The sequence below is a fragment of the Acidobacteriaceae bacterium genome (genome assembly GCA_028283655.1).
GTDB lineage: Bacteria > Acidobacteriota > Terriglobia > Terriglobales > Acidobacteriaceae > Granulicella.
The window spans coordinates 689,997-1,151,369 of record JAPWKE010000003.1; the positions used below are offsets into that span (position 1 = coordinate 689,997).

Consider the following 461,373-nt stretch of genomic DNA (forward strand, 5'->3'; position numbering starts at 1 on the left):
CCACGACTTGATTCGTGGGGCCATCGTGTTTGCAGGAAGGGGCGATTTACTGTGCGCTGGTGTCGGGATCCTGGTAGACGCTGCGTACAACGCCGGAAGCATCGGTGCTGTGCCAGTCGGGATGCTCCTGCTTGAGTGTCGCGCTGACTTGCTTGCCTGCCTCGTCTGCGCTGACGCCGTGGGCTTTGAGCGCGAGAGCTCGGGTGCGTATCTCTGCGATGAGTTTGTGTTCTGAGGCGACGAGAGTTCCGTCACCGGGTTCGCTGTGATCAGGGACGACGTGGGTCGGGTGCCGTTCTGCAATTTTGTCGACGACGTGCAGCCATGTGGTTGGTGTGCCGCCTTTGCCGAGGGCGGTGTAGATCGTCGGCATGGTGTCGTTCTGCACCACGTCGCCGGAGATCAGGGTTGCATCTGGCTCGACGAATGTGAGTTCATCGCCTTCTGTGTGTGCGGGGCCGAGCCACAGCAGGCTGACGATTACGCCACCGCCCAGATCGAGCTTTGCTTCGTTGTGAAAGGTGACATCGGGCGTGCGAAACGTTGTGCCCTGGAGGAGTTCACGGTTGTCGGCAGACCGGCTGGCGAAGAGTTTTACCATGTCCATACCGTAGCGCTCGACCTCCATTTGCTGGATGTCATTGCGAATCAGCGTCGTACTGGCAGGGAAGTCTTTGTCCCCGGCGGCATGTTCGGGGTGGAAGTGGGTCGTTGTGAGGAAGAGCTTCTTGCCGGGTGCAAGCTTCTCGGCAAACCCGGCGGCCATTGCGCCCATCTTCGGACCGAGGCCTGTGTCGACGACGAGCACGGAGCGCGCGCCGACCACGATGGCGATGTTCGGATTGCCTTTGATCATCCAGACATGCTCGGAGATATGAATGGGCGTGTCCGTGACTCTCATCTTCCACTGATGCGGGTCAGAGGATGTAGTCTGCGCGGCGGCAGGCAGGAACATCCAAGGCATGGCGAGGAGCAGAGCAAACGACATCTTCATGCCCCTACTGTACAAGTGCGTTCAAGAGGAAGTTGGCTGATGAAATGGTTGCAACAACTTAACGAAGAGCTGCGTGAAATGATCGTTGGGAGGTGACGTGGAAGGCATGAGGGCAGCGACGATCGACCGGGAAGGGCGCGAGTGGGTGGAAAGCAGTGCGCGCACTGCTGGCTTCGCCACTGCGGGTGTCGCGGGGCTGGAGTTGGATGCGGCCAGCGATCTTCGATTTGCCGAATGGGTGAGCGCGGGCCACGCGGGCGAGATGGAGTGGCTGAAGCGTGTGGATGACGCAGGCAGGCTGGTGCGCGGTGATCTGCGGCGGTCGATGCCGTGGGCGCGCAGCGTGGTGATGTGTGCGGCGAACTACAACGCGGAAGCACCGCGTTCGATGGATACGGCAAGCGAAACGCAGGGCTGGATCGCACGCTATGCGTGGAGCGGCGAGGCGTCGTCGGTGATGGGGGAGCCGGGGCGTGGGACGGATTATCACGATACGTTGCTGGCAAAGTTGCGGAGTGTGGAGGCGTCGATTCGCGAGCGTTGGCCGGCGGCCGAGACTCGTTGCTATGTCGACACGGGCCCGATGCTGGAGCGTGATCTGGCAGCGCGGGCGGGTGTGGGGTGGATTGGCAAGAACGCGTGTGTGCTGAATCAGCAGCTTGGCTCGTGGCTGCTGTTGGGAGTCGTGGTGACGTCGCTGGAGGTCGCGAAGGAAGCCGCGGTTCTGCCGGCGATGGATCGCTGTGGGAGCTGCACGCGCTGCATTGATGCGTGCCCGACAGATGCGTTGCTGCTGCCAACGCCCGAAAATCCGACGCGACAGATGGATGCGACGCGCTGCATTGCGTACCTGACGATTGAGAAGAAGGGCGTGATTGACGAGGAGCTTCGGTCGAAGATGGGCAGGCAGGTCTTTGGGTGCGACATCTGCCAGGATGTTTGTCCGTGGAACCGGCGTGCGCCGGTTGTGGAGAGTCTGCCGGTGCGGCGTGGGCTGGTGAACCCGGAGCTGGAGTGGCTGGCGTCGATGGATGGGCCGACGTTCAACCGGTGGTTTCGTGGGTCGCCGCTGGAGCGGACGAGGAGGAAGCGAGTGCTGCGGAACGTGGCCATTGCGATGGGGAATAGTGGACTTCAGGAGTATGTTCCGCGGCTGGAGGAGTGGGCTGCGGGCGAGGATGAGGTGCTGGCAGAGGCTTCGCGGTGGGCGTTGGGGCAGTTGGCGCTTGGAGAGAGAAATCCTTGACGCAGAGTTTGCGAAGGTCGCAATGCAATGGGAAGAGATTCATGAGCGTGCGAGGTGGCAGTCGAATTTTTAGGGACGCCTGCTGTTTCACGCGGGGATGCGTCTTAGGCTAGGAGAGGTGGGGAGAGCGGGGCGATGGCAGACGAGACGGTGGGAACGACGGTTCGCGAGTTGGTGAGTAAGCAGGAGGCTCCTGCGGCGGGCAGCGAGAAGCTGACGCCAAAGATGGAGGCTGCGACGGCCGCTCCGGTGGAGGAGAGCGGAACGTGGGGGCAGGTGAAGGCGCTGGGCAAGTACATGACTCGCACCGAGGTGCATACCTATGCGTTCAGCGTGGCGGCGCAGGTGATCCTGAGCCTCTTTCCGTTCATCGTATTGTTGCTGACGCTGGCGAGGAAGGTGTTCCACTCCGAGCGCATGGTGCAGGTGGTGGGCGATATGATGAACCACTTTCTGCCCAACAACCAGGACTTCGTGATGCGCAATATGCGGGTGCTGGCGTACTCGCACGCGAACGTGAAGGTCTTCTCGGTGGTGATGTTGTTCATTACCGCGACGGGTGTATTTCTACCGCTGGAAGTGGCGCTGAACAGTGTTTGGGGAGTGAAGGAGAACCGCTCGTATCTGAAGAATCAGCTCGTCTCGATCGGGTTGGCGGTGGGTGTGGCGCTGCTGGCGATGGGGTCAGTGGCGATGAGCGCAGCGCAGCGTTCGGTACTGGATCTGATCTTCTTCGGGCATACGCAGAACATTGTCTTTCAACTGGTGACGAAGGGCTTCCTGACGATCTGCGCGCTGGTGGCGAGCGTTGGATTGTTCTTCCTGATCTATTGGGGGTTGCCGAACCGCAAGGTGCCTGCCCGAGCGGTGCTGCCTACGGCGATTGTGATGGGCATTCTGTGGGAAGTGGCGAAGTATCTCTATATCCTGGCGCTGCCGCACCTGGATTTCCGGTCGGTGTATGGGCCGTTTGAGGTCTCGGTGGGGCTGATGATGTGGGCGTTTATTTCGGGGCTGCTGCTGCTGGCAGGTGCGTACGTCTCCGCGACGCGGCAGGCCCTGCGCGAGGCTCGGGAAGCGGAGTTGTCGTAGAGCTTGCGCTGGTGAGGAAAGCCTCGACGCAAAAGGCGCGATGGCCGCAATGCTACGCGACGAGAGCTGTGCGGCTGGGAGTAGCCAGCAGATCCTGCAGGCTACTTCTTGTTTTTGGTGGTTGAGGCTTTGATGACGATGTCGTTTGGCTGAAGACCGGCGGGAAGCAGGGTGACCAGGGTGGGCTGGCCCACGGGCTGGGTGCGGATGACCGCGACGTCTGCGGAGCCGGAGTCGGCGACGAGGAGCAGGTGCTCGTCGGCCGAGAAGGCGAGCGCATCAGGACGGGAGCCGACGCGGGCTGCGGCCATCATGCGGCCATCGCCGATCGAGTAAACGCTGACAGAGTCGGCTCCGAAGTTCGAGACCCAGAGCGTGTCGTCGTTGGGAATAACGGAGCTCTTGGACCAGCCGGTGGTGACGGAACGTGAGGGCTTTGCGCCGATCAGGTACGTGCCTTCGACTTCGTTCGTCCAGGTGGAGATCTCGGAGATGGAGTCGGAGTCGAAGTTCGAGGAGAAGATCTCTCCGTTGCCGGGCTTTAGTGCAAGGTGGACGGGCGATTTGCCAACGTCGAGCATCGCGAGCTTGAAGTCGCGGGTCAGCGAAGGGTCCTGTTTGCCGCGGTAGGAGTCAGCCTGTGCGGCGAGCCAGACGTCCATAACCTGGTGGCCGGAGGAACAGGCGACGAAGACCTTGGAGCCGAAGGTCGGGTAGTCGGGTGAGTCGGCCTCGATGACGGCGTCGGTCGCGCCGGGGCAGCCGTCGAAGCTGGCGCGGAAGACCAGCGGGTGGTGCGAGTCATCAGGGTTGATGGTGTAGACGGAGATCGAACCGGCTGCGCGGTTCGTGACGACGAGCGTGCGGTTGTCCGGTGAGACGCGGGCGAGGCCGGGAGCTTCGCCGGTGGCAACCGTCGCGATTTCACGGCGCGTGTCGAGGTCGATGACTGAGACGGAGTTCGAGCCGGAGTTCGGCACGTAGGCGCGCTTGCCGTCGGGAGAAACCTCAATGGAGTACGGTTTGTGATGGACGCCGATGGTGGCTTCGACGCGGTTCAGGTCTGTGTTGATGACGGTTACCGTGTCAGAGCCAGCGTTCACCGCGTAGACCTCGGGGCGCGTGGGGTTGAGCACCAGGCCGCTGGGGTTCTTGCCGACTTCGAGCGTGCGGTCGCGCCGCAGGTAGACGAGGTCGAGCACGGTGACCGTATTGCTGCCGCCGTCGGCCACGTAGGCGAACTCGCGGTAGTTGTCCGGATAGCTGGGAAAACGGTTGCGACGGCACGCGGCTGTGGAGAGCAGCGTGGCAGAGAGCGCAACGAAGGTGCAGGCAGACCGGAGCTGAGAAGGGAACGGCACTTTGGGTAAGTCTATGGAGAGGCTGGCTGGGGCGCAATTCCTGAGTGGGAACCTGGCGTGGAAAAGTTTTTCAGATAGCGCCGCAACTTTGTTCGCTGGACGAGGTTTATGCCAGTGACACGATGGACGCCTCAACCCTTTGAGGACGGCGTGTCGGTTTGACTCCTCGGACAACGAGGCCGGATTGCGACCCCGGCTTCGTTGCTTTTTTGTTTGTGGAGGGCGCTATTGCGGCGGGCGGGTACGGCGCCAGGCGGCATACAGCCAGAGCGCATAACCGAATTGCAGAACCCAGACGACGACGTAGGCGTAGACCGTATGTTTCTGCGAGAGGGTGCTGAAGGGGATGGACATTACCGGGCCTCCTCGGCGGTCAGCAGTTCGTAGTCGGCCGCTTTATTTTCGAGCTGACGGCGGCGCTCGAGAGCGTAGCGGCAGCCGAGGATGAAGGCTCCCCAGAGAGCAAAGGCGGCCAGGTTCCAGAGAACGGCGCCGTACATCGAGGGATCGATGCCGGAGTCTGCGCCTCCACCGAAGACCGGCGCGGGATGCTGGGTGCGCCACCAGCGGATGGACTCAAAGCAGATCGGGATGTCGACGGCGGCGAAGATGCCAAGCACGGCGGCGAGCATCGCGGTGGAGTTTGTGTTCGAGAGGCGGCGCAGCAAGAGGTAGCTGACGTAAAGCAGCCAGAGAAGCAGGTAGGTGGTCAGGCGTGCGTCCCACGTCCACCAGATGCCCCATGCGGCGCGTCCCCAGAGCATACCCGTGGCGAGCCCGATGCTGGTGTAGAGCACGGTGATCTCGCAGGAGGCGATGGCGAAGGCGTCGGCCTTGGCTGCGCGTTCGGGGTTGTTCTTGCGCCAGGCCAGATAGAGCAGCGAAGCCGCGCAGTTCAGGTAAGGGAAGACGAAGCTGAGGATGGTGTGGGGGAAGTGATAGAAGAAGACCCGGTAGAGATTGCCCATGGTTGCTTCCGTCGGGGCAGACATGGCTTTGTAGAAGCCGAAGGCCATGACAGCAAGGCACACCACGAGGCAAAAGGGTGCGAGTTTGGAGGCTTTTTTCACGCTGCCACTATTTTATCGGGTTCGTGGCGGGTGGGGCGGCTGCTAATCGGTCTGCGGGTGGTTCTTGTGGGCGGCTGCGGTCGCGCGAGGAAGCCTTAGTCGGCCTGCAGGATGAGGTCGAAGGTAAGGACGCAGACTGTGGTGAAGATGATCGCGTAGGCGATCAGCACCTTGAGCCAGAGGTTCGGGAGGAACTCGCCGGTGAGGACCGCCGTGGTGGCCTGCACGACTGCGAGCAGTGCGGGCATGGTGATGGGGAAGAGCAGCAGCGGCAGCAGGAGTTCGCGGTTGCGGGCGCGGAGGCTCAGCGCGGCGAAGAAGGTTCCGTTGCAGACGAGCGTCCAGGTGCCGAGCGGAAGGATGAAAAGCAGCAGCCATGTCTGGCCGAGCGGATGCAGGTTATAGAAGAGCGTGAAAACAGGGGCGAGCACGAGTTCGACGACGGAGACGAAGAGGAAGTTCGCGATGGCTTTACCGATGAAGAGGGCGGAAGCTGGTGCGGGGACGAGCCTTTGCGCCTCAAGCGCGCCGTTGCGGACTTCGCGGGCCCATGACTGGTTGAGCGCGGTCATGGCGGCGAAGAGCAGGCCGACCCAGAGCAGGCCTCCGGAGATTTGCCGAGCGACTGTGGGGTACGCCGTGGGGTCGAAGGCCAGGGAGAAGACGACCGTAACCAGCAGAGCGAAGAAGATCATGCCGTTCAGCGAGTCTTTGGTGCGCCACTCGATGCGAAGGTCTTTGCGCAGGTGGGTGAGGACGTGGCTGGCGTAGTTCATCGCGCGGCCTCCTCTGGGACGGGCAGCTTGGTCAGGTCGGCGAGTTCGGCTGAGGTGGCGCGCAGGTAGTCGGCTGGGGCGACAATGAGTTGCAGGCCGCGCTGTCCGGCCGAGAGGCTGATGGTGTCGAAGAGTTCGAGGGTTTCGTCGGCGAAGGCGCGGAAGGGCTTTTTCGCGGCTAGCACGGTAACGCCGCCACGGATGTATCCGGTGAGCGGTTCGACGTCCTTGAGCGCGGCAAGCTGGGCGTTTCGAGCTCCTGCAACGGCGGCAAGCTTCTTCAGGTCAAGTTCCGCGTCCCCAGGCACGACGGCAAAGACGTACTCCTTGTCGGAGGTCAGGGTGAGGAGCGTTTTGAAGACCTGCTCGGGGGGCATGCCGATCTTGCGCGCGACGTTGGGGGCCGAAAGGTCTTCGAGGTCGATCTCGTAAGCGCGCAGCTCGTAGGAGATGCCGAGGGCGTCGAGAGCGCGTGCGGCGTTGGTCTTGGTGGGCTTCTTCGCGCTCATGCGGTGGCTTCCCCCGCAGAGATCAGGCGCCCGGCGTTCATCGTCAGGGTGAGCGAGGCCAGCGGACGCGCGAGTTCGTACTGATGCGTGGTGAGGATCAGAGTTCGCGGGGTGTTGCTCACGCCGGGCTGGAGCAGCCATGTCTGCAGGCTTTCGACCATGGCGCGTGCGGAGCCGATATCGAGGTTCGAGAACGGCTCGTCGAGCAGGAGGAGATCGGGCGAGGTCATGAGCACGCGCGCAAGCGCCGCGCGCTGCCTCATGCCTTGCGAGTACTCGCCGACGCGGCGCGGGTTGGCGGGGTCGAGGCCAACGGAGCGGAGTGCGTCTTCAGGAGAAAGGAGAACGGTGTATCCGCTGTAGAGAGAGGCGAAGTACGCGAGGTTTTCTACTCCGGTGAGCTCGTCGTAGAGCATCGTCGAGTGGCTCATGTAGGCCAAACGTTCGCGGATGTCGCCCGGGGTTTCGCCGAAGATGTGAATCGTGCCGTGGGTTGGCGACGCAAGGCCTGCGATGACGCGCAGCAGCGTCGATTTCCCGGCACCGTTTTCGCCGAGCAGAACGACGGAGGAGCCCGCCTGAATGCTGAGCGTGACGTCTCGCAGGGCTGCAAAACGGCCGTAGAGCAGCGAGCATCGGTGCAGTTCGACGGCGGTGGTAGGCGTGGCTGGGCTTGCAGAAGTCAACGAGTGCGCTCCATGCGAGTATAGAGCGACAACGAATGTGGAGGCAGAGGATGCAGCGAAAGCAGATTGCAGCAGCGGCGCTGATGGTGTGTGCGACGACCAGTGTTTTGGCGCAAACGAAGGCTCCGGCAGGGCAGGATGCGTTTGCTCGCGACGTGTTGAAAACGTTGATTGAGACGAATACGACGCACTCTACCGGCTCCACAACTGCGGCGGCAGAGAAGATGCGCGACTTGCTGCTGAAGGCTGGTTTTTCGCCGGCTGATATGGAAATTGTTGGGCCGAAGCCAAATCGCATGAACCTGGTGGTCCGCTATCGCGCCCCGAAGGCGGAGCAGAAGCCGCTGATGGTCATCATTCACCTGGACGTGGTGGAGGCGAAGCGTGCCGACTGGACGATGGATCCGTTTGTGCTGACGGAGCGGGACGGCTACTTCTATGGCCGCGGTACGCAGGACGTGAAGAGCGGCGATGCAGCGTTTGTGGTGGCGTTTGCGCAGTTGAAGAAGGGTGGCTGGCAACCGAGGCGGGACATCATTCTGGCGCTGACTGCGGATGAAGAGGGCGGCGCGAACAACGGCGTGGACTGGCTGTTGAAGAATCGCCGCGACCTGGTAAACGCTGATGTCGTGGTGAATCCTGATGCCGGTGGTCTGGTGCTGCGTGGCGGCAAACCCTCTGAGCTGGAGCTTGAGGCGACCGAGAAGACGTATGCGGACTTCACGTTGCGGGCGACAAATCCAGGCGGACACAGTTCGCTGCCGGTTGCCGATAACGCGATCTATGCGATCACCGATGGCCTGAGCCGGATTGAGCATTCGCCGTTTCCGGTGGAGTTGAACGCCGTGACGCGGGCGTACTACGAGGAAGAGCAGAAGCTTGCTCCCCGAGCCCGCGCCGCATTGATTGCGCGTGTGTTGAAGACGCCGATGGACGAGGCTGCAGCGACCGAGATTTCAGCGAAGTTCCCCGGAGATAACGCCATGCTGCATACGACGTGCGTGGCGACGATGATCAAGGGGGGCCATGCGCCGAACGCCTTGCCGGGAAGCGCGGAGGCGAACGTGAACTGCCGTATTTTGCCGGGGCACTCGGTGGAAGAGGTGCGGAAGCATCTGGCCGAGGTCGTGAATGACGCGCGGGTGAAGGTGCTCTTCCGTGGCGATAATGACAGCGAGACGATCGCCGCGCCGTCTAAGCCGCTGATGTCGCCTCCGGCGCCGCGTGCGGATGTGATGCAGCCGTTGCGAGCCACGGTGGACAGCATGTGGCCGGGGCTGCCGATCGTGCCGAAGATGGAGGCTGGAGCGTCGGACTCGATCTACACGATGGCCGAGGGGATTCCGAGCTACGGCTTCTCACCGATCGGAATCGAAGCGGGAGATGATCGCGCGCATGGTCGCGATGAACGAATCCCGGTGAAGGGTTACTACGACGGCGTGGAGTTTACGCGGCGGTTCGTGAAGGCGCTTGGGGACCGGTAGCTAGTGCCTCAACGTCTGGGTCCTTTGGATTTCCTGCTATGCAAACAAAAGCAGGCCTTCATCCGCTCAGGATGACAAATATATCGTAAATAATTGTAAATAAGCATCTTAATGTTTTGATATCATCTGTACAAAGCCTGCACAGATATGCAGGATCAACATGTTACGAAAAAATCCTACACAGAATCTGCACAGAACGAGTCTAAACAAGCAGAGGCGAACATGCCATTCGTCACGGATAAATCGGAACTCAAGCCGGGATTGGTCCTCTTCCGGCGAGGCGACGTAGACCACCGGATGTGGTATTGCCGGATGAAGATCCCCAAGGCCGACCGCTATAAGACAGTCTCCCTCAAGACGACCGACATCGACGTGGCGCGGGAACGCGCCTTCGATCAGGACGCAGACATCCGCTTCCGCCTGAAGCATGACGTCCCGGTGTTCAATCATCCCTTTCGCGAGGTGGGCCGAGAATACCTGCTGACGCAGGAAGCCCGGGCGAACCGCGGAGAGATCAGCGCGGCGCGTCCTAAGAAGATTCGCGCCATCATCGAAGGTGCTTTGGACAAATATGCCGGCTCTACTCAAGTTCATTTGATTGGGGATGAGCTCTGGGGCGGCTACCCGGCATGGCGGCGTGAGAACGGTGCGGGACGCAACCGTCGCAACGGAGTCCGCGAGGTCAGCGAAGAGATGGCCCGGGCTTTTGCCGATCAGGAAGCCGAGCGCCGCGCCAAGACGCAGCACTCCCTTGGCATCCGGGTTTTGAAACCAATTGAAGTCAAACCGTCCGAGGAGCGAACGGTTCCTTTCATCAGTGATTCCACCATCCGCTTTGAGATGTCCATCTTCGGCGCGGTGATGAACTTCGCGATCAAGAAGCGCTACGTCCCTGCCAGCCAGCGTTTCGATGAACGCCCCAAGCTCAAGTCCATGCGCCGGGATGAATTCACGCTGGAGGAGTACCGCAAGCTCCATACTGTCGGAAGGAAGTGGATTGTCGAGGCCGATAAGCCTGCCAGCATCTGGTATCGCACCGTCACCTACAACCTCATTCTCATAGCCTGCAATACAGGCATGAGGCCATCGGAGATGAAGAATCTACGCTGGCGTGACATCATGCCTGCAAAGGACCGTGAAGGCCGCGAGATCGTAGTCTTATTCGTGCAGGGCAAGGGCAAATCCCGCAAGCTGGTTGCTCCGAAGAGCGTCGGAGAGTATCTGGAGCGCATCCGCGTGATCTCCAAATCTACCGAGCAAGAGGATCGAGTCTTCACCAACATCGCGGGCAAGCCCGCGAAGACTCTCTACACCTCTCTCATCGCCGATCTTCTCGACAGGGCAAACTTGCGCGAAGGCACGCAGGGCGTGCCTCGCTCCACCTATTGCTTCCGTCATACCTACGCCACGTTGCGTCTGCAGGAAGGTGTGGACGTGTACTTCCTTGCCGAGCAGATGGGAACGTCCGTTCACATGATCGAGACGCACTACGGCCACGTGAACACGATCAAACATGCAGACCGCGTGTTGCAGGGCATGACGGGTTGGGAAGTGTCCCATCTGGACGACGCCCAGGCCAGGGCGTCGAAGGCAGCAGAGACCCACGATAAATCCAAACGAGGTCAGCGCAACAAGCCACGTTGACACTGACTCCCGAAGCCGTTTTTAGCCGGAGCCGTGGCGGAGGCTGGCGAAGGAGAGTTCGATATCAAATGAAAATCTTCGGAAATGGGTTCTGATTTGCCGCTGCCCCGCCGGGGCGTTCTTGCGGCAAATCCCCCTTGCACGTGCCGCCGCCAGCGGCTGTACATCGTGCGTGTGGATTATCGGGAAAGATTGACGGTAAACTTCAATGGATTGGCAATTTCCGTTTGCACGAGCATTGGAGTCCGCTCAAGACGGTCCAATGGGCATTGCCATGGCGTGCAAAGCTTATGAACTCGACGATCCCTTCTCTCGGTAACGCAAGGCCATTTCGACTCGGTGTACTACTTGTAGAACCACCTCTTCGTCGCCTTGTTCGTGAGGACGGGCGCATTCAGGTCATTGAACCGAAGATGATGATGGTTCTTTTGACCTTGGTTGAAGCGCAGGAGCAGGTCGTCACGCGCGAGGATCTTCTTCGCGCCTGCTGGGAGAATCGTGCGGTAAGCGACGATGCCATCAATCGTGTCATCTCCCGGCTTCGCGCCTTGAGCCTCGACATCGGAGAAGGCTGTTTCCAAATCGAGACGCTTAGCAAGGTGGGTTACCGCCTGCTTGCAGCACCGCAAAATGTTTCAGTAGAGAAAACGCCGTTTGAGACTCCTTTAGCCGAAGCCATTCCTAGCGAACCGGCGCGCATCAGCCGCCGCGCCCTTCTGTTTGGAATCGGATCTGGCACCGTCGCTCTGGCGCTCGGAGCCGGATATGCGGCACTTCGTCATACACGCAGACAAGAGACAGTGCCGTCAGTGCTTGTCTTGCTTGTCCTGCCATTCAGCACTCTCAGTAACGACGCTGTCACGCCGCTGTTTGCGCGCAGCGTCACCGAGGCTTTACGTGGCGAACTTGGACGAGTCAGCGGAATTCAGGTGATTGCGGCCATGTCGAGCCAGGCCATTGCGCAACAACAACTTTCCGCAGGGCTCATTCGACAACGCACGGGGGCAGACCTGCTTGTGGATGGCAGTATCGCCACCGCGAATGAACGAGTAAATGTGTCGCTGAGTCTTACCGATACACATACAGACCAGCAAGTATGGTCGACGTTCCTCTCAGGCTCAGCCGATAATTTATTGCAGCTTCAGAACGATGTGACGGCGCAAGTTATCCAGCAGATAGCGAGTAAGATCCATTCCAACCAGCCCACGACAATAGGGCCAACTTACCATCGTGACCCCGAGGTTTACCGTCTCACCCTACAGGCTCAGGAGCTCCTGGAAAATGTCCGCGCGCTTCGAATGACTGATCAGGCCGAGCCGGCATTCGATGCTGCGGATGAGGCCGACAAACTTGTCCGGCAGTCGTTGAAAATAGACGGAAACGATCCCGAAAGTCTTCTCGTCCTGGCGCAGCTCACGCGGAACGGCTGGACGCGAACGCTCGCGGCACAACCCTTGACCACGATGCAGAGAGCCACCGCATCGCTGGAATATATTCGCAAAGCCTTGCGTTCCGATGCGGCTAACCCGGCTGCGCTTGTGTCCCTGGGTGATTACTATCGCAGGTTCGAGTGGCGGTGGGACGATGCCGAAGCGCTCTTCAAACGGGCCCTTGCAATCAATCAGAGCATGATCGAAGCTCATTGGTCGTACGGATATCAACTGGGAGTTCTCGGCAATGCTTTGGAAGGGCTTGATCACGCATTGACACTATTCCAACTGGATCCCAAGAATCCGTGGCATAGTGTGGCTCTGCCGCGGCTTCTTTACCTATGCGGGCAGTATGAAGGAGCCATGAAGCGATATGATATTGAAATTTCGGCTGCCCCCAATAACGTCTTCCTGCTCTACGAAGTCTATTTCACGCTTTTCACTAAGGGTGATAGCTCTGCATTGCAGAGGTATGCTTTCCGACTGGCAGGCTTGTGGTCTGGGAAGACGATGCCTGACGGGATCTGCGCACTCCTGAAACGTATTCCTGCGGCTGTCGCCGCCCTCAATGGGCAACCCCAGGGATTGATTACGCAGCTAGATGCCGATCTCGTAGCCTTCAATGCGGGCGGCGCAGCAGCCGCTACTCTGCATGGCCGTGCACGCGACGATCTTCCGTACATCTTCGCCATGGAATATGCCTGGGCTGGCCGGTTCGATCAGGCAATTACCATGCTCGATAAGGCATTAGCCGCACGGTCGCTCTACTGGCCGGCTTGCCTACCCTACGGATCGACACCATTTCCCGCACAGATGCGCAGCGATCCCAGATACGAATCACTGTGGACTCGCGAAACGCGTCTTGCGGACGCCATCGAGCGCCGGCGAGTGGCTGTCGAAGCCAGACAGATGGCAGGTACGTTGCCGGACGGGCGTGATGTCGTGCCTGTGCTGCCGTCATCTTTGCAATATCGAATTGAGAAGATACTCGGTTCATCTTCCCTATAGGGCAATTCATGATATTCCAACCTACTGAGGGTCGATCAATCGCGGCTAGTGCTTCAATTGGTCGGCTTATGGTTTGTAAGCGGCGTTTGTTGCGTCTGTATCCATGTATGTATCCGGGAATCTAGAAGGTCTAAGGGTAGCGAACCGGCAGCCAGGATTTCGTCATGGAAGGCCCGTAGATCGAAGTTTGGACCAAGCCGGGCCTTTGCGTCTTCTCGAAGTTTCAGAATTTCTAGTTCCCCCGTCTTGTACGCCAGTGCCTGCCCGGGCCATGAGATATAGCGGTCGACTTCAAGTGTCACAAAGGGGTCGTTTGGATCATCTCCGCCAAGTGTCTTGTTCATATACGCGATCGCCTGCTCGCGGGTCCAGCCACTGTGGTGGATGCCCGTATCGACGACGAGGCGGACGGCCCGAAACAATTCCGACTCCAGCCGCGACAGGTCCGAGGGAGCATCCCGGTAGAAGCCAACCTCCTTCCCGAGTTGTTCTGCGTAAAGACCCCAGCCTTCCACGAAAGCGAACTCATCCTCACTGGGCCGGAGGCGAAATTTGGGAATGCCGTGGATCTGCTCTTGGATCGAAAATTGTAGATGGTGGCCGGGAATGCCCTCATGGTAGGCAACAGCTTCATCGCCAAGAAGTGAGCCACGGGCGGGATCAAGCATTTGGACGATGACGCGTCCGGGCACCTTGCCGTCGGGAGTTCCAGGAAGATAGTGCGTCTGAGAACTTTTGTCGTACGACGGAGCAGCCTCCACCGTCACTGGAATGGTGGGGAAAACGGTGAACAGTTCCGGCAACTTCGATTGCATCTGGGCGATGTGTTTGCGGAAGTCGTTGAGGACCTGATCTGCTGAAGTGGCTTGCCACGGTGCGGGATCGATCGAAGCGCCGAATTTCTCAGAGGACGGATACCCGGCCTTATGAGCAAGATCTTCTATCTCTCCGTTGATTCGCTCGACTTCGCGCAGGCCAAGCTCATGGACCTGTTCAGGAGACAAATTCAAGCTGGTCAACTTTCTAACCGCGAACGCATAACGCTCCTTTCCGCGAGGAAGAGACTCGATGGAAATTGACTCTTGCGCGTGTGGGATGTATTCGACCTTAAGAAACGTGGCGAACCTGCGATAGGCAGGAAGCACCTCATCGTTTGCAGCTTTCGTGATTTCTTCGGTCAGCTTCTTGCGATCTGCGGCAGAGATCGCTGAAGGGTACCTCGTTGTGGGGGATAGGAATGGGCTCGCAGCCGCGATCCCCTCGCAGCGAACTTGAATTCTGCTGACAACTATTTTCGGCTGGGTCACACCTTCCCGTATGCCGGCCCGTAAAATGCCGATGGTCTGATCAAAGGCTCTGGGAATCTGGTGCAGCCGATGTATATAGTCCTCGTATTCCTTCAGAGAATCAAAGGGCACCGATTGAGGGAGATCCGCGAGAGTGGTGTCTATCCCGAATAGCGTACGGAGGGGAAGTTCGTAACTCTTCAGATCGTAATCTGTGTCTTCGTTCGTGAGATTGCGTTCCAGGATCGCATGGGAAAGACGATCAACTTCCGGCATTCCTTGCGTTGGGATGGCGTGCAAGCGGGCGAGAAAAGCGTCGCGCTGAATGTGTTGCCGTTCGATCGCGGCCAAGGACCGGTCGTCCAGCAGATCGTTGTAGCGCAGATCGCCGAACGTCGTCGCGAGTTCCGGAGAATCTTTGAGCATCTGTTCGTAGTACTGTTCAAAGAGTTGGTTCTGCGCGGCGATATTCTTGCCGATCGAAGCAGAGGGCTCTGAACCAGTCATCGCTAGTGCCCCGGTGAGAAGAGCGGTACCAAGCAGTTTTCTAATCATGATCGCAACCTCCTGTTTTCATAGCAGAGAGAGTCAAGCAAGAACTTAGCAGCTTTCGCGTTTCTCAAGGTCTGGCCCAACGGTCGTTCTTGATGTTGCTGCCACCCGCACCCGGGCCGAAATACTCCGCCGAGCGTCCGCGTGAGCAGGCAACGCTATTCAGAAGCAGATCTCCATGACCTTCCGCCTGCGCCCATCCTGACCCTAGAAGATTTCCCTTAGCCGACTTGGCGGAGATGTGGGGAACACCCCAGTTGTCCCACGGGATATCGACGCCAATGTCCGATATCGAGCCCGTGTCGGCGAGGAAAGGGATGGGAGGGAAAGCGTCAGCACAATCAGAAGGAAGAGCTTCCAACGCAAGGCAAACACCTCGAAAGTCAAGTTGTTGCTCTGCATTCTAGGGCGTGTCAGGTGCCCGGATTTGTGCAAACCGGAGTTCATCGGCAAGAAATCAGGTGTTCATCAGGAATCTTGAGCATAGGTTCCCATAATCTGGCGATACCGAAATGTCTCAAGCTCAGACGTCCTTGATCTTCCGATCCGGGACATCGTGCCGAATTGACCACGAGCGAGAGTCTGGACAAAACAAAAGATGCAGCCCACCTCTTCCAGGCCCCCGCGCCTTCCATACATCGACGTCCTCCGAGGGTTTGTGATCGTGCTCATGGCGCTGGATCATGCGCGCGACATGTTTCACGATTCCGGATACGCTTATGACCCGCTCGACGCGTCTCACACGTCGATTGCGGTGTATCTGACCCGCCTGGCGACGCACCTGTGTGCGCCTACGTTCGTCCTGCTCGCCGGCGTGTCGTCATGGTTACAGAGGGGCCGGGGGAAATCGACCCGCGACCTGTCTGCCTTTCTTCTCCAGCGCGGGGTGTGGATGATCGTCCTTGAAGCTACCATCGTCAGCTTCGGTTGGGACTTCTCCATGCCCTACCTGATCCTCTTCCAGGTCATCTGGGGCATTGGCGTGGCAATGATCGTTCTTTCAGGGCTGGTCTGGCTTCCTCAGCCTCTTGTCTGTGGAATCGGTGTGGCTATCGTGGCGGGGCACAATCTTCTGGATCACGTACCGGTTGCCGCCGGCTCGCGCCTCGGTGTCTTCTGGTCCATCGTCCACGTTGGAGGCCAATGGCCAGCCGGCAAGTCACCTGTCCTGATCATGACGTACCCGGTGCTGGCGTGGACCGGAGTCATTGCGCTGGGATATGGCCTCGGCCCGGTTTTCGTTTCGGCGTGGCGTCGCCGCTTTTTTCTTATTGCGGGCCCGGTACTGTTGATGTCTTTTGTTCTCCTGCGCTGGCATAACGACTATGGCGATCCGAACCCGTGGGTCGCCGGACCGAGCCTGAAAGTGACCCTCATGCACTTCTTTTTCGTGCAGAAGTATCCGCCTTCTCTGATGTACCTCTGTTTGACCCTGGGATTCACGTTCCTGCTGGCGGCGCTCTTCGATAGCTGGCAGGCGCGCATCACTCAATTTTTCCGCGAATTTGGGAGGGTGCCACTCTTCGCCTATGTACTGCATCTCTATCTCCTTCACGCTGCAGATGTCATGGCCCTATTTGTAACAGGGAGATCAGTCGCGGCGAGTCTCGGCCAGAATCGCAAATCGTTCTTCGCCCCGGAGCAGCTTGCGGGTTCAGGCTTTCCGCTGCCGGTTGTCTATGCCGTGTGGCTCGGCATCGTTCTGCTGCTGTATCCGCTCTGTCGGTACTGGAGCGACATGAAGGCGCGCAACAGATCTTGGTGGATGTCCTACCTATGACATCCGCTCTCCATCCTCGAAGAATTTCCACCCAAAAGGCTTCTCTGGGCAAGTGTGCTGTCACCCCGCTCGCAGATCAACAACAAGAGAGCAGCAATATCAGTAAATGATCCGCTAATTATCAGGATTTTTCGCCTTGTCCAACATAGTCTCGTCACCTACAGCAATTTCGCCTCAGACAAAAGCATTACCTAACATCACGATTTTGAAAGAAGAGGACACTCATGAAACTGATGAAACTGATTTGCCTTTGTGCGGCGATGCTTGTCTCTGCGCATCCGATCTTCGCTGCCGACAATCCATGGTTCGGAACGTGGAAGCTTAACTTTAACAAGAGCACGCTCACCGGCAACACGGTGACAGTCGGCAAGATTCCGAATGGCTACCACTTCGACTTAGGCGCTGTGAAATACGACGTCTTCGAGGATGGACAGGATCATTCGACTGTCGGCAATCGGACCGAGAGCCTGAAATCTACGGGCAAACATGAGTGGCTGAGGGTCTACAAGGTGGACGGCAAAGAAGTGGGCCGCGCAACTCTGCGCCTGAGTGAAGACGGCACGAAGCTAACGGAAGACATCACCGGAACGGACGCGGATGGATCGACCTACAGCCAGCATGTAACTCTGGAACGGGCAGATTCGAGACCCGACTTGGCTGGCACATGGAAACAGACAAAGGCGGCGTTCTCTGCCAGACTTTTGATGGTCTATTCCGAGACGGACGGTGGCAAATGGAAAGTGGAGACGCCTTCGTCGCACTCAGTTATAGTGTTTTCGCTTGACGGCACACCGGCATCGGAATCCGGCCCTCGCGCAATTGCCGACGAGACCTATGCCTACACGAAAGTCTCGGACACGGAGCTCAAATACACGATATTCGAGAAAGGAGTGCCCTATGCTGAGGGCACAGAGACGGTATCAACCGACGGAAAGATGCTGAAGGATGTGAGTTGGTTGACTGTCAAGCCAGCGGAAAAGGAAATAGATGTCTGGGAGAAGCAGTAGATCACCGTCTACCGCCAGCAAGGCCGCACGTGCGACATCTTCTGAATCCGGCGAAACTCTGCATTGGTGACAGCACATTGGGCTTATCGCAGACAGTAAGTCCAATGTGAGTTTTTCATTTTGTTCTCACGCGTTATTCGTTGGTGACAAGCCGCACATGAGTTCTGGTTCGGTGTGTGACGGGAAGATGCGTCCCGGCTGAGTCGCGAACCTGGAATATGGCTACGTTGCAAATCGTAGATAACCAGTCGTAGTTCATTTTTGGGACGAAGAGGAGATGCATGAGTTTTGTTTCCGGTAGTGCTCGCAGCGATCTGCAGGAGATTCCATTCGGAGCGAATGAAGAGGTGGCGGGGCCTGCGTATCAGGTGACGCGTCCTGTCCAGGCATCGGAACGCATCAGCAGCCTTGACGTGCTTCGGGGCTTCTCGCTGATGGGCATTCTACTCATGAACATCACCAGTTTTGCATTGCCGGAGTGGGATTACTATATTCCACTCACGACCGTGAAGCCGGTGTTCAGCGGACCTTACTGGAAGGTAAATACGGTCATGTGGTTCCTGCGCTGGGTTTTGGCGGAAGGCAAGATGCGCGCTCTATTTTCCATGCTATTCGGCGCCGGGGTCATCTTGATGACGTCGCGTGCGGAGGAGCGTGGCGCCGGTATCAAGACTGCTGACATCTTCACCCGCCGCAACATGTGGCTGACTCTCTTCGGCATTCTCCACTGCTATCTCATCTGGAATGGAGACATCCTCTTCTTCTACGGTCTGATTGCACTCCTGTTTCTCTTTCCCTGCAGAAATCTCCGGCCCAAAAAGCTGCTCTGGGCAGGCGTGCTGGTGCTTCTGTTGAACAGCGTCGTGTTTAACGGAGGACGTTATCTTCAAGCGTTGTCCCAGAAGGCCGAAGCGGAGAAAGTGAACGCCGCTCTCGCGTCACACAGACGGATAGACGAAAAACAGGTGACGGCACTCCGTGAGTGGAAAAAGACCCAGGAGGACTGGCGGCCGAGCAATAAGATCATGTATGAAGACATTGCTGCCATGCAGCAGGGTTACTGGTCTTCGGTTGTTCATTCAGCGCCGGTTAGCTACTTCATGGAGACCTTCAACGTCTACTTTGGCTTCGGCGACGTGCTGGGAATGATGCTGATCGGCATGGGCCTGCTGCGGAATGGCTTCCTGTCCGCCCGCTTGAGCCTACGGACCTATGCGCTTACGGCGATCGTCAGCCTTGGCATTACATGGCCGGTTGTCTTTGCGGGAGCATGGCATGCATGGAGCAGCCACTTCGACCAGATGGAGAGCATGAAGGCCCTCTACTTCACATACGATCTGGGAAGAATCGGAGGTGCTCTGGGGAACGCAGCGGCGGTGCTGGTATTCGTCAAACTTGGAGCATTTCGCTGGCTGCTCGATAAGGTCGCGAAGGTCGGACAGATGGCGCTGTCGAACTACCTCCTCACCAGCAGCAGCATGAAACTTCTGTTTGTCTGGAGTCCGCTGCACTGGTACGGATACATGGAATATTGGAAGCTCTACATCGTCGTCGCCTGCATGTGGGCGGTGAACCTGATCTGGAGCACCCTCTGGCTTCGCCACTTCCGGTTTGGTCCGGTCGAGTGGCTTTGGCGTTCCCTGACTTACTGGAAACGTCAGCCCATGCTGCAATCCATCGAGTCCTGATTGATGCGTCCGACGCGAATTGCGCTGAAAAACAGGATCTGTTGACAGCAAACTGCCAAGCCTCATCGATAAGGATCGACATACGCGTTGCGATGACTAGGATTGATAGAGACGCCCGAGGAGGTCTATATGGAAGTTCATCCACCAGAACACGCAATTCACACCTGGCGGGATTTCTTCATACACATCGGCACGATCGTCGTCGGTCTGCTCATTGCAATCGGTTTGGAACAAACGGTCGAGCGTCTGCACCACCTTCACCAGATGCATCAGGCTCGTGAACGTATCCACGACGAACTGCGGGTGAACCACCAGATCGTCCAGAGGAATCAGCAGCGCATGGTTGCCATGATCGCGAATCTTGACCGCAACATGCAGGAGCTGCGGCTGCTGGAGGGCAAGCCTCATCAGCAACTTCCTTCTCTTACTTACGCGTGGGACCTTCAGTTGCTTTACAAGGCTGGATATGAACGAGCGGCGGAAACGTCGGCTCTTGCGTTCTTGCCTTACGACGAATCCGCGATGTATGCCGACACCTACTCAGGAGTGGACATTACTTCAAAGGAGATTACGGATCTAGTTTACGGTTTGAACACCGCTCGCGCCGCCATGCGGGGCCGTTCCGTGTCCGAGCTTTCCCCTGCGGAAGTCGATGCGACGCTTTCCGCAACCGCGCTTGCGCGGGAACAGGCACTCTTGTTGCGAATCATGCTTGATGTCTATGCGAAGGAGATAGAGGCATCGCTTGCCGGAAATTACCGAACCGACTTCGACGCTCAGACTCACTGAGAATCTCACAGACAAGGACCGATATGGAAGTTCATCCACCAGAACACGGTATTCATAGCTGGCGAGATTTTCTCGTACACATGGGCACGATCACGCTTGGGCTGCTGATCGCCATTGGGCTGGAGCAGTCCGCCGAGTGGTTCCACCATCGTGAACAGAGAAACCGCCTCATAGAGCAAATGAGGGTAGAAGCCGATACGAATGTTCTGATTTGCCGACATGTCATCGATCTACGTTTAAGACCCGAATCGCAGATACTCGGAAAATGGGGAGAGGTGCTAAGAGCCACTCCTGACAAGAATAATCAGGTAGTGGTCCGCGTTCCCGAAGTCCTCCGCACTCTGGACAGCCAGATTGATGAAAACGCACTCCTTCCTACGATTCCCGTTTGGACGACTGCCAAACAAAGCGAACTGGTCCCGCTTCTGCCAGGGGAGACGACACAGTTCTACGACTCTCTCGACCACACGCTGGGTTGGATAGACACCATGGCACACTCTGAAGTCGAGTTGTCTTCAGAGTACGATGCCCTCGTCCGGAGCATTAGCGGTCGTCCTGTTGCAAAAGTTCTACCCCTCGCAGACACATTGCATATGACGGTTGAACAGCGTCAGCGCATAGTAGAGATGCTTGCAAATTTTCAGGTCCATAATGAAGGGCTCATAGCGGAAACCGTTGCCTTTCAGAGCATTTCCGAGAGCATTCAGGCCGGAACGATGACCATGGAAGGGTATAAGGATCGGCTCAATCACCATCCCGACACTGGCATCACCGCGGTTTCTCAAGTGCATTCCAACAAGTGATTTGCTTCCGGCGACTCTTCAAAACTGTGAAGATCACAGGTACTAAGAGGCAGTGGTCAGCAAAAGGGGTAAAAGCCAATGGAAGTTCACCCACCCGAGCACGGAATCCATAGCTGGCGAGATTTTCTTGTCCACATGGGTACCATTACGCTTGGATTGCTGATAGCAATCGGTTTGGAGCAGTCGGTCGAATGGGTTCATCACCGCGAGCAGCGGCGGCAACTCATCGAGGACATTCGTGAAGAAGCCGCCGTGAACGCCAAGCGCTGCGAGCACTACGTCAAGGAAAGCATGGGCCCTCAGGTAAGGCTGAGAGACGAATGGCAGCAGGTCATCTGGAGCGCACCGGCACAACACGGCATAGTTACAGTGACCGTTCCGCAGACGCTCCGGGACAAGGAGAAGGACCTTCAGGAAGATACTGGCCAGCTTCCAGTACTGTCGGTATGGACGATCGCAAAGCAGAGCGGGTTAGTGCCGCTTCTGCCTCCGAAGACAGCGAGGTTCTATGACAACCTCAATTACGAAATGGGTTTGGTCGAAAGCACAGAGAGTCCACTTGAGAATGCGGATGCAGACTATACGGCTTTGCTACGCTCAGTTACGGGTCGCGCACCACGCATCCTGTTGCCACAAGCCGATGTCATGACCCTGACCCAGGAACAGCGGCAAGAGATGCTGAAAGACCTTGCGAAGGTGCAGAGCCATGAAGAGTTCTTCGTCTATGTGCTACGCGACCTGGGTACCTTTTCGCAGGGCGTTGCCGATGGAGTCGAAACGGGGGAGGAATACTGGCAATGGCTGAAAGAACATCCTGGCGACCGCACCCATTGACCAGGGACGCTATGCCACGTTGGCGCGGACGTATCCGCTGCCACGGCTCTTACCAGTTTCAGTTCAATGAGGGCAGATAAAGTATGGAAGTTCACCCACCGGAACACGGCATTCACAGTCTTCATGACTTCCTCGTGCATATGGGTACGATCACGCTCGGTCTTCTGATCGCTATCGGGCTTGAGCAGTCGGTAGAGTGGTCCCATCATCGGCATCAGTTGCACGAACTCCATGAGGGTCTGCAAGAGGATACAGAAAAGGCCATCCGAGATTCGCAGCACATCGAGACGCGAGTACAGGTGTCTGTAGAGTGGCTGGATCAGCAGGAGGCTGAAGTACGAGCCACGATTACGCGGAAGAAATCCATTATCGATTTGCCGCCGCACCAGCACGTGGAAATCGATCTGCCAGGAGCCCCGTCCTGGAGAGCCGCCAAGGCTGGGGGATTATTGCAGATAGTCAGCCAGCAGGACATTCAGGCGTACTCGGAGGTGGACGATTTGATCGTCCAGGACGATGCCGCCTACGTAAGAAGTTCCGACACCGTGAGCAAGCGGCTGGCCTTTGAGAAGCAGTTTGCCACAGATGAGGAATCCAACCGTCATGACTTCGGACGCGCCACTGAAGCTCAACTCCAGGAATACATACGTCTGCTCGAAGAGGAGAAAAATGCATATCTCTGGTGGGGCTCGTGGGCCCATCAAATTCGAGGAGCAGAGACAGCGATCTCGCATGGAGAGCGCAATCTGGACAAGATACAGGCAGCGGAGAGATGACGGCGCAGCACTCGGTCTGTTCCTTATTTCACGCTCTTCGTAAACCCAAAGCTCAATCTTGAGAATCATCAGTTTGTGTTCTCTCTACAGAAGGATTGTCATGCGCATTCGACTATGCCCTTTGGTGCAGTCTGTTTCGTAATGGCAAGGGTCGGATGCCGTCACTCTGTAAACGATGATCGGCGAACGATCTTGGCAAACGAGGCAGCACTTTCATGTAATGGCACACTGATTTCAGGCGCGACGATGCCCAAGAAGTTCTCATGCCCCAGATGCAAGGCGAACGAGTCAGAGCGAACGCGTCGGCGCAGTTGGGAGCGTTTGCTTTTCGGCGTTCGCGCTTTCCGTTGCCTGCGATGTGATCACCGGTTTCTTCGGCTCCTGCGTTGAGTGGAAATTGCGTAGTCTCCTCTGAGCTGAGACGGCGTAGTGCGTGAACCCGCTCCATGTCACCTGACTCCGGCACGCACCCTGTAACCCGGTGGAGGCGTGTACGCTGCTACGCAGCGGGAGGATAGTGACACGTCACCCCCAAATGGAAACTGTGGAGCGGTGCCGTGTTCACGGATGTGAACATGTTTGAAATGAATCACTTGCTCCATTAGCGTTCACGTCTGTGAACGCGGTTCCCGTGCGTGATCCATATTGGCCGCTGTGCGTGAACATGTTGACTCGCTGGGATTTGTCGCAAAAGCCGCGTGCTGGCGTTTGACCCGTGGCCGCCGCCAGGTCTAGCCTTTGGGCAAGGCGGGTTCCCCTATGGACACTCCCCGCAGCCCTATTCCGGCCATGCCAGACGCTCCCGAGAGCGTACAGGAGAAGCCCGGCTTCCGCACTAAATCCATCGGCACCAGAGTTACACCGGAGGAGTTGCGGCTGATTGAGGCTGCTGCCGAACGCGACGGGAAGAAGTTCGCCGAGTGGATTCGGGAGGCGATTTTGAAGGCTGCGGCTGGGCCTCCTGCGGACACGGGTGAGCTACTTCTGGAAGAGCTGGCGGCACTCCGGTACATCGTCCTGAACCTCTCAGACGCGACCGCCCGCGCAGCCCAGAACAGTGAGAGCCTGCCGCCGGAAGTCGTACTCCGCATCCGTGAGGCAGCCGACAGCCGCAAGCGGGCCACCGCTCGGAAGCTGCTGGAGGAGTTCCGTGCTTCCGTCACGCCGTCTGGAGACGGGCGATGAAGAAACTCCTCTTTGCCACGGTCGCCTTCTTCTTTTTCCTGGCCGCTGGGTTCGGAGTCTTTCTGCGGCCATTGCTGTACACCCTGACACCTCTTCAGAGGCATTACTTGGGAGTGTATCTGGCCAGCTCCTGGCACGCGAGCGATCCCAAGGCTACCACCGGCATTCAGTGGATTTGGAAGTTCAAGCCTGCGGCAGAGTCAGACGAGAAGAGGCCGGGGAAGAAGTCCGGCCCGAAGTTCCAGTACGAGTTGGCTCACGATGGTGATGTGTTGCCTATTCCGGCCCGTGAGTTGCTGTGGAAGGGCGACGTGCTCCCGTTCTGGATGACCCGTAAAGCAGAACTGGACGGCTGGGCCGGAGTCGAACAGGGACTCTCCACGGAGATGAATTCGTCCAAACTTGCGGCGTTGCTTCGCGATGGCTTCTTTGAGGGAGAACCGGCGTGGCGGTTCTTCGTGCAACCAATTATTTTGCTTGGCCTTGGCTGCGTGCTTTTGTGGATGCTCCAGCGGTGGCGGGACGTAGGCCGAGAGCGTAACCGGTGGGAGCCGCCCGTCCCGCTGTGGCGGAAAGCTGGACAGAAGCTGATCGACTTCAGGGTTGGATTGAGGCTAACCCTGGCCTCTAAAACGAGGCCGCTGGCGCTCCCTCTGGCGGCTTCGGCGCGTGTCATTGAGGCCACCTCAGACCCGAAATCTGCTTTCAAAGCCAGCCCGGTTGAGCCATCCGCTGTGGTGGTTTCACCTGTTCCGAAAGTCTCCGAGCCAAAGGTGCAAGAAGTCATCTGGGATGAAGCTAAAGGTCTGGAATGATGCCACGCCAGAAATCCAGAGCGAAGGAAGATGCCCTATGTTGACGCTTTCCAAACCGTTGTCAGCGGGTCAGGTACGTTCGTACCACGAGCGGGAGTTTGCGTCGGAGCGGCAGAACTATTGGAGCCGCGACCAGCAGGGGCATAGCGAGTGGCAAGGCCAGCTTGCGAAAGAGTGGGGTATCTCCGGCGCTGTGGGTGACGAACAGTTTGCTCGGCTGACCGAAGGCAAGCATCCTTTTACTCAGCAGCAGATGGTGCAGCATCAGGTCTCACGCACCTATGAAGGTAAAGACGGTAAAGAAGTCACGAGCATGGAACACCGCGCGGGGTGGGATGCGACATTCTCCGCGCCGAAGTCCGTATCGCTGACAGCCTTGGTGGGAGGGGATGAACGCGTGCGCATGGCGCACCGCGAAAGTGTCCGGGTGGCCCTGAGTGAGTTGGAGCATTACACACAAGCCCGCATCGGTAATGTCCACGCGCCTGAGACCACTGGTAAGTTCGCCGTAGCGACGTTCGAGCATGACACGGCGCGTCCCGTTGAAGGCTATGCCGCTCCGCAGTTGCATACGCATTCGGTGATCTTCAACGTAACCGAACGAGAGAACGGGCAGACACGTTCTCTACAGCCGCGTGAGCTGTACGCTTCGCAGCATTATGCCACGGCCATCTATCGCGCTGAGTTGGCGACCCGGTTGCAGCAGTTGGGCTATGAGATTGAGCGGGGCAAGTACGGCCAGCCCGAGATCAAGGGCTACTCCCGCGAATATCTGGAAGCATCCAGCCCGCGTCGGGAGCAAATTAAAGACCATCTGCGCGAACAGGGGTTGGATGGAGCCGGAGCTGCGCAGGTCGCAGCGCACCATACGCGCGACCGGAAGGAATTGCTGTCTCCAGAGGAAGTGCAGCGGCAGCATCGGGAACTGGCAGCCTCTTTCGGCTATCAGGCCGATCATGTTGTGGCGACAGCGCGGGAGCGCAGCCAGCAACACCACCAGGAGCGCAGTCCGGAGATCGTTGCGCGTCAGGCTGTCACGTATGCGCGTGACCATCTCTTCGAGAAGTCGGCTGTGCAGGATCACCGCGCTCTTTATGAGACTGCTTTGCAACGGGGCATGGGTGAAGTGACGTACAGCCAGGTGCGGCAGGAGGTCGATAGACGCTTTGAGTCGGGCGAGTTCCGTCAGGCTGCTACGTCAGTTCGTGGGTCGCAGATGACAACTGCCGCGATGCTGCGCACAGAGCGGGAGACTATTGGCATTCTTCTAAAGAGCAACGAGCAACCGCGTCCGATGTTGCTCAACAGCCAGAACCGCGTTGATACGCTGAGTCGTCATCCCGAGCTAAATGCTTCCCAGCACCGTGCTGTGGAGGAAGTGTCCGCTTCGTTCGAGAAGATCGTGGGAATCGACGGCGTAGCCGGTGCTGGCAAGACGACCACATTGTCAGTCATCCGTGAGGTAGCGGAACGAGACGGCTACGCGGTGGAGGGTTTTGCGCCGACATCCCGCGCAGCGCAAAAGCTGGGTGAAGCCGGGATTGAAACATCCACGTTCCAGATGCACCTTGCGCGTGGAGAAAAACCGGACACCGGAGAAAAGCGACTGTACGTTCTGGATGAGTCTTCGCTTGCTTCCACGAAACAGATGCACGAGTTCCTGACGCGCCTGCACCCGAATGACCGTGTGTTGCTGGTAGGTGACAAGCGCCAGCATGAGGCTGTGGAAGCGGGCAGACCATTTGCTCAGTTGCAGCAGGCGGGTATGAAGACCGTTTCTCTGGACCAGATCGTCCGTCAGAAAGACCCGGAGTTGCGGAACGTAGTCGAGCAGCTTGCGCGTGGCGAGGTAGGCGCAGCAGTAAAGAGCTTGGACGAGCAAGGGCGCGTGCATCAGCTCCCAGGCCGCGAGGAACGCATCGACGCGATAGCAAAAGAGTATACGAAGGCTCCAGAGAAGACGCTTGTCGTCTCGCCTGACAACCGCTCACGTAGGGAGATCAACAGTCGTATCCACACTGAATTGCAGCAGCGTGGAGTCGTCGGCAAGGAAGAATATCCTGTGCAGACGTTAGTACAGCGTCAGGAGCTTACCGGCGCGGCACGCACATGGGCGGAAAAGTACGAAGTCGGCGATGTGTTGCGTTACAGCCGAGGTTCAAAAGAGACCGGCATTCAGAAGGGTGAGTACGCCCGCGTGGTTGGTGTCGATGCGGCGCACAATCAAATCACGGTTGCTTTACTTGACGGACGGCAGCAGAGCTACGATCCACGCCGCCAGCAGGGTGTGTCGGTTTACCGTGAGGAGCAACGTGCGTTTTCCGTGGGCGACCGCATTCAGTTCAGCGCGCCGGACAATGAACTCAAGATCGCTAACCGTGAGCTGGCAACTGTTGAACGAATCAGCGACGGCAAATTCAATCTGCGGATGGATGGTGGCCGTTCGGTTGAGATCGATCCTGTACAAAATCCGCATCTCGATCACGGTTATGCCGTGACCAGCCACTCCAGCCAGGGACAGACCGCAGAGCGGGTGCTGGTGCATGTCGATACCGAACTCGGCGCAAAAGACCTGCTCAACAATCGCATGGCCTATGTCTCCATCTCGCGCGGTGCGAACGATGCGCAGATATTTACCAATGACCGCGAGAAGTTGCCGATTGCCCTTGGACACGAAGTTTCGCAGCAGAGTGCTCACGCACCAAAGATGAATGTTGAGAAAGCTGTCTCTCCGCAACAGGACGTAGGCCAGAAGATAGAGCCGCAGTCTGTGCCGCAGCAAGAACTCTCGCAGGGTTTCTCCATCGGTCGATAGATCGTCGCCCTTCTGAATCAATTCAATCCCACATTAAAGAGCGGTTTTTTGCGGAGGAAGTTTCCTCCGCGCTTCAACCGCTTCGCGTTCTCCGCTCCCACCTTGTATGTTGCGAATTGAGGCGTAACTATGAAGTTGCGCTTCGGCGGAAAGGCCGTACCCACCTGAGGCCGGGATCGATCCTGAGCCTGTCGCAGAGAACGGCCACTGTCCCTCTCTTATTACGCCGTGGAGAATCGAAGGCAGAAAGCCTGCATGTTCAAGGTTGGCGACAAGAGCGAGTCCGTGACCGCGGACCGGGATGGAGCCGAAGCGAAATATTAGCGCCGGAGGCTGTCTATGAGCAAGCGATCCATCCATATCCAGAAAACGCTGAATTGTGGAATTGATGTCAGTGCCAAGAGTCTCGTGGTGGCGATTCAAGGCGTGGATCAACCGGTAGAGCAAGGGAGCTTCGCTAACACTCCGAATGGACACAGGGCTCTTATCGCTTGGCTACGGAAAGGCAGGACACCGGTTCGAGTGTCGTTGGAAGCGACTGGAAATTACTCGTTGGATCTCGCGTTTGCACTTGATGCGGCGAAAGGGATTGAAGTCGCAGTCTTGAATCCCAAAGTTGCTAATCGATTTGCTCAAACTCTTCGGCGGTCGAAAACCGATGCCGCAGACGCCGAGGTGTTAGCTGAATACACTCATCGGATGCCGTTCACACCTTGGATCGCCCCTAGTTCCAGTTCAATGCGAGTGCGCTCGATTGTTCGCCACGTTGAGAGCCTCTCTGTTGAGAGCGCTCAGAATCAAAACCGTCTTCACGCGGCACAAGGCTCCACCTCCACTCCTGGCTGCATTCTTCAAGATTTGAAGCGCTCCGTGGCGTCTCTGGAGCATCGCATCCACAAACTTCGGCGCGAAGCGATGACGCTCATCCGACAGGACGATTTGCTGCACATGCGATATGAGCTGTTGGTCAGTATTCCGGGCATCGCACAGGTGAGTGCGATGCAATTGCTCGCGGAACTTTCCACCCTGCCGTCAGACCTTACGGTGCGAGAATGGGTTGCACATAGCGGCCTTGATCCTGCTCATGAAATATCAGGAAGCTCAGTGAGGAAGGCGTCCCGCATCAGCCGCGCGGGAAATCGTCACTTGAGACGAGCGCTTTACATGCCAGCGCTCGTCGCATCCCGGTGTGATCCTCACGTAAAAACTTTTTTTGAAAGCCTCCTGGCTCGAAACAAAGCCCGTCTACAGGCACTCATTGCTGTTGCGAGGAAGTTGCTCCACGCCATATACGGGATATTTCGAAGCGGCCTGAAGTATGAGGGTGCAAAGCTGTTTCCACGGATCACTTTGTCCTGACACGATCTCCGCCCTCATCAAAAGCATGGCTCTCGGTACGAACATGACTGACATCTTGCAATTCGAGATGCGTGCCCGACATCAAGCCTCTCCTTGTTATTTATCGAAATACCTCGCCGAGACGTCTTCCGACTGATCTATAATTGCTCCGAGCGGCAACCTGCTATTCGAGAAATCCCTCAAACTCCGGCTGTTGAGCGGGGGTTGATAATGCCTTTTGTTCTATCTGGTTGTCAGGTAGTTAGTTCCAGGATCAACGCGAATAGCTGGAAACCCGTTTTATGCAGAGTTTCGGGGAGTACAAATGACCTCAAACCGGCTTCTGGTTATTGACGATGAGCCCGCGAACTCTGCGACCATTGGTCGTATTGCGCGCGGGTGTGGTTACGACGTCATTATTACGACCGACGTGGATGACTGCCGCTCCAGGATCATGTCCTGGAAGCCTACCGTCATTGTGCTCGATCTTGCCATGCCCGAGATGGATGGTATCCAACTCATGGAGTGGCTTGCGAAGCATGAATGTCAGGCTCAGATTCTAATCGTAAGTGGCAAAGGGCCAGAGATGCTGCAGCAAGCGGAGGCAAGCGGTCGCACACTTGGTCTGAACATGACAGGGAGCTTGCCGAAGCCACTTCGTTTGGAGACGCTTCGTGCTGTCTTCAGCGAAATTTATGATGCTGCCGGCCTGCTCTCGATCCTGGATATCTCCAAGGCGCTAACTAATCAGGAAATCCTACTGATGTATCAGCCGCAGGTTGAGTTGAGAAGTGGAGCCGTTGTCGGTTTTGAGGCATTGGCTCGGTGGAACCATCCTCAGCGAGGTTCTATCCCCCCCGATACGTTCATTCCCATGATGGAGGTTGACGAGATCGTCAATGACTTCACGACCCAGATCGTGAAGATGGCATTGGCCGATATGTGCCTCTGGGAGGGCGCAGATGCTTTTAATGTTGCAATCAATGTATCTGCGGTCAACTGTGGTTCCATGGTGATGCCAGATATTGTGCAGGCTCAATGTGCCAGTAAAGACATCGCTTGCCAACGTATCACCATTGAAGTTACGGAGACCGCGGCAATGGCCGAGGCCTGTCACGTCAGTGCTTGTCTGGAACGTTTGCATAGGCTTGGGATACAGTTATCGATCGATGATTTTGGTACGGGGTATTCTTCGCTTGTGAAACTGCACCAGCTTCCGTTTTCGGAGGTGAAGATCGATAAATCATTTGTTCTGGATTGCGTTTCCAATCCCCAAAGCAGCGTTCTGGTGCAGGCTATGATCGATCTTGCCCACAAGATGAAGAAGAGAGTGGTGGCCGAAGGCGTGGAGAACAGGGAGACAATGCAGCAACTGCGCGAATGGGGTTGTGACATTGCGCAGGGTTATTTCATCAGTCGACCGATGCTTCCACGGGATGTGTTGCCCTGGCTTCAGCAGTACGACTCTGGCCGCAGTGCATGAAATGAATTCGGAGATGGATTTCTTTCCTACATCTTCTCAGGAACCGGATATGCCAAGTTTGGAAACCATAGCGAAGTTCTTCTCCGTCGTACCCGATTCGATGATTCTGGTTGATTCAGAAGGCATTATTGCGCTTGCAAACGCGCACACCTACAGCCTCTTCGGATACACGCCAGATGAACTTACCGGCGTGTCAGTCGCATGTCTGCTGCCAGAGCGTTATCGCGCAACGCATGGACGGCACCTCGATAGCTACTTTCGCGCCCCGTCCGTTAGAGCCATGGGGACGGGCATGGAGCTTGCGGCCCGCCGGGCCGATGAATCGGAATTCCCCGTGGAGATAAGTCTCAGCCCTTACCGGGCAACGGATGCCGTCATGGCATTGGCGGCAATTCGTGATATCACCGATCGCAAGCATCTGGAAGAGGCTCGTAGAGAGAGTCAGAGACAAAAGGAAGTCGCAGAAGAGAGCGTGCGCGTAGCGCAAATACTCGCCAATAGGAACGAAGCTTTGCGTGCGATCTTCGAGGCCTCTCCGCTGGGAATGATTACAGCCACCCAGGACGGCATAATCGATCGTTGGAACCGTGCCGCTGAAAGAATCTATGGATATTCAGCTAATGAAGCTATAGGGGCAAGTATCTGGGACATCAATAAGGCCATGGAGGCGAAAAAGGATTCTCATACAGACGAGATCTTCGCGGAGGTAAGCCGTGGCAGGGAGCTTAAGAACTTCCAGGTCCGGCAACGCACAAAAGACGGCAAAAGCATCGACATCAGTCTTAGCTCCGCCCAGTTTCATGACACTAACGGAGGCAACTCCGGTTTTGTCTTTCTGGTAGATGACATTACAGAAAGACGAGCGATTGAGCAGCAGTTGCACCAGTCGCAGAAGATGGAAGCCATCGGCCAGCTAACTGGCGGCATTGCCCACGATTTCAATAATTTGCTCGGTATCATCATATGTAATCTGGAACTCTTGCGAGAAAATCTTCCCGCACAATCGGAAGATCTTGAGTTGAGCGATATCGCGCTTGATGCCAGTCTTCATGGTGCTGATCTCATCAAACAGATTCTCGCTTTTTCGCGGAAGCAAAATCTCGATCCACAGACGATTGAAGTGAATGAACTAGTTCGAACCATGATCAATCTGCTCTCAAGGTCACTAGGAGAGCAGGTCGAGATTGTTCTTGAGATAGCGCCCGAACTTTGGCGGGCAGTCGCGGATCCTGTGCAGTTGCAAACAGCATTGGTCAATCTGGCGACCAATGCCAGAGATGCAATGCCCGGTGGCGGCAAGTTGGTCATACAAACGGGAAACGCATCCTTGGATGAAGCCTACGTACAACAGTTCTCCGAACTCACAGCGGGAGACTATGTGATGATCTCCGTAACGGATAGTGGTGGAGGCATGGCGCCTGAGACGGTGGAGCGGGCATTCGATCCCTTCTTTACGACCAAGCCTGTCGGTGAGGGCACCGGGTTGGGTCTCAGTATGGTCTTTGGTTTCGTGAAACAGACCGGAGGCCATGTGCGGATATACAGTGAAATCGGCTATGGCACGACAGTACGCCTTTATCTTCCTCGCGCGAACGCGAAACTGGCGGCCGCGTCTTCCCGAAGAGAGGTTCTGAAGGCGGCCAAATCCAAGGGCGCAAGCATTCTTATCGTCGAAGACAATATGTCCCTGGCGAAGACAGCTTACCGGGTGCTTAAAGACGCGGGATATGAAACGACATTGGCAACTGGTGCAGATGAAGCCTTGGATCTGCTTCGCAGCACGACCTTCGATGTTCTTTTCACCGACATTATTCTCACTCGTGGTGAGAACGGAATTGAGCTTGCACAGGAAGCGCTCAAGCTGAAGCCAGATATCAAGATACTATTTGCGTCTGGATTTTCTGAAGCGGCCTTGCGCGCTACCGGCAAAGCCGTTGTAGCAGATCGCTTTATTGCGAAGCCCTATCGCAAGGAAGACCTCATCACTAGAATCAACAGCCTTGTAGCTGGTGGCGAGTCGTAACGACGAAGATTACGTATAGACGCTTATCAATTCATCTCAGTGTGCTCCAAAGACTTGCGCCGGCGAGTGCGTTAACACATTTTAATCTTGCATCGCTTGTGTGGCGGGCAATTTAGAAGCAGCAGCGCCAAGCAATCGATGGCTCCATGACCGTCGCTCTCTTCAGAGTACAGAATTGCTATTAGCAATAGATATCCCTCTGCTCGTCACCCTCAGTACAGCACCTTGAAGACAGTTCTCCCTCAGCCTGGGTAAAAAGAGAAGTTCCCCTCTGGACACCCCTGAAGAGAAAAAAGGCTTGCAAAGCCAGAGAGAATCTCTGCGGGAGGCTTCCTCCCGCAACGCCCTCCTTATAAATCCTGTGCGCTAATGCGCACGAATGCGGTTGACAAGCCTTTGCTAAGGGGTCTCCCCTCTCGCTCTCCAAGGCCATTCGCCGTTCCGGTTTTGGCTCCCCCACGCTACGCGCGGTCCCCCCAAAAAGCTCCGCTCGAAGACCTTTCCGTTTGCTACCCCCGCCTTCGCCAGGAGGCGTTCGGCATGTACATGCCGCGTGTCAACGCGGACGTGCAAAAGCCAAACCCAAACCCAAAGGAGCAAACACCATGAACACCATCGACAACACCAATAACGTCGCCATCAACAGCAAGAAGCCTTCCACCAAGCAGGAACTCATCGCCGCCAACATCAAACTACTGATTGCGCAGTTGAAGGCAGGACGCTCCGAAGCCCTCACCAACTACCTCACCGCCATGAGCCGTTTTCGGACGTATTCTTTTGGCAACGTCCTCGAAATCGCGAGGCAAATGCCTTCGGCCACCAGAGTAGCCGGGTTCTGGACATGGAAGAACTTAGGTCGCTCCGTGAAAGCCGGACAAAAAGGCATCCACATCCTTGCCCCTATCGTCGGCGTCCGCCGCAAGAAAGACGAGGAAGCACAGAGGGACATCACCAAGCAGAATGAACGGGTTCTATTGGGATTCCGTAACGCTTATGTCTTCGATATCTCGCAGACCGACGGCGTCGACCTTCCAGCCTTGCAGCACGTTACTGGCAACCCCGGTCGGAACTTGGAACGTCTGGCCGCGTTTCTGCATGGCCGTGGCATCCAGCTAGCGTACAGCGACGACCTGCACGGCGCGTTAGGCGCAAGTTATGGCGGACGCATCGCCATCCTCAACGGTCAATCGAAGGCGGAAACCTTCGCCACGCTTGTCCATGAAACGGCGCACGAGATGTTACATCGAGCAGAACGCCGTACCGCCACCACCAAAACGGTACGAGAAACAGAGGCCGAGGCTGTGGCCTTTGTTGTCGGCAAAGCCGTTGGGCTGGTCAACGAAGAGGCCAGCGCTTCCTACATCCAGCTTTACCACGGCAACGCTTCATTGTTGGCCGAGAGCTTGGAAGTCATCCAGCAGACGGCCAGCATCATCCTCGCCGCACTGGAGCAGCCTATAGCGGAGGACTGCATCCGCCATGAACTCGAAGCGGTAGCGGCATAGACGAAGCAGCTTCACGGAAACAACTCAACCAAGAGGCGGCGAACTTGCCGCCTCTTTTCTATGCGCTGAAAATCGCGCGGGGAGAACCCTTACCGGTTTCTCCCCGAACCCCTCATCCGCCCGACTTCGGCCTCCGCTCGCCGACTGCGCGCCCGGACTCAAGTTCCTCCTCCGGGACCTGCCCCTTGACTCCACAGAGACTCAGGAGGGGAATCGGGCTGATCCGAAGCCCGCCCGTGCGATAGTAAAAACTGTCATTCTGCACTATCAACTTGAAGAGGCGGCACAAATCGTCTGCACAATTCCTGCACAGTCGAATTTGGCTGTCTTAGGTCAAATAAAATCAAGAGTTTTTGAAAGTTTGCTCACCCCGCTCAGAATGACAAACCTGATGGTGGACGCAGGTAACAAAAGCAGACTGAAAAAGCGGCATGGCTTATAAGCCATGCCGCTTTTCTTACTCGTAGTGGGTTTTAGAGCTTGGCTGCTGCCGCGCTCGAAGCCATCGGGGCAGTGTTGCCCGTGGGGGCCTGTCCGGGCTTGGCTGGAGCGTATTTGCTGGCGCACTTGGCCTGAAGCTGGGTGGCGTGGAAGACGCCGTCGCGGCCGTAGGTGCCGATGGCGAGGGCCTGCGCGTCGTCCTTGAAGCTGTCCGGTGGCGGCTCTGCACCCATGTAGTTCACGCGTACGGTCTTGTTCAGTTCGACCAGCGTGAACGTCACGTTCGTACCCATGCGTTCAATCGTTCCCGGCTTGACGTTTCCGGCGACGCGCAGATTCCTGGTGTACGCCTTCGTACCCATCTTCTGCAGCTCCGCGATGGTCACGTAGTAGCTCTTGGAGTCTTTTGCGCCCGAGACCGCAAGCCACGAGATGGTGGCGACGACGATCAAGCCGGCGATGATGAACTTTACGGGAGAGCTTTGCTTGCGCTTCTGCATGATGAGCCTTTGGTCCGGTTAAGCGGCGGGGGCCGCTTCGGGCGTGGGCTCGGGTTGCGGCGGGATAAGGGAGACACGCTCCTGGATGTCGAGGCCTGAGCGACGGAGCAAACCGTGCACGATGGCTTCGGTAAGGCGCGTGGCATCGTATTCGACACGCACGGTCTTGTCGGCAGGCTTGAATTCGAGCTTGCGGATACCGTAGACCTCGCGGATGCGCGAGATGGCCATCATCGCCGCCTCAGAGGGGGCGGCTTCGTAGCGATAGAGGACGTCGAGCTGCGTCATAGGTCTATTTTAGCAGCGCGGCGTGGCTGCCCTGTGTGATAACCGTCACGAGCCCTGCTGCAGCTTCTCGATGTAGCGGACGATCTCGGGGCTGGTCCAGGTTTGTGGGCCGATGAACTTGCGGCGGATCAGGCCGTGCTTGTCGATGATGTAGCTTTCGGGGGGGCGGAAGGTGCTGTAAAGAGCGTTCGTACGCTGCTCGGGGTCGATGACGGTGAGGAAGTCGACGTGCTGCGCGGAGAGGAACTCTTCGTAGGCCGAGGAGTCGGAGTCGATGGAGATGCCGACGATCTGCAGCGAGGGAATGTTGTGGTGCAGGGCTTCGAGGGTGGGCAGCTCTTCCAGGCAGGGAGCGCACCAGGAGGCCCAGAAGTTCAGCAAAATCACCTGGCCGCGCAGCTTGTTGAGGTCCACGGAGTTGTGCGCGTCTTTGATCGCGAACATGGGCGCGGGCTGGCCAAGCTGCTCGGGATGGACGTCGCGATCGCATCCTGCGGAGGCGGCGAGGAGGGCAACAGCGGCGAGTGCAGAGGAAAAACGCTTCACACTTCCTATAATACGGAGCGTGAGCGAGAAGTTCAGTCCGTTGCTGGGTTTGCCAATTGATGAGGACGACGTGCCGGTGCGCGTGGAGTCCGCGAAACTGCCCGAAGGCCCTGAGCCGACGCTGGATGTTTCGGTGATTATTCCTGCGCGCAATGAAGAGCGCAGGCTGCCAGCGCTGCTGTTATCGCTGCTCGCGCAGGACGACGAACAGTTCAAGCTGGGACGCGACTGGGAGATTCTGCTCGTCGACGACGCTTCGACCGACCGCACGCGGGAGGCGATGCGCGAAGCGGCCACGGGTCGAGAGGCTGTGGTTGTGTTGGAAGCGCCACCGCTTGATCCGAAGGTGTTTACGGGCAAGTCTGGGGCGTGCTGGTTTGGGGCGACGAAGGCGCAGGGACGCTACCTGCTGTTTACGGATGCGGACACGATTCACGAGCCGCGCAGCGTGCTCCACGCACTGTATGAGGCGAAGAAGCACCATGCGGAGTTGCTGTCATACTCGCCGAAGCAGATCGTAACGGGTATGGCGCAGCGCGTGTTGATGCCGCTCATCTTCTCCGAGCTTGCGAGCACGTACAAGATGAAGGACGTGAACGACCCCGAGAAGCGTGCGGCTGCGGCCAACGGGCAGTTTCTGATGATGGAGCGTGCTGCGTACTTTGCCGTGGGCGGTCATCGCGCGGTGGGCAACAAGGTGTTGGAGGACGTGGAGCTGGCCTGGAATGTGAAGGCCTCGAAGCGCGCATTGCGCTTTCGTTACGCCTCGGATGCGGTGTCAACGCGCATGTACGAAGGCTTCGGCGACATGGTCGAAGGCTGGACGAAGAACCTCGCCGTGCTGTTTCCGCAGGCGCTTGCGCTGGTCTTCTGGCGAATGCTGGACATCGTTCTGCTGCTGTTGCCGTTGTCGCTGGTGCTGTTTCCGAACCTCGTCCGCTGGCAGCAACTGGCGATTCTGCTGGTGTGGGGGCGAACTCTGTTCCGTTACTACGGGCGCGTGGCGCGGTCGAACTTCAGCTGGGCCGATGTCGCGATTTCGCCGCTCGGATTGCCGCTTTATGTCGTGTTGCTGTTGAGAAGCTGGGCGGACCATAACCTGTTTCATCGCGTGAGCTGGAAGGGCCGGGAGTATCGCGCCTGATGGAAGTGGCATCTCGCGTTCCGGGCGTGCATCCGATACAGTGAGAGGCTGGTCTGAACGATGATTCTGCTCACACGAAAAGCCGATTTTTCCGCCGCGCACTTCTACTGGAACGATGCCTGGAGCGAGGCCGAGAACCTGCGCGTCTTTGGCAAGTGCTCCAATCGCCAGGGACACGGGCACAACTACACGCTCGAGGTGACGGTTGCGGGCGAGGTGAACCCGGTCAGCGGCTTTGTCGTCGATCTGAAGCTGCTGAAGGAGATTCTTGAGCAGGAGGTGGTGAGCGTATATGACCATCGCCACCTGAACTACGAGGTTCCCGAGTTTGCGACGGCTGTGCCGACGACAGAAAACATCGCTGTCGCGATCTGGCGGCGGCTTGAGGGGAAGATTCCGAACGCAAAGCTGCATCGTGTGCGCGTGTATGAGATGCCCGAGCTCTTCGCTGACTTCTACGGGGAGGGCTTGTAATGGCTGCCCCCCGAGCCCATCTTTCGCGGCGATGGACGTTTGTGGCTGCGCACCGTTTGCACGTGGATGCACTGTCTGCGGAGGCCAATCGCGAGGTTTTTGGCAAGTGCAACAACCCGTTTGGTCACGGGCATAACTACATCGTGCAGGCGACGTTTTCCGGGCCGATCGACCCGGCGACGGGTATGGTCACGAACCTCGGTGATCTGGATGCTTTCGCAAGAGTGGAGCTTCTGGACCATTTCGATCATCAGAATCTGAATATGCTGGAGATCTTTCGCGACCAGGTGTCGACGACGGAGAACCTGGCCATCGAAATCTGGCGAATTTTTAAGGAATACCCTCATGCGAAGCTCAAGCGGATTCGCGTGGAAGAGACAGGGAATAACGCTTTCGACTACTTTGGCGAAGGCGAGTAAGGACAAAGAACGATGAGCACGAAAGAACCAGTAGAGAAGCCTACGACAGAGCGTCCTGGTGAAGTTCCGGCGCAGATTGCTGCCGAGAGTGCGCAGGTCGCGCTGGGTGATGCTTCAATGCAACAGATTTACGCCGAGCTGTTGGCCCGCGTGGGGGAAGACCCCGCGCGCGACGGCTTGCTGCGTACGCCGGAACGTATGGAAAAGTCGATGGCGTTTCTGACGCGCGGCTACAACCAGACGGTGGAAGAAGTGCTGCACGGCGCACTGTTTGATGTGGACTACGACGAGATGGTGATCGTGAAGGACATCGAGTTTTACTCGCTGTGTGAGCATCATCTGCTGCCGTTCTTCGGCAAAGCGCACATTGCTTACGTGCCGAATGGCAAGGTATTGGGGCTGAGCAAGCTGCCGCGCATTGTGGACGTGTTTGCACGCAGGCTGCAGGTGCAGGAGCGCCTGACGCAGCAGGTTGCGGAGGCCGTGCAGGAAGCGATCAACCCGCAGGGTGTTGGCGTGGTGATGGAAGCTTCGCACCTGTGCATGATGATGCGCGGTGTTGAGAAGCAGCACTCTTCGACGGTGACGAGCTCGATGCTCGGCGTCTTCAAAACCCAGTTGCAAACGCGAAATGAGTTTCTTTCGCTGGTAAGGCCGCCTCGCTGATGAATGGTTTGATTGTGTTGGATAAGCCTGCGGGCATGACGTCGCATGATGTGGTTTCGATTGTGCGACGGGCTACAGGCGAGCGGTCTGTGGGACATCTGGGAACGCTGGATCCCATGGCGACAGGCGTTCTGCCATTGCTGCTGGGCAAGTACACGCGCCTGGCGCAGTTCTTTGGGCAGGCCGAGAAGAGCTACACGGGCCACATCCGTTTTGGATGGGCAACCGACAGCTTTGACGCCGATGGCGTCGCAGCGGGGGAACCGCAGACGTTGGAGCGTTCCTACGAAGAGTTGCGGGAGTTATCCAAGCACTTCGCGGGCGAGATGGACCAGATGCCGCCGGTGTTTTCTGCCAAGAAGATCAACGGTGTGCCTGCCCATAAGCTTGCCCGGCAAGGCAAAGAAGTTGCCGTGAAGCCGGCGCGGATCACCATCCATCGTTTTGCACTGACTGGTATGGAAGGCGAGACCGCGAGCTTCGAGATGATGGTTTCGGCCGGTGGCTATGTGCGTTCAGTCGCGCATGAGCTGGGGCAGATGGCTGGCTGCGGAGCGCATCTTTCGTCGCTGCGCAGAACGCGTGCAGGAGCCTTTGACCTATCTCACTCGATCACCATCGAGGAGTTGAAGGCGCTGACTCCGGAGGAGATTGCCGCCCGGTTACCGCATCCTCGCACGCTGTTGCCGGAGATGCCGAGCGTGACGGTGGATGACAGCACGGCGACTCGTCTGCGCAACGGAATGCAGACGAACCTGGCAGAGTTTTCAACGGCCCCGCTGGTGAAGGTATTCACCAGCCCGCGCGATCTGCTGTGCATTGCACGGCGCGTGGCGGGCACGTTGATGCAGCCGAACGTGGTGATGGGCTAACGCTTCAGCAGCGGTTTGATGAGGGCTTCAACGTTCGCGGCGACCTGCACGGCGCCTTGCGCCGTTGGGTGGATCCCGTCCTGCTGGATAGAGCCCGGTACGCCGTAGACGCCTTGCAGGACGAAGGGAAGCAGCGGTACGTTGTACCGCTTTGCCACGGCTGGAAAGATGGCGTCGAAGCGCGAGACGTATTGCTTGCCGTAGTCGGGCGGGATGGTGATGCCTGCGATGGCGACATCGATGTGGGCAGCCTGCAATTGGCCGACGATGGAGGCCAAGTTGGTCTGCGTCTGCTCGAGCGGAAGGCCGCGCAGGGCGTCGTTGCCGCCAAACTCTACGACCACTACTTGGGGGTGACGCGCGATGATGCGGGCGACGCGGTCAACGCCGTCCTTGGTCGTGTTGCCGCTGACGCCAGCGTTGGCGACGCGGTAGGAGAAGCCGTCATGGTCGAGCTTTTGCTGGAGCTGCTGCGGGTAGGTGAGCCCGCTTTCGATGCCGTAGCCCGCGGTGATGGAGTCTCCAAAGCAGATCAGCAGCGGACGCGTATCGGCGGCTGCGGAGTGTGCGGTATCGTGCGCGACGCTGGTCGCGGAGGCACCGACGCCGGAGTCGGCTTTGTCGTTGTCAGTCTTGCAGCCGACGAGTAGAACGAGTGCCGATAAGATAACGGGGAGCGCACGCTTCATCTTCACAGTATGTCGGATGCAATATCGAGGCGTCGGTTGCGTCTTACTGATTGAGGTGTGTGGCGCGAGGAGGCTGGACGGTGGGCGAAGCGATGATTGCAGTGCGTGGTCTGCGCAAGAGTTTGCGGAGCGGCGCGTCGGCGCTGGAGATTCTGAAGGGCATCGAGTTCACGGTGGAACGCGGCGAGTTTGTCGCGATCATGGGCGCGTCTGGCTCGGGTAAGTCCACGCTGCTGGGGCTGCTGGCTGGATTGGATAATCCGACCTCGGGTACGGTGGCGCTGAACGGCAAGGTGATTTCGTCGATGCCGGAAGATGAGCTGGCGCAGTTGCGCGGGCGCACGCTGGGCTTCGTTTTTCAGAGCTATCAACTTATTCCCACGCTGACGGCGCTTGAAAACGTGTTGCTGCCGTTTGAACTGAACGAAGACTCCGGCTCGCGCAAGGCCGGGTTGGAGCGCGCTCGCGTGTTGCTTGGCTCGGTGGGGCTTGGCTCACGCGTGGATCACTATCCAATTCAACTCTCTGGCGGAGAGCAGCAGCGCGTGGCGCTGGCTCGAGCGTTCATGCTGCGGCCGCCGATCGTGCTGGCGGATGAGCCGACGGGCAATCTTGATTCTGCGAACGGGGAGCACGTACTCCAGTTGCTGTTGGAGTTGAACCGAGCCGAAGGCACGACGCTGGTGCTGGTGACGCACGATCCGGCATTGGCGGCGCAAGCTTCTCGACGCATCGTGTTGCGCGACGGTGTGGTTGTGGCTGACGAACGCAACGAGGTGGCCTAGGCGATGGCGGCGCTGCGTTGGAGCACGGCATGTCGGATCGCTACGCGCGAGATGCGTTCGTCGCGTGGCAAGTTTGCGTTCGTGGTGCTGAGTGTGGCGATCGGTGTTGCCGCGCTCACGGGCGTGCGTGGTTTCTCTGCGAGCTTTCGTAAGGAGCTTCTGTTGCAGGCCCGCTCGATTATGGCGGCAGACTTGTCTGCCCGCGCGACGCAGCCTTTGACGGCGGAAGAGGCTGCCGGGCTGACGAAGCTGAAGAACCACAGTGCGGACGAGACTGAAGTTACCGAATTGTTGTCGATGGCGTCGAACCCCTCGTCGTTCGATCCGCTGCTGGTATCGCTCAAGGCCGTGGACCCGGCGAAGTATCCGTTCTATGGCAGCGTTACGTTTGCGCCCGCTATGCCTTTGCGGCAGGCGTTGACGGATGATTCTGTCGCTGTGGCTGACGATCTTCTTCTACGTCTTCATCTGCATGTGGGCGATTCTGTGCGGTTGGGCGATCGTACCTTGCGCATCGCGGCGGTCGTGCTGGAAGAGCCGGACCGGTTGAGCGGAATGTTTGCTGCGGGGCCGCGTGTGCTGCTCTCGCAACATGCGCTGGAGATGACGGAGCTGCTGGCTCCGGGCTCGCATGCGACCAGGCGATACCTCTTCAAGATGGCCCACGCGTCGGGTGGTCAGGCGGCCAGCGATGCGGCTGTGGCGACGTTGAAGGCGGAGGCGGAACAAGCTCTGCCGGAAGCTCAGGTGCAGGATTACCGCGAGGCCAGTCCCGCGGTGACGAAGGCGCTTGATGGAGCGACGGGCCTGCTTTCGCTGATGAGTTTGGTGTCGATGGTGCTCGGCGCGGTCGGCGTCGCGATGACGATGCGCGCGCACCTTCAGCAGCGGATGGAGTCCATCGCGATCATGAAGTCGATGGGCGCGCAGAGCGGCCAGGTGATGAAGATTTATGTGCTGCAGACGCTGCTGCTGGGGCTTGCGGGCGCGTTGATCGGCGCGTTGCTTGGTCTTGGGGTGCAGGCTGCGTTGCCACTGTTTCTTGCGAAGTTGCTGCACCTGACGCCACACTTTGCATTGGATGGACGGTCGATGGCGCTTGGCGTCGCGGCAGGTTTGTTGACGACGTTGCTCTTCACGTTGCCGCCACTGTTGGACATCCGTGGCGTGCGGCCGATTCTGATCCTGCGTCGCAATGTGGAGGCGGGAGATGATCCGTTTGTGCAGCGGATGCGCGCAAAGCTGATGGGCTCTGGGGCGCAGGTGCTGGCCTCTGTGCTGCTGCTTGCGGGGCTAGCACTGCTGGCAGCAACCGTCTCGGACTCCAGGAAGATTGGATGGATCTTCGCCGGGGGGCTTGCTGTCGTGCTGGTCGTTCTGCTGGCGATGAGTGCGGCGACGCTATGGCTGGTGCGCGTCTTCCTGCGCGGAACGAAGATGTCGCTGCCTTCGAGTATTCGACATGGACTGGCGAATCTGTATCGGCCGGGCAATCCCAGTGCGGCGCTGCTGGCTGCGCTGGGGCTGGGCATCATGGTGATGTCGACGGTATACATCGTGCAGCACGCGATCGTGCAGGAGATGCAGGTGTCCACGGCGGAAAACCTGCCGAACCTCTTCCTGATCGACATCAGCCCGAAGGAAGTGGACGGTCTGCGAGCGTTGTTGAAGACCCAGCCGACCGTGCAGGGTGAGCCGGAACTGCTGCCGGTGGTGGGGTCGCGGTTGCTCGCGGTAGATGGCGTTGCGGCGAAGGATTTGCACTTCGAGCACATGCCGAAGCGCGCGATGCAGTCGCTGAATCTGACGTGGGCTCCAGACGAGAACTCTCCGCCGCCGGGGGACAAGATTGTTGAAGGGAAGTGGTGGTCAGCCGGTGACGCGGCACAGGCGATGGACAAGCCGCTGGTAGCAATTGAGCTTTTGCAGGCGCACAGAATGCACCTGCATGTTGGCCAGTCGATCACCTTCGCGGCACAGGATGAAGATATGACGGCGACGGTGGCTGCTCTGTTTGAAAGCGATGGCCGTCATGCATACGGTCGCGCCGCGTTTGTGATGCCGAAGGCTTCGCTCGATGGCCTACCCGTGATCTGGTACGGCGGCGTGCACTCAAAGCCCGACCAGACGGCGCTGCTGCGACGGGTGCTGTACGAGCACTACCCGACCGTGACGGTGATCGATGTGGCGGCGACGGTGGAGATGGTGCGGCAGGTGATTCTGCAGATCACGTACGTGATTCAGTTCCTTGCCGGATTCTCGATTCTTGCGGGCCTGATCATCCTCGCCAGCGCGATTGCAGGCACGCGCTATCGTCGTACGCGAGAGGTTGTGGTGTTGAAAACTCTGGGCGGAACGCGGCGGCGGATCGCCGCAATCTTCTCGGTGGAGTTTGCGGTGCTGGGGCTGGTCGCGGGCTTTGTGGGGCTGGTGTTTGCGAATGCGTTGGCACGTTTACTGCTGCATCGTGCGCTGCATTTCGAGTATTCGTTCCAGCCCTGGATGAGTCTGGGTTTCTGGATGGCGACGGCTGCGCTTGCTGTGATCGCAGGCTGGGCGGCAAGCTTCCGCGTATTGGGACAAAAGCCGTTGGAGGTTTTGCGCGAAGAGTAGAGCCGTAGTACACTTAGCTCACGGCAGTTGATCGTGTGCCTGCAAGGGCCTGCAGCTGACGTCCAACCTGTGTTGCCCTCTCGTTCAATGGTAGGACCAGCGACTCTGACTCGCTTAATTGGGGTTCGAATCCCTAGGGGGCAACCAAAAGCTTTACTGAAACCCGCGCTCTGCGCGGGTTTTGTGTTTTACGTTGCTTCATTTCCCGGCATCTTGTTCTTCCTTCCACGTCTGCTCAAGTTTTGTGTGCAGATCTCTTTGCTGCAAAGCACCGAGCCTCTTCGTGTGCCACCACTGCGCTTAGGCGATGGTGTATTTTGAGAAGATTGATATGGCCAATGGAATAGAAGACACCAGGTCGGGGTCGCGAGAGGCCTATGCCTTTCACCCGTTCCTCTTCTACCCCCTTTCGGGGGAGCTCCACATTCGTGGGCGTGTCATCCGCTGCCCGGTTCAGTCAGCGCGGACCCTTAGTCTTCTGCTTCGCCATGCAGGAGAGGTTGTTACCCGGGAGCAGTTGCGTGCGGAGCTGTGGCCTGAGAATGTGGCGCTTGGATCCGATGATGCGATCAACAAAGCGGTCAGCTATCTGAGGGATGTTCTGCGGGACAACTCTCGTTCGCCAAAGTACATTGAGACGCTACCAAAGCGGGGATACCGTTTTGTGGCTCCTCTGACGCAGGGGCCGGAGATCGCTCCTGCGGAAGTGCTCTCTACGCAGCAGAGTTCTCCTCTGGAACTGCCGACGGCTGCTTCAGTTGCGGTATCCGCTTTGGTTACGCCAGTGCTCATGCCTGTAAGGCCGGAGGGTGTGCCTGTCTCCGGGCGGAGTTTGCCGCGTATTTCACTCCTGTGGCTGGCGTTGGTTTGCCTCCTTTTCCTCTGCGCGGCGGGTGTGGGATGGTGGCACTTCCACGGTGGAGCAGGGCCGCAAAGTGATAGCGCCAAGAATCTACGCATAGGCATTGCTCCGTTTGAGGCGGAAGGGGACAACGCGGAGGGCCTGGCAGAAAGCTTTCGGCTGGATTTGACAGATGCCTTGGCGCAGATGCCGCACCTTCGCGTCAATGCAGCACATGGCACGCATGTGGACGCTGACGATCGCAAGGCGATGCTGGCGCTACAGGCGGATGTCCTGCTGTTTGGCAAACTGAGCGTGCATCAGGGGCATGTCACGCTGGAGTTGGAGCTGGCTCGCGGCAAAGATGCCACCCACCTGGCGACCTTCAAGTATGAGGTGGACCAGAAGCAGATTCTGATGTTGCGCGAGCAGGCGCAGAAGGATTTGCTGGATGCGCTCAAGTACTCGAATGCAGGGGAGGGGCCTGCGCTTGGCAGCACGGACAACGCCGAGGCCTACACGACCTTTCTGCAGGCGCGAGAGCATCTGCGGCAGTGGAACAACGATTCCTGGACGTTGGCTGCCTCTGAGTTTCGCCACACCCTTGAGATTGATCCGCACTTTGCCAGGGCGTACTCCGGGCTGGCTGCTACGTTGATCGCGATGGCAGAGCATAACTCAGTAGGCGTGGACCAGAACTACCAGCAGGCTCGAAAGATGGCGCAGAAGGCCCTCGACCTCGACCCACAGATTGCCGAAGGCTACGCCGAACTTGGGAGCATCGCTTACCACCACGATTGGGATTTTGCCCACGCGGAGGAGCAGTACCGCCGAGCTATTGAACTGGACCCCGCCCATAGCCAATACCATGTCTGGCTTGCTGACCTGCTTTGCGTTGAAGGTCACTATGAGGAGAGCATTCAAGAGGTGAATCTGGCACATGCGCTGGATCCGGTCTGGAAGTCCCCTTATCTTGCGGCCATGTTCATCTACTCCACGGCAGGACAGCCTGAGAGGAGCCTTGCTGTGGGCACCCAGCTTCTTGAACGTGACCCCAGGGCAAGCCTTACCCATCTGCAGATCGGCTGGAGCTACTGGTACAACGGCCAATATACGCAGGCTGTGGAGGAGTGGCGCACGATGGCCGAACTCGACAAGGACTCCGACCGGTTGGAGCAGGAAGATATGGGAATGCGTGCTCTCCAAAGCGGCGGCATGAAAGCCTATGCGGAGCTGCGCCTCAAAGTCATCGAATCGGGCAAGCAGTGGCGGACCGGACACAACGATCTGGTTCCTTCGGAGTGGTTCGTGTACGCAGGTCAGAACGACAGTGCCATCGCAGCTCTTAACTCGCAGATCGAACGTCATGATCGGGCGGCCCTGCAGATTGCAGTGGACCCCGCCTACGCTGTTCTTCACCATGACCCCCGCTACCAGATGCTGGTGAAGAGGATGGGGCTGACTGTGCCATCTCCGCTCGGCCGACATGCCTGGCACAGCGTGTGGGAGTGAGTCAGGACTCTTTCTTTTGAGGCAGCCTGGCTCTAGATGAAGCCTGTATCTGTCTCATTGCAGGAGTGTTGCTCCAGTATGAAAAAAGAAGAATAAGGCAAGAGTTTGCGCCTTGGGAATCTTCTCGTGGCGGGATATGGTTGCGTCATCTTCATAGAGCAATTGATGGATTTGTAACGAGTTGCAAGTCCTGAGCAGCGCACCGCTTTCACGAAAAAGCAGACCCGTGGGTATGGAATGGGGCCTCTCCTTTTGGGAGGAGGTCTTCCCGTACCTCCCTGGAGGAGACGATGAAATTGCAACTTCAATTTGGACGGTGGGCGAAACCATGCCTACTGACAACCATGTGCTTGCTGGCCTATGGCCGTTATGGTGTCGCGGACGCGCAGGTAACCGCTTCGGGCGCGAAGCTGCGCGCTCTCAAAACAGTCCCGGCACTGGCTACGGCAGCGACCTCCTCCTCCTCGGCGGATCACTGCCTTTCGATGTCTCAGATTGCTCATCAACATGCAACGGGTGAGTTGGCGAACGGCGCTCCGGTTGTTCTATGTCATCCTGCTGCCCCCCAGTCAAAGCTGTCGACGGTTGTGAGCAAGAGCGTCGCTCCTCTGGCTCAAGGGCAGAAGATTGATCCTTCGCCGAATGCGCCTCCTCCTGGGAACACTGCGGGAGGCTTTTCGGGCTTTCTGGATGCAGCTTCGTTCCCGACACAGCCGACGGTGACAAGTGGAATCGACACGATGGTCACGCTGTCGGCAGATTTCATGAAGCACGGCAGCAAGGACCTGTTGACGATCGACAGCAAGGCCCAACTGCATCTGCTTTCGAACAATGGGGACGGTACGTTTGCGGCTCCGGTCAATAGCAGCGGATCCGTAACCGGTTCTTACTACACCGGATATATCGATGCGGTTGTTCACGATTACGACAACGACGGTTATCCGGATGTAATCGCGCGCGATAACTCGGACTATCGTCTGACGTTCTTCCACAACAATCACGACGGCACGTTCACGCTGGCAAAGTACATTACGCTGCCTAGCGACTACAGTACGGCTGCGCTCCTGCTTGGAGATGCGACGGGCGATGGTGTTGACGATCTCATCACGTTTATCGACACCTATAGCTACTCGACCGGCAATACGACGACCCAGGTCCAGGTGTATGCGGGCAATAGCAGCGGTGACTTCAACACCACACCTATCGTCACGACGTATACGTTCGAAGGCGCTGAGATTGTTATCCCGAACCGCGGTGCTCTGATCGGTACCAATGCAGGGCACAAGGCGCTTTACATTGAGGCTCTCTCGCTGAACGGTCAGGGTGTTAACGGAGCGACCGTATTTGCCCTGGGGTTGAATGGCGATGGCACGTTTCAGGGAACTCCCTATACCCAGCAGGATTTTATCTCTGCCAGTATTTATGCCAATACCAACAACGGTGGTCTTAGCGTTGCCGATCTGAATAATGATGGCGTTCCTGATCTCACGGTGTATTTCGGAGATGGCTACATCTATACCGCTCTGGGCGCATCGGATGGAAGCTTTCCTGCAGTCGTGACGGCAAGCCCGGCCTTCTCCATCCTGCCTGAAACGGTCGTTGAGTCGGATATAAACGGCGATGGCTACCCAGACCTTATTGTGAAGGATATCGATACGCTCGAAGTACTGCCAGGCTTGGGGAACGGCAGCTTTGGTAAAGCGTCCACGTACTACACCGTCTCGAATTCGAACTCCGGCGGCACCTCCAATTCGCCCGGCTTCAATATGGTCTACGACGACTTCACCGGTGACGGAGTTCCAGACCTTCTCTACATGGACACAGGTTCGAACGGTTATAACCGTGCTGTGCTAATGGCAGGTCAGGGTGGCGGCGAGTTTCAAGGGCCCGTCGGGCTGCCTGCTGACAATCAACTGGGGTACGACCCTGGCCATCTGTACGGCGAAGCCATGTTCGATACCAATGGCGATGGTCGTGCGGATCTGATCACGCTGGATACCTATGGCCTTGGACCGTATTACCTCCGTACGGCACTCAGCAATGGCAAGGGCGGATTCAATCTGATAACAGCACTTGCCGCGACGCATGGCAGTTACACGGTAGCGAGTGTCATGGCCTCTCACGATTTCAATGGCGACGGTCTTGAGGACCTTGTGCTCGAGGCCTACACCACGCCCGCCGCATACACCTATAACTTCACGCTGGCGGTGAGTCTTTCGAAGGGCGACGGGACCTTCAGCGAGCCAGTATTTCTCGATACAAATGGCGTAACTCTGACCTCTGCGCTTAGTTCCGTGGCTGTTGGAGATATCAATGGAGACGGTATTCCGGACATTGTTGCTGTAACGCCGGGCGGCTATTACGCAACTGCCGCGATGCTGACTTTCCTTGGGAAAAGCGACGGCACCTTCCAGCCGGCTATGTACCAAACCTACGGCCACTCCTACGCCTATGCAGGTATTACTCTCGCTGACTTTAATGGCGATGGTAAGCTCGACCTCTTCATCTCTGACGACGGCACCCTTGGCTCTGTGCTTCCGCAGGCCTCGATCATCTTCGGTGATAACAGTGGCACCTTCGACACAACCAAGGCCGTTCCTGTCGTCAGTGGCTTGATGATTCGCAAGGCCCTCGTCGGTGATCTCAACGGCGATGGAAAGCCCGATCTAGTGCTGCTTTCTGGCGGTCAGGTAAGTGGCTATACCATCACGACGACTGACCGCAACGTCATTGTTTATCTGAACAATGGAGACGGTACTTTCACACGTAGCACTACGACGTACGAAGCTGGAGCCATTGGAGGCACCGGACATCTGGCTGACTTCAACGGCGACGGCAAGCTTGATCTGGTCTTTGCTGTCGATTATCCCTGGGACCGTGATACTGCCAGCAATGCGGGCACACAGTTGCTCCTCGGCAACGGTGATGGCACCTTCGGTACGCCGAGCAACCTGACCCTGCCGCCGAGCGTAAGCTTCCTGGCTTCGGGTGATGTGGATGGTGACGGCTCACGAGACCTGATGAGCTTCTCCTACTACGTTGGCAGCATCGCGGTACTGCGAAACATCTCCGGCTCGGGCCTTCAGTTGACCGCGGATCAGAGCACCGTCAACACGACGCAAGGCGTCAACCTGACGGCTACGATTACGGCATCGGTGGACCATCGTCCTACACCATTGGGAACGGTAACGTTCTCTCTGGCAGGCAACACGCTGGGGACTGGAACGCTGCAGGGAGGCACCGCATCGCTCTATGTCAGCGGTCTTCCAGTTGGGTCGGATAAGATCACGGCCACTTACTCAGGAGATACAAACTACAGTGCGAACCAGATCGGCGCGTCTACGGTAGTGACCGTTACAAGCGCACCCGTGACGACGCCGGACTTTTCGGTAACTGTTCCTTCTGGTGCTGTCACGCTCTCCTCTGGAGGAACGTCGAGCACCACCTTCAGCCTTACCGCAAACTCTACGTACAGTGGCCTGGTCAATCTCTCTGCGGCCAATTTGCCTAAAGACATGACCATCAGCTTCTCGTCGACGAGCGTTATGCTCTCGCCGAACGCAACGTCGACGGTAACGGCCACCATCAACACAAACGCAAAGACAGCAGCGATCAAATCCGACAAGAACTTCTTCCTTGCGGGTTCGTGCTTCTGCCTCCTTTTCTGCTTCTCTCGGCGGCGTCGATCGTTTCGGATGCTGCACGCTGTGTTTCTTCTCGGAACGCTGACGACGGTCTTTGGGCTCGCCGGTTGCGCGTCTGACAGCACGACGACGGACCGTGGCGATTACACGGTGGTTGTAACGGCGACCCCAGCGGTCACCGGAGCGACGACCAAGGCCTTCAACGTGACAGTTCATGTGGACTGATGCGGGGTTTCGCTTCATTTCATCCGGCTCAGCGAGGCTTGTTCGCAAGCTCGCTGAGGCACCTTCAGCCAAGGATCGAAAAGAAAGAGATATGAGAATGAAATCTGCAATGTCGAAATTGTTGCGCCACTCGGCAACGCTTGCGGCCCTGTCCGCAGCCACCCTGGGTACGCCCTTTCTTCGGGCTCAAGCTTCTTCCACCGCGCATCCGCGACTGTCAGGCAACGTCGTAGATTCGAAGCTCCGTAGACCTTTGAACGGAGCAACTCCTCTACTGGCGCGACAGGCTGTCGACAAGGGAAGCCTGGCTGCATCAGAACCGTTGAATGATATGAAGCTCGTGCTGCGTCGATCGTCAGACGCCCAGGCTGCATTAAATAGCTATCTCGACGATGTGCAAAACGCTGCGTCGCCAAACTTTCACAAGTGGCTTACACCGGAGCAGTTTGGAGAGCGCTTTGGCGCCAGCGATGCAGATATCGCCGCCGTCTCGCAGTGGCTGGAGGGAAATGGAATTTCAATTTCCTCCATCTCGAAGAGCCGCACGGTAATTACCTTCTCGTCGACAGAAGCGCAGTTCGAGCACACGTTTGGCGCGCAGATGCACCACTATGACTTGCACGGCGAAGCACGAGTTGCTAACAGTGCCGTTCCGTCGGTGCCGTCGGCGTTGTCTCCCGCAATTGTAGGGATCGCAACGCTTGGCAATGCGACGTTCCGTCCTTTGCACACGAAGCCGACCCTGGCGAAGTTCACTGCAAACAGTGGATGGGCGAAGAGTGGCGCGGTGAAGAGTTCTGCACAGGATGTGCAGGGCACAACACCGCAGTTCACCAGCAATATTTCGGGCGCAAACTACCCGCTCGTTGGGCCCGCGGATTTTGGCTTGATCTATGGGGTCAACACACTCTGGAATAGTGGCGTTACCGGGACAGGGCAGTCAATTGCAATCGTCGCGGAGAGTGACGTTGCCCAGAGCGACGTCGATGCGTTCCGTAAGGCTTTTGGTCTGCCAGCAACAACGGTGAGCCAGATCGTCCTTGGGGCCGACCCTGGTCTGGACGCATCCAGCGGCGCAGAAGGTGAGGCGGTACTCGACGTAGAGTGGGCGGGTGCTATGGCACCGGCTGCAACGGTCAACCTTCTCATTGCTGAATCCAATGCGACGCAGACGGGAATCCTTGTCGCTGCAGAGTATGCCATCGATCACAATTTAAGTCCGGTGATGGACGTAAGCTGGGGCGCTTGTGAGTTGGGTCTGGGGGCCTCCGGCAATCAGTACTTCGACGACCTGTGGTCGCAGGCTGCAGCGCAGGGAATCAGCGTCATGGTTGCCAGCGGTGATGCCGGCTCGGTGGGTTGCGATCAGAATGAGTATTACTCGGACTATGGCCAGCAGGTAAATGGTATGGCTTCGACGCAATACAACACCGCTGTTGGCGGAACCGACTTCTATGGCAATGCCGATGGCGCAAACAGTTACTGGACGCTTGCGAATGATCCCACTACGTTGCAGTCGGCGAAGTCCTATGTTCCTGAATCCGCATGGAACGATAGCTGCGTGAGCCCCCTTCTCCTGGCGCACGCTGCTGACTTCGGTTTGACCGAAACTACCTCAGGAGCGATCTGCGACAACGAATACGCATTCCTGGATACAACGGGTGGTGGAGGAGGTGTTAGCCAGTGCACGAGTTCGGACCAGTCAACCCAGGGATCATGCACTGGTGGCCATCCCGCGCCGGTATGGCAGCAAAGCGTAAGTAGCATTGGGGCCACCGGCAAGCGTCACCTTCCAGACGTTTCTTTCTTTGCTGGTGCAGGTCTATGGGGTTCTGCCTACGCATTCTGTGAGGCAGATGAGGCAACCTCGGACATGTGTGTCAACAATAGTGGCACCATGACTACACTGAGCGCAGGTGGAACCAGTTTTGCCTCGCCAGCGTTCGCAGGTATTGTTGCTCTCTTGAATCAGCAGCAAGGGGCTCGACAGGGCAACATCAACAAGTACCTCTATGCTTTGGCTGCCAAGCAGTTTGCTAATCCGACTCTGGCTGCAAACTGTCAGTCAGGTGCAGGAGCGGATACAAGCGGCTGCATCTTCCATGACGTTGTGGATGGAACAATCAGCGAACCCTGTGCCGTGGGCATCATCGTTGATCCGAGCACAGGTGCGCTCTGCATCACGATCGATTCTTACAACTATGTCGGTGCGACACCGGGGTACGCTGCAACCGCTGGTTACGATATGGCTACCGGGCTTGGTTCGCTCAACGCTGGCCTGCTCGCTTCTAATTGGGCCTCCGTTACATCGAACGATGGAGCTACGCTGACATCGCATACGATCTCTGGACCAACCAGCATCGTCTACGGAACAGCCACGCCCTCTTCGATTACGGTGAAGGCTTCAACCGGAACGAGTACGCCGAGTGGAACAGTTGCCATGCTCTCTACGGAAAGCGATGGCTCCACGCTGGCGATTGCTTCTGGCGTGCTCAGCAATGGCACGGCACAGGTAAGCTTCGACACATTGACGCCTGGATCGCACCAACTCTATGCGTCTTATGGTGGCGATGCTTCCTTCGGAGCTAGCTCCTCACAACCAACGTCGTTCGTTGTCGCAAAGGCTGCTACAACGATGACCGCAATCGCAAGCGCAGTAACGGTGCAAGCTCAGCACAGCTCCACCATAGTGGTGAAGGTACAGGCAAGCAGCCTGGCGCTCAACCCGACTGGAGCGATTGTGTTCACAAACCAGACCACAGGCAAACTACTTGGTTCCACTGCCTTGTCGGCGCTGTTGGACACCAGCAGCGGCAACTCCTGGGCTCAGGCTTCGTTCCTTGTGCAGGATTCGATGCTGGCGGGTGGGAACAACGTGATCGTGGCTTCGTATGTGGGCGACTCCAACTATCTGTCTGCGAGCAGCCAGACGGTGAACGTGGCGTTCGTGCCTTTCTACGTAGTCACGACGAGCGCGCCGTCGATTGATATCGCACTCAGCGATACCTCTCACGGTTCGGTCACGATCACGGTTGCGTCAAGCACGGGCGCGGCGGTCAATCCTGCCGTTCTTTCGCTCTCCTGCCCGGCAATCACCATCGGTGGCATAAGCTGCCAGTTTACAAATCCGGTGCAGAACGCTGACGGATCGATGTCCTACACCTTGACGTTGACTGCTAACAACCTTCACAGCGCAGTCGTCAAAAACACTCTGCCGTTGCAAGATCAGCACGGACCAGGGAAGGAAATTTCCATGGCACTCCTGACAGGTATGGCTCTCTTTCTGGGGCGGCGTAAGCGGTGGGCCCGCACTCGTTCTCTCGCAAGCATGGCGGTGCTTCTGCTTGGCATCGCAACGTTGAGCGGATGCGCTGGCTCTCAGGCGGCGAGCACTTCGCCTGCTGTAACCAATCAGTTGTCGGTCTCTGCAACAAAAATTGGCTTTGGTAGCAGCCTGACGATGACTGCAACGCTTGTCCCGGTTTCCAACTCTGGAGCGCCGAGTGGAACGGTTCTGTTTTACGACGGAGCAACACCTCTTGGCTCTGCTCCAGTGGTTGGCGGAAAGGCATCGCTGACTGTGTCAACTCTTTCGATCGGAACGCACACACTGACCGGAAGCTACAGTGGCGACTCGACGTTTATGCCCTCAGCCTCATCCGCAAATACGGTGAGTGTCAGCCTTGCGACCTCGCTGGGAGTGCAGGTACTCGATTCGTCCGGCAATGTGGCGACTCTGGCATTGCCGATCACGATTCACTAGTAATAAGCCAATGAGGTTGGCTTATTGGCGGATGACAAACGAATAGCTACTTACAAACGCGAAGGATGCCTAAAGGCAGCCTTCGCGTTTGTCCGCATGTCCTTTCCATTTGTCGTGATGTGTCTAGCTGCGGGCGCTTCGAGAATCTTTTGCTCCAACGAAGTGTTCTAGATCATGAGGAGCCTGGTGCGACCGCGATGAAGGAGCAGAAGCTGCACACCTATCAATGGATAGAATCCACAACCGCGACCTCACCCTCGCGGTTCTGTCGCGCAAGTTGCGAACTATGGCGTTGACTCCGTGATTGCTCTTGTTACCTGAGCACAGCGAGAGGATCCCCACTGGTTTGGCGGACGTATCCCTGAAGCTTCTGTGACTGGAGAGTTTGTTGCGGTGGGCGAAGAGGGACGCTCGCAGTGCAGGCGTTTTGATGGGAACGGTCTTAGCGAGACGCATCTCACACCGGAAGCTGCGCAGAAGCGGTCGTCCGAAATCCTGTAACTGAAGCCTGCTGCGCTTCCGTAGCTACATGTAACGAGCAGGGGAGTGCATTCTTCTTGGTCGAGATGGGGTTAGGCGATGCGCTTACGAAAGCAATTCTTCAGCTTTGGCGAGCGAGTACATGCCCTTAACCACGCTGAGCACCCTTGCTCCTGCGGGGTCCGCGACTGGGTTGACGGGGACATAAATCGAGTCGCCTTCTCGGCGGCAAATCACGTTGTTGGCCACGACCAACCGCATCATCCATATCGCAGAGCCAGCGCTTTGGCAGTCGATGCCCAGCCAGCCGCGGTACTCCATTCCCTGGCAGACAAGGCCGGTCTGTGACTGAAGTTCAGCGGCAATTGTGGCGCGCAGCGTTTCAGCATCAGGAGCATCGATCTCTTGCAGGGAGAAAGGTGCCTGGATGAACGGCGACTCTTCGTCCATCATCGCCAGAAGATTCGCGACCGCCCGGTGCTGAGCCGACGATGTGTGCTGTGACCAGTAATGCGTGGTCTTCGCGATGGACGTAATGACGTTCTTGACTTCCTTTTCCAGCCGGAAGTGTGGGCCTGCTGGGAGGTGAAGAACCATCCCTTGGCAGTGGGCGGAAACATTTTCCATGTTGATCGCGCGAGCAAGCCACGCAGCCATCGTCACCCCCGGACAGTCCACGTGGATCCATCCCGGCACGGTCGACGGTTCGGCAATCAATCTCGTCACCATCGAGATACCGCGACAGAGTTCCTTCACTACCTCGCGGTAGAGCGCGGGCTCGAGATCGATCTCAGGTTTGGTTGCGGGCTCAAGTAGCTTGCCTCGGTGTGGAGGGCCGCCAGCCATAGCGAGATCACAGAAGGAACCCCAAATGTCATTCCATGCGACACGCCCATCGGTGCCATACTTCAGACCGGCAGAGCCCATGGAAGTTGGCTGCACCGCCTCATAACGCTCCCGGTACTCTTCCGGTAGAAGCGTTTTGAGGCGGTTTTCAAAGAGTTGGTACTCGTTCCTTTGTTCTTCCATGGGCTCTCCTGCGTTGCTCTCGCTTATTCGATCATGCCAGCACAAACGTAGAGCGAGTTCGTGCAAAAGAGTTAGCGAAGAAGAGCCTGTAGACCGTTACGTTGGAAGTACTCCTGCATCACCACGGCGTTGCCGGTCCTTGAGCTTTCGATACCTGCAAAGCAGAGTGCAAGGGTGCGAAGATGATCACGCCCATCACACGGTGCGGGCAGGTTGTTGTCGAGTGCGTTGAGGAAGTCGATGAGTAAGGCAGCGCTGTCATCATAGAAGGCTTCAGCGTCCGCGATCTCTACCGGTGTGAGTTCGGTGTCAGTGGTCTTGGCATAAGCGAGGTCAGAGAAGAGCTCGCGTTGCACGAAGACGCCGCCTTCACAGTCGGTGCGCCACTCGAAGCCTGGGACGTTCCAGCCACCGGACCAGGTGCCGAAGTAGTTGATGGCGATACCGCCCTCAAGCGTCAGCAGAGCGTGGACGTTAGCGTCGTCAGCGTACATGCTCCACGCGGGGTTCCACGTGCGGCACATGATGCTTTCGACTTCGCGGCCATAGCAGAAGCGAATGAGGTCGAGGTGGTGGATGCTCTGCTCGAGCATCATCGGCTGCTCCATCGTGAGCGGATATTTGTTGATGCCCGGACGACGGCCGTCGCGATGACGACGATAGATAAACTCACCAAAGCCAACGGTGCCGAGGAACTCGCTGGTCAGCAACTCGCGATACTTCTGATGCACCGGCAGGTAGCGGAAGTTCAAGCCGACGGAGAGCGCGAGCTTGTGCTCTTCAGCGAGTTCGAGGATGCGTGCGGACTCTGCGAGATCGAGCGTGAGCGGCTTCTCGGCGAGGATGGGAAGACCTGCGTCGAAGAGGTCGGTGCATTGCTGCAGGTGGCCGTCTGGCGGCGTGACGAGCACGGCCGCGGTGAAGGTGATGCCTGCGCCGAGTGCTTCCTGATGTGTGGCGAAGACGGGCACGTCGGGATGCGCTGCAGCGAACTCCTCACGTGTCGGTGCGTGAGGGTCCACGGCGGCGGCGATACGGGCGTTCGGTGATGCGTCGATGACGCGTGTCCACATGCGGCCGCGCGTGCCTAGCCCGATCAGCAGCAGCTGGTGTGAAGCGTTACTTTGCGTTGACAAAGAGACGCTCCTTCGCTGCGCTGATGCGCTCCATGGCTTCCTTCATGCGTTCGATGGGTTGCAGCAGACTCATGCGGACGTAGCGGTTGTCGTCGTCACCGAAGAGCGTGCCGGGGAAGAGCAGTACGCGGCACTCGCGCAGCAGCAGTTCGCAGAACTCCGGTGCGGCGAGGCCGGAGTTCTCGACATTCGCGTAGATGTAGAACGCGCCGCCGGGATGACCGTAGGTGAAGCCGATTTCGTCGAGCGCCTTCATCATGAAATCGCGGCGATCGCGGTAGGCTTCGAACATGGCGACGGAGTCATCCTGCGGGCCGGTGAGTGCGGCGAGCGCGGCCCACTGCGACGGCGTCGTTGCGTTGATGCTGAGCGTGTGGCGCGGCTCGATGAGCATCTGCACGAAATCCGCAGGAGCAGCGAGGTAGCCGACGCGGAAGCCGGTCATCGCATAGCTCTTCGAGAAGCCATTGAGCGTGATGGTGCGTTCCTTCATGCCGGGCAGTGAGCCGATGGAGAGATGTTCGCTGCCGTCGAAGATGATCTTCGCGTAGATCTCGTCGGAGATGACGATGAGGTTATGCTTCTTCGCGATCTCTGCGAGTTCGCGCACCTGCTCGGGCTCGGTGACAGCGCCGGTCGGGTTGTTGGGCGTGACGAGCACGAGCACCTTGGAGCGCGACGTGATGCGTGCTTCTACGTCAGCGGGCATCAGCGCGAAGTTGTGCTCTTCGCGCGTGGGCACCGGTACGATCTTGCCGCCGAGCATGTGCACAGCTGTGTCGTACGAGGTGAAGCGCGGCGAGGGGATGAGGACTTCATCGCCTTCGTTGATGAGCGCGAGCATGCAGAGCATCATGGCTTCCTGCACGCCTGCGGTGACGATGATCTCTTCGGTTGAGTAGTCGAGCTTGTACTCGGCCTTGAGCATCGACGACACGGCTTCGCGCAGCTCAGGGATGCCAGCGGGATGCGTGTAGTGCGTGCGGTCGTCGGTGATGGCCTGGCGTGCGGCTTCGGCGATGTGCTCGGGCGTGCGGAAGTCTGGATCTCCGCGACCCATCGCGATGACGTCCTGCAGCTTCGCGGCGATCTCCACCATCTTGGTGCGGTAGGAGGTGTCTTCTTCGTTGATGCGCGCTGCGAGCGCCTTCATGAGGGGATTCTGTGCGGGGTTCGTGCTCATACCAGGCGCTTTCCTTCCAGGAAGGTCATCGTGACCTTATCGAGTGCTTTCAGATCTTCGAGCGGGTTGCCGTCGACGACGACAACGTCAGCGAGCTTGCCTGCTTCGAGCGTGCCGAGCTTGCTGTCGAGCTTGTTCATCTTCGCGGCCACGATGGTGGCGCTGCGAATGGCGGCGTAGTTGTCCTTCATGACGCCGACCTTCACCATGAACTGCATCTCGGGCGAGACGACTTCGTGGCCAACGGCGGGGCTGCCTGCGTCAGTGCCGAAGACGATGGGCACGCCAGCTTCAGCAGCCTTCTTCAGACCTTCATAGCGAGATTTGTCGGCCACGGCCTTCTGGCGTTCTGCTAATTTCCAGTCGGGCACGTTGAACTTGCGTGCGATCTCGGGAACGCTCTGCTGCACAATGGGTGCGAAGGTCGTGACGATGGGGACTTTGCGCTCAAGCAGCAGAGCGATCGTCTCGTCCGAGAGCGACCCACCGTGCTCGACGACATCGATGCCGAACTTCACGACGCGGTTGATGATGGAGTCAAAGGTCGCGTGTGCGGTGATGGGAAGACCGTTGCGATGCGTCTCGTCGATCACTGCTTCGAGCTCTTCATCGGTGAACTCATGCAGATCGTGCGAGGCCATGATCTTGATGAGGTCGGCACCGCCGCGAACCTGTTCGCGCACAGCGCGACGCATCTCGTCAGCGCCGGAGGCTTCACGGCAGCACCAGTAGGTGTGGCCGCCTGTTTGCACGATCGCTTCGCCGCAGATGAGTAGGCGAGGGCCGGGGAAGATGCCTTGTGCGACGGCTTGCTTGGCTGCGAAGTTCGATTGGTTCATGCCGAGGTCGCGCACGGTGGTGATGCCTGCACGAAGGCTCTTCAGCATGTTCGTTGCAGACTTGTAGGCACTGATCTCGGGCGTATCATCGAGCGCTTGACGAGCGAGGTCGTGCACACCGTCCCACGCGAGGTGCGCGTGGCTGTTGAACATGCCGGGGATCATCGTGCCGTTCGTCTTCACGACGTAGGCAGCATCGAGATCGGCGCGGTCGGAGGCTTTGCCGACAGCAACGATTACGCCGTCCTTGATTTCGACGACGCCGTTTTCGATGACTTCGTCGCCGACGGCGGTGAGGACGCGGCCGACGAGGACCTTGTGCTCCACGGGGATATCCATGATCGGCGCGGTGATCTTTTGAAAGCGCCAGGCTGCTGCTTCGGGCATGTTGATTCTCCTTTAGTTCTTGGGCTTGTAGCCGAGTTCTTCCAGCGCGCGTGCGCCGCCATCGAGATTGCTGAGGTTCATGCCTGCGTAGTTCGGCGAGTAGACGAGACCCTTGCCGCCAGCGCGAAAGGTCGCGTGCACGCTGCGATAGACCGTGTCCGGTGTGCAGATCGCTTGCTCGGCGAGAATGCGCGGAGCGTCGACGCCGATGCCCATGTAGACCGGCACCTTGCCTTGCACGCCACGCACGGCATCGGCGCACTGGCCGAAGACGTAGGTGTCGGGATCCATCCCTGCCGCGATCACTTCGTTCGCAGGCGCTTCGTTCATGCCGAGCAGAGCGTACATCGTGGGCACGAACTCTTCGCGCGTGAAGTCGCGCAACAGCGTGCTGCCGAAGTAGTTCATTTCGCGGATGAAGACCTCGCCTGCCTGATGTTGGTAGGTGATCGGCTTGACCCAGTCGCAATAGGTCGTCTGCTCAAGCCACGGCCACTGCGCCTTGCGGATGGGGTTGAAGTGATTGCGGTTCCAGACGTTCAGACCAAAGATGAGGGCGGGGTTGCACCACTTCACGATGCCGTAGAGTTCGCGGTCGAGGTCCTTGCTGCGCTCAAGCCAGAACTTCTCCCAGACGAGCACTTCGGGATTCGCGAGCAGAACGCGGAGGAACTCGATGAACGCACCGTCGACGAAGGTCTCGCCTGCGCAGACCTTTTGGAAGAACTCGTAGACGGGCATGAAGGCGAGCTTCGTGCGCTCGACATCGATGTTGCGCTCTGCGGCTTCCTTGCGGCACTGCGAGCAGAAGCAGCCCGGAGCCTGCCCCTGCATCATGCGATCGAGCGGAGAGTTGCGCTCGTTGCACCACATGATGCCGTCGATATCGTAGTTGCGGCAGTGCTCTTCGATGATGCCGTGCCACCAGCGACGATAGTCGGGGTTCGAGGTGCAAGGCTCGCCCGCGATGCGGCCAAAGAGATCGATCTCCATGCACTGCGGCATGTTCGGGATGAGCACCGCAGCCGCCGAGCCGTGGCCCGCGTACTTGAAGAGCGGTTCCATGAACTCGGGGATGACCTTCATCCCGCGCTTCTTCGCCTCGGGGATCACGAGGTCGAGGATGTCCTGGCCTGCGAGTTCCGGGTCGCTCGAAGCGAACTGCTTGATCAGCGTGTTCGTGTAGTACTCGGGACGTGGTTTGATGTACGAACCGCCCTGCATCGTGTACGGCGCGGCAACTCCGTGGTCAGGCCAACCTTCGAGCTCGGCCGAGATGCGGCGTCCGACCTTCAGCCCCAGCCAGGAGATCGTTCCGATCATCAGCGCATTCGCGCCTACCCGGTTCTGCAACGTGTTCAGGCACGCGTCCACGCCTTCATCGATGAAGCTGATAGGGGAAATCTGCATACCGATCATCGGATCGGTGACGGGGGATTGAGTAGACATCAGTGACGGAACCCTCTTGTATGCGGTTGGCGTGAGAAAGGTATAACTGTATAACAAACTAATAATGATCGCGACTGATTGTCAATCGACGTTGTCGTTCAGCCGCTCACGCATACGGATTGAAGCCTGCGGGGAAGTGGCCCGTCGGCTCGATGTACTCGTACGGTTGGCGAGCGATGAAGCGCCCTGTGCCCGGCTGGCTGAGCACGAGATCGTCCTGAAAGGCGAGTTGACCTCGCAGGTAAACGCTCTTCGGAATGCCAACAGTTTCGAGGCCTTCGTAGGGTGTGTGGTCGGGACCGTGGTGCATGTGGGCGTTGGCCAGCGTGCGCTTTGCGGTGGCGTCCCACAGTACGAGATCGGCGTCACTGCCGACGGCAATAGCACCTTTCTGGGGGTACAGACCAAAGAGCTTGGCGGGGTTGCTGCTGACCAGGTCGACAAACTTTCGAAGCTGGATGCGGCCCTCGTGGACACCGCGCGTGTAGACGATCGGCAGCCTGGCTGCGAGGCCGGGGATGCCGTTGGGGATTTTGGAGAACGGCGCGTCGGGGCCAGCGAACATCTTGCCTTCGGTCCCGTGGAAGTTGAGTGGCGAGTGGTCGGAGGAGACGACGGTGATCGTTCCATCCTGAATGCGCTGCCAGAGGTCTTGCTGATCCTCCGCCGTGCGTGCCGGCGGCGCGAACATGAACTTGGCGCCTTCCATACCGGGACGGTTGAGGTCGTCGGCGGTCAGCACGAGATACTGCGAGCAGGTTTCGGCCCAGACTTTGACACCGCGGCCCTGAGCGCGCGCTACTTCTTCCGCAGAGCCCTGTCCAGAGACGTGGAAGATCTGCAGTGGCGTATCCAAAGCCTCGGCCAGCGCGATGACGCGGTGCGTGGCTTCGCGCTCCACGATCATCGGCTTGGCGAGCGTGAGAGCGTGTGGCGCGGTAATGCCCTGGGCGAGCAGTCGTTGGGTCAGCCAGTCGATCAACTCATGATGCTCGGCGTGTACGCAGACCAGCGCCCCGTATTTACGTGCGGCGTCCAGCACGGGCAGAATCTGTGCGTCGGTCATGCGCGTGCTGGCGTTCGCCATGAAGATCTTGATGGAGCGATGGCCTGCGGCGATCAGTTCGGGCAGTTCTCGTTCGAGCACTTCGGGCGTGGGATCGGTGATGGTGAGGTGGAAGCTGTGGTCGCAGCGCGAACGCTGCGAAAGCTCATGCGAGTGTGCGGCAGCGTTCTTCAGCGAGCCTCCGCGCGGCTGCATGATGAACGACAGAAACGTCGTCGTGCCGCCTGCCAGTGCCGAAGCGCTTCCGCTGGCGAAGTCATCGGCGATCTGTGCGCCAGAGGAGAACGCCTGGTCGACATGTACATGCGAGTCAACGCCGCCGGGAAGCACCAGCAGACCCGAAGCATCAACGTCCTGTTGACCGGCTGGGAGAGAGGCTTCGATGGCGGCAATCTGTCCATCGCGAATACCGAGGTCGCAGGTCACGATGGCATCGGGCGTTACCACGGTTCCGCGTCGAATCGTAAGGTCAAACATTGTGGCTCCTAGGGGGCTTGTTCGTAGAAAGGAAGAGGGTGTTATGGAAGAGTTGTGGGTTCGGCTGGGTGAGAAGCGTTACCGGGTGGAGCGTCCGTTTGGCGATGTGCCGGGAGTGGAGCAGGGCAGCGTTTCGGACGTTGCGGTGAACTCGCGTGGGCACATCTTTGTGCTGCTGCGGCGCGACCCTTTGCTGACTCCCCAGGCTGCGGCTGTGGTCGAACTGGCACTGGATGGCAGCCGTGTTCGCGCGTGGGGAGAAGAGATTGCCGATGCGCACATGCTGGTGTGCCATCCGGCAAACGATGACGTCTTTGTCGTGGACCGTGACGCGCATGAGGTGCGTCGTTATAGTGCTGAAGGCCAATACAAAAGCTCGCTCGGCACACGCCACAGGCCGGGCGAACCGTTCAGCCATCCCACGGACATCGCCTTCATGCCTGGCGGGGAGATGGTGGTTGCCGACGGCTATGGCAACGCCACTGTTCACATCTTTGCGCCGGATGGCGAACGTCTGCGCTCCTTCGGCAAACTCGGCACGCAGCCTGGGAAGTTTCTGACGCCGCACTCCGTCTGCCCGCTCGATCAGCAGCACGTGGTCGTTGTCGATCGCGAAAATCACCGCCTGCAGGTCTTCAGTCTCGAAGGAAAGCTGGTCGACGTGTGGGGCGGGTTCTTCCGTCCACAGTCGGTCTGGAGCGATGGCAGGCAGCTTTTCGTCACGGATGCGGTTCCTTCGCTGAGCCTTTTGAGCCTTACCGGGGAACGAATTTCGCGCTGCCGTCCTGTTTTGAATGGAGCCCACGGGCTCGCTGGAGACCCCGCCAGCGGCTGCCTTTATCTGGCGGAAACCAGCCCCAGCCGACTGACTTGCCTGGTTCCCGAAGATAAAGAGGCGTCGCATGTTGTATAACAATTATACAAAAGTAGCTGTATGTCTATCCTCAGCCAAGGCTTGGTGAACCGGATAGAAAGGACGCGGGAAATGGCATTTGTCGTGGAATTTTCGAAGTGCGTCGAAGAACTAGGCGCATTGCAGGCGGTTTTGCCCAACGACGACGTTGTGGCAAATCAGTGGAAGATTATGGCGCAGGCCGCCTCGGAGGCGTTGTCGCGCGGTGAGACGCACTACACGGATCGCCCGGGCATTCTGCCCTTGCGTCAGAAGGTCAGCGCGTTGCTGCAGAAGCGGTTCTCGCTGACGGTCGATGCGAAAGCTTCTGTTGTCGTCACCTGCGGTGCTGTGGAGGCGCGTTTTGTGGCGCTGCAGCAGCTTCTTGAAGCAGGCGCCGGGGTCTGGGCTTCGGAGTCGCTGCAGGAACTCATTGCCGGTGCGGCCTGTATGCGCCGCGCCACGCTGACATCCTCTCCTGAAGAGGCGAAGCTGGTGTACCTCGCCAGCAGTCTGAAGGAAAACGTTTTGCGTGCAACGCTGGCAAAGGTTGCGCCGGACGCCATCGTGCTCTTCGAAGTCGATGAAGAGGGTGCGTCCTTCCACCCGTCGCAGGTCGGAGGCTTCTCCGAGCGAACGATCACCATCGGCCAGTTGGGCGACCCCGCCTGGCAGATGGGGTATCTGGTTGCTGCGGGTGGTTTCTCTGCAGGCCTGCGTGACTTCAAGCAGGCGCTCACCATCTGCTCGACCAACCTTTCGCAGTGGGCGATGCTCGCTGCCATGGAGGCCCAATGAACGAACTAGCCGAAATCCAGTCTCTTGATGGAACCAAGCTGCGCTACGCGCTGATGGAGCTGTCGAAGTCGATTCCCGACGCCATCGCCCTGGGCCGTGGGGACCCGGACATGGACACGCCACAGTTCATCGTGGAAGCCGCGCGGAAAGCACTCGGCGAAGGTCCTCTGCCTGTGGCTCCGGTCCTCGGTCTTCCTGCGTTGCGTGAAGCGGTTGCGCGCAACGCGGTGCGCGACCATGCGAGCTCGATTGGGCCGGAGAACGTACTCATCACAACGGGTGGCCAGGAAGCTCTCTTCCTGGTGATGACGCTGCTGCTCAACCCCGGCGACGAGATCCTTGTCCCGGACCCACGCTACACCTCGTACGATCAGGCGATTGAGCATACGGGGGCAACGAGCGTCAGCGTTCCGACGTTTGCCAAGGACGGCTTCGATCTCGATCCGGCTGAAGTGGAGAAGCGCATCACGCCGCGCACCAAGGCGTTGCTTCTGGTCACGCCCAGCAACCCGACCGGCGGCATTCTGACACCGGAGAGCGCACAAGGACTGGCTGAGTTGGCGCGCAAGCACAACTTCGTCATCGTCTCGGATGAGATCTACGGCAAGTTTGTCTGGAGCCCGTTCCGGCACACCAGCATCGCCGGGGAACCGGGACTCGCGGATCGTGTCATCACGATCTCGGGCTTCTCCAAGGCCTATGCGATGACCGGCTGGCGCGTGGGCTACATCCTCGCGGCGAAGGAAGCGATCGAAGCGATGGGTCGCATCAAGTCGCACACGACGGGGCCCGTGGCCGCACTCAGCCAGCGAGCAGCACTGGCTGCAGCTCTTTCCGATGACCAATGCGTTCGCGACTTCCGCGAGGTCTACATCGAGCGGCGTGATCTGCTCGGTGCAGGCCTCAAGCAGATGGGGCTTTCCTTTGGCGAGCCGCGCGGAGGCTTCTTCTTCTGGGCGGACAGCTCCTCTACCGGTATGCGTGCTTTGGAGCTTTGCTACCTGATGCTCAAGCACGCTCGTGTCCTCATCTTCCCGGGCACGGCGTTTGGCCAGGCGTGGAGCGACTACCTGCGTATCACCACCTTGCAGCCTACCTCCGTGCTGGCAGAGGCGGTGGAGCGCATGAACCCGGTGATGGAGCGCGTACGTCAGCAGAGCGGCGTCACGCGCTAAATAACGATAAGCAAAGAACAATGGGCGCGCTCCAATAGAGCGCGCCCATTGCTTGTGTGCGAAAGATGTTTTCTAAAGACGTTTACTACTGAGCGCGTTGTGCAAGCTCCCAAGCGCTCAGTCGCTTGCCGGAGAGGCTGGCGTCGGGTTGTGTTGCGAGAAACACAAACGCTGGCGCAAGCTCTATCGGATCCACCCAACGCTGCTTCAGCTCGTCTGGATAGTTCTGCTCAGACATTGGTGTTCGCATCGGCATGCCCGGCGTCACGCTGTGCGTGAAGACGCCTTGGTCTGTGCCTTCCAATCCCAGGGCAGAGGAGAAGCCTTCCAGCGCATGTTTCGTGGCGGCGTACGGTGCCTCGCCCCAGTCAGCTCGTATGCCGGAGTTGGAGGAGACGTAGATCGCGCAGCCCGACCCAGCGGCGAGCCACTGATTCCAGTACGCCCGGGTGAAGAGATATCCCGCCTGGATGCCGACGTTGAAGGTCAGCTCCCAGCGCTCCTCGGTCATCTCAGAGAACGCCTGTGGCACGAGGAACCCGGCGTTATGAACGAGCGTGTGAACGCTCGGGTGGTCGACGGCGATCTGTGCGATGGCTGCACGTGTGGCCTCGGCGCTGGAAAGATCGACGGCGTATACCGTGCTGCCGGGCAGCTCCTTCTGCAGCTCGAGCAGCGCCTTCTGGTCGTAGTCGACAAGCGCCAAATGGGCTCCTGCCTGATGAAACGCCACGGCAATAGCCTTTCCGAGCCCCTTGGCTGCTCCGGTGATGACGACATGCTGTTCAAGGATGGCTCGCATAGCGGACAAGGTAAAACCTCCAGAAGAGAATCACGCTTGTATCTCAAGCGGTTAGTTGTTAGATTGTATTACAATCATCGCTAATCCGCCGTTTCTATATCCAATGCGCGGGAAAGGACGAAAGTGCTACGAACCAATGCTGATCAGCTGGTCATGATGGCGGTTGCTGGAACGGTGAGTCAGCCGACAGTGCGTCATCCAGGCTACATCCCCGACAACGAGGGCAAGAGCGTTTTGCTTCCGGGTATGTCGGGAATTACGTACAACGTACGCACGGGCGATCCTGCGTTTGGCTGGGCGGCAGACCATGTCGAGCCTGGCGTGTCGATCGCCGCAGCGAACGAAGGCCATGACTTTGCTCTGCACTATCTCACCTGCATGGGCAACGAGGCGTTGGTGACCTCGGGGCTGTCGGCAGGAGCACGCGGTATTGTGACCGGTGAGCACGCGCGTATGCTGGTGGACTTCGAGTCCGAGGTGTACGACGGGCTGGCAGTCGGTGACAGCGTGCAGATCTCTGCTTATGGTCGCGGTTTGAAGCTGCTCGACTATCCGCACATCGAGCTCAAGAAGACGAGCCCGGCGATGCTGGAAGCGATGGGCGTTGAGGCCGTGGACGAGCGCCGCATTCGAGTCCGCGTTGCGATGGAGTTGCCGATCCGCATCATGGGTTCGGGAGCAGAGTTGAACAGCGAGTTTGTTGACCAGGATCTGATGTCTGGCGACCGTTGCCTGATGAAGCAGCTTGGTATCGACAAGCTACGCCTGGGTGACGTGGTGGTGATCAACCACGCCGACCATCGCTTTGGTCGCAGCTTCCGTTCGGGTGCGGTCAGCATCGCGCTGTGCATCCATGGCGACTCGGTGATGACGGGCCATGGCCCGGGCATCATGACGATCATGACGTGCCCTGAGTCTTGCATCGAGTGGGTTATCGACAAGGGAGCAAACCTGGGAACGTACTTCGGCCTTGGAAAGGAAACGGCATGAGCGTCGCATTCAATGAAGACAGATTGGTAATGGTTTCGGTGATGGGACAGATCGTGCATCCGTCCTTCCCGGGGCTTCCTGCAGAGCCGTATCGCTTCGCGGCTGACGGCAGCGCTTTTCTGCTGCCGACCTACGGTGGCATTGTCTATAACGTCTCGGTAGGCGACGACGCGTTTGGCTGGGTGGCCGATTGCATCCACCCCGGCGTCAGTATCTCACTGCCTGCAGATACCTCGAACCGTGGACTTAACACCTTTGCCTGCGTTGGCAACGACGCGATGGTGATGACCGGCGACGGCAAGGGAACGCGCGGCGTGGTGACAGGCAAGAGCGGACGTTTCTCGGAGCAGGTGATCGTGCACTTCCCGAAGGAAGCGCGCAAGAAGTTCGCGGTGAACGACAAGATCGTCATTCGTTCTTGCGGCGTTGGCATGAGCCTCGAAGGTCATCCTGAGGTTTATCTCAAGAGCCTCTCTCCGCAGCTTTTGAAGGCGCTCGAACTCACCGAAGAAGACGGCCGTGTGCAGGTCCCGGTCGTTGCAAAGATTCCTGCTCACCTCATCGGCGCAGGCGCGGGACTCACCAGCGAAGGTGGCAGCATTCATCTGCAGACGACGGATCGTGCAGAGATCGCGGCTCTGGGGCTGGATAAACTTCGCCTCGGCGACGTTGTCGCGTTGGAGGATTACGACAGCCGCTACCAGCATGGCTATCTGCGTGAGGCGATCGGCATTGCCGTTGTTGGACAGACCGATGGTCCGCGCGCAGGTTACGGCCCTGGCATGACGTTGTTGATGACGGCGACGAAGGGCAAGATCGAACCGGTGATCGAGCCGGGGACGAACCTGGTCAGCCTGCTCGGGATTGAGGCGTAAGCGTGGCTTCTGAAACGGTAGCTTCGTCGGATGTGAAGATGGTCGCGGTAGATCTTGATGATCTTCGCCGTTTTGCTCTCAAAGCCCTGCAGGCGATGGGATGCACGACTGAAGAGGCTGAGGCCACAAGCAGTGCCCTGATCTATAGCGAGTTGCGCTTTCATCCGGGGCAAGGGCAGGGGGTGCGTCGCTTGTCGGCGTACCGTCAGCGAATTCAGAAGGGCTACCTGAACGTGGGTGGCTCGTTCGAAGTGCTGAAGGAAAGCCCTGCGCTTGCGTTAGTGGATGCGCATAACGGTCTTGGCAGTCTCGTCGGCCAGCGTGCGATGCGACTTGCGATTGCGAAGGCGAAGGTCTGCGGCATAGGCGCTGTGATTGTTCGCAATGGCACGCACTACGGCTCGTCTGCGGTACACGCGGCCGAGGCGGAGCGCGAGGGCTGCGTCGGCATAGCGTTTACCAACGCCGGGCCTGAAATGGCCGCGTGGGGGGGGGCGACTCCTGTCGTCGGCACCAACCCCTGGTCGATTGCTTCGCCGGGTGGTGATGGCTTTCCGGTAGTGCTCGACATTGCGTTGACCACTGCAGGCAAAGGCATGATGCGCTGGCTGGAGCGGGAAGGCAAGCCTATGCCGGTGGATTGGGCGTTGACGCCGGAAGGCGAAGAGACTACTGATCCAACGCTGGCCATGGCAGGAGCGTTGCTGGGTATCGGTCAGTACAAGGGCTACGGGCTTTCGTTGATGACAGACGTGATGACAGGCGTGCTCTCTGGCGGTGGATTCGGCGTGGATCCATACAGCGATCCGGCGAAGACCGATGTATCGCACACTTTCCTGGCGTTCGATATCGAGTGGTTCATGCCAATGGCAGAGTTCCGCACGCGCATGCATCGCTTCGGCGAGATGATCCGCGCAAGCCATCTGCGACCCGGCTTTAGCGAAGTTCTTCTGCCTGGCGAGTTGGAGCACCGACGTGAAGTGGAGAAGCGCGCAAACGGCGTTCCGCTTGCCGAGAATGTGTTTGCTGAGTTGCAGGCGCTCGCGGCTGATTTGAACATCGAGCCGCTTACCAAGAAGCATTAGGACAAAGGATAAGAAGGGGAATCATGAGCTACACGCAGTTTCTGGAACAGATGGCCACCGTCAACGATCTTCTTTGCTCGGCATCGATGCTGAGCTGGGACGCTCGCACGATGATGCCGTCCGGTGCGGTTGAAGTACGTGGCCAGCAGATCGCCACGCTCATGACGCTGGCTCGCACCACGCTGCTCTCTGACGAAACGATGCGCCGCCTGGAACTTGCCGAGCGCAGCACGCGGGATCTCGCCGAAGATTCGGCCGAGCGTCGTTCGATTGCGCAGACGCAGTATGCCATCGCCATGCACAAGCGCATTCCGGATGAGTTGCAGGCAGAGCGCGTTGCCTTGCGCGAGGTTTCGCGTGCTGCATGGGTCAAGGCTCGTGCTGAAGATCGCTTCGAAGACTTTGCCCCTTATCTGGAGAAGGTTGTCGCTCTAGCACGTCGTGCGGCGGATGCGATCGGCTACGAGCAACATCCCTACGACGCTCTTCTGTCTTTGTTTGAGCCGGGTGAGACCGTCGTCTCGCTTGACAAGCTTTTTTCGCGTTTGCGTGAATCGCTGATTCCGTTGCTTCGTGCGGTGCAGAGCAAGCAGCAGGTGCGTTGGGACTTCCTCGAGCGCGAGTTTCCTGAGAACGAGCAGCGTGAGTTTGGGATAAAGATGGCTGAGGCTTTTGGCTATGATCTTCGCCGTGGCCGTCTCGACAACACCGTGCATCCGTTTGAGATTTCGTTCACTCGCGAAGACGTACGCATCACGACGCGCTACACCCGCAACTATCTTCCGGCTTCGCTCTTCGGCACGCTGCATGAGACCGGTCACGCGCTATACGAGCAGGGCGTCGATCCTGCTTATACGCGTACACCGCTGGCTACCGATCTGCCCGGTATGTATGCCGTAGGCGGTGTAAGCTTTGGCGCACATGAGAGCCAGTCGCGCCTGTGGGAGAACCACGTTGGTCGCAGCAAGGAGTTTTGGAACCTGCACTATCCGTCACTCAGCGCGCTCTTCCCGAGCCAACTTGCGGACGTCGATACTGCCGCGTTCCATCGTGCGGTCAACCGCGTACAGCCGGGCTTGATCCGCGTCGAAGCCGATGAGTTGACCTATGACTTCCACATCATGCTGCGCACGGAGATCGAGCGCGACCTGATTGCCGGAACATTGGAGGTCAAAGACCTGCCGGAGCGTTGGAATGCAGCGATGAAGAGCGACCTCGGGTTGGATGTTCCCAACAATCGCCTCGGCGTTCTGCAGGACACGCACTGGTCTACCGGGCAGATTGGAACGTTCTGCAACTACACGATCGGTAACGTGATGGCTGCTCAGCTTTACAAGACCGCGCTTACGACCGATAAGACTATTCAGCCGGCGCTGGACGAAGGCAACTATGCTCCTCTGCGCCACTATCTGCGGGATACGATCCATCAACATGGGCGACGTTACTCGCGGGACGAACTGCTGACCATGGCTACCGGCCGCACGCTCGATCCGGAGCCGTACATCGAGTATCTGACCGCGAAGTATACCGAGCTATACGAACTGGGATAGCAATCTGAAGACAGCCTCTGGCTCGTCTAAGAGAAAGGAGTTCCGCATGGCATCCACAATGGCTGTACAACCGGAGCAGGCGCCTGGCGCTGCACCTTTGCTTGATGTTCGGAACCTCCGCGTCCGCTTTCGCACGGAAGCCGGCCTGGTGACGGCTGTCGACGATGTGAGCTTCAAGGTGAAGCGCGGACAAACGCTTGCCGTTGTTGGTGAGTCGGGGTCAGGGAAGTCTGTTACCTCGCTCGCCATCATGGGTCTGCTGCCAAAGTCGAAGCACCGCGAGGTAAGCGGTCAAGTTCTCTTCGAAGGTCGCGACCTCTTGAAGACGAGCGAGAGTGAGATGCTGCGCCTGCGCGGTACCGGCATCGGCATGATCTTTCAAGAGCCGATGACCAGTCTGAACCCGGTGTTGCGCGTCGGGGAGCAGATTGCCGAACGCCTCGAGGTACACCAGAAGTTATCGCCTCGTGCGGCCTGGGACCGCGCTGTGGAGATCCTCTCCATGGTGCGGATTCCTGATCCCGCCAAGCGCGCTGTCGCGTATCCACACCAGATGTCCGGTGGCATGCGGCAGCGTGTGATGATTGCGATGGCACTGGCATGCAAGCCCAAGCTTCTGATTGCAGACGAGCCCACCACGGCGCTCGACGTCACGATTCAGGCTCAAATTCTGGAGCTGATGAGAACGCTGCAACAGGAGATGGAGATGGCGATTCTCTTCATCACGCATGATCTCGGTGTGGTTGCCGAGATGGCGGACAGGGTTGTGGTGATGTATGCGGGAAGGGCGGTCGAGGCCGCACCCGTTCACGATATTTTCGCTCGTCCGCGGATGCCATACACGCGTGGCCTGCTGCGGTCTATGCCGAGAGTGGATCGTGCAAGCCAGCATCAGCAAAAGCTGGAAGCTATCCGCGGTAACGTGCCGAGCCCACTGCATCTTCCCAGCGGATGCACGTTTCATCCGCGCTGCGATTTTCTTACCGACAGCTGCAAGGCAACTGTGCCCATGCTTGAACCGATTGCCGAAGACCATCTGGTTCGCTGCGCACGCTGGGAAGAACTTGTTCAACTTGAGGCGACCTCATGACCCCGGATCCCGCTGCAGCACCCATCTTGCAGGTGAATTCGCTTCGCAAGCACTTTCCTACGGGCAAGGGCTGGTTTGCGCGGAACGCCCCGGTTGTTAAGGCTGTCGATGATGTGAGCTTCCACGTCAACGCTGGAGAGATCGTTGGTCTCGTCGGCGAATCCGGATCGGGCAAGACGACCATTGGGCGCAGCGTTTTGCGCCTGGTCGAGCCCACCTCAGGATCAGTCGTTTTCGATGGCAGAGAGATCACCACGTTACCTCCTGAAGAGATGCGTTCACTGCGCAAGGACATGCAGATCGTCTTTCAGGACCCGTTTGCGAGCCTGAATCCTCGCATGACTGCGGAGAAGATTCTGACGCAGGCATTGCGGATTCATGGGCAGGACAGTGGCAACATGCGCGAAACGATCGTGTCGCTGCTGGAGCGTGTCGGCTTATCGTCAGCTCATCTGGAGCGCTATCCGCATGAGTTCTCCGGCGGCCAGCGTCAACGCATCGGCATTGCCCGGGCAATATCGCTTCGTCCCCGCTTCCTGGTTGCAGACGAGCCCGTTTCGGCACTCGACGTTTCCGTGCAGGCGCAGGTGGTCAACCTGTTGCAGGACCTGCAACGTGAGATGAATCTGTCGATGCTTTTCGTCGCACATGATCTCAGCGTGGTGGAGTACATCAGCGACCGAGTGATCGTTCTGTATCTGGGGCGCATTATGGAAGTAGCCCGTGGACGTGATCTTTACGTGAACCCTCGCCATCCTTATACGGAGGCTCTTCTCTCGGCCGTTCCTGTACCGGATCCTACGGTGCAACGTAAACGCGTTTTTCTGGAAGGCGATATTCCGAGTCCGTTGAATCCTCCTTCAGGATGCGTCTTCCGCACACGCTGCCCGATCGCCACAGAGGTCTGTACCAAAGAGATTCCTCCTCTGGTTGAGATCGCTCCGGCACACTTCAAAGCCTGTCACCACCGCTAACGAGCTTCGCAGATCACTACAGGAAAGAGTTCTCAAGACTTGTCATACATCGAGCAAAGAAGGAGGAGACGTTTCACCACTGCAGGTGTGGTGCTCGCCGCGTTGGCGCTTCTTGTCTGGACGGCGTCTCACCATCGGCATAAGAACGATCACTCCATGAGTGATTCAGGCTCCGTGGGCGCAAACACGATCGTGATCGCGCAGGCGAATGACGCTGACACGCTTGATCCCTCTGACGTTGGTTCCGCGGATACGTTGAACGTCGCACGAATGCTCTTTGGAACGCTCTACGATGTCTCGCCGGATGGAAATCTGCAGCCGTTCCTGGCAGAGTCCTACGCCTACTCTGAAGACGGCCGCTCGATCACCTTCAAGCTTCGTCCGGGACTTGAGTGCGAAGACGGATCTCCGTTGACCGCAAGCGATGTGGCTTACTCGTTTCAACGTGCAGCGGATCCGCGCAATCACTTCACCGGCAACGCTTCAGGCTTTCTCATTCCCTCTATCGAATACACCGGCGTCCATGTAGACAGCCCGCTGAGTGTGACGATCCACACCTCGAAGTACAACCCGATTGCTATCGGGCTGATCAGCGAGATGATGGTGATGTGTCGCAAACCCTACGAGAAGATGTCGCTGAGCGAAGCGTCTACGCATCCCAGCTCGACAGGCCCATATCGTCTTGCAGAGTGGATTCACGACGATCGCATTGTGCTTGAGCGCAACCCGCACTTCACCTTGCGTCGCCCTCGCTACGACCGCGTTGTCTGGCGTGTGATCCCGGAAGGCTCCACACGTACAGCCGAACTGCTTGCAGGCAACATCGACCTCATCACGGGTGTTCCTCCCGACCAGATCGACGCTATTCGCAACAGCGAGACGGCCAAGGTGGAAACCGTCACAAGTACGCGAAGAGTCTATGTGGGCTTCAACCTGCGTAAGAAGTTTCAAGATACGGATGGCGGGCGCGCCATTCAGGACCCTCGTGTTCGACAGGCGTTGCAGTACGCCATCGATGTGCCAACAATCTGTGAAGCTCTGCTGCGTACGCCTTGTCAGCGGGCTTCGACGCTTGTCGTACCGCGCAACGACAAGTCTGGCATTGCCTCCACGCCGTTTGATCCTGATAAAGCAGAGAAGCTGCTGGATGCTGCGGGCTATCCGCGAGGCAAGGATGGAGTGCGCTTTCATCTGCGACTTCAGGCCCCGCGTACCTTGTACGGCGATGGCAACGTCGCGCAGGCCATCGGACAGTATTTGAGCGATATCGGAGTCGATACACAAGTGAGCCTGCTTGATTTGTCTGTGTATGTGCTGCTCACTCGCGCGCATGAAGCAGGTCCGCTCTTCCTCTTGGGCACGGGTGGTTCGACGTGGAGTGCGCTCTACGACATGAGCGATCTTTCGGCTCCCGATGCAGGGACGAACTACACCGGGTGGCACGATCCTGCGTTCTTCGCAGGCTGGTCCAAGCTGGAGCAGACGCGAGATGCGATGGAGCAGCAGAGCATCATGAACAACATGCTGCAGGAGTTTCATGCAGGAGCGCCCTGGCTGATGCTTTACTTCCAGCCCGATGTCTACGGCGTCAGCAATCGAATCCACTGGACGCCGAGGGCAGATGAAAACATCACGGTCTACTAAGGCAGCACGACGCGCAGAAAGGCGGCACGAACGATGATCGGCTTCGTGGTGCGACGACTTTGGCAGAGCCTCCTGGTGATCTTCGGAGTCACCCTGGTCACCTTCCTTTCCATGCACATGGGCGGCGACCCAACCTATCTGTACGTGAACGAGCATGCCAGCGATGCGCAGATCGCCGCCACGCGCGCGGCGCTTGGCTTCGATAAGCCGCTGCCCGTGCAGTATCTGCATTACGCCGTTCGTCTGCTGCATGGAGACATGGGCACATCGCTGACCTATCGCACGCCTGCGCTGGACGTGGTGCTGCGTCACTTTCCTGCCACGCTGGAACTGGCGATGTTCGCTCTCATCGTCGCGCTCGTCTTCGCTATTCCGCTCGGTGTGTTGGCGGCGATGAAGCGAGGAACGCCGCTTGATGGCGGCATCATGATCTTTGCCATGTTTGGCCAGTCCATCCCCAGCTTCTGGCTTGGCATCATGATGATCCTTGCCGTAGGGCTCGGCCTGCGCTGGCTCCCTATCTCTGGTCGTGTGCCCGTGCTGGATGAGATCTTTGCCGGAAATATTGCGGAAGGTTTAGCCAATATTCCACGAGCGATTCCGTATCTCATCATGCCGGGCATGACGATCGCCTTCTTCACGCTGGCGAGAACAACACGTCTGGTTCGCGCCTCCATGCTGGAAGTGCTTTCGCTCGACTACGTGCGTACGGCTCGCTCCAAGGGACTCAATGAACTCCGCGTCGTCGGCTACCACGCGATGCGGAACGCCATGCTTCCCGTCATCACCATGCTCGGGCTGGAGATGGGCTTTCTACTCAGCGGCGTGGTCGTGGTGGAGACGATCTTCTCCTGGCCCGGAGTCGGCAGACTCGTCTATAACGCCATCAACCATCGAGACATTCCGCTGGTGCAGGCCGCAGTCATTCTCTTCGCGGTCACCTTCCTCGCGCTGAACCTTGCTGTCGATCTTCTCTACGCGCAACTTGATCCTCGTATTCGGCTGAACGGATAAGAACGATGACGAATTCGAACACGCTCGCTGTCTCTACCCCGGTTCGCCGCAGTGTCACGCGCCGCGTCTGGCGAAGCCTCTGCCGCGCGAAGTGGCCGTTGCTGGCCATGATCATTCTTGGTCTCATTGTTCTCGCGGCAGTCTTTGGCCCCATGCTGGCAACGCATGATCCAAACCGCCAGGACATCATCGCTCGCCTGAAACCACCGCTGTCGTACGCTCACCGTGGTCGTCTCTTCTTCCTTCTCGGAACGGATGGCCTTGGTCGCGATGTTCTTTCACGACTGCTGTACGGCGCGCGCATTTCGTTGATCGTGGCGCTGATCTCTGTTCTGGTCGGCGGTGTTCTGGGCACCTTCCTCGGCACGATTGCCGGGTACTTCGGCGGCTGGATTGACGACGTGCTGATGCGCCTGGCCGACATTCAACTTGCCTTCCCGTTCATCCTGCTGGCCATCATCTTTATGCTGGTGCTCGGTCCGGGCATGGCGAACCTGATTCTGGTGCTCGGCATCGGTCAGTGGGTCACCTATGCGCGTATCGCCCGCGGGCAAACCATGTTGCAGCGCGAGCGCGAGTACATCGAAGCGGCAAGAGCCCTTGGGCAGAAGACTCCGGGCATCCTGTTCACGGGCATTCTCCCGAACATTCTGTCGCCGCTCATCATCATCGGCTCTTTCAATATTGCCAGCGTCATTCTGGCAGAGGCCGCACTTTCCTTCCTCGGACTCGGTGTCCCAACGACCACGCCGACGTGGGGCGGCATGCTGGCAGAGAGCCGCGATCAGCTGCTCGCAGGACGCTGGTGGCTTGCGCTGTTTCCCGGCGTCGCCATCATGCTGACCGTTCTCTCGTTCAACCTATTAGGCGATTGGCTGCGCGATTACCTCGATCCGCGAATGGCAAACGAAGGCTAGACCGCACGAAAGAAGCGACATAGGCACGACGGCAGCGAATCGTCTACCTCTTTTGTTTAATTTTAGGTTGCATGGTTGCTAGTTTGTTATACAATCTAGCAAAAGCAGCACAGCATTATTGGCTCAATGGTGAACCAGCCATCGGCCAGGTCATACGTTCGGCAAGTGTCATACCGTCGAGCGGTCTGAACGATATCTCTGCAATTAGACTTTCCAGGAGTTCCTTGCATGCGTTTTGCTTCAAGGCGGTTTGTCCGGCCAGTGCTTAGTTCCTCTCTCTTGTTTATGACGGCTCTGGGTGCGGGTGCTCAGACGTTTCGTGGTGGCATCAACGGTACAGTGATTGATCCGTCGGGCGCAGTGGTGCCTGGTGCGGTGGTTACGGTAACTGATGAGCACACCGGTTTGACCCACACGATGAAGGCTACGGGCTCAGGAGACTTTGTCTTCTCCGATCTGCCGCTCGACCCGTATACGGTGACTGTGACGGCCGATGGCTTTGCCATTCAGAAGCTGCAGCATGTTCAAGTCTCGCAGGGAAGCATTTACACCGCACAGGTGCATCTGTCTCTGGCAAGCTCCGGGCAGGAGATCTCTGTTTCAGCCAATCAGCTTGCTCTGGACACGACCTCGTCGACGCAGACGACGGTTGTTAGCAACAAGGCTGTCGATGCGATGCCGCTGAACGGTCGCGACTTTACGCAGATGGTTGCCGTGACTCCGGGCTTTGCCGGATACGCAATTGGTGGCGGCGGTACGGGCATGGGGTCGTTGAACGGAACGCGCTTTGACCAGATGAACTGGCAGATCGACGGCGTTGATAACAACGACTTCTACGCAAACGTTCCGGCTGTGAACCAGGGCGGCATTCTGGGTATCCCCGGTGTCGTGATGCCGATCGACGCTGTCGATCAGTTCTCGGTGCAGACGCAGGGCAACGCGGAGGCGGGCCGTAACCCCGGTGGTGTGGTCAATCTTGGCCTCAAGTCCGGTGGCAACCAGTTCCACGGTTCGGCCTACTACTTCAACCGTAACGAGGCCTACGCTGCAGGCTCGCCCTTCCTCGCGGACGGTGCGACCAAGAAGCGTAATCGCAACTACAACGCTGGCTTCTCGTTCGGCGGTCCGATCATCAAGGACAAGCTCTTCTTCTTCTCGTCGCTTGAAACGCAGACCTTCAGCATCGGTCAGAGTGGTCTGGCGACCGAACCTTCGTACGCTTACCAGACACAGGCGAAGGCGCTGTTGACGAAGTACGGCGTAGCGGTGAACCCGGTAGGTCAGAACATTCTCGACACCTTCTACCCGGCGTATGCATTGGGTGGAGCGGCAGCGGCGAACAACTACTCGAGCAGCATCCCGGAGTATGGCCATAGCTGGAACGGTGTCCTGAAGCTCGATTACGCGATCAACCAGAAGAACAATCTTTCGGTGCGCGCGTTTGGTGGCGAAGGCAATCAGGTTGCTCCGAACGGTTCGAAGCTGGCTCCTTATTACGAGGTTGGCCCGATTCACGTCTGGAACTACGCGACCGTGCTGGACACGACGCTTACGCCGAGACTGAGCAACCAGCTCCTGCTGGGTGTGAACTACTTCAATCAGCTCTTCAACAACTCGCAGCAGAACTTCAACGTTGCGGGCACAGGCCTTGTGACGGGCAGCTCCTATCCGATGGAAGCTCCGAAGATCCGCATCACGGGCTTCGATTACGCTGGCGTTATTGCTCCTTCGGGGCGCAATGACATCACGGGCCATCTGAACGATACCGTGTCGTACACGGTCGGCTCGCATGCCTTCCGCTTCGGTGGCGAGTTCCGTCGCGGCTATGTGAACGTCTTCAACTCCGGCAACTCGACGGGCCAGTTCAACTTCACTGGCACTCAGGGAGCCTGGAAAGACGACACCACATACGGTTCTAGCGTGAATGCTCTAGCTGATTTGTTGGCAGGTAACTATTCGACCGCTACCATCGCGATCGGCAGCCCGCAGCGTTGGGTCTACGCCAATGCATTTGACGGCTTCGCACAGGATTCATGGCGTCTTGGTCAGCGTTTGACCGTGAATTACGGCATTCGTTATGACTACGAAGGCCCGCTGTACGACAACTCGAAGGACCTCAGCGTCTTCATTCCCGGCAAGGGTGTGCAGGTGCAGGGCGCCGGTGTGGGTTCGCTCTATCCGTCGGACAAGAATAACTTCGCGCCTCGCCTCGGCTTCTCGTACCAGCCCTTTGAGGGTGGCACGACAGTGATCCGCGGTGGCATCGGCATGTACTACGATCAGCCGATCATGGCGGCGTTCCTGAACAACTCGACGAGCAACAGCTCGCCGCTGGGTGTGCAGGCTAACCCCGGAACGAGCTTCCCGTACTACTCGACTACCTCAACTGCTGGTACGCTCCAGAGCGGCGTTCCTGTCTTCGGTACAACTACTCAGGGATGCTCCTCCACCTCACCCTGCGGGGGTTTCTCGATCGACCAGAACATGCGCACACCGTATGTCTGGAACTACAACCTGAACATTGAGCAGCAGCTTGGACCGAAGATGCTGGCACAGATCGGTTATGTAGGTAACGAGTCCCGCAAGCTGCTCGCTATCCGCGACATCAACCAGGCAAAGCTGCAGTCAACAGGCTCACCTTCGACAACGGATGAAGCACTCCAGCAGCAGCAAAGCCGTCCGTTCTACAACCTGTACCCGACCTTCGGCAACATCAACCAGGTGGGAACATTTGAAACGGGTAACTATAACTCGCTGCAGGCTACGTTGAAGCTACAGGGATACCACGGCTTCACCGCGCAGGCTGCTTATACCTGGGCACACGCTTTCGATGAAGGTTCGGTCTCGCGTTCGCAGCTTCCGCAGGACAGCAACAACATCAAGGGCGAGTATGGAAACGCAGCAACCGACACGCGCAACACCTTCGTCGGCCTGATTTCTTACTCCACCCCCAAGCGCAGTGGCTCGTTTGCTCCGGTGCTCAACGGCTGGCAGTTCAACTCCATGATGAACTTCCACTCGGGCGCTCCGTTCACGATTTACAACAGCGCTGACACCAGCGGCACGGATGAAGGTGCTCAGCGTGTGAACATCATCGGTAATCCGTATGCAGGGGTGAATCACAAGTTTGACTCGACTGCAAAGAGTGAGACCTGGTTGAACACCGCAGCGTTCGCTGCTCCGGCAAACGGCACCTACGGCACGATGCCTCGTAACGCGCTCTACGGCCCGGGCTTCAGTGACGTCGACATCTCGGTCTTCAAGATGACCAAGATTACCGAGAAGATAGGCGTACAGCTTCGTGCTGAGATGTTCAACGTCTTCAACCGCAAGAACTTCGCTCCGCCGGCAACCACCTTCGGTGCAGATGGCTTCGGTGTTCTCTCCGACACGATCGGTGACTACGCTGGTGCTCCTGGCATCGGTCCTGGCGAACCGTTCAGCATGCAGCTTGGTGGAAAGATCATCTTCTAACCAACCACTCTCTCTTGCTCTCCTTGGCTGCAGTCCTCACGGACTGCAGCCTTTTTCTTTCAGTGGGGAAGGCCTTAGGGGCAAGTGATTCCGAAAGGCAAGCGGGCAAAAGAAAAGGGCGACGGCATCATGCCGTCGCCCTTCGTAACTCAAGGAGCGAAGAGTTACTTAGCGAAAACCTGGCTCATATCGGCAAACGCCTTGAACTCCAGCGCATTGCCTGAGGGGTCGAGCAGGAACATCGTGGCCTGCTCGCCAACCTGTCCCTTGAAGCGAATCTGGGGCTCGAGTTCGAACTTCACCTTGGCAGCCTTCAGGCGCTCGGCAAAGGTGTCGAATACGTCCATCGTCAGCACGACGCCAAAGTGCGGCACCGGCACATTGTGTCCATCCACATGGCTGTGGTTTGCGCCGGAAGCTTCGTTGCCAGCCGGACGAAGGTGAGCCACGACCTGGTGTCCGAAGAGGTTGAAGTCGATCCAGTTTGCAGAACTGCGGCCTTCTTCGCAGCCCAGAATAATTCCGTAGAAGTGGCGCGAGGCCTCAAGGTCGGTGACGGGAAAGGCGATATGAAACGGGGTCAAAGCCATTGCTGCTGATCTCCTCAAAAAGGTCGCGTCACGCCCTGCTTTCGAGTCGTTTCGAAGAGGGGAAGCGCACCGTTGTTCTTCTTCTGAGTGTATAACAATATTACAAGATTCTATTGTCGTGAGGATTGAATCATCCGCTTGCTGATCACAGGCTCGACTGGCTTTCTGGGAAGCTCCCTGATGAGGGCGTTTGCCGGGCGGTACGACGTTGAGGCACTGATGGGCTGCGATGCCCGCAAACCTGAACTTGCAGGGGTTGGCGCGTATACAGAGTTGGACGTTCGCGACGAAAACGCGTGTCAGCGTGTCCTCCAGCGCTTCCGGCCGACGCACGTGCTCCACGCCGCCGCTGTCACGGCGGGCGTCAGCGATGCAGAGATGCACGCCGTGAACGCCACCGGCACGAGCAACATGGTGCAAGCCGCGATGCAGGTTGGTTCGGTGCAGAGAATACTGCTGCTCAGTAGCAGCGGCGTCTACGGCTCGGCGCAGCTTCCGCAGAGCTGTGACGAGGAGTACCCACTCGACCTGAGCAGCAGTTACGCCGCGAGCAAGCGCGAAGCGGAGCAGTGCCTGCTGCAGGCAGAGGCGCGGAGCGGCATCACGATGGTGGTGGCCCGCGTGGGGCCATGCTACGGCCCGCAGGAACGGGTCTCCGCCTTTCGCCCGCAGCAAAGCCTGATTGGCTGCCTCCTTACCTTGCTGCGCAGCGGAGAAGTCGCACGGGTTCACGGTGAGAGCTGCAGCCGTGACTGGATGCACGTTGACGATCTGTCTGTTGCGATCAAAGGGCTGCTCACGTCGTTGGGTCTGCAGCATCGGATGTACAACGTCAGCTCCGGCGTAGCCGTTGAAGCGCGTGATGTCCTCGACGCTTTTCGCGGCGTTGGCTTGCGTGTGCAGCAGACTGAGTCGCCAGAACAGGCGAACATCATTCTGAAAGCCGCGCACGGGCGCAAAGCGATGGTGATCGAGCGTCTTTGCTCGGACACAGGCTTTACTCCCTCCGTAGGAATACGGGAGGGCATCGAGCGTTTGTTAAGGGAAACCGGCAGCCAGCCAGTTGTGCAGGCCTGTCATGCAGAAGCAAATTGAACGTGGAGAAGAAGATGGCAACGGCAATCAATACGAAGTTCGATCGGTACTACACCTACGACGAGATGACGGAGCAGCTCCAGAACCTGGTAGCAGCGTATCCGGAGCTGGCCAAGATGCGCTCGTTGGCGAAGACGTTTGCAGGTCGTGAGGTGTGGCTGGTTGAGATTACGAACCACCGCACCGGCCCGGCGCTGGAAAAGCCCGGCTACTACATCGACGCGCAGATCCATGCAGAAGAGCACGCGACCAGCGCAACCGCGCTCTACGCCATCTGGCATCTGTTGACGCAGTACGGCAAGGACGAAGAGGCCACTCGACTTGTCGACACACAGGTCTTCTATGTGCTGCCGCGCATCAACCCCGACGGCGCCGAGATGTCGCTTGTGCCGCCGTATCAGAACTGGTGTGGCAACGGTCGTTACACGCCTGAGACCGCGCGTCACGAAGGTCTGATCGCAGAAGACGTCGATGGCGATGGCTATCTCGCATGGATGCGTGTGCCGGATACGAAGGGCGAGTGGAAGAAGAGTTCCTACAGTGACGATGTGATGGTGCAACGTTCTCCCGGAGAAGAGGGTGGCGAGTACTACAGACTCTATCCCGAAGGTTCAATCCGCAACTTCGATGGCGTGGATGTAAAGGTAGAGAAGCCTTTCGACGGCAACATGAACCGCAACTTCCCGGCCAACTGGTCGCGCGAGGAGTACGGTGCGGGTGAGTATCCGTTGTCTGAGCCCGAGGCCGCAGGCATGGCCCGCTTCATCCTTGAGCATCCGAACATTTGCGGCATGTGCGCGTATCACACGCACGGAGGCGTGATCCTGCGGCCCAGTATGACGCGTCCCGACAGCTCCATGAGCCCGCGCGATCTTGCCTTGTATGACGCGATCGGCAAGGTGGGCACGGAGATTACCGGCTACCCGACGATCAGCATCTATGAGGGCTTCACCCCGGACAAGTCGAAGCCGCGTCGCGGCGGTCTGATGGACTGGACCTATGAAGAGATGGGCATCATCAGCATCGGCACGGAGCTGTGGGATCTGGAAGCGGCTGCAGGTGTTGAGAAGGCCAGCTTCTACAACCTGCATCCAGCAGGAGATGAGGCGCAGCGCAAGATCTACGAGTTTGTTCGCAAGAACCTGGGCGACCGCGGCTGGCGGCCGTGGAAGAGTTTCGAACACCCGCAACTGGGCACGATCGAGGTTGGCGGTATGGTGAACATCTGGGCTTACCGCAACCCGCCCGAACCAATGCTCGAGAAGGTCTGCCGCGAGAACGCGCTCTTCAATCTGCGTCACGCCGCGGCGTCTCCACGCGTCCTCATCGACAGCGTTACGGTTGACTCGCTAGGCGCTGATCTTTACAAGGTGCGAGCTGTCGTTAGCAACCACGGCTATCTACCGACGAACCTCTCAGACGTTGCGATCGAGAAGAACATCGCAAAGCCTGTCGAGATCTCCATCAACGTAGAGGGTGGAGAAGTTGTGATGAATCCGGCATCGGTGCAGGTCGGTCATCTCGCTGGCCGCAATGAGCGCTTCGCTCCGTGGTCGCCCTGGGGACAGCAGTGGACCGCCGTTGGCAAGCCGGTTGAGTGGCTCGTTCGTGTCGCTGCCGGTGGATCGATTGAGGTGACGGCTCGTTCAGAAAAGGGTGGAACGTATCGCATCAAACAGCAGGCCGTTTAGGCCTGCTGTTTGTCCGGCGCAATGATCTCAAGCGGTTCCGAGAGTGTAATGAACTCGTCATCGCTACGGTCGTTGCGCCACATGTACACCGCAAAGTGTGCCTTGCTATCGAGTGCTGTCGCGCCTGCGTGCCAGGTGTTCGCACGATAGACAACGCCGACGTTGCCCGGTGCGACGAAACATTGTGCTCCTGCCAGATCGGGCGAGCCATCGGCCAGGCTGGGGGCAACAACGATCAGATACTGCGAAGCCTCAAGCGGAACGAAGATCTGCGCGGCGTGGGGATGACGCTCCAGCAGTGTGACGCTGTGTGGCAGAGCCGTGGGAACGACAAAGTTCACATGCAGGCGAGGTGTCGCGTCCTTCAACTCGCTGCCTAGCCACTCTGTCAAAAAAGCGCGCTCCCCCGGGGCCGCTGGTGGAGACACCAGGCACCCGAAGGGAGCGAACTCGTCTGCGTGGACGGGCTTGGGATGCAGCCGCATAGTTAGGACGCCTCGGCAGGGAAGCGGCCAATCCAGTGCCGCGCGATATCCTCGCGACGGCATACGTAGACGTCGTCGAGGGTCTTCACGTAGTCAAGAAAACGTGCAAGCCCGGCGGCGCGCCCTGGATGACCAAGAATGCGGAGATGCATGCCGACGTTCATCATGCGTGGCTGTTGTTTGCCTTCTGCGCGCAGCATATCGAGCGAGTCGCGGAGGAACGCGAAGTACGTTTCACCCGTTGTGATGCCTCCACGAAGCAGCCGCGCATCGTTGACCGTGAGCGAGTAAGGAACGACCAGGTGAGGACGCGCACCGGTGTTGTCCCAATACGGCAGATCGTCGTTATAGGCATCGCTATCGTAGAGAAAGCCGCCTTCTTCGATCAGCAGTTTGCGCGTGAACACAGCAGGCGCATACCGGCAGTACCAGCCGAGGGGGCGCTTACCGAGTGTGCGTTGAAACGAGGCCACAGCTTCTGTGATCTCGCGACGCTGCTCGTCTTCTGTCAGCGTGAACTGTTCGTTCCAGCGCAGACCGTGCGAGCAGATGTCCCAGTCGAGTCGGCGAATGGCCGCTGCAGCTTCTGGGTTGCGTTCAATAGCCTGCGCGCAGGCAAAGACCGTGACCGGAAGTTTGCGTTGTTCGAAGAGGCGAAGCAGCCGCCAGAACCCAACGCGTGTTCCGTACTCATACATGGACTCGGCGGCAAGGTCACGATTGCCCTGCGCCACGCGGGACGTTGCCACTTCGAGTAAGGCACGCTCGGAGTGCTCATCCCCATCGGGGATGGAGTACTCCGAACCTTCCTCGAAGTTCATCACGAAGTTCAAAGCTACAGAAGCGTTGCCGGGCCACTGTGGGTTCGGCGGGTTCTGTCCGTAGCCGCAAAAATCGCGCGGGTGAGAATCTGGGCTTGGTACAGGAGGTGTCATCAGTCGCGGAACCCATCTGTCTTGCCGTAGAAGCAGCACCATTCCCCGGTCATCACGTTGGGCAGAGCGCGCAGCCCAAAGATCATGCCATCTGCCGGAGCAACAAGCGTTCCGACCACATCACCCCACACATCGACGATGTTGGCGATTGGATCGCCCTTCTTCATCGGCTTCTTGCAGGCAACGCCTTCTGCCGGAACATAGACACCGCTGGCCGGAGCGAGCAGGGCTTCCTGCACACCCTTCCACCGCTTCTCCGGATAGTGCGCTTCGCCGGCGATCATGCCGTAGTGACGCAGCACATTGCGCATCGCTTCCGTCAGGATGCCGACAACACGGCGCATCTCCTCGGGGGAGGTGGCCGGTCGTCCGCCCAGCTCTACCGTGATGCCGCTCTTGCCCGCTTCGAGCATCGTTGCCATCGGGTTGCCCTTCGGGCTGATCGCAGAGAGCACAAGCTCCCAGCCGCGGCCCATGGCCTTCGCCAGCTCGATCGACTTCTCATCTTCGTTGACGAAGATCGTCTCGGAGAGATACGAATGAGCGCCACCGGAGTGGATGGACAGTTCGTAATCCGCAACCGTCTTCAAGAACTCTGCATGAGCCCAGGCGATGCGCTCGGTCAGGTATCCCTGTGCGCGGCCCGGGTAGATGCGGTTCATGTCGTACGAGAAGGTGTCGAGCGGGTTGCCGCGCTGTCCGGCCTCGAACGCCGGGGCGTTCATGGCAGGAACCAGAACCAGCGTTCCGGAAAGCGCCTCTGGCTTGATCTCTGCGGCAAGGGCGTGGCAGGTCAGCGTGCCTTCCGGCTCATCGCCATGAATGCACGCATCAATCCAAACGCATGGGCCGGACTGCGAGCCGTTGATGACGATGACCGGGATGGAGATATCGGCTCCGGTTCCGGTCTTTGTCACGGGGATATGACCGCGTACGATCGTGCCGGGTGCGGCAACGGCGGTACCTACTGTGATCGTTTTTACCTGCTGGGCCATGTCGACTAGATCCCCTTTACAGCGTTGTATTTATCAAGCTCTGCAGCGTTGTAGACCTGCATAAATTCAATCTCAATGCCACCGGCATCGCTGTCGAGAAACGCAACGTAACCTTCCGGGTGCGGGTGGCTGCCCGTAATCTTGCAGGCCTTGCATTCACGCAGGGCTGCGCCCTTTTGCTGTGCTTCGGAGAGGGCCTTTTCGATGTCCGCTACTTCGTAGCAGATGTGGTGAAGGCCTTCTGCTCCACGCTGAGCGATCCACGAAGCGAAGCGTCCGTCGGCATCCATCGACTGCGAAAGCTGGTACTCGATGCCACCGAGCAGGAACAGGGCCACGCGATTGCGTGACTTCGGGTACTCCGTCACCGCCGTGTCGGCAGGAACGCCGAGGAAGCGGACATAGGTGTCCAGCGCTGCCTCTGCGTTACGTACGGCAAACGCCATGTGCTTGATGGATTTCACGTTTTCGCTCAATGTCTTCGAGTCCTTTCGTAGGGGGAGAAAAAGGGAGAAGAGACCGCATCGGCGGTCTCTTCAAGGGTGTCTGATTTAGGTGGCGACGCGGCCGCCGTCGATAAGCAGTCCGATTCCCGTAGTGAAGGAGGACTGCTCCGAAGCTAGATAAAGAACGGTTTCAGCGATCTCTTCGCCTGTGCCCATACGTCCCATGGGTGTCGCAGACATCCATTTTTCGGCCAAAGCATCAGGATCGGCTGCAAGATCAAGGTTGCGGCGGTTCATGCCCGTGTCGATCACGCCCGGGCAGATCGCATTGACGCGGATGTTCTTCCGCGAATACTCAATCGCGAGCACGCGCGTCAGCGACATAATGGCGCCCTTGGACGCGGCATACGAGACGTTCCCGCCAACGTTTGCATACGCGCTCACCGAACTGTTGTTCACGATGACGCCGCCGCCGGTACGGAGAAACGACTGGATCGCATACTTGCAGCCGAGGAACGTACCTTTAAGGTTGACATCGATCACGCGCTCGAAGATCGCGGTGTCGAGCTCTGAGGAGGCCGTCAGGGGCTGCTCAATGCCTGCGTTGTTGAAGAGGATGTCGAGCTTGCCGAAGTGCGTCTCCGCGGTCTGTACCAGCGCCGAAACCTGGGACTCGACCCGCATATCGCAGGGCTGGAAGAGAATTCGGCCACTCTGGGCCCGAATCTCTGCTGCTGCCGCTTCTCCCGCGACAACATCCACATCGCCAAGGACAACGGAAGCACCTTCGCGGGCAAAAAGGGAGGCCGTGGAGCGGCCCATGCCGCTGGCGCCGCCGGTAATAATCGCTACTTTATTGCTAAGCCGCATGGAATCCTGCACTGTCGTCTCCGCACACAAAATCATGAAACGGGAACGGCTGGATGATGACATTGGACGGTGGAAGCCACTGTTCGTATGTATGATTGTATAACAAGTCAAGCGACGCCTTGTCCAGCACTTTCGGGCTTTGTCAGCGTATGGCAGCTGGAATCCGCGTTTGATACGGCGTTTACGGTTAATTAGAGATTCAGGAGCAGAAGCGATGCGAGTTGGAATTATTGGAGCCAGTTTTGCAAAAGCCGCCTTCCTGCCCGCCTTTCGGCATGTAGCAGGTGCCGAAGTGGTGGCGTTGGCGAGTTCCAGGCTGGAGAGCGCGGAGGCCGCAGCGAAGCCGTTCGGCGTCAAGCATGTTTATGCGGATTGGCAGTTGATGCTGCAGGAGCAGTCGCTCGACCTGGTCTGCATCGCCACCCCGACGGTGATGCACGCCCCGATGGTCTTCGCTGCGCTGGAAGCGGGTGCGCATGTGTTGAGCGAAAAGCCGACGGCGATGGACGCGCAGGAAGCTGCCGCCATGTTGCAGATGGCGGAAAAGCTCGGGCGCGTGCACATGATCGACCACGAACTGCGCTTTAACGCCAAGCGAAAGAAGCTGCGCGAGCTTCTGCAGGCCGGCGCCATCGGCACGGTCCGTCATGTCGTGGTGCACAACGTGGGCGGCAGTTGGGCTGATCCGAAGTCGCGCCCTGCTGGCGACTGGTGGTCTTTGGCGAAGATGGGCGGCGGTCGTCTGGGAGCGAATGGCTCGCATCAGGTCGACCTGCTGCGTTGGTGGCTTGGTGAAATTACCGCTGTCTCCGGCACCGTGAAAACGATGGTTCCTGACCGCATTGATCCGCGCACGGGCGCGTCTTGGACCGCGACGGCGGACGATCTTGTTCAGTTCTCGGCGGAGTTTGCTTCGGGTACGTTGGCGAATGTGCTCATCAGCACCATCGCTCGTCATGGAGCTGCGAACGAGACGACGTTCTACGGCAGCGAAGGGACGATCACCCTCTCGAACGATACCGAGAAGCTGATGATGGGCGCTGTTGGCGAGCCACTTCAGGAGATCGAAGTCGCGAATCCTTACGATGGCCTCGAAGGCGTCAACGCCGGGATCTGGAACCAGTCTGTGGTGGGTGCTGTGCAGGAACTCTGCGCGGCGATCAGCGAGAAGCGGGCCCTGCGCGAAGGAGCTACCTTCCGCGATGGCCTGCAGAACCAGCGCGTGCTTGATGCCATCCGCGACTCGGAAGCCCAGAGGCAGTGGGTAGCGGTTCCGCAGTAACCGCAAAGGATAAAAGAGAACGGGCGGAGCAGCTCTAGCTGCTTCGCCCGTTTCAGCGTTAGAGGAACTTCCGGCGGCGGCGGTCGATGAGAAGAATGTGGCTTTCGAGCGCTTCGCTCACCTCTTCCGGTGCCCCGGGCTTCTTGATCTGCTCGAAGATGAAGTCACGGAATAGCTCGTGCTGACGGGGAATCGCCATCAGATTTTTGTCGCGGTAGCGTTCAAAGTTGAAGACAATCGTGACATGGCGAGCGATTGTGTCCCACAGCGTGCCAGCGATCGGATTGCGCGCTGCATTGCGAATCGTGCGATGGAACTCCAGATCTGCGAGTAGTGAGGCAGGTACATCTTCGGACTTCGCCGCGCGTTCCATCTCTGCAATCGCGATATTGAGTTCGTTGGGATCTTCCACACCGCTGCGCCAGTTATTCAGGGCATCGCGCAGTAGAAACGTTTCGAGCATCAGGCGTACTTCGAGGATCTGCTGCGTCGTTTCTGCGTCGAAGGTCGCAACGTGATATCCACGATGTCCCCCGCCGGTCAGGATGCCTTGCGCATGCAATACTTTCAGCGCTTCACGGATAGGAACACGGCTTACGCCAAGTTTTTCTGCCAGGGTCGTTTCCACGATGCGCTCGCCCGGCACGAGCCGCCGGGTCGCAATCGAGTTGGCAATGAGGTTTGCGATGTTGTCGGCCAGCGACGTCCAGAGCGGTTTCCTCAGGAGGTCAGTACTGCTGGCGCTCAGCGGTGCGTCGATCGACAAAATGGGCCTCTTTCAAAAGGTGTGAATGTATAATTTTATACATTCAGCGGGGCTAACAGATCGGTTCTGCTTAGAATACGTCGCCCTTTTGTTTTGTTCGGGCAAATTTCTTCAGTTTTCCTTTGCGGAAGCCGTCACTGTGCTTTCGAAGTCACTACGGGGCTGGCTTTGAGAACGAATCAAGCGAATCAGTCGATGATTGCGTGGCTGCAAATGTTGCAGTTGTCCGATAGTGCGTTGCCGATTGGAGCCCTCTCCCACAGCTTCGGTATTGAGTCTCTGGTGGCCGAGGGCGGGCTGGATGCCGCCGGTTTGCAGCGTTTCTTCGCCGAGTGGCTGGCCGGTGCGGGCCACAGCGATGCTGTGCTTTGTGTTCGCGGCTACGGAGCATCGTCGCAGGAAGAGTGGCAGCAGTTGAATGCAACCGCGTCCGCGATGCGTCCCGCCAGGGAAAGCCGGGAGGCGAGCCTTCGCCTGGGACGTCGCTTTCTGGGGCTGTCTGCTGCACTCGAAAACGATGATCGTCTGCGCTTTTACGGAGACGCGCACCTGGCTGCCACTTTCGGGCTGGTTGGATCGGTGTTGAAACTGGATGTGGAGCAGGTGGCTGGAGCCTACCTGCACCAGACATTGTTTGGGGCTGTCTCTGCCTGCCAAAGGCTCCTGCCGCTCGGGCAGTCGGCGGCCATGCAGTTGCTCTGGAGCATGAAGTCGCACATGGCCTCGGTGATCGACGCTGCAAGCGCGTGCCCAGAGTGGGAGAGCCTGTGGAATCTGCAGCCGATGCTTGAAATTGCTTCAATGCGCCATCCGCAACTGCACACGAGGTTATTCATCAGTTGAGCGGAATGTCTGCGGAGCTGCATTTTCTGTTCGAAGGACAACGTGGAGCGACGCGATACCGCGCAGCCCGTCAGGACCCACCATGGAAAGTGATTCGTGGCTTTCAGCGAAAAGAGGCTGAATGCCTCGTGCATCTGAACAACGTCTCCGGCGGCATTTTTGGCGGGGATTCGCTGCACCTGCATGGCACTCTGCTTCCCGGCGCGGAGGTGCAGCTCACGACCACCGGTGCAACGCGCTTATATTTCCCTCGTGCGGAGGCCAGCGAAGCCGAGTTGCGATCGACGTTCCACCTCGGGCAGGGCAGCCTGCTGGAGTATCTGCCAGATGCGCTGATTCCGTTCGAGAACGCACGGGCAATGCAGCAGACGACGTTCCATCTCGATCGCGGCGCCACGCTCTTTGCCTGGGACGTCGTGGCTCCGGGGCGCAAGGCTTCTGGGGAGATGTTTCGCTATGAACGCCTCAAGCTGATCACGGAAGTGCAGGTGGAAGGCAAGCCTGTTCTCTGCGACCGCCTGCTGCTTGAGCCGCGACGCTGGACCGTGAACTCTCCCGGGCGCCTCGGCACAAACGCTGGCTATCTTGTAACGTTTCTCGCCGTTCAGGCAGGAGCAAACAGTCTGGCCTTGCGGGAGTTGGAAGCAAGCTTGATGGAGATGCTCGCGCGATACTCACAACCCAATAGCGAGAGCTTGTGGGGGGCATCGGTCTTGCCTGCTCACGGCTTGATGGTGCGAGGCGTCGTCTCGTCTTCGCTTGAGATTTCATCGGTCCTGCACGCGGTATGGGCGCACTGCAAACAGCAGTTGATGGGCAGGCCCGCTCTTCCTCCACGCAAGATTTATTAGGTACGGAAAGGACGTTATGCACCTTACCCCACGAGAGCAGGAGCGGCTGATTCTTCACACGGCCGCAGACGTTGCGCATCGCAGAAAAGATCGAGGCTTGAAGCTGAACTACCCCGAGGCCGTGGCTCTTCTCTCCGCAGCGGTGATGGAGTCGGCGAGAGATGGCATGAGCGTTGCCGAACTGATGGTGCACGGCACAACCTTGCTCACCAGCGATGACGTGATGGAAGGCGTCGCATCCATGCTGCATGAGCTGCAGATGGAAGCCACCTTCCCCGACGGCACCAAGCTCGTCACGCTGCATGATCCTATTCGCGTGCTGCCCGATGCCGCTATCGGCATCATCCCCGGAGAGTACCTCTTGAACGACGACGAGGTTCTCCTCAACGAGGGGCGAAAGACGGCCACGATAGAGGTAAGCAATACAGGGGACCGGCCAATTCAGGTCGGTAGCCACTTCCACTTCTACGAGGTCAACGCGGCGTTGTTGTTTGAGCGCGAGTTGGCTTACGGAATGCGCCTCGATACGCCCTCCGGACTCTCCGTGAGATTTGAGCCCGGAGATGTGAAGCAGGTGCAGCTCGTAGAGCTTGGTGGCCGACGCCGTGTCTACGGGCATCGCGGCATGGTGGATGGAGAGCTTGATCAGCGCAACGCAAAGGGGAACGCATGAGCCAGAGAATCTCAAGGCAGATGTACGCCGACCTGTATGGTCCAACAACCGGCGACCGCGTTCGATTGGCCGACACCGAACTCATCCTCGAAGTGGAGAAGGACTTCACCGTCTATGGCGATGAAGTCGTCTTCGGCGGTGGCAAGACGATCCGCGATGGCATGGGGCAGAGCTCCGACGCCACACGCAAAGGTAACCACGGTGTTCTCGATCTGGTGATCACCAACGCGCTCATCGTGGACCACTGGGGCATCGTGAAGGGCGACATTGGCATTCGCGATGGGAGGATCGTAAAGGTGGGCAAGGCCGGGAATCCAGACACGATGGATGGCGTTGACCCCGAGCTTGTGATCGGCGCGTCAACAGAGGTGATCGCCGGCGAGAATCACATCCTGACCGCTGGTGCCATTGATAGCCACATTCACTTCATCGCTCCTCAGCAGATCTATGAAGCGCTCTCCAACGGCGTCACAACGATGCTTGGCGGAGGCACCGGCCCGGCGACCGGAACCTGCGCCACGACCTGCACACCGGGTGAGTGGAACCTCGCTCGCATGTTTGAAGCGGCAGAAGCGTGGCCCATGAACCTCGGCTTCCTGGGCAAAGGAAACGCAGGCAGAACCGGGCCGCTGGAAGAGCAGATTATCGCCGGAGCCTGTGGTCTGAAGCTGCATGAAGACTGGGGATCAACACCCGCCGCGATCGACGCCTGCCTGCGTGTCGCCGATGAGTTTGACGTTCAGGTGGCGATTCACACCGACACGATCAACGAAGCTGGCTTCGTGGAAGATACGATCGCCGCGATCAACGGTCGTACGATCCACACGTATCACACCGAAGGCGCGGGCGGTGGGCATGCCCCGGACATTATCCGCATCGCTGCCCTCAAGAACGTTCTGCCCTCGTCTACCAATCCCACGCGGCCGTTTACGAAGAACACCATCGCCGAGCATCTCGACATGCTGATGGTCTGCCATCACCTCAACCCTCTGGTGCCTGAAGATGTTGCCTTTGCGGAAAGCCGCATTCGTCCGGAGACGATTGCAGCCGAGGACATCCTGCACGACCTCGGCGTTTTTTCGATGATCTCCAGTGACTCGCAGGCGATGGGCCGCGTGGGGGAGGTGGTGCTGCGTACGTGGCAGACCGCTCACAAGATGAAGCTGCAGCGCGGCGCTCTGACCGGCGATAGCTCACGAAACGACAACGCACGAATCAAGCGCTATGTGGCCAAGTACACGATCAACCCGGCGTTAGCCCACGGCATCGCTGATGTCGTGGGTTCAATTGAGCCCGGTAAGATGGCCGATCTCGTCCTCTGGAAGCCTGCCTTCTTCGGCGTCAAGCCGGAGATCATTCTCAAAGGTGGCTCCATCGCATGGAGCGTGATGGGCGATGCAAACGCCTCCATCCCGACTCCACAACCGGTGATCTATCGACCGATGTTTGGCTCCTTCGGTAACGTCCCTGCGTCGTCGAGTCTTCTCTTCACTTCCTCCGCTGCCATTCAGGCAGGCACGTTTGACTCGTTAGGGCTCCGCAAGCGACAGGTTGCGGTGAAGGGATGCCGGTCTGTTACCAAGGCGGATCTCATTCACAACTTCGCAACGCCTCACATTGAGGTGAACCCCGAGACCTACGAGGTCCGTGCCGACGGCGAACTTCTCACCTGTGAGCCACTCGCGGTGCTGCCTATGGCGCAGCGTTACTTCCTCTTCTAGCCCCTCTAGCAACGGAGATCGATATGAGTATGTTGAAGCAAAGAGCATTTCGAATTGGCATCGCCGGACCGGTCGGTTCCGGCAAGACAGCACTCGTTGACGCGTTGAGCCGGAAGCTTCGCGACGAGATCAACCTTGCCGTCGTGACCAACGATATTTACACGATGGAAGACGCACAGTTTCTGATGCGGCAGGGCACGCTTGATGTCTCTCGCATTCGCGGTGTGGAGACGGGCGGATGTCCGCACGCCGCCATCCGCGAAGACGCTTCCATGAACCTTGAGGCGATTGAAGACCTTGAGCGGGAGCATGAAGGCCTTGAGCTGATTCTCGTGGAGAGTGGCGGGGACAACCTCTCCGCTGCCTTCAGTCCAGAGCTTGTCGATGAGTGGATCTATGTGATCGATGTCGCGGGCGGCGACAAAATTCCCCGCAAAGGTGGTCCTGGAGTCACGCGTTCTTCTTTGCTGGTCATCAACAAGATTGACCTGGCAGAGATGGTCGGTTCCTCGCTCGAAGTCATGGATCGCGACTCAAAGAAGATGCGTGGCGACAGACCGTTTCTATTCACTGATCTCAAAAGTGGCAACGGACTCAGCAACGTTATTGCGTGGATCAAAGAACAGCTTGCCAGCCCCTCACGCCGCGAGCTTGGCACTATCGAAATGCCCGGAGGCCTCACCCTGGGAGGTCACAGCCACTCACAGGGGGAGTTGGATGAGTGGGGCAGGATGCACACACACACGGGTGGCCTAACGCACGGTCATACTCTGCACTACGGCAGCGTCTCGCGCCCACAGGCGGAGGACGTGAAGAAGACGTAGCCGTGCTACTGCTTTGGCTGGATAGACATAGCGTCCACCAGTTCGTCGCGCCGTGCGTGGAACTCAACGCGCGGTCCCGAAGCGTAGAAGTCCGGCTGGAAGTAGAGGAAGATCCACGGGGCCTCGTTGCGGAAAACCTCCAGCATGTTGTTGATGATGGCTGTCTCCTGCGCCGCATCGCGGACGCCTTGCAGATCGTGCAGATCGTTGCGCCATGCCTGGCTGTCCCACTCGCCGGTATTGGTGTTGGCAAGCTTCGTCGGGAAGAGCGAAAGGTCGAAGAGGGAACTCCACAACGCCCCACCGTTGCCGGAGAGAAAGAGTTCACCTACCTCATGCTGTCGTGCGCGCGGAGAAAAAACACTGTTGAAGTCCATCGCCTCCACGGTAGTCGCAACACCGATGTCCCCCAGGTACTGCGCGACGGCTTGCGCTACGTTGACATCTTCGAGGTACCGCGAGCGAGGCCCTTGCAGCGTCAGATGAAAGCGAACTCCGTCCGCCTTGCGTGGATACCCTGCAGCATCCAGCAGACGCTCCGCCTGGTCCGGATTATAGGGATATGGTGCGACGTGCGAGTGCTCTTGCTGCACCGGACTCGTCATGCGTTGGCACGGGTGTTGGAGCAACTGCGAGCAGATGGTCGGCACATCGATGGCGTACTCAAGAGCTTGCCTGACGGCCTTGTGCTGAATCGCCGCACCGCCATCAGTGTGCGCAAACTTTGGCGAAAGGTTGAAGCCAACGAAGATGCGACGCGTCCCATTCACTGCTTGAACATGCGCGGCACCGGACGTGTCGATCGCCGCAACCTGGTCCGGCGGAACGTTAGAAATTACATCCACATTGCCCGCCAGCAACTCTGCGACACGCGTGCTGGCCTCTGGAATAATGCGGAAGATAACTCGCGAGAAGGGCGCTTTGGTCAGCGTGTACTCCGGGTTTCTCTCCAGAACAATGCGGTCGTCATGCGCCCAGTCAGCAAGCCTGTACGGGCCGGTGGAGAAAGCGTGTGCCGCTGCTGCGGCAGGCGCCAGATGCTCGTAACTCCTACGGCACAGCATGTACGCCTGCGACAGCATACCGGGCACCTGCGAGGAGTAGGCTTGCACGCGAACGGTGGCGTCCGAATCATCGTTCGCCCAGGCCTTCTCAAAGCCAATCGCCGAGTAGACAAACGCTGGCAGGTTGCCGTAAAAACCGTTCTGTTGATTAGCCGCTCGGTTCAGCGTGTACACCACGTCCTGCGCAGTGAAGGGAGAACCATCGTCGCAGCGCAGATCTGGCCGCAGGTGAAACGTAATCTCATTGCCCGCGGTGTTCCACGTATAGCTAGAAGCCATCGAAGGCACGACGGAGCCATCGGCGGTAATCGTGAGCAGCCTTCCCCAGAGCAGGTTGGCAATATTCACGGACGAAGCAGAGTTCAGGTTGTCGGGCTCCATCGACTCCATGTCAGACGACTGCGCGATCACCAACGTGTCTGCATTGGACGGGCCGCTCGTGGGGTGTTTGCGGTGCGTCCTGACGTGGACCCAGAGGACAAGAAGCAAGAGAAACAAAAGGGCCGCAGAGGCCTTGAACAAAATGCGTCGATACATGGCGGCAGTCCTGACTGTTCGCGTGAATCCGTTCTATCGAGCATAGCAATGCTTTTCGTTGAGAGAGAAAGCATGCCACCTCTACGGTGGTGTTCGTTGAAAATAAGAAGCATGTCTGGAACGTTGCTGCAGGGAGCCGCATGAACAAATTATTCCGGGAAATGTCCAGCAACCTTCGCGCGAGAATCATCGCCATTTATGGCGTGCTGATTCTCTTCAACGTTGCGGCATGGCTCTGGGCGGTTCTGGCCTTTCGACATCATCCCGTTTTGCTTGGCACCGCGTTCCTCGCGTATAGCTTCGGTCTGCGCCACGCGGTGGATGCAGACCATATTGCTGCGATAGACAATGTGACCCGCAAGCTTATGCAGGAGGGCAAGCGACCCGTTGCTGTAGGCTTCATGTTCTCGCTCGGCCATTCGACCATCGTCGTGATCGGCTCTGTTCTTATCGCGTCGAGTACGCTCATGCTGCAGGGCAGGCTTGCATCATTTCGCAATATCGGCGGCATTGTCGGAACGGCCGTTTCCATGCTCTTCCTTTTCGGCATCGCCTTCATCAACCTGGGCGTCTTCCGCTCGGTCTACAAGGCCTTCGTCCAGGTACACAACGGCGCTCCATACGTCGAAGAAGATATGGGCACACTGCTTGCCGGTGGAGGCTTCTTTGCACGCCTGCTGCGCCCTGTCTTTGGCATGATCCAGCAAAGCTGGCACATGTATCCGCTCGGCCTGCTCTTCGGTCTTGGCTTTGATACAGCGACCGAGATCGGCTTACTCAGCATCTCTGCAGCCGAGGTCGCCAAGGGGCTTCCTCTTTCCTCTGCGCTTATCTTTCCCGCGCTCTTTGCTGCGGGCATGTCCCTCATCGATACCACTGACAACATCCTGATGATCGGGGCTTATGGCTGGGCCTTCGTGAAGCCGGTGCGAAAGCTTTACTACAACATGACGATCACTCTCGTCTCCGTCGTGGTTGCGCTTGTGGTCGGTGGCATCGAAGGCGCCGGCCTGCTCGCCGACCAGTTCCAACTCCGTGGCAACTTCTGGGACGTGGCAAGAAAGCTCAACGAGAATCTCGGCAAACTGGGCTACTGCATCATCGCCTTGTTCGTGCTCAGCTGGATCTTTTCTGCGGTCTTCTACCGCTGGCTCCGCTTCGACGAGATAGGCGACAGCAAAAGCGGTACCGCGGCTGGCTAACGCAAAGGCTGAATCGCTATGGCTACTGTCTGTAGCGGAAGCGCCATGAGCGACGCTAATCCTTAGTGGAATACGGAGCCTAACCTGCAATCCATCCTGTGGGCGATTGTGCGCTTCGATGATTAAGAAAATGTCGGTAGCATCGCTTCCGGAACACCCGGACCATGGTCGAGGATGTCCCGAATCACCTTTCGAGCGCTCAGGTCCACCATGCACTCCACCTGGATGGTAGAGCCCATAGGAGCATAACGAATCGCGTTACGCAACACAATCTCAATAGCGCGGCGAGGCACGTCGGGATAAGCGAACAGGGTGAGGTCCTGCCGTTCTCCGACGATGCTGCTACCAGCACCGGAGGCCTCGAAATTTGCATCCTCAATGATGCTTTCGCACAGGACTTTGATCGAGACTGGCGCAAAGGTCTCGGCGTGCATTTTGCCCCCTTCCAGCGCTGCAAGCGGGAGCGTTTGCAACGTTGTGTGGAACCCGCTCAATTCTTGCTGCTCGTAAATATTGACGGCAGAGGTCAGCGAATCGTTTAGAACCTCGGGTTGTATGTTGGCTTCCAGGTCGCGGAAAGGACCACGGAACCAACTCGCTGACAAAGGGCATGAAGGCAATCATGAAGATCGTGGCTGCCCAGAAGCTCAGAAACAGCCGAGGGGAACAGCAGATGTTTTCGTTGATCTCAGAAAGCCGCAGGGGCTACTTCGGCTGGCGTCTATCGAATCTGTGCAGAACGAAGGAAGCTGAAGCTGCCGGTAGCGTCAGGCGCAATGCCTGTGACCCGCGAAGTATGCAGCACTTCGTTGTTCGGATACCAAAGCGGGATCGAGGGCAGATCGACCGCCAGAATCTTCTGAATCTCCACATACGCCGCGCGACGTTCGGCCTCATCGCTGGTCGCTGCAGCCTGTGCCAGTAGGGCATCGATACGCGGATTGCGGTAGTGTCCACGATTGCCACCCTTCGGTGGGAAACTTGCCGACGAGTACGCATAGCGGAAGATATCCGGATCGAGGTTCGAAGCGCCGGTCCAGCGCAGGATGTACATCTGAAACGCACCGTGCGTGATGTCGGCGTAGAAGGTTCCGAACTCTGCGGGGCGAATCGCAAGCTCGATCCCTGCCGCTCGGAGTTGCTGCTGCACAGCCTGCGCGAGCAGCCTCGTAGTCTCGTCGGTAGAAGTCTTCAGCGTAAAGCGCAGACGGATTCCATCCGCATCAGGCTTGAGCCCTGCTGCATCGAGCAACGCGATGGCCTCCGTGACGGAGTGCGGATACTGCGCCAGCTCCGCATCGGTTGCTCTAGCCCAATGCCCGGGCGGCAGCAGCGAGCTGGCTTCGTGCGCTTGCCCACGCCACAGGGCCGCGATCAGCGCAGGCCGATCTATGGCAAAGGCAATCGCCTGGCGCACACGCGGATCACGCAGCGCAGGGTCGGCAACGTTGAACTGCGCGTAGAGAACTGTGGTCGAAGGTGAGGTTTCAATATGGACGCCAGGCGTTCCGTGCAACGCGTGGACCTCGTCCAGCGTGATGGCATTGGACTCGACATCGCCTGAGCCTTTCTTCAGCTCAAGCGCAGTGGTGATGCTATCAGGAGTGACCTCGAAACGTACGCGCGGGATCTTCGGCGCACCGTTCCAGTAGGCCTTATTTCGTTCGAGCACCACATCTTTGTCTTGCGTCTGCGAGACAAAACGAAACGGCCCCGTGCCATCAGGATGCAGCCCTTCATCCTTGCCTGCACCTTGCCTCACCACACCAAAGAGCCCATCCGAAAGATTGAAGAGCAAGCTTGCATCGGGCTGGCTGGTATGGAGAACGAGCGTCAACGCATCCGGCGTTTCGATGCTCGCGATGTTGGCAAACGCACTCGCCTTGGAGCTGATAAGTGTGCCATTGATCAGCGAACGAATCGTCCAGGCCACATCGGCAGAGGTAAGCGGAGAGCCGTCGTGAAAGCGTACGCCACGACGAAGATGAAAGCGCCAGGTCAGCGCATCAGGATGCTCCCAGCTTGTGGCCAGCCACGGCTGGAGCTTGAAGCTGGCATCGCGATGCACCAGCGGATCATAGATCAGTGCGCCGATGCGCTCAGACTGCGCATCCGTACCCTGCCGCAGGTCGAGATTGTTCGGCGAAGACTCGATGAGGAAACGCAGTGTTGTCGGCTCACGCTGCACGCGTTCGCAGGCCGTTGTGCTGAATGCGAATGCTGTGAGGACGCACGCCGCAAGAAGACCTTTGGCTAAACATTGGAACGTGCGCACCCTGCGTTCAACCCGCATAGCTTACCTTGCCGAGAATCGCGGAACGTTTGGCCCCTGTGGCCGAAGGAACATTCGCCGGCAGGCCATGCCACGTCAGCCAGCCGAGCAGCGCGAACGCAGCGGCTTCCTTCGCTTCGATAGGCAGCCCCAAGGCTTCGGTCGTCGTAACCTTGACGCCGGACTGCGCAAAGCCTTCGCTCAGCTGGCGCATCAAGGTGCGGTTGTGAGCGCCTCCGCCTGCAACCAGAAGCTCGGTCGCGAGCGCCTGCGGAGCGCGTTGGCCGAGATGTGGCCACACAAAACGCGCGTAGGCATCAAGCACGGTGCGCGACGTGAACGCCGTAGCCGTTGCGACCGCATCCGCTGCGTTGCTGTCCGCGAGTCGCGGCGTCTTCAGGAACTTCTCCACAAACGCTTTGCCGAACTGCTCGCGCCCGCAGGACTTCGGCGGGTCTGCGGAGAAGTAGGGCAGTGCGAGCAGCGGCTCCAGAGCCGAATCAACAACGCTGCCCTTCGCCGCAAGCGCACCATTGCGGTCGAATGCTTTGCCCGTGAAGTGCTGCATCAGCGCGTCAACAATCATGTTCGCCGGGCCGGTGTCGAAGGCGAGCACGCTGTCGATGTCGCCCCCTGCGGGGATCGCCGTAAGGTTCGCAATGCCTCCAAGATTGAGCAGAATGCGATTGCGCGTCGCGTGGCGAAAGAGCGCGTAGTCGAGCATCGGCACCAGCGGCGCACCCTGGCCACCGGCTGCAAGATCGGCCGGTCGAAAGTCTGAAATCACCGGAACGCCCAGCGCTTCCGCCAGCACCGACGCTTCGCCTAGTTGCCACGTCGAGCGCGTTGCCGCACCGAGAAACGTGGTTGCCGTCGGTTGGTGATACAGCGTCTGTCCGTGCATCGCAACCAGATCCGCACGCATCTTCGTCGCTTCGAGCGTCTTCCGTACAGCCTCGGCGTAAAGCGCCCCGAGCCGCCAGTTCAACTGCGAAAGCTCCGCGACCGAGATGTCCTTTGCGTCCATCGCCGCCAGCACTGCGGCACGAACCTTCGTGGTGTAAGGGAAGGAGCGATGCGCCAACAGCTTCAGCTTCGGTGGCTCGGCCGTCGAGCCCAGACGCGAAGGAGTGATACGGCACAGAGCGACGTCCATGCCGTCCGCGCTCGTCCCGCTCATGATGCCTGCGACGACGAGGCCCTTCGGCTTTGGGTACTCGCGCTTCATGCGCTGCCCTTCAACTCATGCTGCAACTCCGCCAGCAAGGTCAGCGCCTCGCGTGGTGTCAGGTCGTCAAGATCGAGTGCGTCGATGCGGTCCACGATGCGCTGCGAGAGCGGTGTAAACATCGTCATCTGCATCTGCGGTGCCGCGTCACGCACGGGCAGGGCATCGCGCACCTGCTGCGACTCCGCGCGTTCGTGCAGCTTCAGCACCTCTCGCGCGCGGCTGACGACCGCAGAGGGCAGGCCCGCAAGTCGTGCCACTTCGATACCGTAACTCTTGTTCGCCGCCCCTGCTTCCACCGTATGCAGGAAGACGATGCCCCCAGCCGATTCGCGCACCGTCACGCGCACATTGCGCAGGTGCTGCAGCCGTTCTGCCAGCAGCGTGAGCTCGTGATAATGCGTTGCAAAGAGCGTTCGCGCGCCGATGCGATCATGCAGATGCTCCACAGCCGCCCACGCCAGCGAAAGGCCGTCATACGTCGCCGTGCCACGGCCCATCTCATCCAGCAGCACCAGCGAACGTGACGTCGCGGTGTTCAGAATCGCGGCTGTTTCCGTCATCTCGACCATGAACGTCGACCGGCCGCGAGCAACGTTGTCACTCGCGCCGATACGTGTGTAAACGCGGTCGACCAGGCCGAGCACCATGCGGTCCGCAGGAACGAACGAGCCACACTGCGCCATGATCGTCAGCAGCGCGGCCGTGCGAAGATACGTCGACTTACCGCCCATATTCGGACCGGTAATCAGCAGCAGCGAAGCTTCAGCCGCATCGTCGTCCGCAGCGCAAAGGTGCAGCGAGTTTGGAATGAAGCGACCTGAACCGGACTCTTCCATACGACGCTCAATCACCGGATGCCGTGCGGCAACCAGCTCAAGCAGGCCACTCGTGTTGACCTCCGGCTTCACCCATCCACGTAGGGCAGCGGTATGCGCAAAGCTGGCCAGCAGATCAACCTCTGCGGTATGACGTGCCGACTCGCGCACACGCGCTGCGGACTCGAGCACCTCTCGGCGAAGCTCGCCAAAGATGCGGCGCTCGATCTCCTGCGAACGCTCCTGCGCCGTGAGGATCTTTGTCTCCAGCTCCTTCAGCTCAGGCGTCGTGAACCGTTCCGCGTTCACCAGCGTCTGCTTGCGTTCGTAATCCGCAGGAACCGCCTTCGCATTCGCCTTCGTGACTTCGAGGTAATACCCAAAAACCGAGTTGAAACGAACCTTCAGCGAACTGATGCCTGTGCGTTCGCGCTCGCGCTCTTCAATGGCAGCGATGCGTTCGCGGCCCGAAGTCGAAAGCCCGCGCAGATCGTCAAGCTCCGCATCAACGCCCGCGCAAATATAGTTGCCATCTGCTAGCGTCACTGGCGGCTCTTCCACCAGCGTGCGCGTAATCAGTTCGTGCAGGTCCGCCAGCGGGTCAAGCGACCCGGCGAGCACCGCCCAGCGATTCCCCGCAGAGCCAAAGTCGGCAGCGGCCAAACGAACACCGGGCAATCGTGCCAGCGTCGCTCCCAGCGCTACAAGATCGCGCGGCCCGGCAGAGTCCAGCGCCACACGGCCGAGCAGCCGCTCCATATCCAGCACGCCTTCCAGCGAGCGCCGAAGCGCCTCCCGTCGGCGAAGATCCGCCACGCCAAGTCCAACCGCATCCAGCCGGGCCTTGATCGCTTCCAGCGACTGCATCGGCCGCAGCAGTTGCGAGCGCAGCAGGCGTTTGCCCATCGGCGTTCCGCAAGCGTCCAGCGTGTAGAAAAGCGTCGTCTGCGGGCCTTCGGAAGAGAACAGCGGATCGACGAGTTCGAGGTTGCGAACGCTCACCGCATCCAGCTCAAGGCAGTCGCGCTGCTCGTAATAGCGGATCGTATCCAGGTGCTGTAGCGCGCCCTGCTTGGTCGCTCGCAGGTAGTGAACAATTGCGCCGCCAGCGGTTGCGGCCGCCGCATGCTGGCCCAGCCCCATGCCCTCCAGCGAGTGAACGCGAAGCTGTTGCTGCAGCAGCGAAACCGCATAATCGGCGTGGAAGACCCACTCATCCAGCTCGGACTTCGAGCCGGAGATCAGCATCGTTCCGGCGGAGCCCTCTTCCTGCTTGGACTCCCCAAACTCTGCTCGCAGGCTCGCCTGCTGAGCGTCAGGCGAAAGCCCCTTTGCCGAAAGCACTTCGGCAGGTGACATGCGCGAGAGTTCATCCAGCGCCATCGCCCACGCATCGCTGCCCGTGAACTCGGTGGCGCGGAAGTCGCCGGTAGAAAGGTCGATAGAGGCCACGCCTACAGAAACATTTGAGCCGGAGCCAGCGGTGGCAAGCGCCGCCAGCCACTGCGACTCGCTGGCGGCCAGCGTCGAGTCCAGCGCGGTGCCGGGGGTGAGTACCCGTGTGACCTCGCGTTTCACGACGCCCTTGGCGAACTTCGGATCTTCCATCTGCTCGCAGATGGCGACGCGATACCCGAGCCGCAGCAACCGCTGCATGTAGCCACCCGCCGCGTGGTACGGCACACCGCACATCGGTACGGAGCGGGCCTTGTCGCGGGCGGTCAGCGTGAGTTGGAGCTCTCGTGCAGCGACCACGGCATCTTCATAGAAGAGCTCGTAGAAGTCGCCCATGCGGAAGAAAAGGAGCGCGTCGGGGTGAGCGTCCTTGGCGGCGCGGTACTGCCGCATGGCAGGGGAGAGGCTCTCGATGGGTTGGGCGGCGATCGAGCTCATGAGGTCTGACCCCAAGAATACCGCTCGCGCCGGTGTGGATTCCCGGCCTGAAACTCCTGAATCATGGTTTAGAGGCTGACATCCAGCGTGCGACGCTCGCGGCTGGACTCCACGGCCAGCTCAAGCAGCCGGGTTGAGCGGAACGCGTCCTCCGCCGGGATCGCCAGCGGCGCTGTCCCCAGGATGGCGTCCCGAACGCTGGCGTAGAACCGCCGGTAATCACCGGTCTCGGTCGGCAGCTTGCGTGTGTCGAGCTGGACCGGCTCTGCGGTCTGCGTCGCCACGGACAGCAGCCCCCACGCGGACTCGATATCCGGCAGCCACTGGGTGGAAGAGTCCTGCGACGGTACCGTCGCCCCGCCAATCAGGGCTGGCTCCTGCGGGTCGACGCCGAATTTGGTATAGCTGCCGCGCGTCCCCTGCACGACAAAACGCGGCTGGGCCTGCGCGGAGAGCAGTGTCGCCTCGCACAGGTAGCGCAGCGTGTGGCCGCTCGGCAGGTCGTACTCCAGCGTGAGCGTAAAGGCATCGTCGATGTTGGTCTGGTCGCGGTCTTCGCGAACGGAAGCCGTCAGGCGTTGCGGCGTGCCAAAGAGCGCGACCGCCTGATCGACAACATGTGGGCCCAGGTCGAAGAGCAATCCGTTGGTCAGACCGCCGGTTTCCTTCCAGGTCCCAGGCCGCTGTTCCGGGCGGAAGCGGTCAAAACGCGAAGTGATCTGGACGATCCGCCCCAAAGTGCTCTCGCGAACCAGCTTCTGGACGGTGAGAAAGTCGCCATCGAAGCGGCGGTTTTGAAACGGGGCGAGCACCAGCCCGCGGGCATTGGCCAGCTCAATCAACTCCCGGATCTGAGCGGAGGTCGTTGCCATCGGCTTGTCGACAACCACGTGTTTTCCGGCCTCCAGCGCAGCTTTTGCCAGCGGAAAGTGGCTCTCATTGGGCGTCGTCACAGCGACAAGGTCAATCGTCGGGTCCGCGAGCATCTCTTCGACAGAGCGGAAGATGGTGGCCTCTGGCCAGGCGGCAGCTGCCGTATCGCCATGCCGTTGCACGATCGCTGCGAGTTCAAGCCCGGGGACGGCCTGGAGAAAGGGGCAGTGGAAAACTCGCCCGCCGAGACCGTAACCGATGACTGCTGCGCGAAGCGTGCGTTTGGACTGACTCATCTGGCCGCTAGTGTAGGCCAAAATGTCATCCGACGAAGCCCGCAAAGCGTCAGGAACGAGAAAACTTTGCTTCTGGAGCTCAACTTTTGCATACCTTGGGCGTTCTCTCGCATCTTCTTAGAAAGACGAAGCCCTTTTTCAGCAGGTGAATCTCCGGTAGTGGGGAAGCTGTGCTCCGGGAGGGTTTCGGAATGACCATTTACGATGGGTGTTATGTCTGAAAGAACTTCTCGAGCAACCAGCAGGCGCGGTTTGCGGCTAAGTGCATTGGCGCTCGCTGCCGCTGCTGTTTCGGCGTTGCCCGCAGCGGCGCAGATGCCTGGGCAGAGCTCCTCTTCGCAGAGCAACTCGACCAGCTCCATCCAGGCGGTGCAGGGTGTACAGGCGCAGCTAAATCAGCAGGGCCCCTCGGTGACCCCGAGTGCTGGCACAAACGACCCGTCGTATCGCGGCTCGATCGTGCGCGATAAGGCGACGGCTGGCGTGCTGGATTTGACGCTGGACGATGCGATTCAGCGCGGTATGCGGAATAACCTCGGAGTCGTGCTGCAAAGCGCGAACATGAGGCAGGCCAACGGCCAGCGTCTACAGGACCTGCAGCATCTGTTGCCGACAGTATCCGCCGGGGCAAGCTATGAGCTGCAGCAGATCAATCTGGCTGCATACGGCCTCTCCTTTCCAGGGATCAACTCGATCGTTGGACCGTTTCAAGTCTTCGACTTTCGCGCTTATCTGACGCAGAATCTTGTGAACATGCAGGCGCTGGAGAACTTCATCTCTTCGAAGCACAACTTCGAAGCCGCCAAGCTGACCGCACAGGATGCTCGCGATCTGGTGGTGCTTTCTGTCGGCAACGCCTATCTGCTCTGCATTGCAGACCAGTCGCGCATCGACGCGGTCAAGGCCCAACTTCAGACCGCACAGGTTTCGCTGAACCAGGCGCAGGACAACCATGAGGCCGGCACCGCGCCGCGGCTCGACGTGCTGCGCGCACAGGTTGACCTTCAGAACGAGCAGCAGCAGTTGATCCAGACGACGAACTCGCTGGAGAAAGACAAGCTGGCGCTCGCACGGGCCATCGGTCTTCCGCTGGATCAGAAGTACACGCTGACCGATACCGCTCCGTTCCAGTCCCTCGATACTCCGGACCCGAACGCTGCGTTCCAGTCTGCACTGAGCCAGCGCAAGGACCTTGCAGCGGCTGCAGAGCAGTTGAAGGGTGCGGCATCGGCGAAGAAAGCTGCAACCTATGAGCAGCTTCCGACTCTGGCTGTCTCAGGCGACTATGGTGATCAGGGAACGACCCCCGCGCACTCGCACGGAACGTTTTCGGCTACTGGAACGGTTTCAACCGACGTTTTGAAGTTCGCCCAGATGAAGGGTGACCGTGAAGTGGCAAGCGCACAGTACGATCAGGCGCAGGCTAAACTTTCGGATCAGGTTCAGCAGGTGAACGCCGACGTTCGCAACTCGATCCTCGATATCCAGACGGCTGCAAAGCTGGTGGATGTGACGAAGAGCAACGTCGATCTGGCAAAGGAAGCTTTGTCGGAAGCGCAACAACGTTACAAGGTGGGCGTGGCTGATTCTCTGCCGGTATCGCAGGCGCAGACGCAGTACGAACAGGCAAACGATCAGTACATCAGTGCGCTATACCAGCACAATATTGCAAAGCTCGCGCTGGCGCGGGCGTTGGGTGTAGCGGCAACGAATTCGAAGAACTATCTCGGAGGAAAGTAAGCGTGGCGGATAATAACGAGCAGCAAAAGCAGCCGGAAGGCACGCAAACCGCGCAGATCTCAGGCACTGTCCAGATCCAGCCGCAGGGCGGACATGGCGACCAGTCGCAGGGACAGCCTAAGGATGACAAGAACGACCAGCCGAAGGAAGAGAACCCTGAGAAGAGCTCGCGGCGTAAGGTCATCATCATTGGCGTGGTAATCCTTCTTGTTCTCGGTGCCTTGTTCTTCTACTGGCGCTCAACGTTCACAGAAGATACGGATGACGCGCAGGTAGATGGCGATCTGTATCAGGTGAGCGCACGTGTTGCCGGTCAGGTGATCCACGTCGACGTGCAGGATCAGCAGCTTGTTCATGCTGGCGACCCGATCGCAGAGCTCGACCCGAAGGATCTTCAGGTTGCACTCGAGCAGGCGGAAGCCAACCTTGCTTCGGCTCAGGCCGAGTACGTGCAGGATTCGACGAACGTGCCGATCACCAGCACCAACGTGCATACGGACATCCTGACCAGCGGTTCGGGCGTGGCCAACAGCCTCGCTGCGGTGCAGCAGGCAGAGGCCAATGCGCAGGCAGCTCGCTCGCGCATCGCACAGAACAAGGCCAACGCGCTGAAGGCGAAGATCGACGTGGATCGTTACACGCCGCTCGTCGCCAAGGACGTGATCTCCAAGCAGCAGTACGATCAGGCTGTGGCGACCGCGACCGCAACGCAGGCTCAGCTTGACGAAGCAGAGCGTTCGGCAGCGGCTTCTCAGGAAGAAGTTCGCGCCGCTCAGGCTCGTCTGTCTCAGGCCCGCTCGCAGGCTTCCCAGTCCCAGCAGAACGCGCCCGGACAGGTCAAGGTGCAGCAGGCTAAGGCCCAGGCGGCTCTGGCTTCCGTGCAGCAGGCCCAGGCCCGCGTCGATCAGGCCAAGCTGAACCTCGGCTACGCCAAGATCGTTGCTCCGATTGATGGCATCGTCTCCAAGAAGAACGTGGACGTTGGCGAGAACCTCGCTGTCGGCCAGGATCTGCTGACGGTTGTTCCGCTGAACGGTCTGTGGGTCACGGCGAACTTCAAGGAAACGCAGCTGGCCAAGATGCACACCGGTCAGGAAGTGGATCTCGACGTCGATGCCCTCGGCGGCCGTCACTTCCGTGGCAAGTTGACGCAGATTGGCGGCGCAACTGGTTCGCGTCTCAGCCTCTTCCCGCCGGAGAACGCAACCGGTAACTACGTGAAGGTTGTGCAGCGTATTCCCGTTCGCATCGACTTCACCAACCTCGATGAAGAGAACAAGGACCATGCTCTTCGCCCAGGTATGAGTGTTACCCCGGACGTTCGTGTGAAATAGCCGTAAAGAAAAATGAAAATGACGCGGGCCTTCGGGCTCGCGTCATTTTTTTGCGGTCAACTCCAACGTACGTCTTCCGCATCTCAGTACCAAGAGGTGAATCATGGCAGTCGCGCTGAAGAAGGTTGAAGACAAAAACGATTTTGTAACGCAGAACTGGCACCAGAAAGCTCGCGAAATTCAGAAGTTTGGCGAAGTCTCGGCAGACCTGCCGCATCGCCTGAACGCGAAGGTTCGCTCGGCCATGTGCGCAAAGATGAACCAGCTGCTGGCAGACTCCATCTCGCTCCGTGATATGTACAAAAAACATCACTGGCAGGTGGCTGGCCCAACGTTTTACTCACTGCATCTGCTGTTCGACAAGCACTTCGAAGAGCAGGTTGAGATCGTCGACACCATTGCAGAGCGCATCCAGCTTCTAGGTGGTGTCTCCATCGCCATGGGCGGGGATGTCGCCGAGTTGACCAAGATTCCGGCTCCTCCGCGCGGTCGCGAAGAGCTTCCGGTGCAGATTTCGCGTCTGCTCGAAGCTCACAAGCTGATCATGCAGGACTGCCACGACATCGCAGAAGCGGCCGACGAAGCTGGCGATGACGGTACGAACGACATGGTCGTCTCCGACGTTCTTCGTCCAAACGAGCTGCAGAGCTGGTTTATCGGTCAGCATCTGGTTGATATGCCGCTCACCCACGCCGAATAAGCACATTCACCCGCTTATTCCTGCAAGTTAGGAGCAAAAGGCCGCCCGCTTCCGGGCGGCCTTCCTGCGTTTGTTCTCAGCCTGTGGAATATTTGTTGCTGCATCGTGTTGCACTGGCTATACATCTAGAACACGAGAGGCTTCCACGATGATCTGGACGATGCGGTTGTTTGCGCATCACGCATACGCGGTACTGTTCGGCTGGGTTCTGGTCGAGCAAGCGGGTGTGCCTGTGCCTTCCTTCCCGATCCTCATCGCGGTCGGCACGATGAGCGCGGCGCACAAACTGCACGTGTCGTACTCGATTCTGATCATCCTGCTGGCGTGCTTTATCTCGGACTCTCTCTGGTTTTTCCTCGGAAAACGTTACGGGGCACGCGTTCTGGAGCTGCTCTGCAAGTTCTCGCTGGAAGCCGCAACCTGCGTAACGAAAACTCAGGGAACGGTGGGCAAGCGTGGCGCTCTGACGTTGCTCTTCTCCAAATGGGTGCCGGGCATCAACACAGTGGCCGCTCCGATCGTCGGGCAGGCGGGAATCTCCTACCGGACATTTGTTCTGTACGACATGCTCGGCTCGCTGGGCTGGGCCGCTGGCTGGCTCTTTGCGGGTCGCTTCTTTGGCGACCTCGTTCGCCGCTCGCATGAGATCTTCGGGCTCATGGTGCATCACATCGTGGCTATCACCGTCGTGGTTACGCTGGCTGTGCTGGTTTATCGTTATGTGCGCCGTCGCCTCTTCCTGAACGAACTACGTGGTCTGCGGTTGGAGCCAGGGCAGCTCATGGCGATGATGGGCGATGCAGACCGTGAAGGCAATCTGCCGCCATTCATCGTCGATCTGCGCCATCCCATCGACGTTCGAGAAGACCCCGAAACACTGCCCGGCGCGCTTCGCATCTCGCCGGACGATCTGGTGAACTCAAAAGCGCTTATCCCTGGCGGGCGTGACATCGTTCTTTACTGCACCTGCCCAAGCGAGGAGACCAGTGCCCGGATCGCATTGAAACTACGCAAGATGGGCGTTCGAAGGGTTCGCCCGCTTCGCGGCGGCCTGCAGGGGTGGCGCGATGCGGGCTATCCGGTCGATGGAATTTGAAACGATTTACTCGTTCAATCTGAAGTTGATATCGAACGTCGCCTCCACGGCCGTGGGCTGCCCGTTCAGCATGTACGGGCGATAGCGTGCCGCGCGGACAGCCTGCGTCGCCGCCAATTGCAGCATCGCTGGCCCGCTGACCGCTCGTACGTTTTCGACACGCCCTGCTGCGGTGATGGTCGCTGTCACACGAACCACTCCGCTCTGCCTCGCCGCACGGGCAATCGCAGGATACTCAGGCCGTATCGCCTCAAGCAGCAACCCCGCCGAAACGCCGCTGGAGATCGCAGCAGGTTTGCTCGCTGTGCCTCGCGTACCGTTGCCCGTGCCCGTCGTAGCGATCGCGCTTGTGACTGCTCCACCTCCGCCAGGCATCACATTGCGCAGCGCGTCAGAAGACCCACTCGCCTCACCGAAGGGGAGCGACGGGTTTAGCACCGGCGGCGCATCGCTGAGAGCTGCAGCCGGTTGCGCGTGAATGAGCGGCTGATTGAGCCGTTCAATACCTGGCGCAGCGAGCGCACTCGCTGCTGAAACCATCGCAGCCTGCACCACGGGCATCACCTGCGGAATCACAATCGGCGGCCTCGGCAGCGGCGGAACCGCCAGCGTCACGGCTCGGGGAAGCATCGTCAGCGTGGCCGGGTGCAGCAGTGGAATGGAAAGAAGGGCAGCGGCAAACGCAAGCTGCAGGGTTACAGAAAAGACGGCGGGCCACCGGGATTGCGGGGCCGAAACGGCAGCGGACTCCATTAATGAGTTCTCAAACACGACACACCTCCACATCGAATGAAAAGGCGCATCTTAGCGAGAGATGCGTGCTGAAGCGATAGACACCGAAGAGAGTTGCGTTGTTCCCGTGGCCGAGATCGTAGATCATCAAGAGATGGTCGAAGTGCAACCGGAGCAGCAGCTAGGGGAAGTTCACCGCAAGAAGCCGCGCGTGCTTTCCGTCGACATGCTGCGAGGCCTCACCATGGCGCTGATGATCCTGGCCAATAACCCCGGGGACTGGGGCCACGTCTTTCCCCAACTGGATCATGCCACGTGGAACGGATGGACGCTCACCGACCTCATCTTCCCCTCGTTTCTGCTGCTCATGGGCGTCGCGATGGTCTTCTCGCTGGCCTCGCGTGCGACGAAGAGCCGCGGCAGTATGGCCCGGCATATCTTCAGCCGCGCAGGGCGTCTGATGCTGCTGGCGCTTGTGCTCTCGTTCTTCCCACGCATGGACTGGCACAGCTTGCGCTACTTCGGCGTACTGCCACGCATCGCAGCCTGTTTTCTGCTCGCGGGGCTGATCCTGCTCTTCACGCGAAGAATGCGCGCTCTTGCCGCGATCGTCGCTGTGTTGCTCGTAGGCTACTGGGCCCTGTTGCGCTTTACGGCGCTTCCGCACCATGGCCAGCCGGGCACATGGATGCCGTTTCTTGACCCCGTCGATAACCTCGCCGCACACGTCGACCGCATCGTGGTGGGCTTCACGCAGCATTGGCTGCACACCGGCGTCCTCTTTGACCACACCAGCGACCCCGAAGGTGTGGTCAGCACCCTGGGCGCGTTGGCGACCACGCTGATCGGGGCGATGTGCGGTGTCTGGATGCGGCGAAGCACCGTAAAGCAGATGCGTCTCGGCCTGCTGGTTGCGGGGGCCGCGCTCGTTGCTGCGGGAGAGGTTTGGTCTATCTGGTACCCGATCAATAAGTCGCTCTGGACAGGCACGTACGCTCTTCTCAGCGCAGGTTTCTGCATGCTGGCACTCGGTGTATGTTCGCTACTGGTTGACGGCCACGCCGGTCGGTGGCCCAACTGGTTGCGTTGGACGACGTGGCCCTGGTTTGTCTTCGGCTCCAACGCCATCGTGGCCTACGTCTTCTCGGAGGCGTTCGTAAAAGCAATGATTTTCGTTCGTATCGCCGATGCCGATGGCGATCTGCACACGTTGTGGACGAGAATCTATGAAGGCGTCTTCGCACGCCAGCAATCCACGGAGTGGACTTCGCTGGCGTTTGCGTTTTGCTATGTGTGCTTCTGCTTCCTGCCTTGTTGGGCGCTGTGGCACAAGAAAATTTTTGTGAAGATTTGAGGGAACTGCCGTGGCGTTTGAATCGCTTCGTGAATGGATAGACGCTCTGGATCGTGCGGGCGAGTTGAAGCGCGTGAAGGCCGAAGTTTCGCCTGTGCTCGAGATGGGCGAGATCGCCGACCGCGCCGCAAAATCGGGTAAGGGAACCGCGCGCCCCGGCGGTCCTGCGCTACTTTTTGAAAACGTGAAGGGTTACAAGGGCGCACGCGTCCTCATGAACCAGTACGGCTCCGAACGCCGCATGAAGCTCGCGCTCGATACCCACTCCTTCGACGCCATCGCCGAGCGCATCGAGACGCTGCTGCACCCCGTGCCGCCCACCTCGCTCGTCGACAAGCTGAAGATGCTTCCGAAGCTCGCCGAGATCGGCTCGTTCTTCCCCAAGGTCGTCAGCGCGAAGAACGCACCGTGCAAGCAAGTCGTGCTGACCGGTGACCAGATCGACCTCCTCAAGTTCCCGATCCTCACCACCTGGCCACACGATGGCGGCCCGTTCATCACGCTGCCCTGCGTCCACACCAAGGACCCCAAGACCGGCAAGCGCAACGTTGGCATGTACCGCATGCACGTCTACGACGGCAAGACCACCGGCATGCACTGGCAGCGCCAGAAGGTCGCAGCCGAACACTTCCGCGATCATCTCCGCGCCGCTACCGACAACGTCCTCGGCTCCATCGACCTGATGGCGCAGACCGCCGGCGGCACCACCGCTGCGCTCGACCCCGCAGCCACGCCGCAGCACGTCGTCAGCAAGATCCGCGGCTCCCGCATGGAGGTCGCCGTCGCCATCGGCACTGACCCCACGCTCACCTTCGCGGCAGTCGTCCCGGCACCGCCCGAGGTCGAGGAGTACCTCATCGCCGGCTTCCTCCGCGGCAAGCCCGTCGAACTCGTGAAGTGCGAAACCGTGGACCTCGAAGTCCCCGCCCACGCCGAAATCATCCTCGAAGGCTACGTCGAACTCGGCGAACTCCGCACCGAAGGCCCCTTCGGCGACCACACCGGCTTCTACACCATGGAAGACGAGTACCCCGTCTTCCACATCACCTGCATCACGCACCGCAAAGACCCCATCTACGCCGCCACCATCGTCGGCAAACCGCCCATGGAAGACGCCTGGATGGCCAAGGCAATCGAGCGCATCTTCCTCCCGCTCATGAAGCTCACGCTCCCCGAAATCGTCGACGTGAACCTCCCCTTCGAAGGCGTCGCGCACAACCTCATGCTCGTCTCCATCAAGAAGAGCTATGCTGGCCAGGCACGCAAGGTGATGAACGGCATCTGGGCGATGGGGCAGGCAATGTTCACGAAATGCATCGTCGTCGTGGACGAAGACTGCGACGTGCAGGACGTCCCCGAGGTCGTGCTCCGCGTAGCCAACAACATCGACCCCGAGCGCGACATCCAGTTCACGCTAGGCCCCGTCGACACACTAGACCACGCCTCGCGCCTACCGAACTTCGGGAGCAAGATGGGCATCGACGCCACGCGCAAGTGGCCCGCCGAAGGCTTCACCCGCCGCTGGCCCCAAATGGTAGCCATGCCCGAAGCCGTCAAACAGCGCGTAGCGAAAATCTGCGACGACTTAGGTATCTAGCTACAACACAAGCTCACACGCAGATGGCGTCCTCATCAAGGACGCCATCTCCATTTGGACTGTCATCCTGAGCAACGCGAAGGATCTGCTTGTCGAGAGCAGTTGCGAAGATGCAAGCGAGCCACCGCGCTCTCCCGCGCTCTCTGCGAAAGTCTTCGCGCCCTCTGCGTTCAGGCCATTGCCTTTCTCCCACCCAACTGCAACTCCACCTGACACAACGCCGTATACTTACAGAGGCGCATCAGCGCAGGAGATTTGCAGTTGGCACAGGCAGAAATTGGCATCATCGGCGGCAGCGGCCTCTACGGCATGGCAGGACTCACCGACGTCCACGAAGAAAAGATCAGCACCCCCTTCGGCGACCCCTCTGACCCTCTCGTCTTCGGCACCCTCGAAGGCCGCAAGGTCGTCTTCCTCGCGCGCCACGGCAAGGGCCACCGCATCCTCCCCAGCGAGCTCAACTTCCGCGCGAACATCTACGCGATGAAGGCCGCTGGCGTGAAGTCGATCCTCTCCATCTCGGCCGTCGGCTCGCTCAAGGAAGAGCACAAGCCCACAGACTTCGTCGTGCCCGACCAGTTCATCGACCGTACCTTCGCGCGCAACGCCACCTTCTTCGGTGAAGGCGTCGTCGGCCACGTTGCCTTCGGCGACCCCGTCTGCCACATCGTCGTCGACACCTTCGTGAAGGCCTGCGAAGAGGTTGGCCTCGTCGTCAAGCGCGGCGGCACCTACGTCTGCATGGAAGGCCCGCAGTTCTCCACGCGCGCCGAGTCGAACCTCTATCGCTCGTGGGGCGCAGACGTCATCGGCATGACCAACCTGCAGGAAGCCAAGCTCGCTCGCGAAGCAGAAATCAGCTACGCGACGCTCGCCATGGTCACCGACTACGACTGCTGGTACGAAGGCCATGACGACGTCACCGTCGAGCAGGTCATCGCCGTCGCTCATCAGAACGCTGCGAACGCACAGAACGTTGTGAAGGCTGCCGTCCGACTGATGCCTGCCGACCTCAGCGCCTCGCCCGCACAGACCGCAGCGAAGTTCTCCATCATGACCGACAAGAGCACCATCCCAGCAGAGACGAAGAAGAAGCTCGACGTCCTCTTCGGCAAATACTTCTAAGCAACGCGCCCAGTCCTTGCCTCGGCTGCTTTTCAGCGAGGCAAGGATCGGAAGGGCACGACTTCAGTCGTGCTGTAACGCTCGGCGAGAACTCGGGGCTTCAGCCCCTGAGGTACGCCTGATCAATCTCACCTAAGGATTCGCATGTCCATTCTCGTTGTAGGTTCCGTCGCGTTCGACTCACTCGAAACCCCCAGCGGTAAGCGCGAGCGCGTGCTCGGCGGCGCTGCCACTCACTTCTCGCTCGCTGCCAGCTTCTTCACCGACGTCCGCGTCGTTGGCGTCGTCGGCGAAGACTTCTCCGAAGCCAATGAGAAGGTCATGCTCGACAAGGGCATCGACACCCGCGGCATCGAGCGCGCCGAAGGCAAGAGCTTCCACTGGACCGGCTCCTACCTCACCGATCTCAACGCCGCCGACACCCTCGCGACCGACCTCAACGTCTTCGCCAGCTTCGAGCCGAAGATCCCCACCGAGTACAACGACTCCGAGTTCCTCTTCCTCGCCAACATCGACCCCGTCCTCCAGCTCGACGTGCGCAAGAAGATGCCCGGCGTCAAGATGGTCGCCGGCGACACCATGAACTACTGGATCGCCGCGCACCGCGAGAAGCTCCTGCCCGTCCTCGCTGAACTCGACGTGCTGCTCATCAACGACGGCGAAGCCCGCCTCCTCACCGGCGAAGCGAACACCCTCCGCGCCGCTGAGAAGGTCCTCGAACTCGGCCCCAAGACCGTCATCATCAAGTTCGGCGAGTACGGCTCGGCCGCGTTCTTCTCCGAGCGCAGCTTCGGTGACGGCATCAAGCGCGCCCCGTTCCGCGTGCACACGCTGCTGCTCGACGAAGTCGTCGACCCCACCGGCGCAGGCGACAGCTTCGCAGGCGGCTTCTACGGCTACATCGCCTCGCAGGGCAAGCTCACGCCCGAGGTCTTCAAGACCGCCATGTTCTACGGCTCGGTCATGGGTTCCTTCGCGGTCGAGCGCTTCGGCACCGAGCGCCTCGAGAACACGACGAAGGCAGACATCGACGCCCGCTTCCAGCAGCTCCGCGAGCTCTCGCACCTTTAGCGCAAAAACGCCGGTCCTGCACAGGATCGGCGTTGGCGTTGCCAGCACGACCATAGGAAGGGACGAACACCCACGATGCCACGCCGCCAGCGCACACTCCGCCCCGGTCGCCCCTCGCCCAACGCGCAGGATCGCTTCACCTGGGACCGCGAAGCGGTCACCCCCGCCGACAAGCGGGAGGTGTACCCGTTCTTTGCGCTTGGCGTCATCCTCGGCTTTGTGGCGCTGATCGTCTGCTACCGCAAGGAGTATCTGCTCCTCTACGGCGACGCCGTGGCACATCTCGGCATCGCACGCCGCATCGTGGACGCGCATTACCCTGGCCTCGCACAGCTTGGTGGCGTCTGGCTTCCGCTCCCGCATCTGCTCATGCTGCCGTTCATCGGCAAGATGGCGATGTGGCAGACCGGCTTTGCCGCCGTGCCCATGTCGATGGCCTCGTTTGCGCTCTCTGTCGCCGGCATCTGGCGCCTTGCCCGCCGACTGATGCGCCCGCGCTGGGCCTTCGTCGCTACGGCGTTCTACGCGCTCAACCCCAACCTGCTCTTTCTCTCCACCACCGCCATGACCGAGGCGCTCTTCCTCGCGCTCTTCATCTGGACGGTCGTCATGGCGATGGAAGCGATCGCTGCCATCCGCGCAGGGAAGACCTCGACCGCAAACGCCCGCATGATTGTGGCTGGCCTGCTCATCGTCGGTCAGGTCTTCACACGCTACGACGGCTGGATCATCGGTGCCGTCGTCTGGCTCTGCCTCGCGATCGCATGGTGGCGTTCGCCGCATCGCGCGAAGATGCAGACGGCGTTCCTCATTTTCACGCTCCTCTGCGTTGCCGGTCCGCTCGTCTGGTTCTGGTACAACGCGCACTTTGAGCATGACTGGCTCGACTTCATGCGTGGTCCCTACTCGGCCAAGTCTATCGAGCGGAAGACCGCGCCTCCCGGCCAGCACTACCGCGGCTGGCACAACCCCGCCTGGGCGCTGCTCTTTTACACGCGCACCGCGCAGGTAGACGCCGCCGCATGGGAGACAGGCTTCGGCCTCATGCTCGCCGCAATCTACGGTCTGTGGCTCTCCGCAAAGCGTCGCACTGAGCAGGCGGTGAACCTCCGTGGCGAAATCGGCGCAGCACTCCTCTGGGTACCGCTGCCGTTCTACGTCTACTCCATCGCTTACGGCTCCGTGCCCATCTTCATCCCGCAACTCTGGCCGCACTCGTACTACAACGCACGCTACGGCATGGAGATGCTCCCGGCCCTGGCTGTCTACGCCGCTCTCGCGGGCGAGCACTTTGAGCTTTGGCTCCGCGCCCCTGGCACCACGTCTCGTGCGCTCCTGGCCCGCTTCGCGCAGCCTCTTGCGCTCGTGCTCTGCGTGGGCAACTGCATCTGGATGATGTATAAGATCCCGTCGGTGCTCAAAGAAGGCATCGTGAACGCGAGCACGCGCGTTCCCTTTGAGCGTTCGCTGGCAAACGTGCTGAACACCTTCGGCCCGGACGCTCCGGTCATGATGTCGACCTCGGCACACATCGGAGCCGTACAAACGGCAGGCCGCAAGCTCACCTCGATGGTGAGCGAAAACGACGAAGTCTCCTGGGAGAAAGCTCTCGCCGACCCCGCGCATAACGCGCAGTTTGTCATCGCGCTGAAGGGTGACCCGGTAGATGCTGCAGTTGCTGCGCATCCCGAAGGCCTGAAGGAGCTGGAAGTGCTTTGCTCCACCGGGCAGCCCTGCGCCAAGGTCTACCAGAGCGAGCTCTACACCTCGCCCACGAAGTAACCGGAGCAGGAAAACCGCCGCAACAGACAGCCACCCGAAGCCCCAACGCACACCTCCCGGTAGTATCCTCAACCGAGGATGCAGGCCGAGACAATCCAGATTCCGGAAGCGCAACACATACTGTTGGCGGGCGAAACCGCTCGTCGCCTGCTGCTCGCCTGTGCGCTGGGCGGAGCTATCGGCGTCGAGCGCGAACTACGCCGCAAGATGTCCGGCCTGCGCACGAACCTGCTGATCTGCATGGCCTCGGCGCTCTTCACCATCACCAGCCAGGTGCTCGCTGGCACGATGACGTCTGACAAGAGCCGCATCGCCTCCAACATCGTGCAGGGCGTCGGCTTCCTCGGCGCAGGCTTGATCCTGCACAACAAAACCCGCATCCACGGCCTCACAAGCGCAGCCACCGTCTTTGTCATCGCGGCCATCGGCATCGCCTGCGGCACCGGCATGTATGTCGAGGCCTGCATCGCAACCGTGCTTGTGTTGCTTGCGCTGCAACTGGTTGGAACGCTCGAGTACCGAATCGGCTGGCAGCGATACACCATGGTCTACGAGGTACGCGCTGAACTAGGCGAGACCCTGCCGCAAGAAGCCGTTGGCGCAGCTCGGGCCACGGCGCTGGCCGAGGCCAGCGAAGACGCAAAGCACCGGATGATTACTGCCGTACTGCGCGTGATGGACCGCGCTGGCATTCGCTTCGCGCCGGACGCCGTAGAGAACTTTGCCGGGCTTGAACGTCTGACGTTTCCCGTGCTGGCAACGCGTAAGGTGCACGAAAAGTTACTGGCCGATCTGCGCGCAAGTGACGCGACCGATCAGGTCCTGGTATTCCGAGATTTGGAGGATGAGTAAGAGTGAGACGTATTCCGTTTGTAAAGGCGCACGCGCGTGGCAATGACTTCCTGGTGATCGACGAGGTGTACGCCCAGGGGCAGCACGCCGCCATGGCGCGCAAGCTTTGCTCGCGCAACACCGGCATAGGTGCCGATGGCATCGAGTTCCTTGACCGCCGTGCCGACGGCACAAACTTCCTGCGCCTCATCAACGCCGACGGCAGCGAGGCCGAGTTGAGCGGTAACGGAACGCGTTGCGTTGCTGCCTGGCTCGCCGCCAGCGAGAACATCCGCGAGATCACCTTCGGCACACACGGCGGCGACCGCCGCTGCAAGCTCATCGAGCACAAGAACTCCGAGTGGTGGATCGAGTCCGCGATGGGCGTGCCGCGCGTCATGCCGCGCACCATCGAAATCGAAGGCGTGGAAGGCCCCATCGCCGGCGCCATGGTCAACGTCGGTAACCCGCACTTCGTCCTCTTTCCCGAGCGCGAGGACTTTGGCTCGAACGGCATGAGCTGGCAGGAACTCGGTGCAAAGATCGCCGTCGACCCACTCTTCCGCTTCGGCACTAACGTGGAGTTCGTTCGCGTTCTCGGCCCCTCGGAGATCGAGTTCCGCATCTTCGAACGCGGCTGCGGCCCGACCACAAGCTCTGGCACAGGAACCTGTGCCTCCTCGTCCGCCGCTATCACGCTGCACGACGTCGCGCGTTCCTTGACCGCTGTCGCGCAGGGCGGCCCGCAAACCGTCGTGTGGCCAGAGCCCTCTGCGGAGATGATGTTGACCGGCCCTGCCGAAATCATCTGCACCGGTGAGGTTGAGTTCGAATGATCGCTCCGCTGCGACAGGGAAGCCGCATCGCAGTGGTCTCGCCTGCGTCTGCGGCGAACGGCGAACTGATCGACAAGGGCATGCGCGCGCTGCAGCAGTGGGGATACGAGCCCGTGCTGATGCCGCACGCAAAGGCCCGCGGACCGCTGTACTACGCGGGCAGCCTGGGCGATCGTCTGCAGGACCTGCACGCCGCGTTCTCAAGCGATGAGTACGACGCTGTCCTTTGCACGCGCGGCGGTTGGGGTTCAGCAGAACTGCTGCCGCACCTCGACCTCGACCTGATCCGTGCGAACCCCAAGGCGTTCATCGGTTACAGCGACCACACCGCGCTGCAGGCGTACCTGTGGTCTGCGCTCAAGCTGCCGACAATCTACGGCCCCATGTGCGCCGCAGACTGGGCGCTGGAGCAAGGTGCGGATGCGCCCACCTGGCGCGCAGCCGTGGAGCGTTCCTCGACATGGCAGGTCGGCGAGGCGGATGGCATGCGTGTGCTGCGCGAAGGCCACGCCGAAGGCCGTCTTCTTGGAGGCTGCCTGGCAATCCTCGAAGCGGGATTGGGCACGCCGTATGCGTTGCATCTGGACGAGCCGACCATCCTGTTTCTGGAAGACATCAACGTCAAGCCCTACCAGTGGGACAGGATGCTCCTGCATCTGCGATACGCGGGCTTGTTGAAGAACGTGCGCGGCATCGTCTTCGGAGACATGGGCGCAAACGTCGAACCTGACGAGCTGCCGCTGCTCGAAGGTGCATTGTTGCACGCCTTGTCAGAGTTTGAAGGGCCGATCGCAATCGGTCTGCGCAGCGGGCACGTCCGAGGAGGCAATCGCAGCGTGCCCCTGGGCGAGTTCGTCGCGCTTGAGAATAATAGACTGAGGAGTCTGTCGTAATGCAGTCGAAGCATGTGCATCTGATCGGAGTTTGTGGCACGGCGATGGCGTCGCTGGCCGGTATGTTGCGGGAGCAGGGGCACCGCGTCACGGGGTCGGATACAGCCGCGTATCCGCCGATGAGCGACCAGCTCCGCGCCATGGGCATCCCGATCATGGAGCCGTACGCCGCGGCCAATCTGCAACCGAAGCCGGACCTCGTCGTCGTCGGCAACGCCATCTCTCGCGGCAACCCGGAGCTTGAGGCTGTGCTCGACCAGCGCATCCCCATGATCTCGATGGCCGCGCTCATCCACGACGAGTTCCTGCTTGGACGCGACCGCTACGTCGTCTGCGGAACGCACGGCAAGACGACGACCACGTCGATGCTCTCGTGGATCTTTGAAGTCGCTGCGAAGAAAGACCCAAGCTTCGCTCCTTCGTTCCTCATCGGCGGCGTCGCAGAAAACTTCGGCACAAGCTATCGCGTTCACAAAGAGACGCGCCCGTTTGTGCTCGAAGGCGATGAGTACGACACAGCCTTCTTCGATAAAGGCCCGAAGTTTCTTCACTACTTCCCGGACGTCGCAATCCTGACACATGTGGAGTTCGACCACGCTGACATTTACGCCGATCTGACCGCCGTAAAAACAGCGTTCAAGCGCATGGTGAACCTGCTGCCTCAGCGCGGACGATTGATCGCCTACGACGGCAGCGAGAACGTCACCGAGTGCGCGGCAAAGGCGTTCTGCGCAGTCGAGCGTTATGGCTTCAACGAGCACTCCACCTGGCGCATGGTCGACCTGCAGCACATTGGCGGCGGTAGCTCATGGACGCTGCTGCGTTCCGGCGCAGAGTTTGCCCGACTCACACTGCCGATGGCAGGCGAGCACAACGCGCTGAACGCAACGGCTGCGGCCGCGCTGGCCGCAGGGCAGGGCGTTCCGGCAGAGAGCATCATCGAAGCTCTGGGCAGCTTCAAGAGCGTAAAGCGCCGCCTAGAAGTCCGTGCCGAAATCGACGGCATCACGATCATCGACGACTTCGCGCACCACCCGACCGCTATCCGCGAGACGCTGCGCGCCTTGCGCGCAAGCTACGCCGGCCGCAGGCTGGTCGCCGTCCTGGAGCCGCGCTCAAACACCCTTCGCCGCAACGTCTTTGAGCAGGAACTCATCGAAAGCCTCGCGGCAGCAGACGAGGTGGTTGTCGCCGCAGTTTTCAACCTTACGGCGATTCCAGCCGCAGAGCGTCTCGACCCCGCGCACGTCGTGGAAGCATTGATTCAGCGCGGCATTCCTACGGCATTGCACGCAGACGCCGAGGAGATTGTGGCGGCTTTGTCGCAGACCCTGCGCAGCGGAGATGTCGTGGCGATTCTATCCAACGGTGGCTTCGGCGGCATTTATGAGAAGCTTCCGGCTGCACTTCGGGCGAAGACCAAAGTATCCTAAGCAGGTTATGTTTCGCACGTTGCTTATGGTCATGGTCTTCGTCGCGCTGGGTGTTCCCGCGGCGATCGTTGGAATTCCTTACTCGCTGCTCGTCGGCAATACGCATGTCATGTATCGCTGGGGCACGTCGATCATCCGGCTTGGCATGAAGGCTGCCGGCATTCGTGTGCGTATTCTCGGCGCAGAGAACGTCCCGCAGGGACGCGGAGTGATCTACCTCTCCAACCATGTCTCGAATCTGGACCCACCCGTCAACATCGCCAATGTGCCCGGAGAGACCGCCTTCTTTCTCAAGAAGTCGCTGATGAATATTCCTCTGCTCGGCACAGCGATGAAGATGGGGAAGTTCATCCCTGTGGCTCGTGCGAAGTCCGTGGAAGAGGCGCGCCGCAGCACGGAACTAGCTGCAGAAGCACTGCGCTGCGGTCATCACATTACGATCTACCCCGAAGGCACGCGTTCCCGCGACGGCCAGTTACTGCCGTTCAAAAAAGGCGCCTTCTATCTCGCGGAATCAACCGGCGCGCCACTGGTGCCAATCATCATGCGCGGCACGCACGCTCTTTGGCCTAAAGGGCAGACATGGCTGAAGTCCGGTGAGGTGATCATGGAGTTTTTGCCCGCAATCGATCCCACGGCTTATGAAAGTCGTGAAGCTCTGATGCAAGAGGTACGTGAGCGGATGGAAGCGGCGTTGAAGCTCTAAGTGAGGTCTTGGCTACTTGACGATGGCGTTGTAGCCATCGCCCAGGAGACGTTGGCGCATCGCGTCAGCGTCTTTCTTGTTCGCAAAGGGACCTACCTGGATATGCAGCAGGCTGTCCTGCGGAACGTTGCGCGCAGAGACCGAGTAGCCTTTGCTATGCAGCGCGCCGACAAGCAGGTCAGCATCTTCGCGATGCGAGACCGCCGCGACCTGCACCACATACGCTCCGCTTGCCGAGGTTGCAGGCATCGGAGCGGCTGGCTGTGCAGCAGGTGTGGAGACGCGTACAGGAGTCGGACGAGGCGCCGCGACGGGAGTCGACACCGGGGCGGCGGTCGCATCGCTGTTGTCTCTTGCTGTCACCGAAGGGCTTGCTGTCGGAGCCGGCGTCACCTGCGCGGGAGCCGCGCTCGGGGCAGGCGGGACGGAATTGCTGCCCGTGGGCGATCCTGCAGAAGGTTTGTTGAAGTGATTGAACTGCGCGTCATTGGACCCGCTGCCGTCGCCCGTCGTTGCTGTCGGGACGACGGTGGCCTTCTTGCCAAGGTTGTACCCAAAGGCAAAGAAGAGGCCACAGACCAGGATCAAGCCAAAAAAGATGGCAAGAATCGTGCCGGTGGAGAGCGTGTATTCACGCTCGTCCCGGCCCGGGATCAGGTCGTCATCGTCATCGAGCAGGTGGTGGCGGCGGGTTTCCATGGCGGTCGTTGACTAGAAGCGGACGTAGAAGCCTGCAGTCGGCTCGTAGGTCGTCGTGTGCTTGTTGATCGTCAGATAGTTCAGCAGGAAATCGGGGGCCTTGAAGAAGGCTTGACGCCATGCAGCGCGAACGCCAAAGTGGCTGTCGCCGAACTCTTTCTGAACGCCAAGGTTGTAGTAGTAGGTCGCGCGCCACTGGGTCGGTGCGCTCTGTCCACCGCCACGGGTCGGGCGGAAGCGAGTGGAACCAGCGCCTACGCTGACGAACGGCTGCAGACCGAAAAACTGGTGCGGCGGCGTAATCACATAGCCAAAGCTGGCTTCGTCCACGCCGGTCTGAATCTGTCCCGGTGCAACGCTCGCGCCTGTCTGGTCGGTCAGGGTTTCCGTATAACGCGCGTAGGTGTAGTTGAACTCGATACCAACGTACGGCTTCTTGGTATAGCGGAAGTTCGCCAACAGACCAACCGTATTACCGGCCTTTTCCGTGAGCGTCGTGCCTGCGGTCGAGGCTCCGGACGGAGTCACGACGCCGGTCACAGACGAATTGAACTGACCGATGCCATAGAGGCCGAAGTCCAGATGCGAAAGCCGCTCATAAAGCTTGCTCTGGGGAGCGCTCTGGTCCTGAGCGTGCGCGGAGGCGGTGACGGCTGTGCCTGCAACAAGGCCGGCGGCAAGTAGGAGACGGGCAGTGCGGTTCAACGGATCGTAGCTCCAGCGCGGGATGCGCGCAGTCTTTAGTCTACCGTGTTTGGTGCGTGGAACGCTCGCGAAAGCGCCTTATCGGTGGCCTTTGTTGCGGCGGGCGAGGAAGGCCACCCGGGCAAACCATGTCGTGGAGCCGGCGATCACAGCCGCGCAAGGCAGGGCCACCGCTGCTTTGGCGACGGAAAGACAGGCTGCGAACCACAAAATGGCGGCTATCCCCTGCAAAACTGCGTGCGGTCGTCGAAAGCTGGCCAGCATCAGCAGGAACGCTGCCACGAGCAGTACCAGGCTACGCGCGGCGTGAGGGCTGTGGGCCACCGAGGCCAGCGCGACCAGAGTAGCGGTCAGCCCCGCCGCCCCGGGCAGCAACGAGCCGGGACGGTTGGCTTCCCAGGCCATCAGCAAGGCTCCTGCGGTCAGCAGCAGCAGCGTGAGGGAGGGTGAAAAGGGCAGGGCAAGCACGTCGCGTTACTGGTGCTGCTGCAGGCTCATGCGCAGGGCGATGGCTTGCGGGTTATGCGGATCGAGCGTGGTGGCGTGGTTGACGTCTTCCACCGCAGCGGGCACGTTCTTGTCCGCCAGGTCGAGTCGCGCCAGCACGAGGTACGCTGCCACGTTCGGCTTCAGTCGCAGCGAGTTCTGGGCTTCGGTGCGAGCCTCAGCCTTCTGGCCGCTCTTCTCTCGAACCTCTGCGAGTCCCGCGTGCGCGTCGGCGTTCGAAGAATCAGCCTCAATCGCAGAGTTGAACTGCTCTTCGGCCTGCGGCAGCAGGCCTTGCGTCATATAGTCGTGTCCGATGTTGTTGTACTCGGCCGCGCGTTTTGCTGGTGGCAGCATCGCCAAACGGGCATCGCGGATCTGGTCGAGCTGGAAGGCGGCCTGCCGGAAGCTGGCTTCGGAGTACGTGCGGCGAATGCGTTCGGCCGGGGCGAAGGTCGTGTCGTTCGGGTTGAGCTTGCTGCCGGGCGCGGCTGCCGCGAGACGGGAGCGCAGCGTCGCGATATCGCCATCAGTCGGCTTCAACTTGAGCGCCGCATTCGCTTCCTTGAACGCTTCGGTGGTTTCGCCGCGACGATAGAGCGAAACGGCGAGGTTGTAGTGGAAGTCCGAGTCGTTGGGGTCAGACTTCGAGGCCTTCAGAAAGTACTCGATGCCGTCCTTGCCCTGACGGGCCAGCGCGACGCCGTGGTTGTTCAGCACTTCGGGCAGCGGAAGGCGCGAGCCCACAAAGTCGAAGGCGGCTGCGGCAGCGGCGTAGTTGTTGGCGTTGAAGCGGGAGAGCCCAAGGTAGAAGCCGGCTTCGAGCGCCAGCGGACTGTCCTGCGGCACCTTCGCCAGCGTCGCCGACGCAGCGGGATAGTCCTTGGCCGCATACTGCTCCTTGCCGAGCGCGAGCAGGGCAGAGCTGTAGTCGGGAACGATCTTTACCGCTTCGGTCAGGCGCGTAAGTCGCTCGGTGGGGTTCGCCGTGTTGGTACCGCGAATGTAGTCCTCAAACGCTGAGAGCGGAACCGCGCCTGCCGTGGCCAGAAAGGTCTGCTCGGCGATGTTCAGCTTCGGGTCGATGCTGCGTGCGACCTTCCAGGCGATGGCGTTCTCCGCGTCGTACAGGCGATTGAGTTCGGCAGCATCTTCCACCGGAGCGGAGAGCTTGAACTCGCTGACCGCGAGCACCTGAGACTGGATGCGAATGTGGCCGTTCACGACGTTGAAGCTGCCGATCACAACGTAGTTGCAGTCAAGCTGCTGCGCGATCCGGATGGTTGTAGCGCGCGAGGGGCGAAAGTCTGTCGGCAGGCCGAGGTGGTCGAGCGCGAAGCGCCGGTCGTCCTGCGAGATCGTAAGGAAGCCGACCGAGTTCAGGCGCCGGTCCAGCGTATCGGGGAAGCTGTCACCGATCCAGTTGAGCGACGGATTGCCGGAGCGGTTCTCGAAGGGAAGAACGAGGACGACTCGACCGCTGGGCATAGTTTGCGCGGCGGCGGGAACAACAAAGCTGGCGGAGGCCAGAGCGGCGAGAAAAAGTCGACGAACCATCCCGGCTAGTGTAGCTCCCGAGGGTGTGCACCCTCACGCCTTCCCCTGTTGACTGGCTGATTGCCTGTCCGCAAGCCCTTGATTTTGGAAGAATCGACGGAGAGTTCCGGGTGCGGCTTCAGGGGCCGGGCTGGCTTGCGGAGCAAGAGAATGACTGAAGAGCCGCGAAAGAGGTGTTAGCCGCGCTGGCCACGGGCCATGGCGGCTCGGGCTTCCTTGTCGGCTTCGCGCTTGCGCTCGGTTTCGCGTTTGTCCCAGTCCTGCTTGCCCTTGGCCAGCGCGACTTCGCACTTCACGCGACCGTTCCTGAAGTAGAAGCGGACGGGGACCAGCGTGTAGCCCTTGCCCTGCAGTGCGGCTTTCAGCTTTTCGATCTCACGCTTGTGCAGCAGCAGCTTCCGGGTACGGGTTTCTTCGTGGTTATAGATATTGCCGTGCGAGAAGTGGCCGATGTGGGCGTTGAGCAGAAAGGCTTCGCCATCTTTCACTAGGCCGTAAGCGTCCTTCAGGTTCGCCTTGCCTTCACGGATGCTCTTGACCTCCGTGCCACGCAGGGCGACGCCCGCCTCGAAGCGGTCTTCGAGGAAGTAATTAAAGCTTGCCGAGCGGTTAAAGGCTGCGTCCCGCTGGCCGGCCGCGACGGGGTCGCGATCCTTGGCCTTGGTCACAGGCTTTGCGCTTTGGAGGGGCTTTACCGGGATGGAGGCTTGGCGTGGCATACAGCAAGGGCTCTTTGGATGCTAGCAGAAGACGAGCGGCTGCAAGGATTTGCAAAAGAACACCAAACCTCCTGCCGAGTGGTGCGTCCAACAGGCACAACCCCCGACTGCGAGAGGATGCTCAGGAAGCCTCCGTGGACTGTTTGGGTCAGTTACTTCCTTCGGAGCAGTCAGTGGAGCGGATGGTACTATCGACAGAGCCCGGCACCCCGTTTGTAGCCACACGGCAACCCTCAAATCCCCGCAAGATCTCTGGCGGTGGAGAAGGTTGTTATGGCGCGAACGGCCCCAGCGTCCAGGGCCATCTTGAGCGGACGGAATGCATGCAGCAGCAGCAACCGGGGAACGGTCGTCGACCCATGAACAAGTTGAAAATGCGCTACGCAGCAGCAGGATTCGGGCTGGCGTTGGCGATGATAGCGGCTGCGCCCTCAGCGCACGCGCAGTCGGCCTCGAAGTGGAACAAGCGTGGCCAGGCGGCCGAAGCTCGTGACAACTATGACGAGGCGTTTGAAGATTTCCGTCAGGCGCACCTGAAAAAGCCCGGCGATCTTCGCTACAAGGCCCGCTTCGAGCGTCTTCGTTTCGAAGCCGCCAACCAGCATCTTGACCGCGGTCGCGTCCTGCGGCAGTCGGGCGACAACGCTGCCGCGATGGTCGAATTCCAGCGCGCGCTGCAGATTGACCCGAGCAATGAAGCCGCCGCCCAGGAACTGAATATGGTGGCGAAGCCTGCGATTCCGACAGGTGGAGCAGGCGTAGCGCCCTCTGCGAACGGAGCGCCTTTGACCGCCTCCGGCGCCGTGCTGGGCACGCCCGGAGCTGCGCTCGAGCCACTGGATAATGAGCAGATCCCTCACCAGGTTCAGGTGCAGCGCGACATCGCGTCCATGTCGTCGCCGATCGCTCTGAAGGCCGTGTCCGATGATCCGATTACGCTCCACATGGTGGAAGACACCAAGATCATCTACCAGGCCATCGGCAAAGCCGCTGGCCTGAACGTTATCTTTGACCCCGACTACACCTCCAAGCGCATTCCCGTGGACTTGACCGGGGTGTCGCTCGCGGACGCGTTGCGCATCGTGGGTACGCTCGCCGGTACGTTCTGGAAGCCGGTCACCTCGAACACCATCTTCGTGGCGCAGAACAACCGCACCAAGCGCACGGACCTCGACGACCTCGCTGTACAGACGTTTTATCTGACGAACGTATCGCAGCAGAACGACGCGAACGAAGTGCTGGTGGCCCTGCGTAACCTGCTCGATCCGTCGATCAAGATCTACCTTGTGGCAAGCCAGAATGCGATCGTGATGCGCGCTTCTCCCGACCAGCTTGTGCTGGCGGAAAAGCTGATCAACGATCTTGATCGCGCCCGCGCTGAAGTTGTGATCGACGTGGCCGTGCTGGAAGTCAGTCGCCAGAAGGAACGAAACCTCGGCATCACGCTGCCGACAAGCATCGGTCTGACACCGCAGTACTCGAACGCCAACGTTTCGACCTCCACCTCCACCACCACAACGACGTCGACGACCGCAGGCTTCACCCTGAACACGCTGGCCAACCTGAATGCGACGAACTTTGCCGTCACCTTGAGCGGAGGCACGGTCAACGCGCTGCTCTCGGATGCGGACACCCGCATTCTGCAGAATCCGCGTATTCGCGCCACCGATGGACAGCGTTCGACGCTGAAGATCGGCTCGAAGATTCCGGTTGCGACAGGCAGTTACAGTTCGACGCTCTCCACCACAACCTCGCTGGGCGTACAGACGCAGTTCACCTACCTCGACGTCGGTGTCAATATCGACATCACGCCGACGGTTCACTATGACCGCGAGATTTCCCTGAAGCTCAAGGTGGAAATCAGCTCGCAGAACGGTTCGTCCACCATCTCGGGTGTGACGGAACCGATCATTGCGCAGCGCGTGTCTGAGCAGGTGATTCAGTTGAAGGACGGTGAGCCCTCTCTGCTTGCCGGACTCTTCCAGCAGCAGGACACGAACTCGATCTCGGGTACGCCCGGTCTGGGTGAGCTCCCCATCCTCAAGTACTTCTTCTCCTCGAACGACAAGGTTCGCCAGGAAGACGAAATTGTCTTCCTGCTGATTCCGCACATCGTTCGTGAGTCGGTCCTGACGTACGAGAACACCCGCCCGATCTATACGGGAACGGCGAACTCGGTGGAACTGATCCGCCGCGATCCTTCGGAAGTGCTGGCTGCGATGGCTGCAGCTCAGAACGCACGCTCGGCGGCTCAGGCCGCTGCGTCGAACACCTCTTCGGCGAACGCCGCGTCCGCCATGATGGGGCAGCTGGCTGCACAGGCTCATCCGTTGAGCCCCGGCGCAGTCGCTCCTTCGGCTGCAGCGACTGCCGCCGCTCAGATCGCCGCTACTCCTGGAGCAATCGCTCCTCCGGTATCCCTGACGGTTGTTCCGGCTGTCGCGAACCAGACGGTTGGCTCGACCTTCCAGGTAGCGCTGCTGGCTGCGAACGCGAAGGATCTGTACAGCGTTCCGGTACAGCTTCAGTTTGATCCGAAAGTCTTGCAGCTGGTCAACGTCGACCTCGGCGACCTGCTGGGACGCGACGGACAGGCTGCGGCCCTGGTGCATCGTGATGAAGGCAACGGCGCTGTAACGATCTCGGCGTCACGTCCTCCGGGCGTGCGCGGTGTGGACGGTCAGGGCTCGATTGCCACGATGACCTTCCGCGCTATCGGCAAGGGCGACGCCACGATCAGCCTGGTGCGGATCGGTGCAAAGAACTCGGCTGGAGCCAACGTCCCGACGGTAGGCACGCAGGGTCTGGTACACGTTCGCTAAGGCAGGCAAGGCTAGAGCAGGCAAAAGGATGAGGATGAGTCATCATCACAATGCGAAGGCGCGGACCGCGAAGCTGGCGGGACGCGTCGGCTCGTCCGAAGCAGGTGTGACTCTGCTGGAGCTGATTATTGTTGTTGCGATGATCAGCATTCTGGCCGGGGCAGCACTGCCGCTGGTCAAGCTGCAGATCAAGCGCTCCAAGGAGCGCGAACTGCGGCGCGACCTCTGGACGATGCGCGCCGCCATTGACGCCTACAAGGATGCAGCCGACAAAGGTGGCATCCAGACCAAGGCAGATTCGAACAACTACCCACCTGACCTGGAGACGCTGGTCAACGGCGTCGATATTCAGGACCACAAGGTGCGGTTTCTCCGCGAAATTCCGATCGACCCGATGACGAAGTCGACGGACTGGGGAATGCGCTCAAACCAGGATGATGCCGATTCATCAAGCTGGGGCGGGCAGAACGTCTTCGACGTGTACACGAAGTCCGATGGCACAGGGCTGGACGGGACGAAGTACAGCACATGGTAAAAGCAACGCCAATTCGCAAGCAGGGCAGTGAAGCGGGCTTTACGCTCATGGAACTGATGATCGTCATGACGATCATCGGGTTGCTGGCGGCGATCGCCGTACCCGCGTACCTGAACAACGTGCGCCGCGCCAAGGAAGCTGTTTTGCGGGAAGATCTGCACACCATGCGGCAGGCGATCGACAGCTACACCGTGGACAAAGAAAAAGCTCCACAGTCGCTGGACGACCTCGTGCAGGGTGGCTATCTGAAGTCCATGCCCATCGATCCGATCACAAACCGCACAGATACATGGATTACCAGCCAGTCGGACACGCTGACGAGCATCTCGGAGACGCAGGGTGGCATCGACGATGTGCACTCCGGCTCGCAGGGATTGGCCTCCGACGGCACGAGTTATAACACCTGGTAACAGAATCGACAGCGGTTGCATTTACAATGAAACGGATGACGGTCCAACTATTCCGGCCGTCCCTTTGGAGCAGGTTTGTCTCAGGTGTTTGAAACTTCCACCCATGGCGCGACTCGTTCGCGCGCGAAGATCTCTTCAGCGGCATGTGGCTCGATGCTGGCAGCTTTGCTGCTGGCCGGTTGCGGCAATAACTATCGCCCTGTCGTGACAGGTACCAGCCCCGTTGGCCCGGCGTCCCAGCCCGTAAAGTACGCTGTGGCTGTGTCTGACCCTGGTTCCTCGCAGTCGGGGCTTGTGACCTTTGTGGACTTCTCCGGCGATACGGTGATCACCCAGCCTGCGGTACAGACTGCGCCGAACTACATCGTGCTGAACGGCAGCGCAGAAACGACCGCATCGTATGGCTACACGATCAACGCTGCGGGCACGCTTTCGGAGTTTGGTGTTTCCAGCCCGAACACCCTGCTGACGAGCCAAATTCTTACCTCAACGCTGCCGACGACGGCGACGCCCACCAACATTGCCTCGATTTCGCTGCTGAACTCGACCGGAACGGTGTTTGTTCCGGAGGTCGGCGCGAATCTGCTGGCTTCGCTGACCACCACGGGACAGCTCGTTCAGGAGATCGCCACGCCTGCTCGCCCGCAGTATATCGTCGGCATGAACAGCACGCCGCGCATCTACGTTCTGAACGCAAACAACACCGCGAGCTCGATCGAAGCAAACGCAACGACCGGCCTGACCTTGACGTCGAACATCACCGTCGGCACGAACCCGGTGTACGGCATCATGACGAGCGACCTGCGTCGCGCGTTCGTGGTGAACAAGGGCTCGCAGACGGTCAGCGTGATCAATGTCGTGAACAACGCGTTGGACAGCACCACGCCGACGATCACCATTCCGACCGTGACCGATAGCGGCGGCAATAACATCTCCACGAACCCCGTCTGGGCGGACATCAACCCGTTGACCAATGAACTGGTTGTGCTCTCTGCCGGTGACGGAACGCACGGTGGCATGGTTTCGGTCTTCAACATCCCGCTCTGCTCGGCTGCGGCGCAGGCGTCGAACCCGACTTGTAACGCGGATAATCCTGTTGACGGAACGAACTTCGGTACGCTGGTGTCGACGGTTCCCGTTGGCGTGAATCCGACTCAGCTTCAGGTACTGCGTGATTCGACGACACCGCGTGCTTACGTGGCGAATTCGGGCAACGGTTCGACCAATGGCTCGGTGAGCGTGGTGAACCTGAATACCGGCGTGGTTTCGGCCACGATCCCTACGGTCGCAGACTCCACCACCCTGTCGACGCCTTCGATCTTCGGTGTACATCCCTCGACGCTGGCGGTAACCACCGGCTCACCGACGGGCAAGGTATACGTGACCTCGACGGACAGCCGCTACCTTACGATCATCGAGACCGATGACGATACGGTGTTCACGCACGCACCTATCTACGGCACTGGCGTTCGCGTCGTCGTGACAGCACCCTAACAAAGCTTCTCAGCAAAACAAGAAGGCCGCCTGCAAAGGCGGCCTTCTTGTTGTGCGTGTGACGCGGAATTACATGCCTGCGAGGATGATCGGCGGAGTTGGCGTCTTGGAGCCACCTTGTTCCTCGACCGTTACGCCGAAGCCCTTCGCCGCAATGCCTTTCGGAATCTCTGGCATAACGACAGTGGCAATGCCACGGGAGTCTGGCCGGAACGTGCCTGCTGGAACCGGATTCTGCCCATCAGCGGGAAGCAGCCACAACTGGTACGTCTTGTTGGGGTCGATGGGCTGTAGATGGCTTGCGATGAAGACCAGAGAACCCTTGCCTGCGATGTAAGCCGCGTGGCCCTCGGGCTTCGGTGGCTCCGGTTGGCCATTCACCAGCATGTGGAGCGAAACCTGCATCGCGCCAGCGTCCGTCAGCGTATCCAGCGTCGTCTGCGCCTCGGTGAGCGAGCTTTCGACGCTTTGCGTCTTGACTTGCTGCGCCGCAAGATCGCCCAGTGCTGACTGGCGTTCACGGAACTGCAAGCCTGCGACGACCGCCATACCTGCCGCAATCGCCCAGCCTGTCCAGCCGAGAATCGAAACAACGGGGTTGCGGCCATGGCGAGTCTCTTCCACTTCCTCGGGCTCGCTTTCAAAGATGCGGCGGCCGCGAGAAGCGAGGAATAGCTCTCCGGTATCAGTGGCAGGGCGTTCCTGGGGAAGAGGAATGGGCTGCGCCACAGGAACAGACGCCGAAGAGTGTTCGTAAGCTGGCAGAGACGCAACCGCCGCGCGCGCTGGCTCGGCAGGGCGTGGGACAGCTACGGGCAGAGCAATCTTCTTTTCCTTGGCCACGCGACGCATCAGCCGTTCACGCGCAGCCGCAGGCGGAGTATGCAACTCGCTTTGCGCCAGCGCGTAGCCTACGAGATCACCCTGAAAGCGTGCCACCTCCTGGCGGCACTGCTCGCAACGCTCGAGGTGCTGAATCGCGTTTTCGAGCTCTTCACCTTCCAGAAGCTGCAAGGCGAAAAGGGCAAGATCATCCTGAGATAAATGAGTCATCGTGTTCATGCCGCAAACGCCTTTCTCAGCACGATCAAGGCGCTGCGGATGCGGGTCTTGACGGTTCCCAGCGGGTCGCCGGTCATCTCCGCGATTTCGGTGTGGGTCAGACCATCGAAGAACGCCATCTCAAGGGTTTTGCGCTGTTCTATTGGCAGTTGAGCGATCACAACGCGAGCGCGTTCCGTCATCAGTGAGCGTTCGCTCTCTTCGGCAAGATTGCCGGGGCTTGCGAGCACGACGTCCTCCACCTGTTCGGTGGGCCGTTTGCGCCGCAGAGTATCAATGGAGCGGTTGCGCGCGACCACAGCCAACCAGCCCACGAGACTACCGCGGGCGGAGGTGAAGCTGTCGGGTGTGCGCCATACCTGCATGAAAATCTCCTGCAACACGTCTTCCGCCGCAGAGGCGTCGCGAAGGACGCGTAACGAAACGGAGTAGACGATGCGCGAGTAGCGATCGTAGAGAGCCGTCATTGCAGCCTCATCACCTCGCTGCACGCGCGCCAGAAGCTGGGCGTCGTCGTTAGGCGAAGGATCTGCCGCCGGGTTTGTCGTTTCAAACTCTCTGTTCATAGAACGAGTTACCGCGTACTTTGGATTGCTCTGTAGAGGGCTTTGAGGCTGCTTCGTGATTGGTTCTGCGTCGTTGTATCTCGTTTGTTAGATGCACGCAGAGCCACGGAGGAAAGCGGTTGTAGATGTGAGCCCCAGTGTACTCGACCGTCCCGTATCCTGAGAGGGATACTTTCGGGCGGCGCATGGCGTGCCCATTTGGGGATGTGTAGGATGCCTGCTCCGCAAGCAAAACTTCGATTAGACAAACTACTGGTAGAACGCCAGCTTTTTTCGAGCCGCGAACGCGCCCAGGCGATGATTCTTGCCGGTCGTGTCATGGTCAACGAGCAGAAGGTGGATAAGCCAGGGGCTCCCGTGGCTGACGACGCCGTCGTTCGTTTGCTGGGAGACGACATGCGCTACGTCTCGCGTGGCGGACTGAAGCTCGAAGGCGCGTTGAAATCCTTTGGCATTTCGGTGGAAGGCCGTCCGTGCGCGGACATCGGAGCGTCTACCGGCGGCTTTACGGACTGCATGTTGCAGCACGGAGCCCCCACCGTGGTCGCCGTGGACACCGGCTACGGCCAGATTGCACACAAGCTTCGTGTGGATACGCGCGTCACGCTGCATGAGAAGACGAACGCCCGTCTGCTGCCCGCAGGTGCGTTGGTCACCGAGCCACGTGTGCAGTTCTTCGCCATGGACGTCAGCTTTATCTCAGGAACACTGGTAATTCCTGCCGTGGTGCGGGCGCTGGCTCCGGCAGGGGAGCGTTGGCAGGGCGAGGCGGTGCTGCTGGTGAAACCGCAGTTCGAAGCAGGCCGCGAGCATGTAGGCAAGGGCGGCATCGTGCGTGATCCGGCAGCGCACCAACTGGCGATTGAGCGCATCCGCGAGTGCGTGCTGGAGCTTGGCGGCGAGGCTGTCGCGTTGATTGATTCGCCGATTCTAGGCACCGAAGGCAACAAAGAGTTCCTGCTCCACGCACGCTTCGCATGATGTTGATCGTCTATGGCGCAAGACACGTTTACACTAGGGAAACCCATGCCACGCGCCGCCATCATTTCCAAGCCGCAGAAGCCTGAGCTCGAAGAGCTATTGCCGGAGTTGACGGCATGGCTGGCCGCGCACGGCTTCGAGTGTACGCTCGATCTGCAGACGGCCGAGTACCTCGGCAAGCCCGAGCTAGGAGTGGGCCGTGAGCAGATCGCGAGCAAGCGGCACCAGATCGTCATCACCCTTGGTGGAGACGGCACGCTGCTCTCCGCAGCCCGCGCGTTTGCGCATACGGGCACGCCGATTCTGGGCATCAATCTAGGCTCGCTGGGCTTTCTCACCGAGGTCCCTGTCTCCGAGATGTACATAACGCTGGAGGCCTGGCTGAACGGGACGGCGGTGCTCGACTCCCGCTGGCTCATGCAGACGGAACTGATTCGCGACGGCGAGGTCTTCCGCAGGTTTGAAGCGCTGAACGATGTGGTGCTCGCCAAGGGAGCCATCGCGCGTATGGGGGAGTTTGCGATTGAGCTCGACTCGCAGGCTGTGGCTCGCTTCAAGGCAGATGGTGTGATCATCGCGACGCCGACAGGCTCCACCGCGTACACGCTTGCGGCAAACGGTCCGATCCTGATGCCGACGGTCGATGCGATGGTGATGACGGCCATCTGTCCGCACCTGCTGACCATTCGCCCAATCGTCGTGCCGGGGCACTCGAAGATTTCAGTCACCGTGGACGTTGTGCCGCACGAGACCTATCTGACCGTCGACGGACAGGAGGCGGTGGAGCTTCTTCTAGGAGACCGCATCGACTGTTGCCGCTCGGAGAGCTCGATTCGTCTGCTCAGACTGCATGAGAACGGCTTGTTCAACGTGCTGCGTTCGAAGCTCAGCTGGGGAGAACGGTAGTTTTCCTGGCATAGAAAGAAGTAGGGCCCGCGATTGCTCGCGGGCCCTTGTCGTTTGTGGCCGCAGTTAGCTCTTCAGCGTCGCGGCGACGGTCTCCTGCCACGGCGTGGTGGGGCGGCCGATAAGCTGGCTGAGGTCGCGCGAGGTGGTGTCGAGCATACCCTTGCCTGCTGCGGCATCGGCGTCAGCGAGGATGTGCGCGAGAGGCGCGGGCAGGCCAAAGCCGGTGAGCGCTGCCTCGTAGTCGGCCTCGGAGAGGCGAGCGTAAACAACGGGCTTGCCTGAGACCTTGGCGGCTTCGGCGGCGAACTCCGTGTAGTTGTAGCTGGTGTCTCCCGCAAGTTCGTAGGCCTTGCCGTTGTGGCCTTCCGTGCTCAGGACGACGGCTGCGGCCTCGGCGTAGTCAGCGCGCGTAGCGGTGGCAAAGCGGCCATCGCCTGCGACTCCGATAACGGCTCCATGCGCGACCGAGGCAGGCAGACTTGCCGTATGGTTCTCGGTGTACCAGCCGTTGCGGAGCAGAGCGAAATCTACACCAGCCGAACGGAGGTACTCTTCGGTAGCTTTGTGCTCTTCGGCGAGCAGTGCTGGCGTAGTGTCCGCGTTCAGAATGCTGGTGTAGGCGATGAAGGTGACGCCTGCAGCCTTGGCGGCGTCAATCGTGGCCTTGTGCTGCGCAAAGCGCTGGCCGACTTCACTGGAAGAGACGAGCAGAAGCTTGCTGACGCCGGACAGTGCAGACGCAAGGGGCTCCGGCTGGTTGTAGTCGCCTGTGCGGACGGTGACGCCCTTGGCCGCGAGGTCTGCGGCCTTGGTCGGGGTGCGGACAATAGCGACAATCTCGCTGGCAGGAATGCGTGTGAGAAGAGCTTCGACGGCGAGGCGGCCGAGGTGGCCTGTGGCTCCGGTGACTGCGATCATAGTGCGACTCCTTTTGCTTGCCGAAGGTTTCGGCTACGAGAACCAGCGTAGCGCAGTAGCTTACTTTGCGTAAGTACGTACTTTTAAGTAAGCTCCTGATATGAAGACTGGACTGGTAAGCAGGGTGAGAGGGCGGCGCGGGAACCTGCTCGCATCGGAGTGTCCTTCGCGGACGGTGCTGGACCATGTTACGTCGCGTTGGGGCGTGCTGGTGCTGGTGCAGTTGCTGGAAGGCGAGCGCCGCTTCAGCGCACTGGCCAGGGAGATCGGCGGTGTAAGCGAGAAGATGCTTGCGCAGACGCTGCAGCAACTGGAGGCTGACGGTTTTGTCGCGCGCGAGGTCGTACCGTCCGTGCCGCCGAAGGTGTCGTACAGCCTGACGCCGCTGGGCAGCAGCATTGCGGAGCATGTAAGGGAACTGGCCCTCTGGATTGAGGCGAATCTGCCGCAGGTGATGCGTCAGAGAGCACGCTACGCGGAGCGCAAGGCCGCGCTTGTCGGGGCTTAGCCTGCGAGGCCGGGTGCTTTAGAGAATGCGCAGCAGAAGCTGATTGGTGAGCAGGGCCGCAAGGTAGGCAACACCGGTCATGTAGCAGAACTGCAGCAGCGGGAACTTCCAGCTATTCGTTTCGCGGCGCACCACGGCAAGCGTCGAGGTGCACTGCATCGCGAAGGCGAAGAAGACCACCAGCGCGATCGCACCGGCGGCGGTCATGTCGTGACGCAGAGCCATCTGCAGGTTCTGTGCGTGCGTTGCCGGGTCGGCTCCGTAAAGCGTGCCAAGCGTGCCCACGATGACTTCGCGCGCGACGATCGAGCTGAGCAGACCGATGCCGATCTTCCAGTTGAAGCCAAGCGGGCGGAGAACCGGCTCAATCCAGTGGCCGATGTGCCCGATGATGGAGCTCGTAATCTCAGAGAACTGGCCGCCGTGGATAGGCAGCACGCTGAGCAGCCACACGAGGAATGTGCACGCAAGAATGACGGTGCCGGCCTTCTTGAGGAAGAGCCCCGCACGGTCGTACAGCCGCAACGAAAGACCCCGCGGCGTCGGCCAGCGATACTGCGGCAGCTCGAGGACAAAGGGTGCAGGCTGCGCCTTCATAACGCTTGAGTTCAGCGCGCGAGCCGTAACGAGTGCCGCAAGGAAGCCAAGCGCGTACAGCCCAAGCATTACGGCAGCGCGCAGGCCGACCAGTGAGCCCAGGAAGCGATGGTCCGGCACGAAGGCCGCGATGATCAGTGTGTAGATCGGCAGTCGCGCAGAGCAGGTCATGAACGGTGCGACGAGGATCGTGGCAAGGCGCTCGCGCTTGTTCTCGATGGTGCGCGTAGCCATGATCGCTGGAACAGCGCAGGCATACGCCGACAGCAGGGGAATGAACGCCTTGCCGTTGAGGCCGAAGAAGCGCATCACACGGTCAGCGATCAGCGCAGCGCGAGCCAGATAGCCCGAGTCTTCGAGGATGCCGATGAAGAGGAAGAGCAGAAGGATCTGCGGCAGGAAAACAAGAACGCTTTGCACGCCGTTCCATATGCCGTCACGCAGCAGCGCCCGCACCCAGTTGTCGGGCAGAGCATTTGCGACAACCGCACCGGCCTTCGTCAGCAGGTCGCCAAGGCCATCGCTCAGCGGCTGGCCGAGGGAGAAGACCACCTGGAAGACCGCGATAACGACAGCGAGAAAGATCAGCGGGCCCCAGATGCGGTGCAGCAGCACCGAGTCGAGGCGTCTCGTCCAGAGCGGAGCTTCCGGTGACCGATACTTGGTGCGCTGCGAAACCTGCGCAGCCCACTTGCGGCTGGCGGCAGCCGGTTGCAGCACGGGCAGGCGCAGCGATTGGCGAACCTCGGGGGCACTGGTCGTTTGCTCCAGAAACGCGGAGATCAGGTCCATCCCCCGGCCCTTGGCGCTGGAGATCAGAGCGACGGGGTGGCCAAGTTCGGCGCTCAGCGCCAGCGGATCAACCTTGCCGCCGCGCTGCTCGAGCAGGTCGCTCATGTTGAGCAGAACCATCGTTGGCAGGCCGAGCGAAAAGACCGTCTGCGCGAGCATGAGCTGGCGGTTCATGTGAACGGCATCCAGCACCAGCAGCACGACGTCAGGCGCGGGAACTCCGGGCATGCGGCCCGTAAGCACGTCGACCGCAACGCGTGCGTCTTCGGAGTAAGTCGCCAGCGAATAGATGCCGGGCAGGTCGATGAGCGTGAGGTCGCCGCGGCCGATGCCGCGCATCTTGCCCGAGTGATGGTCCACCGTGACGCCGGGGTAGTTCGCTGTCTTCTGGCGCAGGCCGGTCAAGCGGTTGAACAGCGTCGACTTGCCGCAGTTCGGCGGACCGACGAGCGCGACCGTTTTCAGACGGCGCGGCTTGCTGTAATCAATCTGCTCTGTCGGCGCTTCGGGGGCTGCGGTGACGTGACAGCTCATGGGCTAGAGGGTCTCCGCAGGGGCGTCTAGTTCGATGACGATGTGGCAGGCGGTCTCTGACCGTAGCCCCACTTCGACGCCGTCGATGCGGTACACCGTGGGGTCTCCGGCAGGAGCGCGTCGGAGAACCTTGAACTCTGCGCCGGGAAGGAAGCCGAGATGCGCGAGATGGTCGGAGATCTCTTCATTCAGGTCGATGCGATGCAACGTTCCTGACAGGCCGACCTGAACTTCGCTCAACAGCATGTGATCCCACCGCTTCCCGGACAGTCTGGCAGCAGAGAATCTGCGACCGCTCCAGTCCCTATTCATCATAGACGAAACGTCGCAGTGCGTGGATGCAGGAAAGCGGTCAGAAACAACAAAGCCCACCGAATAAAGTGGGCAGAAAATATAAGAAGAATAGAGTGGGCAGAAATAAAGGAATGGTGCGGCCGGAAGGAGTCGAACCTCCGACCTACTGGTTCGTAGCCAGTTGCTCTATCCACTGAGCTACGGCCGCACATTGCACTTGCAACTCAGTAAGAATATCGCGTCTTGGGAGCGAGTGCAAGTGCGGCTGTGCAAAGCTCGCAGAAGCCGCGTAAACTCAGCGAATGATTCAGGTTCCAATGACCGAAGAACAGTTCGCCGCCGCCTCGCGCAGGCTGGCCTCCAATGGCATTGAGCTGACCGGCCGCGAAGGCCAGTTGACCAAGGACGGCATCACGGCAACGTATACCTTCGACGGCGAAAAGCTCTCCATCGACGTCACCGATCGTCCGTTCTTTCTTCCGCTGTCAATGATTGAGCAGAAGCTGACGGCGTACCTGGAACAGTCGCTCGCCGCAGGCAACGGCCCATCTGCCGTCTGATGATCGCGCAAGCAGGGCATAAGCGCGCAAGAGAGTCCTGAGCGGACGATATACTGAGGTGTCACGCCTTTAGCTGCTGGACGCTTGCACTCTCATGTCTCTACTTTGGCTAAGATTCGCGGTCACTCTGTACGCCATCGCCGCGTTTGCGGTGCTGCCGGCGGCGCTGTACAGCCGCCCACGCTGGCGTCATGTGGCTATGCCCGCTGCGGCGGCTGGAACGTTCTTCCACTTCGTCGCGATGGTGGAGATGCTCGTCACGGCGCACCACGCGCTGCCGGTGGGAACACATGAGACCTTGTCCATGCTGGGGCTGTTGCTGGGGGTCGGATTTCTCCTCCTGGCTCAGCGCTATCGAACCGTATCCTTCGGCATCTTTCTGCTTCCCCTGTGCGTTCTCTTCACGATGGTTCCGGCGTTTCGCCCGGGCCGCGAAATCATCGACTACCCGTTCATTCGCAATGGCTGGCTGTTTCTGCACGTCGCCTTGCTGCTGACCGCTTATGCCGCGCTGTTCCTTTCGCTGATGGCGAGCGTGCTGTACCTCGTGCAGGAGCGCAAGCTGAAGCAGAAGCGCGCCCCCCAGGCGCGGTCCTGGCTGCCGCCGCTGGCGGTCACTGACCAGATTGCCGTGAAGAGCCTGCTCTTTGGGTTGCCCTGCATGACGGCAGGCCTGCTCATCGGCTCCGTCGTGGCGCTGGAGAGCATCGGCCCAAGCTTCTTTGCTGACCCGAAGGTCTTGCTTTCGCTGGCCATGTGGCTGGCCTACATGCTGATGATCTGGATTCGACAGCACTCTGGCCTGCGCGGTCGTCGCGCGGTATATATGTCCAGCTTCGCCTTCCTGTTTGTGCTCGCGGTGTGGGCCGCAAACGCGCTTTCGGGTGTCCACAGGTTCCGTGCGCCATGAGTGATCCGGTGACGAACAAAACGTCGTTGCTGCTGGTCGGTGTCAACCACACGACCGCGCCTCTCGCCGTGCGCGAAAGGCTGGCGATTGAGCAGTCGCGTCTGGCCGAGGCCACAAAGGTGTTGGCGCATCAGCCGGGCATTCGCGAGGCGCTGATTCTTTCCACCTGCAACCGCGTGGAGCTCCTGACGGTGCATGAGGACGAGGCTTCGGCCTCGCGGACCTTGAGCTTCCTCCGCGACTTTCTCAACATTCGCCCCACCGAGCTACAGCCGCACCTGTACGAGTATCGCGAGAACGAGGCGGTGCGGCATCTCTTCCGCGTTGCCTCGTCGCTGGACTCGATGGTCGTCGGCGAGCCCCAGATTCTGGGGCAGGTCAAGCAGTCCTGGACCGTCGCCCGCGAAGTGGGCGCTGTCAGCTCGACGCTCGACCCGCTGCTGCAGCGTGCCTTCTCCGTTGCAAAGAGAGTCCGCACGGAGACGCATATCGGTTCGGCGCAGGTCTCTGTGGCCTCGGTGGCAGCGGAACTCGCCCGCAAGATTTTTGGCTCGCTGGCAGGGAAGACGGTGCTGCTGGTCGGTGCGGGCAAGATGTCGGATCTGGCGGCACGGCACCTGATTCAACAAGGCGCGACGACGTTGCTGGTCTCGAACCGCACGGAAGCTCGCGCAGAGAAGATGGCAGCAGAGCTACGCACGCCCAACATCACCACCGGCGTGATTCCGTTTGCGGAGCTGTACGAACGAGCGCACCGCGCGGACATCATCATCACCTCGACGGGCGCAGGGCAGGTCTTCCAGCGGGAGCACGCGAAGGCGATGCTGTCGCGGCGCAAGAACAGCCCGGTCTTCTTCATCGACATCGCGGTGCCGCGGGATGTGGCTCCGGCGGTGAACGATGTTGAAGGCTGCTTTGTCTACGACATCGACGATCTGCAGCAGGCGGCGCAGCAGAATCAGGCGACACGTACCCGGGAAGCCGAAGCAGCGGAGTCGATCGTGTCGCTGGAGGTGGAGCGTTACAACCAGCGCGTGCAGCAGGCAGGCAGCGCAGGAGCGATTCGCGAACTGCTGGCACAGGCCGAGGTGACCCGCGAAGCGGAAGTCGTGAAGGCGCTGGCTAGGATGCCGCAGCCGGTCTCGGACGAACATCGTCAGGCGATTGAGCAACTGACGCGGCAATTGACGGCGAAGCTGCTGCATGGGCAGATTACGGCGTTGCGCGAGAGCTTGAGCAATCTCGCCGAGTAAATCGTTTGCCTAATCGGTTTACGAAACCAGTGCACGAAAGAAGTAGGTCGTCTCGTGCAGCCGCACGTCTTATCTAACTGCGAATAAAGGGCTTCCGTTGAGGTAATAGCACAAAAGTAGTAGTGCTTCCTTCATCGGGAGCTTCTATTGTTCGCTACACCGTTGAGTTGGGGTCTCACTCGTTGAGTTCCACCGGACCCTGACCTCGGCCGCACGCAGATCGCGCCATCGTTACCGGGGTTTCACTTGCTGAGCAGTACCGAACCCCGGCGGTGGCGAATGAAGCGAAGGCTAGGTACGGAGCGACTTCGGCTTCTTGCCCAGCAGGTACATCATCATCACCAGCACGCCGATGGAGGCCATTCCGGCCAGTCCAAGCACGCGTTCCACGCTCACGGTGTAACGTCCGGTGGACGGAACATAGTTGCAGCAGTAGAGGATCAACAGGTCCACCGGGTTGCTGATCTTGTGCTGCGAGGCTTCGAGCAGCGCCAGGCGCACATCGCGGTCCGGGTAGTTGATGCCGGCCAGATACTTTGAGACCTTGCCCTCGGGCGTAGCGAAGAGGATGACGCTGGAGTGGGCAAACTGGTCCATCTTGCCGTCCGGCCCCTGCACGCGGACGTAGTGGAAGCCTGTGCCTGCCGTAACTGCGGTGATGGAGTCTTCGGGACCGGTGAGAAAGTGGACCGAGGCTGCGGCTTCGGGGTCGTTGTCCCAGCCTGCCTGGTGAAGGAACTCACGCTTCTCGCCAATGGCGTCGGAGGGCTTGTCCATGGGGTCGATGGAGAAGACGAGGACGTCGAAGTCTTTGCCCGGGCTCATCTTCGTCTTCGGCAGCGCGATGGCCATGCCATGCAGTACCTGCGGGCACAGAATGGCGCAGCGGAAGTACATCTCCGCCATCACGACGGGCTTCTTATCGAACCACTGGGAGAGGGCGCCGGATTTGCCGGTTTCGTCGGTCCACTGGCTGTCCATGGGCAGAACGTGTCCGAGTCTTTGCTCGAGACCAGCGTGGGCGAGGTAGCTCGGCGTCTGCCCTGCGCGCGTTCCCATGGATTGGCTGCCAGACATGCCTTGCGCGACAACGGCCCCTGTAGAAAGAGTAAGTGCGAAAAGGGCGGCGATTGTCGTAAGGCGACTCATAGCTTTATGCTACTCCTCCTTGCTGCAGCGCATGATTCGGCTGTTGCAGCGGTACGCGGGCTACACAGGCATCGGGCGTATCCTCTTCATGATGAGTAAGAAGACCATTCGCATCGGATCGCGCGGCTCGCAGCTTGCGCTCTGGCAGTCACACCACATCGCGGACGCTCTGCGGGCTTTGGGCCATGCGGTTGAGGTCGAGGTCATTCGCACGGTCGGCGACCGAATGCAGGACCCCGCGTTCGTCGCACCGAAGACGTTTGAAGACGGTACACCGCTGGACGCCAAAGGCATCTTCATCAAGGAGATCGAAGACGCTCTGCTGGCAGGGCGTGTGGATCTGGCCGTGCATTCGCTAAAGGATCTGCCGACGACGCTGGACGTGCGTTTCACGCTGGCGGCCGTTCCGCCGCGTGCAGACGCTCGCGACGCGTTTGTCTGCGAGGACTACTGGGGCCTGCACATGCTGCCCATGCACTCACGCATCGGAACAACTTCGCCGCGCCGCAAGGCGATGATCCTGGCGCTGCGTCCAGACGTGCAGTTTGTGGAACTGCGCGGCAACATCGACACTCGCCTCCGCAAGTGGCAGGAAGGCGCGACAGACGCGCTGGTGCTGGCCTGTGCCGGGCTTGACCGCATCGGCCGCACGGAGAGTGTGCACCAGCGCTTCGCCGTGGACGAACTGACACCCGCACCGGGACAGGGCGCTCTCGGGCTGGAGACTCGCGCAGGCGATGACGAAGTGATCACTGCGGTTCGTGCCTTGAACTGCGCGGACACCGAGTTTGCCACGCAGGCCGAGCGGTTCGTGCTGCAGGCTCTAGGTGGCGGTTGCCAGTTGCCGCTGGGAGCGTACGCACATCGCGTGGACGAGCAGTGGCACCTCCACGCGCAGGTAGCCGCCCTGGATGGCGAGCAGTCCGTGCACCTGATCGTGAAGGCGGCCGTCGGAAGCTCGGCGAAAGGTCTTGGCGAGCGCGCTGCCGAGATGCTGAAGGAGCGGGGAGCTCTGCAGATGCTTAGCGGGGACGCTCCGGCAGAGTAAAAACCTTGAGGTCGACGGCGCAGGCTCGACGAGCCTGCGCCGTCTTATTTTTTGAGGTGCGATGAAACGTTTCATAATGCATTAGAGCGTGCCCATTTTCACCGAAAAAGAGCGGCTCCAGACGTGCAAAGACGGTATCTGGGAGAGTCTTTGTGCAGACAGCGGCTTTGATTTCGCAGGGTGAAAAACGGCCCCGGCTGGCAGCCGGGCCTTCGATAGAAGCGCAGGATGCTGTGATTGATCTGCTGCGTGAACGCAGGTTTGACGCAGCGGAGCAAGCCGCGCGGTCGTTGCTATGCGCGTATCCCGCGCACAGCTTTGGGCCAAAGGCGCTCGCTGCAGTGATGGCCGGGCAGGACCGCTGGAGCGAGGCGCTGGCGTTGTACGAGCAGGCCGCAGCGGCTTGCAGTAACGATTGGCAGTTTCTGAACAACTACGCCAATGCCCTGAAGATGACGGGGAGGCTGGCCGAGGCGGTGGAAGTGTATCGCCGCTCGCTTGCTCTGGCCCCCCTGAAGACGCTGGAACCGCAGTACAACATGGGGCTCGCTCTGGTGGATCTGGGGCGCCTGGAGGAGGCGGAGCAGGCGTTACTGCAGGTGTTGCGGCTCGATGTGCTGCACGGTATGGGGCATATGAATCTGGGCAATGTGTACAACGTGCAGGGGCGGTTGCGCGAGGCGGAGTTGCACTACAGGGCGGCGTTGCTTTCGCGTGCGGACGATGCGCGTCTGCAGAACAACTTTGCGCTTTGCCTGCGGCGGCAGCACCGGTATGCAGAGGCTGAGGCGCACTTTCGCCGCGCGCTGCAACTCGATCCGGAGTACCCGACAGCGTTGTCGAACTATGCCGAGTTTCTGACGATGCACGGCCTGATGGAGGAGGCGGTAGCCTTGCTGCGTCTGGCCGTAGAGGCTGATCCGACGCACGCTGAGGCGCATAGCAATCTGCTCTTCACGATGGGGCATGTGGACAGCGTCTCACTCGAGCAGACGCTGGAAGCGCATCGCGCGTTTGCCCGGCAGTTTGAGGAGCCTCTGCTGGCGAGTTGGCGTCCGCACAAGAATGTGCCGGATGCTGAGCGAGTGCTGCGCGTGGGGTTTGTTTCGGCGGACCTGCGCGATCATCCGGTGGTGCGGTATCTGCGGCCGACGTTGCTGGCCTTGCAGCAAGGTGTGAAACGTTTCACGCTGGTGGCGTACAACAACAATGCGCTGCAGGATGAAGAGACCGAACGCTATCGCGAACTGTTCGATGTCTGGCGAGACGTGGCGCATCTGAGCGACGAAGCGTTTGCCGAGCAGGTGCGTGAGGATGGCGTGGATGTGTTGCTCGATCTGTCCGGGCATACCGGGCACAACAGGCTGCTGGCGTTTGCACGCAAGCCTGCGCCGGTGCAGATGAGCTGGATGGGCTATGTGGGGACGACTGGGCTACGGGCGATGGATTACTTCATAGCCGACCCGTTGCTGGTGCCGGAGGATATGCGTGGGCAGTTCTGTGAGCGGCTGCTGATGCTGCCATCGACGACGAGCTTCGCTCCGTGTGAGGAGGCGCCGGAGATTGCGCCGCTTCCTTGCCTTGCGAGCGGTGTGTTCACGTACGCCTGCCTGGCGAGGATGAATAAGCTGAACCGGCGTGGAGTGCGGCTGTGGGCGAGGATTCTGCGAGAAGCTCAGCAGAGCCGGTTGATGCTGGCGACGATGGGCGATGGAAAGCCTCCGCAGACGTTGCTGCAGTGGTTTGCGGAAGAGGGGATTGCTGCGGAGCGGTTGTGGTTTGTGCATGTGAGTCGCGTGGAGCAGATGCTGGCGCTGCATGCGGAGATCGATCTGGCGCTGGATACGATGCCGTATAACGGCTCCACTAGTAATAACCATGCGCTGTGGATGGGGGTTCCTACGTTGACGCTGGCGGGGGCGAGCCCGGTGGGGCGCATGGGGACGGCGTTGAATCTGCAGATGGGGCTGGAGGAGTTTCTCGCGGAGGATGAGGACGATTATGTGCGTCGGGCCGTAGAGGTGGCGGGTGCTCCGCAGCGTTTGCAGGAGCTGCGACCGACGCTGCGGGAACGTTTTCTGGGTACGGCGCTGGGGAGGCCGGAGGTTGTGACGGAGGCGCTGGTGGAGGGGATTCGGCAGGCATGGCGAGCGTGGTGTGCGGAGCAAAGGCGGTAGCTCCGCTACACTCTTAGAGGACGCCAAACCTGGCGGAAGGGAAGACGCACCATGGCCGCATTGCTTGATGCTATTGAACTGAAGCGCAAGAGCTATTTTGAGTTGGAAGGCATACCGTATCGTTGCCTCGACAAGGACATTTCCACGCCTACGGCGCGTGGCGGGCAGACCCTGGTGCGCGTGAAGATGCGCAACATGCTGACCGGCGCGGTGATGGACAAGACGTTCAAGGCCGAAGAGAAGTTCAAGGAGCCTGATCTGGAGAGCGTGCCGGCATCGTATCTGTACTCGGATACGGATGGCTCTTACTTCCTGGACCAGGAGAGCTTCGAGACGCTGACGCTGACGGAAGACATGATGGGCGATTCGCTGGACCTGCTGCTGGAAGGCATGATCGTGCAGGTGAACAAGTTCAACGGCAATCCGATCGGTCTTGATCTGCCGATCCAGGTCACGCTGACGGTGGAGTACACCGAGCCTGCCGTGCGCGGCGATACGTCGTCGGGTTCGGTGACGAAGGTTGCGCGTCTGGAGACGGGTGCGGAGATCCGCGTGCCGCTGTTTGTGAAGGAAGGCGAGAAGATCATCGTCAACACGGAGCTGCGCGAGTTCTCAAGCCGCGCGTAGTTGGGTTCGGAAACAAAAGGGGCTGCCATCAAGCGATGGCAGCCCCTTTCTCTTGTGTAGTCGTTGACTATGCCTTCATCATGACGGCTGCAGGGATGTTTGCGCCTGAAGGACGGCAACTGGATTCGCGGGAGCTGGTGCTGCGCAGGAAGTGCTGTTCCGGCGCGACGGAAGCAATCAGTTGATCGCGCAGGTTAGCCATTGGTTGCGGGCGTCCGAAGAGGTAGCCCTGCGCCTCATCGCAACGGCGACGAAGAAGGAAGGCAAGCTGGTCTTCGGTTTCTACTCCCTCGGCGACGATGGTCATGTTGAGGCCGTGGGCCATGGCGATGACGGCACGAACAACGGCGGCGGCGCTGGGGTCGACGGCGCAGCGAGCAGTGAAGCTGCGATCGATCTTGAGGCGGTCGACCTTGTACTCGAGGATGTACTGGAAGCTGGAGAAGCCGGTGCCGAAGTCATCGACGGCAAGACGCACACCAAGGTCCCGCAAGCGAGCAAGCATGGTGAGGGTTTCCGGTGAGCTGACCATGAGGGTGTTTTCGGTGATCTCGAGTTCGAGGTCTTCGGCGGCGAGTCCGCTTTGTTCCAGCGCCTGTTGAACGACTTCGAAGAGGTTGTCCTGGATAACCTGGCGGGGCGACAGATTGACGGCGACGGTGAAACGGTGGCCGATCTCTTTCTGCATCCGGCGGGTTTCCAGGCAGGCCTGTTTGAGCACCCATTCGCCGATGGGGATGATCATGCCACCCTCTTCCGCGGTCTGAATGAAATCAAGCGGCGGCACCATGCCGCGGACCGGGTGGTTCCAGCGAAGAAGAGCTTCGATGCCGGTGATCCTGCGCGTGCGGGTGCTGACCTGCGGCTGGTAATGGAGGATCAGTTCGCCACGCTCTACGGCACGACGAAGGTCGGCTTCAAGCTCGAAGCGGTCGGCACTGGCTGCACGCATGCTTTCGTTGAAAGCATGGAGTGCGTTGCGTCCTTTATTCTTGGCCGCATACATGGCGGCGTCCGCGTTGCGGATCAAGGTGGAGGAGTCACCTGCAAAGTCTGGGAAGGTGCAGAGGCCGATGCTGGCGGTGATGTTGATCTCGCGACCACCGATGAGGACGGGACCCTGCAGGGCGTTAAAGAGCCGCTGGCCGGAGCGGACGATGTCGTCGAGGTGACCGGCGTTGGGCATCAGCACCATGAACTCATCCCCGCCGCAGCGAGCGATAAAGTCAGAGGTGCGAACTGCCGAGCAGAGTCGTTCGCTGATGGCGACGAGTAGTTCGTCCCCGGCGGAGTGGCCGAGCGAGTCGTTGATGCGCTTGAAGTGATCGAGATCGATCATGAAGAGCGCGAGGCGAGTATCCAGAATGGTGGACTGCTCGATGAACTCCTGCAGGCGCTGGGTGAGCATGGTGCGATTGGGGAGGCGCGTGAGAGCGTCATGGTGTGCCATGAAGCTGATGGAGTCGGTGAGGGCTTTGCGCTCGGAGATATCGAAGGCGATGGCGAGATAGCCGGTGACGGAGTCGTCGTTATCGCGGAGAGCGGTCATGGCTAGATGGATGGCGATCTTTTCGCCGTTCTTGCGGACGTAGCTCCACTCGCTTTCGTTGCTGGAGCGGCGGCCGAGTGTGGCGCGGAGCGTGTCAAAGCCTGCGTCGACGGGCTTTCCGCTGTCGCGCGACATCTCTACAGAACGGGCGCTGAGTTCGGCGGGGTCGTGGAGGATGACGAGGGAGTGCTTGCCAACGAGTTCGTCGCGGCGATACTGCGTGAGCGACTGCGTGGCACCGTTGACGGCGGTGATGATGCCGGTGGCGTTGACGGCAATGATGCTGAAGGGCGCGTCTTCGATGATGGACTGCGCGAAGCGGTTCATCTCGGCAAGGCGGCGTTTCTGCTGCTGCTGCTCGCTGAGGTCGTGGAGCACGACGGCGATGCCGCCGTCGGTCTTGATGGCGCGGAGGTTTGCGTTCAGGGGCTCATCGCGGAGGTTACGTTCCTGCACGCGTCCCTGAAAGGGGATGCCGCTGCTGGCAACCTGCTTGAGGCGGCGGAAGACGCCGGTGGAGCGCATGTCCGGCAGGATCTGCGAGAGCAACATACCGGGCAGTCTGTCGCGGTCGAGCGCAAGCTGCTGCTGCGCGGCGGCGTTGGCGAAGAGCAGCTCGAAGTCCGTGATGGAGAGCAGCGAGTTGCGTACAGGCTTGAAAAGAGCGAAGGCGTGGTTGTTGGTCTCCGCAGCGGTGAGGAAGCGCTGGTGCTCTTCGTCGGCGATGAGGCCGAACTCGATGAGTTTACGAAGGAAGGGCGTGAGCAACAGGATGCCGCAAGAGAGCAGCAGCGAGATGGTTACGTGAAAGATCTGAATGGGATCGGCGGGCTGCGCTGTCGTGGGCGGGAGCGCAAGGAGCTCAAGCGCCTTCTTGGTGGTAAAAACAGCAAAGATGAGGAAGAGGACGCTGCCGCTCAGGCTGAAGGGGAAGCGTGCGCGCAGCTTCCAGGCCACACGGCCGAGCAGTAGGCAAAGGATTGCGCAGGCAAGGCCGGAGGTCGCTCCGCTGAGGAGCGACAGGAAGTTCGCCGTCTTCTGGGATTTGATGACCGCGAGAAGGCTGGAGTGGAGCGAGAGTTGCACAACGGCAAGCGCGTTGGAAAGAGTACGAATTTCTAGCGCTATCTGCATGGTCACCCCAAAAACTCAACCGGACCCTGCAAAAGCGCCCTGGTAACCATTAGAGGTGACATCGGTACTTAGAGTTCATCCCACGAGAGGTATAGAGGATGACACTTATGCGTCATACGAGGCGCAAATCAGGTGTGCGGGGAATCTCTTTCGCCACCATGGCGCCGAAAATCGAGTGACCGAAGGAAGGCCGCGTTGCTCTCTGCGCTCGCGGAGCGCTGCGCCCAGAGAGCGCGAAAAAGACTGCTGCTGAACCAGATGGAGCAGCGCGCATCGACGGCTTCGCGGTTGTTTCGGCGAAGTTTTGCGAGGGCGAGCTGCGGGAGGTCTCGAAGCAGAATAGCAAATGAGCGCAAGGCGAGCAGCCTGACGAGCGTGGTGGTGTCGGAGCGCTTGCGCAGGATGCGTACACGGCTGGCGGCGACCTTACGGGCGACCCACCGGTAGTAACCCGAAGAGATACGCGCGGCCGGGATGACGTGCAGGGCCGCGGCCTGGGGGACGAACCAGATGGGCTCGCCGAGGGCTTTGACGCGCTCGAAGAAGTCGGTGTCGGAGCCGCCCTGCCGAAAGTTGGGGTCGAAGCCGCCGACGCGTTCGAAGAGCTCGCGGGTGATGAGAGCGTTGTTGGTCGCCGGGGTTTCTCCAGCGGGGTAAGGGCTGAGTTTGTCGCTGAGGAGGTGTTCGCCAAGCAGGATGCGGGCGCGCGGGCCGATGTCGGCAAGCTTGGTGGGTGCGGGCAGAAGGAGCGAGAGCGCTCCACCGAAGCAGCTTGCGCCGGTTTGGTCTGCGGCGGAGCGGAGAGCTTCGAGCCAGCCGAGGGAGGCGAGCTGGTCGTCGTCGAAGCTGGCCAGCCAGCGGCCCTGTGCGTGTTTGGCGGCGAGGTTGCGCGCGGCAGGAACGCCGAGGCCTTCTGAGGAGAAGTAGCGCAGTGGGACAGGCGAGGTGAGGGCGTGTTTTGCCAGCAGGGCTGACGTGGCGTCTTTCGAGCCGTCGTCGATCACGATGATTTCGTAGCCCCAGCCGTCACGAAGCTGCTGCCGCTCCAGTGTATCGAGTGCGTTCGCGAGTTGGCCGACGCGATCACAGGTGATCATCACCACGCTGATCTCTGGAGCTGCTGACATCATCTTCCTTGCGAGTGTTGGCTGCTTTGCTCTTTGCAGGATACTCGGAAGGGCGAAGTTGCATCGCCTTGCGAGGCGGAATCCTGCTCTGGTGGCTCTGAGTGGTTACCTTTGGGTTCTTGCGTGAGAAAGGAGCGCCATCGGGGATGGCGCTCCTTTCTTGTTCGCAGGGTGTGAGTTATTCGCCGTAGGGAACCCAGACGTTCTTGACCTGGGTGGCGTGGCGAAGGAACCAGCGGCCTTCGGCTTCGGCGGGGTTGAACCAGTCGATCTGACGGCCTTCGTTGGTCCACACCTGCTTGAGGTTGCCGATGGAGGCAGCCTTGACGAGGGTGGAGGCTGCGGTGTCGCGGAAGCTCCAGACAGCGTCGACGTCATCGTGGTCGGCGAGCGTCTTGCCGAGTTCGCTGGCTTTGCCGGAGACGAAGTTGACGACGCCGCCGGGGATGTCCGAGGTGTCGAAGACCTGGTAGAGCTCGCCCATCAGCGTGGCGGTGCGCTCGCTGGGGACGGCGATGACGGTATTGCCCATGGCTATGGCCGGGAGCACGAGCGACATGAGACCGAGCAGCGGAGCGTCGTCCGGAGCGAGGATGCCGATGGTGCCGATGGCTTCCTTCATGGCCAGCGTGACCATGCGGAAGGGCGGGTTATGGACCGTTCCTTCGTACTTGTCTGCCCAGCCTGCGTAGGCGAAGGTGCGCTCGACGGTGTAGTCGAGCTCGATGGCTGCCTGTTCGGGGCCGACGAACGCGGCGAGCTTCGAGATGATCTCTTCGCGGCGCTGGATGAGGTTTTCTGCGAGGAAGTAGAGAACCTGGGCGCGACCGTGGGCGGTGTTCTTGCCCCACTTGGTCGCGGCGCGGGCCGCTTCCACGGCGTTGCGGATGTCTTTGCGGCTGCCGAGAGGAGCTTCGCCGACCTGCTTGCCGTCGCGACCGTAGACCGGGTAGCTGTAGCCAGAGTCAGGACGCGCCTGCTTGCCGCCGATGTAGAGCTTCACGGTGCGGTCGATGGCGAACGAGTTGTCCGTTGTCGGTTGACCGTTCTCCGTTTCGGGCTCGGGCAGCGACTCGACGGGCTTGGACTTGACCTCGTCGTGGAACCACTTGGGCACGAGGTACTCGTACATGCCTTCCTTGCCGCCTTCGCGTCCGTAGCCGGACTCGCGATAGCCGCCAAAGCCTGCGGCGGCGTCGAAGACGTTGGTGGCGTTGATCCAGACGACACCAGCCTTGACCTGTGCGGCGAGGTCCAGTGCGACGTTGATATTCTCGCTCCAGATGCTGGCGGCGAGGCCGTAGACGGTGTTGTTGGCGATCTCAACGGCTTCAGCAGGTGTGCGGAAGGTCATGGCCGAAAGGACGGGGCCAAAGATCTCTTCCTGCGCGACGGTGGAGGCAGGGGAGACGCCGGTGAGCAGCGTCGGCTTGAGGAACAGGCCCTTTTCGGGCAGCGTGATGTCGGGCTGCCAGCAGGTCGCTCCTTCGTCGCAACCCTTCTTGATCAGCGACTGGATGCGGTCGTACTGCACCTGATCGACGATCGCGCCGATATCGACAGCCTTATCCAGCGGAGAGCCAACGCGGAGCGTCGCCATGCGCGCGCGGATCTTGTCGTAGAGCTTTTCGGCGACGCGCTCCTGCACGAGCAGACGCGAACCGGCGCAGCAGACCTGGCCCTGGTTGAACCAGATGCCGTCCACGAGGCCTTCGACGGCGGAGTCGAGGTCAGCGTCGTCGAAGACGATGAACGGGCTCTTGCCGCCAAGCTCGAGGCTGAGCTTCTTGGTGGTGTTTGCGGTGGCCTTGCGGATGATGCGGCCGACCTCGGTCGAGCCGGTGAAGGCGACCTTGTCGATGCCGGGGTGTTCGGCGATGGCGGCGCCGGTCTTGCCGTCGCCGTGGACGATGTTGAGCACGCCCTTGGGCAGGCCGATCTCGTCGGCGATTTCAGCGAGTGCGATGGCGGTGAGCGGGGTGTACTCGGCTGGCTTGATGACGACGGTGTTGCCGACGGCGAGCGCGGGCGCGACCTTCCAGGCGAACATCAGCAGCGGGAAGTTCCACGGAATGATCTGGCCGACGACGCCGCAGGGCTCGTAGCTGGGGAACTCTTCGTCGATGAGCTGCGCCCATCCGGCGTGGTGGTAGAAGTGCCGAGCGACGAGCGGGATGTCGATGTCGCGGGACTCGCGGATGGACTTGCCGTTGTCGAGCGTTTCGAGCACGGCGAGCTTGCGGGCGTGCTTCTGCACCTGCCGCGCCAGCGCATAGAGATAGCGCGCACGCTGGTGCCCGGTCAGCGCCTGCCAAGCGGGCAGGGCCGCACGAGCCGCCTTCACGGCACGATCCACCTCAGCCGCATCGGCGCTGGCGATGGTCGCAAGCGTCTCGCCGGTGGCAGGGTTCTTGGTGGCGAAGGTCGCTTTGCCGGGCTTCGTCCATTCGCCGTCGATGTAGTGGCCGAAGGTGCGCTTGTGGGCGTCTAGCCACTTGATGACTTCGCTCGCGTCTTCGGGTGCGGGACCGTATTCCATGCTGTGATACTTCTCCACAATGCTGTTGCTCATCTACTTGATGTCTCCGAATCGATCTTCTCGAAACTCGTTGAATTCTTTCTTAAGGGAACGGCGAATGCTCCATGAGCCCCAGGCGAGTAAGTCGTAATAAAGTGCGGCATTCATTGTGGCGAGGTTCACTGCCAATACGATTTGCCCTAAAGGATGCCAGTATCGATGGAGCGGACTGCCTTCGAGGAACAAATATGTCAGGAAGCAGGCGGCCAGGAGTGAACTCGTTGCTATAAGTGCTAAGCGGGCCTGTTTGGTGACCTGCTTAGACGCATCGTCAATAGCTATTCGGTAATCCAGGACATCTTCATCATTCTCAAGCTGCGTTGCTTTGCTAGTCATCGTTTGTTCCAAGACGCTTATGCGATTGGGTGACGATACGTTGCCGAGTACCTTCCCGTGATGTAGTGCTCGAGCTGGCGTTCGATGTCGGCGAGCATGGAGCTTGCGCCGAAGCGGAAGAGAGTCGGTTCGAGCCAGGGGCGGCCGAGTTCGTCCTTCATCAGCGAGAGCCAGTCGAGGGACTGCTTGGCCGTCTTGATGCCGCCTGCGGGCTTGTATCCGACGCTCATACCGGTGCGCTCGGCGTAGTCGCGGATGGCGCGGACCATGACCAGCGAGACGGGCAGTGTGGCGTTGACGGCTTCCTTGCCGGTGGAGGTCTTGATGAAGTCGCTGCCGGCCATCATCGCCACCCAGGATGCGCGGGCTACGTTGCGCAGGGTGAGCAGGTCGCCGGTGCCGAGGATCGACTTCATGTGGGCGGGGCCGCAGGCTTCCTTGAAGGCGGCGACTTCGTCGTAGAGGGCGTTCCACTCGCCGTTGAAGACGTGGGCGCGGGTGATGACGATGTCGATCTCGCTGGCGCCTGCTTCTACGGAGCGGCGGATCTCTTCAACGCGCGTCTCCAGCGGGGCGAGGCCAGCTGGGAAGCCCGTGGAAACGGCTGCCACGGGGACGCCGGAGCCTTCGAGCGCCTTTACGGCGGTTTCTACGAACGTGTGATACACGCAGACGGCGCCGGTGGTGAGCTTGAGCTCTTCGATGCCGAGCGCTTTGACGATCTTTTCTTCGAGCGGACGGCGGGCCTTGGCGCAGAGACGCTTGACGCGTTCGGCGGAGTCGTCACCCGCGAGCGTGGTGAGATCCATGCAAGCGATGGCGCGGAGCAGCCAGGCGGCCTGCCAGTCTTTCTTCACCGAGCGGCGAGCGCCGATGGTGGAGGCGCGGCGCTCGACGGCCGAGGTGTTCACCTGAATCTCTTCCACCCAATCGAGGTTCAGCGGAATCTGCTTGTTCGGCACCAGATCGCGCCCGTGCAGCGTCACTGGAACCTCGGTGGTCGGCGTATGTGTGCCGGGGGCAATCGTCTCTGCGTTTGCGGCCATTGGTTGACCCTCACTTCCCAATCAAAACAATTCGGCCCGCCGATGAGGGCAGGCCACAGTAGTCTTTCTCGCACCTCAGTCTATAACGGTTTGCTGTGCTGCGATACCCTCGGCGTATGCGCTGCCGTCTGCTTGCCCCACTTGCCCTCGTTGCCACGCTTGCCTCGGCACAGTCGTTTACGCCTGTGCGTGAGCTTAAGAACCTGTCTGCCGCCGACGTAGGCAAGCTGCATACGCTGGAAGAGCTGTCGCTGCTGCCGGGTGGTGACTGGCGCTTCCATGCTGGCGATATGACGCATGGCGAAGCTCCGGCGCTGGACGATAGCGCGTGGACGGTTGTGCCGACGCCTGCGGCGCGCAAGGCGGTGAAGGCTCCGACCGATGCGGTCTGGTATCGGCGGTGGATCGAGGTTCCGAAGACAGTGGAGGGCTACGACATTACGGGCTCCCGCATCTGGTTTCAGTTTGAAGCGGATGCGAACGGTCCGATGCCGGAGATCGTCTACTTCAACGGGCGGCGTGTGGCGATTGGCGATGATCTGGAGCCGATTGTGTTGACCGAAAGCGCGAAGCCGGGCGACAGGATTCTGGTGGCTGTGAAGCTGTTGCGCACGGTGGACGAGAAGACGTTCCGCGGGGTGCAGCTTCGGATTGAGCCTGCAGAGGATTCCAAGCGGCCAAGCCCGAACGATGTGCGGACGCAGATTATTACGGCGGCGAACCTGCTGCCGGCGTTGCCGAAGCCGCGTCCTGATCTTGTCCCGGAGGTGCATAAGGCGATTGAGGCGATTGATTTTGCGGCGCTGTCGCACGCAGACCAGAAGGCCTTCGATGCTTCGCTGGTGAGGTCGCAGGCGGTGCTGGCGACGCTGGCTCCGGCGATGCACACGGCAATGGTTGATCTGGATGGCAATGCGCATATCGACGCGGCGTGGCTGTGGCCGGTGAGCGAGACGGTGGATGTGGTGAAGCGGACGTTCTCGACGGCGCTGCAGTTGATGAATGAGTATCCCGACTACAAGTTCACGCAGTCGGCGGCGGCGTACTCGGCCTGGATGGCGGACAAGTATCCGGACATCCACAAGCAGATTCAGGAGCGCGTGAAGGAAGGCCGCTGGGAGATTGTGGGCGGCATGTGGGTGGAGCCGGACCTGAATCTGCCGGGTGGCGAGTCGCTGGTGCGGCAGTTGCTGGTAGGGCAGCGGGTGTTCAAAGACCTTTACGGCGTGACGGCGAAGATTGGCTGGAACCCGGATTCGTTTGGCTACAACTGGCAGTTGCCGCAGATTTATAAGCGGTCGGGAATCGACTACTTCGTGACGCAGAAGATGCACTGGAATGACACGAACCAGTTGCCGCTGCGGTTGTTCTGGTGGGAGTCGCCGGATGGGTCGAAGGTGCTGACGTACTTCCCGACGGATTATGCGTGGACGAACGTGAATCCGACGCGGTTGTCGGCGGATTATGCGGAGTCCTCGCAGAGGAACCCGGGGACGGCGGAGCATTTGGACCTGTATGGCGTGGGCGATCACGGTGGCGGGCCGACGCGCGACATGCTGGATTCGGCCGAGCACTGGATGGCTTTGAGTAAGCAGCCGACGGCGCTGCCGACGTTCCACTTCACGACGGCGCAGGAGTACTTCGACGGTGTGCAGGCGAAGCTTGCGGCGAAGTCGCCGGTGCTGAGCTATGACAACATCCTGAGCTATAAGCCCGAGGCGCCCGATGCAGAGGGACGGCTGACGATTCCGACGTGGGATGACGAGCTTTACTTCGAGTATCACCGCGGGGTGTATACGACGCAGGCCAAGCATAAGGCGTTTATGCGTCGCAGCGAAGAAGAGACGCTGGACGCGGAGAAACTGGCGAGCTTTGCGTGGCTGTATGGCCAGTCGTACCCTGCGGAGGAGCTGACGGAGAACTGGAAGAAGATTACGTTCAACCAGTTTCATGATCTGGCAGCAGGGTCGGGGATTGCGACGATCTATCGCGATGCGGCGAAGGATTATGGCGAGGTGTTGAACGAGGACGAAATTGTGAGCGGCAAGAGCCTCGATGATATTGCTTCGAGAGTGAATACTCTGGTGGGTGCGGATAAGCCGGTGCTTGTGTTTAACCCGCTCCCCTGGCCGCGCACGGAGCTTGTCGATGTAGCTGTCGAGCTTCCTAAGCCTAACGAGAAGGTTGCACTTCATGATCGTGCAGGGCAGTTTGTTGCCACTCAGGATGCGGGCAAATCCGTAATCGCGAGAGTGTCGGTGCCTGCGCTCGGTTATTCCGTCCTTTCCGCTTCCCCTGCGTGTGTCACGACGAAGAACGGCAGTCGCGGAACGGGGATATGCATCGGTGGCGCGAGCAGCAGTGATCCTTCGGTGCATGAGAGTTCGGATAGCTTCTCACTTCAAAATGATCATGTTTCGTTCGCCGTGAATAAGGCAACAGGCTGCATCACGACGATCAAAGAACATGTCCTGAGTTCACATGCGGGGAAGGCTGAGTGGCTTTCGAAAAATGCATGTGGCAACCAGCTTGAAGCGTTTACGGACAAACCCAGGAACTACGACGCCTGGAATATTGATCCCGGCACGCTCGACAAGGCTCCGACGATCCTCGACAAGGCGGATTCGGTCAAGCTCGTCGTTGATGGCCCGCTGAGAAAGACTGTGCGTGTGGAGCGGACGTTCAACAAGAGCCACATTACGCAGGACATCTCGCTCGATGCAGGCGCTGACACGGTTGTCATTGACACCACGATCGACTGGCACGAGAAGCATGTGTTGCTGAAGGCCGCGTTCCCGTTGGCGGCGACTGCGCCGAAGGCGACGTATGAGATTCCGTTCGGTTCGATTCAGCGGCCGACGACGCGGGACAACAGCTACCAGAAGGCGCAGTTTGAAGTGCCTGCGTTGCGTTGGGCAGACCTTGGTGACGCAAAGCAGGGCGTGTCGATTCTGAATGACTCGAAGTATGGCTACGACGCTGTGGGCAATGTATTGCGGCTGACGCTGCTGCGTGCTCCGACGTGGCCGGACCCGGATGCGGACCAGGGCCTGCAGCACTTCCGCTACGCGATTTATCCGCATACGGGGGAGTGGCATCGGGTGGATACGGTTCGCCGGGCGTATGAGCTGAACCAGCCGTTGATGGCGACACAGACGTTTGCTCATACGGGTGTGTTGCCCGCAGAGCATAGCTTTGTGAGTGTCGACGAGCCGAACGTGATTCTGACGGCGGTGAAGAAGGCTGAAGATCGCGATGCACTCGTCTTCCGTATGTATGAGGCGGAGGGGAAGGCTACGACGGTGACGCTGCATGTGCCGGAGGGAGCGGCGGGAGCTCGCGAGGTGAACCTGATGGAGGCTCCGTTGGAGTCGTTGCCGATGAAGGATGGCGTGGTGACGGTAGCGATCAAGCCGTACGAGATTTTGACGGTAGAGGCGGAGTATCCGCGCAAGTAACTTTGGCTTGAAGATGCTGTGTGCTGTTCACGGGGTTGTCGGTATAGAGGAGTGGGTCGCAGATGGGATGTCTGGGCAGTCGCGTGATGGCGGGAAGATTGGGGATGAGCGTATGAGCCTTCGTGTGCTGGTAACGCGGGCTCCGCACCAGGCGTCTGCGCTTGCGGAAGAGTTGCGCAGGCTGGGCGCTGAGCCGATTCTGATTCCGACGATGGAGCTGACGGAGCCCACGACGTGGGAGCCCGCGGATCGAACGCTGGAGGTGCTGGGTCGCTATGACTGGCTGCTGTTTACCAGTGCGAATGCGGTGAATGCGTTTGCGGCACGCTGCGGAGAGAAGGTGGCCTCATTCAGAGGCCGGGTGGGGGCGATTGGAGCGGCTACGGCGCGAGCAGCCGAGCAGGCGGGGATACGTGTTGATCTGATTCCTCCGCAGGCTGTTGCGGAGTCCTTTGCCGAGGCGTTGCTGCCCTATGCTGCGGAGGGTGTGAGCTTTCTGCTGGCTCGTGCAGAGCAGGCGCGCGACCACCTGCCCGAGGCGCTGCAGGCGCAGGGAGCAGAGGTGAGTGTTGTGCCGGTGTATCGGACGGTGGTGCCGCAGGCTTCGGTGGTGCAGGTGTGGGAGCTTTTTCGCAACCATCCGCCGGATGCAGTGACGTTTACAAGTTCGTCGTCTGTGACGAACCTGCTGGCGTTGCTGGCCGAGGCGGGAGTGGCTTTGCCGGAAGGGGTGAAGCGGATTTCCATTGGGCCGGTGACGTCGGAGACGTTGCGAGCTGCAGGGGTGGCTGCGCATGCCGAGGCGCGGGAGGCCAATGTGAAAGCGTTGGCTGAGGCTTGTTTGCAGATGGCTTAGTGCGAACTCCAGGTCTTGTCGGAGGAGTTGCAGAGGTGCTCGAGCGAGCAGTCGGCGCAGCGTGGTTTGCGGGCGATGCAGACCTGTCGGCCGTGGTGGATGATCTCGTGGGAGTACTGAATCCAGCGGTCGCGGGGGATGACTTTGATGAGGTCCTGCTCGATCTTTACGGGCTCCTCGTTCTTTGTGAGCTCGAGGCGGCGTGAGATGCGCTGGACGTGTGTGTCGACGACGACGCCGGAGGCGATGCCGAACCAGGAGCCGAGGACGACGTTTGCGGTTTTGCGTGCGACGCCGGGAAGCTCGATGAGCTCTGCGATGGTTTGCGGGACTTCCGATTTGAAGCGGTCGACGAGAACCTGCGCGGCTCCCTTGATGTTCTTGGCCTTGGCGCGGTAGAAGCCGGTGGGGTGGATGATCTCTTCAATGGCCGTGAGCGAGGCTTCGGAGAGCTTCTTCGGGGTGGGGAAGAGGCGGAAGAGTTCGGGGGTGACCTTGTTGACCGTGACGTCGGTGGTCTGGGCGGAGAGAGCGGTGGCGATGGTGAGCTCGAAGGCGTTGCGATGTGTGAGCGCGCAGACGACGTTGGGGTAGGTCTTGCCGAGCGCGTCGAGGATGGCGGCGATGCGCTCCGGAGCGAGCGGCTTGGCGGTCTTGCCGTTCTTCAGCTTTGCCGCGATGGGTTCGCTGGCTGCGATCTTCTTTGCCCTGGCTGCAGGAACGCCCTCAATGGCGAGCTTTCGCGCGGTGGGCGTTAGCTTTTGCGGTGGGGGGAGCGGCTTGGATTTTGCGGCGGTCTTCTTCGTCGTCGGCACGATGCAAGAGTAGCGCAGTCGCTTAGCTGTTCGTGTCGCGAAGCCATATTTCTTCCTTGCAAATATTGACTTTGCGTTTGTGGCAGGTCTGAGGGACAATCGCGAACAAAGCTACAAAAGCAGGATCTCAGGAGAGACAAGATGGCGTTTTCGCACGGCCTTGCTGCATCCATGATTCTTTTGTTCGTTTTCGTGGTGATGGGAGTCTTCCTGTTGCCCAAGATTTTTTACATTCTCACACTGCAAAAAGCGTTGAAGAAGTGCGCTCCTGAAACGCGCACGATGGAGCCAGCCTTGCTCTGGCTCTTCCTTATCCCTCTGGTAGATATGGTCTTTCACTTCTTCATCGTGATGGCGATGTCGCAGTCGTTGCGGAATGAGTTTGGGCGGCGGGGCGTTTACCCGCCGGAGCCGGAGATGGGGCAGACGCTGGGCATTGGCATGTGCGTTGCGGCGTGCTGCATGGTGGTTCCGTTTCTTGGTGCTCTGGCGTTCCTCGCTTATTTCGTGCTGTGGATCATGTACTGGATCAAGATCGCGAACTTCTCGCGGATGCTTGATTTCCCGCAGGCGGTGCCGGTGTATCCCTATCCGCAACAGTAGGTTTGCTGAAGAGAAAAGCCTCGCCGGTGTGGATGGCGAGGCTTCTTTCTTTGTGTGGAGGGCTGCAGGCAAACACGATAACCGGGCGGCACTCTGTTGATTCGCCACGCCTTGGCACGTACGGTTGATAATGTTCCTTGAACGGAGATATCGTCGTGCCAGAATTGCCACAAGTACCCATCACTCTTGAAGGTTCCAGCGTATTGCACCAGATGTTTCGCTTTGACTGGGCTGCGTGGAAGAAGCTATCTGCAACAGAACGCGCTGCGCATGCGAGCGAATTCAGTGAGATCCTGGGACGTTGGGAGGGTGGCACTGGCGGTGAGCATCCGAACCAGTCCGCCATGTTTTCGCTGATCGGCCATAAGGGCGACCTCACACTGATTCACTTCCGCGACTCCCTCGAAGAGCTGAACCGTGTGGAGTTGGAGCTGGCGCAGAGTGGGATGTATCCCTACCTGCAGATGACGAGCTCCTACCTTTCGGTGGTGGAGCTGGGTCTCTACGAGTCTTCGGAGAAGATTTACACGCAGTTGGCTGAGAGCGGTCTTGAGCCGGGTACGCCAGAGTGGAAGGCGGGTATTGAGGATGGAACGGCGAGGACCTTTGCTTCGCTGGCTTCGCGACTGTTCCCGAGCATTCCGCCGGCGAAGTACCTCTGCTTCTATCCGATGGACCGCAAGCGCGGCGAACAGGTGAACTGGTATGCGGAGCCGATGGCGGATCGTCGCGCGATGATGCATGAGCACGGTCTGATCGGACGACGCTACGCCGATTCTGTGCGCCAGATCATCACGGGCTCTATCGGCCTGGACGATTGGGAGTGGGGCGTGGACCTGTTTGCGGATGACCCGGTCGTCTTCAAGAAGCTGATCTACGAGATGCGTTTCGATAAGGTGAGCGCGGTGTATGCGTCGTTCGGACAGTTCTTCCTGTCTGTACGCGTTCCGGCAGCGGGCGCATCGCAGTGGTTTGAGGGAGCTCTCGTATAACGAACGGGGCTTGCGTGGCCGTGCGGTGGCTGGTGTTCTAGAGCTGCGGCGCGGCCATCGTTCGTTTTGATGGGACATAGCGTTGTGACCTGATCTCTTTCGCTTCTGCTCGTGCGATCTCCACCGCAGCCGCGATGGACGACGATATACTGAGCGGAATGATCGCCAAACTGAGTGCAATGCTGCTGAGCCTTTCGGCTGGTAGCGCCTATGCTGTCACATTTCTGCTGATGGCCCTTCAATCAGCGTGCATCCCTATCCCCAGCGAAGTCATCATGCCGTTTGCGGGCTACAAGCTGGGGCACTCCACGCTTGACCTGGTGATTCTGGCGACGGTGGCGTCGCTGGCTTCGAACCTCGGCTCGCTTCCGGCGTATTACCTGGGTGCCCGAGGCGGCCGGCCGATGATCGAAAAGTACGGCCGCTATATTTTGCTGAATCGCCATGATCTGGACCTGGCCGACAAGTTTTTCAATAAGTTTGGCTCGATGGCCGTGCTGATCGGCCGTATGTTGCCGATTGTGCGTACGTTTATCGCGTTCCCGGCGGGAATTGCGCGCATGAATCAGGTGCGTTTCCACATTTATACGTTTATCGGATCGTGGCCGTGGTGCTTTGTGCTGGCGTATATCGGCATGAAACTGGGCGCGAGCTGGGACTCGAATCCGAAGTTCAAAGCGGTGTTTCATCACTTCCAGGTGGGTGTCGAAGTGGTGATTATCGTAGCGTTTGTCTGGTTTGTGTGGACGCATTGGAAGAATCGCGTTCACGAGGGCGAGAGCTCCGAGGCCTAGAGCAGGTTTCACGGTTGGTTGCAGGGCCTCGATATTTCGAGGGGAGAATGAGTTTTCTCCTGTGGCGTTGCGGTTGCCACTCTCTTTCTTAGTTTGAGATACTGTAGCGTCCGCAATTCGCTACGGAACAATGCAGGTAGAAGGGTAGTTTTAGCAATGTCGACTCCTGACGCAGCACAGACTGGCGCTGCGAGCATCACCCCCCATAAGGGCAAGCTTGGCATCATGATTCCGGGTATGGGCGCTGTTGCGACCACGCTCATCGCAGGCGTAGAAGCCGTACGTCGTGGCTTCGCGAAGCCGTTCGGCTCCATGTCGCAAATGGGCACGATCCGCCTGGGCAAGCGCACGGATGACCGTTCGCCGCTCATCAAAGATTTCGTTCCCCTTGCTCCGCTTGAAGACATCGTCTTCACGGGCTGGGATATTTTCGGCGGCAACCTGTACGACGCGGCAAAGACCGCTGGCGTGCTGGACCGCGATCAGCTTGAGCAGATGAAGGATTTCCTTTCGTCGATCGAGCCGCTTCCGGCTGCGTTTGACCAGTCGTGGGTGAAGCGCCTTGACCCCAAGGTGCAGAAGGTCGGCAAGAACAAGTGCGATCTGGCCAACCAGATTCGCAACGACATCGCGGAGTTCCGTGCTACGTCGGGCACCGATCGTCAGGTGATGATCTGGTGCGGTTCGACCGAAATTTACAAGGAGCTCTCGGACGTTCATATGACGCTCGAGGCGTTCGAGAAGGGCCTCGTTGAGGACCATCCTGATATCGCTCCGTCGATGCTGTATGCCTGGGCTGCGCTGAAGGAAGGCATTCCCTTCGCAAACGGTGCGCCGAACCTGACGGTCGACATTCCTGCGCTGCAGGAGCTCTCCAAGAAGATGGGCGCTCCGATCTGCGGTAAGGACTTCAAGACCGGCCAGACGTTCATCAAGACCGTTCTCGCTCCGGGCTTCAAGGTGCGTCAGCTCGGTGTTTCGGGCTGGTACTCGACGAACATCCTGGGCAACCGCGACGGTGAAGTGCTGGACGATCCCGATAACTTCAAGACGAAGGAAGTCTCGAAGCTGGGCGTGCTCGAGCACATCTTCGAGCCGGAGAAGAACCCGGACCTGTACGGCGACATGTACCACAAGGTGCGTATCAACTACTACCCGCCGCGTGGAGACAACAAGGAAGGCTGGGACAACATCGACATCTTTGGTTGGCTCGGTTACCCGATGCAGATCAAGGTCGACTTCCTTTGCCGTGACTCGATCCTGGCGGCTCCGCTGGCGCTCGATCTCTGCCTGTACATGGATCTCGCACAGCGCACTCCTGCTCTGAAGCACCTGGGCATCCAGGAGTGGCTGAGCTTCTACTTCAAGGATCCGGATTCGGCTCCGGGTGTTTACCCCGAGCATGATCTGTTCATCCAGAACATGAAGCTGAAGAACACGCTGCGTCACGTAATGGGCGAAGGTCTGATCACGCATCTCGGCCTCGACTACTACGGCGACTAATCGCGCTGTGGAAGCAGTACGCAAGCCCCGGCTCTTTGCCGGGGCTTGCTGCATCTGGGCGCGTTAGCATGGGACACGATGGCAGAGATGGATTTGCAGCGCCGCACGTTGCGGCTTTACGGGGAGTTGCTGGCGCGTGAGTCGTCCTGGGCCGGCAAGCTGGTGGTGACGGCAGGCGAGGGCTGCTCGGCGACTGGCCTTTGTGCCGCAGTGGCGATAGCTGGTGGAACGTGTCTTGCGATTGATCCTGATGCGAAGGCTGTGCGGTCGATCTTTCGTGAAGGCGGCGTGGACTTCGTGGTGAATACGCTGGACGAGGCGCTGCGTGTGCTGAAGAACGAGGTGCGGCAGGGCAGACCGCTTGGCGTCGCGTTGACGGCGGATGTCGAGGCGGTGCTTGTGGAGTTTCGCGAGCGCGGTGTGCTGGCGGAGCTTGCGGTGGAGGCTGCGTCGTTTCCTGCGAAGGCCTATGCGAGCCTGCCGGTTGAGGGCTCTGAGGAGTTGAGTGTGTGGCTCGCCGCGCGTGGCTGGCAGGAGGCGCTGGTGCCGAGGGATGCGGGGTGGGTGTTTGCTGAAGATGATCCGCGCTGGCGCTGGGTGCGGGGGATTGCCCGCTATCAGCGGTCGGCGTCGCGTGAGTCGCGTGCGGTATGGCTTTCAGAGGCCGAGCTTAGTAACTTATCCAGAGCACTCGAGTAACTAGCTAGCTGGGATGTTGAGATGAAATAGCCTAAGAATTCCGCTGCTTAGCTTCCTGTTTCGATCGCCCTTCTGGGCGATAATCAGCCTCTTATCGTGGTGGTGAAAGATTTTTGATGAAGCAACACTCTTTATGCGCGATTTTTTATGGAGTTTTCGCGAAATTCCTAATGAATAAACAGTATTCCTTCATTGCTGTGCCCCTGGTCCGTATAAGAGGGCCGTTACTCGGTAGCTGATGTAGTAATGTCTGACCTCATATTAAAAACCTGTTGCAGGTGGGCGAGGTCGTACATGGTTACCGGGGAACAATTTGAGCAGCTGACACAGCTCTCCACTCTGAATCTGATGCTTGATGCAAGCGTTGATTGCATCAAGCTCATCGACTGCGAGGGGCGGTTGTTGAAGATGAATCGGGCCGGTTGCGAAGCTCTTGGAGTTCAGCAGCACGGTTCGATGGGAATGAAATGGCTTCCGTTACTTCCTCCGGAAGTACGTTCCGGCGGGCGAAAAGCACTCAAGGCGTGTATTGCCATGGGCAAGCGGGCCTCCTTTGCGGGAAAAAGTCAGCTACCGGGGGATGACCCTGTTTACTGGGACAACGTTCTGACTCCGCTCAAGGGCGAGGATGGGAGTGTTATCGCCGTTCTTTGTGTTTCCAGGAACATCACGCGACAGAGAGTGGCGGAGCGGAAGCTTCGCGTGGCCTCAGACTTTGACGCACTTTCGGAGATACCGAATCGGCGTTATTTCGTGCGGCATGCCGAAGCGATTATTCGGGCCGGAGCAAAGCGAGATGGAAGCATTGGTGTCCTTTTGCTCGATGTTGATCGATTCAAGTTCATCAACGACTCGATGGGGCACCATGTCGGTGATGCGACGATCAAGCACCTCGCCAAACTGTTGAAAAGTAAGTTGCTCGAGGGGGAGTTTCTTGCTCGCCTGGGTGGCGATGAGTTCGCGCTCATCAAGAGTTCTACGCACGGTTCGCTTGATATGAAGGAGGTCGCAGCTCGCTGCATGACCGCTGTTCAGGGTGGGTTTCTGTATCGGGGAGAGCAGATCCCACTTCAGTTCAGCATCGGAGGTTCTGTCGTTTCTTCCCGGAAGGCGGACCTTTCATTGCTGCTCAAGGTCGCCGATGTCGCTTTATATAAGTGCAAAATGTCGGGGCGGGGACGCTACCTCGTTGAGGAACTGCAAGACGCACAAAGCGAGTCGTAAACGCTGAAGGTCGTATGGGAGCCATCAGATCACCGGAGCAGACGGTGATCTGATGGTTTTTCTACGCTTCGAGGACGCCGTAGATCTCTGTCCAGAGCTGCTTGATGCCAGCGTCGTTCTTGCTGGAGACGGGCAGGATGCGGTCTTCGCCGTGGGCCTGCTTCAACGCAGCGACGGATTTGGCGAGCTGGTTATTACTGAGCTTATCGGCCTTCGTGCCGACGATGAGATGGGGGCGCTGCATGTTGCGAAGCGCTTCGATGAGCATCGTGTCCGACTCCTGCGGAGGGATATTCGTGTCGACGAGGCAGAGGCAGAGAGCCAGTTGTTCGCGCTCATTGATGTACGGCTCGATGAACTTGGGCCACTCGGCCGAGATGGACTTTGAGATCTTGGCGTAGCCGTAGCCGGGAAGATCGGCAAAGACGAGGGACGGAACAGCTTTCGCCCCTTCGTGAAGAGCGAAGAAGTTGATTGCGCGGGTGCGGCCGGGGGTGGAGGAGACCTTGGCGGTGGCTGCGCCGACGAGTTTGTTGAGCAGCGAGCTTTTGCCGACATTCGAGCGACCGAGGAAGGCGATCTCGGGGGCGTTATTGGTCTTCGCCTCGCCGGGGAAGTGTTCCGCGGCCATGGCGGAGAGTAGGAATTTAGGCGTGAGCTTCATCAAGTACGAGGGTATAGGGTGAAGGGGCCAGGGTCTAGGGAGAGCCTGCAACCCTAACCCCTCCCACTATCTTTCTTAGGGCTTGGTTACGTCGCGTTCGAGAGCCTGGGAGACGATGTCCTTGGTCAAAATCTCCGGCAGAACGTCGGCGTTGGACTTCTGGCCGGGAGGGAAGATGACGTAGGTCGGCACGCCGGAGCGGTTGACGTCGGCGAGTGACTGCGTGATCGCAGGATCGTAGTTTGTCCAGTCGGCCTTCAGCAATTCAACGTGTGCGTCGCCGAGTTTGGAGACGATCTCTTTGTTCTGCAGCACGACGCGTTCGTTCACCTGGCAGCTCAGGCACCAGGCGGCGGTGTAGTCCACGAAGACCGGGTGGCCGGTGGCGCGGGCGGCGGCGAGAGCTTCAGGCGACCAGGGCTTCCAGGTAAGAGCTTCGGCTTTGGGCTTGCGCAGTGGCAGGATGATGGCCAGCGCGATGAAGATCAGCGCGGTGATAGCTGATCCCCACTTTGCAGGCCAGCGACCGAGCGCCCAGCCTGCGATGGCAAGCAGGAGAAACGCTCCCAGCAGCACTGCGATACGGTCGATGCCGTTGTTGCCCGCGGAGTAGAGCTTGCCGTAGACCCACGTCAGCCAGATGGCGGTCGCGAAGAGAGGCACGGCGGTGAGCTGCTTGAGGAGCTCCATCCACGCGCCCGGGCGGGGCAGGATGCTGGTCCACTGTGGGTTGAGGCTGAGGATGAGGTAGGGCAGCGCCAGTCCCAGGGCCAGCGAGGTGAAGACCAGGAAGGTGACCCACGAGGGCTGTGCGAGCGCGAAGCCGACGGCTGCGCCCATCAGCGGACCCATGCAAGGGGTGGCGGCCACGACGGCGAGCATGCCGGTGAAGAAGCTGCCTGCGAAGCCCTGTTTGCGGGTGAGGTCGTTGCCTGCGGAGGTGAGAGAGAGGCCCAGCTCGAACTGTCCTGCCAGCGAAAGCGCGAGGAAGAACATGATGAGTGCGAGGATGGCGACGAAGCCCGGCGATTGCAGTTGGAAGCCCCAGCCGAGTTGCTGCCCACCGGCGCGCAGTGCGAGCAGCGAGCCGACGATGATCCAGAACGAGATGAGGATGCCGCCGGTGTAGACGAGGCCGTGCATCCGCTGGCGCGAGCGTTCTTCGTTGCCGGAGTTCACCAGTGCGAGCCCCTTGAGGAAGAGCACAGGGAAGACGCAGGGCATCAGGTTGAGGATGATGCCGCCGAGGAAGGCGAGAGCCAGGGCGGAGAAGACGGTGATCTCTGCCGTGGCGGGCTTCACGTTGGCGGGCAATGCTTTTTTGCCTGTGGGCGAGAGTGGCGGCACGACTCCGGTCGGCACAGGCAGGTCGACTTCGTAGGCGACGGCATCGTCGTCTTTGCCGAGCTTCAGCAGGCCGTGGAGCGATTTGGGAAGAGCCGCAGACTGATCGGCGTGGTCGGGGTCCTGTGCGCGTTCGAGGCGCAGGCGCACGCCGTCGTTGAGTGGCTCGACGATCTGGTCGGCAGCGTTGGCGATGACGTCTTTGTCAAAGGGGTAGAACTCGGCGTCGGCCTGCTTCTCGGCCCCGGTAAGGGTGAGGGCAATGGTCTTTCCGTCGGCGATGGCGACGAGCTTTTGCTCTGCGGGAAGGGGCTTGGGCAGCCAACCGATGGCCTGGCCGAGGGCTCCGACGACAGGCGATGCGGGTAGTGGACCCTTGACGACGTTCAGGTCGAGCCCGAGGTGTGCTTTGCCGGGGATGCAGCGGTCCGAGCAGACGATCCACGTCACCTTGGCGTCGAGGTGGAGTTTGCCCGGCTTCAGGCTCTTGGCTGCTGTGATCTCGATGGGGAAGGCGACCTGGTCTTCGTAGCCGTAGTCCATGAACGGCCCGAGCGGAAGGCGCTGCGGCGGCGGAAACTGCATGGGCCCGGCGACGATGCCTTTGGGAAGCGTCCACGTAATCTTTGGCGGTTCGCCGGAGTCGCCTGCGTTGATCCAGTAGACGTGCCAGTGCTCTTCGAGCGTCAGCAGCAGACCGACGGTAACGTGGCCTCCGGCAGCGACCTGCGGGCTGAGTGTGACGATTTCGGCGGTGAGATGCTCGGCTTTGAACGGTCCGGCGGTACCGTCGCCGACCTCCTGAATCTGGCCGCGAGCGGTGGCTGCGGTGCTCGCAAAGAGCGCGGCAAACAGTACGAACGAGCTGAGCAGCAGGCGGCGGGCGCGGGAGGTCATCTTGGACATTGTATGGTCGGGCGAGCGGATTTCAGAGGCTGAGGCGGCGGTGTTCGATCAGGATGCAGCGATCCATGACGACCTGGATGCCGGCCGCTTCAGCGCGTTCGGCAGATTCGGTGTGCAGGAGGCCCAGTTGTACCCAGAGGCTGGGCAGGTTGAGGGCTATCATTTCGTCCACGATGGCGGGAATAAACTTCGGTAGACGGAAGACGTTGACGACATCCGGTTTCAGCGGGAGATCCGTCAGCGAGGCGTAGACTTGTTCGCCAAGTACGGTAGCTGCGGGGTTTATGTCCAGAAGCGCCGGGTTGACGGGGAAGATGCGGTATCCGTGCGCCTGCATGTAGGCGGAGACGGAGTGAGACGCCTTGGCCGGGTTGTCGGAGAGGCCGATCACAACGATGGTGCGGGGATCGGCTGGCGGATGTCCGAGCATGGCGGCGATGGCTGCAGGGGAGTTCATGACAGGGATTGGATGCGCGCTGAACCCGAAAGATCGAGCGAGCCGTCTAAGATAGTAAGGCGAGCCGCGCCCGCAATGCTGAAGCGGCTAACGCCTACAGGGACCCCACCATGCGCGCACTTTCTCTGGCTTCCATTCTTTTGCTTGGTACTGGCGCCGCCATGGCGCAGACCCCGACAGCGACGCCTGCGTCGTCTACTCCTGCACAGACGTCGACGGAACCCGTGGCGACTGCATCGCAGACGCCGGACAGCAAGAAGCCTGCGGACGATAAAAAAACGGACGCCAAGAAAACCGACACCAAGGACAGCAAGAAGAAGGACGAGGCGAAGGTTACGGCTCCGCGCAAGCCGGAGGAGATTGCTTCGCCGGGTGAGGCGCTCGATCCGAACATCAAGAAGGGCAGCGAGGAAGACGTTGACGCTGTTGGCCGCCGTAATATCGGCGGCCGCGGTATGGGCAACTGGTACTCGACGAACTGGGAGATTGGCGTCGGCAAGCAGTACTCGATGGAGATTGAGAAGAGCTCGCACCTGATTACGGATCCGGTAATCGTGGAGTACATCAATCGCGTTGGCCAGAATATTGTGAAGAACTCCGACTCGAAGGTGCCGTTCACGATCAAGGTGCTGGACACCGACGAGATCAACGCGATGGCGTTGCCGGGCGGATTCTTTTATGTGAACAGCGGCCTGATTCTGGCGTGTGATTCGGAAGATGAGCTTGCTGGCGTGATGGCGCATGAAATCGCGCACGTGGCTGCGCACCACGCGGCACGGCAGATGACGAAGGCCAACTACATGCAGATCGGCTCGATTCCGCTGATGATCTTTACGCAGGGAACGTGGACGGGCTACGGCATCTACGAGGCCTCGCAGCTTGCGATTCCGCTGACGTTTCTGAAGTTTTCGCGTGAGTACGAAGCGGAGGCGGACTTCCTTGGCGTGCAGTACGCGTATAAGGCGGGTTACGATCCGCAGGGCATGGTGACGATCTTCGAGAAGCTCGATGCGCTGGAAAAGCACAAGCCGGGCGCGCTTTCGAAGGCGTTCAGCGATCATCCGGCGACGCCGGACCGTATCGACAACGTTGAGGATGAGATTGCCACTCTGCTTCCGGCTCGACCGGATTATCTGGTGACGACCAGCGAGTTTGATGTGGTGAAGGCGCGGTTGGCGCGTATCCAGAACAAGCGTGGGCTGGGTTCGAAGGACAAGCCCGGTAAACCGACGCTGCGTCGTGTGGGCGGAAGCAACAATGATCCGAACTCGACGACCCAGAGCAGCAGCGGCGACGATCGTCCGACGCTTGGCCGTCGCGACTAACGTGTTTTCGAAGCGAACCGGGCGCGGCTTCGGCTGCGCTCTTCGCATTTTTTGAGAGAATAGAACGATGGCAGACGAACAGAGCACCTACACGACCGGCTACACCGATGACCATGCCAAGGCTGGCCTTGACGTCAACTTTCCGCCCATTGAGACGTGGCGCAACCAGTTTCCTTCTTACGAGATTTTGATCGATGACCCCGAGTTCACGAGCGTGTGCCCGAAGACGAGCCTGCCTGACTTTGGCCGTCTGACGATCCGTTACATGCCGCGCGAGAAGTGCATGGAGTTGAAGTCGCTGAAGGAGTATTTGTTCGTGTATCGCAACCTGGGCATCTTCCAGGAGAACATTGCGAACCAGGTGCTGAACGACGTGGTGAAGGCTACTGATCCGGTGTGGTGCGAGATCGTTGGCGACTTCCGCCCGCGTGGTGGTATTTCGACAATTGTGACGGCGTACTACCCGCGCACTGAGACAGACGCGAAGCGGTAGGTGTGAATCGTTAAGGCCGTCTAGCGTTCTACTGGGGGCCTTTCGTTTTCCAGCGCAGATGGAAGCTGATTTTAGCGTCGTCTGGAGTTCGCCGTTGGGGTAGGATGTGGCCATGCGAGTAAGCGCACAGTTTGCGGAGAAGCATCTGACCGAGTTGCTGGATGCGATGGATCGTGGCGACGATGTCGAGATTGAGCGAGGCGATAAGCCGTCCGCGAAGCTGATGCTCCTGCGTCCTGAAGCAGGTCGGCCTGAAAAAGTTTCACTGCTTGGTGGCATGAAAGGGAAGATTCACTTCGCGGCGGACTGGAACTCTGAGGCTACAGCAACATTGCTTGAAGAGATGTTCTATGGGGCCGTCTCGCAGCACGAGCGCCTCCCGAAAGCATGAGGCTCATCCTCGATACGCATTATCTTCTGTGGTCGATGGAAGATAGTCCTGAGTTGCCCGCCAGAATTCGAGCCCTGCTGGCTGACCGGGAAAATGAAATATTTATCAGTATTGCTTCTTTGTGGGAGATTGCGATCAAGATTTCTCTCGGAAAGCTTAATCTCTCAGGGAAGAGCATCTCTGATCTGACGCAGTTTCTCGAACAGGCTGAAACCACGATTCTGCCGGTTCTTCCTTCACATCTGACTGTGGTGGAGCAGATGCCCTGGCACCATCGCGACCCTTTCGATCGCTTGATCGTCGCGCAGGCACAGGTGGAAGGTCTTCGGTTGGTCTCTGCAGACAAGGTTGTTGCTCTGTATCTGCCGGACGTGATCGCTTAGCTTTTTGCTACGCTCTGCTTTCGTGAATGGGCGATGTCCCCTGTAGTTTGATGAGCGTTCAGCATCCAAGCTGGTATGCTCGACGCGATGACTACGGAGAAGCCCAAAACAGGTACGGCCAAAGGTGCGGTGGTTGCTCTCGCGCTGTTGACCGCCATGAACTTCGTCAACTACCTCGACCGCTACATTCTGCCGGCGGTGCAGGAACAGGTGAAGAACGAGTTTCACCTGACGGATGAGCGCATCGGCTCACTGACGTTCTTCTTCTTCGTGGCCTATGTCTGCGCTTCGCCGATCACAGGTTGGCTGGGGGACCGATTCCCGCGTAAGCCGATGATTGTGGTGTGCGCGCTGGCGATTGCGGGCATGAACTTTTTGACCGCACACGTGCACGGTTTCTGGGAGCTGAACGTTCGGCACATGGCGCTGGGCGTGGGGGAGGCCTGCTTTGGCATCTTCGCGCCTGCGCTGATTGCGGACTACTTTGCGGAAGATCGTCGCAACGGTGCGCTGACAATTTTCAATGTGGCAATTTTTGCAGGGTCGGCGCTCGGGTTTCTGGCGGGCGGCAATATTGCAGAGACGCATGGCTGGCGCATGGCGTTCATTGCCAGCGCCGTTCCGGGCGTCATTATGGCGCTGCTGATCCTGTTCTTCCTGCGGGAACCGAAGCGTGTGGCGGTCGCTGAGTCGCACTCGGTAGACAAGGGAAGTGCGTTGTCGCTGGTGAAGAATCCAGCGTACCTTTGCGCGATTCTTGGCTACGCGGCGGTGACGTTTGCGATCGGCGGCATCTCGTTCTGGATGCCGAGCTTCCTGCAGCGTTTTGATGGCCGCGATATTGGGGCTGCAGGCACGATTATGGGCACGATTACTGTTGTGTGCGGCCTGAGCGGAACTCTGGCTGGCGGAGCGGTGGCCGGATGGTGGTCGAAGAAGACGGGCAAGGCTCTTTACTGGGTTCCGGCTCTGAGCGCGATTCTGACTGTTCCGTTCGCTCTCCTGTGCTTCTTCGGGCCGAAGGGCTGGACGCTGCCGATGTTGGGCGTCTCGTTGTTCTTCATCTCACTGGGCACAGGGCCGATCAACGCGGCGACGTTGAATGCTGTGCCGGCAAACCTGCGTTCCGCGGCGATGGCAGGACAGTTGTTTGTGCTGCATGTGTTTGGCGATATGCCGTCGTCGTGGGTGATCGGCGCGGTGAGCCAGCGTTCGAACCTGCGGCTGGGGCTGGGTATAACGCTGATATCGATGGTGGTAGGAGCGGTGATCTTCGGACTGGGTGCACGGTATGCTCCGAAGCTCAGCCACACGGTTGAGGCTACGGCTTGAACTGGTTTCACCTGTCAGATACGACGCGTAATGTGCTGCTTGCGGTGGACGGTGTTATTGCTGCGGCCTGGGTGCATCGTGCGGCCAATATTATCTGGCATATCGGTGAGGTCGCGGATCTGACGACTCCTGACTGGGAGATTGGACCGGCGCTGCAGCCGAGCCTTGCTGTGATTGTTCCCGCCAAGGATGAGGGCGAAAATCTGCGAGCGACGCTGGAGTCGCTGCGGATGCAGGAGTACCCGTATCTGCGCGTGGTGGTGGTGGATGATCGCTCGACTGACGCCACCGGCGCGATTGCCGATGAGTTTGCAGAGCGCTGGCCGCAGCGTTTCGTCGCTGTCCACATTACGGAGTTGCCCGAGGGGTGGCTTGGCAAGACATGGGCGCTCGAGGTCGGAATGCAGTACTGCCGGGACGTGGAGTACGTGCTGTGTACGGACGCCGACATCCTCTTTTCGCCGTCGATTCTGTGGCGTGCGCTCGCATATGCGGAGGCTTCGCAGGCCGACCACCTGGTAGTGCTTCCTACGCCCATGCTGAAGGGCTGGGGCGAGGGTGTTGTGCTGGGGTTGTTCCAGGTGCTGGGCATGTGGGCCGTGCGGCCGTGGATGGTGGCTGATCCACGATCGAGCCGCGATGTAGCAGGCGTTGGCGCGTTCAACCTGATGCGGCGAACGTCGTTTGAAGAGCTGGGCGGATGGCTGCCACAGCGCATGGTGGTGCTGGAAGATATTACGGTTGGACGACGTTTCAAAGCGGCGGGAATGCGGCAGCGAATGGCGTTTGCGCCGACGCTAGTGCTGGTGCATTGGGCTAGTGGCATGAGCGGCGTGGTGAAGGTGATGACGAAAAACCTCTTCTCCGGCGTGAACTTTCGGCCGACCCTGCTGCTATTTGGCTGCGCGTGGATCGGGCTCTTCTTCCTGGCGCCGATTGCGGGGCTTTTCTGGTGGCCTACGCTGCTGCCGAGTCTGCTCGTTATGGCAGCGATAGCTTCGACGTACCAGGTACTCGCGCCGCTGAGCCGCATCGATGCGAAGTATGGGTGGAGCTATCCGCTGGGTGCGTTGGCTATGATGTGGGCGATGTTGCGCTCGATGGCTGTAACGGTTGTGCGTAGTGGCGTGGTGTGGCGCGGTACGTTCTATCCGTTGAGCGATCTGCGCGCGCAGAACAGCCCGTTTCGCTGGGCAAGGGAGGCTGCGGAGATGCACGATCGTGTGCGGCGGGAGAAGCCTTCGGGTTTACGGCGATGGGTGGATGGGATGAAGAAGCCGCGACGGTAGGAGCTACGCCTCAATGCCGAAGGATTTGTGATGCGAGCAAAGCGAAGGGGCCTCCGGTTGGAGGCCCCTTCGCTTTACATAGGCTTGCTTAGACTTCGACAAGCTGGTTGCCGTAGCGCTTCTGGACGTACTCATCGAGGATGACCTGGAACTCTTCGACGATGTGGTCGCCCTTGAGCGTCATCGCGAGCTTGCCGTCGATGTAGACCGGGGCCTTGGGCTCTTCGAAGGTGCCGGGCAGTGAGATGCCGATGTTGGCGTGCTTCGACTCGCCGGGGCCGTTGACGATGCAACCCATGACTGCGAGCTTCATCTCTTCGACGCCGGGGTAGAGCTTCTTCCATTCGGGCATCGATTCGGTCAGGTAGTTCTGAATGCGAAGCGCGAGTTCCTGGAAGTAGGTCGAGGTGGTGCGGCCGCAACCGGGGCAGCTTGTGACCTGCGGCATGAAGCTGCGGATCGCAAGCGATTGCAGAATCTGCTGTGCGCAGCGGACTTCCTCGGTGCGGGGAGCGCCGGGTTCCGGCGTCAGCGAGACGCGGATGGTGTCGCCGATGCCTGCGAGCAGCAGGGGCGAAAGACCGGCGGTCGAGGTGACGATGCCCTTCATGCCCATGCCTGCTTCGGTAAGGCCGAGGTGGATGGCGTGGTCTGTACGGCTGGCGAGCTCAGTGTTGACGTCGATCAGATCGCGGACGTTGGAGACCTTCGCCGAGAGGATGATCTGATCGCGACGGAGGCCGTAGCGTTCTGCCGCGGCTGCGTTGTCGAGTGCGGAGACGACCATGGCTTCCATCATGACGTCGCGGGTGTCGCGCGGAGTTGCGGACTTCGAGTTCGCATCCATCATCTTGGTGAGCAGAGCCTGGTCGAGCGAGCCCCAGTTGACGCCGATACGTACAGGCTTCTGGTACTCGACGGCGCACTCCACCATGGTGCGGAAGTTGTCATCGTCCTTGCGGCCAATCGAGACGTTGCCGGGGTTGATGCGGTACTTTGAGAGCGCGCGGGCGCAGTCGGGGAACTTGCGGAGCAGGATGTGGCCGTTGTAGTGGAAGTCGCCGACGATGGGCGTTTCCCAACCCTTGGCACGGAGGCCTTCCACGATGTGCGGGACGGCCTGTGCGGCCTCCTCGTTGTTCACCGTGATGCGGACGATCTCAGAACCGGCACGGGCCAGAGCTGCAACCTGTTGTACGGTGCTTTCGATGTCGGCGGTGTCGGTATTGGTCATCGACTGCACGACGACGGGGGCGTCGGAACCGACGCGGACTCCGCCAATGTTGACGGTCACGGATTTACGGCGAAAGGTGGGAGGCATAGCACCTGTAAGTTTACCAGTTTGCCAAGGTGTGAGAGCTCCCGATGCGTACTCCGCTCGTGTGCGGAGAGATACCTGCCGTTTTCGCCTAAATTTTGCCGTGCTCAATGTGTCGCCTGAAGGCTATACTCCGATTCCCAATTTGGGGCGGACGGTACACGATGCGTAATAAAGCTATCTTTCGTAATTCGATCTTGCTGTCTGTCCTTGCTCTTGTTCTACCGTTGGCTCTTTGTGTCTATCGGGCCGTTCAGCGGGGGAAGCTTGATGCCGTTGCGACGTTAAACGGCGTCACGGATGAAATGGCCCGGCGATCCGCAGAGACGAGGGAACAGATTGCCTCGGCGCTGGAAGACCTGCAGAGTAATCCGGGTGGTGCACCCTGCTCGGCGGGGAACCTGGAGCGAATGCGGCTTGTCGCTGCGGTGAAGGATTATCTCGGTGGTCTGGGATATGTGAAGGGGGACACGATGCTGTGTTCGTCCCTCACGGGAGGCGGGGTGCCGGTTCCTCTGGGGCTTCCGTCTGAGGTTCGCCCGTCTGGCTTCCGTAGCTGGGACCAGAAAGCTTTGCCAGGTATTCCGAGGCAGAAGTTCAACTTGATTGGAGAACCCGGGCAGGAGAATGTTGCGATTACGGTGCCGGAGTTGATTGTGGATGTCCCCTTAGCTGTGAAGGGTATGTCCCTGGTGCAGATGACTGCGGACGGCAGGTTGAAGCGCGCACGGGGGCCATATAGCGAGACATGGCTGACGAGAACGTTAGCAGGGCAGGAATCGTTTGTTGACAGCGGGAAGCTGGTCGTAGCGCGTTTTGAAAAGTCGTCTGGTCTGGTGATGTTTGCGGCTATGTCTGTGAACGAAGTTCATCGCTTTGCCTGGCAGGCGTTCTGGCGTTATCTGCCTGTCGCTTTGGCAGTGGCCGCACTGCTGCTCGTGATGATCTGGACGGTTGCACGAGAGTTGCTCTCCTTGCGGTTTCAGATCAAGGCAGCTCTGCGTGACCGCGAATTCTTCCTGCAGTACCAACCGGTGATGGATTTGAGTGCGGGCAGATGTGTGGGGGCGGAGGCTCTGATTCGTTGGAAGCGCCGTGATGGCAGCATGGTGAGCCCTTTGGTCTTCATCCCGGTTGCGGAGCAGCATGGACTGATCGAACAGGTGACGGCGCAGGTGATGGAGATGGTGGCGACCGATGCTGCGCAGCTTATTCGTGATCATCCGGAGATGCACATTGCGATCAACTTCTCCCCGGATGATCTTCATTCGAAGGAGATTGAGGACCGCCTGCAAAGGCTGATCCACGATGTTGGGGCGTCCAACAACATCGTGATTGAAGCCACGGAGCGCGGCTTGCTGTTTCCAGAGAAGGTGACGGAGACGCTGGTTTCGGTGAGGGCTAAAGGCTTCCGGGTTGGCATCGATGACTTCGGTACGGGCAACTCCAGTCTTTCGTACCTGGGGACATACGATCTGGATTTCTTGAAGATCGACAAGATGTTTGTGGACGCGCTGGGCAAGAATGAACCGACCAGTCAGGTCGCGTTCCACATTATTGGACTGGCGCATTCACTGGGTTTGAAGATCGTCGCGGAAGGCGTGGAAACGAAGGAGCAGCGCGACATTCTGCGCGAAGCCGGGGTGCAGTACGCGCAAGGCTGGATCTTCGCAAAACCGATGCTGATGCACGATCTGGCGGCGTTTACGCGTTTGCAGAATGCGTAAACGCTTACCTGGCTGCGAGCAGCGCAAGTCCCTGAGCCACGGAGGTCAACTCGCCGCCGGACTGTACGCGCGATTCGCCGAAGCGTGAGGTGAAAATGCGGCGGACGGCGGGAACGAGCGAGGTTCCGCCGGTGAGGAAGACGCGGTCCACAGACTCTGGGGCGATGGTCGTTTTGGTGAAGAGCTCGTCGAGCGTAGCGGCCATGCGCTCCAACTCCGGGGCGATCCAGCCTTCGAAGGTGGCTCTGGCGACTGGTTCGCGAAGCTGCACGGCATCGGTGTCGAGCACAAACTCTGCTTCGGCTTGGGTCGTGAGCGCGACCTTCAAACGGCGCACGGAGCGATGGAGTTGGAAGCCGAGGTCGTGGCCGATGACCGCGGATAGCGCAGCGATCTTTTCGGGCTCCAGCGCGCGGCGCTGGGTGTTGCGTAGCAGGTTCGTGACGGCATGCGTCTTCAGGAAGGAGAGCGTATGCCAGCGTTCGAGGTTTGCGTAGACCCAGGCGGGAAGAGCAGGAAGCTCTTTGCCGAGCTCGCGGGTGAGTGACTCTGAGCCCAGCGCTGGAGCGATGAGGTAGCGGACGATGCGGGCGTCGAAGGCGTCGCCGGCGAGGCCAAGGCCGGTGGAGCCGAGTACTTCGGGCTGGCCTTCGCGGATGCGGAGCAGGGAAAAGTCAGTGGTGCCGCCGCCGAAGTCGCCGATGAGTAGCAGGCCATCCTGCGGGGCGTTTTGTTCTGCGGCAAAGGCCGCAGCGACGGGTTCCATGGCGAAGTCGACGTTCTGAAAGCCCGCGAGCAGCAGGGCTGCGCGGAGGCGCTCTTCGGCAAAGCTGTTGTCGGAGTCGCTGTTGGCCCCGACGAACTCTACCGGGCGTCCGACGACGGCGCTGGTGATCTCGGCGCCGAGCGAATCGCTGGCCTGTTGACGGAGGTCGCTGAGGATTTTGGCAATAAGGTCTTCGAAGCGGTACTGGCGGCCGAAGATTTCGGTTCCCGTGAGGCTGCGCGCGGAGAGATGCGACTTCAGCGACTGGATAAAGCGGCGAGCGTCTTCAAGGTCGGGGTCGCTGCCGGTGGCGAGGTACTGCTCGATCGCTTCATTGCCGGTGAAGATGCTGACCGGACGGCCGGGAAGGCTGCGCTGCTGCAAGGCAAGCAAAACGGAGCGCGAGGTCAGCTCGCCATTGCCGAAAGGAACGAGCGCGACGCTGCCATCGCCCTGGGTGTAAGCGATGGCGCTGTTGGTTGTGCCGAAGTCGATGCCGACGCGAAGATCAGAAGCCACGTTCGCTATTTTGACGCTTTCCGGCTGGCAAGTTTCGCACAGGCTGTGCGCCGGAAGCAGGCTTCGGTGTGGTCGTTGACCATGCCGGCGGCCTGCATGAAGGCGTACACAATGGTTGGGCCGACGAACTTGAAGCCACGTTTTTTCAGGGCCTTGGACATCGCCTCGGACTCGGGAGAGATGGTTTGCCCGACCTGATTCTGGATAGGTTTGCCTGCAACGAAGCTCCAGAGCCAGGCGGAAAAATCTTCTCCAGAGTTCTGCATTTCGAGGAAGATTTTTGCCGCGCTGATGGTGGCGACGATCTTGGCTCGTGAGCGAATAATGCGTGGATCGTCGAGCAGGCGCAGGATGTCGGGCTCGCCCATGCGAGCGACCTTTTGCGGGGAAAATTGATGAAATGCGGCTTGGAAAGCCTCGCGTTTGTTGAGCACAACGCTCCAGGAAAGTCCGGCCTGAAAGCCTTCGAGCATGAGCAATTCCCATAGGTCGCGGGCGTCGCGCATGGGTACTCCCCACTCTTCGTCGTGGTACTCGCGCATCAGGTCGCTGGATTCAGCCCAGCGGCAACGTGTCTTCGGCGTTGGCATGTTTCTGATTGTAGAAAATTTGGCCGGTACACTGGAGTGGTATGCCACCGATTTTGAGCGCTCAGAGTGTAAGTAAGAAGTTTGGGGCCACGCCCCTGTTTTCCGATGTGTCGTTTACCGTCTCGGACGGGGACCGCATTGGCTTGATCGGACCGAATGGTGCGGGCAAGTCCACGTTGCTGGCCGTTCTCGGTGGAGAGATGGAGCCGGACAAGGGCGATGTTTCGCGCCGCAAGCGTGCGCGCGTGGCCTATGTGCGCCAGATCTCGGAGTATCCGGCGGGGAAGAGCGTTCGTCAGGTGGTGGAGCGCGCACTGGCTGAGGCTGATGTGCCCTCTGAAGAGCGCGAGCAGCGGCTGCGCGAGACCCTGGGCCGCGCGGGCTTTGACGAGTTCAGCGCAGATGCGTCGACGCTGAGCGGCGGCTGGCGCAAGCGGCTTGCGATTGTGGAAGCGATGGCCGTGGGGCCGGATGTGATGCTGCTCGATGAGCCGACAAACCATCTCGACCTGGAAGGCATTGAGTGGCTGGAAGGTGTGCTGAAGTCGACCAATATGGCTGTGGTCGTTATCTCGCATGATCGTTACTTTCTGGAGAACGTCGCGAAGGACATCATCGAACTGAGCCGCGTGTATGCCGAAGGCCTGCTGCGGGTGCGTGGCGGTTACTCGAAGTTTCTTGAAGGCCGCGAGCAGTACATGGAAGCTCAGTCGAAGATGCAGGAAGGTCTGCGCAACCGCGTGAAGACCGAGATTGAGTGGCTGCGGCGTGGGCCGAAGGCTCGTGCGACGAAGGCCAAGGCCCGCATCGACAACGCGCATGAGCTGATCGGCAAGCTGGCTGAGGTGGACTCGCGCACGCGTACGTCCAGCGCAGGCATCGCGTTCGACGCTACAGACCGCCAGACGAAGCGTCTGGTGGAGTTCGAGGGCGTGGCGATCACGCTGGGGAACAAGAAGATCGTCGAAGGGCTTTCCTTTGGCTTGTCGAACGGCATGAAGCTGGGACTCGTCGGACCGAACGGATCGGGCAAGACGACGATTCTGCGTGCGATGACCGGCGAACTTGAGGTGAATGCTGGCACGGTAAAGCGTGCGGCGAATCTGCGCGTCGTTTACTTCTCACAGCGTCGCGAGATCGATGAGTCGCTGACGCTGCGCCGGGCGCTGGCTCCGGACTCTGATGGTGTGGTGTACCAGGGCGCGGTGGTTCATGTGGCAAGCTATGCGGCAAAGTTCCTCTTTACCGGCGAGCAGTTGAACCAGCCCGTGGCACGGTTGAGCGGTGGTGAGCGCGCGCGTGTGCTGCTGGCGAGATTGATGCTCGTTCCGGCTGATGTTCTGGTACTGGACGAACCGACGAACGATCTGGATATCCCAACCCTGGAGATTCTGGAAGAGTCGTTGCTGGAGTTCAAGGGCGCGCTGGTGCTGGTGACGCATGATCGCTACCTGCTCGATCGCGTGGCGAACACCGTGTTAGGGCTGGATGGCAAGGGCAAGGCGCAGGTCTTCGCGGACTACATGCAGTGGGAAGAGTGGAAGGAACGCAGTGGCCTGCTGACCGGCACGCAGAGCGGAGATCTGCCGAAGGAAGCTGCGGGCAAGTCGTCGAACTCGTCGTCGAAGAAGAAGCTTTCGTACATGGAGCAGCGCGAGTTTGACGGTATTGAAGCGAAGGTTGAGGCTGCGGATGCTCGACTGGACGCAGCACGCGAGACGATGGAAGATCCCGTCGTAGCCACGGACGCGACAAAGTTGACGGCTGCGTTGGCGGAGTTGGAAGCTGCGCAGACCGAGCACGACGCGGTGTATGAACGATGGGCAGAACTCAGTGAAAAGGCCGGCGCTTAGCCGGCCTTTTCATCTCGGTTAGTTCATGGTTTGTCGCCGATGAGCGGGTGCGTCCAGGAAAATCTTTCCGTTTTTCATCACAAATTCTGGTTTTGTAAGGACGCTGATATCCGCCAGCGGGTCGCCCGGTACGGCGATAATGTCGGCGAAGAAGCCCGGCTTGAGCTGGCCGATGGCGTCGGCCCAGTTGAGCAGCTTTGCTCCGTTGATCAGGCCTGCCCGGAGGACGTCGGCAGGTTTCATGCCGTACTGCACCATCAACTCGTACTCGCGTGCCTGGGTTCCGTGGGGGAAAGGGCCGACGTCTGAGCCTACGGCAAAGGGAACTCCGAGGACCATTTGCTTCTTGAACTCGGCGACGTGGATGGCGAGAGATTGCTTACGGCGGGCAGCGAGTTCCGGGGTTTCCGCGTGATCGGCGAAGTACTCTGCGATGGTGAAGGTCGGGACGGCGTAGATGTTGCGGGCGCGCATCTCCTTCATGGTGGCTTCGCTGATCTGGTAGGCGTGGTCGACTGAGGCAACGCCGGCTGCGACGGCGAACTCGGCACCGGGGTCGGTGGTGCAGTGGACGGCGACCACCGTGCCGAGGCGATGGGCCTCCGCGACGGCAGCGGCGAGTTCGGGTTCGGTGAACTGGAACGCGGAGGTGATCTTGTTGCCGTCTACGTGATCGTGGCCGGTTTCGTAGATTTTGAAGAAGTCGGAGCCTTCCTTGTGCTGCTCGCGCATGGTGGCGATGAGCTCTGCCGTGTTGTTGACGATGTCGGCGTTGGACAGGACGTGCTGCTCGGGGTTGAAGCCGATGGCGTCTTCGTGGCCGCCGAGGATGTCGATAGCGTTGCAGGAGACGCGCATGCGTGGGCCGGGAATCTCGCCCTTGTTGATCGCGTTACGGACGGCGACGTCGGCGCACTTGGCGCCTTCCGTTCCCATGTCTCGCTCGGCGGTGAAGCCTGCGAGCAGGTCGGCTTTCGCGGCGGCTGCAGCCGTCAGAGTGCGCTGCGGGATGGATTCCTCGACTGTCTGCAGGCCTTCATTGCCGGGATGCAGGAAGAGGTGGGTGTGGGCGTCGATGAGGCCGGGCATAAGTGTGACGTTGCCCAGGTCGAGGACTCGAGCGGTTGCCGGGTGAGTGACGTGCGAGCCGACCTCAGTGATGCGTTCGCCGGTGATGAGGATTTCGCCGGGAGAAACGAGCTTGCCGCTGGCTACGTCGAGCAGATGGGCTGCGTGCAGGATGGTGGAAGGCTGCTGTGCAGCAAGAGGAAGAGCGGCAGCGAGGAGGGCAGCGGCAAATCGTTTCATCGTGAGGGCAGAATACGCCAGATGAGCGGATGTGAAAGGATGAACGCATGATTCGCCCCTGCTATCTCGTCGTGGACCGCGAGTACTCCGGAAGTATCTCAACGCGCAAACTCGTTATTGAAACGGCCAAGTTCAACGTCATTACCGCCTATAGCGCTGCGGAAGCGGTCGAGACCCTTGCATGCTTTCCGGGCTGCGCTGGCGCCGTTATCGACGCTGCCGTTGATGACATTCACTGCGATGAACTGGTGCAGAAGCTCAAGGCGATCAAGCCCACATTGACGGTCATCGCTATTACCGGCCACGATCGAGTGTGCGAGGCCGCCGATCATCAGCTTGTGAGCTTCGAGCCGGCAAAGTTGCTGGAGCTGCTGAAACAGCTCGACGAAGCGGCCTGTAAACGCATTGAAGCTCGTGAACAGCAGCTACATAGCGAAGGGCGTTAGGCTTACGCTGAACGAGAAAACGGCCACCACAGATTGCTGTGGTGGCCGTTTCTTGTGCTGGAATCTGGTTAGATTCCCGTGATGTTGAAGCCGCAGTCGACGAAGGTCACTTCGCCAGTAATGCCGCTGGCAAGGTCGCTGGTGAGGAAGAGGGCTGTGTTGCCGACTTCTGCCTGCTCCACGTTGCGGTGAAGAGGAGCGCGCTGGGTTACGGCGTCGAGGATGGTCGAGAAGTCGCCGATGCCGCGCGCGGCCAGGGTCTTGATGGGGCCAGCCGAGATCGCGTTGACGCGGATGTTCTGCGGGCCAAGCGATGCGGCGAGGTAGCGAACGGTGGCTTCGAGTGCAGCTTTGGCCACGCCCATCACGTTGTAGTTCGGGAAGACCTTTTCCGCACCGTAGTACGTGAGCGTCAGGATGGAGCCGCCCTCTGTCATCAACGGAGCTGCCGCACGGGACACGGCGATCAGCGAATAGGCGCTGATGTCGTGGGCGATGCGGAAGTCTTCGCGCTTGGTGAGCAGGAAGTCGTTTTTGATGGCGTCCGCCGGAGCAAACGCCACCGAGTGGACGAGCGTGTGGAGGACAGGGAAGCGTGCTGCGATCTCGGCAAAGGCTGCGTCGATCTGTGCGTCGTCGGAGACGTCACACTGCACGGCCAGCCCCTTTTCGCTCTGTCCGAGCGAAGCCAGCAACTCTTCCGACTCCTTCTTCAGGCGCTCGGACTGATAGCTGAGCACTAGTGTTGCCCCTGCCGCTGCCAGCTTTTCGGCGACGGAGTAGGCGATGGAGCGCTTGTTGGCGACGCCGAACACAACTGCGACTTTGCCTTCGAGATGGATCATGGTTCCTGTAACTCCTTTATTGCAAACGAATCAAGGATATCAGCGTTTAGAACTGAGCTGCGCCGTTATAGTCTGCGATAAAGTTTGTATAGATCAGGCTCACGCTTGCCTGATCGGTAACGTACATGCCGAGTTCGCGATTCTGTGTCATCGAGGCGTCTGAGTAGTTGATCGAGCCCATGTAGACCTTTTGCGTCGATAACCCGTAGTCGGCTACGACGGCCTTCGCATGAATGTAGAAGCCGTTGGAGTCTGTGTAGACATGAATGTTGTTGGTGCAACCGCCTGCCTTCACGATGTTGAGGTTCTTGGTGTAGGTTCCATCTTCGTTCTCAATGAGAATTTTGACGTCTACGCCACGATTACAGGCACTTTCCAGATCGCTCATGATGTATGTCGGCGTAGAGGTCAGCTCTTCGTTTTCGACGACCAGGGTGGTGGTTGCGTTGTTAATGATGTCTTCCATCGCCTGCTTCGCGGTGGTGGGGCTCCAGATGAGATCTGTGCCCGCGGAAGGCTGATAGCTTAAGTCGCTCGTGCCCGTCGTTCCTGAAGCCGTAGTTCCTGCGGCGAAGTCCATGTTGAACGTCGCTTCAGCAGCTGTAATGTCGACTGCATCGTTGAAGACCATGAAATAGTCGCGAGTCGTGGAGTAGTACTGGGACTGCAAGTTGCCGCTCATCAACACCAGCGTCGACTTGTCGACGATCATTGACTTCTCGTGGAAGGCCTGAAAAGCCGTGTTGGCATAGACGGCAGAACAGTTTGTCGTCGAATTCAGCGTGGAGAACGCGCTCGCGTTATTCGACTTCTCATTTCTTCCATCGAGCGCGGCGCGGACGATGACACCACGACCGCAGGCTGCGACCATCTTCGAAAGCATCGTCGAGTCCTGCAGCGCATACATGCTCATGTCGATCGTGGATGTGGCGTTATCTACGAGTGCGTAGAGAGCCGTTGTCATGCCGCCGCCGGGCAGACCTGCACCTGGATCTGGAAGTTCATAGAGCTTGTAAACCACGGTGGGAGCGGTCGTGGTTCCGGTGCCGGTCAATGAAACGGTCTGTGTGGATCCGCTGACGCCGTTGGAGTTGTCGGTGACCGTCAGCGTGCCCGTGTAGGTCGCTGCTGCAGTTGGTGTGAATTTGACTGTGATCGTGCAGGTTCCCGCAGCCGCAAGACCGGCGGTGCAGGTGTTGGTGGTGGAGAACATGTTGCTATTGGTGCCGGACAGAGCCACGCTGGAGACGGTGAGAGGGGTGGTGCTCGTGCCCGTATTGCTCAGCGTCAGATTCAGCGAAGAAGAGTTGTTCACGACAGTCGTAGAGAAGCTCAGCGAACTGGCTGAAAGCGTTGCTACAGGAGTTGTGGCTGCCGTGCTCGTGCTGCTGAGCGTGATGTCCTGGAAGTTGCCGGAGACGTTCTGCGAGTTGTCCGTAATGCGGATCGTCGAGTTCAGCGTGGCGGTGGACTTCGGCTGGAAGACAACGGAGAGATTGCAGGTGGCGCCAGCAGCCAGAGTGGTGCCGCAGCTATTGGTCAGCGCATAGTTCGTCGTGTCATTCAGGACGATGCTGGTGAGTGTGAGGGAGCTGTCACCGCTGTTCTTGACCGTCACCGTTTGTGCCGCGCTGATGGAGTTGATCGCTACGCCGGTAAAGGTCAGCGAGGAGCTGGACAGCAGGATCTGTGGTTCTCCGGACGAAGTGCTGTTTCCGCTTGAGCCTGAACCGCCTCCGCCGCAACCGACGAGAAGGGAAAGAGGAAGAGCGAGAAGCAAGGACGCAAAGCTCGAACGGGTCATTAGATTCCTGTACCGATAAATAGAAATTGGCACCGCGAAGGGTGCCGTGGCATAAGGTCTTTTTTTCTAGAAACTTAGCAAAAAGGCCAAAATTATTTGATCACTTGCTCCCAAGTTTAGCACGCAGCGCCTGCCTGCTTGCCAATGTCAGGCAGGTGCGGGAGTTCCTCCCTGCCTGATGTGCTCTCTTGAGCGTAGGATTGTGCCGTGCAAGAATCGACATGGAGACGGTAAGTGATCGATAACAGAAACTCTGCCGGAGTTGTTTTGAAGTCGGCATCTGCGTGCCGCTGGGATTTGCTGTCGCTGGGCGAAGTGATGCTGCGCTTTGATCCTGGCGAAGGACGGATCGCAGGCGCGCGTTCGTTCCGCGTATGGGAAGGCGGCGGCGAGTACAACGTCGCTCGAGGGCTGCGTCGCTGCTTTGGCAAACAGACCGCGATCGCAACTGCCTTTGTCGATAATCCTGTCGGCCGACTGGTCGAGGACCTGATGCTGCAGGGCGGTGTCGATGTTTCGCATGTGCGCTGGGTTCCGTTCGACGGTGTTGGTCGCGAAGCTCGTAACGGGGTGTACTTCCTTGAGCGCGGCTTTGGCGTGCGTCATGGCATGGGCATGATGGATCGCGGGAACACTGCTGTGTCGCAGTTGCAGCCCGGCATGATTGATTGGGATGCGATCTTCGGCGGGGAAGGCGTTCGCTGGTTTCATACCGGCGGCGTGATGGCCTCGTTGAGTGAGAGCGCCACGGAGGTGGTGCGCGAAGCGATGGTGTCCGCGCGCAAGCATGGGACGGTAGTCAGCTTCGATTGCAACTATCGTCCGTCGTTGTGGAAGAGCCGTGGGGGCCGTCAGGGATCGATTGACGTGAACCGCTCGCTGATGCCGATGGTGGATGTTTTGTTTGGCCATGAGGGCGATATTGCGAAGGCGATGGGCAAGTCGTCGCTAGGGCCGGTGTGGCATACGCTGGAGAGCTTTGGCGAGATGGCTGCACGCGTCACCGAAGAGTGGACTGAACTGCGTGTGATCGCCAGCACGATCCGCAAGCCAAGGACCGCGACGCACAACTCGTGGAGTGCGTTTGGCTTTGCGGAAGGCAAGGCGCATGAAGGCTTGCGTTTTGACGATCTTGAGATTCTGGACCGCGTTGGTGGTGGTGACTCGTTTGCCTCGGGGCTGATCTATGGCCTGATGGAGGGGAAAGAGTTTCAGTGGTCGCTTGATTGCGGTGTCGCGCACGGTGCGCTGTCGATGACGACGCCAGGTGATGCCTCGATGGCGAGCCTTGCAGAGGTGGAGAGCTTGATGAGCGGCGTTTCCACAGGAACAGTTCGGTAGAGAAACAGGAGAAGGTGATGGCGAAGAAAGCAGAAGTTCTGGCACATGTGCGGAAGACCGGTCTGGTGCCGGTGCTGCGTGCCGAGTCGGTGGAGCAGGGATACGCGCTGGCGGAAGCGATTGCAGCCGGTGGCTGCGATGTGCTCGAAGTGACGATGACGGTTCCCGGAGCGGTGGCGTTGATCACGCGACTGGTGAAGGAGCGGCCCGATATTTTGATCGGTGCAGGAACCGTGCTGACCGCTGAGCAAGCGAAGGCTTGTGTTGGCGAAGGCGCTCAGTTCATCGTGAGCCCGGCGTTCGATGCGGCTACGGTGGAGTTCTGCGCCAAGAGCGGCATTGGTGTACTGCCAGGTGCGTTGACGCCGACCGAGGTGTTGAGAGCCTGGAATGCGGGCGCGGATGTGATCAAAGTTTTCCCTGCAAGCGCCATGGGTGGAGCGCCGTATCTGCGCAGCCTGAAGGCTCCGCTGCCGCAGATTGAGCTGATCCCAACGGGTGGCGTTTCGTTGACTACTGCGCGAGAGTTCCTCGATGCCGGAGCGTATGCGCTGGGCATCGGTGCGGACCTGGTGAGCGTCAAGGCCATTCGCGCCGGACAGCCCGAAGTGATTACTAAGCAGGCCCGGAAGTATATGGATATCGTACGTACGTTTCAGGCTGAAACAGCCTCGGCGTAAGGCTGTGCGGGCTTTGTCCTAAGCAAGAGAAAAGGTGACCGCGATGGTCACCGTTTCTCTTTGCGCGACATCGCTGTGGGGGCTCAGAGCTTAGTAAAGACGCAGAGTTCGCCGGACGGATAGCCTGCCATCGTCGCATGAAAACGGCGCTGGCTATGGGGTTCGTTCAGGAAGTCAGAGCAGAGAGCTTCACCGGTGTTGGCGTCGGTGAGCATCCGGCGAAGTACGGCGCGTCTGCTGCGAAGCAGTACGGAAGACGTGATGTTCAGCACTTCGTGCATGGCGTCACGCAGCATCTCGTCGAGTGATTGCTGTGCGACCTGTTGCTTGACGAGGGCTTCCGGAATGCCGACCAGAACACCGCCGAGCGAGCCAAGAAGCGCAAGGTCCATCTTGATGAGAATGGTGTCTTCAGAGCCTGCAATATCGAAGAGGCCATAGGCCTTCGGGCAATGCGTCTGGCACATGTCATCGGCTGCGACTACGTTGACCTTGCGACCGGTGAGGTCGGTGAAGAGCTTGCTGAAGACGAAAGGATTTGCAGCGTTCATGCTCTTGCTCCGAGCACAGGACGAAGACGTTCCTGCACGTCTTCGGGGGTGAACGGCTTCGTGATGAGGAACTGAGCGCCAGCTGTCATGGCTGTCTCGTAGATCTCTTTCGATCCCTCTGACGTGATGAAGCCGAAGGGCGTTGCGTTTGCGCAGGCGCGGACCTGCCGCAGGAAATCAATGCCGGTCATCTCCGGCATGTTCCAATCCGAGAGGATGAGTTGCGGCGTGTGGGTGCTGAGCTTTTGCAGGGCATCCATGCCATTTTCAGCTTCGATAAAGGTCAGGCCAGTGAAACCAGCCTGGCGAATGGCGCGCTGCACGAGCATGCGCATGGTCTTGCTGTCGTCGACGAGAAGTACTTCCATGATTGATTCGTTCTCCCTTGGAGCGTTAGGGCCTATGGGGTTCATCGGCAATGTACGAGATGGCATCAGCGGTTTGTACACGGCGAAATCCATCGCTGAGGGAGACGGCCTCGGCTGTTCCGAGGAAGAGGTGTCCTCCACGCGCGAGTGTGCTACGAAGTTCGCGGAGGATGCCGCGCTTGGTCTCTGCGTCAAAGTAGATGAGCACGTTGCGGCAGAAGATGACGTCGAATGGCCCGCGCCCACTGAGCGAGTTGCGGAGGTCGAGTGTGTCGAAACGAACCATGGAACGGACGTTGGGACGGAGTTGCCACTCTTCGCCATGGCGCTCGAAGTAACGCGTCTGCAAGGTGGAAGGCAAGCCGCGCGAGACTTCGAAGTTGCCATAGATGCCTGCGCGGGCGCGTTCCAGAACCTTCTCGGAGAGGTCTGTTGCGAGGATGGAAACCTCACCGGGAGTGAGTCCCATTTCGAGCAGCATCATGGCGAGTGAGTAAGCCTCTTGCCCAGAGGAGGCTGCTGCGGACCAGAGCGTTAGCTTGTGTCCGCGAGGACGTTCACGAAGCAGCGCCGGGAGGATGCTTGTACGCAGGGCTTCAAAGGGTGCATGGTCGCGGAAAAACAAGGTCTCATGCGTGGTCATGGCCTCGATGACCTTTTGTGCGAGCCCGGGTTTGCCTGCGCGGAGGCTGTGGCAGAGGGTATCGATGGAGCCGAGGTGTTCACGTTCGACGATGGGGCCCAGGCGAGACTCGAGAAGATAGCTTTTGTTCGCGTCGATCACGATGCCCGAAGCACGTTGGATCCATGTCTGCAGAAAACTGTAGCTCTCGGCAGAGACGGTATGAGTGGCGGTGGAGAAAAAGGCGCCTGGCATTAGCGGTTGAAACCTCCGTGGATGGCGCTGCGCGCCTGTTGCATGAGCGCGTCGGCAATTTGATCGAGCGGCAATATCTGGTGAGCGAGCCCTGCATTGGTGACGGCTCCGGGCATGCCCCACACGACGCTGGAGGCTTCATCCTGAGCGATGAGATGGGCTCCGGCGCGAACGAGAACTTCGGAGCCTCGCAAGCCATCCTGTCCCATGCCGGTGAGGATGGTAGCAATCGCAGCGCCGCCGTAAATGTCGGCTACAGAGCGGAAGAGAACATCGACAGCCGGACGGCAGGAGCACTCCTGCGGTGATTGGTCGAGGCGTATGACCGTGTCCGTGTCCGACCGCGCAACCCGCATGTGATAGTCGCCTGGAGCAAGGATGGCTTTGCCAGGTTCGAGAACCATGCCTTCCGTTGCTTCGACGATATTGAAGCCTGTTACAGTACGGATGCGCTTGGCCAGAAGCTCCGTAAACACCGGTGGCATGTGCTGCACGATCACGATGGGAAGAGGGAAGGCGTGAGGCAGCTTCGCCATCAACGCTGCCAGAGCAGTGGGGCCCCCTGTGGAAACGCCGATGGCGAGGACCTCTGCGCGCTTTGCTGTTGCGCTGAAGGCGGGAGCTGGCTTCATGGGGGCGAACGCTGGTTGAGCTGTGTGGCGATAGCAAAGCTGTTTGATCTTGTCGCGTAGCTCACGCTGCAGATACTCCATGGACGAGCCGAGCGAGACATCAGAGTTCGGCTTGAGCAGGAAGGCGGTAGCCCCATGCATGAGCGCGTCGAGTGCGGTCTCTGCTTGTGCTTCTGTTGCGCTTGAAAAGATGAGCGTATGCATCTGGGGAAACTGCTGGCGCACGATGGGCAGCAGCTCCAGCCCGCTCATGCCAGGCAGCATGATGTCGAGCGTCATTACATCCGGCTTGAGGGTTGGCAGCTTGGTGAGCGCGATCTCTGCGCTTGAGGCAGAGCCGACGATCTCGAAATCCGGTTCAGCGGAGAGCGCATTCGTCAGCAGTCTGCGGACAACCACAGAGTCGTCCACGATGAAAATTCGGATCCGGGACGATCGTGTTGACGTTCGAGATGTGGAGAGAGCAGGTGCGAATGTGGACACGGGGCCTCAGCAAAGTAGTGGAGTCAGGGAATAAATCGGCGCGCTTCTACAGAAGATGATTCAGCTCTGCGGAAGCGCGCCACATAGCTACACCGTGAAGCGCGAGACCAGGTTCTGGAGTTCGCTGGCCATGCTGTACAGGGTGCGGGCAGAGGTCTGCGTCCCTGCGGCTCCGTTGGTGGTTCCTTGAGCAGCGGTGGCAACGCCTGCGATGTTTACCGCGATTTCACTGACTCCCCGCGAAGCATCGGAGACGCTGCGCCCGATCTCGTTGGTGGTTGCCGTCTGTTCTTCCACCGCCGAAGCGATCGTGTTGGAGACGTCGTTGATCTGGTTGATGATCTGCGTGATCTCTTCGATCGCCTGCACGGCGCTGGTCGTGTCGGTCTGGATCGCTTCGATCTTCTGACCAATCTCTTCGGTGGCCTTAGCCGTTTCCTTGGCCAGTTCTTTTACCTCGTTGGCGACTACCGCGAAGCCTTTGCCTGCTTCGCCTGCGCGAGCGGCTTCGATGGTGGCGTTCAACGCGAGCAAGTTGGTTTGCTGCGCGATGGAGGTGATGACCTTGACGACCTTGCCGATCTCCAGCGACGACTGCCCGAGCTTTGCGATGGTCTGGTTGGTTGCCGTCGCTGCTGTCACTGCGCTGTGAGCTACACGAGCGCTTTCATTGGCGGACTTTGAGATCTCGCGAATGGACGCCTGCATCTCCTCCGAGCCGGCGGCAACGACGGTGACGTTCTTTGAAACTTCGTCACTGGCGCTGGAGACAACGGATGCCTGCGTCGCTGTTTCTTCTGCGTTTGAGGCCATCTGCTCGCTGATGACAGAGAGTTCCTGGCTGGCGGAGCTAAGGTCCGTTGCCGATGAAGCAATCGCTGTGACGCGCTGCCGCAGATCGTTGAAGAACGACGCGAGAGCTTCGCCCATCTGGCCGATGGAGTCGCTGCCGTGCACATCGATCCTGCCGGTGAGGTCACCTTCGCTGGCACGCTTCACGACGCTGAGGATGGCGTTGACCTTTGCCTCAAGCTCGAGAGCACGCTGGCGTGTTGCTTCCTGTGCCGCTTGATGCTCCTGTCGTGTGCGGACGGTCTCTGTGATCTCGGTCGCAAACTTCACGACACGCTCCGGCTTGCCGCTGGCTCCGAAAATGGGGTTGTAGGAGCCATAGATCCACACCTCGCGACCACCTTTGCCGATCCGCTTGTACTCGCCGTGCTGGTACTCGCCGCGAGCGAGAGCGTCCCAGAACGCACGGTAGTCACTGGTGGATGCTTCGGATTTATCCATGAAGATGCGGTGGTGATTGCCCTTGATCTCGTCCATGGAGTAGCCCATTGCGGCGAGGAAGTTTTCGTTGGCGTTCACGATGGTTCCGTCGAGCTTGAACTCAATAACAGCCTGCGTGCGGCTGACGGCGTCAACCTGTCCGCGATAGGCGACGTTGCGCTGCATGTCGGTGGTGATATCCAGCGCAATCTTCACTGCTTTGTAAGGCTGACCGGCTGCGTCGAGCACAGGCATGTAGCAGCCCTGGAGCCAGATCTCTTTGCCGTTCTTGCCCAGTCGACGGAAGATGCCGGTGCGCGTTTCTCCACGACGGATGGACTCCCAGAAGTTGCGATACTCTGCTCCGCTGGCTTCGGTGGGATCAACGAACATCGAGTGATGGCGGCCGGACACTTCGTCCTGGCTGTAGCCCACGAGGTTGAGGAAGAGAGTATTGGCGGTGAGAATCGTTCCGTCGAGGTTGAACTCGACGATGCCCTGCGAACGGCCGATGGCGGCGAGAGCTGCGTCGCTGTCAGAGTGTTTGCTCGAAGCTGGCGGCATGGTTGTCACTTTGGTGCGCACCTTCACAGGAGTCGTTCCGGTGAGGTTGGGGATGCGAGTTGCAGAAGCCATGGATGTTTCTCCGTTCGGGTGGATTGAATGAATACGAAGTGGTGGGAAACTACTGGAACGCAGCCTCAAGAAGTCTTTCGGTGTCGAGCCAAAGCATCAGCCGATCGCGAAGTTTGAAGACACCGGTGATCATGCGCCGCTGCGCTTCAGGAACGTTTTCAGGGATTGGAGCGAAGGAGGTTTGCTGGACTTCGAGCACGTCTCCAATGCCATCGACCAGAAGGCTAACGGCACCGTCCTCTGAACCGATGATGATGTTCATGGGCGGGGCCTCGGGGCCGGGTTGTAAATCGAGTGCGGTGCGCGCGTCGATCGCTGTCACGATCTGCCCGCGCAGATTGATGAAGCCTTTGACCGCGCTTGAGCTGAGCGGGATGGGTGTCATTTCCTGTTGGCGAATCACTTCCTGAACGTGAACCGCAGGGATGCCGAAGAAGAGGTCTCCGACGTGAAAGGTTGCGAACTGCTCCGAGTCTGCGCGCTGATTACGTTTCTCTTTGAAGTGGTGCATGTTCTTACGCCGCCTTTCCTGCATAGCCAGGGTCGGTAACCGCTGCAAAGCTCAGCATGGAGTTGCAATCGAGTATGTCGATGACGGTGTTGCCGAGTATGGCCGTTCCGCTCAGGTAACGATGTGCCGTTGCGCTGCGGAAGGTTACGGACTCCTCGACGATGTCGACGATCTTGTCGACGATGAGTCCGATACGTCGAGGGCCGTCGGTGATGACGACGATCTGAACATCGCCGTGGAAGTTGTCGAGGTCGTGCGGTTCTTCGTGGAGCAGAGAGGAAAGCTGCAGCAGTGGCAGAATCTCTCCGCGATAGAGGAGAACCGGCTGGCCGGCGGCGCTTTCGATTTGAGCCCCGACGAGCTGTTCGAGTCGCGAGACCATGCCGAGTGGAACTGCGATGCGGGAGAAGCCCCCTGCACGGAAGATAAGGAAGCCTTCGCGCTGTTCGATGTGCTCCTTGCGAACGTCTTCGCGGCGGACGTCGCGTGCACGTTGCTCCATGCCGCTCAGCTTGGCGAGACCGGGGATGTCGAGGATAAGTGCAACGCGGCCGTCGCCCATGATGGTGGCCCCGAGATACGCGCTCAGGTTTTTGAGCCGCTTGCTCATGGGCTTCACCACGATCTCCTGCGTGTCATAAATACCGTCGACGATGAGCCCGAACGGCTGGCTTTCGGATTGCAGAACGACGATATTGATGACTGAAGAAGAGGGAAGGACCGCGTCATCGAGCCCGAGGATGCGGTTCATGTAGGTGAGCGGCAGCAGTTCGCCGCGACGCCGATAGACGGGCGTTCCGTTGACGTACTCGATATGCGGCTGAGAGGAGTCGCGGGTTTCAGCCAGGTCGAGGCGAACGAGTTCAAGCAGGTTGGCTTGTGGGATGATGAAGCGATGTTCTTCGTGCGCGCGACTGTACGCACGAATGACGAGCCCAGGGATGATCGCAAGCGTGAGCGGAATGGTGATCTTCACCACAGAGCCAGCGCAACCGGCACGGTTGGCGATATCAACGATGCCGCCGATCTTACCAATATTTGTTTTGACGACGTCCATGCCAACACCGCGGCCAGAGATGTTGGTGATGGTTTGCGCAGTGGAAAAACCCGGAGCAAAGACGAGGTGGATGGCCTCACGCTCGCTCATCGTGCTAACCTGCGCGGCGGTGATGAGACCTTTCTCCATGGCTCGTTGTTTCAGCCGCAGAGGGTCGAGACCACGGCCATCGTCGGCGATCTCGATGTTCACATGTCCGCCTTCGTGATAGGCCCGCAGAGTGACGAGGCCTTCGGCTGGCTTGCCTGCTGCAGTGCGAGCCTCGGGCGTTTCCACGCCGTGGTCGCAGGCGTTCCGCACAATGTGCGTGAGCGGGTCCTTGATGGCCTCGATGATGGTTTTGTCGAGTTCCGTGTCCGCGCCTTCCATCTCAATGCGGATCTTCTTTCCACACTCTGTCGAGAGGTCGCGCACGACGCGCGGCATCTTGTTCCACACGACGCCGATGGGTTGCATCCGCGTCTTCAGTACGCCTTCCTGCAACTCGCTGGTGATGACGTTGAGGCGCTGTACGGTGCGAACCAACGCGAGGTCGTGGCCGCTTGCTGCTCCCTGCAGAAGCTGATTGCGCGCCAGCACGAGTTCGCCGACGAGATTCATCAGCTTGTCGAGCAGGCCAACGTCGACACGAATGGTGGAGTCTGTGAAGGCGCTGGCTTTGGCTGCTTCTATCTCGCCAGTGGCGGAGACTACGGCCATTGACTGCTCCGGTTCAACAGTGAGTTCGAGCGTGGGAGCAACTTGAGGGGTAGGGTCGATCGTTGGTGTTGCGATGGAGCTCGACGTGTCGCTGTAGGCGGCGGTGAGTCGTGTGCGAAGGCTTTCGTATTGCTGTTCGCCTTCGGCTCCAGTGTTTTCGATTTCGCTGAGGATCGCTTTGGTTGCATCGACGCACTCCAACAGCAGGGCCGTGAGCTCCGAAGTCAGCTTGCGGTTGCTGCTGCGGATCTGGTCGAGAATATTTTCGGCAACATGTGTGAGTGAGCCTAGCGACGAAAAGCCAAAGAAACCGCAGGTTCCCTTGATGGTGTGAAAGGTTCGGAAGACGCTGGCCAGCAGTTTGGCGTCCTCAGGTGTCTGCTCAAGGCGTACGATTTCCTGATCGAGGTTGGTCAGGTTCTCGTTGCACTCGATGATGAATTCTCGTACTTCGTCGTCCAGTTCGGCAGCCATGCCAGCATCCTTGTTTTGAGTCACAACGCATGTATCGGCAGGGCGGGGAGTTGCATTAGCGCATCATGAAGACGACGAGCGCGCGCAGTGTCGCGTGGCTATACGCGGTGTTCTTTGTCACCGGCACGGCGACCGTGCTGGCAGGCAACATTCTTCCTTTGCTTGCCCGAGACGGTGGGTTCCGGGATGGAGACATTGCGCTTGCGCTTGCAACGCAGTTTGGTGGCCAGCTTGTAGGACCGATGATTGCCTGGAAGAAACCACAGTTTGGGCTTGGTGTGGGCTGTGTGGTCGTCTCTATCGCCGCGGCGTTGCTGCCGCTTGTCGCTGGCCCGATGTACTTCGTGACGTTAGCCGCCTACGGCTTCGGGCTAGGTATCGCGATGACGATGGCAAATGTGCTCGTCGGGCTGGAAAGCTCTGCGGAAGATCGTGTGTCCAGGCTTGAGTTGCTGAACATCTTCTGGCCGCTTGGCGCAGCGTTTTGCGGGTGGTGGCTAGGGCGTTTTTCGCTGCCGCATCTGCAGGTGTGGCCGCAGTGGACGATAAGTATCGCTTGTGCGATTGCCGCGCTGTGGGCGTTGCTTCGCCCGTCAAGCGAAGGCGCAAAGCTGGTTGACGAAGGGGTGGCTGACGCCTTCGACTGGCCGCGTCTGGCTATGCTTGCGTTCTTGGCTTTGCTGGTTGTCGGTGTAGAAACCGGTATTGCGAACTGGCTGCCGAGCTTTGCGGTGCATTACCAGCATGGGTACGCCGACTTGCTGGTTCCGCTGAGCAGCGCGTTCTGGCTTGGGATTCTTGGGGGTCGCCTTCTTGCAGCAAAGACCTTTGAAGGGCAGACACCTGCACGATGGACGATGCCAACGGTAGTGGCGCTCTCCCTTGTTGGTGTGGTTCTGTTGGCCACAGGGAAGAGCTCGATGGTGTTCTATCTCGGGACGCTGCTGGCCGCCGTTGGCGTTGCTCCCGTCTATCCTGCGTTGCTCGCAGAGGCGATGCCCATGCGGGGCAAGGGCATCGTCTTTGTGATGGCGGGTATCGGCAGCGCACTGCTGCCGTGGGTGACAGGCCGCGTCGCCGTGGCCTGTCATACCTTGCGTTTTGGCTTCGCGGCGCTTGCCGTGTGTGCGGCTCTGCTGCTGGTTGGGCTTAGCGTTGAAAGCTTCTCCACTAGCGCGCTAGCCAGCCACCGTCCACATTGAGGATGGCTCCCGTGACGTAGTTGCTTGCGGGGGAGGCGAGGAAGACCGCGGCTCCGACCAGATCTTCCGGCTGCCCCCAGCGCGCGGCCGGGATGCGCTCAAGAATCTGACGATTGCGAGTCTCATCGGCTTGCAGAGCTTCGGTATTCGTCGTGGCAAAGTAGCCCGGAGCGATCGCATTCACCTGAATATTTTTCGAAGCCCACTCGTTGGCCAGGGCCTTCGTCAGTTGAGCCACGCCGCCCTTCGAGGATGCGTACGCCGGAACACGAATGCCGCCCTGGAAGCTCAGCAGTGAGGCGATATTGATGATCTTGCCGCCGACGTTGCGCGCGATCACGTCGCGGGCCATGAACTGTGAGAGCTGAAAGACGCTGGTGAGGTTCACCTGCAGCACGCGAGCCCAGTCTTCCAGCTCGACGTTCTCAGCCTCATTGCGGTGGATGGTGCCGGCGTTGTTGACGAGGATGTCGACGCGGCCAAAGCGGGCATGGACGGCATCGAAGAGCTGTTTGGCTCCGTCTGTGGAGCTGAGATCAGCGGCGAACGCGGCTGCGTTGCCGCCAATGGCTGCGGCTGTTTCGTCCGCGGGGCGGCGGTTGCCGTGAACGGCTACGGTAGCGCCCGCCTGCGCAAGAGCTACAGCTATAGCTGCGCCGAGGCCGCTGGCTGCTCCGGTAATCAGGGCCACCTGGCCGTCGAGACGAAAGCTGTCGAGGATGCTTTTCATGCGACTAGTGTCCCACAGCTACTGCAACCCTGGCAGAGCGGCTGCTGAGCAAGTTGCAGATATCGAAAGATTTGCCATATTGCACCGAAGTCTGCGGACTCTATTGCGCCTGGAAAGCTGTAATCTGCGATGATTGTAGGGAAGACTTCCATCTGCAGCTACCGTGACGAAGCGTTACAAACTGTTACAGTCGCTAGCTTTTTGATGGTCTTTACTATTTTTAGTACGCGCTAAGCATGCTGGTGCGCCCCCTGTCGTGCCAGCATGCCTTTTATGAGGTCCGCATGTCGTACGGTTTACGTTGGAATTGCCTAGGTGTTTGTGTCGCGTTGCTTGCGTTGTCGGCGTTTTGTCCGCAGTCCCATGCGCAGGGTCGGCAAGGTCCAGCGCAGCAGGGACAACCCTCTGCAGGAATTACCTGGGGCGGCTATGGCGGCTCGCGGGAAAAGCCGCATCGCACGATTGTGGGCACCGTGTATGACGCCAACGATAAGCTCGATACGAATGCAATGGTCTATCTGAAGAACATGCGAGATTCCTCGATCCTGACGTTGAAGGTCGATGAGCGGGGCACCTATCGTTTTGGGCCGCTTTCTCTGTCAGATGATTACGAGTTGTGGGCCGTGGACGGTAAGAAGAAAACGGTCGTCAAGCCGCTCAGCTCCTTTATCCAGACGAATCTGGTCACCGTCCCGCTGCGATTCACGGAAGAGTCTGCGGCTGCTGCAACGCCCGTAAGCGCTCCGGCCAAATAGAAGCAGCGCAAAAGCCTCTCGGCATGAATGGTCTTGAGAGATCCTCTCATGCCGAGTTGCTAACTAATCGGCGTAGAATATGTCGTGCTGCTCAATATATTGAGCAGCGGGCAGTTGAATCGAGACACTCAAGCCTCTACCCTGCCGATTTTTTGCAGTGATGGCTCCGCCGTGTAGATGAACCGCGCGTTCCGCGATGGACAGTCCAACACCAAATCCTCCGGTTGAGTCTCCTCTGGCTGCATCGGTGCGGTAGAACGCTCCGAAGATCAGCGGCAAGCTCTCTTCGGGAATCCCAGGCCCTTCATCAGAGATTTCAATGTGGATGAAGGCTTCTTTGCCGGCAAGACCGCTTTTGAAGATCTTGACAGTGATCTGACTGGCGGGCGCGGTATATCGAATCGCATTCCGTGCAACGTTTTCAATGGCTCTGCGAAGCAACTCGGTGTTTCCTTCGACGAAGTGATCTTCGGGGCTCTTTATCAGGCTTACAGTACAACCGCGTACGGTTGCCTCAAACTCCAAATCTGGAAGCAGAGACTCCGTCAGGTCCGTTACATCGACCATTTCTTTATCTGTGATTCCTGCCGTGCTCTCCATCAGCGAGAGCGTGAGCATCTGCCCGATGAGATCGTTGACTCGTTCTGCTTCGGCTTCCATTTTGTCAGAGTAAATCGACGGTTGCGCGGCTTCTTCACGCGCCATCTCCAGCGCTAGTCGCAGGCGGGCAAGCGGTGAGCGAAGTTCGTGGCTGAGGTCACGAACCAGCATCTTCTGTGCTGCGATCAAGGAGCTGATGCGTCCTGCCATATGGTTGAAGTCAAGCATCAGGCTGCGCACGTCCGCACCGCCAAGAATGTTTTGCGATCGTCGTCCTACGGGTAGGCGTGCGGAAAGATCGCCTCCTGCAAATTGTTTGAATGCTTTGGAGAGCGAGCGTACTGGGCGGCTTAACGCATAGGCAAAGATGAAGGTGACCAGAAGAGAGACCGGCAGAGCTATGGGAGGAAGCGGAGGGAAGTGAGGCTTTGGCTGGTAAAAGCCGCTATGCACAACCACATACGTTCCTTCTTGTAGCTTTACTGGGGTCGCCGTTACCCACAGCTTGCCATCATGGACACCTTTGGCCGTGTGATGACTTCGTACGTCCTGAACCAGTGCGGAAACCCGCGAGGAAAGTGTTGCGCTACATGCTGGCTTGCCAGCGCTGTCGACAACGAAGTAGCTGGAAGCCGCATCCTGTATGGCTCCGCATCCTGCTCGCTGATACTCCCTGGCAATGTAGATTCCTAGCTCTGTTGCATCTTGTGCAGCGAAACTGCGGACATTTTCCAGTGAGCCATTTCGGCCGTCGGGGTAGAGCGTGGTCGCGACGAAGAAGATAACGGCTGTCGATACCCAGAAGGCTAGAAACATTTGGAAGAAGAAAGTTCGCATTAGCCGTTGAACTCCTTTTCCATAAAGAACATGTAACCGCTGTTTCGGATCGCACGTATCCCGCCGCTAAAGCCAGGAAGGCTTTCGAGCTTCTTTCGTAGTCGAGACACATGCATATCCACGGTGCGCTCGAACGGGCGTGCTCGCCGCTCGAAAAGCGTGATCGATAGATCATCGCGGGTGAGGATGGCGTGACCATCTGCGAGAAACCGTTCCAGCAGGATGAACTCCACATCGCTTAGCGGTATCACCTTCGCGTGATATGCAATCTGCCGGCGATCGGAGTCAACTTGAAATGCGCCGACGGCCTGACTTGCTGGTTCGGCCTTCTGGCTACGACGAAGAATAGCCTTCATTCTGGCTACGAGCTCGCGAGGGTTGAAGGGCTTTCCAAGGTAATCGTCTGCCCCCATCTCAAGGCCTACGATGCGATCAACCTCTTGCCCGCGGGCTGTCAGCATTAGAACCTTGTAGGGCTTTTTGCGATGCAGAGCACGCAGAACCTCAAAGCCGTCCATATCAGGCAGCATCACGTCCAGCACAATCAAATCTGGGTCTTGTTCTGTTGCCAGCCTGATGCCGTCGTTACCGGTATGGGCGGCTTCTACCTGCCAGCTATGGCTGCCAAGATAGCTGCGAAGCATTTCACATAGCTTCACATCATCATCTATCAGCAGAACGGAATCTGTTGTGACTGCGTGTTCGGTCACCCGTTATGCCTCCCTTGTGGCATGTACACCATTCTGCCGTACAGTTTCGGCCTGCGGGCGGTTCCGTGACAATCTGTGACAAATTGTGACGGTCCGGTGTGGCCTGGTCGCGTCTCCTTGTATATGAGCGAGCCTTCTCTAGAAGGCTCAATAAGGATGACCGACATGCCCGAATTGGCGACAAGCAACACCTCTGTAGAGCAACCCCACCATAAACGTCGTTGGCTCGCGTTTCTGATCGTGCTCGTGGTGATCGGCTTGTTGCTTCTTCCTTTGCTGCATAAGTCCTCGCAGCAGGCTGGAGGCCCTCCGATGGGCGGCACTTCCGTCAATGTTGAGCAGGTCACGCAAGGAGAGATGGATGTCTTTCTCGACGCTCTCGGAACTGTAACACCTGTCAACACGATCAATGTGTATAGCCAGGCCAGCGGTATTGTTCTCTCGGTCAACTATCGAGAAGGGCAGATGGTCAAGAAGGGGCAAACCCTGGTTGAGATTGACCCGCGGCCCTTGCAGGCCCAGTTGCAGGAAGCAGAGGGCACCCTCGCGCATGATCGGTCGGCGCTGCAGCAGGACAAAATAAACCTGAAGCGTTATCAGGATGCGTTTGCAGAAAAAGCAATCGCGCAGCAGACAGTCTTTGACCAGCAGGCAGCGGTGCAGCAGGCAGAGGGTACGCTGCAGAACGATGAAGGCCAGATTAACTACTACAAGGTTCAGCTTTCTTACTGCCACATCACAGCGCCCATCTCCGGCCGCATCGGTCTTCGTCTCGTTGATCCAGGCAACACAATCTTCTCCGGTTCCGGTACGACCATTGCGACGATCGCTCAGTTGAACCCGATTACTGCGGTCTTCTCGATTGCCGAGGACCACATCCCGACGGTGCAGAAGCAGATCGTCGCACAAAAGACACCGCTCGTTGTGGAGCTATACGACCGTTCCCAGAGCGTAAAACTCGCTACTGGAAAGCTGTTGACGTTTGACAATCAGGTGGACACCTCCACGGGTACGGTCCGCTTGCGCGCTCAATTCGACAACGCGGATTCGGCACTCTTTCCGAATCAGTTCGTCAATGCTCGCGTGGAAGTCAACCGCCTAAGCGATGCAAAGATTATCAGCACAGTTGCGATTCAGTACAACGGTCAACAAGCCTTCGTCTATACGCTCGATAGCGCGAGTAAGGCACACATTCAGAACATCACGGTCATCAATAGCGAAAATGCTAAATCAGCAATTGACGGGTTGAACGTAGGCGATCGCGTCATTACGAGTAACTTCGATCGCATTCAGGATGGTTCGACAGTCGCCGTCTCTGGTGAGGCCAAGCCTGGAACAGCAGGGAAGACGCGATGAATCTTTCACGCCCATTCATCCTTCGTCCGGTTGCCACCATTTTGTTCATGGTCGCGATCCTCCTTGTCGGAGTCGTTGCGTACATGCAGTTGCCCATCTCAGCACTTCCTGAGGTGAACTACCCGACGATTGAGGTGCAGACCTTCTACCCAGGAGCTAGTCCTGAGGTGATGTCGTCTACCGTGACGGGTCCACTCGAGAAACAATTTGGGCAAATTCAGGGACTTAGCCAGATGACTTCTACGTCCTCTGGTGGCGCATCAATCATTGTTCTTCAGTTCACACTTGCAGAAGACATTGATGTTGCAGAGCAGGAGGTGCAGGCTGCTATCAATGCAGCAAACAGCTATCTTCCTACTGATCTTCCTATTCCACCTACTTATAGCAAGACGAACCCTGCGGATGCCCCTGTACTGACACTGGCTCTGACTTCGAAGAGTCTGACTCTTTCTCAGGTGGAGGATCTCGCGGACACTCGTCTAGCACCCAAGATTTCTCAGCTTTCTGGCGTTGGTCTCGTAACAATTCAGGGTGGGCAGAAGCCTGCGGTACGCATACAGGCAAACCCAGCTCAGCTAGCTTCTTATGGGATAAGCCTTGAAGACCTTCGCACGACAATTTCCAATAACAGCGTCAATGGTGCGAAGGGAACGTTTAACGGCGCTCAACAGTCATACACCATTGATGCGAATGATCAGATTACCTCTGCGGATCAATATGGTCAGCTAGTTGTTGCTTATAAAAACGGCAATGCTGTGCTGATGAAGGATGTGGCGAATGTCACGAATGGCGTTGAGAACACAAAGTTAGCGGCGTGGTCCGGTGAGACACCGGCTGTCATCGTTAGTATCCAGCGTCAATCCAATGCCAACACGATCAAGGTCGTCGATTCTATTCAGCAACTGCTTCCACAGCTTGAAGCTAGTCTGCCAGCGTCAATTTCTGTAGCAACATTGACCGATCGAACGACTACTGTTCGTGCATCGGTGGAAGATGTGCAGTTTGAACTGCTGCTTACGATTGGTCTCGTTGTTGCCGTAATCTTTGTCTTCCTTCGGTCCTGGCGAGCCACGATCATCCCCGCTGTAGCAGTTCCCCTTTCGCTCATTGGCTCATTTGCGGTCATGTATGCACTCGGATACAGCCTGAACAATCTCACCCTGATGGCGTTGACGATCTCCACTGGATTTGTTGTAGATGATGCGATCGTCATGATTGAGAACATCAGCCGCTATATGGAAGAGGGGATGGAACCGCTTGAGGCTGCGCTGAAAGGGTCATCCGAGATCGGCTTTACGATTCTTTCTCTGACTGTTTCTCTCATCGCAGTCCTCATCCCGCTGCTCTTCATGGGAGACATTACAGGTAGACTCTTCCGCGAATTTGCTGTGACGCTCGCGGTAACCATCATTATTTCGGCAGTGGTTTCGCTGACGCTTACGCCGATGATGAGCAGCAGACTGCTGCGCCATACGCCCGAAGATCAGCAGGGACGTTTCTACCGCTGGTCTGAGCACATCTTCGAAAACATCATCGCGTTCTATGGACGCACCCTGAAATGGGTTCTCAAGCATCAGGTTGGAACATTGTTTGTAGCTGCAATGACGATTGTGGCGGCTGGACTTTTGTACTACTTCATCCCAAAAGGATTCTTCCCGACGCAAGATACGGGTGTCATTCAAGCCATTACGCAGACTCCTGAGGCGACAAGCTTCGATGCTATGACTCAGCGACAGAAAGAAGTGGCACGCGTCGCGTTGGCTGATCCAGCGGTGCAGTCGCTGGCATCCTTTGTCGGAATTGACGGTACAAACGCGACGCTCAATAGTGGTCGTCTGCAGATCAATCTGAAGCCGCTCGCTGAGCGCAAGATCTCAGCTTCTGAGGTCATTCAACGACTGCGCACAAGAATGAACGCAGTCACCGGTATCCAGACATACATGCAGCCAGTGCAGGACTTGACTGTTGAAGACCGGGTAAGCCGCACGCAGTATCAGTACACGGTAGAAGACCCAGATTCTGCTGAGTTGAATAAGTGGACCCAGAAGCTGCTGACCGAATTCCGTAAACTTCCCGAATTGCAAGATGTAGTTACGGATCAAGCGCCCAATGGAAATGCGCTCTCGATTTCCATTGATCGCGTCACAGCATCCCGTCTTGGAGTAACTCCGCAAGTTCTGGACGATACGTTGTATGACGCCTTCGGTCAGCACCAGGTTACGACGCTTTATACGCAGACCAACCAGTACCATGTCATCCTGGAAGCTCAGCCTCAGTTCCAAACCTCTCCACGAGGCCTGAATGGAATATATCTTCAAGGCGTAAGCTCATCGAGTAGCACCGGTTCGTCATCGTCCTCTGGATCAAGTTCAACAACCAGTGCAAGTTCGCAGCTAACAGCCTCCAGCACCTCGGGCGTTAGTGCCGTTGCATCCAGCAGTTCTACACTTGGCACAACCTCTGCGTCTTCGCTGCTCACAAGCACAACATCTTCTGCTGCCAGCGGGGCAGGCAGCACGGTTCTGCAAACCGCCTCCAGCAGCACCTCTGCCTCGGCGTTGTCCTCGAGCAGTTCCTCTTCGGAAACGTCTAGCAGCAGTAGCTCATCGGGAGGTAGTGGCTCAAGCACCACTGCCACCAGAAGCTCGTACCCCATACCGTTGTCAGCATTCACCTCGGTGCAAAAGACCCTGACGCCACTGACCATCAATCATCAGGAGCAGTTTCCTGTGGTCACAATCAGCTTCAATCTTGCACCTGGAGTACATCTTAGTCAGGCTGTAGGTGCTATTCATAAAGTTGAATCCGGGTTGAAGACTCCTGCTAATTTGCAGATGGCCTTTCAGGGAACTGCTGCTTCCTACGAAAGCTCGCTTGCGAATGAAGGCATTCTAGTCTTGGCGGCTTTGCTCACTGTTTATATCGTTCTCGGTGTGTTGTACGAGAGCTTTATTCACCCGTTGACTATCCTTTCCACGTTGCCCTCTGCTGGCGTTGGCGCTTTGCTGGCACTCATGCTGTGCAAACAGGACCTCGGCATTGTCGGCATCATCGGCATAGTTCTCCTCATCGGCATTGTGAAGAAAAACGGAATTATGATCGTGGACTTCGCTATCCAGGCAGAGCGTGAAGAAGGGAAGGATTCGCTCGAAGCTATCTATACAGCTTCAATGCTTCGCTTTCGTCCGATTCTCATGACAACGCTCGCAGCTCTTTTTGGTGGCATCCCACTTGCGTTAGGACAGGGAATCGGTGCGGAGCTACGCCGGACCCTGGGAATCGCAATGGTGGGAGGCCTTCTGGTCAGTCAGCTGCTAACGCTTTACACCACACCTGTTATCTATCTATGGTTCGATAGGCTCGCGCAGCGTTTTAGCCGTCGCACTATACAGGAGTCGCTTGACCTCTCCACGGAGAGTGGTTCATGAACTTATCGGCTCTGGCAATTCGAAGGCCAATTGCAACGATCTTGTTGACGGGCGCAGTCGCGCTGGCAGGTATCATCGCATTTCAATTTCTGCCTGTATCGCCGCTTCCACAGGTGGACTCTCCAACGATCTCTGTCAGCGCCAGCTTGCCCGGAGCATCTCCCGAGGTGATGGCTGCAGCCGTTGCTACTCCTCTCGAACGGCAGTTTGGACATATCGCTGGCGTAACGGAGATGACAAGCCAGAGTTCTACTGGAACTGCTGCTATCTCGCTACAGTTTGATCTCGACCGCAACATCAACTCTGCCGCTCGTGACGTGCAGGCTGCAATCAGTGCTGCTCGTTCCTATCTTCCGACCAACCTTCCTTCTGACCCTACATATCGCAAAGTAAATTCGGCTGACCGTCCCATCGCCATTCTTAGCCTCACATCTGCAGCGGCTTCGAAAGGTGATATGTATGACTCTGCATCGACCATACTCGAACAAAAAATCTCGCAAATTCAAGGTGTGGGACAGGTTACGATCGGCGGATCGACACTTCCTGCCGTTCGTGTCGAGATCAACCCGATGCAGTTGCAACACTATGGGCTGAAGCTTACGGATGTGGCAACTTTCCTACAAAATCAAAATGCTCACACCCCGACAGGAAGTATTGCTGACGGCCAAACAACCAGCTACATCTCTGTAGATGACCAATTATCGAAGGCCGCTCAGTATAAGCCTCTGATCGTTAGTACAAAAAACGGTGCTGCCGTTCGCCTGGAAGACATTGCTGATGTTGTGGATTCAACGGAGAGCATCCTTTCAGGGGGATACGTCAACGGTAAAGAATCAATTGACATCATTGTTTTCAAGCAGCCTGGTTCGAACATTATTGATACTGTAGATCGCATTAAGGCACAGATGCCTGCGATGCAGCTTGCTATCCCCGCATCTCAGCATTTGAAGCTGGTACTCGACTCCACCACGACTATTCGTGCTTCGCTTCACGATGTCGAGTGGACGATGCTTCTTTCGATCGCGCTCGTCATTCTTGTTGTATTCATTTTTCTTCGCAATGGACGCGCCACTCTTATCCCCGGAATTGCTGTTCCAGTCTCTTTGTTGGGTACGTTCGCTGCAATGTACATGCTGGGATACTCATTAGACAATCTTTCTCTCATGGCGATGACCATTTCTACTGGTTTCGTTATTGATGATGCGATTGTCGTTATGGAAAACATAGCTCGTTACATCGAGGAGGGGATGGACCCCGTACAGGCCTCTTTTACGGGGGCAAAGGAAATCGGATTCACCGTCCTTTCCATTACTATCTCGTTGATCGCGGTATTTATTCCGATTCTGATGATGGGTGGAATTGTTGGTCGCCTATTCCGTGAATTTGCGGTCACGCTATCCATGGCCATTGTTATTTCCATGTTGCTTTCGCTCACAACGACTCCAATGCTGTGCGCTCTTTTGCTGAAGCGAGAGAAGCCAGAGGAACACGGGCGGATGTACCGTATAGTCGAAGATGGATTTAACGTTCTTCTTCGTGGCTATGAACGTAGTTTGCAGTGGATAATTCGCGATCATGCTGTACTTGTGCTGATCCTCTTCATCGTTACGGCCGCTTTGAACATCACCTATCTTACCCGTGTAGCAAAAGGATTTTTCCCCACCCAGGACACAGGTCAGGTGATGGGAGGTATGCGTGGGACGCAGGACGCCTCATTCGAGAAAATGGATAAAGCTCTAAAGCGCGGAGTAGCAATTGTGCGCTCAGATCCTGCGGTTGAAAACGTTGTTGGGTTTACCGGTGGGCAAGGTACAACCAATGGTGCATTTATGTTTATTGCCTTGAAGCCTCTTGATGAGCGAAAAATCAGCGCTGCTGATGTTGTCAATCGCCTTCGTCCAAAGTTGGCAAAGATTAAAGAGGCGCAGACCTTCTTGATGGCAGCTCAGGATCTTCATATCGGCGGTCGTCAATCAAACGCACAGTATCAGTACACCTTACAGGCTGACACCACGGCTGACCTGAAAACCTATGTTCCTAAGCTATATGCGGCAATGAAAAGCCTCTCATCGATTACGGATGTAGATACAGATCTTCAAACGGGAGGGTTGGAAGCATATCTGACCTATGACCGTTCGACAGCGGCACGTCTGGCTATAACGCCTTCAGATATTGACAATGTCCTGAACTATTCGTATTCGCAGGCTGACGCTTCAACAATTTATAAGGCTTTGAATCAGTATCACGTCATTCTTGAGGCTGATCCACGCTACAGTAAAAGTCCGGATGCTCTGGAAAATGCTTATGTGCAAACCGATAGTGGTTCGGTACCAATATCGGCTATCACTAGCTACAAGCCTCTGACTGGCCCGCTTTCGGTGAACCATAATGGCTTATATCCTTCATCCACACTGTCTTTCAACCTGGCTCCTGGAGCATCGCTGGAGCAGGCTGCTGGGCAGATCCATACGCTTGAAAGCTCGTTGCACATCCCCACTAGTGTGCATGGAACGTTTTCGGGAACGGCTCAGCAGTACCAGACTTCACTGAAAACGGAACCGCTCCTAATTGGAACAGCAATATTTGCTATCTATATTGTTCTTGGAATGCTATACGAAAGCTTCATGCATCCGATCACGATACTCACAACGTTGCCATCGGCCTCATTGGGTGCTGTCATCACGCTGGTCCTCTTCAACTCTGAGTTGGACATTATTTCTCTTATTGGCATTATCCTTCTTATAGGGATCGTGAAGAAAAACGCCATTATGATGATCGATTTTGCCTTGCAACTGGAGCGAGAACATAATCTCTCAACGGAAGACTCCATCACGCAGGCTTGTGTGTTGCGCTTTCGGCCCATTCTTATGACGACTGCCGCGGCATTCTTTGGTGCAGTCCCTCTTGCGTTCGGTTCGGGTATCGGCTCTGAGCTTCGTCGACCCCTTGGACTCACAATCCTTGGTGGTCTTCTTGTTAGCCAGGTTTTGACCTTATATACCACTCCGGTAATTTATCTGTTTCTCGACCGTCTGCGTAAACGCTTTACGCGCAAAGAAGTCGCGCCTACTGGTTCGTTTACCCCTCATCGGCCGCAGGAGGCATCATGAAGATCATCAAAAAAAGTAGTAAATTGCGGAATGCTCGCATCCTATCCATCTTTGCAGCCAGCGCGCTGCTTGCAGGTTGCCGTGTGGGGGCCAAATACGTACGCCCAAACATGCCTGCGCCTCCTGCAGAGAGTTACAAAGAAAATAGTGCGGGCACTGTAGATGCTCAGCATAATGGCTGGAAGCAGGCTAATCCATCGGATGCCATGCTTCGCGGGAAGTGGTGGGAAGTATTTCAGGATCCGCAACTCAACGCCCTTGAAGAGCGCTTAAATGTTAATGATCAGAATATAAAAATCTATTTTGAAAATTACATGGCTGCACGTGCCTTAGTCCGAAATGCGAGAGCATCGCTGTTTCCCACCGTGACCGTTGGTCCAAGCGTCAATGCGCAAGGGACAGGATCTTCGTCGACCGCTCGTCTCTCTACCAGTACTTCTAGTGAGAGCTATGAGCTCAGTGGCTCCGTGTCTTGGGAGCCTGATCTCTTCGGCTCTATTAGAAATACAGTGCTTGCGGATAAGAACGCAGCCCAGGTGTCCGCGGCCGAACTCGCTGATGAAACGCTTAGCGAGCAATCATCGCTTGCACAGTACTACTTTGAACTTCGTGGAGAGGACTCTCTGCAAAGTCTCTATAGCGAGACCGTGGCACAGTACAAAGAATCGCTTCGTATTACTCAATCGCTGTCCAGAACGGGTATTGATTCTGAACAGGATGTTGCGCAGGCTGAAGCAACATTACGAGCGGCTGAGGCCAGTGCTGTAGCCATTTCCACGACACGCGCTCAGTACGAGCACGCTATAGCGCTTTTACTGGGAGAATCTGCTTCCACCTTCAGTCTCAAGCCCTCGCCCCTAGTAGTGAAAGTTCCCTATGTTCCTACAGGAGTGCCGTCGCAGTTGCTTGAACGCCGACCGGATATTGCCTCTGCAGAGAGAACCGTTGCGGAGTACAACGCTTTGATTGGAGTCTATAAAGCGGCATACTATCCGACCGTATCTCTTACAGGGAGCGGTGGCACTCAGTCGTCTAGCGTGTCTGAGTTATTAAATGTAAGCGCGCTCTTCTGGTCGTTAGGTGCCAGCGCTACGGAAACCCTTATGGACTTTGGCGCGCGTAAAGCTAACGTACAGCGCTATGAGGCGTTGTATCGTTCGAACGTCGCTTCTTACCGGGAAACGGTCCTTACCGCTTTTAAAGAAGTCGAGGACTATCTCGTAGCAAACAGACAGTTAGCTGATCAAAGCTCGAAGGAACAAAGGGCTGTGGAGGCATCGTCCCGTTACGCCAATCTTGCCAATGTGCGCTACAGCAAAGGGATAGATCCGTATCTGGACGTTATTACCGCTGAAACTAGCCTGCTGAACAGCAAGCAGGCGCTAGTACAGCTTCAGACCCAGCAAATGACATCGGCGGTACAGCTCATAGCTGCTCTGGGCGGTGGCTGGGATGCCAGCCAGCTGCCAAGCGAGTCTGCAACTGCTGCGAAGTAGTACGGGCTACAACCCGAGGGGGATTGTTGAAAATGTCTGGGGTTGAGGACGGGAAGGTGAATTGGTTTGTGAGTGCATTGAGTTTTGCCGCGTTTAGGTCTGAGGACCCCGTTTAGAGAAGACTTGGGGCTGGAGACGGTCGAGGCACAGAATGTGACGCCAAATCTCTGTTCCATGTGTACTGCCGTGAGTGCGGCTGGCGAGTTTGACGTTGCTCGAGGAGCTGGCAGGTGCAATATCGACGATGGGGCGCCGGAACCCGGCCCTTTGGCTGGCAGCTTACGACACCGGATGTGCATGTCTATATATGAGCGTTTCAAGTGCGGGATCAAGCGGATGAGTTTCTGGACGGATAGATTGTCTACTCGATGAAGATGATTTAGGTGTTGGGGCATTTCGAGAGCATTATTCTGCCTCCCTCCGCGTCTATCGCGCGGTTGGGCTTGACGGCAATAGCCGTCGGCAGGGAAGACTGCCTCGGCAGGAGGTCATAGAGCCCGCTAACGGGCGAATGCCCTATAGAGAGGGGGTAATCCCTTACTTCCTACGCATATGTAAGGAAGCGTTTGATCTATGCCCGTTGGCGATCTGCACTTGTTCCATTGCGAGGACAAGTTCGCTGCAGCTTCTTGGTTGCCGCAATCCGCGAGATGTTGACCTGATTTGCACACCCTCATCTTTGACAAAACTGTAAATGCTGACTAGTCTTGGAAATGCGGGGTGGAGCAGCCCGGTAGCTCGTTGGGCTCATAACCCAAAGGTCGTAGGTTCAAATCCTACCCCCGCAACCAAAAATATAGAAGACGACAACGCCCCGGAGCTTTCAAGCTTTTCGGGGCTGATCTATTTGCGAGCATTCTCGGAAAGCGTAATTTACCCAGCTTCAGAGCAGTAGCGTCTTGCCGCTTATTTCACTTCGCATTCCACCGGAACTTTTGTTTCGGAACTGCGTCTGTATGCGTAGGGTAAAGGTGCGTCGAGCAATTTCGACGTACCGACTTCAAGGAGCAGGACGATGACGATTCGGGCAAACGTTCTCGCGGGAGCCATTCTGGTTTCGGCTGTTGCAGCTTCAGGGGCACAGACCAAGACCAATGTGCCGGACGCGCAGGTCGAGGCCAGCGTATTGAAAGCACTGGCTGGAGCGCCGGAGCTTTCTTCGCAAAACATTCAAACGTCGACAACTTATGGCGTCGTAACGCTTTCAGGCAACGTTCATGACGAAGCCATGCGCAGCAAGGCGGAAAACCTTGTCGCTCGCGTCGAAGGCGTAAAAAAAGTTGTGGACGAAATGGCGCTTGGCGACACGCCAGCGGCTAATGGCGATACAGCCGCTGCTGCGAACGCGCCGTCCGTGCCGGTTGATGCACAGGGACAGCCGCTGCAGTCTCAGGCCGATGGCAGCTACGCGCCTGAGCCTCCGCAGCAGGATGCGGACGCTGGCTACGCTACCACTCCGTCGACGGATCCGGCGTACTCCAGTGGATACCCCGAGCAGCCTGCAGGCGCTCCTCCCGTTCGCCGTCCTCTCGACAACGGAGGCCCCAACGGCTACTACAACGGTGCCCCCCAAGGGCCGCAAGCGGGGCAGGTCGCTGGTCGACCGGTCACCGTTCCTCCTGGAGCCCTGCTTCAGGTGCGCATCGATCGTGGCATCGACTCGAACCACATCGCCCCGGGCACGCCATTCAGCGGTATGGTGCTCAACGACGTGATCGGTTCGAACGCTGTCGCTATCCCGCGTGGAGCCCAGGTGAATGGCGTCGTTATCGACGCCAAAAAGACCAAGGAACTCTCCGGCAAGGGGCAACTCGCATTGCAGGTGAATAGTGTTGTTCTTGGTGGGCAGGTTTATCCCCTGCAAACCACAGTCTGGTATCGCATCGGCCGCGACAAAACCGGCAGCACGGTCGGGCACGCGATCGGTCTGGGCGCTGTCGGCGCTCTCTTTGGTGCCGCCATCGGCGGCGGGGCCGGTGCCGCCATCGGCGCAGGCGTCGGTGCGACGGCCGGTGTGGCTGCTTCGGCTGCCTCAGGTGGTGGTCGGGTGCTTGTCGCTCCCGAGGCTATTCTTACCTTCCACACGGATGCCCCCGCGGAGGTACGCACTGTCTCGCAGGCTGAGATGCAGCGCCTTTCGTATGCCGCAGGCCCCATGCGTCGTCAGGGCCCTCCTCCGGGCTACTACCGCCGGGGATACTACTCTCCCTACCCCTACTAAACGGGGTTTGGTTCTTAAGAAACGAGCCGCACCGCTTCTGGTGCGGCTTTTTCATGTGTTTTACCGGACAGGGGACTGCGATTCCCGTAAACGCCTGATTTATACTCGGCGGTGAGCCTCTCGCAGACGCAATGGCTGCTCCGTGGTCCGTTGCATTCATGTGTCTGCCTATAAATCACAAGGGGCCGGCGCGCTCCGTTCCTGCAAAGGGCGGTTCTGCAGCCAATTCGAAGGTCGTTAACTCAGCATGATCCGCACACTGCAGAAAGACAACGGCATCATCAAAGCAATTTGGTGGTTCATTATTGGCGCAGCCATCGTCACCATGGTCATCACGCTGGTACCCGGCATTTTCGACAACAGCGAAGCCAATGACACTACGGTATTTGCGACGGTTCGCTCTCCGGGCTTTTTGTCCCGCCTCACCGGGGACTCCACGCCGATCCGCAACGCGGACATCGATCGTGAAGTGCAGCAGCAGATGCGTCGCCAGAACCTGCCCAGTTTCTACGCGCAATTCCTCGCTTCGCGTGTAGGCCAACAGCAGGTGGAGCGTGCCGTACTCGTTCGCGAAGCCAACCATCTCGGCCTCCAGGTCTCCGACGACGATCTCGCCCGCGAGCTTCGCAAGGGCGTTTTCGCGCAGTATCTCTTCCCGAACGGCCAGTTCATCGGCCAGCAGAAGTACATGGACTTCGTCCAGACCTACTTCAACATCTCGGTCGCTGACTTTGAGACTGAAGTGAAGCAGGATCTTGAAATCCAGCGTCTTCAGGCTCTCGTCACCGGCGGCATCACTGTCTCCGACGCAGCCGTTCGCACCGCGTACCTGAAGCAGGGAACGAAGATCCAGTTCGACTACGCTTCGCTCTCGGCAGACGACATCAAGAAGACGATCAACCCGTCTGACTCGGATCTGCAGGCGTTCTTCAAGCAGAACGCTACGCGTTATGCGACCGCGGTTCCTGAGCAGCGCAAGCTGCAACTCATCTCCTTCTCGACCGCCGATGCTCCGAACTCGAAGCAGGCGCCCACGGAAGGCGAGATTCAGGGCTACTACAACGCTCACAAGGACCAGTACAAGGTGCAGGAGCAGGTGCAGACGCGCCACATCCTCATCTCGTCCCCCAAGACCGCTGACAGCAAGACCGATGCCGCCGCCAAGGCGAAGGCTGAGGATGTGCTGAAGCAGTTGAAGGCTGGCGGGAACTTCGCTGAGCTTGCCAAGAAGTACTCGGAAGATCCGGGCTCGAAGGACAAGGGCGGCGAACTGCCCATGATCCCGACCAGCTCGCTCGATCCGGCGTACGCCAAGGCAGCGATGGCCCTGAACCCCGGCCAGACGTCTGATCTCGTCCGCTCGCAGTTCGGTTACCACATCATCCAGACGATCGCGAAGGATACGGCGCACGACAAGCCCCTTAGCGAAGTCCATGACCAGATCGCCGAGCAGCTGACCAACCAGAAGGCTGCAGCGGCTGCCCAGACGTACGCGGCTCAGCTCTCGGCTGAAGCCAAGTCCAAGGGGCTGGCAGAGACTGCTACGGCGCACAACCTGCACCTCGTCTCGACCGACTATATCGGCCAGGATGGTGTGATCGGAACGCTGGCGGATTCGACCAGCGTGCTGAAGGCAGCGTTTGGCGCGACCAAGGGCGCAGCCCCGCAGGTTGCTTCGACCGGTGAAGGCTATGCTGTTTTCCAGGTGCTTGACGTCAAGGCAGCGCATGCTCCTGACTTTGCCGACTGGAAGTTGCACATCCTCGACGATTACAAGGACCAGAAGACACCTGAGCTTCTCAACCAGCAGCTCATCAAGCTCTCCGACCGCGCAAAGGCGCTCGGCGATCTGAAGAAGGCCGCTGCTGAGATGCACCTTGACGTCAAGAGCTCCGACCTCGTCGGCCGCGATGGCCAGGTGCAGGGCGTTGGTTCCATGGGCGGCGCCGCTGCGGTTGCCTTCGATCTGACGAAGGGCGCTATCTCCGGACCGATCAACAACGGTTCTGACGGCGCTGTTCTTCAGCTCACCGACAAGCAGCAGCCCACTGATGCGGACATCGCAAAGAACTTCCAGGCCACCAAGGACAAGGTTCTGAGCGAGAAACAGCAGGAAGCTTTCGGCATCTTTGCAGGAACGGCTATGCAGCGCTACGAAAAGGCTGGAGCCATCATTTACTCGAAGAAGCAGGCTCCCAGCAGCCCGTTCGGCAACTAGTTTTACCTCTCACCAGCGAGGGCGACGCTTCGGCGTCGCCCTCGCTTTTTGCTGTGAGGAATATCTACTGACAACACCAACCATCCCGTTCGCGCGCAGAGACGTCCTATGCTGAAAGCGGACAGCGTCGAACCAGCGCAGTCCAGGGAGATGCTCGTTGACCCCAGAGCGCGTTTCAGGTGTCCTTTGCCACATCACCAGCTTGCCGTCCTATGGCGGCGTTGGCGACTTCGGTCCGGCAGCCTATGAGTTTGTCGACTTTCTTGCAACCTCCAAGCAGCGCCTTTGGCAGGTGCTTCCACTCTCACCCACGGGCTACGGCTCCTCCCCGTACTCGGCGCTCTCAGCCTTTGCGGGGAACTACCAACTCATCTCGCTGGAGCACCTCGTACGCGATGGCTACCTGACATTCGACCGCATCGAAGGCCTGCCTGGCCACGATGGCGACTGTGACTTTGGCGCAGCCTTCGAGCGCAAGCTGCCTCTTATCGAAGAAGCCGCAAGTAACTTCCTCGACCATGCCAGCGAGGAGGCCCGCCACTGTTTCCAACGTTTCACGCAGGACAACATCTCCTGGCTGACCGACTATGCGATGTTCAGCGTCCTGCGCCGCCGTTTTGGCTACAAGAGCTGGAACGAGTGGCCCGATGAGTTCTGCCTGCGCAAAGCCGACAGTCTGACGCAGTTGATGAACGACTCCAGCCGCGAACTGGCTGTCGAACAGGTCATTCAGTACTTCTTTGACGAGCAGTGGAGCGCGCTCCGTCGATACTGCGCACAGAAAGACGTTCGCATCCTCGGCGACGTCGCTATCTTTGTTTCCTACGACTCCGCTGACGTCTGGACACACCCCGAGATCTTCGAACTCGACGAGAAGCGCAACCCGACCCGCGTCTCCGGCGTTCCGCCTGACTACTTCTCTGCCACCGGCCAGCGCTGGGGCAATCCACTCTACAAGTGGAGCCTGCTCGAAGAGCGGGGCTTCGACTGGTGGGTCGCGCGCATCCGTCGCTCGCTTGCGCTTTATGACTCCATTCGTCTCGATCACTTCCGCGGCTTTGAGGCCTTCTGGTCAATATCCGCCGAAGAGGAAACTGCGATCAACGGCCACTGGGTCAAAGCCCCTGGCCACGCGCTCTTCCATCGCCTCAAAGAGATCTTCGGGGACCTGCCGTTCATCGCCGAAGACCTTGGCCTCATCACACCTGAGGTCGACGAACTTCGCGAGTACTTTGGCATGCCGGGCATGCGCATCCTGCAGTTTGGCTTCGCTGACCGCGGCGGTCATTTATATCTGCCGCACCGCATGGTGCCGAATACCGTTGTCTATACCGGCACACACGACAACAACACCACGCTTGGGTGGTGGCGCGACGATGCCACACCTACAGAGCGTGCCAATGTCCAGACGTACCTTCATCCGATCGAGCATGATGGGCAGATTGTCTGGGCGATGATCAAAGCTGCGTCGTCCTCCGTCGCCAGCACCTGTATCTTCCCGCTGCAGGACGTTCTCCACCTCGGCTCTGAAGGCCGCATGAACGTGCCCTCCGCGCCGACAGGGAACTGGGCCTGGCGGTATCGCCGCGATGCGTTGCACCCCGATTTCTCCGCTCAACTCGCCGCCATTACGGAGATGACAGACCGCGACGGCTATCAGGAGCCTATTGAAGGCGAGGCTGCAGGCAAACCGACCGACAAGGCTTCCTTGCGGCTTGTCGAAAGCCCGCAGCTCTAACCTTTTCCTCGACATGCAACTCACAGCGTCGAGGCGTACACTAGCCGAAACTCGTTACAGGGAGATCCTCGAAGTGCCTCTTTCCGGTGAAGCAATCCGTACCATGAACTACGTTGACGACATTTCGGTCACCCTGCGTCGCATCCTGGCAACCGTCCCGGTTCTGACGCCAGAGGAGAAGGTTCGCGTCAGCGAGTACATCAAGAACTCTGAACCCGGCATTAACTCCATCCTCGAAGCGCTCAAGTAGTTCGGGGCTTCGCATTATGGCAATCACTAAAGTCGCCGTCATCGGCGCTGGAACAGCTGGCCGCGCCTTCGCTTTGCGATGTGCGCAGGCCGGCTTTTCCGTTGTTCTCGAAGACGTCATGCCCGCGAAACTTCGCCGTGCGCAGGACGAGTACGCCGAAGTGGGCATCAGCAGCATCCGCTTCGCCCTCACGGTCGAAGACGCGGTTCAGAACGCTGATCTTGCCATTGACTTCGTCCCTGATGACCTCGAATCGAAGTTGGAAATTTTCTCGCTACTCGATCGCATGGCGCCGCCGCGCACGATACTGCTCACGCCGACCGCACAGCTCAGCATCACCGACCTTGCAAGCTGCACCTACCGTGCAGGGAACTGCGTAGGCCTCCGTGCCGAAAATGGCGATCTGCTGGGCTCGCCCGTACTCATTTTGCGCTCGCGCTTTGCAGAGGTTGAGGTGTTGCAGGATGTGCTCGCATTTGCGATCCAGCTTGGCCTCAATGCAGAACTCTCCGCAGATATAGAACAGCCGCAACTCATGAAGAATGTGCTTCGGCCGGAGCTTTAGACCTTTGTCGGCACATCAGCTTAGGCTTATGCCTGATGTAGCTAGTCGTTCTCTGCGGCTGGCTTGTACGGCTTCTGCGAGTACGCTCGTGCTTCGTTGATCGCGCCCTGGGTATTGTCGTTGGTCTGAATCGCCTGGCGATACTCGTTCACCGCGCGCTCGCGCTGGCCGGTAATGTCGAAGATCTTGCCGAGGTTCACGTGGCACCAAACCTCCGTCCACTTGGGATCGCCATCCCCACGTAGAGCATCGCGGAAGCTGTTCGCCGCCGACTGGTAGTTGCGCTGCATCAGGAAGATCTCCGCCAGCCGGTAATTCGCCAGCGACGAGCCGCGATTGTCCTTCAGCGCCTTTTGGTACTCGGCAATGGCGCCGCTCAGGTCGCCCTGTGCCACATCTTGCTGCCCGCGCAGCACGGCAATCTTCACACTCAGGTCCGGCGAGCTCTTCAACAGCCAGTTCTCCGGGTCAATGATGATTCGCCGCGGCCTGCCGAAGGTCTCAATCGAGTACTTCGCGTCTGTGCCTGCCAGATCAACGCGACGGTCCTCCGTCTTGCCCTCGGTCTCCACGCGCAACTGCACCGGCATCGAAAACAGGTCGAGGTCCTGCGTCACGCTTCCAACTGTACGGAAGCCCTTGTTCTTGCCCAGCCGAAAGACCGAGTAGTTGTTCGTAAACTCCGGCGCTCCCGTGCCATCCAGCCACTGCGAGAAGAACGCCGTTAGCTGCAGGTTGGAGCTGTCCTCCGCCACGCGCTGTACTTGCGATGTACGTACAGGCTTATCGGTGAACTGTGTCAGCGTGTTGCGTAGAAACTTCAGGAAGACGTCATCGCCCATTTCCCAACGCAGCATGTGGAAGACCATCGCGCCCTTGTCATAGGTCGCGTCCTGAAACTGCGGCGAGAACGGGTCGCTGCGTCCCAGCGTCGTCAGCGGATCGGTGTCGTACGCCAGCGCGGCGGCGGAAGAGTCCTGCACGGCCGCCTGCAGCGCCGACTTGCCGTTCTGGTCTTCCAGATAAAGCAGCTCTGAGTAACGGCACATCCCGTTCGTGATCCACGCATCGCCCAGCGTCTGCGGCGACACCATCGAGCCCCACCACTGGTGCGCGACCATGTTCGTGGTCAGCCTCTGGCTGGCGGCGGGACGAAGCGCCACTACCTCCGGTCCCCAGTTCGACGAAACCGAGTCTGCGGGGAGTTCCACGACCTCCAGCTTGCCTGACTCTGCAGGACCGAACGCGTTGCTTAGGAACTCAAACGCCTTCAGTGTATTGCTGCCAAGGTTCTGCGCCTTCTCCTTGTTTGCTTCCGTCGTGTAGACCTTCACGTTCGGCACACCGGGAGGTGTTACCGGAGCCAGAAACTTACCTGCCACCAGCGTTCCCGGAAAGCCCGGCTTCGTCCAGTTGAAGGTGTACTCCATGCGATCAGGCGCGTCTGCGGGTTTCCGCGAAACGAAGCCCGAGCCCACCACGCGCTCATCCTTTGGCACCGTAATGTGCGTTTCTGCGGTAAAGCGGTCGGTATAGAGGCCCGGCAGGGCGATAGGGAACCAGCGCCCCGGATAGAGCAGTACGCTGATAGGGTCTTTCACTTCCACAAACTTGATGCCCGCCACCGGGCTGGTCGTCGCGTTCGGTGCGCCTGCATAGGTGAACGTCCACGTCACCGTGGAGCCCTTCGCCAGCGGGGTCGCCAGAGCGATGCTCACGGTTGAGTCCGCCGCGTTGCGCTGTGGTGTCAAGACCGCGTTGGAGCTATCTGTCACGCTCGTTACCTGCAGACCGTTGTTCAGCCCAAAGACAACGGAGTTCAGGTCGTCCAGCGTCGTGAACGTGACGGCGGCGGTTGCGGTCAGACGGCCGTTGGCGGGGTCCAGGTCGGCATGAATCACGTACCCGGTCACATCAATCTGTGCGCGAGAGGGCACAGCCGCAAAGACGCCGCTCGTCCCGGCAAACGCGAAGGTCAACAGCATGGCAAAACGCTTGATCATGAATCCTCGGAGCATGTTCCTGAGCCAACAGCCGATTTCTAGCTTAGACGCAGATGTTACGGCCACGGCTTACCCGCTGGCCAGTCCAAGTGCCCGGACCACTGCATCGGCGACGCGCTCGGTGGCGCTGCGGCCGGTCGTGGTCAGGCTCTGCCGCACTCCCGCCAGCCCGTGGAGCTGACGTTCGCGGGGTGCGCCTTCAACCAGCAGAGGAGCCAGCTCCTGTGCCACGCGTTGCGCCGTAAACCGCTTCTGCAATAGCTCGGGTACCAGTCGGTAACCCGCGATCAGGTTCGCCATTGCGACTGGCAGGTTACCCACTTCGTCCAGCGGCGTCCGCATCTCGGCGGGGTACTCCACCAACTGCTTCGCCAGGGCAAACGTTAGCGACGACACCTTGTAGACCACCACGAACGGGTTGCCAACCAGAGCTGCCAAAACTGTCGCCGTGCCGCTGGCGACGACGGAGGCCCGCGCATGGGTCATCGCTTCGCGAGCATCCGGAACCAGCGTCAGTCGTACGGCCGCAGCCTCCGGCCCGAAGTACCGCAGGTGCTCGCGGTTCAACTCGGTGATGTACGCGCGCAGGTCATCGGGCCTGATCGTCGAAGCTACGGGTAGCAGGAACTCGAACTGCGTCGCCGCTGCAGGTTGCGACGGCGTGTGCAGATCGTTGCCCGTAAACGTCGTACCGGAAGCCGCCGCGGCGATGAAGTCGCTCATGGCCAGCTCATGCAGCGCAGGCAGATTGGCACGAATCTCTTTCCACCGCGACCCTGGCAGAAGCGCAATCCACATCTTTTCGGGATCCAGCCCGAACCGCTCGGCGTACTCCTCGCGCGTGCTGGTCACAGGTGGCAGCTCCGTGAGCGGATGCCCTACGAACTCCGCTTCTACGCCTCGCGCGCGATAGAACGTCTCCTCAAAGGGAAAGATCACCATCATCCGCGAGACGCGTTCCTGCACCCAGCGCAGCCGTCCGCGCTTCCAGGCCCAGAGCTGGGGGCTGACGAACCAGATCACCGGAACGCCCACGCGGTGCAGGTGCTTCGCCAGCCGGAAGTTTACGTCCGGGAAGTCGATCAGCACGGCGACGTCCGGTTTCTGCTCGCGGATATGCCGCACCAGCTTCCGATAGCTCGCGTAGATGTGCGGAATATGCCGCAGAATCTCCGTCACGCCCATCACGGCGACGTCTTCCGCGCGGACGATGCGCTGCTGGCCCGCGGCTTCCATCTGCGCGCCGCCCAGCCCGCTGAACGACACTGCAGGCATCCGCTGTGCCAGTTCACGGAGTATCGCAGCGCCATAGGCGTCGCCCGAGGCCTCTCCGGCGGAAATAAAGATGCGCGGTGCTTGCTTGCTCAAAGACATTCTTGTCGAGGTTAGCAGCCGAGACGATATCCTAGAAAGGATGGAATCGCGCGCACTCTTCGGTATGAACCTCAACGAGCTCACAGAGCTCTTTTCCGCGATGGGCGAAAAGCCTTATCGCGCCAAACAGACGTTTGAGGCCCTCTACAAGCAGCGCGTCGCTTCCGTGGAAGACATCACCACGCTCTCGCAGTCTCTGCGCGACCGTCTGATCCACGACGACTGCAGCATCGGCCTGCCCGAGATCGTCCAGACAGCCAAGTCTGTTGACGGCACCGAGCGTTACCTGGTGCGCATGGCCGACGGAGAAACCGTCGAGACCGTCTGGATGCCGGACGGTGACGGCGGCGAACGCGGTGACGGCTCCGAGGCCGCCGACGAAGAGCAGGGCGAGCTTGTCTCCGCCGAAGAGGCCGTTGCTGCCGACGCTCCCAAGGGCTTCTGGGATAAGCGCGCGACGGGCGGTCGTCCTATTTCGAGCTTTGGGACGCTCGCGGCCAATGGCTTCCGCCGCGCGACGATCTGCATCTCGTCGCAAGTTGGCTGCGCGGTGAACTGCCAGTTCTGCCTGACGGCCAAGCTTGGCATCAAGCGCAACCTGACTGCGGGCGAGATCGCCGGGCAGGTTGCTGCCGTGCTCAACCGCCACCAGATCCAGATGGGGAAGGACCGCATCAACCTCGTTTTCATGGGGATGGGCGAGCCCTTCCTGAACTACGACCACTTCATCCGCAGCGTGCAGTTGCTGGCCGGTGGCATCGGTATCCCGGAGTCGCGTATGACTGTCTCGACCTCCGGCATTCTGCCGGGCATCGAACGCTTCGCCCAGGAGCCTACGCGGCCCAAGCTTGCACTCTCGCTCAATGCCTCGAACGACAAGGTTCGCGAAGAAGTCATGCCGATCACACGCAAGTGGAACATCGCGCAGCTTCTCGAGGCCGTGCAGAAGATTCCGCTCAAGACCCGCGAGTGGGTCACCTTCGAGTACGTCTTACTCGGCGGCATCAATGATCAGCCAGATCACGCGCGCGAAGTGCTGGCGCTGCTTGAAGGGATTCGTTCGAAGGTGAACCTGATCGTATGGAACCCCGGTCCTGGCATCGCGTACACGCAGCCCAAGCCTGCCGACGTGGCCATCTTCCAGAAGATGCTCATCGACGGCGGCATCGCGACGTATATTCGCCGTCCGCGCGGGCGCGATATTTACGCTGCTTGTGGACAGCTCAAGCGGACGCTCTCCGAAGATCGCCCACAGCTTGTAGAAATCAGCGCGGCCAGCTAAAGCGTTCGCATAGACTCGAGAGCAAATCATGAAGCTCGTGTTTGCTCTCGCTCTCTTCAGTGCTGTGCCGCTGTATGCACAGCGTGAGATTCCCTCCGTCATCACTACCGATGAGGCGCAGCCGACTGCACGCGTCACCGACGCTGTTCACCCGAAGCAGCACCCGGACAAGATTCTGCTGGGGCCGTGGCAGATGCGGCACTTCTACGCCCTCGAAGGTATACACAATCAGGGCGAAGGGCAGACGATCGCGATCATCGGGGCGCACCACAACCCGGTTATCGAGCACGACCTGCAGGTCTTTTCGTCGCGCTTCGGTCTGCTGCCGTGCACCTTCAAGAACAAGTGCCTGGAACAGGTTGCCGTCTCCGGCGCTGGTCCGTCAGGTTGGACGCCTACGCTTGGCCGTCCTGTCAACGACGATGGCAAGCCGCACGGCTACGGCGAAGAGGAGATGGACATGGAGTGGGCGCATGCCATGGCTCCTGCCGCTCACCTGATGCTGGTAGAAGGCCCCAGCGGCTCGTGGCCGGACTACGTGCGCTGCGTGCAGGCTGCCGTCGAGCATGGAGCCACTGTCGTCTCACTCTCGCTGGCCGAACCCGAGCGCGAAGACCACAAGGGCGCTTACCTGAGCAATAACAAGTACTTCACCGACCGCCGTGCGGTCTACGTGGCCTCGGGAGGCGATCACGCGCACACGGCCCGCTGGCCTGCTTCTTCGCCAGACGTTGTCGGCATTGGCGGAACGACGATCACCACTAACGCCGCGGGCGAGCGTCTGGGAGAGATCGCGTGGACGAAGAAGTCCGACAAGGAGCACGCGACGGGGACAGGCGGCGGAACGTCCATTGCCGTGCCCGAACCGCAGGCGCAAATCGCGTTTGGCCTGCCGGGCAACGCGCAGCACATGCGTGGAACGCCGGACGTAAGCCTCTACGCTACGGGCAAGATCGGGATTGCGGTCTACAACTCCAATACCAACCCCGAGTCTCATGAAGCTCCGCTGTGGCACCAGAGCGGAGGTACGAGCGCAGGAGCGCCGATGTGGGCTGGCCTGCTTGCGACGATCAACTCCATGCGCCTGCAGGCAGGGAAGAAGCCGCTCTCGCAGTTCGACGGAGGCTCGTTCGGCACAGGAACGCTCGCCGCGATCTATACCGTTGGCAAGCAGCACCCGGAGGCGTTCCTCGACATCACCGAAGGCACGAACGGCGATTGTGGTGACGAGTGCAAGGCTGGTCCTGGCTATGACTACCTGACAGGCCTTGGCTCGCCGAACGGCAAGGTGTTCGTGGATGCGATGGTGGCGCTGCCGTAGCCCCGCTGGTTGTCTTACGGCCCTGGGCTAAAGCAGCTCTTCTAAAAGGGGGGAGCCGGGCAGGGTTACGGCAAAGGAGCGCGGAGACGGCGTTCCAGCGTGTCCTTCGTCTCGGGCCACTCTTCGCGGATGATCGAGAACCACGCAGAGTCACGGTAGCTCCCGTCGGGCATGATCATGTGGCGGCGGAAGGTGCCTTCATACTTTGCGCCGAGCCCCTTGATCGCAGCCTGCGAGCGCAGGTTCGCGGCGTGGGCCTTCAGGGCGATGCGCTCGAGGCCGAGCGTCTCGAAGCCGTAGCGGAGTTGCAGGTATTTGGCCTCGGCGTTCACCTTCGTTCCGCGCAGTTCGGGAATGATCCAGCTATTGCCGATCTCGACGTTGCGGTCCTTGAGGTTGACGTCCATGAAGCGTGTGCCGCCTGCGAGGGTCTCGCTGCCGTCGGCGTTCTTCGCGTAGGTTACCCAGACCATCATCTTGCCCAGCCTCTCCTGCTCCCAGCCGTGCTCGGCCCAGTGCTCGAGATCGGCGCGTGTGAGCAGTGGCGCGACCATGAACTTCCACGTCTGCTCGTCGAGCGCGATGCGCTCAAGCTGGTCGAGATGGTGAGGCCGCAAAGGCTCGAGGCGAACGTGCTGGCCTTCCAGGATGGGTGTCTCGGGTGTCGACATACTGACCTACAGCTTAGCGCAAGGAGCTGCGCGATTGTGCGAGCGCCAGAACGCGCTCCGCAACGTTGTCGTAGTTGTGGCGAAGAACCTCGGCCTCGTGGACGAAGCTGCCGACGATGGGCTCTACACCGAGCGCGCGGACGCGTTCGAGGTCGGCTTCGATCGGAGTCTGGCCTTCGCGGGCGTACTGCTCGCGGGTTGCTGGCAGGATGGGCGCGGTGTTGATGAGGGCGTAGTCGAAGATCCGCGCGTGTGCGTGGTTGAAGATCTTCTCGATGTGTTCGGCGGCGGAGAGGCCGAGCGACTCGTTGGCCTGCGTCATGAGGTTGCAGATGTAGACGCGGGTGGCGGAAGCGCTGCTGAGCGCTTCCGGGATGCCCTGCACGAGCAGATTGGTGATGAGCGAGGTATAGAGCGAGCCCGGGCCGATGGTGATGAGGTCGGCGGCGGCGATGGCTTCCAGTGCCTCGGGCATCGGGGCGGCGTCGATCGGATCGAGCTTCAACTCGACGATCGAACGCTTCGACTTTGTGATGTTCGTCTCGCCGCGGACGATGGAGCCGTCGTCCATCTCTGCGCTGAGCGTTGCATTCACGGTCGTGGACGGGTAAATGCGGCCGCGGGTGGCGAGGATCTGGGAGCTGGTCTGTACGGCCTGAGCGAAGTCGCCGGAAATTTCGGTGAGGGCGGCGAGGAAGAGGTTCCCGAAGCTGTGTCCCTGCAGGTCTCCATGCGAGAAGCGATGCTGGAAGAGCCGCGAGAGCAGGTGCTCGTCTTCGCTGAGGGCGACGAGGCAGTTGCGGACGTCGCCGGGTGGCAGCATCTTGAGCTCTTCACGGAGGCGGCCGGAAGAACCACCGTCGTCAGTGACAGTGACGATCGCGGAGAGGTCGTGGATGGCGCAGGCGGATTCCTTGCAACGGGAGTCAGCCGGGAACGGCGATCCGGGAGGAGGGGGGACGAAGCGTTTGAGGCCACGCAGCAGTGTCGAAAGTCCGGTTCCTCCGCCGATGGCGACTACGCGGAGAGCTTGCTGGGAGGATGCCTGCATCGTGCTCCAGTGTAAGGCAACGGGGCGCTGTGAGGTGTCGTGCCGAGCGTAAAGTGTAGAGCGCAAAGGCGACACCCTCGCCACAAGGCGAGGGTGTCGGAGGTCGTGAGCCTGGTTGAGGCTACGCTTCCGGGTAGAGCAACTCGGTGAAGCGAGGATCGTCGGCAACGGAGTCGAAGTCCGAGTCCGAACGGGCCTGGAAGCGGTTCTGCGCGTTCAGGCGGATCGCCTCGGTGAGATGCTCGATGCATTTAGAGCTGTCGCCGGTCATCGACGAGAGCAGCGCCAGGCCGTAGAAGGCGTAGTCGGCTTCCTTGTCCTTGAGCAGAATTTCGTTGAAGTGCTCGCGGGCGTCCTCGTAGTGGCCTTCGTTCAGCAGTGAGATGGCGTAGTCGTACCGCTCTTCATGGCTCTTGAACTCGGTCGTGCCCTTGGTGATCTGCGCGACGCAGGCCGCGATGTACATGCGGATGCGATCGGCGAGGTCGTTCGGAGCTTCGGTGAGCATCTCGGTGAAGGCTGCTTGCGCCTTGTCGTACTTCCCGGACTGCATCAGCTTGAGGGCGCTCTCGTAGAGAGCAAGCACGCTCTTGCGGGCAGCGTCCTCCGGCAGCGTGCCAGCCAGTGTTTTGGCCGTGCGCTTGGGCTTGGTGGAAGCATCGACTTTGGGAGAAACGACGGACTTGGAGGCAGTGCTGGACTTTGTGGCCATGAAAGAGAAACTCGTGGTCTTGCTAAGTGAAAGAGAATCGAAGGAAACGACTGTCTGGGTTTTATACGAGGGTAGCGGACTCGCGGTCAACTCGGCGGAGAAATGGGCGGAGGTTGCGGGGGCCTAATCGGAAGCATGACGACCGGGAATTTCGTCAGGGGAGCCGGTTGTTGGGGTCTCGCCTCGACCATATAGGACGGGATTCAGGGTCGGATCGTTGTACATCTTCATCTGACGATAGAGCTTGAAGCGGCGGTGACCGGAACGAATCTCTCCCCAGAGCTCGTCGAGGCAGGCTGCCAGGTCGCTGCGTTGCTCCTGGAGGACGGCGAGGCGGCCGAGGTTGCGCTCACGGTGCGCCGGGTCGGCGTCGGCACGGTGGGCTTCTTCGGCGGTGTGGAAGATCTTCAACGACAGAATGGAGAGCCGGTCGATCATCATGCCGGGTGTCTCCGAATGCAGCGCGGCTGTGGCTGGCTGCTCGCCTGCTGCGTCCAGCAGGGCAACGTCCAGCCGTTCAGCGAGGTCGTTGCGGCGCTGGTTCAGCTTATCGATGTTGCGCTTCACCCCGGCGATGACGGTGTCGGCGGCCATGGGGTCGCGGGCTGCGTCTTCGCGGTGCCAGAGATCAAAGTTCGCCCGATGCTGGTCATGCACGACGCAGAGAAAGCTGCCCGGAGCGGGTTCGGCATAGGGCAGCCTGGCGTCGTGCCAGTGAGCGTTGGCAGCGTCGTGAAGGCGGACGATCTCGGCGGCGTTGAGCATGGGTGAGACCTCAGCATACCGCGAGTCACCGGGGTACACTCGTGCTGATGCCTGTCCGTGCTGCGCAACGCATTCTTGTCTATCGTTTAGGGTCGCTGGGCGACCACCTGATCGCCGTGCCGTGCTATCGCCAGGTGGGGCGAGCGTTTCCCGGTGCGGAGAAGAGGCTGCTGACCAATATTCCTGTGGCTTCGAAGGCCGCCGCGGCAGAAGCGGTGCTGGGTGGCTCGGGTCTGGTGGATGGCTTCGAAACCTATGTTGTGGGCGAGCGCAACCCTCTTGCGCTGTTGAAGCTGATCCTGCAGATTCGCCGTTTCGGCGCAGACACGATGGTTTACCTTGCAGGGCCGCGCGGCATCAAGGCAGCCCAGCGTGACCGCACGTTCTTTCGCCTTTGCGGTATCAAGCGCGTGATTGGACTGCCGCTGACCGAAGATCTGCAGCGGAATCTGCCGCAGGGCGTGACCCCGGATGGCCGCCCGATGGTGGAAGCCGAGGCCGACCGTTTGGCTCGTTGTGTGACGCCGGAGCTTGGTGATCCGGAGACGAAAAATCCGGCGAACTTTGCACCGGGGCTTACGACCGCCGAGCGGGCCGATGCCGAGCGATTGTTGGAGCCGCTGACGGGTCGGGCATTTTTTGCCTTCAGTATTGGGACGAAGAACCAGGCAAACCACTGGGGCCATGACAACTGGGCTGCGTTCTTCCGCGCATTGGCTGCAGAGCAGACAGACCACGCGCTGGTCGTGCTGGGCGCGCCGAACGAGGCGGAGGAGAGCGAGCAGATCGCCGAGGCCTGGCGTTCGGGCGCTGGCGGCATGGCGCTGAACCTCTGCGGAGCCTCTTCGCCGCGTGGCTCGGCTGCGGTCATGGAGCGGGCGCGGATGTTCTTCGGCCATGATAGCGGGCCGGGGCATCTGGCGGCTTCGGTAGCGACGCCGGTGCTGAGCGTCTTCAGTTCGCGTAACGTGCCCGGCCAGTGGTATCCGTACGGCGAACACGTACGCATTGTGCAACATTGGGTGAATTGCGGCGGCTGCGGGCTGGAAGTCTGCACGGTCGAAGGCAAGAAGTGCATTCTGTCGATTACTGTGAGCGAGGTTCTGAACGCGACTCGCGAGCATCTAAACAAAACAGCTATTCTGGCGGTACGGTGATGATTCAAGACGCGCACGCAATCCTGCAGCTCCTCGAAGGCGGTTTCTCTAACCTGACGATTCTGGTGGTCGGCGACCTGATGCTCGACCGCTACATCATGGGCGAGGTGGAGCGCGTCTCGCCTGAGGCCCCGGTTCCGGTTTTGCGCCACGCGCAGCGCTATGAGCGTCCGGGCGGCGCCGCGAACGTTGCGATGAACCTCGCTGGGCTTGGCTGCAAGGCCGTTCTGGCAGGCTTCTGGGGCGATGACGCGGAGCGTAGGGAGCTGGAAGCCGCGTTGACGAAGGCAGGTATTGAGGCGGTGGGGATGATCACCACAAGCCAGCCGACGATCTCCAAAACGCGCATCATTGGTCGCAATCAGCAGTTGCTCCGACTCGATATCGAGAGCCGCGAGCGCCCGACTGCAGGTGATCTGGCGCAGTTGCAGAGCGCGGCCGTTGCCCTGGTAGAGAAGGTCCACGCCGTTGTGCTGTCTGACTACGCCAAGGGTGCGCTTTCGCCGGAGCTTTGCGAGGCGGTGATTCGTGCGGCTCGTAGCCGGGGAATTCCTGTTTTGGCGGACCCCAAGACACCCGATTTTTCCAAGTACAGCGGAGCAAACTGCGTCTGCCCAAATTTGAATGAGCTTTCGATTGCGACCGGTGTTCCTCAGCATGAGTTGGACGCGTTGCTGGAGGCGGGAGCCTCGCAACGGGTGGAGCACGAGATTCAACACCTCGTGGTGACGATGAGCGAGCGCGGCATCCGTGTTCTCAGTGAGTCTGAACCGTTTCATTCGCCCGCTCGTGCGCGTGAGGTCTTTGACGTTTCGGGGGCAGGGGATACGGTGATCGCGACGTTGGCCGCAGGCATCGCTGGTGGCCTTAGTGTGCCTCGTTCGGTGGAACTGGCAAATCTTGCTGCCGGAATTGTGGTCGGCAAGGTGGGTACGGTGCCGATTGCCGGCCATGAACTGGTGAGCGAACTAACGCCTTCCACAGGGATCTCCGGTGCGGATAAGGTGTTGGATCGTCAGCGTATGGCGCAGCGTGTGGCCGAGTGGCGTGCTTCGGGAGACTCCGTGGTCTTTACGAACGGCTGCTTCGATCTGCTGCATGTAGGGCATGTGACGCTGCTGGAAGACTGCCGCCGCTTTGGTTCCAAGCTGGTGCTGGGCTTGAATACGGACTCGTCGATCTCACGGCTGAAGGGCCCGTCCCGCCCGGTGGTGGGGGAGAACGAGCGGGCACGTGTAATGGCTGCGCTGGCCGCTGTGGATGCGGTTGTGCTGTTTGAAGAGGACACTCCGCTGGAGCTGATTCAGGAGTTGCAGCCAGATGTGCTCGTCAAGGGCGGGGATTACTCCGTGGAGACCGTTGTGGGGCACGAAGTCGTGCACGCACGAGGTGGCCGCGTGGAGATTGTTCCGATCGTCGAAGGGTTTTCGACGACGAACATTGTTCGCAAGTTGTCAGGGAAGATGCCGCAGTGCTAAAACTGCACTGTCTTTGAGGCAGGGTCGATATGGTGAGCGGGCTGGGGCTCGAACCCAGGACCAACGCCTTAAAAGGGCGATGCTCTACCAACTGAGCTACCCGCTCGACCTCAAATAGGGTAACAGGATTGGGCGGTGGAAAAGGAATCTGCATCGCCAATGCCAGAGAATGGTCTGCCGCTCCGGTTGCATTGACTCGCTCTCTGTCTACCGATAGCCTCTGGGTAAGACTCTGTACTACCGTGTTAACACTTGGATTACCGGCGTCAGTGCAGACTCCGATTCACTCGAGGCAATGGGATGGACAACGAATCGCCTGAACTCGTAGAGGAATTGCTCGCCGGCGACACGCCGGAAGACGTTGCTGTTCTTTATTCGTGGGCAAATCTTCAAGGCGCGAAGTATCGCGATTTCTCCGCCTCGCGGCGTGAGTATCGAGCGCAGATGCGTCTGCGCGCCGTAGAAGAGCAGCGCCAGGCAGAGGCTCTTGCCCAGTCCGAGGCGGAAGCGGCCGCCTTTGAGGCCGAAAAAGCTGCACGCGAAGCCGAAGAAGCCGCCCGTTTGTATGAGACCGCCGCGCGTAAGGCTGCGGTCGCCCAGCAGCGGCGCGAAACGGATACGCAGGAAGCCGCAAAAGAGCGCGCTCTGCGTCATGCCGAAGAGATGAGCCGCATTGCGGCTGCAGAAAGAATTGAAGCGGCGCGCAGAGCCGAGGCCGTAGCTGCAGCAGACGCCGCAGCTCGTCGTGAAGTTCGCGAGATGGAAGAGGCGCGTGTCTCCGCCGGTCGCCAGGCCGCACGGTATGCCGAGTCCGAGGTTCGCCGCAAAGAGCTGGCCGGGCCCCAGCCAAGACTTGTTGGCGGTGAGATTTCAGATCCTTACAGCGGCGCTCAGCAGGCCGTACCTGGTCGAATTTTCCATCAGCCGGTCGTGCCCACCGACGACATGATGCCTTCCCGGCTCTCGCAGAGCAGGGATCGAGTCATCATTCCACCGGTAGATCCTGTCCATCCCAGTGCACGCACGCTGAACCATGAAGTGCTTGCAACCGGTTCTATGGCCGAAGCTGCTGCACTGGCTGCACGTGGAGCCACCGCCATTGAGCGGGAGGCCGAGAAGCATCCGTATCATCCTGCCGCTTCAGGTACGGTCCGCAGTATAGACCGCCCTTCACGCATACGCGCCATCAATGAAGGCTCGACCTCGGTTGTCCCCATTGCTTCGCGGCAGTTTCCTCCTGCTCTGGCCTCGTTGTCTTCAGGGGCTGTTCCGGTAGCGCAGCCGCAGGCCAGCTTCTCTGGTAGCGGATTCGTTCCTCCTGAAGCCCGTGCTTCCGGCTTTGTGCCGGTAGCTCCGGCTCGTCTGGAGCCGTCTTCCTTCGCAGAGGCCAAGTCTGCACGCACCAGTGCGATCCTCGGCCTAGATCTTTCCCCCGTGGAGCATGATCCTGAGCCTGTTGCTCCTGTGGTCGCATCTCCTCGTAGCTTCGCGATCCCGGAGCCTCCGGCTCCAGTGGCGGAGGCATCTCCTGAGCCGATTTCTCCTGGACAGCGGGCGTATCAGCAAGCCCGCGCCGAGGCTGCGGCTAAAGCAGAGGCTGCTATGCAGCAGTCGCGTCGGGTTCGTGGCTATCAGCCGGATGAGGCCAGCGGCTTCTTCGCGGCCTATGGCAGCGCTCGCGAGCGTGCCGTCGCCGCTCCTCCTTCTGGCATAGACATCCCTGCCGCCGTACCTGCGTGGCTTCATGAGTCTTCGGAAGTTCTCGAGGCAGCCGGCATTGACCCGCAGATCGCACGAAAGCGTGTTGGCAACTCGACTGTACCTCCTCCAGGGGATACGCTCCAGCGCTCACGGGAACGTGTCGCTGCGCGTTGGTACGCCCTTAAAGGCATCTTCGATTACGGCGTCCAGGAACAGATCGTCGAAAAGGCTGAGGTTGAGCCGCGTGATCGCAACGTGCCGATGGTTGCCGTCTTCTCCCTGGCAGGTGGAGTTGGCAAAACAAGCCTCGTGGCGACTCTTGGCCGTGCTCTCTCGGCAACCGGCGAGACCGTATTACTTACAGACACGACCTCGCACGGACTGCTGCCGTTTTACTTTGGCGCCAGCGAGCTTCGTCCCGAAGTGATGCGGACCTTTTCGCCGCCGTCGGGTTCGACCGACGCTCCTATCTGCCTCGTCAGCTATGACGTCTTGCAGAAAACGGGTGATATTGTGTCGCAGGAGTGGTTTTCGAAAGAGATTCTGGCGAAATCGACAGGGGTATCCCGTGTCGTTCTTGACCTCACAGCTGCGGCCCCTTGGGTGGCTCGCCGTCTGGGCAGAATGGATGCCACGATCCTCGTGCCGCTCGCTCCAGACATGAATTCGGTCATCTCTCTTGGTGCCATTGAGAAGTTCTTTACAGAAATCACTGATTCGTCGGGTAAAAAGGTCGAACCGGTGTATGTGTTGAATCAGTTTGACGCCTCACAGGCGCTTCATCTGGATGTTCGCGAGGTGATGCGCCAACAGTTGGGCGATCGACTGCTGCCGTTTGTCATTCGCAACGCCCCATCGGTGCCGGAGTCTCTGGCGGAAGGTATGACGGTAATGGATTATGCTTCGGAGTCGTCCGTGGCGGAAGATTACCGCAATCTTGCAGTGTGGTTGAAGACGCAGAAGGCCCCCGCTGTTTCGGAGCAGAAGACTGCGCGATGGAGTGAACGATGACCAGGTCTCCCCTTTGGCGGGAGTTTGAATCCGGAGAAGGTTTTGTTCTGAAGCTGCTAAGGATCCTGATCCTTGGCGGCGGTGTTGCGTTTTTGATCTTTGCCGGATATCTCCCGTTAACATGGCCGCAGCAGGCTGTACTTGGCCTTCTGTTGGTTCTGGTTGCCATCTGGCTAGACCGCAGCTCGAACTCTTACCTCATCACGCTGACGCTGATGCTGTTGAGCTGCTACGCCACGTTCCGCTATGGATTCTGGCGCATCTCGACTGTTCTTAAGTTCTTCTTTGACCCCGCCACGTCGCAAACCTGGACCGGTCTGGATGCTTTCTTCATTTGGCTGCTGGTTGGTGCGGAAGCTTACGCGTTTTCTATCCTGTTCCTTGGTTACCTGCAGACCATCTGGCCTCTTCGCCGCACACCTGTTCCGTTGCCCGAAGACCCTGAACTCTGGCCGATGATTGATTTGCTGATCCCGACCTATAACGAGCCGCTGAACGTGGTTCGTTACACGGCGCTGGCATCGATGAACATCGACTGGCCCGCCGATAAGCTCAACGTCTACATCCTGGACGATGGCAAGCGGGAAGAGTTCCGCGCGTTTGCGGAAGAAGCCGGCATTGGCTACATGACCCGCGATGATAACAAGCACGCGAAGGCGGGCAATATCAATCGCGCGCTGAAGCGTCTGGATGCTCCGTTTGTCGCGATCTTCGATTGCGACCATGTGCCGACGCGCTCGTTCCTGCAGTTGACGATGGGATGGTTTGGTCGCGATAAGAAGCTGGGTATGCTGCAGACGCCGCATCACTTCTATTCTCCTGATCCATTTGAGCGCAATTTGAACCAGTTCCGAACGATTCCGAATGAGGGCGAACTGTTCTATGGCGTAGTGCAGGACGGTAATGACTTCTGGAACGCAACCTTTTTTTGCGGCTCTTGTGCGGTCATGCGCCGTACGGCTCTTGATGAAGTGGGTGGCATCGCTGTCGAAACCGTTACGGAAGACGCACACACCTCACTGCGTATGCAGATCCGAGGATGGAATACCGCGTACATCAACATTCCGCAAGCTGCAGGCCTTGCGACCGAGCGCCTTAGCGGGCATGTGAAGCAGCGAATTCGCTGGGCTCGCGGCATGATTCAGATTCTGCGCACAGACAATCCACTGTTTGCTCCGGGGTTGAAGTGGGCGCAGCGGCTTTGCTACTTCAACGCGATGACGCACTTCCTTTACGCGTTGCCGCGCCTGATTTTCCTTACGGCTCCGCTGATTTATCTGATCCTCGGCCACACAAACGTCCCTGGATACTGGGCTGCTATCTTCGCGTACGCATTCCCGCATCTTGTGTTGTCGAACATGACAAACTCTCGTATTCAGGGTCAGCATCGGCACTCGTTTTGGAATGAAATTTACGAGACCGTTCTTGCGCCATACATCTTTTTGCCAACGATGCTGGCGATGGTCAACCCTAAGCTGGGCAGCTTCAACGTGACGGCAAAGGGTGGCGTGGTGAATCGTTCGTTCTTCGATTCGCGCATCGCGCAGCCGTTCCTTGTAATGCTCTTCTTGAACGCAGTGGGGTTGCTGTGTGCGATTCCCCGCTACATCATGTTTCCGGCGTGGGGCACAGGGTTGCCGTGGCCTCTTAGCAGCGCCCTGAACCTGCTGCACAACATGTACGACGGCACGCACCCCGGAACCATCGTGATGAACGTCTTGTGGACGTTCTTCAACATCATGATTCTTGGCGTGGCGACTGCCGTGGCCTGGGAAAATCAACAGCGTCGTACGACTGTTCGTGTGTCGATGGCGGTTCCGGCGGGTGTTGTACTGGCGGACGGCACGGCGGTGCAGGGCGTTACGGCTGATCTTTCAAGCGGTGGATGCATGCTGGAGTGCGACGCCCAACTGACGGCGAAGGCCGGCGATGCGATTCGCGTGGTATTCCCGGTACTCGACGGCGATGCCGTTCTCCCCGCAACAGTAATTGGGGTTGATGATGGCCACGTTCTGCGTGCCCAGTTTGATCCGTTGACGATTCAGGAAGAGGAAGCTCTGACGATGGTGCTGTATTCACGCGCAGATACGTGGCTGGGATGGGGCGAAGCCCGCGAAGCGGACCGCCCGTTGCACAGTCTCTGGCGCATTATTCAGTTGTCGATCGTCGGCTTGCGCCGCACGGTTGAAGGTCTCTCCCGTAGCAAAAAGCAGCCGAAGGGCAAGCTTGCTACCAGCATCGTGCCCATGCTTCTGCTGGCAATGATGCTTTTGCCAGGTTGGCATTCGATGCATGCTGCACAGATGATGCAGCCGAGCAACTCGGCCTTGTCTGGTGCGGCCGCAGGGCCAAACCTGCTCGGAACCACTTCGGCCCGAGGCCAAGGCCTGCCAATGGCGCAGAGAGGTACGTCGCAGGGGCCGATCGATTCCGGGCTTCAAGCTCGCACGGCACCTCCGGGACAGTTCGATAACGTCTTTTCACTGGCCGATATCGGGGTTCCCGACACGATCGTTCTTCGTGGTGTCGATGCGTTCCATTCGGTCTACTTCTCCGTGCCGCAGACGCAGGTGGTGAAGACTGCGACGATGAAGTTGAACTACCACTTCTCGCCCGGTCTGCTGCCCATGATCTCGCACCTGAAGGTGAGCCTGAACGGCACGCTTTTTGCGACGATTCCTGTCTCGCAGCAGCCTTCTGTCATAGGTACAGACGCCAATGATTTGACCTCTGATCAGAAGATCAACTCTGCCCGCATCGAAAATAACGCGATGTTGAGCGTCAGCATTACGATGCCCGCAGAGATGCTCGTACACAACAACGAGCTAGCCTTCGAATTTATTGGCCATTACACGCTGCAGTGCGAAGATCCTTCGCACTCGACGCTCTGGTCGCATGTCGACACCACCTCAACGATTGAGTTGGCTGGAAGCCTGCTGCCGCTTCAGAACGATCTGAAGATCTTGCCGCTGCCTTTCTATGACGCTTCGGTGAATCTGCATCCTTCTGTGCCGATCGTTTTCCTGTCGCAGCCCACACCTCGAATGCTTGAAGCCGCGGGCATTGTGGCTTCGTGGTTTGGTGTTCTTACGGACTATCGCCCTGCCCACTTCCCGGTCAGCATGGGCTCGATCCCTACGGGTAATGCCATCGTTCTTAGTACCAACTCGTCTGAGCTTCCGGCCGGTATTTCGGTGGCTGGATCTTCCGGGCCCACCGTCGCCATGCGTACCAATCCCGGCGATCCTTACGGCAAGGTGCTGGTTCTGACGGGCGATAATGCAGACGATCTGGTGAATGCGGCACGTGTACTCGCGCTCAGCCCTCCGGGAACGCTTACCAGCGACATGCAGCGCGTAACCCTTTCCGATCCTCCGAAGAAGAGTGAGCCGGATGCTGCTCCGCGCTGGTTGAGCACGGATAAGCTGACGCCGCTCGGCGATCTGACGCAGGGCAATGATCTGCAAGGTGATGGCAGTGTGCCGGTCAACATCTTCATGCGTCTTCCGCCTGATCTTTACTACGGTTCGAAGTCAGACCTCGCTTTCCAAATGGACTACCGCTACAACGGTGTTCCGCTGGCAAACGAGTCCACACTGCAGATGTATATGAACGGGGCGTATGTCTCTTCAACCCCAATGCCGCATGCGGACACGGCTTCGAAGAACCTGCAGACGATCGTGCCGGTCCCTGTGGTGAATATGCGGCCGTTCTCTAACTCGCTGATGGCAAAGTTCATCTTCCAGCTGGCGGTGAAAGGGAAGTGCCAGGACACCGCGCCCATGAACCTGCAGGGCGCCATCCTGAAGAGCTCCTTCCTGGATATCCGCAACATCCCGCACTGGGCTCCTTTGCCCGATCTGCAGATCTTTGCGAACGCCGGTTATCCGTTCACACGTCGTGCTGATCTGTCGGACTCGGCCGTGGTCATGCCCAGCAATCCAGGTGCGGAAGAGATCGAACTCTACCTCACCTTGATGGGCCACTTCGGCGCACAGACCGGATACCCTGTCGTCAACGTCTCGGTTACGGACGCGGACGGCATGCGCTCCGGCAAGGATTACCTTGTGCTGGGCACGATGGACGATCAGCCCGCTCTGGCGAAGCTGAACGACAATCTGCCTGTGCGTATCGAAAACGGTGGCCTTCGCGTGCAGGACACGCAGGGAGCTTTCGATCCCTTGCAGCATGCCTGGTGGAAGGTGAAGAGCTCTGATCATATCGAGAGCGGACAGCTTTCGACTCAGGGTACTCTGCCCGACGCGCTGGTCGAAGGCACGGAGTGGCCGCGTCGTTCTGGTCACTCGGTCGTTCTGATCGCGCTGCGTGAAAAAGGAGTTGTGCCGAACTTCCTGCAGGTCTTCCTAAAGACCTCGCAGTCGTCGGACATCTCGCAGTCGGTCAGTGTGCTGACCGGGAACCGCTTCACCAGCTACCGCATCGGCAATGAGATCTACCACGTTGGCTACCTTAGCCCGTTCGTGCGCATCTCCCTGCTGTTCTCCGAATTCCCATGGCTCTTGATCCTCGGCGCGGCTGTGCTTTGCTTCCTGATGGCGGCTCTGCTCCGTGCGATGCTTCGTCGCCATGCACGTCGTCGTTTGCAGGCCTCGGAGTAGCATTTCCCGGGTGAACAAATATCCGAAACGCGTCGGCTGGTAGCCGGCGCGTTTCCAACATCGCTTCGGACTCTCTTCCGACGCGTGGGGCGGATTTCTCATGGGGCTGTTGCGTTTCTCTCCTCGTACGTTGGCTGCACGACTGACGTCTACATTGGTCATGGCGTCGACCCTTCTGGCTACAGGCTGCCGTGCGCAGAAGCCCTGGCCGTTGTGGGATAGCTACTCCAGCAAATTTCTGGATGCTCAGGGCCGCGTGATTGACCACAGCGCTGTCGACCGGACGACTTCGGAAGGCGAAGCCTATGCCATGTTTTTTGCGCTGGTGGCGAATGACCGCAATCGCTTCGATAAGCTCCTGGTGTGGACGGAGAGTAATCTCGCGAGTGGAGACCTGACGCAGCATCTACCGGCATGGAGTTGGGGCAAAGCCAGCGATGGAAGCTGGCATGTGCTGGATAGCAACTCCGCTTCGGACGCTGATCTTTGGATGGCATACACGCTTTGCGAGGCGGGGCGGCTTTGGCATGTGGATCGTTACTCCAAGCTGGGCGCTACACTGGCCAGCCGGGTGGCCCACGAAGAGATCGTGACGACGGCCTCGACCGGCTCTTTTATGATTCCGGGTGGGCAGGGCTTCCATCCTGCGCCGACGAACTGGTACGTCAACCCTAGCTACCTACCTCCTTCACTGCTGATTTACTTCTCGCACCGCGACCCGATGGGGCCGTGGGGACAGGTGCTGGCTTCCATGCCGGATGTCGTTCGTACGTCGGGCGGCTTTGCGATGGACTGGATGCTGGTGGGACAGGACATCGGGGTTGCTCCCTCGGCACCACCTAACGTGGTGGCCGCTCTACAGGCAGGGCAGCAGGCTCCCGTACCGGTCGGAAGTTATGATGCGATCCGTGTGTACCTCTGGGCCGGGCTTGCGGATCCGCACACCCCGCATGTTGCGCAGCTGATGGCGAGCCTGCGTGGGATGGCGACGTATCTGTCGAACGGAGCGGTCACGCCGCCGTTGCAGGTCGGGCCGGAGGGGCAGATTCTGAACCCTGCAGCGCCCCCGGGCTTCTCCGCCGCGGTGATACCCTATCTTCACGCTCTGAACCGAAAAGATGCCGAAAAGGCACAAATGACACGACTGGCCGCGACGCTTGATGCGGGCAGTGGATTGTATGGTCATGACGGCATGTATTACGACCAAAACCTTGCTCTGTTTGCTCTAGGATCGGTAGAAGGCCGGTTCCGTTTTGAGGCGAACGGGGAGTTGCGCGTGAAGTGGAAATCATAGTCTTATTGTGGAAATACGGCCTGAATAGAGGCGCAAAGCGGTGTAGCGAAGCTGATTCCTGCACGGTTGAGAAAAAAACGGGACGAAAGCATGAGAAACAAGGTAATCTCACAGAAACTCGCTGATTAGGGATTCGACCAGACAGTACTGTTTGCACCAGGATTACAACAACGCCGGCGTTAGACGAGAGGCAATGAGAACAGGTTTGCGGATGCATTGGAGAGCTACGGGGCTTTTGCTATGTGCGCTGACGGTAGCGTCAGTGAGCCCTCTTGCTTTTGCGCAGGAGTCACCGACGACGCAGCTTCTCAGCAAAGCCCATGCTCTGGAACTCCGCGGACGTATGGATATGGCCAAGCAGACGTGGGCTCAGGTCCTGCTTGCTGATCCGAACAACACCGAGGCCTTAGCCGGTATGGCGCGCGCGGCAAAGTCGCAGGGCAAGATCGATGAAGCGAATCAGTATCTTGCGCAACTGCGCTCCATCAATCCCAGCGATCCGAATATTGCTCGTGTCGAGAACATGGGCACCGCCAGGGATACGAATGTTCTGCTGAAGCAGGCTGGTGAGCTTTCGCAGCAGGGACAGTACTCCCGCGCGATGGCGATCCTCAAGCAGGTGTATGGCAATCAGCCGCCCCCGGGTGATGCAGCCCTTAGTTATTACCAGACAGAAGCTGCCACTGAAGATACGCGCCCTCAGGCCGTCGCTGGGCTTCGTGCCCTGGTCGACAAGTATCCGGACGACCCACGTTACGCGATCGCGCTGGGCAAAATTCTTACGTACAACCCGCGCACGCGTGCCGAAGGCCGCAAGCTGCTCTCGCGCTATCCGAACGATGCAGATGCGTCCGAGTCGTTGCGTCAGGCTCTTTCGTGGGACCAGTCCAATCCAGCAAACGCTACAGAGATTCGTCGTTTTGTTCAGCAGCATCCTGATGCTTCGCTTTCGAACGCACTGGCACAGGACGATCAGGCTATGGCCGCTCGCCGTCGCCAGCAGGCATCTGTCAGGGCGATGACGCCGGAGCAGAAGGCTGCTCTTGCGGCACAGGCGGAGCAGGGGCGCGAGATGCAGGGCGCTTACGCTGCGCTGAACTCGAAGCGATACTCGGAAGCAGAGCAGCGCTTCCAGGCCGTGCTCGAACGCGATCCGAACAACGAGAAGGCACTGGCCGGGCTTGGCTACATTCGTATGAACCAGGCCAACTTCGGTGGTGCCATCTCGTACTTCACGCAGGCGGAGTCGGCAGGGGACCACAGCGCCGGGCTCGAGAAGGCGCTTGCGGATTCGCGCTTCTACTACACGCTACGCGAGGCTTCCGGTGCACTTGCCGAAGATGATCTTCCGACGGCCGTGTCTCAGTTTCAATCTGCGCTGGCGATGCGTCCGAACGATGCGTCCGCGCTGCAGGGGCTGGGCGGAACCCTGCTCAAGGCCGAGCAACCGGAACCCGCGATTTCGATCTACCAGACGTATACACGTCTTCATGGTTCCGATCCTCAGGGTTGGAAGGGCCTCTTCATGGCGTACTCCTCGGCAAACCAGTTTGATCTGGCGCTGGGAGTTGATCGCCGGATGCCAAGCGGCATTCACGCACGTCTGATGCGCGATCCGGATTATCTGCGCACGCTGGCTTCCGTTTACTCGGCGACGAATCACGATCTTGAAGCGCAGCGCATTTTGCAGACAGCTCTCTCGCTCCCGTTCCCAACGGATGCTCGCGGCCTTCGGGCTGACGTGCAGATGCAGTATGCCGCATTGCTTTCCGCTGCAGGTCGGCAGGAGCAGGCTTCGGCGCTTTACCGTGAAGTGCTTGCCGCAGACTCGAATAATACGACCGCCTGGGTCGGCCTGGTGCAAGCTGATCATGGAATGGGCAATGACGTCGATGCGTACGCGCAACTGCAGCAGATGCCGCCGACGAACTACCAGGCTGCGATGCAGGAGCCTGGCTTTGCGACGTCCGTGGCTTCTATCTACATCAGCCAGGGACATGACGATCTTGCGCAAAACGTGCTGGAGCAGTTCCTGACAGCGCAGCAGCAGAATGGCCAGAAGCCTTTCGTTGCAGCTCAGGTTACGCTCGCCAACCTGTACCTCAAGCACAACAATACGGAAAAAGCGTTCCCGCTCTTTGAGCAGATTCTGACCAACAATCCAGACCGACCAGATGCGTGGAAGGGTTTGCTGAATTCGCTGCATGCAACGGGGCACGATCAGGAAGCATTGGCTGAGATTCAGCAGATGTCGCCGGAGATGCGCCGCCAGCTAGAAGCTGACCCCGACTATCTGCAGACGGTGGGCAATATCTACGCGGCGCTCGGCCATCCGCAGGATGCGATGCGTTTCCTGAATCGTGCGCAGGCTCATTACAAGCAGATGGGGATGACCACACCCTCGGCGATGGATATCCAGGCGTCCTGGTTGTTGTTCAATATTGGCAACGACCCAGCGCTCTTCAAACAGTTGATGATGCTTGGTGGTCGCCGTGATCTCACGGATGCGCAGCGCCGTCAGGTGCAGACGCTTTGGGCGAGTTGGGCGGTCAGGCGTTCGCAACAGGCGCTCGCTGCGAGAAACCCAAAACGTGCAATTGCTTTGCTGAATGCGGCGGCCAGAGCCTTTCCCAATAATCCCGGGGTGCTAAAAGCACTTGGTTCGGGTTACGCAGCCGCCGGCCTCCCCAAGGAGGCCATTCAAATCTTTAGGGCACAGGATCTTTCCACCGGAGATGCCGCGGATTACCGCGCCGCAGTTGGAGCAGCACTCTCTGGCAACGATTTGAAGGACGCGGAGCTTTGGCTTAGATTTGGCCTGGACCAGTACCCGAGAGACGCGCAACTACTGGGGTTGGCTGCAAAGTTTGAAACGGCCCGCGGCAACGCGGGCCGCGCTGCGGATTACTATCGCGCATCGCTGACGGCCATGCCGGGCCCCGATCCAGGGGAGCAGCTTGCTGAAGCGCTGTCGCATGCTCCGGCACCGACACGACTGCCAAGTCAGGAGGCTCCGCAGGATCTGGCCGCTTTGCTTTCGCAGCCGGATGCTCCTGTGAGCAGTCGAGCCACCGTGGTTGAGGACCGTCCTTATCTGCCAGGCTACGGCAACATGGGTGCACAGGCCCCGGTCATTGTGAATCAGGTTCCGTCGCGTTCGTATACGTCGGGCGCATCGCGTCCTTCCAAGCGCTACGAGACTGCGGTTCCCAACTCCGCAGCCAGCGGATACAGCTACCCCTCAACGACGACGATTGTTCAGCCGAGCTATCAGAGCCAGACCGGTGGTTATAGCTACACCACCCCGGCATCACCAGCAGCTGAGTCTTATGTCCCGTCAACGCAGAGCGCGCCCGCCTCTTCGCCGACCTACTATGGTGGTTCGTCGTATGACGGCTCAGGTGGAGTGTCTGTCCCGGCTCCTGTGAAGCCGTTGAAGCGCCGCTCAACGCTGGGCGACTACGTTCCTCAGTCAAGCCTTGTTGAGCGTGCACTTCCTGGACAGGTAAGGCAGGAAGCTCAGGTTTCGGTGCTTCATCTAAAGCCTTCTGCGGGACGCTCTTATCCTCTCTTTATCCCAGGCGAGCCGCTCCCTGATGCGAAGGGCGAAGCCGAGTTGGTCGCCACAGTGTTTCAGGACCGCCCGCAAACGCTTGCTGTCGTTAAGCCCACAGGCGGCCGACAAGAAGACAGTACTGTTCGGTTTACCGACGGTATGGCTGCAAGCTCAACGCCCACGATGGTCACGGCCAGCGCGATCATGCAACAGGTGACAGCAGCAGACGGCACACCTCTCGTGCAGTACGTACCGGTTTCGGTGGTGGAGAGCAGCGGACAGCAGGACAACAGCCAGAAGAGCTCCACGTACACAAACCCTTTTGCGAACCTTGGCGTTCCGCAGCAGTCTAAGCCTGCGACTCACCCGATTCGTCTTCGGTCGCACAACTGGACCGGGACGGCGCGTCGCAACGAGGGAACAGGCGCATCGTCGCAGCCGCATTATGTTCCACCGCCGGTTTACGTTCCTTCAGACTCGCCGTCGAGTTATGTGTCGCACTCGCCGGACCGAACGATCCGTCTGGCCCCGCCTATTACGGCGCAGTCTGCAACTACACCGCGTACTTCGCGGATGACATCGGCAGCAGCTCGGCAGCGCGCGGCTGCGATTCGTGCGAATCAGGCTCAATCGCCTCTGCTGCTACAAGGTGTGAGCCATCCGCCGAGCGAAAACTACACGACAGATAATGATTCCTCCACGGGACTGATCAAGAACGCGCAGTTCAATGCTGCAGCGCCGCAGGGCAACCAGATTTCACAACCGAAGCCTCAGGCTGGCCAGTCTTCTGACAGGAATACCTTCAGCAACTTCTCCTCTCAGGGGTCGTCGAGCTCCATAGACGGTCAGCAAGGGGTAGGCTACTCGCAGCAGCCAACGCCCGGGCAGCAGTACCCGCAGCCGCGTACTCGGGGAACAACGAGCAGTGGCACACGCCGCCGCTCCACGCGCTCTTCGCGCACGGCGACTACGCCTCAGACCTTGCCCCCGGTTCAGCAAACATCCCCCATGGCGTATCCGGTCTACCCGCAGCCATTGCAGAACGAAGGAACGCCAGAGACGCAGTCGACCTATCCTCTGCCGCAGGCTCCTACGGACGACGACCTGCGTCAGCAGAACGTTCCGCCGCTGCGTGGCTACTTCGATCCTCGTGTTTCGGCTAACCCGAAACAGCCGCTGACGGAGCGTCAGCAGACGCAGTTGGATCTTGCGTTGATTGAAGCCAGCTACTCAAGCTGGATGGGTGGAAGCGCGTACGCCTGGTATCGCTCCGGCACCGCTGGTATTGATCGCCTCACAGGGCTTGCAGCACCCTTTGAAGTTTCTTTTGCGTTGGGTAAAGCGGCTCGGCTCTCGTTCGTACCGAAGGCCGTTTTCCTTAACACTGGCGTACTCGTACAGTCTGCGGACCCGGTCGGCAAGCCGATTCTGGGAACACTTTATGACAGCCAGACGCCTTCGACGGTGCAGCAGTTTGCTTCGGGCGTTGGTGGAGAGGTGCAGTTCTCAACGGCGACCTTCAATGCCGCGCTGGGCTACTCTCCGTATGGCTTCCCGGTTTCGAACATGATTGGCCGGGCGAGCTGGAAGCCGGGCAACTGGCACTTCACGTTCTATGGTGGACGCGATTCGATCAAGGAGACGATGCTCTCCTATGCCGGCATGCGCGATCCGAACCCAAACTCCAATGGCGATATCTGGGGTGGTGTGGTCGGAACAGGCGGCGGTATTCGCTTCGACGCCGGGGATGCGAAGTCTGGCCTCTACGTGCAAGGTGAGGGGGCTCAGTTGACGGGCTACCATGTGCTGACCAACCGCAAGTATGACGGCACAATGGGTGCTTACTTCCGCGTGGCAAACTGGGCGGAGTACGGTTCACTGAACATTGGCGGGACGATCTTTGGCGAGCACTTCGACTATAACGAGCGCGGCTACACGTACGGGCTTGGCGGCTACTTCAGCCCGAATGCTTACTTCCTTGCTGCAGTACCGATCACCTGGAGTGGGCATTGGAAGGAAAATCTGCATTACACGATCAATGGTGCGATCGGCCTGCAGACGTTCCAGGAAGATAGCCAGCTCTACTTCCCGTTGGACGCGGCCGCACAGTCGCAGGTGCCGACGGTGGCTGGTAGTGGCCTGACGGTGAACTCGAACACGGGTGCGAACTACGGGCTGGATGCCCAGGTTTCGTACCATGTGAACGAACACTGGTACATCGGCGGCTTCATGAGCGCGAACAATACGAACAACTACAACTACGTTTCTGGCGGTGCGTTTGCGCGGTTTACGTTCAAGCCGCAGGTGCAGACGGTGGAGTATCCGACGGGGCTGTTCCCGGTCGAAGGCTTCCGTCCGCTTCGCATTCCGTAGGATGACATTGTGCTGATCATGAAGGGCCGGAGATCCCTCCGGCCTTTTGCTTTTGTGGATTTACCGGAGATCTGAACTCGTGCGTTTGCTGCTGTAGCCCGACTAGCGGTGCAGGCGGCACACCTTGACGACGAGGTTGCGGTAAGGGCATGGCTCGTCGGTCGCGGCTTCGGCGTGAAGCACCATCCAGGTGACAGGAAACGGGGCGAGCCGTGCGGTGCGGGTCGCCTCGTCGAGCTTGCTGAGGTTCTTCTGCGCTGCAGATTCACGCAGCCAGCGGTCGGCAAGTGCGGGGGTGATCGCGGCCTCTCCGCCGTCCTTGGAGAAGTCTGCGAGGGTGCTGCGCTCGGCGATGGCGCGGAAGGTCTGCGCATCTTCGCCGTCGGTATTCACGTACTTGGCGTCGAGTGCGAAGAGTGTGTCTGGTGCGGTGTTATGGCGGGCCCAGAGAAAGGCCTGTACCCATGGGTTCGGGGTAGCTGCTTCATGCCACGGCCACTCTACCTGGCTGGACGAGGGAAAGGTCGCGCGTGCGATCTGGTGCGCGCCAGCCATGCAGCAGAGCAGGAAGACCACAGGCCACAACCGCTGCTGCCTCTCGGCTATATTCGCGAGTCGTGAGCCGAGGAGTGCGAGCATCAACGCATAGGTGAGCAGGAAGACCCGCAGCGGCTGGAACATCGCTACAGGAAAGCTGCTGTAGCGCTCATGCGCGAAGCACACGGTGATGAGGATCGCGATGAGGTCAAGCGCAATCGTGCCGCGAAGAAGTTCACTTACGGGCTCGCTTTGCTTGCGTAGCAACAGGCCGAGAACCACAAGGGGCCCCAGAAGGCCGAGCAGCTCAAACCACTGCCACTGAGAGAGGAACCAGTAGTAGCGGGAGTAGACTGCCAGTCGTAGCGCGGGCGTTGCTGGCTGTGCGTGGAGTTGCAGCAGCAACGCGGCTATAGCGCTGCTACCCAGCAGAGCGGCCCAACCCCACCACGGTCGCCCGGTTTGCACGATGCGGATACTGAGTACCAGACCCAGCGCGTACACGGCCATAAGGGGATGGAAGGCTGCCGCGAGCAAGATGGCGGCAAGGGAGAGTATCCAAGCTCGGTGTGTTCGTTCTAGCGACCAGCCGACAGCCAGCAGCCCTAGCGGTGTGGAGAAGCTGCGTCCTGTAAGGTACGGATCCATGAGCATGAGCGACGTTCCCGCGACGGGGATCGCCCACCAGGCTGCCAGCATAGCCGTGCCATATAGCTGTGCGATGGGAGTGAACCCGCAGCGGCGAAGAATCTCATGTGTGGCGTAGAGCGTCAGCGCGGTGGTCAGCAGATAGAGGCCGAAGAGCGCCCACAACAGTGGGATGTGCAGGGTACGAACGATGCCTGCCACGAACGGCGCGAAGAGCGAAAAGCGCAGGTGCTCGGTGACGAAGGCGGAGTCATGCGGGAAGAGGCCCGGGTGCAGCAGCCACTTGATGCCAGCAACGTACAGGCCGCCGTCTTCCGCGAGCGGATGAAAGCCGTGGACAAAGAGTACGAGAGGCGTCAGTATGGCGATTTTTCGACTGGTGCTCAGGGCGGAACTCCTCTCGTGAGTATCGCAGGGGAGGCCTGAGCGCGTTCCCCACAAGAGGCTCGCGGGTACAATGGAAGCACAGATGAAGATGCCTGTTTTGTTGATCCAGAGTGTTGCCATGACCGGGGGCTGCGCATGATGCCTGATCGCGCAAAGAGCTTGCTGAAAGTCGTTCCCGGGTTTGCAGTGAGTGCGTTTTTCATCTGGTGGACCTATATCCGGATACACCCGGATGGCACACGCGGCTTTAATCCGCAGGTCTTTCGCTCCATCCACGTAACGTCCTGGGTATGGGTTGTAGCGGTGCTGTTTTTTACCGCGGCGGGCTACACGATGCGCTGCTTCCGCTGGTGGATGATGCTGCGTCCGATGGGCGCGAAGTTCTCCACGTGCGCTCGTGTATTGATGACTTCGTTGGCAGCGAATAATATTCTTCCGCTGCGTATCGGCGACATCATGCGCGTGTTTACTTACGCCGGGGACCTTGGTGTGCCGCCTACCTCGGTGCTGTCGACAGTCATTCTCGAAAAGCTGCTCGACGTCTTTACGCTGGCCGTGCTGGTGATGTTCACCATGCATTTCGGCAAGGGGGTCTCGCCGCACGCGAAACTGGTGGCTGAGTTGTGCGTTGCGATCTCGACGGCTGGCTTGTTTGTGCTGATTTTTGGCGCCAAGCAGCTGCAGGGGCCTATACAAAAGCTTTCTGCAAAGACGCAGAATGGAATCGTGGCAAAGATTGAACACTATCTTGGCCTTGCGATTGAATGCATTGAAAAGATTGGCATCCTTGGCACGCTGATGCTGATCGTTTACAGCTTTATCGCATGGGGTTGCGAAGGCGTGATGTACGCTTCGGCCGCGAAGATGATTGGGCTGGTTACGGATTGGGTTGGCCCGTGGCAGGCTGTGGCGGAAGCGAATCTGTCGTTCCTTATCCCAAGCTCGCCGGGCGGTATTGGCCCGTTCGAACTGGCTTGCCAGGATGCCCTGGTTCGGCACGGCGCAAGCAAGGAGTGGGCCGCGACGTATGGCCTACTGATTCACGTTTGGCTGCTGCTGGCGCTTACAGGGGTGGGTGGCGCGATATTCTTCGCACACCGCGCTCATCGGGCGCTGCGCAAGCCGTTGCTGGAAGAAGTAGAAGCGTTGCCGACAGCGACAGAGCTGTAGCGCAGCAACGAACGCGGAGTACAGCGCTGCGAAAGTGCAGATGTTCGTGCGATAAGAAGTATTCGAGGACGTAAGAGTTATGTATCGGATTTTGCAGCAGGGAATTCAAGCGAAGATTCAGGCACTGTTGGCGGAGCAGTATGACATTGAGCTGCCACCGCTCGTAGTGGAGCTGCCGCCGAAACTGGAGTTCGGTGAGATGGCTCTGCCTATCGCCTTTGAACTCGCCAAGCGTTTGAAGAAGGCTCCGCGCATGATCGCGCAGGAGTTGCAGCCGCTGCTTGCTGGTATTCCCGGTGTGGCGAGCGTAGAGATTGCTGGCGCCGGTTACCTGAACGTGAAGCTTGACCGCGCCGCGACGGCGCAGCGCATGGCTGCGGGCGAACATGCGAGCGTTGGCGGCGCGGGCTTCCGCCTGATCGAGCACACCAGCATTAACCCGAACAAGGCGGCGCACGTCGGGCATCTACGGAACGCGATCCTTGGCGACACGTTTGCGCGCATGGTGAAGCCAGATGGATGGAAGCCGGGCTTTGCTACAGGCGTGCAGAACTACATCGACAACACCGGCGTGCAGGTTGCCGATATCGTCGTTGCTGTAACGCACCTCGAAGGCAAGACGCTCGATGGTGTTCGCGAGTGGATGACAGAACTGCTGGAGACGAACGTTCGTCTCGACTACGCGTGCTGGGATCTCTATGCGCACGTTTCGCAGTGGTATGACTCCGACCCTGAGCTGGCTCCGGCGCGTAAGAAGCTGCGTTTGGACACGCTGCACGCGATCGAAGCGGGCGGCAACGATATCGCCACCATCGCAGAGATCATCGCGACTGGCGTGCTGCGCCGTCATCTTGAAACGATGGAGCGGCTGGGTATCGAGTATGACTTTCTGCCGCGCGAAAGCGAGATTCTCCATCTGCACTTCTGGGAGTACGCCCGCAAGCTGATGGTCGAGAAGGGCGTGCTCTATCTTGAGACCGTGGGCAAGAACGCCGGGGCATGGGTGATGCGTCGCGCAGGCGCTGCGCCGCTCGCCGCAGGGGAAGTGGATGAAGATGCGAAGATCCTCATTCGCTCCAACGGAACGGTAACCTACGTTGGCAAGGACATCGCGTACCACCTCTGGAAGTTTGGCTTGCTCGGCCTGGACTTTGGCTATGCGAAGTTCCGTGAGTACGCCACGCATACCTGCTGGGTTTCGACGACGCAGGGGGAAGATCCGCACCCAAGTTTTGGCCACGCGGACGCGATCTACAACGTGATCGACTCGCGCCAGGACGATCCGCAGGCACAGGTGAAGGAAGCTTTGCGTGCGCTGGGCTACACCTCGGAAGCAGAGCGTTACACGCATTTGAACTACGCGTTCGTGGCGTTAACTCCGCGCACGGCTGAAGAGCTTGGCTACACCCTGAGCGATGAGGACAAGGCGAAGCAGTACCTCGAAGTCAGCGGACGTAAGGGCTTCGGCGTAAAGGCTGACGATCTTATCGACCGCATGATTGCAGCAGCTCGTGCGGAGGTGGATGCACGGCATCCTGAGTTGAGCGAAGAGGAGCGTGCAGAGATTGCTGACGCTATCGGCGTAGGAGCTTTGCGCTTCTTCATGCTGCGCTTCACGCGAAATACGCTGATCGCGTTCGACTTCCGCGAGGCGCTTAGCTTCGAAGGCGAGACCGGACCGTACGCGCAGTACGCTGCGGTGCGCGCGGCCAACATCTTCCGCAAGGCGGGTGTGACGGAAGATGCGGTGCTCGCTGAGTTCGCTACGCTCGATGTCTCTGCCGTGATGGCGGAGGACAGCGTTTGGGAGATGTGGCTGCTGTGCTCGCGGCTCTCGCAGGTGCTGGAGCAGGGTATCGCGCAGGCTGAACCCGCAGTGCTGGCTCGCTTTGCATTTGTGCTGGCGCAGGGCTTCAGCAACTTCTACCATCGCCACCACATCCTGAATGAAACGGATGCCACCAAGCGCACCGTGTTGCTGGCAACGGCAGCCGTTGCACGACGCACACTGGTGCAGTTGCTGGCATGGCTGGGCATCCGTGTCCCCAGTGCGATGTAGAGGCATCAAAAAGGTTACGAATCAGGCTGGTTCTATGCACAGCCAGACGGGAAGTCTAGGCTCAGGTTGTAGTTGACCCTGAGCCTTTCTCGTTGGGAGAACCCTGAGCCGTGACCAGCTTCGAACGCGCCGCGCTGTTGTTGTTTGCGTTGTGCCCCGTTGTGGCGGGCGCGCAGCAGGCTGCTCCGCCGCCGCTGAATAACATGCCTGCAGCCAATCGCCCGGTCAACATGCCCGGCTGGCCTCAGCAGGCAGTGCTCCGCGATATGGATACGGCTCGCGAAGGCACTTGCCAGAGTGTGCACTACGGCGACATCGTTCACTTCACGCTTCGAATCGATAACGTGCAGGACGCCAGGGTGATCTTCACAAACCTGCGTATGGGCATGGGGAAGCATCCGCACTACAGCTTCGCCAGCATGCCTGGACTCGACCGTACGAGCTTCGGCGGTGGTGGCGTAGGCGTTCGCGATGCGGCTGATCCGAAGCTTTACCACTTCCGCTTCTCGGTGCCGGACGTGCCGCGCGGGATGTACCGCACCGCAGGCATTGATGTGCGGGCCTCGTACGGTCGCTCGCTGGACTCCGGCCTCAACGTTCCGCTCGATCGCAATACCCGTGAAAAGTTGCAGCGTTACTGCCTTGCAGTCTTCGGCGACGGTGGCAACCGCCAGCCGCTTGTAACGGACTTCCGCTCCGGTCCGGTAGAGCGCCCTGCCACTGAGCCAGAGCGCCCCGTATTTCCGTAACGCTTAGCTCTCGTAGCTGCGAACCCACTCAAGAATCGAACGAACACCGATGCCGCTTGGCCCCTTGGACTGCCACGGCTTGTCGTTGTCTATCCATGCCATATTGGCGATATCGAGATGAATCCACGGCGTCTCGCCGACGAACTCTTTCAGGAACATTGCCGCCGAGATGGAGCCGCCGTAGCGTGAGCCGCCGGTGTTCATAATGTCGGCAATCGAGCTCTTGATCTGGTCGCGGTAGTCGTCGGTGCAGGGCATCTGCCAGAACTTCTCACCAGCGATATTGAAACCGGAGAAGAAGTGAGCGGTCGCCTCTTCGTCATTGGTGAAGAGGCCGCCGTTGAGCTGGCCAAGCGCGACGCCAATGGCTCCGGTAAGGGTCGCGGCGTTGATCAGGTGCGTCGCGCCTAGCGTCTTCGCATAGTGCAGGCCATCGGCGAGCACAAGGCGGCCTTCGGCATCGGTGTTCAATACTTCGATGGTTGTTCCGCTCATTGCGGTCAACACATCGCCGGGCCTGTACGCACGGCCTGAGGGCATGTTCTCGCAGGAGCAGATTACCGAGAGCACGCGTACCGCAGGCTTCAGCAGCGCGATGGCGCGCATGGCTCCAAGCATCGCAGCCGCACCGGCCATGTCGTACTTCATCTTGTCCATGCCATCGGCAGGCTTGATGGAGATACCGCCGGTGTCGAAGGTGATGCCTTTGCCGACGAGTCCGATCGTCGGCGCATCGGCAGGAAGGGCGGCTTTCGGCTCATAACGCAGCACAATCAAAGCCGGCGCCTCATACGAGCCCTTGGCGACAGCATGAAAGGCTCCCATGCCCAGCTCCAGCAGCTTGTCGGTGGAGTAGACTTCGCAGGAAAGTCCCGTTTCCGCAGCCATACCCGCAGCGCGCTTGCCCAATTCTGTCGGAGTCAGTACGTTGCCGGGCTCATTGATCAGTGCGCGCGCAAAGTTTTGCGATTCCCCTACGACCAGGCCTGTATCAAAGCCTAACTGGATAGCGCCACGATCACGTTTCTCCGCGCTATGGCTCAGAAGCGTCAAACTCTCGAGGCTCTGGTCTTTGCGGTCCGAGCGATAGCTGTCGATCTCGAAGTCTGCGACCAGAGCGCCTTCGGCGATCGCTCGCGCTGCGAGTTCTGGCGCAAGAGAATTGGATGGTTCGTCGGCAAGTGCCCGGTCTTCCGGAAACGCAATCGCCAGACTACGAACACCGCGTGGTCTGACAAATCGTACAGCAGTGCCGGCAGCTTTGCGAAGCTCATGGATCGTCAACGACTTGGCCTTGCCCAGACCAACGACAAGAAGACGCTCCGCTTTGACATCATCCGGTGCATGGAGCAGAAGCGTCTCGCCCAAACCGGCTTTGAACTCGCCTTCCATCAACCAGCGTGAGGCGGCCTTGGCCAACGCGTCGGAGGTCGTAAGCAGTGCTGGAGATGGCGCTTCACCTTTTGCCGTCGCGATATCGACCGCAAAAACAGCGAGGAGAGGCGAGGAAAACTCAGTGGGGTCCTGGAATAGCAGCGAGGTGTTCATTGCCTTCTATCGTAGCGCGGGATGCGTTGCAAAGTGGTTTGGCGCTAAGCCACTTTGCAACGGCCAAAGCTACTTCTTCCCGAAGACTTCACCCATGCGACGAACCTGTGCGCCTACGCCGCGGAGCTTTTCTTCCATGCGCTCATAGCCACGATCCATGTGGTACACGCGGTCGAGGATCGACTCACCTTCCGCCACCAGAGCGCCCAGTACTAGCGCGGCAGAGGCTCGCAGGTCCGAGCACATGACGGCTGCGGACTGGAGCTTCGTTCCACCGCGAACCGTTGCCGTACGTCCGCTCACGGAGATATTCGCACCCATGCGGTTCAGTTCCGAGACATGCATGAAGCGGTTCTCGAAGATATTCTCCGTCACGATCGACGTGCCTTCGCACTGGGTCAGCAGGGCCATGAACTGCGCCTGCATATCGGTCGGGAAGCCGGGATACTCTTCCGTTGTAATGTCGGTTGCGGTCAGCCTGCCGCCGGAGTGAACGCGTACATTGTCTACGCCGACTTCCAGCTTCACGCCGCACTGCTCCAGCTTGCTCAGCAGGGAGCCAAGATGCTCCGGGTTGCAGCAATCAACGTTCAGATCGCCACCCGTGATCGCGCCTGCGATCAGGAACGTGCCTGCCTCGATGCGGTCCGGGTTGATGCGATGACGAACACCATGCAGCTTGCTCACGCCCTTGATGCGCATGGTGGACGTGCCAGCGCCTTCGATCTGCGCGCCCATGCCGTTCAGCATTGCAGCCAGATCGGTTACTTCGGGCTCGCGTGCGCAGTTCTCGAAGAGCGACTCGCCGTCAGCGAGCACAGCCGCCATCAGCAAATCTTCGGTGCCCGTCACTGTGATCTTGTCGAAGACAATGTGCGCGCCCTTCAGGCGGTCGGTACGGGCTTCGAGGTAGCCGTGTTCCTGCGTGATCTTCGCGCCCATCGCTTCCAGTCCCTTGATGTGCAGGTCGATGGGGCGGCCACCGATAGCGCATCCGCCGGGCATTGCTACGCGAGCCATGCCGGTTCGAGCGACCAGTGGCCCGAGCACCAGCGACGAGGCGCGCATGGTTTTTACGATCTCGTACTTGGCGACAGGGTCAGAGAGCACGGCGCACTTGATGGTGGTGCGATGCTGCGCGCGCCCGTAACCGAGTTCAACCTCCGCACCCATGCTTTCGAGGAGCTTGCGCTCGGTCTCGATGTCGCGGACCTGCGGGATGTTTTCGAGGACGACTTCGTCTTCAGTAAGGATGGCCGCAGCCATGCAGGGTAGCGCGGAGTTCTTTGCGCCGGAGACTTTGATGGTGCCGAGAAGCGGGTTGCCGCCGCGGATGACGAACTTGTCCATACTCCAGAGTTTACGGAAGAGTAACGAGGAAAGGGATGCTCAAGTTGGTGCAGATTTTCATGTACTTTAGTGACGGTCTGGTTGTCCCTCTGGGACGGGCGTCTGCGGTTTCAGAAGGTAAATATAGATGTACTCGTCGTTAATGAAGCCGGAGTCAAAGTGGGCGATGCTGTCCGCATGAACCCCTCGGGCGCCCAAATCCTGCAGATCGTAGGGCATGAGCCGGTGCGTGATCAGGAAGAGACCCTGCGGAATATGGGCTTTCTGGAATCCTGCAGCCAGACGTGGCACCATGTCTCGTTCTGGGATGAAGCTATCGCGGCTTGCTCGGAAGACCATAATCCGCTCTCTGCATTGGCACTCCAGTTGGTAAAAGCTGCGATGCAACCGCTCCGGAACTCCCACTACGTTGGAGTCAGGAGTGCCAAACAGTGGGACGTTTTCTAAATGGTTCTGCATGATCCACGCTGCCGCGGCCTGTGTGTCTGTGTATGGCCAGGACCACTGGTCGATATAGGCAATGAGGCCCGGTACCACGGGGACTGTGAGCAGAAGGTATGATGCGAACGAGACGCGTACTTTCGCGCTGCGCAGAATCCAGAGCAGCACGATATAGCCCAGGTAGACCACGCCCACGTGACGCACTCCAGCTACACTCACAATGTTGCTGAAGAGAATCCCGGTCAGCAGAATCGACAGCATTGCGATACCTTGCTGCCAGTGGTCGCGGAGTGACAGGTATAGCAGCAACACGCAGACAGGCAGCAGGAACAAGTACGGCCAGCTCGTGAAGTCCCAGGATGAAATGCAGTTGATAGGCAGCGGCATCCACGGCATAGAGGCCCATTTCAAGCAAGCCTGCAGGATGTGGCTCGGGTCGGTAAAACCGCTGAACATCTTGCCTGTTGTGCTCCAACCGATGTCTTTCGCTGGCCACAGACTCAGCACAGACGTTGCAAAAAACAGGACGAAGACGCCGAGTGCTCCAAGCGTTTTTACCACGGCTGCACGGCTGAAGCGGGGCTCCCGTGGATCAGTTGGGAAAAGCAGCGTTAGCCCATATTCGATCAGCAGGCCTGCTGCCAGGATTGCACCAGTAATGTCGACGTTCGCCATCAACCCCAGCCACAGGGTGTTCCAAAGCATGGCCTGCGGACGACGAGTTCTACCCCACGCATAAGCCAGCGCGAAGAGCAGTTCGAGGTTATACATGCGGCACATGACCGTGAATTCAAAGGTAAGGTAGAAGCTGCAGAGAACGAGCAAAAGTTCCAAGCGGCGCAGCGGGAGTGCTGCCCACGCCAGCAAAAAGTAGATTCCCGTACCGATGATTGCGACGACAAACTTGAACATCGCCAGAGAGATAGAGAGCCGCGAGGCCAGCCACAGAAGCACGTACCAGAACGCTGGGTGTGCCTCGTAATGGACGCGGTGCAGCACCTCTGGAAGGCTTTGACTGATATAAGAAATCGCCCAGGCGTTAATCTCATCGCGCCAAACCTCGTGATGAATCAGGCTGGCGAGAAAGACTAGGTAAAACGGAAGCACCAGCCACAGCCGAATACGACGTTCGCGCTGTACAGATTGTGTTTGGAGGGAGATCAGCGTGAAAGCTCCATGGCTGGTGCCGTTTTACTGCCTGCTCGAAGGTTCGAAGATCTCAGGCTTTGCAAGCCCCATTTTCTTCATCCTGTATTGAAGGCCCGTGCGCATCACGCCCAGACCATAGGTGACGCTGCGTCGAAAGTTGATTGACGAAGCTTCAGGAAAGTACTTCGTCGGGCAGGATACCTCGCCGATGCTGAAGCCGTACCAGACTGCCTGGGCAATCATCTGGTTGTCGAAGACAAAGTCATTCGAGCAGCGATCCAGCGGGAGCTTCTCCAGCACCCGGCGGCTCCATGCACGATAGCCCGTGTGGTACTCCGAAAGCTTCTGGCCGAGCAAAATATTTTCGCTGAACGTAAGTGCCCGGTTGGATATGTACTTGTACAGGGGCATGCCGCCCACCAGTGCGCCTTTGCCGAGAATTCTCGACGCGATCGCGCAGTCGAACTCTCCATACGCAATCATCGATGCCAGCGCGGGGATCAGCTTCGGCGTGTATTGGTAGTCTGGGTGAACCATCACCACTACATCTGCCCCTCTCTCCAGTGCAGAGCGGTAGCAAGTCTTTTGATTGCCACCGTAACCGAGGTTCTTTTCATGCACGACGGTGTGGATACCTAGTCGGCGTGCAACCTCTGCGGTCGTGTCCCGGCTAGCGTCGTCAGTAAGAATGACATCGTCGACGATACCCGTGGGGATCTCAGAGACCGTTCGTTCGAGGGTCAAAGCAGCGTTATAGGCCGGAAGTACTACAGTAATGCGCTGTCCGTTGAGCATTGAATCGAAAGGGTTTCCTTGATGCGCAATGCATCTGGTCAGGGGCCGGGGCCGGTTTCTTCTACTTTCTTAGACTACGGGAATATCGTCGCAGGTTACACCTGTCTAGCGGTAGGATGCAGATCGTGGTTCCCATGATGAAACTGCGCAGAGCGGAAGCAGAAGAAGCAGGGCGAAGCTTTGCATGGGCCCTGCTGCGATTGGTTGTACGGCAGAGATCGCAACCAGCGGAAGAAATAGGAACAGCAGGCAGGCTAGCGCAAGCAATGCGCTGGCTGGCGGTCGCGTATGTGGCACAATCGCGCAGATCAGAAATGCTGCAGGCAGATAAAGGTGTACAAGCGTGTAGTTGTAGCTGACCGGTGGCAGCGAGACCATCGCAACCGTGAGGAAAACAGCGCGATTCAAGAACGGCATCGTCCGAACGCGCAGGAAAAGCAGCAGGGCCAGCGTCCCGGTCACCACGTAGTAGACGAGCATCCAGGCATGGAGCGAGAAGTGGTGTTCGATGCTGAGGTATTTGACTGGAGAAAAAAGACAGTGATCGAAGTTGATCTCTGCCGATCGCACCGTCTGGGCATAATGTCCCTGGAATTGACTTACCCCGGCGGTAAAACCTCGTGCTGCGGTAAAGAAGTCCGGGCCGGCCCAGTAGATGGCTCCGCACATGGTGGCGATCGCGGCGACGAGGCCGGTGAAAAACGGCGGCAGGTCCTCCTTGCGGCGCAGAAAGAGGCCGAGCAGGAAGACCGGGTAGAGCTTCATCGCTGCCGTGATACCGATCAGGATCGCGGCGGCGTAGCGCCAGCCACGAGCATAAGCAAGCAGGCCAAGCGCGGTGGTCATCCACAGAATCAGCTCAATGTTTGCGCGCTGGATGAGGAAGACAAGCGGAAAACAGAAGGGAATCAGCCATAAAAAGAGCTGCGTGAGATTAGCTCGGCGCAGCATCCACCACAGCACGGCAACGGCTCCTGCCGTGATGACTGTGCTGGCGAAAAGATAGGCCGCTATAGGGTGCGAGGTTTTGTAGAAGAGCTCGTAAATTGGTGCGCAGCCCGCCGGATACGCAAACGCCGAGTAGGCATGCGACTTGAAGAACTTTGCCGTATGGAAGAGTGTGAAGCGTCCCTTATAAACGACGATATCTTCAAAGTTTGGCCCGCCGGGGAAGAGCACGCTATGAGGGCTGAGGAGCGGAAGAATCCAGAGCACGCACGTCGCAAAGGCAAAGACGTAAACCAGCCAGACGGCTTTACCTGCTGAGGTTGCTCGCGGCGCGGGGGGCATGGGATTAGCTTACGACGGAGGTGCTGGTTGTGGCCTGCTCAAGTCGATCAATACGTCGCCGAACAAGCAACAGCGGGATGGCTCCGAAGAAGCCGAAGCTGCAGTCGACCAGTCGCCAGTAGAGCGGAATCTCTCGAACCGGACCAGCAAGGAGAGCAAGTGCGAAGACCCCCACGCAAGCGATCAGCCCCATGTCGATGATCCAGCGATTACGCACTGGATCTCGGTACGGCCCGACGAAAGCCACGGCGATCACTAGATGCCCAAACGCAAGCCAGTCGGTGCCATAGGCCAGAAACGGATATCGCGCACTCGTATCCGCGAGAGCCTCTGCGATTCGATTGAGCCACGCGTAGACCTGCGGCAGCATTGCGGGGAAATGCAAAAAAACTGCCATGCGAATTAGCAGCGCAGACTCATGCACAAGCGGAAAAGCGGTCACTCCACTGAGAACAAGCCCTGTAATGAAAATTGCAATCCAGCGGCGAATGATGCGCAGATTGTGAGCGTGATCCACGGCTTAGAGTTCGAGGCGGGAGTCTTCGATGGCGAGACGCACGTTGCCGTCGGACTTCTGCAGGCGTCGCACGGCTTCCATCTTGTCGACGTTGGCCTTCAGCATGACGACAGCAATCGGAATTGACTTGCCTGCGCTCTTGATAGTGCGGATGGCCGTGTCGCGATCGATGCCACACAGACGCATCAGAACGCCGATCCCACGCTCGACCAGCTTGGCGTTCTTCATGTGTACGTTCACCATCAGGTTGTCGTACACATAGCCCAGCCGCGTCATCGCGCCGGTCGTAATCATGTTTAGGATCATCTTCTGCGCGGAAGATGCCTTCATGCGTGTCGATCCCGAGATAACCTCTGGGCCGACCTCGGCGCAGATCGTGATGTCCGCCACCTGCGAGAGATCGCTGTTCGGATTGCAGGTAATGGCTGCTGTTTTTGCTCCGCGTGCGCGAGCGTACTCGGTTGCGCCAACGACGTAGGGCGTACGTCCCGAAGCCGAAACTCCGATGACGATGTCCTTGCGCGTGGGGCGACGGCGAGCGATGTCGCGCTGACCCAGCTCCGGCGAATCCTCGTTCACATCGGAGGCCGATGCAAGCGCCTTGGGGCCACCGGCCATAATATATTGCACCTGCTGTGGCACGGTAGAGAACGTCGGCGGGCATTCGGAGGCGTCGAGAGCGGAGATTCGTCCCGAAGAGCCTGCACCAACATAGATCAGGCGTCCACCATCGCGCAGCGAGCGCGCAACCGTGTCGATCACCATGGCAATCTCAGGCAGCGCCTTTTTCACCGCGGCGGCGATCTTGGCATCTTCGGCGTTGATAATCCGGGCGATATCGATCGCAGACTTCATATCGAGTCCGGCGGAGGCGTCGTTGAGTTTTTCCGTCGTTAGACCCTGCAGGTCAGTCTGAGGTGTGACGTTCGACTTTTCGGCGGGGGACGGTGATGACATGGGCGAAGTTGCCATAAGCTTTCGGGGTTGCACCATTCTAGCGCAAAGACTTTCACTTTGGCTCACAGCGTCTCTGTTTGAAGATGCGCCTTTGTGCTCAAACGTTTACTGGCTGGTACTCCAAAGCCATCTTCTTTCGTCTAACCTAAAGATGGGGCGTGAAATCCACACGCTGACCATCGCAACGTGAGTGGCAATGAGCCTGGAAATAGAACCCAAAAACGAATCGACGGAAGCGCCCGATCTGATGACACCTGAGGCTAAGTCCTGCGAGTGTCATTCCCGGAAGCCCGAACCGAAAGTGCGTTCGTGGATGTGGGACGTGTTGGCCGTCTGCATCGCTGTCTTCGTGATTCTGGTGCTGTATCAGCCCGTACGGGTAGAGGGCACGAGCATGCTGCCCATGCTCCAGGACCAGGACCGGCTCTTCATCAACAAGTTCGCTTACACGCGCCTCGGCGGCATGATCGGCGATCACATCGTCCGCGGCGATGTCGTCGTCTTCCGCTACCCCAACGATCAGACGAAGAGCTACATCAAGCGTGTGATCGCACTGCCTGGCGACCAGTTGCTGATCGACCATGGACAGGTCATTGTGAACGGCAAGGCTCTGAAGGAGCCTTATGTCCCTGTGCGTTTTGAGGATGACCGCTCGCAGCCTGAGATGACCATTCCTGCTGGAACGTACTTCGTCATGGGCGACCACCGTTCCATCTCCAGCGACAGCCGCGACTTCGGTCCAGTCCCCAACGATCTCATCTACGGTCGCGCGGCATTCGTCTACTGGCCAGTCGATCAGGCAGGTGTCGTTCGGTAAAGCAGGTCGTAGAGGCGTAGACCGTAGAGTGTAGAGACGCAAAGAAGACGGCCGCCTGATCAGGCGGCCGTCTTCTTTCTGATGAAAGGGTTGCGCTGCGTCGCGCAAGTTCTACCCTCTAGTACTGCACGATATTGGCGAAGGTCGTCGGAACCAGCGAAGCGCCGCCGACCAGTGCGCCGTCGATGCCATCCTGCCGCATCAGATCGCCGATGTTCTCCGGCTTTACCGAACCGCCGTAGAGGATGCGCGTATTCTGTGCCGTCTGCTCACCGCAGCAATGCGAAAGCTCGTGGCGAATGATGGTGTGGGCTGCAGCTGCGATCTCCGGCGATGCCGTCGAGCCTGTTCCAATCGCCCAGATCGGCTCGTAAGCAATCACAAGGCGACGCGCTTCCGACGACGAAATGTTTCGCAACGCCGCACGAACCTGCGTCCGCAGCGTCTCTTCCGTCTTGCCGTCTTCGCGCTCAGCCAGCAGCTCCCCCACGCAGACGATCGGCGTAATGCCGTGGTTGATCGCGGCCTTTAGCTTCAGGTTGACGCGTTCGTACGTCTCGTTGAAATACAGGCGCTGCTCGGAGTGTCCCAGCAGCACATGACGGCAGCCGATCGAAACCAGCATTGTCGGCGAGGTCTGTCCGGTGTACGGGCCTTCGTTCAGCCAGTGCATGTTTTGCGCACCAGCACGAACGTTTGTGCCTTCTGCGGCTTCGATCACGAACGCGAGCGAACTCATCGTGGGGCAGAGAAGAATCTCGTCGCGCGTGTGTCCTTCGACCAGCGGAAGAAAAGCGTCGAGGAAAGCCAACGATTCCTTCGGCGTTTTGTACATCTTCCAGTTGCCGGCAATGATGGGCTTGCGCATGTCGTTCAAGATCTCCTGGTTGGCCTCAATGGTTTGAGGAGATTACGGTGCGGAGGCCATGGCTGACAAGAGCAATGTGCCGGTAATCGTTCCTGATGGGACCGATTGTGTGATCGATAACAGTTTTTACTTGTCCGAAAGGGCTGCTACTCCGGGCAGTGTTTTGCCTTCGAGGAACTCGAGGCTTGCACCGCCGCCGGTCGAGATGTGCGAAATTTTCTCCGCCATGCCTGAGTTGTGGATGGCTGCAACGGAGTCACCACCGCCGACGATGGTGATTGCGTCTTCGTTCTTCGCCAATGCCTTCGCCATTGCGTTGGTTCCCTTGGCAAACGGAGCCAACTCCGCAACGCCCATGGGGCCGTTCCAGACGACGGTCGCCGCGTCCGCAACTTCCGCTGCGAAGAGCTTGATCGTCTCCGGTCCGATGTCGAGCGCCATCATTTCGGCGGGGAAGGGAGCTGTGCCGGAGAAAACTTCGGTCTTCGCATCGGCGCCGAACTTGTCGGCCAGCATGTGGTCGACCGGCAGCAGAAACTTCACGCCGCGTTCTTCGGCCTTCTTCAGAGCCGCCAGAGCGATCTCGAACTTGTCGGCTTCTACCAGCGACTTGCCGGTCGTCTGGCCCTGGGCATTCAGGAACGTGTACGCCATCGCCCCGCCGATCAGCAGCGAGTCCACCTTGTCCAGCATGGAGTTGATGACCTGGATCTTGTCCGAAACCTTTGCTCCGCCGATGATGGCGACAAACGGGCGGTTGGGCTCGCCAACGGCCTTGCCAAGGTAGTTCAGCTCCTTCTCCATCAGCAGGCCCGCGGCCGATTCCTTGACGAAGTGCGTGATGCCTTCGGTGGAAGCATGGGCGCGATGCGCAGCTCCGAAAGCGTCGTTCACATAGACGTCGCAGAGGCTCGCAAGCTTCTTGGCGAACGCCGGATCGTTGGCTTCTTCTTCAGCATGGAAGCGCAGGTTCTCGAGCAGCAGCGTCTGGCCAGGCTCAAGCTGGTTGGCAAGCTCGGTGGCTACTTCGCCGACACAGTCGGGCGCGAAGGCTACATTCTCGTCTTCATCCAGTACGTGGTCGAGCAGCGAGCGCAAGCGGTCGACGACCGGGCGCAGGCTCATCGTGTCCACATGCTTGCCCTTGGGACGGCCAAGATGCGCCGCGAGAATCACCTTCGCCTTGCGGCGAAGCGCGTACTCGATGGTGGGGACGGTTTCGCGGATACGCGTGTCGTCGGTAATCTCACCGTCCTTGGAAAGGGGAACGTTGAAGTCGACGCGGATGAAGACGCGTTTGCCGGTGAGTTCGAGGTCGCGGATCGAAAGCTTAGCCATACGAGGGAAAGGATAAATGAGTTGGCGGAGGATGTGCCTCCGCCGCAAATTACGGGAGGATGGCTTCGGCTTCGATTTCGACGCGCCACTTGGGGTTGAGCAGAGCCGCGACGACCATGGTGGACGCCGGGCGGATGGTGCCGAAGACCTCGCCATGCGCCCGGCCGATCTCTTCCCAGTCCTCTGCGCGAGCCAGGAACATGCGGGTGCGATAGACGTTCTCAAACGTAGCGCCAGCCTGTGTTAGAGCCGCTTCGATCAGTTTGAGTGCGACTCGGGTTTGCTCTGCGGGCGTGAGTTCTTCTGCGCCAACAGGGCCTGTGCCGGAGACGTGCACGGTGTTGCCGATGCGGACGGCTCGCGAGAAGCCAATGATGGGTTCAAACGGAGAGGTGCCGGGGATGTTTACGCGTTCCATGCAGCGATTGTAGAAGGCCTTATCGGCAATAAGAACTTCCACTTGGACGCAGCCTGTCACGCCACAGGATGCTGTTGGAGAGGAGATTCAAGAATGACGCAGACAATTGCAGAGACGAGCCAGGCAAGGCCGCGAGTGCTGGATGTAAGAACGGTATTTCTTTTGCTGCTGATGCTTGCAGGCACGGGCATGGTTTCGCCGCCGGTTGCGCTGCTGGGCGGCCTCGTCTTCGGCCTGGTGGTGCAGGAACACCCCATGCGCAAAGAAAGCGCGCGGCTTTCGAAGGTGCTGCTGCAGGCCTCTGTGGTGCTTCTGGGCTTCGGCATGAACGTGCGGGAAGTCGTGCATGCTGGCCGTTCGGGTTTTGCCTACACGGCGGTGAGCATCTCGCTGGTGCTGTTGCTCGGAGTGCTCTTCGGTCGCTTGCTAAGCGTGCAGAAGCGCGCTTCGTTCCTCATTACGGTCGGAACGGCGATCTGTGGCGGAAGCGCCATCGCTGCGGTGGCTCCGGTCTTGGAAGCGAAGGAAGAGGAGGTCAGCGTGGCGATGGGCACGGTATTTGTGCTGAACTCCGCGGCGCTGATCCTGTTTCCTCTGCTCGGCCACGCGTTGCACCTTTCGCAGAACGGCTTCGGCCTGTGGGCGGCACTGGCTATTCATGACACCAGCTCGGTGGTTGGCGCGGGAGCTGCGTACGGTGCGCAGGCTCTCGCCGTTGGCACAACCGTAAAGCTCGCCCGCGCACTGTGGATCGTACCGGTTTCGCTGATCACGGCCATGGTCGTTCGTCGCGGTCGCACGGACAAGGCTGGAGCCAAGGTGACCATCCCGTGGTTCATTGCGCTCTTCTGCGCGGCGGCTGGGCTTCACGCACTGCTGCCACGCTGGACGCACCTCTTCGGCACGTTGGACTCCCTTGGCAAGACCGGGCTCGCGGCAACACTCTTCCTGATCGGCTCCAGCCTGTCCCAACGAACACTGCGCGAGGTCGGCGTCCGCCCGCTGCTGCAGGGAATTGCGCTGTGGTTCGTTATCGCAACGGCTTCGCTGCTGGCGGTGAAGTTTGGCGTGATTTCGATCTAGCCCGCACTCGCTTATCAAACGCTGCACCTTGCTCGCAGACGTACGTGCAGAACTCCCCGGCGATGCCCGAAGGCATCGGCCCGCTAACCCAGGCCAGCGAAAACTCGCGTTCGAGCGCAAGGCCCTGCAGCTTCACCACGGCCAGTGTTCCGAGCGCGAGTTGCGCTTGTACGGCCCACTGTGACACGAACGCCACACCCAGCCCTGCTTCCACCGCAGTCAGCAGCGCCTGCGTGGAGTTGAACGTCATGCGCGGCTTCAGATCTCGCGCCTGCAGGCCTGCTGCCTCCAACGCCTGCTCCACCACGCGTCGAGAGCCGGAGCCCTGCTCACGCAGCAGCAGCGAAGCCTCATGCAGCTGTGCTGGCTTGATCGTCTTGCCTGCCCACGGGTGCGTCGCAGGAGCAAGCAACACCATCCGATCGCGCATGAACGGCTCAACGTGAACATCCTGCCGCAGCGCGGGGCCTTCGATTAGCGCCACGTACGCCCGACGCGCCACAAGCTCTTCCAGAACCTGCAGCGTATTGCCGGAGTGCGTGGCAATTTCCACCTTCGGGTGCAGCTTGCTGAAGCCCGCAATCAGGTGTGGCAGCAGGTACTGGGCAATCGTCTGCGACGCTGCAATCGACAAGCGCCCGGCGGACTCGCCGTTAGCCCGTGCAATCGCCTCCAGCGCTTCATCGGCAAGAGCGGCAAGCTGATCCGCAAAGGGAAGCAGAGCGGCTCCCGCAGGCGTCAGCGTAATCTTGCCTGCCGTCCGATGAAAAAGAGCAGAGTCCACCTGCTGCTCCAGAGCCTTGATCTGCTGGGTAACGGCAGGCTGCGTAAGCCGCAGTTCTTCCGCAGCGGCTCGAAAGTTCAAACGCCGGGCGACAGTACGGAAGACACGAAGGCGGAAGTTTTCCATGCAGAAGTTATCTGAGCACAAACACAACGGGCAGGCCAGAGGCCCGCCCTTTGTGGCAAATCAATGTTCGCTCTTACAAACCTTTTTCCACGAGGAAGAGGATCAAATCCTTCACGCGCGAGCTATAGCCCCACTCGTTGTCGTACCAGGAGATCACCTTCGCCGTGTTGCCGAGCACCTTCGTCAGCTTCGAGTCGAAGATCGACGACAGCGGGTTGCCACGGAAGTCGCTCGAGACGAGTTCCTCTTCGGTGTAGCCGAGGAAGCCCTTCATCTTGCCTTCTGCAGCAGCCTTGATCGCCGCGTTGATTGCTTCCACGCTGATCGGCTTTTCTGCTGTGAACGTCAGATCGACGACCGAAACCGTCGGGGTCGGGACGCGGATCGAGAATCCGTCCAACTTGCCTGCCATTTCGGGGATGACGAGCTTCAGGGCCTTCGCCGCACCGGTCGAGGTTGGGATCATGCTGAGGGCCGCAGCGCGTGCACGGCGCAGGTCCTTGTGCGGAGCATCCAGCACAACCTGGTCGTTCGTGTACGAGTGGATCGTGTTCATCAGACCGCTCACGATACCGAACTCGTCGTTCAGTACCTTCACCACGGGGGCAAGGCAGTTCGTCGTGCAGCTTGCGTTCGAGATCACGTGATGATTGGCCGCGTCGTACTTGTCGTGGTTCACGCCCAGCACAACGGTGATGTCTTCGTTCGACGCCGGGGCCGAGATGATGACCTTCTTCACAGTCGAGCCGAGGTGGGCCTTCGCCTTAGTCGCGTCGGTAAAGAACCCGGTCGACTCCACCACAATTTCTGCGCCTACCGAAGCCCAGTCCAGCTTGCTCGGATCGCGCTCTGCGAAGACCTTGATCTTCTTGCCGTCCACCAGGATGCCGTCTTCCACAGCAACGATTTCGTTCTTCAGGTTGCCGAGGATCGAGTCATACTTCAGCAAATGAGCAAGCGTTGCGGGCGTGGTGAGGTCGTTGACCGCGACGAACTCGATATCCGGGTTCCCGAGTGCGGTGCGGAAGACGTTACGGCCGATGCGGCCGAAGCCATTGATGCCAACCTTGACTGCCATGTGCTTTGAAACCTCTTGTGAAGATTTTGATTCTGCGAGCATCAAGTCTCGCGCCATCTCCAAGGCTAGCAGAGCTGTCCGTGACGTGCTTTGAAATGCAGTGAAAGTAATGGGGCGATAAGGCTTTATGGGGTGCCCTCCCGTGCACCTCTTTTGCGACATCGGGAACCCGTGTGTTACAAACCACCTATGCGCGACTGGATGCGCGAAAAGCTAATGAGACGACGTGGTAAGCGTGGACCGAACGAATCAGAGTCCACAGGAAAAATCGGGCAGGAGCTGCCCACCAACCAACTGGCACCGCTGCGACCCAGCTATCTGGACGCTCCGTTGCCGGTCGAAGCGGGCCCTGTAGAGGACGCCGCCGAGGTTGCCGAAGACGTGCAGGGTGTTGAGCCCGGCGAAGCTGTAGCCGAAGCTGCGGTGGCAGAAGTTGCCCCCGTGGAAGACGCTCCACAGGCAACTCCGGAGCTGGTCCATGAGACGCAGCCCGAGTCGCTGGCGACGCCTCCTGCCGAGCCGGTAGCTGTACCTGCGCGTTCGCCGCGCGGGTACGTGGTGCTCACCATCGGTCTGCCGGGTTCCGGCAAGACGACCTGGTACAAGCGCCGCGGTGTACAGCCCCTTTCGAGCGACATGCTGCGTTCCATCCTGTTCGATGACATCACCGAACAGCGTTACCAGGGCCTTGTGTTCTCGACGCTCCGCAGTCTGCTGCGTGCGCGCCTGATCGCCAAGATGCCATGGAACTACGTGGACGCTACCAACCTTAGCCCGCATGAGCGTCGCCAGTGGATCAAGATGGCGAAGAGCTTCGGCTATGAAGTGCAGGCCGTCTTCTTCGACGTGCCGCTGGCCGTGTGCCTCGAGCGCAACTCGAAGCGCGACCGCCAGGTGACCGATGAGGTCATGCACAAAATGGCGGAACGCCTGCGGCCCCCTGCCTTCAAGGAAGGTTTTGACAAAATCACCGTGGTTCGCGTCAAGGGCGCACAGCCGACCTCGGCTGTACCCGCTGCAGACGCCGCTGAAAACGGTCCGGAGCATGGCGCAGAAAACGCGCCGGAAGCCGCCGTCGAAGGCTAAACCACCAGGAGACAGGCGATGGCCGCCCGGGCAGTGGAGTTCGCAAACGTGAGCTTCGCCGCCCCGGGCGGCCATCGCATTTTGCACGACATCTCCCTGCAGATCGCTCCCGGCGAAACCGTGGCTCTGCTCGGTCGCAGCGGTTCTGGCAAAACGACTCTGCTGCGCACCGTGAATGCTCTGGTGCGGGCGGACGGCGGCCGAGTGCTGGTTGGCGGCCACGACGTCGCCAGCGAAGAGCTGATCACGCTCCGTCGCGGCATCGGCTACGTCATTCAGGAGAGCGGCCTCTTCCCGCACATGACCATCGCGCGCAACGTGGGCATAGCGCTGGAGCTCTCCGGCATTTCCGCCGTCGAAGCACAGCCCCGCGTCACCGCCTCGCTTCACTCTGTTGGCCTAGCTGCAGAGTTTGCTGAGCGCTACCCGTGGCAGTTGAGCGGAGGCCAGCGCCAGCGTGCCGGCGTGGCGCGAGCCCTGATCACGCAGCCCGATGTTCTGCTTATGGACGAACCCTTTGGCGCGCTCGATCCGCTCACTCGCGCCGAGATGCAGACCATGCTCCGCGACCTGCTGCACCGCGCAGGTACCACCACGCTGATCGTCACGCATGACCTCGAAGAGGCCCTCTTCCTCGCTGATCGCGTCGTGCTGTTGGAGCAGGGAAGCATCGTTGCCGACGTTCGTTCCGCAGCGGTCCGCACCAGTGCCAACGCCGCGCTGCAGGCCTACGTTGAGGCTGCGACACCCGGTGGCACGCGATGAACGTCTTCTGGCACAGATACGGCGCTGAGGTTCTTCGCCTCACCTTCGAACATCTCTGGCTTACCGGCAGCGCCATGCTTTTGGCCGTGATAATTGGCGTGCCCTTGGGCGTAGCGTTAACTCGCAGCGAACGCCTCGCGCGTCCAGTGCTCGCCGTCGCCAACATCCTGCAAACGGTACCTAGCCTCGCACTCTTCGGCTTGCTGCTGCCCGTCCCGTGGCTTGGCGAACGAGCGGTGCGGCTGGCGATTCTGGCCCTGCTCGCGTACACCTTGCTGCCGATCCTGCGCAACACCTACAGCGGCATCCGCAATGTCGATCCCACGTTGCTCGACGTTGCCGAAGCGCTCGGCATGACAAACATGCAGCGCCTTCGTAAGCTCGAGCTTCCACTCGCCGCCAGCCTCATCCTCGCGGGCATCCGTACGGCGACGGTGACCTGCATTGGCGTTGCCACCATTGCGGCAGCGGTTGGCGCTGGCGGTCTGGGCGAACTCATCTTTCGCGGCGTTGCCAGCGTGGACAACACACTCGTTCTTGCCGGAGCCATCCCCGCGGCCTTGCTCGCCCTCGCCGCCGATGGTTTGCTCGGATTCGCGGAAAAGAAGCTGGTGGTCCGGCGATGAAGCTCCGTGCGTCGTGTCTGCTCTGCAGCGTGTGGCTGCTGACGCTGGTGAGCTGTGCTCCGCCTCGCCCGTCACACGTCGTCATCGGGGCCAAAAACTTCACCGAACAGGTCGTCCTCGGCGAGCTTCTCGCGCAGGAGATCGAAGCCAGCGGTGGCGGCACCGTCGAGCGTCGTTTCTGGCTCGCCGGAAGCTACCTCTGCCAACAGGCGTTGATCTCCGGCCGCATCGACGCCTACGTGGAGTACTCCGGTACAGCCTTGATGGCCGTGCTGAAGATGCCCGTGGACCGCGATCGCGAGAGTGTTCTTGCAAAGATTTCTAACGGCTATCAGAAGCGATTTGCCGTGCAGGTTGGCCCCTCGTTGGGCTTTGAAGACACCTTCGCGCTCGTCGTTCGCGCAGACGCCGCAGCCCGCTTCCATCTCCAAAGCATCTCCGACCTCGCTCACTGGCCCGGCCATCCCACGCTTGGCGTGGGCTATGAGTTTGCCGAACGCCCCGACGGCCTCCCCGGCCTCACCGCCGCCTACGGCCTGCACTTCGCAGGCTCACCGCGCACCATGGAACTCGGCCTGCTCTATCGCGCGCTGCAGTCAAAGCAGGTAGACGTCGTCGCTGGGAACTCGACCGACGGCGCCATCCGCTCGCTCGGCTTCGTCGCCCTCGCGGATGATCGTCATTACTTCCCGCCTTACGATGCCGTACCGCTCGTGCGCGAGGACTCGCTGCAGAAGTGGCCAGCTATCGCACTCGCCGAACGCAAGCTCGCAGGCAAAATCAGCGCAGACGATATGCGAGCGATGAACCTTGCGGTCGAGTCGCAGCATCAAGATGTAGGAGACGTTGTGCGTGCCCTTCGCGCGCGGAAGGGACTGTGATCGGCGATGAGCGAGCCGTGGATGCGTGGAACGCATGGAGAGCTGGACACGCTGCGGCGTGCCGTCGTTCATGCTCTGGAGCAGGCAGAAGAAGACACTGAAAAATGGGCTGCTCCGCTCAGCGAGGAGCAGATCTTTGCTCGCCCTGCTGGCTTGCCGTCGGTCGCGTTTCATCTGCGGCACATGGTCCGCTCGCTGGACCGCTTGCTTACCTATGCGGAGAGCCGCATATTGGACGAGCAGCAACTGCAGGCGCTCGCCACGGAGCACGAACCCGGCGACGCGCTGGATGTTCTTGAAGAAGCGCGCAAAGGCCTCGCCAGCGCAAAGGAACGCGTCCGCAGCTTCTCGCCCGCACAGTATGAGCTCCCTCGCGGCATCGGCCGCCAGCGCCTCCCCACAACGGTTGGCAGCTTGCTCATCCACTGCGCCGAACACACGCAACGGCACATCGGCCAGGCCATCACCACGGCCAAAGTCGTCGAAGCAACCTAGACCGCCGTCTCCGACGACAACCGCACACGCTCCACACCCTTCTGCAGCGAGCTGTCTACGAGTCGTATAGTCATATCAGGAAGCTGATACATGTTCACTAAGCAAGACAAGCCGAGCCTCTATCGAATCGCCCTTCTCAAAGAGGTGCTGAGCGAATGCAAGGCGAGGCTCGATGAAAAGCTGCAACCGCTCGGCGTAACGACCGCGCAGTTACGAGTCTTGTGGGCCATCGAGGAGAATCCGGCGGTTAGCGGCGCCGAGATCTCGCGGCTCTGTGGCGTAACGCCGCAGACCGGGCAGGGGTTTATCACCCGCCTTGAGGCTGAAGGCTGGATCTCGCGTCACCCCTCCGCGCTCACTGACCGCGTGCTGGTCGCCCAGCTAACCGCAGAGGGTAAACGGATTCTGCGCCGCGGCAAAGACATCGCAGAACGCATGGACTCCGAACTCTGGAGCGGCATCAGCCCGCAAGCACTCGAGCTTCTGGAGAGCACCCTCAACAACGCCATCGCGAAGCTGAAGAGCCTCTAGCTCACCAGCGCTCAGGCAAAACAAAACCGCCCGCCGAGCACAGGCTCAGCGGGCGACTTGGTTTTGCGGGGCTGCCTTAGAAAGGCTTGCAGCTCTCCTTCGCCTTGGCGTCGATCATGCAGCCACGGTCGAAGTAATGGACTCCCTTGTACTGCTGGTGTTCGAGCACCGTACGACGACCGTTCTTGGCTGGCGCTGAAACGATAGCCTCCTGCGGACGCGGCTCCGTGGGGGCGCTTGGCGTTGCGGTAAACGCCTCCACCGCCGCGCGTCCACGCAGTTTGCCGTTGGCCGGGATGTCGAGCCCAAGGAGGTGCGCCAGCGTGGGGGCGATGTCGATGTTGCCGACAGGGTCCTTGTCCACGAAGTGTGTACGGAAGTCCGGGCCAATCGCGGCCATGTTGTTCCACGTGCTCTCACGGCCAAAGCCGCCGTGCATGCCCTGGCCGTCCTGCAGGCTGGTGTCAGAGACCTGCACCGCGTACTGCAGATCAGGAACCGGATAGAAGACCTTGAAGTTGACGACAATCGCGGGCGTCGGTACCTTCGTCGAACCCTTCAGGTCGATGCTGCTCAGCGGCAGAGCGCCGGGGCAGGCATCCGGCGTGGGGCAGAAGCGGTCGTCCACAAACAGGCCGTTGACGTAGTCAAACGTCGTCAGCAGTTCGAGGACGTGATGCACAATGGCCGGATCTTCGCTCGGCACATAGATCAGGTCTGACCCGCCATTCGCGGCCACTACTAACTGCGCGTCACTGGCGTCCATCTTGTGTACAGGCTTGTTGCCCGGCATTCCGATCACAGCGCTGCCGGACGAAGGATGCGGACGCGGGCTTTGGTCGCGGAAGAGCACTTCCTTGAACACCGAATCGCCAGTTTGTCCTGCCACCGAAGGATCGAAGAGGCGGCCCTGCGTGTAGAGCGCAAGGTCCATCGCCAGGAACCCCGGAGGAAGCTCACCCACCGGCATCGGCTTCTCCTTGCCCAGCGGTTCGCCAGCCGGAGTCTTCGACGGCGACTCCGAAAGCTTGCCCTCAGCATCGAGTTCCCGGCGGCTGATCGTCGCAAAGCCGTGGTCCGAGGTCAGCAGCACATCGGTCGTCGCCTTGATCTCCGGGTGCGCGTCCAGCCAGTCGAGAATCCGCTTCAGATCGTTGTCCGCGTTGTGCAGGGCCTTCATCGGCGTCTCACCGTTAATGCCCGGCCCGCGGTGCTGCTTCTGGTCATACGAGTTGTAGTTGTCGCCCTCGTTATGCTGGGTTCCGTCCGGGTCGCGCGACCAGAAAAGTATGACGAACGGCTTGTCCGAATCCGCAAAGCGTGGCAGCAGCACCTGAGTGGCTACATTCGTGAACCACTCTTGCTGCGTCACGTTGGCAAGCTTCGTGCCGGGGGTGTCCACATCGCCTGCGTTGCCGTTGCTGTACACCGAGTTCTCGGCATAGCCGTTTGAACGCGACGGCGCCACCGGTGCAAGATCGGCCGCGGCGATTGCTTCCGGCAAGCCAAGCGGCAGGGGAACGCCGCGCGACGAGCCTGTTTGGTCGTCGATCACGATCGCATCAGTCAACGCATAGGAGTCCTGCTCCCACCGCAGAACATCGGCCTGTTGAATCGCCGTCGGCCCAAGTTTGCCCACTGACGCCACGTTGAACCCATGGGCACGCGCATACGATAGTAGTGTTTGCTCGCCGAGGTAGTTGCCGTCGAAGAGGCCGTTCATGTCGGCGAGGACTTCGTCGCTCTCCAGAAACGGTGTTACCGTTCCTGTCGCCCCGCTGGGTAGCGCCATCGGCGAAAGATAGGCGCCGGGATAGAGCGTGTTGGAAAAGTCGCCCGTATCGCCCAGCCCATGTCCTGTCGCAATCGTCGAAGCATTCGCCGTGGTGAACGTCGGAAAGACCGAATGACTGTTTTCGAAGTCTGTGCCTTCGGTGCGCACCTTGTAGAACGTTGGCATCGCGGTCGGCGTCACCGATCCCCGGCGCAAGCCATCGGCCACAAAGATGATGACGTTGTGGTGCGCACGCGGCTTGGCAGCCGGTGTGGCAGGAGCCTGCGCATGGACAACCGATGTGGCAGCAAGAACGCAGCCCAGAAGGCTGATGGAACGGGAACTGAAGATTCGCGACATTGCCCCAGTATGAATCGCGTTTGTTGCAGCCACGTTGCAAACACAGCAAAGGCCCGCCATTTGGCAGGCCTTTCACTGGAAATCGTGTGCTCCTTGTTACAGCTTCGCCGGCGTCTCCCAGCTTTCAAACACAAACTCTCCAAGCCCTTTGCGCTGTCGTGGCGCAAGCTCTCGGGCCTTCAGCGGCTCCGGCAGGGCCTCGGGATCGCCGAGATATCCCATCGCCCACACTGCGCCAATCTCATAATCGTCCGGCACGTGGAAGTTCGCACGCGCTTGCTCTTTGCTGAACCCACCCATGCCATGCGTATGGATGCCCAATGCAATCGCCTGCAGTGCCATATTCGCGGACGCCGCGCCGGTATCGTGCAGAGCGTAATCGTTCGGGTTGCCGTTGCTGGCAAACGTCTTCTTCGCCACGCTTAGAATCAGCACCGGCGCAGACTTCGCCCATCCCTGGTTGCCCGGAACCAACGCGTCGAAGATCTTGTCATACGTCGTTTCGCCATGTCGCCCGACGAAGAAGCGCCACGGCTGCTCATTGGTCGAGGACGCCGCATAACTTGCCGCCGTGAAGATCTTCTTCAGATCAGCGTCAGAGATCTTCTTGTCAGAAAAACTGCGCGGGCTCCACCGGCTGGCGAGCAGTTCATGGAGTCCGGCTTCCGCCGGTGCGTGCTTCAGGGTTTCGAGATCGATAGCCATAGGCTTCTAAGATGCAGCAAACACCGCACTCGGCTGATTTTGTTCTCGAATCGCCACGACAACTTTCAGCCAATCTACCCGACCAGATGCCCCATCTTCTCGCGCTTCGTCTCGATATAGCGCTCAAACGTTGGCTCCATCGGGATCGTTGCGGACAACCGCTCCTTCACGCGAATCCCTGCAGACTCAAGCGCCGCTACCTTCTCCGGATTGTTCGTGATCAACCGTACGGCGGGCACACCGAGTGCCTTCAGCATCTCGGCTGGCAGGTCGAACTGGCGGCAATCAGCCTGGTAGCCCAGATACTCATTCGCCTCGATCGTGTCCATGCCCTGATCCTGTAGCTCGTAGGCCTTCAGCTTGGCCATCAGCCCAATCCCGCGGCCTTCCTGATTTTCGTACAGCAGGATGCCGGAGCCCTCCGCCGCAATCATGCCCAGTGCTTTATGCAACTGGTCATGGCAGTCGCAACGCAGCGAGTGAAATACATCGCCAGTCAGACACTGCGAGTGAATGCGGACAACTGGCGGCTGGCTGTGAATATCACCCATCACCAGCGCAACACCCGTTTCGACGGGCTTGCGACGTGGGTCGCCAGGAGCAGTCAGGCCCTCGAAACCGAGGATGCGGAACTGTCCCCAGCGAGTAGGGAAGTTAGCATCGGCGACCTTGCTCACACTGAGAAACGACATAACTCCATTATAGATTCGCCCGCCTCTCGCTTGGATTCATCCTCTCCACAGGTACAGTAAAGGCGTGCATGCGATTGACTCCAAGCTGATCCTCATTTCGCTGCTGGTGGAACTCGGCGTAGCGGCGGCGGTTGCCAGCTCGCTGGCCCGCTCCTGGCGCTTCAAGCGTCTTCTCCTCCGTGAACACCGGGGCCTGGCCGACACGCTCCGCCTGCTCGCCTGGATGACAGTCCCGCTCATGCTTGGCGTGCTCGTCCGGGCTCGTGTCCCCAATTTTCTGGCCGCCGACCTCTCCTTCCAGTGCACGGTCATCGTCTCGCTGCTTCTCGGACCAGGAGCAGGCGTCATCAGCGGCCTCGCCCTTGCGTTCCCGGCGCTTCTGCACCACGAATGGCTCGCCCCCTTCGTCAACGTCGCCGTTGCCACCGTTTTCGGAGTCTTTGGACGCCTTGTCGACCGCGAAACGATCTGGGCTTTCACCCCGCTCATCGACCTCAGCATCTACCGCTGGGTTCGCCGGGCCGTCCGCCGTCCCAACCTCGACCGCCAGATTTCGTTGCTGGCGCTCATCATGGCCGTGCAGTTCGGGCTCAGCCTGCTTTCGCATTTCTACCCTCACAGCTATTTTTCGCTGCACTCCGGCTCCTGGGCTATTGAGCTCGCCATCTGCGCCTGCGCACCGGTCGTCGTGGGCATTCCACTCAAGATCTGGAACGCCGTCGGCATCGAGCAGAAGCTCGAAGAGCAGGGCAGACTCCTTCTGGAGGCCCGCCTCGACGCCCTGCAGCGTCAGATCAACCCGCACTTCCTCTTCAACACGCTGAACTCCATCTCCTCGCTCATCCGCTCGCGGCCCGACCTTGCCCGCCAGATGATCGTGAAGCTCGGCAACATCCTGCGCGCCCTTCTCCGCGACCGCGAGGCCTTCATCGCTCTTGAAGAAGAACTCGCTTTTACCGACGATTATCTTGACATCGAGGTCGTCCGCTTTGGTGACAAGCTCCGCGTCGTGAAAGAGATCGCTCCCGAAACCCTCGAACTCGTCGTGCCCTCCATGTTGCTGCAGCCACTGATCGAAAACTCGATCAAGCATGGGCTTGAGCCCCGAATCGGCGGGGGCACCGTCACCATCCGCTCCAGAATCATCGGCGAAAAGCTTTTGCTCGAGGTCGAGGACGATGGCGTCGGAGTCGAACCCGGCCGCGACATCACCGCGCCCACCAGTGGCCTCGTCCGCGAAGGCTTCGGCATCGGAATGAGCAATGTTCGCGAGCGAATCCACGTTCTTTACGGCGATGATGCCCAGGTGGAGATGGTCAGCCGCCCCGGCCGAGGCACCAAAGTTTCGCTCCTCATGCCCCTCACCGGGACCAGCACGGCGGTCGTCGGCAGCGCTCTTACCGGCTGAGTAAATCGCTTTGGTAAACTGTTCACTCGCGGTGGACTACTGATGGCAGAGTTAGTGAGCATGATTGCGGGTTCGACGGGCAAACCGATTGCGGTGGACCGACGAGCTGCGTTGAACGATCGTATGCAACATCGGATCGCCCTTCCGGGCAAGGGCCGCGGACGTTTAGAAGGAAAGAAAAGAGAAGCTATGACTGAGATTGTGTCGATTGTTGCGCGAGAGATTCTGGATAGCCGCGGAAACCCAACGGTAGAAGCGGATGTCATCCTGGAAGACGGCGTTCGCGGCCGTGCAGCGGTTCCCTCGGGAGCGTCCACCGGCGAACACGAAGCCGTAGAGCTTCGGGATGGCGACAAGGAGCACTACCTCGGCAAGGGCGTTCTGCAGGCCGTGGAGAACGTTGAGAGCATCCTCGCCCCTGAACTGAAGGGCATGGACGCTTCCAACCAGAAGCTCATCGACGCGACGATGCTCGCGCTCGACGGTACGGAGAACAAGGGCCGCCTCGGTGCCAACGCGATCCTCGCCGTCTCCATGGCGACCGCTCGCGCTGCGGCAGAAGCCTTCGGCCTCCCGCTTTATCGCTACCTCGGCGGCGTCAACGCCTCGCTGCTGCCTACCCCGATGATGAACATCCTCAACGGCGGCGCACACGCTGACAACAACGTGGACTTCCAGGAGTTCATGGTGATGCCGGTCGGTGCGGAGAGCTTTTCCGACGCTCTGCGTTGGGGCACCGAAGTCTTCCACACTCTCAAGGGCGTGCTCAAGAAGCGTGGTTACAACACTGCGGTAGGCGACGAAGGCGGCTTTGCTCCCTCGCTCAAGTCCAACGTGGAAGCCCTCGAAGTCATCCTCGAAGCTATCACTCTCGCTGGCTACAAGCCAGGCGAAGACATTGCTATCGCCCTCGATCCTGCGGCCAGCGAGTTCTACGACAAGGCCAAGGCAAAGTACGTCTTCAAGAAGTCCGACAAGAGCGAGAAGAGCCCCGAGCAGATGGCTGCTTACTGGGAGTCGTGGGTACGTCAGTACCCCATCATCTCCATCGAAGACGGTCTTGCCGAGGACGACTGGAAGGGCTGGAAGATTCTCACCGACGCAATCGGCCGCACCACGCAGCTCGTTGGCGACGATCTCTTCGTGACCAACTCCAAGCGACTGCAGCAGGGCATCGATGAGAAGGTCGCAAACTCGATCCTCGTCAAGGTCAACCAGATCGGTACGATCTCCGAGACGCTGGCTGCGATCGAACTCGGCCGCCGCAACGGCTACACGTCGATCATCTCGCACCGTTCGGGTGAAACCGAAGACACCTTCATCGCAGACCTCGCGGTAGGCACGGGTGCTGGCCAGATCAAGACCGGTTCGGCTTCGCGTACGGATCGCATTGCCAAGTACAACCAGCTTCTGCGCATCGAAGAAGAGCTCGGACAGACCGCTCAGTTCCTCGGCCGCAAGTCGATCAACTGCCAGCAATAGCAAGGGGAGCGAGCGTGCGCAAGAACGGCCCGGTACTTCTTACCATTCTTGATGGCTGGGGCCATCGTGTTGAAACGAACGGCAACGCCATTGCGCTCGCTCGCAAACCTACGTATGACAAGCTGGTGCGCGAGTATCCCAACACCCTCGTGCGTGCCAGCGAGCACTTCGTCGGCCTGCCCGACGGCCAGATGGGCAACTCCGAAGTCGGCCATCTGAACCTCGGCGCTGGCCGTGTCGTGCGTATGGATATCGTGCGTATCGACTCGGCTGTGACCTCTGGCGAGTTCTTTGAAGACCCCACGCTCCTCCGCCTGGTGAAGCACGCGCAGCAGAACGGCCGCGCCCTGCATCTCATCGGCCTGCTGAGCGACGGCGGCGTCCACTCGCATCAACGCCATCTGCACTCGCTCCTCAAGCTTGCTGCCATGCACAAGCTTGAGCGCGTATACGTCCACGCCTTCATGGACGGCCGCGACACGCTGCCCACCTCAGGCGTCGGCTACCTCGAAGTACTGCAGCAGAAGTTTGAAGAGTACGGCGTCGGCCAACTCGCCAGCGTCAGCGGACGTTACTTCGCCATGGATCGCGACCTGCGCTGGGAGAAGGAAGCCAAGGCTTTCCGCGCCATGTGCAAGGACTCTGCCGAAGGCGGAGCCTACGCCGACCCCATCGCCCGCGTCCGTGAGTGCTACAACAACGGCATCACCGACGAGTTCATCGAACCCTTCCTCTGCATCGACGAAGCCGGGCAGCCCATCGGCCGCATCAGCGACGAAGACGCCGTGCTCTGCTTCAACTACCGCGCCGACCGTGTCCGCCAGATTACCCGCGTCCTTGCGCGTCGTTCCGGCCTCACAAAGAATGCCGGCATCGATCTGCCCAAGGCCGATGAACTCGAAGCCGAAATCCCCATGGAGAGCGCGCCGCAGAACCTGCTCTACGTCTCCATGACGCGTTACGACCCCAAGTACACGATCCCTCGCGTCATCGAACCTGAGAGCATGGACAACCTGCTAGCCAACGTCATGGCGAAGTACGAACTCCGTAACCTCCGCGTCGCCGAGACCGAAAAGTATGCGCACGTCACCTACTTTTTCAACGGTGGCATCGAAACGCCTTTCAGCGGAGAAGACCGCGAACTCGTCGCCTCCAAGAAAGTCATCACCTACGACCTCGCTCCAGAGATGTCTTGCGAAGGCATCGGCGACATCGTCGTACGCTCGCTCAACGACACCGCCTTTGACGTCGTTATCGTCAACTTTGCCAACGCCGACATGGTCGGCCACTCCGGCAAGATTGAGCCGACCGTGAAAGCTGTCGAGGCTGTCGACGCGCAACTCGAGCGCATCTACAAAGCCGTCCGCGCCGCCAACGCCCGGTGGATCATCACCGCCGACCATGGTAACGCCGAGATGCTCATCGACCCCGTCAGCGGCGGCCCCCACACCGCGCACACGACCAACCCTGTGCCGTTCATCTACGTTGGCGAAGACGCTGGCCGCGTCTCGTTGCGTGACAACGGTTCGCTGCGTGACATCTCGCCAACCATCCTTGGTGCCCTCGACATCGAGTTGCCCGCAGAGATGACCGGTGGCGACATGCGCGTCAAGCTCGACGCATAACCGACACCTTAGCTTTACGGAAGCGGCCGAAGCGCAAACTACGCTTCGGCCGTTCTATGTCTTTAGAATTGCATCGCCACGAAACGCCTAAACCACTCGCCGATTCTCCAGCGCCCGCGTCATCGTCACTTCATCGGCATACTCAATATCCGAGCCTGCCGGTACACCTGTAGCAATCCGCGTCACGCGCAGATTCGCGTGCAGCTTCCGCAACTCATCGGCAAGATACCGTGCCGTAGCTTCGCCTTCTGTCGTTGGCGATGTCGCGAGAATAATCTCGTCCACCTCCGCCAGGCGCGTCCACAGGTTCTCCAGCCGAAGCTGCTCCGGCCCCACGCCGTTCACCGGAGAGATCGTGCCGTGCAGAACGTGATACATCCCGTTGTACGTCCGCGTCTTCTCAATCGACGCAATGTTCGTCGGCTCTTCCACCACGCAGATCTCGCGGCCATTGCGTGTCGAGGCTGTGCAGTACGCACATGGGTCGACGTCCGTAATGTTGTTGCAGACTGAGCATAGTCGCAGAGCCTGCTTCAGCGCACGAATACCATTCGCCAGCGACTCTGCATCCTCGTTTGACGAACGTAGAATGTGAAACGCATAACGCTGTGCGGTCTTGGTGCCCACGCCGGGCAGTTTGCGAAGCTCGTCAATCAGTTGCGCCATCGGCGCGGCAAAACGCGTCGCCATCGCGGCCTCAGAGTCCCGGCAGGCCCATGCCGCCGAGCATGCCGCTCGCCGCAGATTGCTCCGCAGCATCAGCCTTGCGGGCCGCAGAGTTTACTGCCGCCACAATCAGGTCTTCGAGCATCGAAATGTCGCCTGCCGCAGCCTGCGCCGCTGCCGGTGCAATTGTCAGCTTCAGCAACTCTTTCTTGCCGCTCATCCGCACCTGCACGGCACCACCGCCAGAGTCAGCCTCGACCACCGTCTCAGCAAGACGCGCGTCCATCTGCTCCTTCATGTCCTTCGCCGCGGAGAGCATCTCCCCAATCTTTGAAAAATCCATCGTTTGGCCCCTAATCCTTGCGTAGATCGATCACGTTGGAAATTTCAGCAGAAAACAACCGCCTGGCTTCCTGCACCATTGGATGCTTCTCCGCCAGCTCTGCAACGGACCCCGCTTTCGCAGGCCGCGAAGATGCCTTCTTCGCTCCCGCGGCTGCTGGTGTTCCCGGCAGCAACGTCAGCTTGAGGCTTGGCGCCATCTCACGCAGCACCGCTGTCAGAATCTTGTTGGCGTCTGCGTTGATGATCATCGGCAGCATCGCCTTCGACACCGTCGTCTGCACTTCGAGCAGATCATCCTTCACGCTGAAGGTCGCGTCCTCAATCTGGTGTGAAGCCGACTCCTGGCCCTTGCTCTCGGCCAACCGTCCACTCATCGCTCCCTGAATCGCATCCAGATCAAAGCCACCATTCGACGCCGCAGCAACAGCAGGCTCTTCGGCAGCAGTCGCTTCCGGCTCTACCTCAGCCGCAGCAGCCATCTGGGGAATCACTACCGCCGCAGCAGCCACGGGCTTCGGTGTAGCGGCAAAGCTGATCGGCGCAATTGGCTCAGGGGCTGCCACCAACTGCGGTCTCTCCGGCTCAGCCTGCGGAGGAGCAGAGGGGGCTGGCGTCGGTGCCATCGCCAGCGCGCCGTTCGTCTGTCCCTCTGGACGAATCGACATTACCGGCGCAGCTGAGCCCTGCGGCGTCTTGCGCGCGCTATCAAACGGCGGACTGGACGTCGCGGCCTTTGGAGCGTTGCCAAACGCGCTGCTGATCGAAGGAGCAGACGAAGTCGGTGCCACAGGAGCAGGTGCTACAGGAGTCGACGGTCGAGGCGTGGGAGCAGGTGTCGCAGCACGCGCAGGCAGGGGAGCGCTCGCCGCTGCAGTAGGCTTCGTCACTGGTGTCGACGGTGTTCCGTGGCTTACGCCAAGCTGAGCCAGAATCTCTTCCACCGGCACCAGCCGCTGCACATGCACGAGCTTCAGCAAGCCAAGCTCAAGATGGAAACGCTGCTCCTGTCGATACCCCAGCTCATCGAAGGTGCGCAGCATGATCGCCAGGAAGCGCGAGAGGTCTTCCTCGGTAAACAGCCCTGCACAACGAGCCGCGCGCGACCGCTCTTCCGGAGAAATCTGCAGCAGGTCCGCTGCAACTCCGGTGGCTTCCACTCCCGGCGTCAGCGCCGTAATCTTCGCCACCACGCAGTTACGCAGGAAGCGTACAAACTGCCGCGCAATCTGCGTCGGGCCATTCCCCGCATCCAGCAGCTTGGCCACAATGGCAATCACATCCGCCGAGTTATTGCGGTGGACGGCCTCGAGAACGTTCTCATAGATCACGTTCGATACCGAGCCCATCAACTCGCGCACCTGTTCCAACTCAAGATGCGGCTTGCCGTCTACGAGCGGAGCAGAAGCGATCGCCTGGTCCATGATCGACAGCGCATCGCGCATCGATCCATCACCGGCCTCAGCCAGCAGCGACAACGTGGCATCATCCACATCAAGCTGCTCATCGGTCGAAATCTTACGAAGCTGCCCCACGATGTCGTCCAGCTTCACGGCATGAAAGCTGAAGTGCTGGCAGCGCGAGCGGATCGTCTGGGGAATGTTCTCAGGCTCGGTCGTCGCCATCATGAAGACGATGTGATCTGGCGGCTCCTCGAGCGTTTTCAAAAGGGCATTGAACGCGGCATCGGTGATCTGGTGTGCTTCGTCCAGGATGTAGATCTTGAAGCGGTCACGTGCCGGGCGATACCGTGCCGCGTCGCGCAACTCGCGAATCTCATCAATGCCGCGATTGGTCGCGGCGTCAATCTCGATCACGTCGACCGAAGACCCTTGCCGAATCTCCAGACAACTTTCGCAGGCGTTACAAGGCTCCGGCGTGGGCCGCTGCGGCGTTCCCACTTCCGTGCGGCAGTTCAACGCAGACGCGACAATACGCGCAATCGTCGTCTTTCCAATGCCGCGATGGCCGGAGAAGATGTAGCCGTGCGCAATGCGATCCTGCAGCAGGGCATTGAGCAACGTGCGCGTGACATGGTCCTGCCCGACAACGTCGGAGAAGTTGAGAGGACGGTATTTGCGGGCTAGAACTTGATACGCCATCGGTCGATCCTGATTGTATCGCCGTAGCTTGTGGGAGCGTCACCCTCGGCGTGCGCTGCCGCCCATGACCTGCTTGGCGTAACTTGGTGAACTTCACGCTTTGGCGTTCTCTTTGCGCTCAGAGAGAGCCTACCGCCATCTCAACCAATCACAGTATGCTCATCCAGCTTCTGCGCCTTCGCCGCACGCTTCGCCAGCGCCTTGTTCCGGCGCTTCACCTCATCATCCGAGTACATCGTCCCGCGGCATGGCTTCGCCCCGCAGTAGCAGTCCGCATTGTCATCCACGTCCGAGTCGTACAGGTTGTACTCGTAGACCAGTTCCTCACCCGCAGCGATGTCGCGGAGCGCCCGCACAAATACGCGGCCGTCGATCTCCTCGGTCTGGCAGTTCGGGTTGCAGGAGTGGTTCAGGAACATGGCCGTGCCGAAGCCGTCGATCACGTCGCCATCTTTTCCAAAGCCGAATAGATACGTCACCACGCGGTTTTCATAGCGCAGATCGGCAACATCCTTCGCGATGCGCTCGCCGTGGTACTCAAGAATTTTGTGTCCACGCTTGATCGGATCAAGCGTGATGCAGCCCGCTGCATGAATGTCAGACGAGCGGATAAGCAGACGAGGCGAGGCGGGTACGGAGGCTTGGCGGCGAGGCATCTTGCGCTGAGTGTAGCAGTGAGTGAGCCACATTGCTTTAGTTGTCGTCTAATAGCTTGTATGTGGAAGCGTGGAACAGTGTCGGCGGCGGTGTTGGCAGCAGCATCGGTCTGTGCCATGGGGCAGCAGGCCCCGGCAACGAAGAACCCTATCGACACCAAGCCGGAAGGCCCGCAGAAGGAATGCACCTACTCGATGACCGAGAAGGACGGCAAAATGGTTGGCTCCACCAACTGCCCGGTGACGGACGACAAGGGTGCCCCCGTCTCCGATCCTCTCGGCATGCAAACGCCGCAGCCCACCACGACGGCCCCCACACCGCAGGACCCCAACCTTGCTCCCGCGTCGAAGCGTTTCCCGTTCCCAGGCGAGCAGCAGGACGCCGCTCCAGCAACTCCGCCGCAGAAGGCAACCGATCCTAACGACGTCCCCGCCTCCAAGCGCTTTCCATTCCCCGGCGAAGAACCCGATGCACCGGCAGCACCTGCGGGCGACGGCTCCTCCAGTTCCTCGTCGAGCTCCTCTTCCAGCAGCTCTTCTTCAAGTTCATCATCAGGCTCCAACTCCAGCTCATCACCCGACGACGTGAACTCCGACACGCCACCCGCTCCCAAGCGCAACCTGCATCACAAGCCTGCTCCGCCTCCTAAGTCTGCCAGCGATGCGGAAGCCGAAGATGTGCAGGTCGGCAAGTTCTACATGAACGATGGTAACTACGTCGGGGCCTACGATCGCGCCAAGCACGCCATCTCGCTCTATGACGATGATGCCGAAGCGCATCTTCTCCTCGCCCAGGCCGCGCGCAAGATGGGCAAGCTCGACGAGGCGGAGAAGAACTTCCGCCGCGCCCTTCAACTCGACCCTATCCCAAAAGTTCGCAAAGACGCCGAACGCGCCCTCAGCGAAATGACCGGCGGTAACTAGGCATAAGGCTTCTTCAAAAACTCCGGCAAGCCTTCCGGCAACGGCCGTGCGATCGGCGTTGCCCTCGTCCGCGCATTGCTCGCGACTTTCCGTGGCTTCTTCGGTTTCACCACGGCAACCGTTGCGGCGGCAAGATCCTCGTCCAACTCCTCGTCGACCGCCAGATAGCGCCGGATGTACCGCAAAGGCTCTTCGGCCAGAGCCATCTCTTTCAGGTGGAATCGCCACGCATCCCGCCGCGCTGAGCGCCGTACGAAGGGCTTTCGGGTCACCGTCGCAATCGTCCCATCGGCCATGCGCCGTTCAAACGACGTATCGCCCACTTGGAAGGTGATCTCTGTGCCGGGTTTCCAGAAGCTCTCTGCAAACTCATGCGAGAACAGCAACGCGTAGTACCGTCGCTGGCTCTCCAGCAGCGTTAGCGACGCCTCCGCCGAGATCCACGGCAGGCTCATACGTGTCGTATACCAGCGGCGAAACTCAAAGCCATTGGTGCGAGCGCGACCGACAACGATCTTCAGCAGCTCCAAACGTGTCATGAGAGCACGAGTGTAGGGCAGCTAGCCCCGTCAATTCAAGGGGCAGCCCTCGTAACAGGCCGCAAACCCTTGAATCGCCGCTCTATTCTCCGTACTCGGTTTCGCGGCGAATGCGTTCCCGCACCGCCAGCTCTTCCGGTGTAAGTGTCCCTGCGCCTGGCAGCGCAGCCAACGGCTGCTGCCGCTTCTTCCACATCCGCAGCACGATCACCACCGATCCAATGCCCAGGAACAGCACCGCGAACGGCACAATCCAGGCCACAAGATCAAAGCCTCCACGAATCGGCGCAGCCAGCACCGTCGGGCCGTACTTCGTCGAGAAGAAGTTCAGCACGCCGGTATCGCCCAGCCCCGTTTTCATCTGCGTCTTCAGCTCGCCGATCATGCGATCGGAGTCCGGGCAGCCGACGTGGTTGCACTCCAACAGAATCTCGCCGCAACCGCACGGGCACATCAGCTTATGGCCCAGCATGTTGAAGCGCGACGTTGAAATCGGTGCGCCTGCTCCCAGCATCGTGAAGCCTGCCAGCAGCAGCACAAACACCTGCACACAAAGCTTGAAGCGAATCTTACGCACGGTTGGCCTCCGCAGAACTTGCATTGGGGCTTGCCCACTGGTTCGAGCCCGGCAGGGCATCGTCCTTCCCGGGCGACTTCGGCTCCGTTGCCACGCGTGCTGGCAGCAGTGGCGGGAACAGAGCAACGATCGTTCCCAGAATCACGATCAGAACGCCGATCCAGATCCAGTTCACCAGCGGATTCAGATACACCTTGATGATCGGGCGGTCTGTCTGCGGATTGCGGCCTTCAAACACCACGTACAGATCGCGCGCCAGCGTTGAATGAATCGCCACCACCGTCGAGGTCTGCTGCGACGCTGTATAGAAGCGGCGCTCTGGTGTCAGTTGCGTAATCTTCTTGCCGTTATGGAAGACGTCAATCAGCGCGTAATCCGTATCGTAGTTCGGCTTCGAGTCCTGCGAGTACGAGTTGCACACCAGGTGCCAGGAGCCGATCTGCAACTGGTCGCCAAAGCTCATTTCCAGTTCCTTGGACTGGTTGAACGCCGCGCCCGCCAGTCCAATGAACATGATCACAATACCGAAGTGGATCGCATAGCCGCCATAGCGGCGCGTATTGCGCCGTGTCAGCAGAATCATCGATGACAGCAGGTTCTTGCCCGTCTGCGTGCGCACAACCCCAGCACCGCGCAGAAACTCTGCCGCGATCGCCGTAATGACGCCAGCCGAAAGCGAGAAACACACCAGCGCATAAATGCTCGCCGTCGCATCGTCATCGCGCCACGGACGCAGACCGCAAGCCATGCACACGATCGACGTCGCGATCACCGCAACGCACGGCAGCACGAAGTTGCGGCGGATGGACCGCAGCGACGTCGCACGCCACGCCAGCAGCGGGCCCACACCGGTCAGGAACAGCAGCGCCAGGCCAATCGGCACGGCCACCTTGTTATAGAACGGCGCTCCCATCGTGACCTTGGAGCCCTGCACGTATTCGCTCAGCACCGGGAACAGCGTTCCCCACAGAACCGTAAAGCAGGCAGCCAGCAAAATCAGGTTGTTGAACAGGAAGCTCGACTCGCGTGAAACTAGCGACTCCAGCTTGTTCTCTGCCACCAGATGGTCGCGGTTGCGGAAGAAGACAAACAGGCAGACGATAGCCACCAGCAGCAGGAAGCCAACAAACCAGTTGCCGATCGAACTCTGCGCAAACGCATGAACAGAAGACACCAGTCCTGCTCGCGTCAGCAGCGTACCCAGAATGGAGAGCATGAAGGTGACAAAGATCAGCCACACGTTCCAGCCCTTCATCATTCCGCGCTTCTCCTGCATCATCACGGAGTGCAGAAACGCTGTCGCCGCCAGCCACGGCATCAGGGAAGCGTTCTCGACCGGGTCCCATCCCCAGTAGCCGCCCCAACCCAGCACAGCGTACGCCCAGTGCATACCGAGGCAGATGCCGCAGGTCAGAAACAGCCACGTCACCATGGTCCAGCGGCGCGTAATGTGGATCCACTTCTCACCGGGGTAGCGCATGATCAGCGCACCCAGCGCAAACGCAAACGGCACCGAGAAGCCTACGTAGCCGAGATACAGCATCGGCGGATGGATCACCATCTCCGGATACTGCAGCAGCGGGTTCAGGCCAAAGCCATCCTTCGGCGCAATGCCACCCGGAACGATCGCAAACGGTGGCGCGGCAAACACCAATAGCAGCAGAAAGAACACCTGGATGCCTGCCAGAATCGTCGAGGCATACGCACTCAACTCCACATCCACCTTGTGCCGCAACCGCAGCACAAAGCCGTACGTCGCCAGCAGCCAGGCCCACAGCAGCAGCGAGCCTTCCTGCCCTGACCACAGGGCCGAGAACTTGTACGCCGCCACGAGATCGCGGTTCGTATGGTGCAAAACGTAATCGACCGAGTAGTCGTTGGTAAACGCCGCCCACACCAGCGCAAACGCCGCGAGGCTGACGCACCAGAACACCGCCACACCTGCGCGTCGGCTTGTTTCTCCCAGAGCCAGCGGAGACACCGCCATCTGGCGGCCCGAGGACTGTGCCCAGAGGGCAAGTGAGCCTGCGAGCAGGGAATAGACGGCAAGTGCAAGAGCCAGCATCAGGCAGAAGCTGCCGAGGCTAGGCATTGGATGGGGCATGGGCGGTTCCTTCCATGCTTATTTTCGCAGAATTATCACCGCCGCGAGCCCAGGCCGGTCGATTGCCGGACGCACGCAAAAAAGGCGTGGCCGAAGCCACGCCTTTAATTCGAAAATTCTTAGCTGTTTTCCGTCACCAGACGATGAACGCTCGCCAGCAAATTGTCCGGCAGCAAAGGCTTGAGCCTGAAGTGGATATTCAACCCTTCATACTCATCTTCGGCCTCGGCCAAACCGCTGATCACCAGCACCGGAACATCCGGCGCGAATGTACGCAGTTCTTTCACGAACTCATTGCCGTTCAGTCCCGGCATAATGTGGTCGGTGATGATCAGATCGATCTCTGCCGGGTACTCGTTGTTGCGAAACTGTTCCAGCGCACGTTCGGGCGAGAGAACCGCGATCACAAAGTATCCGGCTCTCTTCAAAATAGTTTGACGAGTCGCTGCCTGCACAGCGTTATCGTCGATCAGCAGTAGGGTGGCGGCCATCAGTACCTTGCTTCTTGGGTGGAATCGTGGCCCGGTCGATTGGGTGACAGCTTCCGTCTGGAATCCGCGCGCCTATCGCGAGGACTAGCTTACTGCGATGCAGGCCAAATCTCAAAGGTTTGCTTGCAGCAGGCGCTCTTCCATCTTTGTTGCAGATCTGACTCGCTGCGTTGCCTCTCCGGCTCCTCAAGCTTTCAACAGCCACGTCGCTTCCTTTGCCTGAGATAATCAATGCATGGCGCGTCGTGTCATCCGGCAGTACGAGTTTGTTCGCAAGATTGGTGCGGGTGGCAGCGGTGTCGTTTTTCTCGCACACGACACGCTTCTCCAGCGCCCCGTTGTTCTTAAGCTGCTCAAGCGAGCTGCCGCGCAGACCGTCGAGCAGGTGCGAACCACGCAGCTCCGAGAAGCCCGCCTCGCCTCCGCCATCGATCACCCTAACGTCTGCTCTATCTATGAAGTAGGCGAGGCTGACGACGAAGCCTACATCGTTATGCAGTACATTCCGGGCAAAAGCCTGGACAAGGTCATCGCCGAAGGCCCCGCAAATCTGCAGCTTGTTCTCTCCAGCGGAATGCAGATCGCCGACGGCCTTGCCGCTGCGCACTCGCTCGGTATCTTCCATCGCGACCTCAAGCCCGCCAACGTCATCCTCACCGACGGCGGCCTCATCAAGATCCTCGACTTCGGCCTTGCCCGCCAGTTGAAGCGCGAACGCATCGAGTTCGACCCCGGCGAGTTTGAGCCCGAGCAGCCGATGGAGCCCTTTCCCGCAGGGGCCACCTACACCGCACGCGGCGGCACCATCGCCTACATGGCTCCCGAGCAGTTCGTCACCGGCCAGTCCAGCGTGCAGTCCGACATCTTCGCTCTTGGCCTCATTCTCTTTGAAATGGTCAGTGGTCGCCACCCCTTCCACCGACCAGACGCGCAGGACGTTCAGTCCATCCGCGCCATTCAATACGCTGAACCGCCCAGCCTTCGTGAACTCGTCCCCGGCATTCCGCAGGAGCTTGAAAGCGTCATCCTCCGCTGCCTGGCCAAGCAGCCCTCTGAGCGTTATCAGTCCGCCGCCGAAGTGCGCGAAGGCCTCAGAACCATCCTCAAGACCATGCACCTCGACGCCATGGTTATGCCCGGCGAAGGTGCTATTGGCATGAGCATGCAGCAGCGTCTCGACCTCGAATCACCCGAGGAAGAGAAGCGCACCACAGGCATTCTCTCCATGCTCGCCGAGCGTTTCCGCGAGACCACGCCGAAGGAAACTCACGAAGCTACCGCCACCAGTATTGTCGTGCTTCCGTTTATGAACCTCGGCTCCTCGGAGGCCTCGCCATTCTACGGCTCGGCGCTCGCCGACGCCGTCGGTGCTCGCCTCGCCCGTATGCCTTCGCTCGTCGTCCGCCCATCGAGCGTATTGATGAACGTACCCACCTGGCAGCTTGATCCCTTGAACGTGGGCCGCAAGCTGATGGTGGACTTCGTGCTCGCCGGCAACTTCCTCCGCTCGGATGCAGGTTTCGATCTCAACTGGCAGCTGCTCGACGTCAAACGCCAGAGTCTCCGCACCGGTGGTGCCGTCAGCGTTCCGTCCTTCGACCTCATCGCCGTGCAGACTGAGGTCTGCGATGAAGTCTTCGCCGAACTCCACGGAGGCGGCTTGAAGACTTCAAACATGGGTGACTCACGCGTTCGCGCCCTTGGCGATAACGTCAGCGAAGAGTACCTTCAGGCGCGCGCTCTCATCAGCTCCTTCATGCAACGCACCGGCGCTCGTGAAGACCTCGACCGCGCCCGCGAACTCTTTGAAGGCGTCGTGCAGCGCGACCCCAACTACGCTCCCGGCTGGTCTGGCCTTGGCATCACGCATCTGCAGTATGCTCGCCACGGTCTCGGCGGGCAGATGCACGTTCTCGAAGCGCGCCGCTCGTTTGACCGCGCCCTCGAACGCGAACCGAACTCCGTCGAAGCCAACCTCTATCGCGTCTACATGCTCTTGAGCCGTGGTGAAAAGGAAAGCGCCCGTCACGGAATTGAAAACCTGTTGCAGACCGCGGGCAACGACTGGAACGTACACCTTGTCGCGGGCCTCACGCTCCGCATCGACGGTATGTATGAAGAAGCGCTCGAGCAGTTCAACATCTCCCTGCGCCTCAATCCCGCAAACGCCGCGATGATCTACAACCATCGCGCCCGCGTCTACCAGTACCAGAACCAGCTCGAACTCGCCGACGAAGAGATCCAGAAGGGCCTCACGCTCGAACCGCGCCAGCCATTGCTCCGCATCTCGCAGGGTTACCAGCAGATGCGTCTCGGCCGCCTCTCACGCGCCATCGAAACCCTCGAAAGCGTCACCCGCGACGACGTCTCACTCCGCATCGTCTTCCCGACGATCGCCATGTGCTACGTCCAGTTAGGCGATCGCGCCCGCGCAGAAGAGTTCATCACCGAAGACACGCTCGCCGCTGCCGAAGCCGACAGCGAAATGGCCTATCGCCTCGCCACCTACTTCGCTGTAGAAGGTGACGAGACGGAAGCTCTTCACTGGTTGCGCCGCGCCATCTACCTAGGCAACGAAAACTACCCCTGGTTCTCGATCAATCCGGCCTGGAAGAGCATGTCCGGCAACTCGGACCTGCAGCGCATCCTCGACGACCTGAAGAAGGTCTTCAAGAAGAACCAGAAAAACTGGAAGCGCCTGCTCGCCAACTAGCGCAATCCCTCATGTAACTTCGCGTCTTCTGCATGAGAGCGTTCATTTCCGCAAAGCAAAAGAGGCACGGCCGAAGCCGTACCCCGCGTTCTACTGTCTACGCTCTAAACTTACCTTCCATTCAGCTGCAGCGAATGATCCAGATTGAGCACAAGCACCGTGCCTTCCGGCAGCGTCTGCTGATGGTCCTGCTTCGCCAGCACAACCAGCCCGGCCCCGGCGCCAATCGTCGCTCCGACCAGCGCTCCAACACCACCGCCCAGCAACGCTCCAGCGACCGCACCGCTGCCTGTCGTCAGAGAGACCGCCGCAACCTTGGCCTTCACATGCCGGTCGGCCACAATCTCGCCTTCGCGCGAAACATGCGACTCACTCGGGCTCACTTCCTTATCGCTCGGTGCAAGGTCAATCACCTGCGCGTCCAGCGGGTAGGGAATCCCGTCCGGCATCGTCACCGTGTCCGGCTGCAGACGAAGCATCGCATTCGACCCCAGCCCATGTCCCACACGGACTTCCGTGATGCGTCCCCGCACCAGAGCTCCGTTGGGGATCAACACCCGGCCATTGCGCTGCACGTCGCTAGTCAGATGTGCCGTGAAGTGGCTGCCCACCTTCGCATCCATCGTTGAAATCGTATTGTCCAGCGAAGCCCGCAACACCGTTCCCTCGGGCAACTCGTTCGGCCCGGCAGGGACGCTCATCACGATCCCGCTGTCGGCTTCTGTGATCTCGTTGGAAGGATCTCGCGGCTCACGCGCCATAGGAGGCACGGTTGTGCCAGCGGTATACGTCACCGGCGCAGTCGTCGCCATCTCCGCATCGGTATGCGTCCGCAGCACAGGAGCAGGAGTCGCCTCAGGAGCTGCCGTCACCATCGGCGAAGGTTTCACCGGCTTCGGCGCAGGCGCAACGCTCGTCGTAATGTTGTCGTCGAGACTCTCCGGGTGTGACACTCCGGTGGTCTGCGCATGAGCAACCGCAACGGTAAACAGAGAAGCAGCCGCCAGGCTCGTAACCTTGAACTTCATCGAGTCGATCCTCGGGCGCAGAAGCGCTCCGTTTCTGAGCATAGGCCGCTCTCCATCGCCTCGGGGAAGCTTTCGCCGCGAGGTAATCTTCGCGGTAAACGCACCTCTACGACCGCTTGGACTCCGCCACGACCCGTGCGTAAAACTCCTCATACTTGCGAATAATTCCCGACGCGCAAAAGCCATCCTGTGCCGTCTTCCTGGCGGCCGATGTCATCGCTTCCAGCCTGGCCGGATCGCTCAGCAGCGCCACGGCTCCCGCCGCCATGCTCTCCACATCGCCTACGCTGTAGAGCAGCCCGTTCTTCTCGTGCTCAATCAGCTCCGGCACGCCGCCCACGCGCGTTGCCACAGCGGGCACACGGCAGGCCATCGCCTCCAGCGCCGCCAGACCAAAGCTCTCCATCTCCGACGGCATCACCATTAGGTCGGCCACCGCCAGCAGATCGTTCACATTGTCCTGCTTGCCCAGAAAGTGAATTCGGTCGAACACACCCAGCCGCTTTGCCAGGAACTCCGCAGAGAAGCGATCAGGTCCATCGCCGATCATCATCAACCGCGCCGGCATCGCCTTCGCCACCCGTGCAAAGACCTCCACCACATCCGTCACGCGCTTTACCGGACGGAAGTTCGAAAGGTGCACCAGCAGCTTCTCGTCCTCACGCGCAAACTTAGGCCGAAGCTCTGCCACTCGCTCTGCATTGCGGCAGTAAAGATCGCAGTTCACGAAGTTCCGAATCACTTCAATCGGCTTCGTTGTCCCAAACGCCTCATGTGTGCGGTCCGCGAGATGCTGCGAGATCGCAGTCACTCCATCCGACTGCTCGATGCCAAACCGAGTAATTGGGAGATATGACGGGTCCATCCCCACCAGCGTGATGTCCGTTCCATGCAGCGTCGTAATAAACGGCAGATGGATACCCTTCGCCCGCAGCATCTCCTTGGCCAGATGCGCCGACACCGAGTGCGGAATCGCATAGTGAACATGCAGCAGATCGAGCGAGTAAAACTCCGCCACCTCCGCCATGCGTGTCGCCAGCGCCAGGTCGTACGGAGGATGCTCGAAGAGCGGATAGTTCATCATCGACACTTCGTGGAAGTGGATATTCTGGTCGCGCCCCGTCAGCCGAAACGGTTGCGATGACGTGATGAAGTGAACCTCATGCCCCCGCGCTGCGAGCTCGATGCCAAGCTCCGTTGCCACAACTCCAGAGCCGCCGTACGTGGGATAGCAAGTGATTCCAATGCGCATAGTCACAGAGTTAGATACAACTTCCCATCATGCGGATGCGTAGAAGCGAAGCCGCTCTACGTTCTACACTCTATCCTCTATCCTCTGCGCTCTACAGCCGTGTTTCCTCGCCGGTATTCGGCTCAAACTGGCCTACTTCGCGCAGCCGCGCAAACGGCCCCAACGCTCCATAGTGCAAAAGCTCCACCCGCTCCGAACTTCGACCATCGGCAAACGCCGCCAGTAGGGCATCGCGCTCCACCTCACGCGAAGACCGCAGCCGAGTCGTCACGGCATCCAGATCGCGATCGTTATAGCCCGGATGGCACACCAGCTCCCAAGCCCCTTCGGGCATCACCCGCAGCAACTGCTCCAGCGTCGCTCCATCCAGCCGCCCTGTGGCAGAGATTCCCAGCGTTCCGTCCGTCGTTGCCACCGCGCCAGACCGTATCTGCGGCAGCGCCACAAACTTCTTCCGCAGATGCCACAGCACCCGCACCTGTAGCTTCCGCATCGCATCCGAGTGCGACACCGCCAGCGACCAGTGATCTTCAAACGGGCTGCGGATCGCCCCTACGCGGCAACGCTCTGCGACAAACAGCAACGGCCGTGCCACCTTCGGCAGCATGTGCGTGTGCTTGTGCGTGTCTACATGCGTTACATCCAGCCCTGCCCGTTGTAACTTGCTGATCTGCGCCTGTGCTTCGCGTGCCACATCGGCTTCGCTCACACGCCCACGCAACACTGCCAGAAAGAAGTCCACCAGAGAGCTGCGAAAGGTCTTTCCATCCGGCCCCAGCAGCGTTGGTACGTCATGCGGATGCGACACGGGCATGCCATCAGTCAGCACTACATGGCAGCCAATCCCCAGCCCGGGATTGCGCTTGGCGATCGCTACGGCATCGTTAAATGCAGGCCCATTGGCCATCAGCGTCGCAGAGGACAAAGCCCCTGCCTGGTGTAACTCTTCAATTGCGCGATTGATGCCCGGAGTCAGCCCGAAATCGTCAGCGTTGATGATTAGCCGGGGCAAAGTCATGGAGAAGGGAATGGTGGGCAGTGAGGGACTCGAACCCCCGACATCCTGCTTGTAAGGCAGGCGCTCTAACCAACTGAGCTAACCGCCCGATCTCTCGGACATTTCTAATTGTACGTCATGCCAGCCGTTCGCAGGCGACCGGAGATGTGGATCGCGCATCAAAGTTAGAAGGTTCACACCGAAAGAGTTTTATGGAGGAAAGCACGATGATGAAACGCTTGATGATGGGCACCGTCGCCGCAGCCGCAGTTCTTGCGCTCTCGACGCCTATGTACGCACAGGTGAAGCAGGACACCAAGAACGCCGCACACGACACGGCGGACGCTAGCAAGACCGCTGCCCACAAGACCAAGAACGGCACCGTCAAAGCCTACGACAAGACCAAAGACGGCACGAAGACCGGCGCGGAGAAGACCAAGTCTGGCACCGTGAAGGCTTACGACAAGACCAAGTCCGGCACCAAAACGGCGGCTGTGAAAACGGCTGACGGCACAAAGAAGGTTGCCAAGAAGACTGCTACCGGCACGCGCAACGTTGGCCGCCGCATCGAGGGCAAGGAGCCCGTACCGAACAACCCTTAGCCGCACCGGCTGGTGTTACGCCAGCTAGTACGCGCCCTGATGCCCTGTCGAGGCTGCCTGAGCAAACACTCTGCTCCGCGCCCTCTGCAGGGCATCACCGCTTGCTACTACCAGCGCAATCCAGTAGAAATCCGCTCCCAGCAAATGTAGAACCTGCATCGTGATCGGAGCTAGTGTCAGTACGTCCACCACACCTAGCACCATCTGCAGTACAGCCAAAGAGATCAACCAGCGCGTAGCCGTGCTCCGCAGCCTCACTGCCAGCCACACAACGCACACCACGCTCACCAGCGCGACCGCAGGATGCATCCATCGCATGTGGATCAGCAGCGGAGAGTTCGGATCAAAGTCCGCAGCCAGCCCTGCGCGCAGACTCGGTGAAGGGAAGAGTGTATCGGCCAGAGCAGCCACCGACCCCGTTGCTCCCGTCACCATCGTGGCAACCAGCGCCGTCCAACTCACACCGCGCAGTGAAATATCGTTAGCAGAAGGCAGCGGCGACTCGCTCGCCTGCCGAGCCCACCACCACGTCAACGCCATCGCCGCCACCAGCAGCATCGTGTTCGTAAAGTGGATGCACTGGACAATCACGCGCGCAGTCGACGTGTTGCCTTCGACATACCCACCCTTCACCAGCACCGCGCCCAGCGCGCCTTCCGTAATCAACAGAACGCCTGACCAAACCGCCGCGCGACGTGCCGGATGCAGCTTCGGCTTTGCCTGAAACACCCACGCAATCATCGCCACGGTCAGCATCACGCAGATGCCCGTCATCGACCTGTGCGTGTACTCAATGATCGTGGCCAGCCGCGGATGATGCGGCACAAAGTCCCCATTGCACAACGGCCAGTGATTACCACAGCCCCCACCGGAGCTCGTCGCGCGAACCACCGCGCCTTCCAGGATGACTAACACCATCCAGCCAAGCGTAAGCAGAGAAAACGCGGGAAGCCCGCGTCCATCGCGGAGCGAAAAAGAACGGCCCATACGTCGATTGTACGAGCGCGCCGTCCTCTGCCGTTGTGCCCCCGGTCACACCCGCATCACCTTGGCACGCTAATCGACCCAGCGGATAATCCTCTGCGTTTAGCTCTGCGCTTCAGCCTTCTCCACCCGCTGAAAGAACCCTTCGCGTAACCTTTGCGCCCGTAGAGCCCTCTGCGTCGAAGCTTTCACTCCCGGAGTCACAAAACCTACCCAGCCAGCTCCTTCGCACGCTCCGCAGCCTTCTTCACCGCCTTCAGCAGCGTAATCCGCAGCCCTCCAGCCTCCAGCTCCAGAATCCCATCCACCGTGCAGCCCGCCGGAGTCGTTACTTCATCCTTCAGCAGCGCAGGATGCGCCCCCGTCTCCAGCACCATCTTCGCCGACCCATACACCGTCTGTGCCGCCAACTGCGTCGCAATATCCCGCGGCAGACCGACGTTCACCCCAGCCTCCGCCAGCGCCTCCAGGATGATGTAAATAAACGCCGGACCCGAGCCCGAAAGCCCTGTCACCGCATCCATATGCTTCTCGTCCACAATCACCGTGCGGCCCACGGTCTGGAAGATCTTCTCCGCCAGCGCAAGCTGCTCATCGGAAACCCACCGTCCGCGGCAAAGCGCCGTAGCTCCCGCACCAATCTTGGCCGGAGTATTCGGCATTGCCCGAATCACCGCAGGCTCACCGCCCATCGCTTCTTCAATCGTCCCCAGTTTCGTCGATGCCGCAATCGAAAGCACCATCGCCCCCGGCGCAAGCACCGGCGCAATCTGTTTTGCCAGGTCGGCAATCTGCAGCGGCTTCACGCCGAGCAGCACAATCGAAGCTCCACGCGCGGCTTCCACGTTGTCGGTGCCAACGCTCACCCCAAGCTGCGCCGCCAGCGTCGTAGCGCGTTCGGCATGCGCCACCGTGGCATAAATCTGTTCCGGCTTGAACAGGCCTTTGTTCAGAAACGCCTGCAGCAAAATGCCGCCCATTTTTCCGGTGCCCAGCACCGCGACTCGCTGATTCGAAGACATGCAACGAGTGTAGCGAACCCCGACGCTGCTGACACACATCGTCAGCGCTCGACACCACAATCCCAGCCCGCTATAGCCTTATGCTGCAATAGCCGAACCGAACCCGCGACTACTCGTACCGCAACGCCTCAGCAGGCAGAATATTTGCCGCATTGCGCGACGGATAAAGCGTCGCCAGCAGCGAGATCAGCAACGAAACGCTGCCCACAATCAGCGCATCCGTCCATCGCGGAGCAAACGGCAGATAGCTGATCGAGTACACACTGGCATCCAGCGCAATGAACCGGAAATGCGCCCCAAGAAGGCTCGCGACGTACCCAATCACCGTCCCGATCACGGTCCCGGTCGCAGAAATCAGCAATCCCTGCCACAGGAAAATCCTTCGCACCTGCCCGGGCGAAACGCCAAAGCTCATCATTACGGCGATGTCGCGGGTCTTCTCCATCACCATCATCGTCAGCGCGATCAGAATATTCAGCGCCGCCACCACCACAATCAGCGCCAGCACGATGAATGTCACCACCTGCTCCAGCTTCAGCGCACGGAAGAGTTCGCGGTTCTGGTCAATCCACGTCGTCGCCGCAAAGCCCGCACCGGCCGTCTTCTCCAGCACTCGCGCAACTTCCGGCGCGCGGTACAGATCGTCCAGCTTCACATTCATCACGCTGATAAGGTCGGGCTCTGAAAACAGCCGTTGCGAGTCCGAAAGCCGCATCAGCGCATACGCCGAGTCGTACTGGTAGAAGCCCGAGGTAAAGATTCCCGCGACGCGAAACTTCTGGTACCGGGGGACCAACCCCAGCGGCGTTAACTCGCCCTGCGGACTGGTTACCAGCACCGTATCGTTCACCTGTGCGCCCAGCGTGTCGGCCAGATCATGCCCCAGCACAATCGGCGGAGCCATCACCACCGCAGGAACGCTATCGGTCGCCAGAGGCTCGAGCTCCGCCGCAGAGCCAGAAGTAATGGATGCCAGCAGATTGCCGATGCGGCGTTCATCCGCAGGCACAATGCCTTCGATCAACGCGCCCCCGGAGCGCGCTCCACGGCTGACGAGCACCTGTCCATAAAGCCCCGGAGCAACTGCGGTCACATGCGGCACCTTCGCCAGCCGATCCAGCAGGGGACGCCAATCGCGGATGCCGTCGCCTGCTGTACGCATCAGTTGGATATGCGCCGAAGCGCCCACCAGGCGGTCCTGCATATCGCGGCGCATTCCGTTCGTAATCGCCAGCGCAATAATCAGCGAAGCTACTCCTGCCGCAATGCCCAGAACGGAAAGTCCGGTCACGAGTCCCACGACGCGCTGACGGCGTCGGGCTCGGAGGTAGCGGGCGGCAATGAAAAGCTCGAAGCGCACGTAGAGTCTCAGTCTAACGGGTCAGCCCGTGCAACGACTTTGGCCGTAGTCCTCCCCGGCTGTTTGTGTCATACTTCTGAGTGCGCCTCTGGTCGGGACGATCCCCCACCGGTTGTTCCCTTGATAGGAGGCGCTAAACTTTTCCGCAAAAGCCCTCGCTCCGGCGAGGGCTTTTGCACTTTTCGCTCCATGTACCACCCACAGAGCCTGCCTCCGTCTAAGCTGGTATCGCGAGGTGATTGCTGGGGATGCGTTTGACGATGCGTTTGTGCGGGCGAAGCAATGTTTGGTTGGCTGCCACAGTGCTGGCCGCTGGATTATCTCTGGCGGGCACTCTGCGCGCGCAGACGCAGGAACCCGCGTCGCCGCAGCAGAAAATACCTCCACCCACCTCCAGCGACGACGGCCCCGCGACCAGCAACGACGGCATCGTGCTGCCAAAGAAGACCGACGAGCAGAAGCAGAAAGACCAGGCCCCACCCGCGCCCGCCGAAGAGAAGGTGCAGAACCCCGACAATCAGACCTTCTCCCTGCGTGTCGACGTCCCCATGGTGAACCTCGACGTCAACGTCATCCTCGATAAAACGCACCAGTTCGTTCCCGGCCTCAAGCCCGAAAACTTCCTCGTCGTCGAGGACGGTGTCGAGCAGAACGTCACCTCGTTGCGCCTCACCAAGACCCCCATCACAGCCGTCATGCTGTTGGAGTTCGCCTCCACCTCCTACCCCTTCGTGCGCGACATGCAGAACGCCTCCGACGCGTTTTTCCGCACCATGCAGCCCGACGATTACATCGCCGTCGAGACCTACGACATTCGCCCGCGCATCCTCACCGACTTTACGAACAACAAGGAAACCGTCGACGCCGCCCTGAGCAGTCTTGTCATTCCAGGCTTCCGCGAAACGAACATGTTCGACGCGCTCTACGAAACGCTCGACCGCCTCACGCGCATCGATGGTCGCAAGTACATCATCCTCATCGGTTCGGGTGTGGACTCGTTGTCGAAGCTGACGCTCGACGAGATGTTGGCCAAGGTGAAGGCGACCCCCAACGTCACCATCTTCACCGTCAGCACCGGTCAGTTAGTGCGCACGCTTGCTGATGGCTACGGCGGTATGGGGCCGATCACGCGTATGACGTACCTGCAGGCCGACAATCAGATGAAAGCGATTGCGAACATGACCGGCGGCCTCAGCTTCCAGCCCATGTTCCAGGGAGCATTACCCGACATCTTCTCGCAGATCAACGAGTCGATCCGCAACCAGTACGTGCTGACCTACCGCCCGACTAACTCGAAGAACGACGGCACCTACCGCAAGATCAAGGTCTACCTGGTCGACCGCGAAGGCAAGCCGTTAAAGATGCAGGATGAGAAGGGCCGGCCGCTCAAGTACTCCGTGATCGCCCGCGACGGGTATCGAGCAAAGCTGCCGGTGGAGTAACAGCTCTCGTTAATCACGAAAAAGCGAGTGGCCCGTAGTGATTTACTACGGGCCACTCGCTTTTCGTTGAGATTATTTCTTACGCTTCATCCAGCGTATACATCGCCAATCCCGAAAGCAGCTTCGGATAGAAGTCCGTCGACTTCTGCGGCATCACTTCCAGGTTCAGGGATATGTCCTTCATCTGCTCCAGCGTTACCGGCTTGATCAGGAACGCGACATCCGCGTTTCCGCTGCCCACCTGCGCCAGCGCCTCAGGGGCCTCGCGCAGATAGCGAACGTTCGAACCTGCACGAACAGTCTCTTCGCTCAGATCGAGCAGCTTCTCCAGCACCACCTTGTGCAGCTGCGTCACGTCGAGTGCTGCCTTGCGTGCTGAAAGCTCTGCTACCAGCGGAGCCACAGCCTCAGGCTTCGGCGTCAGCAGAAAGTCGCCATCACGCGTCGCTGCGACAAACGCAACGCCAGGCGTGGAGTTCAGCTTGTCCAGCAGGGCCGTCGCGCCAGGATAGTGGCCGCTCACCGTCGTCGGAATCTCTTCGACCGTAAAGAACTCTTCCGCCTTCTGGGTGAACTCGCGGCCATTGAAGCCGATCAGCCCAAAGACCACACGGTGCGTCGGCAGAATCGTAATTCCCGGCGCATCTGCGTTGACGAAGGTCATCATCATCGCCGCTTCCGGGAACGCCGGCACGGGCAGGCCGTTCTCGTCGAGCTTCGGTTGTGCCGTCTTCTCGTCGATACCAAGCTCCGCAGCGCGCTCCTGCATGTACGCCGTCGACGTCTCGTAGCGGTGGTGACCATCGGCGATCAGCAGCCACTTGTCGTCCATCGCCGTCAGCACCTGCTTGATCAGCGTCGGATCCGCCAGCTTCCAGACGCGATGCACAACGGCATACTCGTCCGTGATTTCGAGGTCCGCAGGCTTCGTCGCTTCGCCCGCCTTGGAGCCGAAGATCAGCTCTTCCGCCGTGAACGTCGGGTCGGAGTAGAGCATGTAAATCTGCTCGCAGTAAGCACGCGTCGCTTTGAACAGCGACAGGCGGTCCGATTTATGCTTCGGAAACGTCTGTTCGTGGCGGTAGACGATCTTATCGGCATAGTCATACAGATGACCGAGGCCGATAAAACCGCGACGCTCGCGTACTTCCTCCGTGCCGGGCACGGTGTACGTCTGCGAGTAGCCATAGAGAGCGGGCTCGGCTTCGGGCTTCAGAATCTCTTCTTCACGCCACTGCTTCAGCGTAGCCGCCGCGCGCGTGTAGACGTTCTCCAGCTCATCATCGGTCGAGTTCTTCTTGCCGAGGATGACGCGAATCAGGTTATACGGGCTGGCCGCATAGTAAGCCTCCTGCATCGCAGGAGAGATCTTGTCATAGGGCTGCGTAACAACGTCAGCCATGTTGACGCGAGTGGTGTCGTAACGGAGTGCGCGGAACGGATACAAGCGTGCCATGAGTGTCTCTATTCTATCGAGCCGTGGGTTGTGCGGTTAGCGGCGCTCGAAAGCGTCGTAGTTTCCCCGTGAATCTACGGGGTAGTAATGCGCCAGAAGCGCGCGGGTAGCGGAATCTCGAGCAAACCAGGCCAGCAGATCGTCGTGGCGATCCTCCAGCACCTGGCAGTGAACGGCGGGGTCGTAGCAGCGGTTCACAAGGATCAACTTTGGCTGCCAGCGTTGAATATCTTCGCGAAAGAAGCGATGCTGCGCGTCTTCCATCTTCGTCAACTGCTCCGGCGTCATCTTGTGAGCAGCGGGTGCGGTGCCGCTTTCATTGCGAAGAATCGCGGGCAGCATCCAGAGGTGCGGATACCGCTGCGCGATCGTCAGGTGGAACTTCGCTGCAGGCATCACCGTGTCGTCGACCGTTGTGGTTAGCGTCGCGACAGCGTCACCAGGCTTCAGCCCGGCAAAGAAACTCGCGTCCGGCTGGTCGATAGGGAAGGAGCGATCCCGCGTAAACGGATAGCCCATGAAGTGCGTCGTCAGCGCCACCGCCAGCACGCTCAGCGCAGCAGCCGCTGTGGCAACCCAGCGGGGCGTGCGCACGTCGATAGCATCCATTTCCGGCAGCACTAAAGCCACCAGCGCAAAGCTTGTAAACGCCAGCCCCGGAAGCTGTTGGTAGTACCACCCTGTACCTTGCAGGTAGTAGGCTCCGGTCGCCGCCGCACCCGCCAGCAGCAGAGTTTCCGGCAACGTGCTCGCGGGCTTGCGAACGAAGTAAAACACAGCCGTAATCGCAAGCAGAATATGCAGTTCAATCGCATCGAAGGCCAGTTGCGGAACCGTGCGATGCCCGAACGCCCAGTACGTCTCGCGCAGAAGCGGCAGAATGCTCGAAAGATACAGCGGAGCCAGCGTTCGAATCAGCTCGAAGTACAGCGCGGCTCCCAGCAAAAAACAAATCGGCGCAGGCCGCAGCAGGGAACGCAGGCTCCTGCGTCGCAGCAGTAACGCCGCCTCCAGCACGACCGCAACCACTGCCTCCTGCGGCTTCAGAGCGAACCCCACCATCGCCAGCAGTGCGACCGGAACGCCCATGCTCAGCGGCGTCCGCTCCCCGCGCAACTCGCGGCTGACGAGCAGAAGATACGGCAGCACCAGCAGCGCCAGAATATGGTCGCGCTGTCCAATATCACGCGCCGGCAGCACGTTGTAGACAACCACAGCCGCAAATGCGAGCATCGCTTTCTGCGTCGGCGAAAGCCGTGTCAGCAGCCGCATCCCCAGCATCGCCACCGCAGCTTCCAGCAGCAGCAGCAGGGCTTTGCCCACCGTCGCAGACTCAAGATGCAGCAGGTGAGCCACCATCGCGGGCAGCAGGGAAATCCACACAATCAGCGGCGGGTTGGACTCAAAGAGCGTCGGCCCATAGAGCGTCTCGCCCTGCCGCATATGCTCGGCCACATACAGCAGCCAAAGTTGGTCATGCCCTGCGGCTGGCAGAAACGCAAGCAGGGCGGCCATAGCCACGGCAGCGGCAGTCAGCCAGACGAAGGTACGGCGCAAAAACATCTCCTGCCATCATAAAGAGCAATCAGACCTCAACGGATGATTCCAGTGACTCAAAGACGCCAAGTGAACTTGTTGAAGAGAATCAGCGTCCAATAGAAAGCCGATAAGACCGTGTCGTACATTGAATAGGCGACGAAAGCCTCGGTCAGCGGTTAAAACGTGTTTGTAGAGGGTCGTGAGGGGGGTTATGCACGGTTGCAGTAACTGGAAGATTTGGAGCCGCACCTTGTTAGCTCCCGGTTCGCGAAAAGCGTGCCTGCTGTACACCGGCCTGCTGAGTGCAGGTCTGCTCGGCGTGACTTTCTCCGCCTCGGCACAGCAGCCGACGACGACCCAGCGTACCCCCGATGCGCTCACGCGTGACAGCGACCCCGTTCCTTCGCCCGATCCCGACAAGCAGGTCGTCCCCTCGGCCCCCGCCGACCAGGCCCCACAGGCCATCGGCGGAGTTGGTCAGGTCGTCGAGCAGAACGGCCAGTTCACCTTGCAGACGAACGCCTACGAGGTTCGCCTGAACGCCTCCGTCATCGACAGCAGCGGCCAGTCCGTGGACTCGCTCCCGCAATCCGCCTTCCGCGTCTACGAAGATGGTGTCCTGCAGAACATCATCGGCTTCCGCCACGAAGATCTCCCCGTCTCGCTCGGCATCCTCATCGACAGCTCCGGCTCGATGTACGACAAGCGGACCTCCGTCGACGCCGCCTCCATCGACCTTGTCCGGCTCTCGAACCCACAGGACGAAGCCTTCCTCGTCGACTTCAGCTCCGAGGCCTACATCGATCAGGACTTCACCAGCGACATCACCAAGCTGCAGAAGGGCCTCAGCTACATCAAGTCCAGCGGCGGCACCGCGCTCTACGACGCCGTTGTCGCTTCCGCTGATTATCTGTCCAAGAACGCCAAGCGTCCCAAGCAGGTCCTGCTCATCGTCACAGACGGCGACGACAACGCCTCCAGCGCTTCGCTCGAAGCAGCCATTCGTCGCGTCCAGAACCTCGATGGCCCGGTGATTTACTGCATCGGCCTGCTCTTTGGCGAAGACGTCAGCCGCTCGGAAGCCCGTCACTCGCGCGAAGTCCTCACCGAACTCGCCACGCAGACCGGCGGCGCAGCCTACTTCCCGCGCTCGTTGAAGGAGGTGGACGGCATCACACGTGAGGTTGCCGCCGACATCCGTACCCAGTACACCATCGGCTATCGGTCCACCAACCCGCCACAAAACGGCGGCTATCGCCAGATTCACGTGGAAGCCAAGGAAAAGGGCTATCGTGGCCTGCAGGTTCGCACCCGCAGCGGATACTTCCCCAAAGTCGCGGGGGCAAATAAGAAGTAGCGTTTCTTCAATCAGTTGAGTCAATTCAAGCGGCTTCAGGCTTCGCGTGAGCATCTCAGTAAGGATGCTCACGCGGGGCCTTCGTTCTGTTAGCTTGAATGGGTTCTACTGTGGGCCGATGGAGACCCAAAGATGCTCGATCTGAAGACGATCAACGATGTGTTTGTGAAGGTGGCAGAGCGTGGCGACGAAACGGTCGCGCTGAAACAGGCAGGCGATAGCTGGCAACCCATCACCGCCAACCAGATGGTCGGCCGCGTCCGTGCCGTCATGCAGGCGCTCGAGCGTTGGGGCATTCAGCGCGGCGATCGCGTCGCCCTCGTCAGCAACAACCGCCCCGAGTGGCCCATCGTCGACTTCGCCGTGCTCGCCTCCGGCGCCGCAGACGTTCCGCTCTACCAGACCCTTACGCCCGAGCAGATGGGCTTCATCCTGCGTGACGCTGGCGCCAAGGCAATCTTCCTCGACAGCCGCGAGCAATATGACAAGCTCCTTGCCGCGGGTGATCTGCCTGATCTGAACCACGTCGCAGTCTTCGATGAAGGCGACTTCGAAGGAGCAGAGAAGTTCTCCGACATCCTCAAGGACGCTCCTTCGCTCGAATCCTTCGACGACGCCCTGCGAGCGAAACTCGCCGAAACGCAGCCCGAAGAACTCGCCTCGATCATCTACACGAGCGGCACAACGGGCGACCCCAAGGGCGTGATGCTCACGCACAACAACCTGGCCTCGAACCTGCGCTACTCCACCGACGATCTCTACATCGACAAGACCGGCACCTGCATCTCGTTCCTTCCGCTCAGCCATGCGCTGGCCCGGCATCTTGACTACGCGCTCTACGTCAACGGAGCCACGCTCGCCTACCTGCCCAAGTTCGAAGACCTGCCCAAGGCCATGAAGACAGTTCATCCGACGATCTTCCTCGCGGTTCCGCGCGTCTTTGAGAAGGTCCGTCAAGCTGTGGAAGGCAAGAGCCACGGCCTCAAGAAGTCGATCCTCACCTGGGCGCTCGGCGTCGGCGCAAAGCACCGCGCCGAAGTGGCCGCAGGCAAGAAGCCCGGCGGCCTTCTGTACTCCATCGCGGACAAACTCGTCTTCGTCAAAATTCGTGAAGCCTTCGGCACCTGCGCCCGCGTCTTCATCTCCGGTGGCGCGCCTCTCGGCAAGGAAACCACCGAGTGGTTCCTCGACGTCGGCGTTCGCGTCTTCGAAGGCTACGGCCTTACCGAAACCTCGCCCGTGCTCTCGCGCAACACCTTCGCCCAGTATCGTCAGGGAACCGTCGGCCCCATGATCCCCAACATGGAAGCACGCGTCGCCTCCGACGGCGAGATCGAAGTCCGCGGCGAGTCTGTCTTTGCAGGCTACTGGCAGAAGGAAGAAGCCACGAAGAAGGAGTTCACCGAGGACGGCTGGTTCAAGACCGGTGATATCGGCAAGCTCGAAGACGGCTTCCTCTCCATCACTGATCGCAAGAAAGAGCTGATGAAGACCTCCGGCGGCAAGTACGTCGCGCCGCAGCCCATCGAAAGCAAGCTGAAGGTCGACGCTCTCGTCGGCCAGGCCGCGCTCATCGGCGACAACCGCAAGTTCGTCAGCGTCATCATCTCGCCCAACATACAGCCCCTCAAGGCATGGGCCGAGAAGAACGGCGTCAGCACCGCCGACGAGCAGGCTATGGTGAACGATCCCAAGGTCAAAAAGGCCTATGAAGCAATCATCGAAAAGGTGAACGGCTCTCTCGCGCACTTTGAATCGATTAAAAAAGTCGTTATCGTACCCGAAGAGTGGACCGTTGACTCCGGCGAGCTAACCCCCAGCATGAAACTCAAGCGCCGCGTCATCAACGAGAAGTACAAGAACAAGATCGAGGAGATATATGCGGAGTAGGTTGACGCTGGCCCTGGCGGCCGCAGTTTCGTTCAGTGGTGTCCTGTGGGCGCAGGTGCCCACAGTTCCTACAGATCACTTCGGCCCGCCAACCGACTGTGTCGGCGTCCATACCTCCGCTCATCGCCGCTCGGCCTCTGCCGCAGAAGCCGAGCAGCGCGAAGGGGAGTCGCAATCCTGGCTCGGCCTCACGCGCACCCTGCCCTCCCATGAACCGGTAGAAAACATCGCCATCTCGCGGATGCGTGTAGCGGACTACGCTGACTGCGTCGGCGACAGCGGATGCTACTGGTCAGAGCTCGACGAGCAGTACCGCCGCGCGCAGGACGCCCTCAGCGTGGCTGCAAAGACCGCGCACCCCGGCGAAAAGCTCGCCGTCGTCATGGATATTGACGAGACCACGCTCTCCGGCTACTGCGAGATCAAGCGCGAGGACTTCGGTTACATTGGTGCCAGCTACGAGGCCTGGATCGTCAGCCCCGAGTCCGCCGTCACCATCCCGGGAGCCAAACGCTTCTTCGATCAGGCGAAGAAACTCGGCGTCGCCGTCTTCTTTATAACCGGCCGCTCCGGCGAGCAGGAACCCGGCAAGCCCAGCAGCCGCGAAAACCAGACCGCCGCCACAATCCGCAATCTGAAAGCCGCAGGCTTCGGCGGCTACACCGGGCTGGCTCTGCGCAACGGCGACGAAAACGGCCTCTCCACCATCGCCTACAAGTCACGCGAGCGGGCAAAGATCGCCGGTAGGGGCTACCGTATCGTCATGAGCGTCGGCGACCAGTGGAGCGACCTGCTCGGCGAACCGCGTGCCGAAACCAGCGTCAAGCTGCCAAACCCGTTCTACTTTCTGCCATAACGAATCGAGCGGCCTTAGCGGAGCATCCAACGGCGGATGAGTCTGCTTGGCCGCGCGCGTAAAGAAAACGGGAAGTACCTCAACCCCGTCCCCACAACTGTTGGTGACTTCGGAACTATGTTGAAGGTTCTGCCTCTCTACTTCACCAATAAAGAAGAGAGCGAACCAAAGCAGCCGCTCGGCCCCTTCCATACCGACACCCGCCTCTACGCCACGCCGCCCGCAAGCGGCCTGCGCGTCACCTGGTTCGGGCACTCCGCCATGCTGTTGGAGATCGACGGCCTCCGCGTTCTCATCGATCCCGTCTGGGAGCAGCGCGCCAGCCCCGTGGAGTTCTTCGGCCCAAAGCGTTTCTTCGCTCCAACACTCACGCTGGAAGAGATGCCGGAGCTGGACGTCATCCTCGTCTCGCACGACCACTACGACCACTTTGGCGCAAACACCCTCAAGCATCTGGCCACGCTTAAATCCACCCAGCGTGCTACCTGGATTACCGCCGCGGGCGTCGGCAAGCGCCTCGAAAAGCTCGGCGTCCCCACCTCTCGAATCTCCGCCCTCGACTGGACGCAGACCATAGAGGTTCCCGGTCGCGAGCTCGCCGGTGGCCTGCGCATCACCGCCTGGCCCTCGCGTCACTTCTCCGGCCGCACCCCGTGGGATAGAAACTCAACACTATGGGCGTCCTACGTGATCGAAAGCCCGCAGCATCGCGTCTACTACGGCGCAGACTCAGGCCTCTGGGACGGCTTTGCCGAAATCGGCGCCCAATACGATCGCTTCGACCTGATCATGCTTGAAATCGGCGCCTCGCATCCTCTCTGGTCGAACATTCACCTTGGTCCCGATAACGCCACCAAGGCCTACCTGGCCATGGGAGGCCCGGAGAAATGCGGTCCTCTCTTTCCCATTCACTGGGGACTGTTCAACCTCGCGCTCCACGGCTGGAAGCAGCCGATCGACCGTATGTGCGAGATTGCCGATGAGCAAAACCTTCCGCTCTGGTTACCCGAACCCGGGCAGCCGACGGAGGTTGTCGCTGGAAGCCCGTCACGGTCTTCGTGGTGGAAACGCTTTTAAAATCTTCGCTTTATTGCGGATACTTCAACCTTGGCTCGATTGAGGGGTTGCACGAGTGAGTCGTAGCAAGTTGAACAACAGGCTATGTTTACCGAAACGCCAAGAGTGATGGAAAAGGTGAGGCCAGCCTGAGATTTCACTTGTAACCCTGTGGAAAAGCGGGTACAAAAGGATTCTCGCAGGAAAAAACAGGAGTTCGCCGTACAGGAGACGAGTGACATGGCTGCAGGTACGCAGGGACAGATTGCGGTTCGCGAAGTGATGGACATTCGGCAGGCTGCGGAGTATCTCGGCATTAGCGGCGACACGCTCTACCGTTACGCCAGCGAAGGTTTCGTGCCTGCGTTCAAGCTCGGCAACCGCTGGCGCTTTCGCAAGAGCCTGCTCGACTCCTGGATGGACGAGAAGAGCGGCGTTAACCCCGCTTCGACGGCCGACGTAGACCCGGCAGCGAAGAAGCCCATGGGGCGAGCCCGCTAAGAAAAGAGCCGCAAGCTAAGAGATGAGGCGCAGCGAATCGCGGAAAGCGATCAGACTGCGCCTTTTGTTTTTCCTGGAACTCAGTCGGCGTTACGCGCGGCTCAGGATGAAGCTGGTGATCTCTGCCGGGCAGTTCAGCCGGAACGGCAACCCGACCGTCCCAATGCCACGGTTGACATAAAGCTTCATGTGGTCGAAGTGGAACATGCCTTCGACATAGTTCTTGCCGAGCGGCGGCAGGATCAGTGGTCCCACGAACGGCAGGCGCACCTGTCCGCCGTGCGTATGGCCGGAGAGTACGACGTCGATCTTCTTGAACGTCGGATGCTTCACGATGTGGTCCACAAAGTCCGGCTCATGCGCCATCAGAATCACCGGCGCGCGAGGGTCCTGCGGAATCGCCAGATCGAGATCGGGAATTCGCGTGCTCGCGTCGTCTGAGCCCGCCAGCCAAAGCCTGTCGGAGCCGCGCTCCAGCGCAAAGTAGCTATCGACGAGAATCGGCGTACCGTGGGCCTCAATGGCCTCGATCACATGGCCAGCCCCGACCGCGACATCATGGTTGCCCAGAATTCCAAAGCGCTGCGGCGCCTTGAGCGTGGAAAGAATCTCCGAACACAGCCCCGCGGAGCGCCACGCATGCTTTTCAGGATGCGGCCCACGGCTGATGTAGTCGCCCGTAATCAGCACAAGGTCCGGGTTCAGATTGTTCACGCTGGCAAGGATGCGTTCCAGGAACCATGGCTCGGTAAACCCTTGCAGATGAATGTCGGAAATCTGCACGATGTGGAAGCCGACAAACGCGTCAGGCAGGTTCCGGATCGGTAGTTCCAGCTGATTGATGAAGAACTCGTGGCGCGCGTGCGTGGCAGAGTACGTCCCGATGCCCGCGGCCGTCAGACCGGCAGCGGCCAGAAAGGCACGGCGCGTCATAGGCGCGCGAGGCGTGCGAACGGAGGCCAGGTGAATGCGACGCGTGTCGAAGGGCCCCGAGGAGTTGGGTTGGGTGGAGCTCCTGGGCATGCTTCATGATACCGGGCTTGATGTCATAACGTCTCGTGCAGTGATCGAAGTTGCTCCGTGAAGGTGCCTCAGAGGGTTCTCACAAGTACCCTTCTTAAGACGTAAAATGAAGACGATGCAGTTTGGTGAAAGACGCAAAAAAGCTCTGCGCAGCGCACTGGATTCAGGTCTCGACGGGTTGATCGTAACCCATGGCCCGGACGTCCGCTGGTTGAGCGGCTTTACCGGTTCCAGTGGTGCCGTGGCGATCCGGAAGGGTTCGCCAGCGGTTCTGTTTACGGATGGCCGCTACACTACGCAGGCCAAAGCCCAGGCCGCAGGCTTGAGCGTAAAGATCGGCAAAGGCGCTCCCGGCACGCTTGCTGCAGCATGGCTGGCAGCGCGTGGGGCAAAACGTTGCGGCTTTGAACCAGCCGAAACCACCGTCTCCGCCTTCGAAGCCATGCGCAAAGCCATCCCGTCTGCCGTTCGCCGCGGATTCCTTGTCGCAAAGCCCGGCCTCGTCAGCAGCCTCCGCGAGCTGAAGGACGTTGGCGAAATCGCAAAGATGCGCGCCGCCGCCGCACTTGGCTGCAGGCTTTTCAACGACAATCTGGACACCCTTTTGACCGGCACCGAAACCGAGGCGGAGTTTGCTCTCCGTCTCGAAAGTGGTGCCCGCCGCGCCGGTGCCGACGGCATGAGCTTTGAGACGATCATCGCCGGGGCCACACGCTCCGCGTTGCCGCACGGCAAGGCCAGCGCCGCAAAGCTGCCGCGAAAAGGCTTCGTCACTGTGGACTTTGGAGTCGTGCTCAACGGCTACTGCTCGGACATGACCCGCACAATCTATCGCGGCAAGGCCAGCAAGCGCGAGCGGGACGTGTATCATTCGGTGCTGGAAGCGCAGAACGCGGCAGTGGCCGCAGTGCGCTCCGGAGTGACCTGCGGCGAGGTGGACGAAGCCGCGCGCAGCGTGCTTCGTCGGGCCCGGTTGGACAAATGGTTTACGCACTCCACCGGCCACGGGGTCGGGTTGGAGATTCATGAAGGTCCGCGAGTAGCCGCCAAGCAAGCGCAACGGTTGGAAGCGGGCATGGTGATAACGATTGAGCCGGGAGTCTATCTACCCGGCGAGTGGGGAATTCGCATCGAAGATACGGTAGTGGTCACCGCAGACGGTTGCGAGGTCATCACCGCGGCAAGCCCCAAAGTTTGGATTCAGAAGTAAAGAAGGGAAAAGGAAGACAAGAATGGCTTCAGGACAGGATTTGAAAGAGCTGCGCGAACTGGTCGAATTTTTGAAGGCCAACGACATCGCCGAGTTTGAGCTCGAGCGCGACGACGTGAAGGTAGCGCTGAAGTTCTCGAACGCGATCGTTCAGCCTGCTGCACAGATCACCTATGCGGCCCCCGCAGGCGCTCCGGCAGCTTCGGCTCCGGCTGCTGCACTCGCTGCAGCTCCCGCGACCGCCCCGGCAGCAGCATCTGCTCCCGTGGACGAAACCGCAGGTGCGCATATCGTAAAGTCGCCGATCGTCGGCACTTTCTACGCCGCTCCTTCGCCGGACGCAGACGCCTTTGTGAAGCTCGGAGACAACGTCTCCAAGGGTAAGGTCATCTGCATCGTCGAAGCGATGAAGCTGATGAACGAGATCGAATCCGACGCCTCAGGCGAGATCGTAAAGATCTTCGTCGAAACCGGCAGCCCGGTCGAGTACGGCCAGCCGCTGTTCGCAATCAAGTAGCGTGTTTCGGAGGGAACTGCGTTTGCTTAAGTCGCAGAGACTTTCCAGCAGTTCTTCCTAACTAAGGACGGATTTGATGTTTCGTAAAGTTTTGATCGCAAACCGTGGAGAGATCGCCCTGCGCGTCATCTCGGCGTGCAAGGAAATGGGCATCCGCACGGTAGCGGTGTACTCCGAGGCTGATCGCAACAGCCTTCACGTGCGTTTCGCCGACGAGGCCGTCTGCATCGGCCCTCCGAAGTCCTCCGACAGCTACCTCAACGTAGCGTCGATCATCGCTGCTGCCGAAATCACCGGTGCCGATGCCATCCACCCCGGCTATGGCCTGCTCAGCGAAAACGCGAACTTCGCCGAAGTCTGCCGTGCTTCGAACATCAAGTTCATCGGGCCCCCGCCCGACACCATGCGTATGATGGGCGAAAAGGCCACCGCGCGCACCACCATGAAGAACGCCAAGGTGCCCATTCTTCCGGGTTCTGACGGCATCCTCAAGGACGTCGACGAAGCGCTCGCCACCGCAAAGAAGATCAAGTACCCAGTCATCCTCAAGGCTGTCGCAGGCGGCGGCGGACGCGGCATGCGTATCGTCCGCGCCCCCGAAGAGCTCGCTGACCTCTACAACTCGGCGTCCACCGAAGCTCTCAACGCCTTCTCCAACGGCGACCTCTACATGGAGAAGTTCATCGAGCGCCCGCGCCATATCGAATTCCAGGTGCTGGCCGACGAGCACGGCAACGTCATGAGCCTCGGCGAGCGCGAGTGCTCCATCCAGCGCCGCCATCAGAAGCTCATCGAAGAAGCGCCCTCGCTTCAGGTCTCGCCCGAGCTCCGCAAGAAGCTTGGCAACGTCATCGAGCAGTCCCTCAAGGACATCGGCTACTGGAACGCCGGCACCATCGAGTTCCTCATGGACGAAGACGGCGAGATCTACTTCATCGAGATGAACACCCGCATCCAGGTCGAGCACTGCGTCACCGAAATGGTCACCGGCGTCGATCTCGTGAAGGCCCAGCTCCGCATCGCGGCCGGCGAAAAGCTCTCCGACATCGTCCCCGAGTACCCGGAGATTCGCGGCCACGCCATCGAGTGCCGCATCAACGCCGAGCACCCCGAGAAGTTCACCCCCAGCCCCGGCAAGATCACGGTCTTCAACGTCCCCGGCGGCAACGGTGTGCGCATCGACACCGCCCAGTATCAGGAAGGCGTCGTTCCGCAGTTCTACGACTCCATGATCGGCAAGCTCATCTGCCACGGCAAGGACCGCGAAGAGGCCATCGCCAAGACCCAGCGTGCGCTCAGCCAGTTCGTCGTCGAAGGCATCTTCACCACGATCCCGCTGCACCAGCGCATCTTCGAGGACGAAGACTTCCGCAAGGGAGACTTCGACACGAAGTTCATGGAGCGCTTCCTCACCAAGTAAGCTCGCTTGCTAGTTGAAGAACTCTCCGTAAATGACTCAAAGAAAAGGTCCGGCGCAAGCCGGGCCTTTCTTCTCGCACAGGCGGAAACAATTACGAAACGGTTACGCAGAGTACTTGCCGTTCTCCCTCATTCGGGAGCACACTAACCACCTTGCCGGGCTATCCGGTCCCATAGAGGCGTTCCAGCCATGACGATGCTGCCGAAGTTCTACCCCATCCTCGACAAAGAAACCCTCGACCGCCGCGGCATCCGCGTCAGCTGCTTCGCCGGGGAACTCGCCCGCGCCGGGGTCAAACTCCTCCAGCTTCGCGACAAGCGCGGCGAACCGCAGGAGGTCCTGCGTTCGGCCAGCGCCATCAAGCACGCCTTCGACGGCACTCACTGCCAGCTCGTGCTGAACGACCGTGCCGATCTCGCCAGGCTCGCAGGCTGGAGCGGCGTACACGTCGGCCATACCGACATGCCTCCCGCCGAGGTCCGCGAGCTTCTGCTGACCGACGCCTTTGTCGGCGTCTCCACGCACAACGACCAGCAGGTGCTGGCCGCAGACGCAGGCTGCGCCGACTACGTCGCCATCGGCCCCATCTTCGCCACCGGGACCAAGCTCGACGCCGACCCGGTCGTCGGCCTCGAAGGTCTCCGCCGCGCCCGCGCTCTCACCCGCAAGCCCATCGTGGCCATCGGCGGCATCACGCGCCAGAACGCGCAGAGCGTCCTCGACGCAGGTGCGGACTGCGTCGCCGTCATCGGCGGCCTCTTCATCCCCGGAGAGCGTCCCGGCAAGGTCGCCTCCGACTTCCTTGAACTGCTCGGCTAAGAACGCCACAAGCCAGCCAAGCTTTTCGCTTCGCGCATCGCCGCCGCAATGCTAGGGTGAGGCTGTGACTTCTGAACAGCAGAGTGGCGACACTCACCTCGTCAAAAGCCTTGGCCTCTTTTCGGCCACGGCCATCGTGATGGGCTCTATGATCGGCTCGGGCATCTTCATCGTTCCCGCCGAGATGAGCCGTACTCTGGCCTCGCCCGCCTTGCTCATCGCAGCCTGGCTGGTCACCGCGTTCATGACCATCGTCGGCGCGCTCAGCTATGGGGAGCTCGCCGCCATGATGCCCAGGGCTGGCGGCCAGTATGTCTACCTCCGCGAAGGCCTAGGCCCGGTCTGGGGCTTCCTCTACGGCTGGACGCTCTTTCTCGTCATCCAGACAGGAACCATAGCTGCTGTAGCGGTGGCGTTTGCCAAATTCCTCGGCGTCTTCTTCCCCTCGGTCAGCCAGTCGCGCTGGATCTGGCACATGGGGCAGGGCAACGTCGGCCTCAACACCGCCAACCTCTCCGCCATGGTCGTGCTGGTTCTGCTCACCTGGCTGAACACGCGCGGCGTCAAGCTCGGTGCGGCCGTACAGAACATCTTCACCAGCGCCAAGGTGCTGGCTCTGCTCGGTGTCATCGCCGTCGGGCTCATCGCGCGCAACGCCGGGGCCATCGCCTCCAACTTCGGCAAAAACTTCTGGGTCAACTCCAACTGGCACAGCCAGCAGTTGCTGGACGTCGGAGCAAACGGCCACTTCGCTCTGGTCGGCGTCTTCACCCTCGTCGCGGTCGTGCAGGTCGGCTCGCTCTTCAGCTCAGACGCCTGGAACAACGTCACCTTCACCGCCGGGGAGATCACCAATCCCAAGCGCAACCTGCCGCTCTCGCTGGTTCTGGGCACAGGCATCGTTCTCGCGCTCTATATCGCCTGCAATTTCGTTTATCTAAGTGTTTTGCCGATGGTTGGCATCGCCATGGCCCCGCAGGACCGTGTCGCCACAGCCGTCATGCAGGTCGCATTTGGCGCAGTCGGCGCCAAGCTGATGTCCGCAGCCATTCTGGTCAGCACCTTCGGCTGCGCCAATGGAATGGTGCTCGCCGGGGCCCGCGTCTACTACGCCATGAGCGGCGACCGGCTCTTCTTCGCGGCAACTGGAAAGCTTGATCCGAAGACGGGCGTACCGCGCAACGCCCTTTGGTTGCAATGTGTTTGGGCCTGCCTGCTCTGCCTCAGCGGACAGTACGGAAACCTGCTCGATTACGTCATTTTCGCGGTCTTGCTCTTCTACATCCTGACGATTGTGGCCCTCTTCCGCCTTCGTCAGACCCGTCCCGAAGCGCCTCGACCGTACAAAGCGTTCGGTTATCCGCTTCTGCCAGGTTGCTACATTGTGATTGCCACGTTCATTTGTGGTGTACTTTTACGGTATAAGCCGCAATACACTTGGCCGGGGTTAGGGATCGTGCTGCTTGGTCTGCCGGTCTACTTTCTGTGGCAACGTAAATCGGCAGCCTAACGCTGCCGGGTACTTCCAGAGACGTAAGGAAACGCATGTCGAATTTGCTGAAGGTGAAGCCGCTATCCGCCATTATGGGAGAAGCGACAGAGACGGGCGAGCACACGCTGAAACGGTCGCTCGGTTCAGGAAGCCTGATCGCGCTGGGTATCGGCGCCATTATCGGTACGGGAATCTTCGTGCTGACAGGTACGGTCGCCGCGCAGTACGCTGGCCCGGGTGTGGTCTGGTCGTTCATTGCTGCCGCCATCGGTTGCGTCTTCGCTGGCCTCTGCTACGCCGAGTTCTCCGCGATGATTCCGGTCGCCGGTTCGGCCTACACCTACGGCTACGCCACGCTCGGTGAGCTCTTTGCCTGGATCATCGGCTGGGATCTCGTGCTCGAGTACGCCTTCGGCGCAGCCACCGTCTGCTCCGGCTGGTCCGGCTACGTGCTTTCGCTCGGCCAGGACTTCGGACTTCGTCTCCCGCCTGAACTCGCCGGAACACCTGGCTCTGTCTTCGTCCTCTATGAGGGCCACTGGGAGTTCCTCGGCCGTGTTCAGCAGAAGCTGCTCAACAGCGGCGTCGACTGGCACACCCTGCCGCAGCGTCACGGCATCTTCAATCTCGTGGCGTTCGTTGGCATCATGCTCGTCACCACGATCCTAGTAATCGGCGTCAAGGAGTCGGCGAACTTCAACACCGTCATCGTTGCCGTCAAGCTCTTCGTGCTGGTCGTCTTCCTCATCGTCGGTGGCAACACGCTCTTCCACCACCCCGAACTGATGAAGGTCAACTGGCATCCGTTCCTTCCGCCCAACACCGGCAAGTTCGGTGACTACGGCTGGTCGGGCGTGCTTCGAGGCGCAGGCGTCATCTTCTTCGCCTATATCGGCTTTGACGCTGTCTCTACCGCAGCACAGGAAGCCAAGAACCCAAAGAAGGACATGCCCCGCGGCATCCTTGGTTCGCTGGTCATCTGCACCATCCTGTACATCCTGGTCGCGCTCGTGCTCACCGCGCTGATCAACTACAAGTACCTGAACCTGCCCGACGCGCTCGCAGTCGGCATCGACGCTACCGGCGTTCGCTGGGGCGCTCTGCTGGTCAAGATCGGCGCACTCGGCGGTCTCTCTTCGACGATGGTCGTGATGCTGCTCGGTCAGAGCCGCGTCTTCTTCTCCATGTCGAAGGACGGTCTGCTGCCGAAGTTCTTCTCCACCATCCACCCGAAGTTCCGCACCCCGTGGATCTCGTCGATCACCGTCGGCCTCGTCGTTGCGACCTTCTCCTCGCTGATTCCGCTGGCAAAGCTCGGTGAGATGTGCTCGATCGGTACGCTGCTCGCGTTCATCATCGTCTGCGCTGGCGTCTGGGTGCTGCGTAAGCGTTCGCCTGAGCTTCCTCGCCCCTTCCGCGCTCCGTGGATGCCCGTTACTCCGATCCTCGGCATCCTGATCTCGCTCGCCCTGATGGCAGGCCTTCCGTGGGAAACCTGGCTGCGCCTCTTCGTCTGGCTGGCAATCGGCCTGGTGATCTACTTCTCCTACAGCCGCAAACATAGCCGCGTACAGAACTCGCTTCCGCCCGAGCCTCCTCACTAGAGACGGTGGTGCAAGCAAAAGAAAAGGCCCGGCAATTGCCGGGCCTTTTCACGTCCGCTGAATACGAGGCTCACGAGACTCAGGGGGCTGGAGTAGGGATAGGAACACCGCCCGCAGCCGGAACCGCCACCGCAGGCTTGCTGGCGCTTGCGGTGGTCGATGCCTTGCCTGAGCCTGCGGCCGACGGCTTGCTTGAATGGCTGCTGGAGCTCTTGTGCGTCGGCGCCGGACTGGTCATCGGCACGTTGGCCGAGTCGATCGGCGTCGGGTTGTCGCGCAGCTTGAAGAAGAGCGTGCTTCCGCTCACAGGATGCGGCACCTGCAGCGTCAGACCCGTGTAGCCATCCGGTACAGGCGTCGGGTTCGCAAACGCCGGATCGTTGGAGATAGCCTGCACCAGGAAGAACGAGTTCCCGGTAAGCGTGCAGGGCTGGCTCATCTCCGCCGGGCACTGCAGCCCCGTGAACGTCGGCAGGCGAACCAGCGTTACCAGCGGAATCCAGTCGCTGGCCGTCGAGCCGTCCTCGTTCGCATCCGTTCCCTTGGCCGGGAAGAGAGCGCGCACGTGGAGAGCTCCGAAAGCCGACGGGCCGAACGATCGCGACGGGTCGAGTGTGGCGACAATCGTGTGTGGATCCTGTAGCAGAAGTCCGCCGGAGGGGGCCAGCGAGAGCGTTGCATGCAACGTTCCGTCAATCGTTTCAATTTCGACGAAACCGCTCCGCGGGAAGTTGGTTTTGCTCTTCAACGTGAAGGTCAGGCGCGAAGTCAGCGGAAGGTCATCGGCGCTGGTCAGCGTGATAATCGGATCGCTGGCCGGGTCAGGGGACTTCGATAGCAGCATGACCGAAGGCCGCGCAACTGTAACATTTACCGGCTGGTTAAAGCTGCGGCCATCGCTCAGCGAGATCTGCGCGGAGAGGTGATCGTCGACCTTCGTCGGCGGAACGGACGCGTTCTCGGGCAGGGAAAGGTGCAGCACGCCACCCTGCGGTTGGCCCTGTGGTTTGAAGACCAGGTCGCCAACATTGATGTGTGAAATCGTTTCAAGACCGGTTCCACGGACAGCAATATTCCGGTCCCCGGCATGAAGCTCGATCTCGGTAACCTTGGCGGGAGCCAGATAGGTTCGAGCAGAAAGCGTGTCCGCCTTCGGCTGGCCAAACTGTTGAATCTCAACGTTTAAGTCGCCCGGAGTGCTGGCATCGTTCAGCGGCAGAGTCACGGCCAGGGGTGCTGGCGTGCCTGTTGGAACATCCGGTTGCGGATCAGGCTTGAACTCCAGATGCAGCGGCGAGTTCATTCCCGCAGGTTGCGCCGTAATGTGATGAACGCAAGCCGTTCCCGAAGAAATCAGCAGCATTTTCGCGGTTGTTCCCGTGATCAGGTTGGAGCTGGCAACGATATGCCACTCACCGCCCGGAAGCTGCTGCAGCGGTACGGTGGGACCATCAAACGGATCAAATCCCCAAAAACCCTTAATTGTTCCCGTCAAATACACCGGTGCCGGTTGCGGCTTGGCAGGAGGCTCTGGCTGCGCAGGCTTGCTTCCCGGGGCGCCTGGCGTGCCCAGCGAGGGCTGCACCAGGCTCTTAGGCATCGGCAACTCGTGGCGCTGGAACGGATGCTCACCCGTCTGCAGGACCAGGCCGCCTTGGTACGGATCAGCGGTGAGCGGGATGTCTGCTTCCTTCGGCGCGCCGGGAGGCGTATTCAGATGCAGCACGATGTTGTGTGCGAGGTTCGTGGAGAAGACGAGCGGAGCGCCTTCAATGGGCACAGCCACGTTGGGCTGCAGCAGGCACGTTACGTGGTCGGCCTCAGCCAAACGTAGCGGCGGCGTCACGGACTTCGTCACCGCAGGAAGACCGATCACCAGTACCGATTTCGGATTGTGGAACGACGGCGGCGTATTGAGTCGCAGATTCAGTGCCGATCCCTGGGGGAAGGCGATCGCTGGAATGTACTGGTACTGCGCACTGTGCAGGTTGCTCATCAGGCGCACAAGGTCCACGATGGCACCGACATAGGCGGAGTAAAGACCCGCTCCTGCAGCCTGCGTATAGCTTGCCTGATTGATAAAGTCCGAGCTTGCGCCGTTCGAGAGTTGCTGCGCGATGGTCTGTCCATGACCGTCGTCGAGCAGCGTCTGTGTGCCGGTTTGCGTCAGGCAGGTGAACTGCGTGTCGATGGGACGCTTGAAGCAGTCTTCATTCGGCTTGAGGTTCAGGGTTCGCGCCAGCAGGTCGGAGTGCTTCTGCAGGTCTTTCGCGTCTGAAGGGGGAACTCGGCGAATGCTGGCTAGGTACTTCTCGATGCGTGCCTGTTCAAAGCCTGCCTCGACGAGATCCTGCTGCGCACGGACGAAGACGCCGGGCCGGCCGCGGACGGCGGACTTTAAGGTGGAGAAGTCGCCACCGGTCTCAGGGGCCATCAGGAGTACGACCTGCTGGGCTTCGTCGGGCACGGTGATGAACGCGCCTTCCTGCTGCACCTTCTTGTTCCACGTCTCGATGCGGTTGAACCAGCTCTCGGGAGGGGGGTTGGTGGTGCCGCGCAGGAAGACGCAGATCAGCAGGTAATGAACGGACTGAGAGGTGGGCAGGTCTGGATGGATCCAGAGCTTATCGCCCGGCTGCAGGTTTGGAACCTGCGCAATGTCAAGAGTTTGCGATCCGCGTGTGACGCGGACATCAATACGGGGGCCGACGAGGTCGAAACGACCATCGGCGGCTGCTGACGCCGTGGGGAACAGAGCGGCAACGGCGAGGACGGCGGGCAAAACGGATTTGCGAAAAGGCAGAAGTGCCATGCTGCGAGTTTAGATGCGGAACGGCCTGCAAGGTTAGTTGTCTTCTCGTGGTAGTCTCGGCGAAGTTATGGCACACACAGAGCAACAGGTCAGCGCCGAAGGCAGCCCGTATCGACGGCACCTGCCTGGTTTAGACGGTTTGCGCGGGCTGTCTGTGCTGGGTGTGCTGGTGGCGCATCTGCTTGTTATGCCAGCAGTAACGCGGGCCGGAGGCGTGGCGCAGGCGTTCGTTCGCTTCTGCGGTATGGGGGTCGTGGTCTTCTTTGTTCTCTCAGGATTTCTGATCACAGGCATCCTGTATGAGTCGCTGGAAGAGGAAGGCTTTTTCCGCAAGTTTTATGTGCGCCGCATTCTGCGCATCGCGCCGATTTATTACCTTGTGATTCTCGTGCTGGTGGGCACGGTGCTGTTTGCAGGCAAGCAGTATGGACATCAACCACTTTCTCTGGCGTTGTATCTGCAAAATACGTCGGTCGTGGCTCCACCGATATGGGAGTACAACGGCGTTTCGAAGCTGCCGATGCTGCACTTCTGGACTCTGGCGGTGGAGGAGCAGTTTTACCTGCTGTGGCCTGTGTTGCTGTTTCTGCTGCGTGACCGGCGAGCTATTGCGTGGGCTGCGGTCGGCGGATCGCTGCTCAGTATTGTGTTGCGTTACTGGATGGTGATGGGGCGCGGAGCCAGCGATGAGGCGGTGCACTGCATGACGATGTGCCGGTTAGACACGCTGCTGCTGGGTGCGTTGCTGGCGATGCTGGTGCGTACGCGCTGGCATGATCACACGTTGCGTTCCGCGTGCTGGCTGCTGCCCGGAGGGTTGGGGCTGACGTGGGGCTGCTACGGCGTTTCGCGCTGGCACGTCGCGCCGATGTGGCTGCAGGGCGCTGTGTTTTCGCTGTCCTACACGGGCTATGCCATTGCGTCGGCAGGCCTTTTACTCTTTGCCCTGCGGCGTGGTGGTGGGGTGAGCGAGCGCTTCTTCGAGATGAAGTGGCTTCGCTGGCTGGGACGCTACAGCTACGGCATCTACGTGCTGCATTACATCTTCCACGGGCTTTGGTCGGAGGCCTGGCGCGCATGGCTAGCTGGGCATGGGTTGCGAGGAACGCCGGGAGCTTGTCTTGAGGCTGTGGCGATGGCCGCGTTTTCGATTGCAGTGGCGGTCGCTTCGTATGAGCTGTACGAAAAGCGCTTCCTGAAGCTGAAGCGCTTTGTACAGTACACCGGAGTTGTGGCGAAGAGCGTTTAGCCGCGAGCGCGGGCGCTGGGTTGATCGCTGGCGACGGCACCGTCGCGGATCGAAATGACGCGGTGGGCAAACTCGGCGATGTCGGGCTCATGCGTGACGAGCACGATGGTGTTGCCCTTGGCGTGCAGATCGTCGAAGAGCGCCATGATCTCGACCGAGGTCTTGGAGTCCAGGTTGCCCGTGGGTTCGTCGGCGAGGATGATCGACGGACGGTTGACGAGCGCGCGGGCGATGGCGACGCGCTGGCGCTGCCCGCCGGAAAGTTCGTTCGGCTTGTGGTCCATACGGGTGCCGAGGCCGACCTGTGTGAGGACCTCCTTTGCGCGTTCGATGCGTTCGCGGGCGGGGGTGCCGTTGTAGATCAGCGGTAGCTCGACGTTGTGCAGGGAGCTGGCGCGGGCCAGAAGGTTGAAGGTCTGGAAGACGAAGCCGATCTCCTTGTTGCGGATGCGGGCGAGTTCGTCGTCGTTCAACTCAGAGACGTCATGGCCGTTGAGCCAGTACTTTCCGTAGCTCGGGGAATCGAGGCAGCCGATGAGGTTCATCAAGGTCGACTTGCCAGAGCCTGAGGGGCCCATGATGGCGACGTACTCGTTGCGACGGATGCGGACGTCGACGCCGCGCAGCGCGTTCACCTGCTGGTCGCCCATGACATAGGTCTTCCAGATGTTGTCGGTGACGATGACCTCGCCGGGTTTTGGCCCGTCGGGGTTGGCGCCGGTTCGATCGGCGGGGTTCAGCGTGGTTTGGGCAGCTGCTTCTAGCGTCATCTTGAGTCTTATTCTCCGCTGTCTGGTGGATGCCGTCGAGAGGGCGGACGATGCGCCTTTAGTTGGCGGTGTCGTCCGCCTTGGCCAGTGAGTTGTCGCGTTTGACGATGGTTCCGCTCTTGAGCGTGCGTAGCGTCTTGTAGCGGCCGGTTACGATCTCGTCGCCAGCCTTCAGGCCGGAGAGGACTTCGATGTCCGTTGTGCCGGTGACGCCGGTGCTGACAGGAACGAAGTGGGCGCGTAGCTTCTTGCGGTCGTCTACGAGCAGGTAAACACCTTGCACGAGCGTGGGCTTGGCGGTTGTGGTTTCGGCCCCGGCGGTGGCCTTGCCGTGGCTCTTCCAAAGGAGCTCCTCGGCCTTGGCGTCGCGCTGGACGAGTGCCTGAATGGGGATGACGAGGGTGTCCGGCTTGTTGGCTGTGGTGATCTTGGCGGTGGTGGAGAGGCCGGGACGAAGCTCAGAGAGGGCAGGAGTGGGGTCGAGCGTGACGACGACCTTGAAATCTTTGGCCTCTTCGGTGCCGGTGGTGGACTGCGACGTTGCCAGACCGGTGGTGCGGAGCAGAGCCTGATCGCCGACCTCGGTAACGTGGCCCTTGAAGACGCGGCCGGGGAGGGCATCGACGGAGACGTCGGCGGGTTGGCCGAGCTGTACGTTGACGATGTCGGTCTCGTCGACCTTGACCTCGGCGGTGATGACGCTCATGTCCGCGAGCGTCATGAGCGTGGAGCCTTCGGCGTTCTGGATGCCGACGACGACGGTTTCGCCTTCGCGGACGGGGACGTTCGTAACGAGGGCGTCAAAGGGAGCGCGCGACTGCGTGAGGCCGAGGGAGTAGTCGTTGCCGCGCAGCGTGGCGACAGACTGCGTAACCGTAGAACGCGCCGAGGCGGTCTGGGCCACGGCCTGGGCCTCTGCAGCCTGACGCTGCTGCAGGGTGGCTGCCGAGACGCCGTAGAGGGCTTCCTTGGAGTCGTAATCCTGCTTGGAAATCAGCTTGGCGTTGTAGAGGAGCTTGGCGCGGTCGTAATCGAGCTTTTTCTGCTGGAGGTCGGCTTTGGCCTCTGCCGTATTGGCTGAAGCGGTCCTTTCCGCCGCGATGTAGCTCTCGACATTGGTCTTGTTGGAGGCGATGAGAGCCTTCTGCGAAGCGACGGCGGAGGCGGGCTGGTCGCTTTCGACCGTCGCGACGAGTTGGCCGGCTTTGACGTGATCGCCTTCTTTTACATAGAGATGCGTGATGCGGCCAAAGGCCGTTGCGCCGACGTTGACGTAGGTCTTGGGCTTGATTTGTCCTGTGCCGGAGATGGCTGCGACGAGGTCCTGGCGCGTGGCCTTGCCCGTGGCGACGGCGGTTACGTTGGCCGCGTTGTACTTAATCGTGCCGAAGATGATGGCGACGAGGACAAGCAGTCCGGCAATAAGGGCAATGATCTTTTTGGGGCTCATAAGCTCTTTCAACGATCGGCAGACGACGCCGGTAGATAGATTTCTCTGTGGTCGTACGCAGTGTGCGGAGAGAAAGTTCCGCGATGGGAACAAGATGCAGCGTTGCTAACGAATGCGGAGAATTGGCGTCTCCGATAATAGCAGTGGTGCAGGCTGGTCAGAGGCCTGTCGGTTCGCGACAAAACGTTTTGATGAGCCGGAGATGCTTGCTTGTCGCGAATGGTTGCAACCGAGTAAACTTGAAGCGTTTCCCGGGTAGTCCGTGGACCAGGAGTACGGCCCTTCGATGCATCGTTCCGCACGATTTTTGTTTTCCGGTGTCAGCGCAGTTTTGCTTGGCGGGTTTCTACTCGCGGCAGGCGCGCAGGAACCCGCCTCCGACCAGACTCCCACCAAGACTCCGCAGCGTGATAACGGCGGTGTTGTAAAGGTTCAACCGACAGAAGAGCACCCCGATCCGCTGAAGCGTCGCTTGAGCGACCACCAGGAGTATGAGCGCCGTAAGGCGACCAAGGTCGAACTCAAGGGTGAGTACAAGAAGTGGCTCGATGAGGATGTTCGCTGGATCATTACGGACGAGGAAACAAAGGCGTTCAAGTCACTGGCAAACGATGAAGAACGCGATGCGTTCATCGAAGAGTTCTGGCAGCGCCGCAACCCGAACCCCGAGTCTGTAGACAATATCTATCGTGACGAGCACTACGCTCGTATCGCCTATGCCAACGAGCACTTCGCCGCTGGTAAGCCGGGTTGGATGACTGACCGCGGACACATCTACATTGCGTTCGGCAAGCCGGATTCGATTGACTCGCACCCGTCGGGTGGTAATTATCAGCGCCCGATTGAAGAAGGCGGCGGCTCGACCTCGACGTTCCCGTTCGAGACGTGGCACTACCGCTACCTTGCGGGCGTGGGCGACAACATCGACATCGAATTCGTGGATACCTGCATGTGCGGCGACTACCACGCAACGATCGATCGTTCAGAGAAGGACGCGCTGCTGCATACGCCGGGCGCTGGCCTGACGATGTTCGAAGAGATGGGACAGGCGAAGAAGGCTGACCGTTTCTCGGGCGGTGGTCTGGAGAGCCTGGGCGCCGGCCCGATGTCGCAGTCGCAGCAGTCCAAGCAGTTTGATCGCCTGGAGACGTTTGCCAAGCTGATGGCTCCGCCGGAAGTGAAGTTTGCTGACCTCGACAAGTTTCTTTCGTCGAGCAAGATCCTGACCGGACCGCCGTTCCTCTTCGACGTTCGCACGGATTATGTGAAGCTGACGAATGAGACCGTGATGGTGCCGCTGACGTTGCAGATTCGCAATGGAGACATCACCTACCAGACAAAGGACGGTATTTCGACCGGCGTCGTCAACATTCTGGGACGTGTTTCGAACATCAACCACCGCGTGGTGCAGACGTTTGAAGACACCGTGAAGGTGGAAGTGCCGAGCGAACTGCTGGGCCGCACCAAGAACAACCAGTCGGTGTACTGGAAGGCCCTTCCGCTCTCGCCGGGTAAGTACAAGGTGGAGATCGCGATCAAGGATGTGAACAATCCTGATCATCTGGGAACGTGGCGCCGTTCGGTGGATGTTCCTCGCTATGAGGAAGATCGCTTGTCTTCGAGCTCGCTGATTCTGGCTGACCAGATGGAGCGTGTGCCGTCCAAGGATGTCGGAACGGGCAACTTCGTTATCGGCAACACGAAGATTCGTCCTCGTGTTCCGGCGGCGATTGCAGCCCCGGTCACGTTCAAGCGCTCGCAGAACCTGAACTTCTGGATGCAGGTGTACAACCTGGGCATCGGGGAGAACAAGCGCAACGATGCGACGATCGAGTACCAGATTATGGACCTGGCAACGAACAAGCAGGTTCTGAACAGTGAGGAGTCGGCGGCGAAGCTGAATCCGAACGCAGACCAGTTGACGCTGGAAAAGACGATGCCGCTGGCGAGCCTGCAACCGGGCCGCTACCAGGTGACGATCAAGGTCAACGATGGAGTTTCGAAGCAGCAGATTGCCGAGAGCGCTCCATTTAATGTTCAGGACTGATTGGAACAAAAGTTGTAGAATTTCGGATAACAGGCGGGCCGGATTGTAAGGGCCCTGCCGGATCCATGGGTGGCTGGTGATGCCAGCCATTCGCTGTACCTTTCAGAGAGCCGTTGGCGCTTTACGCTTAGAGTTGAAGAGGCGCGGTGAAGCGAGTACGACCAAGTCTGATCGTAGTATTCGTCCTTCTAATGTGGGCGACGCAGAGCTATGCTCTGCCGACGTCGGCTGCCGTCTCCGGTGTAGTGCGTGACATTCACGGAACCCCTCAGATGGGAGCGCTGGTGGAGCTGCTCCGCGTCGATGCGAGTTCTGTTGCAACGGCTTTTACCGACGACCACGGGCGTTATCTGCTGCCCAGCGTTCATCCCGGAAAGTATCAACTACGAGCGACGGCGGCGTTCTTTGTGCCGGTGGTTCGTTCAAACCTCAGCCTTCATGCGGGGGCGCAGGCGATCGTCAATCTGACGATGAGCACGCTGTTTGAGGCGGGGAACTGGCTTCCGGCGCAGCGTCGTGGGCCGGAAGAGCTGAATGACGACTGGAAGTGGACGTTGCGGTCCTCGGCAAATCGTCCGCTGTTGCGTTTGGTCGATCCGGAAACGGGCGAGGCGATTTCGACCTCTGCAGGAGAGTCTCCCAAGGCGGATACGCAGGGGCGAGTCACTGTGGTGAACGGCGATGGCGCGTTTGGTTATGGTGGTCAGCACCAGGTGCTGATGATGGACCGGGTTGTAGAAGATGGCTCCGGTACGATCTTTCGCGCGGACCTTGGCGATCCCCAGATACCTTTGACGGTGGCTCCCAGTGTGGATGTTCTGGCCGGCTTCCAGCGGCAGATGTTCAATGGACGGACGCGGCTGGTCACGAGTTTTGCATCGCATCCTGAGTTGGTCGCGAATGGTGTTCCGGGCTTCCAGACGATGCGAATGGCGAGCGCGGAGGAGCTGACGCTGGGCGATGCTGTGATGATCGACGCAGGCACGTTGATCGAGGCGGAAAAGCTGGCGGCGACAAGAATTACGACCGAGCCGTTTGTGCGGGTTGCGTTCCATGTGTCGGACAGCACGGCGATAGAGTACCGCTATGCGACAGGGCGGCAGTTGCAGAGTTCCGCTGATCTCGATCGGCTGAAGCCTCAGGCGACGGTGCTGACGGATGTCAATGGCCGACCGTTGTCGAACAAGGGAAGCCACCACGAGTTTTCCGTGAACCAGAGGCTGGGCGACGAAGATGTGGTGACGATTGCGGTCTATCGCGACTCGTTCACCACGGGCGCGCTGATGGGTTCGGGTAACGTAGACGCGGAGATGATGGGCGTTCTGCCGGTGGTGGCGGACCCGACGACCCAGACCTTCCGTCTGGCCACGTCGGGCTACACGGGACGTGGAGCCAGCGTGACGTTGACGCATAAGCTATCTCCTTCGATGAAGGCGTTTGTGGAGTATGAGGTGGGAACGGCGTTGCGCGCGACGTCGCTGGGCAGCCAGACGCAGGGGCTGACGACGCGAGGACATACGTCTTCGGCAGCGGCGGCTGGTTTGCGGGGCAAGATTGCGCGTACCGGCACAACGGTGAACGCAGAGTATCGCTGGCAGCCGGTGAGCACGCTGACGCAGGTGGATGCCTACAACGCCGGGCTGACGGAAGCGTACCTGGGTTTCTCGGTGCGGCAGCGCATCTGGGGCGGACGCTTCCTGCCGCACGGTATGGACGCGGTGCTGGAGGCGACAAATCTTCTGGAGCAGGGCTATCAGCCGGTGATCGCTCCAGACGGCCATACGCTCTTTCTGGCGCAGGTTCCGCGGGCGATTCAGGGTGGAGTCGCTTTCAACTTCTAGCTTTCGGGATGAAAGAGAAGCTGAGGAAATCTTTCGGGATTTAGTGCTATACTAATCTTCGTGCGGTGAGGTTCTCCCACACAGTCCAAGCGGACTTCAAGGTTGAAGTTTGCGTCCTTATCAGCCAGATAAGGGGCAAGGAAATGGACGCGTAGCTCAACTGGCAGAGCATTCGACTCTTAATCGACAGGTTGTAGGTTCGATTCCTACCGCGTCCACCAAACGATTGAAACGGCTCGCTTCGGCGAGCCGTTTGCTTTTGCTCTCTGAGTTAACCGGTGGCAGAGCAATCCGTGAAGGTTAAGACGCAAACAGAACGGCCCAGCGAATTCGCTGGGCCGTTCTGTTTGCGTGCGAATCAGGTTTAGCCGACGAAGTCGACGTTCGCCTTCATCGGGATGATGCCACGGTCGTAGCCCATGTCGAGGAGCTTGTGGATGGCTTTGCGGCCGTCCTCGCCGTAGTTGATCGTGCGGTCGTTGACGTACATGCCGACGAAGCGGTTTGCCAGCGTCGTGTCAAGGTCGCGGGCGAACTGCATGGCGTACTCGAGGGCCGCTTCGCGGTTGTCGAGAGCGTGTTGGATGGAGTCGCGCACGGCGATGGTCGTGGTGAGCTTGACGTCGTCCGGGAGGGAGCGGCGAATGACGTTGCCACCGAGCGGAAGGACGAGGCCGGTCTGTTCGCGCCACCACACGCCGAGGTCGACGATCTTCTTCAGGCCATCGCGGGCGTAGGTGAGCTGGCCTTCGTGGATGATGAGGCCTGCGTCATACTTGCCGGCGAGGACGGCAGGGATGATCTGGTCAAAGGGAACGGTCTCGGTTTCGATCTCCGGTCCGAAGATCTTGAGCGCGAGGTATGCGGTGGTGAGGGTTCCCGGGACAGCGATCTTCAGCTTCTTGACTTCATCCTGGGTGTAAGCCTTCGGGGCCACGATCATGGGGCCGTAGTTATCGCCGACGGAGCCGCCGCAGGCCATCAGGGTGTAGTTGTCCTGAAGGTAGGGGTAGGCGTGAAAGCTGATGGCGGTGACGTCGTAGAACTGCTCGTCGAGTGCCTTGCGGTTCAGCGTTTCGATGTCGGTGAGGGTGTGGTTGAAGCGATAGCCGGGGACGCGAACCTTGTTGGTCGCGAGTCCGTAAAACATGAATGCGTCGTCCGAGTCCGGGCTATGGGCGATGGAGATGTCACGAATATCAGATGCTGCTTGAGTCATTGGGGCCTTCTATTGCTGAGTTGCTTAGGCGCGCGAGGCGCGGTTGGTGAGGGTGGAGTAGATGCCGGCAGCGGCCAGCACTTTGACAACTTCGCCGGGGAGGAAGGGCGCGATAGAGCCAATCCAGACGGCATGAGCGGAGATCGAGGGCACGAGGTGTGCGAACCAGAATGCTCCGGCGGTGAAAAGAACGGCGATCGCTACGGTGCAGGCGATGGCGGCAGCGGCGAAGCGCGGGAGGCGGGTGGAAAGGGCCTTGGCGGCTCCGCCTGCGATGGCGGCAACAAGCGGGTAGCTGAGGAGGTAGCCGCCGGTGGGTCCGAGGAGCTGCAGGAGTCCTCCCGGGCCGGTGGGGCTGAAGACCGGGAGACCGGCTGCGCCTTCAAGCAGGTAGGCGACCATGGCGGCGAAGCCTGCCACAGGGCCGAGAGCCAGGCCAACACCGAGAACGGCGAGCGGCGTCATGATGAGCGGCACGGGGGTGAAGGGCAGGGGCACAGAGACATGTGCTGCGAAGGCTACGACGAGCGTGGCGGCGATGCCCAGGGTAATACGGCCGGGCAGGCTCTGTGAGAAGGCACGGAGGGATGCGGTGCTGGTAATGGGGGCGGTCGATGCGTTGGTGTGCATGGTTTCGGCTCCTGAAGAGAGGTTCAGCGGCGGCTGGCGTCGCGAAAACGTTTGGGTTCCGGATCGGAAAGGTCACCCCCGTTGGCTTCATCGAAGCGATTCCAGTCGGCATTTGCGGCGGACGGACGATGAAGTTCGGGGAAGCGTGAAGGTTCGGGGCGGAAAGGGTCCTGGGAGGCGGTCTCCTGAAGAGGAGCGGACGCTACAGGGATTTGTGTCGAAGACGCGATACGAACGCGCTGCGAGGAGAGCGGAAAACGGATTTCAGGCTCAGCGGGAGCAGGTTCAACATATGCTTGCGGCGCGGGAGCAGGTGGCGGCGGTACGACGGCAGGCGTCTGGCTACGGCCGGAGAGTGTGGGCGCGAGGGCCTCGTAGCCAGGGCGTGCGTTCTGTGGAGCGGGAGCTTCGTGTGGCTGCCGTGCAGGAGGCGCTGCGGCGTGGCGTTGTGAGGAGAGCGGAGAGCGATCGCGTGCGGCCGCGGCATCTGCGAGGCGCTTTCGGCGACGCGTGCGGCGAATATGCTGTGCGGTCGAGATCGACGCCCACAGCACGGCCACGAATGCGACCACCGTAATGGCAAACAAGTAGGGCATACGCCTGCAGAACAGGATACCAGCAGGGGGTGTGATTCCCGCTAAAGCCAGAGAGTTCGGGTGGACGAAAGAAATATGTGACGAGCTTGATTCCTGCTTTCTTTGTGATATCGATTCCGCGCATCACAGGTGGAATACTGAATTTGTCGTCGGGCGCACGGAGAGAGCCGTCAAAGAGTTGAAAAAGCTGAGCACAAGTGTGCGAGAGGGGTTACGACTGCCGGCATTAGCCGACGTAGCTCGCGATCGCGTCTACACCTGGCGTCGCAAGGCAGCAACTTTTGGCGTAGGCGTTCTGGCTGTTGCGATGGCCTATGGCGTGATCTTTGGCCACAATGGCCTGACGGTGTTTGCTCACAAGCGTGCGGAAGCTCGCTATCTCCAAGGCCAGACAGACCATCTGCAGGAAGAGAATGAACGGCTGCGGGAGCATGTTGATCGCTTGCAGAGCGACCCCGGAGCCATTGAGCATCAGGCACGCGAAGAACTGCACTACACTCGCGCGGGCGAGGTGATTTATACGTTGCCGCCGAAGGCTGCGGATACCGCACCAGTCGCTCCTCCTCCTCCGTAATCGACATCCTGAATGTGAGAATTTCGCTGGCAGCGACGGGTAAGGCTTGCCAGCGCGGCCGCGTTGCGTAGGATTGGTGGTTGGGGGTCGCAGTGCAGAACGTGTGGTTAGAGGGCGGAATCGCGATAGTTGCCGTGCAGTTGCTGGCAGGCGTGGCGGTGCTTTCCGCTGGACGGCAGGAGGCACGGCTGCGTCGTTGGCTTCCTTATGTGGTGAGTGCAGCGGTAGGCGTTTTGCTCGCGACAGGGTTGGCGCATCTGCTGCCGGAAGCTCTGGAGCAGCTTGGACATCGGCGAGCGGTGTGGGTGGTGCTGCTGGCGACGATGGCTGTGTTGTTTGGCTTTGAGCGTGTGGTCCATCTGATCAGCGGTGTGAGCCCGGAGCCTTCGCCGGACCTGGGCGAGCAGCATTGCGATGAGATTCACCACCATGCTCATGGAGCTTCGCGGCCGGCAACGCTGCTGCTTGGCGCGTTCACGCACAGTCTGGTGGATGGAGCGAGCATTGCGGCTGCATTTGCCGTCGACCGTCGGCTGGGTTGGGTGACGGCGATCGCTGTTGGCTTGCATGAGATTCCGCACCGACTGGGAGATTTTGCCTTGCTGCTGCACATGGATGTGGAGCGGAAGAAGGCTGGCTGGCTGGCGGTGATGGCAGGTGGTTCGGGGTTGCTGGGATGGCTTCTGGTGGCAGGGGTTGGTGCTGCTGCTCCTGGAACCGTGGCCTGGCTGCTGCCAGTGAGCGCGGGAAGCTTCCTGTATATCTCGCTGGTCGATCTGCTTCCGGAGTTACTTGGCGAGCGCAGGCTGAGCGCGGCGTTGTGGCAGGTCTTTTGGATCGTCATAGGGGCTGCTCTCGGGATAGGATTGACGCGACTACCAGGAGCGTAAAAACGGCGTATGCGTATCGGTGTTGATCTGGGCGGGACAAAGATTGAAGCTCTGGCGATGGATGATGCCGGGCTGGAGTTGCAGCGGATTCGGGTGGGGACACCGAAGGGCGATTACCAGGGGACGGTGGATGCGATAGCCGGTCTGGTGCGCCAGATCGAAGCCGCACAGGGCGTACAGGCAACGGTGGGCGTGGGGATTCCGGGGACCGTGGTGCGGTCAACGGGCCTGGTGAAGAATGCCAACTCGACGTGGCTCATCGGTAAGCCACTGGAGAAGGACCTGAGCGAGGCTTTGGGCCGCGAGGTGCGTTGCGCCAATGATGCGAACTGCTTTGCCATCAGTGAGGCTACGGACGGGGCTGCGGCCGGATATGACGTTGTATTTGGCGTGATCATCGGCACAGGATGCGGCGGCGGTGTGGCGATCAACGGAGAAATTGCGGCAGGGCCGAACGGGCTGCGTGGGGAGTGGGGACATGCTCCGCTGCCGTGGCAGACGGCCGAGGAGTTTCCGGGGCCGGATTGCTACTGCGGCCGAAAGGGCTGCACGGAGAAGTGGATCTCGGGAACGGGATTTGAAGAAGACTTCAAGCGTGTAACCGGCAAGGACTGGCGCGGCTCTGAGATTGTTACCGCAGCGCAGGCAGGCGATGCGGAGTCGGTGGCTGCGCTGGATCGGCTGGAAGACAGGTTGGCGCGCTCGCTGGCGATGCTGGTGAATATTCTCGACCCGGACGCCATTGTGCTGGGCGGTGGCTTGTCGAAGCTGGATTTTCTGTACACAGGGAACCTGCAGCAGCGGGTTGGAGAGTATACGTTTGGCAAGGGATGTGAGGCTCCGATTTTGCGGAACCTCCATGGGGATTCGAGTGGCGTGCGCGGCGCGGCCTGGTTATGGCCGATGGTGAAGTGACCGAAGTGCTGTGTGGCGCATCTGACACGGTGAGCAAGGAGAAAGAATGGCGACGGCAAAGAAGCCCGCAAAGGCTGCAGTAGCGAAAGAGGCTCTATCGACGGGAAAGCCGTCGCCTGAGCTGAAGTCCCGGATGGGGATTGAGCTGAGGAAGCAGCTGCTGGCGCTGTTAGACGGCGGGCAGGCCCATGCGACGTTTGACGATGCGGTAAAAGGCTTTCCGCCAAAGCTTCAGGGCGAAGTGCCGGACGGGTTGCCGTACTCGGGCTGGCAGTTGCTGGAGCATCTGAGGATTGCGCAGCGCGACATTCTGGACTTCAGCCGCAACCAGGATGGCAGCTACAAGCCGATGAAGTGGCCGGATGATTATTGGCCGAAGGATCGGGAGCCCGCTTCTGCAGCCGCATGGAACAAGACGGTTGTGCAGATTCGCGAAGACCGAAAAGCGTTCGAACAGTTGTTGCGTGAAGCCAGCGATGAAGAGTTGATCGCAGCGTTTCCCTGGGGCGATGGGCAGAACCTGTTGCGAGAAGCGTTTCTGATTGCTGACCACAACGCCTATCATGTGGGCGAGTTGGTGATGCTGCGTCGATTGATGGGGGCCTGGAAGGGCTAACGTGTCTGGTGAAGCAAATGCCCCGGCGGATGAGAGTCTGCCGGGGCATTCTTCGTTTACGGGAAGTTATTTACAGCCCGAGAATGAGCGGCCAATCGGTGGCAGAGTCGACGGTGAGGTCGGGTTCCGCAGCGGCAAGCGCGTGGGGTGCGAGTCCGTAGCTACAGCCAAGGCTGCGAGCGCCGATGTTTCTGGCGGTGAGGACATCGACGTCCGAGTCGCCGACCATGACGAGGTCTGTGGCGGGGATGGGCTGACCGGTGAGTTGCGAGGCTTCGTTCAGGATGGCGAGCAGGCCGGTGGGGTCGGGCTTCTTGGTGGGGAAGCTGTCGCCACCGTAGTTCTGAAAGAAGAACGGAGAAAGACCGAGCGCATCGCAGATGGCGCGTGAGGGGCCTACGGGCTTGTTGGTGAGCACGGCCATCAGGATTTCGGGGTGGTTGGAGCGGATCGCCTGCAGGGAGTCCAGAACGCCGGGGTAGACGTAGGTGTTGTCGAGCTTGTGCTGGCGGTAGTAGCGGAGAAAGAAGCTGAAGGCGTCGCGGAAGTACTTGTCGGCTGCGGGGTCGGAGGAGTCGGCGTCGCCGGGATCTCCGAGGGCTCGGCGGACGAGCATGGCTGCGCCGTCGCCGATGTAGCTGGCGATGGTGGCGTTGGGCAGCGCGGGCTTGCCGACGGACGCGAGCGTGGCATTGATGGAGTTGCAGAGGTCGAGCGAAGAGTCGATGAGCGTGCCGTCGAGGTCGAAAACGAGAAGGCGAAGGTGTGCAGCCATCTCTCCAGCTTAGCTGGTTTGAGACGGCTTAGCGGGAAGCTGCAACCGGGACGGCAGGGCAGGGCCTGGTGGTCCATTCGGCGCGGGAGATCAGCCAGCCACCTTCGGGGTTTCTCGTGTAGGTGAAGTGGAAGAGGCCGCACTCACGGCTGATGGAGGCTTTGTTCTTTGCCTGAATGGCGTCGAGGTAGGTGCCGAACTCTTGGAGCGCCGAGGGGGTGTAGGGTTCGCCGTTGAGACGCTGGTTGGTAAGAGTGAGTTGAACGTGCAGGCTCTTGTGCGCGAAGAGATCTGCGAGCATGGAGCGGATGGCGGGGCCTCCGCTGAAGCTGTGGGCGTTCGAGTCGACCCATGTGGCATCGGTGGTGAAGAGACTCATGACGTCGTCAAGCTGTTGGTGTTCGAGATCGGCCACCAACTGTACGCGGAGTTGCGGGGGCACCAGCACGTTCGATTGTTCCTGTGCTGTAAGCGGCGTGGCTGGGAGAGTGGTCAAGAGAGCGGTAAAGAGAAAAGCAGTGAGGCGCATACGTGAACAGTATGCGCCTCGCTGTGTGGCTACTGGTGGCGTTAGCGTGTGATTTCTACGTCGCCGGAGCCGGTGCGGATGGCAAGAGGCGCTCCGCCGCCGTTGACCGGCGCGGTGACGTGGTGGCGGTTTTCGTTATCGTGGCCTTCAAAGCCCGGGAAGTGAACGCGGATGGTTCCTGAACCGGTGGCGGCTTCGAGGTTGAAGTGGGAGGAGTCGCCCGTATGCAGGCGGACAGACCCTGAACCGGTGCTGGCTTCGGACGGGCCATCGAGGTGCCCGCTAGCTTCAATGTCTCCTGAGCCAGTGCGTGCGTTGAGGCTGCCATTCAGACCGGTGATGCGAATGGAACCTGAGCCGGAGCGGGCCTTGATGGGGGCGGCGACTGTTTCGTTGATCTCAATATCGCCTGAGCCTGACTGGAGTTCGGCGGGGCCGTGAATCTCGCGGGCGCGGATGGAGCCGGAACCTGCGCTGGCGGCGACGAAGCGGCCAACGCTGTTGATCTCGATATCTCCTGAGCCGGTATGGAGGTTGAGCGCGGTGTCGTGCGGTACGCGGATTTCGTAGTCGATGGTGATGTTGTTGAGCAGGCTGCGCTCGGTGACTTCGCCGATACGGATGCTGTTGCCGGACTGCTTGATCGGCGGGTTGGCTACGATGCGGTGGACGCGGGCTTCGATGTCGCTGAAGCTCTTCCAACCTGCGTGGACGTGGCCGACGACCTCGACGGAGCTGTCGTTGCTCTGCATGATGCGGAGGGATCCGGCGCCGTTGGATAGGTAGACGTCGGGCTGTGCCGAGGTGTCGAGTGTGCGACGGAAGGTGTCGTCGGCGTGCGCGGCGGCGACGGTGCTGAAGGCGGCGAGAGCAAGGGCGACGAGGCGTAGCTTCATGAGGAGGTCCTTCCGGGGAGCGCGGCCGGGCCGCGGTTCTGGTCGATGAGATGCCGCACGAAAAGCAAAAGCCTCCGGCGTTCTGGAGGCTTATACGTTGGCGGGGTGCCGGTGGTTCCGTAAAGGGTCAGGCGTATTTGCGCAGAACGCCGAGAACCTTGCCCTGAATGCTGACGCTGGCGGCTGGAGCGTAAATTGGCGCCATCTCTGTGTTGGAAGGCTGCAGGCGGATGAGGTTTCCTTCGCGGTAGTAGCGCTTGAGCGTTGCGTCGGTGTTGTCGACGAGTGCCACGACGATCTCGCCTTCGCGAGCGGTCCGGGTGCGTTCGACGAGGACAAAGTCGCCGGAAACGATATGCTCGTCGCGCATGGAGTCGCCGCGAACTTCGAGGGCAAAAACTTCGCGGTTGCCGATGATGTCGCCAAGAGAGATGGACTCTGCGTTCTCGATGGCCTCTACAGGCTGACCAGCGGCGATGCGCCCGAGCAGCGGCAGACGCTCGAAATTACCCTTCTTTGCGGTTCGCTGCGGAATGACGTCTATGGAGCGCGAGCGATTATGCGCGCGCTGCAAAAGGCCCTTATTCTGCAGGTTTGTGACGTGTTTGTGGACCGTCGCGAGGCTGTTAAGTCCAAGCCCTGCAGCGATTTCCTCGTAGGATGGCGAGTATCCGTGGTTTGTCGTAAATCCCGAGAGGAAGTCAAGAACCTCTTTTTGCCTGCGCGTAATGGCCATGTCACAGAATTGTAGAGAATAAAAGGCGAAGTGCAAGCGAAATTTTAGCGGAACCAGATTGGTCAAGAGGGCGACGCCAGTTTGGGATTCGTTTCAAGACACTTCCCTAAATGGTTTTACAAAGCATTTTTTTCTAATCCAGGGCTAGTCCTGACTCGTGTTGGCGGGAGATGGTGGAGTTCAACCTCCTGAATGTTCCTTCGCTGATTCTCCCCTGGGTGGGTGGGTCGCTATGCGAAGGGAATTCAGATGTCGAGCAATATCTGGAGAGGCGAACTGGATGCGAGTACTGGTAGTGGAAGATGATCGTGCGTTGGGACAGTTTTTACAAAAGGGCCTGCAGATGGAAGGGCATGTGGTGGAGTGGTGCGGTGATGGAGAGAGCGCACTACAGCATGCTGAGGCTTCGCCCGCGGATTTGATGGTGTTGGATCTGAGTCTGCCGCGACGTGATGGGACGGAAGTGCTGGCAGAGGTGGCCGAGCGTTGGCCAGAGACTTCGGTGCTGGTGCTGACTGGTCGCAGCCAGCTGGACGAACGTGTGCGTTGCCTGAATAGCGGCGCAGATGACTGTTTGTTGAAGCCGTTCAGCTTTCATGAACTGACGGCGCGCTGCCGGGCGATTCTGCGCCGTCGTGTGCAGAATGCGGATGCTGTGCTGCGGCATGGTTCGGTGGAGATGAACCGTGTGGATCGCACGGTGAAGCGGGACGGCAAGTATGTGGAGTTGACGGCCAAGGAGTTCGCGCTGCTGGAGTTTTTGCTGCTGCGGCGTGGACAGTCCTGCAGCCGGGGTGAGCTGCTGCGTGAAGTCTGGCAGATGGCGGAAGATTCCTCGACGAATGTCGTGGATGTTTATGTGAACTATCTTCGGCGGAAGCTGGCGATGGTGCATCCGGATAGGCAGTCAAGCGTGACGGTGATTGAGACGGTACGTGGAGTTGGTTACAAGCTTGCGGAGCCTTTGAAGAAGGACTCTGCTCGCGCGGTTTCGATGGAGCAAGGTTTGGCGAGAGGAGCATAGGTCCATGGCTGCTGAAGCAACGTTGCGAGATGGCAAGGGTAGTCCCGAGATCGGGGTTCAGGAGTTGTTGCAGCAGATGGAACGCGAGTTGCACGACCTTTGCCAGCCGGTAACGTCGCTGCAGTGCCGTTTGGAGTTGGGAAAGATGATGGGCGGCGAAGCGGCGCTGGCCGAGGCTGCGGAGGGTGCTCTGGAAGATGTGGCCCGGATCTTTACGGCTGTTTCCCGGATGCGAGCGCAGTTGATGCTGGTGATGAAGCCAGAGTAAGTGGAGCAGAAACGATGGCGATGAGCGATAGTTCGGCGGGGAAGATCGTGGTGCTGGCAAGCGCCGATGCGGCGCTGCGTCAACGACTTCGGCAGAGCCTGGTGGGAATGCGCTGGACAGTGCGAGAGGCTGTTGGCGGTGCGGATGCGATTGCTCAGATGGAAGATACGCATGCCGAAGCTCTGGTAATGGACCACTGGCTGCCGGACCTGGAGGCTGCGGAGTTTGCCGGGCAGGTGAGGCTGATGTACCCCGGCGTGGATGTGCTGCGCGTGGATGGCGATCCCGTGGAGGGTTCGCAGCGATCGCCGCGGAGGCATGAGTTATTGCATGCGTTGCGCGAGGCGCTGGAAGATTTGCCTGTGTCGTTGCCGGCGCAAGCGTTGCCAGAAAAGAGCGACGGAGCTGCCTGGGCTTCGGCCCCTTTGGTGGCGCCGGGGAAGATTGCCGCCGCGCCGGGAGCTGGGTTCTTCGAGTCTTTGATGGCAGAGCCGGTCACTCCGGAGCCTACGCTGGAGGAGTTGGCGGTTAGGGCAGGAGCAAGCCTTGTGGATGAGGCCTCGGGTGCTGCTGCGGCGAGGGTGGTCGAGCCTGTCGTGACGTTTCCGGTGGATATTCCCGGAATGGTGGGTGCAAGTGCCGGGATGCATACGCTTGCGCGATTGATTCGCCTGGTCGCTCCGACGTCTGCCACGGTGTTGATCGAGGGCGAGACCGGAACCGGTAAGGAAGTGGTTGCGCAGGCCCTTCACGCGTTGAGCCTGAGGGCGAACAAGCCGTTTGCCGTGCTGAACTGCGCGGCGATCCCAGAGTCGTTGCTGGAAGCGGAGTTGTTTGGACATACGCGTGGCGCTTTTACGGGAGCGGTAACCTCTCGAACCGGGCGTATTGAGGCTGCGCATGGCGGCACGCTGTTCCTGGATGAGATTGGAGAGATGCCGCTGGCGCTGCAGGCCAAGATGCTGCGATTTCTGGAGTGTGGTGAGTTGCAGCGGGTGGGGGACAACGAAGTGGTGCGGGTGGACGTACGCGTGATCGCTGCGACGCACCAGGACATTGAACGCCGAGCGGAGCAGGGAACGTTTCGGCTCGATCTGTATCACCGGCTTGCGGTGTTTCCGCTAGAGGTTCCTGCGCTGCGGACGCGGAAAGAAGATATTCCCGCGCTTAGCGAGTTCTTCTTGACGAAGCTGGGGGAAGGCGCGCCGAGGAAGAGGTTGTCGCCGGAAGCCCTGGTGCTGCTGCAAGAGTATGAGTGGCCCGGAAATGTTCGTGAGTTGGGGCATGTGCTGCATCGGGCGACGATTATGGCGGCTGGCCGTATGGAGTTGCTGGCCGAAGATATTCGCTTGAGGCGTGCCGGACGGTAAAAGCATTCTAAGAATTTAAGGTTTGCGGAGATGTTCCGCTAAGAAGGCGCTCAGAGGAGCGCCTTCTTCTTTGGCCGAAGACATGCATGAAGTGTGTAGCGAAAGGGGACGTTGCCAAGCCATGCAAATTGGATCGCATTTGAGTGAAGCGTTGGGGCGCTTCCTTGACCTGACGAACGACCAGATGAAGCTGACTGCTTCCAACCTGGCGAATGTCGATACGCCCGGTTATAAGACGCAGGGGATGAACTTTGCCCAGGCATTTCAGGATGCTATGCACGGCATTGACTCTGGCGCTGCGGCGAACGCTGGTGAGCATGTCTTCAACGTTGACGGGTTGGTGTCGAGGCCGGATGGCAACAATGTGTCGATGGATCGGGAGAGTCTTGATCTGGCGAAGGAGCAGTTGCAGTTTCGTACAGGCGTGGAGTTGCTGAAGCGTGAGTACTCGCGAACCATGTCGGCAATTCATGCGGATTCGAAGTAAGGGAGAGAGCGGATGAACCTGTTCGGTGTGATGGATGTGAGTGGCTCGGCGTTGAAGGCAGAACGGGTGCGCGCGGAAGTTGTTGCCGCGAATATGGCCAATGCCGAGACGACTCGCACGGCGGACGGAACGCCTTATAAACGGCAGCAGGTTGTCTTTGAAAGCTCGGGTGCAACGACTGCGTTTGGTGATGTGTTGCGCGGGCAGCCAGGAGTGCACTTTGCGTCGATGGGTACACCTTCGGCTGCGGGAGCGATTCCGGGTGGTGTGGCGGTGAGCGGTGTGGTGGACGATACTTCGGCTCCGCTGATGCGGTATGAGCCGGGGCATCCGGATGCGGACGCGAATGGGTATGTGGCGTATCCGAATATTAATCCGCTCACCGAGATGGTGGATCTGATGGGAGCGACACGCGCTTACGGAGCGAATGCGAGTGCGTTGCAGGCGGAGAAGAACATGATGAACGCTTCGCTGGATATTTTGAAGTAAGACCTAGGGGATAGACGATGATTCATCCGGTTTCGAGCGCGATTACGAGCGCGATACAACAGGCAGCGACACAAGCGCAGACAGAGCAGACTGCCGCGGCGACTCCGTTTGCTGGTGTTTTTCATTCGATGGTGCAGGAGACGTCGAGCCTGGAGACGAAGGCGAATGAGGCTGTTACGGGCTTGATGAATGGCTCGGGTGTTGAAGTGCATGACGCAATGATCGCGACACAGAAGGCGGATATGAGTTTCGAGTTGGCGTTACAGGTAAGGAACAAAGCCGTTGCGGCGTATCAGCAAATGATGAATATGCAGTTCTAGCAGCAGATCGTATTAGTGACGCATTTCACCAAAGGGATATAGATCAGTGGCAGAGCAGCAGGGACAACAAAGTGCGGAGTTGATGACGCAGCCGGGAGTAGGCGGTGGTGTGGCTCAGGCTGTTCATCTGATGAACCGTGCGCGTGCCATATGGGCGGGGATGCCGCAGTCGAAGCGCACGAAGTTGATTCTGGCTGGAGCTGTGATGGTTGCAGCGTGTGCGCTGGTGAGCTGGTGGGGAACTCGCACGGAGTGGAAGACGCTGTACTCAGGGCTTGAGGTTCGTGACCTGCAGCAGGTTGAGTCTGAGCTGGCAGCGGCGGGCATCACGTATGAGACGACGCAGGATGGAAGCGGCGTTGAGGTTCCGGTGGCATTGCTTGACAAGGCTCGGATGGAAGTGGCCGCGAAGGGAACACCGCAGTCGGGGCGAATGGGCTTTGAGCTCTTCGATAAACCGAACTGGGTTGGTTCAGAGTTCGATGAGAAGGTGAATTATCAGCGCGCTCTTGAGGGCGAGTTGGAGCATACGATTGCGACGATCAGCGCGGTTCGCTCTGCGCGCGTACATCTTGTGATGCCGAAAGATTCGTTGTTCAGCGATGGACAGAAGCCTGCGAAGGCTTCCGTCGTGCTGAAGCTAAAGAGGTCGACTCTGCAGAAGGAAGAGATTGAGTCGATACGGAGTTTCGTGGCAAGTGCGGTGGATGGGCTGCAGCCGGATCAGGTTACGCTGATCGACGCGGATGGGCGGGTCAACCTGAACTCTGTTGCGGCGAATGCGCAGTCGAGTGATGAAGAGCAAGCGCTTTCTGACAAGCTGGTGGCGATGCTCGAGCCATTGGCGGGTAGAGAGAATGTGCGCGCGACGGTGAATATTGCCTATGACCAGAGCTCGCAGGAGCGCACGGATGAGGTTGTGGACCCGACTCAGGTGGTGGCGGTGCAGACGCAGAAGAGCGTGCAGCAGGCCGGTGCAGGAGCGGGACATCCGCAAGGTGTTCCGGGGACGGCGAGCAATACACCCATTACTGCGGATAAGGATGGCAAGGCCCAGCTGCCGGTGTATCCGGCTTCCGCAGCACAGCAGCAGAATGCAAGCGAAGAGAGTTCTACGTTCGCGGTGACGAAGCATACGACGCACGAAGCTGTCGGACCGGGGCGGGTGGCAAGGGTTACGGCTGCGGTGCTGATCAACGATCGTGCTTTGACGGAAGGTGCGGGCAAGGGCTCGCATAGAGTATGGCGGCCTCGCACGATTGATGAGATGAAGCGGTTGGAGGAGTTAGCACGAGCGGCGGTGGGCTTCGAGGAAAAGCGTGGCGATTCTGTGGTGCTGCAAAATATTGCGTTCACTGGAAATGCTCCAGAGCCTGTGGTGACGGGTTGGGAGAAGACGAGCGGCGAGTTGAAGGAGGTGCTTCGCTCACAACCTGAGCTGCTGAAGAATGTCGGTGGTGCGTTGCTGGCTGTGTTGATGATTCTGCTGGTCGTACGTCCAGTGGCAAAGTCAACGATGACGATGCTGAGTGAGGCGAAGGCTTTACCTGGTGCGGTCGGCACTCGTGTGGATGCGTCGTCACGAGTGGAGTTGCAGGACGAGTTGCCGGAGCTTGAGGCGTCTCGATCTGCGGCGCATGCTTTGCCGGGAGTGGAGATTCGCAAATCTCAGGCGGCGATCGATGCCGAAGGCGTACTTGAGTACGTCACGGCGCATGTGAAGCGTGATCCTCAGCAGACGACACGTCTGTTGGAGGCCTGGATTGGTGGAAAGGAACGGTCGTAGAAGATGACAGGAACAATGACGCAGTCGCAGCAGGTGTTTCAACCTTTATTGCTGCCAGTGGATGCAGGGTTTACACCGTCTGATTTGCCGGGAGTAAAGAAGGCCGCAATCTTGCTGTTGGCCGTCGGCAACGATATTGCGAAAGAGATGCTGCAGCAACTAAGCGAGCGTGATGTTCAGCGTGTGACCGAAGAGATTACTAAGCTGCAGGACGTGCCTGCTCCTTTGCTGACGCAGGTTGTCACTGAGTTCTATGGCTTGTTGGAGACGCAGCAGTACATGGTTCGCGGAGGCCGTTTGTATGCTGAGCGAGTGTTGACGGATGCGTTTGGCGAGAAGCGCGCCAAGGACCTGTTGAACGAAGTGCGAGAGTTGCAGGAACGTTCGACGGGCGATATTGCGGTATTGCGTGAGATGGATCCGCAACAGCTAAGCAAGTTTCTGGAGAATGAACATCCGCAGACGATTGCGCTGGTGCTTGCTCATCTTGAGCCGCAGAAAGGTTCCATGCTGTTGATGTCACTGAAGCCACAGCTGAGAGTGGATACGGTGCGACGGCTAGCGGAGATGCGACAGTTTTCTCCGGAGATGGCTTCGAAGGTTGCTTTGATTCTCGCCAAGCGTATGGATGCTCTCGGATCGAGTGGACGCCGCTCGTACTCGGGGTTCAAGTCTGTTGCTGAGTTGCTGAATCGCATGGACCAGAATGCAAGCCGTTCAATTCTGGAGGGCATCGAGCAGACAGAACCAAAGCTGGCTATCGGAATTCGCGACCTGATGTTTACGTTCGATGACCTGTTGACCGTGCCGCAGACGGGGATTCGAGAGATTCTTTCCGCAGTGGATAAGCGGATTCTTGCGACAGCGCTGAAGGGGTCGAAGGAAAATGTTCGCGTTCATCTTTGCGCGGCGATGAGTTCTCGTGCGGTGGAGATGCTGGAAGAAGATATGGAAGCGATGGGACCGGTAAGGGCAAAGGACGTTACCGCCGCGCAGCAGGAGTTACTGGCTGTTGCGCGAAACCTGGAGACGGAAGGCAAGATCGTACTCCGCATGGAGAGTGAAAATGACTACGCCGTTTGATTCGCCTTCTGAGAGCGAAGTGATAGCGCTGCAGTTCGAAGAGTGGAGTGAGAGTGTTGGGCCTTCCTTCGTGGACGCGCAAGAACTTGCGAACGCAGCCGCCGAACGTGACGTATTGACGTCTGAGTTCCAGCAGGAGCTTGCTGTGCGAGTGGAAGAAGCTCGCGAAGCTGCAAGGCACGAGGCTCATGAGGCGGGCGAGCAGCGTATTCACGATGCGATTGAAATTGAGCGAACGGCTGTTGCTATGGCTTGCGCCGGGTTTGCGAAAGCCCGCGAGCGTTACTTCAATGAGATTGAATTGGAAGTGGTCAAGCTGTCGCTATCTATTGCGGAACGGGTGCTGCACCGTGAGGTGATGATGGATGCGACGCTGCTTGCGGGTGTCGTTCGAGTCGCGCTGGCGAAGTTGAGTAGTGCGGATGGTGTGGTGCTATTTGTTCCTGCTGATGATGCTGAGGAGTGGCGCAAGGCAATGAAGCTGACTGAACTTCAGGTTCAGGGTGATGATTTGCTTCGTCGTGGCGATGTTCGCTTGCAGACGACCGCTGGCGTTGCTGAGCTTGGATTGAAGCCGCAGTTGGCGGAGATTGAACGCGGGTTTTTCGATCTGCTTTCGAAGAGGCATGCCTAGGCAATGGCCTTTGAACCACATCTCGGTTTGTTTGAATCACGGTTGAAGAACTCTCCTTCCTGGTTTTGGCAAGGCAGGATCGTGTCTGCCAGCGCCCAGACGGTAGAGAGTCTTGGGCCGCCGTGTTCGTTGGGGGAGGTGTGTGAACTGGTGGGATCGGATGGTATTCGGTACGAAGCTGAGGTGATCGGGTTTCGTGGTGATCGAGTTGTCATGATGCCGCTGATGACATGCAATGGTGTTCGCCATGGCGATGCGGTTCGTGCGCTAGGACGGGCTGCGGAGATTGGTATGGGCGCGTCCATGCTGGGGCGAGTGATGGACGCTGTCGGACGTCCTATGGATGGGCGTGGGCCGTTGGCGATAACGAAGTCCGCACTGCTGGATGGGAATGTGCCGGATGCTATGGACCGGGTTCCGATCAGCGAGCCGCTACGTACTGGTGTTCGTGCGATTGACGCGATGTTGACGGTTGGGCGTGGTCAACGTGTGGGACTCTTCGGTGGGTCGGGTGTAGGAAAAAGCACGTTGATCGGAATGATGACACGCAATACCTCTGCAGATGTGACCGTGGTGGGATTGGTAGGGGAGCGCGGGCGCGAGGTGAGGGAGTTCCTGGAAGATTCACTTGGTGAAGAGGGTCTTAAACGTTCGGTGGTCTTCGTTTCGACATCGGACCAGTCAGCACTCTTGCGCATGAGGGCGGCGCAGGCGGCGACGGCGGCGGCGGAGTTCTATGCATCGCAAGGGATGAACGTGTTGTTGGTGTTGGACTCCCTGACGCGCTATGCGATGGCTGCTCGTGAGGTGGGGTTGGCGGCAGGCGAGCCTCCAACGAGTAAGGGGTATACGCCGAGTGTGTTTTCGCGTCTGGCGAAGTTGGTGGAGCGTGCTGGCAGGTTTGAGCACGGTAGCATTACGGCTTTCTATACGGTGCTGATGGAAGGAGACGATCAGCAGGATCCGATCGTCGATAGCGTGCGTTCGTATGTGGATGGCCATGTTGTTCTGTCGCGTGAACTGGCTTCGCAGGGGTGGTATCCGCCGATTCAGGTGCTTGATTCGCTGAGCCGCACGATGCCTGCTGTGACGACCAAAGAGCATCGTGCCAAGGTGAGCGAGGTTAGGAGACTGATGGCCGCTCATGAACGATCAGCGGACCTTGTTCGAATGGGCGCTTATGCTGCCGGTGCAGACCGAGAGCTTGATCGCGCGATTGCTGCGTTGCCTCTGATCAAAGCGTTTCTATCGCAGGATTTGGGTGAGTCTCCGCTGGTGGAGGAGACGATGGCACGACTGGAGCGGCTGGCGTTATGAGCTTTACGTTGCAGCAGATGGAACGGTTGAAGCGTCTGCGGCAAGCACAGGAACGTATGCAGGAAGCAGCGTTAGCTGTAGCCCGGCGAGAGGTTACTGCAGCCGAAGAGCGGCTGCTTGCTCTGCGTCTGAAGAGAGATTCGTGGCAACGCGAGGGGCGAAGCGAATTGCAGGAAGGGCGATGCGAGGAGTGGAGAGTCGCCGAAGGATCTAGTGTGCTGACAGAGATGCAGGACGCCGTACTGCAGCAAATATTGCAGGACCGAAAGGCGCAAGAAGCAAGCGCGCTTGAGGTGCTGTTGCTGCGTAAAGTTGCTACGGAGCAAGTTGTAATGATTGACGAAAAAATGCGCGAGGCCCTGAAGAAAGAGGGCGAGCGCAGAGAGCAGAATGTCAGCGATGATCGCTTTGCGGCGAGGACGTTCTGGGCCGATCATCGTGAACGGGTAGCAGAGTTGTAGAGTTCTGAAGCTGCGTTAATTCTTTACCAGGTGACATGGCATGGAATGTGCATGTGGTCTGTGCGGAGGGATCGAGGTGCAGATCACAAGCTCAATGCGGGGTGGAAGCAGTAAGGTGTCCAGCACCATGGATGCAGTGGCAACGGCTGGCTCAACAGCTACAGACGATAGGGGCAACGGAGCAGGTAAGTCGTTCTCTGATGTTGCGGTCGCAGCGGGTCTTGTCCATGAGAAAGATGCGGCTTCTAACGCTCAGAAAACCTTGCCGGATTCGAAACCTAGTACGGACAATAAGCAGATAGCTGTTTCTGTGCCCAAGACGGAGCCTGTGGATAAGCTGGCTTCGCCTGAAGTGGATCCTCTTGATCGTGCTGATGTTGAGCCGAAGGATTTGAAACAAGATGGAGATGTCACCGCAGAGAATGCCACGAAAAACGTAGTGGCGAATGAAGAAGTAGAAGAGATTCCGTTGGATGTATCTGTAGATGCTTCGCGGGATACAGAAGACGTTTCTGACAGGATTGAAACGGGTTCTCAGGCCGTTCCTCTGCGTAAGAAAGAGGGCGTAAGCGGAAAGAAAGACGTTCCCGCAGCGGGCGTAAAGCATCGCCCAGGTGGGCATAACTTGACGCCGGATTCTAAGGCCTCGACGTCTGCGGGAGATGTCTCGATTGCTTCGCCTGCTACGGATGCGACGCCGGCGTCTGTCGCGACCCCTAACCTTGCCGCGATAGATAACATTGGACCTTTGAAGCTGGAAGGCGCTCCTATTGCTGCTCCCTCGGTTACTTCTGAGCCATTAGTTGGAGTCAAGAGCTTGGTGTTTGATCCTCCGCAAGTGGTGAAAGGCTTGAAGACAGCTGCGCCGGATGCTCTGCCTTCGGCTAGTATGCCTGCCGAGCAGAAAACGAGCGTTAGTGCAGGGTCAGATCCAAGCGCTCATCACGAAGATTCGGCTGTCGTATCCAACACTGCGGAGAGAGGGAGCCACGTTCCTTTTGATGTGGCCCCCTTTGCTGTGAACGGAAGCAGCTTGCGGCTGCAGAGCGGGGCAACTATGGCAAGTGATCGAACGTTTCCTGTTGCATCAGACATAGATAGCAAGCCGCTTCGGCTGCATGGTTTCGAAAGCTCCACACCGAATCAACTTGAGGTGGGTATCAGTGGTGGCACGCTTGGTTGGGTGAGCGTTCGAGCGGAACTGAAAGACGGTGATGTTCATGCGGTGTTGCGTAGCTCTGTGGAAGCGACGGCGCAGCTCCATGCACAGAGCTCAGAGCTGCGGAGCTTTCTGAGCGAACAGCATTCGCCTGTGACTCAACTTCATATTGAAGCGACTCGGGTGGCTGCCGCGACGGCTTCCGGAAACCAGCATGACGCCGCAACAGGTAGTGGGGCGGGGGGAGAGCAGGCTGATCAAAGGCAGACTCGTCGAGAGCAGGTGCGTCGTGTCTCGGATCTCTCTATGTTCTCCAATGAAAGTGATGAAGAGTCCACGCAGATTGTTAGCGATGCATTAGGAAATACGGCGCTCACTGGCAGATTAGTTGCAGACACAGGTGGTTGGTTGAGCGTGCGTGTGTAGGCAAGCTACGAAAGGGAAACGATGACAGGCATACAGATGTTTGGCAGCAGTGCTCCGGCAACATGGAACGATGCCATGGGGACGACGGCAACGAAGCAGGTAGGGACGATGGCATCAAGCTCATCGTCGGGAAGCACGGATCTGTCTACGGATATTACGGGGGCGGACTTTCTGACATTGCTTGTGAGCGAGTTGAAGAACCAAGACCCAACCCAGCCCACGGATCCGGAAACGTACGTTCAGCAGATGGTAGGCGTGAATAGCCTCGAACAGCTGATTGACATTAACGAGAAGCTCTAACGAATGCGCAACTGCGCGGAGAGAAGGAAGCAAGATGGGATCATTTTCGATTGCATTGACGGGCCTGCGTGCGCAGAGTGCAGCGTTGAACACGATTGGCAATAACCTGGCCAACATGAACACGACGGCGTACAAACATTTGTCGACGACGTTTTCGGACCTCTTCTATCAGCAGGTTGGGAGCTCAGGGGCAGGCAATCCTCTGCAGCAGGGGCTTGGTGTGAAGGTGTCCGGGACTGAGAGCGACCTGAGTCAGGGTTCGATCCAGACGACGGGCAACGCTGAAGATCTCGCGATCGAAGGTGACGGCTATTTTGTGGTGAACAATAACGGTCAGCAGCTGCTTACGCGCGCTGGTAATTTTCAGTTGAGCTCAAAGGGAGAGTTGGAGACGAGCGAAGGCTACGGCGTGATGGGCTATGCCCCGGTAGGTGGAAGCACTGGCGCAACAGGCGGTCTCATTCCCTTGACGCTGCCTGTCGGATCGACACAGGTTGCTTCGTCGTCAAAGAGCATGTCGATGAGCATGAACCTGGATGCCTCTGCGGCTACAGGGACATCCTTTTCTTCGTCGATTACTTTGTATGATTCGCTGGGGACTTCGCATTCGGCGAGCGTTACGTTTACGAAGACGGGTGCGAATGAATGGAGCTACTCGATGGCATTGCCTGCGGGAGATGCGACGGGTTCTGCGAACACGACAGGGACGCTAACGTTCGATTCGTCTGGCAACCTGACTTCGCCAGCAGGAAGCATCTCAGGAATACAGTTCTCCGGGCTGTCGGATGGAGCGTCAGACATGTCGTTGAACTGGAACCTTACGGACTCTCAGAACAAGGGTTTGATCTCGCAGACCGCAGCTAGTTCGTCGGTGTCGGCTACGACGCAGGATGGGTATGCGAGCGGTAGTTATACGGGCTTCTCCATCGGTGCAGATGGAAGTATCTCGGCGCAGTACTCCAATGGACAGAGTGCGGCGGTGGGTACGATAGCTCTGGCTACGGTGTCGAATGAGCAGGGTCTGACTCGTGTAGGCGGTAACGCGTATGTGACGACGGCATCTTCGGGACAGGCGGCGATTGGCGCTGCCGGAACGGGTGGACGCGGAAGCCTGGAGGACGATGCGTTGGAAGGCTCTAATGTGGATATCTCTACGGAGTTTGCGAACCTGATCGTTGCGCAGCGCGCGTTCGAAGCGAACTCCAAGACGGTGACGACCTTCGATACGGTGACGCAGGAGACGATCAATCTGATTCGCTAAAACGGTGCGGATAGCAAAAGCGCGGACGGCCTTATGGCTGTCCGCGCTTTGCTGTTTAGCGATTGCTAAGAAAATGCGGCAGGAGTTGGCATATGAGTTGCATTTGAAGAAGGCATGGCAAGTTCAGCGGCAGTATCGGATGTTCAACCGTCTTCGGTGGTGAAGGTGCCGCTTGGCTCTTTGCTGGTGGTGTGCGTGGTCGCAGTGGTGCTGGCTGTCGGGGGATCGGCAGGCGTGCTGTTGTATCTGTCGAAGCATGGCAAGCTCGTGTCGACTGTGCAGCTTCAACCTGCGGTTCCCGAGACAGCGAAAGAAGCTACACCGACACACAACGTGATGTTGGAACCGATCCTCGTAAATCTGGCGGATGCTGATGGGCACTCTTATCTGCGTTTAGGAGTGGTGCTGGCAGAAGAGTTGGAGAAGGACGCAAAGCCGAAGGAAGACAAGCCCGCGCCGGGTGGAGATGCTGCGGTTCGTGACGCCGTGCTTGGAGTGTTGGGGAAGAAGCATGCTGCTGAGCTATTGGAACCGGAAGGGAAGGACGCCCTGAAAAAAGAGGTGCGTGAGGCGCTTGAAGCACGGGTACCAACGGCAAAGGTTCGAGCGGTGTACTTCACGGATTTTCTGGTGCAGCGATGAAGACGGCACAGAAGCTTGTGGCGGCGGTTGCTGAACTTGGAGTGGAAGAGCTTACCGGCGGGGCGTTTGAAGCGAACGATAAGTGGCCGGTGCTGCAACGGCTGGCTATTCCCATGGCCGTGCGGATACCCCTGGAGCGCATTACGCTGCGTGAGGTGCGCAAATTAGCTGCTGGTTGTGTGCTGACGAGTGAGTGGCCCGCTGCAGAAGAGGTGCCGCTCTTTGCTGCAGATGTAGCGCTGAGTTGGTGTGAGTTTGCGGTGATAGACGGTGTGATGGCTGCGCGCCTAACGCGCCTGGGGTAATGAGATGAAGAGCGTTCAGGTTGGAGGCTTCGCCGGAGTAGCGATGCGCCTTGTGAAGGGGCTGGGCGGCAAGACGCATGTCGACGAGCGGCGACTGCGCTTGCTGGAGACGCTGTCGCTTGGCGGGCAAAAGAAGCTTGCACTGATCGTTGTTGGTGATCAGCAATTTCTCGTGGGCATGGGAAATGATTCGGTGGACTCGATTGCTGTTGTGCCGGAGGTCAATGCTGCAGGCTTTGACATGGTACGGAAGCCTCGGTGGGAGGCTGGGTTTTGAGTTCGCTGCGGGTAAGAGTTGCCTTGGTCGTTTGTCTGCTGGGGATGATTGGGGTGGGGCGAACAGCTTGCGCTGAGGTGTCTGCAGAGCCGTTACAGCAGGCGTTCTGGGTGAAGCATGAAGCCGAGGCCAAACGGGCTGTACGTCATACGTCCACCAGCGTCGCGGGAAAGAGTGCAGTATCGCAAAACCGCGTTCAAGTGCGCACGGCAAATGTTGGAATGGCTGCTGCTACGGAGCCTACGAAGAGTAATTTGCAAACTGGAAAAGGATCAAAGGCGACGACGGACACTCTGCTAGGCGCCATGGGGAAAGCGAATGAAGCTTCAACCCCATGGGCTATTGTGATTGGCCTTACGCTGTTGACGTTGCTGCCAGCAATTTTGCTGGCGATGACTCCGATGGTGCGGCTGCTGGTGGTATTTCACTTTCTGCGCCAAGCATTGGGTACACAGACCGCACCTTCCAACCAGGTATTGATGGGGCTGGCGCTGATGATGACCTGGTTCTTGATGCAGCCGGTAATGCTGCAGGTTGATCAGCAGGCATTGACTCCGTATCGCGCGAGCCAGATTACAGCGATGGAAGCGATTGACCGCGGCGCGCAGCCAGTGAAGCAGTACATGCTGCATTATGCGCGAGAGAAGGACCTGGCGTTGTTTGTCTCGGCATCGCACACCCCCAGGCCTGCAAAGCCTGCTGACCTTGGCATGCCGGTGGTGGTTCCAGCGTACATGCTGAGCGAGTTGAAGGCTGGTTTTCAGATTGGCGCGGTTCTGTTTCTACCGTTCTTGCTGGTGGACTTTCTTGTGGCCAGCATTACAACGTCGATTGGTATGTTGCAGCTCTCACCAACAGTGATCTCAACGCCGGTAAAGATTCTGCTTTTTGTGATGGTGGATGGCTGGACGTTGCTGGCTGACCAATTACTCAAGAGCTTTTAGGAGCAAGGACGATGGGAACGGATATGGCTGTGGTGCTGGCGCGGCATCTGTTGATGGAGTCGCTGCTGCTATGCGCTCCCATGCTGATCGCAGCCTGCGTTGTAAGTCTTGTGATGAGTCTTGTTCAGACGTTGACCGGTGTACAGGAGCAGACGTTGACCGCTGTTCCAAGGCTTGTTGTTGTGTTCGCTGTTACGCTTGCGCTGCTGCCGTGGTTGGCCCATAGAACCGTGGTGTACACGCAGCAGCTATGGACAGACCTGCACCGGTATCTCGGATGAGCGAGTGGGAGCACATTCTTAGCGCGGGCGTGCTCGTGCTGTTTCGGTTGAGTGGGCTGTTTGTGTTTGCACCAATCTTTTCTTCGCCTGCGATCGCTTCGCGCATCAAGGTTGGATTTGCGTTTGCGATGGCGATCCTGGTTGCTCCGGGGATTGCTGTTGCGAGCGGTGCTGTTGCGGAGCTTGGAGTGAGCAATATACTCGGCGAGCTTGCTGTTGGTCTGCTCTTCGGCGTAAGCCTGATGATGCTGACCGAAGCTGTCATGTTTGCGGGAACACTGCTGGGAATGCAGTTTTCCTTCTCACTGGTGAACCTGATTGACCCGGTGAGCAAGGTGGAAACGCCGGTGCTGGGGCAGATGTTGAGTTGGATGACGACACTCATCTTGCTTGGCGCAGGCTTACACCGCACGTTAATTGCTGCTGTTCTGCGAAGCTTTGACGTTATCCCGGTGGGGACCTTTGCTATGTCTGCCGCGAGTGGTGCGAAGCTGGCGCACATGGCCTCTGGAACTTTTCTTGCGGGCGTGCAGTTAGCTTCGCCGGTGATGGCGGCGGCCTTGCTGGTAGAGATAACCATCGCGTTGATGGGGAGGATCTCACCGCAGTTGCCGACGACGATTCTGAGCGTTCCGGTGAAGACGATCGTATCTTACGGAGTTCTCATGGGATCGCTTGCGATCTGGCCTGGATTCTTAGAACGCCATTTTGATTCGCTGCTGAGCGCGGCTGCTGGATTGCTCGGACAAGGGTAAGCAGTGTCCTGAAGCGAGACAGATGAGCGAGCAACGCACAGAAAAAGCAACGCCACAACGAAAGAAGAAGGCACGCGAGCAAGGTGACGTGGTGCGTAGCCGCGAACTGCTTTCGAGCGCAGGTCTTCTGGTGGGTTTGCTGGCGTTAGCGGCGGCAAGTTCCGCATTCACGAATGCATGGCGGCAGTGCTACGGACGCTGTGTACGGCTGGCGGTGAGTGGCAGCTTTGGTCTGCGCGAGTTGATGACGGTAGTTCGCACTGCGTTGCTGCCCGCAGCCGTACCGATTGCGATGGTAATGGGGGCGTCTCTTCTGACGGTTCTGGCTGTGGGGTTCGCGCAGAGCGGCGGGCTTGCGCTGAACTCCAGTGCGCTTGTGCCAAAGCTGGAGAGGTTGAGCCCGGCCTCGCATATCAAGCAGTTGTTCAGTGTGCGCGCGCTTGTGCGCCTGGCAAAGTCATTGCTGCCTGCTTTGGTCGTGGCGTGGATGGGGTGGGCCGTGCTTGGACGCATGATGACCACAATGCCGGTGCTCAGTCTGGCGCGGCTTCCTGAGACGTTTGGTGCGGCGTATGGACTGGGACTGAAGGCCGCTTGGGTGATGGTGGCGTGGGCCGGGGTGGACTACGCGGTGGAGTGGAGAGCGTGGAACCAGCGGCTGAAGATGTCGAAGCAGGAGATGCGTGAAGAAGTAAAAGACGCGATGGGCAACCCGCAGATAAAGGGGAAGATTCGCGCGATGCAACGCACGATGGCCCGCCGGAAAGCCAAAGTTGATATGCGTCTAGCAAGCGTTGTGATCACAAACCCGACGCATTATGCCGTAGCCCTTGAGTTTTCGTTTGAAGAGATGTCGGCACCGAAGGTGTTGACGAAGGGCCGCGATCTGATTGCGTTGGACATTCGTGCTGAGGCAAAGGCTGCTGGTGTGCCAATCGTCGAAAACCCTCCACTGGCTCGGTCCTTGTATCGAGCGGTGGAGCCGGGGCAGTCGATCCCATATGACTTGTACTCGGCCGTGGCAGGCATTCTTGCGTTCCTGTTTCGCGAGCAGCAGGAACAGAAGATGCGAGACGAGAGACATGCGCAGCAGGCCCGTGCAGAACGGCAGCGTGAGCAGCAACTGGGGTCTTCCCCGATGCGTTTTGAAGGAGGGATGTAGTGGCTCAGGGTGGTATAGAGAAGAAGAACTGGAGCGCGTTATTGCTACCAGTCATCACGATCAGCATCGTGTTTGTGATGCTGATCCCTATTCCAGCGATGGTGCTGGATATGCTGCTGGCTGTTTCGATCTCTGCCTCGGTACTGGTGTTTCTGACAGCGATACGGATTCGTAAAGCCGTTGATCTTAGCGTGTTTCCTACGTTGTTGTTGCTGCTTACGCTTTTCCGTCTGGCGTTGAACCTGGCTTCGAGCCGAAGAATTTTGCTGCACGGCCACGAAGGGACGGGTGCGGCTGGTTCTGTCATTGAAGCCTTCGGACAGTTTGTTGTTGGCGGCAACTACGTCGTTGGCTTTGTTCTCTTTCTGGCGCTTACGGCGATTCAGTTTCTTGTGATCAGCCATGGCGCTGTGCGTACGGCCGAAGTAACGGCGCGCTTCACGCTCGATGCTTTGCCGGGCAAACAGATGGCGATTGATGCCGACATGAACGCCGGGCTGATTGATGAGCAGGGCGCAAGAAAGCGGCGTGAAGCCATCGCTCGCGAGGCGGAGTTCTACGGTGCAATGGATGGAGCCGCCCGCTTCTCGCAACGTGATGCGATGGCAACCATCCTGATCACGGCGATCAACATCATCGCAGGCTTGCTGATCGGCGTCTTCCAGCAGGGCGTGGATTTGATGACTGCGGTCAAAACGTACACGATCCTTACGGTTGGCGATGGACTTGTCACGATGGTGCCGAGCCTGCTGGTATCGATTGCCGGTGGGCTGATCCTGACTCGTGCCGCATCAAGCGGCAAGTTGGACAGCGACCTTGGCGCACAGCTTTTTCGCAGACGTACAACCATTTGGATCGCCTGTGGTGTGATGTGCGCCCTGGCGTTAGTTCCTGGACTACCAAAGCTTGCGTTCCTCATCATGGCCGCGGCGTTGGCAATGTTCGCGCGGACGTTACCTGCAGAGTCTGCCACCGAGGCCGTGGAAGAAGTGACGGTGACGAAAGGCAAGCAGGAAGCAGAGGCCACAGCGAAAGCGGGACCTGATGAGCTGGGTTCACTGTTGCGCATGGATGAGCTGACGCTGGAGATTGGCTTTCAACTGATTCCGTTGGTTGACGAGAAGATGGGCGGCCAGATGTTGAATCGTGTGCGTGCTCTTCGCCGACATCTGGCTACGGAACTGGGATTCATTGTGCCCGCTGTGCACATCACAGACAACCTGCGGCTAAAGCCGCGTGAGTATGTGATCTCTCTACGTGGGACAGAGATTGCTCGCTGGAGCACGGAGGGAGCCTGTCTGCTCGCCGTGAACGCTAATCCGAACGCTCGTGCGTTGCCTGGGGTCGAGACGGTAGAGCCTGCCTTTGGTGTGAAAGCTCGATGGATTCAACCGGGGCTGGAGGATCAGGCTTTGGCGTCGGGCTACTCGGTCGTGGACCAGGTGACCGTGATTGCAACGCATCTTGGAGAGCTGATCAAACGGCATTCGCATGAACTGCTGGGCCGGAATGAAACGAAACGTTTGCTGGACAGCATGAATGATTCGCATCCGAAGCTGGTGGAAGAACTTGTTCCCAAGCTGATGACGATGGGTGAAGTGCAAAAAGTGCTGCAGCAACTGCTGCGTGAAGGTGTTTCGATCCGCGATCTTGGAACGATTCTCGAGACGTTGGTGGAAGCCGCGCATGTGTCGAAGAGCGTGGTGCACCTGGTGGAGGGCTGTCGTCAGGCGCTCGGACGTGGGCTTGTTCGCAAGCTGCTGGATGGCGATGGTGGACTTCGCGTGATGGTGATGCAACCGCAGTTGGAGCAGGAGATCGTGGGCACGTTTGATCCTGCCGCGGCACAGCGAATGTTAGGCGCACAGAACGGTGGCGCGGGGGATGGGTTGAAGCGGCTGGTTGAATCTGTGAAATCACTAACCGCTTCGGGTGAGAGTTCGGCACTTCCCGTGCTCTTGTGTCCATCACCGGCACGTTACCACCTGCGTCGGTGGCTGGAGCCTGTCTTGCCGAAGGTGACCGTGCTGTCCTCGCAGGAAATTCCACCAGACATAAAGGTGCGAAGCCTCGGAGCGTTGGGTTAGAGGTCGTTAAGAGAAGTGCTTGCCGCAGATGGAGATGAAGGAGATGGGGATGAGAGAGAGCATACGGGATGGCCAGGGGAACGGGTTCGCAGGTCTGCCGATAGACATTGCCAACTATGGCTATGCGGCGACAGTGCCAGTCGTGCTGAACCAGCAGCCTGCTGCTTCGCTGGAGGCTGAGAGTGCGGAGCGTGATCGGCTGCTGCTGGAGCATTTGCCTACAGTCCGCTATATCGCGCGCCGTATTCATGAGCGTTTGCCGCAGCATGTGGAGCTCGATGATCTGGTGTCTGCAGGGGTCGTCGGGTTGATCGACGCGTTTGGCAAGTTCGATCACACAAAGAAGGTGCAGTTCAAGAGTTACGCTCAGTTTCGTATCCGCGGGGCCATCCTTGATTCGTTGCGGATGTTGGATTGGAGCCCGCGCGAGTTGCGGCGTAAGGGCCGTGCCGTGGAAGAGGCTATCCGTACAGCGACGCAACGGCTGGGGCGCGCGCCGAAGGAAGAAGAGGTTGCTGCGCAGATGAGCGTGACGCTTGAGGTCTATCAGCAGCTTCTTGGCGACCTGAAAGGGCTGGAGATCGGCAGTTTGCATGTTGAGCGAACGGAAGATTCTGGCGATGAAGAGCTGGCTTACATCCCCGGTGATCCGGAAGAGGATCCTCTCTTCCGTTGCATGAAGAGTGAGATGCGCCAGCGTCTTGCGGACGCGATCGATGACCTGCCGGAGAAGGAGCGCATGGTTCTGACGCTCTATTACTTTGAGGAGCTGACGATGAAGGAGATTGGCCTGACGCTGGGTGTCGTCGAGTCACGCATCTCGCAGATTCACTCTTCGGCGGTGGTGCGGCTGCGAACCGCTCTGGGAGCTGCGTCTACGAGCAAGCTGGTCGTTGCAAAGAAGCGATAAGAGGAACGTATGGAGAGTATGGACGGGCGTGCCAGGCCGGAAGAGGTGAGCGCGGAGGTGGTGCAAGCCGCTCCTTATAACTTTGCGCGTTCCGGGCAGATTTCGAACGATCAGATGCGGGCCATTGCGATGGTCAACGATGGCATTGCGCGCAACCTTACGCATACGCTTGGAGCCTGGTTGCGATCGCAGGTGCAAGTGGCTCTCGCGGCAACAGAGCAGATGACATATGCGGAGTACCTGGAGTCATTGCCTGAGCCATCGTACATTTGCTTGCTTCGACTTGAACCGCTGGGTGGCGTTGGGCTGTTGGAGCTGGAGTTGCCGCTGGCGTTGTCGATGATTGATGTCCTGATGGGGGGCAAAGGGTCGACGGAGCAAGCGAGAGATGTCACGGATATTGAAGAGGCCATACTTGGCTCGGTACTTTCGGTGGTGATGCGGGAGTTGAACGGTGCCTGGGAAACGGTTGGATTACGTTTTGCTTCAGAGAAAAGAGAGTCTGCGGCTCATATCTCGCGCTTGATGCAGGCTAGTGAGCGGATGTTGCTGATCTCCTTTGACGTCCAGTTGCAGGAGACTACGGCGCGGCTAAAGCTTTGTCTGCCGACCGTGGTGCTGAATACGATTCACCGCCGCTTGATGGCTGTTCGGGAGCAGCCACGCAGAAACTTTGAGGCAAGCGGAGCTCGCGTCACGGAGTTACTGGGCAAGGCACAGCTTCGAGCTGTGTTGCAGTTGCCTCCAACGAAGATAGCTTCTTCGGAGTTGCGCAACCTGAAGCCTGGGTATGTGCTGCGCTTCGACCTCCCACGGTTTACGGCGGCAGAGTTTGTGCTTGGAGGATTGAAGCTGTCGAACGCCGTTCCTGTCGGACGTGGCGAGCATCGTGGGGCGTTTCTACAGACCGCGACAGCGATGACGAAGCAAGAAGCAGAGAGTGAGATCGAAGTGGTGCAGGAACTGCCGGCAAGTGTGCAAGAAGGGGGCGCAGCATGAAGGATGAATTGGACGAATCGCTAGATGTGATGCTCGACATGGATGTTGAGGCATCGTTGCAGTTTGGGTCTTCAGAGATGAGTTTGCGTGAGGTGTTGGCCTTGGGCCCGGGAGATGTAGTGGAGCTGGATCGCCATGTTGCTGCGCCGGTGGATCTGGTCATTAGCGAACGTATTGTGGCTCGTGGCGAGGTTGTGGTGGTGAAGGGGAACTTTGCCTTGCGTGTCACCGAAGTGCTTGCGCCACAGCTTCGGCTGGAGCGTGCGCAGTGAGGATGCCGGGGATGCGTTTGGGGGCCGCGAATGCAGAGAAGGCAATGGTTCCTCAGTTTGCGGACGAGTTGTTTGCTGAGGATGTGTGGAAGGCCTCCTGGTCGCCTTCTTCAGCAGCTCTAACGGTAGAACCTGTGGTGGCAGCTGGATTGCTTGCCGAAAGTGCTCGCGTCGTCTGCGGCCAAGAGGGATGCGCTTCTCGAAGTTCGTTCTGGAAGAAGAGCGGCAGGCCTGTGTTTGATGGCCGCTGGGTTTGTAGCAGTAGCTGCGCGAAACATCTTGTTGGAGAGATTGTGCGCAGGCAGAATCGAACTGCCAAGGCTCTTGAGGAGACGGGCACGCACAGGCATCGGATTCCTCTGGGGCTGCTGCTGGTGGATCTACAGCTAGTGACGCCGCTGCAGTTGCAGTGTGCGTTGGAGGCACAGCGTGCGGCTGGACGCGGTTTGATCGGCGACTGGTTGATGGATATATGCGGGGTCTCGCCGGAGAAGATTACGAAGGCGGTAGCGGCTCAGTGGAACCGGCCCGTCCTGTCGAACGTTAGCCTCACGGCAGAGAGCATGGCGCTGACTATGCCTGCGGTATTGCGGCAGGAAGCTCGAATGGCTCCGTTGCGACTGGCTGGTGGAAAGATTCTGTATGCGGCCTTCGCTGGTGCGGTGGACTACGCGGCATCTGTCGCATTGGAGCGCATGAACGGAGTTCGAGTTGAGTGTGGCTTGCTGTCGCAGATAGAGTTTTCACAGACTGAGGTGAGGCTGGATGCTGCAGATTCTGTGGAGTGCCGAGAGCTGACGTTTGAAGACTCCACTGATCTGGTCGAGCGAGTTGTAAAGGTTCTATTTCAGACTCAGCCTGTCGCATCGAAGTTGGTTCCAGTGCATGGCAAGTGGTGGCTGCGGATGTGGCTTGAGCGCCAGGCGTGGGGAGCGCGAGGGCCGATGCCGAAGAGCCCTGAAGATGTGCTGGATGTTGTGTTTCGTTCTACCTAGCTGAAGAGGTGCGTGAGAGGAGAAGTCATAAGGAAGTTCTTATGGCTTCTCCTTTTTCCGCTTAAGGCGTTCTTAGCTGAGGCTTTGAGGTTTGGCTTGAGTCTTGCATAAAAACAGGACATGGATAGCGGACTCTATTCGGCGTATACGGCTTTGAGAACTCGCACGGAAGCGCTGGATCTTGCGGCGAACAATCTGGCGAATACGAGCACTGCAGGCTTTCATGCCGGGCGTGCGTCGTTTCAAGGTGTGTTGGCGGAAGCCTCAGACGCTATGGGATCGCAGGTCGGTACGGCGGTGAATAGCCAGACGCTGCTGATGGGGCACCATGTGAGCGAGGTGCAGGGTGTGATTGCTCCAACGGGCAATCCTCTGGATGTGGCGATCAAGGGCACGGGGTACTTCACGGTAAAGACGGCGCAGGGAACACGCTACACGCGCGATGGTCAGTTTCAGATCGATGGCAAGGGTGTGCTGACCACCAAGCAGGGTGACGCTGTTCTGAACGCACAGGGTTCCGTAATTACTGTGCCGTCGGGAGATGTGCGCATCGCTGCGGATGGGGCTGTATCCGTCGCGACGCAGGATGGCAGTGCGGTTGTGGGCCAGATCGGAGTGATGGATCTTGGCTCCGGCGGAGCGGTGGAAGCCGAGAGTGCTGGGATGTATCGCGCGGCGGATGGGGTCACTCCCAAAGTTGCCGTGGATACCACGTTGCAACAGGGCGCGGTGGAAGGTGCGAACCAGAATGCCGTGCAGGGGACGGTTCAACTGCTCACGATTCAACGGCAGGCAGAGATGATGCAGCGCTCGTTGAGCGTGTTCTACAACGACTTCGATAAGACGGCCAGTGAAGAGCTGGCACGTGTGTAACGCCACGCGAGACAAGGAGCAGGAATGATCAGGGCACTTTACACTGCGGCAAGCGGCATGAACGCGCAACAACAGAACCTGGATACCGTTGCCAACAATCTGGCGAACTCTGCGACTGCTGGTTTTCGTAAACGGCGCATGGAGTTTCAGGACATGATCTACCAGAATCTTGTCACTCCTGGCGCAGCCTCCAGCACGTCTACGGCTTCGGCCGGCTTGCAGATCGGTCTCGGAACACGGACGGCTGCTTCCGAGGTGATTCAGACGCAAGGCAGCCTGACGCAGACGGACAATACGCTGGATGTAGCGATCCAGGGCGCTGGTTTTTTTCAAGTAACGATGCCTGATGGAACGACGGCGTACACGCGTGCAGGCAGCTTTCATTTGAACAACCAGGGCACCATTGTCACGGCGGATGGCAACCCTGTGACGCCGTCGATCACCGTTCCTTCGAACGCGACGAGCGTGTCGATCTCACAATATGGCATGGTCTCCGCCGTGCTGCCTGGGCAGACGTCGTCGACGCAGCTTGGCCAGATTACGCTGGCGACCTTTACCAACTCTGGTGGGTTGAGCGCGTTGGGAAGCAATCTGTTTCAGCAGACGTCGGCTTCCGGCAATGCGATTACGGATGTGCCCGGTGGATCGACTGGGCTTGGAACGTTGCAGCAGGGATATCTGGAGAACTCGAACGTCGATGTGACGGAAGAGTTTGTGCAGATGATTGTGGCGCAGCGCGCGTATGAGTCGAACAGCAAGGTGATTCATGTCGCGGACGATATGTACCAGCAGATCAACGGTCTGGTGCGCTAATGCGACGCTTCGTATTGCTTGCTTCCTTTAGTGTTGCGATGCCGATGCTGGCGCTGCCTTTGCCCGGCGTGGGATGCGCGCCGACGGCAGAAGCTGCTGTGGCGCGGTTGCTGGACTCTGGCGTTGTCACCGATTCTTTACAACGCGAAGGGTTTCGGGTCGAGGCGGTCCGTGTAGACCCTCTTCGTGAGAAGGCGTACGCCATGGTGTCGAGCTGCGCGGAACGAGCAAAGCCGATGGTGGCGGTGTTACTGCCGGGCAGAACGTTTTCCCGAATGCGCGAGCAGAAGACGCCGCTGGTTCATGCAGGCGATGTAGTTGAGCTATCCGCTGGTGGAAGCGATTCGCAGGTTCGTTTGCAGGGACGCGCTGAGAGCGCAGGTGTTGCGGGCCAAGAGATTGTTGTGCGACTTAGTGGCTCATTGATGGGCGATTCGGGAGTTGGAGCACGGCTGCGTTGCCGGGTTGTGAGCGCAGGTGTAGTAGAGGTGTTGCGATGAGTCGTGTGGCCGTGAAGTTCCATGCCTGGAGTGCGTTGCTATTGCTCTTGCTGGGTGCGATGGCTTTGCGTGCGGAGGTAAAGAAGTCGCCATCGAAGAGCTCGAACCTTGCCAGCAACACGTTGCAGGAGTATCTGCTGCGGGTGCGAGCGGAGAGTGCGAGTGAGCGCCCCGCGTCAGGATCGATTTGGTCGGATAGTGGTCGGTTGACACGCATGAGCGCGGACCCAAGAGCCAGTCGCCCGCATGACCTGATTTCAGTCGTCGTCAACGAAAATCTATCGGCGACGACGGACGGCACGGTGAAGAACTCACGCTCTTCGAGTGCAAACTCGGGCATAAGCGGGTTAATAGGCAAGCTTCACGCCGGGAACGCCCTGCAAAACCTCGTGACGCAAAACTCCTCTGCGGCGTTGAACGCAGCAGGCGACAGTGAGACAAGTTCGAGTTTGAATACGACGCTTGGTGGTGAGGTTGTCGAGGTGTTGCCGAACGGAATGCTGGTGATAGAAGCCGCGCGGCAGGTCGAGTTCAACCAGCAGACACAGACGATTCTGCTGCGGGGGCTTGTTCGCCCAGAAGATATTTCGCAAAGCAATCAGGTGCTGTCCACGGCGATCTCGAGCCTGGAGCTTGAGGTGAAGGGCAAGGGCATCATCAACGACTACACGCACAGGCAGAACGCTCTGGTGCGCTTTATTGAAAAGCTGCTGGTGTTTTAGGAGAGCCATGAGCAACGTTCGGGTATTCAGAGTCTGGGAGTATGCGGTGCTGCTAGCGCTGGGATTGGGTTGGCTTGCTGTGGCTCATGCGAGCGACGTTTCCACGCCAAAGCCTACACTGGCACGCGTGAAGGACATCGCCTCTGTTGATGGTGTGCGCGGCAACCAGCTTGTGGGCTACGGCATCGTTGTCGGTCTGCAGGGAACAGGGGACTCGCAGCAGACGACGTTTCCGGTCCAGACGCTGGCGGCAACATTGTTGCGCATGGGCGTGAGCGTTCCTCCTGCGGCGATCCGCGTGCAGAATATGGCCGCTGTCTTTATTGCAGCAGAGCTTCCGGAGTTTGCCGATTCGGGCGCAAAGGTAGATGTGACGGTCTCTTCTGCGGGGGATGCCAGAAGCCTGGAAGGCGGAATGCTGTTGATGACCGCGTTGTATGGCGCTGATGGCAAGATCTATGCCCAGGCACAGGGGCCGCTGGTGTTAGGCGGATACAGCGTGCAGGCGAACGGCTCGACGAAAACCGTGAATCACGCGACGACAGGCAGAATTCCATTGGGAGCGATGGTGGAACGTGCGGCCCCCACGGCGCTGGGGACGCGGAGAGACTTTATTCTTGCGCTGCATGAAGCGGACTTTCGTTCTGCCGAAGCGATGGCTGAAGCGATCAACTCGCAGGTCCCTGGGCTGGGCGCGCACGCTGTGGATAGTCGTCGGATTGAGCTTCATATCGCACCCGGAGTCGATGTGCCAGCAGCGCTAGCAAAGGTGGAGTCGGTTGAAGTGCCGTTCTATCCGAAGGCCCGTGTTGTGGTGAATGAGCGGACTGGCACGGTCGTGATTGGCGGCACGGTTGCGCTGCAGCCTGTGTCGATTCTGCACGGCGGATTGAGCGTGAATGTGGTCACCGATTTCCATGTCTCGCAACCGTCTCCGTTCAGCAGTGGTGGAGAGACGAAGGTTGTTCCGCAGTCGACGATTGAAGCTCGCGACAAGCCTGTCAATCGGATTGAATTGAAGCAGGGCGCGACGGTGGAAGAGTTGGTGCGAAACCTGCAGATGATCGGCGCGACGGCACGCGACGTGATCTCGATCCTGCAGGCGATGCGGGCTGCGGGTGCTCTGGAAGCCGAGATTCAGGTGCTGTAATGGATGGTCTTTCGATAGCGGAGCAAGCGTCGACGAATGGTACTGGTGGGTCGCAAGGCGCAGCACATACCGCTGCTTCGTCGGCTGCTGGCGCTAAGCATCACAAACTGGTGGACGCGGCGCAGCAGTTCGAAGCGGTATTTCTGAATGAAATGCTGAAGAGCAGCTTCAATGGCGAAGGTTCGGACAGCGAGGAAAGCTCGGGGCCGAATGGAACGATGAAGAGTCTGGGGACGGAAGCTGTGTCCAAGGCGATTGCTGCAGCGGGTGGTCTTGGAATTGCACGGCATATCGTGGACTCTGTCGAAGGGGAGCAGTCAAAACATGAGGCTGCGAAAAATCTTCAGACGACACTAAAGTTTGTTCAGGATTAGGACGATAGAGCTTGTAAGGAGATTCGCATGACGGGAATCAACAACTTGCAGAGCTTGTTTGGCGCGACGCAATCGTCGTCCACTGCGCTGGTCGATACGACGGCGACGAGAAGCGTGGCGACGGCACAGAGCACAACCGCGGTTGCCGGCAACGCACTGTCGGAGCAGGCTTCGACAGACCAGACGGTGGCGTTGAGCAGCGCAGGAAATGCATTGTCGCAAGTGGGCAAGGAGGACGACGTAAATACGGCGAAGGTGGCTCAGCTACAGGCTGCGATTGCTGCTGGAACCTACAACGTCTCGTCCTCGGATGTAGCCGACAAGATGATGCAGAGCATATTGAACGGAAGGTAAACGGAGATGTTGACACCGTTGTTGCAGTCTTCGATCGACGCGTTAAGCCGCCTGGATGCGGAGAAGCTCGAAGAGCTTTGCTCCGAGGCAGAGACGCTTGTCGCAGAACATCGCGAAGAAAGTTTGCAGGGCGCTGTCGAGGCCCGAGCGTTGAAACGGACGCTTTTTGAACTGTTGCGCACGACGGACGAAAACCTGCGTCTGTTGCGTGAACTTCGCGGTATGCGCGTGCAGGGAGTGGCGAGCGATGACGCCCCGAACGGAGGTCCCCAATGGGTTCGCTGATTGGACTGCTCGGGCTCTCACGTAACGCGCTTCAGGCCGATCAGTCTGCCATCAATGCCACGGCAAACAACATCGCGAACCAGAACACGGCTGGCTACACGAGGCAGGTGGTTAGCTTTACGGCCACCGATACGGTAAGCCTCAGCGGCGGAAGCGCGACCGGAACTTGGGTGTCGGAGTCGGCTACCTCGCAACGTTCGCGCGTGCTGGAGCAACGATTGCAGCAGGCGACGTCCACGTCGTCGGCTGCGACATCGCGTTTGGCCGCGCTGCAGTCGGTCGAAGCCAGCTTTGATATGTCCGCCACGGGCTCCAATGCGAGTTCCACCGAACTGGGCTCTGCTCTCGATGGCTTCTTCTCCTCGCTAACGGCGCTGTCCGCAAATCCCAGCGATACTGCAACACGCAGCGCGGTGCTTAGCGCCGCCTCCACGCTGGCAACGGCTTTTAACGATGCCGCGGACTCGATTACCGACGAGACTGCAACGCTGAATAGCGGGATCAAGACTGCAGCCAACCAGATCGACGCCCTGACAAGCCAAATCGCTACGCTCAATGGTGAGATCACCTCGCAGAACCCTGATAGCGATGCGGGCGCGCTGGAAGATCAGCGACAGCAGGCGCTTCAACAGCTTTCCCAGTTGGTCGGCGTGAGCACGACGACGACCGAGAGCAACGGACTTACCGTCACGCTTGCGAACGGCACAACGCTGGTCAGCGGCAAGACGTCCTACAGCGTTTCGACGACGACGGTCGATGGCAACGCGCAACTCGTCGCCGGGCAGCCGCCGACGATACAGAGCAACATCACCGGCGGCTCGATCGGCGGGATGCTGCAGGCGCGTGACAGCGATCTTCCTGGCATGTTGCAGCAGCTCGACGAGCTCGCGAACGCTGTCGGCACCGCCGTAAACACACAGAACGCAGCGGGTGTGACCGCAGGCGGATCCGCCGGGGCCGCGATCTTCTCGTTGCCGTCGTCGGTAAGCGGATCGGCTCGCGGCATCTCCGTGGCGTTGACCACGGTGGATGGCATTGCGACTGCGGGTAGTGGCGAAGGCGCACAGGGAACCACGAATGCTCTGGCGCTGGGCAAGCTTGGTTCTGCGGCGATGGTGAGCGGCGGTACGGCCACGGACTTCTATTCCAGCTTTATCGGCCAGTTGGGCACAGTCGTTTCATCGGCTACGACACAGGAGTCATCATCGAGTGCCGCCTTGACACAAGCGCAGACACAGCGCGACAGCTTGTCCGCCGTATCGCTCGATGAGGAAGCGACCGCTCTGACGCAGTATCAGCGTTCGTATGAAGCAGCTGCAAAGTTGTTTTCGATCGTGAACCAAATGCTGGCTTCGGCGATCAATCTCGGCACGCAAACCAGCGTGAGCTAAAGGAGAAAGCGATGCGTGTTGATCCGCTGTACCACCTGAACACGGCCAGCCAGCTCGGCCAACTCTCTGGCCAGGAGACGACGCTGACCTCGCAGCTTGCCAGCGGCCTGCGCGTGGCAAAGGCCTCGGACGATCCCACTGCTGCATCGACCAGCATTCGGCTCGGCAGCACGATTGCTCGCGATGACGCCTACGTGCAAGCTTCGACAGGAATTCAGAGCAAGCTGCAAGTGGCGGACTCAGCGTTGAGCTCCGTTGTGACGCAGATTACCTCGGCGGTGGCTCTCGCTGTGCAGGGGACGAACGGGACGCTGAATAGCGCGAATCTGCAGGCCATTTCGCAACAGCTTGCGGGGATTCGTGATGAAGTTGTCTCTTTGGCGAACACAAGTTACGCGGGCAACTACCTCTTTTCTGGAACGAGCAATACCCAGCCTTACTCAACGGAAACGAGCACCTCACCTGCGGTTTCGACGTACGCCGGTGATGCGAACCAGCAGTACACCATGGCGCCGGGTGGTCAGACGATGGTGACGTCGCTGGCTGGTTCTGCTGTCTTTTCGGCAAGTGGTGCGGACGTGCTGGGAAGCCTGAACCGCCTGATTGCGGACTTTGCCTCCGGCACAGCATCGTCCACCTCGGTGGATGATCTGAATGAACTTCGCAGCAGTTTGGACAACGTGACCTCGCAGCGCAGTGTGCTGGACGCTTCGCTTAACTCTCTGTCTCTGACGACGACCTACACCTCCACGGAGCAGACGAACCTGCAGGCTAGCCAGTCGACGTTAGTCGCTGCCGACTCTGCACAGGTTGCGACCAGTCTGAGCAACGTGGAAACGCAGCGGCAGGCGTTGCTGAGTGCCGCGACGATCGTTGGCAAAACCTCATTATTCGATTACATGCAATAGTTTTTGCAGCTTTCCTCCGCTCCTGGCCGTCTCATGCGGCATAAGGAGTTTTTGCAAAGCATGGGTGATTGGGTAAAGCTGAAGGCAGTCGACGGGCATGAGCTGGCGGCGTATGTAGCGCGTCCGGAAGGCGAAGTGCGGGGTGGAGTGGTCGTCGTGCAGGAGATTTTCGGCGTGAATTCGTCGATTCGCGGGGCCGCCGACTGGCTGGCAAGCGAAGGCTACGTGGCGATCGCTCCGGCAATCTTCGACCGCTACGAGCGCGGACTGGAACTGGGCTACGACGAAGAGAGCATGAAGAAGGCGTTCTCCATCTACCCGCAACTCGACCCGAATGTGACGTTGAAGGACATTGCGTCTGCGTTTGAGTTCGTTAAGGCGGAAGGCAAGGGAACTGCCGTTCTCGGCTTCTGCTACGGCGGCCTCATTGCCTGGCTTTCGGCGACGCGCGGCCCGGCCAACGGCTTCACCCCCACCTGCACGGTTGGTTATTACGCCGGCGGCGTCGGCAAAGTGGCTGCGGAAGAGACGCATTGCCCGGTGCTTCTGCACTTTGGCGCGGACGACGATCACATCGGCAAAGACCAGTTGGATGCCGTTCGCACGGCTCATCCCGATGTCATTCTCTTTGAGTACGAAGGCGCTGGACATGCGTTTGCCAATCCGAAGCGCCCGAGCTATGTGGCGGCTGCGGCAAAGCTGGCGGACGAGCGTTCGATCGCGTTTTTGCGTGAAAAAATCGGCTAGCACGGAAAGTGGCCGGGAAAGGCTTTTCTGCCCTCCCGGCCGCATCAAAAGCGGTGCATTTGGTGGGGCTAAACCGCGAAAAAGCACGGGTTGCGTGGTATCCTAACGTGAGTCACTGAGTGTAGTGGACTTGATATAGACATCTAGGAGTAACACCGCCGTGTTGGCAACTTCAAAGAAGAACGACATCATCAATAAATTCCGCACGCACGATTCGGACACCGGAAGCCCGGAAGTCCAGATCGCGATCCTTTCGGAGCGCATCGGCGAGCTGAACGAGCACTTCAAGCAGCACAAGAAGGACCATGGTTCGCGCCGTGGCATGCTCATGCTCGTCCACAAGCGCCGCCGCCTTCTGGATTACCTGAAGACGACGGACTCGGACCGCTACCGCGAAGTCATCGGCAAGCTGGGTATCCGCAAGTAACTTTCATTCGCCGGCACGGTGCGAAAGCATCGCCCCAGGAGTGCAGGATCGTTTGAATTTCGTTGCGATGATCGAGCAGCAGGGTTGGTTTCGACTGAGCCTGTTTGCCTCGCGCACGGCGAGCAGCCTACGCGCTCGTCGCAGCGGACTTGTATTCCTTTGTCAGCCCTAACCTAACAAGACCCCGACCGAATCTTTCGGCGGGGTCTTCGTTTTTAGCTGTTGAAGTTTTCGCAGCTGAAACGTGCAAAGCTTAGAGACAACCAAAGAGAAGAACGAAAAGGAAAACGCATGAAGCAGGAAGTGACAGTACAGCTTGCCGGTGGCAAGAGCATTACTTTCGAGACCGGACGCATTGCCAAGCAGGCAAGCGGTGCCGTGTACACCACGAGCGGCGATAACGCCGTGTTGGCAACAGCTGTAGCTGCAGCCGACCCCAAGGAAGGCATCGACTTCTTCCCGCTTACGGTCGAATACCGTGAGTTCACCTACGCTGGCGGACGCATCCCCGGTGGTTTCATCAAGCGTGAAGGCCGTCCGAGCGAGAAGGAGATCCTGACCTCGCGCCAGATCGATCGCCCGATCCGTCCTTTGTTCCCGGCAGGTTTCCGGAACGAGACGCAGGTCGTCGCATTCGTTTACTCGGCTGACAAGGAAAACGATCCCGACGTGCTTGGCCTCAACGGTGCAAGCTGCGCTCTCACGCTTTCGGACATCCCTTTCCAGGGCCCGATTGGTGCTGTGCGTATCGGCATCGTGAACGATGAGTTCATCGTGAACCCGACCTACGCTGAGCGCCTTGTGTCGACCCTGAACATCATGGTTGCCGGCACCAAGGCTGGCATCACGATGATCGAGTCCGGTGCGAAGGAAATCTCGGAAGACCGCGTCGTCGACGCGATTGAGTTCGCTCACGAGCAGATCAAGAAGATTGTTGCTGGTATAGAAGAGCTCGCCGCGAAGGCTGGCAAGACCAAGCGCGCAGTTGTCGCTCCTGAAATGGATGAGGCATACGCGAAGGCACTCGAGGCCAAGATTGGCGATCGTCTCAAGGACGCGCTGAACACCAAGAAGCATCCGAAGTTTGAGAGCTACGCCAAGGTCAAGGAGATCAAGGACGAGCTCAAGAAGGACCTCGCAGCAGACGATAAGGACGCAGCGAAGAAGCTTGGCACGTACTACGAAGGCCTTCGCGAGAAGATCTTCCGCGACCAGGTTCTCGACGAGCGTATCCGCCCGGATCACCGTCAGTTCGACGAGATCCGTGCGATCTCCATCGAACTCGGCGTGCTGCCCCGCGTTCATGGTTCAGCGATCTTCACCCGTGGCGAAACGCAGGCGCTTGTGTCGGCAACGCTCGGCACCAGCGACGACTCGCAGCGCATGGAGTCGTATGAAGGCGAGCAGAAGCGCGCGTTCATGCTGCACTACAACTTCCCGCCGTTCTCGGTTGGCGAAGTCGGCCGTATGACCGGTGTTGGTCGTCGCGAAATCGGCCACGGTGCGCTGGCATGGCGCGCGATTGAAGCCGTTCTTCCGGCTGAGTCGCCTTATGTTCTCCGCGTCGTCTCGGACATCCTCGAGTCAAACGGATCGTCGTCGATGGCGACTGTTTGCGGTGCATCGCTCTCGCTCATGCAGGCTGGCATCTCGCTCAAGGGCGCAGTGGCTGGCGTGGCGATGGGTCTCGTGATGGAAGGCGACAAGTACGCCATCCTGACCGACATCGCAGGCGCAGAAGATCACTACGGCGATATGGACTTCAAGGTCGCTGGTACGCGTAACGGCATCACGGCGCTGCAGATGGACATCAAGATCATGGGCATCACCGCCCAGATCATGCGCGAGGCGCTCGAGCAGGCCAAGCGTGGTCGCTTCCACATCCTCGACAAGATGGATGCTGCGATCGCTGCACCCAGCGAGCAGACCTCGAAGTACGCTCCTCGCATCCACACCATTCAGATCCCGACCGACAAGATCCGGGACCTCATCGGACCTGGCGGCAAGGTCATCCGCGGCATCGTGGAAGCTACGGGCGCCAAGATCGACGTCGAAGATACTGGCCGCGTAAACATCGCGTCCTCCGATCCCGACGGCCTCGCAAAGGCGATCCAGATGGTCTCCGACATTACGGCAGTGCCCGAAGTCGGCAAGACCTACCCTGGGTAAGGTTGTTCGTCTCGCAGAGTTCGGCGCATTCGTCGAAATCTTCCCGGGCACGGACGGCCTCCTGCACGTCTCCGAAATCGCAGAGCATCGCGTGAAGGAAGTGAAGGATGAGCTTCGCGAAGGCGATCAGGTCCTGGTAAAGGTCCTCGCCATCGAAGGCAACCGCGTCAAGTTGAGCCGCAAGGCGGTGCTCAAGGAGCAGCGCGCCAAGCTCGGCCTCTCGGAAGAGGAAGGCACAACCGCAGCACCGCGTCCTCAGCATGAGAACACCGTTGTGGTCGAAGGCGGAGACGACTTCGAAGATGACGATGATTTCGAAGGCGATGAGGAAGAGGGCGAGACGACCGAGAACGCTGGCGAGCAGTCGGCAGTCGAAGGTCAGCAGCCTGCAGGTGACCGTGCACGTCGTCGTCGCCGTCGTCCGGGTGGACGCCGTGGTGGCAACGGTGCTGGTAACGCCGGCGCAGCCAGCTAACTGCCTGAAAAAAAGAACACGAAAGGCCGCGCTACTTTGCGCGGCCTTTCGTGTTTCTGCGTCTAACGGGAAATAGATGCCGGAACGTGTACGCAGATCGCCCTGGAGCCGCTGGTGGCCCTTCGTTTGCCTTTGTGCTGCGGCTGCTTTGCGCTGGACGGCCGCAGACGGCATCCCTGCGTCCGTGCCCACTGCGCTGTCGATGGCAGTAGGGTTGGGCAGCGCCTGCCTCGTGGCGCTCACGCTGGCCACTTTGCGTGGAGAGCCTATGCTCTCTCGCGATGAGGCCACGGGCTCTGCGCTCGCTGGGGGCATGATGCTCTGCGGCCCCGCGCTCGGCCTGCTCGCTGGGCCGCATATGCTTGGCGGCGGCGCTCTGACCATATCTCTCGCTCTGGTGCCGGTGGTCATCGCGGTCGCTCGCCCTGCGTTTCACCGTGGCGAAGGCGCAGAGATGGCTGGACGAATGTGGCCGGGCATCGCTGCGGTGGCGGCTTTGCTGCTCCTGCTGCCGGAACCTACGCTCGACGGCGGCTACCGGATAGCGCTGCTGGTAGCCGCCCCCATCATTACCGGGGTCGGTGCCGTCTGGCTGCGGACACGTCATGGTTCTGCGACATGGCGAGCCGTCATGGCGTTACTTGTCCCCGCTGCCATCGCAGCGGCGCTCGCGCTGGCCCATCATGCTTCCTGGACGCGCACAACATGGCTTGCTGCCGCGTTTGACGGCGCTCTGGGCGGCCTTTCCGTGCTGACACTCTTCCGCGTCGGCGGCACACGCTGGTCAGCTCATTTTGAGCTGGTACCGTTACTTGTCATCCTGGAGAGTCTGCTCGTCATCCGCCCACACCTTGACCCTCGCTCTATGTGCGGAATCGTTCTACTGGGCATCGCCAGCGTCTTTTTGCTGTTGCCTCCGAGGCTGGAAGAGCCCATCGAGTTGGACGTGCCTCGCTGAATATCCCGGAGAGGAATCTTGCGTTCCTCTTGTCAGGTGGCGTTACACTCTGGGCAATGGCTGCGTCGATGTACATCGTTGTCGAAGGCGAAGATCCGGGGTTCGATATCTTCGTGAACGGGAGGGCTCTGGCTCGGCATGAGTCGGCTGTCGAGCGACTCGCGCTGGAGCTTGGCGTCAGACCGTTGCTCGAGTTCTTCTCTGCGGACGAACATTCGATGGCGCTGCTGATTGAAGAGGGGGCCGGGAACCCCGAGCTGCTCAAACGCCTGCCACCGACACAGTGGTATCGAGGCGAAGATGGACTTGGCACAGTGGACGCCCTGATCGTCTCGCTCGAAGAAGATCCCTACCAACTCGGCAGCGAGAGCGCGATGGTGCTGGGAGAGCTGCGGGAGTATCAGACGGTACTACGCAAGACCTCCGAGCGCGGATACCGTTGGCACCTCGCCGTAAGCTGGCGTTAGTTCACCGAAAGGTCGCCGTCAAAATCCACCACCAGCGCTCCCTGGACCACCTGCATCGAGTGGATCTTCAGGTTGTCCAGCCGAACGTCATAGCCTGTCGCCTCGGCTGATTTCTTGAGCAGTTGGCGGACGAGGTCTGCGGCGTTGATCTTCATCTGCTGCGGCAGCTTGTGCGTGAGGAATGGAATCAACAGAAAACTAAGCTCATGCGAGGCGCTGAGGCTGTCCACACGTGCGTCGCGAAAGCCAATGGACTCGCCCTCCGCCTGTGGGATCACGGAGACGTCCGCATCTGTCGTCAGGCCGACTCCAAGGCATGAGCCGAACATTCCCGTACCGAGTCGCGACTTTGTGCTGATGTGGATGACGATGCGATCATCCTTGAAGCTGACCTTCGGATCTTTGGCGTAGACGTAGCAGGGCTCACCGTCCTTGCCCTTGATGAAGTACTTGCCGTCCGGGCCGTTGAAGAGTTGCTGGTGGAGCGTGCGTTCCAGCGCCTGCGCCGAAATCTTGATTTCGATCGCATGGGCGCGGGCAGCGGTAGTGAGCAACAGCAGGAGCGCAAAGAAGACAGGGCGCAGCTTCATGAATTCAGCATACTGAATCTGCCGATTGGACGACTGTATGCTGATTGCGATATACAGGCTGCGCGATGAATCGGTCAGAGTGGTTGCTCCTTGTGTCAGTCCTGTTGAGCCCGGCGGCAGCCTGGGCGTCTAAACCTGTGGTGACGGTGGCGTCGGATGGTTCCGCGCAGTACCGCACTGTGCAAGCGGCCGTGGACGCGGCTCCAGAGGACGGCGGCGAGGTGATCCGTATCCAGCCGGGGACCTATCGAGAGAAGGTCTTCGTCGCAAAAAACGGTATTGAGTTCCGCGGACAGGGCAAAAAGCCCGAAGACACGCTCATCACCTGGGATGATTCGGCCGGCCGTGCTGGCGGCACAAACAAGAGCTACACGCTCGGTGTTACGGGCAATGATTTCATCGCCACCGACCTCACTATTGAGAACAACTTCGAGAAACTTCATGGTCGGACCGAGCAAGGCTCACAGGCCGTCGCTCTGATGGTCAGCGGCGACCGCGAACTCTTCCGCCATGTCCGCCTGCTTGGCTATCAGGACACGCTTTACGCACAGAGCAAGACTTGCCATAACTCGACAGACCCCACGGATCAGGCTTGCCAGGCCTCTCGGCAACTCTTTGAAGATTGCTACATCGCCGGGCACGTCGACTTCATCTTTGGCGACTCCAAAGCGGTTTTCAAGGACTGCGAACTCCACGCGATGCAGCACTTCGAAGTCATGCTGACCGCGCAGAGCAAAGTCTACCCGCTGGAAGACTCCGGCTACCTGTTTCTCAACACCACCGTAACCTCCGATCCCGGCGTCGGGCATATCTCGCTCGGACGTCCGTGGCGCGCCTATGCTCGGGTCTACTTCGTGAATACGAAGGTTGTGAAGCCAGCGGTCATCACCCCTGAAGGTTGGCGCGAGTGGAGCGGCAAGCTGGCAACGGCTGACTATGCCGAGTACAACACCGGCCCCGGCGATGATGTATCGAAGCGGCTGGCGCCGTCGCGGCAGTTGACCAAGGACGAAGTAAAGAAGCTCACAGTAAAAAACTGGCTGCCCGGATGGGACGCTGAGGCGGTGAAGTGATGCATCGAGCAAGCGCGATAGCTCTGGCAATAACTGCGGTGGCCTCAGTGGCCGCTGCACAGGACACACGCACCGTCACCGAGCCGCAAATTCCTGCGGCCTGCGTGACCCTGAAGGCTGCGCACACGTCTCCGTTGAAGCTGGAGGACGAGGCCAAGCTGGACACCGAGCGCTTGCAGAAGGCGATCGACGGCTGCAAAGGCGGAGCTGTCGAGCTTGCTGCGGAAGGAAGCAGCAAGGCGTTCGTTAGTGGGCCGATCAGGCTCAAGAGCAGCGTCACGCTTCTGGTGGACAAAGGGGTAACCCTCTTTGCCTCGCGCAACCCGCGTGACTACGACATTCAGCCAGGAATGTGTGGCATCAACGCTCCAAAGACGGGCTGTCTTCCGCTGATCTCCCTCAAGGGTGCGAGCAACGCTGGCATTATGGGGGACGGCATCATCGACGGCCGCGGCGCGGCGAAGATGATCCTCGACGGCAAGGAAGCGGACAAGAGTTGGTGGGACCTCGGCCACCTCGCCAAGACGACAGCACACCAGCAGGTGCCGCGCCTCATCATCGCCGACCACGCTGACAACTTCACGCTCTACCGCATCACGCTCCGCAACTCTCCCTTCTTCCACGTCACCTACTCCAACGGCGACGGCTTCACCGCCTGGGGCGTAAAGATCGACACTCCCTCCGATGCGCCGAATACCGACGGCATCGATCCCGGCGGCTCGAAGAACATCACGGTTACGCAGTCGTATATCCGCACCGGCGATGACAACATCGCGATCAAGGGCGGCAGTGAGATCACGAACATGACCGTCTCTCACAACCACTTTTACTCTGGCCACGGTATGTCGATAGGTTCCGAGACCAACGGTGGTGTCAGCAAGATCCGCGTTACCGACCTCTCGCTCGACGGCACAACGGCAGGCATCCGCATCAAGAGCCAGCAGGCTTACGGCGGTCACGTTCACGATGTCGTGTACGAAGATGTCTGCATCCGCAACTCGAAGAACCCGATTCAACTCGACACAAACTACTCCGCAAACCCCAAGCCGGGCAAAGGCCTGATTCCTGTCTTCGACGACATCACGCTGCGGAACGTGCGTGTCTACGGCGGCGGCAAGATTCAGTTCAACGGCTTCGACCACGAGCATCGCATCGGCATCACGCTCGATGGTGTGGTCCTGGATGATCCGGCGAAGTATAAGTTTGACGTTCGCCACGCCGACCTTACCTTTGGCCCGGGGCCGGTGAACTTCATGCCAGCAGGGGAAGACTCAACCGCTCGTGGCGCCGGTGGCAAAGGCAAGCTTGCCGAGTGCAACGACAAGTTCGTTCCGTTTCCGGTGATCAAGTAACGCCGAAACGGTGGCAACAACAGAAAGCCCCGGCAAATAGCCGGGGCTTTCTGTTGCTGCGAAATCGAATTAGTTCTGTGCGGTCTCTTCGGCGCTGGCACTGCCGGCCGAGGGAATGGAGTTGCTGGCCTGGTTTAGGCCGAGTGCGTTCAGCGCACGCGCGTCAGGCGTGTACTTCGTCTGCCAGCCATTGTCGGACTGCAGCTTCTGCATCGCAGCGATCGAGGTTGCGTCCCACTGTCCGCTAGGGGCGCCTGAGAGGTAGCCCTTCTTGATCAGCGCGGTCTGGATCTCCGAAGCACGGTCGCCATCCATCGAAGGCGTTGCCACATGGTGCACGCTGGCCGAAGACTTGTGGCTATGCGAGCTGGCATGGCGAATGTTCGCGGAGGCTCTGGAGCGGTGCGGATGGAGAGCAGCACTCGCAGGCAGACAGGTAGCTACAAGCAGGGCAGCAGCGGGGACGAAGGCGGACGCAAAACGCATCGTTGGCAGGTTCCTCTCGCGATGTCAGGGAACGGCAAGCTCCCAAGAACTTAATCCTAGTTCGAGGGATGCTATCGAACCAAACCCAGTGGTTGTCTTACAGGGTACATATGTGTAGACGAGCGAATCTTTGAAAGGCTGTGGATAAGTTTTCCATGGAATGAAAAAGCCCGGCAGGAATTTGCCGGGCTTTCTCTATACATATACGGCTCAGTAATTTACGGAAGCGTTCCACCGATGTAGGTGGCTCCTCCGCCCTGGATCTGTACGTTGTGGATGACGAAGACGACGTCGTCACCGGACTTGAGGCCGCTGACAACTCCGCGATACGAGCCGGAGTCCGTCACCGCATGGCGGTTGATCTCGGTGATCACCGATCCCTTGGTGAGGCCGATCTCGTCCGCAAAGCTGCCCGGGCGAACCGAGGTCACTACCACGCCGCCGCCCACCTTCAGCTTCGAAGCCAGGTTTGCGGGAACTTCCTGCACGGTAATGCCCAGCTTGCTCTGACCGGCATCGCTGTCGGGAGAGGCAGAGCTGCTGTCATCGCTCTTGCCCAGGTCGGCAAAGAGCTTCGCACGGTCGGCGATGCCGACTTCAGCGGTGTCCTTCTTGCCGTTCCGCAGGTAGCCAAGCTTCACCGTCGTTCCGGGGTGCCGCGCCGAGATGATGTTGACGAGGTCGTCGCCATCCTTCACCGGCTGTCCGTCTACCGAAACGATGACGTCACCAGCCTGCAGGCCAGCCTTCGAGGCTGGGCCGTTCGGGGTCACCATGGAGACCATGACGCCGCCGTTGGCAAAGCCATACATACGGCCTACAGCCGAGGACTGCGCTGCCTGGAACTGGATGCCGATAGAGCCACGGGTCACCTTGTGTTCCGGTCCAATCAGCATGTTGTACGTGCTGATCAGGATGTTCGACGGCATGGCAAAACCGACGCCCTCAGAGCCCATCGACTGGGTGTAGATAGCGGTGTTCATGCCAATCACTTCGCCAGCCATATCGACCAGCGGGCCACCCGAGTTGCCGGGGTTGATCGCTGCGTCTGTCTGGATAAAGCGCTGGAACTGGTTGGTTGCAACGCCGCTTGCGCTGGCTTCGTCGATGCTGCGGTTCTTCGCCGAAACGATACCGGCAGAAACCGTGTGGGACAGGCCGAACGGGCTACCGATTGCGAGTACCCAATCGCCAACCTGCGTGCCTTCCGAGTTGCCGAGCTTCACGGTCGGCAACGTCAGACCCTTGGGGTCGATCTTGATGACCGCAATATCGGTGTCCTTGTCGGTTCCAACAACGGTCGCCGGACGGCCCGGATCAAGAGGGTTGTCAGGATCGGTCGAGAGCTTCACATAGATGTGGTCAGCCTTGTCGACAACGTGGTTGTTGGTCAGGATGTAGCCACGCGGGTCAACGATAAAGCCTGAGCCGAGGGCGCGACGGGCAACGTTGTTTGCGTTGTCATCTCCGCCCATGCCACCGCCGCCACCGAAGAACTTATTGAAGAAGTCCTGCATGTCGCCTTGCTGGTCGGAGTTGTCGCCATCGTCACCACCGCGACGGTTGCGCTTCACGTTTGCCTTGGGCAGAGACTCGGTGTTGATGTTGACCACCGCAGGTCCAACCTGCTTCACGATCTGGGAGAAGCCGTTCGAAAGCGAAACGGGAGAGGGAATCGTCAGCGGACGAGCATCCGTGCTGTCGACCTTCTGTTTTTCCATGCCGTGAACGCGGCCTGTCAAAACTGAGCCGGCAAGAATGCCGACGGAAAGGGCTCCCAGCACGGTAAACGTGGTGGTGAGTCGCCCGGACCGGATGTTGGTCCACAAACCTTGAGCGTAATGCTTCGGTGATGACATCAGTATGTTTTTCCTCGTTCTCGTTGGAGATCGAAACCGTCCCTGGCGGATGCTTCCGCCAGCCGATTGTTTGCCACTCGAATAGACGCTGTTCAGAGCAAAAGGTATCTTTGGCCCGAAAGTTGCCCTGTGGATCGCTGCAGAAGAGCCTGTCTCTCCCTCAACGTTCAGCCGTGGGTAGGATACCGCCGTTTGGCGTGGAGGTGGCGGCCACAAGCTCCGAAACGAGAATGCCGGCAAGAATCAGCGTCGCCCCTGCAATCGTCCTATGGCTGAGATGCTCCCCCAGAAACAGCATCGAAAAAAGCCACGCAAACACCGGTTCCAGCGTAAGAATGAGCGCCGTATGCGTCGCCGAAAGATGCTGCTGTGCCCAGCTCTGAATGGTGAAAGCCGCCGCGGTTGCGAGCAGTGCCGTTACCGCCAGAGCCACCAGCACAGTTGGAGTCAGCGCGATATGCGCGTGGCCTCCCAGAGGCAGAGTCAACACCATCGTCAGCGCGCAGAAGCCGATCTGCAACGTACCAAGCCGCTGCGCCGACACCTGGGACGCGGTACGGGACAGCGTCAGCAGATGCAACGCAAATGCCGCCGCGCACGCGAGCGTCAACGCCTCGCCAAGGTGGATTCCCGAGAGCAGTGCCATGCCCGAACCCGGTGGCGTCGTCAGCAGCACCAAGCCGAGAAAGGCAATCGCCGCCCCGGCAAATGCGGGCCATCCAGGCTTGCGCTGTCCGGTAGGCAGCACTCCCGGAATCGCAGAGAAAAGTGGCACAAACACGACGACCAGCCCGGTCAGAAACGCCGAAACTGAGGCCGTTGTATGTGCCAGTCCTGAGGTCTGAAGCTGATACCCGAGACCGAGGAAGAAGCCCGCTGCAGCCCCAGCCCTCATATCCCGGCGGTTGATCCCACCCAGACTCCGGTAATTCACGACCGCCAGCACGGCGGACGCGAGAGTCATGCGGACGAGGTTGAACGCCAGGGGCGTGCTGTCCCGCAGCGCCAGCTTCACCAGCGCAAACGTTGTGCCCCACACCAGCGTCACAAGAATCAGCAGGCCGTGCGCCATGCCGGAGGGATGCCGTCGCAGCAGGCTCACTCTGCGTTCACCGTGTCGCAGGTATCCAGCAGCAGAAGCAGAACGCGGCGTAGCGCCAGCGTCCGCTCAAACGGCGTGTACCACTCGTTCAGCGTATGAATGCCGCCGCCAATGCCTCCGGCACCGATCGCCAATGCCGGCACGCCCACGGAAAGTGGCAGATTGGCATCCGTTGAACCCAACCGCGAGTCCGTCACGAGCTGAAGGTGGCGATCCACCGCACGCAGGCTCAACGCCAGTTCGCTTTGTGCCGAAAGCACCCCGGCAGGGCGGTTGCCGATGCGTTCCGCGCTCAGATGCAGATCCTCCCAGCGAGCCATCACGCCTGTCAGTGTCTTCAGTACCGAAAGCTCCAGCCGGTCCAGCTCCATCGCTGCGGCGGAGCGCAGGTCAAGATCCGCGCTCGCCGAAGAGGGAATCGAGTTGACCGTCGTTCCACCGGAGATCGTACCGACGTTGAGCGTTGTCCGAGGATTCGCGGGCAGCTTGAGCTTCTGCAACTGTACGATCGCTTCCGCCAGCGCGACAATCGGGCTGGGGCGGTCAGCATCGGCCCAGGAGTGTCCGCCAGGCCCCGAGATCGTAATCCGTAGCCTTCGCCCGCCGAGCGCACGGTCGATCACCGTAGCCGTCCCCGCGCCCTCCAGAGCGATCGCCGCTCGAATCCGCTTTGCATAGGGCGATGGTCCGAAGAGTTCGCGCATGCCGCGCAGGTCTCCTTCTCCTTCTTCCCCCACGTTGGCGGCAAACAGAATCGTCGCCTCCGGGGTGATCTGGGCATGGCGCAGAGCGGCAGCCAGAGCGAGCAGGGCCGTAAGCCCCGCTGCATTGTCGGTCGCGCCGGGCGCTCGAAGCGTTCCGTCTTCATCTTCTTCGAGGGAAATCTCGGTATCCGCTGCAAAAACCGTATCGAGATGAGCCGAAAGCAGCACGATCTGCGCGGTTTTTCCTGGCAACTCCGCCAGAGCGTTGCCTGCATTGTCGAGATGCACGTTCGTCAGGCCGAGGTCGCGGAAACGCTCAAGAAACCACTGCGCTCGCAGACCTTCCTCAAAAGTTGGTGCCGGGATGCAGATCGCCTCGCGCTGCCAGCGCCGAATCTGTTGTTCGTGCAGATGCAGCCAGCCGAACGCAGCATGGACCGCCCGCTGCCCGGCAAGCAGGGTGATGCGGCGGTTTGCGGCGGCGTTTGCGGGGCTCAAGATGCCACCTCGTCATAATCCACCTGCACCAGAAACAGCCCGCGTGCCGGAGCCGTTGGCCCGGCAGCGGTACGGTCACGCGCAGCCAGAATCTTTGGCATCTCCGCAGCCGGAATAGCGCCTCTGCCCACATCGACAAACGTCCCAACAAGGTTCCGCACCATGTGGTGCAGGAATCCCGAGCCGTGAACGCGATAGACCAGCAGGCCGTCTTCGCGCGTCCACTCCGAGCGGTCGATTGTCTTTACGGGGTTCGGTCCGGAGCCTTCGCCATCCTCCCTACGTAGGGATTTGTCAGGATCGCTGGCGGCGAACGAGGTGAAATCGTGCCTGCCGAGCACCTGCGCGGCGGCCTCCTGCATTTGCTCCAGCGCAAGCGGCCAGTGGCAATCCCAGGCGTAGGGTGCGACAAACGGGGAGCAGGCTTGCTCGGCGGTAGGATTCTTCGATTCGATGCCGTTTCGACGCTCAAATATGCGGTACTCGTATGTCTTGCCCCGGGCCGAATGCCTGGCATGAAAGCTTTCAAGCGCCACCTCGGCCCGGATTACGCGGATGCTCGGAGGCAGGGCGCGGTTCAATGCTCGTTGCAGATTCTCCGCAGGTAAGGAGACGTTCAGCGGGAAGTTCACCACCTGCGCCAGTGCGTGGACGCCCGCATCCGTCCTGCCTGAACCCTGCGGACGCACGTTTTCGCCCGTAACGTGCTTGATTGCCTGCGACAGCGTGGCCTGCACCGTCGGCAAGCCGCCGGGCTGGACCTGCCAGCCATGAAAATGACTGCCATCGTAGCTAAGAGTGAGTTTCCAGTTCGGCATTAGTGATATCGTCGGGCGCAAAGCTTCACGTTTGATGGTACTGGCTGCAGACCGGTGCAAAGATATACTCAGTGGGACTTTGAAACGTTTTGCAGCCACATGTTGGAACTTCATACGGGGCTTGTCCGTATGTAGAAAGACAGCTCCCCATTTGGCAGCTTCCGGAGATGGTAGACGTGATGTTGAAGCATTTGCAGGCGGCGGCATGTGTCGCTCTAACCCTGGCGAGCACCGTGGCGCCGAGTGTGGCGCAACAGCCGCAGGGAACCCCAACGACGGCACAGGCCGGCGGTAAGATCAGCGCGACTGCGCCAGCGCAGGCTGCTGCCGTGCAGAACGATACGACCGGCGATCCCAATCTGCCGCAGGCTCCCGATCCGAAGCTCACGGAGCCTTTGTATCTGCGGCCTACGAACTCGGACTATACCGAGGGTTACCACTTTCTGCCGAATCCCGTGCGGGACTACACGCCGATCAACTACCCCGCGCCGCGCCTGGCAAATACTGCCGACCTGCACGATCTGCTGCGTGACGGCAAGATTTACCTGAGTCTTTCGGACGCTGTAACGCTCGCGCTTGAGAATAACTACGACATCGCCATCGCGCGTATCAACCTCGACATCGCAGACACGGATATTCTGCGCGCCCGCGCAGGCGCGACGCTGCGTGGCGTCTCGACCGGCTTGATCACGAACACGCTCGGCGGCACCACCTCCACGATCACCGGCGGCGGCGGCCCCGGCGGTACGACCACCTCTTCAGGCGGCTCAGGCTCGGGTGCTTCAGGACTCGTCCTGACAACCAACGGTGGTGGACCGACGCCTGAAACACTGGATCCAACGCTCAGTGGAACCGTCAGCTACGAAAGCGCGAACACCCCGCAGAGCACGACCGTGCTCACGGGTACAAACTCGCTGACCCAGAAAACCTTCACCTGGAATGCGGATTATGCGCAGGGCTTCCGGACTGGTACCTCTCTGGACGTGACGTTCGACAATTCGCGCGTCACTACAGATAGCCAACGCTCGATCTACAGCCCGTCCTACGCCACCAACTTCAAGGCCACAGTGACGCAGCACCTGCTACAGGGCTTTGGTCTCTGGTTGAACTCGCGCTTTATCGTGCAGGCGAAGAACAACCGCCGCATCACGGATTCGGCGTTCCGCCAGCAGGTGATCTACACGGTGGCACAGGTTGAGAGCATCTACTGGGCGCTCGTTTCGGCCTATGAAGATGTTCAGGCCAAGGAACGTGCTCTGCAGCAGTCCACGCAGCTTGCCAAGGACAACCGCAAGCAGTTGCAGATCGGCACGCTGGCACCGCTCGACATTGTGAACTCTGATTCCACGGTGGCGACGGACAAGCAGTCTCTCATCAGTTCGAAGTCCAACCTCGAGTACCAGCAGCTTCTGATGAAGCAGGCCATTGCGCGCAACCTGAACGAGCCGGAGTTATTGAACGCACCGGTCGTTCCTATGGACCGCGTCAGCCTCGAACGTCTGCCCGAAGAGGATATGCAGGTCGAAGACCTGGTTCGTCAGGCCTATGCCAACAACCCGCAGATTGAGCAGGCGGTGTTGAACATGAAGAACAACAAGATCACCATCCGCGCAGAGAAAAATGCTCTTCTGCCCACGGTGGATGCGTATGGTTCTTTTGCCGGTAGCGGATTGACCGGCGCACAGAACCCCTCGCTGAATTGCTCCACAAGCTACGCAAGCACAGACTTCGTTGCTTGCCCGTCGAACTACGCCCAGCAGCAAGGCGTTCCGTTGGGTGGATACGGTTCGGCGCTGTCGAATTCGTTCTCGAACAACTCGCCGGACTGGACCGTTGGCGTGAACGTGAGCATTCCGCTGCGTAACCGCGCGGCACAGGCTGATCAGGTTCGTTCGCAGATGGAGTATCGCCAGTCGCAGATGCGTTTGCAGCAGCTCTATACGCAGCTTCGCATTCAAATCGTCAACGCGATGTATGCGTTGAACAACGATCGTGCTTCGGTGCAGGCCTCGCAGACCGCGCGTGACTATCAGGCGCAGGCGCTTGAGGCAGAGCAGAAGAAGTACCGCCTCGGCGCTTCGACTACGGCGCTTGTTCTGGCGCAGGAACGCAGCTTGGCAACGGCAGAGAATACGCTGATTTCCTCCGACGCGGCCTACGCTAACGATCGTCTGCTGTTGAACGAACTGCTCGCGAATACGCTTGATCGTTACGGCATCACGCTGGACGACGCTGCGAAGGGCGCAATCACGCAGAAGCCCGTCGTTCCTGGGCTGACGGCTCCCAAGCCGCCGGCTCCGCCGAAGTCACTGACCGCAACTCCGGAGCCTGTGCAGCCTTAATCGCGCAGACAACGTAAGCTAAAAGACGACAGTTTCGAAAGGCCGCAGCCATGCTGCGGTCTTTCGCTTGCATGGAAAGAAGGGTTTCAAAGAATGAGCGAGCATCAGGGTAAGGAAAATGCACTGGCGAAGGCCGCCAGCGCGTATCTGCGGTCGGCACGGCATCAGCCGGTGAACTGGATGGAGTGGGGCCCGGAGGCCTTTGCTCGCGCCGCAGCGGAAGACAAGCCTGTGCTGCTCGATATCGGCGCCGTTTGGTGCCACTGGTGCCACGTCATGGACCGTGAAAGCTACGAAGACGCAAAGACCGCCGAGATGATCAACGAGTACTTTGTCGCTGTGAAAGTGGACCGCGACGAACGCCCCGACGTTGACGCACGCTATCAGGCGGCTGTCTCGGCCATTAGTGGCCAGGGCGGCTGGCCCCTCACCGCCTTCCTGACGCCGGATGGTCGTCCTTACTTTGGCGGAACGTACTTTCCTCCCGAGGACCGCTACGGTCGGCCCAGCTTCCAGCGCGTGCTCAGCACCATGTTCGATGCCTTCGACGATAAGCGCGATGAGGTGCTGGAGACCGCAGGCAGCGTGATGGCTGCGCTGGAGCACAACGAGAGCTTTTCCGGCCGCGCCAGTGGCGTGAACGGCGAGCTTGGCCGCGAGATCCTCGTCAAGCTTCTCAACGCTCCGCTGCAGCAGTTTGACGGCCGCAACGGCGGGTTTGGCTCGCAGCCGAAGTTTCCGCACTCTGGTGCCATCGATCTGTTGATTGACGCGGCCGCTCGTGGTGGAGTCATCGCCGACAACGCCGGCATGGTGGCCGAGGCAACGCTGCGCAAGATGGCTGCCGGTGGCATCTATGACCAGCTTGCTGGTGGCTTCCATCGTTACTCGGTCGACGAACGCTGGATCGTGCCGCACTTCGAGAAGATGGCGTACGACAACTCGGAGCTATTGAAGAACTACGCCCACGCCTTCGTTACCTTCGCCGATCCGGAGTACGCTCGCGTGGCCCGCGACATTGTGCGCTGGATGGACGAGTGGCTCTCCGATCGCGAACTGGGTGGTTTCTATGCTTCGCAGGACGCAGATGACTCGCTCGATGACGATGGCGACTACTTCACCTGGACTCGCGATGAGGCGAAAGCCGTGTTGTCCGACGAAGAGTTTGTCGCTGCCGCGGCGCACTTCAACCTTCGCCCTGTCGGGGATATGCATCACAACCCGCTGAAGAACGTTCTTCACGTTGTGCCCTCGAAGGCCAGCCCCGAAGTGCTGGAACGCGCTATCCAGAAGATGTACGCAGCACGGCTTCAGCGCAAGACTCCGTACGTGGACAAGACGATTTACAGCGGCTGGAACGGCATGTGCATCTCTGCCTATCTGGCAGCGGCCTCGGCTCTGAACGAACCCACGGTTAAAGCCTTTGCGCTGAAGTCGCTCGACCGCGTGCTCGAGACTGCCTGGAACGGCACTACGCTCGTACGCGTGATTGCCTATGGTGAGCAGGGTGGTAGCCCGCAACCAATCGCGGCGGTGCTGGAGGATTACGCGTTCGTCGCTCAGGCTGCGCTTGATGCTTACGAAGCCACCGGCGAGTTCCGTTACTACGAAGCGGCGAAGTCTCTCGCCGATGCCATGCTGGCGAAGTTTTACGACACCGAGGGCGGTGCGTTTTTCGATAGCGAGCTTCTGCCTGACGCCATCGGTGCATTGAGCACACGCCGTAAGCCGTTGCAGGACTCACCCACGCCCGCAGGCAACTCCACCGCAGCGAACGTCATGCTGCGTCTCGCAGAGCTAAGCGGAGAAACGGCCTATGAGCAGTCTGCGCGAGAAACGCTGGAGACCTTCGCCGGTGTCGTCGAACACTTCGGGCTTTACGCCTCCAGCTACGCACTCGCGTTGCGTCGAATGCTTGAAGGGCCGTTGCAGATCGCTATCGTTGGCAGCGGGGAAGCGGCTGCCGCACTGGCTCTTGCTGCAACGATGCGTTATGGCGCGAATAAGAGCGTCCTGCGTTTTACGCGAGAGCAGATGGCAAAGCTTCCTGCGGCATTAGCCGAGACGTTGCCTCATCTGCCGGAGACAGGTGAGGCCGTAGCTCTCGTGTGCCGCGGTGGCTCCTGCGCGCCGCCCATCACCTCGCCTGAGGCGTTGCTGGACGAGCTCGACCGCTAGCTGCCTAGCTCGCGGTTCATGGCTGGAGGAGCGGTCGGATCGGTCTGCACGAGCAGCGTGCTCGTGGTGGTGCTGAAGGAGATCTGTTCTTTCGAGAAAGCAAGCAGGATGCGGCGGCGTAGCTCTCGGAGCACGCCGTCGCGCTGATTGGCGCGAACCCGAATGCTGATCGGATAGACGACTTCGTGCCCAATGATCTTGTCGACGCCCACCACGGTCGGATCGGCGATCACAATGTCCTTGAGCTTCTCATCTTCGCGAATGTCCGACGTCAGTTGCTTCAGTACAGACATCACATGGTCGGGATTTTCCTTGGTGTCGACTGAGATGTTCAGAGTCGCTACGGAGAAGTCGCGAGAGAGGTTTGAGACTGTTGTGATCTGTGAGTTGGGAATGATGTACAGCGTGCCATCACCGTCGCGCAGTTTGGTGATGCGCAGCGTGAAATCTTCGACCGTGCCGGATAGGCTGGAGAGCTTCACGGAATCGCCAACGCTGTACTGGTCTTCGACGAGCACAAAGATGCCGTTCAGCACGTCTTTGAAGATGGACTGGGCGCCAAAGGAGATGCCCAGGCCAATCACGCCTGCCGAAGCGATGAACGGTCCCAGTGGAACGCCAATCGCTCCCAGACTCTGGATGAAGACGTAAGCGCAGATGAGCCCGTAGGACGTGGCTCGGATGATGCCGGCGATCGTACGCAGCTGTGCGGAGCGCTGGGCATTGCCCACCTGTGCGTCGGCGCGCTTCCGTATGCGCGAAACGAAGAGCCGGACAAGTGACCAGGCGATGAACGCAAGGATCAGTGAGACGATAATTTTGGGCAGCCCGGTTTCCACGAAATCGACCAGAGCGTTATGCCATTCCGTTACGACAGAGTGCAGCGTGTGTTGGTCCTGGGGAAGGGTAGGTAGTTTCGAAAGTGCTGGAAGCATCATGCTGTGACTCTCTCGGCCCGGTAGGCCGTTCTTACTCACAGGATACTTGTTACATCTGGTTTTATTGTGGTGTAAACGCCAGCGCGGCAGGCAGATTGATGGCGGACTGCTGCATCGAGACCGATGGTGTCGCCGTCGCTTGCAGCGCGTTGACGATCTGCGTCGCGGTCCAGTTTGGGTGCGCGGCCTTTACCAATGCTGCGGCCCCTGCCACCAGCGGAGCGGAAGCACTCGTTCCCATCGCCTGCACGTACTGCGCATGGCCAAGGTTGAAACAGCCGAAGCTTTTTCCAACAGAGGGCAGACCGTCCTGCGTATTCGTCACACCCGTCGAGCATGCCCCGCGAATCCACCCGCTGACGGCGTTGTCGGGGCCCTCCGGGTACGATCCGCCGGGAGCGGCGATCGCATTCAACGTCGCCCCGTAGTTGGAGTAATACGGCCTTGTTACCGGCCCCTTCACGCAAATTGCAGTGGGGCTCAGATCTTCTACGCAGGCAGGGTTCGTGCTCGCAACTACGGCAAGCACTCCACGCGCCTGTGCCGGAAGCTCGATATAGCGGCCTCCTGAAAGGTCGAGCCCATCGTTGCCTGCTGCGGCGACGATCACCACGCCAGCTTGCTGTGCGGCGTAGGTTACACGGTCAAAGCTCGCCTTCCATCCAGCACCGTCTCCGGTGGTCAGGTCGACGATCGTCCCCAGAGAAAGCGAGATGACGTCCGCACGTTGCGCCAGTGCGTCGTTGATGCCTGCCAGTACCCAGCTCAGCAGGCCTCCAGTTTGTCCTGCCTCGCACTGCGCCGTAGCCGTGCTTCCTGCTGCTGCGGGCATACGCTCCAGCACCTTGATGTTGAGCAACGTCGCCTGCGGGGCGACGCCTACGGTTTCACCTCCGCCCAACGCACCAGCCGCGAGGGATGCCGCCCATGTGCCGTGGCCGGTTTGATCCTGCGGGGAGCCGTCATCGCAGGCGCTCGGGAGCGCCGTTTTGTCGACTTCTGTCATGTTGAGGGCAAGGTTAGAAACGAGGTCCGGGTGGTTGGCATCGACGCCGCTGTCGAGAATGGCAATGCGCATGCCTGCGCCCTTCGTGGTGTTCCACGGACCTACAGGGTTTCCTCCCGGAACGTTGTCGCCGTATCCACCGGCAGCCTGCACGGCCCATCCTGCGGGTGAGTTGTAGGTAGCGTCGGTCACTGGTGCGGGCATCCATGCCAGTTGATGTGGCGGGTTTGCGCTAATCACCTTCACTGGCAGCGAGGTTACGTCCTGGGTGGAGTGCGGAGTTGCCTTCGCCGCGCTCACGGTCATCGCGTGGCCTGTCACGATGCGGTCGTGAACAACGGCAAGAACCTCCGGTTGCAGGCTAAGGCGGAAGACTGCCCATGGCTCGTTCGCTTCGTCGACCGTGAAAACGCTGGCACCCAGACGTCCGAGATGCCTGTGCGTGCGTGCTCCAGCCTCTGCAAGAGCGATGTCGGCAATTGCAGGAACCTGCGGAGCGCGATACAGCACTACGAGACGAGAGACCTGTTGTGACAACGCTGTGGTCGTAAAGATAGTGGAGAGAAACAAGACACGGCAGAAGGAACTCAGCATGAAAGACACCTTGGGCGAGAGGTCGCGAACAATGCCTGTATCGACCTCAGCAGCTACGTCGCCGTTGTTCCGTGTGTCTTTTGAACAGCCTTCAAGTTTCCACCGGCGCGGCCGAGCGGGATGTCTGTGGGGCGGGTAAAATTGTGAACGGAGCAGGAGGATGAAGTTTTGGCGCAGAAGACATCGACGGGTAGCAAGAAGCGCGCGGCAGGCGAATCCTCCTACAGTGGACTATCGAAAGAAGAGCTGATTCGTTTCTACCGGCTGATGTACACCTCTCGCCGCGTAGATGATCGCGAGATTCTTCTAAAGCGTCAGCAGAAGATCTTCTTCCAGATCTCGTGCGCCGGGCATGAAGCGCTTCTCGTTGCGGCTGGTATGGCGATGAAGCCGGGTTATGACTGGTTCTTCCCCTACTACCGTGATCGTGCCATCTGCCTCGCACTTGGCAACACCCCCGAAGAGCAGTTGCTGCAGGCTGTTGGCGCAGCCAGCGACCCTGCCAGCGGCGGTCGTCAGATGCCCTCGCACTGGACGTCCAAGCGGCTGAACATCGTTTCGCCAAGCTCTTCAACGGCAACGCAGTGCCTGCACGCCATCGGCTGCGCAGAAGCAGGGCGTTTCTTTACGCATCATCCCGACGCGGTGCCAAAGCATGATGGCGACTACCGCGAGTTCAAAGATGTCACCTTCCACGGCGACGAGGTGACCTACGTCTCGATCGGCGAGGGCTCTACCTCGCAGGGGGAGTTCTGGGAGTCGTTGAATACGGCGTCAAACGGAAAGCTGCCTGTTGTCTACGTTGTTGAAGACAATGGCTACGCCATCTCCACGCCGGTAGAGGCGAATACCCCGGGCGGCAACATCTCGAAGCTCATCGCCAACTTTCCGAACTTTCACTTCGCGGAAGTCGACGGCACGGACGCTATTGCGAGCTACCAGGCGATGGTGGAAGCTGTGGCCTACTGCCGCGCGGGCAAGGGCCCGGCGCTGGTCCACGGGCATGTCATCCGCCCCTACTCGCACTCGCTTTCGGACGACGAGCGGAACTACCGTTCTGCTGAAGAGCTTGAAGCCGATGCTCTGCGTGATCCCATTGCGAAGATGCAGGTGTGGCTGATTCGCGAAGGCGTTCTTGATGCAGACGCGATCAAGCAGCTGGAGAAGGAAGTCGATTTGGAGGTGCAGCAAGCCGCAGACGCTGCACTCGCCGCGCTGCCTGCGCAGCCGGAGTCGATCTTCGTCCACCAGTACTCGGAAGACCTGAAGCCCAACGATCCGCGTTATGCCACGACGCCACAGTTTGACGGCGACGATCGCACGATGGCCGACCTGATCAACGCGACACTGCGTGACGAAATGGCTCGCGATGAGCGCATTGTCATCTTCGGCGAAGACGTTGCCGACGCTACGCGTGATGAACCTCTTCGCGCTGGAAAGCTAAAGGGTAAGGGCGGCGTCTTCAAGCTGACCTCTGGGCTGCAGAAAGAGTTTGGCAACGACCGCGTTTGGAACTCTCCGCTTGCGGAAGCCAACATCACGGGTCGCGCTATCGGCATGGCTGTGCGTGGCATGAAGCCCGTTGTCGAGATTCAGTTCTTCGATTACATCTGGCCTGCCGTCCACCAGATGCGCAACGAACTGAGCGTGATGCGCTGGCGCTCGAACGGGCAGTTCACCTCGCCGCTTGTTATGCGTGTTCCCATCGGTGGCTACCTCACCGGCGGCTCGATCTATCATTCGCAGTCGGGCGAGAGCATCTTCACGCACACCCCGGGCATTCGCATCGTTATGCCCTCGAACGCTCTGGATGCTGCCGGTCTGTTGCGCACAGCGATCCGTTGCGATGACCCCGTGCTCTTCCTTGAGCACAAGCGTTTGTACCGCGAGGCCTTTGGCCGCGCGCCGTATCCGGGCCCTGAGTATGCAATTCCGTTTGGCAAGGCCAAGATCGTTCGCCCTGGCAAGGACCTCACCGTGATCACCTACGGCGCTGTCGTTCCGCGAGCGTTGCAAGCCGCACAGCGCATCGAGCGCGAGAAGGGGATTGACGTTGAAGTCATCGATCTTCGCTCGCTCAGCCCGTATGACTGGGAAGCCATTGCAGAGAGCGTAAAGAAGACGAACAAGGTGCTCGTCGCGCACGAAGACATGTTGAGCTGGGGCTATGGTGCCGAGATCGCAGCACGCATCGGCGACGAGCTCTTCCATGATCTTGATGCACCGGTTCGCCGCGTCGCTGGTTTGGATACGTTCGTTGCCTACCAGCCGCTGCTGGAAGACGTCATTCTGCCGCAGCCGGAGAAGATCTTCCAGGCTATGGTCGCCCTCGCTGCGTTCTAGCTGCCCAGAGAGCAGGGACTATGTACGTCATCACGCTGATTTATCGGCAACCACTGGACGTCGTCGACAGGTTCCGTGCCGAGCACCATCAGTTTCTGGATGCTTTGTACTCTGACGGAACGCTGTTGGCTTCCGGCCCTCAGGTGCCGCGTACCGGTGGCGTGTTGATCGCGAACGGCAGTATCGACCGGGACGTTCTTATGAAGACTCTTGAGCGTGACCCGTTCTGGCGCGAGCAGCTCGCTGAATACAGCGTCGTCAGCTTTCAGGCTACGAAGAAGTGCAAGCAGCTCGAAGGCTTCGAATAGATTTCTTCTCGAATAGGTAGAAAGCAGAACGGCCACTGAGTTCTCAGTGGCCGTTCTGCTTTGATTGCTGCTGAAGACGCTGCTATGCGGAGTAGATTTCGGTGTCGAGCACACGCGCATACGCTGCGGTCGTCAGGAAGTCCTGGAACTTCGGTGCCTTGATGAACTCGCGCATCAGAAACGCTGCATGGGTGTAGGCCTCGAAGCGTGCGGGCGGATAGGCGTCCTTCGCTCGCTCGAGCTCTGCATCGATGTGTCGATCGCAAAGTTCAGCGGTTACGGGGCGTCCGTCTTCAAGCGTTGCATGATGATGAACCCACTGCCAGAGCTGCGCCCGCGAGATCTCGGCTGTCGCCGCATCTTCCATCAGGTTGAAGAGAGGGACACAGCCAATGCCGCGAAGCCATGCCTCGAGATAGCCAAGCCCAACAGCAACGTTCTGCTTGAGCCCTGCCTCTGAGATCGTTCCTTCCGGCACTTCCACTAGCTCTGCTGCCGTCACATGGAAGTCAGGCAGTTGCTTGGTGATCTGGTTCGGTGTCGGCATAATGCGGTCGAAGACTTCCAGCGCTACGGCTACGAGCGCGGGATGCGCTACCCATGTGCCGTCGTGCCCGTTGGTGGCTTCGCGCTCCTTGTCCGCGCGCACGCCGGCAATGGCTTTTTCGTTCGCTTCGGGATCATTCTTGATCGGAATCAGAGCACTCATGCCGCCCATCGCGTGAACGTTGCGGCGATGGCAGGTCTTGATGCAGAGCTTGGAGTACTTGCTCATGAACGGCACGGCCATCGTGACCTGCGAGCGGTCCGGTAGCAGCATGGTTTCGTCTGCGGCAAGCTTTTTGATGAAAGAGAAGATGTAGTCCCAGCGGCCGCAATTCAAGCCGGCCGAGTGCTCGCGCAACTCATACAGAAACTCATCCATCTCGAACGTCGCAAGAATCGTTTCAATCAGGCAGGTTGCCTTGATCGAGCCTTGCGGCACACCGTGCATCTCCTGCGCACGCACGAAGATCGAGTTCCACAACCGCGCCTCGAGATGCGACTCCATCTTTGGCAGGTAGTAGTACGGTCCTGTTCCGCGCGAAAGTGCTTCCTTCGCGTTATGGAAGAAGTACAGGGCAAAGTCGAAGATTGACGCACTCATGTACTCGCCGTCTACGAGTACATGACGCTCTTCCATGTGCCATCCGCGCGCCCGGACGAAGAGAACAGCGGTCTTCTCCTTTAGCGCGTAATCTTTGCCGGTGTTCGGGTCTTTGTAGGTGATCGTACGGCGAACTGCGTCGAAGAGGTTGAGCTGTCCGTCGAGCAGGTTCTCCCAAGTCGGCGTGCTCGAATCCTCAAAGTCTGCCATGAAGACCTTCGAGCCAGAGTTCAACGCGTTGATGATCATCTTGCGATCAACGGGCCCGGTAATTTCTACACGACGGTCCTGAATGTCGGCAGGGATGGGAGCAACCGTCCACTCGCTGTTACGAACGTTCGCTGTCTCGGGCAGAAAGGCGAGCTTCTCTCCGGCATCAAGGCGAGCCTGACGCTCCACTCGCTTCGCGAGCAGCTCTTTACGGGTCGGGTTGAACTCGCGGTGCAGGGCAACTGCAAACGCAAGCGCCTCTGGGGACAGAATCTTTTCGTACTTCTCGGCAGTCGTGGCGTGAACTTCAACGCCTGTCGGCAAACTCATCGTCGTGTCCTTTCGGTCTGAGGGCTAAGCGAAACGGAGTTCGACTTTTCCTGCGTGGGCAAAGCTGGCTTCGACAACCGACCCTGCTGCTGCAGGCGTGTTGCCCGTCCATGAGCCCGTCGTAATCCACTGGCCTTTGCGCAGTCCGCCTGTGCGGTACGCACCTTCGTTTGCCAGCCACGGAAGCAGCTTCACCAGATCGCCCGAGGTGTTCGAGCCCGTACGCTCCACGCGAACAACACCATCGACCGTCAGCACAACGTCTTCTGCATTCCAGTCAATGGACTGCCAGTTCTCAACAGCCGGGCCATATACAAAGCCGCCATGCATCTGCAAGTCGGCAAAGGCTGCAAGCCGAGTCGCTTGCGTTGGGTCGGCGAACGCTGCTTCGAGCACTTCAATTGCCGGATGGCACGAGGCCATGGCAGCCATAACTTCTTCGCGTGTGTAAGGCGTCTCGCGCGGCGGAAGGTCCTGGCCAACGAGGAAGGCAATCTCTGCCTCCAGCCCGCGATACCGCCAGCGTTCGCCATCGAGAATCGATCCACCAGCCGAAATCCACGCAGCAGGCATCGGCCCAAACAACGGCGTTGCTTCTGCGTTCGGAGCGCCGATCTTCCAGCCGCCCACCATGCCAAACGCCTCGGCGATGCGATCCTGCACGGCATACGCTTCTTCCATGGACTCAGGCACCATATCCGCAGGCAGATCGGTAATCACACGTCCGCTGCGGCGTGCATCAAGAAGAATATCGGTGGTTTGAAGAAGAACAGCCTCGCGGGTTCCGGTCATTGGGGTGAATCCTTTCAGGCTATTAGTGTGCCTCACTTTGCCTCGCTCCGTCGAACTCCCAGCAGCTCTTCGATCGTCCTACCCTGAATCGACGCATCCAGAACTTCGACGGTATGAAAGGCAGGCACTTCGCCATGCCCCTGACGACGCAGGGACGCTGCCAGCTGTAGCAGGCAACCCGGATTCGCGCTCACCAACGCCTGCGCCTCGGTCGCCAGCACGTTGGCTGCTTTACGGTCGCCAAGCTCTTCAGCCGTTTCCGGGTAGAGCAGGTTGTACACGCCCGCTGATCCACAGCAGAGATTCGCTTCCGCAATCTCCCTCAACTCGACGCCGGGTATGCGGCCGAGCAATGATCGAGGAGCCGCATGGATGCCTTGCGCATGACGTAGATGACAGGCATCGTGATAGGCAATCGTCATCGTCAACGGATGAAAAACGGGACCATCGTCTACGCCAGTCAGCAACTCTGTAATGTCTCGGCACTTCGCGGAAAATGACTGCGCCCGCGCCGCCCACTCCACATCGTCGCGCAGCAGATGGCCGTACTCCTTCATCGTTGATCCGCAACCTGCGGCGTTCAACACCACGTACTCTGCGCCCGTCCGTTCGAACGCCGCAATCGCTCGCCTGGCATAGACCATGGCCTGTGCTTCAAGTCCGCTATGCACCAGCAGAGCTCCACAGCAGCCAGCATCTTGGGGAGCAGCCACCTCATAGCCGTATGCCGTCAGCACCCGCGCCGTCGCCTGGTTCACCGGGTCAAAGAACGCATCCTGCACGCAACCCGCGAGGATCGCCACGCGTCCCCGTGCTGTTGCCTGCGCGGTATGGTGCTTCGCAAGAGAGTGAAACGGGTTCAGCGGAACCTTTGGTAGCAGAGCATCCATGGCTGCAAGTCGCCGAGGAAGAAGCTGCAACAAACCCGAGGAACGCACAAGCTTCTGCAGACCACTCCGCTGGTACACCGCGAGTGGAACGCCCAGCAGGCGAAGCCGTTTGGGGTGAGGGAAGGTCGCAAACAGCATCCGACGAAACGCCCGGTCCGCCAGCGTTCGCGGCACGTTGCGCTCCACCTGAGCACGTGTGTCTTCGATCAGCTTGTTGTACTCCACGCCCGAAGGACATGCGGTTACGCAGCTCATGCAGCCGAGGCAGTGGTCGATATGCTGCTGGAACGTCGTATCCAGCGGGGCTTCGCCCACGCTTGCCTTGCGCATCATCCAGATGCGTCCACGCGGCGAGTCCATCTCATTGCCCCAAAGCGTGTACGTCGGGCAGGCTGGAAGGCAAAAGCCACAGTGGACGCACGTATCCATTACGTGTTTTTCGGGAGCATGGTGAGCGTCGAATGCAGACGGCTTCACCCCTGCGCCAATGCTGACAAGGCTTTGTGGAGCCACGCCCGTACTTTCGTTCGCCGCCATTTAGAGGCCTCCGACGAACTTGCCGGTGTTCAGCGTCGCGGCAGGGTCAAACTCTTCTTTCACAGCACGCATCATGTCGATTGCTTGTGGCGGAATTCCCCAGGCGTCGATCAACGAAGGCAGCCATCCACGCTGCAGCACCACCACGTTGCCTCCGCTCGAACGCAGTCGGGCACGCAAATCCTCAACGGTAGCGACGACTGTTTCTGGCGGAGCTTCACATGAAACGGTTACCACGCCAACAGGATCGACCACCGCACGGAAGTGATGATCCGGCTGCTGCGAAAGCTGCGCAAAGCCTGCCAGCAGCGGTGCGAGCTTCGCAGGCAGCGCGGTAATCTTCAGCACGGTGGCTTCGGCGTTTGCCTTCAACACTTCATCCCGCACCTGCCATACGCCCGCATCTGCCGTCGTCAACACTAACGCTCCAGCCAGTTCTTCCAGCCGGATCGCATGTTCGTTTACGACGGAAGCATCCGACGCCAACTCCACATCCAGTGCGAACGCTGTGCTCTCGTTCCGCATCTGCAGACGCTCAATCGCGAGTGATGCCGCAAGCGCCCGCTTCATAAACTCTGCCAGCTCCAACGCATCCGTCGACCGTGCCGTAAAGCTCTTCGCGACGGCAGGTATGGGATGCAGGCGAAAGGTCATCTCTGTCACGATGCCCAGCGTTCCAAACGATCCCAGGAAGAGCTTCGGCAGATCGTACCCCGCGACGTTCTTCACGACCTTGCCGCCAGAGCGTGCAATAGTTCCATCGGCCAGCACCACGGTCACGCCCAGCACCAGGTCTCGCAGCGAGCCATAGCGCAGCCGCAGCAATCCACTGTCGTTCGTCGCCAGCACTCCACCAACAGTTGCAGCCTCTGCGGCGAACGCATCGAGCGCCACACGCTGCCCATGTTGCGCAAGGCTCTCCTGCATCGCTGCCCACGTCGTTCCCGCTCCAACTGTCGCCGTCAGGTCCTGCCACACGTGCTCACGCACACCCGCCAACTCACGCGTGCTCAGCATCAGGTCCGCCGCGACATCGTTGCCCCAGCCGCTTTTTGTTCCGGCGCCAGCAGGAGTCACCACCAGTTTCTCGCGCGAAGCAATCTTCATCACTACGGCTACATGTTCGGTAGACACCGGAGCGAGCACACGCATCGCATCGGTCGTCTCCAATGACGCACCGGCAGCTTCTTCAAGTTCGTGGAGCAGAGCAGGAGAGAGTTCACGCATATTAAAAGATCTCCGCGACACCGGCCGTTACCAGCGGATGCTCGCGATACGGTCCGTTATGTTGTTCACCGCACAAACGCGGCGTGGGGAAAAGTTTGTCAGGGTTCGCAAGGTTCTGCGGATCGAACGCGCGTCGTACTCGTTGCATGACGGCCAGGTCCGGCAGGGCGTACATGTAGCTCATCTCGCACTGCTTCTCGCGGCCCACGCCATGCTCGCCGGTGATCGACCCGCCCGCATCGACGCACAGCCGCAGCAGTTGATAGGAGACCTCGAGAGCACGAGCTTCTTCACCTGCAATCGACCCATCGTAAAGGACCATCGGATGCAGATTGCCATCCCCTGCATGGAAGACGTTCGCAATTCGCAGGCCTGTTTCACGGCTCAACTCCTCGAACTGCGCCAGCACGCGTGGCAACGCGGTACGGGGAATCACGCCGTCCTGCACGATGTAGTTCGGCGACACTCGCCCCATCGCAGCAAACGCAGCCTTGCGCCCCTTCCACACCACGGCCCGTTCAGCATCACTCTGCGCCAGCCGTTGTTCCGTGGCTCCATTGCGTTCTGCCAGCTCGCGAACCGTCTTCATCTGCGCTAGCACCTCGCTCGTCGGCCCGTCCAACTCCACTAGCAACAGCGCCTCACACTCCGGATAACCGGCATGAACAGCCGCCTCGCTGGCGATGATGGCTGTACGGTCCATAATTTCCATCGCCGACGCCAGCGTGCCGCTCGCAATGACATCGCTCACCGTCTGCGCCGCGGCTCCAATAGCATCGAACGCGGCGAGCAGCGTCTGAACTGTCTCCGGGCGGCGTACGATCCGCAGGACCACCTTGGTTACAACGCCCAGCGTGCCTTCACTGCCCACAAACACGCCCAGCAGATCGTACCCAGGAGTCTCGGCCACGCCGTGCTCGCTTCCAAGCCATGTCAGCGTGCCGTCCGACAGCACGACCTCGCAGCCCACCACATGCGTCGTCGTAAAGCCATACTTCAGGCAGTGCGCTCCACCAGCGTTCTCCGCAATGTTCCCACCCAGCGTGCATACCGTTTGCGACGAAGGATCGGGTGCAAAGAAGTAGCCCTGTGAACGAACGCGTTCTGTCACCTGCGCATTCGTCACGCCTGGCTCTGCCACTACACGCTCGTTGTCGAAGTCCACCGCAAGAATGCGGTTCATGCGGGCAAGCCCGATTACCACGCAACCTTCAAGCGGCAGCGCGCCTCCGCTCAGCCCCGTGCCCGCTCCACGCGCCACAAACGGAATTTTGTGCTGATGGCAAAGCCGGACGACAGCCTGTACCTCGGCTGAGGTTCGCGGCAACACAACTGCTCCCGGCACCGCTCGGAAGTTTGTCAGGCCATCGCACTCATAGGTTTGTAGCTCTGCCTTGTTCAGAATCAGCCCTGAACCAAGCACACGCGAAAGCTCCGCAAGCATGACCGGCGGAATCTCTACGGGATCGCTTGCGGAACTTTGCATGATGACCTGCTCTTACTCGCCCAGCATGATGCGTTGTACGCGGTACGCGCGGCCGGTGGCGCCGTCGCACTCAATCAGGGTCGCGCACATTTTGGGGTTGCCCTTCGCGGCTTCAAACTTGCCCGGCATTCCGGTCAGGAAACGCTTCAGCACAAGCTCCGTCTCCACACCAATGACCGAGTCATAAGGTCCGCTCATGCCTACGTCCGTCTGGAACGCGGTGCCACCCGGCAACACGCGTTCATCCGCCGTCGGAATATGCGTATGTGTCCCCAGCACCGCGGTCACGCGGCCGTCGAGGTACCAACCCATCGCTACCTTTTCGCTCGTCGCTTCTGCATGGAAGTCCAACAGAATGACCTTCGCCGTAAGCTGCGACAGAATCTCGTCCGCTTTGCGGAACGGGTCATCGCAGGAGCTCATAAAGACACGCCCCTGCATGTTGAAAACTGCGAACTCCTGCCCGTTTGGCAACGCACCCTGGTAGACGCCATAGCCTGGCGCCTTGTCGTTATAGTTCGCAGGCCGAATAATGCGGCGATTGCGGTCGTGCGAGTCCTCCGGGACCGACATGTACTCAAAGATTTCCTTTTTGTCCCAGATGTGGTTTCCGGTCGTGATGACGTGCGCGCCAAGGTCGTACAGCTCTTCTGCGATCGACGGCGTAATGCCGAAACCACCGGCAGCGTTCTCGCCGTTGATGATCAGCAGATCGACAGCATTGGTCTCAACGACATGGGGTAGATGTTCGCGAACGATGTGACGCCCGGCCGAACCGAAAACATCACCGACAAAGAGAATATTCACGCGTCTGAGTGTACTAGCGGCGCGTGTGGGAGGACTATCCTAATACCCATGATCGAGATGCAGTACAACTTCCCGCTGCTTCCGGGAATGGCCGCACAATGGCGGGAACGTCTCCGCCACGCCGTCGACCAGCTCGAAGACGAAAACTTTGAAGAGCTCCGTCCCAGCTTTCGCACGGACATGTCGGCCGTCATTGCTACTGGCGCAAAGTGGATGGGGATGCCTGCCGAACGCACCTACCTGATCGAAGGCGTGCACCACGGCACCCTCATCGCCATGCTGGCCGCGGGTCTCGCCGGCCAAACCATCGCGGTGGACGAACTCGCTTACACCGGTGCTCTCGACCAGGCCCGCGCGCTTGGCTCACCGCTCGTCGCCTGCCGTGTGGACGAAGAAGCCATGACCCCCGAAAGCCTGCAGGCCGTCTGCGCGGCCGCAGCCAAAACGGAGAAGCCCGTCCGCGGCGTCTACCTCACGCCAAACGTGCACAATCCGCTCGGCACAACCGCCTCGCTGGCCCGTCGTGAGGCGCTCGTTGCCGTCGCTCGTGACTTCGACCTCTGCATCCTTGAAGACAACGCCTACGGCTTCATGGACCCAGCTGCCCCCGCAGCCATCGCCACACTCGCGCCAGAGCGCACCTTCTTCGTCGACGGCCTCAGCAAGTGCTACGCCCCGGCCACCCGCACCGGCTTCATCACCGTGCCGGAACGCTGGAAACACGCCATGCACGGCGCCATCAAAAACACCGCTACCGGCGGCTCCATCGTCCATGCTCGCGCCTCTGCTTCGCTTATCGAAGATGGAACTCTTGCTGCCACGATCGCCGCAAAAAATGCAGAAGGCGCAACCCGCAACGCCGCTGCGCGAGCACTCCTCGGCGACCGATGCCACCCCGGCGTAAAAGCCGCCTGGCACCTCTGGGTGCGGCTGCCTGACGGCATCTCTCCCCAGAGCTTCGAAGCCCGGATGCGCGAGCGAGGCATCCTCCTCACCGGCGGAAACTGGTTCGCCGTGGCAGCAGGCGCCCCCAACGGCTTCCGCATCGCCCTCGGCGGCGAACCCCAGCGCGAGCGGATGATGCAGGGAATTGAGACCATCGCGAAAGAACTAAAGATCCTCTAAACCCAACCCGCAAAGACGACGAAGGCCGCCAACCCGCCACGACTCTCGTGGCGAAACCTGGCGGCCTTAGCGTTTTCTTTTTGCAGCTTTCGGTAGAACCAGCGAGCTTACTCTGCCGACTCTCCATGAGCTTCGCTCTCATCCTTCGCCTGCCCGCCCTGGTGGCGCATCAGAGGGAAGAGGATGACATCACGAATCGAACGCGACCCGGTCAGCAGCATGGTCAGGCGGTCGATGCCGATGCCTTCGCCAGCCGTGGGCGGGAGGCCGTAACCGAGGGCGCGGACGTAGTCGGCGTCCATCTCCATGGCTTCGTCGTCGCCGCGAGCCTTTTCGTTCACCTGTGCCTCGAAGCGTTGCTCCTGATCGGCCGCGTCGTTGAGCTCGGAGAAGGCGTTGCCGACTTCAAAACCGCCGATGTAGAACTCGAAACGCTCGGTCCATTCGGGGTCGGCGGGGTTGATCTTCGAGAGGGGCGAGACGGCGAGGGGGAAGTCGTAGATGATGTGCGGCTGGATGAGATGTTCTTCTGCGAGCAGTTCAAAAAGCTCTGAGATCGATTTACCCAACGACCCAGTACGTAACAGCCCGGCATTCAAAAGCATGAATTGTCCCCAGACCACCGAGACGTGCTTCCATTTGGTCTCATCCGAGCTTGAGTCCTCGACTTGTGGCTGCAACTCGTTGATGACGGATTGGAGGAGTTCTGTGTACGCCGAGAGATCTGTAAAATCTGCCGGACTAGGCTTTACTACAAGAGATGACGGCCACCACTTCACGATCGCTTCGCGCATCGACAGCTTCGTCCACTTACTCAAATCAATCTCATTGCCATTGAAGTGAGTAACCGTCGTTGCATTCACTTCCATCGCCACAAACTTGATGAGCTCTTCCGTCAGGTCCATCAGGTCGTGAAAGTTGGCGTAGGCCTGATAGAACTCAAGCATCGTGAACTCGGGGTTGTGGCGCGTGGAGACGCCTTCGTTGCGGAAGTTGCGGTTGATCTCGTAGACGCGATCGAAGCCGCCGACCACGAGGCGCTTGAGGAAGAGTTCGGGCGCGATGCGGAGGTAGAGCGGCATGTCCAGCGCGTTGTGATGCGTGGTGAACGGGCGGGCCGTTGCGCCTCCGGCGACGGAGTGGAGCATCGGGGTTTCGACCTCGATGTACTCGCGGTCGTCGAAGAACTTGCGGATGGCGCGGAGCACGGCGGCGCGTTTGACGAAGACTTCGCGGACGTTGCGGTACTCTTCGATGGGTTGCTCCACGGGGACAGGAGAGTCCGGGGCTGAAGCCCCTTCTTTCGCCTGGCTGGATAGAGGGCTAAAGCCCGCTTCTCCCTCCGTTTTTTGCGGCTCGGGCTTCGTCGAGTTCATGATGAGGTCGACGTACCGCTGGCGGTAGCGCAGTTCGACGTCTTCGAGGCCGTGGTACTTGTCGGGCAGGGTCAGCGTGGCCTTCGACAGGAAGACGATCGGCTGCTGGCCGTCGATCGGCGCAGCCTTCAGCGTCAGTTCGCCGGTGCGGGTCCGCATCAGGTGGCCGCGAACGCCGATATGGTCGCCAAGGTGGAGGTTCTTGTAGAGCTCGAAGGCGTCTTCGCCGACGTCGTCCTTGCGGACGTAAAGCTGAATGCGCTCGCCGCCCTGCTGAAGCTGCGCAAAGCCGGCTTTGCCCTGCGCACGGATGGCCATAAGGCGTCCGGCGATGGCAAAGGGAGGCGGCGTGGCTTCAAGCTCTTCGCCGCTGACATTGGCGAACTCGGCACGAATCTTCGGCACCGTGGTGCCTTCGGGGGAGAAGCGGAAGCTGTTCGGGTAGGTGGCTTCGCCCGCATTCAGGCCGAACTTGCCGGTGCCCAGCTCTTCAATCTTCTTCAGGCTGGCAAGACGGTCGTCGTAAAGCTTCTTCTCGTATTCGGTTTCAAACTGGGGCACTTCGTAGGCTCGCTTTGCTTGGAAATCTCAGAGTTCAGTATAGTTTGGCCTTGGAGCTACTGAGAGCCATGACAGACAACGACCCACAGAAAAAGAGCGGAGCACTCAGCGACCTGGTAAAAGCCGAGTCCATGATTCAGCTTGCGCTGGTACTGCCCATCGGTTGCGTACTCGGCTGGCTGCTCGGTTCCGCGCTGGACAAGCACTTCCACACGGAGTGGATCGGCGTCGTCGGCATCGTGCTCGGCGCCATCGGCGGCTTCATCCAGATCTTCCGCATGGCACAGCGGTATATGAAGCGGGGCAGCTAGTGAGCAGTACGTTCGACCTTTCCAATTTCACCGACGCTGAAGCGTCGGCCATCATCGTCCGCGCCTTGCGCTGGGTGGCTCTGCTGGCCGTCATCACCGCGCCCATCGTCGCCTGGAAGCTCGGCTGGCAGAGTGCTTTACTCCTGGTCGCGGGTGCGGCTATCTCCGCCGCAGGCCTCTGGAAGTGGCTCCGGCTGATGACCGCCGTCATCGCCCGCATGGACACTTCGAGCGATACTCGCACGCCCCGGCCTCTAGGCAGAGTCCTCCTCGGTTTCTTCCTCACCCTCGGGCTGATGCTTGTGGTGCTCTATGGTAGTCTTAAGCTCTTGGATGGTTCTGTTTACGCGCTCTTTGCTGGGCTCGGAATGGGGATCGTAGCCCTGACAATCGAAGCGATTCGTACAGTCAAGGCATGGACGGTCTAGCCGTAAACCTGCGCCTCCACACAAAATAGCTATGCCGACACAACTTCTGCTCACTCGATTTCTGAATCATTTGTTCGCCGCTCCGGTGGACAAGCTCCTGGCCGCCGTGCACGTCACGCCGAAGTACGCCAGTGCGCCCATCACGAACTCGTTCGCGATGGAGCTGCTTGTCTTCGCCGCATTGCTGGTGTACTTCGTCATCGTCCGTGTCTCCATGAACGTTGAAAAGCCTAACGGTGTGCAGCATCTCGCCGAAATGAGCCAGGAGTTTGTGGCTGATCAGGCTTCGCAGATCATCGGCCACGGCTACGAACGCTTCGTCGGTTTCCTCACGACGATCGCGTTGTTCATCCTGCTGGCGAACCTCATGGGTCTCGTCCCGGGGCTCGAATCGCCGACCGCTGACGTCGTCGTGCCGCTTGGTCTGGCTCTCGTCACGTTTGTGTACTACCACTACCATGGCATCCGCGTGAACGGCTTTGCGTACATCAAGCAGTTCCTCGGCCCCGTGTGGGCGATCTCCTGGCTGATGCTGCCGATCGAAATCATCTCGCACTTCGCGCGTATTCTTTCGCTTACGGTTCGTCTTTACGCCAACATGTTCGCCGGCGACCTGCTGACCCTGGCGTTCTTCTCGCTGGTTCCAGTCGGTATCCCACTCGTTTTCATGGGACTCCACCTCGGCGTGGCCATCGTTCAGGCGTACGTATTCATGCTGCTCGCGGCGATCTACCTGTCGCTCGCCGTCTCGCACGACCACTAAGATTCAGCCGGGACTGGCAACGGTCCCGGCGCACAAGAATTCTGCAGTTTGGGCGCTCCCTGGCTGCAGAAGGTTTCCGCCGCAAGCGTGAGGGGACCAGTACGGTGAGTCTCAACCACCCACTGGCGGCGAGATCTATGGGAGCACGGAGTACGTTCATGAAGACTCTTCAGTACATCTTCACGGCGCTCGCAGCCATGCTGCTCGCCACCCCGGCTTTCGCTCAGGAAGCTGCCGCCACCAACCAGTGGGTTCCTCTCGCTGCTGGTCTCTCGATGGCCCTCGCTGCTGGTCTCTGCGGTCTTGCGCAGGGTAAGGCAACCGCTTCGGCTTCGGAAGCGCTCGCCCGCAACCCGGGTGCTCGCCCTGGCATCTTCATCTTCCTGATTCTCGGTCTGGCTTTCATCGAGTCACTGGCTCTCTTCACCTTCGTTATCATCTTCCTGAAGGTCAAGTAAGCCCGTCAGGTTCGGTCTGCCGAATCAATCGAGCTAAGAAAAGCCCCCGCTTCGGCGGGGGCTTTCTCTTGTTAGATGAGCATGTCGCGGGTCTTAGAGCGTGGGCATGGACCATTTGCTATCGACTTTCGAGGACACCTGAGCATAGCTAAAGGGTGTTTGTCGCCTCTCCTCCCCCGAGGGGACATCGCGGGGCGTCGCTTCAACTTCCACGAGCCTCGCCCTCTTCTCACCGCTGCTCTGAGCCTCATGCATTTAGGTACCCATCCGATGACATCGTAGTAGCCCCAATCAGAACAGAACGCTGTCAAGCCCTTGTCACGCCGAACTATCTGATTCCATGACGAATATAGTTTGCGCGAAATTACCACTCAATTCGCTATTCTGAATAGAGAGCTCTTGAATGCCTAACTAGCTAGATTGTCCGACGCACACAGGTGCTCCAACAACCCATGCAGCATCAGCATGTGGGTTGGCAACCAACCAGGCAATAGGGTGAGGGGCAAAGGAAACGGCCCGGCGGATCGCCGGGCCGTTCTTGTTCCTAAGGCTAAAGAGCTTAGCGAACCGCCGAAACCGGAGTCTCCGCCACCGGCCCAGGAGCTGCGTCAGGCGTCAACACCGGACCAACCACCAGTGTCGGTGTTGAACGCTGCAACAGATTGAGCACGCGTCCCGGAACGATACCGAGAGCGAGCGTTCCAAGAGCGCAGGCCGCAACAGCCACGACAGCAATTGGCGAGACCTTCGCTGCGGGTTCGGCTCCCGTCTGTCCGACCGGACGTGAGAAGAGAGCGATGAGCAAGCGCAGGTAGTAGAAGCAGGCTATACCCGAGTTTGCGAGACCAACAATTGCCAACCAGGTCATCCCCGAGTGTACGGCCGTCGAGAAAACGTAGAACTTGCCGAAGAAGCCGCCCGTGAATGGGATGCCGATCATCGAGATCAGAAAGAAGCCAAGTAGCGATGCCAGTACCGGCCGCTTGAGTCCCATGCCCGTGAAATCGTCGATCGTGCGTGCCTTTTCTTCGTAGCCGCCGAGTTGCGTGATTACCAGCAATGCGCCAACGTTCATCGCTGCATAAGCCGCGGTGTAGAAGCAGGCGGTTGAAACCGCTTCCTGATGAATTCCGACGAAGCCGACCAGCAGGTAACCTGCATGGGCGATCGAGGAGTACGCCAGAAGCCGCTTCACGTCCTTCTGCATCAGTGCACCGAAGTTGCCGATACACATCGAAGCCACTGCGAAGACGAGGATAATCAGCAGCCACTCACCGCGAAGCTCCGGAGCGCCATTGAAGAGCACGCGCAGCAGAACAGCGAAAACCGCAGCCTTCGGAGCCGTTGACATCAACGCAACCACTGGAGCAGGAGCGCCCTGGTAGACATCGGGTGTCCACACATGGAATGGCGCCGCCGAGACCTTGAAGCCGAAGCCGATCATCATCATCGCGATAGAGAGAACCGCCAGCGTCGGAGTCATCGACGAATGAAGTGTGAGCGCCAGCACTGCGAGTGACGTCGAGCCGGTAGCGCCAAACGCGAGCGCGATACCGTACAGCGTGAAGGCGGTCGCGAACGAACCAAGCAGGAAGTACTTCAGAGCCGATTCAGAAGCCGTGGCCTGTCCCTTGCGGAAGCCTGCGAGGATGTACGTTGCGATCGAGGAGATCTCCAGACCGATGAAGACGAGCAGCAGCTCGACCGAGCAGGTCATCAGCATCATGCCCGTTGCGCCGAAGCAGACCAGCGCGAAGTACTCGCCAGCGTGCGTGACCGGGCCGTCGAAGTAGTCGAGTGACGCCAGGACAACAGCGATTACGATGGCCGCGATAAGCAGGTGGAAGAAGACTGAGAAGTTATCGACCTGAACCGTTCCATAGAAGGCGGAGAGGAGACCTGCACCGTTGGAGTCGACCACGCGGTGCTGCAGGATCGCCGAACCACCGGCCAGGGCCGTTCCCAAAGCGGTGAGCCAGCCGAGGGCTTTACGCGAAGTGCCCACAGGGATCATCGGTTCAGCCATCATCACGATGACACCGGTGATGGTCAGGATGACTTCAGGCAGAATTGCAAGGAGGTTGGTGGACATTTAGCGGGCCTCCCCGGACGAAGCTGGAACCACCGCTTCAGTAGAAGCAGGCACGTAGCTTTCGGATTCGATGTGCTGGATGGAGCCAGGAGCGAGCTGTGCTGGCTGACTGGCTGTTGCCGTGGCGTAGCTGTCGATGGACTTCATCCAGTACGGTGACGCAAGACCCATTACCAGGAAGAGAATCGCAAGCGGCCACAGTTCGATGTGCTCGCGGATGGTCAGGTCGAAGCCCTGAACCTCTGCCGAGCGCACACCCAGCTTGCCGTAGAAGACCTTCTGGATGAGCGTGAGCATGTACGCTGCGCTGAAGACGACGCCTGTCGTTCCAAGCACGGACCACACTGCGTGGTGTGCGGCGAAGGACTGCATCGCACCTGCAAGGATCAGGAACTCGCCAACGAAACCGTTCATCATCGGCAGGCCAACCGCAGCAAGAGCCGTGATCATAAACATCGTGACCATCCACGGGTGCTTGGTCGCCAGCCCACCGTAGTCGCGCATGTCATAGGTGCCGTAGCGTTCATAGAGAAGACCTAGCAGGATAAAGAGCGCCGCGCCAATGAGCGACTCGTTCAACAGCTGGAAGACCGCGCCGTTGACACCCATTGCGGTGAAGCTGAATGCACCGAGCACGATGAAGCTGGCATGCGAAAGTGTCGAGAACGCTGCAAGCTTCTTCAGGTCGTTCTGAACCAGCGCCAGCAACGCGCCGTAGACGATGCCGATTGCGCCAAGCGCCATTAGGAGCGGGGCAATCGCATGTGACTGGTCAGGGAAGATGCCAAAGGAGAAGCGCAGGATCGAGTAGAGTCCCAGCTTTCCGGCAAGCACCATCACTGCGCCGGTGGGAGCTTCCTGAACTGCGTCAGAGAGCCAGCCGTTCAGCGGGAAGATTGGCACCTTGACACCAAACGCCAGCAGGAACGCCAGCGAGCACCACCACAGGGCCTTCGCACTGGGGCTGATCGCGTGCTTCGCAGCCAGAGCTACCAGTACCGGGAAGTCGAACGTGCCGGTATGCGAGTAGAGCCAAAGCATGGCAACAAGCAGCAGAGCTGAGGGAATGAAGGCGTAGATGAAGAACTTCATGCCCGCTTTGCGTCGGTTCTCGGTGCGACCGAAGACGGCGATCATCAGCGCCATCGGGACGAGCGAGAGCTCCCAGAAGCCGTAATAGAGGAAGAGGTCAAGCGAAACGAAAATGCCAAGCATCGCTACCTGCTGCAGCAGGAAGAGCGTGTAGAAAAGCTTGGTGCGGCTCTTGATGCTGTTCCAGGAAGCTAGGACGCCGAGCGGAGCCAACAGCCCAGCCAACACGACCAGCCACATGGAGAGGCCATCGACGCCGAGATGGTAGCGGATGGCCGGCGAGGCGATCCACTCCGTATTTTGCTCGAACTGGAAGCCCGACACACCGTAGTGAAAGTGGGAGGGGAGGTGCAGCGTGAAGAGGAACGTAAGCAGCGTCACAACGAGAGCGGCCGCCGCATGCAGCTTGCTGCCTTCACGTTCTGGCAGCAGCGCGAGAAGAATCGCGCCGGCCAGCGGCGTAAAGACAATCAGCGAAAGGATGGTGTGATCGAAGTTCATCAGCGGACCGGCACCTGCGTAAAGATGGCAATGAGAAGGATGACGGCAGCGCCAAAGGCGAGCCAGCCAGCGTAAGAGCGGATGTTACCGGACTGCATCCGGCGCGTGATCGAGCTGAGGCCGCGTGTAATGCCTGCGCCAGCAGCCGGAACACCCTGGACAACACCCGATTCAACTACTCCGCCGAGGACGAAGCGCGAGAACATCTGCAGAGGAGCAACGAGGACCGTGCCGTAGATCTCATCGACCCAGTACTTGTGATCGATCAGGTTGTAAACGGGCTTCATCTTTGCGGCAAGGGCTGCACCGGTACCGGGCTTGCGGTAGTACATGACGTAAGCCACGAAGAAGCCGAGCAGTGCGGTCAGCACCGAGATAGCTGCAAGACCAAGTTCAACAGAGTGGTTCGCGACCTCGGGAGCCGCTTCAGCCGCGCTCGAGAAAACAGGAGCGAGGAAGTGCGAGAACTCAGCGTGACCGTGAAGAGCTTCAGGAACACCCACCCAGCCACCGATGAGTGAAAGCAGAGCCAACACCATCAAGGGTATCGTCATGACCAGCGGAGACTCATGCACGTGAATGCCGTGTCCTGCATGTGAGTCATGATGCCCATGATGTGCTTCGGTAGCTTCTTCAAAGCGAGGAGCGCCGAAGAAGGTCTTGAACCAGAGGCGGAACATGTAGAAGCTGGTAAGACCGGCTGTTATGAGCCCGATGAACCAGGTCACCTTGCCGACCGTCGTACCAGCCGCAAAGGCGGAGTAGAGGATTTCGTCCTTCGAGAAGAAGCCCGCGAAGGGTGGAAGACCTGCGATGGCGAGAACGCCGAAGGTCATCGTCCAGAAGGTGATCGGAATTTTCTTCCAGAGGCCGCCCATCTTGCGCATGTCCTGCTCGCCGCCCATAGCGTGGATCACAGAGCCAGCGGAGAGGAAGAGGAGCGCCTTGAAGAAAGCATGCGTCATCAGGTGGAAGATACCCGCAGAGTACGCGCCTACGCCGAGAGCGAGCACCATGTAGCCAAGCTGCGAAACGGTCGAGTAGGCCAGGACGCGCTTGATGTCATGCTGCACCATACCGATCGTGGCTGCCATCAAAGCGGTGGCTGCGCCGATGATCGCGATGGTCGTCATGACCGCAGGCGTCAGAGCAAAAAGGACGTGGCAGCGGGCGATCATGTAGATGCCTGCTGTAACCATCGTTGCCGCGTGGATGAGGGCCGAGACAGGTGTCGGACCTTCCATCGCGTCCGGAAGCCAGACGTACAGCGGAATTTGCGCAGACTTGCCGGTTGCTCCGAGCAGCAGCATGAAGCCGATCGTCGTGAGCACGCAGGTGCTGACCTCCGTGTGCGAGGAGAGCTGACGGAAGACGCTGTCGAAGTTCAGCGTTCCGAAGTGCGCGATGATCAGGAACATCGCGATCAGGAAGCCGAAGTCACCGATACGGTTGACGACGAAAGCCTTCTTGCCGGCGTTGGCAGCAGAATCCTTGGTGAAGTAGAAGCCGATCAGCAGGTAGGACGCGAGGCCCACACCCTCCCAGCCGACGAAGAGCAGCAGGAAGTTTGCGCTGAGCACCAGAACCAGCATGAAGAACATGAAAAGGTTCAAGTAGGCGAAGAAGCGCCAGAAGCCGTCCTCATGCGCCATGTAGCCAGCAGAGTAAAGGTGGATCAGGAAGCCCACGCCGGTGATGATCGCCAGCATGATCATCGTCAGGTGGTCGACCGTGAAGGCGAAGTTGACCTGGAAGCCGGAGACGGCGATCCAAGGCTTGCTGATGACGCTAAGCGTGAGCGGCGCACCAGCAGACTTCATGTAGATCCAGATGTTCGCAACGATGGCTGCGGGCGCGGCTGTAAAGAGCAGCGCGATCGCCGTAACGGCAGCGCGGGGCAGCTTGCGACCGAGCGTTCCGTTGAGCAGGAAGCCCACGAACGGCAAAAGCGGAATGTACCAGAGCAGATTCGGATTCATCGGTATCGGTGGCAGCCTTTAGTTCTTCATCAGGTCGACCTGGTCGATGCTGAGCGTTTGGCGCGCCCGGAAGAGCGCGATGATGATGGCCAGACCAACAGCGGCTTCCGCTGCTGCAACGACCATCACGAAGAAGACGAAAATCTGGCCGGAAACCTGGTGCCACATGTGGCTGAAGGCAACGAAGGTCAGGTTGACGGCGTTGAGCATGAGCTCAATGGACATGAAGATGGTGATGACGTTGCGCTTGATAAGAAACGCAGCCACACCAACGGTGAAAAGAATTGCGGCCAGAATGAGGTAGTACGCAATAGGAACCATGGGGCTTAGAGCTCCTTTCGCGCGAGTACAACCGCGCCGAGGATAGCTACGAGGACGAGGATCGAGGTGACCTCAAACGGCAGCAGCAGGTTAGTAAAGAGCTGATGCGAGATCTCGACGATGTTGGTCACGACGCTGGACATCCCCGAGCTCGCATGAGCTGTACCGAGGTTGTTCTTCTCGCGAAGGAAGACGAACGTCAGCAGGCAAAAGATAGCTGCTGCGCCAGGGAATCCGGCGATCGACGCGATGCGCGAGCCCTTGGTTCGCTCTTCTTCGCCAGCATTCAGAAGCATGATGACGAAAACGAAGAGCACCATGATGGCGCCGGAGTACACGATGACCTGTGCCGCAGCCAGAAACTCCGCGCCGAGCGAAAAGTAGAGGACCGCGAGCGACATCATCACGACGATCAACGAGAGCGCCGAGTTGATCGGGTGTTTCTGGGCCAGCAGGTTGATAGCGCCCGCGACGGCCAGCAGTCCGAAGATGATGAACAGTGCAAGTTGCATTGTCTGTTGCTGCTCTTTTCTTGATCTGTTGAAGCTGATTCTAAACCGCGCTACGGAATGCCATTACCAGAGCCGTTGCAAGGATATTGAGCATGGCGACGGGAAGTAGGAACTTCCAGCCGAAGCTCATCAGTTGGTCGTAACGGAAGCGCGGAACGGTGGCGCGCACCCAGATGTAAAGGACAATGAAGGAAATTACCTTCGCCACGAACCACAGGCATGGCATCAGGAAGTTGACGACCGCGTTATTCAGGACGTGATCGAAGATGTGGCCGAAGGGCGAAGTTGCGCCGCCGAGGAAGAGCAGCGAGGCCACGCAGGCGACCGTGATCATGTTGGCGTACTCGGCCATGAAGAACATCGCGAACTTCATCGAGGAGTACTCGGTGTGATAGCCCGCGACGAGCTCTGATTCTGCTTCCGGCAGATCGAACGGAGCGCGGTTGGTTTCCGCGTACGCCGCCATCAGATAGATGAAGAAGGCGATCGTCTGGAAACCACCGAAGACGTTCCAGCTCAGTGCACCATGTGCTGACTGCGAGCCGACGATGTCGCGGAGACGAAGCGAGCCAGCGCGCATCACGACGCCGACGAGTGAAAGGCCGAGCGCAAGCTCATAGCTGATGAGCTGCGCCGAAGCACGAAGCGAGCCGAAGAGCGAGTATTTGTTGTTCGAGCTCCAACCGGAGAGCGCGATCCCGTAAACGCCGATCGAGGTGATGCCGAGGACGACAAGCAGGCCGATGTTGAGATCGGAGATGACGCCGAAGTCTACCGTGACACCGTTCACCGTGACCGGTGTCGCTGCGCCGAAGGGGACGACACTGATGGAGATCAGCGCGCAACCGAGAGCGATCAGTGGAGCCAGCACGAAGAGCGGACGCTCAACGGAGAGAGGCATAAGGTCTTCCTTGAGGAAGAGCTTGATGCCGTCGGCGAGGGGCTGCAGTAAACCGAACGGACCGACGCGTGACGGTCCCCAGCGGTTCTGCATGCGCCCGAGCAGTTTGCGCTCGAGCAGCACAGTGTAGGCGACCGCTGTGAGCGTGATCACGAGTACGATCACGATCTTCAGGATCGTCAGCAGCAGGAAGGTCAAAAGTGGGGAAAGATGACTCATCAGATCTCTTTGCGGTTAATCGGCCGACGCCAGGTGGTCGGCCACTTCGCGGGCCTGGTGGCGCTGCACATCGTTGAGCATCGGCGAGTAAGCCGTGAGCGTGCCCGAGGTGAAGAGCGTGTCGGAAGAGGGAAGCACGAGGTCCTTGCGGGCCGTCGCGGTCTGGATCTGCACGAGTCCCGAAGCTGCGGGGGCGATGTGCTGATCGTTGCCGGAAAGGAGCTGGAGGCGAAGAAGCTTGTCGTAGCCGGGCACGAGGCGCTGGATCTCGTCGAGGATCGCAAATGGATCGAACGGCGAAAGCTTGGGCTCAAGATTGTTGGCTGCAAGCCACACAGCATGACGATCGGCTTCGCCGGACTGTGCGCCACGGGTCTGGCCGAGATCAGCGCGGAGACCCTTGCCGAAGGGAACGAGCGACTTGACGTCGTGGCCGAGTTTATCGGCGAGGCGCACGATGAGTTCGAAGTCCGAACGAGTGCCCGCCTTATCTGCTGCCTTTGAGACGAGTTGGACATCGCCGTAGCTGTTGGTGACGGAGCCGGCCTTCTCGTAGAGGTTCGTTGCAGGGAAGACAACCTCGGCAAGCGCTGCGGTCTCGGTGAGGAACATGTCCTGCACGATGAGCGTGGCGCCTGCGAGTGAGGCCGCGTCTACACCAAAGCGCTTCACAGGGTTTGCTCCGACGACGTAAAGAGCATCAAGCGAGCCGTTGGCTGCTGCGTCCATCATCGCCAGTAGATCAAGGCCGGGCTCTGCGGGAGCGTTGTAGGTTGCCGCCAGCGAAGAGCCTGCGAGCGGCTGATAGCCGGGCAGCATGTCGGGCAGCAGGCCCATGTCCGCTGCGCCGCGCGAGTTTGCGTAATCCGCCGTGAGAGCGAACTTTGCATTCGGCAGTGTCGCGATAAGCTTCGCGAGCTCACCACCTCGTACTTCGTTGCCGATCACGACGACGAGCTGCTCCTCGGCCTTGATGGCCTCACGGAACGATGAAAGCTCATCTGCCTGGGACAGCGTGGAGGCGGCGTTGGCCTGGGTATCATCGCCAGCGAGGTAGCTCGCAAAGGCCCCATAGCCGAACTCGGCGACACGGACGAAGCGGCGTGCCTGACGGCGGAGCTTAATCTCTTCATGGTTCGCGATGAAGACCTTTGCCTTGTTGAGGCGGACGTTTGTGCGCAGGTTCCATGCGGTAAGAGGAGCCTGATTCGTCGGGTCGCCACCGATCAGAAGGACTGCAGGTGCTTTCTCAACGTCATGCTGCGAGGCGAAGCGGCCTTCTGCACCCTGAAGTGCTGCGGCGAGCGTGACGTAGTCGGCCGTGCGGTGATGGTCGATGTTGTTGGTACCGAGTACCGTGCGGGCAAACTTCTGAAGCAGGTAGTTCTCTTCGTTCGTTGTACGGTTGGAGCCGATGACGCCAACGCCCTTGCCATCACGGGCTGCGCGGAGCTTGTCAGCGGCAACGGTGAGGGCTTCTTCCCAGCCCACTTCCACCAGCTTGCCGTTCTTACGGACGAGCGGCTGGGTAAGGCGGGTTTCGTTGTTGGCAAAGTCGAACGCATAACGGCCCTTGTTGCAGAGGAAGTCGCCGTTGATGCCGCTCTTGTCGCGGTTGTCGCCGCGAACGATCTCTGAACCTTCGTTTACGGAGCGGACGCCGAGCGTCGTCTTGCAACCATCGCCGCAGTGCGTGCAGACTGTGGCCACGTGGTTCATCTCCCACGGGCGGGTCTTGTAGCGATAGGTGCCAGAGGTGAGTGCGCCTACGGGGCAGGCGTCGATGCACATGCCGCACTGCTCGCAATCAACCTGGGCGAGGTGCTCGGGTGAAAGTTCTGCGGGAACGTTCGGCGCGATGACTGCGGAAGAGCCGCGGTTCTGGATACCGAGAGCGAAGACGTCCATGCCTTCGCCGCACATACGTACGCAGCGGTAGCAAAGGATGCAGCGTGGGCGATCGAAGTAAACAACCGGCGACCACTGCTGCTCTTCGCGATGGTTCTTCGGTTCAGCGTAGAAGGATTCCGCTGCGCCATATTTGAACGTCATGTCCTGCAGTTCGCACTCGCCGCCAGCGTCGCAAACTGGGCAGTCGAGCGGATGGTTGCCGAGCAGGAGTTGCAGCGTCGCCTTGCGGGCTTGCGCAATCTCGGGTGACTCGGTCGTCACATTCATGCCTTCAGCGACCGGAGTGGTGCACGCGGTCTGCAGCTTGGGCATCTTTTCGATGCGCACGACGCACATGCGGCAGGCAGCCTGCAGCGAGAGCCCAGGATAGTAGCAAAAGGCGGGGATCTCGATGCCAGCAGACTTGCAGGCGTCAATGAGCAGCGTGCCCGCGGCAGCGGTCAGCTTCTTTCCATCGACTGTGAAGTTCACATCAGCCATAAACGTTGGTGTCCTATTTGAATCCTACCGGGGTTCCAGCCTGGATGGCGCACAAGGTGTCCGCCGGGGCAAGGCTATTGTTGTCAGAAGTCAAGGTTCCGCGAATGCTGCCTCCCGCCAATGCCTGTCGGCGTGTGATGACGGGATTGAGGGAGTGTTCGAGAACAGAGGTGTCAGGAACCGGAGCATCGAGCACCGGTTGGGCCACAATTTTAATCAGCGAAGCGTCCGAAAGCGGAGAGTAAGCCGCAAACGCCGCACGGAAGTGGAGCGGGTCAGAAAGGTACCGCTTGATGTCAGCCTTCGAGTAGCCGACGTGAGCCATGTCGGGCCAGCAGGCGTAGGCTGCGAGCAGCCAGCTGTCGTCTACGCTGGTGGCTTGCGTGTTGGAGAAGGTGATGCCCATCTCACGGGCTTTGCAGCCCGACACGACCGAAGCCGCAGCAAGAATCGCTGCGGTGAGTGCGGTCGCTTTGAGAGGGAAGTTAGTCATCGCTTCCATCCCCTTCAGGAGCAAGCTTTGCGGCGTTGGCGCGCATTCCCAAAAGTTCCTGGTCGAGGTCGTGCTTGGAAGCTCCGCTCAACTGTTTGCCGACATAAATGATCGCGTCGTCAATCACGATATTGCGGTTGCGGAAGTCGTTATAGAACTTATTCACGCCAGCGCGAACGGCATAGGCAGAGAACGGTGTCAGCGGTGTGTCGTGACCGATCTGATGGTGCAGAGCTGATTTGTAGCCGCTGAGGTATGCGAAGTGGTAATCGTCATTATGATTCCGCCACCAGTCACCGGCATGGTGGGTGGGGTGGGTCTGTGCGCCGAGCGGAAGTGCTGCGGCGGCGAACAGTGCGGTAATGGCGATTAATTTACGCATAGCGGCTAGTGGGCTCCTGCGAGGGCTGGTTGACCTACGGGGGTGATCTGGATGAGAGGATTCTCGACGCGCTTGCCTTCGAGGTACTCTTCAAACTCTGCGCGGAACTTCTTGTAAAAGCCCAGCATAGGCATCGCTGCAGCATCACCAAGCGGGCAGAAGGTGCGGCCCATCATGTTCTCGGCGAGGTACTGCATGTTGTCGATGTCCTTCTTCGTGCCGCCACCGGCATGGAAGCGGGTCATCGTCTTCTTCAGCCAGTCCGTGCCTTCGCGGCAGGGGATGCACCAACCGCAGGATTCATGCTGGTAGAAGCGGATCGTACGGAGCGCAAATTCGACGATGGAAACGCTCTCGTCGAGGACGACGATGCCGCCGGAGCCAAGCATCGTGCCGGCCTTGCCCATCTGGTCAAAGTCGAGGCCGACGTTGAGCTCGTCGGGCCGGAGAACCGGGCAGGAGGAACCACCGGGGACGACAGCCTTGAGCTGCTTGCCGTCCTTCACGCCGCCAGCGACCTTGTAGATCGCATCGTGCAGGTTGTAACCCATCGGGAGTTCGTAGACGCCAGGGCGTTCGACGTGTCCGCTGATGCCGAAGAGACGCGTACCGCCATTGCGCTCAGAGCCGAGCTTGGCGTACTTCTCGCCACCCATCAGCAGGATGTGCGGGGCGGAAGCGATGGTTTCGGCGTTATTGATGACCGTCGGGCCGCCATAAAGGCCGACGACAGCAGGGAACGGAGGCTTGATGCGCGGAACGCCGCGCTTGCCTTCGAGTGACTCCATCAGGGCCGACTCTTCGCCTACTTCGTAAGCTCCCGCGCCGGACTGCGTGATGATGTCGAAGTCCACGCCTTCCTTGCCGAAGATGTTCTTTCCGAGGTAGCCCTTCGCGTAGGCATCCGCGACGGCCTTCTCAACGATCTTGAGCAGGTAGCGATACTCGCCGCGCAGGTAGATGAAACCCGTCTTCGCGCCGATGGCGAGACCCGCGATCATGGTGCCTTCGATGACAGAGTGCGGGTCATGCAGGAAGATGACGTGATCCTTGCAGGTTCCGGGCTCGGATTCATCGCCGTTGACGAGGACGTACTTGGGCTTCTCGGAGACCTTGGGCACGAACGACCACTTCATGCCGGTGGGGAAGCCTGCGCCGCCACGACCACGGAGGCCGGAGGCCTTCATCTCATTGATGATCCACTCGGGGCCGTTTTCGATGGCGTTCTGAACAGCCTTATAGCCGTCAAGCTCAACATACTTGTCAATATCGGCAGCGCCAGCGCCGAAGCGGCGGCTGATGACTTTGACTTCGTCAGGATGGGAGACGAGAGTGGGCATTTACTTCACGTCCTTTCCACGGCCTTCGCGGTAGTCCGTGAGGATCTGGGTCATCTTGGTGGGCGTCAAATTGTCGTGGAAGTCGTAGTTCACCTGCACGGCGGGCGCCCAGCAGCAGGCACCAATGCACTCGACTTCTTCCAGCGAGAAAAGACCGTCTTCGGTGACTTCCTTGTGACCGATCCCGAGTTCCTTCTTGCAGTGGTCAAGCAGCTCGAAGCCGCCGCGCAACATGCAGGAGATGTTCGTGCAGACCTGCACGTTGTACTTGCCTGCAGGCTTGGTGCGGAGCATCGAGTAGTACGAAAGCACGCCGCGAACGTCCAGCTCGAGCAGGTCGAGACGAACGGAGATCTCAGCAATAGCTTCATCGCTGACGTAGCCGAGATCGTCCTGCGCGTAAAGCAGCATAGGAACGAGTGCCGAGCGCTTCATCGGATAGATGGTCGCGAGTTTATCGAACCGCTCGGCGTAGGCCGGGGTAAAGATCGAGTTGGTTACGGCTGCCATCGTTGGCCTCTACTCCTCAAACATCACTTCACGCGCAAAGTGCTCGGCGGCGAAGTCCATCTCTTCCGGGGCATCGTCTCCGATGGAAACGCTCCCGTCTTCGTTCAGCGCAAAGGCCTTTTCAATGCCTTCGCTGGTTTCCATCGCTTCGGGGGTAAAGGCCAGCCAGCGGCTGCCGACCCGAAGGGTAATTCTTTCCGCGCTTACCTCAACTACGGCGTGCTGCGGGGCGTTCAAGCCGTGGGCTGCGGCGTAACTGCGGAGGACTGCCGCCCACGAAGTCCAGAGTTCGGTTTGGAGCGATCCGTTCATGGTCGCCGAATGAAGAAGATAACGAGAATCAATAGAACAAGGTTTAATCCCGTGACAGCTGATGCCAGTTCGGCCATGAACTTAGACCGAACGGTCACATCAACTGCAGAGAACGAAGCTACGAAGATGTTTTTACTCTTGCTAAGGCTGTTCCACGCGATTAGGTACAAAACAGGAGCCGCCGCGCACCAGTACGTATGTCCGCTCTTGATCGAAGAGAATGCTGTTGCGACAAGAAGAAAGCTTGTGGCGCAGCAGAGAACATTCATACGCCACCAACGTGATTCATCATCGTTGATAGAGCTGTCGAGCTTCCCGTGGATGGCGGAGAGAGTCATTTAACGGTCAATCGCTCCAAGCACGATGTCGATAGAACCAATCACGGCAACCACGTCGGCAATCAACTGCCCCTTGCACATGGTTTCGAGCGCCTGCAGAGTGCAGAAGTCGGCATTGCGAACGTGGACGCGTTGCGGCTTAGCCGTACCATCTGAGACGACGTAGTAGTTCATCTGGCCGTGCGGAGCTTCAACTGCGCTCATCGCCTCGCCAGCTGGAACCTGGAAGCCTTCGGTCACAATCTTGAAGTGATGGATTAGGGATTCCATCTGCGTCTTCATCTGCTCGCGATCCGGAACCAGAATCTTCGGGGCGTGAGCGACGATGCGGCCTTCGGGCATACCGTCGAGCGCCTGCAGGCAGATTTTCACGCTCTCACGCATTTCCTGCATACGAACGATGTAGCGAGCCCAGACGTCACCTTCTGTCGCAACCGGAACGTTGAACTGGAACTTCTCGTAGCTGGAGTACGGCATGTCGCGACGAAGATCGAAGTCAACGCCGGAAGCGCGCAACGGCGGGCCGGTAACGCCGAGAGCGACGGCCTGTTCTGCGGTGAGGTAGCCGATGCCTTTGAGGCGGCCGATCCAGATGGGGTTGTTCTGGAGCAAGCCTTCGTACTGCTCAATCTTGGAGGGAAAGTCTTCGAGGAACGCGCGAATCTTCTTGAAGAGGCCGACGGGCGGCTCCAGCGCAACGCCGCCGATGCGGACGTAGCTGGTCATCATGCGTTGGCCGGAGACAGCCTCAAAGATACGGAGAAGCTCTTCGCGCTCGCGGAAGCAGTAGAGGAAGACGGTAAGCGCGCCGATATCCATGGCGTGCGTGCCGAGCCAGACGAGGTGCGACTGGATGCGGGTGAGCTCGTTGAAGAGCACACGCATCCACTGCGCCTTTTCAGGAATCTCGAGCTGCAGCAGCTTCTCGACTGCCAGGGCGTAGGCCGTGTTGTTCGTCATCGGACAGAGGTAGTCGATGCGATCCGTTAGCGGCGTGACCTGGTTGTAGAACTTGGCTTCGCAGGTCTTCTCGATACCCGTGTGCAGGTAGCCGATGTCTGGTGCAAGCGAGACGACGGTTTCGCCGTCGATTTCAATGACAAGACGCAGCACACCGTGCGTGGACGGGTGCTGTGGGCCCATGTTGAGGACCATCGTTTTGTCGGAGACGGGATCAGAGCCTTCAGGAGCGCGGCCGGAGGCAGACTCTTCCACCACATCCTTGACGTCGGGGATGATGAGGTCTTCGGCAGGGATAAAGCCGGTAAGCGTGGCACCCGAAATCTGGGTGTTGCGGCCGTGCATGGGCTCGCGGTTCGGTTCGACGGCGCCTTCGGGCTTTTCGAGCAGGTCGGTCGGGCTCATTAGCGGTAACCCTCCACGGGGTAGTCCTTGCGGAGCGGATGGCCGTTCCAGTTGTCGGGCATCATGATGCGGGTGAGGCGGGGATGGCCGGTGAAGCGCACACCGAAGAGGTCGAAGACCTCGCGTTCGTAGAAGTTCGCAGCAGGCCAGACGGAGGTGATGGACTCGATGACGGGGTCATCGCCATGCACGCGTGCGATAAGGCGGATGCGCTCCTTGAGGCGGTGCGAGAGCAGGTGATAGGTCACCTGAAAGCGCGGCTCCGAGGGGTACCAGTCAACCGCAGTGCAATCTTCGAAGAAGTTGTAACCGGAGGCCTGAGCGGCCTTGCAGGCGGCGACGATATTTTCCGGAGCGACGGTGAGAGTCAGCTCCTGGCGGTCCCACTTGGCATCGACGATGAAGGCTTCGAGACCGGTGATAGCGGCGTGGTTGGCAAACGCTGCCGCCACGGCTTCCTTGCCGAATACGGCTTCCGGTGTGGCGGGGGTGGTTGCGGGATCAGACATCCAGTCTCCTACTCGTTGCGCGGCTGACTTCGCTGTCAGCAAATCAAAAAAGTTAGAGGTCAGCCTTGTCGTTGGCCCAGTTGAGTACGCCCTTCTTCCAGACATAGAAGAGGCCAACGCCGACGAAGCCCATATAAACAAACATTTCCCAGAAACCGAAGAAGCGGTTTCCGGTGATAGCCGGGAGCTGCTTGTAGATTACGGCCCAGGGCAGCGTGAAGACGGCTTCCACATCGAACAGGATGAAAAGCATGGCCACCATGTAGAAGCGCACGGAGAAACGGCCGCGAGCATCGCCGACCGGATCCATGCCGCACTCATAGGCGCTGAGCTTGGTCTTGTTCCGTTTGTGCTTGCCGAGCAGGAAGGAAGCAGCAATCATTCCTCCCGCCATTCCGAGCGCGACAACGATCTGAATCGCGAGCGGGAAGTATTGCCAGATGTATGGATTGGCTTGCATAGGCATTTTTGAGTTTAGGAGTGTGATCGTCAAGGGTCAAGCTTCGGCGGTGGATAAGCGCACACGTCCGAATTCGGCCTGAATGAGTCCGTTTTAGTGTTTTAGCGTAACAATCCGGTGTACCAGTTGAGGATGATCGGACCAACCGATGCAGCGAGCAGTCCGCCGATGGCCAGAAAGCTGCCGAGAGGAAGGCGTGTCGCTCCCGAAGCTTTTCCACGCAATAGCATGGCGACGGCGTACAACGAGCAGAGGATGACACCCAGAAAGAGCGCGAGCAAGGCAGGGTACAAGCCGAGGAGGGCGGAGATCATCGCGAGGAGCTTTACATCGCCCAGGCCGAGGCCTTCGCGCTTACGAAGCGCTTTATAGATCATTCGGACGGCGAGCAGAATGCCTGCGGCAGCAAGAATCGCACCGAGGCGGCCGAAGACGAGGTGCTCGGTGCCGGTAAGGAAGACATCGCCGCGTTCGACCATGGAGCCGGGGCTGGAGAGCCGCAGTTGGTGCTTCATATGGATGTCGTCGTCGCCGGGCGGCAGGAAGACGGTTTCGACGCAAACGAGGAAGAAGCCCAGTGCCATACCCGAGAAGGTGAAGCCGTCGGGAATGATTTGCGTTTGCCAGTCGGTAACGAGGACGCCTATCAGCAGAAAGCCTGTGGCGGCGAGAGCTACGCCTTCGAGAACGGCTGTGCTGCCGAGGAGTTCCGGGTTGGCGAGCGCGACGGCGGTGTGATGCGTGGCGAAGACAAACCAGAGGCCGACGGCCAGTTCAACGAGAGGGTACTGCGCAGAGATTTTTGTGGAACAACTGCGGCAACGGCCTCGGAGAAAAAGAAAGCTGAGGACGGGAATGTTGTCGTACCAGCGGATGGGAGTGAGGCAGTGCGGACAGTGCGAGCCGGGCTTGATGATGCTCTTCTGGGCCGGGAGGCGGGCGATGCAGACGTTCAAGAAGCTGCCAAGTAACAGGCCGAAGAAGAAGGTGGCTAGCTCGACAGCGGGCAGAGAGATCATAAGTCCAGTATAGGTTTTGCGCGGGGTCAACAAACACTCATGAAGAAAGAGAGCAACATCTGCGAACTCATCGGGTTCTAACTAACAACGGAGCGCAGAAGTTAGCGTCTTCGGGGTTCGGCGGATATCTCAGGACCGTTGGGCCGGATGGAGGAGGTTCCAGATGGGTTTTCTTCGTAAGATCGCTTTTCTCAGCTTGCTTTTAGCGCCGCTGGCTTTCATGACTTCGCGCGCGGAGGCACAGGTTTCCATTGGTGTAGGTGTTGGCGGGCCGCCTGCCTGCGAGTACGGTTACTACGGCTATGCGCCCTATGCGTGCGCTCCGTATGGCTATTACAACTCTGATTGGTTCTACAACGGTGCGTTTATCGGCGCTGGTCCCTGGTATCACCGCGGTTATTACGGCGGCGGCTACGGCTATTACGGTCGTGGTGGCTACTATCGCGGCAGCGGTTACTACGGCCGTGGCGGCTATTACGGCGGTGGCCGTGGCTACTACGGTGGTGGCGGTTATCACGGCGGCGGTTATGGCGGTAATGCCTATCGCGGTGGTGGTGGCTACCATGGTGGCGGCGGCGGTGGTTACCACGGCGGTGGCGGTGGAGGCGGCTATCACGGTGGTGGTGGCGGCGGGTCGCACGGCGGTGGCGGTGGTCATGGCGGCGGTGGTGGACATCGCTAACACTCGCTTCGCTGCGAAAATAAGCGCAGTTGAAGAGGTAAAGATGCGGCTGATCCTTTGGGACGGTCGCATCTTGTTTTGCGCGGGGCGATAATGAGTTCTGGCGTCTGTTCTTCGGGCGCGTCTGGGGAACGGATTGACTGCGAGCGTTGTGAAGCAAATGCAAGAGCCTGCGCGCTGGATGGTAGCGGCGAAGTCTGCAGGGATATGGATCGGCCTCGTGCTGGCGAGTGTCGGTGTGTTGCTGGCTGGATGGGTCATGATCCACGATCAGCGAATGGCCCATACCACCGCTGTAGTGGAGAAGATCGTCACGGGAACAGACGCGGCCGGGGAACTGACTTACTCTGCGGTATTTCGCTACCGTGCGGAAGACGGCGTGGTGCACTGGTGGACGGTGCCGACCGGCACGAATCAGGACAAGTACAAAGAGGCTCGCCAGTTCGCTGTCGAATTTCCGCACGGAGAGCCGCAGAACGTTCGGCTGGCAACGAAAGTTGCGCTCTACGGTACAGCCATCGAGATCGCGGCTACAGGCTTTGTTCTCTTCGATATTGGATGCGTGTTCTGGATCAAATGCAGACTGTTTGAGCTGCGGCGTAACGGCACGATTCGCCGCTGAAACGCCTTCGCTGGGCGACTTTGATTAGAAGTCGATGTGCGAGCGTACGGAGAAGACTGCGACCGGGCCACGGTCGGCGTTGTATCCGGGATGCGCTACGACTTGCAAGTCGAATGCGGTGAAGAGTCCACGCCAGTTATGCGCTGTGTAGTAGGCCTCGAGGATGTCTTCGCGTGCGTATCGAAGGCTGCCATCGCCGAGTAGAAAGCCTTCACCACCAAGTGCAAGGTACTCCTGGTGGTCGCGTTTAATGGCGTTGGAGATGGCCGTAACGCCAAACTTGTCATGCGCCCGGTGCCAGCGATCGCCGGTGAGGTCCATGCCGCCGGAGAAGATCTGATCCACTTCGGTGTAGGCGTAACTTTCGTGTTGGCCTTCGTTCCATCCGAACCGTCCGTAAACGCGCAAGGTTGAGGTCAACTCCTGATCGAAGTTGAGACCGAGGCCATACTTCACGGTTGTGCCGGCGGGATGTGCCGTGATGTCGGGTGTTGCGCCGGTGAAGCCAGCAGCGCGCTCCTGTAACGCATCGCGGTCGGCGTTGCGGTAGAGCCCCATATTGGCGTGATTGACGAAGCCCAGGAGCCGGATAGCGCCCTTCCGTTCGCTGAGCCAATGGGCAAGCGGCCCTTGATTCCAATCCGCTTCGAAGTTGTCTGCGTGAGCGCGGCGAAGGTTCCACTCGAGATCGAGACCGTTGGCTACAGTTGGCATCAGAGCAAGGCCATAGCGCAATTGCAGAGCGTGATCCGTGTACTCAGCGATCGCCGCGACGGTATACCCACGCGTATCGGCAGCATAATCCCACGCGCCGTTATTGTTGGCGGTCCAGTTGAGGAACTGCAGATGATCGTCGGATCCAACAGCGTTGGTCTCAAACTGATCGGGCATACTCATCTTGCCGAAGCGCAGTTCAAGGCGTCGCGAGGGTAGAGTAACGGGCAGACTAAAGGGCGTGCGTTGCGAGCTTGTTGTGTCATGGCTGAGGCCGAGCGTGGTGCGGAGTTCCGCTCGGGCAACGTAGGGAACCGGCCCCAGGCTGGGGTTGCGGACGACATCCATATTCGTGAAGCCAGCGAGGCCGAGTGCCTGCGAAATGCCGCGGCCGCCCGCGCTTTCCAGATCGAAGAGAACATCGGTAGCAAAGCGCGGCTGACGAACCACCTGCAGACCCGTGTAAAGCGTGCCGACGAGCGACGTCTTGTACTCGCCGCGAGCCAGCAGAGAGTTCTGACCTTCGTACGGGGAGTGAAAGCCCGGGTGCGCCTGGAAGACGATGTTCGCTTGACCAGCAACAAAAATAGGCCAGCGGTCGGCGTGCGGAAATATCGTTACTGGCACGTCCGTCGGCACCTCTGCGGGAGGTGGAGATTGCGCTGCGCAAAGGGCGCTGGTGGCGAGGAGCGTGCCAAGGAGAAAAAACTTCATGCGCACCCAGTCTACGGGAGTTGCATGAAGCTTCTGTAAGACCAAGTTGTTCTTGGTACGACTACTTATTGCGCGCTCCAACGACAACCAGAGCAAGACCACCGATCAAGGCGATGCCGGAAAGGATGGGCGGTATCGGTACAGATTCCTTCTTCTGGTGCGAAATCTGTAACGGACCCATGTCGACATCTTTCTTTTCGTGTGTAAATGAAAATCCTCCAACAGCAAATCCCACTATGCCAAGCAGGATCAATACGATGCCAATTGCAGTAGCAGCCTTCATGCCTGTCTCCTTAGCTGTTGTGATGCACTTTTTAAAGGTAGCGGCTTGACACGCAAAAAGAGTGGGCGTATTTCTCGAGGTACACGGGAAAGGAGGATGGTCCAGCCTATGAAAATTGACAGTAACAGTTGCAACATCGCACGTGAGGTGACTGAGGCTTAAGGCGCCTGTTTGCCTTAGACCTGGCAGGTTTTTCGTAGTTCTTCCTCTGCCGAGGCCCACTCCGGGAACGGGTGTCCTCAGGTTAATCTCAACAGTCCACCGCATATCGGCCTGTCCTTCGGGGCAGGCCGATTGTGTTTCTGTACCCTGATGAAAATCTGCTCTGCGAACAGGATCTTGAAGTCCATGATGAAACGTCTTCTGCTGATGCTGTGCCTTGTTGCTCCTGTGGCTTACGCACAGGGGCCAGTTGTGAATCTTGTCTCGGGCGAGGTTCGCGGAATAAGTGGATTTGGCTCAAATAGTTTTCTGGGGATTCCGTTTGCCGCCGCTCCGGTCGGCGAACTGCGCTGGCATGAACCGATGCCAGTGAAGACCTGGAGGGGAGTTCGCGCGGCAGAAAAATCTGGGCCAGCTTGCCCGGCACTGATCAGCGGCGATGGGCTGCGCAGCGAAACGGAAGACTGTCTGTACCTGAACGTCTACGCGCCGAAGATAGCGCGAAAGGGCACAAAGCTGCCCGTCATGGTCTTCTTCCACGGCGGAGCGAATCTTTGGGGATCAACGGCAATTTACGACGGTATGCGCATGGCTGAAGTGACCCACGCGATTGTAGTGATGCCTGCGTATCGGCTCGGTGTGTTCGGGCTGCTGGCTGCTCCTGGGATGGATGCTGATGCGGGTGACTTCATGCTCGAAGACCAGGTTGCGGCGCTGCGCTGGGTGAAGGAGAACGTCGCTGCGTTTGGAGGCAATCCTGCGGATGTGACGATCTCGGGCCAGAGCGCGGGCTCGATGGACATGTGCACAGAGCTTGCGTCGCCGGCTTCAAAGGGCTTGCAGCGGCAGGCGATATTGCAAAGTGGAGCATGCCAGCACGGAGTTTCGCAGGCAGAGGCCATGGAGGATGGCAAAGCGTTTGCAACGAAGCTGGGATGCACTTCTACAGAGGCGCTGTCATGTCTTCGTGCGAAGCCGGTCAGGGCGATTCTCGATGGCTGGAGCGGGGGCCGCTTCGGTAAGCTGGGGATCTCGGTGTATGGCACGAAGCTTTTGCCCGAGCCTGCAGACGTTGCGATTGCTGATGGACACTTCACGCATGTGCCGCTTCTCATCGGTTTCACGCGCGACGAGATGTGGCCTTTCCAGCACGGGCTCTATCCGCTTTCAAGTGAGGGGCTGCAGAAGCAGTTTGAGCTGAAGTTTGGCACACATGCGACTGAGGTTTCGAAGCTGTATCCGGAAGCGGAGTACCCGCATCGGGAGTATGCGCTCGGAGCCGCCGTGGGGGATCAGTTCATGGCGTGTAGTTCGCTGAAAGAGGCGGCAGAAGCTGAGAAGTGGACGCCTGTCAGCGTATACGAGTTTGCCGATCGTACGGTGCCGCCGTTCCGCTCACTTGGCTCGGAGATCAAGCGTCCGGAAGGCTACCATCCCGGCGCGTTTCATACAGCGGAGTTGCAGTATCTCTACGCGTATCAGTCCGCGGAAGGACCCCTGAGTGCAGAGCAGAAGCGGTTTGCCGACAAGCTGATGCAGTTCTGGGTAGGCTTCGGACGGCAGAAGCCTTCGGCGTTTCCTGCGTTCGACGCCAAGAAGACCGTGCTGGTACTCGGTGAGCACGGCGAATCCATCACCCCGAGTGGGGCGGTATACGATGCGCACCACTGCAGCTTCTGGAACTCCCTCAGCAAGCCGGAGTAGCATAAGCAGCATGGAAACTGCTGTTCTGGAACCCCACGTTACCGCCTCGGATGAGCTCGTACTTGCCGGCAAGACCTTTCGGTCACGCCTGATCGTCGGCACAGGCAAGTACAAGGACGGGCCGGAGACGGCGGCGTGCATGGAAGTGTCTGGCACGGAGCTGGTGACCGTTGCGGTGCGTCGGGTCAACCTCGACCGCTCAAAGGAGTCGCTGCTCGATTACATTGACCCGAAGCGTTACTTCCTGATCCCGAATACGGCGGGTTGCTATACGGCGGACGAAGCGATCCGCGCGGCTCGTCTGGCGCGTGAAGTGGGGCTCTCGGATTGGGTGAAGATCGAAGTGATCGGCGACCAGGCTACGCTCTACCCCGACGTTCAGGCAACACTCGAGGCAACGAAGGTTTTGGTGAAGGAAGGCTTTACGGTTCTTCCGTATACCACTGATGATATTGTCTTTGCGAAACGCTTGATTGATGCTGGCGCAGCTGCCGTTATGCCTCTGGGGGCGCCAATTGGTACTGGGCTGGGCATCGCGAATACCTACACGCTGCGCATGATGCGCGAGCTCATTACCGAGGTGCCCCTTATCGTGGACGCCGGCCTGGGAACGGCTTCGGATGCTGCGCTGGCGATGGAGATGGGCTTCGATGCCGTGCTGCTGAACACCGCCATTGCAGGCGCAAAGGATCCGCTGAAGATGGCCTCTGCTTTTAAGAAGGCTACGGAAGCGGGGCGCGAAGCGTTTCTGGCACAACGAATGCCGAAGAAGCTATATGCTTCGGCGAGCTCGCCGTTGGAAGGCGTTTCTCCCCGAAGCTAACGGCTGCAGCGCAAGCGGTTAGGCGAAGCGGTCGAAGTCGTCGCGGCCGTGGACCGCTGCGAGCACCAGCAGGGCAAGCCCTTCAAATAGAACAACCCCCTCAAGTTTCACGCTCAGGCCGTGCAGGCGGCTGAAGTGTTTGTAGGCGGGGTTGTCCTGGTTTGCCTTGCTCACATCGCCGCCAAGCGTCAGGCGATCGTTTTCCATGCGTGGGATCACGGACATCTGCGAGTACGCGGTGAGCGCCATCATGGAGACGACGAGCGCCAGTTCTGCTGCGCGTGCCGGGTGTGTGTCGCGCTGGGTGGAGAGCAGAGCCAACGTAAAGAAGATGTAGAACGTTCCGGCGATCAGGCCGATGCGATGCAGGGAGAGCAGTGATCCGCGCACGATGATCCCGGCCTCATGGATGGGCATCGCCCGGAATGCCACGGCCGTGACTGCGATAAAAAAGACAATCGCACCGACCCAGAGGGCCAGTGCGATTAACCGGATGCTGCGAAAAAGAAGCGCCATACCGTTAGGTTATGCCTTTGTGGAGTCCTGGCGAGCCAGGGAGCGTCGAAGAACAGCTTCAAGTGCCGCTTTCTGCTCGGCGTATTGCTCTTCGGTCAGCTTGCCCTGTAGACGTTCCGTCTCGAGGGAGAAGAGCTCTTCCTTGAGCGTGGCCAGCAGGCGATCGTCGTGCGTGCCTGGAGCCTGCGGGGGAAGCTGAGGAGCAGATGCTGTCTGCGTGCTCGAAGGCTTGCGAAGAAGAACACCTGCAGCTACAGCAAAGGCAAGGAGCAGACCGGCAAGGATCCAGTACTTGTACTTGTCGAGCGGGGTGCGGCTGCCTTCGGGGTCGAGCGGATTGTCGAGGCCCTTGCCCGGAGTGGTGTTCTCGGTAGCAGGGACTGTTCCAGCACCAGCGGCACCTGCAGAAGCTGCCGGCGCGCCTTGCGAGCCCTGATCGGGGTTCTGCGAGTCGCGCGGAAGCTGGCCGGTGCCCGTGAGCGTAAAGCTGATCGGTGCGCTGGTCGAGACGTTACGCGCAACAACTGTTTGAGCATTTACATCGTCATCCACGGGGCTGTAGGGGCTACCGGGGACCGGGGTGAACTTCATGCTCTTCGGCATCATGAGGGCAATAGTGCCGGTCGTGCTGGAGATCTTTGGATCGAAGTCGATCTTGCCGCTGTATGGCAGGTGATAGGTCACCTGGAAGCGGGTCTCGCCGGGACGGATGGGGAAGAGGAAGGTGAAGTGTCCCTTGTCCGTAAGCGGTACTGGAGCAGCCTGCACGGGCATGCCACCGGGGGCGAGCGCTGCAGAGCCTTCGATGACGGCGCCATCGGGCAGGTAGAAATCGAAGGGTGCGTTGGAGAACTGGGTGGTCGGAGGAGTCGACTCGTTCTTGATGAAGAAGTTCTCGACGATCTTGAGCGACGTGCCGGAAGGGTCTGTCTGAAGACGCATCACGACGGCTTCGGTGGTGACACCCTTAACGTGCGCAGCGGCGCTATAAACGTCCAACTCGACGGACTGCGTGCCCGGAGGTGCTGGGCGGAAGTAGTTTGCCTTGTCGTGCGTGACTCGCACGAGGTGCAGGCCGTCATCAGGCACCTGAAGGGTGAAATGACCCTTGCTGTCCGTCTGGGTGCGAGTGGATTCCTGCATTCCCTGAGCGAGACGGATGAGAACAACCGTATCGCCCGCGGCGGGTTTCCCCGTGGTCTTGTTCGTTACAACGCCAGTAATGGGCGATGCGGCAAGAGCCGAAAGCGGGAGAGCGAGAACGGAGAGCGCGGCGAGTCGATAAAAATGCTGAGGCACACGCTAAGGATACAACCTGCAACGCCCGGGAATGGGCGTTTAGCGTGCAGTCATGCTGGAGTTTACCGGTGCGGACTCGATCCGTGTGGCTTCAGCAATCAAGGTCGAGGCTTCATTCTCGAGAGCCGTACGCTGCTCTTCGTAGTCTGCGGCAGGGTACTTGCCAGCACGATATTCGAAGTTCAGATCGCGCAGGTTCTCATAGACAACAGCTTTACGTTCTTGGATGTAGTTCAGACGAGAGTGCTTTGCAGGGGGTGTTAATTTGCTCTGGGTCCAGAAGACGTAGGCAATACAGGCCGCTGCGACGAATAGCGGTGCAAGAATAGCGACCATTGATTCCATTTGGGACTTTTATACGCTCACTTGGCGTTGAAGGTATAGTCTAAATTCGCAGATTGGCCGTTATTAGTAACGAATTCGTAGCGGAGAAGGCGGACGCCGCGTGGTCAAGAGGTTGGGGGTAGATGTGAAGCGGATGGTACAAGCGGGGCTCTTGCTGGCAGGTATGCTCTTGGGGCCAAAGATGTTAGGCCAGGTTGCCATGCCGCCGCATACCGCTCCACTCAACGTCGACCCGCAGGTCCGGCAGGCTTTCGATAAATTTTACAATCTTGACTTCGATGCAGCACTTTCGCAGTGGCATGTGATCGCGCAGCAACATGCGAACGACCCGATGGCGTGGAACTACCTGCTGCTCGGAACGATCTTTCGCGAACTATACCTTCAGGACCTGCTCGACACCACCTATTACGCGCATGATTCATTTCTGCTGAACAAGCGGCAGGTGAACGTCTCTCCACAGGTTCGCCAGCAGATTGAAGACCTGACGAACCGAGTCATCGGAATGTGCGATGAGGCGTTGAAGAAGGACTCCAATGATCGCAATGCCTTGTTTGCTCGTTCGTATGCCAAGGGGATGCACGCCGCGTTTATCACGCTGGCAGACCATGCATGGTCTGCGGCGGCGAGGCAGGGATACTCCGCACGCAACGACTCAGAAGACGCACTGAAGATTGATCCGCAGTATGCGGACGCCAACATGGCGGTAGGGATTCAGCAGTATGCAGTGGCGAGTCTGCCTCGCTTCCTTCGGCTTATCGTCGGAATCGTGGGCGTTGGCGGAAACAAGCAGAAGGGGCTCGAGATGCTCCGCCTGTCGGCTGCACATGGCGCAGTGACAAGCGTTGAGTCGCGAACAGCTCTGAGCCTGTTTCTGCGTCATGACGGGCGCTACAAGGAAGCGCTTGATGTGGAACACTCACTGGCACAGCAGTATCCGCATGACTTTCTTTTCCGGCTTGAAGTTGCCAATCTGCTGAAGGACGAAGGCCAGGGCCTGCAGGCGATTGCCGAGTACAAGAAAGTGCTGGAGGATGCTGGACGGCCAGGTTACTTTGTCGAACCGCGCTTGCAGCTTGCGTACTTCGGATTAGGTGAGACGCAGCGAGGGTATAACGACATTCAGGGTGCGGCGAACAGCTTTCTGCGTGCCGCAGAACAGCCCAACTGCAGCGACTGGTTGCGTAAGCGCGCGCAGTTGAACGCAGGCAATATGTTCGATCTGCTGCATGATCGCCAGCAGGCTGTACGCCTCTACCAGATGGCGGCCGCGCCGAGCGGTGATCAATCGCAGGCAGATGCGGCGAGAAAGTATCTGAAGCAGCCGTTCATCAATAAATAAAAGGGAACTGTGGCAGCGACATTTGCGTAACCCATTGTGCAAGGAGTTTGGAGGCAAACGCTATGAACTGCACGAATTGTGGAAAGGCAATTGAACCTGGAGCTCGCTTTTGCAGCGGGTGTGGAGCGGCTGTTAGCTCGGCTGCCTATGAGTATGGCCCGCGGCCCTCGCGCTTTGTTCGTCCTCGCGAAGGTCGTATGGTGGCTGGCGTGTGTGCAGGGCTTGCGATGCACTATGGCATCGACGTTGCGATCGTTCGCTTGATTGTGGCGCTCAGCATTCTGTTTGCTGGTGTACCGATCATTGCGTACATCGTGGCGTGGGTGGTGATGCCGAACGCGGATTATGTGATGACGCCGCAGCCGGGTAACATGGTGTCGTGAGTTCTTCTGCTTCGCCCAGGCCGTTTGTTTACGCCGGAGATCACCTCGAGTGCTCCGGCGTAAGTTTGTCCGTGCTTGCCGACCAGTTCGGTACGCCGCTTTATGTCTACTCCGCTGACGCTGTGCGTGAGCGCGTAGCGATGATTCAGGCAGGCTTTGCCGGTGTCAGCCACACGGTTTGTTATGCCGTGAAGGCGAACTCGGCACTGGCGCTGCTGAAGCGGCTGGCGGCTGAGGGCTGCGGCTTTGACATCGTTTCGGGCGGCGAGTTGGAGCGCGTTCGTCGCGCTGCTCCTGAGGCTTTGGGGCGCGTTGTTTTCTCGGGCGTTGGCAAGCTGCCGTGGGAGATGGATGCTGCGCTCGACGCTGGCATTCTGCAGTTCAACGTAGAGAGCGAAGCCGAGCTCGAGTTGCTCTCAGAGCGTGCGCAGGCTTTGGGCAAGGTCGCTCGCGTGGCGTTGCGTGTAAACCCCGACGTCTTTGCCGAAACGCACCCTTACATTTCGACCGGCATGAGCGAACACAAGTTCGGTATTGCGATCGCACGAGCTCGTGCGGTGTATCAGCGGGCCGCAGAGTTGCAGGGCATCGACCCCACCGGTGTAAGCGTACATATCGGTTCGCAGATTCGTTCGGTAGAGCCTTTCGCCGCAGCGCTGCAGCGTGTAAAGGACCTGGTGCTGGACCTTCGCGCGGCAGGTCTGAACATTCGCAACGTCGATGCAGGTGGTGGACTTGGCATCGAGTACGGGCAGGCGGCGTTTGATCCCAAGGCGAGCGTGATAGCGTATGCGCAGGCCTTGCGCGGCGTTCTCGAAGGCTTCGATGCTCACTTGCTGTTGGAACCGGGGCGCTTCATCATCGCGCAGGCTGGTACGTTGATTACGCGCGTGCTCTACACGAAGCAAAATGGTACGAAGCGTTTTGTGATTGCCGATGCGGCGATGAATGATCTCATTCGTCCGGCGCTGTACAAGGCGCATCATGAGATCGTGCCGGTCGTGCTGGATGCTTCGCGTCCGGCGAGTCGCGCCGACATCGTAGGTCCGGTTTGCGAGAGCGGAGACTTCTTCGCGCAGGACCGCGAGACTCCGGAGTTGCGCGGCGGAGACCTGATTGCTCTGCTCGATGCTGGTGCTTACGGGATGTCGCTGGCGTCGCACTACAACACGCGTGTGCATCCGGCAGAAGTACTGATCGAGAACGGCGAAATCGTGCTGATTCGTCGGCGAGAGACGCTCGACGACCTCTTCGCCGCCGAGCTTTACTAGTCTTCGAGAACCTTACGCCAATGCTCGATAGTGGCCTCTTCGGAGGCCGCTGTCGTTAGATGGCCTACCTTGCGGCCGATGCGTGCAGCCTTGCCATAGTCATGGCGGTGCAGCGCAGGATACGCATTCGTGGCTTCGAGCGAAGGCATTTTACCAATGCAGTTGAGCATCACCGTGGGCTCGCTCGTGGTGGGACCGAGTGGCCAGCCAAGCACGGCACGCAGGTGGTTTTCAAACTGCGATGTGACCGCACCTTCGATCGTCCAGTGACCGGAGTTGTGGACGCGCGGCGCCATTTCGTTGGCGACCAGGCCGCTGGGAGTGACGAAGAACTCAACGGTGAGTACACCGACGTACTCCAGTGCGTCTAGAAGTGAGCTAAGCGCTTTTTCTGCTTCTGCCTGCAAGGTTGCATCAAGGTAGGGAGCGGTAGACACGCGCAGAATGCCAGCGCGATGCTTGTTTTCGATAAGAGGATAAAAAGCCGTTTCACCGGTAGCACTACGCGCGGCGATCAGTGAGACCTCACAGCGGAAGTTCACCATACCTTCGAGTATGCAGGGGGCTCCGCCCGTGTGGGCCCATGCGGAGCCAGCCTCGTCGATATGTGCGATGCGAACCTGGCCGCGACCGTCGTAGCCGAGACGGCGTGTCTTGAGAATGCTTGGGGCGCCGATCTCTTCGAGCGCAGCACGAAGGTCGCGCAGGCTGCTGACCTCGGCATAGGGCGCGGTACGAACTCCCTGAAAACGCAGGAAGTCTTTTTCGAAGAGCCTGTCCTGCGCGATCTTTACCGCGCGCGCGTTGGGCGCGAGGGTCGGTAGATCAGCGAGCACGGAGGCGTCGACGTTCTCGCTTTCAAGCGTCAGCACATCGACACCACGCGCAAACTTCTGCACCTCTTCGGCGCTTTCGAGGTCCACGGGAAGAACCGTGGCGACCTGCGATGCGCAATCTGCAGGGGAGCCAGCGCAGATCACATCGACGCCGATACGTGCACCTGCTTCAGCAAGCATCAGAGCAAGCTGCCCTGCGCCCAGAACTCCAACGCGCGGTTTTGAGGGTGTGCTCATTTGCGCGGATCCGGTCCCTTCAGTACGGTCTTCGTTTGCTTGCTGCGGAAGAGTGAGATCTTGCGAGCAAGCGTTTCATCGTGCGCTGCGAGCATGGAGACGAGGAAGAGTGCGGCGTTGCGTGCACCCGCTTCGCCGATAGCGAAGGTTGCGACCGGTATGCCTGCGGGCATCTGTGCAATGGAGAGCAGCGAGTCGAGTCCGTTGAGCGCACGGCTCTTCACAGGAACGCCGAGCACGGGGACGGTCGTCTTGGAGGCGACCATGCCGGGAAGATGTGCGGCTCCGCCTGCTCCGGCGATGATGGCGCGGAGGCCGCGCTCGTTCGCGGACTCTGCGTAACGCATCATCTTGTCGGGAGTGCGGTGGGCCGAGACAACCTCAACCTCGTACGGGATACCGAACTCTTCGAGCGTTTTGGCGGCGACTTCCAGCGTGGGCCAGTCGGACTTCGAACCCATGATGATGCCTGCTAGCGGTTGCTTCTTCTTCATCGCTTCCTCCAGTCTCTAAGGACCTGCACGAATGCCTGTTGTTCGAGCGCTTGCACACGTGCCTGCAGCGACTCCACCGTGTCATCAGGTAAGACGGGGCAGCGCAGTTGCAACACGATCGGGCCTGCGTCGACGTCTTCTGTGACGTGATGAATCGTGCAGCCCGTTTCATCTGTGCCACTCGCTAGAACCGCAGAGTGGACGTCCATGTTCATGCCGCCCGCAAAGAGTGGGAGCAGTGATGGATGCACGTTGAGCAGATGGCCGCGCCAGTCGTTGACGAACTGCGGCGTGACGATGCGCATGAAGCCAATCATCAGCACAAGTTCTGCGCCTGCGGCACGAAGAGCGTTCGTCAGATCAGCTTCAAACTCTTCCCGTGCGCGACCTTTGCCTGGGATAAAAAGCGCGGAGAGATTGTGTGTTCGCGCACGCTCTAAAATTCCGGCTTGTTCGCGGTCGGAGGCTACCAGAACGATCTCGACGTTGAGGTCACCTGCGCGAATAGCATCGAGAATGCCTTGCATCGCAGTACCACGTGTGGAGCCGATGACGGCAACCTTCAGTGCTGCACTCATCGGCCACGCACCTCGTTCATGTGCGCGATGCGCGTGTCGAGCGCGGCGGGTGTTCCTATGTCTGAGCGGAAGAAGAACGGTCCGCTGATGAGCTCGCATGCCTGCTGACAGCGAGCTTCCGCTTCAGCGATGGTTGCGCCTGTGCCGACGAAGCCAACGGTGCGTGAGCCGGTAGCGACGATGACTCCATCGCGCTCATCGACTGCACCAAGGTAGGCTGTAACACCTGCAGGAAGCTGTGCCGGGATCGCAATCGCATCCCCCTTGCGTGGAGCTTCGGGGTAGCCTTCTGGCACGATGTACTTGCAGACGCTGGCTTTAGTCGCGAACTCAACATCGAGCGAGTCGAGCCGTTCGCTGACGATGGCGCGGCAGAGAGTTACGAAGTCTGTTTGGAGCAACGTAAGCAGATTGAGCGATTCGGGATCGCCGAAACGAACGTTGTATTCGATGAGACGAACGCCATCCGCCGTGGCGATGAATCCGCCATAAAGAATGCCGCGATACGGCTCACCGCACTTTGCACGAACGGCTGCGATCACGCGCTCGTTAATGTCTCGGGCGGCGGCGATGTCGGAGGGCTCGAGGAAGGGAAGCGAGCCGTCTGCGTCGGTATAAGTTCCCATGCCGCCAGTGTTAGGCCCGCGGTCGCCTTCATACGCGCGCTTGTGGTCCTGTACGGCGGGCATGTGGCGCACGGTCGTTCCATCGGTGAAACTGAGCAGGGAGAACTCCTGGCCAATGAGCTTTTCTTCCAACACGAAGGGACGTCCGGCTGCGGTGAGTTCTTTGCAGTACGCGACGCTCTCGGCGACGGAGTGAAGATGATCGCCGAAGACCTTCACTCCCTTGCCACCAGCGAGGCCGTCATCTTTCACGACATGGCGATCGGGAAACTGAGCCAGCCATGCTTCAACGCCCTCCATGGAGGTGAAGCGTGCAAAGGCCGGGTTGGCATCGATGCCTGCAGCGTCTACAAGCGAACGCGTGAAGGCTTTGCTCGACTCAAGCTGGGCAAGAGCTTTGGTGGGCCCGACAGCAGGGATGCCTGCGCTCCACAACGCATCTGAGACACCAGCTGCGAGAGGATCTTCAGGGCCAACGATCGCAAGCGTTGCGTGTTGTTCTACCGCGAAGCGAGCGACGGCGAGCGCGTCGGAGGTATTGCCTGTGGTGTAAGCAATGGAGCGCTTCGCGATGCCGGGGTTGCGTGCGCTGCCAAAGCAGAGCAACTCAGGGGCCTGCGTGGAGCGAGCCAAAGCTTCAGCGATGGCATGCTCACGAGCGCCGGAGCCAACGATAAGAATGCGTTCTGTCATGCCTGCAGAGACTCCATCACGGTTGTTTCGAGAGGACGAAGATCGGGCGTAAAGGTTTCGCCGGTGATGGTTTCAAAGAGCTGAATGTAGCGCGAGGAGAGCTCTGCAATCAGCTCTGGCGGAGCCGTTGGCAGCACTTCGTCTTTGTACGGATCGCAGCGTTCGCGGAACCAGAGACGAAAGAACTCCTTATCGATCATGTCTGGCTCTTGTCCTTTGGCAACGCGCTCTTCATACGTTGGCGCGAGCCAGTAGCGGCTAGAGTCGGGAGTATGCACTTCGTCGATAAGACGGATCGTGCCTTCGCTATCGACACCGAACTCGTACTTGGTGTCCACGAGGATAAGGCCGTGCTTCGCTGCTTCTGCCTGACCGAAGGCGAAGAGCTCAAGCGTCTTCGCCTCGCAGTACGCCCATTGGTCTGCCGTGAGCCAGCCGTCACGGACAATCTCTTCACCGGTGATGGGGCGATCGTGCGTGGCTTCCTTCGTGGTTGGGGTGACGACGTTGCGCGGCAGCGGCTGATTCTTGCTCATGCCCTCTGCTAACTCAAGACCCGCGAAGCTGCGCTCGCCGTTTTGATACTTTGTCCAGATAGACGTATCGGTCGAGCCCGTAAGGTAGCCGCGGACAACGAACTCAATCGGCAGAACGGTGCATTTGCGGCCGAGCAGAGCGTTCGCGTGTGGGCTGGAGAGGACGTGGTTTGGGACGATGTGCGCGGTCTTCTGAAACCATGAGAGCGAGGTGCGGTTGAGCACCTGGCCCTTGTACGGAATCGCTCCAAGCATGCGGTCGAAGCCGCTCTGTCGGTCAGAGGTAATGAGCAGCAGACGTCCGTCGCCAAGGTCGTACGTGTCGCGCACCTTGCCGGGATACTTCGACGGCAGGGGAAGGCCGGTTGCGGTGAGGCAGTTGGGAATAGCCTCCATCAACGTCTTCTGGTCGATCACACGCCCTCCGAAAGCTGGACGCCGGTGTGTGCGTCGGTGATGCTGCCAATCTCCCAGACCTTGAACGGAGCGAATGCCGCAGAGAGCTCAGAGAGCAGACCAGCCGGAGCGATGACCGCCAGGCCGATGCCCATGTTGAAGACGCGGTGCATCTCTTCGCGGTCAATGTTTCCGAGACCCTGCATCATCGCGAAGATCGGCTGCCCGTCCCAGGCGTTGATGTTGATGTCTGCGCCGAGTCCTTCGGGGAGAACGCGTGGTGTGTTTTCCACGAGGCCGCCACCGGTGATGTGAGCCATGCCGCGGATGGGCAGGCCTGTATCGAGTGCGCGACGAATGGGCTGCACGTAGTTTGCATGTGGAGCAAGCAGAACGTCTGCAAGAGACTTTCCGCCGAGCTCCGCAGGTGTGTCGTGAATGCCGTGACCGGCAACGTCGAAAAGAAGCTTGCGAGCAAGCGACCAGCCGTTGGTATGCAAGCCCGTCGACTGGACGCCATAGACAACATCGCCAGCCTGCGTGGTGCTGCCGTCGAGTAGCTTGGTCCGATCGACGACGCCGGTAATGAAGCCAACGACGTCGAGTTCGCCGGGAGCGTACACGGCAGGCATCTCAGCGGTCTCTCCACCGACAAGCGCGATACCTGCTTCGGCACAGGCGTCGCTCATGCCACGCACAAGCTCTTCGATGATGTGCGGCTCAACCTTGTGCACGCCGAGGTAGTCGAGGAAGGTGAGTGGCTTTGCGCCGAGCACGGCGATATCGCCTGCAACGGCGGCAACAAGATCGCGGCCAAGGTCCTCATAGCGCCCAGCCATCACGGCAACCTTGGTCTTTGTGCCCACGCCGTCGGTGCTTTGCACCATGACCGGATTCGCGAGACCTTCGGTAGCTTCGCGCAGTGAGAAGAGGGAGCCGAAGCTGCCGAGTCCAGTGAGGACGGCTGGCGAGTGGGTGCGGGCGACGTGCTGCTTCATACGGCGCACGGCTTCGTTACCGGCTTCGATGTCGACGCCGGCGGACTTGTAGTCGATAGTGCGGTTTGTGTCTGTCATCGTGTCTCTTAGCTCACCCACTTGCGGGCGTTATCAAACATGCGTTGCCACGGGCTGTCCGCAAGGGTACGCGTCCAGCTGTGCTGCAGACCAAGCGCCGAGCGCTCGGGATGGGGCATAACGATCAGAGCGCGGCCGTCCTGCGAGGCAAAGCCCGCGATGGCGTCGACCGAGCCGTTGGGGTTGAGAGGATAGTGCTGCGTCGGCTTGCCGTAGGTATCGATATAACGCATTGCCACGTTTGCGGAAGCTGCGCTGGACTCGACGCGGCCTTCGCCATGTGCGACGGCAATCGGCATCTGTGAGCCTTCCATGCCGGTGAAGAAAATCGAAGTAGAAGGTGCGATTTCAACCATGCATTGGCGCGCTTCAAAGCGTGCGGAGAGGTTGCGGCGGAAGCGCGGCCACTCCTGCGCACCGGGGATGATTGGGGCGAGTTGCGCCATCATCTGGCAGCCATTGCAGACGCCGAGCGAGAGTGTGTCGGTGCGTCCGAAGAAAGTAGCAAACATCTCGCGCAGCCTGTTGTTGAAGAGAACTGTCTTCGCCCATCCGCTACCCGCACCGAGCACGTCGCCGTAGCTGAAGCCTCCGCAGGCAGCAAGCCCTGTGAACCCGGCGAGGTCGATACGCCCAGCGAGCAGGTCGCTCATGTGGACATCGACGGCTTCGAAGTTGGCACGGTCAAACGCTGCGGCCATTTCCACCTGGCCGTTGACACCTTGCTCGCGCAGGATGGCAATACGTGGCTTCGAGGTATGAACGAAAGGAGCGGCTACGCGTTCTGCAGGATCGAAGCCCGCTTTGATGAAAAGTCCCGGACGGCTCGCGTCGCTAAGTAGAGAAAACTCTTGCGCGGTGCAGACGGGGTTGTCCCGCAGAGACGCAATGCTGTGGCTGACTTCGCTCCATACCTTTAGCAACACGGAGCGTTGTGCCCGATACACGGGGATGTCATCGTGAACGAGGAGCAAGTCGTTGCCAGCAGCGGCAGAGCCTACCGAAAGCCAGTGCAAGCCCGAATGCTTCAAAGCCTCGACCACAGCCTTCTCATGTTCTGCGCTGATTTGAATCACAGCGCCCAACTCTTCGGAGAAGAGTTGAGCCAGCAAGTCACCAGCAGGAAGCTCGATGTGAAGGCCGCAGCTCCCTGCAAGAGCCATTTCGAGCAGCGTGACGAACAGACCTCCATCGCCGCGGTCGTGATACGCCAGTAGCTTGCCTTCGGCATTCAGCGTTTGCACAAGCGAGAAGAAGCCTGCCAGCTGTTGCGGAGACGGTGCGTCTGCAACACTTCCGCCGCTTTGCATGAAGGCTTCGGAGAGCACACTGCCACCGAGGCGGTTGCGTCCTTCGCCAAGATCGATCAGGATCAGACGCGAGTCCACCGGCTTCAGTTCAGGCGTGAGCGTTTTGCGCACATTCGTCACAGGCGCAAAGCCTGAAGCAATCAGCGAGAGTGGCGACGTGACGTTGTGCGTTACGCCTTCGTGCTGCCACTTCGTGCGCATGGACATTGAGTCCTTGCCCACGGGAATCGTAATGCCGAGCGCCGGACAAAGCTCCATCCCGACCGCATAAACGGCGTCGTAGAGTGCCTGGTCCTGACCAGGCTCGCTCGCTGCTGCCATCCAGTTGGCGGAGAGCTTGATGTCAGAGAGCTTCTCGATGGCTGCGCCCGCGAGGTTGGTGATCACCTCTCCAACAGCCATGCGTGCAGAGGCTGCAGCGTCCAGCGTCGCGAGTGGTGTTCGCTCGCCAATAGCCATAGCTTCGCCCGTTGTCGCGCCGTAGGCCGTCATGGTGACAGCACAGTCTGCGACCGGAACCTGCCACGGGCCGACCATCTGGTCCTGCACGGTATAGCCACCAACCGTACGGTCGCCGATAGTGATGAGGAAGCTCTTGGACGCGACCGCAGGCATACGCAGCACACGTTCGATGGCATCTGCGAGCGCGATGTCGTTGAGTTCCGACTCACTGCTCACTAACGCCTCGCGCGTGAAGCTGCGCTCCATCTTCGGCGCTTTACCGAAGAGCACCTGCATGGGCAAATCGATGGGAGCGCTGTCGCTGTTGGTGTCGCTGAGGATGAGCTGCTTCTCGTCCGTTGCCGTGCCGATGACGGCGAAAGGGCAACGCTCGCGCTCGCAAAGCGCAGTGAAGCGGGGAAGATCCTCGGGACGCAGAGCGAGCACGTAACGCTCCTGCGACTCGTTGCACCAGAGCTCGAGCGGGCTCATGCCTGCTTCTGCACGAGGAATAGCGTTGAGCGAGAACGTACCGCCGAGGCCGCCGTCCTTGACCAGTTCAGGGAAGGCATTCGACAATCCGCCTGCGCCAACGTCGTGAATGAACGCGATGGGATTATCTGCGCCAAGCTGCCAGCAGCGGTCAATCACTTCCTGGGCTCGACGTTCGAGCTCAGGATTCTCGCGCTGCACGCTGGCAAAGTCGAGCTGCTCGTTGGAGGTGCCGTTGCCGCTCGATGCTGCACCGCCACCAAGGCCGACAAGCATCGCGGGGCCACCGAGCGCGACGAGCTCGTAGCCCGCAAGCATTTCGCGCTTCTCCACGTGCTCGGCACGGATGTTGCCGAGTCCGCCGGCGAGCATGATCGGCTTGTGGTATCCCCACTGACGCTCGCCATCGTGCTGCTCGAAGGTGCGGAAGTAGCCGCAGAGGTTCGGGCGACCGAACTCGTTGTTGTACGCAGCAGCGCCCAGCGGAGCTTCGATCATGATGTCGAGCGGGCTGGCGATATTGGTTGGCTTTGACTCGGTCTGCTCCCACGGCTGGAGAGCGTTCGGCAAGCGAAGGTTCGAAGTCGTAAAGCCGCTGAGTCCTGCCTTCGGCTTACCGCCGATACCCGTTGCGCCTTCATCGCGAATCTCTCCGCCGGAGCCTGTGGCAGCGCCGGGGAATGGCGAGATCGCAGTGGGATGATTGTGCGTCTCCACCTTGCAGAGGATGTGAATCTCTTCGTCGTGCGCGCTGTAGATGCCGGTTTGCGGGTCAGGGAAGAAGCGTCCGCCCTGAGATCCGCGAATCACCGCCGCGTTATCGCGGTACGCCGAGAGCACATCTTCGCTCGACTGCTCGTAGGTGTTGCGGATCATGCCGAAGAGTGAGCGCGGCTGTTGCTCGCCGTCGATCGTCCACGAAGCGTTGAAGATCTTGTGGCGGCAGTGCTCGCTGTTGGCCTGCGCGAACATATACAGCTCAACGTCCGTGGGATTGCGATCGAGTTTGACGAACTCGGCTACGAGGTAAGCGATCTCATCCGGCGAAAGCGACAGACCCAGTTCGCGGTCAGCTTGCTCAATGGCGGCAGCACCTTGGCCGAGCACGTCAATATGCTGCAGTGGGCGCGTCTGGTGTGTCTCAAGAATTGCGAGTAAGTTTTCTGCACCGCCGAAGTAAATGCTTTCGGTCATGCGGTCGTGCAGAGCTTCGCTCAGGGCCTCAAGGCTTTTGGCTCCGTGGATCTGAAGTGCACGCGCGCGTTCCAGGCGAACGATCGACTGGAAGCCGGTGTTGCGAAGGATGTCGGTGGCTTTGCTGGACCACGGGCTTTGCGTGCCCACGCGGGGTCCTACCCAGAGGTTTGCCGTGTGCTGGCTCTCATCCCGCTCCAGCAGATCGTTCAGCCTTGCGGCTTCTTCTGCAGGAATGGAATCAAAGCCTTCCGCGAGAACGGCGACGTACATCCAGTGGGCTTCAACGGTGTGAACGCCGCTATCGAGAACGGCAAGGCGGCTGCGCAGGCGCTCCGCTTCAAACGACGAAAGGGCGGCCGTCCCGGGCAGCAGGACGGCTTTGACAGAGGAGCTAGATGTGCTGAACAAGGTTTCGCGTAATGTGATTGGCGACATCTTCAGTGATCTTTGCGGCATCGTTTCGTTGGGCTTCCAGCGAGCGGAGATACTCTTCCGTAATATCGCCGGTGACGTAGCTTCCGTCGAAGATTGAGGTTTCGAACTCATTGAGTTCAGGAGCGCACTCCGTGATGGAATCCTTCAGGTCCTTCAGGTCCTGGAAGATCACCTTGTCGGCGCCGATGTCTGCGGCGAGTTGATCCAGAGTCTTACCGCAGGCGACCAGTTCGTTGCGTGACGGCATGTCGATGCCGTAGACGTTCGGATACAGCACCATTGGCGACGCCGAGCAGACGTAGACAGCCTTTGCGCCAAGTTCACGCGTCATTGCGATGATCTCTTTGATCGTGTTGCCACGAACGATAGAGTCATCCACGAGCAGCACGTTCTTGTCGCGGAACTCCTGCGGAATCGGGTTCAGCTTGCGGCGAATCGAAGCCTTGCGCTGTTCGTTCCCTGGCATGATGAACGTGCGGCCAACGTAGCGATTGCGCACGAAGCCTTCACGATAGGGAATATCGAGACGGTTTGCGATCGCGAGCGCAGAGGTTCGGCTTGTCGACGGGATGGGAATAACGACGTCGATGGGAACGTTGAGCCAATCGCTCTTGATCTTGTCGGCCAGTTTGTCGCCCATATTGATGCGGCACTGGTAGACGCTGGCGCCATCAAGTACGGAGTCAGGACGAGCAAGGTAGACGAACTCAAAGAGGCACGGTGCTTTGCGGTGCGGCAGTGCTGTCTGGTGCGTGTGCAGCTTGCCGTGGATGTCGATGAATACAGTCTCGCCGGGCTCAAGATCACGTACGAGTTCGAAGCCGTCCACCTGAAGTGCCACGCTTTCGCTGGCGATCATGTACTCAGTCTGTCCGTGTGTAACGCGCTTGCCGTAGACGAGCGGGCGAATGCCGTTGAGATCACGGAAGCCGACGATACCCACCGCCGCAATCATGGCGATGACGGCATAGCCGCCCTTGCAGATCTCGTGGGTTTCTTCCACCGCCGTGAAGATGTCTTCAGGTGTAGGGCTGATGACGTTCCGTTCCGCCAGGGCATGCGCGAAGACGTTCAGCATCACCTCGCTATCGGAACGAGTGTTCAGATGGCGAAGGTCCTTTTCAAACACGCGATGAATGATCTCGTCGACGTTCGTCAGGTTGCCGTTGTGGGCAAAGACGATTCCGTGCGGAGAGTTCACATAGAACGGCTGTGCTTCAGCAACGGAACCGCAACCAGCGGTCGGGTAGCGGACGTGGCCGATGCCCATGTCGCCGAGTAGCTTTGCCATCGACGCGACATCAAAGACCTCATTAACGAGGCCGTTGCCCTTGTGAAGATAAAAACGATTGAGGAAGGAGGTTGCAATGCCTGCTGCATCCTGACCGCGATGCTGAAGCATGGTCAACGAATCGTAAAGAACCTGACTTACAGGGCGATGTCCGAAGACGCCCACAATGCCGCACATGAACCCTCACAGTGAGTCGAGTGAGTGACGTTGCGCAAGCGCGAGTAAATCGCGTTCGCATAGGCTGTGGTACGTACCTTATGGTCTCACGTTTTGGGTCAGGATTGTTGCCGCGCTTTAACGTTCGGTCGGTTACAGGGCGGTCAACAGAAGATTGCTGTTGAAAACCGTCGGTTGCGCCTCTTAGAACGTTTTCAGCGGCTCCGCTCCGATGTTAGACTTGAGGCGACGTCTGTGGCACCGGTGGCCGCCCTGTGGGCGGCTGTTTCGTGTGCAGCTACAGCAATCGATATATCCGAGGTTTACCGCATGTCCGGCCATTCAAAATGGGCAACGATTAAGCACAAGAAGGGCGCACTCGACGCCAAGCGTGGCAAGATTTTTACCCGCCTGATCAAGGAAATCATGGTCGCGGCCAAGGCTGGCGGCGGAGATCCCGACGGCAACCCCCGTCTGCGTACAGCCATCGCCGCAGCGAAGGCTGAAAACATGCCGAACGACAACATCGCCCGCGCGGTCAAGCGCGGTACCGGCGAAATCGAAGGCGCACAGTACGAAGACATCACCTACGAGGGCTACGGTCCGGGTGGCGCTGCGATCATCGTCGAAGTGCTGACGGATAACCGCAACCGTGCCGTTTCAGAAGTGCGTCACGCCTTCTCCAAGCATGGCGGCAACATGGGCGAGTCTGGTTCGGTCAGCTTCATGTTCTCGAAGAAGGGCATGATCCTGGTGGCGAAGGATGCGGCCAGCGAAGACAAGATCACGGAAATCGTTCTCGAAGCAGGTGGCGAAGACATCGGCGGCGAGGGCGAGTACTGGGAAGTAACGACTGCTCCTGCTGATTTCAGCGCCGTAAAGGATGCCATCACCGCAGCGGGCATTACGCCCGAGTCGGCTGAAGTCACGATGGTGCCTTCGACCTACACCAAGCTGGAAGGTGCGCAGGCGGCAGCCATGCTCCGCATGCTCGACGTCCTTGAAGATCTCGACGATACACAGAACGTGTATACGAATTTCGACATGGACGAGGCATCGGTTCCGGCCTAGCGTCATCCGATCTATCGGTAGCCGTGAACGCCGCCATACCAATGGCGGCGTTTGCCTGTAACGAGGAGTTTCCGTGAAAAAGATTGTTCTTAGCTTGATTGCCTTTGCTTTTCTGCCTCTTGCGTACGCCCAGTCCGGCCAAACCGTTTCTGGAGCAGTCAAAGAGTCATCCCCGAAGTGGGAGTACGGCGTCTTTATCCAGGGTGGTAATGGTCTGGAAGACCGTACGGACTACAAGTTTTTTTCCGCAGGTGTTCAAGCGGGCCGCATCCTGACAAACGACTACACCTCGTTGCGCGCTAACTTTGAGTACGGCGTCGAGATTCTTCCTCTCTGGCAGAGCTATACGCCGAAGTTTCAAAAGCTTAGCTGCCCATACGGAGCATCCTCTGCCAGCCAGTGCTATGGTCCGACGACCAGCGGTGGAACGTACCGCGGCTTCAGCATCGTGCCGATCAAGCTCCGCATCAACATGCGCCACGGAGCACGTTTGCAACCCTGGATTCAGGGAGCTGGCGGCGTAATCTACACGACTCGCAAGTACCCTGGCCTGGGCTCGCTGGACTACCAGAACACCTCGCAGACCGCGCCAAACGCAAACACAAGCGTATGGAACTTTGATCCGCAGTTCGGCATCGGTGCTCACTACTTCCTGAAGCCGCGTCGTTCACTGGATGTCAGTGCAAATGCGGTACACATTTCTTCGTCGTCACTTGGAGACAAGAACCCCGGCGTAAACACAGGTGTCCAGTTCACGCTCGGCTATACATGGTGGAAGTAAGCATGACCGATGGCCAGAATCAGATTGTTGAGTGTGTTCCGAACTTTTCCGAAGGGGTAGACCGCGACAAGGTCATCGCCATCGTGCGTTCCATGCGCATAGATGGCGTGCACCTGCTCGACTGGTCCATGGATGAGGATCACAACCGCTCGGTGGTAACGATTGCTGGTGCCCCGGAGGCGGTCGTGGAGGCTGCTATTCGCGGTGCTGGGAAAGCCGCTGAACTTATTGATTTGACGACGCAAACCGGCGTGCATCCACGCATTGGCGCAGCCGATGTCATTCCGTTTGTACCTGTCTCCGGCCTTTCGCTGGTTCAGTGCGCGATGCTGGCACGGCAGGCGGGCATGGGGATCTGGCGACGCTTCGGCGTTCCCGTCTACTTTTACGAGGCCGCCGCGTCACGTCCTGACCGGGTAAACCTCGAAGATGTTCGCCGTGGACAGTTCGAAGGTCTTGCCGCAGATGTTCATCGCGATACGACTCGCCGTCCTGACGTCGGCGGTCCTGAGCTTCATGCAACGGCAGGAGCCTCTGCTCTTGGAGCTCGTAAATTCTTGATTGCTTACAATATTTACCTCGATCGTGAAGGGGAGGCGGCTGACGTAGGGCTGGCCCGAGCCATCGCCAAAGAGGTTCGGATGTCGTCTGGCGGACCATTCGGTATCAAGGCTATGGGGGTGGTGGTGAACTCACGCGCCCAGGTGAGCATGAATATCACCGACTTCCAGCGCACGCCGGTTAGCAAGGTCCACGCGGCGGTCAAGGAGATTGCCGAACAGCATGGCGCAACCATCGGCGACGGGGAATTGATTGGCCTGTTGCCGGAAGAAGCCTTTGAAACGGATGCCGAGTGGGTTCGTCAAATACCTCAGTTCGACCCTTCTGAAAAGGTGCTCGAGCGACGGCTGGAGCATCCGCTCGACTGGCCGTGATGTCGGAACGAAACGAAATTGCGGACTGTGCGTCCAAGTTGTTGTCAGCACATCTGCATTTCAGCGAAAATAGTGCAACGTCTCAAGACGTTCACTTTGGGGAGCAACCGTGACAACCAGCAAGTTCATGAAGTTCGGAGCCGCTTTTGCCGGCATGGCGATGATGGCCGTAAGCGTAGCCCATGCCGCACAGCTCAGCGTTGATGCACGCTCTTCGATTCCGAAGAACGTTCAGCAGATTATCGTTGTTGACTACAAGGCGATGCAGAACTCACCGGCCGCCATGCAGTTGAAGGATCGCGTGCTTCCGCCGGAGCTCAAGCGCCTCGAAACAGCACTGAAAACCTCCGGTTTGAAGGTTGACCAGGATGCCGACACACTGGCTTTCGCTGCTTTCCGCGCTCCCGGTTCGGATGGAACTCGCATTCTGGGCGTAGCCCAGGGGCAGTTCCACAGCGCTCAGATTATCGCCAACTTCACCAAGCAGAAGACGAAGCCGGTGGTCCTTCGCCACACGGACATCTGGCCGATGGGTTCGGCTGGCATGAGCGTCGCGTTCCTTAACCAGACGACGATGATCTTTGGCGACCGTGAGGCCGTAAAGTCGGCTTTGGACGCTCGTGATGGCATCATTGCGAACTTCCTGCAGAACGGCGACATGATGAACGAGATGGCTGCGGTTGACTCCCGTCCCGTCTGGAGCCTTCTGGACCAGAAGGGTACGCAGACCATGATGAAGTCGGTTCTGGGTGAAGCTTCGTCGCTGGCCGACTATGACACGGTAAAGCAGCGCATGAAGTCCGCGAACTACACCATGGACTTTTCCAACGGCGTGAAGTTCGATATGGCCGTTGTCATGTCTGACACCGTCACAGCTGCGACCGCTGCGGCTCTGATGAAGGGCGTCATGATCCTGAAGCAGACCTCTGGTTCCAACATGGAGAAGCAGGCGATGCAGGGAACCACGGTAGATTCCGGTGGTGGCACTCTGACTGTCTCTTATTCCTCGTCGGATCAGAACTTCGCCAGCCTGCTTGGTTCGCCGCTCTTTCAGCAGGTAGTCAAGTAAAAGCGCTCTAAGCAACGAAGAGAGGCGGCCAATTGGCCGCCTCTCTTCGTTGCTTAGGATTGAAACTAGCTCTTCGTGCTCTTTGCCACCGGCTCAGCAAGGCCTGCATTGAAATTCAGCTCTGGCTTTGGCTTGCCGATCGCTTTGCAGCGATCCATAATGGCGCTGCGCAGCTTGTCAGCAACAGGGTTCGGCAGTTCATACTGCTCGTGTGAGCGGTAGAAGTCGATGGTGTGGCGCGTAGTGTCGACGACCACTTCGCAATGATGGCACGTACAGAGGTGCTCCTTCACTTCAGCCATGAGGGACGGGTCAATGGTGTCGTCAAAGAAGTCGGTTAGTTTCGCTAAAAATTCAGTGCAGTTCACTTGGAGCCCTCTTTAGTCTGCCGGAAGTAACGGCTGAGGCGTTCGCGTAACTGCAGACGCGCGCGCAACAGTCGGGACTTCACCGCGGGGACGCTCAATCCTAACGCCTCGGCGGTTTCCTCGGTCGACAAGTTTTCGATGTCCCGTAACGTGAAAACGGTTCGAAATCCTGGGGGCAAACCTGCAATTGTTTTGCGGAGGATCTCCGCCATCTCGGATTGCGAGAAGTTTTGTTCCGGATTTGGGCGCCATTCCGCGAAATCGCGAGGGATTGAGCCCTCGTCGGTTTCGACCTCCTGGTCCATCGAGACCGTCTTGGAGGTCTTGCGCTTGCGAAGGCGCATCAGGCTCTCGTTGACCGCAATCCTGACCAGCCACGTCGAAAACTTGGAATTTCCCTGGAACTGGTCGATCTTCTGAAACGCTTTGAAAAAGACGTCCTGAGTGATGTCTTCAGCATCTTCGCGGTTCTGGGTAATGTGCTGAGCCGTGCGGAAGATCTGGCGCTCATACTGACGCACAAGAACCTCAAACGCTTCGGTGTCACCGGCTTTGGCTCGTTCTACGAGCTCAATGTCTTTATCCGGGGACAAAGGGCCACCTGTCGGCGCAGAAGGAGCTGCGTCGAGTGGAATTTCTGGCAAATCATCCGGCAGTGCAGTAGGGTGTGCGGCCATAACAGTCACTTGCCAGTGTACGACACCTGCGGCCAAGGTTATCTCCTGTGGTTCGTTGAAACTTGGGGAAGAGTATTCTTCCCCAACTTCGCGTCATAGAGTCAAAGCAGAGGAGTTGGGCTCTTGACGCAAGGGAAGCAGAAACAGTTGGTTAGCGGATGGTGGCTCACAGTCAGCGGTATGGCGCTGGTGTCGGCTTTGGCGTGCAGTCCTGCCGGCGTGGCGCAGACGAAGAAGAAGCATTCTACGACGCACGCAGCGAGCTCTACCCATCACTCTTCAGCCACACACCACGCTACGACTCACGCGTCGAAGAGCTCTACAAAGAGAGGCTCCAGGAAAGCTGTTGCGCACGAGGAATCTTCAAGGTCGAAGCATGGGAAGCGCGTTCCTGGCCGTATTCCTCACGTCCGAGAGACGGTAGAGAGCCGCCAGCTCACCTCAGCTTTTGTGGCCAGCGCTCAACTGCGGCCCATGGCGCAGCAACTTACCCTGACGCGTTCTGCCGCAGCCTACGGCGGCGTCAGGTCCTACGCGGCCTCGCACTCTGGCGAAGCTGCGGCCGCAGCGGAACTCGCGCTTGGCCACGCTGCCCAACTGGACCACAACTACGCAGAAGCACAGAGTGAATATGCTCGCGCTGCCGCGTCAGGTAAGTCGCTGGACGATTACGCCGACTACCTCGGTGCGCAGGCTGCAATCCAGGCGGGCCATGCTCCTGACGCCATAAAGCTGCTGACGAACTTTGCTCAGCGGCATCCCGCCAGCCTCTTCGTGCCAAACTCCCCTGTGCTGCTTGCCAGTGCCTATCTGGCGGGTGGGGATGCGGGCAACGCCATTCGCGTGTTGCAGGGTCTGCAGGGCACCTTCGCAGCGAACAAGGTGGATTATCGAGCGATGCTGGCCCGGGCGTATCAGGCGAGCGGGAATCAGACGGAGGCGGCAAAACTCTTTCGCGGAATCTATCTGGGGGATCCTCTATCGCCCGAGGCGGCAAACGCCAAGACGCAGCTTGACGCCATGAACGCTCCGCTATCGTCTGCGGAACGCAAACAGCACGCCGATGCCATGTTCAACGCTAAGCAGTACACGGCTGCAGCCACGGAGTACCGTGCGTTGAAGAAGAACGACAATAGCCTCTCGCAGGCCGATCGCGACGCGCTGGAGATCTATGCCGCCGTCTGCGATCTAAAGCTTCACCGGCTTTCTCGTGGAGACGTTGCCAACCTGCCTGTGACAGGCGACGACTCTGCGGCTCTTAAGCTCTACCTGCAGTCGGAGCTCGCTCGCAACGAAAATGACTTTGTCGGGCACGATACGATCGTGGCGCAGTTGGAGGCCCAGTACCCGCACAGTCGCTGGTTTGAGGAAGCGTTGTACTCGGGCGGCAACATGTACCTGGTGAAGGGAGACATGGCCAACGCCTCGGCAAATTACGAGCGCCTGGTCGATCGTTTCCCCCACTCCACCTATGCGCCGAACTCGCACTGGCATGCTGCCTGGCTGAGCTATCGTTTGCATCGTTATCCGGAAGCCGCAAGGTTGATGGAAGAGCAGATCGCACGTTATCCGGCGGGCAGTGAGATTCCCGGAGCACTCTACTGGCGAGCTCGTCTCTATGAAGACGTGGAGCATAACTTCGGGCAGGCCGCGAACTTCTACCGTGCTTTGGATGCTTCGTACGTCAACAGCTACTATGCGATGCTTGGCCGGCAGCGATTGAATGTCATCTCGGCACGGGCCGGGGAGACGGCCGCTTCGCCGGTCCTAAGCAATCTCCGCCCGGTGGCGAACCTTCACCTGACCGCAGACCTGCCGGAGAACGATCCACACCTGATCAAGGCACGCCTGCTGGCAAACGCGGCGCTCAACGAGTACATTCGCCCTGAATTGCAATTAGGGGATCCGGAGAATGAGTGGTCGGCTCTGGCCGAGGCTCAAATCTACCAAAGCTTTGGCGAGAATACCCGAGCTCTCCAGGCCATGAAGCGCGCGAAGATTCCATTCTTCTCGCTACCGGTCAGCGCCGTTCCAATGGAGTATTGGAAGATCGTCTTCCCCCGGCCATATTGGCCTCAGCTCTCGGAAGACGCGCAGGAAAATGGTCTCGACCCATTTCTGGTCGCAGCGCTGATTCGTCAGGAGTCAGAGTTCAATCCCGGAGCTGTTAGCCGTGCAAACGCTTATGGGTTGATGCAACTTATTCCGTCCACTGCCAAATCGCTGGCAAAACGAAAAGGCATGCGCCATTTTCAGACGTCACAGTTGCTCGATCCTTCGGTGAACTTGTCGTTGGGAACTCTGGATTTGCGTAACTCGATCGCAAAGTATGGCGGTCAGGTTGAGTATGCGTTAGCCAGTTACAACGCGGGTGATACGCCGATACGCCGCTGGATAGCTGGCGGTGATTACAAAGATATTCCTGAGTGGGTAGAGTCTATTCCGTACACCGAAACACGGGAGTACGTTCAGGCAATTATTCGTAATCGTGAGTTGTATCGCGCCATCTATTCGCCGCGCTAAATTTGGTGCCCGGAGGGGGACTTGAACCCCCACGACCGTTAAGGTCTGCGGATTTTAAGTCCGCTGTGTCTGCCGATTTCACCATCCGGGCGCTGTATTCATCCTATCGCGACTGCACTCGAAGGAAACGAGTTTAGGCACGATAGAGTGACACGGCTAAAGCTGTTTTAAGAAATTTCTGGCGAGCTCCAATTCGGGGAACAGGCGTTCCTCGGCCTGGAACTCTCGGGAGTGGACACACCTTCGCCCGGCACGTACTCGTACCGGATGCTTGAGGTGAAGCATCTCGTGATACAGCAGGTACTCTATGGCGTATCGCGGTGTTCCCGGGCGGTCGAAAACGCGGCTCACGACGATTGTGTTGTGTGCTGCGTCATAGTGGCCGAGCATGCGGCGCGCCACGTGAGCACTCCAGGTCAGTGTCGGACGCCCCAGAAGGCCGTGGAAGAAGCGGCGGTTGACTGCTTCAAAGACTTCTTCGAGGTCCCAGAGGTGTCCCTTGGGCGTCGAGATGCGCTTGCGTCCGCGCGTCTGCCGAATGTGCTCTGACTGCCGGGAAACGGCTTCCGACTGCGTGTAGCGTCTATATCTGTCTGAGGCGGTGGCTGAGATCGGCTTGCGGTAGAGCTTCGCCAGCAGGATGTGTGCAATAGCGGTCAGCACCGTTTCCGGCGCATCGATCAAGAGGTCCGACAGCCGCACATGCAGATGCCCATCACGAAGACGAATCGTTGTGTTCAGACTTGTGAAGCGGCGGAACTTTATCTCGAGGTCAGGCATAGGCGCTCGAGGGCGCAACTCGCGATACTCTCTTTCGAAGATCGCGAATAGTTCCGAAGATGCTGCTGGCAAGGGGACTACAGCCACAATGGAACTAGTGTACTGTGCCGTTCTGTGCATGGAATTGCTATTGGAGAGAGCTTACTTCTGTCGTTCCAGCGCAATCAGTCGATGGCGTGCCTGAAACTCTTCTGTCGGAAACTTGTCTGCAGCGATGGCTAAAAAGGCCTTGTACTGCTTGACGGCATCCTTGTACTGATGAAGCGAATCGTATGCCGTGGCTGAGAGAAAGAGCGTTCCTGGCGTCTCCGCCAAAACCGATGCGCGCGCTGCAAGCGCTTGCAAGACCATTTGCGGATGTCCATTGCGGGAGGCGGCAAAGGCAAGATGGCCTGCTGAATCGCCCCAGGCGCTATCGTCGTTGAAGGCCGCGCGTTGGTTCGCAGCACGTCGAAGCAAATCTTCGGCTTCGGCAAATTTAGCTTCACGGATCAGAAGCGACCCGAGTGCATCGAGTTCGCGAGGATCATCTGGCGTCTTAAGCAGAGCTTGCCGGTAAAGTTTCTCCGCGGCCTCCATGTTTCCATTTGCGGAGTATATGTGGGCAAGCATGTCCGTAAGCGCTGCCAGGTCGACGCCCTGGGGCGCCGCCGCGCGAAGCTTTTCAAGCAAAGGAATTGCCTGTTCGGTCTTCTGCTCTGCGACCAGCACCGTCGCGAGCTGCATCGTTAGCTGAAGGTCCTCGGGATGCTTGTCGAGCCCTTTCTGCAGGACGGCTTCGGCATCCGCAAGCTTGTTTTCCGCTTTGAAGACATGACCCAGGCCAACACGTGCCTCAACGTTGTCAGGATCACTGCTGAGGACTTTCAGGTAAGCCTGCTCTGCTTGCGGTAAGGCATTGCTACGTTCAGCGAGTTCGGCGCTGAGCAGGGTATCGGCGGGCGTTTCTCCGTCAAGCTGGATCGCATGCAGCAACTCGTCGCTGGCCACAGCCGTGTTGCCATTCGCATCCATCTGCGCCATGGCGCGAAACGCCCGCGCACGCAAGGAGGATGACGTTGCCACGATCTCTGAAGCAGACTCCAGCTCTTTGTGTGCACGCTGCAAACGACCGGCTCGAGCATCCAGAAGGCCCAGCGCAAGCTGTGGCTCGATCATCTTCGGATCAGCTTCTATGGCTGACCGATAGGTCGTTGCGGCGGTGTCTTCCTTTCCGTTGTGCTCTTGCGCAAACCCTAGGTCGTAAAGCACATGGGCATTGTTTGGATGCTCTGCAGCAAGCTTCGCCAGCAATGTTTCCGCTGTGGCGTAGTCACCCTTTTCCATCGCCTGCTGCGCAGCCTGTTGGGGGTCTCCTTGAGCTGGCTGTTGCGCTGGCGCTGCCAGGGGCAAGGAAAGGAACAAGGTGACGAGAGGAAGCAGTGCCAGTTTCATAACGATTACACCTTGCCTGCAAGCACAGGAGCCAGCCAATGTCCTGTGTGGGAGGAGACAGTTGCGGCGATCTCTTCTGGCGTGCCAACAGCCACAATCTGCCCACCACCTGAACCACCTTCGGGGCCCATGTCGATCACCCAGTCAGCGCACTTGATGACGTCAAGATTGTGCTCGATGACCAGCAGCGAACCTCCGCCATCAATGAGCTTATTGAACGCACCGAGTAGCTTCGCCACATCTTCAAAGTGAAGACCCGTTGTCGGCTCATCAAGAACATAGAGCACACGGCTAGCTGCACGCTTGGCCTCTCCGCGAACGCTACCAGCTCCACCAGAAGATCCACTCCTGGCCTGTGCAAGATGCATTGCGAGCTTCACGCGCTGGGCCTCTCCACCTGAAAGCGTCGTTGCGCTTTGCCCAAGACGAACGTAGCCAAGACCGACTTCATCGAGCACCGCGAGCCGGTCAACTATCTTGGGGTGTCCTGCGAAGTAAACGATGGCTTCACGAACAGTCATCCCCAGCACTTCGTGAATGCTGCGGCCCTTGTACTTCACCTCAAGAACCTTCGTCTTATAACGCGTGCCGTTGCACTCTTCGCAGGGAAGCTCCACGTCGGCAAGGAACTGCATCTCGACCGTAACCGTGCCATCGCCTTCGCACACATCGCAGCGCCCACCGGGTACATTGAAGCTGAAAGAACCAGCTGTAAGCCCGCGCCGCTTGGACTCTGGTTGCGACGAAAAAAGTTCCCGAATAGCGTCAAACGCTTTGATGTACGTGATCGGGTTCGAGCGAGGTGTGCGGCCAATCGGCGACTGGTCAACGAGAATCACATCGTTCAGATACTGTGCGCCGGAAAGCTCGCGGTAGAGGTGTGCAGGATCACCACCTTCACTTTGTCCCAGAGCCTGCATCAGCGCCTTGTAAAGCACCTGATGCACCATGGTGGATTTACCCGAGCCACTGACTCCTGTCACGCAGCAGAGCATCCCAAGAGGTATCTCAACATCCACGCCGCGCAGGTTGTGAATGCGTGCACCCTTCAGGGACAGCTTCTCCCGGCCAGGCTCACGACGATGCCGAGGAACGGCGATAGAAGAGCGTCCGCTGAGATAGCGACCCGTCAACGAGTTCGGATTTTCTTTGACCTCTTCGACGGTTCCTGCTGCGAGCAGTTTGCCGCCAAGCTCTCCAGCACCGGGACCAAGATCGAGCAGGCGATCGGCGGCGCGGATGACATCCGGATCGTGCTCAACGACGAGAATCGTGTTGCCGAGGTCGCGCAACTCCTCCATGATGCGAATGAGCTTGGCTGTGTCGCGTGTATGCAGGCCGATCGAAGGTTCGTCGAGCACATAGAGCGCACCAACCAGACGTGAGCCAAGCGAGGTCGCCAGTTGAATGCGCTGCGACTCGCCGCCGCTGAGTGTTGAGCTAAGACGATCAAGCGTCAGATACTCCAGCCCAACTTCAAGCAGGAAGCCGACACGCTGCCGCACCTCTTCGAGTACCTTGCCCGCGACCTCTGCTTGTGCTGCAGAAAGAGTCAGGTTGTTTAAGAATGTCTGTGCTTCGGTGATCGTGAGTGCGCACGCCTCGCAGATGTTCTTATCGTTGATGAGCACGGCACGTGCTTCAGCACGAAGCCGCTGCCCGCGACAATCCGGGCACGTCGCATAACCGCGATACTTCGATAGAAAAACGCGAACGTGCAGCTTGTACTTCTTGCGTTCAAGATCATTGAAGAAGCCGCGAATACCAGCCCATTCGCCACGGCCTTCCCATAGAAACTCACGCTGAGCCTCGGTTAAATCAAACCAGGGAACATCCGTGGGGATATCGACAGCCTTGGCCGCGCGGCGCATCTCGGCGTGCCACGGCGAGCGATACTTCGGCTTCGTCCATGGATCAATGGCACCTTCATCAAGCGTCTTCGAGCGGTCGGGAACGATCAGGTCCGGATCAAAGTCAATCGTGTTGCCGAAGCCCTGGCAACGAGGGCACGCACCAAACGGATTGTTGAAGCTAAAGAGGCGGGGCTCAGGTTCTCGATAGGCGCGATGGCAGGTGTCGCACTCAAAAGCCGCAGAGAAGCGCTGCTCCGTGGCCTCGCCTTCGCCCTCTCGCGGCACGCTGCGGAAGACCACTTCGCCAGCCTCTCGATAGCCCGTCTCAATAGCATCGACCAGGCGCGAGCGAATTTCTGCAGAGAGTGCGAGACGATCTGCGAGTACAAAGATCGGCTCCGAAAAGTCCAACTCCAGCAGCGACTCCGGCGTCGAAAATTCAACGATCTTTCCAGCGGCTCCATCGTCTTGCCATAGACGGTTATAGCCTCGGCGCCGAAGTTCACCCAGTCGCTCTTTTAACGCTTCGTCGGCTGCGTTTGCCTCTGCCTTTGCGGCCTTTGCTGAGACCTTCTTGGCCGTAGCTTTCTTCGCCGTTGCTGGAACTTCTTCCGCTGTGCTCGCCGCGCTCATCGACTCCAGCTTGATCTCACGCCGCATCGCAGGGAAGAGCGCATAGACGCGTGCTCCTTCGGGCTGGTTGAGCACACGTGTGACGATCTCATCGACGGTGTCATGCCGCACAGTTCCACCGCAGTGCAGGCAGGTGACCTTTCCGCAACGAGCATAGAGAAGCCGCAGGTAGTCGTAGATCTCAGTCGCCGTCGCAACTGTCGAGCGAGGATTGCGTGTCTGGTTCTTCTGCTTGATCGCAATCGCCGGTGCGAGTCCATCCATGTGATCGACATCCGGCTTTTCGATGCGTTCGAGAAACTGCCGCGCATAGGCTGACAGCGACTCAACGTAACGTCGCTGTCCCTCGGCGTAGACAGTATCGAAAGCAAGCGAACTCTTGCCGGAACCGGAGACACCGCTGACGACCGTCAGTTTGCCATGAGGGATATCGACATCGATCCCTTTGAGGTTATGCGTACGCGCACCGCGGATTGTGATCTGGTCGTTCATGGTCCCGAGAGGTCGAGCAGGTTAAGAGCGTGAGCCCTTTTGTGGAAGCAATGTTTCAAGCAGAAGCAGGCAGGCACCAATCACGATTGCAGAGTCTGCAATGTTGAAGTCCGGCCAGTGATACGTCCCGATGTGGACCTCAAGAAAGTCCACAACATAGGACAAGCGAATGCGGTCGTAGAGATTTCCAACCGCTCCGCCGAGAATCAGCGCCAGCGAGAAGGAGGTAAGCGTAAGCCGCTTGCCCCACATCCAGATCAGCACGAACACGACAACACAGGCGATCGCAGAGAACGCTACCAGCATGTTGCGAACCATGGTGGGCGATGCTGACTCGGCAAACATGCTGAAGGCTGCGCCGAAGTTCAGCACGTGCGTGATGCGGAAGACATGCGGAATGACCGGAATCGCTGAGCCGGGCTTGAGGTGGTGAACCACCCAAAGCTTCGACCAGCGATCAGCCAGAATGGTCAGTGCGGCAATTAAAAAACAAGCCCAACGCGCATCGCGCAGAGATCCACGAAGCGTCATTATGCTGCCTCTCCGTTGCTGAACGTGAAACCGATAGAGTCAAGTGCTTCTGAGCACCGCGAACAAACTTCAGGCCAGCGTGCGTCTAGACCAACGTCCGGCACAACGCGCCAGCAGCGCCCGCACTTGGAGCCTTCTGCCAGTGTCGCTTCGATTAGCACCGCAGCGGCATCCTTGCTTGCACCAACCACCTGAACGCTTGCCTGTGAGACGTTGAAGAACTCCGCAAGTGAGCTCTCGTATCGCGCGAGCACGATCGCCTCATCGGAACCTTCGCTGGCTATCACGCGAATGCTCGCTTCCAGAGCCTTGCCAATCGTCTTCGAATTACGCAGCGCCTCCAGTTCGATGTTGACCAGCGTGCGGACCGTGAAGAGCTTCTCCCAATCCGCTTCGATCCGTGAAATATCTCCCGGAACGATGTCGGCAAGATCAGGGAAGAGTGCAAGATGAACACTCTTCTCGCGCCCCGCAACAGGCGGCAGGAACTGCCACACTTCATCGGCAGTGAAGCTGAGGATCGGCGCAATCAAACGCGTGACCGCTTCCGCAATGCGCCACATCGCGGTCTGGGCAGAACGACGCGCAGGATCATTCGGCGCAAGCGTGTACAAACGGTCTTTCACCACGTCAGCGTAGAGCGCGGAGAGATCTGTATTCGTAAACGCATTCAACGCCTGATATGCACGATGGAACTCGAACTCGTCGTAAGCCTTGCGAATCGTGACGTCCAGCTCAGCCGTACGAGCAAGAATGTATTGGTCGAGCGGCTGCATCATGCTCCACGGCACAGCGTGCTCGGCAGGCACAAAGCCGTCGAGGTTCGAGAGCAGGAAGCGCAGTGTGTTGCGCAGCTTGCGATAATTCTCGCTCACGCGTGCCATCAGGTTTTCGCTGGCTGCAACGTCTTCGCGGAAGTCGACAGAAGCGACCCACAGACGAACAATTTCAGCACCAAGACGGTTCGCTACATCGACAGGATCAACGCCGTTGCCCAGCGACTTCGAGAACGCGCGGCCTTGCTCATCGAGCGTCCATCCGCTCGTAGCCACCATGCGATACGGCGCCTGGTCCTTGAGTCCAACGGAGGCAAGCAGGGACGAATGGAACCATCCGCGATGCTGATCGCCGCCTTCGGTGTACAGATCGGCAGGGAAGCTCAGCTCCGGTTCAACTTCCAGCACCGCATGCCAGCTTGCACCAGACTCAAACCAGACGTCGAGGATGTCCATCTCTTTGCGGAAGTGCTCGCCGCCGCAGTTCGCGCAAGCCGAACCCGCAGGTAGCAGCATGGAGACGTCTCGCTTATACCAGGCGTCCGCACCCTCTACAGCAAAGATGTCGACAACGCTCTTGTTGATGGCCTCATTGTTCAGTGGCTCGTGGCACTTCTCGCAAAGGAAGACTGCGATGGGCACGCCCCAGATACGCTGGCGCGAGATGCACCAGTCCGGGCGCGTCGCAATCATATTGGAGATGCGTTCTTCGCCCCAGCTCGGGTCCCACGCTACACGCTGAATCTCAGCCAGTGCGCGCTCTCGGAACGTACCGTTGCCCTTCGGCGAAAGTATCGGGGTCTCCATGCGGATGAACCACTGCTCAGTAGCACGGAAGATCAGTGGCTTGTGGCAACGCCAGCAATGCGGGTAGGAGTGCTCGATCTTCTGCTCGCCCATCAGGGCTTCGCGCGTCTTCAGCAACTCGATGATCGGTGTGTTGGCCTTATGAACGAAGAGGCCATCGTACTCAGGCAGGCCGTTGCGTAGCTTGCCTTGCGGATCGACATCGCAGGTAAGCCGCAGGTCATAGCGAACACCTGTCGCAAAATCGTCCGGGCCATGCGCCGGAGCCGTGTGGACAGCGCCTGTACCTTGCTCGGTCGTCACATAATCGGCGTTCACACCAAGCACTTCGCGTTCGAGGAAAGGATGCTGGAAGGTCACGCGGTCAAGCTGTGAGCCGAGGAACGATGCAATGGAGGATGCCGTCTTGAGGGCGCCGATCAGCCCGCAAGCTGCACGAACCTGCTCAACCAGAGCCTCTGCGACAATGTACACGTCTTCGCCATCTTCCAGCGCGACATACGTCACTTCAGGATTGAACGCGATGGCAAGCGACGCAGGCAACGTCCACGGCGTCGTCGTCCAGATGATCGTCCAGACGCGCTTGCCGCGAAGCTCCACTGCAATGTTTTCTGCCGGAGACGTCAACTGATAGCGCACATACACACTGGGCGAGATGTGCTGTTCGTACTCAACCTCGGCTTCCGCCAGTGCCGTACGGTCATGCGAGCACCAGTAGACCGGCTTCAGACCCTTGTAGACGAAACCTTTTTCGTAGAAGCCGTAGAACGTCTCGAGAATCTTGGCTTCGTAGCCAAAGTTCATCGTCTTGTACGGATCGTTCCAGCGACCAAAGACGCCAAGGCGCTTGAACTGCGTGCGCTGTAGATCGACAAACTTTCCGGCATACTCGCGGCACGCCTGGCGAACCTCGACGGGGTCCATCTCAAGCTTTTTGCCGCCGAGCTTTTCGTCCACCTTGATCTCAATCGGCAGGCCGTGGCAGTCCCAGCCGGGGACGTACGGTGCGTCAAAGCCACCCATCGTCTTAGTCTTTACCACGAAGTCCTTGATGCACTTGTTCAGCGCATGGCCAAGGTGAATCGCGCCGTTGGCGTACGGCGGGCCATCGTGGAGGATGTACTTCGGCGAGCCCGCGCGGGCGGCGCGAATCTGCTCATAGAGACCGGATTCGTCCCATCCGGCCAGTCGGGCCGGTTCATTCTGCGGAAGGTTTGCCTTCATGGCAAAATCCGTCTTCGGCAGGTTCAGGGTGTCTTTCAGCTTCTTCGGTGCGTCTGTTGCAGCCATTCCTCATCCTCAAACTGGCTGCCGTTGAGCGGGATACTCCGGAGCTTATGCGCCGGAGAAGGCAGCCAAACCCTTATTGTAAGGGTGAGCAGGCGGTATCTGCAGGGGTTCTCCACCGAGACGAAACATCCACATGGGTATTAGCGTCTAATCTCCTCATGTAGGCGAGTCGCAGCGAAAGACTCCGATAGTTTGTAGAATTGTTCCCACAACCGCGAGTTGCCTTCGGGTAGCCAGCCGCAGACGAGATAGGAAAGAGTTCTCCCAAACTCCAGATGCCTCAAGATCTACTCCCGCCCGAACTGAATCCGAGCCAACCGGCGCCTCCCACGCACGCTGTCAGCCAAGCTCCTACGCTTTCTGAGGTAAAGGAGAGTGGCCCGTTTGCCTCGCTCATTTCGAACCTCCGCGACGCATTCTTCCCGGAAAAGCTTCCGCCGCTCGTGCTGGAGTCCAAGCCCATCGCGGTTCCGGACCGCATGCGCACGAAGATGAGCAAGCAGTCGCTCGCGGCTTCGATTACGTTCTACGCGCTGCTTATCCTGCTGTTCATCATTCTTGTCCGCAAGCATGTACAGCTGGCCGCGCCGATTCCTCCGCAGGTTACGCAGTTGATTGCTCCGCCTCCACCACCACCTCCGGCGCCTCCCAAGGCCACACAGATGGGCGGCGGCGGCGGCCAGAAGGGCCCCACTCCGGTCACTCAGGGCCATCTGCCGAAGCTGGATACCAAGCAGATCATGCCGCCGAAGGCTCCTCCGACGGAAGCTCCCAAGCTCGCCGTTGAGCCTACCGTGGTGGTTCAGCCAAATCTGAAGCTGGCAGACAGCAAGCTGCCTGACCTCGGCGCACCGAACTCGAACCTGAAGGGCTTCTCGCTCGGCAACGGTTCGGGAACCGGTATCGGTTCAGGCAATGGCTCCGGCATCGGTCCCGGTTCGGGCGGCAACATGGGAGGCGGCGTTTACCGTATCGGTGGCTCCGTTCGTGCCCCAGTGCTTACCTTCCAGGTCGATCCCGAATTCTCGGAAGAAGCCCGCAAGGCTAAGTTCTCGGGGAACGTCCTCGTCGGCCTCATCATCGACGAACAGGGACACCCGCAGAACGTCCACGTTATTCGTGATGTCGGCATGGGCCTTGGCGCAAAAGCTGTCGAAGCTGTGAAGCAGTACAAATTTCGCCCGGCAACCAAGGACGGAAAGCCTGTCAAAGTTCAACTGTCGATCGAAGTGAACTTCCAGATTTTCTAGCAGAATCAGGAATTCCGTAAAAAAGAGCCCGCCGTCATCGGCGGGCTTTCTCCATAGGTGCTTACTTCTTCCTGCTGATCCGGCGCAAGAGCCAAACCTGCCACCACCTGCGGCGTTCATGAAGCCCGGAATTCCCCGGAAAAAGAACGACGTTGCCACCACGTTCCATCCGTGTGCAAACGACTCCAGCGCGAAACGAAGGGAACGGAATGACATTGGAAGCGGACATGCTCCCCTTATCGGCGTTCGCTTCCTGTACTTGAGAAACTTTTCCTAGCTGCCGACGGTTGCCATACCAATCTCATCGAAGGTGAGATTTTCTGCGGGGCTTCCTGTCTCTTTCTTCCAGGCAAGAAAGAGCGATCCATAGCTGGACGTAGAGCAGGCATCGTTGTCCACGTGCAGCCGTTCCAGCATCGCCTCAATCCACTCGGGACGCCCCTCAAGCTCGGCCCAGACGCCGATCGGCGTCTCATCCAGCACAAGGTGCCCATCCTCGGCGTCCCACTCGGTACGGTACTTTTCGTAGCGGAAGACAGGGCCGTACCCGAGACGCGTAAACACCTCGGCCAGGGCCTCTCCATCGCTCACAATCGTCTCTGTCTCAACGCGGGTTTTGAAGCGGGAAGCAGGATCGACGTGGTCCGGCACACGTTTGTGCGTCAGCGTACAACGTTCTCCATACTGTCGTATGCGGAGTAACTCCGTGCGGTGCCGCAGTGTCCGGTCGGGCGTGTCGTACAGCGTATTGCTTTCGAACAAGCGCGGCGTAACTAAGGTGAATCCAGCAGATTCGGCTTTAGCGGCGAACCCCGTAACGTCAGCGACCGTAAACTTCAGCTCAATTTCTGCAGCCTGCATGCGCCGAGTATATGCCTAGGCCGCCGTCCGCTACGATGGAATCGAAGATGTCTACGACCACACTGAAACTCGATGCAAACAACCCTGCCGACCTGCTTCGTGCCGCTGAGATGCTGCGCCGGGGCCTGCTGGTAGCGTTTCCGACGGAAACCGTCTACGGATTGGGCGCAAACGCTCTGAATACCGAGGCTGTACAAAGTATTTTCGAAGCCAAGCAGCGCCCGGCCTGGGATCCGCTCATCGTCCACCTCGGAACGGTGGCGCAGTTGAAGCAGGTCGCAGAAGTCCCCGAGGAGTTCAAGCGTCGAATCGCCCGCCTGGTGCTGCGTTTCTGGCCCGGCCCGCTGACGCTGCTTCTACCGCGCAAAGCCGCTATCCCTGACGCAGTCACCGCCGGACGCCCGCTCGTTGGCGTCCGCGTGCCTGCGTTGAACAATATTCGCTTCCTGATCGAGCACGCGGGGGTGCCGATTGCCGCACCCAGCGCAAACACCTTCGGCCACACCAGCCCCACCACTGCGGCGCACGTGCTCGCCGACCTCGACGGCCGCATCGATGCGGTGCTGGACGGTGGTCCGACCAGTGTCGGCGTGGAATCAACTGTTCTTGACCCCACCCAGACCCCCATGGTGCTCTATCGCCCCGGAGCCATCACCGCCCAGCAGATTGAAGAGGTTAGTGGTGTGCCCGTCGTTGTGTTTGAGCCGCCAGTCAACGCGTCAACGCCGGAATCGCTACCTTCGCCCGGCGTAGGGATTCGTCACTACGCACCGAACGCTCGCGTCAGGTTGCTTGAAAACGCTGCACAAGGGCAGATCATCGCCACCGGCGGAGGCGTCCTGCTACCCGAGGGCTGGCAGGCTTCTGCTGAAGCCACTATCTTTGCGTGGGGGCCATGGGATGAGCCTGAAACGCTGGCGCAAAGGCTCTTCGCTGGTCTGCGTGAGTTGGACGCCCTGAATGTGGAAGAGATCGTCGTTCCGATCCCGCCACCGGGAGGCGTTCGTGATGCGCTGCGTGATCGTCTGCTGAAGGCAGCAAAAGAGAAGTAGCCAAGAAGGGAGAAATAGCTGCGGCTACTTCATCACCGTCTGCTGCTGGGCCTCAGAGCCCTTGTAGAGGTACTTGATGCAGCTCTTGTAGATCATCACGCGCTGGCGACCGACGCGCAGCTTGATCGCGCACTTGTCGAACCACTGGATCACGCCGTGGATCTCTTCGCCATCTTCCAGCACAACGGTCATCTCCGTTTGCTGCTGAATCTGCTTTTGGAAGTAGAAAACTTCCGCATGGGAGCTTTCGGGCACGCCGTGCTGCTCCGAGAGCATCGCGTGTGACAGTGGGTCTTCGCCCTGCTGCGGATCGCGACGACGGTTCAGCCCTGCAAGGGATGGTCGAACGAGTTTGCGCGTTCCGTTGAACGCGTCCGAATCTGACTTCTGTGTAGCCACGCAATCACCTCAAGAGAACAGCACGCGCGTCGAAAACACGCGCATGGAAAACAAACCGCTGCGGAACAAGTTGTTTGTTAGATGCAATGACGCTATCACAGGGCAGAAGGTTTCTGCCTAAAACCACCTAAACGGACGACTCTTCCATCTCCATCGTAAATGCGTCCAAGCTCAATCCACGCAACAAGTTACGTCTCATGCCGCTTTGCACTGCATCCAGTCCCCGAACCGCGCGCTCCAGCCAGGCGAAGGAAAAAGTGGAGGCCATGCGTTCCAGGTCGGCTCGAACGTCCACATTTCGAACTCGCTCGGCTGCTCCAGCCTGTGTGAGCAAAATGTCCTCAAGCACGCTCGCCAGTGCTCGGAGCAGGGCAACCGTCTTCTCCTGTCCCTCCGCACCGGCACGGTACGTCTCCGTCGATTTGAACAACGCCGTATGCTCGCCGGAACGCTCCACCGTACGCAGCAGCAGCAAAGCATCGTTGCGAGCCGCAACATACGCCGGCAGATTGAACGAGAGCGCACGCCCCACGGCTCCTTCGCTCAGCCGGGCGATCAGCTCACGCTCCTTGGCCGAACCCGCTGCCTGTTGTTGCAGCAGGGCAGAGATTTCTTCAGCGGGCAATGAGCCCAGGCGCGCCACCCCGCAGCGCGAGCGGATCGTCGGCAGCAACTCGCCGAGGTTCTCCGCCAGAAGAATCAGGTGGGCGTAAGCAGGTGGCTCTTCGAGCAGCTTCAGCAGCGAGTTCGCCGCTTCTTTCATGAACGCCGACGACGTAATCAGGAAGACTTTAGCAGGCGCTTCCACGGGGAGATACGCCGCACGCTGAATCATCGTGCGAATCTGCCCTAGCTTGACCAGCAACTGTGGCGGATCGGGCGGAATCACCAGCACATCCGGATGCGTCTGCACCAGCACGCGCGTCTCTTTCTTGTCCGTCTCGCGCATGTCTTCGCGAGCAGCAACAGCCTCGGCGACTTTCTCTTCCAGCGACGCGCTGGCTGCGATCCGCGTACAGTTCGCGCAAACCCCACAGAATGCGGCTAACTCGCGGCCATCCGCTGCAACCTCACGGGGCTTCTTCTGGCACTCCAGCGCCATCGTCAGCATGAGAGCCAACGTGTACTTGCCAGCACCGCGTGGGCCCGCCAGGATCAGCGAATGAGGAAAGCGCCCCGCCGCGATTGACGCGCGCAGACTCTCCACCGTACTCGTGTTGCCAAGAAACTCCGCAAATGTCGCCGGAAATGCCATACAGTGAGGCTATCGTAACCGTGCCTGTTGATGCGTGGCTTAGCCTCGCTCCTCAACCCGCATCATCATCGGAAAGCGTGGCCTCAGCGTAATCTTCGCCTGCGCCTCGACGGGGAAGCGCGGCACGAACTCCAGCCGCCGCCGCTGAAGCAGCGTTGCCAGCGACAAGACGCCTTCCATCCACGCAAAGTTCTCGCCGATGCACTGCCGCCTGCCGCCGCCAAAAGGGAAGTACACAAACCTTGGTCGGCTTGCCTTCGCTTCGGCCGTATGACGCTCCGGACGAAACTCCAGCGGGGCCTCCCAGAACTCTTCCGAGCGGTGCATCACGTACTGGCTGAAGAAGAAGTGCGCTCCTGCCGGAATCCGATACGGCCCAAGCTGCACCGGCTTCGTCGAACGTCGCCCCATTGCCCAGGCAGGCGGATAAAGCCGCATCGACTCTGCAAAGACCTGCTCCGTGTACGGGAGTCGCTCGTAGTCTGACAATGTTGCGTTCCGATCTCCCAGAGCGCCGTCAATCTCCGCTTCCATGCGCGTCCGTGCCTCAGGATTCTCGCTCAGCAGATAGAGCGTCCAGGTCAGGGCATTCGCCACCGTCTCATAGCCGGCAAGGAAGATCGTGAGCGTCTCATCGCGCAACTGCTCATCGCTCATGCCCGTTCCATCGCCTTCATCGCGCGAAGCCACCAGCATCGAAAGCAGGTCGTGCCGCTGCTCCAGCTCTTCGCGGCTCAGGCTCCTGCGGCTGGCGATCATAGACTCCACAATGCGATTCAAACGCTGCCGCGAGCGGCGAAAACGAGACAGGTACGGCAGCGGCCAGTGCAGATAGCTCTCCAGCTTCGGCAGCGCAACCAACAGGTTGTAAATCTCCATGATGGAGTTCACCTCATCGGCCACGCTGAGTACTTCAGGAGTTACTTCCGTATCGAACAGTGTCCGAGCAATGATCTTCAGACTCAGCCGCATCATCTCAGCGTTAGCGTCGATCTCTGCCCCCGGCTGCCAGCCCTCACGCGTCTCACGCGCGTTCGCAACAATCTCGTCAGCGTATCCGACAATGCGCTGGCGATGGAACGCCGGAGCCGCAATGCGACGTTGCCGCATATGGATCGGGTCATCGCTAGTGATTAAACCCTCGCCCAGCAGAATCTTCATCCGCTTCAGCGTCCGCTCTTTAATGAACGAGGGAGCCTGATCCACAAGAATCTGTTGGATCCACTCCGGTTCGTTGACGAAGACGATCAGGTTGCCGAAAAAGCGATACTGCGCGATTGGGCCAAAGGTCTTATGCAGATGCTCAAAGAGAGGAATGGGCTTTCCAAAGCGCACCCACGCGCGCCGCGCGTACAGGTACAAAGATTGCCGAAGCCCAGGCGGAAGAAAGTACTCGCCCTCCTGTCGCGCCTCTACGTAATCGCTCTTGTTTGCCATAGCGTTGTTACTTCGATGCGGCTAGCCTCTGCTGCGTCTCTGCAAGGATTTTCGCCGCAATAAACTCAATCGAAGCTTCATCGCGTACGGCAAACACTCGCTGTGGTTCGCGTGCCGCAATCGTTTCATACTGACCGTAAACGCGGCGATAGAACGGCTCGCCTTCGCGTTCGAAGCGGCCTTCATCTTCGCCCTTCAGGCGAGAGTTGCGTTCGTTCCGGCGTCGTGCCCGCGCCAGGGACGCATCCAGAGGTGGCAGCAAAAGGATCGTCAACGACGGCCAGACGTCTCCGCAAACGGCCGCGTGCATCGCCAGCACCTTTTCTGCGCCAAGCTCGCGCCCTGCTCCCTGGTAAGCCTCCGAAGAGTCCGTATACCGATCGCAAAGGATCACCGATCCTTCCGCCAACGCAGGCAAAATCACCTGCTGCAGGCTTTGCGCACGGTCGGCAAACATTAATGCCATCTCGGCAAGCGGAGCAATGCCGCCGAACTCGGCATCACTGCGGGTGCTGACCAGCACCTCGCGAATACGGTCTCCCAGCGGCGTACCGCCCGGCTGGCGAGTCGTGACAACATGACGGCCAGCGGCCTCTAGCGCAGCCTGCAAACGGCGAAGTTGCGTCGTTTTGCCGGAACCATCCAGGCCTTCAAATGTGACAAAAAATCCCTTGGGCATCGCACCGAGTCTACTTCACGCGAGCAATCAGCATCCTACAAACTGACGTGAGGCGCTCCGCCGCAAGAACGATCGCAACGGTCCAGCCAAAGGGAGGAAACAATGATTACGTTCTTACTGCTTGGTTTCTTTTTTGTTCTGGCAATCGGTTTTGCCATCGTGGCCTATACCGCCAATAACCGCCGCCGCGCCGGGATGAAGGGAACTCCGAACACGCCGCCAACAGGGCACAACGGAGAACCCGCCAACATGATTCGTTAGCTGGACTTCGTCGGCTCCGCTTTCGATTTCAGCTTTCGCAACAACTCTGGAAGCCGGTTGACGGCTGCAACGGTTCGCAGCCAGGCGCGGTTGTCCATCGCGGGATATCCGCTGACAACCGCGCCTGGCGCAACATCCCCGGGGATTCCCGTTTGCGCCGTGGCAATGGCTCCATCGCCAACGGTGAGATGTCCTGCCACGCCCACCTGGCCAGCAAGAATCACGTTTTTCCCTACGGTTGTCGACCCGGCAAGTCCGACCTGAGCACAGAGCAAGGTATTTTCGCCCACTGTCGAGCCATGTCCGACCTGCACGAGGTTGTCGATCTTCGCTCCGGATTTGATGCGCGTTTCACCAATACTTGCTCGATCGATGCAGGCGTTCGCCTGAACCTCAACTCGGTCTTCGAGCACCGCAGGGCCGCTTTGCAAAATCTTTCTCCAGCCTTCGGTGGTCTTGGCAAAGCCAAAGCCGTCGGCCCCGATGATAGCTCCGTTCTGCAGAACGACATCGTCGCCCAGCGTGCAACTCTCACGCACGACAGCATGAGCATGGGCAAAGAACCTGTCTCCCACTCGGACGCCTGGGTAGAGAACGACGTGAGGCAAAATCACCGCATCGTCACCCACCACGCAATGTTCCCCAATCACCACATACGCCCCCAGATGCGCTCGAGCACCGACCGTAGCTGTGGGGTGAACCACGGCCGTCGGGTGCACGCTCTCGGCGTACATCGGCGCTGGTGCAAAAAGCTCAATGGCTCGTGCAAAGGCGAGGTATGGGTTGGCAATCCTTAGCGTAGGTGCTTCGGTGGAAGGGAATCCAGGCTCCACCACAATCGCGCCTGCGGCAGTCGTGCGGGCCAGCGCGGCGTACTTGGGGTTGGCGACAAACGTCAGTTCCGCCACCCCGGCGGCCTCAATACCTGCCACACCGGAAATCTCCCGCTCGCCCGCCTCGGCCGGGACAAGTTCCGCTCCTAACGCTTCTGCCAGTTCCACCAGTTTCATGGAGGCGATTTTATCGCCTTACTCCTCGAAAAGCCCCGGCTGCTCCTCCGGTGGCAGCTTGCGAGACGTCGGTTTGGCGAGTTTGACCCCGGCAGACACCCACCCGAGCACATCCATCGCGAGCAATTGATGGCGAGGCACAAAATACCTCACCACATTCCCTCGGAGTTCTGGAGGCGTAATCGTGACCCCACCATCGGCCACAATCGAATCCAGCGAGCCAAGATCAAACTCTGTCAAACCTTCAAGCGGATCCGCATTTTTCAGACCTAATCGGATCCACAGACCGCTCGTCCGTGGCCGGGTCTGAAAACTCCGTCGTCCCATTCGCTCCGGTTCAACGGGATCGTCAAGATTGAAATCCTTCACATAAGCAATCGACCCTATCGTGCTGACAGCAAGCGATCTAACTCGCCCGTCCACCTCCATCAGCTGAACGATTCCATCGCTGACAAAGCCGCTGGCTGGCAGGTATCCCCACCACAACTCGCCGTTTAGTGAGCGCACAATCGCTTTTTTCTGTCTGGAGGCCACGGACGAATTTTGTCATGCCCTGCGACGAAACCGCTAAATATGTAGCCAAAATAGTGCAAATCGCGTATAGTCTCTAGGTGCGTGCCGTATAGTATCACTTTTTAAGTCGTTTCTTTTTAGCGACTTAGCACGGCCCTCAGAACCATCAGCCGCAACGGAAAGAGTCCTGATCCGAAAGATATGGCCGATTACATCTACCTGCTGGCAAACCGCCTGACTCCTGCACAATTCGCTGCCTTGAACGTCGTTCGCGAGGTTGCGCGGACGCGTGCAAACACTGTTTTTCTTGTCGGGGGCACCGTCCGCGATCTGACCGCAGGCTTCTCCATTCGCGATCTGGACTTCGCTGTCCAGGGCAATGCGCTCAAGCTGAAGAAGGACTTCCAGAAAGCCGGTTTCACCCTGACCGGCGAGCATGAACTCACCCAGAGTCTTTTCTTTTCGGCTCCGGGCGGAGTACGTCTGGAAGTGGGTTCCACGCTCTCCGTGAGCTACCCCAAACCCGGCAAGCCGGTCTACAAGCCGGCAGCCATCCTCGATGACCTCCGTCGTCGCGACTTTACGGCGAACGCCATGGCGATCTCGCTGAACGAGGGCTCTTACGGGCTCCTGATGGATCCGCTCAACGGCGTTGCAGACATCGAAAACATGGAGCTCCGCCTTGTTTCGAACTACGGCTTCATCGAAGATCCCGTTCGCATGATCCGCGCCGCTCGTCTTTCGGGCCGCCTTGGCTGGCACCTGGAAGAGAAGACCCAGCAGCGCTACGAAACCGGCAAGGAAGAGAACTACATCGCAGCTCTGTCGCCCTGGCTGGCTGGCTACGAAACCGAAGAGATCGTCCACGAGGAAGATCCTGTCCGCATTCTGCGCCGCCTTGAGGCAGATGGTTGGATGAAGGTTTTGGCTCTGAACTGGACCGCCGCCAAGGTGAACGAAGTAGAGCTCAACAAGCTCCGCGACATCCTTGGCCAGCTGCAGGTTGCAGGCATTTTCCCTGACCCGTCTGCCGCATACTTCCCACTGCTGACGGCGAAACTCACCGCGAAGGAAGCAGACGCGATCAAGAAGTCGTTTGCCCGCACCGGTTTTGCCGACCAGATTGACGCGTTGGAAAATGAAGCCAAGGCGTTCGGTGTGGAGTTCTCCGGTAAGGCCGCAGCGGTTCCGTCCGCAGCCTGGAAGATGCTCTATGCCGCAGTTCCAGAACACCTTCTGGCTCTGGCCTACGGCTCAAAGTCTGCCCCTGTTCAAGCCCGTTTCAAGGCCTTCTTCAGCGACTGGCCAGCCGCAAAGAGTCGCATCCCCTACGCAACCATGCAGGAGATGCGCATCACGCCTGACCTTCCCGCTTACGCGGAGCTCATGGACAAGCTCTTCTTTGCCATCATGGACGCTCAGCTTGAGACCCCTGAAGCTATCAAGGCGTTCCTTGAGCCGTACTCGCCGCCCGCGCCTCCTCCGGTCAACCTTCGCCGCCGCCCTGTAAAGCGCGAGACGAAGCCCTCCAAGAAGAAGGCCAGTCGGGTTGTAGTCGCGGTTGCAGAGTCTGATCAGGATGCAACGGAAGAGTCCTTGGCTCCTGAAGCGGCTGCTTCAGAAACTTCTAAGCCGACCAAGGCTGCTGCTAAGCCGGAGAAGGCTCCAGCAAAGGTTGCTGCCGTTGCCAAGAAGGTTGCGGCTCCGGCCAAGGTAGTGGCTCCAGCCAAACCTGCCGCCAAGCAGCCCGTTGTTCCTACGAAAAAAGCTGCGGTTCCTGCGGCAAAGAAGCCTGTCGCGAAGAAGGTGGCAGCTCCAGCCAAGAAAGCTCCGGCAACAGTCGTCAAAGCTGCGGCGAAGCCCGTAGCCAAGAAGGCGGCCCCTGCAAAGCCGGTGGCGAAGAAGGCTCCCGTAAAGGCAGCAAAGAAAGTCGCCAAGAAGCGTTAGTGACTCGATAAACAAAGAAATGGCGACCACTTCGGTGGTCGCCATTTCTGTTTGTGGTCCGGAAAACTAATCGCGCCCGCGCTTCTTCACTTCGATGCTGAGCCGCTTGATCTTCTGGTTCAACGTGGAGAGAGGAATCCGGAAGTACTCCGCGGCCTCCGTCTGGTTCCAGTTGCAGCGTTCCAGGCGGTCTGCAATGATGCGACGTTCGATATCTTCCATCACATCGAAGAGGGAAGCATCCGTACGCTGCTCGAGCATCGCTGTGGAGTAAGTCGTGCCTCGCAACTGGCCTGGCAGCAGGTCCGCTCCAATCGACGGGCCCGTTGCAAGAACAACGCTACGCTCCATGGCGTTCTCCAACTCGCGCACGTTGCCCGGCCAGTCATAGTCCATCATCACACGCAGCGCATCCGCGGTCAGGTCCGGTGTATCGAAGCCATTTTCGTTCGCATAAAACTTCAGATAGTGGTTCGCCAGCAGCGGGATATCGACCTTACGGCTGCGCAGCGGTGGAAGCTCCAGCGAAATCACGTTCAATCGATAGAACAAATCTTCGCGGAAGCGGCCTTCCTTCACCGCTTGCATTAGCGGTACGTTTGTCGCTGCAAGGATGCGCACGTCGACCTGCATCTCCTGCGTTCCACCCAGACGCATAAAGCGGCGGTCCTGTAGAACACGGAGGATCTTCGCCTGCATATCCATTGTCATGGTGCCGATTTCATCCAGGAATAGCGTCCCCTGATCGGCTACTTCGAAGAGCCCCTTCTTCGAAGCTACGGCCGAAGTAAAGGCTCCGCGTTCGTGTCCAAAGAGGGTGGATTCGAGCAGATCGCTGGGAACAGCACCTGTATTGACGGGGATGAACGGCTTGTCGCGACGCGGCGAGTTCGAGTGAATCGCGCGTGCGATCAACTCCTTGCCCGTACCGCTTTCTCCTTGAATCAGCACCGTGGAGCGGGAGGGAGCGACCTGAGAAACCGTATCGAAGAGCTGCTGCATCACCTCGCTCTTGCCGACGATGTTGTCAAAGCTCGACCGCTGGCGGAGCGTGCGTTTGAGCTGCACAACCTCCTGCTCTGCCTGATGGCGGCCAATCGCTGTGCGAATGTCGGCGAGCAGCTTCTCGTTGTCCCACGGCTTCTGGATGAAGTTTGCCGCGCCAGCGTTCATTGCATCGACGACGTTGCCCACCGTGCCGTACGCCGTGATCATGATGATTGGCAGCTCCGGGACAAGGGACTTGATGCGCGGCAGCAAGTCGATGCCGCTTTCTCCTGGCAAGGACAGGTCAAGCAGAAGCAGATCAAAAGCATGACGGGTGAGCAGATCGAGGCCGCTGGGGCCATCGGCTGCCATCTCCACCGAGAAGCCTTCCAGGCCCAGCAGTGTGTCCAAAGAGTCGCGGATACCGGCTTCGTCGTCGATGATCAGAATGCGTTGCTGCTTATTGCTGGAACCAGAGGAGCGGCCAGTTTCACGCGCTGTAGGCGTTGCGCTGCTATACATTTACTTCGGATCCTTCCTGCTTGGCAAGCGCCGATTTGCGCCCGCGTCCATCGGCCGATTCGGCCGGAAATTCCAATCGGAAGATGGTGCCTTCTCCCACGGTGCTGTTCACTTCAATCACCCCGGCGTGCTCTTGCACAATGCCGTAGGTAACAGAGAGTCCGAGGCCAGTTCCTTTGCGCTGGCCTTCCTTGGGGTTTGCCTTCGTCGTGAAGAACGGGTCATAGATACGGGCGATGACCTCAGGCGGCATTCCGCCCCCATTGTCTTCGACGTAGATCTCCGCTCCAACGTCATTGCGCCGAGTCAGAATTTTCACCTGCCCGGAGCCTTTGTCCTGCAACGCGTCCTTCGCATTCAGCACGAGATTCACAAGCACCTGCTGCAGCTTGCCACGATTGCCCATGATGGGTGGCAGGTCATCGGCAAGTTCGGTCGTGAGCGCGACGCCGCCGGAACGCATCTGGTGCTCAAGCAGCAACACCGTGTCTCGCACAACAGCATTGACGTCGGTGCGAGAGAAATCAACCGAGCCCATTCGCGAGAAGTTCAATAGGCCATTGGCGATCTCACTGGCACGGAACGTCTGCTGAATGATCTTGTCGAGCACCGGTTGCAGGCGAGCCTGGCTGGCTTCGTCTGCACGCAACTGCTTGCCGAGCATCTGCGCGTACGAGCTGATGACTGCCAGCGGGGTATTCACTTCATGTGCCACACCCGCAGCGAGCAGACCGATCGAGGAAAGCTTTTCAGACTGCGAAAGCTGAGCTTCCATGTTCACGCGGTCGGTAATGTCGTCCACGAGAATAATGCGACCCACCGCATCAAAATCTTTGTTCAGCAACGGTGCGACGGTAATGTTGGCCGTGCGAGCATCGCCTGCGGGAGTTGGAAGACGGAACTTGTAGAGTGTTACAACTCCCTGTTCCGAACGAACACGATCGAACTCTTGAACAAACTCGGCGGGGAAGACTTCACCCAGCGTTTTGCGGAGAGCATCCGCGCGCGGAGTGGCGTACATGACCTCCATCTGAGCGTTCCAGCTTTCGACACGGTCTTCCAGATCGAGTGCGAAGACGCCGATATTGATCGACTCGACGATGTTTTCGTTGAAGTCGCGCAGTCGCTCGAACTCCAGCGCCTTGCGGGATAGACGTTCGTACAGCAGCGCATTCTGAATAGCTATGCCGATGTATCCAGCCAGCGATTCCAGCAGCACCATGTCTTCCGAGCTTAGGAAGTCACCTTGTCCGGTACGTCCGAGCCCCAGTACCGCAACGGTCGATTTGCCGCCGCCTTCATGCCTGGCTGCGCGACAAGGAACGTAGTAGTTCAGATCGAGTGCCGCCGCCGTCTCACGCTGCGCATCAGGCAAACGCAGCAGGGCGTGCGGACTTTCGAAGTAAATATGGGAGTCTTCGCCGTTGCGATGGAAGTCGAGAAAGCCTAGGTCGAGCTTTCCTGCACGCACGGACTCCGCCAGACCATGCGACGCAACCAGACTGTATCCGTGCGTCGTTTCGTTCGCCAGAAAGACCGCAACGCGTGTCAGAAGCATCGTCTGCGGCAGTCGCTCGACGATCGCTTCAACCAGCGGTCGCAGATCCGTCTGCGCGTTCAACTCTTTGCCGAAGTCGATCAGTGTCTCTCGGTAGTCGAACTGCTTCTGATCGAAGAGTCTGTCGACACGCCCCTGAATCATTCGCTTCAGCGGATCGAAGAGCAGCCCGGCAATGATGACCGC

General features: G+C 59.4%; 397 protein-coding genes, 7 tRNA genes and 2 pseudogenes (1 of these 406 cut by a window edge). 223 read left to right on the forward strand and 183 right to left on the reverse strand.

The genetic code is table 11. The features are described from left to right. Positions 1–46: 46 nt before the first annotated feature. Positions 47–994, reverse strand: a complete 948-nt coding sequence (locus PW792_05685; GenBank protein MDE1161423.1) for an MBL fold metallo-hydrolase — start codon at positions 992–994, stop codon at positions 47–49. Between the two features lie 106 nt (positions 995–1,100). On the opposite strand from PW792_05685, the gene queG reads away from it, so the two are divergent. Continuing rightward, complete coding sequence (queG, locus tag PW792_05690; GenBank protein ID MDE1161424.1) at positions 1,101–2,240, forward strand: tRNA epoxyqueuosine(34) reductase QueG; 1,140 nt, start codon at positions 1,101–1,103, stop codon at positions 2,238–2,240. A gap of 135 nt (positions 2,241–2,375) precedes the next feature. Continuing rightward, on the forward strand, positions 2,376–3,332 hold the full coding sequence (locus PW792_05695; GenBank protein ID MDE1161425.1) for a YihY/virulence factor BrkB family protein: 957 nt from the start codon (positions 2,376–2,378) through the stop codon (positions 3,330–3,332). Positions 3,333–3,433: 101 nt separating this feature from the next. Here the strand turns inward: PW792_05695 and PW792_05700 are convergent, their stop codons facing one another. From PW792_05700 to PW792_05725, 6 genes are all read right to left on the reverse strand, one after another. After that, on the reverse strand, positions 3,434–4,693 hold the full coding sequence (locus tag PW792_05700) for a beta-propeller fold lactonase family protein (protein ID MDE1161426.1): 1,260 nt from the start codon (positions 4,691–4,693) through the stop codon (positions 3,434–3,436). 225 nt (positions 4,694–4,918) lie between these two features. Continuing rightward, positions 4,919–5,047 (reverse strand): hypothetical protein, encoded by a 129-nt coding sequence (locus PW792_05705; protein ID MDE1161427.1) that lies wholly within the window; start codon positions 5,045–5,047, stop codon positions 4,919–4,921. Beyond that, positions 5,047–5,763, reverse strand: coding sequence for a cytochrome c biogenesis protein CcsA (ccsA, locus tag PW792_05710; GenBank protein MDE1161428.1), 717 nt, complete (start codon positions 5,761–5,763; stop codon positions 5,047–5,049). The genes PW792_05705 and ccsA (PW792_05710) overlap by 1 nt, the downstream gene beginning before the upstream one ends. 95 nt (positions 5,764–5,858) lie before the next feature. Then, the gene (locus PW792_05715) at positions 5,859–6,539 is read right to left on the reverse strand and encodes a heme exporter protein CcmB (protein MDE1161429.1); all 681 of its coding nucleotides are present in this window, start codon (positions 6,537–6,539) and stop codon (positions 5,859–5,861) included. Beyond that, positions 6,536–7,048 carry a Cys-tRNA(Pro) deacylase gene (ybaK, locus tag PW792_05720; GenBank protein MDE1161430.1) on the reverse strand — a complete coding sequence of 171 codons (513 nt, stop codon included), beginning with the start codon at positions 7,046–7,048 and terminating at the stop codon, positions 6,536–6,538. Before ybaK ends, PW792_05715 begins: the two co-directional genes overlap by 4 nt. Then, positions 7,045–7,734: an ABC transporter ATP-binding protein gene (locus PW792_05725; GenBank protein ID MDE1161431.1), complete on the reverse strand. Its 690-nt coding sequence runs from the start codon at positions 7,732–7,734 to the stop codon at positions 7,045–7,047. Before PW792_05725 ends, ybaK begins: the two co-directional genes overlap by 4 nt. A gap of 50 nt (positions 7,735–7,784) precedes the next feature. Between PW792_05725 and PW792_05730 the strand changes: the two genes are divergently transcribed. From PW792_05730 to PW792_05740, 3 genes are all read left to right on the forward strand, one after another. After that, a complete protein-coding gene (locus PW792_05730; GenBank protein ID MDE1161432.1) occupies positions 7,785–9,218 on the forward strand; it encodes a M20/M25/M40 family metallo-hydrolase in 1,434 nt (477 codons plus the stop codon). Between the two features lie 222 nt (positions 9,219–9,440). Next, the gene (locus tag PW792_05735; protein MDE1161433.1) at positions 9,441–10,862 is read left to right on the forward strand and encodes a site-specific integrase; all 1,422 of its coding nucleotides are present in this window, start codon (positions 9,441–9,443) and stop codon (positions 10,860–10,862) included. 290 nt (positions 10,863–11,152) lie between these two features. Next, positions 11,153–13,300, forward strand: coding sequence for a winged helix-turn-helix domain-containing protein (locus tag PW792_05740; protein ID MDE1161434.1), 2,148 nt, complete (start codon positions 11,153–11,155; stop codon positions 13,298–13,300). Positions 13,301–13,353: 53 nt separating this feature from the next. Here PW792_05740 and PW792_05745 read toward each other — a convergent pair whose 3' ends face one another. After that, the gene (locus PW792_05745) at positions 13,354–15,141 is read right to left on the reverse strand and encodes a DUF885 domain-containing protein (GenBank protein MDE1161435.1); all 1,788 of its coding nucleotides are present in this window, start codon (positions 15,139–15,141) and stop codon (positions 13,354–13,356) included. A gap of 595 nt (positions 15,142–15,736) precedes the next feature. On the opposite strand from PW792_05745, the gene PW792_05750 reads away from it, so the two are divergent. The 14 genes from PW792_05750 (at position 15,737) to PW792_05815 (ending at position 33,979) form a co-directional block, all read left to right on the forward strand. After that, entirely contained in the window at positions 15,737–16,918 is a 1,182-nt protein-coding gene (locus tag PW792_05750; GenBank protein MDE1161436.1) for a heparan-alpha-glucosaminide N-acetyltransferase domain-containing protein, read from the forward strand. A gap of 224 nt (positions 16,919–17,142) precedes the next feature. Beyond that, positions 17,143–17,925, forward strand: a complete 783-nt coding sequence (locus PW792_05755) for a hypothetical protein (protein ID MDE1161437.1) — start codon at positions 17,143–17,145, stop codon at positions 17,923–17,925. A 281-nt stretch (positions 17,926–18,206) separates the two neighbouring features. After that, complete coding sequence (locus PW792_05760) at positions 18,207–19,613, forward strand: DUF418 domain-containing protein (protein ID MDE1161438.1); 1,407 nt, start codon at positions 18,207–18,209, stop codon at positions 19,611–19,613. Positions 19,614–19,742: 129 nt separating this feature from the next. Next, positions 19,743–20,402, forward strand: coding sequence for a hypothetical protein (locus PW792_05765; protein MDE1161439.1), 660 nt, complete (start codon positions 19,743–19,745; stop codon positions 20,400–20,402). A gap of 23 nt (positions 20,403–20,425) precedes the next feature. Continuing rightward, positions 20,426–21,205 (forward strand): hypothetical protein, encoded by a 780-nt coding sequence (locus tag PW792_05770; protein MDE1161440.1) that lies wholly within the window; start codon positions 20,426–20,428, stop codon positions 21,203–21,205. Between the two features lie 135 nt (positions 21,206–21,340). Further along, positions 21,341–22,039: a hypothetical protein gene (locus PW792_05775; GenBank protein ID MDE1161441.1), complete on the forward strand. Its 699-nt coding sequence runs from the start codon at positions 21,341–21,343 to the stop codon at positions 22,037–22,039. Positions 22,040–22,179: 140 nt separating this feature from the next. Continuing rightward, positions 22,180–22,815 carry a hypothetical protein gene (locus PW792_05780; protein ID MDE1161442.1) on the forward strand — a complete coding sequence of 212 codons (636 nt, stop codon included), beginning with the start codon at positions 22,180–22,182 and terminating at the stop codon, positions 22,813–22,815. 759 nt (positions 22,816–23,574) lie between these two features. Further along, complete coding sequence (locus tag PW792_05785) at positions 23,575–24,000, forward strand: hypothetical protein (GenBank protein ID MDE1161443.1); 426 nt, start codon at positions 23,575–23,577, stop codon at positions 23,998–24,000. Then, positions 23,997–24,815, forward strand: a complete 819-nt coding sequence (locus PW792_05790; GenBank protein ID MDE1161444.1) for a hypothetical protein — start codon at positions 23,997–23,999, stop codon at positions 24,813–24,815. Before PW792_05785 ends, PW792_05790 begins: the two co-directional genes overlap by 4 nt. A 37-nt stretch (positions 24,816–24,852) precedes the next feature. Next, positions 24,853–27,630 carry a MobF family relaxase gene (mobF, locus tag PW792_05795; GenBank protein ID MDE1161445.1) on the forward strand — a complete coding sequence of 926 codons (2,778 nt, stop codon included), beginning with the start codon at positions 24,853–24,855 and terminating at the stop codon, positions 27,628–27,630. Positions 27,631–27,969: 339 nt separating this feature from the next. Continuing rightward, entirely contained in the window at positions 27,970–28,989 is a 1,020-nt protein-coding gene (locus PW792_05800; protein ID MDE1161446.1) for an IS110 family transposase, read from the forward strand. A gap of 304 nt (positions 28,990–29,293) precedes the next feature. Beyond that, positions 29,294–30,451, forward strand: a complete 1,158-nt coding sequence (locus PW792_05805; protein MDE1161447.1) for an EAL domain-containing response regulator — start codon at positions 29,294–29,296, stop codon at positions 30,449–30,451. Between the two features lie 13 nt (positions 30,452–30,464). Beyond that, on the forward strand, positions 30,465–32,474 hold the full coding sequence (locus PW792_05810; protein MDE1161448.1) for a PAS domain S-box protein: 2,010 nt from the start codon (positions 30,465–30,467) through the stop codon (positions 32,472–32,474). A gap of 605 nt (positions 32,475–33,079) precedes the next feature. Then, positions 33,080–33,979 carry an ArdC family protein gene (locus PW792_05815; GenBank protein MDE1161449.1) on the forward strand — a complete coding sequence of 300 codons (900 nt, stop codon included), beginning with the start codon at positions 33,080–33,082 and terminating at the stop codon, positions 33,977–33,979. 473 nt (positions 33,980–34,452) lie between these two features. Here the strand turns inward: PW792_05815 and PW792_05820 are convergent, their stop codons facing one another. Genes PW792_05820 through PW792_05830 form a run of 3 tightly spaced genes read right to left on the reverse strand, consistent with a single transcriptional unit; the run spans position 34,453 to position 35,754 of the window. Next, on the reverse strand, positions 34,453–34,920 hold the full coding sequence (locus tag PW792_05820; GenBank protein MDE1161450.1) for a cytochrome c maturation protein CcmE: 468 nt from the start codon (positions 34,918–34,920) through the stop codon (positions 34,453–34,455). Positions 34,921–34,938: 18 nt separating this feature from the next. Further along, complete coding sequence (locus PW792_05825; GenBank protein MDE1161451.1) at positions 34,939–35,208, reverse strand: hypothetical protein; 270 nt, start codon at positions 35,206–35,208, stop codon at positions 34,939–34,941. 45 nt (positions 35,209–35,253) lie between these two features. Beyond that, positions 35,254–35,754: a TlpA disulfide reductase family protein gene (locus PW792_05830; protein MDE1161452.1), complete on the reverse strand. Its 501-nt coding sequence runs from the start codon at positions 35,752–35,754 to the stop codon at positions 35,254–35,256. A 19-nt stretch (positions 35,755–35,773) separates the two neighbouring features. Between PW792_05830 and PW792_05835 the strand changes: the two genes are divergently transcribed. The 5 genes from PW792_05835 to truB all read left to right on the forward strand — a co-directional run bounded on the left by PW792_05835 (position 35,774) and on the right by truB (position 39,329). After that, complete coding sequence (locus PW792_05835) at positions 35,774–36,898, forward strand: glycosyltransferase family 2 protein (protein ID MDE1161453.1); 1,125 nt, start codon at positions 35,774–35,776, stop codon at positions 36,896–36,898. Between the two features lie 60 nt (positions 36,899–36,958). Further along, entirely contained in the window at positions 36,959–37,372 is a 414-nt protein-coding gene (locus PW792_05840) for a 6-carboxytetrahydropterin synthase (GenBank protein MDE1161454.1), read from the forward strand. After that, the gene (locus PW792_05845) at positions 37,372–37,791 is read left to right on the forward strand and encodes a 6-carboxytetrahydropterin synthase (protein ID MDE1161455.1); all 420 of its coding nucleotides are present in this window, start codon (positions 37,372–37,374) and stop codon (positions 37,789–37,791) included. The genes PW792_05840 and PW792_05845 overlap by 1 nt, the downstream gene beginning before the upstream one ends. Before the next feature lie 117 nt (positions 37,792–37,908). Continuing rightward, positions 37,909–38,457 (forward strand): GTP cyclohydrolase I FolE, encoded by a 549-nt coding sequence (gene folE / locus PW792_05850; protein MDE1161456.1) that lies wholly within the window; start codon positions 37,909–37,911, stop codon positions 38,455–38,457. Then, positions 38,457–39,329, forward strand: a complete 873-nt coding sequence (gene truB, locus PW792_05855; protein ID MDE1161457.1) for a tRNA pseudouridine(55) synthase TruB — start codon at positions 38,457–38,459, stop codon at positions 39,327–39,329. Before folE ends, truB begins: the two co-directional genes overlap by 1 nt. Here truB and PW792_05860 read toward each other — a convergent pair. Further along, positions 39,326–40,018 carry an arylesterase gene (locus PW792_05860; protein ID MDE1161458.1) on the reverse strand — a complete coding sequence of 231 codons (693 nt, stop codon included), beginning with the start codon at positions 40,016–40,018 and terminating at the stop codon, positions 39,326–39,328. The genes truB and PW792_05860 overlap by 4 nt on opposite strands. A 92-nt stretch (positions 40,019–40,110) precedes the next feature. Between PW792_05860 and PW792_05865 the strand changes: the two genes are divergently transcribed. The 6 genes from PW792_05865 to PW792_05890 all read left to right on the forward strand — a co-directional run bounded on the left by PW792_05865 (position 40,111) and on the right by PW792_05890 (position 53,401). After that, complete coding sequence (locus tag PW792_05865) at positions 40,111–40,803, forward strand: ABC transporter ATP-binding protein (protein MDE1161459.1); 693 nt, start codon at positions 40,111–40,113, stop codon at positions 40,801–40,803. A 3-nt stretch (positions 40,804–40,806) separates the two neighbouring features. Then, positions 40,807–43,416, forward strand: a complete 2,610-nt coding sequence (locus PW792_05870; GenBank protein MDE1161460.1) for an FtsX-like permease family protein — start codon at positions 40,807–40,809, stop codon at positions 43,414–43,416. Positions 43,417–43,489: 73 nt separating this feature from the next. After that, positions 43,490–43,563: transfer RNA gene (locus tag PW792_05875), tRNA-Gln, on the forward strand. A gap of 184 nt (positions 43,564–43,747) precedes the next feature. After that, positions 43,748–45,769 (forward strand): winged helix-turn-helix domain-containing protein, encoded by a 2,022-nt coding sequence (locus PW792_05880; GenBank protein MDE1161461.1) that lies wholly within the window; start codon positions 43,748–43,750, stop codon positions 45,767–45,769. A 290-nt stretch (positions 45,770–46,059) separates the two neighbouring features. Beyond that, entirely contained in the window at positions 46,060–49,638 is a 3,579-nt protein-coding gene (locus PW792_05885) for an FG-GAP-like repeat-containing protein (GenBank protein MDE1161462.1), read from the forward strand. A gap of 109 nt (positions 49,639–49,747) precedes the next feature. Continuing rightward, positions 49,748–53,401 (forward strand): Ig-like domain repeat protein, encoded by a 3,654-nt coding sequence (locus PW792_05890; protein MDE1161463.1) that lies wholly within the window; start codon positions 49,748–49,750, stop codon positions 53,399–53,401. A 585-nt stretch (positions 53,402–53,986) separates the two neighbouring features. On the opposite strand, the gene PW792_05895 is transcribed toward PW792_05890, so the two are convergent. From PW792_05895 to hydA, 6 genes are all read right to left on the reverse strand, one after another. Then, positions 53,987–54,910, reverse strand: coding sequence for a hypothetical protein (locus PW792_05895; protein MDE1161464.1), 924 nt, complete (start codon positions 54,908–54,910; stop codon positions 53,987–53,989). A gap of 71 nt (positions 54,911–54,981) precedes the next feature. Then, on the reverse strand, positions 54,982–56,046 hold the full coding sequence (locus tag PW792_05900; GenBank protein MDE1161465.1) for a Gfo/Idh/MocA family oxidoreductase: 1,065 nt from the start codon (positions 56,044–56,046) through the stop codon (positions 54,982–54,984). Continuing rightward, positions 56,030–57,229 (reverse strand): pyridoxal phosphate-dependent aminotransferase, encoded by a 1,200-nt coding sequence (locus tag PW792_05905; protein ID MDE1161466.1) that lies wholly within the window; start codon positions 57,227–57,229, stop codon positions 56,030–56,032. Before PW792_05905 ends, PW792_05900 begins: the two co-directional genes overlap by 17 nt. Next, on the reverse strand, positions 57,226–58,455 hold the full coding sequence (locus tag PW792_05910) for an amidohydrolase family protein (protein ID MDE1161467.1): 1,230 nt from the start codon (positions 58,453–58,455) through the stop codon (positions 57,226–57,228). The genes PW792_05905 and PW792_05910 overlap by 4 nt, the downstream gene beginning before the upstream one ends. A 12-nt stretch (positions 58,456–58,467) precedes the next feature. After that, positions 58,468–59,904, reverse strand: a complete 1,437-nt coding sequence (locus PW792_05915) for a hypothetical protein (GenBank protein ID MDE1161468.1) — start codon at positions 59,902–59,904, stop codon at positions 58,468–58,470. Between the two features lie 106 nt (positions 59,905–60,010). Next, complete coding sequence (hydA, locus tag PW792_05920; GenBank protein ID MDE1161469.1) at positions 60,011–61,447, reverse strand: dihydropyrimidinase; 1,437 nt, start codon at positions 61,445–61,447, stop codon at positions 60,011–60,013. A gap of 43 nt (positions 61,448–61,490) precedes the next feature. Here hydA and PW792_05925 point away from each other — a divergent pair, with 43 nt between their 5' ends. The 3 genes from PW792_05925 (at position 61,491) to PW792_05935 (ending at position 64,312) form a co-directional block, all read left to right on the forward strand. After that, positions 61,491–62,360: a hypothetical protein gene (locus PW792_05925; GenBank protein ID MDE1161470.1), complete on the forward strand. Its 870-nt coding sequence runs from the start codon at positions 61,491–61,493 to the stop codon at positions 62,358–62,360. Positions 62,361–62,432: 72 nt separating this feature from the next. Next, complete coding sequence (locus PW792_05930; GenBank protein ID MDE1161471.1) at positions 62,433–63,137, forward strand: aminotransferase class I/II-fold pyridoxal phosphate-dependent enzyme; 705 nt, start codon at positions 62,433–62,435, stop codon at positions 63,135–63,137. Beyond that, positions 63,134–64,312 (forward strand): aminotransferase class I/II-fold pyridoxal phosphate-dependent enzyme, encoded by a 1,179-nt coding sequence (locus tag PW792_05935; protein ID MDE1161472.1) that lies wholly within the window; start codon positions 63,134–63,136, stop codon positions 64,310–64,312. Before PW792_05930 ends, PW792_05935 begins: the two co-directional genes overlap by 4 nt. 85 nt (positions 64,313–64,397) lie before the next feature. Here the strand turns inward: PW792_05935 and PW792_05940 are convergent, their stop codons facing one another. After that, positions 64,398–65,114 (reverse strand): SDR family NAD(P)-dependent oxidoreductase, encoded by a 717-nt coding sequence (locus PW792_05940; GenBank protein MDE1161473.1) that lies wholly within the window; start codon positions 65,112–65,114, stop codon positions 64,398–64,400. A gap of 123 nt (positions 65,115–65,237) precedes the next feature. On the opposite strand from PW792_05940, the gene PW792_05945 reads away from it, so the two are divergent. The 10 genes from PW792_05945 (at position 65,238) to PW792_05990 (ending at position 78,727) form a co-directional block, all read left to right on the forward strand. Then, positions 65,238–66,104 carry a DUF4438 domain-containing protein gene (locus tag PW792_05945; GenBank protein ID MDE1161474.1) on the forward strand — a complete coding sequence of 289 codons (867 nt, stop codon included), beginning with the start codon at positions 65,238–65,240 and terminating at the stop codon, positions 66,102–66,104. Continuing rightward, entirely contained in the window at positions 66,101–66,979 is an 879-nt protein-coding gene (locus PW792_05950; GenBank protein MDE1161475.1) for a DUF4438 domain-containing protein, read from the forward strand. Before PW792_05945 ends, PW792_05950 begins: the two co-directional genes overlap by 4 nt. A gap of 2 nt (positions 66,980–66,981) precedes the next feature. After that, complete coding sequence (locus PW792_05955; protein ID MDE1161476.1) at positions 66,982–68,064, forward strand: Ldh family oxidoreductase; 1,083 nt, start codon at positions 66,982–66,984, stop codon at positions 68,062–68,064. Positions 68,065–68,087: 23 nt separating this feature from the next. After that, entirely contained in the window at positions 68,088–69,614 is a 1,527-nt protein-coding gene (locus PW792_05960) for a carboxypeptidase M32 (GenBank protein ID MDE1161477.1), read from the forward strand. Positions 69,615–69,660: 46 nt separating this feature from the next. Beyond that, entirely contained in the window at positions 69,661–70,704 is a 1,044-nt protein-coding gene (locus PW792_05965) for an ABC transporter ATP-binding protein (protein ID MDE1161478.1), read from the forward strand. Beyond that, complete coding sequence (locus PW792_05970) at positions 70,701–71,678, forward strand: ATP-binding cassette domain-containing protein (protein ID MDE1161479.1); 978 nt, start codon at positions 70,701–70,703, stop codon at positions 71,676–71,678. The genes PW792_05965 and PW792_05970 overlap by 4 nt, the downstream gene beginning before the upstream one ends. A gap of 156 nt (positions 71,679–71,834) precedes the next feature. Beyond that, the gene (locus PW792_05975; GenBank protein ID MDE1161480.1) at positions 71,835–73,322 is read left to right on the forward strand and encodes an ABC transporter substrate-binding protein; all 1,488 of its coding nucleotides are present in this window, start codon (positions 71,835–71,837) and stop codon (positions 73,320–73,322) included. A 33-nt stretch (positions 73,323–73,355) separates the two neighbouring features. Further along, positions 73,356–74,336: an ABC transporter permease gene (locus PW792_05980; protein ID MDE1161481.1), complete on the forward strand. Its 981-nt coding sequence runs from the start codon at positions 73,356–73,358 to the stop codon at positions 74,334–74,336. 5 nt (positions 74,337–74,341) lie between these two features. Beyond that, a complete protein-coding gene (locus PW792_05985) occupies positions 74,342–75,253 on the forward strand; it encodes an ABC transporter permease (protein MDE1161482.1) in 912 nt (303 codons plus the stop codon). Between the two features lie 261 nt (positions 75,254–75,514). Then, a complete protein-coding gene (locus PW792_05990; GenBank protein ID MDE1161483.1) occupies positions 75,515–78,727 on the forward strand; it encodes a TonB-dependent receptor in 3,213 nt (1,070 codons plus the stop codon). A 164-nt stretch (positions 78,728–78,891) separates the two neighbouring features. Here PW792_05990 and PW792_05995 read toward each other — a convergent pair whose 3' ends face one another. Further along, positions 78,892–79,317 (reverse strand): VOC family protein, encoded by a 426-nt coding sequence (locus PW792_05995; protein MDE1161484.1) that lies wholly within the window; start codon positions 79,315–79,317, stop codon positions 78,892–78,894. 138 nt (positions 79,318–79,455) lie between these two features. On the opposite strand from PW792_05995, the gene PW792_06000 reads away from it, so the two are divergent. Both PW792_06000 and PW792_06005 read left to right on the forward strand, forming a co-directional pair. Further along, complete coding sequence (locus PW792_06000) at positions 79,456–80,412, forward strand: NAD(P)-dependent oxidoreductase (GenBank protein ID MDE1161485.1); 957 nt, start codon at positions 79,456–79,458, stop codon at positions 80,410–80,412. Between the two features lie 14 nt (positions 80,413–80,426). Next, positions 80,427–82,103 carry a M14 family metallopeptidase gene (locus tag PW792_06005; protein MDE1161486.1) on the forward strand — a complete coding sequence of 559 codons (1,677 nt, stop codon included), beginning with the start codon at positions 80,427–80,429 and terminating at the stop codon, positions 82,101–82,103. Here PW792_06005 and PW792_06010 read toward each other — a convergent pair. The 5 genes from PW792_06010 to PW792_06030 form a co-directional block, all read right to left on the reverse strand. Then, the gene (locus tag PW792_06010) at positions 82,100–82,495 is read right to left on the reverse strand and encodes an ureidoglycolate lyase (GenBank protein ID MDE1161487.1); all 396 of its coding nucleotides are present in this window, start codon (positions 82,493–82,495) and stop codon (positions 82,100–82,102) included. The two genes, PW792_06005 and PW792_06010, sit on opposite strands and share 4 nt — an antisense overlap. A gap of 95 nt (positions 82,496–82,590) precedes the next feature. After that, positions 82,591–83,409, reverse strand: a complete 819-nt coding sequence (locus tag PW792_06015) for a polysaccharide deacetylase family protein (protein ID MDE1161488.1) — start codon at positions 83,407–83,409, stop codon at positions 82,591–82,593. Between the two features lie 113 nt (positions 83,410–83,522). Beyond that, complete coding sequence (locus PW792_06020; protein ID MDE1161489.1) at positions 83,523–84,518, reverse strand: M14 family metallopeptidase; 996 nt, start codon at positions 84,516–84,518, stop codon at positions 83,523–83,525. 5 nt (positions 84,519–84,523) lie between these two features. Further along, positions 84,524–84,994, reverse strand: coding sequence for a VOC family protein (locus PW792_06025; GenBank protein ID MDE1161490.1), 471 nt, complete (start codon positions 84,992–84,994; stop codon positions 84,524–84,526). 75 nt (positions 84,995–85,069) lie between these two features. Further along, on the reverse strand, positions 85,070–85,834 hold the full coding sequence (locus tag PW792_06030) for a glucose 1-dehydrogenase (protein ID MDE1161491.1): 765 nt from the start codon (positions 85,832–85,834) through the stop codon (positions 85,070–85,072). A gap of 214 nt (positions 85,835–86,048) precedes the next feature. Between PW792_06030 and PW792_06035 the strand changes: the two genes are divergently transcribed. Continuing rightward, a complete protein-coding gene (locus PW792_06035) occupies positions 86,049–87,116 on the forward strand; it encodes a Gfo/Idh/MocA family oxidoreductase (protein MDE1161492.1) in 1,068 nt (355 codons plus the stop codon). Between the two features lie 58 nt (positions 87,117–87,174). On the opposite strand, the gene PW792_06040 is transcribed toward PW792_06035, so the two are convergent. Beyond that, positions 87,175–87,882 carry a GntR family transcriptional regulator gene (locus PW792_06040; protein MDE1161493.1) on the reverse strand — a complete coding sequence of 236 codons (708 nt, stop codon included), beginning with the start codon at positions 87,880–87,882 and terminating at the stop codon, positions 87,175–87,177. Between the two features lie 213 nt (positions 87,883–88,095). Here PW792_06040 and PW792_06045 point away from each other — a divergent pair, with 213 nt between their 5' ends. From PW792_06045 to ureG, 5 genes and pseudogenes are all read left to right on the forward strand, one after another. Continuing rightward, positions 88,096–88,725, forward strand: coding sequence for an urease accessory UreF family protein (locus PW792_06045; GenBank protein MDE1161494.1), 630 nt, complete (start codon positions 88,096–88,098; stop codon positions 88,723–88,725). 128 nt (positions 88,726–88,853) lie between these two features. Next, positions 88,854–89,576 (forward strand): urease accessory protein UreD, encoded by a 723-nt coding sequence (locus PW792_06050; protein ID MDE1161495.1) that lies wholly within the window; start codon positions 88,854–88,856, stop codon positions 89,574–89,576. 16 nt (positions 89,577–89,592) lie between these two features. Next, complete coding sequence (gene ureA, locus PW792_06055; GenBank protein MDE1161496.1) at positions 89,593–90,249, forward strand: urease subunit gamma; 657 nt, start codon at positions 89,593–89,595, stop codon at positions 90,247–90,249. After that, positions 90,246–91,970 (forward strand): urease subunit alpha, encoded by a 1,725-nt coding sequence (gene ureC, locus PW792_06060; GenBank protein ID MDE1161497.1) that lies wholly within the window; start codon positions 90,246–90,248, stop codon positions 91,968–91,970. The genes ureA and ureC overlap by 4 nt, the downstream gene beginning before the upstream one ends. A 29-nt stretch (positions 91,971–91,999) precedes the next feature. Continuing rightward, positions 92,000–92,596: pseudogene (ureG, locus tag PW792_06065) on the forward strand (urease accessory protein UreG). 203 nt (positions 92,597–92,799) lie between these two features. Here the strand turns inward: ureG and PW792_06070 are convergent. Beyond that, the gene (locus tag PW792_06070; GenBank protein MDE1161498.1) at positions 92,800–94,395 is read right to left on the reverse strand and encodes an ABC transporter substrate-binding protein; all 1,596 of its coding nucleotides are present in this window, start codon (positions 94,393–94,395) and stop codon (positions 92,800–92,802) included. A gap of 140 nt (positions 94,396–94,535) precedes the next feature. Between PW792_06070 and PW792_06075 the strand changes: the two genes are divergently transcribed. After that, positions 94,536–95,597, forward strand: a complete 1,062-nt coding sequence (locus PW792_06075) for a HoxN/HupN/NixA family nickel/cobalt transporter (protein MDE1161499.1) — start codon at positions 94,536–94,538, stop codon at positions 95,595–95,597. Positions 95,598–95,719: 122 nt separating this feature from the next. Here PW792_06075 and PW792_06080 read toward each other — a convergent pair whose 3' ends face one another. The 5 genes from PW792_06080 to PW792_06100 all read right to left on the reverse strand — a co-directional run bounded on the left by PW792_06080 (position 95,720) and on the right by PW792_06100 (position 102,977). Next, positions 95,720–96,202, reverse strand: coding sequence for a hypothetical protein (locus PW792_06080; GenBank protein MDE1161500.1), 483 nt, complete (start codon positions 96,200–96,202; stop codon positions 95,720–95,722). A 116-nt stretch (positions 96,203–96,318) separates the two neighbouring features. Further along, on the reverse strand, positions 96,319–97,890 hold the full coding sequence (locus tag PW792_06085) for an ABC transporter substrate-binding protein (GenBank protein MDE1161501.1): 1,572 nt from the start codon (positions 97,888–97,890) through the stop codon (positions 96,319–96,321). Further along, positions 97,880–99,097 carry an anhydro-N-acetylmuramic acid kinase gene (locus PW792_06090; GenBank protein ID MDE1161502.1) on the reverse strand — a complete coding sequence of 406 codons (1,218 nt, stop codon included), beginning with the start codon at positions 99,095–99,097 and terminating at the stop codon, positions 97,880–97,882. The genes PW792_06085 and PW792_06090 overlap by 11 nt, the downstream gene beginning before the upstream one ends. Continuing rightward, entirely contained in the window at positions 99,094–101,808 is a 2,715-nt protein-coding gene (mutS, locus tag PW792_06095) for a DNA mismatch repair protein MutS (protein MDE1161503.1), read from the reverse strand. Before mutS ends, PW792_06090 begins: the two co-directional genes overlap by 4 nt. A 68-nt stretch (positions 101,809–101,876) precedes the next feature. Then, on the reverse strand, positions 101,877–102,977 hold the full coding sequence (locus PW792_06100; GenBank protein ID MDE1161504.1) for a Gfo/Idh/MocA family oxidoreductase: 1,101 nt from the start codon (positions 102,975–102,977) through the stop codon (positions 101,877–101,879). Positions 102,978–103,190: 213 nt separating this feature from the next. Between PW792_06100 and PW792_06105 the strand changes: the two genes are divergently transcribed. From PW792_06105 to PW792_06120, 4 genes are all read left to right on the forward strand, one after another. Then, positions 103,191–104,717, forward strand: a complete 1,527-nt coding sequence (locus PW792_06105) for a TolC family protein (GenBank protein MDE1161505.1) — start codon at positions 103,191–103,193, stop codon at positions 104,715–104,717. Between the two features lie 2 nt (positions 104,718–104,719). Continuing rightward, positions 104,720–106,051, forward strand: a complete 1,332-nt coding sequence (locus tag PW792_06110) for an HlyD family secretion protein (protein ID MDE1161506.1) — start codon at positions 104,720–104,722, stop codon at positions 106,049–106,051. Between the two features lie 103 nt (positions 106,052–106,154). Next, entirely contained in the window at positions 106,155–106,751 is a 597-nt protein-coding gene (locus tag PW792_06115; protein ID MDE1161507.1) for a DNA starvation/stationary phase protection protein, read from the forward strand. A 148-nt stretch (positions 106,752–106,899) separates the two neighbouring features. Beyond that, positions 106,900–107,847 (forward strand): VTT domain-containing protein, encoded by a 948-nt coding sequence (locus tag PW792_06120; protein MDE1161508.1) that lies wholly within the window; start codon positions 106,900–106,902, stop codon positions 107,845–107,847. Positions 107,848–107,853: 6 nt separating this feature from the next. Here the strand turns inward: PW792_06120 and PW792_06125 are convergent, their stop codons facing one another. Beyond that, the gene (locus PW792_06125) at positions 107,854–108,618 is read right to left on the reverse strand and encodes an energy transducer TonB (GenBank protein ID MDE1161509.1); all 765 of its coding nucleotides are present in this window, start codon (positions 108,616–108,618) and stop codon (positions 107,854–107,856) included. A gap of 43 nt (positions 108,619–108,661) precedes the next feature. Between PW792_06125 and PW792_06130 the strand changes: the two genes are divergently transcribed. The 10 genes from PW792_06130 to PW792_06175 all read left to right on the forward strand — a co-directional run bounded on the left by PW792_06130 (position 108,662) and on the right by PW792_06175 (position 120,207). Further along, a complete protein-coding gene (locus PW792_06130; protein ID MDE1161510.1) occupies positions 108,662–109,933 on the forward strand; it encodes a heparan-alpha-glucosaminide N-acetyltransferase domain-containing protein in 1,272 nt (423 codons plus the stop codon). Between the two features lie 10 nt (positions 109,934–109,943). Then, on the forward strand, positions 109,944–111,530 hold the full coding sequence (locus PW792_06135) for a UbiD family decarboxylase (protein MDE1161511.1): 1,587 nt from the start codon (positions 109,944–109,946) through the stop codon (positions 111,528–111,530). A gap of 261 nt (positions 111,531–111,791) precedes the next feature. Continuing rightward, complete coding sequence (mtnP, locus tag PW792_06140) at positions 111,792–112,655, forward strand: S-methyl-5'-thioadenosine phosphorylase (GenBank protein MDE1161512.1); 864 nt, start codon at positions 111,792–111,794, stop codon at positions 112,653–112,655. A 144-nt stretch (positions 112,656–112,799) separates the two neighbouring features. Beyond that, entirely contained in the window at positions 112,800–113,726 is a 927-nt protein-coding gene (locus PW792_06145) for a PfkB family carbohydrate kinase (protein ID MDE1161513.1), read from the forward strand. Positions 113,727–113,801: 75 nt separating this feature from the next. After that, complete coding sequence (locus PW792_06150; GenBank protein ID MDE1161514.1) at positions 113,802–115,508, forward strand: hypothetical protein; 1,707 nt, start codon at positions 113,802–113,804, stop codon at positions 115,506–115,508. 78 nt (positions 115,509–115,586) lie between these two features. Next, on the forward strand, positions 115,587–116,360 hold the full coding sequence (locus tag PW792_06155) for an MgtC/SapB family protein (GenBank protein ID MDE1161515.1): 774 nt from the start codon (positions 115,587–115,589) through the stop codon (positions 116,358–116,360). Between the two features lie 2 nt (positions 116,361–116,362). Then, complete coding sequence (gene dapF, locus PW792_06160) at positions 116,363–117,175, forward strand: diaminopimelate epimerase (protein ID MDE1161516.1); 813 nt, start codon at positions 116,363–116,365, stop codon at positions 117,173–117,175. Beyond that, positions 117,172–118,068 (forward strand): LD-carboxypeptidase, encoded by an 897-nt coding sequence (locus PW792_06165; GenBank protein MDE1161517.1) that lies wholly within the window; start codon positions 117,172–117,174, stop codon positions 118,066–118,068. The genes dapF and PW792_06165 overlap by 4 nt, the downstream gene beginning before the upstream one ends. Next, entirely contained in the window at positions 118,068–119,501 is a 1,434-nt protein-coding gene (mpl, locus tag PW792_06170; GenBank protein MDE1161518.1) for a UDP-N-acetylmuramate:L-alanyl-gamma-D-glutamyl-meso-diaminopimelate ligase, read from the forward strand. The genes PW792_06165 and mpl overlap by 1 nt, the downstream gene beginning before the upstream one ends. 7 nt (positions 119,502–119,508) lie before the next feature. Further along, positions 119,509–120,207, forward strand: coding sequence for a lysophospholipid acyltransferase family protein (locus PW792_06175; protein MDE1161519.1), 699 nt, complete (start codon positions 119,509–119,511; stop codon positions 120,205–120,207). Positions 120,208–120,219: 12 nt separating this feature from the next. On the opposite strand, the gene PW792_06180 is transcribed toward PW792_06175, so the two are convergent. The 5 genes from PW792_06180 to smpB form a co-directional block, all read right to left on the reverse strand. Further along, positions 120,220–120,906, reverse strand: coding sequence for an SPOR domain-containing protein (locus PW792_06180; protein MDE1161520.1), 687 nt, complete (start codon positions 120,904–120,906; stop codon positions 120,220–120,222). Positions 120,907–120,918: 12 nt separating this feature from the next. After that, positions 120,919–121,611, reverse strand: a complete 693-nt coding sequence (locus PW792_06185) for a hypothetical protein (protein ID MDE1161521.1) — start codon at positions 121,609–121,611, stop codon at positions 120,919–120,921. 78 nt (positions 121,612–121,689) lie between these two features. Continuing rightward, positions 121,690–122,079: a hypothetical protein gene (locus tag PW792_06190; GenBank protein ID MDE1161522.1), complete on the reverse strand. Its 390-nt coding sequence runs from the start codon at positions 122,077–122,079 to the stop codon at positions 121,690–121,692. A gap of 6 nt (positions 122,080–122,085) precedes the next feature. Then, the gene (locus PW792_06195; protein MDE1161523.1) at positions 122,086–123,654 is read right to left on the reverse strand and encodes a tetratricopeptide repeat protein; all 1,569 of its coding nucleotides are present in this window, start codon (positions 123,652–123,654) and stop codon (positions 122,086–122,088) included. 176 nt (positions 123,655–123,830) lie between these two features. Then, positions 123,831–124,373, reverse strand: coding sequence for an SsrA-binding protein SmpB (gene smpB / locus PW792_06200; GenBank protein MDE1161524.1), 543 nt, complete (start codon positions 124,371–124,373; stop codon positions 123,831–123,833). Between the two features lie 359 nt (positions 124,374–124,732). Between smpB and PW792_06205 the strand changes: the two genes are divergently transcribed. The 4 genes from PW792_06205 (at position 124,733) to PW792_06220 (ending at position 129,634) form a co-directional block, all read left to right on the forward strand. Continuing rightward, complete coding sequence (locus tag PW792_06205; protein MDE1161525.1) at positions 124,733–127,195, forward strand: cohesin domain-containing protein; 2,463 nt, start codon at positions 124,733–124,735, stop codon at positions 127,193–127,195. Between the two features lie 34 nt (positions 127,196–127,229). Further along, the gene (locus PW792_06210) at positions 127,230–127,730 is read left to right on the forward strand and encodes a type II secretion system protein (GenBank protein ID MDE1161526.1); all 501 of its coding nucleotides are present in this window, start codon (positions 127,230–127,232) and stop codon (positions 127,728–127,730) included. Next, entirely contained in the window at positions 127,724–128,140 is a 417-nt protein-coding gene (locus PW792_06215) for a prepilin-type N-terminal cleavage/methylation domain-containing protein (GenBank protein MDE1161527.1), read from the forward strand. Before PW792_06210 ends, PW792_06215 begins: the two co-directional genes overlap by 7 nt. Positions 128,141–128,224: 84 nt before the next feature. After that, a complete protein-coding gene (locus tag PW792_06220) occupies positions 128,225–129,634 on the forward strand; it encodes a YncE family protein (protein ID MDE1161528.1) in 1,410 nt (469 codons plus the stop codon). 69 nt (positions 129,635–129,703) lie between these two features. Here PW792_06220 and PW792_06225 read toward each other — a convergent pair whose 3' ends face one another. Further along, positions 129,704–130,696, reverse strand: a complete 993-nt coding sequence (locus PW792_06225) for an anti-sigma factor (protein MDE1161529.1) — start codon at positions 130,694–130,696, stop codon at positions 129,704–129,706. After that, a complete protein-coding gene (locus PW792_06230) occupies positions 130,693–131,262 on the reverse strand; it encodes a sigma-70 family RNA polymerase sigma factor (protein MDE1161530.1) in 570 nt (189 codons plus the stop codon). Before PW792_06230 ends, PW792_06225 begins: the two co-directional genes overlap by 4 nt. Positions 131,263–131,475: 213 nt before the next feature. Between PW792_06230 and PW792_06235 the strand changes: the two genes are divergently transcribed. Both PW792_06235 and PW792_06240 read left to right on the forward strand, forming a co-directional pair. Beyond that, positions 131,476–132,243: a TlyA family RNA methyltransferase gene (locus PW792_06235; protein MDE1161531.1), complete on the forward strand. Its 768-nt coding sequence runs from the start codon at positions 131,476–131,478 to the stop codon at positions 132,241–132,243. 45 nt (positions 132,244–132,288) lie between these two features. Further along, the gene (locus PW792_06240; protein ID MDE1161532.1) at positions 132,289–133,149 is read left to right on the forward strand and encodes an NAD(+)/NADH kinase; all 861 of its coding nucleotides are present in this window, start codon (positions 132,289–132,291) and stop codon (positions 133,147–133,149) included. Positions 133,150–133,215: 66 nt separating this feature from the next. On the opposite strand, the gene PW792_06245 is transcribed toward PW792_06240, so the two are convergent. Continuing rightward, positions 133,216–134,070 (reverse strand): SDR family oxidoreductase, encoded by an 855-nt coding sequence (locus PW792_06245; protein ID MDE1161533.1) that lies wholly within the window; start codon positions 134,068–134,070, stop codon positions 133,216–133,218. 100 nt (positions 134,071–134,170) lie between these two features. Between PW792_06245 and PW792_06250 the strand changes: the two genes are divergently transcribed. After that, positions 134,171–134,578 (forward strand): helix-turn-helix domain-containing protein, encoded by a 408-nt coding sequence (locus tag PW792_06250; protein ID MDE1161534.1) that lies wholly within the window; start codon positions 134,171–134,173, stop codon positions 134,576–134,578. A gap of 18 nt (positions 134,579–134,596) precedes the next feature. Here the strand turns inward: PW792_06250 and feoB are convergent, their stop codons facing one another. From feoB to PW792_06265, 3 genes are all read right to left on the reverse strand, one after another. After that, the gene (gene feoB, locus PW792_06255; GenBank protein MDE1161535.1) at positions 134,597–136,501 is read right to left on the reverse strand and encodes a ferrous iron transport protein B; all 1,905 of its coding nucleotides are present in this window, start codon (positions 136,499–136,501) and stop codon (positions 134,597–134,599) included. A gap of 3 nt (positions 136,502–136,504) precedes the next feature. Further along, positions 136,505–136,747 carry a FeoA family protein gene (locus PW792_06260; GenBank protein ID MDE1161536.1) on the reverse strand — a complete coding sequence of 81 codons (243 nt, stop codon included), beginning with the start codon at positions 136,745–136,747 and terminating at the stop codon, positions 136,505–136,507. A 180-nt stretch (positions 136,748–136,927) separates the two neighbouring features. Continuing rightward, positions 136,928–137,003, reverse strand: a tRNA-Arg gene (locus PW792_06265). A gap of 109 nt (positions 137,004–137,112) precedes the next feature. Here PW792_06265 and PW792_06270 point away from each other — a divergent pair. The 3 genes from PW792_06270 to hemA all read left to right on the forward strand — a co-directional run bounded on the left by PW792_06270 (position 137,113) and on the right by hemA (position 139,518). Continuing rightward, positions 137,113–137,355 (forward strand): hypothetical protein, encoded by a 243-nt coding sequence (locus tag PW792_06270; GenBank protein MDE1161537.1) that lies wholly within the window; start codon positions 137,113–137,115, stop codon positions 137,353–137,355. A gap of 94 nt (positions 137,356–137,449) precedes the next feature. Beyond that, the gene (ccsA, locus tag PW792_06275; protein ID MDE1161538.1) at positions 137,450–138,265 is read left to right on the forward strand and encodes a cytochrome c biogenesis protein CcsA; all 816 of its coding nucleotides are present in this window, start codon (positions 137,450–137,452) and stop codon (positions 138,263–138,265) included. After that, positions 138,262–139,518, forward strand: a complete 1,257-nt coding sequence (hemA, locus tag PW792_06280) for a glutamyl-tRNA reductase (protein MDE1161539.1) — start codon at positions 138,262–138,264, stop codon at positions 139,516–139,518. Before ccsA (PW792_06275) ends, hemA begins: the two co-directional genes overlap by 4 nt. A 291-nt stretch (positions 139,519–139,809) precedes the next feature. Here the strand turns inward: hemA and PW792_06285 are convergent, their stop codons facing one another. Continuing rightward, positions 139,810–140,667 (reverse strand): SCO family protein, encoded by an 858-nt coding sequence (locus PW792_06285; GenBank protein ID MDE1161540.1) that lies wholly within the window; start codon positions 140,665–140,667, stop codon positions 139,810–139,812. A gap of 91 nt (positions 140,668–140,758) precedes the next feature. On the opposite strand from PW792_06285, the gene hemC reads away from it, so the two are divergent. The 3 genes from hemC (at position 140,759) to PW792_06300 (ending at position 144,519) form a co-directional block, all read left to right on the forward strand. Continuing rightward, positions 140,759–141,715 (forward strand): hydroxymethylbilane synthase, encoded by a 957-nt coding sequence (gene hemC / locus PW792_06290; GenBank protein ID MDE1161541.1) that lies wholly within the window; start codon positions 140,759–140,761, stop codon positions 141,713–141,715. Between the two features lie 152 nt (positions 141,716–141,867). Continuing rightward, on the forward strand, positions 141,868–143,892 hold the full coding sequence (locus tag PW792_06295; GenBank protein ID MDE1161542.1) for a tetratricopeptide repeat protein: 2,025 nt from the start codon (positions 141,868–141,870) through the stop codon (positions 143,890–143,892). Positions 143,893–143,943: 51 nt separating this feature from the next. Further along, positions 143,944–144,519 (forward strand): elongation factor P, encoded by a 576-nt coding sequence (locus PW792_06300; GenBank protein MDE1161543.1) that lies wholly within the window; start codon positions 143,944–143,946, stop codon positions 144,517–144,519. Between the two features lie 67 nt (positions 144,520–144,586). Here PW792_06300 and PW792_06305 read toward each other — a convergent pair whose 3' ends face one another. The 5 genes from PW792_06305 to deoC form a co-directional block, all read right to left on the reverse strand. Next, positions 144,587–147,202 (reverse strand): EAL domain-containing protein, encoded by a 2,616-nt coding sequence (locus PW792_06305; GenBank protein ID MDE1161544.1) that lies wholly within the window; start codon positions 147,200–147,202, stop codon positions 144,587–144,589. A gap of 128 nt (positions 147,203–147,330) precedes the next feature. Further along, positions 147,331–148,332 carry a glycosyltransferase family A protein gene (locus PW792_06310; protein ID MDE1161545.1) on the reverse strand — a complete coding sequence of 334 codons (1,002 nt, stop codon included), beginning with the start codon at positions 148,330–148,332 and terminating at the stop codon, positions 147,331–147,333. A 175-nt stretch (positions 148,333–148,507) separates the two neighbouring features. Further along, positions 148,508–150,901, reverse strand: a complete 2,394-nt coding sequence (locus PW792_06315) for an aldehyde dehydrogenase family protein (protein MDE1161546.1) — start codon at positions 150,899–150,901, stop codon at positions 148,508–148,510. After that, complete coding sequence (locus tag PW792_06320; GenBank protein MDE1161547.1) at positions 150,902–151,243, reverse strand: hypothetical protein; 342 nt, start codon at positions 151,241–151,243, stop codon at positions 150,902–150,904. It abuts the gene before it with no gap. Between the two features lie 17 nt (positions 151,244–151,260). Further along, positions 151,261–152,289 (reverse strand): deoxyribose-phosphate aldolase, encoded by a 1,029-nt coding sequence (gene deoC / locus PW792_06325; protein ID MDE1161548.1) that lies wholly within the window; start codon positions 152,287–152,289, stop codon positions 151,261–151,263. 116 nt (positions 152,290–152,405) lie between these two features. Between deoC and PW792_06330 the strand changes: the two genes are divergently transcribed. Further along, entirely contained in the window at positions 152,406–155,747 is a 3,342-nt protein-coding gene (locus PW792_06330; GenBank protein ID MDE1161549.1) for a glycoside hydrolase family 38 C-terminal domain-containing protein, read from the forward strand. A gap of 112 nt (positions 155,748–155,859) precedes the next feature. Continuing rightward, positions 155,860–156,603: a uroporphyrinogen-III synthase gene (locus tag PW792_06335; GenBank protein ID MDE1161550.1), complete on the forward strand. Its 744-nt coding sequence runs from the start codon at positions 155,860–155,862 to the stop codon at positions 156,601–156,603. Here PW792_06335 and nth read toward each other — a convergent pair. After that, complete coding sequence (gene nth / locus PW792_06340; protein MDE1161551.1) at positions 156,600–157,418, reverse strand: endonuclease III; 819 nt, start codon at positions 157,416–157,418, stop codon at positions 156,600–156,602. The genes PW792_06335 and nth overlap by 4 nt on opposite strands. Before the next feature lie 141 nt (positions 157,419–157,559). On the opposite strand from nth, the gene PW792_06345 reads away from it, so the two are divergent. The 6 genes from PW792_06345 (at position 157,560) to PW792_06370 (ending at position 163,233) form a co-directional block, all read left to right on the forward strand. After that, positions 157,560–158,021: a hypothetical protein gene (locus PW792_06345; GenBank protein MDE1161552.1), complete on the forward strand. Its 462-nt coding sequence runs from the start codon at positions 157,560–157,562 to the stop codon at positions 158,019–158,021. Positions 158,022–158,176: 155 nt separating this feature from the next. Beyond that, on the forward strand, positions 158,177–159,013 hold the full coding sequence (locus PW792_06350) for a heme-dependent peroxidase (protein ID MDE1161553.1): 837 nt from the start codon (positions 158,177–158,179) through the stop codon (positions 159,011–159,013). A gap of 134 nt (positions 159,014–159,147) precedes the next feature. Next, positions 159,148–159,807, forward strand: a complete 660-nt coding sequence (locus PW792_06355) for a DedA family protein (GenBank protein ID MDE1161554.1) — start codon at positions 159,148–159,150, stop codon at positions 159,805–159,807. A 156-nt stretch (positions 159,808–159,963) separates the two neighbouring features. Continuing rightward, positions 159,964–161,310 carry an inositol-3-phosphate synthase gene (locus PW792_06360; GenBank protein MDE1161555.1) on the forward strand — a complete coding sequence of 449 codons (1,347 nt, stop codon included), beginning with the start codon at positions 159,964–159,966 and terminating at the stop codon, positions 161,308–161,310. A 78-nt stretch (positions 161,311–161,388) separates the two neighbouring features. Next, positions 161,389–162,009 carry a hypothetical protein gene (locus tag PW792_06365; GenBank protein ID MDE1161556.1) on the forward strand — a complete coding sequence of 207 codons (621 nt, stop codon included), beginning with the start codon at positions 161,389–161,391 and terminating at the stop codon, positions 162,007–162,009. Positions 162,010–162,303: 294 nt separating this feature from the next. Beyond that, positions 162,304–163,233, forward strand: coding sequence for a diguanylate cyclase (locus PW792_06370; protein ID MDE1161557.1), 930 nt, complete (start codon positions 162,304–162,306; stop codon positions 163,231–163,233). Positions 163,234–163,294: 61 nt separating this feature from the next. Here the strand turns inward: PW792_06370 and yihA are convergent, their stop codons facing one another. From yihA to PW792_06385, 3 genes are all read right to left on the reverse strand, one after another. After that, entirely contained in the window at positions 163,295–163,897 is a 603-nt protein-coding gene (gene yihA / locus PW792_06375) for a ribosome biogenesis GTP-binding protein YihA/YsxC (protein MDE1161558.1), read from the reverse strand. Positions 163,898–163,972: 75 nt separating this feature from the next. Next, positions 163,973–166,147, reverse strand: coding sequence for a protein-disulfide reductase DsbD family protein (locus PW792_06380; protein ID MDE1161559.1), 2,175 nt, complete (start codon positions 166,145–166,147; stop codon positions 163,973–163,975). A gap of 22 nt (positions 166,148–166,169) precedes the next feature. Continuing rightward, entirely contained in the window at positions 166,170–166,604 is a 435-nt protein-coding gene (locus tag PW792_06385; GenBank protein MDE1161560.1) for a CoA-binding protein, read from the reverse strand. Positions 166,605–166,714: 110 nt separating this feature from the next. Here PW792_06385 and PW792_06390 point away from each other — a divergent pair, with 110 nt between their 5' ends. The 6 genes from PW792_06390 to PW792_06415 all read left to right on the forward strand — a co-directional run bounded on the left by PW792_06390 (position 166,715) and on the right by PW792_06415 (position 171,817). After that, positions 166,715–167,929 carry a M48 family metallopeptidase gene (locus tag PW792_06390; GenBank protein MDE1161561.1) on the forward strand — a complete coding sequence of 405 codons (1,215 nt, stop codon included), beginning with the start codon at positions 166,715–166,717 and terminating at the stop codon, positions 167,927–167,929. Between the two features lie 67 nt (positions 167,930–167,996). Beyond that, complete coding sequence (gene queF, locus PW792_06395) at positions 167,997–168,422, forward strand: preQ(1) synthase (GenBank protein MDE1161562.1); 426 nt, start codon at positions 167,997–167,999, stop codon at positions 168,420–168,422. Between the two features lie 112 nt (positions 168,423–168,534). Beyond that, positions 168,535–168,813, forward strand: coding sequence for a hypothetical protein (locus PW792_06400; GenBank protein MDE1161563.1), 279 nt, complete (start codon positions 168,535–168,537; stop codon positions 168,811–168,813). Then, positions 168,810–169,196 (forward strand): type II toxin-antitoxin system VapC family toxin, encoded by a 387-nt coding sequence (locus PW792_06405; GenBank protein MDE1161564.1) that lies wholly within the window; start codon positions 168,810–168,812, stop codon positions 169,194–169,196. Before PW792_06400 ends, PW792_06405 begins: the two co-directional genes overlap by 4 nt. A 75-nt stretch (positions 169,197–169,271) precedes the next feature. Next, entirely contained in the window at positions 169,272–170,528 is a 1,257-nt protein-coding gene (locus PW792_06410) for an MFS transporter (GenBank protein MDE1161565.1), read from the forward strand. Further along, positions 170,525–171,817, forward strand: coding sequence for a glycosyltransferase family 2 protein (locus PW792_06415; GenBank protein MDE1161566.1), 1,293 nt, complete (start codon positions 170,525–170,527; stop codon positions 171,815–171,817). The genes PW792_06410 and PW792_06415 overlap by 4 nt, the downstream gene beginning before the upstream one ends. An 88-nt stretch (positions 171,818–171,905) precedes the next feature. On the opposite strand, the gene ispG is transcribed toward PW792_06415, so the two are convergent. After that, a complete protein-coding gene (ispG, locus tag PW792_06420; protein MDE1161567.1) occupies positions 171,906–173,138 on the reverse strand; it encodes a flavodoxin-dependent (E)-4-hydroxy-3-methylbut-2-enyl-diphosphate synthase in 1,233 nt (410 codons plus the stop codon). Between the two features lie 302 nt (positions 173,139–173,440). Here ispG and PW792_06425 point away from each other — a divergent pair, with 302 nt between their 5' ends. Then, positions 173,441–174,862 carry an EAL domain-containing protein gene (locus PW792_06425; GenBank protein MDE1161568.1) on the forward strand — a complete coding sequence of 474 codons (1,422 nt, stop codon included), beginning with the start codon at positions 173,441–173,443 and terminating at the stop codon, positions 174,860–174,862. Between the two features lie 4 nt (positions 174,863–174,866). On the opposite strand, the gene PW792_06430 is transcribed toward PW792_06425, so the two are convergent. Both PW792_06430 and PW792_06435 read right to left on the reverse strand, forming a co-directional pair. Continuing rightward, a complete protein-coding gene (locus PW792_06430; GenBank protein MDE1161569.1) occupies positions 174,867–176,147 on the reverse strand; it encodes an Hsp70 family protein in 1,281 nt (426 codons plus the stop codon). A gap of 5 nt (positions 176,148–176,152) precedes the next feature. Beyond that, a complete protein-coding gene (locus PW792_06435; protein ID MDE1161570.1) occupies positions 176,153–176,737 on the reverse strand; it encodes a DNA-3-methyladenine glycosylase I in 585 nt (194 codons plus the stop codon). A 41-nt stretch (positions 176,738–176,778) separates the two neighbouring features. On the opposite strand from PW792_06435, the gene PW792_06440 reads away from it, so the two are divergent. Beyond that, positions 176,779–178,590: an ABC-F family ATP-binding cassette domain-containing protein gene (locus tag PW792_06440; protein MDE1161571.1), complete on the forward strand. Its 1,812-nt coding sequence runs from the start codon at positions 176,779–176,781 to the stop codon at positions 178,588–178,590. 18 nt (positions 178,591–178,608) lie between these two features. On the opposite strand, the gene PW792_06445 is transcribed toward PW792_06440, so the two are convergent. Then, a complete protein-coding gene (locus PW792_06445; GenBank protein ID MDE1161572.1) occupies positions 178,609–179,898 on the reverse strand; it encodes an amidohydrolase family protein in 1,290 nt (429 codons plus the stop codon). Positions 179,899–179,945: 47 nt separating this feature from the next. Between PW792_06445 and PW792_06450 the strand changes: the two genes are divergently transcribed. Continuing rightward, the gene (locus PW792_06450) at positions 179,946–180,344 is read left to right on the forward strand and encodes a response regulator (protein ID MDE1161573.1); all 399 of its coding nucleotides are present in this window, start codon (positions 179,946–179,948) and stop codon (positions 180,342–180,344) included. Between the two features lie 68 nt (positions 180,345–180,412). Here the strand turns inward: PW792_06450 and PW792_06455 are convergent, their stop codons facing one another. Both PW792_06455 and PW792_06460 read right to left on the reverse strand, forming a co-directional pair. Beyond that, a complete protein-coding gene (locus PW792_06455; protein ID MDE1161574.1) occupies positions 180,413–181,189 on the reverse strand; it encodes an enoyl-ACP reductase in 777 nt (258 codons plus the stop codon). A 46-nt stretch (positions 181,190–181,235) separates the two neighbouring features. Beyond that, complete coding sequence (locus tag PW792_06460) at positions 181,236–182,993, reverse strand: choice-of-anchor D domain-containing protein (protein MDE1161575.1); 1,758 nt, start codon at positions 182,991–182,993, stop codon at positions 181,236–181,238. A 234-nt stretch (positions 182,994–183,227) separates the two neighbouring features. Between PW792_06460 and PW792_06465 the strand changes: the two genes are divergently transcribed. Both PW792_06465 and PW792_06470 read left to right on the forward strand, forming a co-directional pair. Then, positions 183,228–184,334 carry a sugar kinase gene (locus tag PW792_06465; protein ID MDE1161576.1) on the forward strand — a complete coding sequence of 369 codons (1,107 nt, stop codon included), beginning with the start codon at positions 183,228–183,230 and terminating at the stop codon, positions 184,332–184,334. A gap of 17 nt (positions 184,335–184,351) precedes the next feature. Further along, the gene (locus PW792_06470; GenBank protein ID MDE1161577.1) at positions 184,352–185,014 is read left to right on the forward strand and encodes a bifunctional 4-hydroxy-2-oxoglutarate aldolase/2-dehydro-3-deoxy-phosphogluconate aldolase; all 663 of its coding nucleotides are present in this window, start codon (positions 184,352–184,354) and stop codon (positions 185,012–185,014) included. 83 nt (positions 185,015–185,097) lie between these two features. On the opposite strand, the gene PW792_06475 is transcribed toward PW792_06470, so the two are convergent. The 7 genes from PW792_06475 to PW792_06505 form a co-directional block, all read right to left on the reverse strand. Further along, complete coding sequence (locus PW792_06475; GenBank protein ID MDE1161578.1) at positions 185,098–185,565, reverse strand: hypothetical protein; 468 nt, start codon at positions 185,563–185,565, stop codon at positions 185,098–185,100. Next, the gene (locus PW792_06480) at positions 185,562–185,933 is read right to left on the reverse strand and encodes a response regulator (protein MDE1161579.1); all 372 of its coding nucleotides are present in this window, start codon (positions 185,931–185,933) and stop codon (positions 185,562–185,564) included. The genes PW792_06475 and PW792_06480 overlap by 4 nt, the downstream gene beginning before the upstream one ends. Positions 185,934–185,958: 25 nt before the next feature. Beyond that, positions 185,959–186,810 carry a protein-glutamate O-methyltransferase CheR gene (locus PW792_06485; protein MDE1161580.1) on the reverse strand — a complete coding sequence of 284 codons (852 nt, stop codon included), beginning with the start codon at positions 186,808–186,810 and terminating at the stop codon, positions 185,959–185,961. Beyond that, positions 186,810–187,925 (reverse strand): chemotaxis-specific protein-glutamate methyltransferase CheB, encoded by a 1,116-nt coding sequence (gene cheB / locus PW792_06490; GenBank protein MDE1161581.1) that lies wholly within the window; start codon positions 187,923–187,925, stop codon positions 186,810–186,812. The genes PW792_06485 and cheB overlap by 1 nt, the downstream gene beginning before the upstream one ends. 87 nt (positions 187,926–188,012) lie before the next feature. Beyond that, positions 188,013–189,833 carry a methyl-accepting chemotaxis protein gene (locus PW792_06495; protein MDE1161582.1) on the reverse strand — a complete coding sequence of 607 codons (1,821 nt, stop codon included), beginning with the start codon at positions 189,831–189,833 and terminating at the stop codon, positions 188,013–188,015. A gap of 49 nt (positions 189,834–189,882) precedes the next feature. Next, positions 189,883–190,344, reverse strand: a complete 462-nt coding sequence (locus PW792_06500) for a chemotaxis protein CheW (protein MDE1161583.1) — start codon at positions 190,342–190,344, stop codon at positions 189,883–189,885. Positions 190,345–190,348: 4 nt separating this feature from the next. Then, the gene (locus PW792_06505) at positions 190,349–192,574 is read right to left on the reverse strand and encodes a chemotaxis protein CheA (protein MDE1161584.1); all 2,226 of its coding nucleotides are present in this window, start codon (positions 192,572–192,574) and stop codon (positions 190,349–190,351) included. Between the two features lie 65 nt (positions 192,575–192,639). Here PW792_06505 and PW792_06510 point away from each other — a divergent pair, with 65 nt between their 5' ends. Further along, on the forward strand, positions 192,640–193,776 hold the full coding sequence (locus PW792_06510) for a hypothetical protein (protein MDE1161585.1): 1,137 nt from the start codon (positions 192,640–192,642) through the stop codon (positions 193,774–193,776). Here PW792_06510 and PW792_06515 read toward each other — a convergent pair. Continuing rightward, complete coding sequence (locus tag PW792_06515; protein ID MDE1161586.1) at positions 193,745–194,506, reverse strand: glucose 1-dehydrogenase; 762 nt, start codon at positions 194,504–194,506, stop codon at positions 193,745–193,747. The two genes, PW792_06510 and PW792_06515, sit on opposite strands and share 32 nt — an antisense overlap. Before the next feature lie 284 nt (positions 194,507–194,790). Here PW792_06515 and PW792_06520 point away from each other — a divergent pair, with 284 nt between their 5' ends. Next, on the forward strand, positions 194,791–195,261 hold the full coding sequence (locus tag PW792_06520) for a hypothetical protein (GenBank protein MDE1161587.1): 471 nt from the start codon (positions 194,791–194,793) through the stop codon (positions 195,259–195,261). 63 nt (positions 195,262–195,324) lie between these two features. Here PW792_06520 and PW792_06525 read toward each other — a convergent pair whose 3' ends face one another. Both PW792_06525 and PW792_06530 read right to left on the reverse strand, forming a co-directional pair. Further along, positions 195,325–196,698, reverse strand: coding sequence for an ATP-binding protein (locus tag PW792_06525; GenBank protein ID MDE1161588.1), 1,374 nt, complete (start codon positions 196,696–196,698; stop codon positions 195,325–195,327). After that, a complete protein-coding gene (locus tag PW792_06530) occupies positions 196,698–197,408 on the reverse strand; it encodes a response regulator transcription factor (GenBank protein MDE1161589.1) in 711 nt (236 codons plus the stop codon). Before PW792_06530 ends, PW792_06525 begins: the two co-directional genes overlap by 1 nt. A 165-nt stretch (positions 197,409–197,573) precedes the next feature. Here PW792_06530 and PW792_06535 point away from each other — a divergent pair, with 165 nt between their 5' ends. From PW792_06535 to PW792_06580, 10 genes are all read left to right on the forward strand, one after another. Then, on the forward strand, positions 197,574–198,764 hold the full coding sequence (locus tag PW792_06535) for an efflux RND transporter periplasmic adaptor subunit (protein MDE1161590.1): 1,191 nt from the start codon (positions 197,574–197,576) through the stop codon (positions 198,762–198,764). Beyond that, positions 198,761–202,192, forward strand: a complete 3,432-nt coding sequence (locus tag PW792_06540; protein ID MDE1161591.1) for an efflux RND transporter permease subunit — start codon at positions 198,761–198,763, stop codon at positions 202,190–202,192. Before PW792_06535 ends, PW792_06540 begins: the two co-directional genes overlap by 4 nt. Next, complete coding sequence (locus tag PW792_06545) at positions 202,189–205,302, forward strand: efflux RND transporter permease subunit (GenBank protein ID MDE1161592.1); 3,114 nt, start codon at positions 202,189–202,191, stop codon at positions 205,300–205,302. Before PW792_06540 ends, PW792_06545 begins: the two co-directional genes overlap by 4 nt. Next, a complete protein-coding gene (locus PW792_06550) occupies positions 205,299–206,798 on the forward strand; it encodes an efflux transporter outer membrane subunit (protein MDE1161593.1) in 1,500 nt (499 codons plus the stop codon). Before PW792_06545 ends, PW792_06550 begins: the two co-directional genes overlap by 4 nt. 714 nt (positions 206,799–207,512) lie before the next feature. Next, positions 207,513–207,589, forward strand: a tRNA-Met gene (locus tag PW792_06555). Between the two features lie 224 nt (positions 207,590–207,813). Further along, entirely contained in the window at positions 207,814–209,019 is a 1,206-nt protein-coding gene (locus PW792_06560; GenBank protein ID MDE1161594.1) for a BON domain-containing protein, read from the forward strand. 247 nt (positions 209,020–209,266) lie between these two features. Continuing rightward, a complete protein-coding gene (locus PW792_06565; protein MDE1161595.1) occupies positions 209,267–211,237 on the forward strand; it encodes a peptidylprolyl isomerase in 1,971 nt (656 codons plus the stop codon). A gap of 157 nt (positions 211,238–211,394) precedes the next feature. Then, entirely contained in the window at positions 211,395–212,975 is a 1,581-nt protein-coding gene (malQ, locus tag PW792_06570; protein MDE1161596.1) for a 4-alpha-glucanotransferase, read from the forward strand. A gap of 103 nt (positions 212,976–213,078) precedes the next feature. Then, a complete protein-coding gene (locus PW792_06575; GenBank protein ID MDE1161597.1) occupies positions 213,079–213,225 on the forward strand; it encodes a hypothetical protein in 147 nt (48 codons plus the stop codon). Between the two features lie 16 nt (positions 213,226–213,241). Continuing rightward, on the forward strand, positions 213,242–213,790 hold the full coding sequence (locus tag PW792_06580) for a 3-hydroxyacyl-CoA dehydrogenase NAD-binding domain-containing protein (protein MDE1161598.1): 549 nt from the start codon (positions 213,242–213,244) through the stop codon (positions 213,788–213,790). Between the two features lie 41 nt (positions 213,791–213,831). Here the strand turns inward: PW792_06580 and PW792_06585 are convergent, their stop codons facing one another. Together PW792_06585 and PW792_06590 are read right to left on the reverse strand one after the other, a co-directional pair. Continuing rightward, positions 213,832–215,793: a M1 family aminopeptidase gene (locus PW792_06585; protein ID MDE1161599.1), complete on the reverse strand. Its 1,962-nt coding sequence runs from the start codon at positions 215,791–215,793 to the stop codon at positions 213,832–213,834. Between the two features lie 69 nt (positions 215,794–215,862). After that, positions 215,863–217,161, reverse strand: a complete 1,299-nt coding sequence (locus PW792_06590; GenBank protein ID MDE1161600.1) for a lipid-A-disaccharide synthase — start codon at positions 217,159–217,161, stop codon at positions 215,863–215,865. 46 nt (positions 217,162–217,207) lie between these two features. On the opposite strand from PW792_06590, the gene rlmN reads away from it, so the two are divergent. Together rlmN and PW792_06600 are read left to right on the forward strand one after the other, a co-directional pair. Further along, positions 217,208–218,449 (forward strand): 23S rRNA (adenine(2503)-C(2))-methyltransferase RlmN, encoded by a 1,242-nt coding sequence (rlmN, locus tag PW792_06595; GenBank protein ID MDE1161601.1) that lies wholly within the window; start codon positions 217,208–217,210, stop codon positions 218,447–218,449. A 28-nt stretch (positions 218,450–218,477) separates the two neighbouring features. After that, positions 218,478–219,770, forward strand: coding sequence for a S53 family peptidase (locus PW792_06600; protein MDE1161602.1), 1,293 nt, complete (start codon positions 218,478–218,480; stop codon positions 219,768–219,770). 65 nt (positions 219,771–219,835) lie between these two features. Here PW792_06600 and PW792_06605 read toward each other — a convergent pair whose 3' ends face one another. From PW792_06605 to PW792_06620, 4 genes are all read right to left on the reverse strand, one after another. Further along, entirely contained in the window at positions 219,836–220,441 is a 606-nt protein-coding gene (locus tag PW792_06605; protein ID MDE1161603.1) for a GNAT family protein, read from the reverse strand. Positions 220,442–220,454: 13 nt separating this feature from the next. Further along, complete coding sequence (locus tag PW792_06610; GenBank protein MDE1161604.1) at positions 220,455–221,492, reverse strand: YvcK family protein; 1,038 nt, start codon at positions 221,490–221,492, stop codon at positions 220,455–220,457. Between the two features lie 121 nt (positions 221,493–221,613). Then, on the reverse strand, positions 221,614–222,204 hold the full coding sequence (locus PW792_06615) for a hypothetical protein (GenBank protein MDE1161605.1): 591 nt from the start codon (positions 222,202–222,204) through the stop codon (positions 221,614–221,616). 123 nt (positions 222,205–222,327) lie between these two features. Further along, complete coding sequence (locus tag PW792_06620; GenBank protein MDE1161606.1) at positions 222,328–222,969, reverse strand: DUF4254 domain-containing protein; 642 nt, start codon at positions 222,967–222,969, stop codon at positions 222,328–222,330. A 47-nt stretch (positions 222,970–223,016) separates the two neighbouring features. Between PW792_06620 and PW792_06625 the strand changes: the two genes are divergently transcribed. Both PW792_06625 and hldE read left to right on the forward strand, forming a co-directional pair. Then, the gene (locus PW792_06625) at positions 223,017–224,126 is read left to right on the forward strand and encodes a glycosyltransferase family 9 protein (GenBank protein MDE1161607.1); all 1,110 of its coding nucleotides are present in this window, start codon (positions 223,017–223,019) and stop codon (positions 224,124–224,126) included. Then, the gene (gene hldE, locus PW792_06630) at positions 224,126–225,604 is read left to right on the forward strand and encodes a bifunctional D-glycero-beta-D-manno-heptose-7-phosphate kinase/D-glycero-beta-D-manno-heptose 1-phosphate adenylyltransferase HldE (protein MDE1161608.1); all 1,479 of its coding nucleotides are present in this window, start codon (positions 224,126–224,128) and stop codon (positions 225,602–225,604) included. The genes PW792_06625 and hldE overlap by 1 nt, the downstream gene beginning before the upstream one ends. Before the next feature lie 30 nt (positions 225,605–225,634). On the opposite strand, the gene PW792_06635 is transcribed toward hldE, so the two are convergent. Then, positions 225,635–225,710 (reverse strand) — tRNA-Lys (locus tag PW792_06635). A 194-nt stretch (positions 225,711–225,904) separates the two neighbouring features. Between PW792_06635 and PW792_06640 the strand changes: the two genes are divergently transcribed. The 4 genes from PW792_06640 to PW792_06655 all read left to right on the forward strand — a co-directional run bounded on the left by PW792_06640 (position 225,905) and on the right by PW792_06655 (position 240,158). Continuing rightward, positions 225,905–228,316: a cellulose synthase operon protein YhjQ/BcsQ gene (locus tag PW792_06640; protein MDE1161609.1), complete on the forward strand. Its 2,412-nt coding sequence runs from the start codon at positions 225,905–225,907 to the stop codon at positions 228,314–228,316. Continuing rightward, entirely contained in the window at positions 228,313–232,935 is a 4,623-nt protein-coding gene (bcsA, locus tag PW792_06645) for a UDP-forming cellulose synthase catalytic subunit (protein MDE1161610.1), read from the forward strand. The genes PW792_06640 and bcsA overlap by 4 nt, the downstream gene beginning before the upstream one ends. Before the next feature lie 100 nt (positions 232,936–233,035). Continuing rightward, the gene (gene bcsZ, locus PW792_06650; protein MDE1161611.1) at positions 233,036–234,229 is read left to right on the forward strand and encodes a cellulose synthase complex periplasmic endoglucanase BcsZ; all 1,194 of its coding nucleotides are present in this window, start codon (positions 233,036–233,038) and stop codon (positions 234,227–234,229) included. A 262-nt stretch (positions 234,230–234,491) separates the two neighbouring features. Further along, a complete protein-coding gene (locus PW792_06655) occupies positions 234,492–240,158 on the forward strand; it encodes a cellulose synthase subunit BcsC-related outer membrane protein (protein MDE1161612.1) in 5,667 nt (1,888 codons plus the stop codon). A gap of 102 nt (positions 240,159–240,260) precedes the next feature. Here the strand turns inward: PW792_06655 and PW792_06660 are convergent, their stop codons facing one another. After that, complete coding sequence (locus PW792_06660; protein MDE1161613.1) at positions 240,261–241,850, reverse strand: hypothetical protein; 1,590 nt, start codon at positions 241,848–241,850, stop codon at positions 240,261–240,263. Positions 241,851–241,865: 15 nt separating this feature from the next. Between PW792_06660 and PW792_06665 the strand changes: the two genes are divergently transcribed. From PW792_06665 to PW792_06675, 3 genes are all read left to right on the forward strand, one after another. Continuing rightward, positions 241,866–242,900, forward strand: coding sequence for a lysylphosphatidylglycerol synthase transmembrane domain-containing protein (locus PW792_06665; protein ID MDE1161614.1), 1,035 nt, complete (start codon positions 241,866–241,868; stop codon positions 242,898–242,900). Positions 242,901–242,979: 79 nt separating this feature from the next. After that, positions 242,980–244,959 carry an arginine--tRNA ligase gene (argS, locus tag PW792_06670; GenBank protein MDE1161615.1) on the forward strand — a complete coding sequence of 660 codons (1,980 nt, stop codon included), beginning with the start codon at positions 242,980–242,982 and terminating at the stop codon, positions 244,957–244,959. A gap of 110 nt (positions 244,960–245,069) precedes the next feature. Further along, positions 245,070–245,708, forward strand: coding sequence for a hypothetical protein (locus PW792_06675; GenBank protein ID MDE1161616.1), 639 nt, complete (start codon positions 245,070–245,072; stop codon positions 245,706–245,708). Between the two features lie 3 nt (positions 245,709–245,711). Here the strand turns inward: PW792_06675 and PW792_06680 are convergent, their stop codons facing one another. From PW792_06680 to murQ, 7 genes are all read right to left on the reverse strand, one after another. Then, on the reverse strand, positions 245,712–247,256 hold the full coding sequence (locus PW792_06680; GenBank protein MDE1161617.1) for a leucyl aminopeptidase: 1,545 nt from the start codon (positions 247,254–247,256) through the stop codon (positions 245,712–245,714). A 69-nt stretch (positions 247,257–247,325) separates the two neighbouring features. Then, positions 247,326–248,606, reverse strand: coding sequence for a UDP-N-acetylglucosamine 1-carboxyvinyltransferase (gene murA, locus PW792_06685; protein MDE1161618.1), 1,281 nt, complete (start codon positions 248,604–248,606; stop codon positions 247,326–247,328). Positions 248,607–248,672: 66 nt separating this feature from the next. After that, positions 248,673–250,154 (reverse strand): hypothetical protein, encoded by a 1,482-nt coding sequence (locus PW792_06690; GenBank protein ID MDE1161619.1) that lies wholly within the window; start codon positions 250,152–250,154, stop codon positions 248,673–248,675. 84 nt (positions 250,155–250,238) lie between these two features. After that, complete coding sequence (locus PW792_06695; protein MDE1161620.1) at positions 250,239–250,991, reverse strand: glycosyltransferase family 2 protein; 753 nt, start codon at positions 250,989–250,991, stop codon at positions 250,239–250,241. Between the two features lie 105 nt (positions 250,992–251,096). After that, a complete protein-coding gene (locus tag PW792_06700) occupies positions 251,097–252,281 on the reverse strand; it encodes a glycosyltransferase family 87 protein (protein ID MDE1161621.1) in 1,185 nt (394 codons plus the stop codon). 4 nt (positions 252,282–252,285) lie between these two features. After that, positions 252,286–252,678 carry a hypothetical protein gene (locus tag PW792_06705; GenBank protein MDE1161622.1) on the reverse strand — a complete coding sequence of 131 codons (393 nt, stop codon included), beginning with the start codon at positions 252,676–252,678 and terminating at the stop codon, positions 252,286–252,288. Between the two features lie 123 nt (positions 252,679–252,801). Beyond that, positions 252,802–253,755: an N-acetylmuramic acid 6-phosphate etherase gene (murQ, locus tag PW792_06710; protein MDE1161623.1), complete on the reverse strand. Its 954-nt coding sequence runs from the start codon at positions 253,753–253,755 to the stop codon at positions 252,802–252,804. 247 nt (positions 253,756–254,002) lie between these two features. On the opposite strand from murQ, the gene lepB reads away from it, so the two are divergent. Continuing rightward, entirely contained in the window at positions 254,003–254,572 is a 570-nt protein-coding gene (gene lepB / locus PW792_06715) for a signal peptidase I (GenBank protein ID MDE1161624.1), read from the forward strand. Positions 254,573–254,690: 118 nt separating this feature from the next. Here the strand turns inward: lepB and tpiA are convergent, their stop codons facing one another. The 3 genes from tpiA to PW792_06730 form a co-directional block, all read right to left on the reverse strand. Then, entirely contained in the window at positions 254,691–255,440 is a 750-nt protein-coding gene (gene tpiA, locus PW792_06720; protein MDE1161625.1) for a triose-phosphate isomerase, read from the reverse strand. 126 nt (positions 255,441–255,566) lie between these two features. Next, the gene (locus tag PW792_06725; GenBank protein ID MDE1161626.1) at positions 255,567–256,778 is read right to left on the reverse strand and encodes a phosphoglycerate kinase; all 1,212 of its coding nucleotides are present in this window, start codon (positions 256,776–256,778) and stop codon (positions 255,567–255,569) included. Positions 256,779–256,827: 49 nt separating this feature from the next. Beyond that, entirely contained in the window at positions 256,828–257,238 is a 411-nt protein-coding gene (locus PW792_06730; GenBank protein MDE1161627.1) for a RidA family protein, read from the reverse strand. A gap of 51 nt (positions 257,239–257,289) precedes the next feature. Here PW792_06730 and PW792_06735 point away from each other — a divergent pair, with 51 nt between their 5' ends. Further along, a complete protein-coding gene (locus PW792_06735; protein MDE1161628.1) occupies positions 257,290–258,279 on the forward strand; it encodes a putative sulfate exporter family transporter in 990 nt (329 codons plus the stop codon). Here the strand turns inward: PW792_06735 and PW792_06740 are convergent. Together PW792_06740 and gap are read right to left on the reverse strand one after the other, a co-directional pair. Beyond that, a complete protein-coding gene (locus PW792_06740; protein ID MDE1161629.1) occupies positions 258,227–259,189 on the reverse strand; it encodes a LysR family transcriptional regulator in 963 nt (320 codons plus the stop codon). The genes PW792_06735 and PW792_06740 overlap by 53 nt on opposite strands. A 73-nt stretch (positions 259,190–259,262) precedes the next feature. Continuing rightward, positions 259,263–260,267: a type I glyceraldehyde-3-phosphate dehydrogenase gene (gene gap, locus PW792_06745; GenBank protein MDE1161630.1), complete on the reverse strand. Its 1,005-nt coding sequence runs from the start codon at positions 260,265–260,267 to the stop codon at positions 259,263–259,265. A gap of 216 nt (positions 260,268–260,483) precedes the next feature. Here gap and PW792_06750 point away from each other — a divergent pair, with 216 nt between their 5' ends. From PW792_06750 to PW792_06775, 6 genes are all read left to right on the forward strand, one after another. Then, the gene (locus PW792_06750; GenBank protein ID MDE1161631.1) at positions 260,484–261,353 is read left to right on the forward strand and encodes an ATP-binding protein; all 870 of its coding nucleotides are present in this window, start codon (positions 260,484–260,486) and stop codon (positions 261,351–261,353) included. An 18-nt stretch (positions 261,354–261,371) separates the two neighbouring features. Further along, positions 261,372–262,118, forward strand: a complete 747-nt coding sequence (locus tag PW792_06755; GenBank protein MDE1161632.1) for an ATP-binding cassette domain-containing protein — start codon at positions 261,372–261,374, stop codon at positions 262,116–262,118. Continuing rightward, on the forward strand, positions 262,115–262,744 hold the full coding sequence (locus PW792_06760) for an ABC transporter permease (GenBank protein ID MDE1161633.1): 630 nt from the start codon (positions 262,115–262,117) through the stop codon (positions 262,742–262,744). Before PW792_06755 ends, PW792_06760 begins: the two co-directional genes overlap by 4 nt. Continuing rightward, positions 262,741–263,625, forward strand: coding sequence for a glycine betaine ABC transporter substrate-binding protein (locus PW792_06765; GenBank protein MDE1161634.1), 885 nt, complete (start codon positions 262,741–262,743; stop codon positions 263,623–263,625). The genes PW792_06760 and PW792_06765 overlap by 4 nt, the downstream gene beginning before the upstream one ends. Positions 263,626–263,631: 6 nt before the next feature. Beyond that, positions 263,632–264,120, forward strand: a complete 489-nt coding sequence (locus tag PW792_06770) for a DinB family protein (protein ID MDE1161635.1) — start codon at positions 263,632–263,634, stop codon at positions 264,118–264,120. A 90-nt stretch (positions 264,121–264,210) separates the two neighbouring features. Continuing rightward, a complete protein-coding gene (locus tag PW792_06775; GenBank protein ID MDE1161636.1) occupies positions 264,211–264,651 on the forward strand; it encodes a MarR family transcriptional regulator in 441 nt (146 codons plus the stop codon). A gap of 76 nt (positions 264,652–264,727) precedes the next feature. Here PW792_06775 and PW792_06780 read toward each other — a convergent pair whose 3' ends face one another. The 3 genes from PW792_06780 to ribA all read right to left on the reverse strand — a co-directional run bounded on the left by PW792_06780 (position 264,728) and on the right by ribA (position 268,182). After that, positions 264,728–266,785: an alkaline phosphatase family protein gene (locus PW792_06780; GenBank protein ID MDE1161637.1), complete on the reverse strand. Its 2,058-nt coding sequence runs from the start codon at positions 266,783–266,785 to the stop codon at positions 264,728–264,730. Positions 266,786–266,881: 96 nt separating this feature from the next. Beyond that, entirely contained in the window at positions 266,882–267,490 is a 609-nt protein-coding gene (locus PW792_06785) for a nitroreductase family protein (GenBank protein ID MDE1161638.1), read from the reverse strand. Positions 267,491–267,564: 74 nt separating this feature from the next. Further along, complete coding sequence (gene ribA, locus PW792_06790) at positions 267,565–268,182, reverse strand: GTP cyclohydrolase II (GenBank protein ID MDE1161639.1); 618 nt, start codon at positions 268,180–268,182, stop codon at positions 267,565–267,567. A gap of 64 nt (positions 268,183–268,246) precedes the next feature. On the opposite strand from ribA, the gene PW792_06795 reads away from it, so the two are divergent. From PW792_06795 to gpmI, 3 genes are all read left to right on the forward strand, one after another. Further along, positions 268,247–269,590 carry a histidine kinase gene (locus tag PW792_06795; protein MDE1161640.1) on the forward strand — a complete coding sequence of 448 codons (1,344 nt, stop codon included), beginning with the start codon at positions 268,247–268,249 and terminating at the stop codon, positions 269,588–269,590. A 189-nt stretch (positions 269,591–269,779) separates the two neighbouring features. Beyond that, entirely contained in the window at positions 269,780–271,072 is a 1,293-nt protein-coding gene (gene eno / locus PW792_06800) for a phosphopyruvate hydratase (GenBank protein MDE1161641.1), read from the forward strand. 14 nt (positions 271,073–271,086) lie between these two features. Beyond that, complete coding sequence (gene gpmI / locus PW792_06805; GenBank protein ID MDE1161642.1) at positions 271,087–272,697, forward strand: 2,3-bisphosphoglycerate-independent phosphoglycerate mutase; 1,611 nt, start codon at positions 271,087–271,089, stop codon at positions 272,695–272,697. Positions 272,698–272,784: 87 nt separating this feature from the next. On the opposite strand, the gene recR is transcribed toward gpmI, so the two are convergent. From recR to PW792_06825, 4 genes are all read right to left on the reverse strand, one after another. Next, complete coding sequence (gene recR / locus PW792_06810) at positions 272,785–273,387, reverse strand: recombination mediator RecR (GenBank protein MDE1161643.1); 603 nt, start codon at positions 273,385–273,387, stop codon at positions 272,785–272,787. 7 nt (positions 273,388–273,394) lie between these two features. Beyond that, a complete protein-coding gene (locus PW792_06815; protein MDE1161644.1) occupies positions 273,395–273,706 on the reverse strand; it encodes a YbaB/EbfC family nucleoid-associated protein in 312 nt (103 codons plus the stop codon). 10 nt (positions 273,707–273,716) lie between these two features. After that, a complete protein-coding gene (dnaX, locus tag PW792_06820) occupies positions 273,717–275,807 on the reverse strand; it encodes a DNA polymerase III subunit gamma/tau (GenBank protein ID MDE1161645.1) in 2,091 nt (696 codons plus the stop codon). 140 nt (positions 275,808–275,947) lie between these two features. After that, on the reverse strand, positions 275,948–276,463 hold the full coding sequence (locus PW792_06825; protein ID MDE1161646.1) for an SET domain-containing protein-lysine N-methyltransferase: 516 nt from the start codon (positions 276,461–276,463) through the stop codon (positions 275,948–275,950). Positions 276,464–276,523: 60 nt separating this feature from the next. Between PW792_06825 and PW792_06830 the strand changes: the two genes are divergently transcribed. Further along, positions 276,524–277,387 (forward strand): tetratricopeptide repeat protein, encoded by an 864-nt coding sequence (locus PW792_06830; GenBank protein ID MDE1161647.1) that lies wholly within the window; start codon positions 276,524–276,526, stop codon positions 277,385–277,387. Here PW792_06830 and PW792_06835 read toward each other — a convergent pair. From PW792_06835 to PW792_06850, 4 genes are all read right to left on the reverse strand, one after another. Then, positions 277,384–277,926, reverse strand: coding sequence for a hypothetical protein (locus PW792_06835; protein MDE1161648.1), 543 nt, complete (start codon positions 277,924–277,926; stop codon positions 277,384–277,386). The two genes, PW792_06830 and PW792_06835, sit on opposite strands and share 4 nt — an antisense overlap. An 82-nt stretch (positions 277,927–278,008) precedes the next feature. Next, positions 278,009–278,503, reverse strand: a complete 495-nt coding sequence (locus PW792_06840) for a cytochrome c-type biogenesis protein CcmH (GenBank protein ID MDE1161649.1) — start codon at positions 278,501–278,503, stop codon at positions 278,009–278,011. Next, positions 278,496–280,607, reverse strand: a complete 2,112-nt coding sequence (locus PW792_06845; GenBank protein MDE1161650.1) for a heme lyase CcmF/NrfE family subunit — start codon at positions 280,605–280,607, stop codon at positions 278,496–278,498. Before PW792_06845 ends, PW792_06840 begins: the two co-directional genes overlap by 8 nt. A 119-nt stretch (positions 280,608–280,726) precedes the next feature. Beyond that, complete coding sequence (locus PW792_06850; protein MDE1161651.1) at positions 280,727–281,098, reverse strand: response regulator; 372 nt, start codon at positions 281,096–281,098, stop codon at positions 280,727–280,729. A gap of 235 nt (positions 281,099–281,333) precedes the next feature. Between PW792_06850 and PW792_06855 the strand changes: the two genes are divergently transcribed. Continuing rightward, on the forward strand, positions 281,334–283,811 hold the full coding sequence (locus PW792_06855; GenBank protein ID MDE1161652.1) for a protein kinase: 2,478 nt from the start codon (positions 281,334–281,336) through the stop codon (positions 283,809–283,811). A gap of 110 nt (positions 283,812–283,921) precedes the next feature. Here the strand turns inward: PW792_06855 and PW792_06860 are convergent, their stop codons facing one another. From PW792_06860 to PW792_06875, 4 genes are all read right to left on the reverse strand, one after another. After that, the gene (locus tag PW792_06860; protein MDE1161653.1) at positions 283,922–284,839 is read right to left on the reverse strand and encodes a hypothetical protein; all 918 of its coding nucleotides are present in this window, start codon (positions 284,837–284,839) and stop codon (positions 283,922–283,924) included. Positions 284,840–284,945: 106 nt separating this feature from the next. Continuing rightward, on the reverse strand, positions 284,946–286,091 hold the full coding sequence (gene bshA, locus PW792_06865) for an N-acetyl-alpha-D-glucosaminyl L-malate synthase BshA (protein ID MDE1161654.1): 1,146 nt from the start codon (positions 286,089–286,091) through the stop codon (positions 284,946–284,948). Positions 286,092–286,182: 91 nt separating this feature from the next. Further along, complete coding sequence (locus PW792_06870) at positions 286,183–287,109, reverse strand: ChbG/HpnK family deacetylase (GenBank protein MDE1161655.1); 927 nt, start codon at positions 287,107–287,109, stop codon at positions 286,183–286,185. An 11-nt stretch (positions 287,110–287,120) separates the two neighbouring features. After that, positions 287,121–287,197 (reverse strand) — tRNA-Val (locus PW792_06875). A 118-nt stretch (positions 287,198–287,315) separates the two neighbouring features. Between PW792_06875 and PW792_06880 the strand changes: the two genes are divergently transcribed. After that, complete coding sequence (locus PW792_06880) at positions 287,316–287,690, forward strand: hypothetical protein (GenBank protein MDE1161656.1); 375 nt, start codon at positions 287,316–287,318, stop codon at positions 287,688–287,690. A 24-nt stretch (positions 287,691–287,714) separates the two neighbouring features. On the opposite strand, the gene PW792_06885 is transcribed toward PW792_06880, so the two are convergent. The 3 genes from PW792_06885 to PW792_06895 all read right to left on the reverse strand — a co-directional run bounded on the left by PW792_06885 (position 287,715) and on the right by PW792_06895 (position 291,056). Continuing rightward, the gene (locus tag PW792_06885; protein MDE1161657.1) at positions 287,715–288,677 is read right to left on the reverse strand and encodes a COX15/CtaA family protein; all 963 of its coding nucleotides are present in this window, start codon (positions 288,675–288,677) and stop codon (positions 287,715–287,717) included. A 206-nt stretch (positions 288,678–288,883) separates the two neighbouring features. Beyond that, positions 288,884–289,696 carry a pyrroline-5-carboxylate reductase gene (gene proC, locus PW792_06890; GenBank protein ID MDE1161658.1) on the reverse strand — a complete coding sequence of 271 codons (813 nt, stop codon included), beginning with the start codon at positions 289,694–289,696 and terminating at the stop codon, positions 288,884–288,886. A gap of 109 nt (positions 289,697–289,805) precedes the next feature. After that, on the reverse strand, positions 289,806–291,056 hold the full coding sequence (locus PW792_06895; GenBank protein MDE1161659.1) for an ABC transporter permease: 1,251 nt from the start codon (positions 291,054–291,056) through the stop codon (positions 289,806–289,808). Positions 291,057–291,346: 290 nt separating this feature from the next. On the opposite strand from PW792_06895, the gene PW792_06900 reads away from it, so the two are divergent. Continuing rightward, entirely contained in the window at positions 291,347–292,498 is a 1,152-nt protein-coding gene (locus PW792_06900) for a VWA domain-containing protein (protein MDE1161660.1), read from the forward strand. 79 nt (positions 292,499–292,577) lie between these two features. On the opposite strand, the gene PW792_06905 is transcribed toward PW792_06900, so the two are convergent. Together PW792_06905 and PW792_06910 are read right to left on the reverse strand one after the other, a co-directional pair. Further along, the gene (locus PW792_06905) at positions 292,578–293,954 is read right to left on the reverse strand and encodes a DUF1015 domain-containing protein (GenBank protein MDE1161661.1); all 1,377 of its coding nucleotides are present in this window, start codon (positions 293,952–293,954) and stop codon (positions 292,578–292,580) included. Between the two features lie 36 nt (positions 293,955–293,990). Next, positions 293,991–295,511, reverse strand: a complete 1,521-nt coding sequence (locus tag PW792_06910; GenBank protein ID MDE1161662.1) for a hypothetical protein — start codon at positions 295,509–295,511, stop codon at positions 293,991–293,993. A gap of 232 nt (positions 295,512–295,743) precedes the next feature. Between PW792_06910 and PW792_06915 the strand changes: the two genes are divergently transcribed. The 5 genes from PW792_06915 (at position 295,744) to PW792_06935 (ending at position 301,153) form a co-directional block, all read left to right on the forward strand. Further along, positions 295,744–296,850: a VWA domain-containing protein gene (locus PW792_06915; GenBank protein MDE1161663.1), complete on the forward strand. Its 1,107-nt coding sequence runs from the start codon at positions 295,744–295,746 to the stop codon at positions 296,848–296,850. 132 nt (positions 296,851–296,982) lie between these two features. Further along, a complete protein-coding gene (locus PW792_06920; protein ID MDE1161664.1) occupies positions 296,983–298,740 on the forward strand; it encodes a long-chain fatty acid--CoA ligase in 1,758 nt (585 codons plus the stop codon). Beyond that, positions 298,730–299,596 carry an HAD family acid phosphatase gene (locus PW792_06925; GenBank protein ID MDE1161665.1) on the forward strand — a complete coding sequence of 289 codons (867 nt, stop codon included), beginning with the start codon at positions 298,730–298,732 and terminating at the stop codon, positions 299,594–299,596. The genes PW792_06920 and PW792_06925 overlap by 11 nt, the downstream gene beginning before the upstream one ends. A 36-nt stretch (positions 299,597–299,632) precedes the next feature. Continuing rightward, complete coding sequence (locus PW792_06930) at positions 299,633–300,673, forward strand: MBL fold metallo-hydrolase (protein MDE1161666.1); 1,041 nt, start codon at positions 299,633–299,635, stop codon at positions 300,671–300,673. 219 nt (positions 300,674–300,892) lie between these two features. Further along, positions 300,893–301,153, forward strand: a complete 261-nt coding sequence (locus PW792_06935) for a helix-turn-helix domain-containing protein (protein MDE1161667.1) — start codon at positions 300,893–300,895, stop codon at positions 301,151–301,153. A gap of 90 nt (positions 301,154–301,243) precedes the next feature. Here the strand turns inward: PW792_06935 and PW792_06940 are convergent, their stop codons facing one another. Then, positions 301,244–302,086 carry a metallophosphoesterase gene (locus PW792_06940; GenBank protein MDE1161668.1) on the reverse strand — a complete coding sequence of 281 codons (843 nt, stop codon included), beginning with the start codon at positions 302,084–302,086 and terminating at the stop codon, positions 301,244–301,246. Positions 302,087–302,282: 196 nt separating this feature from the next. Between PW792_06940 and PW792_06945 the strand changes: the two genes are divergently transcribed. The 6 genes from PW792_06945 to PW792_06970 all read left to right on the forward strand — a co-directional run bounded on the left by PW792_06945 (position 302,283) and on the right by PW792_06970 (position 309,238). Next, positions 302,283–303,386 carry a Xaa-Pro peptidase family protein gene (locus tag PW792_06945; protein MDE1161669.1) on the forward strand — a complete coding sequence of 368 codons (1,104 nt, stop codon included), beginning with the start codon at positions 302,283–302,285 and terminating at the stop codon, positions 303,384–303,386. A 22-nt stretch (positions 303,387–303,408) separates the two neighbouring features. Continuing rightward, a complete protein-coding gene (accB, locus tag PW792_06950) occupies positions 303,409–303,903 on the forward strand; it encodes an acetyl-CoA carboxylase biotin carboxyl carrier protein (protein MDE1161670.1) in 495 nt (164 codons plus the stop codon). A gap of 76 nt (positions 303,904–303,979) precedes the next feature. Continuing rightward, positions 303,980–305,323, forward strand: a complete 1,344-nt coding sequence (gene accC / locus PW792_06955) for an acetyl-CoA carboxylase biotin carboxylase subunit (protein MDE1161671.1) — start codon at positions 303,980–303,982, stop codon at positions 305,321–305,323. Positions 305,324–305,512: 189 nt separating this feature from the next. Further along, the gene (thiE, locus tag PW792_06960) at positions 305,513–306,142 is read left to right on the forward strand and encodes a thiamine phosphate synthase (GenBank protein MDE1161672.1); all 630 of its coding nucleotides are present in this window, start codon (positions 305,513–305,515) and stop codon (positions 306,140–306,142) included. A 64-nt stretch (positions 306,143–306,206) separates the two neighbouring features. Continuing rightward, positions 306,207–307,652, forward strand: a complete 1,446-nt coding sequence (locus PW792_06965) for an amino acid permease (GenBank protein MDE1161673.1) — start codon at positions 306,207–306,209, stop codon at positions 307,650–307,652. A 35-nt stretch (positions 307,653–307,687) separates the two neighbouring features. After that, positions 307,688–309,238, forward strand: coding sequence for an amino acid permease (locus PW792_06970; protein ID MDE1161674.1), 1,551 nt, complete (start codon positions 307,688–307,690; stop codon positions 309,236–309,238). Between the two features lie 79 nt (positions 309,239–309,317). Here the strand turns inward: PW792_06970 and PW792_06975 are convergent, their stop codons facing one another. Then, positions 309,318–312,050, reverse strand: a complete 2,733-nt coding sequence (locus PW792_06975) for a hypothetical protein (GenBank protein MDE1161675.1) — start codon at positions 312,048–312,050, stop codon at positions 309,318–309,320. A gap of 67 nt (positions 312,051–312,117) precedes the next feature. Here PW792_06975 and PW792_06980 point away from each other — a divergent pair, with 67 nt between their 5' ends. Then, positions 312,118–313,299: an acyltransferase gene (locus PW792_06980; protein ID MDE1161676.1), complete on the forward strand. Its 1,182-nt coding sequence runs from the start codon at positions 312,118–312,120 to the stop codon at positions 313,297–313,299. Here PW792_06980 and PW792_06985 read toward each other — a convergent pair. Both PW792_06985 and PW792_06990 read right to left on the reverse strand, forming a co-directional pair. After that, positions 313,296–313,949 (reverse strand): ABC transporter ATP-binding protein, encoded by a 654-nt coding sequence (locus tag PW792_06985; GenBank protein MDE1161677.1) that lies wholly within the window; start codon positions 313,947–313,949, stop codon positions 313,296–313,298. The two genes, PW792_06980 and PW792_06985, sit on opposite strands and share 4 nt — an antisense overlap. A gap of 178 nt (positions 313,950–314,127) precedes the next feature. After that, positions 314,128–315,519 (reverse strand): efflux RND transporter periplasmic adaptor subunit, encoded by a 1,392-nt coding sequence (locus PW792_06990; protein MDE1161678.1) that lies wholly within the window; start codon positions 315,517–315,519, stop codon positions 314,128–314,130. A gap of 286 nt (positions 315,520–315,805) precedes the next feature. On the opposite strand from PW792_06990, the gene PW792_06995 reads away from it, so the two are divergent. The 3 genes from PW792_06995 (at position 315,806) to PW792_07005 (ending at position 319,628) form a co-directional block, all read left to right on the forward strand. Beyond that, complete coding sequence (locus PW792_06995; protein ID MDE1161679.1) at positions 315,806–317,566, forward strand: GWxTD domain-containing protein; 1,761 nt, start codon at positions 315,806–315,808, stop codon at positions 317,564–317,566. A 191-nt stretch (positions 317,567–317,757) separates the two neighbouring features. Then, positions 317,758–319,407: a carboxypeptidase-like regulatory domain-containing protein gene (locus PW792_07000; GenBank protein MDE1161680.1), complete on the forward strand. Its 1,650-nt coding sequence runs from the start codon at positions 317,758–317,760 to the stop codon at positions 319,405–319,407. Between the two features lie 145 nt (positions 319,408–319,552). Beyond that, positions 319,553–319,628 (forward strand) — tRNA-Lys (locus PW792_07005). Positions 319,629–319,771: 143 nt separating this feature from the next. On the opposite strand, the gene PW792_07010 is transcribed toward PW792_07005, so the two are convergent. The 3 genes from PW792_07010 to PW792_07020 are packed head-to-tail and all read right to left on the reverse strand — an operon-like array spanning position 319,772 to position 321,852. Beyond that, complete coding sequence (locus PW792_07010) at positions 319,772–320,626, reverse strand: ABC transporter substrate-binding protein (GenBank protein ID MDE1161681.1); 855 nt, start codon at positions 320,624–320,626, stop codon at positions 319,772–319,774. 24 nt (positions 320,627–320,650) lie between these two features. Continuing rightward, on the reverse strand, positions 320,651–321,256 hold the full coding sequence (locus PW792_07015; protein ID MDE1161682.1) for a biotin transporter BioY: 606 nt from the start codon (positions 321,254–321,256) through the stop codon (positions 320,651–320,653). 23 nt (positions 321,257–321,279) lie between these two features. Next, positions 321,280–321,852: a hypothetical protein gene (locus tag PW792_07020; protein ID MDE1161683.1), complete on the reverse strand. Its 573-nt coding sequence runs from the start codon at positions 321,850–321,852 to the stop codon at positions 321,280–321,282. Positions 321,853–322,030: 178 nt separating this feature from the next. Here PW792_07020 and PW792_07025 point away from each other — a divergent pair, with 178 nt between their 5' ends. From PW792_07025 to PW792_07040, 4 genes are all read left to right on the forward strand, one after another. Next, positions 322,031–322,426: a septum formation initiator family protein gene (locus PW792_07025; GenBank protein ID MDE1161684.1), complete on the forward strand. Its 396-nt coding sequence runs from the start codon at positions 322,031–322,033 to the stop codon at positions 322,424–322,426. An 80-nt stretch (positions 322,427–322,506) separates the two neighbouring features. After that, the gene (locus tag PW792_07030; GenBank protein ID MDE1161685.1) at positions 322,507–323,316 is read left to right on the forward strand and encodes a ZIP family metal transporter; all 810 of its coding nucleotides are present in this window, start codon (positions 322,507–322,509) and stop codon (positions 323,314–323,316) included. 9 nt (positions 323,317–323,325) lie between these two features. Continuing rightward, entirely contained in the window at positions 323,326–324,231 is a 906-nt protein-coding gene (locus PW792_07035) for an ROK family protein (GenBank protein MDE1161686.1), read from the forward strand. 46 nt (positions 324,232–324,277) lie between these two features. Continuing rightward, complete coding sequence (locus tag PW792_07040; protein ID MDE1161687.1) at positions 324,278–324,847, forward strand: DinB family protein; 570 nt, start codon at positions 324,278–324,280, stop codon at positions 324,845–324,847. Positions 324,848–324,917: 70 nt separating this feature from the next. Here PW792_07040 and PW792_07045 read toward each other — a convergent pair whose 3' ends face one another. The 4 genes from PW792_07045 to lexA form a co-directional block, all read right to left on the reverse strand. Next, complete coding sequence (locus tag PW792_07045; protein ID MDE1161688.1) at positions 324,918–325,622, reverse strand: HAD hydrolase-like protein; 705 nt, start codon at positions 325,620–325,622, stop codon at positions 324,918–324,920. Positions 325,623–325,650: 28 nt separating this feature from the next. Continuing rightward, positions 325,651–326,151 (reverse strand): nuclear transport factor 2 family protein, encoded by a 501-nt coding sequence (locus PW792_07050; protein MDE1161689.1) that lies wholly within the window; start codon positions 326,149–326,151, stop codon positions 325,651–325,653. A 41-nt stretch (positions 326,152–326,192) separates the two neighbouring features. Continuing rightward, on the reverse strand, positions 326,193–327,047 hold the full coding sequence (locus PW792_07055) for a DUF4097 family beta strand repeat-containing protein (GenBank protein ID MDE1161690.1): 855 nt from the start codon (positions 327,045–327,047) through the stop codon (positions 326,193–326,195). 127 nt (positions 327,048–327,174) lie between these two features. Further along, positions 327,175–327,783, reverse strand: coding sequence for a transcriptional repressor LexA (gene lexA / locus PW792_07060; GenBank protein ID MDE1161691.1), 609 nt, complete (start codon positions 327,781–327,783; stop codon positions 327,175–327,177). A gap of 280 nt (positions 327,784–328,063) precedes the next feature. Here lexA and PW792_07065 point away from each other — a divergent pair, with 280 nt between their 5' ends. From PW792_07065 to PW792_07265, 41 genes and pseudogenes are all read left to right on the forward strand, one after another. Next, complete coding sequence (locus tag PW792_07065) at positions 328,064–328,807, forward strand: response regulator transcription factor (GenBank protein ID MDE1161692.1); 744 nt, start codon at positions 328,064–328,066, stop codon at positions 328,805–328,807. 4 nt (positions 328,808–328,811) lie between these two features. Next, the gene (locus PW792_07070) at positions 328,812–329,075 is read left to right on the forward strand and encodes a hypothetical protein (protein ID MDE1161693.1); all 264 of its coding nucleotides are present in this window, start codon (positions 328,812–328,814) and stop codon (positions 329,073–329,075) included. A gap of 14 nt (positions 329,076–329,089) precedes the next feature. Further along, entirely contained in the window at positions 329,090–330,445 is a 1,356-nt protein-coding gene (locus tag PW792_07075) for a sigma-54 dependent transcriptional regulator (GenBank protein MDE1161694.1), read from the forward strand. Positions 330,446–330,584: 139 nt separating this feature from the next. After that, positions 330,585–330,932: a flagellar basal body rod protein FlgB gene (flgB, locus tag PW792_07080; protein MDE1161695.1), complete on the forward strand. Its 348-nt coding sequence runs from the start codon at positions 330,585–330,587 to the stop codon at positions 330,930–330,932. Between the two features lie 12 nt (positions 330,933–330,944). Continuing rightward, positions 330,945–331,421, forward strand: a complete 477-nt coding sequence (flgC, locus tag PW792_07085; GenBank protein MDE1161696.1) for a flagellar basal body rod protein FlgC — start codon at positions 330,945–330,947, stop codon at positions 331,419–331,421. A 17-nt stretch (positions 331,422–331,438) separates the two neighbouring features. Continuing rightward, a complete protein-coding gene (gene fliE / locus PW792_07090) occupies positions 331,439–331,741 on the forward strand; it encodes a flagellar hook-basal body complex protein FliE (GenBank protein MDE1161697.1) in 303 nt (100 codons plus the stop codon). 46 nt (positions 331,742–331,787) lie between these two features. Continuing rightward, positions 331,788–333,527: a flagellar basal-body MS-ring/collar protein FliF gene (gene fliF, locus PW792_07095; GenBank protein ID MDE1161698.1), complete on the forward strand. Its 1,740-nt coding sequence runs from the start codon at positions 331,788–331,790 to the stop codon at positions 333,525–333,527. 3 nt (positions 333,528–333,530) lie between these two features. Continuing rightward, on the forward strand, positions 333,531–334,610 hold the full coding sequence (gene fliG, locus PW792_07100; protein ID MDE1161699.1) for a flagellar motor switch protein FliG: 1,080 nt from the start codon (positions 333,531–333,533) through the stop codon (positions 334,608–334,610). Continuing rightward, positions 334,594–335,244, forward strand: coding sequence for a FliH/SctL family protein (locus tag PW792_07105; GenBank protein ID MDE1161700.1), 651 nt, complete (start codon positions 334,594–334,596; stop codon positions 335,242–335,244). Before fliG ends, PW792_07105 begins: the two co-directional genes overlap by 17 nt. 3 nt (positions 335,245–335,247) lie before the next feature. Further along, a complete protein-coding gene (locus PW792_07110) occupies positions 335,248–336,561 on the forward strand; it encodes a FliI/YscN family ATPase (GenBank protein ID MDE1161701.1) in 1,314 nt (437 codons plus the stop codon). Between the two features lie 56 nt (positions 336,562–336,617). Beyond that, on the forward strand, positions 336,618–337,022 hold the full coding sequence (locus tag PW792_07115) for a hypothetical protein (GenBank protein ID MDE1161702.1): 405 nt from the start codon (positions 336,618–336,620) through the stop codon (positions 337,020–337,022). Between the two features lie 115 nt (positions 337,023–337,137). After that, positions 337,138–338,607 carry a hypothetical protein gene (locus tag PW792_07120; GenBank protein MDE1161703.1) on the forward strand — a complete coding sequence of 490 codons (1,470 nt, stop codon included), beginning with the start codon at positions 337,138–337,140 and terminating at the stop codon, positions 338,605–338,607. Positions 338,608–338,628: 21 nt separating this feature from the next. After that, entirely contained in the window at positions 338,629–338,907 is a 279-nt protein-coding gene (locus PW792_07125) for a flagellar hook capping FlgD N-terminal domain-containing protein (protein MDE1161704.1), read from the forward strand. Between the two features lie 34 nt (positions 338,908–338,941). Next, positions 338,942–340,168: a flagellar hook protein FlgE gene (locus PW792_07130; GenBank protein MDE1161705.1), complete on the forward strand. Its 1,227-nt coding sequence runs from the start codon at positions 338,942–338,944 to the stop codon at positions 340,166–340,168. Between the two features lie 114 nt (positions 340,169–340,282). Beyond that, positions 340,283–340,810 (forward strand): flagellar basal body-associated FliL family protein, encoded by a 528-nt coding sequence (locus PW792_07135; GenBank protein ID MDE1161706.1) that lies wholly within the window; start codon positions 340,283–340,285, stop codon positions 340,808–340,810. After that, positions 340,807–341,115, forward strand: a complete 309-nt coding sequence (locus PW792_07140; GenBank protein MDE1161707.1) for a FliM/FliN family flagellar motor C-terminal domain-containing protein — start codon at positions 340,807–340,809, stop codon at positions 341,113–341,115. Before PW792_07135 ends, PW792_07140 begins: the two co-directional genes overlap by 4 nt. A 4-nt stretch (positions 341,116–341,119) precedes the next feature. Continuing rightward, positions 341,120–341,392, forward strand: a complete 273-nt coding sequence (locus PW792_07145; protein MDE1161708.1) for a flagellar biosynthetic protein FliO — start codon at positions 341,120–341,122, stop codon at positions 341,390–341,392. A 254-nt stretch (positions 341,393–341,646) separates the two neighbouring features. Then, on the forward strand, positions 341,647–342,336 hold the full coding sequence (gene fliP, locus PW792_07150) for a flagellar type III secretion system pore protein FliP (GenBank protein MDE1161709.1): 690 nt from the start codon (positions 341,647–341,649) through the stop codon (positions 342,334–342,336). 11 nt (positions 342,337–342,347) lie between these two features. Then, on the forward strand, positions 342,348–342,617 hold the full coding sequence (locus PW792_07155) for a flagellar biosynthetic protein FliQ (GenBank protein ID MDE1161710.1): 270 nt from the start codon (positions 342,348–342,350) through the stop codon (positions 342,615–342,617). Next, positions 342,614–343,372 carry a flagellar biosynthetic protein FliR gene (locus PW792_07160; GenBank protein MDE1161711.1) on the forward strand — a complete coding sequence of 253 codons (759 nt, stop codon included), beginning with the start codon at positions 342,614–342,616 and terminating at the stop codon, positions 343,370–343,372. The genes PW792_07155 and PW792_07160 overlap by 4 nt, the downstream gene beginning before the upstream one ends. 22 nt (positions 343,373–343,394) lie before the next feature. Next, positions 343,395–344,534 carry an EscU/YscU/HrcU family type III secretion system export apparatus switch protein gene (locus PW792_07165; GenBank protein ID MDE1161712.1) on the forward strand — a complete coding sequence of 380 codons (1,140 nt, stop codon included), beginning with the start codon at positions 343,395–343,397 and terminating at the stop codon, positions 344,532–344,534. Next, entirely contained in the window at positions 344,534–346,621 is a 2,088-nt protein-coding gene (flhA, locus tag PW792_07170) for a flagellar biosynthesis protein FlhA (GenBank protein ID MDE1161713.1), read from the forward strand. The genes PW792_07165 and flhA overlap by 1 nt, the downstream gene beginning before the upstream one ends. Positions 346,622–346,670: 49 nt before the next feature. Continuing rightward, complete coding sequence (locus PW792_07175) at positions 346,671–347,531, forward strand: FliA/WhiG family RNA polymerase sigma factor (protein MDE1161714.1); 861 nt, start codon at positions 346,671–346,673, stop codon at positions 347,529–347,531. 9 nt (positions 347,532–347,540) lie between these two features. Continuing rightward, positions 347,541–348,530 carry a hypothetical protein gene (locus PW792_07180; protein ID MDE1161715.1) on the forward strand — a complete coding sequence of 330 codons (990 nt, stop codon included), beginning with the start codon at positions 347,541–347,543 and terminating at the stop codon, positions 348,528–348,530. After that, a complete protein-coding gene (locus tag PW792_07185) occupies positions 348,527–348,802 on the forward strand; it encodes a FliM/FliN family flagellar motor switch protein (protein ID MDE1161716.1) in 276 nt (91 codons plus the stop codon). Before PW792_07180 ends, PW792_07185 begins: the two co-directional genes overlap by 4 nt. Positions 348,803–348,813: 11 nt before the next feature. Further along, a complete protein-coding gene (locus tag PW792_07190; GenBank protein MDE1161717.1) occupies positions 348,814–349,797 on the forward strand; it encodes a hypothetical protein in 984 nt (327 codons plus the stop codon). A 120-nt stretch (positions 349,798–349,917) separates the two neighbouring features. Continuing rightward, on the forward strand, positions 349,918–350,670 hold the full coding sequence (locus PW792_07195) for a flagellar hook basal-body protein (GenBank protein ID MDE1161718.1): 753 nt from the start codon (positions 349,918–349,920) through the stop codon (positions 350,668–350,670). 24 nt (positions 350,671–350,694) lie between these two features. Beyond that, on the forward strand, positions 350,695–351,483 hold the full coding sequence (gene flgG / locus PW792_07200; GenBank protein ID MDE1161719.1) for a flagellar basal-body rod protein FlgG: 789 nt from the start codon (positions 350,695–350,697) through the stop codon (positions 351,481–351,483). Then, on the forward strand, positions 351,483–351,983 hold the full coding sequence (locus PW792_07205) for a flagella basal body P-ring formation protein FlgA (GenBank protein ID MDE1161720.1): 501 nt from the start codon (positions 351,483–351,485) through the stop codon (positions 351,981–351,983). The genes flgG and PW792_07205 overlap by 1 nt, the downstream gene beginning before the upstream one ends. Further along, positions 351,980–352,705, forward strand: coding sequence for a flagellar basal body L-ring protein FlgH (locus PW792_07210; protein ID MDE1161721.1), 726 nt, complete (start codon positions 351,980–351,982; stop codon positions 352,703–352,705). Before PW792_07205 ends, PW792_07210 begins: the two co-directional genes overlap by 4 nt. A 7-nt stretch (positions 352,706–352,712) precedes the next feature. Further along, on the forward strand, positions 352,713–353,855 hold the full coding sequence (locus tag PW792_07215; protein MDE1161722.1) for a flagellar basal body P-ring protein FlgI: 1,143 nt from the start codon (positions 352,713–352,715) through the stop codon (positions 353,853–353,855). Then, positions 353,855–354,229 carry a hypothetical protein gene (locus tag PW792_07220; GenBank protein ID MDE1161723.1) on the forward strand — a complete coding sequence of 125 codons (375 nt, stop codon included), beginning with the start codon at positions 353,855–353,857 and terminating at the stop codon, positions 354,227–354,229. The genes PW792_07215 and PW792_07220 overlap by 1 nt, the downstream gene beginning before the upstream one ends. Positions 354,230–354,256: 27 nt before the next feature. After that, positions 354,257–354,583: a flagellar biosynthesis anti-sigma factor FlgM gene (flgM, locus tag PW792_07225; GenBank protein MDE1161724.1), complete on the forward strand. Its 327-nt coding sequence runs from the start codon at positions 354,257–354,259 to the stop codon at positions 354,581–354,583. A 6-nt stretch (positions 354,584–354,589) separates the two neighbouring features. Then, on the forward strand, positions 354,590–354,868 hold the full coding sequence (locus tag PW792_07230; protein ID MDE1161725.1) for a hypothetical protein: 279 nt from the start codon (positions 354,590–354,592) through the stop codon (positions 354,866–354,868). Then, entirely contained in the window at positions 354,856–356,259 is a 1,404-nt protein-coding gene (flgK, locus tag PW792_07235; protein ID MDE1161726.1) for a flagellar hook-associated protein FlgK, read from the forward strand. The genes PW792_07230 and flgK overlap by 13 nt, the downstream gene beginning before the upstream one ends. A gap of 11 nt (positions 356,260–356,270) precedes the next feature. Beyond that, positions 356,271–357,167 (forward strand): flagellar hook-associated protein 3, encoded by an 897-nt coding sequence (locus PW792_07240; protein ID MDE1161727.1) that lies wholly within the window; start codon positions 356,271–356,273, stop codon positions 357,165–357,167. Positions 357,168–357,227: 60 nt separating this feature from the next. Next, complete coding sequence (locus tag PW792_07245; protein MDE1161728.1) at positions 357,228–357,914, forward strand: dienelactone hydrolase family protein; 687 nt, start codon at positions 357,228–357,230, stop codon at positions 357,912–357,914. A gap of 160 nt (positions 357,915–358,074) precedes the next feature. Next, the gene (gene rpsO, locus PW792_07250; protein MDE1161729.1) at positions 358,075–358,341 is read left to right on the forward strand and encodes a 30S ribosomal protein S15; all 267 of its coding nucleotides are present in this window, start codon (positions 358,075–358,077) and stop codon (positions 358,339–358,341) included. 291 nt (positions 358,342–358,632) lie between these two features. After that, positions 358,633–360,985, forward strand: a pseudogene (gene pnp, locus PW792_07255) (polyribonucleotide nucleotidyltransferase). 268 nt (positions 360,986–361,253) lie between these two features. After that, complete coding sequence (locus PW792_07260) at positions 361,254–361,943, forward strand: hypothetical protein (GenBank protein MDE1161730.1); 690 nt, start codon at positions 361,254–361,256, stop codon at positions 361,941–361,943. 56 nt (positions 361,944–361,999) lie between these two features. Beyond that, a complete protein-coding gene (locus PW792_07265; protein ID MDE1161731.1) occupies positions 362,000–362,410 on the forward strand; it encodes a hypothetical protein in 411 nt (136 codons plus the stop codon). Here PW792_07265 and PW792_07270 read toward each other — a convergent pair. Then, positions 362,407–363,000: a hypothetical protein gene (locus tag PW792_07270; protein MDE1161732.1), complete on the reverse strand. Its 594-nt coding sequence runs from the start codon at positions 362,998–363,000 to the stop codon at positions 362,407–362,409. The genes PW792_07265 and PW792_07270 overlap by 4 nt on opposite strands. Before the next feature lie 92 nt (positions 363,001–363,092). On the opposite strand from PW792_07270, the gene PW792_07275 reads away from it, so the two are divergent. After that, positions 363,093–364,073 (forward strand): pectinesterase family protein, encoded by a 981-nt coding sequence (locus PW792_07275; protein ID MDE1161733.1) that lies wholly within the window; start codon positions 363,093–363,095, stop codon positions 364,071–364,073. Next, a complete protein-coding gene (locus tag PW792_07280) occupies positions 364,073–365,425 on the forward strand; it encodes a glycosyl hydrolase family 28 protein (protein MDE1161734.1) in 1,353 nt (450 codons plus the stop codon). The genes PW792_07275 and PW792_07280 overlap by 1 nt, the downstream gene beginning before the upstream one ends. Positions 365,426–365,494: 69 nt before the next feature. Here the strand turns inward: PW792_07280 and PW792_07285 are convergent, their stop codons facing one another. The 5 genes from PW792_07285 to truA all read right to left on the reverse strand — a co-directional run bounded on the left by PW792_07285 (position 365,495) and on the right by truA (position 370,892). After that, entirely contained in the window at positions 365,495–365,911 is a 417-nt protein-coding gene (locus tag PW792_07285) for a peptidoglycan-binding domain-containing protein (GenBank protein ID MDE1161735.1), read from the reverse strand. Between the two features lie 218 nt (positions 365,912–366,129). Then, entirely contained in the window at positions 366,130–367,770 is a 1,641-nt protein-coding gene (locus tag PW792_07290) for a trypsin-like peptidase domain-containing protein (GenBank protein ID MDE1161736.1), read from the reverse strand. 160 nt (positions 367,771–367,930) lie between these two features. After that, on the reverse strand, positions 367,931–368,872 hold the full coding sequence (locus PW792_07295; GenBank protein MDE1161737.1) for a DMT family transporter: 942 nt from the start codon (positions 368,870–368,872) through the stop codon (positions 367,931–367,933). Next, on the reverse strand, positions 368,869–370,074 hold the full coding sequence (locus tag PW792_07300) for a M20/M25/M40 family metallo-hydrolase (GenBank protein MDE1161738.1): 1,206 nt from the start codon (positions 370,072–370,074) through the stop codon (positions 368,869–368,871). Before PW792_07300 ends, PW792_07295 begins: the two co-directional genes overlap by 4 nt. Continuing rightward, the gene (gene truA, locus PW792_07305) at positions 370,071–370,892 is read right to left on the reverse strand and encodes a tRNA pseudouridine(38-40) synthase TruA (GenBank protein MDE1161739.1); all 822 of its coding nucleotides are present in this window, start codon (positions 370,890–370,892) and stop codon (positions 370,071–370,073) included. Before truA ends, PW792_07300 begins: the two co-directional genes overlap by 4 nt. Positions 370,893–371,071: 179 nt before the next feature. Here truA and PW792_07310 point away from each other — a divergent pair, with 179 nt between their 5' ends. Together PW792_07310 and PW792_07315 are read left to right on the forward strand one after the other, a co-directional pair. Continuing rightward, on the forward strand, positions 371,072–373,234 hold the full coding sequence (locus PW792_07310; protein ID MDE1161740.1) for a TolC family protein: 2,163 nt from the start codon (positions 371,072–371,074) through the stop codon (positions 373,232–373,234). 93 nt (positions 373,235–373,327) lie between these two features. Further along, complete coding sequence (locus tag PW792_07315; protein ID MDE1161741.1) at positions 373,328–375,412, forward strand: thioredoxin domain-containing protein; 2,085 nt, start codon at positions 373,328–373,330, stop codon at positions 375,410–375,412. Here PW792_07315 and PW792_07320 read toward each other — a convergent pair. Both PW792_07320 and PW792_07325 read right to left on the reverse strand, forming a co-directional pair. Continuing rightward, positions 375,409–376,350 (reverse strand): mechanosensitive ion channel, encoded by a 942-nt coding sequence (locus PW792_07320; GenBank protein MDE1161742.1) that lies wholly within the window; start codon positions 376,348–376,350, stop codon positions 375,409–375,411. The two genes, PW792_07315 and PW792_07320, sit on opposite strands and share 4 nt — an antisense overlap. A 61-nt stretch (positions 376,351–376,411) precedes the next feature. Beyond that, complete coding sequence (locus PW792_07325) at positions 376,412–377,950, reverse strand: S8 family serine peptidase (protein MDE1161743.1); 1,539 nt, start codon at positions 377,948–377,950, stop codon at positions 376,412–376,414. Positions 377,951–378,118: 168 nt separating this feature from the next. Here PW792_07325 and PW792_07330 point away from each other — a divergent pair, with 168 nt between their 5' ends. Together PW792_07330 and PW792_07335 are read left to right on the forward strand one after the other, a co-directional pair. Next, positions 378,119–380,293, forward strand: coding sequence for a dehydrogenase E1 component subunit alpha/beta (locus tag PW792_07330; GenBank protein ID MDE1161744.1), 2,175 nt, complete (start codon positions 378,119–378,121; stop codon positions 380,291–380,293). A 20-nt stretch (positions 380,294–380,313) separates the two neighbouring features. Further along, positions 380,314–380,601 (forward strand): YciI family protein, encoded by a 288-nt coding sequence (locus PW792_07335; GenBank protein ID MDE1161745.1) that lies wholly within the window; start codon positions 380,314–380,316, stop codon positions 380,599–380,601. An 82-nt stretch (positions 380,602–380,683) separates the two neighbouring features. On the opposite strand, the gene aceB is transcribed toward PW792_07335, so the two are convergent. Genes aceB through PW792_07365 form a run of 6 tightly spaced genes read right to left on the reverse strand, consistent with a single transcriptional unit; the run spans position 380,684 to position 388,027 of the window. After that, positions 380,684–382,288, reverse strand: coding sequence for a malate synthase A (gene aceB, locus PW792_07340; GenBank protein MDE1161746.1), 1,605 nt, complete (start codon positions 382,286–382,288; stop codon positions 380,684–380,686). Between the two features lie 24 nt (positions 382,289–382,312). Then, positions 382,313–383,080 (reverse strand): fumarylacetoacetate hydrolase family protein, encoded by a 768-nt coding sequence (locus PW792_07345; GenBank protein ID MDE1161747.1) that lies wholly within the window; start codon positions 383,078–383,080, stop codon positions 382,313–382,315. 32 nt (positions 383,081–383,112) lie between these two features. Continuing rightward, positions 383,113–384,507 (reverse strand): heterodisulfide reductase-related iron-sulfur binding cluster, encoded by a 1,395-nt coding sequence (locus PW792_07350; GenBank protein MDE1161748.1) that lies wholly within the window; start codon positions 384,505–384,507, stop codon positions 383,113–383,115. After that, on the reverse strand, positions 384,508–385,734 hold the full coding sequence (locus PW792_07355) for an FAD-binding oxidoreductase (GenBank protein ID MDE1161749.1): 1,227 nt from the start codon (positions 385,732–385,734) through the stop codon (positions 384,508–384,510). It lies immediately after the preceding gene. A gap of 1 nt (position 385,735) precedes the next feature. Beyond that, a complete protein-coding gene (locus PW792_07360; protein ID MDE1161750.1) occupies positions 385,736–387,220 on the reverse strand; it encodes an FAD-linked oxidase C-terminal domain-containing protein in 1,485 nt (494 codons plus the stop codon). 12 nt (positions 387,221–387,232) lie between these two features. Then, positions 387,233–388,027 carry a TIGR00282 family metallophosphoesterase gene (locus PW792_07365; GenBank protein MDE1161751.1) on the reverse strand — a complete coding sequence of 265 codons (795 nt, stop codon included), beginning with the start codon at positions 388,025–388,027 and terminating at the stop codon, positions 387,233–387,235. A gap of 48 nt (positions 388,028–388,075) precedes the next feature. Between PW792_07365 and PW792_07370 the strand changes: the two genes are divergently transcribed. Further along, a complete protein-coding gene (locus PW792_07370; GenBank protein ID MDE1161752.1) occupies positions 388,076–389,152 on the forward strand; it encodes a PLP-dependent aminotransferase family protein in 1,077 nt (358 codons plus the stop codon). 107 nt (positions 389,153–389,259) lie between these two features. On the opposite strand, the gene PW792_07375 is transcribed toward PW792_07370, so the two are convergent. Then, positions 389,260–391,089 carry a lysine--tRNA ligase gene (locus tag PW792_07375; GenBank protein MDE1161753.1) on the reverse strand — a complete coding sequence of 610 codons (1,830 nt, stop codon included), beginning with the start codon at positions 391,087–391,089 and terminating at the stop codon, positions 389,260–389,262. Positions 391,090–391,157: 68 nt separating this feature from the next. On the opposite strand from PW792_07375, the gene PW792_07380 reads away from it, so the two are divergent. From PW792_07380 to PW792_07395, 4 genes are all read left to right on the forward strand, one after another. Continuing rightward, complete coding sequence (locus PW792_07380; GenBank protein MDE1161754.1) at positions 391,158–391,400, forward strand: AtpZ/AtpI family protein; 243 nt, start codon at positions 391,158–391,160, stop codon at positions 391,398–391,400. Further along, positions 391,400–391,828: a hypothetical protein gene (locus PW792_07385; protein ID MDE1161755.1), complete on the forward strand. Its 429-nt coding sequence runs from the start codon at positions 391,400–391,402 to the stop codon at positions 391,826–391,828. Before PW792_07380 ends, PW792_07385 begins: the two co-directional genes overlap by 1 nt. Before the next feature lie 31 nt (positions 391,829–391,859). Beyond that, a complete protein-coding gene (gene atpB, locus PW792_07390; protein MDE1161756.1) occupies positions 391,860–392,591 on the forward strand; it encodes a F0F1 ATP synthase subunit A in 732 nt (243 codons plus the stop codon). Between the two features lie 158 nt (positions 392,592–392,749). After that, positions 392,750–393,049 (forward strand): ATP synthase F0 subunit C, encoded by a 300-nt coding sequence (locus PW792_07395; protein MDE1161757.1) that lies wholly within the window; start codon positions 392,750–392,752, stop codon positions 393,047–393,049. Positions 393,050–393,608: 559 nt separating this feature from the next. On the opposite strand, the gene PW792_07400 is transcribed toward PW792_07395, so the two are convergent. The 17 genes from PW792_07400 to PW792_07480 form a co-directional block, all read right to left on the reverse strand. Further along, on the reverse strand, positions 393,609–395,141 hold the full coding sequence (locus tag PW792_07400) for an NADH-quinone oxidoreductase subunit N (protein ID MDE1161758.1): 1,533 nt from the start codon (positions 395,139–395,141) through the stop codon (positions 393,609–393,611). Continuing rightward, positions 395,142–396,734 carry an NADH-quinone oxidoreductase subunit M gene (locus PW792_07405; protein ID MDE1161759.1) on the reverse strand — a complete coding sequence of 531 codons (1,593 nt, stop codon included), beginning with the start codon at positions 396,732–396,734 and terminating at the stop codon, positions 395,142–395,144. After that, the gene (gene nuoL, locus PW792_07410) at positions 396,734–398,713 is read right to left on the reverse strand and encodes an NADH-quinone oxidoreductase subunit L (protein MDE1161760.1); all 1,980 of its coding nucleotides are present in this window, start codon (positions 398,711–398,713) and stop codon (positions 396,734–396,736) included. The genes PW792_07405 and nuoL overlap by 1 nt, the downstream gene beginning before the upstream one ends. A gap of 18 nt (positions 398,714–398,731) precedes the next feature. After that, positions 398,732–399,034: an NADH-quinone oxidoreductase subunit NuoK gene (nuoK, locus tag PW792_07415; protein MDE1161761.1), complete on the reverse strand. Its 303-nt coding sequence runs from the start codon at positions 399,032–399,034 to the stop codon at positions 398,732–398,734. Positions 399,035–399,039: 5 nt separating this feature from the next. Then, positions 399,040–399,546: an NADH-quinone oxidoreductase subunit J gene (locus PW792_07420; protein ID MDE1161762.1), complete on the reverse strand. Its 507-nt coding sequence runs from the start codon at positions 399,544–399,546 to the stop codon at positions 399,040–399,042. Positions 399,547–399,586: 40 nt separating this feature from the next. After that, on the reverse strand, positions 399,587–400,666 hold the full coding sequence (gene nuoH, locus PW792_07425) for an NADH-quinone oxidoreductase subunit NuoH (protein ID MDE1161763.1): 1,080 nt from the start codon (positions 400,664–400,666) through the stop codon (positions 399,587–399,589). A 15-nt stretch (positions 400,667–400,681) separates the two neighbouring features. After that, positions 400,682–403,057: a molybdopterin-dependent oxidoreductase gene (locus tag PW792_07430; GenBank protein MDE1161764.1), complete on the reverse strand. Its 2,376-nt coding sequence runs from the start codon at positions 403,055–403,057 to the stop codon at positions 400,682–400,684. A gap of 13 nt (positions 403,058–403,070) precedes the next feature. Then, positions 403,071–403,550, reverse strand: coding sequence for a hypothetical protein (locus PW792_07435; GenBank protein ID MDE1161765.1), 480 nt, complete (start codon positions 403,548–403,550; stop codon positions 403,071–403,073). Continuing rightward, complete coding sequence (locus tag PW792_07440) at positions 403,543–403,932, reverse strand: hypothetical protein (protein MDE1161766.1); 390 nt, start codon at positions 403,930–403,932, stop codon at positions 403,543–403,545. Before PW792_07440 ends, PW792_07435 begins: the two co-directional genes overlap by 8 nt. 5 nt (positions 403,933–403,937) lie before the next feature. After that, positions 403,938–405,272, reverse strand: coding sequence for an NADH-quinone oxidoreductase subunit NuoF (gene nuoF / locus PW792_07445; protein ID MDE1161767.1), 1,335 nt, complete (start codon positions 405,270–405,272; stop codon positions 403,938–403,940). After that, on the reverse strand, positions 405,273–405,782 hold the full coding sequence (locus PW792_07450; GenBank protein MDE1161768.1) for an NAD(P)H-dependent oxidoreductase subunit E: 510 nt from the start codon (positions 405,780–405,782) through the stop codon (positions 405,273–405,275). A 9-nt stretch (positions 405,783–405,791) separates the two neighbouring features. After that, positions 405,792–406,094: a transcriptional regulator gene (locus PW792_07455; GenBank protein MDE1161769.1), complete on the reverse strand. Its 303-nt coding sequence runs from the start codon at positions 406,092–406,094 to the stop codon at positions 405,792–405,794. Next, positions 406,091–406,432 (reverse strand): hypothetical protein, encoded by a 342-nt coding sequence (locus PW792_07460; protein MDE1161770.1) that lies wholly within the window; start codon positions 406,430–406,432, stop codon positions 406,091–406,093. Before PW792_07460 ends, PW792_07455 begins: the two co-directional genes overlap by 4 nt. Beyond that, positions 406,433–407,797, reverse strand: a complete 1,365-nt coding sequence (gene nuoD / locus PW792_07465; protein MDE1161771.1) for an NADH dehydrogenase (quinone) subunit D — start codon at positions 407,795–407,797, stop codon at positions 406,433–406,435. Then, positions 407,797–408,306, reverse strand: coding sequence for an NADH-quinone oxidoreductase subunit C (locus tag PW792_07470; GenBank protein MDE1161772.1), 510 nt, complete (start codon positions 408,304–408,306; stop codon positions 407,797–407,799). The genes nuoD and PW792_07470 overlap by 1 nt, the downstream gene beginning before the upstream one ends. Positions 408,307–408,358: 52 nt before the next feature. Further along, a complete protein-coding gene (locus PW792_07475) occupies positions 408,359–408,766 on the reverse strand; it encodes an NADH-quinone oxidoreductase subunit A (GenBank protein MDE1161773.1) in 408 nt (135 codons plus the stop codon). A gap of 101 nt (positions 408,767–408,867) precedes the next feature. Beyond that, positions 408,868–409,785 (reverse strand): prepilin peptidase, encoded by a 918-nt coding sequence (locus PW792_07480; GenBank protein ID MDE1161774.1) that lies wholly within the window; start codon positions 409,783–409,785, stop codon positions 408,868–408,870. A gap of 163 nt (positions 409,786–409,948) precedes the next feature. On the opposite strand from PW792_07480, the gene PW792_07485 reads away from it, so the two are divergent. Together PW792_07485 and PW792_07490 are read left to right on the forward strand one after the other, a co-directional pair. Further along, positions 409,949–410,467 (forward strand): hypothetical protein, encoded by a 519-nt coding sequence (locus tag PW792_07485; protein MDE1161775.1) that lies wholly within the window; start codon positions 409,949–409,951, stop codon positions 410,465–410,467. A gap of 151 nt (positions 410,468–410,618) precedes the next feature. Next, positions 410,619–411,089, forward strand: coding sequence for a hypothetical protein (locus tag PW792_07490; GenBank protein MDE1161776.1), 471 nt, complete (start codon positions 410,619–410,621; stop codon positions 411,087–411,089). Positions 411,090–411,113: 24 nt separating this feature from the next. On the opposite strand, the gene PW792_07495 is transcribed toward PW792_07490, so the two are convergent. Both PW792_07495 and PW792_07500 read right to left on the reverse strand, forming a co-directional pair. Continuing rightward, a complete protein-coding gene (locus PW792_07495) occupies positions 411,114–412,517 on the reverse strand; it encodes a carbohydrate porin (GenBank protein MDE1161777.1) in 1,404 nt (467 codons plus the stop codon). A gap of 61 nt (positions 412,518–412,578) precedes the next feature. Further along, positions 412,579–412,800 (reverse strand): DUF3185 domain-containing protein, encoded by a 222-nt coding sequence (locus PW792_07500; protein ID MDE1161778.1) that lies wholly within the window; start codon positions 412,798–412,800, stop codon positions 412,579–412,581. Positions 412,801–413,148: 348 nt separating this feature from the next. On the opposite strand from PW792_07500, the gene PW792_07505 reads away from it, so the two are divergent. Both PW792_07505 and PW792_07510 read left to right on the forward strand, forming a co-directional pair. Next, positions 413,149–414,666 (forward strand): carboxylesterase family protein, encoded by a 1,518-nt coding sequence (locus PW792_07505; GenBank protein ID MDE1161779.1) that lies wholly within the window; start codon positions 413,149–413,151, stop codon positions 414,664–414,666. Positions 414,667–414,676: 10 nt separating this feature from the next. Next, positions 414,677–415,489, forward strand: a complete 813-nt coding sequence (locus tag PW792_07510) for a thiazole synthase (protein MDE1161780.1) — start codon at positions 414,677–414,679, stop codon at positions 415,487–415,489. Between the two features lie 18 nt (positions 415,490–415,507). Here the strand turns inward: PW792_07510 and PW792_07515 are convergent, their stop codons facing one another. The 3 genes from PW792_07515 to PW792_07525 are packed head-to-tail and all read right to left on the reverse strand — an operon-like array spanning position 415,508 to position 417,640. After that, the gene (locus PW792_07515) at positions 415,508–416,005 is read right to left on the reverse strand and encodes a DUF4149 domain-containing protein (GenBank protein MDE1161781.1); all 498 of its coding nucleotides are present in this window, start codon (positions 416,003–416,005) and stop codon (positions 415,508–415,510) included. Between the two features lie 9 nt (positions 416,006–416,014). Beyond that, positions 416,015–417,304, reverse strand: a complete 1,290-nt coding sequence (locus PW792_07520; GenBank protein MDE1161782.1) for a carboxypeptidase regulatory-like domain-containing protein — start codon at positions 417,302–417,304, stop codon at positions 416,015–416,017. Positions 417,305–417,343: 39 nt separating this feature from the next. Beyond that, positions 417,344–417,640 (reverse strand): hypothetical protein, encoded by a 297-nt coding sequence (locus tag PW792_07525; GenBank protein MDE1161783.1) that lies wholly within the window; start codon positions 417,638–417,640, stop codon positions 417,344–417,346. A gap of 208 nt (positions 417,641–417,848) precedes the next feature. Here PW792_07525 and PW792_07530 point away from each other — a divergent pair, with 208 nt between their 5' ends. The 3 genes from PW792_07530 to lysA all read left to right on the forward strand — a co-directional run bounded on the left by PW792_07530 (position 417,849) and on the right by lysA (position 420,642). Further along, positions 417,849–418,988, forward strand: a complete 1,140-nt coding sequence (locus PW792_07530; GenBank protein MDE1161784.1) for a hypothetical protein — start codon at positions 417,849–417,851, stop codon at positions 418,986–418,988. A 62-nt stretch (positions 418,989–419,050) separates the two neighbouring features. Then, entirely contained in the window at positions 419,051–419,371 is a 321-nt protein-coding gene (locus tag PW792_07535) for a PspC domain-containing protein (GenBank protein MDE1161785.1), read from the forward strand. Then, positions 419,368–420,642: a diaminopimelate decarboxylase gene (lysA, locus tag PW792_07540; GenBank protein ID MDE1161786.1), complete on the forward strand. Its 1,275-nt coding sequence runs from the start codon at positions 419,368–419,370 to the stop codon at positions 420,640–420,642. The genes PW792_07535 and lysA overlap by 4 nt, the downstream gene beginning before the upstream one ends. Here lysA and PW792_07545 read toward each other — a convergent pair. Genes PW792_07545 through purF form a run of 8 tightly spaced genes read right to left on the reverse strand, consistent with a single transcriptional unit; the run spans position 420,639 to position 431,457 of the window. After that, positions 420,639–421,715, reverse strand: coding sequence for a 5-(carboxyamino)imidazole ribonucleotide synthase (locus PW792_07545; protein MDE1161787.1), 1,077 nt, complete (start codon positions 421,713–421,715; stop codon positions 420,639–420,641). The two genes, lysA and PW792_07545, sit on opposite strands and share 4 nt — an antisense overlap. Further along, a complete protein-coding gene (gene purE / locus PW792_07550; protein ID MDE1161788.1) occupies positions 421,712–422,209 on the reverse strand; it encodes a 5-(carboxyamino)imidazole ribonucleotide mutase in 498 nt (165 codons plus the stop codon). The genes PW792_07545 and purE overlap by 4 nt, the downstream gene beginning before the upstream one ends. Further along, positions 422,206–422,787, reverse strand: coding sequence for a phosphoribosylglycinamide formyltransferase (purN, locus tag PW792_07555; protein MDE1161789.1), 582 nt, complete (start codon positions 422,785–422,787; stop codon positions 422,206–422,208). Before purN ends, purE begins: the two co-directional genes overlap by 4 nt. Continuing rightward, a complete protein-coding gene (purD, locus tag PW792_07560; GenBank protein ID MDE1161790.1) occupies positions 422,784–424,106 on the reverse strand; it encodes a phosphoribosylamine--glycine ligase in 1,323 nt (440 codons plus the stop codon). The genes purN and purD overlap by 4 nt, the downstream gene beginning before the upstream one ends. After that, positions 424,103–425,059: a phosphoribosylaminoimidazolesuccinocarboxamide synthase gene (locus PW792_07565; GenBank protein ID MDE1161791.1), complete on the reverse strand. Its 957-nt coding sequence runs from the start codon at positions 425,057–425,059 to the stop codon at positions 424,103–424,105. The genes purD and PW792_07565 overlap by 4 nt, the downstream gene beginning before the upstream one ends. Next, on the reverse strand, positions 425,056–426,114 hold the full coding sequence (gene purM / locus PW792_07570) for a phosphoribosylformylglycinamidine cyclo-ligase (protein MDE1161792.1): 1,059 nt from the start codon (positions 426,112–426,114) through the stop codon (positions 425,056–425,058). Before purM ends, PW792_07565 begins: the two co-directional genes overlap by 4 nt. 8 nt (positions 426,115–426,122) lie before the next feature. Beyond that, positions 426,123–429,989: a phosphoribosylformylglycinamidine synthase gene (purL, locus tag PW792_07575; protein ID MDE1161793.1), complete on the reverse strand. Its 3,867-nt coding sequence runs from the start codon at positions 429,987–429,989 to the stop codon at positions 426,123–426,125. Then, positions 429,946–431,457, reverse strand: a complete 1,512-nt coding sequence (gene purF, locus PW792_07580) for an amidophosphoribosyltransferase (protein ID MDE1161794.1) — start codon at positions 431,455–431,457, stop codon at positions 429,946–429,948. Before purF ends, purL begins: the two co-directional genes overlap by 44 nt. A 309-nt stretch (positions 431,458–431,766) precedes the next feature. Here purF and PW792_07585 point away from each other — a divergent pair, with 309 nt between their 5' ends. From PW792_07585 to PW792_07600, 4 genes are all read left to right on the forward strand, one after another. Next, the gene (locus PW792_07585) at positions 431,767–432,507 is read left to right on the forward strand and encodes a YebC/PmpR family DNA-binding transcriptional regulator (GenBank protein MDE1161795.1); all 741 of its coding nucleotides are present in this window, start codon (positions 431,767–431,769) and stop codon (positions 432,505–432,507) included. Positions 432,508–432,580: 73 nt separating this feature from the next. Beyond that, the gene (locus tag PW792_07590; protein MDE1161796.1) at positions 432,581–433,288 is read left to right on the forward strand and encodes an acyloxyacyl hydrolase; all 708 of its coding nucleotides are present in this window, start codon (positions 432,581–432,583) and stop codon (positions 433,286–433,288) included. A gap of 2 nt (positions 433,289–433,290) precedes the next feature. Continuing rightward, positions 433,291–434,223: a glutamate formimidoyltransferase gene (ftcD, locus tag PW792_07595; protein MDE1161797.1), complete on the forward strand. Its 933-nt coding sequence runs from the start codon at positions 433,291–433,293 to the stop codon at positions 434,221–434,223. A 127-nt stretch (positions 434,224–434,350) separates the two neighbouring features. After that, positions 434,351–435,292 (forward strand): hypothetical protein, encoded by a 942-nt coding sequence (locus PW792_07600; protein MDE1161798.1) that lies wholly within the window; start codon positions 434,351–434,353, stop codon positions 435,290–435,292. Between the two features lie 65 nt (positions 435,293–435,357). Here the strand turns inward: PW792_07600 and PW792_07605 are convergent, their stop codons facing one another. Together PW792_07605 and PW792_07610 are read right to left on the reverse strand one after the other, a co-directional pair. Further along, complete coding sequence (locus PW792_07605) at positions 435,358–435,660, reverse strand: zf-HC2 domain-containing protein (protein ID MDE1161799.1); 303 nt, start codon at positions 435,658–435,660, stop codon at positions 435,358–435,360. Beyond that, positions 435,657–436,373: a sigma-70 family RNA polymerase sigma factor gene (locus tag PW792_07610; GenBank protein ID MDE1161800.1), complete on the reverse strand. Its 717-nt coding sequence runs from the start codon at positions 436,371–436,373 to the stop codon at positions 435,657–435,659. The genes PW792_07605 and PW792_07610 overlap by 4 nt, the downstream gene beginning before the upstream one ends. A 438-nt stretch (positions 436,374–436,811) precedes the next feature. On the opposite strand from PW792_07610, the gene PW792_07615 reads away from it, so the two are divergent. Continuing rightward, the gene (locus PW792_07615) at positions 436,812–438,860 is read left to right on the forward strand and encodes a transglycosylase SLT domain-containing protein (GenBank protein ID MDE1161801.1); all 2,049 of its coding nucleotides are present in this window, start codon (positions 436,812–436,814) and stop codon (positions 438,858–438,860) included. Between the two features lie 3 nt (positions 438,861–438,863). Here PW792_07615 and PW792_07620 read toward each other — a convergent pair. The 6 genes from PW792_07620 to ileS all read right to left on the reverse strand — a co-directional run bounded on the left by PW792_07620 (position 438,864) and on the right by ileS (position 447,456). Then, positions 438,864–438,951: transfer RNA gene (locus PW792_07620), tRNA-Leu, on the reverse strand. Positions 438,952–439,016: 65 nt separating this feature from the next. Next, positions 439,017–439,640 (reverse strand): M48 family peptidase, encoded by a 624-nt coding sequence (locus PW792_07625; protein MDE1161802.1) that lies wholly within the window; start codon positions 439,638–439,640, stop codon positions 439,017–439,019. Between the two features lie 141 nt (positions 439,641–439,781). Then, positions 439,782–440,663: a tetratricopeptide repeat protein gene (locus PW792_07630; protein ID MDE1161803.1), complete on the reverse strand. Its 882-nt coding sequence runs from the start codon at positions 440,661–440,663 to the stop codon at positions 439,782–439,784. 416 nt (positions 440,664–441,079) lie between these two features. Beyond that, positions 441,080–444,052, reverse strand: coding sequence for an excinuclease ABC subunit UvrA (gene uvrA, locus PW792_07635; GenBank protein MDE1161804.1), 2,973 nt, complete (start codon positions 444,050–444,052; stop codon positions 441,080–441,082). Positions 444,053–444,073: 21 nt separating this feature from the next. After that, positions 444,074–444,583 (reverse strand): signal peptidase II, encoded by a 510-nt coding sequence (gene lspA, locus PW792_07640; GenBank protein ID MDE1161805.1) that lies wholly within the window; start codon positions 444,581–444,583, stop codon positions 444,074–444,076. Beyond that, entirely contained in the window at positions 444,583–447,456 is a 2,874-nt protein-coding gene (ileS, locus tag PW792_07645) for an isoleucine--tRNA ligase (GenBank protein MDE1161806.1), read from the reverse strand. The genes lspA and ileS overlap by 1 nt, the downstream gene beginning before the upstream one ends. A gap of 275 nt (positions 447,457–447,731) precedes the next feature. Here ileS and PW792_07650 point away from each other — a divergent pair, with 275 nt between their 5' ends. After that, entirely contained in the window at positions 447,732–448,706 is a 975-nt protein-coding gene (locus tag PW792_07650) for a TonB family protein (protein ID MDE1161807.1), read from the forward strand. A 273-nt stretch (positions 448,707–448,979) separates the two neighbouring features. Here PW792_07650 and PW792_07655 read toward each other — a convergent pair whose 3' ends face one another. After that, positions 448,980–449,567 carry a class IV adenylate cyclase gene (locus PW792_07655; protein ID MDE1161808.1) on the reverse strand — a complete coding sequence of 196 codons (588 nt, stop codon included), beginning with the start codon at positions 449,565–449,567 and terminating at the stop codon, positions 448,980–448,982. Between the two features lie 47 nt (positions 449,568–449,614). Between PW792_07655 and PW792_07660 the strand changes: the two genes are divergently transcribed. After that, the gene (locus PW792_07660; GenBank protein ID MDE1161809.1) at positions 449,615–450,619 is read left to right on the forward strand and encodes an L-threonylcarbamoyladenylate synthase; all 1,005 of its coding nucleotides are present in this window, start codon (positions 449,615–449,617) and stop codon (positions 450,617–450,619) included. Between the two features lie 24 nt (positions 450,620–450,643). Here the strand turns inward: PW792_07660 and PW792_07665 are convergent, their stop codons facing one another. From PW792_07665 to tmk, 4 genes are all read right to left on the reverse strand, one after another. After that, the gene (locus PW792_07665; GenBank protein MDE1161810.1) at positions 450,644–451,018 is read right to left on the reverse strand and encodes an RNA chaperone Hfq; all 375 of its coding nucleotides are present in this window, start codon (positions 451,016–451,018) and stop codon (positions 450,644–450,646) included. A 127-nt stretch (positions 451,019–451,145) separates the two neighbouring features. Then, entirely contained in the window at positions 451,146–452,273 is a 1,128-nt protein-coding gene (locus PW792_07670; GenBank protein ID MDE1161811.1) for a DNA polymerase III subunit delta', read from the reverse strand. A 39-nt stretch (positions 452,274–452,312) separates the two neighbouring features. Next, entirely contained in the window at positions 452,313–453,710 is a 1,398-nt protein-coding gene (locus PW792_07675) for a cytochrome P450 (protein MDE1161812.1), read from the reverse strand. Between the two features lie 7 nt (positions 453,711–453,717). After that, complete coding sequence (gene tmk, locus PW792_07680) at positions 453,718–454,389, reverse strand: dTMP kinase (GenBank protein MDE1161813.1); 672 nt, start codon at positions 454,387–454,389, stop codon at positions 453,718–453,720. 102 nt (positions 454,390–454,491) lie between these two features. Between tmk and PW792_07685 the strand changes: the two genes are divergently transcribed. After that, positions 454,492–454,650, forward strand: coding sequence for a hypothetical protein (locus PW792_07685; protein MDE1161814.1), 159 nt, complete (start codon positions 454,492–454,494; stop codon positions 454,648–454,650). Here the strand turns inward: PW792_07685 and lpxD are convergent. Continuing rightward, positions 454,647–455,660 (reverse strand): UDP-3-O-(3-hydroxymyristoyl)glucosamine N-acyltransferase, encoded by a 1,014-nt coding sequence (lpxD, locus tag PW792_07690; protein MDE1161815.1) that lies wholly within the window; start codon positions 455,658–455,660, stop codon positions 454,647–454,649. The two genes, PW792_07685 and lpxD, sit on opposite strands and share 4 nt — an antisense overlap. 18 nt (positions 455,661–455,678) lie before the next feature. Beyond that, positions 455,679–456,194, reverse strand: a complete 516-nt coding sequence (locus tag PW792_07695; GenBank protein ID MDE1161816.1) for a hypothetical protein — start codon at positions 456,192–456,194, stop codon at positions 455,679–455,681. 180 nt (positions 456,195–456,374) lie between these two features. Between PW792_07695 and PW792_07700 the strand changes: the two genes are divergently transcribed. Beyond that, positions 456,375–458,120: a CCA tRNA nucleotidyltransferase gene (locus PW792_07700; protein ID MDE1161817.1), complete on the forward strand. Its 1,746-nt coding sequence runs from the start codon at positions 456,375–456,377 to the stop codon at positions 458,118–458,120. Positions 458,121–458,186: 66 nt separating this feature from the next. On the opposite strand, the gene PW792_07705 is transcribed toward PW792_07700, so the two are convergent. Continuing rightward, a complete protein-coding gene (locus PW792_07705; GenBank protein ID MDE1161818.1) occupies positions 458,187–459,629 on the reverse strand; it encodes a sigma-54 dependent transcriptional regulator in 1,443 nt (480 codons plus the stop codon). Then, positions 459,622–461,373 carry the 3' portion of an ATP-binding protein gene (locus tag PW792_07710; protein ID MDE1161819.1) on the reverse strand. 1,308 nt of this gene lie beyond the right edge of the window, so 1,752 of the gene's 3,060 nt are visible here — the last part of the coding sequence; its start codon lies beyond the right edge, outside the window; its stop codon occupies positions 459,622–459,624. The genes PW792_07705 and PW792_07710 overlap by 8 nt, the downstream gene beginning before the upstream one ends.

What these genes read in the sequence shown, in the direction of transcription:
- PW792_05685 (MDE1161423.1), bottom strand. Translation starts at nt 994, where the DNA reads ATGAAGATGTCGTTTGCTCTGCTCCTCGCCATGCCTTGGATGTTCCTG.
- queG (MDE1161424.1), top strand. Translation starts at nt 1,101, where the DNA reads ATGAGGGCAGCGACGATCGACCGGGAAGGGCGCGAGTGGGTGGAAAGC.
- PW792_05695 (MDE1161425.1), top strand. Translation starts at nt 2,376, where the DNA reads ATGGCAGACGAGACGGTGGGAACGACGGTTCGCGAGTTGGTGAGTAAG.
- PW792_05705 (MDE1161427.1), bottom strand. Translation starts at nt 5,047, where the DNA reads ATGTCCATCCCCTTCAGCACCCTCTCGCAGAAACATACGGTCTACGCC.
- PW792_05715 (MDE1161429.1), bottom strand. Translation starts at nt 6,539, where the DNA reads ATGAACTACGCCAGCCACGTCCTCACCCACCTGCGCAAAGACCTTCGC.
- ybaK (MDE1161430.1), bottom strand. Translation starts at nt 7,048, where the DNA reads ATGAGCGCGAAGAAGCCCACCAAGACCAACGCCGCACGCGCTCTCGAC.
- PW792_05730 (MDE1161432.1), top strand. Translation starts at nt 7,785, where the DNA reads ATGCAGCGAAAGCAGATTGCAGCAGCGGCGCTGATGGTGTGTGCGACG.
- PW792_05735 (MDE1161433.1), top strand. Translation starts at nt 9,441, where the DNA reads ATGCCATTCGTCACGGATAAATCGGAACTCAAGCCGGGATTGGTCCTC.
- PW792_05740 (MDE1161434.1), top strand. Translation starts at nt 11,153, where the DNA reads ATGAACTCGACGATCCCTTCTCTCGGTAACGCAAGGCCATTTCGACTC.
- PW792_05745 (MDE1161435.1), bottom strand. Translation starts at nt 15,141, where the DNA reads ATGATTAGAAAACTGCTTGGTACCGCTCTTCTCACCGGGGCACTAGCG.
- PW792_05750 (MDE1161436.1), top strand. Translation starts at nt 15,737, where the DNA reads ATGCAGCCCACCTCTTCCAGGCCCCCGCGCCTTCCATACATCGACGTC.
- PW792_05755 (MDE1161437.1), top strand. Translation starts at nt 17,143, where the DNA reads ATGAAACTGATGAAACTGATTTGCCTTTGTGCGGCGATGCTTGTCTCT.
- PW792_05760 (MDE1161438.1), top strand. Translation starts at nt 18,207, where the DNA reads ATGAGTTTTGTTTCCGGTAGTGCTCGCAGCGATCTGCAGGAGATTCCA.
- PW792_05765 (MDE1161439.1), top strand. Translation starts at nt 19,743, where the DNA reads ATGGAAGTTCATCCACCAGAACACGCAATTCACACCTGGCGGGATTTC.
- PW792_05770 (MDE1161440.1), top strand. Translation starts at nt 20,426, where the DNA reads ATGGAAGTTCATCCACCAGAACACGGTATTCATAGCTGGCGAGATTTT.
- PW792_05775 (MDE1161441.1), top strand. Translation starts at nt 21,341, where the DNA reads ATGGGTACCATTACGCTTGGATTGCTGATAGCAATCGGTTTGGAGCAG.
- PW792_05780 (MDE1161442.1), top strand. Translation starts at nt 22,180, where the DNA reads ATGGGTACGATCACGCTCGGTCTTCTGATCGCTATCGGGCTTGAGCAG.
- PW792_05785 (MDE1161443.1), top strand. Translation starts at nt 23,575, where the DNA reads ATGGACACTCCCCGCAGCCCTATTCCGGCCATGCCAGACGCTCCCGAG.
- PW792_05790 (MDE1161444.1), top strand. Translation starts at nt 23,997, where the DNA reads ATGAAGAAACTCCTCTTTGCCACGGTCGCCTTCTTCTTTTTCCTGGCC.
- mobF (MDE1161445.1), top strand. Translation starts at nt 24,853, where the DNA reads ATGTTGACGCTTTCCAAACCGTTGTCAGCGGGTCAGGTACGTTCGTAC.
- PW792_05800 (MDE1161446.1), top strand. Translation starts at nt 27,970, where the DNA reads ATGAGCAAGCGATCCATCCATATCCAGAAAACGCTGAATTGTGGAATT.
- PW792_05805 (MDE1161447.1), top strand. Translation starts at nt 29,294, where the DNA reads ATGACCTCAAACCGGCTTCTGGTTATTGACGATGAGCCCGCGAACTCT.
- PW792_05810 (MDE1161448.1), top strand. Translation starts at nt 30,465, where the DNA reads ATGGATTTCTTTCCTACATCTTCTCAGGAACCGGATATGCCAAGTTTG.
- PW792_05815 (MDE1161449.1), top strand. Translation starts at nt 33,080, where the DNA reads ATGAACACCATCGACAACACCAATAACGTCGCCATCAACAGCAAGAAG.
- PW792_05820 (MDE1161450.1), bottom strand. Translation starts at nt 34,920, where the DNA reads ATGCAGAAGCGCAAGCAAAGCTCTCCCGTAAAGTTCATCATCGCCGGC.
- PW792_05825 (MDE1161451.1), bottom strand. Translation starts at nt 35,208, where the DNA reads ATGACGCAGCTCGACGTCCTCTATCGCTACGAAGCCGCCCCCTCTGAG.
- PW792_05840 (MDE1161454.1), top strand. Translation starts at nt 36,959, where the DNA reads ATGATTCTGCTCACACGAAAAGCCGATTTTTCCGCCGCGCACTTCTAC.
- PW792_05845 (MDE1161455.1), top strand. Translation starts at nt 37,372, where the DNA reads ATGGCTGCCCCCCGAGCCCATCTTTCGCGGCGATGGACGTTTGTGGCT.
- folE (MDE1161456.1), top strand. Translation starts at nt 37,909, where the DNA reads ATGCAACAGATTTACGCCGAGCTGTTGGCCCGCGTGGGGGAAGACCCC.
- truB (MDE1161457.1), top strand. Translation starts at nt 38,457, where the DNA reads ATGAATGGTTTGATTGTGTTGGATAAGCCTGCGGGCATGACGTCGCAT.
- PW792_05860 (MDE1161458.1), bottom strand. Translation starts at nt 40,018, where the DNA reads ATGAAGCGTGCGCTCCCCGTTATCTTATCGGCACTCGTTCTACTCGTC.
- PW792_05865 (MDE1161459.1), top strand. Translation starts at nt 40,111, where the DNA reads ATGATTGCAGTGCGTGGTCTGCGCAAGAGTTTGCGGAGCGGCGCGTCG.
- PW792_05870 (MDE1161460.1), top strand. Translation starts at nt 40,807, where the DNA reads ATGGCGGCGCTGCGTTGGAGCACGGCATGTCGGATCGCTACGCGCGAG.
- PW792_05880 (MDE1161461.1), top strand. Translation starts at nt 43,748, where the DNA reads ATGGCCAATGGAATAGAAGACACCAGGTCGGGGTCGCGAGAGGCCTAT.
- PW792_05885 (MDE1161462.1), top strand. Translation starts at nt 46,060, where the DNA reads ATGAAATTGCAACTTCAATTTGGACGGTGGGCGAAACCATGCCTACTG.
- PW792_05890 (MDE1161463.1), top strand. Translation starts at nt 49,748, where the DNA reads ATGTCGAAATTGTTGCGCCACTCGGCAACGCTTGCGGCCCTGTCCGCA.
- PW792_05895 (MDE1161464.1), bottom strand. Translation starts at nt 54,910, where the DNA reads ATGGAAGAACAAAGGAACGAGTACCAACTCTTTGAAAACCGCCTCAAA.
- PW792_05905 (MDE1161466.1), bottom strand. Translation starts at nt 57,229, where the DNA reads ATGAGCACGAACCCCGCACAGAATCCCCTCATGAAGGCGCTCGCAGCG.
- PW792_05910 (MDE1161467.1), bottom strand. Translation starts at nt 58,455, where the DNA reads ATGCCCGAAGCAGCAGCCTGGCGCTTTCAAAAGATCACCGCGCCGATC.
- PW792_05915 (MDE1161468.1), bottom strand. Translation starts at nt 59,904, where the DNA reads ATGTCTACTCAATCCCCCGTCACCGATCCGATGATCGGTATGCAGATT.
- hydA (MDE1161469.1), bottom strand. Translation starts at nt 61,447, where the DNA reads ATGTTTGACCTTACGATTCGACGCGGAACCGTGGTAACGCCCGATGCC.
- PW792_05925 (MDE1161470.1), top strand. Translation starts at nt 61,491, where the DNA reads ATGGAAGAGTTGTGGGTTCGGCTGGGTGAGAAGCGTTACCGGGTGGAG.
- PW792_05930 (MDE1161471.1), top strand. Translation starts at nt 62,433, where the DNA reads ATGGCATTTGTCGTGGAATTTTCGAAGTGCGTCGAAGAACTAGGCGCA.
- PW792_05935 (MDE1161472.1), top strand. Translation starts at nt 63,134, where the DNA reads ATGAACGAACTAGCCGAAATCCAGTCTCTTGATGGAACCAAGCTGCGC.
- PW792_05940 (MDE1161473.1), bottom strand. Translation starts at nt 65,114, where the DNA reads ATGCGAGCCATCCTTGAACAGCATGTCGTCATCACCGGAGCAGCCAAG.
- PW792_05950 (MDE1161475.1), top strand. Translation starts at nt 66,101, where the DNA reads ATGAGCGTCGCATTCAATGAAGACAGATTGGTAATGGTTTCGGTGATG.
- PW792_05960 (MDE1161477.1), top strand. Translation starts at nt 68,088, where the DNA reads ATGAGCTACACGCAGTTTCTGGAACAGATGGCCACCGTCAACGATCTT.
- PW792_05965 (MDE1161478.1), top strand. Translation starts at nt 69,661, where the DNA reads ATGGCATCCACAATGGCTGTACAACCGGAGCAGGCGCCTGGCGCTGCA.
- PW792_05970 (MDE1161479.1), top strand. Translation starts at nt 70,701, where the DNA reads ATGACCCCGGATCCCGCTGCAGCACCCATCTTGCAGGTGAATTCGCTT.
- PW792_05975 (MDE1161480.1), top strand. Translation starts at nt 71,835, where the DNA reads ATGAGTGATTCAGGCTCCGTGGGCGCAAACACGATCGTGATCGCGCAG.
- PW792_05980 (MDE1161481.1), top strand. Translation starts at nt 73,356, where the DNA reads ATGATCGGCTTCGTGGTGCGACGACTTTGGCAGAGCCTCCTGGTGATC.
- PW792_05985 (MDE1161482.1), top strand. Translation starts at nt 74,342, where the DNA reads ATGACGAATTCGAACACGCTCGCTGTCTCTACCCCGGTTCGCCGCAGT.
- PW792_05995 (MDE1161484.1), bottom strand. Translation starts at nt 79,317, where the DNA reads ATGGCTTTGACCCCGTTTCATATCGCCTTTCCCGTCACCGACCTTGAG.
- PW792_06005 (MDE1161486.1), top strand. Translation starts at nt 80,427, where the DNA reads ATGGCAACGGCAATCAATACGAAGTTCGATCGGTACTACACCTACGAC.
- PW792_06015 (MDE1161488.1), bottom strand. Translation starts at nt 83,409, where the DNA reads ATGAACTTCGAGGAAGGTTCGGAGTACTCCATCCCCGATGGGGATGAG.
- PW792_06020 (MDE1161489.1), bottom strand. Translation starts at nt 84,518, where the DNA reads ATGGCCCAGCAGGTAAAAACGATCACAGTAGGTACCGCCGTTGCCGCA.
- PW792_06030 (MDE1161491.1), bottom strand. Translation starts at nt 85,834, where the DNA reads ATGCGGCTTAGCAATAAAGTAGCGATTATTACCGGCGGCGCCAGCGGC.
- PW792_06035 (MDE1161492.1), top strand. Translation starts at nt 86,049, where the DNA reads ATGCGAGTTGGAATTATTGGAGCCAGTTTTGCAAAAGCCGCCTTCCTG.
- PW792_06045 (MDE1161494.1), top strand. Translation starts at nt 88,096, where the DNA reads ATGTTGCAGTTGTCCGATAGTGCGTTGCCGATTGGAGCCCTCTCCCAC.
- ureA (MDE1161496.1), top strand. Translation starts at nt 89,593, where the DNA reads ATGCACCTTACCCCACGAGAGCAGGAGCGGCTGATTCTTCACACGGCC.
- ureC (MDE1161497.1), top strand. Translation starts at nt 90,246, where the DNA reads ATGAGCCAGAGAATCTCAAGGCAGATGTACGCCGACCTGTATGGTCCA.
- PW792_06070 (MDE1161498.1), bottom strand. Translation starts at nt 94,395, where the DNA reads ATGTATCGACGCATTTTGTTCAAGGCCTCTGCGGCCCTTTTGTTTCTC.
- PW792_06075 (MDE1161499.1), top strand. Translation starts at nt 94,536, where the DNA reads ATGAACAAATTATTCCGGGAAATGTCCAGCAACCTTCGCGCGAGAATC.
- PW792_06085 (MDE1161501.1), bottom strand. Translation starts at nt 97,890, where the DNA reads ATGCGGGTTGAACGCAGGGTGCGCACGTTCCAATGTTTAGCCAAAGGT.
- PW792_06090 (MDE1161502.1), bottom strand. Translation starts at nt 99,097, where the DNA reads ATGAAGCGCGAGTACCCAAAGCCGAAGGGCCTCGTCGTCGCAGGCATC.
- mutS (MDE1161503.1), bottom strand. Translation starts at nt 101,808, where the DNA reads ATGAGCTCGATCGCCGCCCAACCCATCGAGAGCCTCTCCCCTGCCATG.
- PW792_06100 (MDE1161504.1), bottom strand. Translation starts at nt 102,977, where the DNA reads ATGAGTCAGTCCAAACGCACGCTTCGCGCAGCAGTCATCGGTTACGGT.
- PW792_06105 (MDE1161505.1), top strand. Translation starts at nt 103,191, where the DNA reads ATGTCTGAAAGAACTTCTCGAGCAACCAGCAGGCGCGGTTTGCGGCTA.
- PW792_06115 (MDE1161507.1), top strand. Translation starts at nt 106,155, where the DNA reads ATGGCAGTCGCGCTGAAGAAGGTTGAAGACAAAAACGATTTTGTAACG.
- PW792_06120 (MDE1161508.1), top strand. Translation starts at nt 106,900, where the DNA reads ATGATCTGGACGATGCGGTTGTTTGCGCATCACGCATACGCGGTACTG.
- PW792_06130 (MDE1161510.1), top strand. Translation starts at nt 108,662, where the DNA reads ATGCGTGCTGAAGCGATAGACACCGAAGAGAGTTGCGTTGTTCCCGTG.
- PW792_06145 (MDE1161513.1), top strand. Translation starts at nt 112,800, where the DNA reads ATGTCCATTCTCGTTGTAGGTTCCGTCGCGTTCGACTCACTCGAAACC.
- PW792_06150 (MDE1161514.1), top strand. Translation starts at nt 113,802, where the DNA reads ATGCCACGCCGCCAGCGCACACTCCGCCCCGGTCGCCCCTCGCCCAAC.
- PW792_06155 (MDE1161515.1), top strand. Translation starts at nt 115,587, where the DNA reads ATGCAGGCCGAGACAATCCAGATTCCGGAAGCGCAACACATACTGTTG.
- PW792_06165 (MDE1161517.1), top strand. Translation starts at nt 117,172, where the DNA reads ATGATCGCTCCGCTGCGACAGGGAAGCCGCATCGCAGTGGTCTCGCCT.
- mpl (MDE1161518.1), top strand. Translation starts at nt 118,068, where the DNA reads ATGCAGTCGAAGCATGTGCATCTGATCGGAGTTTGTGGCACGGCGATG.
- PW792_06175 (MDE1161519.1), top strand. Translation starts at nt 119,509, where the DNA reads ATGTTTCGCACGTTGCTTATGGTCATGGTCTTCGTCGCGCTGGGTGTT.
- PW792_06180 (MDE1161520.1), bottom strand. Translation starts at nt 120,906, where the DNA reads ATGGAAACCCGCCGCCACCACCTGCTCGATGACGATGACGACCTGATC.
- PW792_06195 (MDE1161523.1), bottom strand. Translation starts at nt 123,654, where the DNA reads ATGGTTCGTCGACTTTTTCTCGCCGCTCTGGCCTCCGCCAGCTTTGTT.
- smpB (MDE1161524.1), bottom strand. Translation starts at nt 124,373, where the DNA reads ATGCCACGCCAAGCCTCCATCCCGGTAAAGCCCCTCCAAAGCGCAAAG.
- PW792_06205 (MDE1161525.1), top strand. Translation starts at nt 124,733, where the DNA reads ATGAACAAGTTGAAAATGCGCTACGCAGCAGCAGGATTCGGGCTGGCG.
- PW792_06210 (MDE1161526.1), top strand. Translation starts at nt 127,230, where the DNA reads ATGAGTCATCATCACAATGCGAAGGCGCGGACCGCGAAGCTGGCGGGA.
- PW792_06215 (MDE1161527.1), top strand. Translation starts at nt 127,724, where the DNA reads ATGGTAAAAGCAACGCCAATTCGCAAGCAGGGCAGTGAAGCGGGCTTT.
- PW792_06225 (MDE1161529.1), bottom strand. Translation starts at nt 130,696, where the DNA reads ATGAACACGATGACTCATTTATCTCAGGATGATCTTGCCCTTTTCGCC.
- PW792_06230 (MDE1161530.1), bottom strand. Translation starts at nt 131,262, where the DNA reads ATGAACAGAGAGTTTGAAACGACAAACCCGGCGGCAGATCCTTCGCCT.
- PW792_06235 (MDE1161531.1), top strand. Translation starts at nt 131,476, where the DNA reads ATGCCTGCTCCGCAAGCAAAACTTCGATTAGACAAACTACTGGTAGAA.
- PW792_06240 (MDE1161532.1), top strand. Translation starts at nt 132,289, where the DNA reads ATGCCACGCGCCGCCATCATTTCCAAGCCGCAGAAGCCTGAGCTCGAA.
- PW792_06245 (MDE1161533.1), bottom strand. Translation starts at nt 134,070, where the DNA reads ATGATCGCAGTCACCGGAGCCACAGGCCACCTCGGCCGCCTCGCCGTC.
- PW792_06250 (MDE1161534.1), top strand. Translation starts at nt 134,171, where the DNA reads ATGAAGACTGGACTGGTAAGCAGGGTGAGAGGGCGGCGCGGGAACCTG.
- feoB (MDE1161535.1), bottom strand. Translation starts at nt 136,501, where the DNA reads ATGAGCTGTCACGTCACCGCAGCCCCCGAAGCGCCGACAGAGCAGATT.
- PW792_06260 (MDE1161536.1), bottom strand. Translation starts at nt 136,747, where the DNA reads ATGCTGTTGAGCGAAGTTCAGGTCGGCCTGTCAGGAACGTTGCATCGC.
- PW792_06270 (MDE1161537.1), top strand. Translation starts at nt 137,113, where the DNA reads ATGACCGAAGAACAGTTCGCCGCCGCCTCGCGCAGGCTGGCCTCCAAT.
- ccsA (MDE1161538.1), top strand. Translation starts at nt 137,450, where the DNA reads ATGTCTCTACTTTGGCTAAGATTCGCGGTCACTCTGTACGCCATCGCC.
- hemA (MDE1161539.1), top strand. Translation starts at nt 138,262, where the DNA reads ATGAGTGATCCGGTGACGAACAAAACGTCGTTGCTGCTGGTCGGTGTC.
- PW792_06285 (MDE1161540.1), bottom strand. Translation starts at nt 140,667, where the DNA reads ATGAGTCGCCTTACGACAATCGCCGCCCTTTTCGCACTTACTCTTTCT.
- hemC (MDE1161541.1), top strand. Translation starts at nt 140,759, where the DNA reads ATGAGTAAGAAGACCATTCGCATCGGATCGCGCGGCTCGCAGCTTGCG.
- PW792_06300 (MDE1161543.1), top strand. Translation starts at nt 143,944, where the DNA reads ATGGCCGCATTGCTTGATGCTATTGAACTGAAGCGCAAGAGCTATTTT.
- PW792_06305 (MDE1161544.1), bottom strand. Translation starts at nt 147,202, where the DNA reads ATGCAGATAGCGCTAGAAATTCGTACTCTTTCCAACGCGCTTGCCGTT.
- PW792_06310 (MDE1161545.1), bottom strand. Translation starts at nt 148,332, where the DNA reads ATGATGTCAGCAGCTCCAGAGATCAGCGTGGTGATGATCACCTGTGAT.
- PW792_06315 (MDE1161546.1), bottom strand. Translation starts at nt 150,901, where the DNA reads ATGAGCAACAGCATTGTGGAGAAGTATCACAGCATGGAATACGGTCCC.
- PW792_06320 (MDE1161547.1), bottom strand. Translation starts at nt 151,243, where the DNA reads ATGACTAGCAAAGCAACGCAGCTTGAGAATGATGAAGATGTCCTGGAT.
- deoC (MDE1161548.1), bottom strand. Translation starts at nt 152,289, where the DNA reads ATGGCCGCAAACGCAGAGACGATTGCCCCCGGCACACATACGCCGACC.
- PW792_06330 (MDE1161549.1), top strand. Translation starts at nt 152,406, where the DNA reads ATGCGCTGCCGTCTGCTTGCCCCACTTGCCCTCGTTGCCACGCTTGCC.
- PW792_06335 (MDE1161550.1), top strand. Translation starts at nt 155,860, where the DNA reads ATGAGCCTTCGTGTGCTGGTAACGCGGGCTCCGCACCAGGCGTCTGCG.
- PW792_06345 (MDE1161552.1), top strand. Translation starts at nt 157,560, where the DNA reads ATGGCGTTTTCGCACGGCCTTGCTGCATCCATGATTCTTTTGTTCGTT.
- PW792_06355 (MDE1161554.1), top strand. Translation starts at nt 159,148, where the DNA reads ATGGACGACGATATACTGAGCGGAATGATCGCCAAACTGAGTGCAATG.
- PW792_06360 (MDE1161555.1), top strand. Translation starts at nt 159,964, where the DNA reads ATGTCGACTCCTGACGCAGCACAGACTGGCGCTGCGAGCATCACCCCC.
- PW792_06365 (MDE1161556.1), top strand. Translation starts at nt 161,389, where the DNA reads ATGGCAGAGATGGATTTGCAGCGCCGCACGTTGCGGCTTTACGGGGAG.
- PW792_06370 (MDE1161557.1), top strand. Translation starts at nt 162,304, where the DNA reads ATGGTTACCGGGGAACAATTTGAGCAGCTGACACAGCTCTCCACTCTG.
- yihA (MDE1161558.1), bottom strand. Translation starts at nt 163,897, where the DNA reads ATGAAGCTCACGCCTAAATTCCTACTCTCCGCCATGGCCGCGGAACAC.
- PW792_06380 (MDE1161559.1), bottom strand. Translation starts at nt 166,147, where the DNA reads ATGTCCAAGATGACCTCCCGCGCCCGCCGCCTGCTGCTCAGCTCGTTC.
- PW792_06385 (MDE1161560.1), bottom strand. Translation starts at nt 166,604, where the DNA reads ATGAACTCCCCTGCAGCCATCGCCGCCATGCTCGGACATCCGCCAGCC.
- PW792_06390 (MDE1161561.1), top strand. Translation starts at nt 166,715, where the DNA reads ATGCGCGCACTTTCTCTGGCTTCCATTCTTTTGCTTGGTACTGGCGCC.
- queF (MDE1161562.1), top strand. Translation starts at nt 167,997, where the DNA reads ATGGCAGACGAACAGAGCACCTACACGACCGGCTACACCGATGACCAT.
- PW792_06400 (MDE1161563.1), top strand. Translation starts at nt 168,535, where the DNA reads ATGCGAGTAAGCGCACAGTTTGCGGAGAAGCATCTGACCGAGTTGCTG.
- PW792_06405 (MDE1161564.1), top strand. Translation starts at nt 168,810, where the DNA reads ATGAGGCTCATCCTCGATACGCATTATCTTCTGTGGTCGATGGAAGAT.
- PW792_06410 (MDE1161565.1), top strand. Translation starts at nt 169,272, where the DNA reads ATGCTCGACGCGATGACTACGGAGAAGCCCAAAACAGGTACGGCCAAA.
- ispG (MDE1161567.1), bottom strand. Translation starts at nt 173,138, where the DNA reads ATGCCTCCCACCTTTCGCCGTAAATCCGTGACCGTCAACATTGGCGGA.
- PW792_06425 (MDE1161568.1), top strand. Translation starts at nt 173,441, where the DNA reads ATGGCCCGGCGATCCGCAGAGACGAGGGAACAGATTGCCTCGGCGCTG.
- PW792_06435 (MDE1161570.1), bottom strand. Translation starts at nt 176,737, where the DNA reads ATGCCAACGCCGAAGACACGTTGCCGCTGGGCTGAATCCAGCGACCTG.
- PW792_06440 (MDE1161571.1), top strand. Translation starts at nt 176,779, where the DNA reads ATGCCACCGATTTTGAGCGCTCAGAGTGTAAGTAAGAAGTTTGGGGCC.
- PW792_06445 (MDE1161572.1), bottom strand. Translation starts at nt 179,898, where the DNA reads ATGAAACGATTTGCCGCTGCCCTCCTCGCTGCCGCTCTTCCTCTTGCT.
- PW792_06450 (MDE1161573.1), top strand. Translation starts at nt 179,946, where the DNA reads ATGATTCGCCCCTGCTATCTCGTCGTGGACCGCGAGTACTCCGGAAGT.
- PW792_06455 (MDE1161574.1), bottom strand. Translation starts at nt 181,189, where the DNA reads ATGATCCATCTCGAAGGCAAAGTCGCAGTTGTGTTCGGCGTCGCCAAC.
- PW792_06460 (MDE1161575.1), bottom strand. Translation starts at nt 182,993, where the DNA reads ATGACCCGTTCGAGCTTTGCGTCCTTGCTTCTCGCTCTTCCTCTTTCC.
- PW792_06470 (MDE1161577.1), top strand. Translation starts at nt 184,352, where the DNA reads ATGGCGAAGAAAGCAGAAGTTCTGGCACATGTGCGGAAGACCGGTCTG.
- PW792_06475 (MDE1161578.1), bottom strand. Translation starts at nt 185,565, where the DNA reads ATGAACGCTGCAAATCCTTTCGTCTTCAGCAAGCTCTTCACCGACCTC.
- PW792_06480 (MDE1161579.1), bottom strand. Translation starts at nt 185,933, where the DNA reads ATGGAAGTACTTCTCGTCGACGACAGCAAGACCATGCGCATGCTCGTG.
- PW792_06485 (MDE1161580.1), bottom strand. Translation starts at nt 186,810, where the DNA reads ATGCCAGGCGCCTTTTTCTCCACCGCCACTCATACCGTCTCTGCCGAG.
- PW792_06495 (MDE1161582.1), bottom strand. Translation starts at nt 189,833, where the DNA reads ATGGCTTCTGCAACTCGCATCCCCAACCTCACCGGAACGACTCCTGTG.
- PW792_06500 (MDE1161583.1), bottom strand. Translation starts at nt 190,344, where the DNA reads ATGCACCACTTCAAAGAGAAACGTAATCAGCGCGCAGACTCGGAGCAG.
- PW792_06505 (MDE1161584.1), bottom strand. Translation starts at nt 192,574, where the DNA reads ATGGCTGCCGAACTGGACGACGAAGTACGAGAATTCATCATCGAGTGC.
- PW792_06510 (MDE1161585.1), top strand. Translation starts at nt 192,640, where the DNA reads ATGAAGACGACGAGCGCGCGCAGTGTCGCGTGGCTATACGCGGTGTTC.
- PW792_06515 (MDE1161586.1), bottom strand. Translation starts at nt 194,506, where the DNA reads ATGAAAAGCATCCTCGACAGCTTTCGTCTCGACGGCCAGGTGGCCCTG.
- PW792_06520 (MDE1161587.1), top strand. Translation starts at nt 194,791, where the DNA reads ATGTCGTACGGTTTACGTTGGAATTGCCTAGGTGTTTGTGTCGCGTTG.
- PW792_06525 (MDE1161588.1), bottom strand. Translation starts at nt 196,698, where the DNA reads ATGCGAACTTTCTTCTTCCAAATGTTTCTAGCCTTCTGGGTATCGACA.
- PW792_06535 (MDE1161590.1), top strand. Translation starts at nt 197,574, where the DNA reads ATGCCCGAATTGGCGACAAGCAACACCTCTGTAGAGCAACCCCACCAT.
- PW792_06540 (MDE1161591.1), top strand. Translation starts at nt 198,761, where the DNA reads ATGAATCTTTCACGCCCATTCATCCTTCGTCCGGTTGCCACCATTTTG.
- PW792_06545 (MDE1161592.1), top strand. Translation starts at nt 202,189, where the DNA reads ATGAACTTATCGGCTCTGGCAATTCGAAGGCCAATTGCAACGATCTTG.
- PW792_06550 (MDE1161593.1), top strand. Translation starts at nt 205,299, where the DNA reads ATGAAGATCATCAAAAAAAGTAGTAAATTGCGGAATGCTCGCATCCTA.
- PW792_06560 (MDE1161594.1), top strand. Translation starts at nt 207,814, where the DNA reads ATGACGATTCGGGCAAACGTTCTCGCGGGAGCCATTCTGGTTTCGGCT.
- PW792_06565 (MDE1161595.1), top strand. Translation starts at nt 209,267, where the DNA reads ATGATCCGCACACTGCAGAAAGACAACGGCATCATCAAAGCAATTTGG.
- PW792_06575 (MDE1161597.1), top strand. Translation starts at nt 213,079, where the DNA reads ATGAACTACGTTGACGACATTTCGGTCACCCTGCGTCGCATCCTGGCA.
- PW792_06580 (MDE1161598.1), top strand. Translation starts at nt 213,242, where the DNA reads ATGGCAATCACTAAAGTCGCCGTCATCGGCGCTGGAACAGCTGGCCGC.
- PW792_06585 (MDE1161599.1), bottom strand. Translation starts at nt 215,793, where the DNA reads ATGATCAAGCGTTTTGCCATGCTGTTGACCTTCGCGTTTGCCGGGACG.
- rlmN (MDE1161601.1), top strand. Translation starts at nt 217,208, where the DNA reads ATGGAATCGCGCGCACTCTTCGGTATGAACCTCAACGAGCTCACAGAG.
- PW792_06600 (MDE1161602.1), top strand. Translation starts at nt 218,478, where the DNA reads ATGAAGCTCGTGTTTGCTCTCGCTCTCTTCAGTGCTGTGCCGCTGTAT.
- PW792_06605 (MDE1161603.1), bottom strand. Translation starts at nt 220,441, where the DNA reads ATGTCGACACCCGAGACACCCATCCTGGAAGGCCAGCACGTTCGCCTC.
- PW792_06610 (MDE1161604.1), bottom strand. Translation starts at nt 221,492, where the DNA reads ATGCAGGCATCCTCCCAGCAAGCTCTCCGCGTAGTCGCCATCGGCGGA.
- PW792_06615 (MDE1161605.1), bottom strand. Translation starts at nt 222,204, where the DNA reads ATGGCCACAAAGTCCAGCACTGCCTCCAAGTCCGTCGTTTCTCCCAAA.
- PW792_06620 (MDE1161606.1), bottom strand. Translation starts at nt 222,969, where the DNA reads ATGCTCAACGCCGCCGAGATCGTCCGCCTTCACGACGCTGCCAACGCT.
- PW792_06625 (MDE1161607.1), top strand. Translation starts at nt 223,017, where the DNA reads ATGCCTGTCCGTGCTGCGCAACGCATTCTTGTCTATCGTTTAGGGTCG.
- hldE (MDE1161608.1), top strand. Translation starts at nt 224,126, where the DNA reads ATGATTCAAGACGCGCACGCAATCCTGCAGCTCCTCGAAGGCGGTTTC.
- PW792_06640 (MDE1161609.1), top strand. Translation starts at nt 225,905, where the DNA reads ATGGACAACGAATCGCCTGAACTCGTAGAGGAATTGCTCGCCGGCGAC.
- bcsA (MDE1161610.1), top strand. Translation starts at nt 228,313, where the DNA reads ATGACCAGGTCTCCCCTTTGGCGGGAGTTTGAATCCGGAGAAGGTTTT.
- bcsZ (MDE1161611.1), top strand. Translation starts at nt 233,036, where the DNA reads ATGGGGCTGTTGCGTTTCTCTCCTCGTACGTTGGCTGCACGACTGACG.
- PW792_06660 (MDE1161613.1), bottom strand. Translation starts at nt 241,850, where the DNA reads ATGGCAACACTCTGGATCAACAAAACAGGCATCTTCATCTGTGCTTCC.
- PW792_06665 (MDE1161614.1), top strand. Translation starts at nt 241,866, where the DNA reads ATGATGCCTGATCGCGCAAAGAGCTTGCTGAAAGTCGTTCCCGGGTTT.
- argS (MDE1161615.1), top strand. Translation starts at nt 242,980, where the DNA reads ATGTATCGGATTTTGCAGCAGGGAATTCAAGCGAAGATTCAGGCACTG.
- PW792_06680 (MDE1161617.1), bottom strand. Translation starts at nt 247,256, where the DNA reads ATGAACACCTCGCTGCTATTCCAGGACCCCACTGAGTTTTCCTCGCCT.
- murA (MDE1161618.1), bottom strand. Translation starts at nt 248,606, where the DNA reads ATGGACAAGTTCGTCATCCGCGGCGGCAACCCGCTTCTCGGCACCATC.
- PW792_06695 (MDE1161620.1), bottom strand. Translation starts at nt 250,991, where the DNA reads ATGCTCAACGGACAGCGCATTACTGTAGTACTTCCGGCCTATAACGCT.
- PW792_06700 (MDE1161621.1), bottom strand. Translation starts at nt 252,281, where the DNA reads ATGCCCCCCGCGCCGCGAGCAACCTCAGCAGGTAAAGCCGTCTGGCTG.
- PW792_06705 (MDE1161622.1), bottom strand. Translation starts at nt 252,678, where the DNA reads ATGGCAGTTTTTTTGCATTTCCCCGCAATGCTGCCGCAGGTCTACGCG.
- murQ (MDE1161623.1), bottom strand. Translation starts at nt 253,755, where the DNA reads ATGTCATCACCGTCCCCCGCCGAAAAGTCGAACGTCACACCTCAGACT.
- lepB (MDE1161624.1), top strand. Translation starts at nt 254,003, where the DNA reads ATGACACCTGAGGCTAAGTCCTGCGAGTGTCATTCCCGGAAGCCCGAA.
- tpiA (MDE1161625.1), bottom strand. Translation starts at nt 255,440, where the DNA reads ATGCGCAAGCCCATCATTGCCGGCAACTGGAAGATGTACAAAACGCCG.
- PW792_06725 (MDE1161626.1), bottom strand. Translation starts at nt 256,778, where the DNA reads ATGGCTAAGCTTTCGATCCGCGACCTCGAACTCACCGGCAAACGCGTC.
- PW792_06735 (MDE1161628.1), top strand. Translation starts at nt 257,290, where the DNA reads ATGACGCAGACAATTGCAGAGACGAGCCAGGCAAGGCCGCGAGTGCTG.
- PW792_06740 (MDE1161629.1), bottom strand. Translation starts at nt 259,189, where the DNA reads ATGGAAAACTTCCGCCTTCGTGTCTTCCGTACTGTCGCCCGGCGTTTG.
- gap (MDE1161630.1), bottom strand. Translation starts at nt 260,267, where the DNA reads ATGGCAGTCAAGGTTGGCATCAATGGCTTCGGCCGCATCGGCCGTAAC.
- PW792_06750 (MDE1161631.1), top strand. Translation starts at nt 260,484, where the DNA reads ATGAGACGACGTGGTAAGCGTGGACCGAACGAATCAGAGTCCACAGGA.
- PW792_06755 (MDE1161632.1), top strand. Translation starts at nt 261,372, where the DNA reads ATGGCCGCCCGGGCAGTGGAGTTCGCAAACGTGAGCTTCGCCGCCCCG.
- PW792_06760 (MDE1161633.1), top strand. Translation starts at nt 262,115, where the DNA reads ATGAACGTCTTCTGGCACAGATACGGCGCTGAGGTTCTTCGCCTCACC.
- PW792_06765 (MDE1161634.1), top strand. Translation starts at nt 262,741, where the DNA reads ATGAAGCTCCGTGCGTCGTGTCTGCTCTGCAGCGTGTGGCTGCTGACG.
- PW792_06770 (MDE1161635.1), top strand. Translation starts at nt 263,632, where the DNA reads ATGAGCGAGCCGTGGATGCGTGGAACGCATGGAGAGCTGGACACGCTG.
- PW792_06775 (MDE1161636.1), top strand. Translation starts at nt 264,211, where the DNA reads ATGTTCACTAAGCAAGACAAGCCGAGCCTCTATCGAATCGCCCTTCTC.
- PW792_06780 (MDE1161637.1), bottom strand. Translation starts at nt 266,785, where the DNA reads ATGTCGCGAATCTTCAGTTCCCGTTCCATCAGCCTTCTGGGCTGCGTT.
- PW792_06785 (MDE1161638.1), bottom strand. Translation starts at nt 267,490, where the DNA reads ATGGCTATCGATCTCGAAACCCTGAAGCACGCACCGGCGGAAGCCGGA.
- ribA (MDE1161639.1), bottom strand. Translation starts at nt 268,182, where the DNA reads ATGTCGTTTCTCAGTGTGAGCAAGGTCGCCGATGCTAACTTCCCTACT.
- eno (MDE1161641.1), top strand. Translation starts at nt 269,780, where the DNA reads ATGACTGAGATTGTGTCGATTGTTGCGCGAGAGATTCTGGATAGCCGC.
- recR (MDE1161643.1), bottom strand. Translation starts at nt 273,387, where the DNA reads ATGGCGACGCGTTTTGCCGCGCCGATGGCGCAACTGATTGACGAGCTT.
- PW792_06815 (MDE1161644.1), bottom strand. Translation starts at nt 273,706, where the DNA reads ATGGATTTTTCAAAGATTGGGGAGATGCTCTCCGCGGCGAAGGACATG.
- dnaX (MDE1161645.1), bottom strand. Translation starts at nt 275,807, where the DNA reads ATGGCGTATCAAGTTCTAGCCCGCAAATACCGTCCTCTCAACTTCTCC.
- PW792_06825 (MDE1161646.1), bottom strand. Translation starts at nt 276,463, where the DNA reads ATGCCTCGCCGCCAAGCCTCCGTACCCGCCTCGCCTCGTCTGCTTATC.
- PW792_06830 (MDE1161647.1), top strand. Translation starts at nt 276,524, where the DNA reads ATGTGGAAGCGTGGAACAGTGTCGGCGGCGGTGTTGGCAGCAGCATCG.
- PW792_06835 (MDE1161648.1), bottom strand. Translation starts at nt 277,926, where the DNA reads ATGACACGTTTGGAGCTGCTGAAGATCGTTGTCGGTCGCGCTCGCACC.
- PW792_06845 (MDE1161650.1), bottom strand. Translation starts at nt 280,607, where the DNA reads ATGCCCCATCCAATGCCTAGCCTCGGCAGCTTCTGCCTGATGCTGGCT.
- PW792_06850 (MDE1161651.1), bottom strand. Translation starts at nt 281,098, where the DNA reads ATGGCCGCCACCCTACTGCTGATCGACGATAACGCTGTGCAGGCAGCG.
- PW792_06855 (MDE1161652.1), top strand. Translation starts at nt 281,334, where the DNA reads ATGGCGCGTCGTGTCATCCGGCAGTACGAGTTTGTTCGCAAGATTGGT.
- PW792_06860 (MDE1161653.1), bottom strand. Translation starts at nt 284,839, where the DNA reads ATGAAGTTCAAGGTTACGAGCCTGGCGGCTGCTTCTCTGTTTACCGTT.
- bshA (MDE1161654.1), bottom strand. Translation starts at nt 286,091, where the DNA reads ATGCGCATTGGAATCACTTGCTATCCCACGTACGGCGGCTCTGGAGTT.
- PW792_06870 (MDE1161655.1), bottom strand. Translation starts at nt 287,109, where the DNA reads ATGACTTTGCCCCGGCTAATCATCAACGCTGACGATTTCGGGCTGACT.
- PW792_06880 (MDE1161656.1), top strand. Translation starts at nt 287,316, where the DNA reads ATGATGAAACGCTTGATGATGGGCACCGTCGCCGCAGCCGCAGTTCTT.
- PW792_06885 (MDE1161657.1), bottom strand. Translation starts at nt 288,677, where the DNA reads ATGGGCCGTTCTTTTTCGCTCCGCGATGGACGCGGGCTTCCCGCGTTT.
- proC (MDE1161658.1), bottom strand. Translation starts at nt 289,696, where the DNA reads ATGTCTTCGAATCAGCGAGTCGCGGTGCTGGGCACCGGAAAAATGGGC.
- PW792_06905 (MDE1161661.1), bottom strand. Translation starts at nt 293,954, where the DNA reads ATGGCACGCTTGTATCCGTTCCGCGCACTCCGTTACGACACCACTCGC.
- PW792_06920 (MDE1161664.1), top strand. Translation starts at nt 296,983, where the DNA reads ATGCTCGATCTGAAGACGATCAACGATGTGTTTGTGAAGGTGGCAGAG.
- PW792_06925 (MDE1161665.1), top strand. Translation starts at nt 298,730, where the DNA reads ATGCGGAGTAGGTTGACGCTGGCCCTGGCGGCCGCAGTTTCGTTCAGT.
- PW792_06930 (MDE1161666.1), top strand. Translation starts at nt 299,633, where the DNA reads ATGAGTCTGCTTGGCCGCGCGCGTAAAGAAAACGGGAAGTACCTCAAC.
- PW792_06935 (MDE1161667.1), top strand. Translation starts at nt 300,893, where the DNA reads ATGGCTGCAGGTACGCAGGGACAGATTGCGGTTCGCGAAGTGATGGAC.
- PW792_06940 (MDE1161668.1), bottom strand. Translation starts at nt 302,086, where the DNA reads ATGACGCGCCGTGCCTTTCTGGCCGCTGCCGGTCTGACGGCCGCGGGC.
- PW792_06945 (MDE1161669.1), top strand. Translation starts at nt 302,283, where the DNA reads ATGAAGACGATGCAGTTTGGTGAAAGACGCAAAAAAGCTCTGCGCAGC.
- accB (MDE1161670.1), top strand. Translation starts at nt 303,409, where the DNA reads ATGGCTTCAGGACAGGATTTGAAAGAGCTGCGCGAACTGGTCGAATTT.
- accC (MDE1161671.1), top strand. Translation starts at nt 303,980, where the DNA reads ATGTTTCGTAAAGTTTTGATCGCAAACCGTGGAGAGATCGCCCTGCGC.
- thiE (MDE1161672.1), top strand. Translation starts at nt 305,513, where the DNA reads ATGACGATGCTGCCGAAGTTCTACCCCATCCTCGACAAAGAAACCCTC.
- PW792_06970 (MDE1161674.1), top strand. Translation starts at nt 307,688, where the DNA reads ATGTCGAATTTGCTGAAGGTGAAGCCGCTATCCGCCATTATGGGAGAA.
- PW792_06975 (MDE1161675.1), bottom strand. Translation starts at nt 312,050, where the DNA reads ATGGCACTTCTGCCTTTTCGCAAATCCGTTTTGCCCGCCGTCCTCGCC.
- PW792_06980 (MDE1161676.1), top strand. Translation starts at nt 312,118, where the DNA reads ATGGCACACACAGAGCAACAGGTCAGCGCCGAAGGCAGCCCGTATCGA.
- PW792_06985 (MDE1161677.1), bottom strand. Translation starts at nt 313,949, where the DNA reads ATGGGCGACCAGCAGGTGAACGCGCTGCGCGGCGTCGACGTCCGCATC.
- PW792_06990 (MDE1161678.1), bottom strand. Translation starts at nt 315,519, where the DNA reads ATGAGCCCCAAAAAGATCATTGCCCTTATTGCCGGACTGCTTGTCCTC.
- PW792_06995 (MDE1161679.1), top strand. Translation starts at nt 315,806, where the DNA reads ATGCATCGTTCCGCACGATTTTTGTTTTCCGGTGTCAGCGCAGTTTTG.
- PW792_07000 (MDE1161680.1), top strand. Translation starts at nt 317,758, where the DNA reads ATGTGGGCGACGCAGAGCTATGCTCTGCCGACGTCGGCTGCCGTCTCC.
- PW792_07010 (MDE1161681.1), bottom strand. Translation starts at nt 320,626, where the DNA reads ATGACTCAAGCAGCATCTGATATTCGTGACATCTCCATCGCCCATAGC.
- PW792_07015 (MDE1161682.1), bottom strand. Translation starts at nt 321,256, where the DNA reads ATGCACACCAACGCATCGACCGCCCCCATTACCAGCACCGCATCCCTC.
- PW792_07020 (MDE1161683.1), bottom strand. Translation starts at nt 321,852, where the DNA reads ATGCCCTACTTGTTTGCCATTACGGTGGTCGCATTCGTGGCCGTGCTG.
- PW792_07035 (MDE1161686.1), top strand. Translation starts at nt 323,326, where the DNA reads ATGCGTATCGGTGTTGATCTGGGCGGGACAAAGATTGAAGCTCTGGCG.
- PW792_07040 (MDE1161687.1), top strand. Translation starts at nt 324,278, where the DNA reads ATGGCGACGGCAAAGAAGCCCGCAAAGGCTGCAGTAGCGAAAGAGGCT.
- PW792_07045 (MDE1161688.1), bottom strand. Translation starts at nt 325,622, where the DNA reads ATGGCTGCACACCTTCGCCTTCTCGTTTTCGACCTCGACGGCACGCTC.
- PW792_07050 (MDE1161689.1), bottom strand. Translation starts at nt 326,151, where the DNA reads ATGCGCCTCACTGCTTTTCTCTTTACCGCTCTCTTGACCACTCTCCCA.
- PW792_07055 (MDE1161690.1), bottom strand. Translation starts at nt 327,047, where the DNA reads ATGAAGCTACGCCTCGTCGCCCTTGCTCTCGCCGCCTTCAGCACCGTC.
- lexA (MDE1161691.1), bottom strand. Translation starts at nt 327,783, where the DNA reads ATGGCCATTACGCGCAGGCAAAAAGAGGTTCTTGACTTCCTCTCGGGA.
- PW792_07065 (MDE1161692.1), top strand. Translation starts at nt 328,064, where the DNA reads ATGCGAGTACTGGTAGTGGAAGATGATCGTGCGTTGGGACAGTTTTTA.
- PW792_07070 (MDE1161693.1), top strand. Translation starts at nt 328,812, where the DNA reads ATGGCTGCTGAAGCAACGTTGCGAGATGGCAAGGGTAGTCCCGAGATC.
- PW792_07075 (MDE1161694.1), top strand. Translation starts at nt 329,090, where the DNA reads ATGGCGATGAGCGATAGTTCGGCGGGGAAGATCGTGGTGCTGGCAAGC.
- flgC (MDE1161696.1), top strand. Translation starts at nt 330,945, where the DNA reads ATGAACCTGTTCGGTGTGATGGATGTGAGTGGCTCGGCGTTGAAGGCA.
- fliE (MDE1161697.1), top strand. Translation starts at nt 331,439, where the DNA reads ATGATTCATCCGGTTTCGAGCGCGATTACGAGCGCGATACAACAGGCA.
- fliG (MDE1161699.1), top strand. Translation starts at nt 333,531, where the DNA reads ATGACAGGAACAATGACGCAGTCGCAGCAGGTGTTTCAACCTTTATTG.
- PW792_07105 (MDE1161700.1), top strand. Translation starts at nt 334,594, where the DNA reads ATGACTACGCCGTTTGATTCGCCTTCTGAGAGCGAAGTGATAGCGCTG.
- PW792_07110 (MDE1161701.1), top strand. Translation starts at nt 335,248, where the DNA reads ATGGCCTTTGAACCACATCTCGGTTTGTTTGAATCACGGTTGAAGAAC.
- PW792_07115 (MDE1161702.1), top strand. Translation starts at nt 336,618, where the DNA reads ATGCAGGAAGCAGCGTTAGCTGTAGCCCGGCGAGAGGTTACTGCAGCC.
- PW792_07125 (MDE1161704.1), top strand. Translation starts at nt 338,629, where the DNA reads ATGACAGGCATACAGATGTTTGGCAGCAGTGCTCCGGCAACATGGAAC.
- PW792_07130 (MDE1161705.1), top strand. Translation starts at nt 338,942, where the DNA reads ATGGGATCATTTTCGATTGCATTGACGGGCCTGCGTGCGCAGAGTGCA.
- PW792_07135 (MDE1161706.1), top strand. Translation starts at nt 340,283, where the DNA reads ATGGCAAGTTCAGCGGCAGTATCGGATGTTCAACCGTCTTCGGTGGTG.
- PW792_07140 (MDE1161707.1), top strand. Translation starts at nt 340,807, where the DNA reads ATGAAGACGGCACAGAAGCTTGTGGCGGCGGTTGCTGAACTTGGAGTG.
- PW792_07145 (MDE1161708.1), top strand. Translation starts at nt 341,120, where the DNA reads ATGAAGAGCGTTCAGGTTGGAGGCTTCGCCGGAGTAGCGATGCGCCTT.
- PW792_07155 (MDE1161710.1), top strand. Translation starts at nt 342,348, where the DNA reads ATGGGAACGGATATGGCTGTGGTGCTGGCGCGGCATCTGTTGATGGAG.
- PW792_07160 (MDE1161711.1), top strand. Translation starts at nt 342,614, where the DNA reads ATGAGCGAGTGGGAGCACATTCTTAGCGCGGGCGTGCTCGTGCTGTTT.
- PW792_07165 (MDE1161712.1), top strand. Translation starts at nt 343,395, where the DNA reads ATGAGCGAGCAACGCACAGAAAAAGCAACGCCACAACGAAAGAAGAAG.
- PW792_07175 (MDE1161714.1), top strand. Translation starts at nt 346,671, where the DNA reads ATGAGAGAGAGCATACGGGATGGCCAGGGGAACGGGTTCGCAGGTCTG.
- PW792_07180 (MDE1161715.1), top strand. Translation starts at nt 347,541, where the DNA reads ATGGAGAGTATGGACGGGCGTGCCAGGCCGGAAGAGGTGAGCGCGGAG.
- PW792_07185 (MDE1161716.1), top strand. Translation starts at nt 348,527, where the DNA reads ATGAAGGATGAATTGGACGAATCGCTAGATGTGATGCTCGACATGGAT.
- PW792_07190 (MDE1161717.1), top strand. Translation starts at nt 348,814, where the DNA reads ATGCGTTTGGGGGCCGCGAATGCAGAGAAGGCAATGGTTCCTCAGTTT.
- PW792_07195 (MDE1161718.1), top strand. Translation starts at nt 349,918, where the DNA reads ATGGATAGCGGACTCTATTCGGCGTATACGGCTTTGAGAACTCGCACG.
- flgG (MDE1161719.1), top strand. Translation starts at nt 350,695, where the DNA reads ATGATCAGGGCACTTTACACTGCGGCAAGCGGCATGAACGCGCAACAA.
- PW792_07205 (MDE1161720.1), top strand. Translation starts at nt 351,483, where the DNA reads ATGCGACGCTTCGTATTGCTTGCTTCCTTTAGTGTTGCGATGCCGATG.
- PW792_07210 (MDE1161721.1), top strand. Translation starts at nt 351,980, where the DNA reads ATGAGTCGTGTGGCCGTGAAGTTCCATGCCTGGAGTGCGTTGCTATTG.
- PW792_07215 (MDE1161722.1), top strand. Translation starts at nt 352,713, where the DNA reads ATGAGCAACGTTCGGGTATTCAGAGTCTGGGAGTATGCGGTGCTGCTA.
- PW792_07220 (MDE1161723.1), top strand. Translation starts at nt 353,855, where the DNA reads ATGGATGGTCTTTCGATAGCGGAGCAAGCGTCGACGAATGGTACTGGT.
- flgM (MDE1161724.1), top strand. Translation starts at nt 354,257, where the DNA reads ATGACGGGAATCAACAACTTGCAGAGCTTGTTTGGCGCGACGCAATCG.
- PW792_07230 (MDE1161725.1), top strand. Translation starts at nt 354,590, where the DNA reads ATGTTGACACCGTTGTTGCAGTCTTCGATCGACGCGTTAAGCCGCCTG.
- flgK (MDE1161726.1), top strand. Translation starts at nt 354,856, where the DNA reads ATGGGTTCGCTGATTGGACTGCTCGGGCTCTCACGTAACGCGCTTCAG.
- PW792_07240 (MDE1161727.1), top strand. Translation starts at nt 356,271, where the DNA reads ATGCGTGTTGATCCGCTGTACCACCTGAACACGGCCAGCCAGCTCGGC.
- PW792_07245 (MDE1161728.1), top strand. Translation starts at nt 357,228, where the DNA reads ATGGGTGATTGGGTAAAGCTGAAGGCAGTCGACGGGCATGAGCTGGCG.
- PW792_07260 (MDE1161730.1), top strand. Translation starts at nt 361,254, where the DNA reads ATGCTCTCTCGCGATGAGGCCACGGGCTCTGCGCTCGCTGGGGGCATG.
- PW792_07265 (MDE1161731.1), top strand. Translation starts at nt 362,000, where the DNA reads ATGGCTGCGTCGATGTACATCGTTGTCGAAGGCGAAGATCCGGGGTTC.
- PW792_07270 (MDE1161732.1), bottom strand. Translation starts at nt 363,000, where the DNA reads ATGAAGCTGCGCCCTGTCTTCTTTGCGCTCCTGCTGTTGCTCACTACC.
- PW792_07280 (MDE1161734.1), top strand. Translation starts at nt 364,073, where the DNA reads ATGCATCGAGCAAGCGCGATAGCTCTGGCAATAACTGCGGTGGCCTCA.
- PW792_07285 (MDE1161735.1), bottom strand. Translation starts at nt 365,911, where the DNA reads ATGCGTTTTGCGTCCGCCTTCGTCCCCGCTGCTGCCCTGCTTGTAGCT.
- PW792_07290 (MDE1161736.1), bottom strand. Translation starts at nt 367,770, where the DNA reads ATGTCATCACCGAAGCATTACGCTCAAGGTTTGTGGACCAACATCCGG.
- truA (MDE1161739.1), bottom strand. Translation starts at nt 370,892, where the DNA reads ATGCCGAACTGGAAACTCACTCTTAGCTACGATGGCAGTCATTTTCAT.
- PW792_07310 (MDE1161740.1), top strand. Translation starts at nt 371,072, where the DNA reads ATGTTGAAGCATTTGCAGGCGGCGGCATGTGTCGCTCTAACCCTGGCG.
- PW792_07315 (MDE1161741.1), top strand. Translation starts at nt 373,328, where the DNA reads ATGAGCGAGCATCAGGGTAAGGAAAATGCACTGGCGAAGGCCGCCAGC.
- PW792_07320 (MDE1161742.1), bottom strand. Translation starts at nt 376,350, where the DNA reads ATGATGCTTCCAGCACTTTCGAAACTACCTACCCTTCCCCAGGACCAA.
- PW792_07325 (MDE1161743.1), bottom strand. Translation starts at nt 377,950, where the DNA reads ATGCTGAGTTCCTTCTGCCGTGTCTTGTTTCTCTCCACTATCTTTACG.
- PW792_07335 (MDE1161745.1), top strand. Translation starts at nt 380,314, where the DNA reads ATGTACGTCATCACGCTGATTTATCGGCAACCACTGGACGTCGTCGAC.
- aceB (MDE1161746.1), bottom strand. Translation starts at nt 382,288, where the DNA reads ATGAGTTTGCCGACAGGCGTTGAAGTTCACGCCACGACTGCCGAGAAG.
- PW792_07345 (MDE1161747.1), bottom strand. Translation starts at nt 383,080, where the DNA reads ATGACCGGAACCCGCGAGGCTGTTCTTCTTCAAACCACCGATATTCTT.
- PW792_07350 (MDE1161748.1), bottom strand. Translation starts at nt 384,507, where the DNA reads ATGGCGGCGAACGAAAGTACGGGCGTGGCTCCACAAAGCCTTGTCAGC.
- PW792_07355 (MDE1161749.1), bottom strand. Translation starts at nt 385,734, where the DNA reads ATGCGTGAACTCTCTCCTGCTCTGCTCCACGAACTTGAAGAAGCTGCC.
- PW792_07360 (MDE1161750.1), bottom strand. Translation starts at nt 387,220, where the DNA reads ATGCAAAGTTCCGCAAGCGATCCCGTAGAGATTCCGCCGGTCATGCTT.
- PW792_07370 (MDE1161752.1), top strand. Translation starts at nt 388,076, where the DNA reads ATGATCGAGATGCAGTACAACTTCCCGCTGCTTCCGGGAATGGCCGCA.
- PW792_07380 (MDE1161754.1), top strand. Translation starts at nt 391,158, where the DNA reads ATGACAGACAACGACCCACAGAAAAAGAGCGGAGCACTCAGCGACCTG.
- atpB (MDE1161756.1), top strand. Translation starts at nt 391,860, where the DNA reads ATGCCGACACAACTTCTGCTCACTCGATTTCTGAATCATTTGTTCGCC.
- PW792_07395 (MDE1161757.1), top strand. Translation starts at nt 392,750, where the DNA reads ATGAAGACTCTTCAGTACATCTTCACGGCGCTCGCAGCCATGCTGCTC.
- PW792_07400 (MDE1161758.1), bottom strand. Translation starts at nt 395,141, where the DNA reads ATGTCCACCAACCTCCTTGCAATTCTGCCTGAAGTCATCCTGACCATC.
- PW792_07405 (MDE1161759.1), bottom strand. Translation starts at nt 396,734, where the DNA reads ATGAACTTCGATCACACCATCCTTTCGCTGATTGTCTTTACGCCGCTG.
- nuoL (MDE1161760.1), bottom strand. Translation starts at nt 398,713, where the DNA reads ATGAATCCGAATCTGCTCTGGTACATTCCGCTTTTGCCGTTCGTGGGC.
- nuoK (MDE1161761.1), bottom strand. Translation starts at nt 399,034, where the DNA reads ATGGTTCCTATTGCGTACTACCTCATTCTGGCCGCAATTCTTTTCACC.
- PW792_07420 (MDE1161762.1), bottom strand. Translation starts at nt 399,546, where the DNA reads ATGCAACTTGCACTGTTCATCATCTTCGGACTGCTGGCCGTCGCGGGC.
- nuoH (MDE1161763.1), bottom strand. Translation starts at nt 400,666, where the DNA reads ATGAGTCATCTTTCCCCACTTTTGACCTTCCTGCTGCTGACGATCCTG.
- PW792_07430 (MDE1161764.1), bottom strand. Translation starts at nt 403,057, where the DNA reads ATGGCTGATGTGAACTTCACAGTCGATGGAAAGAAGCTGACCGCTGCC.
- PW792_07435 (MDE1161765.1), bottom strand. Translation starts at nt 403,550, where the DNA reads ATGACTAACTTCCCTCTCAAAGCGACCGCACTCACCGCAGCGATTCTT.
- PW792_07440 (MDE1161766.1), bottom strand. Translation starts at nt 403,932, where the DNA reads ATGCGTAAATTAATCGCCATTACCGCACTGTTCGCCGCCGCAGCACTT.
- nuoF (MDE1161767.1), bottom strand. Translation starts at nt 405,272, where the DNA reads ATGCCCACTCTCGTCTCCCATCCTGACGAAGTCAAAGTCATCAGCCGC.
- PW792_07450 (MDE1161768.1), bottom strand. Translation starts at nt 405,782, where the DNA reads ATGGCAGCCGTAACCAACTCGATCTTTACCCCGGCCTACGCCGAGCGG.
- PW792_07455 (MDE1161769.1), bottom strand. Translation starts at nt 406,094, where the DNA reads ATGAACGGATCGCTCCAAACCGAACTCTGGACTTCGTGGGCGGCAGTC.
- PW792_07460 (MDE1161770.1), bottom strand. Translation starts at nt 406,432, where the DNA reads ATGACTCTCTCCGCCATCCACGGGAAGCTCGACAGCTCTATCAACGAT.
- nuoD (MDE1161771.1), bottom strand. Translation starts at nt 407,797, where the DNA reads ATGAGCCCGACCGACCTGCTCGAAAAGCCCGAAGGCGCCGTCGAACCG.
- PW792_07470 (MDE1161772.1), bottom strand. Translation starts at nt 408,306, where the DNA reads ATGTCTGATCCCGCAACCACCCCCGCCACACCGGAAGCCGTATTCGGC.
- PW792_07475 (MDE1161773.1), bottom strand. Translation starts at nt 408,766, where the DNA reads ATGCAAGCCAATCCATACATCTGGCAATACTTCCCGCTCGCGATTCAG.
- PW792_07480 (MDE1161774.1), bottom strand. Translation starts at nt 409,785, where the DNA reads ATGATCTCTCTGCCCGCTGTCGAGCTAGCCACCTTCTTCTTCGGCCTG.
- PW792_07485 (MDE1161775.1), top strand. Translation starts at nt 409,949, where the DNA reads ATGGGTTTTCTTCGTAAGATCGCTTTTCTCAGCTTGCTTTTAGCGCCG.
- PW792_07495 (MDE1161777.1), bottom strand. Translation starts at nt 412,517, where the DNA reads ATGAAGTTTTTTCTCCTTGGCACGCTCCTCGCCACCAGCGCCCTTTGC.
- PW792_07500 (MDE1161778.1), bottom strand. Translation starts at nt 412,800, where the DNA reads ATGAAGGCTGCTACTGCAATTGGCATCGTATTGATCCTGCTTGGCATA.
- PW792_07505 (MDE1161779.1), top strand. Translation starts at nt 413,149, where the DNA reads ATGATGAAACGTCTTCTGCTGATGCTGTGCCTTGTTGCTCCTGTGGCT.
- PW792_07510 (MDE1161780.1), top strand. Translation starts at nt 414,677, where the DNA reads ATGGAAACTGCTGTTCTGGAACCCCACGTTACCGCCTCGGATGAGCTC.
- PW792_07515 (MDE1161781.1), bottom strand. Translation starts at nt 416,005, where the DNA reads ATGGCGCTTCTTTTTCGCAGCATCCGGTTAATCGCACTGGCCCTCTGG.
- PW792_07525 (MDE1161783.1), bottom strand. Translation starts at nt 417,640, where the DNA reads ATGGTCGCTATTCTTGCACCGCTATTCGTCGCAGCGGCCTGTATTGCC.
- PW792_07530 (MDE1161784.1), top strand. Translation starts at nt 417,849, where the DNA reads ATGCCGCCGCATACCGCTCCACTCAACGTCGACCCGCAGGTCCGGCAG.
- PW792_07535 (MDE1161785.1), top strand. Translation starts at nt 419,051, where the DNA reads ATGAACTGCACGAATTGTGGAAAGGCAATTGAACCTGGAGCTCGCTTT.
- PW792_07545 (MDE1161787.1), bottom strand. Translation starts at nt 421,715, where the DNA reads ATGAGCACACCCTCAAAACCGCGCGTTGGAGTTCTGGGCGCAGGGCAG.
- purE (MDE1161788.1), bottom strand. Translation starts at nt 422,209, where the DNA reads ATGAAGAAGAAGCAACCGCTAGCAGGCATCATCATGGGTTCGAAGTCC.
- purN (MDE1161789.1), bottom strand. Translation starts at nt 422,787, where the DNA reads ATGAGTGCAGCACTGAAGGTTGCCGTCATCGGCTCCACACGTGGTACT.
- purD (MDE1161790.1), bottom strand. Translation starts at nt 424,106, where the DNA reads ATGACAGAACGCATTCTTATCGTTGGCTCCGGCGCTCGTGAGCATGCC.
- purM (MDE1161792.1), bottom strand. Translation starts at nt 426,114, where the DNA reads ATGACAGACACAAACCGCACTATCGACTACAAGTCCGCCGGCGTCGAC.
- purL (MDE1161793.1), bottom strand. Translation starts at nt 429,989, where the DNA reads ATGTCGCCAATCACATTACGCGAAACCTTGTTCAGCACATCTAGCTCC.
- purF (MDE1161794.1), bottom strand. Translation starts at nt 431,457, where the DNA reads ATGTGCGGCATTGTGGGCGTCTTCGGACATCGCCCTGTAAGTCAGGTT.
- PW792_07585 (MDE1161795.1), top strand. Translation starts at nt 431,767, where the DNA reads ATGTCCGGCCATTCAAAATGGGCAACGATTAAGCACAAGAAGGGCGCA.
- ftcD (MDE1161797.1), top strand. Translation starts at nt 433,291, where the DNA reads ATGACCGATGGCCAGAATCAGATTGTTGAGTGTGTTCCGAACTTTTCC.
- PW792_07600 (MDE1161798.1), top strand. Translation starts at nt 434,351, where the DNA reads ATGAAGTTCGGAGCCGCTTTTGCCGGCATGGCGATGATGGCCGTAAGC.
- PW792_07615 (MDE1161801.1), top strand. Translation starts at nt 436,812, where the DNA reads ATGGCGCAGCAACTTACCCTGACGCGTTCTGCCGCAGCCTACGGCGGC.
- PW792_07625 (MDE1161802.1), bottom strand. Translation starts at nt 439,640, where the DNA reads ATGCCTGACCTCGAGATAAAGTTCCGCCGCTTCACAAGTCTGAACACA.
- PW792_07630 (MDE1161803.1), bottom strand. Translation starts at nt 440,663, where the DNA reads ATGGCGCAGATGGATGCGAATGGCAACACGGCTGTGGCCAGCGACGAG.
- uvrA (MDE1161804.1), bottom strand. Translation starts at nt 444,052, where the DNA reads ATGAACGACCAGATCACAATCCGCGGTGCGCGTACGCATAACCTCAAA.
- lspA (MDE1161805.1), bottom strand. Translation starts at nt 444,583, where the DNA reads ATGACGCTTCGTGGATCTCTGCGCGATGCGCGTTGGGCTTGTTTTTTA.
- ileS (MDE1161806.1), bottom strand. Translation starts at nt 447,456, where the DNA reads ATGGCTGCAACAGACGCACCGAAGAAGCTGAAAGACACCCTGAACCTG.
- PW792_07650 (MDE1161807.1), top strand. Translation starts at nt 447,732, where the DNA reads ATGCCTCAAGATCTACTCCCGCCCGAACTGAATCCGAGCCAACCGGCG.
- PW792_07655 (MDE1161808.1), bottom strand. Translation starts at nt 449,567, where the DNA reads ATGCAGGCTGCAGAAATTGAGCTGAAGTTTACGGTCGCTGACGTTACG.
- PW792_07660 (MDE1161809.1), top strand. Translation starts at nt 449,615, where the DNA reads ATGTCTACGACCACACTGAAACTCGATGCAAACAACCCTGCCGACCTG.
- PW792_07670 (MDE1161811.1), bottom strand. Translation starts at nt 452,273, where the DNA reads ATGGCATTTCCGGCGACATTTGCGGAGTTTCTTGGCAACACGAGTACG.
- PW792_07675 (MDE1161812.1), bottom strand. Translation starts at nt 453,710, where the DNA reads ATGGCAAACAAGAGCGATTACGTAGAGGCGCGACAGGAGGGCGAGTAC.
- tmk (MDE1161813.1), bottom strand. Translation starts at nt 454,389, where the DNA reads ATGCCCAAGGGATTTTTTGTCACATTTGAAGGCCTGGATGGTTCCGGC.
- PW792_07685 (MDE1161814.1), top strand. Translation starts at nt 454,492, where the DNA reads ATGATTACGTTCTTACTGCTTGGTTTCTTTTTTGTTCTGGCAATCGGT.
- lpxD (MDE1161815.1), bottom strand. Translation starts at nt 455,660, where the DNA reads ATGAAACTGGTGGAACTGGCAGAAGCGTTAGGAGCGGAACTTGTCCCG.
- PW792_07700 (MDE1161817.1), top strand. Translation starts at nt 456,375, where the DNA reads ATGGCCGATTACATCTACCTGCTGGCAAACCGCCTGACTCCTGCACAA.
- PW792_07705 (MDE1161818.1), bottom strand. Translation starts at nt 459,629, where the DNA reads ATGTATAGCAGCGCAACGCCTACAGCGCGTGAAACTGGCCGCTCCTCT.